424 protein-coding genes, 5 tRNA genes, 1 other RNA gene, 22 pseudogenes and 3 riboswitches (2 of these 455 running past the window's edge) are annotated in these 450,742 nt (G+C 66.7%); of the genes and pseudogenes, 270 read left to right on the top strand and 182 right to left on the bottom strand.

Annotated elements, in window-relative coordinates:
- Nucleotides 1–451: the 3' end of an amidase family protein gene (locus QF050_RS03000; RefSeq protein WP_308929091.1), read on the top strand. Its footprint begins 992 nt before the window's first position; the window shows 451 of its 1,443 coding nt (coding positions 993–1,443); the start codon falls outside the window, past its left edge; the stop codon is at nt 449–451.
- Here QF050_RS03000 and QF050_RS02995 read toward each other — a convergent pair.
- From QF050_RS02995 to QF050_RS02980, 4 genes are all read right to left on the bottom strand, one after another.
- Complete coding sequence (locus QF050_RS02995; RefSeq protein ID WP_308929090.1) at nt 432–1,385, bottom strand: AsnC family transcriptional regulator; 954 nt, start codon at nt 1,383–1,385, stop codon at nt 432–434. The genes QF050_RS03000 and QF050_RS02995 overlap by 20 nt on opposite strands.
- Nucleotides 1,386–1,464: 79 nt before the next feature.
- Nucleotides 1,465–1,836 carry a hypothetical protein gene (locus QF050_RS02990; RefSeq protein WP_308929089.1) on the bottom strand — a complete coding sequence of 124 codons (372 nt, stop codon included), beginning with the start codon at nt 1,834–1,836 and terminating at the stop codon, nt 1,465–1,467.
- An 83-nt stretch (nt 1,837–1,919) separates the two neighbouring features.
- Nucleotides 1,920–2,729 (bottom strand): hypothetical protein, encoded by an 810-nt coding sequence (locus QF050_RS02985; RefSeq protein WP_308929088.1) that lies wholly within the window; start codon nt 2,727–2,729, stop codon nt 1,920–1,922.
- A 147-nt stretch (nt 2,730–2,876) separates the two neighbouring features.
- Nucleotides 2,877–3,524 carry a cyclodeaminase/cyclohydrolase family protein gene (locus tag QF050_RS02980; RefSeq protein ID WP_308929087.1) on the bottom strand — a complete coding sequence of 216 codons (648 nt, stop codon included), beginning with the start codon at nt 3,522–3,524 and terminating at the stop codon, nt 2,877–2,879.
- Nucleotides 3,525–3,663: 139 nt separating this feature from the next.
- On the opposite strand from QF050_RS02980, the gene QF050_RS02975 reads away from it, so the two are divergent.
- The 18 genes from QF050_RS02975 (at nt 3,664) to QF050_RS02890 (ending at nt 21,993) form a co-directional block, all read left to right on the top strand.
- Nucleotides 3,664–4,461 carry an alpha/beta hydrolase gene (locus QF050_RS02975; protein WP_308929086.1) on the top strand — a complete coding sequence of 266 codons (798 nt, stop codon included), beginning with the start codon at nt 3,664–3,666 and terminating at the stop codon, nt 4,459–4,461.
- 42 nt (nt 4,462–4,503) lie between these two features.
- The gene (locus QF050_RS02970; RefSeq protein WP_308929085.1) at nt 4,504–5,442 is read left to right on the top strand and encodes a carbohydrate kinase; all 939 of its coding nucleotides are present in this window, start codon (nt 4,504–4,506) and stop codon (nt 5,440–5,442) included.
- A 512-nt stretch (nt 5,443–5,954) separates the two neighbouring features.
- The gene (locus QF050_RS02965; protein WP_308929084.1) at nt 5,955–7,268 is read left to right on the top strand and encodes a DUF6379 domain-containing protein; all 1,314 of its coding nucleotides are present in this window, start codon (nt 5,955–5,957) and stop codon (nt 7,266–7,268) included.
- 10 nt (nt 7,269–7,278) lie between these two features.
- Complete coding sequence (locus QF050_RS02960) at nt 7,279–8,751, top strand: DUF6379 domain-containing protein (RefSeq protein ID WP_308929083.1); 1,473 nt, start codon at nt 7,279–7,281, stop codon at nt 8,749–8,751.
- Nucleotides 8,752–8,917: 166 nt separating this feature from the next.
- A complete protein-coding gene (locus QF050_RS02955) occupies nt 8,918–9,145 on the top strand; it encodes a DUF2188 domain-containing protein (protein WP_308929082.1) in 228 nt (75 codons plus the stop codon).
- 206 nt (nt 9,146–9,351) lie between these two features.
- Nucleotides 9,352–10,566, top strand: a complete 1,215-nt coding sequence (locus QF050_RS02950; RefSeq protein ID WP_308929081.1) for a GAF domain-containing sensor histidine kinase — start codon at nt 9,352–9,354, stop codon at nt 10,564–10,566.
- Nucleotides 10,567–10,842: 276 nt separating this feature from the next.
- Nucleotides 10,843–12,141 (top strand): extracellular solute-binding protein, encoded by a 1,299-nt coding sequence (locus QF050_RS02945; RefSeq protein WP_308929080.1) that lies wholly within the window; start codon nt 10,843–10,845, stop codon nt 12,139–12,141.
- Nucleotides 12,142–12,195: 54 nt separating this feature from the next.
- The gene (locus QF050_RS02940) at nt 12,196–13,155 is read left to right on the top strand and encodes an ABC transporter permease subunit (RefSeq protein WP_308929079.1); all 960 of its coding nucleotides are present in this window, start codon (nt 12,196–12,198) and stop codon (nt 13,153–13,155) included.
- Between the two features lie 3 nt (nt 13,156–13,158).
- On the top strand, nt 13,159–13,995 hold the full coding sequence (locus QF050_RS02935; RefSeq protein ID WP_308929078.1) for a carbohydrate ABC transporter permease: 837 nt from the start codon (nt 13,159–13,161) through the stop codon (nt 13,993–13,995).
- A 5-nt stretch (nt 13,996–14,000) separates the two neighbouring features.
- A complete protein-coding gene (locus QF050_RS02930; RefSeq protein WP_308929077.1) occupies nt 14,001–14,372 on the top strand; it encodes a nuclear transport factor 2 family protein in 372 nt (123 codons plus the stop codon).
- A gap of 33 nt (nt 14,373–14,405) precedes the next feature.
- Complete coding sequence (locus QF050_RS02925; protein WP_308929076.1) at nt 14,406–15,182, top strand: TIM barrel protein; 777 nt, start codon at nt 14,406–14,408, stop codon at nt 15,180–15,182.
- Nucleotides 15,179–16,738 carry a GMC oxidoreductase gene (locus tag QF050_RS02920; protein WP_308929075.1) on the top strand — a complete coding sequence of 520 codons (1,560 nt, stop codon included), beginning with the start codon at nt 15,179–15,181 and terminating at the stop codon, nt 16,736–16,738. Before QF050_RS02925 ends, QF050_RS02920 begins: the two co-directional genes overlap by 4 nt.
- Before the next feature lie 64 nt (nt 16,739–16,802).
- A complete protein-coding gene (locus QF050_RS02915; protein WP_308929074.1) occupies nt 16,803–17,198 on the top strand; it encodes a DUF6379 domain-containing protein in 396 nt (131 codons plus the stop codon).
- Nucleotides 17,195–18,298, top strand: a complete 1,104-nt coding sequence (locus QF050_RS02910; protein ID WP_308929073.1) for a sugar phosphate isomerase/epimerase — start codon at nt 17,195–17,197, stop codon at nt 18,296–18,298. The genes QF050_RS02915 and QF050_RS02910 overlap by 4 nt, the downstream gene beginning before the upstream one ends.
- A gap of 20 nt (nt 18,299–18,318) precedes the next feature.
- On the top strand, nt 18,319–19,383 hold the full coding sequence (locus tag QF050_RS02905) for a TIM barrel protein (protein WP_308929072.1): 1,065 nt from the start codon (nt 18,319–18,321) through the stop codon (nt 19,381–19,383).
- A 9-nt stretch (nt 19,384–19,392) separates the two neighbouring features.
- Entirely contained in the window at nt 19,393–19,791 is a 399-nt protein-coding gene (locus QF050_RS02900) for a DUF6379 domain-containing protein (RefSeq protein ID WP_308929071.1), read from the top strand.
- Nucleotides 19,788–20,975: a Gfo/Idh/MocA family oxidoreductase gene (locus QF050_RS02895; protein ID WP_308929070.1), complete on the top strand. Its 1,188-nt coding sequence runs from the start codon at nt 19,788–19,790 to the stop codon at nt 20,973–20,975. Before QF050_RS02900 ends, QF050_RS02895 begins: the two co-directional genes overlap by 4 nt.
- A 13-nt stretch (nt 20,976–20,988) precedes the next feature.
- Complete coding sequence (locus tag QF050_RS02890; RefSeq protein WP_308929069.1) at nt 20,989–21,993, top strand: sugar phosphate isomerase/epimerase family protein; 1,005 nt, start codon at nt 20,989–20,991, stop codon at nt 21,991–21,993.
- Nucleotides 21,994–22,055: 62 nt separating this feature from the next.
- Here QF050_RS02890 and QF050_RS02885 read toward each other — a convergent pair whose 3' ends face one another.
- Nucleotides 22,056–23,042 (bottom strand): restriction endonuclease subunit R, encoded by a 987-nt coding sequence (locus QF050_RS02885; protein WP_308929068.1) that lies wholly within the window; start codon nt 23,040–23,042, stop codon nt 22,056–22,058.
- Nucleotides 23,043–23,113: 71 nt separating this feature from the next.
- Between QF050_RS02885 and QF050_RS02880 the strand changes: the two genes are divergently transcribed.
- Nucleotides 23,114–23,527 (top strand): DUF6379 domain-containing protein, encoded by a 414-nt coding sequence (locus QF050_RS02880; protein WP_308929067.1) that lies wholly within the window; start codon nt 23,114–23,116, stop codon nt 23,525–23,527.
- On the opposite strand, the gene QF050_RS02875 is transcribed toward QF050_RS02880, so the two are convergent.
- A complete protein-coding gene (locus QF050_RS02875; protein ID WP_308929066.1) occupies nt 23,435–24,823 on the bottom strand; it encodes an ROK family protein in 1,389 nt (462 codons plus the stop codon). The two genes, QF050_RS02880 and QF050_RS02875, sit on opposite strands and share 93 nt — an antisense overlap.
- A gap of 104 nt (nt 24,824–24,927) precedes the next feature.
- Between QF050_RS02875 and QF050_RS02870 the strand changes: the two genes are divergently transcribed.
- The 6 genes from QF050_RS02870 to QF050_RS02845 all read left to right on the top strand — a co-directional run bounded on the left by QF050_RS02870 (nt 24,928) and on the right by QF050_RS02845 (nt 31,892).
- Nucleotides 24,928–25,890: a Gfo/Idh/MocA family oxidoreductase gene (locus tag QF050_RS02870; RefSeq protein ID WP_308929065.1), complete on the top strand. Its 963-nt coding sequence runs from the start codon at nt 24,928–24,930 to the stop codon at nt 25,888–25,890.
- A gap of 105 nt (nt 25,891–25,995) precedes the next feature.
- Nucleotides 25,996–26,781, top strand: coding sequence for a hypothetical protein (locus tag QF050_RS02865; protein WP_308929064.1), 786 nt, complete (start codon nt 25,996–25,998; stop codon nt 26,779–26,781).
- Between the two features lie 158 nt (nt 26,782–26,939).
- Entirely contained in the window at nt 26,940–28,436 is a 1,497-nt protein-coding gene (locus tag QF050_RS02860) for an MFS transporter (protein WP_308929063.1), read from the top strand.
- A 16-nt stretch (nt 28,437–28,452) separates the two neighbouring features.
- Nucleotides 28,453–30,021: a GMC oxidoreductase gene (locus tag QF050_RS02855; RefSeq protein ID WP_308929062.1), complete on the top strand. Its 1,569-nt coding sequence runs from the start codon at nt 28,453–28,455 to the stop codon at nt 30,019–30,021.
- 53 nt (nt 30,022–30,074) lie between these two features.
- Nucleotides 30,075–31,037 (top strand): LysR family transcriptional regulator, encoded by a 963-nt coding sequence (locus QF050_RS02850; protein ID WP_308929061.1) that lies wholly within the window; start codon nt 30,075–30,077, stop codon nt 31,035–31,037.
- A 72-nt stretch (nt 31,038–31,109) separates the two neighbouring features.
- The gene (locus tag QF050_RS02845) at nt 31,110–31,892 is read left to right on the top strand and encodes an SDR family NAD(P)-dependent oxidoreductase (RefSeq protein ID WP_308929060.1); all 783 of its coding nucleotides are present in this window, start codon (nt 31,110–31,112) and stop codon (nt 31,890–31,892) included.
- 19 nt (nt 31,893–31,911) lie between these two features.
- Here QF050_RS02845 and QF050_RS02840 read toward each other — a convergent pair whose 3' ends face one another.
- The 9 genes and pseudogenes from QF050_RS02840 to QF050_RS02800 all read right to left on the bottom strand — a co-directional run bounded on the left by QF050_RS02840 (nt 31,912) and on the right by QF050_RS02800 (nt 40,796).
- The gene (locus tag QF050_RS02840) at nt 31,912–32,685 is read right to left on the bottom strand and encodes an SDR family oxidoreductase (protein WP_308929059.1); all 774 of its coding nucleotides are present in this window, start codon (nt 32,683–32,685) and stop codon (nt 31,912–31,914) included.
- Between the two features lies 1 nt (nt 32,686).
- Nucleotides 32,687–33,685: a fumarylacetoacetate hydrolase family protein gene (locus tag QF050_RS02835; RefSeq protein ID WP_308929058.1), complete on the bottom strand. Its 999-nt coding sequence runs from the start codon at nt 33,683–33,685 to the stop codon at nt 32,687–32,689.
- 11 nt (nt 33,686–33,696) lie between these two features.
- The gene (locus tag QF050_RS02830) at nt 33,697–34,770 is read right to left on the bottom strand and encodes an amidohydrolase family protein (protein WP_308929057.1); all 1,074 of its coding nucleotides are present in this window, start codon (nt 34,768–34,770) and stop codon (nt 33,697–33,699) included.
- A complete protein-coding gene (locus QF050_RS02825) occupies nt 34,767–35,891 on the bottom strand; it encodes an FAD-dependent monooxygenase (RefSeq protein ID WP_308929056.1) in 1,125 nt (374 codons plus the stop codon). The genes QF050_RS02830 and QF050_RS02825 overlap by 4 nt, the downstream gene beginning before the upstream one ends.
- A 67-nt stretch (nt 35,892–35,958) precedes the next feature.
- A pseudogene (locus QF050_RS02820) lies at nt 35,959–36,997 on the bottom strand (cyclase family protein).
- The gene (locus tag QF050_RS02815) at nt 36,994–37,953 is read right to left on the bottom strand and encodes a fumarylacetoacetate hydrolase family protein (protein WP_308929055.1); all 960 of its coding nucleotides are present in this window, start codon (nt 37,951–37,953) and stop codon (nt 36,994–36,996) included. Before QF050_RS02815 ends, QF050_RS02820 begins: the two are co-directional and overlap by 4 nt.
- 7 nt (nt 37,954–37,960) lie before the next feature.
- The gene (locus QF050_RS02810) at nt 37,961–38,980 is read right to left on the bottom strand and encodes a VOC family protein (RefSeq protein ID WP_308929054.1); all 1,020 of its coding nucleotides are present in this window, start codon (nt 38,978–38,980) and stop codon (nt 37,961–37,963) included.
- Between the two features lie 221 nt (nt 38,981–39,201).
- On the bottom strand, nt 39,202–40,380 hold the full coding sequence (locus tag QF050_RS02805; RefSeq protein ID WP_308929053.1) for an ABC transporter substrate-binding protein: 1,179 nt from the start codon (nt 40,378–40,380) through the stop codon (nt 39,202–39,204).
- A gap of 122 nt (nt 40,381–40,502) precedes the next feature.
- Nucleotides 40,503–40,796: a hypothetical protein gene (locus QF050_RS02800; RefSeq protein WP_308932227.1), complete on the bottom strand. Its 294-nt coding sequence runs from the start codon at nt 40,794–40,796 to the stop codon at nt 40,503–40,505.
- On the opposite strand from QF050_RS02800, the gene QF050_RS02795 reads away from it, so the two are divergent.
- Nucleotides 40,732–40,866, top strand: a complete 135-nt coding sequence (locus tag QF050_RS02795; RefSeq protein WP_308932084.1) for a lmo0937 family membrane protein — start codon at nt 40,732–40,734, stop codon at nt 40,864–40,866. The two genes, QF050_RS02800 and QF050_RS02795, sit on opposite strands and share 65 nt — an antisense overlap.
- 105 nt (nt 40,867–40,971) lie before the next feature.
- Here QF050_RS02795 and QF050_RS02790 read toward each other — a convergent pair whose 3' ends face one another.
- The 4 genes from QF050_RS02790 to QF050_RS02775 all read right to left on the bottom strand — a co-directional run bounded on the left by QF050_RS02790 (nt 40,972) and on the right by QF050_RS02775 (nt 42,952).
- Nucleotides 40,972–41,154 carry a DUF4177 domain-containing protein gene (locus tag QF050_RS02790; protein WP_308929052.1) on the bottom strand — a complete coding sequence of 61 codons (183 nt, stop codon included), beginning with the start codon at nt 41,152–41,154 and terminating at the stop codon, nt 40,972–40,974.
- 90 nt (nt 41,155–41,244) lie between these two features.
- Nucleotides 41,245–41,823, bottom strand: coding sequence for a hypothetical protein (locus QF050_RS02785; RefSeq protein ID WP_308929051.1), 579 nt, complete (start codon nt 41,821–41,823; stop codon nt 41,245–41,247).
- On the bottom strand, nt 41,820–42,371 hold the full coding sequence (locus QF050_RS02780; protein WP_308929050.1) for an RNA polymerase sigma factor: 552 nt from the start codon (nt 42,369–42,371) through the stop codon (nt 41,820–41,822). Before QF050_RS02780 ends, QF050_RS02785 begins: the two co-directional genes overlap by 4 nt.
- Before the next feature lie 32 nt (nt 42,372–42,403).
- The gene (locus QF050_RS02775) at nt 42,404–42,952 is read right to left on the bottom strand and encodes a protein tyrosine phosphatase (RefSeq protein ID WP_308929049.1); all 549 of its coding nucleotides are present in this window, start codon (nt 42,950–42,952) and stop codon (nt 42,404–42,406) included.
- Between the two features lie 417 nt (nt 42,953–43,369).
- Between QF050_RS02775 and QF050_RS02770 the strand changes: the two genes are divergently transcribed.
- The 3 genes from QF050_RS02770 to QF050_RS02760 all read left to right on the top strand — a co-directional run bounded on the left by QF050_RS02770 (nt 43,370) and on the right by QF050_RS02760 (nt 45,399).
- Nucleotides 43,370–44,188, top strand: a complete 819-nt coding sequence (locus QF050_RS02770) for an HAD family hydrolase (RefSeq protein WP_308929048.1) — start codon at nt 43,370–43,372, stop codon at nt 44,186–44,188.
- 106 nt (nt 44,189–44,294) lie between these two features.
- Nucleotides 44,295–44,558: a hypothetical protein gene (locus QF050_RS02765; protein WP_308929047.1), complete on the top strand. Its 264-nt coding sequence runs from the start codon at nt 44,295–44,297 to the stop codon at nt 44,556–44,558.
- A 28-nt stretch (nt 44,559–44,586) separates the two neighbouring features.
- The gene (locus QF050_RS02760; RefSeq protein WP_308929046.1) at nt 44,587–45,399 is read left to right on the top strand and encodes a glycerophosphodiester phosphodiesterase; all 813 of its coding nucleotides are present in this window, start codon (nt 44,587–44,589) and stop codon (nt 45,397–45,399) included.
- 12 nt (nt 45,400–45,411) lie between these two features.
- Here the strand turns inward: QF050_RS02760 and QF050_RS02755 are convergent, their stop codons facing one another.
- From QF050_RS02755 to QF050_RS02745, 3 genes and pseudogenes are all read right to left on the bottom strand, one after another.
- Entirely contained in the window at nt 45,412–46,443 is a 1,032-nt protein-coding gene (locus tag QF050_RS02755) for an EAL domain-containing protein (RefSeq protein ID WP_308929045.1), read from the bottom strand.
- Nucleotides 46,444–46,615: 172 nt separating this feature from the next.
- Nucleotides 46,616–48,167, bottom strand: a pseudogene (locus tag QF050_RS02750) (putative bifunctional diguanylate cyclase/phosphodiesterase).
- Nucleotides 48,168–48,186: 19 nt separating this feature from the next.
- Complete coding sequence (locus QF050_RS02745; RefSeq protein ID WP_308929044.1) at nt 48,187–49,821, bottom strand: ATP-binding protein; 1,635 nt, start codon at nt 49,819–49,821, stop codon at nt 48,187–48,189.
- Nucleotides 49,822–50,029: 208 nt separating this feature from the next.
- On the opposite strand from QF050_RS02745, the gene QF050_RS02740 reads away from it, so the two are divergent.
- The 4 genes from QF050_RS02740 (at nt 50,030) to QF050_RS02725 (ending at nt 53,512) form a co-directional block, all read left to right on the top strand.
- Nucleotides 50,030–50,806 carry a class I SAM-dependent methyltransferase gene (locus tag QF050_RS02740; RefSeq protein ID WP_308932083.1) on the top strand — a complete coding sequence of 259 codons (777 nt, stop codon included), beginning with the start codon at nt 50,030–50,032 and terminating at the stop codon, nt 50,804–50,806.
- Between the two features lie 152 nt (nt 50,807–50,958).
- Nucleotides 50,959–51,423, top strand: a complete 465-nt coding sequence (locus QF050_RS02735; RefSeq protein WP_308929043.1) for a hypothetical protein — start codon at nt 50,959–50,961, stop codon at nt 51,421–51,423.
- Nucleotides 51,424–51,491: 68 nt separating this feature from the next.
- Nucleotides 51,492–52,301 (top strand): SDR family oxidoreductase, encoded by an 810-nt coding sequence (locus QF050_RS02730; protein WP_308929042.1) that lies wholly within the window; start codon nt 51,492–51,494, stop codon nt 52,299–52,301.
- Nucleotides 52,302–52,387: 86 nt separating this feature from the next.
- Nucleotides 52,388–53,512 carry a glycerate kinase gene (locus QF050_RS02725; RefSeq protein WP_308929041.1) on the top strand — a complete coding sequence of 375 codons (1,125 nt, stop codon included), beginning with the start codon at nt 52,388–52,390 and terminating at the stop codon, nt 53,510–53,512.
- A gap of 13 nt (nt 53,513–53,525) precedes the next feature.
- Here QF050_RS02725 and QF050_RS02720 read toward each other — a convergent pair whose 3' ends face one another.
- Together QF050_RS02720 and QF050_RS02715 are read right to left on the bottom strand one after the other, a co-directional pair.
- A complete protein-coding gene (locus QF050_RS02720; RefSeq protein WP_308929040.1) occupies nt 53,526–54,188 on the bottom strand; it encodes a DUF6766 family protein in 663 nt (220 codons plus the stop codon).
- 3 nt (nt 54,189–54,191) lie between these two features.
- Entirely contained in the window at nt 54,192–54,713 is a 522-nt protein-coding gene (locus tag QF050_RS02715) for a DUF6328 family protein (protein ID WP_308929039.1), read from the bottom strand.
- Nucleotides 54,714–54,854: 141 nt separating this feature from the next.
- On the opposite strand from QF050_RS02715, the gene QF050_RS02710 reads away from it, so the two are divergent.
- Nucleotides 54,855–55,211 (top strand): hypothetical protein, encoded by a 357-nt coding sequence (locus QF050_RS02710; RefSeq protein ID WP_308929038.1) that lies wholly within the window; start codon nt 54,855–54,857, stop codon nt 55,209–55,211.
- A gap of 217 nt (nt 55,212–55,428) precedes the next feature.
- Complete coding sequence (locus QF050_RS02705) at nt 55,429–56,298, top strand: glycosyltransferase family A protein (protein ID WP_308929037.1); 870 nt, start codon at nt 55,429–55,431, stop codon at nt 56,296–56,298.
- 87 nt (nt 56,299–56,385) lie between these two features.
- Here the strand turns inward: QF050_RS02705 and QF050_RS02700 are convergent, their stop codons facing one another.
- The 9 genes from QF050_RS02700 to QF050_RS02660 form a co-directional block, all read right to left on the bottom strand.
- Entirely contained in the window at nt 56,386–57,387 is a 1,002-nt protein-coding gene (locus QF050_RS02700; RefSeq protein WP_308929036.1) for a sugar phosphate isomerase/epimerase, read from the bottom strand.
- A gap of 26 nt (nt 57,388–57,413) precedes the next feature.
- Nucleotides 57,414–58,592: a Gfo/Idh/MocA family oxidoreductase gene (locus QF050_RS02695; protein WP_308929035.1), complete on the bottom strand. Its 1,179-nt coding sequence runs from the start codon at nt 58,590–58,592 to the stop codon at nt 57,414–57,416.
- A gap of 20 nt (nt 58,593–58,612) precedes the next feature.
- Nucleotides 58,613–59,740 (bottom strand): Gfo/Idh/MocA family oxidoreductase, encoded by a 1,128-nt coding sequence (locus tag QF050_RS02690; RefSeq protein WP_308929034.1) that lies wholly within the window; start codon nt 59,738–59,740, stop codon nt 58,613–58,615.
- Nucleotides 59,737–60,489 (bottom strand): sugar phosphate isomerase/epimerase, encoded by a 753-nt coding sequence (locus QF050_RS02685; protein ID WP_308929033.1) that lies wholly within the window; start codon nt 60,487–60,489, stop codon nt 59,737–59,739. The genes QF050_RS02690 and QF050_RS02685 overlap by 4 nt, the downstream gene beginning before the upstream one ends.
- A 46-nt stretch (nt 60,490–60,535) precedes the next feature.
- Nucleotides 60,536–61,429 carry a carbohydrate ABC transporter permease gene (locus tag QF050_RS02680; protein ID WP_308929032.1) on the bottom strand — a complete coding sequence of 298 codons (894 nt, stop codon included), beginning with the start codon at nt 61,427–61,429 and terminating at the stop codon, nt 60,536–60,538.
- Nucleotides 61,429–62,391: a sugar ABC transporter permease gene (locus QF050_RS02675; RefSeq protein ID WP_308929031.1), complete on the bottom strand. Its 963-nt coding sequence runs from the start codon at nt 62,389–62,391 to the stop codon at nt 61,429–61,431. The genes QF050_RS02680 and QF050_RS02675 overlap by 1 nt, the downstream gene beginning before the upstream one ends.
- Before the next feature lie 9 nt (nt 62,392–62,400).
- Nucleotides 62,401–63,723 carry an extracellular solute-binding protein gene (locus QF050_RS02670; RefSeq protein WP_308929030.1) on the bottom strand — a complete coding sequence of 441 codons (1,323 nt, stop codon included), beginning with the start codon at nt 63,721–63,723 and terminating at the stop codon, nt 62,401–62,403.
- A gap of 114 nt (nt 63,724–63,837) precedes the next feature.
- Complete coding sequence (locus tag QF050_RS02665; RefSeq protein ID WP_308929029.1) at nt 63,838–64,194, bottom strand: hypothetical protein; 357 nt, start codon at nt 64,192–64,194, stop codon at nt 63,838–63,840.
- 432 nt (nt 64,195–64,626) lie between these two features.
- A complete protein-coding gene (locus QF050_RS02660; RefSeq protein ID WP_308929028.1) occupies nt 64,627–65,718 on the bottom strand; it encodes a Gfo/Idh/MocA family oxidoreductase in 1,092 nt (363 codons plus the stop codon).
- A gap of 192 nt (nt 65,719–65,910) precedes the next feature.
- Between QF050_RS02660 and QF050_RS02655 the strand changes: the two genes are divergently transcribed.
- Nucleotides 65,911–67,131: an ROK family transcriptional regulator gene (locus QF050_RS02655; RefSeq protein ID WP_308929027.1), complete on the top strand. Its 1,221-nt coding sequence runs from the start codon at nt 65,911–65,913 to the stop codon at nt 67,129–67,131.
- Between the two features lie 40 nt (nt 67,132–67,171).
- Here the strand turns inward: QF050_RS02655 and treS are convergent, their stop codons facing one another.
- The gene (treS, locus tag QF050_RS02650; RefSeq protein WP_308929026.1) at nt 67,172–69,448 is read right to left on the bottom strand and encodes a maltose alpha-D-glucosyltransferase; all 2,277 of its coding nucleotides are present in this window, start codon (nt 69,446–69,448) and stop codon (nt 67,172–67,174) included.
- Nucleotides 69,449–69,796: 348 nt separating this feature from the next.
- On the opposite strand from treS, the gene QF050_RS02645 reads away from it, so the two are divergent.
- Nucleotides 69,797–70,684: a GAF domain-containing protein gene (locus QF050_RS02645; RefSeq protein WP_308929025.1), complete on the top strand. Its 888-nt coding sequence runs from the start codon at nt 69,797–69,799 to the stop codon at nt 70,682–70,684.
- Entirely contained in the window at nt 70,681–71,601 is a 921-nt protein-coding gene (locus QF050_RS02640) for an SGNH/GDSL hydrolase family protein (RefSeq protein ID WP_308929024.1), read from the top strand. Before QF050_RS02645 ends, QF050_RS02640 begins: the two co-directional genes overlap by 4 nt.
- 13 nt (nt 71,602–71,614) lie before the next feature.
- Here the strand turns inward: QF050_RS02640 and QF050_RS02635 are convergent, their stop codons facing one another.
- A complete protein-coding gene (locus QF050_RS02635; RefSeq protein WP_308929023.1) occupies nt 71,615–72,967 on the bottom strand; it encodes a solute carrier family 23 protein in 1,353 nt (450 codons plus the stop codon).
- 199 nt (nt 72,968–73,166) lie between these two features.
- Here QF050_RS02635 and QF050_RS02630 point away from each other — a divergent pair, with 199 nt between their 5' ends.
- Nucleotides 73,167–73,772: a malonic semialdehyde reductase gene (locus QF050_RS02630; RefSeq protein ID WP_308929022.1), complete on the top strand. Its 606-nt coding sequence runs from the start codon at nt 73,167–73,169 to the stop codon at nt 73,770–73,772.
- A 22-nt stretch (nt 73,773–73,794) separates the two neighbouring features.
- Here QF050_RS02630 and pgm read toward each other — a convergent pair whose 3' ends face one another.
- On the bottom strand, nt 73,795–75,456 hold the full coding sequence (pgm, locus tag QF050_RS02625; protein WP_308929021.1) for a phosphoglucomutase (alpha-D-glucose-1,6-bisphosphate-dependent): 1,662 nt from the start codon (nt 75,454–75,456) through the stop codon (nt 73,795–73,797).
- Between the two features lie 238 nt (nt 75,457–75,694).
- Here pgm and QF050_RS02620 point away from each other — a divergent pair, with 238 nt between their 5' ends.
- Entirely contained in the window at nt 75,695–76,615 is a 921-nt protein-coding gene (locus QF050_RS02620) for a nuclease-related domain-containing protein (RefSeq protein ID WP_308929020.1), read from the top strand.
- Here the strand turns inward: QF050_RS02620 and QF050_RS02615 are convergent.
- Nucleotides 76,575–77,498, bottom strand: coding sequence for a LysR family transcriptional regulator ArgP (locus QF050_RS02615; RefSeq protein WP_308929019.1), 924 nt, complete (start codon nt 77,496–77,498; stop codon nt 76,575–76,577). The two genes, QF050_RS02620 and QF050_RS02615, sit on opposite strands and share 41 nt — an antisense overlap.
- 71 nt (nt 77,499–77,569) lie before the next feature.
- Between QF050_RS02615 and QF050_RS02610 the strand changes: the two genes are divergently transcribed.
- On the top strand, nt 77,570–78,166 hold the full coding sequence (locus tag QF050_RS02610; RefSeq protein WP_308929018.1) for a LysE/ArgO family amino acid transporter: 597 nt from the start codon (nt 77,570–77,572) through the stop codon (nt 78,164–78,166).
- A gap of 297 nt (nt 78,167–78,463) precedes the next feature.
- A complete protein-coding gene (locus tag QF050_RS02605; protein ID WP_374121491.1) occupies nt 78,464–78,694 on the top strand; it encodes a DUF4190 domain-containing protein in 231 nt (76 codons plus the stop codon).
- A gap of 161 nt (nt 78,695–78,855) precedes the next feature.
- Here the strand turns inward: QF050_RS02605 and QF050_RS02600 are convergent, their stop codons facing one another.
- Nucleotides 78,856–79,554 (bottom strand): FadR/GntR family transcriptional regulator, encoded by a 699-nt coding sequence (locus QF050_RS02600; RefSeq protein WP_308929017.1) that lies wholly within the window; start codon nt 79,552–79,554, stop codon nt 78,856–78,858.
- A gap of 131 nt (nt 79,555–79,685) precedes the next feature.
- Between QF050_RS02600 and QF050_RS02595 the strand changes: the two genes are divergently transcribed.
- The 4 genes from QF050_RS02595 to QF050_RS02580 all read left to right on the top strand — a co-directional run bounded on the left by QF050_RS02595 (nt 79,686) and on the right by QF050_RS02580 (nt 83,858).
- Nucleotides 79,686–80,327 (top strand): SLC13 family permease, encoded by a 642-nt coding sequence (locus QF050_RS02595; protein WP_308929016.1) that lies wholly within the window; start codon nt 79,686–79,688, stop codon nt 80,325–80,327.
- Nucleotides 80,287–81,054 (top strand): SLC13 family permease, encoded by a 768-nt coding sequence (locus QF050_RS02590; RefSeq protein WP_308932081.1) that lies wholly within the window; start codon nt 80,287–80,289, stop codon nt 81,052–81,054. The genes QF050_RS02595 and QF050_RS02590 overlap by 41 nt, the downstream gene beginning before the upstream one ends.
- A gap of 61 nt (nt 81,055–81,115) precedes the next feature.
- A complete protein-coding gene (locus QF050_RS02585; RefSeq protein ID WP_308929015.1) occupies nt 81,116–82,330 on the top strand; it encodes a CoA transferase in 1,215 nt (404 codons plus the stop codon).
- 1 nt (nt 82,331) lies between these two features.
- The gene (locus QF050_RS02580; RefSeq protein ID WP_308929014.1) at nt 82,332–83,858 is read left to right on the top strand and encodes a carboxyl transferase domain-containing protein; all 1,527 of its coding nucleotides are present in this window, start codon (nt 82,332–82,334) and stop codon (nt 83,856–83,858) included.
- Between the two features lie 69 nt (nt 83,859–83,927).
- Here the strand turns inward: QF050_RS02580 and QF050_RS02575 are convergent, their stop codons facing one another.
- The 3 genes from QF050_RS02575 to QF050_RS02565 all read right to left on the bottom strand — a co-directional run bounded on the left by QF050_RS02575 (nt 83,928) and on the right by QF050_RS02565 (nt 86,742).
- Nucleotides 83,928–84,437, bottom strand: a complete 510-nt coding sequence (locus tag QF050_RS02575; protein ID WP_308929013.1) for a lipopolysaccharide assembly protein LapA domain-containing protein — start codon at nt 84,435–84,437, stop codon at nt 83,928–83,930.
- A gap of 533 nt (nt 84,438–84,970) precedes the next feature.
- Nucleotides 84,971–85,198 carry a hypothetical protein gene (locus QF050_RS02570; RefSeq protein ID WP_308929012.1) on the bottom strand — a complete coding sequence of 76 codons (228 nt, stop codon included), beginning with the start codon at nt 85,196–85,198 and terminating at the stop codon, nt 84,971–84,973.
- Nucleotides 85,199–85,335: 137 nt separating this feature from the next.
- Nucleotides 85,336–86,742 carry an amidase gene (locus tag QF050_RS02565; protein WP_308932080.1) on the bottom strand — a complete coding sequence of 469 codons (1,407 nt, stop codon included), beginning with the start codon at nt 86,740–86,742 and terminating at the stop codon, nt 85,336–85,338.
- A gap of 227 nt (nt 86,743–86,969) precedes the next feature.
- Between QF050_RS02565 and QF050_RS02560 the strand changes: the two genes are divergently transcribed.
- The 3 genes from QF050_RS02560 (at nt 86,970) to QF050_RS02550 (ending at nt 88,577) form a co-directional block, all read left to right on the top strand.
- Nucleotides 86,970–87,296 carry a rhodanese-like domain-containing protein gene (locus QF050_RS02560; RefSeq protein WP_308932079.1) on the top strand — a complete coding sequence of 109 codons (327 nt, stop codon included), beginning with the start codon at nt 86,970–86,972 and terminating at the stop codon, nt 87,294–87,296.
- Nucleotides 87,296–88,276 carry a prephenate dehydratase gene (pheA, locus tag QF050_RS02555; RefSeq protein ID WP_308929011.1) on the top strand — a complete coding sequence of 327 codons (981 nt, stop codon included), beginning with the start codon at nt 87,296–87,298 and terminating at the stop codon, nt 88,274–88,276. The genes QF050_RS02560 and pheA overlap by 1 nt, the downstream gene beginning before the upstream one ends.
- A 94-nt stretch (nt 88,277–88,370) precedes the next feature.
- Nucleotides 88,371–88,577 (top strand): hypothetical protein, encoded by a 207-nt coding sequence (locus tag QF050_RS02550; RefSeq protein WP_308929010.1) that lies wholly within the window; start codon nt 88,371–88,373, stop codon nt 88,575–88,577.
- A 69-nt stretch (nt 88,578–88,646) separates the two neighbouring features.
- Here the strand turns inward: QF050_RS02550 and QF050_RS02545 are convergent, their stop codons facing one another.
- Nucleotides 88,647–89,735 carry a diacylglycerol kinase family protein gene (locus QF050_RS02545; protein WP_308929009.1) on the bottom strand — a complete coding sequence of 363 codons (1,089 nt, stop codon included), beginning with the start codon at nt 89,733–89,735 and terminating at the stop codon, nt 88,647–88,649.
- A gap of 88 nt (nt 89,736–89,823) precedes the next feature.
- Between QF050_RS02545 and serS the strand changes: the two genes are divergently transcribed.
- Nucleotides 89,824–91,104: a serine--tRNA ligase gene (serS, locus tag QF050_RS02540; protein ID WP_308929008.1), complete on the top strand. Its 1,281-nt coding sequence runs from the start codon at nt 89,824–89,826 to the stop codon at nt 91,102–91,104.
- Between the two features lie 47 nt (nt 91,105–91,151).
- Here serS and QF050_RS02535 read toward each other — a convergent pair whose 3' ends face one another.
- Nucleotides 91,152–92,174 carry a hypothetical protein gene (locus tag QF050_RS02535; protein WP_308929007.1) on the bottom strand — a complete coding sequence of 341 codons (1,023 nt, stop codon included), beginning with the start codon at nt 92,172–92,174 and terminating at the stop codon, nt 91,152–91,154.
- 241 nt (nt 92,175–92,415) lie between these two features.
- Here QF050_RS02535 and QF050_RS02530 point away from each other — a divergent pair, with 241 nt between their 5' ends.
- Complete coding sequence (locus QF050_RS02530) at nt 92,416–93,300, top strand: HAD family hydrolase (RefSeq protein ID WP_308929006.1); 885 nt, start codon at nt 92,416–92,418, stop codon at nt 93,298–93,300.
- Between the two features lie 59 nt (nt 93,301–93,359).
- Nucleotides 93,360–93,944 carry a histidine phosphatase family protein gene (locus tag QF050_RS02525; protein ID WP_308929005.1) on the top strand — a complete coding sequence of 195 codons (585 nt, stop codon included), beginning with the start codon at nt 93,360–93,362 and terminating at the stop codon, nt 93,942–93,944.
- 97 nt (nt 93,945–94,041) lie between these two features.
- Here QF050_RS02525 and QF050_RS02520 read toward each other — a convergent pair whose 3' ends face one another.
- Nucleotides 94,042–94,641 (bottom strand): hypothetical protein, encoded by a 600-nt coding sequence (locus QF050_RS02520; protein ID WP_308929004.1) that lies wholly within the window; start codon nt 94,639–94,641, stop codon nt 94,042–94,044.
- Nucleotides 94,642–94,808: 167 nt separating this feature from the next.
- On the opposite strand from QF050_RS02520, the gene QF050_RS02515 reads away from it, so the two are divergent.
- On the top strand, nt 94,809–97,295 hold the full coding sequence (locus QF050_RS02515; protein ID WP_308929003.1) for a phosphoketolase family protein: 2,487 nt from the start codon (nt 94,809–94,811) through the stop codon (nt 97,293–97,295).
- Between the two features lie 3 nt (nt 97,296–97,298).
- On the opposite strand, the gene QF050_RS02510 is transcribed toward QF050_RS02515, so the two are convergent.
- From QF050_RS02510 to QF050_RS02500, 3 genes and pseudogenes are all read right to left on the bottom strand, one after another.
- Nucleotides 97,299–98,066, bottom strand: a complete 768-nt coding sequence (locus QF050_RS02510) for a DUF429 domain-containing protein (protein ID WP_308929002.1) — start codon at nt 98,064–98,066, stop codon at nt 97,299–97,301.
- Between the two features lie 6 nt (nt 98,067–98,072).
- A pseudogene (locus tag QF050_RS02505) lies at nt 98,073–99,441 on the bottom strand (carboxylesterase family protein).
- A gap of 118 nt (nt 99,442–99,559) precedes the next feature.
- Nucleotides 99,560–100,048 (bottom strand): inorganic diphosphatase, encoded by a 489-nt coding sequence (locus QF050_RS02500; protein WP_308929001.1) that lies wholly within the window; start codon nt 100,046–100,048, stop codon nt 99,560–99,562.
- A gap of 154 nt (nt 100,049–100,202) precedes the next feature.
- On the opposite strand from QF050_RS02500, the gene dacB reads away from it, so the two are divergent.
- The 15 genes from dacB (at nt 100,203) to QF050_RS02425 (ending at nt 115,240) form a co-directional block, all read left to right on the top strand.
- Nucleotides 100,203–101,723 (top strand): D-alanyl-D-alanine carboxypeptidase/D-alanyl-D-alanine-endopeptidase, encoded by a 1,521-nt coding sequence (gene dacB, locus QF050_RS02495; protein ID WP_308929000.1) that lies wholly within the window; start codon nt 100,203–100,205, stop codon nt 101,721–101,723.
- Between the two features lie 266 nt (nt 101,724–101,989).
- The gene (locus QF050_RS02490) at nt 101,990–103,120 is read left to right on the top strand and encodes a zinc-dependent metalloprotease (protein ID WP_308928999.1); all 1,131 of its coding nucleotides are present in this window, start codon (nt 101,990–101,992) and stop codon (nt 103,118–103,120) included.
- A 114-nt stretch (nt 103,121–103,234) separates the two neighbouring features.
- On the top strand, nt 103,235–104,308 hold the full coding sequence (tilS, locus tag QF050_RS02485; RefSeq protein ID WP_308932078.1) for a tRNA lysidine(34) synthetase TilS: 1,074 nt from the start codon (nt 103,235–103,237) through the stop codon (nt 104,306–104,308).
- A 30-nt stretch (nt 104,309–104,338) separates the two neighbouring features.
- Entirely contained in the window at nt 104,339–104,890 is a 552-nt protein-coding gene (hpt, locus tag QF050_RS02480; protein ID WP_308928998.1) for a hypoxanthine phosphoribosyltransferase, read from the top strand.
- A gap of 41 nt (nt 104,891–104,931) precedes the next feature.
- Nucleotides 104,932–105,990 (top strand): LacI family DNA-binding transcriptional regulator, encoded by a 1,059-nt coding sequence (locus QF050_RS02475; protein ID WP_308928997.1) that lies wholly within the window; start codon nt 104,932–104,934, stop codon nt 105,988–105,990.
- A gap of 172 nt (nt 105,991–106,162) precedes the next feature.
- Nucleotides 106,163–108,226, top strand: a complete 2,064-nt coding sequence (ftsH, locus tag QF050_RS02470; RefSeq protein WP_308928996.1) for an ATP-dependent zinc metalloprotease FtsH — start codon at nt 106,163–106,165, stop codon at nt 108,224–108,226.
- A 9-nt stretch (nt 108,227–108,235) separates the two neighbouring features.
- Entirely contained in the window at nt 108,236–108,880 is a 645-nt protein-coding gene (gene folE, locus QF050_RS02465) for a GTP cyclohydrolase I FolE (protein ID WP_308928995.1), read from the top strand.
- Between the two features lie 6 nt (nt 108,881–108,886).
- Entirely contained in the window at nt 108,887–109,825 is a 939-nt protein-coding gene (gene folP, locus QF050_RS02460; protein WP_308928994.1) for a dihydropteroate synthase, read from the top strand.
- Nucleotides 109,826–109,838: 13 nt separating this feature from the next.
- Nucleotides 109,839–110,231, top strand: a complete 393-nt coding sequence (gene folB / locus QF050_RS02455) for a dihydroneopterin aldolase (protein WP_308928993.1) — start codon at nt 109,839–109,841, stop codon at nt 110,229–110,231.
- Nucleotides 110,228–110,773, top strand: coding sequence for a 2-amino-4-hydroxy-6-hydroxymethyldihydropteridine diphosphokinase (folK, locus tag QF050_RS02450; protein ID WP_308928992.1), 546 nt, complete (start codon nt 110,228–110,230; stop codon nt 110,771–110,773). Before folB ends, folK begins: the two co-directional genes overlap by 4 nt.
- Complete coding sequence (locus tag QF050_RS02445) at nt 110,770–111,315, top strand: DUF3180 domain-containing protein (protein ID WP_308928991.1); 546 nt, start codon at nt 110,770–110,772, stop codon at nt 111,313–111,315. Before folK ends, QF050_RS02445 begins: the two co-directional genes overlap by 4 nt.
- Nucleotides 111,296–111,808, top strand: a complete 513-nt coding sequence (locus QF050_RS02440) for a PH domain-containing protein (RefSeq protein ID WP_308928990.1) — start codon at nt 111,296–111,298, stop codon at nt 111,806–111,808. The genes QF050_RS02445 and QF050_RS02440 overlap by 20 nt, the downstream gene beginning before the upstream one ends.
- The gene (locus QF050_RS02435) at nt 111,805–113,424 is read left to right on the top strand and encodes a PH domain-containing protein (RefSeq protein WP_374121490.1); all 1,620 of its coding nucleotides are present in this window, start codon (nt 111,805–111,807) and stop codon (nt 113,422–113,424) included. Before QF050_RS02440 ends, QF050_RS02435 begins: the two co-directional genes overlap by 4 nt.
- Complete coding sequence (locus QF050_RS02430) at nt 113,417–114,310, top strand: DUF2520 domain-containing protein (protein WP_308928989.1); 894 nt, start codon at nt 113,417–113,419, stop codon at nt 114,308–114,310. Before QF050_RS02435 ends, QF050_RS02430 begins: the two co-directional genes overlap by 8 nt.
- On the top strand, nt 114,311–115,240 hold the full coding sequence (locus QF050_RS02425; RefSeq protein ID WP_308928988.1) for a pantoate--beta-alanine ligase: 930 nt from the start codon (nt 114,311–114,313) through the stop codon (nt 115,238–115,240).
- 66 nt (nt 115,241–115,306) lie between these two features.
- On the opposite strand, the gene QF050_RS02420 is transcribed toward QF050_RS02425, so the two are convergent.
- Nucleotides 115,307–115,573: a hypothetical protein gene (locus tag QF050_RS02420; RefSeq protein WP_308928987.1), complete on the bottom strand. Its 267-nt coding sequence runs from the start codon at nt 115,571–115,573 to the stop codon at nt 115,307–115,309.
- A 460-nt stretch (nt 115,574–116,033) separates the two neighbouring features.
- Between QF050_RS02420 and QF050_RS02415 the strand changes: the two genes are divergently transcribed.
- Both QF050_RS02415 and QF050_RS02410 read left to right on the top strand, forming a co-directional pair.
- On the top strand, nt 116,034–116,600 hold the full coding sequence (locus tag QF050_RS02415; RefSeq protein WP_308928986.1) for a type 1 glutamine amidotransferase domain-containing protein: 567 nt from the start codon (nt 116,034–116,036) through the stop codon (nt 116,598–116,600).
- A gap of 127 nt (nt 116,601–116,727) precedes the next feature.
- Nucleotides 116,728–118,227 carry a DHA2 family efflux MFS transporter permease subunit gene (locus QF050_RS02410; RefSeq protein ID WP_308928985.1) on the top strand — a complete coding sequence of 500 codons (1,500 nt, stop codon included), beginning with the start codon at nt 116,728–116,730 and terminating at the stop codon, nt 118,225–118,227.
- Nucleotides 118,228–118,255: 28 nt separating this feature from the next.
- Here the strand turns inward: QF050_RS02410 and QF050_RS02405 are convergent, their stop codons facing one another.
- Nucleotides 118,256–119,092, bottom strand: a complete 837-nt coding sequence (locus tag QF050_RS02405) for an alpha/beta hydrolase (protein WP_308928984.1) — start codon at nt 119,090–119,092, stop codon at nt 118,256–118,258.
- 136 nt (nt 119,093–119,228) lie between these two features.
- On the opposite strand from QF050_RS02405, the gene QF050_RS02400 reads away from it, so the two are divergent.
- Nucleotides 119,229–119,366, top strand: a complete 138-nt coding sequence (locus QF050_RS02400; protein WP_308928983.1) for a hypothetical protein — start codon at nt 119,229–119,231, stop codon at nt 119,364–119,366.
- A gap of 122 nt (nt 119,367–119,488) precedes the next feature.
- Here QF050_RS02400 and QF050_RS02395 read toward each other — a convergent pair whose 3' ends face one another.
- Nucleotides 119,489–120,403, bottom strand: a complete 915-nt coding sequence (locus QF050_RS02395; RefSeq protein WP_308928982.1) for an alpha/beta hydrolase — start codon at nt 120,401–120,403, stop codon at nt 119,489–119,491.
- A 68-nt stretch (nt 120,404–120,471) separates the two neighbouring features.
- Between QF050_RS02395 and lysS the strand changes: the two are divergent.
- From lysS to QF050_RS02345, 10 genes and pseudogenes are all read left to right on the top strand, one after another.
- Nucleotides 120,472–122,011: pseudogene (gene lysS / locus QF050_RS02390) on the top strand (lysine--tRNA ligase).
- A 2-nt stretch (nt 122,012–122,013) separates the two neighbouring features.
- Nucleotides 122,014–122,199, top strand: a complete 186-nt coding sequence (locus QF050_RS02385; protein ID WP_308928981.1) for a hypothetical protein — start codon at nt 122,014–122,016, stop codon at nt 122,197–122,199.
- Between the two features lie 142 nt (nt 122,200–122,341).
- Nucleotides 122,342–122,674, top strand: coding sequence for an Lsr2 family protein (locus QF050_RS02380; RefSeq protein ID WP_308928980.1), 333 nt, complete (start codon nt 122,342–122,344; stop codon nt 122,672–122,674).
- 342 nt (nt 122,675–123,016) lie between these two features.
- Nucleotides 123,017–125,509, top strand: a complete 2,493-nt coding sequence (locus tag QF050_RS02375; protein WP_308928979.1) for an ATP-dependent Clp protease ATP-binding subunit — start codon at nt 123,017–123,019, stop codon at nt 125,507–125,509.
- Nucleotides 125,510–125,596: 87 nt separating this feature from the next.
- Complete coding sequence (locus QF050_RS02370) at nt 125,597–127,723, top strand: prolyl oligopeptidase family serine peptidase (RefSeq protein WP_308928978.1); 2,127 nt, start codon at nt 125,597–125,599, stop codon at nt 127,721–127,723.
- 114 nt (nt 127,724–127,837) lie between these two features.
- Nucleotides 127,838–128,347 (top strand): amino-acid N-acetyltransferase, encoded by a 510-nt coding sequence (locus tag QF050_RS02365; RefSeq protein ID WP_308928977.1) that lies wholly within the window; start codon nt 127,838–127,840, stop codon nt 128,345–128,347.
- A gap of 243 nt (nt 128,348–128,590) precedes the next feature.
- Nucleotides 128,591–129,592 carry a dihydroxyacetone kinase subunit DhaK gene (gene dhaK, locus QF050_RS02360; RefSeq protein ID WP_308928976.1) on the top strand — a complete coding sequence of 334 codons (1,002 nt, stop codon included), beginning with the start codon at nt 128,591–128,593 and terminating at the stop codon, nt 129,590–129,592.
- 3 nt (nt 129,593–129,595) lie between these two features.
- On the top strand, nt 129,596–130,228 hold the full coding sequence (gene dhaL / locus QF050_RS02355) for a dihydroxyacetone kinase subunit DhaL (protein WP_308928975.1): 633 nt from the start codon (nt 129,596–129,598) through the stop codon (nt 130,226–130,228).
- Nucleotides 130,225–130,917: a dihydroxyacetone kinase phosphoryl donor subunit DhaM gene (gene dhaM, locus QF050_RS02350; protein ID WP_308928974.1), complete on the top strand. Its 693-nt coding sequence runs from the start codon at nt 130,225–130,227 to the stop codon at nt 130,915–130,917. The genes dhaL and dhaM overlap by 4 nt, the downstream gene beginning before the upstream one ends.
- A gap of 69 nt (nt 130,918–130,986) precedes the next feature.
- Nucleotides 130,987–131,160: a hypothetical protein gene (locus tag QF050_RS02345; RefSeq protein ID WP_308928973.1), complete on the top strand. Its 174-nt coding sequence runs from the start codon at nt 130,987–130,989 to the stop codon at nt 131,158–131,160.
- 11 nt (nt 131,161–131,171) lie between these two features.
- On the opposite strand, the gene QF050_RS02340 is transcribed toward QF050_RS02345, so the two are convergent.
- The 3 genes from QF050_RS02340 to QF050_RS02330 all read right to left on the bottom strand — a co-directional run bounded on the left by QF050_RS02340 (nt 131,172) and on the right by QF050_RS02330 (nt 133,172).
- Entirely contained in the window at nt 131,172–131,654 is a 483-nt protein-coding gene (locus QF050_RS02340) for a hypothetical protein (RefSeq protein WP_308928972.1), read from the bottom strand.
- A gap of 80 nt (nt 131,655–131,734) precedes the next feature.
- Nucleotides 131,735–132,166: a DUF3592 domain-containing protein gene (locus tag QF050_RS02335; protein ID WP_308928971.1), complete on the bottom strand. Its 432-nt coding sequence runs from the start codon at nt 132,164–132,166 to the stop codon at nt 131,735–131,737.
- Between the two features lie 61 nt (nt 132,167–132,227).
- Nucleotides 132,228–133,172 (bottom strand): A/G-specific adenine glycosylase, encoded by a 945-nt coding sequence (locus QF050_RS02330; RefSeq protein WP_308928970.1) that lies wholly within the window; start codon nt 133,170–133,172, stop codon nt 132,228–132,230.
- Nucleotides 133,173–133,320: 148 nt separating this feature from the next.
- On the opposite strand from QF050_RS02330, the gene QF050_RS02325 reads away from it, so the two are divergent.
- Nucleotides 133,321–134,004 (top strand): hypothetical protein, encoded by a 684-nt coding sequence (locus QF050_RS02325; RefSeq protein WP_308928969.1) that lies wholly within the window; start codon nt 133,321–133,323, stop codon nt 134,002–134,004.
- Nucleotides 134,005–134,123: 119 nt separating this feature from the next.
- Here QF050_RS02325 and disA read toward each other — a convergent pair whose 3' ends face one another.
- The 3 genes from disA to QF050_RS02310 form a co-directional block, all read right to left on the bottom strand.
- Complete coding sequence (gene disA / locus QF050_RS02320; protein WP_308928968.1) at nt 134,124–135,200, bottom strand: DNA integrity scanning diadenylate cyclase DisA; 1,077 nt, start codon at nt 135,198–135,200, stop codon at nt 134,124–134,126.
- Between the two features lie 244 nt (nt 135,201–135,444).
- Complete coding sequence (locus QF050_RS02315; RefSeq protein WP_308928967.1) at nt 135,445–135,948, bottom strand: 2'-5' RNA ligase family protein; 504 nt, start codon at nt 135,946–135,948, stop codon at nt 135,445–135,447.
- 40 nt (nt 135,949–135,988) lie between these two features.
- Entirely contained in the window at nt 135,989–136,231 is a 243-nt protein-coding gene (locus QF050_RS02310; protein WP_308928966.1) for a hypothetical protein, read from the bottom strand.
- 195 nt (nt 136,232–136,426) lie between these two features.
- Between QF050_RS02310 and QF050_RS02305 the strand changes: the two genes are divergently transcribed.
- Together QF050_RS02305 and QF050_RS02300 are read left to right on the top strand one after the other, a co-directional pair.
- Nucleotides 136,427–138,040 carry a peptide chain release factor 3 gene (locus QF050_RS02305; protein ID WP_285246791.1) on the top strand — a complete coding sequence of 538 codons (1,614 nt, stop codon included), beginning with the start codon at nt 136,427–136,429 and terminating at the stop codon, nt 138,038–138,040.
- Between the two features lie 5 nt (nt 138,041–138,045).
- A complete protein-coding gene (locus tag QF050_RS02300; protein WP_308928965.1) occupies nt 138,046–139,275 on the top strand; it encodes a beta-ketoacyl-[acyl-carrier-protein] synthase family protein in 1,230 nt (409 codons plus the stop codon).
- A gap of 1 nt (nt 139,276) precedes the next feature.
- Here QF050_RS02300 and QF050_RS02295 read toward each other — a convergent pair whose 3' ends face one another.
- The 4 genes from QF050_RS02295 to QF050_RS02280 all read right to left on the bottom strand — a co-directional run bounded on the left by QF050_RS02295 (nt 139,277) and on the right by QF050_RS02280 (nt 143,467).
- A complete protein-coding gene (locus tag QF050_RS02295; protein ID WP_308928964.1) occupies nt 139,277–140,881 on the bottom strand; it encodes an aldehyde dehydrogenase (NADP(+)) in 1,605 nt (534 codons plus the stop codon).
- Nucleotides 140,882–140,918: 37 nt separating this feature from the next.
- Nucleotides 140,919–141,833: a 5-dehydro-4-deoxyglucarate dehydratase gene (kdgD, locus tag QF050_RS02290; protein WP_308928963.1), complete on the bottom strand. Its 915-nt coding sequence runs from the start codon at nt 141,831–141,833 to the stop codon at nt 140,919–140,921.
- Nucleotides 141,834–141,995: 162 nt separating this feature from the next.
- The gene (locus QF050_RS02285; RefSeq protein WP_308928962.1) at nt 141,996–142,880 is read right to left on the bottom strand and encodes a LysR family transcriptional regulator; all 885 of its coding nucleotides are present in this window, start codon (nt 142,878–142,880) and stop codon (nt 141,996–141,998) included.
- Between the two features lie 98 nt (nt 142,881–142,978).
- Nucleotides 142,979–143,467 (bottom strand): NUDIX domain-containing protein, encoded by a 489-nt coding sequence (locus tag QF050_RS02280; RefSeq protein WP_308928961.1) that lies wholly within the window; start codon nt 143,465–143,467, stop codon nt 142,979–142,981.
- 115 nt (nt 143,468–143,582) lie between these two features.
- On the opposite strand from QF050_RS02280, the gene QF050_RS02275 reads away from it, so the two are divergent.
- Entirely contained in the window at nt 143,583–143,822 is a 240-nt protein-coding gene (locus tag QF050_RS02275; RefSeq protein ID WP_308928960.1) for a hypothetical protein, read from the top strand.
- A gap of 77 nt (nt 143,823–143,899) precedes the next feature.
- Here QF050_RS02275 and QF050_RS02270 read toward each other — a convergent pair whose 3' ends face one another.
- From QF050_RS02270 to QF050_RS02260, 3 genes are all read right to left on the bottom strand, one after another.
- On the bottom strand, nt 143,900–145,516 hold the full coding sequence (locus tag QF050_RS02270) for a HAMP domain-containing sensor histidine kinase (protein ID WP_308928959.1): 1,617 nt from the start codon (nt 145,514–145,516) through the stop codon (nt 143,900–143,902).
- Nucleotides 145,517–145,700: 184 nt separating this feature from the next.
- On the bottom strand, nt 145,701–147,074 hold the full coding sequence (gene radA, locus QF050_RS02265) for a DNA repair protein RadA (RefSeq protein ID WP_308928958.1): 1,374 nt from the start codon (nt 147,072–147,074) through the stop codon (nt 145,701–145,703).
- A gap of 69 nt (nt 147,075–147,143) precedes the next feature.
- Entirely contained in the window at nt 147,144–148,271 is a 1,128-nt protein-coding gene (locus QF050_RS02260) for an FUSC family protein (RefSeq protein WP_308928957.1), read from the bottom strand.
- A gap of 250 nt (nt 148,272–148,521) precedes the next feature.
- Here QF050_RS02260 and pstS point away from each other — a divergent pair, with 250 nt between their 5' ends.
- The 5 genes from pstS to QF050_RS02235 all read left to right on the top strand — a co-directional run bounded on the left by pstS (nt 148,522) and on the right by QF050_RS02235 (nt 153,156).
- Entirely contained in the window at nt 148,522–149,643 is a 1,122-nt protein-coding gene (pstS, locus tag QF050_RS02255) for a phosphate ABC transporter substrate-binding protein PstS (protein WP_308928956.1), read from the top strand.
- Between the two features lie 104 nt (nt 149,644–149,747).
- The gene (pstC, locus tag QF050_RS02250; protein WP_308928955.1) at nt 149,748–150,680 is read left to right on the top strand and encodes a phosphate ABC transporter permease subunit PstC; all 933 of its coding nucleotides are present in this window, start codon (nt 149,748–149,750) and stop codon (nt 150,678–150,680) included.
- Nucleotides 150,681–151,793 (top strand): phosphate ABC transporter permease PstA, encoded by a 1,113-nt coding sequence (gene pstA, locus QF050_RS02245; RefSeq protein ID WP_308928954.1) that lies wholly within the window; start codon nt 150,681–150,683, stop codon nt 151,791–151,793.
- Between the two features lie 86 nt (nt 151,794–151,879).
- The gene (pstB, locus tag QF050_RS02240; RefSeq protein ID WP_018763202.1) at nt 151,880–152,659 is read left to right on the top strand and encodes a phosphate ABC transporter ATP-binding protein PstB; all 780 of its coding nucleotides are present in this window, start codon (nt 151,880–151,882) and stop codon (nt 152,657–152,659) included.
- A 98-nt stretch (nt 152,660–152,757) separates the two neighbouring features.
- On the top strand, nt 152,758–153,156 hold the full coding sequence (locus tag QF050_RS02235) for a hypothetical protein (protein WP_308928953.1): 399 nt from the start codon (nt 152,758–152,760) through the stop codon (nt 153,154–153,156).
- A 34-nt stretch (nt 153,157–153,190) separates the two neighbouring features.
- Here the strand turns inward: QF050_RS02235 and QF050_RS02230 are convergent, their stop codons facing one another.
- The 3 genes from QF050_RS02230 to QF050_RS02220 form a co-directional block, all read right to left on the bottom strand.
- Nucleotides 153,191–154,201: an anion permease gene (locus tag QF050_RS02230; RefSeq protein ID WP_308928952.1), complete on the bottom strand. Its 1,011-nt coding sequence runs from the start codon at nt 154,199–154,201 to the stop codon at nt 153,191–153,193.
- A 1-nt stretch (nt 154,202) separates the two neighbouring features.
- Nucleotides 154,203–154,820 carry a nuclease PIN gene (locus QF050_RS02225; protein WP_308932076.1) on the bottom strand — a complete coding sequence of 206 codons (618 nt, stop codon included), beginning with the start codon at nt 154,818–154,820 and terminating at the stop codon, nt 154,203–154,205.
- A 303-nt stretch (nt 154,821–155,123) separates the two neighbouring features.
- Nucleotides 155,124–155,783: a hypothetical protein gene (locus QF050_RS02220; protein WP_018763206.1), complete on the bottom strand. Its 660-nt coding sequence runs from the start codon at nt 155,781–155,783 to the stop codon at nt 155,124–155,126.
- Between the two features lie 210 nt (nt 155,784–155,993).
- On the opposite strand from QF050_RS02220, the gene QF050_RS02215 reads away from it, so the two are divergent.
- Nucleotides 155,994–156,066: transfer RNA gene (locus QF050_RS02215), tRNA-Lys, on the top strand.
- A gap of 107 nt (nt 156,067–156,173) precedes the next feature.
- Here the strand turns inward: QF050_RS02215 and QF050_RS02210 are convergent.
- Entirely contained in the window at nt 156,174–156,677 is a 504-nt protein-coding gene (locus tag QF050_RS02210) for a GNAT family N-acetyltransferase (protein WP_308928951.1), read from the bottom strand.
- Between the two features lie 70 nt (nt 156,678–156,747).
- On the opposite strand from QF050_RS02210, the gene QF050_RS02205 reads away from it, so the two are divergent.
- Entirely contained in the window at nt 156,748–157,761 is a 1,014-nt protein-coding gene (locus QF050_RS02205; protein ID WP_308928950.1) for a LacI family DNA-binding transcriptional regulator, read from the top strand.
- 65 nt (nt 157,762–157,826) lie between these two features.
- Here QF050_RS02205 and QF050_RS02200 read toward each other — a convergent pair whose 3' ends face one another.
- Complete coding sequence (locus QF050_RS02200; RefSeq protein WP_308928949.1) at nt 157,827–158,774, bottom strand: ANTAR domain-containing protein; 948 nt, start codon at nt 158,772–158,774, stop codon at nt 157,827–157,829.
- A 309-nt stretch (nt 158,775–159,083) separates the two neighbouring features.
- On the opposite strand from QF050_RS02200, the gene QF050_RS02195 reads away from it, so the two are divergent.
- The 11 genes and pseudogenes from QF050_RS02195 to QF050_RS02145 all read left to right on the top strand — a co-directional run bounded on the left by QF050_RS02195 (nt 159,084) and on the right by QF050_RS02145 (nt 168,681).
- Nucleotides 159,084–160,610, top strand: coding sequence for an alpha-N-arabinofuranosidase (locus QF050_RS02195; protein WP_308928948.1), 1,527 nt, complete (start codon nt 159,084–159,086; stop codon nt 160,608–160,610).
- A gap of 59 nt (nt 160,611–160,669) precedes the next feature.
- A complete protein-coding gene (locus QF050_RS02190) occupies nt 160,670–161,257 on the top strand; it encodes an HhH-GPD-type base excision DNA repair protein (RefSeq protein ID WP_308928947.1) in 588 nt (195 codons plus the stop codon).
- Entirely contained in the window at nt 161,257–162,261 is a 1,005-nt protein-coding gene (locus tag QF050_RS02185) for a LacI family DNA-binding transcriptional regulator (RefSeq protein WP_307089580.1), read from the top strand. Before QF050_RS02190 ends, QF050_RS02185 begins: the two co-directional genes overlap by 1 nt.
- 87 nt (nt 162,262–162,348) lie before the next feature.
- Entirely contained in the window at nt 162,349–162,651 is a 303-nt protein-coding gene (locus tag QF050_RS02180; RefSeq protein WP_307089582.1) for an urease subunit gamma, read from the top strand.
- A gap of 11 nt (nt 162,652–162,662) precedes the next feature.
- The gene (locus QF050_RS02175) at nt 162,663–163,001 is read left to right on the top strand and encodes an urease subunit beta (RefSeq protein ID WP_307089584.1); all 339 of its coding nucleotides are present in this window, start codon (nt 162,663–162,665) and stop codon (nt 162,999–163,001) included.
- Nucleotides 162,998–164,741: pseudogene (gene ureC / locus QF050_RS02170) on the top strand (urease subunit alpha). The gene QF050_RS02175 and the pseudogene ureC overlap by 4 nt, the downstream one beginning before the upstream one ends.
- Nucleotides 164,742–164,758: 17 nt before the next feature.
- Nucleotides 164,759–165,238 (top strand): urease accessory protein UreE, encoded by a 480-nt coding sequence (gene ureE, locus QF050_RS02165; protein WP_307089587.1) that lies wholly within the window; start codon nt 164,759–164,761, stop codon nt 165,236–165,238.
- 150 nt (nt 165,239–165,388) lie between these two features.
- Nucleotides 165,389–166,054, top strand: a complete 666-nt coding sequence (locus QF050_RS02160) for an urease accessory protein UreF (RefSeq protein WP_307089588.1) — start codon at nt 165,389–165,391, stop codon at nt 166,052–166,054.
- Nucleotides 166,055–166,079: 25 nt separating this feature from the next.
- The gene (ureG, locus tag QF050_RS02155; protein WP_307089589.1) at nt 166,080–166,697 is read left to right on the top strand and encodes an urease accessory protein UreG; all 618 of its coding nucleotides are present in this window, start codon (nt 166,080–166,082) and stop codon (nt 166,695–166,697) included.
- Nucleotides 166,698–166,819: 122 nt separating this feature from the next.
- Entirely contained in the window at nt 166,820–167,650 is an 831-nt protein-coding gene (locus QF050_RS02150) for an urease accessory protein UreD (protein WP_308928946.1), read from the top strand.
- Nucleotides 167,650–168,681, top strand: coding sequence for a nickel transporter (locus QF050_RS02145; RefSeq protein ID WP_308928945.1), 1,032 nt, complete (start codon nt 167,650–167,652; stop codon nt 168,679–168,681). Before QF050_RS02150 ends, QF050_RS02145 begins: the two co-directional genes overlap by 1 nt.
- Before the next feature lies 1 nt (nt 168,682).
- Here QF050_RS02145 and QF050_RS02140 read toward each other — a convergent pair whose 3' ends face one another.
- The 5 genes and pseudogenes from QF050_RS02140 to QF050_RS02120 all read right to left on the bottom strand — a co-directional run bounded on the left by QF050_RS02140 (nt 168,683) and on the right by QF050_RS02120 (nt 173,320).
- Nucleotides 168,683–169,132: a transferase gene (locus QF050_RS02140; RefSeq protein ID WP_308928944.1), complete on the bottom strand. Its 450-nt coding sequence runs from the start codon at nt 169,130–169,132 to the stop codon at nt 168,683–168,685.
- Nucleotides 169,133–169,245: 113 nt separating this feature from the next.
- Nucleotides 169,246–169,905, bottom strand: coding sequence for a GntR family transcriptional regulator (locus QF050_RS02135; RefSeq protein WP_308932075.1), 660 nt, complete (start codon nt 169,903–169,905; stop codon nt 169,246–169,248).
- A 118-nt stretch (nt 169,906–170,023) separates the two neighbouring features.
- Nucleotides 170,024–171,035, bottom strand: a pseudogene (locus QF050_RS02130) (transketolase family protein).
- Complete coding sequence (locus tag QF050_RS02125) at nt 171,032–171,943, bottom strand: transketolase (RefSeq protein WP_308928943.1); 912 nt, start codon at nt 171,941–171,943, stop codon at nt 171,032–171,034. Before QF050_RS02125 ends, QF050_RS02130 begins: the two are co-directional and overlap by 4 nt.
- Nucleotides 171,944–171,982: 39 nt before the next feature.
- Nucleotides 171,983–173,320, bottom strand: a complete 1,338-nt coding sequence (locus QF050_RS02120; protein ID WP_308928942.1) for an MFS transporter — start codon at nt 173,318–173,320, stop codon at nt 171,983–171,985.
- Between the two features lie 186 nt (nt 173,321–173,506).
- Between QF050_RS02120 and QF050_RS02115 the strand changes: the two genes are divergently transcribed.
- The 5 genes from QF050_RS02115 to QF050_RS02095 all read left to right on the top strand — a co-directional run bounded on the left by QF050_RS02115 (nt 173,507) and on the right by QF050_RS02095 (nt 178,050).
- Nucleotides 173,507–174,331 carry a sugar phosphate isomerase/epimerase gene (locus QF050_RS02115; protein WP_308928941.1) on the top strand — a complete coding sequence of 275 codons (825 nt, stop codon included), beginning with the start codon at nt 173,507–173,509 and terminating at the stop codon, nt 174,329–174,331.
- Nucleotides 174,332–174,474: 143 nt separating this feature from the next.
- Nucleotides 174,475–175,248, top strand: coding sequence for an SDR family NAD(P)-dependent oxidoreductase (locus tag QF050_RS02110; protein WP_308928940.1), 774 nt, complete (start codon nt 174,475–174,477; stop codon nt 175,246–175,248).
- A gap of 32 nt (nt 175,249–175,280) precedes the next feature.
- On the top strand, nt 175,281–177,053 hold the full coding sequence (locus QF050_RS02105) for a dihydroxyacetone kinase family protein (protein WP_308928939.1): 1,773 nt from the start codon (nt 175,281–175,283) through the stop codon (nt 177,051–177,053).
- Nucleotides 177,050–177,541, top strand: a complete 492-nt coding sequence (locus QF050_RS02100) for an RpiB/LacA/LacB family sugar-phosphate isomerase (protein ID WP_308928938.1) — start codon at nt 177,050–177,052, stop codon at nt 177,539–177,541. Before QF050_RS02105 ends, QF050_RS02100 begins: the two co-directional genes overlap by 4 nt.
- Before the next feature lie 68 nt (nt 177,542–177,609).
- Nucleotides 177,610–178,050 (top strand): SRPBCC family protein, encoded by a 441-nt coding sequence (locus QF050_RS02095; RefSeq protein WP_308928937.1) that lies wholly within the window; start codon nt 177,610–177,612, stop codon nt 178,048–178,050.
- On the opposite strand, the gene QF050_RS02090 is transcribed toward QF050_RS02095, so the two are convergent.
- Nucleotides 178,028–179,584, bottom strand: a complete 1,557-nt coding sequence (locus tag QF050_RS02090) for a carboxylesterase family protein (RefSeq protein WP_308928936.1) — start codon at nt 179,582–179,584, stop codon at nt 178,028–178,030. The two genes, QF050_RS02095 and QF050_RS02090, sit on opposite strands and share 23 nt — an antisense overlap.
- Nucleotides 179,585–179,638: 54 nt before the next feature.
- Nucleotides 179,639–179,935: a hypothetical protein gene (locus tag QF050_RS02085; protein WP_308928935.1), complete on the bottom strand. Its 297-nt coding sequence runs from the start codon at nt 179,933–179,935 to the stop codon at nt 179,639–179,641.
- 104 nt (nt 179,936–180,039) lie between these two features.
- On the opposite strand from QF050_RS02085, the gene QF050_RS02080 reads away from it, so the two are divergent.
- The 4 genes from QF050_RS02080 (at nt 180,040) to QF050_RS02065 (ending at nt 184,011) form a co-directional block, all read left to right on the top strand.
- Nucleotides 180,040–180,762 (top strand): AAA family ATPase, encoded by a 723-nt coding sequence (locus QF050_RS02080; RefSeq protein WP_308928934.1) that lies wholly within the window; start codon nt 180,040–180,042, stop codon nt 180,760–180,762.
- A 93-nt stretch (nt 180,763–180,855) separates the two neighbouring features.
- Nucleotides 180,856–181,140, top strand: coding sequence for a hypothetical protein (locus QF050_RS02075; protein ID WP_308928933.1), 285 nt, complete (start codon nt 180,856–180,858; stop codon nt 181,138–181,140).
- Between the two features lie 34 nt (nt 181,141–181,174).
- Nucleotides 181,175–181,612: a universal stress protein gene (locus QF050_RS02070; protein WP_308928932.1), complete on the top strand. Its 438-nt coding sequence runs from the start codon at nt 181,175–181,177 to the stop codon at nt 181,610–181,612.
- Between the two features lie 230 nt (nt 181,613–181,842).
- Nucleotides 181,843–184,011 carry a glycogen debranching N-terminal domain-containing protein gene (locus QF050_RS02065; protein WP_308928931.1) on the top strand — a complete coding sequence of 723 codons (2,169 nt, stop codon included), beginning with the start codon at nt 181,843–181,845 and terminating at the stop codon, nt 184,009–184,011.
- A 6-nt stretch (nt 184,012–184,017) separates the two neighbouring features.
- On the opposite strand, the gene QF050_RS02060 is transcribed toward QF050_RS02065, so the two are convergent.
- Together QF050_RS02060 and QF050_RS02055 are read right to left on the bottom strand one after the other, a co-directional pair.
- Nucleotides 184,018–184,974: an isoprenylcysteine carboxylmethyltransferase family protein gene (locus tag QF050_RS02060; RefSeq protein WP_308928930.1), complete on the bottom strand. Its 957-nt coding sequence runs from the start codon at nt 184,972–184,974 to the stop codon at nt 184,018–184,020.
- 117 nt (nt 184,975–185,091) lie between these two features.
- Nucleotides 185,092–186,351 carry a family 1 glycosylhydrolase gene (locus QF050_RS02055; RefSeq protein WP_308928929.1) on the bottom strand — a complete coding sequence of 420 codons (1,260 nt, stop codon included), beginning with the start codon at nt 186,349–186,351 and terminating at the stop codon, nt 185,092–185,094.
- 218 nt (nt 186,352–186,569) lie between these two features.
- Here QF050_RS02055 and QF050_RS02050 point away from each other — a divergent pair, with 218 nt between their 5' ends.
- The 7 genes from QF050_RS02050 (at nt 186,570) to QF050_RS02020 (ending at nt 197,571) form a co-directional block, all read left to right on the top strand.
- Nucleotides 186,570–188,126, top strand: coding sequence for an ABC transporter substrate-binding protein (locus QF050_RS02050; RefSeq protein ID WP_308928928.1), 1,557 nt, complete (start codon nt 186,570–186,572; stop codon nt 188,124–188,126).
- Nucleotides 188,127–188,191: 65 nt separating this feature from the next.
- The gene (locus QF050_RS02045) at nt 188,192–189,145 is read left to right on the top strand and encodes an ABC transporter permease (protein WP_308928927.1); all 954 of its coding nucleotides are present in this window, start codon (nt 188,192–188,194) and stop codon (nt 189,143–189,145) included.
- Entirely contained in the window at nt 189,142–191,280 is a 2,139-nt protein-coding gene (locus tag QF050_RS02040; RefSeq protein ID WP_308928926.1) for a dipeptide/oligopeptide/nickel ABC transporter permease/ATP-binding protein, read from the top strand. Before QF050_RS02045 ends, QF050_RS02040 begins: the two co-directional genes overlap by 4 nt.
- Nucleotides 191,277–192,281 carry an ABC transporter ATP-binding protein gene (locus tag QF050_RS02035; RefSeq protein WP_308928925.1) on the top strand — a complete coding sequence of 335 codons (1,005 nt, stop codon included), beginning with the start codon at nt 191,277–191,279 and terminating at the stop codon, nt 192,279–192,281. The genes QF050_RS02040 and QF050_RS02035 overlap by 4 nt, the downstream gene beginning before the upstream one ends.
- A 39-nt stretch (nt 192,282–192,320) precedes the next feature.
- Nucleotides 192,321–194,600 (top strand): family 78 glycoside hydrolase catalytic domain, encoded by a 2,280-nt coding sequence (locus QF050_RS02030; RefSeq protein WP_308928924.1) that lies wholly within the window; start codon nt 192,321–192,323, stop codon nt 194,598–194,600.
- A 71-nt stretch (nt 194,601–194,671) separates the two neighbouring features.
- Nucleotides 194,672–195,136 carry a phage tail protein gene (locus QF050_RS02025; protein WP_308928923.1) on the top strand — a complete coding sequence of 155 codons (465 nt, stop codon included), beginning with the start codon at nt 194,672–194,674 and terminating at the stop codon, nt 195,134–195,136.
- A 44-nt stretch (nt 195,137–195,180) separates the two neighbouring features.
- Entirely contained in the window at nt 195,181–197,571 is a 2,391-nt protein-coding gene (locus QF050_RS02020; protein ID WP_308928922.1) for a glycoside hydrolase family 95 protein, read from the top strand.
- Nucleotides 197,572–197,607: 36 nt separating this feature from the next.
- On the opposite strand, the gene QF050_RS02015 is transcribed toward QF050_RS02020, so the two are convergent.
- The gene (locus QF050_RS02015) at nt 197,608–198,438 is read right to left on the bottom strand and encodes an IclR family transcriptional regulator (RefSeq protein WP_308928921.1); all 831 of its coding nucleotides are present in this window, start codon (nt 198,436–198,438) and stop codon (nt 197,608–197,610) included.
- A gap of 151 nt (nt 198,439–198,589) precedes the next feature.
- Between QF050_RS02015 and QF050_RS02010 the strand changes: the two are divergent.
- The 5 genes and pseudogenes from QF050_RS02010 to QF050_RS01990 all read left to right on the top strand — a co-directional run.
- Nucleotides 198,590–199,108: pseudogene (locus QF050_RS02010) on the top strand (alpha-L-rhamnosidase N-terminal domain-containing protein); the annotation flags it as partial.
- Between the two features lie 71 nt (nt 199,109–199,179).
- Nucleotides 199,180–201,336 carry a family 78 glycoside hydrolase catalytic domain gene (locus tag QF050_RS02005; RefSeq protein ID WP_308932074.1) on the top strand — a complete coding sequence of 719 codons (2,157 nt, stop codon included), beginning with the start codon at nt 199,180–199,182 and terminating at the stop codon, nt 201,334–201,336.
- Nucleotides 201,333–202,325, top strand: a complete 993-nt coding sequence (locus tag QF050_RS02000) for an alpha/beta hydrolase (protein ID WP_308928920.1) — start codon at nt 201,333–201,335, stop codon at nt 202,323–202,325. Before QF050_RS02005 ends, QF050_RS02000 begins: the two co-directional genes overlap by 4 nt.
- The gene (locus tag QF050_RS01995; RefSeq protein ID WP_308928919.1) at nt 202,322–203,296 is read left to right on the top strand and encodes an alpha/beta hydrolase; all 975 of its coding nucleotides are present in this window, start codon (nt 202,322–202,324) and stop codon (nt 203,294–203,296) included. Before QF050_RS02000 ends, QF050_RS01995 begins: the two co-directional genes overlap by 4 nt.
- 31 nt (nt 203,297–203,327) lie before the next feature.
- Nucleotides 203,328–204,149 (top strand): class I SAM-dependent methyltransferase, encoded by an 822-nt coding sequence (locus tag QF050_RS01990; protein WP_308928918.1) that lies wholly within the window; start codon nt 203,328–203,330, stop codon nt 204,147–204,149.
- 358 nt (nt 204,150–204,507) lie between these two features.
- Here QF050_RS01990 and QF050_RS01985 read toward each other — a convergent pair whose 3' ends face one another.
- Together QF050_RS01985 and QF050_RS01980 are read right to left on the bottom strand one after the other, a co-directional pair.
- On the bottom strand, nt 204,508–205,455 hold the full coding sequence (locus tag QF050_RS01985; protein WP_308928917.1) for a YncE family protein: 948 nt from the start codon (nt 205,453–205,455) through the stop codon (nt 204,508–204,510).
- A 301-nt stretch (nt 205,456–205,756) separates the two neighbouring features.
- On the bottom strand, nt 205,757–206,281 hold the full coding sequence (locus tag QF050_RS01980) for a hypothetical protein (RefSeq protein WP_308928916.1): 525 nt from the start codon (nt 206,279–206,281) through the stop codon (nt 205,757–205,759).
- A 283-nt stretch (nt 206,282–206,564) separates the two neighbouring features.
- On the opposite strand from QF050_RS01980, the gene QF050_RS01975 reads away from it, so the two are divergent.
- A complete protein-coding gene (locus tag QF050_RS01975; protein WP_308928915.1) occupies nt 206,565–206,834 on the top strand; it encodes a hypothetical protein in 270 nt (89 codons plus the stop codon).
- A 796-nt stretch (nt 206,835–207,630) separates the two neighbouring features.
- Here the strand turns inward: QF050_RS01975 and QF050_RS01970 are convergent.
- Nucleotides 207,631–208,044 (bottom strand): hypothetical protein, encoded by a 414-nt coding sequence (locus tag QF050_RS01970; RefSeq protein ID WP_308928914.1) that lies wholly within the window; start codon nt 208,042–208,044, stop codon nt 207,631–207,633.
- Nucleotides 208,045–208,339: 295 nt separating this feature from the next.
- Here QF050_RS01970 and QF050_RS01965 point away from each other — a divergent pair.
- Nucleotides 208,340–208,510 (top strand): annotated as a pseudogene (locus tag QF050_RS01965) (ATP-binding protein); the annotation flags it as partial.
- Between the two features lie 1,139 nt (nt 208,511–209,649).
- Nucleotides 209,650–210,108 (top strand): hypothetical protein, encoded by a 459-nt coding sequence (locus tag QF050_RS01960; RefSeq protein WP_308928913.1) that lies wholly within the window; start codon nt 209,650–209,652, stop codon nt 210,106–210,108.
- A gap of 385 nt (nt 210,109–210,493) precedes the next feature.
- Here QF050_RS01960 and QF050_RS01955 read toward each other — a convergent pair whose 3' ends face one another.
- Both QF050_RS01955 and QF050_RS01950 read right to left on the bottom strand, forming a co-directional pair.
- Nucleotides 210,494–210,961, bottom strand: coding sequence for a MarR family winged helix-turn-helix transcriptional regulator (locus QF050_RS01955; RefSeq protein WP_308932073.1), 468 nt, complete (start codon nt 210,959–210,961; stop codon nt 210,494–210,496).
- A 130-nt stretch (nt 210,962–211,091) separates the two neighbouring features.
- Nucleotides 211,092–211,904: a DeoR/GlpR family DNA-binding transcription regulator gene (locus QF050_RS01950; RefSeq protein WP_308928912.1), complete on the bottom strand. Its 813-nt coding sequence runs from the start codon at nt 211,902–211,904 to the stop codon at nt 211,092–211,094.
- An 89-nt stretch (nt 211,905–211,993) separates the two neighbouring features.
- Between QF050_RS01950 and QF050_RS01945 the strand changes: the two genes are divergently transcribed.
- From QF050_RS01945 to QF050_RS01895, 10 genes and pseudogenes are all read left to right on the top strand, one after another.
- The gene (locus tag QF050_RS01945) at nt 211,994–212,641 is read left to right on the top strand and encodes a hypothetical protein (protein WP_308928911.1); all 648 of its coding nucleotides are present in this window, start codon (nt 211,994–211,996) and stop codon (nt 212,639–212,641) included.
- 62 nt (nt 212,642–212,703) lie between these two features.
- Entirely contained in the window at nt 212,704–213,999 is a 1,296-nt protein-coding gene (locus QF050_RS01940) for an MFS transporter (RefSeq protein ID WP_308928910.1), read from the top strand.
- A 50-nt stretch (nt 214,000–214,049) separates the two neighbouring features.
- Nucleotides 214,050–214,637: an AAA family ATPase gene (locus QF050_RS01935; protein ID WP_308928909.1), complete on the top strand. Its 588-nt coding sequence runs from the start codon at nt 214,050–214,052 to the stop codon at nt 214,635–214,637.
- A 170-nt stretch (nt 214,638–214,807) separates the two neighbouring features.
- On the top strand, nt 214,808–215,806 hold the full coding sequence (locus tag QF050_RS01930) for a bile acid:sodium symporter family protein (RefSeq protein ID WP_308928908.1): 999 nt from the start codon (nt 214,808–214,810) through the stop codon (nt 215,804–215,806).
- Nucleotides 215,807–215,901: 95 nt separating this feature from the next.
- Nucleotides 215,902–218,367, top strand: a complete 2,466-nt coding sequence (locus QF050_RS01925) for a nitrate reductase (protein ID WP_308928907.1) — start codon at nt 215,902–215,904, stop codon at nt 218,365–218,367.
- Nucleotides 218,364–218,846 carry a hypothetical protein gene (locus tag QF050_RS01920; RefSeq protein WP_308928906.1) on the top strand — a complete coding sequence of 161 codons (483 nt, stop codon included), beginning with the start codon at nt 218,364–218,366 and terminating at the stop codon, nt 218,844–218,846. Before QF050_RS01925 ends, QF050_RS01920 begins: the two co-directional genes overlap by 4 nt.
- Before the next feature lie 188 nt (nt 218,847–219,034).
- Nucleotides 219,035–219,980, top strand: a pseudogene (locus QF050_RS20295) (alpha/beta hydrolase fold domain-containing protein).
- 56 nt (nt 219,981–220,036) lie between these two features.
- Entirely contained in the window at nt 220,037–220,918 is an 882-nt protein-coding gene (locus QF050_RS01905) for a fumarylacetoacetate hydrolase family protein (protein ID WP_308928904.1), read from the top strand.
- Nucleotides 220,918–222,654 (top strand): FAD-dependent monooxygenase, encoded by a 1,737-nt coding sequence (locus tag QF050_RS01900; protein ID WP_308928903.1) that lies wholly within the window; start codon nt 220,918–220,920, stop codon nt 222,652–222,654. The genes QF050_RS01905 and QF050_RS01900 overlap by 1 nt, the downstream gene beginning before the upstream one ends.
- The gene (locus QF050_RS01895) at nt 222,632–223,876 is read left to right on the top strand and encodes a DUF3500 domain-containing protein (protein ID WP_308928902.1); all 1,245 of its coding nucleotides are present in this window, start codon (nt 222,632–222,634) and stop codon (nt 223,874–223,876) included. Before QF050_RS01900 ends, QF050_RS01895 begins: the two co-directional genes overlap by 23 nt.
- A 56-nt stretch (nt 223,877–223,932) precedes the next feature.
- Here the strand turns inward: QF050_RS01895 and QF050_RS01890 are convergent, their stop codons facing one another.
- From QF050_RS01890 to QF050_RS01860, 7 genes are all read right to left on the bottom strand, one after another.
- Nucleotides 223,933–224,148, bottom strand: coding sequence for an AsnC family protein (locus QF050_RS01890; RefSeq protein ID WP_308932072.1), 216 nt, complete (start codon nt 224,146–224,148; stop codon nt 223,933–223,935).
- Nucleotides 224,149–224,218: 70 nt separating this feature from the next.
- Nucleotides 224,219–225,289: a quercetin 2,3-dioxygenase gene (locus QF050_RS01885; protein WP_308928901.1), complete on the bottom strand. Its 1,071-nt coding sequence runs from the start codon at nt 225,287–225,289 to the stop codon at nt 224,219–224,221.
- A 126-nt stretch (nt 225,290–225,415) separates the two neighbouring features.
- On the bottom strand, nt 225,416–225,715 hold the full coding sequence (locus tag QF050_RS01880; RefSeq protein WP_308928900.1) for a DUF4193 domain-containing protein: 300 nt from the start codon (nt 225,713–225,715) through the stop codon (nt 225,416–225,418).
- A 122-nt stretch (nt 225,716–225,837) separates the two neighbouring features.
- Entirely contained in the window at nt 225,838–226,698 is an 861-nt protein-coding gene (locus QF050_RS01875) for an SDR family NAD(P)-dependent oxidoreductase (protein WP_308928899.1), read from the bottom strand.
- Nucleotides 226,699–226,799: 101 nt separating this feature from the next.
- Entirely contained in the window at nt 226,800–226,955 is a 156-nt protein-coding gene (locus tag QF050_RS01870) for a hypothetical protein (protein ID WP_308928898.1), read from the bottom strand.
- 100 nt (nt 226,956–227,055) lie between these two features.
- Complete coding sequence (locus QF050_RS01865; RefSeq protein WP_308928897.1) at nt 227,056–228,435, bottom strand: MFS transporter; 1,380 nt, start codon at nt 228,433–228,435, stop codon at nt 227,056–227,058.
- Nucleotides 228,436–228,736: 301 nt separating this feature from the next.
- Nucleotides 228,737–229,207, bottom strand: a complete 471-nt coding sequence (locus tag QF050_RS01860; protein ID WP_308928896.1) for a hypothetical protein — start codon at nt 229,205–229,207, stop codon at nt 228,737–228,739.
- Nucleotides 229,208–229,631: 424 nt separating this feature from the next.
- On the opposite strand from QF050_RS01860, the gene QF050_RS01855 reads away from it, so the two are divergent.
- Both QF050_RS01855 and QF050_RS01850 read left to right on the top strand, forming a co-directional pair.
- A complete protein-coding gene (locus tag QF050_RS01855) occupies nt 229,632–230,840 on the top strand; it encodes an aspartate transaminase (RefSeq protein ID WP_308928895.1) in 1,209 nt (402 codons plus the stop codon).
- A gap of 44 nt (nt 230,841–230,884) precedes the next feature.
- Nucleotides 230,885–231,580 carry a 4-carboxy-4-hydroxy-2-oxoadipate aldolase/oxaloacetate decarboxylase gene (locus QF050_RS01850; protein WP_308928894.1) on the top strand — a complete coding sequence of 232 codons (696 nt, stop codon included), beginning with the start codon at nt 230,885–230,887 and terminating at the stop codon, nt 231,578–231,580.
- 158 nt (nt 231,581–231,738) lie between these two features.
- Here the strand turns inward: QF050_RS01850 and QF050_RS01845 are convergent, their stop codons facing one another.
- A complete protein-coding gene (locus tag QF050_RS01845) occupies nt 231,739–231,981 on the bottom strand; it encodes a hypothetical protein (protein ID WP_308928893.1) in 243 nt (80 codons plus the stop codon).
- Nucleotides 231,982–232,104: 123 nt separating this feature from the next.
- Nucleotides 232,105–233,067, bottom strand: a complete 963-nt coding sequence (nac, locus tag QF050_RS01840) for a nitrogen assimilation transcriptional regulator NAC (RefSeq protein ID WP_308928892.1) — start codon at nt 233,065–233,067, stop codon at nt 232,105–232,107.
- A gap of 389 nt (nt 233,068–233,456) precedes the next feature.
- Between nac and QF050_RS01835 the strand changes: the two genes are divergently transcribed.
- The 11 genes and pseudogenes from QF050_RS01835 to QF050_RS01785 all read left to right on the top strand — a co-directional run bounded on the left by QF050_RS01835 (nt 233,457) and on the right by QF050_RS01785 (nt 242,016).
- Complete coding sequence (locus tag QF050_RS01835) at nt 233,457–234,242, top strand: 5-oxoprolinase subunit PxpA (RefSeq protein WP_308928891.1); 786 nt, start codon at nt 233,457–233,459, stop codon at nt 234,240–234,242.
- Between the two features lie 2 nt (nt 234,243–234,244).
- Nucleotides 234,245–234,976 carry a carboxyltransferase domain-containing protein gene (locus QF050_RS01830; RefSeq protein ID WP_308928890.1) on the top strand — a complete coding sequence of 244 codons (732 nt, stop codon included), beginning with the start codon at nt 234,245–234,247 and terminating at the stop codon, nt 234,974–234,976.
- Nucleotides 234,973–235,656, top strand: a pseudogene (locus tag QF050_RS01825) (biotin-dependent carboxyltransferase family protein); the annotation flags it as partial. The gene QF050_RS01830 and the pseudogene QF050_RS01825, both read left to right, overlap by 4 nt.
- 19 nt (nt 235,657–235,675) lie before the next feature.
- Nucleotides 235,676–235,987 carry a hypothetical protein gene (locus QF050_RS01820; protein WP_308932071.1) on the top strand — a complete coding sequence of 104 codons (312 nt, stop codon included), beginning with the start codon at nt 235,676–235,678 and terminating at the stop codon, nt 235,985–235,987.
- A gap of 144 nt (nt 235,988–236,131) precedes the next feature.
- The gene (locus QF050_RS01815; RefSeq protein ID WP_308928889.1) at nt 236,132–236,887 is read left to right on the top strand and encodes an SDR family oxidoreductase; all 756 of its coding nucleotides are present in this window, start codon (nt 236,132–236,134) and stop codon (nt 236,885–236,887) included.
- Between the two features lie 47 nt (nt 236,888–236,934).
- Nucleotides 236,935–237,876 (top strand): 2-hydroxyacid dehydrogenase, encoded by a 942-nt coding sequence (locus QF050_RS01810; RefSeq protein ID WP_308928888.1) that lies wholly within the window; start codon nt 236,935–236,937, stop codon nt 237,874–237,876.
- Nucleotides 237,873–238,643, top strand: coding sequence for an SDR family oxidoreductase (locus QF050_RS01805; protein WP_308928887.1), 771 nt, complete (start codon nt 237,873–237,875; stop codon nt 238,641–238,643). Before QF050_RS01810 ends, QF050_RS01805 begins: the two co-directional genes overlap by 4 nt.
- Nucleotides 238,643–239,719, top strand: a complete 1,077-nt coding sequence (locus QF050_RS01800) for an L-idonate 5-dehydrogenase (RefSeq protein ID WP_308928886.1) — start codon at nt 238,643–238,645, stop codon at nt 239,717–239,719. The genes QF050_RS01805 and QF050_RS01800 overlap by 1 nt, the downstream gene beginning before the upstream one ends.
- Complete coding sequence (locus tag QF050_RS01795) at nt 239,716–240,270, top strand: gluconokinase (RefSeq protein ID WP_308928885.1); 555 nt, start codon at nt 239,716–239,718, stop codon at nt 240,268–240,270. The genes QF050_RS01800 and QF050_RS01795 overlap by 4 nt, the downstream gene beginning before the upstream one ends.
- A gap of 100 nt (nt 240,271–240,370) precedes the next feature.
- Nucleotides 240,371–240,967 (top strand): helix-turn-helix domain-containing protein, encoded by a 597-nt coding sequence (locus tag QF050_RS01790; protein ID WP_308928884.1) that lies wholly within the window; start codon nt 240,371–240,373, stop codon nt 240,965–240,967.
- Nucleotides 240,964–242,016, top strand: a complete 1,053-nt coding sequence (locus QF050_RS01785) for a DMT family transporter (RefSeq protein WP_308928883.1) — start codon at nt 240,964–240,966, stop codon at nt 242,014–242,016. The genes QF050_RS01790 and QF050_RS01785 overlap by 4 nt, the downstream gene beginning before the upstream one ends.
- On the opposite strand, the gene QF050_RS01780 is transcribed toward QF050_RS01785, so the two are convergent.
- The 3 genes from QF050_RS01780 to QF050_RS01770 form a co-directional block, all read right to left on the bottom strand.
- On the bottom strand, nt 241,912–242,217 hold the full coding sequence (locus QF050_RS01780; protein WP_308932070.1) for a DUF3040 domain-containing protein: 306 nt from the start codon (nt 242,215–242,217) through the stop codon (nt 241,912–241,914). The two genes, QF050_RS01785 and QF050_RS01780, sit on opposite strands and share 105 nt — an antisense overlap.
- Nucleotides 242,218–242,314: 97 nt before the next feature.
- On the bottom strand, nt 242,315–242,839 hold the full coding sequence (locus QF050_RS01775) for a DUF488 domain-containing protein (RefSeq protein ID WP_308928882.1): 525 nt from the start codon (nt 242,837–242,839) through the stop codon (nt 242,315–242,317).
- Between the two features lie 116 nt (nt 242,840–242,955).
- On the bottom strand, nt 242,956–244,002 hold the full coding sequence (locus tag QF050_RS01770; protein ID WP_308928881.1) for an aldo/keto reductase: 1,047 nt from the start codon (nt 244,000–244,002) through the stop codon (nt 242,956–242,958).
- Between the two features lie 283 nt (nt 244,003–244,285).
- On the opposite strand from QF050_RS01770, the gene malQ reads away from it, so the two are divergent.
- Together malQ and QF050_RS01760 are read left to right on the top strand one after the other, a co-directional pair.
- Nucleotides 244,286–246,496 carry a 4-alpha-glucanotransferase gene (gene malQ, locus QF050_RS01765; RefSeq protein WP_308928880.1) on the top strand — a complete coding sequence of 737 codons (2,211 nt, stop codon included), beginning with the start codon at nt 244,286–244,288 and terminating at the stop codon, nt 246,494–246,496.
- A gap of 74 nt (nt 246,497–246,570) precedes the next feature.
- Complete coding sequence (locus QF050_RS01760; RefSeq protein ID WP_308928879.1) at nt 246,571–247,410, top strand: putative protein N(5)-glutamine methyltransferase; 840 nt, start codon at nt 246,571–246,573, stop codon at nt 247,408–247,410.
- Nucleotides 247,411–247,664: 254 nt separating this feature from the next.
- Here QF050_RS01760 and QF050_RS01755 read toward each other — a convergent pair whose 3' ends face one another.
- The 11 genes and pseudogenes from QF050_RS01755 to QF050_RS01705 all read right to left on the bottom strand — a co-directional run bounded on the left by QF050_RS01755 (nt 247,665) and on the right by QF050_RS01705 (nt 258,283).
- A complete protein-coding gene (locus QF050_RS01755; RefSeq protein ID WP_308928878.1) occupies nt 247,665–247,970 on the bottom strand; it encodes a YtxH domain-containing protein in 306 nt (101 codons plus the stop codon).
- A gap of 126 nt (nt 247,971–248,096) precedes the next feature.
- Nucleotides 248,097–248,363: a GlsB/YeaQ/YmgE family stress response membrane protein gene (locus tag QF050_RS01750; protein WP_308928877.1), complete on the bottom strand. Its 267-nt coding sequence runs from the start codon at nt 248,361–248,363 to the stop codon at nt 248,097–248,099.
- A 132-nt stretch (nt 248,364–248,495) separates the two neighbouring features.
- Nucleotides 248,496–249,329, bottom strand: a complete 834-nt coding sequence (locus tag QF050_RS01745) for an aldo/keto reductase (protein WP_308928876.1) — start codon at nt 249,327–249,329, stop codon at nt 248,496–248,498.
- A gap of 80 nt (nt 249,330–249,409) precedes the next feature.
- Nucleotides 249,410–250,327 carry an alpha/beta hydrolase gene (locus tag QF050_RS01740; protein ID WP_308928875.1) on the bottom strand — a complete coding sequence of 306 codons (918 nt, stop codon included), beginning with the start codon at nt 250,325–250,327 and terminating at the stop codon, nt 249,410–249,412.
- Between the two features lie 60 nt (nt 250,328–250,387).
- Nucleotides 250,388–251,944 (bottom strand): long-chain fatty acid--CoA ligase, encoded by a 1,557-nt coding sequence (locus QF050_RS01735; protein WP_308928874.1) that lies wholly within the window; start codon nt 251,942–251,944, stop codon nt 250,388–250,390.
- Between the two features lie 40 nt (nt 251,945–251,984).
- Nucleotides 251,985–253,181 carry an acetyl-CoA C-acetyltransferase gene (locus QF050_RS01730; RefSeq protein ID WP_308928873.1) on the bottom strand — a complete coding sequence of 399 codons (1,197 nt, stop codon included), beginning with the start codon at nt 253,179–253,181 and terminating at the stop codon, nt 251,985–251,987.
- Between the two features lie 46 nt (nt 253,182–253,227).
- Nucleotides 253,228–254,484, bottom strand: coding sequence for an acyl-CoA dehydrogenase family protein (locus QF050_RS01725; protein WP_308928872.1), 1,257 nt, complete (start codon nt 254,482–254,484; stop codon nt 253,228–253,230).
- Between the two features lie 128 nt (nt 254,485–254,612).
- Nucleotides 254,613–255,335 (bottom strand): helix-turn-helix domain-containing protein, encoded by a 723-nt coding sequence (locus tag QF050_RS01720; protein ID WP_308928871.1) that lies wholly within the window; start codon nt 255,333–255,335, stop codon nt 254,613–254,615.
- A gap of 82 nt (nt 255,336–255,417) precedes the next feature.
- Nucleotides 255,418–256,440, bottom strand: a complete 1,023-nt coding sequence (locus QF050_RS01715) for an NAD-dependent epimerase/dehydratase family protein (RefSeq protein ID WP_308928870.1) — start codon at nt 256,438–256,440, stop codon at nt 255,418–255,420.
- Nucleotides 256,434–257,405, bottom strand: a complete 972-nt coding sequence (locus QF050_RS01710; protein WP_308928869.1) for an aldo/keto reductase — start codon at nt 257,403–257,405, stop codon at nt 256,434–256,436. Before QF050_RS01710 ends, QF050_RS01715 begins: the two co-directional genes overlap by 7 nt.
- A 55-nt stretch (nt 257,406–257,460) precedes the next feature.
- Nucleotides 257,461–258,283: pseudogene (locus QF050_RS01705) on the bottom strand (aldo/keto reductase).
- 201 nt (nt 258,284–258,484) lie between these two features.
- On the opposite strand from QF050_RS01705, the gene QF050_RS01700 reads away from it, so the two are divergent.
- Complete coding sequence (locus QF050_RS01700; protein ID WP_308928868.1) at nt 258,485–259,402, top strand: helix-turn-helix transcriptional regulator; 918 nt, start codon at nt 258,485–258,487, stop codon at nt 259,400–259,402.
- A 151-nt stretch (nt 259,403–259,553) separates the two neighbouring features.
- Nucleotides 259,554–259,760 carry a hypothetical protein gene (locus tag QF050_RS01695; protein WP_308928867.1) on the top strand — a complete coding sequence of 69 codons (207 nt, stop codon included), beginning with the start codon at nt 259,554–259,556 and terminating at the stop codon, nt 259,758–259,760.
- Between the two features lie 73 nt (nt 259,761–259,833).
- On the opposite strand, the gene QF050_RS01690 is transcribed toward QF050_RS01695, so the two are convergent.
- Together QF050_RS01690 and QF050_RS01685 are read right to left on the bottom strand one after the other, a co-directional pair.
- Nucleotides 259,834–260,046, bottom strand: coding sequence for a dodecin (locus tag QF050_RS01690; protein WP_308928866.1), 213 nt, complete (start codon nt 260,044–260,046; stop codon nt 259,834–259,836).
- 116 nt (nt 260,047–260,162) lie between these two features.
- Nucleotides 260,163–260,867, bottom strand: coding sequence for a FadR/GntR family transcriptional regulator (locus tag QF050_RS01685; RefSeq protein ID WP_308928865.1), 705 nt, complete (start codon nt 260,865–260,867; stop codon nt 260,163–260,165).
- A gap of 172 nt (nt 260,868–261,039) precedes the next feature.
- Between QF050_RS01685 and QF050_RS01680 the strand changes: the two genes are divergently transcribed.
- From QF050_RS01680 to QF050_RS01650, 7 genes and pseudogenes are all read left to right on the top strand, one after another.
- Nucleotides 261,040–262,524, top strand: a complete 1,485-nt coding sequence (locus QF050_RS01680; RefSeq protein WP_308928864.1) for a four-carbon acid sugar kinase family protein — start codon at nt 261,040–261,042, stop codon at nt 262,522–262,524.
- A 93-nt stretch (nt 262,525–262,617) separates the two neighbouring features.
- Nucleotides 262,618–263,517: an NAD(P)-dependent oxidoreductase gene (locus tag QF050_RS01675; RefSeq protein ID WP_308928863.1), complete on the top strand. Its 900-nt coding sequence runs from the start codon at nt 262,618–262,620 to the stop codon at nt 263,515–263,517.
- A 171-nt stretch (nt 263,518–263,688) separates the two neighbouring features.
- Nucleotides 263,689–265,155 (top strand): GntP family transporter, encoded by a 1,467-nt coding sequence (locus QF050_RS01670; protein ID WP_308928862.1) that lies wholly within the window; start codon nt 263,689–263,691, stop codon nt 265,153–265,155.
- Entirely contained in the window at nt 265,155–266,006 is an 852-nt protein-coding gene (locus QF050_RS01665; RefSeq protein ID WP_308928861.1) for a class II fructose-bisphosphate aldolase, read from the top strand. Before QF050_RS01670 ends, QF050_RS01665 begins: the two co-directional genes overlap by 1 nt.
- Nucleotides 266,007–266,041: 35 nt before the next feature.
- The gene (locus tag QF050_RS01660; RefSeq protein ID WP_308928860.1) at nt 266,042–266,443 is read left to right on the top strand and encodes a DUF1304 domain-containing protein; all 402 of its coding nucleotides are present in this window, start codon (nt 266,042–266,044) and stop codon (nt 266,441–266,443) included.
- A gap of 90 nt (nt 266,444–266,533) precedes the next feature.
- Nucleotides 266,534–267,956 (top strand): annotated as a pseudogene (locus tag QF050_RS01655) (acyltransferase).
- Nucleotides 267,957–267,971: 15 nt separating this feature from the next.
- Complete coding sequence (locus QF050_RS01650; RefSeq protein ID WP_018763726.1) at nt 267,972–268,301, top strand: GNAT family N-acetyltransferase; 330 nt, start codon at nt 267,972–267,974, stop codon at nt 268,299–268,301.
- A gap of 36 nt (nt 268,302–268,337) precedes the next feature.
- Here the strand turns inward: QF050_RS01650 and QF050_RS01645 are convergent, their stop codons facing one another.
- Nucleotides 268,338–268,661: a hypothetical protein gene (locus QF050_RS01645; protein ID WP_308928859.1), complete on the bottom strand. Its 324-nt coding sequence runs from the start codon at nt 268,659–268,661 to the stop codon at nt 268,338–268,340.
- A gap of 464 nt (nt 268,662–269,125) precedes the next feature.
- Here QF050_RS01645 and QF050_RS01640 point away from each other — a divergent pair, with 464 nt between their 5' ends.
- From QF050_RS01640 to QF050_RS01620, 5 genes are read left to right on the top strand one after another with little or no spacing between them, the layout of a single operon-like run.
- On the top strand, nt 269,126–270,751 hold the full coding sequence (locus QF050_RS01640) for an aspartate aminotransferase family protein (RefSeq protein WP_308928858.1): 1,626 nt from the start codon (nt 269,126–269,128) through the stop codon (nt 270,749–270,751).
- Nucleotides 270,748–272,088 (top strand): lysine N(6)-hydroxylase/L-ornithine N(5)-oxygenase family protein, encoded by a 1,341-nt coding sequence (locus QF050_RS01635; RefSeq protein ID WP_308928857.1) that lies wholly within the window; start codon nt 270,748–270,750, stop codon nt 272,086–272,088. The genes QF050_RS01640 and QF050_RS01635 overlap by 4 nt, the downstream gene beginning before the upstream one ends.
- Nucleotides 272,085–272,672 carry a GNAT family N-acetyltransferase gene (locus QF050_RS01630; RefSeq protein WP_308928856.1) on the top strand — a complete coding sequence of 196 codons (588 nt, stop codon included), beginning with the start codon at nt 272,085–272,087 and terminating at the stop codon, nt 272,670–272,672. The genes QF050_RS01635 and QF050_RS01630 overlap by 4 nt, the downstream gene beginning before the upstream one ends.
- Nucleotides 272,669–274,546: an IucA/IucC family siderophore biosynthesis protein gene (locus tag QF050_RS01625; RefSeq protein ID WP_308928855.1), complete on the top strand. Its 1,878-nt coding sequence runs from the start codon at nt 272,669–272,671 to the stop codon at nt 274,544–274,546. The genes QF050_RS01630 and QF050_RS01625 overlap by 4 nt, the downstream gene beginning before the upstream one ends.
- Before the next feature lie 26 nt (nt 274,547–274,572).
- Nucleotides 274,573–275,352 carry an SDR family oxidoreductase gene (locus QF050_RS01620; protein WP_308928854.1) on the top strand — a complete coding sequence of 260 codons (780 nt, stop codon included), beginning with the start codon at nt 274,573–274,575 and terminating at the stop codon, nt 275,350–275,352.
- Here the strand turns inward: QF050_RS01620 and QF050_RS01615 are convergent.
- Together QF050_RS01615 and QF050_RS01610 are read right to left on the bottom strand one after the other, a co-directional pair.
- Nucleotides 275,302–276,441 carry an FUSC family protein gene (locus QF050_RS01615; protein WP_308928853.1) on the bottom strand — a complete coding sequence of 380 codons (1,140 nt, stop codon included), beginning with the start codon at nt 276,439–276,441 and terminating at the stop codon, nt 275,302–275,304. The genes QF050_RS01620 and QF050_RS01615 overlap by 51 nt on opposite strands.
- Nucleotides 276,442–276,652: 211 nt before the next feature.
- Nucleotides 276,653–278,242 (bottom strand): MFS transporter, encoded by a 1,590-nt coding sequence (locus tag QF050_RS01610; RefSeq protein WP_308928852.1) that lies wholly within the window; start codon nt 278,240–278,242, stop codon nt 276,653–276,655.
- Nucleotides 278,243–278,676: 434 nt separating this feature from the next.
- Between QF050_RS01610 and QF050_RS01605 the strand changes: the two genes are divergently transcribed.
- Entirely contained in the window at nt 278,677–278,934 is a 258-nt protein-coding gene (locus QF050_RS01605) for a hypothetical protein (protein WP_308928851.1), read from the top strand.
- Between the two features lie 117 nt (nt 278,935–279,051).
- Here QF050_RS01605 and QF050_RS01600 read toward each other — a convergent pair whose 3' ends face one another.
- On the bottom strand, nt 279,052–281,544 hold the full coding sequence (locus tag QF050_RS01600) for an ATP-dependent DNA ligase (RefSeq protein WP_308928850.1): 2,493 nt from the start codon (nt 281,542–281,544) through the stop codon (nt 279,052–279,054).
- A gap of 40 nt (nt 281,545–281,584) precedes the next feature.
- Between QF050_RS01600 and QF050_RS01595 the strand changes: the two genes are divergently transcribed.
- From QF050_RS01595 to QF050_RS01585, 3 genes and pseudogenes are all read left to right on the top strand, one after another.
- Nucleotides 281,585–282,727 carry a Ku protein gene (locus QF050_RS01595; protein WP_308928849.1) on the top strand — a complete coding sequence of 381 codons (1,143 nt, stop codon included), beginning with the start codon at nt 281,585–281,587 and terminating at the stop codon, nt 282,725–282,727.
- Between the two features lie 149 nt (nt 282,728–282,876).
- Nucleotides 282,877–283,713, top strand: a pseudogene (locus tag QF050_RS01590) (class I SAM-dependent methyltransferase); the annotation flags it as partial.
- Nucleotides 283,714–283,719: 6 nt separating this feature from the next.
- A complete protein-coding gene (locus tag QF050_RS01585; RefSeq protein WP_308932069.1) occupies nt 283,720–284,151 on the top strand; it encodes an SRPBCC domain-containing protein in 432 nt (143 codons plus the stop codon).
- 115 nt (nt 284,152–284,266) lie between these two features.
- On the opposite strand, the gene QF050_RS01580 is transcribed toward QF050_RS01585, so the two are convergent.
- The 5 genes from QF050_RS01580 to QF050_RS01560 all read right to left on the bottom strand — a co-directional run bounded on the left by QF050_RS01580 (nt 284,267) and on the right by QF050_RS01560 (nt 289,028).
- A complete protein-coding gene (locus tag QF050_RS01580; RefSeq protein WP_308928848.1) occupies nt 284,267–284,545 on the bottom strand; it encodes an HPr family phosphocarrier protein in 279 nt (92 codons plus the stop codon).
- Between the two features lie 67 nt (nt 284,546–284,612).
- Entirely contained in the window at nt 284,613–286,712 is a 2,100-nt protein-coding gene (locus QF050_RS01575; protein ID WP_308928847.1) for a fructose-specific PTS transporter subunit EIIC, read from the bottom strand.
- 2 nt (nt 286,713–286,714) lie between these two features.
- Complete coding sequence (locus tag QF050_RS01570; RefSeq protein WP_308928846.1) at nt 286,715–287,737, bottom strand: 1-phosphofructokinase family hexose kinase; 1,023 nt, start codon at nt 287,735–287,737, stop codon at nt 286,715–286,717.
- Nucleotides 287,734–288,540: a DeoR/GlpR family DNA-binding transcription regulator gene (locus QF050_RS01565; protein WP_308928845.1), complete on the bottom strand. Its 807-nt coding sequence runs from the start codon at nt 288,538–288,540 to the stop codon at nt 287,734–287,736. Before QF050_RS01565 ends, QF050_RS01570 begins: the two co-directional genes overlap by 4 nt.
- Nucleotides 288,541–288,770: 230 nt before the next feature.
- Entirely contained in the window at nt 288,771–289,028 is a 258-nt protein-coding gene (locus QF050_RS01560; RefSeq protein WP_308928844.1) for a DUF6458 family protein, read from the bottom strand.
- A 172-nt stretch (nt 289,029–289,200) separates the two neighbouring features.
- On the opposite strand from QF050_RS01560, the gene QF050_RS01555 reads away from it, so the two are divergent.
- The 3 genes and pseudogenes from QF050_RS01555 to QF050_RS01545 form a co-directional block, all read left to right on the top strand.
- Nucleotides 289,201–289,818 (top strand): dienelactone hydrolase family protein, encoded by a 618-nt coding sequence (locus QF050_RS01555; protein WP_308928843.1) that lies wholly within the window; start codon nt 289,201–289,203, stop codon nt 289,816–289,818.
- Between the two features lie 197 nt (nt 289,819–290,015).
- Nucleotides 290,016–290,753, top strand: a complete 738-nt coding sequence (locus QF050_RS01550; RefSeq protein WP_308928842.1) for an HAD-IA family hydrolase — start codon at nt 290,016–290,018, stop codon at nt 290,751–290,753.
- 137 nt (nt 290,754–290,890) lie between these two features.
- Nucleotides 290,891–293,215 (top strand): annotated as a pseudogene (locus QF050_RS01545) (glycoside hydrolase family 65 protein); the annotation flags it as partial.
- Between the two features lie 84 nt (nt 293,216–293,299).
- On the opposite strand, the gene QF050_RS01540 reads toward QF050_RS01545, so the two are convergent.
- The 7 genes from QF050_RS01540 to gcvP form a co-directional block, all read right to left on the bottom strand.
- Nucleotides 293,300–294,610 (bottom strand): MFS transporter, encoded by a 1,311-nt coding sequence (locus QF050_RS01540; protein ID WP_308928841.1) that lies wholly within the window; start codon nt 294,608–294,610, stop codon nt 293,300–293,302.
- 70 nt (nt 294,611–294,680) lie between these two features.
- Nucleotides 294,681–295,694, bottom strand: coding sequence for a lipoyl synthase (gene lipA / locus QF050_RS01535; protein WP_308928840.1), 1,014 nt, complete (start codon nt 295,692–295,694; stop codon nt 294,681–294,683).
- Between the two features lie 55 nt (nt 295,695–295,749).
- On the bottom strand, nt 295,750–297,189 hold the full coding sequence (locus QF050_RS01530) for an L-serine ammonia-lyase (protein WP_308928839.1): 1,440 nt from the start codon (nt 297,187–297,189) through the stop codon (nt 295,750–295,752).
- 406 nt (nt 297,190–297,595) lie between these two features.
- Nucleotides 297,596–298,921, bottom strand: coding sequence for a serine hydroxymethyltransferase (gene glyA, locus QF050_RS01525; protein WP_308928838.1), 1,326 nt, complete (start codon nt 298,919–298,921; stop codon nt 297,596–297,598).
- A complete protein-coding gene (gene gcvH / locus QF050_RS01520) occupies nt 298,918–299,301 on the bottom strand; it encodes a glycine cleavage system protein GcvH (RefSeq protein ID WP_308928837.1) in 384 nt (127 codons plus the stop codon). The genes glyA and gcvH overlap by 4 nt, the downstream gene beginning before the upstream one ends.
- 236 nt (nt 299,302–299,537) lie before the next feature.
- Complete coding sequence (gene gcvT, locus QF050_RS01515) at nt 299,538–300,674, bottom strand: glycine cleavage system aminomethyltransferase GcvT (protein ID WP_308928836.1); 1,137 nt, start codon at nt 300,672–300,674, stop codon at nt 299,538–299,540.
- A gap of 1 nt (nt 300,675) precedes the next feature.
- Nucleotides 300,676–303,558 (bottom strand): aminomethyl-transferring glycine dehydrogenase, encoded by a 2,883-nt coding sequence (gcvP, locus tag QF050_RS01510; RefSeq protein ID WP_308928835.1) that lies wholly within the window; start codon nt 303,556–303,558, stop codon nt 300,676–300,678.
- Between the two features lie 160 nt (nt 303,559–303,718).
- A riboswitch (glycine riboswitch) is annotated at nt 303,719–303,819 on the bottom strand.
- 291 nt (nt 303,820–304,110) lie between these two features.
- Nucleotides 304,111–304,208, top strand: a riboswitch (glycine riboswitch).
- A gap of 148 nt (nt 304,209–304,356) precedes the next feature.
- On the opposite strand from gcvP, the gene cycA reads away from it, so the two are divergent.
- From cycA to QF050_RS01495, 3 genes are all read left to right on the top strand, one after another.
- On the top strand, nt 304,357–305,898 hold the full coding sequence (cycA, locus tag QF050_RS01505) for a D-serine/D-alanine/glycine transporter (RefSeq protein ID WP_308928834.1): 1,542 nt from the start codon (nt 304,357–304,359) through the stop codon (nt 305,896–305,898).
- Between the two features lie 175 nt (nt 305,899–306,073).
- On the top strand, nt 306,074–306,877 hold the full coding sequence (locus QF050_RS01500; protein WP_308932068.1) for a hypothetical protein: 804 nt from the start codon (nt 306,074–306,076) through the stop codon (nt 306,875–306,877).
- A complete protein-coding gene (locus QF050_RS01495; protein WP_308928833.1) occupies nt 306,861–307,610 on the top strand; it encodes a 5-oxoprolinase subunit PxpA in 750 nt (249 codons plus the stop codon). Before QF050_RS01500 ends, QF050_RS01495 begins: the two co-directional genes overlap by 17 nt.
- A 27-nt stretch (nt 307,611–307,637) precedes the next feature.
- Here the strand turns inward: QF050_RS01495 and QF050_RS01490 are convergent, their stop codons facing one another.
- Nucleotides 307,638–309,263 (bottom strand): DUF222 domain-containing protein, encoded by a 1,626-nt coding sequence (locus tag QF050_RS01490; protein WP_308928832.1) that lies wholly within the window; start codon nt 309,261–309,263, stop codon nt 307,638–307,640.
- A 111-nt stretch (nt 309,264–309,374) separates the two neighbouring features.
- The gene (locus QF050_RS01485) at nt 309,375–310,736 is read right to left on the bottom strand and encodes a DUF445 domain-containing protein (protein ID WP_308928831.1); all 1,362 of its coding nucleotides are present in this window, start codon (nt 310,734–310,736) and stop codon (nt 309,375–309,377) included.
- 49 nt (nt 310,737–310,785) lie between these two features.
- Here QF050_RS01485 and QF050_RS01480 point away from each other — a divergent pair, with 49 nt between their 5' ends.
- From QF050_RS01480 to QF050_RS01450, 7 genes are all read left to right on the top strand, one after another.
- The gene (locus QF050_RS01480) at nt 310,786–311,685 is read left to right on the top strand and encodes a glycerophosphodiester phosphodiesterase family protein (protein ID WP_308928830.1); all 900 of its coding nucleotides are present in this window, start codon (nt 310,786–310,788) and stop codon (nt 311,683–311,685) included.
- A 7-nt stretch (nt 311,686–311,692) separates the two neighbouring features.
- Nucleotides 311,693–313,024, top strand: coding sequence for a CoA transferase (locus QF050_RS01475; RefSeq protein WP_308928829.1), 1,332 nt, complete (start codon nt 311,693–311,695; stop codon nt 313,022–313,024).
- Nucleotides 313,025–313,113: 89 nt separating this feature from the next.
- On the top strand, nt 313,114–313,623 hold the full coding sequence (locus tag QF050_RS01470; protein WP_308928828.1) for a hypothetical protein: 510 nt from the start codon (nt 313,114–313,116) through the stop codon (nt 313,621–313,623).
- Nucleotides 313,620–314,408, top strand: coding sequence for an AzlC family ABC transporter permease (locus tag QF050_RS01465; protein ID WP_308928827.1), 789 nt, complete (start codon nt 313,620–313,622; stop codon nt 314,406–314,408). Before QF050_RS01470 ends, QF050_RS01465 begins: the two co-directional genes overlap by 4 nt.
- A complete protein-coding gene (locus QF050_RS01460) occupies nt 314,405–314,716 on the top strand; it encodes an AzlD domain-containing protein (RefSeq protein WP_308928826.1) in 312 nt (103 codons plus the stop codon). Before QF050_RS01465 ends, QF050_RS01460 begins: the two co-directional genes overlap by 4 nt.
- Before the next feature lie 106 nt (nt 314,717–314,822).
- Nucleotides 314,823–315,080, top strand: a complete 258-nt coding sequence (locus tag QF050_RS01455; RefSeq protein ID WP_308928825.1) for a hypothetical protein — start codon at nt 314,823–314,825, stop codon at nt 315,078–315,080.
- 84 nt (nt 315,081–315,164) lie between these two features.
- Nucleotides 315,165–315,563, top strand: a complete 399-nt coding sequence (locus QF050_RS01450; RefSeq protein WP_308928824.1) for a hypothetical protein — start codon at nt 315,165–315,167, stop codon at nt 315,561–315,563.
- Between the two features lie 80 nt (nt 315,564–315,643).
- On the opposite strand, the gene QF050_RS01445 is transcribed toward QF050_RS01450, so the two are convergent.
- Complete coding sequence (locus tag QF050_RS01445) at nt 315,644–315,868, bottom strand: hypothetical protein (RefSeq protein ID WP_308928823.1); 225 nt, start codon at nt 315,866–315,868, stop codon at nt 315,644–315,646.
- Between the two features lie 201 nt (nt 315,869–316,069).
- Complete coding sequence (locus QF050_RS01440) at nt 316,070–316,687, bottom strand: TetR/AcrR family transcriptional regulator (RefSeq protein WP_308928822.1); 618 nt, start codon at nt 316,685–316,687, stop codon at nt 316,070–316,072.
- 122 nt (nt 316,688–316,809) lie between these two features.
- On the opposite strand from QF050_RS01440, the gene QF050_RS01435 reads away from it, so the two are divergent.
- Genes QF050_RS01435 through QF050_RS01415 form a run of 5 tightly spaced genes read left to right on the top strand, consistent with a single transcriptional unit; the run spans nt 316,810 to nt 321,197 of the window.
- Nucleotides 316,810–317,133: a thiamine-binding protein gene (locus QF050_RS01435; protein WP_308928821.1), complete on the top strand. Its 324-nt coding sequence runs from the start codon at nt 316,810–316,812 to the stop codon at nt 317,131–317,133.
- A gap of 59 nt (nt 317,134–317,192) precedes the next feature.
- Nucleotides 317,193–317,885 carry an O-methyltransferase gene (locus QF050_RS01430; protein WP_308928820.1) on the top strand — a complete coding sequence of 231 codons (693 nt, stop codon included), beginning with the start codon at nt 317,193–317,195 and terminating at the stop codon, nt 317,883–317,885.
- Between the two features lie 41 nt (nt 317,886–317,926).
- Nucleotides 317,927–319,027, top strand: a complete 1,101-nt coding sequence (locus tag QF050_RS01425) for an acyl-CoA dehydrogenase family protein (RefSeq protein WP_374121489.1) — start codon at nt 317,927–317,929, stop codon at nt 319,025–319,027.
- Nucleotides 319,021–320,403, top strand: coding sequence for a bifunctional PIG-L family deacetylase/class I SAM-dependent methyltransferase (locus QF050_RS01420; RefSeq protein ID WP_308928818.1), 1,383 nt, complete (start codon nt 319,021–319,023; stop codon nt 320,401–320,403). The genes QF050_RS01425 and QF050_RS01420 overlap by 7 nt, the downstream gene beginning before the upstream one ends.
- Nucleotides 320,400–321,197: a glycosyltransferase gene (locus QF050_RS01415; protein ID WP_308928817.1), complete on the top strand. Its 798-nt coding sequence runs from the start codon at nt 320,400–320,402 to the stop codon at nt 321,195–321,197. The genes QF050_RS01420 and QF050_RS01415 overlap by 4 nt, the downstream gene beginning before the upstream one ends.
- Nucleotides 321,198–321,216: 19 nt before the next feature.
- Here QF050_RS01415 and QF050_RS01410 read toward each other — a convergent pair whose 3' ends face one another.
- The 5 genes from QF050_RS01410 to QF050_RS01390 all read right to left on the bottom strand — a co-directional run bounded on the left by QF050_RS01410 (nt 321,217) and on the right by QF050_RS01390 (nt 325,176).
- A complete protein-coding gene (locus tag QF050_RS01410) occupies nt 321,217–321,474 on the bottom strand; it encodes a hypothetical protein (protein ID WP_308928816.1) in 258 nt (85 codons plus the stop codon).
- A gap of 318 nt (nt 321,475–321,792) precedes the next feature.
- Nucleotides 321,793–322,971: a YhjD/YihY/BrkB family envelope integrity protein gene (locus QF050_RS01405; RefSeq protein WP_308928815.1), complete on the bottom strand. Its 1,179-nt coding sequence runs from the start codon at nt 322,969–322,971 to the stop codon at nt 321,793–321,795.
- Between the two features lie 107 nt (nt 322,972–323,078).
- Nucleotides 323,079–323,708 (bottom strand): DUF3618 domain-containing protein, encoded by a 630-nt coding sequence (locus QF050_RS01400; protein WP_308928814.1) that lies wholly within the window; start codon nt 323,706–323,708, stop codon nt 323,079–323,081.
- Nucleotides 323,705–324,136, bottom strand: a complete 432-nt coding sequence (locus QF050_RS01395) for a phage holin family protein (RefSeq protein ID WP_308928813.1) — start codon at nt 324,134–324,136, stop codon at nt 323,705–323,707. The genes QF050_RS01400 and QF050_RS01395 overlap by 4 nt, the downstream gene beginning before the upstream one ends.
- A complete protein-coding gene (locus QF050_RS01390) occupies nt 324,136–325,176 on the bottom strand; it encodes a hypothetical protein (RefSeq protein ID WP_308928812.1) in 1,041 nt (346 codons plus the stop codon). Before QF050_RS01390 ends, QF050_RS01395 begins: the two co-directional genes overlap by 1 nt.
- 191 nt (nt 325,177–325,367) lie before the next feature.
- Between QF050_RS01390 and QF050_RS01385 the strand changes: the two genes are divergently transcribed.
- Nucleotides 325,368–326,024 carry a hypothetical protein gene (locus QF050_RS01385; protein ID WP_308928811.1) on the top strand — a complete coding sequence of 219 codons (657 nt, stop codon included), beginning with the start codon at nt 325,368–325,370 and terminating at the stop codon, nt 326,022–326,024.
- Nucleotides 326,025–326,094: 70 nt separating this feature from the next.
- On the opposite strand, the gene QF050_RS01380 is transcribed toward QF050_RS01385, so the two are convergent.
- Nucleotides 326,095–327,138: an NAD-dependent epimerase/dehydratase family protein gene (locus QF050_RS01380; protein ID WP_308928810.1), complete on the bottom strand. Its 1,044-nt coding sequence runs from the start codon at nt 327,136–327,138 to the stop codon at nt 326,095–326,097.
- 146 nt (nt 327,139–327,284) lie between these two features.
- Here QF050_RS01380 and QF050_RS01375 point away from each other — a divergent pair, with 146 nt between their 5' ends.
- The 11 genes and pseudogenes from QF050_RS01375 to QF050_RS01325 all read left to right on the top strand — a co-directional run bounded on the left by QF050_RS01375 (nt 327,285) and on the right by QF050_RS01325 (nt 339,263).
- Nucleotides 327,285–328,238, top strand: a complete 954-nt coding sequence (locus QF050_RS01375) for a sigma-70 family RNA polymerase sigma factor (protein ID WP_308928809.1) — start codon at nt 327,285–327,287, stop codon at nt 328,236–328,238.
- A gap of 201 nt (nt 328,239–328,439) precedes the next feature.
- Nucleotides 328,440–328,976 carry an HAD family hydrolase gene (locus tag QF050_RS01370; RefSeq protein ID WP_308928808.1) on the top strand — a complete coding sequence of 179 codons (537 nt, stop codon included), beginning with the start codon at nt 328,440–328,442 and terminating at the stop codon, nt 328,974–328,976.
- Nucleotides 328,976–330,061, top strand: a complete 1,086-nt coding sequence (locus QF050_RS01365) for a glycosyltransferase family 9 protein (protein ID WP_308928807.1) — start codon at nt 328,976–328,978, stop codon at nt 330,059–330,061. Before QF050_RS01370 ends, QF050_RS01365 begins: the two co-directional genes overlap by 1 nt.
- Nucleotides 330,058–331,092 (top strand): glycosyltransferase, encoded by a 1,035-nt coding sequence (locus QF050_RS01360; RefSeq protein ID WP_308928806.1) that lies wholly within the window; start codon nt 330,058–330,060, stop codon nt 331,090–331,092. The genes QF050_RS01365 and QF050_RS01360 overlap by 4 nt, the downstream gene beginning before the upstream one ends.
- Nucleotides 331,089–332,354, top strand: coding sequence for a glycosyltransferase (locus QF050_RS01355; RefSeq protein WP_308928805.1), 1,266 nt, complete (start codon nt 331,089–331,091; stop codon nt 332,352–332,354). Before QF050_RS01360 ends, QF050_RS01355 begins: the two co-directional genes overlap by 4 nt.
- A complete protein-coding gene (locus QF050_RS01350; RefSeq protein ID WP_308928804.1) occupies nt 332,351–333,058 on the top strand; it encodes an SIS domain-containing protein in 708 nt (235 codons plus the stop codon). Before QF050_RS01355 ends, QF050_RS01350 begins: the two co-directional genes overlap by 4 nt.
- Complete coding sequence (locus QF050_RS01345; protein WP_308928803.1) at nt 333,055–334,464, top strand: PfkB family carbohydrate kinase; 1,410 nt, start codon at nt 333,055–333,057, stop codon at nt 334,462–334,464. Before QF050_RS01350 ends, QF050_RS01345 begins: the two co-directional genes overlap by 4 nt.
- Before the next feature lie 52 nt (nt 334,465–334,516).
- Nucleotides 334,517–335,231: pseudogene (locus tag QF050_RS01340) on the top strand (SDR family oxidoreductase).
- Between the two features lie 77 nt (nt 335,232–335,308).
- Entirely contained in the window at nt 335,309–336,736 is a 1,428-nt protein-coding gene (locus QF050_RS01335; RefSeq protein WP_308928802.1) for an aldehyde dehydrogenase family protein, read from the top strand.
- Nucleotides 336,733–338,265 carry a D-glycero-beta-D-manno-heptose 1-phosphate adenylyltransferase gene (gene rfaE2 / locus QF050_RS01330; RefSeq protein WP_308928801.1) on the top strand — a complete coding sequence of 511 codons (1,533 nt, stop codon included), beginning with the start codon at nt 336,733–336,735 and terminating at the stop codon, nt 338,263–338,265. Before QF050_RS01335 ends, rfaE2 begins: the two co-directional genes overlap by 4 nt.
- A 32-nt stretch (nt 338,266–338,297) precedes the next feature.
- On the top strand, nt 338,298–339,263 hold the full coding sequence (locus QF050_RS01325) for a fused MFS/spermidine synthase (RefSeq protein WP_308928800.1): 966 nt from the start codon (nt 338,298–338,300) through the stop codon (nt 339,261–339,263).
- Between the two features lie 9 nt (nt 339,264–339,272).
- On the opposite strand, the gene QF050_RS01320 is transcribed toward QF050_RS01325, so the two are convergent.
- Nucleotides 339,273–340,166, bottom strand: a complete 894-nt coding sequence (locus QF050_RS01320) for a LysR family transcriptional regulator (RefSeq protein ID WP_308928799.1) — start codon at nt 340,164–340,166, stop codon at nt 339,273–339,275.
- 128 nt (nt 340,167–340,294) lie between these two features.
- Between QF050_RS01320 and QF050_RS01315 the strand changes: the two genes are divergently transcribed.
- Together QF050_RS01315 and QF050_RS01310 are read left to right on the top strand one after the other, a co-directional pair.
- Nucleotides 340,295–341,674: an MFS transporter gene (locus tag QF050_RS01315; protein WP_308928798.1), complete on the top strand. Its 1,380-nt coding sequence runs from the start codon at nt 340,295–340,297 to the stop codon at nt 341,672–341,674.
- A gap of 64 nt (nt 341,675–341,738) precedes the next feature.
- Nucleotides 341,739–342,488, top strand: coding sequence for a 3-hydroxybutyrate dehydrogenase (locus QF050_RS01310; RefSeq protein WP_308928797.1), 750 nt, complete (start codon nt 341,739–341,741; stop codon nt 342,486–342,488).
- A gap of 7 nt (nt 342,489–342,495) precedes the next feature.
- Here the strand turns inward: QF050_RS01310 and QF050_RS01305 are convergent, their stop codons facing one another.
- A complete protein-coding gene (locus QF050_RS01305; protein ID WP_308928796.1) occupies nt 342,496–342,759 on the bottom strand; it encodes a hypothetical protein in 264 nt (87 codons plus the stop codon).
- Between the two features lie 212 nt (nt 342,760–342,971).
- Complete coding sequence (locus QF050_RS01300; RefSeq protein ID WP_308928795.1) at nt 342,972–343,349, bottom strand: helix-turn-helix domain-containing protein; 378 nt, start codon at nt 343,347–343,349, stop codon at nt 342,972–342,974.
- 122 nt (nt 343,350–343,471) lie between these two features.
- Between QF050_RS01300 and QF050_RS01295 the strand changes: the two genes are divergently transcribed.
- Entirely contained in the window at nt 343,472–344,335 is an 864-nt protein-coding gene (locus QF050_RS01295; RefSeq protein ID WP_308928794.1) for an SDR family oxidoreductase, read from the top strand.
- A 66-nt stretch (nt 344,336–344,401) separates the two neighbouring features.
- Here QF050_RS01295 and QF050_RS01290 read toward each other — a convergent pair whose 3' ends face one another.
- Nucleotides 344,402–345,889, bottom strand: a complete 1,488-nt coding sequence (locus tag QF050_RS01290; RefSeq protein ID WP_308928793.1) for an amino acid permease — start codon at nt 345,887–345,889, stop codon at nt 344,402–344,404.
- 340 nt (nt 345,890–346,229) lie between these two features.
- On the opposite strand from QF050_RS01290, the gene QF050_RS01285 reads away from it, so the two are divergent.
- The 5 genes from QF050_RS01285 to QF050_RS01265 all read left to right on the top strand — a co-directional run bounded on the left by QF050_RS01285 (nt 346,230) and on the right by QF050_RS01265 (nt 352,932).
- Nucleotides 346,230–347,987 carry a DUF222 domain-containing protein gene (locus QF050_RS01285; protein ID WP_308928792.1) on the top strand — a complete coding sequence of 586 codons (1,758 nt, stop codon included), beginning with the start codon at nt 346,230–346,232 and terminating at the stop codon, nt 347,985–347,987.
- A gap of 125 nt (nt 347,988–348,112) precedes the next feature.
- A complete protein-coding gene (locus tag QF050_RS01280) occupies nt 348,113–348,940 on the top strand; it encodes an IclR family transcriptional regulator (protein ID WP_308928791.1) in 828 nt (275 codons plus the stop codon).
- 207 nt (nt 348,941–349,147) lie between these two features.
- On the top strand, nt 349,148–350,845 hold the full coding sequence (locus QF050_RS01275) for a urocanate hydratase (RefSeq protein ID WP_308928790.1): 1,698 nt from the start codon (nt 349,148–349,150) through the stop codon (nt 350,843–350,845).
- A 74-nt stretch (nt 350,846–350,919) separates the two neighbouring features.
- Nucleotides 350,920–352,524, top strand: coding sequence for a histidine ammonia-lyase (gene hutH / locus QF050_RS01270; protein WP_308928789.1), 1,605 nt, complete (start codon nt 350,920–350,922; stop codon nt 352,522–352,524).
- 162 nt (nt 352,525–352,686) lie between these two features.
- Nucleotides 352,687–352,932, top strand: coding sequence for a hypothetical protein (locus QF050_RS01265; protein WP_018763066.1), 246 nt, complete (start codon nt 352,687–352,689; stop codon nt 352,930–352,932).
- Nucleotides 352,933–353,068: 136 nt separating this feature from the next.
- Here QF050_RS01265 and QF050_RS01260 read toward each other — a convergent pair whose 3' ends face one another.
- Complete coding sequence (locus QF050_RS01260; RefSeq protein ID WP_308928788.1) at nt 353,069–353,329, bottom strand: hypothetical protein; 261 nt, start codon at nt 353,327–353,329, stop codon at nt 353,069–353,071.
- 210 nt (nt 353,330–353,539) lie between these two features.
- Between QF050_RS01260 and QF050_RS01255 the strand changes: the two genes are divergently transcribed.
- On the top strand, nt 353,540–354,421 hold the full coding sequence (locus QF050_RS01255; RefSeq protein WP_308928787.1) for a fumarylacetoacetate hydrolase family protein: 882 nt from the start codon (nt 353,540–353,542) through the stop codon (nt 354,419–354,421).
- Nucleotides 354,422–354,435: 14 nt separating this feature from the next.
- Here the strand turns inward: QF050_RS01255 and QF050_RS01250 are convergent, their stop codons facing one another.
- From QF050_RS01250 to QF050_RS01235, 4 genes are all read right to left on the bottom strand, one after another.
- On the bottom strand, nt 354,436–354,828 hold the full coding sequence (locus tag QF050_RS01250; RefSeq protein ID WP_308928786.1) for a universal stress protein: 393 nt from the start codon (nt 354,826–354,828) through the stop codon (nt 354,436–354,438).
- A 74-nt stretch (nt 354,829–354,902) separates the two neighbouring features.
- Nucleotides 354,903–356,441 (bottom strand): tripartite tricarboxylate transporter permease, encoded by a 1,539-nt coding sequence (locus QF050_RS01245; protein ID WP_308928785.1) that lies wholly within the window; start codon nt 356,439–356,441, stop codon nt 354,903–354,905.
- Nucleotides 356,441–356,944 (bottom strand): tripartite tricarboxylate transporter TctB family protein, encoded by a 504-nt coding sequence (locus tag QF050_RS01240; protein WP_308928784.1) that lies wholly within the window; start codon nt 356,942–356,944, stop codon nt 356,441–356,443. Before QF050_RS01240 ends, QF050_RS01245 begins: the two co-directional genes overlap by 1 nt.
- Nucleotides 356,941–357,951 carry a tripartite tricarboxylate transporter substrate-binding protein gene (locus tag QF050_RS01235; RefSeq protein WP_308928783.1) on the bottom strand — a complete coding sequence of 337 codons (1,011 nt, stop codon included), beginning with the start codon at nt 357,949–357,951 and terminating at the stop codon, nt 356,941–356,943. The genes QF050_RS01240 and QF050_RS01235 overlap by 4 nt, the downstream gene beginning before the upstream one ends.
- Before the next feature lie 224 nt (nt 357,952–358,175).
- Here QF050_RS01235 and QF050_RS01230 point away from each other — a divergent pair, with 224 nt between their 5' ends.
- Together QF050_RS01230 and QF050_RS01225 are read left to right on the top strand one after the other, a co-directional pair.
- On the top strand, nt 358,176–359,756 hold the full coding sequence (locus tag QF050_RS01230; protein WP_308932067.1) for an ATP-binding protein: 1,581 nt from the start codon (nt 358,176–358,178) through the stop codon (nt 359,754–359,756).
- A complete protein-coding gene (locus QF050_RS01225) occupies nt 359,753–360,418 on the top strand; it encodes a response regulator (RefSeq protein WP_308928782.1) in 666 nt (221 codons plus the stop codon). Before QF050_RS01230 ends, QF050_RS01225 begins: the two co-directional genes overlap by 4 nt.
- 22 nt (nt 360,419–360,440) lie before the next feature.
- Here QF050_RS01225 and hutG read toward each other — a convergent pair whose 3' ends face one another.
- The gene (gene hutG / locus QF050_RS01220) at nt 360,441–361,430 is read right to left on the bottom strand and encodes a formimidoylglutamase (protein ID WP_308928781.1); all 990 of its coding nucleotides are present in this window, start codon (nt 361,428–361,430) and stop codon (nt 360,441–360,443) included.
- Nucleotides 361,431–361,603: 173 nt separating this feature from the next.
- Between hutG and QF050_RS01215 the strand changes: the two genes are divergently transcribed.
- Entirely contained in the window at nt 361,604–362,908 is a 1,305-nt protein-coding gene (locus QF050_RS01215; RefSeq protein WP_308928780.1) for a cation:proton antiporter, read from the top strand.
- Between the two features lie 77 nt (nt 362,909–362,985).
- Here the strand turns inward: QF050_RS01215 and QF050_RS01210 are convergent, their stop codons facing one another.
- Complete coding sequence (locus QF050_RS01210) at nt 362,986–364,425, bottom strand: NCS2 family permease (RefSeq protein ID WP_308928779.1); 1,440 nt, start codon at nt 364,423–364,425, stop codon at nt 362,986–362,988.
- Nucleotides 364,426–364,535: 110 nt separating this feature from the next.
- Here QF050_RS01210 and QF050_RS01205 point away from each other — a divergent pair, with 110 nt between their 5' ends.
- The gene (locus QF050_RS01205; protein ID WP_308928778.1) at nt 364,536–365,216 is read left to right on the top strand and encodes a copper resistance protein CopC; all 681 of its coding nucleotides are present in this window, start codon (nt 364,536–364,538) and stop codon (nt 365,214–365,216) included.
- A 52-nt stretch (nt 365,217–365,268) separates the two neighbouring features.
- Here the strand turns inward: QF050_RS01205 and QF050_RS01200 are convergent, their stop codons facing one another.
- Nucleotides 365,269–365,907 carry an NAD(P)-binding protein gene (locus QF050_RS01200; protein WP_308932066.1) on the bottom strand — a complete coding sequence of 213 codons (639 nt, stop codon included), beginning with the start codon at nt 365,905–365,907 and terminating at the stop codon, nt 365,269–365,271.
- A gap of 427 nt (nt 365,908–366,334) precedes the next feature.
- Between QF050_RS01200 and QF050_RS01195 the strand changes: the two genes are divergently transcribed.
- From QF050_RS01195 to QF050_RS01175, 5 genes and pseudogenes are all read left to right on the top strand, one after another.
- Nucleotides 366,335–367,375: a universal stress protein gene (locus QF050_RS01195; RefSeq protein ID WP_308928777.1), complete on the top strand. Its 1,041-nt coding sequence runs from the start codon at nt 366,335–366,337 to the stop codon at nt 367,373–367,375.
- Nucleotides 367,376–367,408: 33 nt separating this feature from the next.
- A pseudogene (locus QF050_RS01190) lies at nt 367,409–370,268 on the top strand (PEP/pyruvate-binding domain-containing protein).
- A gap of 87 nt (nt 370,269–370,355) precedes the next feature.
- Nucleotides 370,356–371,471: a hypothetical protein gene (locus tag QF050_RS01185; RefSeq protein WP_308932065.1), complete on the top strand. Its 1,116-nt coding sequence runs from the start codon at nt 370,356–370,358 to the stop codon at nt 371,469–371,471.
- On the top strand, nt 371,468–372,595 hold the full coding sequence (locus QF050_RS01180) for an ATP-binding cassette domain-containing protein (protein ID WP_374121488.1): 1,128 nt from the start codon (nt 371,468–371,470) through the stop codon (nt 372,593–372,595). Before QF050_RS01185 ends, QF050_RS01180 begins: the two co-directional genes overlap by 4 nt.
- A gap of 1 nt (nt 372,596) precedes the next feature.
- Nucleotides 372,597–373,496 carry an ABC transporter permease gene (locus tag QF050_RS01175; RefSeq protein WP_308928775.1) on the top strand — a complete coding sequence of 300 codons (900 nt, stop codon included), beginning with the start codon at nt 372,597–372,599 and terminating at the stop codon, nt 373,494–373,496.
- A gap of 21 nt (nt 373,497–373,517) precedes the next feature.
- On the opposite strand, the gene QF050_RS01170 is transcribed toward QF050_RS01175, so the two are convergent.
- The 4 genes from QF050_RS01170 to QF050_RS01155 form a co-directional block, all read right to left on the bottom strand.
- Nucleotides 373,518–374,987, bottom strand: a complete 1,470-nt coding sequence (locus QF050_RS01170; RefSeq protein WP_308928774.1) for a C40 family peptidase — start codon at nt 374,985–374,987, stop codon at nt 373,518–373,520.
- A 208-nt stretch (nt 374,988–375,195) separates the two neighbouring features.
- Entirely contained in the window at nt 375,196–375,654 is a 459-nt protein-coding gene (locus QF050_RS01165; RefSeq protein ID WP_308928773.1) for a metallopeptidase family protein, read from the bottom strand.
- Between the two features lie 9 nt (nt 375,655–375,663).
- Nucleotides 375,664–376,644 carry a DMT family transporter gene (locus tag QF050_RS01160; protein ID WP_374121487.1) on the bottom strand — a complete coding sequence of 327 codons (981 nt, stop codon included), beginning with the start codon at nt 376,642–376,644 and terminating at the stop codon, nt 375,664–375,666.
- Between the two features lie 90 nt (nt 376,645–376,734).
- On the bottom strand, nt 376,735–377,751 hold the full coding sequence (locus QF050_RS01155; RefSeq protein WP_308928772.1) for a PHP domain-containing protein: 1,017 nt from the start codon (nt 377,749–377,751) through the stop codon (nt 376,735–376,737).
- Nucleotides 377,752–377,914: 163 nt separating this feature from the next.
- On the opposite strand from QF050_RS01155, the gene QF050_RS01150 reads away from it, so the two are divergent.
- From QF050_RS01150 to QF050_RS01110, 9 genes and pseudogenes are all read left to right on the top strand, one after another.
- Nucleotides 377,915–377,987, top strand: a tRNA-Glu gene (locus QF050_RS01150).
- A 90-nt stretch (nt 377,988–378,077) separates the two neighbouring features.
- Nucleotides 378,078–378,151, top strand: a tRNA-Asp gene (locus QF050_RS01145).
- A gap of 48 nt (nt 378,152–378,199) precedes the next feature.
- Nucleotides 378,200–378,275 (top strand) — tRNA-Phe (locus QF050_RS01140).
- Between the two features lie 737 nt (nt 378,276–379,012).
- Nucleotides 379,013–380,606: pseudogene (locus QF050_RS01135) on the top strand (glycoside hydrolase family 68 protein).
- A gap of 180 nt (nt 380,607–380,786) precedes the next feature.
- Complete coding sequence (locus tag QF050_RS01130) at nt 380,787–381,242, top strand: Asp23/Gls24 family envelope stress response protein (protein WP_308928771.1); 456 nt, start codon at nt 380,787–380,789, stop codon at nt 381,240–381,242.
- Complete coding sequence (locus QF050_RS01125) at nt 381,239–381,430, top strand: hypothetical protein (protein WP_308928770.1); 192 nt, start codon at nt 381,239–381,241, stop codon at nt 381,428–381,430. Before QF050_RS01130 ends, QF050_RS01125 begins: the two co-directional genes overlap by 4 nt.
- Nucleotides 381,427–381,807, top strand: a complete 381-nt coding sequence (locus QF050_RS01120) for a hypothetical protein (RefSeq protein ID WP_308928769.1) — start codon at nt 381,427–381,429, stop codon at nt 381,805–381,807. Before QF050_RS01125 ends, QF050_RS01120 begins: the two co-directional genes overlap by 4 nt.
- Complete coding sequence (locus QF050_RS01115) at nt 381,804–382,442, top strand: hypothetical protein (protein WP_308928768.1); 639 nt, start codon at nt 381,804–381,806, stop codon at nt 382,440–382,442. The genes QF050_RS01120 and QF050_RS01115 overlap by 4 nt, the downstream gene beginning before the upstream one ends.
- Entirely contained in the window at nt 382,439–383,050 is a 612-nt protein-coding gene (locus tag QF050_RS01110) for a hypothetical protein (protein WP_308928767.1), read from the top strand. The genes QF050_RS01115 and QF050_RS01110 overlap by 4 nt, the downstream gene beginning before the upstream one ends.
- Nucleotides 383,051–383,071: 21 nt before the next feature.
- Here QF050_RS01110 and QF050_RS01105 read toward each other — a convergent pair.
- Nucleotides 383,072–384,878 (bottom strand): annotated as a pseudogene (locus QF050_RS01105) (glycoside hydrolase family 13 protein).
- A gap of 140 nt (nt 384,879–385,018) precedes the next feature.
- Between QF050_RS01105 and QF050_RS01100 the strand changes: the two are divergent.
- The 5 genes from QF050_RS01100 to QF050_RS01080 all read left to right on the top strand — a co-directional run bounded on the left by QF050_RS01100 (nt 385,019) and on the right by QF050_RS01080 (nt 389,676).
- On the top strand, nt 385,019–386,308 hold the full coding sequence (locus tag QF050_RS01100) for an ABC transporter substrate-binding protein (protein ID WP_308928766.1): 1,290 nt from the start codon (nt 385,019–385,021) through the stop codon (nt 386,306–386,308).
- Between the two features lie 7 nt (nt 386,309–386,315).
- Nucleotides 386,316–387,353, top strand: coding sequence for a sugar ABC transporter permease (locus tag QF050_RS01095; RefSeq protein ID WP_308928765.1), 1,038 nt, complete (start codon nt 386,316–386,318; stop codon nt 387,351–387,353).
- Nucleotides 387,350–388,249 carry a carbohydrate ABC transporter permease gene (locus QF050_RS01090; RefSeq protein WP_308928764.1) on the top strand — a complete coding sequence of 300 codons (900 nt, stop codon included), beginning with the start codon at nt 387,350–387,352 and terminating at the stop codon, nt 388,247–388,249. The genes QF050_RS01095 and QF050_RS01090 overlap by 4 nt, the downstream gene beginning before the upstream one ends.
- Complete coding sequence (locus QF050_RS01085) at nt 388,246–388,497, top strand: hypothetical protein (protein WP_308928763.1); 252 nt, start codon at nt 388,246–388,248, stop codon at nt 388,495–388,497. The genes QF050_RS01090 and QF050_RS01085 overlap by 4 nt, the downstream gene beginning before the upstream one ends.
- A gap of 126 nt (nt 388,498–388,623) precedes the next feature.
- On the top strand, nt 388,624–389,676 hold the full coding sequence (locus QF050_RS01080; RefSeq protein WP_308928762.1) for a LacI family DNA-binding transcriptional regulator: 1,053 nt from the start codon (nt 388,624–388,626) through the stop codon (nt 389,674–389,676).
- 7 nt (nt 389,677–389,683) lie between these two features.
- Here the strand turns inward: QF050_RS01080 and QF050_RS01075 are convergent, their stop codons facing one another.
- Nucleotides 389,684–390,574, bottom strand: a complete 891-nt coding sequence (locus QF050_RS01075) for a hypothetical protein (protein WP_308928761.1) — start codon at nt 390,572–390,574, stop codon at nt 389,684–389,686.
- Between the two features lie 34 nt (nt 390,575–390,608).
- A complete protein-coding gene (locus tag QF050_RS01070) occupies nt 390,609–391,415 on the bottom strand; it encodes an exodeoxyribonuclease III (protein ID WP_308928760.1) in 807 nt (268 codons plus the stop codon).
- Nucleotides 391,416–391,577: 162 nt separating this feature from the next.
- On the opposite strand from QF050_RS01070, the gene QF050_RS01065 reads away from it, so the two are divergent.
- The 4 genes from QF050_RS01065 (at nt 391,578) to QF050_RS01050 (ending at nt 395,256) form a co-directional block, all read left to right on the top strand.
- Entirely contained in the window at nt 391,578–392,696 is a 1,119-nt protein-coding gene (locus QF050_RS01065; RefSeq protein ID WP_308932063.1) for an enoyl-CoA hydratase/isomerase family protein, read from the top strand.
- Nucleotides 392,689–393,708, top strand: coding sequence for a 3-hydroxyisobutyrate dehydrogenase (gene mmsB, locus QF050_RS01060; RefSeq protein WP_308928759.1), 1,020 nt, complete (start codon nt 392,689–392,691; stop codon nt 393,706–393,708). Before QF050_RS01065 ends, mmsB begins: the two co-directional genes overlap by 8 nt.
- Complete coding sequence (locus QF050_RS01055) at nt 393,705–394,481, top strand: enoyl-CoA hydratase (protein WP_308928758.1); 777 nt, start codon at nt 393,705–393,707, stop codon at nt 394,479–394,481. Before mmsB ends, QF050_RS01055 begins: the two co-directional genes overlap by 4 nt.
- A 112-nt stretch (nt 394,482–394,593) precedes the next feature.
- The gene (locus QF050_RS01050; RefSeq protein ID WP_308928757.1) at nt 394,594–395,256 is read left to right on the top strand and encodes a DedA family protein; all 663 of its coding nucleotides are present in this window, start codon (nt 394,594–394,596) and stop codon (nt 395,254–395,256) included.
- Nucleotides 395,257–395,265: 9 nt separating this feature from the next.
- On the opposite strand, the gene QF050_RS01045 is transcribed toward QF050_RS01050, so the two are convergent.
- The 4 genes and pseudogenes from QF050_RS01045 to QF050_RS01030 all read right to left on the bottom strand — a co-directional run.
- Nucleotides 395,266–396,051, bottom strand: a complete 786-nt coding sequence (locus tag QF050_RS01045) for a TipAS antibiotic-recognition domain-containing protein (RefSeq protein WP_308928756.1) — start codon at nt 396,049–396,051, stop codon at nt 395,266–395,268.
- A 52-nt stretch (nt 396,052–396,103) separates the two neighbouring features.
- Entirely contained in the window at nt 396,104–396,439 is a 336-nt protein-coding gene (locus QF050_RS01040) for a hypothetical protein (RefSeq protein ID WP_308928755.1), read from the bottom strand.
- 142 nt (nt 396,440–396,581) lie between these two features.
- Nucleotides 396,582–396,785, bottom strand: coding sequence for a cold-shock protein (locus tag QF050_RS01035; RefSeq protein WP_013599688.1), 204 nt, complete (start codon nt 396,783–396,785; stop codon nt 396,582–396,584).
- 131 nt (nt 396,786–396,916) lie between these two features.
- Nucleotides 396,917–397,204 (bottom strand): annotated as a pseudogene (locus QF050_RS01030) (response regulator transcription factor); the annotation flags it as partial.
- A 1-nt stretch (nt 397,205) separates the two neighbouring features.
- On the opposite strand from QF050_RS01030, the pseudogene QF050_RS01025 reads away from it, so the two are divergent.
- Nucleotides 397,206–397,415: pseudogene (locus QF050_RS01025) on the top strand (heme-binding protein); the annotation flags it as partial.
- 135 nt (nt 397,416–397,550) lie between these two features.
- Here QF050_RS01025 and QF050_RS01020 read toward each other — a convergent pair.
- The 4 genes from QF050_RS01020 to QF050_RS01005 are packed head-to-tail and all read right to left on the bottom strand — an operon-like array spanning nt 397,551 to nt 401,653.
- On the bottom strand, nt 397,551–398,744 hold the full coding sequence (locus QF050_RS01020) for an acetyl-CoA acetyltransferase (RefSeq protein ID WP_308928754.1): 1,194 nt from the start codon (nt 398,742–398,744) through the stop codon (nt 397,551–397,553).
- Complete coding sequence (locus QF050_RS01015) at nt 398,741–399,430, bottom strand: CoA transferase subunit B (RefSeq protein ID WP_308928753.1); 690 nt, start codon at nt 399,428–399,430, stop codon at nt 398,741–398,743. Before QF050_RS01015 ends, QF050_RS01020 begins: the two co-directional genes overlap by 4 nt.
- A 38-nt stretch (nt 399,431–399,468) precedes the next feature.
- Nucleotides 399,469–400,908 carry a TIGR00366 family protein gene (locus QF050_RS01010; protein ID WP_308928752.1) on the bottom strand — a complete coding sequence of 480 codons (1,440 nt, stop codon included), beginning with the start codon at nt 400,906–400,908 and terminating at the stop codon, nt 399,469–399,471.
- 13 nt (nt 400,909–400,921) lie between these two features.
- Complete coding sequence (locus QF050_RS01005) at nt 400,922–401,653, bottom strand: CoA transferase subunit A (protein WP_308928751.1); 732 nt, start codon at nt 401,651–401,653, stop codon at nt 400,922–400,924.
- A 165-nt stretch (nt 401,654–401,818) separates the two neighbouring features.
- Between QF050_RS01005 and QF050_RS01000 the strand changes: the two genes are divergently transcribed.
- Nucleotides 401,819–402,616, top strand: a complete 798-nt coding sequence (locus tag QF050_RS01000; protein ID WP_308928750.1) for an IclR family transcriptional regulator — start codon at nt 401,819–401,821, stop codon at nt 402,614–402,616.
- A 106-nt stretch (nt 402,617–402,722) separates the two neighbouring features.
- Here QF050_RS01000 and nadE read toward each other — a convergent pair whose 3' ends face one another.
- Nucleotides 402,723–403,580 carry an ammonia-dependent NAD(+) synthetase gene (gene nadE, locus QF050_RS00995; RefSeq protein ID WP_308928749.1) on the bottom strand — a complete coding sequence of 286 codons (858 nt, stop codon included), beginning with the start codon at nt 403,578–403,580 and terminating at the stop codon, nt 402,723–402,725.
- A gap of 75 nt (nt 403,581–403,655) precedes the next feature.
- Between nadE and QF050_RS00990 the strand changes: the two genes are divergently transcribed.
- The 5 genes from QF050_RS00990 to QF050_RS00970 all read left to right on the top strand — a co-directional run bounded on the left by QF050_RS00990 (nt 403,656) and on the right by QF050_RS00970 (nt 408,249).
- Nucleotides 403,656–404,945 carry an FAD-dependent oxidoreductase gene (locus tag QF050_RS00990; protein ID WP_308928748.1) on the top strand — a complete coding sequence of 430 codons (1,290 nt, stop codon included), beginning with the start codon at nt 403,656–403,658 and terminating at the stop codon, nt 404,943–404,945.
- Nucleotides 404,946–404,955: 10 nt separating this feature from the next.
- The gene (pyrE, locus tag QF050_RS00985) at nt 404,956–405,540 is read left to right on the top strand and encodes an orotate phosphoribosyltransferase (protein ID WP_308928747.1); all 585 of its coding nucleotides are present in this window, start codon (nt 404,956–404,958) and stop codon (nt 405,538–405,540) included.
- A gap of 119 nt (nt 405,541–405,659) precedes the next feature.
- Nucleotides 405,660–406,433: a GAF and ANTAR domain-containing protein gene (locus QF050_RS00980; RefSeq protein WP_308928746.1), complete on the top strand. Its 774-nt coding sequence runs from the start codon at nt 405,660–405,662 to the stop codon at nt 406,431–406,433.
- A gap of 84 nt (nt 406,434–406,517) precedes the next feature.
- Nucleotides 406,518–407,138, top strand: a complete 621-nt coding sequence (locus QF050_RS00975; RefSeq protein ID WP_308928745.1) for a hypothetical protein — start codon at nt 406,518–406,520, stop codon at nt 407,136–407,138.
- 70 nt (nt 407,139–407,208) lie between these two features.
- Nucleotides 407,209–408,249: an alpha/beta hydrolase gene (locus QF050_RS00970; RefSeq protein WP_308928744.1), complete on the top strand. Its 1,041-nt coding sequence runs from the start codon at nt 407,209–407,211 to the stop codon at nt 408,247–408,249.
- Here QF050_RS00970 and QF050_RS00965 read toward each other — a convergent pair.
- The gene (locus QF050_RS00965; protein ID WP_374121486.1) at nt 408,246–409,088 is read right to left on the bottom strand and encodes an HAD-IIA family hydrolase; all 843 of its coding nucleotides are present in this window, start codon (nt 409,086–409,088) and stop codon (nt 408,246–408,248) included. The genes QF050_RS00970 and QF050_RS00965 overlap by 4 nt on opposite strands.
- A 40-nt stretch (nt 409,089–409,128) precedes the next feature.
- Here QF050_RS00965 and QF050_RS00960 point away from each other — a divergent pair, with 40 nt between their 5' ends.
- The 3 genes from QF050_RS00960 to QF050_RS00950 all read left to right on the top strand — a co-directional run bounded on the left by QF050_RS00960 (nt 409,129) and on the right by QF050_RS00950 (nt 411,368).
- A complete protein-coding gene (locus QF050_RS00960; RefSeq protein WP_308928742.1) occupies nt 409,129–409,803 on the top strand; it encodes a TrmH family RNA methyltransferase in 675 nt (224 codons plus the stop codon).
- 122 nt (nt 409,804–409,925) lie between these two features.
- Entirely contained in the window at nt 409,926–410,945 is a 1,020-nt protein-coding gene (fbaA, locus tag QF050_RS00955) for a class II fructose-bisphosphate aldolase (RefSeq protein ID WP_308928741.1), read from the top strand.
- Nucleotides 410,946–411,368, top strand: coding sequence for a DUF3151 domain-containing protein (locus QF050_RS00950; protein ID WP_308928740.1), 423 nt, complete (start codon nt 410,946–410,948; stop codon nt 411,366–411,368).
- A gap of 88 nt (nt 411,369–411,456) precedes the next feature.
- Here the strand turns inward: QF050_RS00950 and QF050_RS00945 are convergent, their stop codons facing one another.
- Nucleotides 411,457–412,089 carry a uracil-DNA glycosylase gene (locus tag QF050_RS00945; RefSeq protein ID WP_308928739.1) on the bottom strand — a complete coding sequence of 211 codons (633 nt, stop codon included), beginning with the start codon at nt 412,087–412,089 and terminating at the stop codon, nt 411,457–411,459.
- A gap of 211 nt (nt 412,090–412,300) precedes the next feature.
- Nucleotides 412,301–413,509, bottom strand: coding sequence for a cobalamin-independent methionine synthase II family protein (locus tag QF050_RS00940; protein ID WP_308928738.1), 1,209 nt, complete (start codon nt 413,507–413,509; stop codon nt 412,301–412,303).
- 12 nt (nt 413,510–413,521) lie between these two features.
- Nucleotides 413,522–413,626, bottom strand: a riboswitch (SAM riboswitch).
- Nucleotides 413,627–413,896: 270 nt separating this feature from the next.
- On the opposite strand from QF050_RS00940, the gene QF050_RS00935 reads away from it, so the two are divergent.
- The 5 genes from QF050_RS00935 to QF050_RS00915 all read left to right on the top strand — a co-directional run bounded on the left by QF050_RS00935 (nt 413,897) and on the right by QF050_RS00915 (nt 418,026).
- Nucleotides 413,897–415,186, top strand: a complete 1,290-nt coding sequence (locus QF050_RS00935) for an adenylosuccinate synthase (protein ID WP_308928737.1) — start codon at nt 413,897–413,899, stop codon at nt 415,184–415,186.
- Between the two features lie 259 nt (nt 415,187–415,445).
- Nucleotides 415,446–415,844 carry a DUF1508 domain-containing protein gene (locus tag QF050_RS00930; RefSeq protein WP_308928736.1) on the top strand — a complete coding sequence of 133 codons (399 nt, stop codon included), beginning with the start codon at nt 415,446–415,448 and terminating at the stop codon, nt 415,842–415,844.
- 230 nt (nt 415,845–416,074) lie between these two features.
- Entirely contained in the window at nt 416,075–416,626 is a 552-nt protein-coding gene (locus QF050_RS00925; protein WP_308928735.1) for a sigma-70 family RNA polymerase sigma factor, read from the top strand.
- The gene (locus QF050_RS00920; protein ID WP_308928734.1) at nt 416,623–417,540 is read left to right on the top strand and encodes a hypothetical protein; all 918 of its coding nucleotides are present in this window, start codon (nt 416,623–416,625) and stop codon (nt 417,538–417,540) included. Before QF050_RS00925 ends, QF050_RS00920 begins: the two co-directional genes overlap by 4 nt.
- 60 nt (nt 417,541–417,600) lie before the next feature.
- Complete coding sequence (locus tag QF050_RS00915; RefSeq protein WP_308928733.1) at nt 417,601–418,026, top strand: CoA-binding protein; 426 nt, start codon at nt 417,601–417,603, stop codon at nt 418,024–418,026.
- Here QF050_RS00915 and QF050_RS00910 read toward each other — a convergent pair.
- Nucleotides 418,023–419,051 carry a 2-oxoglutarate and iron-dependent oxygenase domain-containing protein gene (locus QF050_RS00910; protein WP_308928732.1) on the bottom strand — a complete coding sequence of 343 codons (1,029 nt, stop codon included), beginning with the start codon at nt 419,049–419,051 and terminating at the stop codon, nt 418,023–418,025. The two genes, QF050_RS00915 and QF050_RS00910, sit on opposite strands and share 4 nt — an antisense overlap.
- Nucleotides 419,052–419,096: 45 nt before the next feature.
- Between QF050_RS00910 and QF050_RS00905 the strand changes: the two genes are divergently transcribed.
- The 5 genes from QF050_RS00905 (at nt 419,097) to QF050_RS00885 (ending at nt 421,861) form a co-directional block, all read left to right on the top strand.
- The gene (locus QF050_RS00905) at nt 419,097–419,510 is read left to right on the top strand and encodes an MmcQ/YjbR family DNA-binding protein (RefSeq protein WP_308928731.1); all 414 of its coding nucleotides are present in this window, start codon (nt 419,097–419,099) and stop codon (nt 419,508–419,510) included.
- Entirely contained in the window at nt 419,503–420,057 is a 555-nt protein-coding gene (locus QF050_RS00900) for a DUF1990 domain-containing protein (protein ID WP_308928730.1), read from the top strand. Before QF050_RS00905 ends, QF050_RS00900 begins: the two co-directional genes overlap by 8 nt.
- Nucleotides 420,054–420,371, top strand: coding sequence for a putative quinol monooxygenase (locus QF050_RS00895; protein ID WP_308928729.1), 318 nt, complete (start codon nt 420,054–420,056; stop codon nt 420,369–420,371). Before QF050_RS00900 ends, QF050_RS00895 begins: the two co-directional genes overlap by 4 nt.
- A gap of 76 nt (nt 420,372–420,447) precedes the next feature.
- Nucleotides 420,448–420,741: a DUF503 domain-containing protein gene (locus QF050_RS00890; RefSeq protein WP_308928728.1), complete on the top strand. Its 294-nt coding sequence runs from the start codon at nt 420,448–420,450 to the stop codon at nt 420,739–420,741.
- Nucleotides 420,742–421,192: 451 nt separating this feature from the next.
- Nucleotides 421,193–421,861 (top strand): hypothetical protein, encoded by a 669-nt coding sequence (locus QF050_RS00885; protein WP_308928727.1) that lies wholly within the window; start codon nt 421,193–421,195, stop codon nt 421,859–421,861.
- A 125-nt stretch (nt 421,862–421,986) separates the two neighbouring features.
- Here QF050_RS00885 and purL read toward each other — a convergent pair whose 3' ends face one another.
- The 3 genes from purL to purS are packed head-to-tail and all read right to left on the bottom strand — an operon-like array spanning nt 421,987 to nt 425,319.
- Nucleotides 421,987–424,296 (bottom strand): phosphoribosylformylglycinamidine synthase subunit PurL, encoded by a 2,310-nt coding sequence (purL, locus tag QF050_RS00880; RefSeq protein ID WP_308928726.1) that lies wholly within the window; start codon nt 424,294–424,296, stop codon nt 421,987–421,989.
- On the bottom strand, nt 424,293–425,066 hold the full coding sequence (purQ, locus tag QF050_RS00875; RefSeq protein WP_308928725.1) for a phosphoribosylformylglycinamidine synthase subunit PurQ: 774 nt from the start codon (nt 425,064–425,066) through the stop codon (nt 424,293–424,295). Before purQ ends, purL begins: the two co-directional genes overlap by 4 nt.
- A 1-nt stretch (nt 425,067) precedes the next feature.
- On the bottom strand, nt 425,068–425,319 hold the full coding sequence (gene purS, locus QF050_RS00870; protein ID WP_015935902.1) for a phosphoribosylformylglycinamidine synthase subunit PurS: 252 nt from the start codon (nt 425,317–425,319) through the stop codon (nt 425,068–425,070).
- A 269-nt stretch (nt 425,320–425,588) separates the two neighbouring features.
- Here purS and QF050_RS00865 point away from each other — a divergent pair.
- Both QF050_RS00865 and QF050_RS00860 read left to right on the top strand, forming a co-directional pair.
- A pseudogene (locus QF050_RS00865) lies at nt 425,589–425,775 on the top strand (hypothetical protein).
- Between the two features lie 249 nt (nt 425,776–426,024).
- Nucleotides 426,025–429,156, top strand: a complete 3,132-nt coding sequence (locus tag QF050_RS00860; RefSeq protein WP_308928724.1) for a S8 family serine peptidase — start codon at nt 426,025–426,027, stop codon at nt 429,154–429,156.
- Between the two features lie 73 nt (nt 429,157–429,229).
- Here the strand turns inward: QF050_RS00860 and QF050_RS00855 are convergent, their stop codons facing one another.
- The 4 genes from QF050_RS00855 to QF050_RS00840 all read right to left on the bottom strand — a co-directional run bounded on the left by QF050_RS00855 (nt 429,230) and on the right by QF050_RS00840 (nt 431,552).
- Nucleotides 429,230–429,562: a serine protease inhibitor gene (locus tag QF050_RS00855; protein WP_308928723.1), complete on the bottom strand. Its 333-nt coding sequence runs from the start codon at nt 429,560–429,562 to the stop codon at nt 429,230–429,232.
- A complete protein-coding gene (locus QF050_RS00850) occupies nt 429,559–430,500 on the bottom strand; it encodes a 3-methyladenine DNA glycosylase (RefSeq protein ID WP_374121485.1) in 942 nt (313 codons plus the stop codon). Before QF050_RS00850 ends, QF050_RS00855 begins: the two co-directional genes overlap by 4 nt.
- Nucleotides 430,469–430,999 (bottom strand): SSI family serine proteinase inhibitor, encoded by a 531-nt coding sequence (locus QF050_RS00845; protein ID WP_308928721.1) that lies wholly within the window; start codon nt 430,997–430,999, stop codon nt 430,469–430,471. Before QF050_RS00845 ends, QF050_RS00850 begins: the two co-directional genes overlap by 32 nt.
- A gap of 88 nt (nt 431,000–431,087) precedes the next feature.
- Nucleotides 431,088–431,552, bottom strand: a complete 465-nt coding sequence (locus QF050_RS00840) for a MarR family transcriptional regulator (protein ID WP_308928720.1) — start codon at nt 431,550–431,552, stop codon at nt 431,088–431,090.
- 78 nt (nt 431,553–431,630) lie between these two features.
- Between QF050_RS00840 and QF050_RS00835 the strand changes: the two genes are divergently transcribed.
- The gene (locus QF050_RS00835) at nt 431,631–431,873 is read left to right on the top strand and encodes a hypothetical protein (RefSeq protein WP_308928719.1); all 243 of its coding nucleotides are present in this window, start codon (nt 431,631–431,633) and stop codon (nt 431,871–431,873) included.
- Nucleotides 431,874–431,991: 118 nt separating this feature from the next.
- Nucleotides 431,992–432,207 (top strand): hypothetical protein, encoded by a 216-nt coding sequence (locus QF050_RS00830; RefSeq protein WP_308928718.1) that lies wholly within the window; start codon nt 431,992–431,994, stop codon nt 432,205–432,207.
- Between the two features lie 59 nt (nt 432,208–432,266).
- Here QF050_RS00830 and QF050_RS00825 read toward each other — a convergent pair whose 3' ends face one another.
- The 4 genes from QF050_RS00825 to ffs form a co-directional block, all read right to left on the bottom strand.
- On the bottom strand, nt 432,267–433,625 hold the full coding sequence (locus QF050_RS00825; protein WP_308928717.1) for an aspartate kinase: 1,359 nt from the start codon (nt 433,623–433,625) through the stop codon (nt 432,267–432,269).
- 191 nt (nt 433,626–433,816) lie between these two features.
- A complete protein-coding gene (gene recR / locus QF050_RS00820) occupies nt 433,817–434,416 on the bottom strand; it encodes a recombination mediator RecR (RefSeq protein ID WP_308928716.1) in 600 nt (199 codons plus the stop codon).
- Between the two features lie 76 nt (nt 434,417–434,492).
- Nucleotides 434,493–437,837 (bottom strand): DNA polymerase III subunit gamma and tau, encoded by a 3,345-nt coding sequence (locus QF050_RS00815; RefSeq protein WP_374121484.1) that lies wholly within the window; start codon nt 437,835–437,837, stop codon nt 434,493–434,495.
- 21 nt (nt 437,838–437,858) lie between these two features.
- An RNA gene (gene ffs, locus QF050_RS00810) (signal recognition particle sRNA small type) lies at nt 437,859–437,955 on the bottom strand.
- Between the two features lie 385 nt (nt 437,956–438,340).
- Here ffs and QF050_RS00805 point away from each other — a divergent pair.
- Nucleotides 438,341–438,425 (top strand) — tRNA-Ser (locus QF050_RS00805).
- 89 nt (nt 438,426–438,514) lie between these two features.
- Here the strand turns inward: QF050_RS00805 and QF050_RS00800 are convergent.
- Nucleotides 438,515–439,451, bottom strand: a pseudogene (locus QF050_RS00800) (oxygenase MpaB family protein).
- Between the two features lie 244 nt (nt 439,452–439,695).
- Here QF050_RS00800 and QF050_RS00795 point away from each other — a divergent pair.
- From QF050_RS00795 to QF050_RS00780, 4 genes are all read left to right on the top strand, one after another.
- Nucleotides 439,696–440,286, top strand: a complete 591-nt coding sequence (locus QF050_RS00795; RefSeq protein WP_308928714.1) for a hypothetical protein — start codon at nt 439,696–439,698, stop codon at nt 440,284–440,286.
- Nucleotides 440,237–441,133 carry a peptidoglycan DD-metalloendopeptidase family protein gene (locus QF050_RS00790; protein WP_308928713.1) on the top strand — a complete coding sequence of 299 codons (897 nt, stop codon included), beginning with the start codon at nt 440,237–440,239 and terminating at the stop codon, nt 441,131–441,133. Before QF050_RS00795 ends, QF050_RS00790 begins: the two co-directional genes overlap by 50 nt.
- Before the next feature lie 57 nt (nt 441,134–441,190).
- Nucleotides 441,191–441,703, top strand: a complete 513-nt coding sequence (locus QF050_RS00785) for a glutathione peroxidase (RefSeq protein ID WP_308928712.1) — start codon at nt 441,191–441,193, stop codon at nt 441,701–441,703.
- Between the two features lie 161 nt (nt 441,704–441,864).
- Nucleotides 441,865–442,794, top strand: a complete 930-nt coding sequence (locus QF050_RS00780; RefSeq protein WP_308928711.1) for a phosphodiesterase — start codon at nt 441,865–441,867, stop codon at nt 442,792–442,794.
- 55 nt (nt 442,795–442,849) lie between these two features.
- Here the strand turns inward: QF050_RS00780 and QF050_RS00775 are convergent, their stop codons facing one another.
- Entirely contained in the window at nt 442,850–444,487 is a 1,638-nt protein-coding gene (locus tag QF050_RS00775; RefSeq protein WP_308928710.1) for a stealth family protein, read from the bottom strand.
- Between the two features lie 49 nt (nt 444,488–444,536).
- Complete coding sequence (locus tag QF050_RS00770; RefSeq protein WP_308928709.1) at nt 444,537–445,466, bottom strand: hypothetical protein; 930 nt, start codon at nt 445,464–445,466, stop codon at nt 444,537–444,539.
- A gap of 137 nt (nt 445,467–445,603) precedes the next feature.
- Here QF050_RS00770 and QF050_RS00765 point away from each other — a divergent pair, with 137 nt between their 5' ends.
- Both QF050_RS00765 and QF050_RS00760 read left to right on the top strand, forming a co-directional pair.
- Nucleotides 445,604–445,903: a type II toxin-antitoxin system VapB family antitoxin gene (locus QF050_RS00765; RefSeq protein WP_026264985.1), complete on the top strand. Its 300-nt coding sequence runs from the start codon at nt 445,604–445,606 to the stop codon at nt 445,901–445,903.
- Nucleotides 445,896–446,570 (top strand): LytR C-terminal domain-containing protein, encoded by a 675-nt coding sequence (locus QF050_RS00760; RefSeq protein ID WP_308928708.1) that lies wholly within the window; start codon nt 445,896–445,898, stop codon nt 446,568–446,570. The genes QF050_RS00765 and QF050_RS00760 overlap by 8 nt, the downstream gene beginning before the upstream one ends.
- On the opposite strand, the gene QF050_RS00755 is transcribed toward QF050_RS00760, so the two are convergent.
- Nucleotides 446,542–447,228 carry a TetR/AcrR family transcriptional regulator gene (locus tag QF050_RS00755; protein WP_308928707.1) on the bottom strand — a complete coding sequence of 229 codons (687 nt, stop codon included), beginning with the start codon at nt 447,226–447,228 and terminating at the stop codon, nt 446,542–446,544. The two genes, QF050_RS00760 and QF050_RS00755, sit on opposite strands and share 29 nt — an antisense overlap.
- 35 nt (nt 447,229–447,263) lie before the next feature.
- Nucleotides 447,264–447,962, bottom strand: a complete 699-nt coding sequence (locus tag QF050_RS00750) for a DsbA family oxidoreductase (protein WP_308928706.1) — start codon at nt 447,960–447,962, stop codon at nt 447,264–447,266.
- Nucleotides 447,963–448,173: 211 nt separating this feature from the next.
- Between QF050_RS00750 and QF050_RS00745 the strand changes: the two genes are divergently transcribed.
- Together QF050_RS00745 and QF050_RS00740 are read left to right on the top strand one after the other, a co-directional pair.
- Nucleotides 448,174–449,235 (top strand): glycosyltransferase family 4 protein, encoded by a 1,062-nt coding sequence (locus QF050_RS00745; protein WP_308928705.1) that lies wholly within the window; start codon nt 448,174–448,176, stop codon nt 449,233–449,235.
- 59 nt (nt 449,236–449,294) lie between these two features.
- On the top strand, nt 449,295–450,742 hold the 5' portion of the coding sequence (locus tag QF050_RS00740; RefSeq protein WP_308928704.1) for a glycogen debranching N-terminal domain-containing protein. The gene runs 721 nt beyond the window's last position; only the first 1,448 of its 2,169 coding nucleotides appear in the window; its start codon is at nt 449,295–449,297; its stop codon lies off the right edge, out of view.

Genomic DNA, 450,742 nt, shown 5'->3' with positions numbered 1-450,742 from the left:
CCACCTGATCAAACCCGAGGTGCGCTGGAACGTGGCGAAGGGACAGGCGCTGACGGCACAGGACCTGATTGACACCACTGCCGCCCGGACCCGTCTGGAACTGGGCGTGCAGGACTTCTTCGGCCGATTCGATCTCTTCGCCAGCCCCTGCACGCAGGTGCTGCCGTTCGATGCGTCGCTTCGGTACCCGGCAGAGGTGGCGGGGGTGGCAAGCGAAACCTATCTGGACTGGATGCGTTCGGCGTGCCTGCTGTCCGCCACTGGGCTGCCGGTGCTGAGTGTTCCCGCCGGCTTCAGTTCGTCCGGGCTCCCCATCGGCCTTCAGCTGGCAGGCAACCACTACACCGACGTGCAGCTGCTCCGCTGGGGCCGGGCCTTCGAGGAGCGCACCCGGTATGCCGACGTCGCGCCCGTCCTTGCCGGCGAGGGGCTCAGCGCGGCGTCCGCATGAAGCGGCCGCCGCGTTTGCGCGCGTCCAGCAGCATGGAGACGTCCACCGTGGAAGCGTATTGTGCCCAGTCTGATGCGGTGATGAAGCGGTAGAGCGCCGGCATATCGCTTACGGTGACGTCGGCGATGATCTGGTAGTCACCAGCTATGGCCGCCGCGTACCGGATCATCGGAAGATCGGCGAGGCTCTTGCCCAGCTGTTCCACGTGCTGCGGCGACGCGCGGATCCAGAGCAGCGCCTCCACGTCCAAACCGAAGGCGCCGGGCTCGACGACGGCCCGGAGCTGGATCTGGTTGTTGGCCAGAAGCCACTCGCTGCGGCGCCTGGCGGTGGCCTCGGAAACCCCCACCCTGCGCCCCAATGCCTCGTAGCTCATCCGGCCGTCAGCGCAGAGTGCCTCCACCAGTTCCGAGTCCTGGCGGCTCAGATCGTGCCGTACTTCAAGGATTCCGGAGTCCGGTGTCAGGCTGGAACGCAGGGCTTCGACACTGCCCGGGCTGAGGACCTCGGGCCGCCAGCCGCGGATCGTCCGGAAATAGCGGAGGACGGGGTAGCTGGTGGAGTCCCTCAGTCCAATAGTGGACGGAAGTTCGTCGGACAGGACGTCGGCCATGCGTCCTGTTTCCATGAGGATCTCCGCCACACAGTCACCCGATCCGGTGGTGGCGTAGACGAACGTGGTGTCGCTGCGCTGCGCAAGGGCCTGGGTTGCGGCGCGCACGGTCCCCGGGGTGCAGCGCATTTCGATCAGCACTGCTGCCGGCTGTGGCCTGATGCCCACCACGGCAACGGCGCCTGATTCCAGCAACTGGGATCCGCGCCGTGCCACGGTGCGCTCAGCCTCACCGAGTACGGCGGCCATCTTGCGCCAGGGGCACCGGGGGTCCAGCTGAAGGGCGGCCACAATCTGCCGCTCCAATGCGTCAAACACCATCTGAACTCCGTCCCGTCCGTTCAATTTCATCACGGGTTGTGGGGCGGTTTGTGAATGCTGCTGAAGCTGGCAGAGGGGATCAGCTGCGCTTCCTGCCAAGGATCAGCGCCAGCAGTCCTCCGAAGGCCAGGAGCAGCACGCCCACCACCAGCAGGCCGCTGTTGGCATCCGTGTTGACGGCGTTGGGCTGGGCCGCAGGGAGTTCCATGCCCGGACGGGCAACCACCGGAATGGTCGCGGCGCCGGGGTTGACAACCGGCTGGGCGACTATCGGGGGAGTGGTCCCGGGCTCGGGGTTGATGTTGACCGGGGCTGCCACGTGGGTACCGGGCAGCGGTCCGTCAGTCCCGAAGTCGGTGTCCGCGACGTCCGCGGCGACGCTTCCCGAGGCGAATAGGCCGGCTGTGATCACGGCGCCGAGCAGGCAGCCTCGGATATTGCGGTGCATCATGAAGTTCTCCTGGAAGTTGAAACGGGCCTGTCACTCAGCCCTGAAATGGCTCGTTTCCGCGCTGGCATGCGGAAGGGCCTCAACTAGTCAGGAGATGATCCGGGGTCGAAGGACCCCGGTGCGGGGGCCGTGGGCAAGCCGTCCTGGACTGCAGCCGCGCCGGTCGCAGGCATTTGGAGGGTATGGGAAGTGAGCCATGCGGGCATGGTGGGGCCATTGCCGCCGGATGGGCTGCTTCCGCCCGTGGCAGCGTCCGGCATTGCGGGCAGTACATCCGAAGGCGAGTGGGGCGGTGCGTCGACCGGGTCTTCAGAGCCTGCCGCGGGCAACAGTGAGGTTACAGCTGTGGGCTTCATGTTCGGGTCGCGGGCCGCGCGCTCGCGGTGGAATGTGTCGAAGCTGGTCAAACGGCTGGAACCGGGCACAGCGCCCGCGGTCTCCGCTGCCGTTTCGGCCGTTTGAGCCCCCCTCTCGTCGCCCACTGGCGGCACTTCGGTAAGCAGGAGTGGACTGCCCTCGGGTGCAACTGGTGTGACCACGGGCAAGGGAACAGCGCTGATGACGGGGTCAAGTGGCTCGAGGACCGCGCCGGGCAGGGGAACAAGGGTCCCCACCGCCCCGTCGACGACGCCGTCCGCGGTGCCCACTGCGGGATCCACCACTGCCGCCACCGTGCCTTCCGGCGCAAGCTCCTTAACCACCGGAGCGGTCACCACATGATCAACCAGGCCGGTGACGTCCTCCACGGTGGCGGGGGCTGAGATCAACGTAGACGGGTCAGCACCGAGCAGGGAGCCGCTGGAAGCGGAAGAGTCGGCGGATGCACCCGTGGCTGACAGGGCAATCCATGATGCGGCTGTCACCAGGGCGAGCAGAAGGGGGCGGAGAAACACCCAAGGATTAGGTCCTGGCTTCACGTTGTACCCCTCCCCCCGAGATCCCTTTCAAAAGCAACGCTGCCCACCGTAACCGCAGGTCAAACGACAAGTCCAATGAATAGAGGACCTAAGTAGTACGGAACTTTGACTTCTCTCAAGCGTTCATGCGGCGTCGGTGGGGGCGGCGCGGTGGTCAATGGCAGCTGTCAGTTCGTCGATGCGGTCCATGGCGCCGTTGAGTTTCTCGACGGCGGCCCACAGCTCCGGATGCTGTTCCCGGACCTGGTCCAGGGTGGTACCGGCGGACCGCAGGGACCCGAGGTCGAAGCTAACGTTGGTACGCGCCCCCGCAACAGCGGCCCGCAGGGCACCAAACGCGACGACGACATCCGCCACCAGCGCCCGGTTGCCGTTGGTTGCCAGCCAGGCGAGGTCGTCGATGGCTGCAATGGCCCGCTCGCCCAGCACGGCGGAGGATGCGGCGGCATCCACGGAGGCGCGGCGGATCGCTTCGTCCCGCTCCGGTCCCGGCTCCAGCCTGAAGGCGGCGCCAAACGCCTTGGAGGCGGATGCATCGTCATCTGCCCGGCGCAGGGCTTCCTGACGCAGTGCGCGTGCCCGCGTCCGTATCCCTGCCGGCTCCCCGCCGTCGTCACCGCTGTAGCCGGCCACCATGGACATCAGCGACGCGGCGACGGCGAGCATCAGTCCTGTCCCCGCCCCGCCGCCGGGTGAGCCCGTGGATTCTGCCAGCGCGCGCGTCCACTCTTCCACCGTTGACCCCTGGGTGGTCACAACAGGTTCATCCATGCCAGGAACCGTGCCCAGAAACGCGTCCGGCTAAACGCTTGAGAGCGGCGGCACGGCGCGCATCCAGCCCACTTTTCGGGGGCGTAGCCCTGGAAACGTGCGGTACTCCCGGCGATTGGGACAGCTAAAGTGGGCCAGTGTGACGCAACGCTACCGCTATGAGTACGGCCAGGACCCCAGCCAGTGGGGAGAGCTTTTCCTCCCCGACCTTCCGGCCGGCGGGGCCCACCAGGGCGTGGTGGTCGTGATCCACGGCGGGTACTGGCGCTCCACCTACGGGGCCGAGCTGGGGGAGCCGCTGGCGAAGGACCTGGCGGAACACGGCGTGGCGGCCTGGAACCTCGAGTACCGGCGTGCCGGTAACGGCGGAGGCTGGCCGGGCACCTTTGAGGACATCCTGGCCGGCATCGACAAGCTGGCCGACCTGGCGGAGCCGCACGCGCTGGACCTGGGCAAAGTGGTGGCGCTGGGACATTCCGCCGGCGGGCACCTGGCTGTCTGGGCCGCGGGAAGAGCCAAAATGGATGGATTGGCTCCGGAGGAAGGCGGCCGGGTCAAAAACAATAACGACGGTGTCCGTCTCACCGGGGTTGTGAGCCAGTCGGGCGTCCTCAACCTGGGCGAGGCCGAGCGGCTCAACCTCAGCAACGGTGCGGTAGCCAACCTGCTGGGCGGACCGTCGTCGGAATATCCCCAACGGCACCGCAGTGCGGACCCCATGGCCGCGCTGCCGCTGGACGTTCCGGTCTATGCGGTCCATGCGCAGGCGGATGACGATGTGCCGCTGGCCATGTCCACGCTGTACGTGGATGCGAGCAGGGCCGGGGCCGTGCCTGCCCGGCTGGTGATGGTGCCCGGTGACCACTTTGACCTCATCAACCCCGAGTCCCCGGCGTATGCGACGTGCCGCGAGCTGGCGGCGCAGTTGCTGCGCTGACACGAACTGCTGACCCGGCCCGCTTTCTGGCAGAGTATGACCATGCTCACAGTTATCGGCGAAGGCCTTGTCGACGTTGTCCAGCGTGCCTCGGGAATCGAGGCACACGTGGGCGGCAGCCCGCTCAACGTCGCGGTCGGTCTGGCACGCCTGGACCACCCGGTCCAGTTCATCGGCCGTTATGGCCGGGACGCTTACGGTGACTCGGTGGCTGCGCACCTGCGCTCCAGTTCAGTGATGCTGCCGCTGCCCCCGGATGAGTTGCCCACCAGCGTGGCCACCGCGCTGATTGACGACGACGGCGCCGCGACCTACACGTTCGACCTCGCCTGGGAGCTGCCCGGCCTCGCGGACCGGCTCGGCTTCATGCTGCAGGGCACCACGCTGCTGCACACCGGCTCCATCGCCACCATGCTGGCGCCGGGTGCCGCCGAGGTGCTGGCCGCCGTCGAGCATGCCCACCCCTCCGCCACCATCAGCTTCGACCCGAACTGCCGCCCCAGCATCATCACCGATGTTGACTACGGCCGCCGGCAGGCGGAGAAGTTCGTGGCACTCTCGGACGTCGTGAAGGCTTCCGACGAGGACCTGGCCTGGCTCTACCCGGGCCAGGATGCGCTGGACTCGGCGCGCAAGTGGCTGGCGCTTGGCGGTGAGGAGGGCCCCGCCCTGGTGGTGGTGACGCGCGGCGCGGACGGCCCCTGGGGCGTCTGCCGGGCGGGCGAAGCGTCTGTGCCCGCGCCCAAGGTGGAGGTGGCGGACACCGTCGGGGCCGGGGACTCGTTCATGGCGGCATTGTTGTCCGGCTTGGTTGACCGCGGCCTGGATGGCGCCCAAAACCGCCAGGACCTGAGGGACCTTCCGGCGGAAGGACTCGGCGAGCTGCTGGCCCACGCCGCGCGGGCGGCGGCCGTCACGGTGTCCCGGCCCGGTGCCAACCCGCCAACCCGCGCCGAGCTGCACGGACCGGATGGCGACTGACCCGGACGCTACCCCTCGTGGTTGTAGTACGGCCACTGCAGGAACCGACGCTCACCGCGCCGGTCCGGTCCTTCCAGCGTGACTTTCGCCGTCGCGGTCCACTCAACGCCGCGGGGGGACATCCGGATGAACTCGATTCGCCGGAAGGTGTCAATGTCGCGGCCGATCGTGATGGGCTGCTAATTGTTGATCCACGCCAGTGGCTGCTCCGTATTGATGCCGGTAAGGCCGGTAAAGCCGTCCGCCGGGATGTCCACCGGATAATGCGCGCCATGGGCCATGCCGGCGCATTCCGTATGACTCGACGTCCTCGGATACCTTGAGCAGCACCTGGGCTCCGTCATACGGGACGTGCTGGTATGCAGCAACGCCTCTCCCCATGGCCGGCCGGAGTCCAGTCGGTGCCCCACTTCTGTTCGATACGTGGAGTTAGGGAGGAAGTCTACATACTTTAGTAGAAATTAGACATAATGCTGTTATGATCGGTGGGCACCTAGAGAGAGTGAGCAACGATGCTTCTCGAAAGAGACCTCATCCAGTCCGCAGGCTTCCGCAACGTCACCGAAGGCGGTCGCGTCACAGGGTTCCAGTTCCGGGTCCGGATGCCCTCCTACCGGGGCATGGCCGCGTCCCTCATCGACGGCGTCGCTGTGCGCGTGGGCAGCCTGGTGGACGTGGAGCCCCACGTACCGCTGTGGAGTTTCGGGGGCCGCACCTTCACCCTGCAGCAGTTGTGGGAAAGCGACGGCGTCCGGTGGCCTTTGGAGGAGGCGGCGGTCATCACCGTCCCGCTCGACGGCGGCCTGCCGCAGGGAGTGCACGAACTTACTATTGAGCTGCGCCTCAGGATGTCCTACATCCCGGTGGAGCATCAGCCCACAGTCCACCGGGTCAGCCGCAAGGTCACGCTGGCGCCCGAAGGTGGTGAGGGCACGTTCCAATACGGCGTCTCCCTTTATAGCTCCATGGGCGACTACGGGACCGTCCTGGACCTGGAAACCGCCCTGGCCCACGTGGCCGACATTGGCGCCACCGGTGTTGAGATCCTTGGCGAGGGGCACGTCCCCGGCTACCCGGAACCGTCCCCGGCCTGGACTGATCACTGGTTCAACCTGCTCGAGAAATACTCGCTGGAGCCCACCAACTACGGGTCGTGGATCGATACCCGGCTGCACCCGGGGCGGTCCATGACCGCCGCCGAAGGGGCGGAGGCGCTGCAGAGGGACCTGAAACTCGCCAGCCGGCTGGGCTTCAGCTTCGTCCGGCCCAAGATTGGCGTCGTCTCCAGCGACCTTGTGCCGGATCCCATCTGGACCGAATCCGTGGAGCGGTCACTGGACCTGGCGCATGAGCTGGGAGTGGTCATCTGCCCCGAGATCCACTCCCCGACACCCATCAAACACCCCGTGGTGGACGACTACATTGGCTTGATCGAGCGCACCGGCACCAAGAATTTCGGCCTGCTCATCGATACCGGGATCTTCCAGGACCGCCCCATCCCGCTGCGCGAAGGGGAGAGCCGGGAAACCCGGCCAGCGTTCCTGGACGGCATCGGCGTCGACCCCGGAGACCTGAAGGACATAGCACCGTACGTGGTGTTCATCCAGGCAAAATTCCACGACATCAACGAGCAGTTGGAAGACCAGCAAATTCCGTGGCATCCGGTGCTCCAAGCCCTCAAGGACGCCGGCTACACCGGCTTCCTGTCCAGCGAGTACGAGGGCGACCGGACTCCGTGGCGGGCCATCGAACAGGTGCGGCGCCAGCACGCGCCTGATTCGGCGCATCACGTCCAACCTCGCCTGACCCATCCCAGCTCACAGTAAAGAGACCCGCATGCCTAACGGACTCCTTGACGAATCCAGCCTCCGTGCCCATCCGGAGGGCCTTGCCGTTGCCCTGACCATCCCGTGGTACCGGAGCCTGTGGCTCTCCTCGGTCACCAGCCTTAAACTCACCATCGACGGCGAGGAAATCTCCGGCGGGGATCTGTCCCTGGAGCTGGGGCGCACCCGTTACGCGCTCCCGGACCTGCCCGCCCAAAGCGAAACCCTCTGGTACCTCCAGGAGCACCCCCTCCTCATTGCCAGAAGGGACAATCCCGTTGCCCTTGGCAGCCGGCACACGGTCCACCTCACCGGTGAGCTGCGCCTGCCTTACATGCAAATTGCCCCGGGCCGCGATGGTGGCCCCGGCATGTACGTCCCCAATTTTGTGAACCAAACCCTGGACTTGACCGTCACGGACCGGCCGGCACCCGCACCGGCCTTGGCGACGGCGGACGCGCCCCCTCCGCCCACGACTGGCCGGGATCCCTTCTCGCTGGGCCTGACGCTGTACTCGGCAAGCGCCGAGTTCAGGGCCGGCTGGTACGACTTCGACGGCCTGCTCAACCGCGTTGCAGAACTGGGAATCGGCCCCGGCATCGAGATCGTCGCATCCCAGGTCCTGCCCTCCTATCCGTGCGTCACGGATGATTTCGCCCGATCCTGGCAGGCTGCCTTCGACAAACACGGCTTCGCCGCCAGTTCCTTTGGGGCCAATCTGGACATGGGCCGGCGGCGCGACCGTGATATGACCCCGGACGAGGAGTACGAGTTCACGGAAACTCTCTTCCACGGCGCCAAAAAACTTGGCTTCCCGCTGGTCCGGATCCAAAGCGCCAAGCCGGATCTGCTGCGCCGGCTCCTGCCCTTGGCTGAAAAGTTGGAACTCCAGCTCGCTTACGAGATCCATGCACCACTGGGGCCGAACTCGCCGGAAATCATGAAGGTCCGCGACGTGTATGCGGAGTTCAATTCGCCGCTGCTGGGATTCGTCGCCGATTTTTCCTCGACCATGCACAGCATGTCGCCCACGCTCCTTCGGGCTGTCCGCCGTGCGGGCCTTGACGACGAAGCACTGGAGAAGCTGCAGGCCATTTGGGCCACCGATGCCCCGATGCGGGCCCGCCAGGAGGAGTTCATCGGCTACCTCAAGGGCCGTGCCTTCGATCCTGCCCGGCTTGGCTCCTTCGCCCACCTCGCCTTCAACATGCACGGCCATGTCAGCCCGCGGGAATGGGCGGACATCATGCCCCAGATCCTGCACGTCCACGCCAAGTTCTACGACATCGACGACGACGGCAACGAGCCTGCGATCGACTATCCGGAGCTGGTTCGCGTCTTCGTCGAGGGCGGCTACCGCGGCTACTGGTCAAGTGAATGGGAAGGTCACGCCTTCGCTGAACTGGGCGAGGTGGATCCCTTGCTGCTGGTGCGCAGGCAGCATGACCTGATTCGGAAGAGCATGCGCTCCGTGCTGGCTTGAAAACTAAGCATGCTTTCTATTAGTTTGGTGTCAGCTTCTCCGCCCGTCCCCCATCAGGCGGAGTGGTTGCCAGGAAGGCCCCGCTTTACATCTTGTGCTGCGGGGCTTTCCGCTATCCGCGCTTGCGCAGCAGGTGTCTTGGAACCGAACGGCAGAGGAGTGTGCAATGGCTCAGGGTGATATCGAGACGTACTACGAAGACGGCCACTGGAAGAACAAGCGCGAAGGCGCTGATCGTGCTTTCGGGGCCGGCTATGGCACAAAGGAAGAGGCGGTGGCCGCCGGCCGGGACGCCGCGAAAGCGGACAAGGTGGAACACGTCATCAAGAACCAGGATGGCCGGATCGGTGAGAAGTTCAGCTACGGCAACGATCCCCGGAACGTCCCGGGCTGATTGACAGACCACGCCTCAGGCGCCGCGCTGCGTGGGGGCAGGGAAGGTCGGCTCATGGATTTGAGCCGGGCCCTCCTGTGTTCTCCCCGCGCGGCGGCGCCTCTATGGGATGCTGGATCGGTGGACGATCCCGGCATGGAAGGCTTGGCCACCGCGTGTGCGGATGGCCGGTGTTTCCCGTGCCCTGATGACAAGGTGCACAGGCCATGACCGTGAATGAGATGGTTCGTGACGCAGTCCTCGCCGGAACCGGACTGCCAATTCCTGGTCCGGAGGGACATGTGGAGGTCCCGGCTGCGTCGGAACGGTTGCAGAACCTTGTCGAACTGGCCCGCACGGTCTGTGGCCAGCCGGTAACCGCCATCAACATCATTACCGAAGACCTCCAGTACCAGGCAGCCACGGCCGGGATGGAGCCGTATCTGTGCACCAGGGAAGACTCCATGTGCGCGGTGGGGTTCCTCAGCGGGGAACCCACCGTCCTCGAGGATGCTTCCCTCGATCCCAGGTACCGCGATAATCCCTACGTTGATGGCCGTCGGAGCAGCGCCAGGTTCTACGCCTCGATCCCGTTGGCAACGAACGACGGATTTGTCCTGGGGACCTTATGTGCCGGCGGCCGGGAAGCGGGACGCCTCAGCGGCGAACAACTCCGCGGCCTTGAGACGCTCGCTGCCCAAATCGTAGACGTCCTGCAGCTGGAACACCGTGCGCGCCGCCTGGCTGATGCGCTGGCCGAAGCTGAGCGCAGCAACACCCTCCTGGCGGAGTTTGCCGGCCGGATCAGCCACGACCTCCGCAACCCGCTGACCTCGATCCTCGGATTTGTGGAACTGGGCGAGATGGACGTCGAAGCAGGTGATGACACCCGGCTGCCGGAGTATCTGGGCATTGTCGGCAGGACCGGGCGGCGGATGTTGTCGATGGTCGAGGACGTCCTGGCGTTCGCCACCATCGGCGGAGACCTGCGGCCGGCCAGGGTTTCCCTCGCAGGCCTGGTTCAGGAAGTCATAGCGGACCTTGCCGCCGCCATGGAGGAGACCGGAGCGTCCGTGGACTGGGGGGAGCTGACATTTACCGCGGACCCGGTCCAGACCCGGGTACTGCTGCAGAACGTGATCCACAATGCCCTCACTTACCGCCGGCCAGGCGTCCCGCCGGTCATCCACATCACCGGTCACCGCGGCGAAGACGGCGCGGTCCTGCGCGTGGTCGACAATGGCAAGGGCATCGCCGCTGCCGACCGCGAACGCGTCCTCGATCCGCTGGTGCGCCTTGACCGCCAGGGGGACCCGCCCGGATCCGGCCTAGGCCTGGCGACTTGCGCCCGGATAGCCGCCGCGGCCGGCGGGCGACTTGAACTCGGGGCCGCCCCCGGCTCCGGGACCATTGTCACCATTCACCTGGGACCTGACAGCTAACCGGCCGCCACGACGCCGGCTGCCTCCGTGAAGAGGCCCCGCCTCCATTCATGCTCGGCGCCCCGGTTAGGGACGGGGTGCCACCGCTGGACATTGTGGGGTCCCCAAAATGGGACCGGAGCCGGGCCGGTCATGCGATCCTTCTGTGAACCTTCGTGAAACTTATGTCTGTCATCTGCAATACTTATGTGCTTTTTCTGCACATCTCCCGCATACTTGTGAGTGACCGGGGTCACGACCCCGGATTCCTCGACAACGAAGTCTGAAAGGCTGGACATGACACAGCACCGTCGCTCCGCGGGTTTGAAGGTAGTTGGCGCCCTCGCCGTCCCCACCATTGCGGCCCTCGCCCTCTCTGGCTGCTCCACCTCCGCCGGCAGCACCTCTTCTTCGGGTGGAACCCAGGAATTCTCCCTCTCCTTCGCCACCTCCAACAACATCGAGAGCCCCTTCCAGACGCTGGCAGAGGACTACATGAAGTCCCACTCGAACGTGAAGATCACGTTCAACCCCCAGCCAAATGACTCCTATGACCAGACCCTGCGGACCCAGCTCCAGGCCGGCAACGCCTCGGACGTCGTGGTCACCACGCCCGGTTCCGGCCAGGGGCGCAGCATCCTGCCCCTCGCGCAGGCAGGCTTCCTGGAGCCGCTGGACGATGCCGCCAAGAAACTGGTTCCCGCCGGCAGCGACGCACTGTTCGGCGCGGACAGCAAGGTCTACGGCCAGGCCATGGAAATCACCGTGGTGGGCCTGGTGGCCAACGAGACGGCAGCGAAGGCAGCCGGCATCACTGACTTCCCCGCAGACTTCGCCTCCTTGGAGAAGCAGTGCAAAAACCTTCAGTCTTCCGGTAAGTCATTCTTCGCCCTGGCCGGCGCGGCTGCCCCCAACACCGGGCTGATGGCGATGTCCCTGGCCGCCGGTCGGGTGTACGCCGATGATCCTGAATGGAACGCCCAGAGGACCTCAAACCAGGTAACGTTCGCGGGCTCGGACGGATGGAAGTCATCCCTCGAAGCGGTCAAGAAGCTCAATGACGCCGGCTGCTTCCAGCAGGGTGCGGCCGGCGCAGGATTTGACGCAATCACCCAGGGCCTTGCCAGCGGAACCTCCGTTGCCGGCTTCATTCCCGCCCCCAGCTGGAAGCAGCTGAAGACCGCGGCAGCCGGTTCGGAATTCGATGTCCGTGCCCTCCCGGCCGAGCAGGCCTCGGACAAGGCCTACACGTTTGCCAGCGCAAACTACGCCTTCTCCATCAACGCCGCCTCCAAGAACAAGGACGCGGCCAAGGCCTTCCTCGACTGGGCGGCGGAGCCGGAACAGACCAAGGCCTTTGCCGAGATTGATGGCGCCCTTCCCGTCAGCGGACTGGACAGCTACGACTTCAACGGCAGCGCCTACAAGAACGTGGGCGACCTGATCAAGGGCGGAAAGTATGGCCCGCTGCCCAACAGCCAGTGGCCCAACTCGTCGGTCTACGACGCCCTGGCCACCGGCGTCCAAGGGTTGATCACCGGGCAGAAGACCACTGACCAGGTTCTGCAGGCCATGGATGCCGCCTGGGGACAGTAAGTCTTCCACTCCACTACCGTTCCAACGACTCAACGGGACAAGCAAGGAATTATCATGACTGCGACGATGCAACCCAAGAGCGAAGCAGCAGAAGCACCCCGGCGAGGCAAGCGCGCGCCGGGGGCGGGCCGTCCCGCCCGTCCCCGGTCCCGCTCCCTGGAGTTTGGACACTGGTGGTGGGCGCTCCCCGGGATCGCCCTCGTCATCGCCATCCACTACGTGGCAACCGGTATCGGCGGGTTCTTCGCCTTCACCAACTGGACGGGAATCGGTTCCTTCAAGATCACCGGTTTGTACAACTTCGAGGCAATTTTCAAGGACCCCACGAAGGTCGGCGCCCTCTCCAACACGCTGTTCCTGGCCTTCGGGTCGGTATTGCTGGGCAACGTCGCCGGGTTGATCATCGCACTGGGACTGAACCGGGTCCTGAAGACGCGCTACATCCTCCGCACGCTCTTCTTCATGCCGGTGGTCCTTAGCCCGCTTGCCACCGCCTACATCTGGAAGTACATCTTCGACTTCAACGGCCCCATCAACGTCCTGCTGAAGGCAGCCGGCCTCGGAGAACTGGCAAAGCCCTGGCTCGCCGACCCCCAGTGGGCCATCTGGACGGTCCTTGTTGTCCTCGTGTGGTCCTCCACCGGGTTCGCCATGGTGATCTTCATGGCCGGACTCGCCGGTGTTGCGGTGGAGGTCGAAGAAGCCGCGGCGATCGACGGCGCCAACCTGTGGCAGCGCTTCCGGAACGTCACGCTGCCGGCGATCCGTCCCGCCGTCGCGATCGCCACCACGCTGGGAATTGTCCAGGGCCTCCGGGTCTTCGACCCCATCATGGCACTCACCGGCGGCGGCCCGGCAGGGGCCACGGAAACGCTTGCCACGCAGGTGTACAAGCAGGCGTTCGCGCTGGGCAACTTTGGCGGGGGAGCTGCCCTGGCCCTGGTCCTCGCCTTCATCATCCTGATCTTCGCCGTGATCCAGCAGCGGCTGACGCGATCGAATCCTGAGGACTAACCCATGTTCCGCTACACGAAATTCACCCTGATCCGCGAAATCGGGCTCTGGGCCCTGGCCCTGGTCTTCCTCGCCCCGTTCTACTTCCTGGTGACCACGGCCCTGAAGCCGGACAGCGAAATGTACACAACCTCTGCCCTGGCCCTTCCCGCGAATCCGGACTTTGGCAACTTCGTGAAAGTCCTTACGGCCACGGGCAATTCCAACGTTATGGCCGGCCTGGTCAACAGCGTCATCATCACCGCCGGGAGCATCATCGGGTTGATCGCGCTGGGGTCCATCACCGGCTACGTTATTTCCCGCAGCACCCGCAGGTGGAGCAAGGCGGCGTACTACCTCTTCCTGGTGGCCATCATCCTTCCGGGCCAGCTCGGCGCCGTGCCGCTGTACATGGGCGCCCGTGGGCTGGGGCTCACCGGATCGGCCTGGGGCCTGATCGTCCTGTACACCGGGATGCTGCTGCCGCTCTCAATCTTCCTGTACTCGAACTTCTTCCGTGGCCTCGGTACGGACTACGAGGAAGCCGCCACGATCGACGGCGCCAGCAAGACGCAGGTCTTCTCCAAAGTGGTGTTTCCCATGATGGCTCCGGCCACCGGAACGGTCACCATCTTCGCCGGGCTGATCGTGTGGAACGACTTCTTCACTTCGCTGATCTTCCTGGGCGGATCCGCCAACCAGACACTCCCGGTGGCCATGTACTACTTCATCGGCTCGCTGGTCTCGAAGTGGAATTCCATCTTCGCGATCGTAATCGTATCCATGATTCCCATCCTGGCGTTGTTCCTGTTTGCGCAGAAGCGCTTTATCCAGGGCTTCTCCGGCGGACTCAAAGGCTGACCCGCATGGCCGGCAACCGCGAGGCGTTTGAACGCTTCGTGGAGATCTTCTACACCCAAAAACGGGTGCGGGAAGCCTTCGGGTTCCTTGTCGCCGACGAGTACCGGCAGCACAATCCCAGCATCCCGGATGGTCCGGAGGCCGCCATCCGGATGCTCACGCCGAAGTTCGACGATGCCCCGGACTCCCGCTTCGAGGTCCAGCGGATCCTCGTTGACGGGGACCTGGCAATGGTGCACGTCCGCGCTTCAGGCCCCGGACGTCCTGATGCCGCCGTCGCAGACATCTACCGCTTCGAAGCCGGGCGCATCGTGGAGCACTGGGACGTGCTGCAGCCCGTCCCCGACCATCCGGTCCACGACCACCCCATGTTTTAGGCAACTACTTCCCAACGATTTCAGGAGACAGCCATGTTCCAACTTGCACCCAATATCGACCTTTTGTTCTCTGAGGCAGGCGACAGCGCAGCAGACCGAGTCCGCGCGGCCGCCGCGGCAGGCTTTGATGCGGTGGAAATGTGGGGCCCCACCGGCAAGGACATCCCCGCCCTCAAAGAGGCGCTGCAGGAAACCGGCGTCCAGCTCACCGCCCAGCTCGCTGAACCCCGGATGCAGTTCATGATCCCGCCCAAGGACCACGCCCCCTTCTATGCGGGCCTGGATGCCGGGGTGGAGGTTGCGCGGCAGCTGGGCTGCCCCCGGATGGTAGTGGGCAGCGGGACCGGCTTCGGCGGCCGGAAACGGCAGGACCAGCTCGACGAACTGATCGAAATCTTCGCCAAGGCAACGGCCCACATCGACGGATCCGGCATCACCCTGGTCCTGGAACCGGTCAACACCCGGGTGGACCACCCCGGAGCGTTGCTGGACAGGACCTCCGAAGCCGTTTACATCGCCAGGGGAGTGGACTCGCCCAACTTCGGCGTCCTCTACGACCTCTACCACTCAACGGTGGAAGGCGAGGACGTGGTGGCGGAACTGGCCAACGCCGGCGGCCTGATCAATTACGTCCAGATTGCCGACGCGCCGGGCCGCGGCGAGCCGGGCTCCGGTTCCATCGACTGGTCCGCCAGGCTTTCCGACCTGCAGGACAGCGGCTACACCGGTCCCGTCGGGCTTGAGTACTACCCCACCATCGAGTCCGCCAAGTCTGTCCGGCGCATCCAGGAACTGGCGGCTGGGCGGTGAGCAGCAACCGCTACCCGGCCGCCGTCGATGTAGCGATCGTCGGCAGCGGCCCCACCGCGTCCGCGTATGCCCGCATCCTCAGCGAGAGGGCTCCCGGAGCCAGCATCGCCATGTTTGAGGTGGGTCCCACGGTGAGCAATCCGCCGGGCGCCCACGTCAAGAACATCGAGGATGAGAACCTCCGTGCAGCCGCCCAGCGGGCATCGGAAGGCCCCGGGGCCGGGGCCGAGACGGTCAACTCACCCGGCGCCGTCAAGAGCGGCGAACGCCGGGCCCGGCCCGGAACGTACCTGCTGCAGGACGGCTACGCGTTCCCCGGTGAGGACGGGATGCCCGTAGCGGCAATGTCCAGCAACGTGGGCGGCATGGCCGCCCACTGGACCGCCGCCTGCCCCCGCCCCGGCGGAAAGGAGCGCATCGGTTTCCTGCCGGACCTGGAGCAACTGCTGGAGGAAGCCGGCCGCCTCCTCGGCGTCACCACTTCCGCCTTCGAGTCGGCACCGTTCTCCCGCCTCGTCCACGACCGTCTCGCCGCCGCCGTTGACGACGGCCGAAACCCGGCCTTCCACGTCCAGCCCATGCCGCTCGCTGTTCACCGGCGTGGCGACGGCCGCCTCGTGTGGTCCGGATCCGACGTCGTCATGGGCGATGCCACCCGGGAAAACCCACGGTTCGACCTGTTCGACGAGTCCTTGGTCCGGCGTGTCCTGGTCGAGGGCGGGCGCGCCGCCGGTGTGGAGGTGGAAGACCGCCGCGGTGGAGGCACGCACCGGGTGGCCGCGCGCTATGTGGTGGTGGGCGGTGACGCCCTGCGCACCCCCCAGTTGCTGTGGGCGTCCGGAATCAGGCCCGATGCACTGGGCCGGTACCTCAATGACCAGTCGCAGGTGGTATTTGCCACCCGTCTTCGCGGCGTCAGCGTCGAGGAGGGGCAGGCGCGTGCAGACGGAGCCCTCAGTGAGCAAAGTGGCGTGACCTGGGTGCCCTATACGGATGACATGCCCTTCCACGGCCAGATCATGCAGTTGGATGCTTCGCCCATTCCCTTGGCTGAGGACGACCCCGTCGTTCCCGGATCGATCGTGGGGCTGGGGCTGTTCTGCGCCAAGGACCTCCAGCGCGAGGACAGGGTGGCGTTCGACGATGGCACGCTGGACAGCTGCGGGATGCCTGCCCTGCGCATCCACTACAGCCTGACCGAAAAGGACCGGGAGGTGCTGGAGCGGGCCCAGCAGGAGATCGTGCGGCTCGGCAAGGCCGTGGGGGAGCCGCTTGATGAGCGGCCCTTCGTCCTCCCGCCGGGTGCCTCGCTGCACTACCAGGGCACCACACGGATGGGGCAGTACGACGACGGCGGGAGCGTGTGTTCCCCGGACAGCGAGGTCTGGCAGGTCCCCGGCCTCTTCGTGGCCGGCAATGGCGTAATTCCCACCGCTACGGCGTGCAATCCTACCCTGACATCGGTGGCGCTCGCGGTCCGCGGGGCAGGAAAGATCGCTGCGGAACTCGCCGATACTTTACTTATGTCTGATTCAGACAATAGAATGACTAAATAATGAATAAGCGGAAGCTGCCGCTTTTCCGATGCAGGCAAGGCATGCCGCAGACAAGGAGGTCTCGATGATCGCCGACCGCATAATCGAGCAAGGAACACTCACCAGTCATGACGGCCGCGCCGCCGTCGAGGTCCGTATTCCCTGGTACCGGGCCCTTCCCGGGTCCTGCATTGCCGGGGCAGCACTCACCATTGACGGGGTTGCGGCGCCGGAGGAATCACTGCGCTGGACCATGAACAACCGCACGTTCAGCTTTGAGGAGCTCGTGGACCAGACCGACGAGTGGTGGTTCCCGCTGGACTCCGCAGTTCTTTCCGGTGACCTGCCGGTGGATGCTTCCCGCGCCGGGCACGAGGTGCGGGTGGACGTGAAGCTCTACATCCCCTACATCATCACCGACCACGGCGTGCTGCACATCGAAGAGCACGACACCAAGACCATGAAGGTGGCACAGCGATGACCAGCCCCGGCACGCCCATCCAGGGCGTCACCCTTTACAGCTTCACCCGTGCCTTCCATGGCCGGGAGTACGACCTTGACGGCCTGATCCGCAAAGTCGCGGCCGAAGGCTTTGGCCCCGGGCTCGAAATCATCGGCTTCTCCAGCCTGCGCGGCTTCCCCGACCGCGTCGACGACAACTTCGTGGGGCAGTTCCGGGACCTTGTGGCGGAGGTGGACCTGGTGCCCACCTCGCTCGCCGTCAACGTTGACACCGGAATCCGCCGTGACCGGCTCATGAACCACGATGAACTGGTCGAATACATGCGCAAGCAGATCGAAGTGGCAGCCCGGCTCGGCTTCCCGATTGCCCGGGTGCAAATCTCGCTGACGCCTGATGCCATGGAGAGCCTCCTTCCCGTTGCAGAAAAGTACGGCGTCACGCTGGCGCTGGAGGTCCACGCAGACCAGCACGGCGCGCACGAACGCGTCCTTGCGCTGCGCGACCGCTACGAGAAGCTCGATTCACCACTCCTGGGGTTCACTGCCGACTGGGGCGCCACCGTCACCGGCTTCGCGCCTTCGCTGTTGGAGGCATACCGCCGCCGCGGAGCGTCCGAGGACCTGCTCCAGCAGGTGGTGGACTTGTGGAACGGTTTCTACGCGGAAGGACCGCCCAACACCCAGAAAGTCCACGGGGAACGGTTCGGCGCCTTCATCGGCCTTGCCGCCCGCAACGGCCGGCCGGACCTGGGCATCGACTTCGCCATCAACGGAACCGGCCTCTTCGGCCCCGCGCCGCTGGACACCTGGCTGGAAATCATGCCGTGGGTCCGGCACGTCCACGGAAAGTTCTTCGGCATCGACGAGAACGGCGAAGAGCCGTCCGTGCCGGTGCGCGGCCTGGTCCGCCAACTGGTGGAGAACGGCTACTCCGGCGCGATCTCCAGCGAATACGAAGGCTGGCACTGGAACAACTGGCAGGACCCGTTCGACATCATCCGCGGCGAGCAGGCCGTCCAGCGGTCAGCCGCAGCCAACGCCGGCTCGGCCATGATCACCGACCCCGCGGAAGCACGCCGCATCCTCAACAGCCACCTCGCCCAGCCCGTCCGCGGCTGACACCGAAGGGACCATTAACCATGACTGAAGGCATCGCCGGCTCCGGCATCGAGCTTGGCATCACCCTCTACTCACTCACCTCTGAATTCGCCGCCGGGCTCTACACGCCCGAAACGCTGATCAAGGCCGCGGCCGACGAAGGCCTCGGCCCCGGCGTCGAATTCAATATCGCCCAAATGTTGCGCACCTATCCCGACGTGGACGACGACTTCGTGAAACTGTGGCGCGACAGCATGGACCGCTACGGCCTCACGCCCAGCGCCGTCGGCACCAACCTGGACATGGGCCGCCGCAAGGAACGGGACATGACGCCGGACGAGGAGTTCGACTTCTTCGCCAGGCAACTCAAGACCGCCAACACGCTGGGCTTCAACAAGATCGTCATCCGGTCAGCCGGCAAGGAACTGCTGCGGCGCCTTCTTCCCCTGGCCGAAAAGTACGACCAGAAGCTGGGCTACGAGATCCACGCCCCCCAGGGTCCCAACGATCCGAAGATCCTTCAGATCCGGGAGATGTACGCCGAGCTGGACAGCGAGCGGCTGGGCTTCACCGCGGACTTCAGCTCCACCATGCACAGCCTTTCGCCCACTCTGTTCCGCACGCTGACCCAAATGGGCTTGCCCCAAGAGCACTTTGCCGTCATGCAGGACATCTGGCGCAAGCCCCTGCCCATGCAGGAACGCAACCAGGAGTTTGAGGACTACCTGCGGGAAAACAACTTCGATCCGGCGCAGCTTGGTCCGTTCACCCGGCTGGCGTTCAACATGCACGGCCTGGTTCCGCCGGAGGAATGGCTGGACATCATGCCGCAGATGTTCCACGTCCATGCAAAGTTCTACGACATTGACGAGAAGGGCAACGAGCCCGCCATGGACATTCCGCGGATTGTGCGCCAGTTCGTCAAGGGCGGCTACCAGGGCTTCCTGTCCAGCGAATGGGAGGGCCATGCCTTCGCCGACCTCGGCGAATCCGATCCCATCGAGCTGGTGAAGAAGCAGCACGCCCTGATGCGCAGTGCCATCGAAGACGCCGTCGCACCAAACGCCTCTGACTCCCACCCGACCCTGGTCGAGACCGCTAAGTAAGGAAAGCCCATGGCAACTCACAATTCGCTGTTCCAGGACACCGACGTCCGCAGGCACCCGGAAGGCATCTCCGTAGCGGTGCAACTGCCGTGGTACCGCAGCCTCTGGCTGTCCGCCGTGGACGACGTCGCGGCAACCGTCAACGGTGTGGAAATCTCCAAGGAATCCCTCCGCTTCGAGCTGCAGGGCAAGTCATACTCCATCGCGGAGCTCCCGGAGCAGTGGGAAACCTTGTGGTTTGTGGCTGACAAGCCGGACATCATCATCCCGCTGGACCGCGTTCCCGACGCCGGCGAGGAAATCGACGTCGAGGTCATCCTGACCCTCCGCCTGCTCTACATGCAGATCGCTCCGATGCGGTACGTGGGAAACCGGGTGGCAGTGGACCGAAAGGTCGTGCTGGCATGACCACCCTGCGCGTGGCCATGATCGGTTACGGCTTCATGGGCGCCGCGCATTCCCAAGGCTGGCGCACGGCTCCGCGGGTGTTCGATCTTCCCGCCGAGCCGGAAATGGCGGTCATTGTTGGCCGGAATGCCCAAGCGGTAGGTAAGGCTGCGCGGAAGTGGGGTTGGGCTGAGGCGGCCACTGACTGGCGCGACGTGATCGCGCGGGAAGACATCGACGTCGTCGACATTGTCACCCCGGGCGACTCCCACGCCGAGATCGCCATTGCCGCACTGGAGGCCGGGAAGCACGTCCTGTGCGAGAAGCCGCTGGCCAACAGCGTGGCCGAAGCCGAAGCCATGGCCGCAGCCGCGGAAAGGGCGGCCGCCCGCGGCCTCCGCGCGATGGTGGGTTTCACCTACCGCCGCGTCCCCGCCGCCACGTTCCTGCGGAAACTCATTGCCGAAGGCGCCGTGGGCACCGTCCGCCAGGTGCGGGCGTCCTACCGGCAGGACTGGCTGGTTGACCCGGACATGCCGCTCGCGTGGCGCCTGCAAAAGGAACACGCCGGATCCGGGGCGCTGGGTGACATCGGTGCCCACGCAATCGACCTGGCCCAGTTCGTCACCGGACTGAACCTTGACACGGTCTCCGGCGTGATCGAGACGATCGTGAAGGAACGGCCATTGCTGGAATCGGGCGCGGGGCTGTCCGGAACTGCCGGAGCGGGATACGGCAAGGTGACCGTGGACGACATCGCCATTTTCACCGGCCGCTTCGAATCCGGCGCGCTGGCCTCCTTCGAGGCATCCCGCTTCGCGACCGGCCGTAAGAACGCGCTGCAGATTGAGGTTTCCGGGGACAAGGGAGCGCTCGCCTTCGACCTGGAAGACCTCAACAGCGTCCAGTTCTACGACCGGACCTCTTCCCCGGACCGCCAGGGTTTCCGGAAGATCCTGGTCACCGAGCCGGAGCACCCCTACCTGTCAGGATGGTGGCCTGCGGGTCACATGCTTGGCTACGAGCACGGATTCTCCCACCAGGTGAAGGACCTTGTGGAGGGCATCGTCAACGGCACCGACCCGCATCCGACCTTTGTCGACGGCCTGCAGGTGCAGCAGGTGCTGGAGGCGGTTGAACGCAGTTCTGACAACGGTTCCGCCTGGACACGGGTCGCCGCCGGCGTCCCTGCCCCGGCAGTGTAAGGAGGAGGCATCCGTGGCACGACCGATCACATTGTTTACCGGCCAGTGGGCCGACCTGCCCTTCGAGGAAGTTGCCCGCCTCGCCGGCGAGTGGGGCTACGACGGCCTGGAGATCGCCTGCTGGGGCGACCACCTGGACCCTTGGCGCTGGGACGACGACGCCTATGTCCAAGGCAAGCTGGACATCCTTGAACGCAACGGCCTGGAGGTGTGGACCATCTCCAACCACCTCAAGGGCCAGGCGGTTTGCGATGATCCCATCGACGAACGGCACCGGGGCATCCTGCCGGACGTGGTCTGGGGCGACGGCGACGCGGAGGGCGTCCGCCGGCGCGCCGCCGAGGAATTGAAGAACACCGCACGGCTGGCCGCGAGGCTGGGCGTGAAAACGGTGACGGGCTTTACGGGATCGTCCATTTGGAAGTATGTGGCCATGTTCCCGCCGGCCACGGAGAAGATGGTCGACGCCGGCTACCAGGATTTTGCCGACCGGTGGAACCCGATCCTCGACGTCTTTGACGCGGTGGGCGTCCGTTTTGCCCATGAGGTGCACCCGTCCGAAATCGCCTACGACTACTGGACAACCCAGCGCACCCTGGAAGCGATCGGACACCGCGAAGCCTTTGGGCTGAACTGGGACCCCAGCCACATGGTCTGGCAGGACATTGATCCGGTGGGATTCCTGTGGGACTTCAAGGACCGCATCTACCATGTGCACTGCAAGGACACGAAGAAGCGGCTGGCCAACGGACGCAACGGCCGGCTTTCGTCCCACCTGCCGTGGGCCGACCCGCGCCGGGGCTGGGATTTCATCTCCACCGGCCACGGCGACGTGCCCTGGGAGGACGCGTTCCGGATGCTCAATTCCATCGGCTACCGCGGACCGCTGTCAGTGGAGTGGGAGGATGCAGGCATGAACCGGCTGGACGGCGCCCCCGAAGCACTCGAGTTTGTCCGCCGGCTTTCCGGTTACGAACCCTCCGCGGCGGCCTTCGACGCCGCCTTCAGCACCAAGTAGCAACATCATCAGAGCGGCCGGCCCGGAAGATCCCGGCCGGCCGTTGTGTTTGTTGACCCGACTCAACTGCCGGAGGACAGCGCCGCCTCCGCCAGCGCCAAGTGCCGCCGCGTCATTTCCGTGGGGTCGTCCTGCAGCCACTCGTGGCCGCCCCACTCGCTGGTCAGCGTGCCGGTGAAGCCGCTCCGGCTGAGCAGGCCGGCGAGGTCCCGCAGCGGCTGCGAAACCCTCCCGTCGTCGTCCAGGTCCCAGAACTTCAGATGGAAGGCGCCCACCAGGGGCATGATGCCCTGCAGGTCTGCTGCCTCGCTGCGGCCGAAGCGGATCAACAGGTTCATGAAGAGGGTGTGGATCCGCGGCGGAACCTGCCCTGACCGGAGCAGGGCCGTGACCGCGTCGAGGGTGGCGGGATCCCGCCAGTCATGTTCCAAGCGCGCCAGAAGTTCCGCGGGGATCCCGCTTTGGCGAAGCTTTTCAAGGTAGGTGGCGGGAAGGGCCGGCATGAGCATGCTGATGTCCACGAGCACCCGCACGTGGTCATCCGCCAGCGCGGCGATTGCGTCCAGGGCAGGCTCGACGCCGGGGTTCCCGGGAGCCTGCCGGCCTTGGATTTCCTCGAACAACACCAGGTCCAGTTCATGCAGCATCGGCTGCAGCAGGGTGAGCAGGTCGGGCCCCGCTTGTCCGATCGGCAGCCGGACTCCGTGGGCTCCAACCCGGTGCGCTGCACGCAGTTGCGGTGCCAGGAACTCCAGCCGCTCCAGCAGGGAACGCCGGGTGGTGGGGGAGGTGAACTCGTCCAGGCTCGCCCCCACAATGCTGATGTGGCCCCCTCGCGACGCCAGGGATTGGCGGAGGCCGTCCACTTCCTCGTCCTGCGGATCGGGAAAGGACCGCCACACAAGCCCCGGTTCAAGTTCCACGGTTTTCACCAGGTCCGCAATACCGGAAACGATGTCCGGGGCAGTTCGCCCGGCGGCCACGATGTCGGGAGCCCAGTTGAACGAACTGGCGCAGAGAGTCCAGTCGGCGGAAATTTCGGCAGCCATGAAGCACCTTTCCTTTTGTGCCTTTAACTGACAAACTTATGTCAGTTTTAGGATAAAGGAAGGCTGTTGAATTGGAAACCGCTTTGCGCGACGACGCACTGACCGCCATTCCTGGCGGCTTCGAGCTCCGGCTTGGCTTACCATGGATCCGTTCGATGCCGCTCTCCAGTATTGCCGGCCTGGCCGTGGAGGTGGACGGCGTTCCGGTTGCTGCGGGCGGTGTGGCCGTGGTGCTGGGCACCAGGCGCGTGCCGGCGGACGCCTTGCCGGCCGAGCCCGGGTGGTGGTTCATCCAGGACAGGCTTGTCCTGGCCGTCCCGGGGGAACTCTCCGCCGGCACGCACGCCGTCGGTGTGGACTTCACCCTGATGGTGCCTTACCTGCGGGCTCCCTCAGGTTCGCCGCTGATACTCCCGTTCCGCGTTGAGGCCCGGCTGGACGCGGGCCCGGCGGCGGTGCCGGGGATCTCCCGCGACGTGGCGTGAGCGCGGCTGCCGGGCTGCCTCGGTAAGGAGGCTCAGGCCGGCACTGCCGTTCGCTCGGGAGACGGCCTGCCTTCGGCGAACCAGCGCGGGAAAGTGACATCGAACAACTGCTCGCGTGCAAGCTCTGCTCCGCCGCGGAGCGGTTCGCGCTCGTCGTTCACGGACAAGGTGATGGTGAGGTCGCGGGGTGGCAAGGGGCAACGACAGTTCGTACACGCGTTGCCGCACCTCGGCCAGGAACACCTCGCCCGCAGAGGCAATGGCGCCTCCGATGACAATGACTCCCGGGTTGAACATGTTGACCAGGGCCGAGATGGTCTCGCCGGCCACGTGGGCGGACTTCTGAACGAGCGTGATAGCCAGTGAATCACCGGCCTGTGCTGCGAGGGTGATGTCTTCCAGGGTCAGCGCCCGCTCCTTTGCCCGTCCGGCAAGGGAGGTGGTTACGCCTTCCTTGATTGCCTGCTCTGCGTCCCGCACCAGGGCCCATCCGCCGGCCACGGCTTCGAGGCAGCCGACTTTGCCGCAGCGGCACTGCTCGTTGGAGTCGGATACCCTAACGTGGCCGATATCCCCGGCCGCGCCGTTGGCGCCACGGTGGATCCGGCCCTTGGACAGCAGGCCGGAGCCGACTCCCGAGCCGATCTTGCAGTAGATCAGGTCTGTGAGGGAGTCGCGACGGCGGGCGCGCTCACCAAGAGCCAAAAGATTTGAATCGTTATCCACCCATACGGGCGCGTTGAAGCGTTCCTCGAAGGGCGTCCGGACGTCGAAGCCGTTCCATCCGGGCATGATCGGCGGTGCCACGGGCTGTCCCGTGGCGAAGTCCACCGGGCCTGGCAGGCCGACCACCACACCCCACACCGGCACGTCGGGATGTTTCTTGAGCACGTCATCAATAAGGGTCATGACCGCATCGATGGTCTTCTCCGGCCCTTGGGAAATCTCCCAATTGCGGTGCGCATGGTCAATGATGTCGCCGTCGAGCGCCGCGATGCCCACCCTGATGTGCGCTGCGCCGAGGGCGCAGATGACGATCCGCCCCTGTTCCGAGCGGAAACGGAGAGTCCGCGGCGCGCGGCCTCCGGACGAGGCGCCGAAGTCGCCGTCGCCGAGGAATCCGATTTCAATGGCCTGGTCCACGCGCTGGCTCACGACGCCCCTGCCCAGCCCGGTGACCTTGCCGATTTCGGGCCGGGTGGTTGCCTCGCCTGTCCGCACCAGGTTGACGATTCGCAGCAGGCTGGTTACTTCGTCCGTTTGTGCTCCGAAACGGAGGGTGGAGTCTGTCGTCATGGCTCCAATTCTCACACACAGCACACCACTAAGGCGCGGATTCCGGGCAACTATAGCTAATAATTTGCCTACTTATGAATAATAGAGACATAAGAGTGGAGGTAATGATGCCTTGGAAGGTAGGGATTCTCGGGGCCGGACCCGGTGTTGCGGCCCTGCACCTGCCGGTGTTGCGGGGGCTTCCGGACCTGTTTGCCGTGGTGCACATCGCCGACGCCGGAAGTGGCCGCGCTGAAGATCTTTCGGAAAGGTTCGGTGCCCGCTGGTCCGGTGGGGAAGCTGAGTTGCTGGCGGACCCGGAAGTGCAGGTGGTGGCTGTCTGCAGTCCGGCGGCGGAGCACGCCCGCCAAATCCTGGCGGCCGTGGCTGCCGGCAAGCGGGCCATCTTCTGCGAGAAGCCCCTGGCCACCAGCAAGCACGACGCTGTCAGGGTCATAGATGCCTGCCGCGCTGCCGGCGCCATCCTCCTGGTGGGGACCAACCATTTGTTTGATGCCGCTTGGGACCGTGCCAGGCACCACCTTGTTGCGCTCGAAGGCAGGGTGCGGGCCGTATCGGTCACCTTGGCGCTCCCACCCAACGACAGGTACCACCAGCTCGTGGCGGAAGGCGGGCCGTTCCAGGCCGCACGCCACGGCCGCCCGGACCTGGGTAGCCCGGCGGTGGCGGCGGGAGTCCTGCGGCAACTGTTGACCGGGCTGGCAATCCATGACCTTCCCGCTGTCAGGGATATCGCACCAGGTATCGACGACGTCGTCTATGCGCAGGTTGCACCGCCCCTCGGCTATTTGGTGGGGTACCGGGCCGGAAGCGTCCTGGTCCAACTCGCGCTCACCATGCTGCCCGAAGGACCTGACGCCCTCTGGCGCATGGCCATTGCCACCTCCCGCGACCCGGATCGAGGTCAACTTTCCGCCGGCCTTCGTCCATGCGGGAAGCGCCGGCATCCGCGTGCGTGGCGTGGGCGGGCAGTGGACGGAATACGGGAGGGATCCCGGGGACGGCTATGTGGCGGAGTGGCGCGTCCTGGCATCGCTCCTCGAGGGGGCCGCGCCGGTGGAATATGACGAACTGCTCGCCGACGCGCTCTATGCACTTGAACTTGCCGATGCTGCCGCCGCCAAGGTCCTGGCGGGGGCCCCGCAGTGACGCCGCACCGGGGCTGTGCCGGCGTGACTACCCGGTTGCCCGCCTACGTGGCAGCTGCGGCCGCGCTTTCTCGCAGCGCCGGGCTCGCGAACGGCATTCGCGGTGCCGTGGCGGTCATCCCCGGCTCCGGCAACTGGTGGGCCGGGCTGCTTGCCGCCCGGGAGGAGGGGGCGGTTGCGGTGGTGATCGCAGACCCCGCGGTCCTGCCTGAGGAAGTCCTCGATGCCGGCTCCTGGGCCGGAGGCATTCCGGTTGTGGTCGAACGGCCCGGGCTCCGCGCCGACATGGTCGCGGACGCTGTGCGGGCACGGCGCGGAACGCAGGCGCGGATGGTCACCGTGGAGTGCGCCGCCCCCGCTACACGGCTGGGTGCCGTGATCCGTGACGGCGTGGGCTGGGCGCGCTCCCTTGCAGGCGGCCCGCTGACCCTCCAAAAGGGTACCGCGGTCGCGGAAGGCGCCATGGCCCTGATGGATTCACCACTGACCGGTGGAGGCCACCTTCCTTCCACCCTGGTGGGCACCGTCCTCGGCGGACCCGCCGCAGGCGGCCTGCTCCAGGTGTTGGCCCTGGGCGAGGTCAGGACGGAGGTCGCCATTGACCATGATGCCGGCCGGGTGAAGCTGGAGACCTCGACGCCGGAAGGGTCGCTCAGGGCGCCGGAGCGCTACGAGACCTCGGCGAGGCTGGCATTGCGCCGGGCCATTGAAGCCATGTCAAGCGGCGGACAAGTGGCCGATCTGCGGGAGCTGCTGGAAGACCAGCGGATAGCGCACAAACTCATGCAGGCGGCGCAGGTCGCCGGATGAGTACGTCGATTACGTGCAATCTTTGGTTGTTTTTAAACCTAAGTGGTTGTAGGGTGGGGAGTGGCGCCGGGGTCCCAGCCGGACCCGTTCCCCGTCGTGATGGTGCGCCGGGGGCACATCACGTCGCGTCGACGGTCCGATCGTTCGGGCAGACCCCTATGCAACTATCACCTGTAAAACTCCGCCTCCTCACCACCTCCCTGCTCACCGTCTCATTCCTCGGGGCATTGGATCACACAGTGGTCTCCACGTCCCTTGCCACCATTTCCGGAGAGCTGGGTGCGCTGCAGCTGATGAGCTGGGTAGTGGTGGGCTACACCCTGGCCAGCACGGTGCTGCTGCCCGTGCTCGGCAAACTCGGCGATGTCCTCGGCGCCCGTAGGATCTTCCTGGTTTCCCTGGTGATGTTCCTGGCGGCTTCCTTGGCCTGTGGTTTTGCCACGGACATCGCGTGGCTCATTGCCGCCCGCGTCCTGCAGGGCATGAGCTCGGCGGGCCTGCAGCTCATGTCGCAGACCATCATCGCCCGCGTCACCACGCAGCGTGAACGGCCGCGCTACATGGCAATCATCGGGGCGGCTTTTCCCATCGCCATCGTGGTAGGCCCGGCAGTGGGCGGTGCCATCACCGATTACTGGGGCTGGCAGTGGGTCTTCTGGATCAACCTCCCGGTGGGTGCCGCCGCGTTCGCCCTGGCACTGGTGGCCGTTCCCCACCTGGCACCGGGCGCAGCGCCCCGGCACTTGGACATTGCCGGCTCCGCTGTCTTCACCACCGCACTGGTGGCGCTCGTCCTCGCCGCCTCCTGGGCCGCGGAAAGGAACGGCGGTCCTGCCGCCGGAAGCGCGCTCGCCGTCAGCATCGTGGGCTTCATCGCCTTCTTCCTGATCGAGCGGCGGGCGCCCGAGCCCATCATTCCGCTCCACTTCTTCGCCAACCGCACCATTGCTGCAGGGACGGCGCTCTCGGCGATCATCGGCGTCGGCTTCTTCTCCATCACCGCGTACCTGCCCACGTACTACCAGATGGCCTACCGGACCACCGCCACGGTGTCCGGCCTGGTTCCCATCGCCACCGTCTTCGGCATGCTGATCAGCAACCTGCTCACGGGCTGGCTGGCCAGCCGGACGGGTCGTTACCGGATCTTCCCCGTGGCGGGAACGGTGCTGGGAGCAGCAGGCCTGCTGGTGATGGCACTGCTGCCGGCAGGGCTCCCGCTGTGGGCGCCCATGATCGTGATGGGTGGTGTGGGCATGGGCACCGGGGCGTTCATGAGCCTCATCGTGGCCGTGGTCCAGGGCGCCGTCCCCGCAGGCCAGACGGGCACCATTACCGCCACCATCAACCTGGTGCGACAGGTGGGATCAACCGTGGCGACGGCGGTCATCGGCGGGGTCATCGGCTCCGGTGTTGCGGCCCTCCTGCCGGCAGGGCTGGACGCGTCCACGCTCACCCCCCAGCTGGTTCACGGAGCTTCGCCGGCGGTCCAGGCCGGCGTCGCCCGGATCTACGGCTCCGTGTTCACGCCCATCTTCATCGCCCTTGCCGGCGCGTACGCCCTGGGAATCGTGGCGGCGCTGCTGCTCCCGCACGGCCGCCTGTCCGACGAACCCGCCCCCGCCGCCCCCACACCTTCCGAAACCCTCTCGGCCTGATCTCGAAGGAGACATCATGTCCAACCCCACCATTGCCGTCGTCGGCAGCGGACCCATCGGTTCCACTTACGCCCGCCTGTTGCTGGAGCAGATCCCCAACGCGCGGGTGGTGATGTTCGAAGCCGGACCGCAGCTGACCACCGTCCCCGGCGAGAGCGTCCGGAACATCCCGGACCCGGATGAGAAGTCGCGCGCCCGGGAAATGTCGCAGGGACCGCAGTCCGGCGGGTTCCGTGAATCGCTTGGCATTCCCGCAGCAACAGTCACCGAGGGCATGTTCACCGCGCGCCAGGGAACGCACCTGCTGGACTTCGGCGGAGCTGGTTCAGCGCACGCCCCCTCATTTCCGGCGGCGGCTGCCGCCACCAACGTGGGCGGGCAGGGTGCGCACTGGACCTGCGCGACGCCGTCGCCCGCGTTCAGCGAAAAGATCCCCTTCATAGCGGACGACGAGTGGGACGGGCTGATTGAAGAGGCCAAAGGCCTCCTGCACGTCCACAGTGCAGCCTTCGCAGACTCGAAAGTGGGCGAAGCCATCCGCTCCCTCCTGGACGAGGAGTTCGGCGCTGAACTCCCCGACGGCTACGGTGTGGGCACGCTTCCTGTCGCCGGGGACCCGCAACCCGACGGGTCCGTGCGCTGGGCTGGTGCCGACGTCGTCCTTGGCCCGTTGATCGACCAGGACAGCACGCTGTCACAGCGGTTCGAACTCCGCGACCTCACCCTGGTCCGCCGCGTGGAGCTCGACGGAACCCGGGCCACCGGTGTCACCGTGCAGGATCTCCGCACCGGAACGGAATCCTTTGTGCCGGCGGACGTGGTGGTGGTAGCGGCGGATGCTTTCCGGTCACCCCAGCTCCTGTGGGCCTCGGGCGTCCGGCCGGCGGCGCTTGGCCACTACCTGACCGAACACCCGGTGGTGATTTCCACGGTGGCGCTCGACGCCGACAAGATGAGCCGTTTCGCCGCAAAGGAGGACCTGGACGCAGAACTGGCCCGGCGCGCCCAAAACCCGGCGGACCCCGTGGCGGCCGTGAACCGCATCCCGTTCTCCGAGCCCGAGCACCCCTTCTCGGTCCAGGTGATGTACACCGAAACCACGCCGTTCCCCATGGAGCCGGGCACCCCGTACTCGGAGAACCGCTGGGGCTACGTCAACATGGGCTACGGCCTGCGCAAGCACCCGCGCTACGAGGACGCCGTCACCTTTGACGACAACGAGCCCGACTACCGCGGCTTCCCGAACATGAGCATCGACTATGCGCTCACGGAGCGGGAGGAAGCGGAGATTGCCCAAGCCACCGAACGGTTGCGCCGTGCCGGCAAGGCCCTGGGCGTCTTTGTGGCCGAACCGAGGCTGATGCCCAACGGCTCCAGCCTGCACTACCAGGGCACCATGCGCATGGGAGCGGCCGACGACGGCAGCTCAGTGGCAGATCCATGGTCCAGGGTGTGGGGCTACGAGAACCTGGTGGTGGGCGGGAACGCGCTCATTCCGACAGCCACGGCCATGAACCCCACGCTGATGAGCGTGGCCATCGCCGTCCGCGGCGCGCGCCAGGTCGCCAAAGAACTGGGATCCTGAAGCGCTTGCGGCCCGGAGCCGGTTCCAGGCCCTCGCACGGCTAACCTGTGGGTATGAAGAACCTGGACCTGAACCTACTGCCCCACCTGCAGGTCCTGCTGGAACTGAGGAACATCACCCGGGCCGCGGAGCGCCTCCAGCTAAGCCAACCGGCCACCAGCGCCGCAATGGCCAGGCTCCGGCGCCACTTCGACGACGAACTCCTGGTCCGCAATGGCCGCACCTACGATCTGACGCCCTTCGCGCAATCCCTGGTTCCGCTGGTTGATGAAGCAATGCTCCACATCCAGCGGGCCACGCGCATCCGCTCCGGCTTCGATCCTGCGGCAAGCGAGCGGGAATTCGTGATTGCAGCCTCCGACTACGCGGCGGCGCTGATCGTGGGTCCGCTGCGGGGCATCCTGCGGGAGGAAGCCCCTGGGGTGTCCGTGGATTTCGTTCCCACGTCAAATTCCGGGATCCAGGGCCAGATGGCTGACTACTCCAAGATCGACCTGCTCGTCGGGCCAACCGGTTACCAGATGCAGGGGGCCAGCCGGCAGCTGTTCAGGGACAGCTTCATGGCCGTTGCCGACGCCGGTAATCCCTTGCTCCAGCAGCACCGCCTTACCCTGGCCGACCTGGCCACGGTGCCCCACGCCGTCGGCTATTTCGGTGAGGGCATCAGCACTCCCGCGGACAAACTGTTCGAGTCGCGCGGCATCCAGCGCCGGGTGGCCGCGGTGGTGGCCGGGTTCCTGTCGCTGCCCCTGCTGGTGGAAGGAACGGACCTTGTGGCGCTGGTGCCGGGGATGCTGGCAGCGCGGGCCCAGCGAGGCGCCAACATTGCGGTGCTGGGGTTCGCCGACGATGCCGAAGCCTCCCTGGTGGAGGCCATGTACTGGCACCCCTCGCAGGCGGAGGACCCTGCCGGAGTCTGGCTGCGTTCGGTGGTGCAGCGTTCCTGCGCCCGGCTGCATGAACTCTTTCCCGCCGCCGCACATCCCCTGACCATCCACGCGGCGGATACCACGTAGACCCAGGACACCGTTCCCGTTCCGGTCCATTCCTGCGAAAGTCGGGGAAACACGCTTTCGGAAGGAACCCCTGTGCCCGTTTCCAGCCAGCGCCTGGCCGGCAAGACCGCCGTCATCACCGGAACGGCCAGCGGCCAGGGCAGGGCGGCAGCGCTCGCCTTCGCTGCGGAAGGGGCCTTCGTGGTGGGCTGCGATATGGACGACGACGGCGCGGCAGCCACAGTCGCGGCGGTGACGGCGGCCGGGGGCCGGATGGGCAGCAGCCGGGTGGATCTGACAGATGAGGCCGCCGTGGCGGCCTGGGCGGGCGACGTTGCGGAAGCCCACGGGCAGGTCCACATCCTGTACGCGAACGCCGCAGTCACGCGGTTCGCCCCCGTGGAGCAGCTCTCCTATGCGGACTGGAAGTGGAACGTGGAGCACGAGATGGACGTGGTGTTCCTGCCGGTGAAGTACTTCTGGCCGCAGCTGATTGCGGCGCAAAACGCGGCCATCGTCCTGGTGGGTTCCACCGCGGGCGTGACAGGCTCGATGACCAACGGGCGGCTGGCGCACACCGCCACCAAGGGCGCCGTGGTGGCCATGACCAAACAGCTGGCGGCCGAAGGAGCGCCGCACGGGCTGCGCGTCAATGCGGTCAGCCCCGGCATGATCCGCACCGCCGCCACCGAGGGCAACCTCCTCGCTCCCGACCATCCGATGCGGACCATCGCCGGCAGCATTCCCCTGGGCAGGATTGGCGGGCCGGAGGAGGTGGCCGCTTGCGCGCTGTTCCTCGCTTCCGATGAAGCGTCCTACGTGACGGGGGCCAACCTGATGGTCGACGGCGGCTGGTCGGCGGTCCTGCCCGGCTGACTTAGGTGCGGCCGGGGGTTCAGCGCAGGGCGTCGGATACGGACTTGGCCCCGCCGTGGCCTGCCTGGCCGCCGTCCACCGGGATTTCCGCGCCGGTGACGAACGAGGACAGCGGGCTGAGGAGGAAGAGCACGACGCCGGCCACCTCCTCGACGGTGCCGGTGCGGCCCAACGGCGTCTCGGCCAGGGTGGCCTCCCGGAATTCCGGTTTGGCACCCGCTGTCATGGGCGTTTCGATGAAGCCAGGATGGACGGTGTTCACCCTGATGCCGCGCGGGCCAAGCTCCATGGCCGCCACCTGTGAAAGGCCGCGGAGTGCCCACTTGCTGGCGGTGTACGCCACGGGGTAGTGCGCCGTCAGCCCTGCAACGGACCCAACATTCACGATCGAGGACCCGCTGCGCATGAGGGGAGCGAGGGCCTGGATCCCCAGCAGGGAGCCGGCGACATTCACCTCGTAGACCCGCTGCAGGTCCGCCACCGAAGCTTCGAGCAGCCGGCTGCGCTGGGTGATGCCGGCATTGTTGACCAGCCCGTCCACGCGCCAGCCCTGGGACCTGATCCACGCGGCCAGGTCAGCCCACCCCGAGGCGTCGCCCACATCCAGCCGGCGGTAGAACAGGCCGCCGCCGGGGGCCGCGGAAACCCCAAGCCCGGCCGGTGGCCTGGCGGGCAGGTCCGTGGCGATCACGCGCGCCCCGGCCTTTACGAGCATCCGGGCTTCGGCCGCACCCTGGCCCTGAGCCGCGCCGGTAACCACCACCGTGCGGCCGTCGAGCCGCAGGGAGGCCACCCTAAATCCCCGAAGCTGCGGCGGAGGCAACCCGGTTGCGGGGCCGCGTCCGGGCGGGAACGCGGGTGGTGGCCTCACGCCTGGCGCCCACCGTGTTCTCGATGGTGCCGACGCCTTCCACGGTCATCCGGACCACGTCGCCGGTTTTCAGCGGCGGGGGAGTCTGGGACCCGTTGCGGCCCCAGAGTTCGGCAAGGCAGCCGCTGCCGCACGTGCCGGAGCCCAGTATGTCGCCGGAACGCACCACGGAGTCCTGCGAGGCGTATGCCACCAGCTCAGCGAACGGCCAGCCCATGTTGGAGAGCAGGTCCTGGCCGATGGTTTCGCCGTTGACCTGGACGGACATGGAGATAGGCAGGAAGCCTTCGGCGTCGTGCCGGTCCTCGAATTCGTCGGCGGTGACAATCCAGGGCCCCAGCGTGTTGGCGAAGTCCTTGCCCTTGCACGGACCCAGGCTGACCTTCATCTCCCGGCGCTGCAAATCCCGGGCGGACCAGTCGTTGAGCACCGTGTATCCGAAAATGTGCCGGTGGGCCTCTTCCGCGGTCAGGTTGCGGCCGTCGCTCCCGGGGACGCGTCCGACGACGGCTGCCACCTCCGTTTCAAAGTCCAGGTCCGTGCAGCCCGCGGGAATCCCGATCACCTCGCCTGTACCGGTCACCGTGTGCGGGTTAGTGAAGTAAAACGTAGGTGCCTCGTACCATTCGGGCACCACGCCGGCCACGCCGTCGATGCTCTTCCGCACACCTTCCACGTGCTCCTCGAACGCCACGAAGTCCCGGATGGTGGCCGGTTCCAGCGGGGCGAGCAGCTGCACATCCGCCAGCGGAACAGCAGCAGCGGAACCAACCACCTCACGAGCGAGTGCCAGCGTCTCCTCGAGTCCGGCGTCCAGGAGAGTCTGGACGCCCTGGCCTGCCGGCAGCGCATAGCAGTGTTCACCGTCCACGAAGCCGGACCGCGTCCCGCCGTCGTGATCCCAACGGGCAATCTTGACCATGTAGGTGTTCCTTAAGCGTTGGGGCGGGTGGCCAGGGCGGCTGCCGCGGTGATGCCCAGGGCCCGTGCGTTGCCGCCCAAAACCCGGGCCTCGTCATCGGCCGGGAGTGCGGCAGCCTCCACCTCGTCCACCGGAAGGTCGGACCCCATGTCGAACGGGTAGTCCGAGCCGAGCAGCACCTGCTCGGGCCCGGCGGCGGCAACAAGAGCCCGCAGTTCAGCCGGGCTGTGGACCAGCGAGTCGAAGTACAGCTTCCGCAGGTAGGACGACGGCGGCCGGGCGCAGCCATGTGCCTCCGGCCGGACCTTCCAGGCGTGGTCGGAGCGGCCCAGGGTGGTGGGCAGGTAACCGCCGCCGTGGGCGGCCAGGACCTTCAGCGCAGGGTGGCGGTCCAGGACGCCACTGAAGATGAGGTGGGACAGTGCAACCGCATTTTCGGCCGGCTGGGACACGGTGTTGGCCAGGTAGAAGCGGTCCAGCCGCTCATCCAGCGAGCAGCCGAACGGGTGCAGGAACACCAAAGCGCCCAGCTCTTCGGCACGGGCCCAGAACGGTTCCAGCCGGGGGTCCGAAAGTTCAATGGTGCTGCGTTCCGGGTCCTCGGGAGTGGCCGCGAAGGATCCGATTTCGACCCCCAGCAGCCCGCATTCAAGTACGGCCTGTTCCAGGGCGTCCACCATCAGGCCCGGGTGCTGGAGCGGGACCAGGCCCAGCCCGTTGAGCCGGTTTGGCGCGCGGTCCACGAACTCCCGCACCGCCTGGTTGGCGGCCTTGGCCAGTTCCAAACCCAGCTCCTCACCGGCGAAGTAATAGAAGTGCGACGGCGACGGCGAGACCAGCTGCACATCCACACCCTGGGCATCCATGCCCGCGAGCCGGCGGTCCAGGTCCGTCAGCTGCGGCCAGCGCTCCTTGATCATCCGGCCCGACGCGGCCATGGATTCGGGCCCGTTGCGGCGCACTTCCAGGGCCTGCTGGGCGCCGAAGCCCACCGGGGCGGCGTCGGCCACCAGCTGCTGCAGGGCCGGCAGCAGGATGTGTGCGTGGACGTCCACCGTGGGGTTGGTGCCGGGACGGGTGCTCATGCCGGCTCCTTCAGCATGACGGACAGCCCGTGCATCAGGCCGGGTACGTCGGCGTCGCGGACGCCGTCGAGCATCCACTGGCCCAGCTGGACGGAGGCGTTGACCACAGCCTTGGCCCGGTCCAGGCGTCGGTCCGTGAATTCCTTCCACAGGGTTTCGGTGAGGTCGTCCACGTTGATCAGCAGTTCCGCCAGGACCACGGCGTCCTCCAAGGCCATGGCGGCGCCCTGGGCCACCGTGGGCGGGCAGCTGTGGGCGGCGTCGCCGATGATTACGGTGCGGCCGCGGTTCCACGGCCCGTCCACCAGGTGCGTGGTGAACCACGTGTAGTTGATGCGGGCGCTGTGGTCCAGGTTTGCCCGGATCTCGTTCCACGGGCCGCCGTAGGCTGCGGCGAGTTCGGCCATGATGCGGGGGCCGTCTTCCTGCTTGCGTTCCTGCGCCTTTTCCACGAGGTAGGCGTAGATGGTGTCCGGGCCGGTGGGGCAGTAGCCCGCGATGAAGCAGGGTCCGCCGTAGGTGAGGTCGGTGCGGTCCACGTCCTGGGGGCGTTCCACGAAGGCGCGCCAGATGCCCATGCCGGTGGACCGGGGTTCGACGTCGATGCCGATGGCTTTGCGGACGGCGGAATGCAGGCCGTCGGCGCCGATCAGGAGGTCATAGGTGGCGGAGCCGCCGTCGGCGGTGCTCACGGTGACGGACCCGCCGTCGTCCGTTATTCCGGTGACGGTCCTGCCGTAGCTGATCCGCGCACCGGCCTGCTCGGCGCGTTCGCGGAGAATGGCGGTGAGGTCCGGGCGGTACATGCCCATGGTGGCGGGAAGGTCGTCGCCGCCGGTACGGATATCCTCGAGGACCGCGATGACGGTGCCGGCGGGATCTGGGGCCCGCAGGCCGAGAGTGCTGAACCCGAAGCCCTTCGCCTCCACCTCGTCCCAGACGCCGAGCTGGCGGAGAACCCGCAAGGCGTTGCCCTGCAGGGTGATCCCGGACCCGAGGGTCTGCGGGGCGTCCGCCTTTTCGAGGATTTCCACCTTGATTCCGGCATCGGCCAGGAGGATGGCGGCGGCCAGGCCCGCGGCTCCCGCCCCAACGATTCCGACGTTCTGTACTGCTGCCATCGCTGACTCCTTTGTATTGACGGCGATACTGCTGGTGGTTGTTGTACTGAAAGCTACCGGAGGGTGATTACCTGACGGCGATCGGGTTGACCGGTGAGCCAACGGCGCCGGTGATCGGGAGCGGGGCTGCGGTGAGCAGGAAGTCGTACCTGCCGTCCGCCGCGCACGCCTCGGCCAGTCCGTCCGGGTCCCACATCTCGCCCAGGAACAGGCCAAGGTTGGGGATCGCGATCTGATGCAGGGGCTGGAATGCGCCGTCGAACTCGTTGGGTCGGACCTCGAAGCCCCAGGTGTCGGTGGCGATCCCGGCGATTTCTGAGTGGTGCAGCCAGGGCGCGGTAGTGAAGGACAGTCCAGGGGCGGGGCCGCCTGCGTATTCGCCCCAGCCGTCGCGCCGGACCCGGGTGTACTGCCCGGTGCGGATCACCACGATGTTGCCCCGCCGCACGTCAGAGCTGGGCCCTTGGAGTTCAATGGTCCGCTGAAGGTGTTCGGGGGTGATCGCGAACCCGTCCGGCAGCTCGCCGTCGTCCCTTCCCAGCTCGGGACCCAGCGCCCGGCCGACATCGAGCAGGACACCGCGGGTGACGATCTTCGCCGCCGCGGTTTCGATGCCGGTGACGAGATCGCCTTCAGAAGTGACCACGTCCCCGGCGGCCCGGCCGTTCCAGGCCTTGCCTTGGTCGAAGATGTGGCCCAGTCCGTCCCACTGCGTGGAGCACTGAAGGGGCATGGCGATCACGTCGTCAGCGCCGCCAAAGCCGTGCGGGAAGCCTTGGTTGCCGCGTTCGGCGTCGACGCCCGTGTCCGTCATAGTGTGGACGCGGGTTGGTGCGGCGCCGCCAGCCTTTTTGCGGGCCGTTGGTGTCGAAGGGCTGGGAGAGCGAGAACGCCTCACCGGTCTTGACCAGCGCCGCGGCTTCGATCCGCTTGGCGGCGTCGATGAAGTTCAGGGTGCCCAGGACGTCGTCATGGCCCCAGCGGCCCCAGTTGGTGTGTTCCCGGGCCATGGCGCGGATGCTGCCGAGCGGGTCTTCACGCCGGATAACCGGAGAATCAGTGGATTCCCCGGTTCCGGTGGCTGTTGCAGTTTCCTGGGTGGTCACTGGACACCTTCACTTGTGGTTTCGTCCTTGCAGTGGATGAGCTGGGTGCCCAGCCCGGTGATGGTGCCTTCCATGACGTCCCCGTCCTGGAGCAGCCGGCCCCAGTGCTGGCCGTTGCCGGCGGGGCTGCCGGTGAGCACCAGGTCGCCGGGGCGCAGCGGCATGATCTGGGAGGCTTCGCTGACAAGCTTGGCCACGCCGAAGATCATGTCCGCCGTGGACTCGTCCTGCATGGCCTTGCCGTTGAGTTTCAGGGTCACTTGGACGTCCTGCGGGTCGCCGAAGTACTTGGCGGGAACCAGCAGGGGCCCTGTGGGCAGGAAGCCGGGGGCGTTCTTGGCGCGGTACCAGTCGGAACCGATGGCCGGCATGTCCTTGCGGAACACGTACTCGCGGGTGGTGATGTCGTTGACCATGGTGTACCCGAAGACATGGTCCAGCGCTTCCTCGGGTGTGACCCGGAATGCTGTCTTCCCGATCACCGCCGCCAGTTCCAGCTCCCAGTCATGGGACTTGGAGTAGGACGGCAAGGTGAGATCGTCCGTGGCGGACGCCACCGCCGTCGGAAGCCCGATGAAGAAGTACGGCGTGCCCTGGCCTGCGCGCTTGTCCATCATCGCGGCCGTCTTGCTGCGCACTTCCTCCGCGTCCTCGCCCGGCTCGCGGTGCGCCACGGCGAGGTCGATGACGTGCTTGCGGTAGTTGGCTCCGGTCTGCAGGACCTGGGCCGGTTCCACCGGGGCGAGGATTTCGACGGCAGCGCGTGGCAGGCCGGCGTCTTCGCCCGCGGAGGCGGCAAGGGCGTCAAGCTGGTCCTCGGTGGTGTCCCAGTGCTCGATCAGGGAGTTGATGTCCCCGTCCAGGGGCAGGACCCTGTCGTCCACCAGCAGGCCCGCGCGGGGTTTGCTGTCGCCAGGTTCCTGGAACCGGATCAGTGCATATGTTGTTTCCGGCATGGTGCGCTTAGCCCCGGCCCTGCTTGGCGTACGGGTTCAGGAGCGCTTCCTTCATCTCCGGCGACGCGCCTTCCTCGGTGGCGGTGAAGCCTTCTGCCGGCGGGAACGACTCGGTCATGGAGTGCGGCATGGCGCCGTTCTTGTAGAAGTTGTTGGAGCCCTCTGACGGCCTCCAGGTGTTGGCTTCCCAGTCCGGGACGTAGTTACGGTAGCCGCCTGAGTTCAGCTCGACGCGCAGGCCGGACGGTTCGCGGAAGTAGAGGAAGTTTTGCTCGCCTACGCCGTGGATGGAGGGGCCGTACTCCATGGGGGTGCCGTTTTCCATCATCACGTCCGCGGTGCGGAGCAGGTCTTCGGTGGTGTCCACCCAGAAGGCGATGTGGTTGACGCGGCCGGGGCGGCTGGAGGTGTCCAGGACTACGCCGAGGTCGTGGGACTTCTCGTTGGTGGTGAGGACGGAGAAAACGGTGATGGGTGCTTCGTCCAAGTCCACGAAGGCCATGACGCGGAAGCCCAGGGCATCGTTGTACCACTTGGCGAAGCCACGCACGTCGGAGGACGCGACCGTGACGTGGTCCAGGAAGCGAGGTGCGGCGGCGTGGCTGCTGCGGCGCTCGGGCCGGTCCGGGTAGGTGGATTCGAAGCCGGGCTCTGCCACGAACTTGTCCACGTCGTAGAACAGGCGCATGTGGTGGCCGTACGGGCCGGTGAATTCGTAGGCCTTGCCGTATCCGTGGCCGCCGGCAGTCCAGGCGCCCTGCACGCCGGTCGCTTCGACGCGCTGGGCTGCGGCTTCCAGGGATGCCTGGGAGTTGGTGCGCCAGGACATCCGGCCCAGGGATGCCTCCGGGCCTTCGGTGACTACCAGGCTGTAGCGGTAGTAGTCACCCCAGCAGCGGAGGTAGACGTTGCCGTCCACGCGGTCGATGATGCGCATGCCGAACTTTTCCTCGTAGAACCGTGCCGAGGCTTCGACGTCCGGGCTGGTGATCTCGAGGTGGGCAAGATGGGAGAGGGGAGTTTCCACGTTGAAGTCCTTCTTGGTTAGTGGCTGCGGTTTGGTGCAGGTCCTGTAACCACTGTGAGGCACTTCATATATTCGGGGAAGACGAGGTTTTCGATATCAGATATCTGCAAAGCCGATACTCAACTCACGATCTGGTCGAGGCGCCTGGCTTAAAACGGTTGCTCCGCAGCTGTCGTTCCGGGGGCACAAAATGACACCTGCGGAGCAATCGATGGTGCGGGTTACTCCTTGCCAAGCCCCGCCGCCGAGGTCTTCCCGCCGGACACGCTGTTGAGCGCCCGCAGGTCGAAGATGCCGTTGATGTCGGCCTGCTTGGTGGTGCCGGCAGTCACGCCGTCGGCAAGGAGCTTCTGGTAGGTCCCTGCCAGCGGGTCCACGGTGAACACGATGTTCTTCAGGGACCGGTCAATGACGTCCGCTTTCAGCTCGGCGCCCGCTGCTTCTTTCAGGGCGGCATTGATCACCGCAGCCTTGTCACCGGCAGAGGCATTGTTCAGCCATTCAACCGACCTCACGTGGCCCTTGAGCAGGGCCTTGACGGTGTCCGGGTGGTCGGCCGCGTATTTCTGGTTGACGATCAGGATGGTGGTGGGGAACTCGCCCGGCTTGCCGGAGAGCGAGCCGTCCCACAGATCCTTTTCATCCACCAGCACCTTCGCGCCGGCGTCCAGCACCAGGCGGGAGGCCCAGGGCTCAGGCAGCCACGCACCGTCAAGCTTTCCGTCCTGGAACAGCTTGAGCGTCTGGGCGTTCTCGGTGGGGTTGATGGCGACGTCGCCGCTGCCGTCCACGTTGGTTTTGTAGCCCTGGGATGAGAGCCAGGCGCGGAGGGCGACGTCCTGGGTGCCGCCCAACTGGGGCGACGCGAGGGTCTTGCCCTTGAGGTCTGCGGCGGAGTTGATCCCGGGCTTGACCACAAGCTGCGCCCCGCCTGCGGCAGCTCCGGCGATGATGCTGACCGACTGGCCCTGGCTCTTGACGAACGAGTTGATGGCCGGGTTGGGGCCGATGTACGTGGCATCGATGGCGCCTGCGTTCAGGCCTTCGATGGCGGCCGGACCGGCATTGAAGACCTGGGTGCTGAGCTTGGTGCTGCCCAGTTCGTCGGCGATAAAGCCTTTGCTGACGCCCACCAGGGCCGGGGCGTGCGTAACGTTTCCGAAGTAGCCCAGCTTCAGCTCGGCTGCCGGATTGCCGGACGGGGCCCTCTCCAGGGTTGCGGCCGGGGTGCCACTGTTGAGAGCGGAGGCGACGGCGGCGCCACCGCCAACGAGGGCCAGGAGTGCGGCGGCGATACCGATCTTGAGGCCCAGGGAACGCTTGGGCCTGGCTGACTGGCCAGCCACGATGCGCGTGGAGTTCTGCGGGTTTTGCGGACTCTTGTCCTGCGGGTTGGTCATGGGGATTCCTTTGCTGGGGCGGATGCTGAGACGAGGTTACGGAGCTCCCAGCGGGGCCACAATCGTTCGTGTCGCAGTGGTTCACCCGGCGACGCGAACGCGCAATGCGGCGTCGCGGAGCGTCAAAAATCGTCGCGCGGGGTCTTCATCCACCGGAGCAAAGTACCCACAGCCGCCATGGATTTCATCGGCGGTGCCAGCCCTGATTTGCAGGCTGCACTGATGGGTATGTATCCAGCATGGGGATTTTGGAAGGAGAGGTTGATACGTAATTCCTGCTTGCCATGGGGCGCCGGGTGCAGAATCAGCAGCTCATCGAAAACAATCAAGGAGACAATCATGTTGCTTTGGATCGCTATTATCATCGCAGTTCTCTGGCTTCTCGGACTGCTCGCCAATATCGGCGGCGGGCTCATTCACATCCTTTTGGTTGTTGCCGTGGTAGTCCTTATCTTCCACTTTGTGCGGGGCAGGTCTCGCGTCTAGCAACCCGGTGGTTCCCGCCGCCGGCCGGCAATCCGGCGGCGGGGACGGACCCCAAGCATCAGGCGGCCTTCAGCACCGGGAATGGCCGGCGCTCCTTCTGCCCCTTCAGCGGCGGGCGCGTCTGAGCAGTGCGTCGGAGGTGCTGCTGAGGTCCGAGAAGAATGTTCCGGGGCGGACAGATATGACCTCCCAGCCTTCTTTGGCCAGTTTCTTCAGCTCCCTGATCTGTTTCCGGGGGCGGCTGTCCACCGGGACAGTCTTGTATTCATATTCGGGCTGGCTTTCCATGGCGGAACTCCCTCTCTACCCCACGTCGGAGTGGATGTACGTGTGGTTCATCAGCCGTGGCCAGCGGCGACGACTGTCAGGGTGTTTGGTTTAGTCTCGGCCGGATGGCGCGGACGGAGCTGCCGGGCGATTCGGGTTGTTCGGGTGCGGGGGAGATCCCTGTTCTTTTCCGGCCCCCGTGGCCGGCGGGTTGGCCGGTGGTCCGCCGGGGGCCGCCGGGTTTCCCGGTGTGCCCTGTGCAGGTGCCGGCAGGTGGGGGACGTGGGCGGGGGTCGGCGGGGAGCCGGGGCTGCGGGCCGGTTCCGGTGCGGGCAGTACGGACTGGCCGTGTGTGACCACTTCGACCACGCTGGTGATGGCCTGCTGTGCTTTTTCGCGGAAGCGGGGGTCGGTTGCGGCCACGGCTGCTGTGCCAATGCCCATTGATGCCGCTATGGCCAGTGCCGTGAGGGCGGTGCGGCGGTGCTTGCGTCGCTGGTAAGCCTTCAGGCTGAGCGGCCCGGCGGTCATCAACGCGGCGAGCTCCGGGGAGGGAAGCACGGCCGGCCCGTGACGGAAGCAGCGCAGTTCAAGCAGTGCCGCTTTGAGGTCTTCTGCTTCTTCGCTGCCCGTTTCCAGGAGCAGTTGATTGATGATCTGCTCGTCGTGAAGGGCATGCCTGGCGGTCATCTCGGGGCCTCTTCCTTTACCTTGAGCTGCTTTCGGAGGCTGCCCAGCGCCCTGTGCTGGAGTTGCGTGACGGCCCCTGGCGATTTGTGCATGATGACCGCGGCTTCGGTCACCGACAGTTCGGCAATGATCCGCAGCCGGAGAACTTCACGGTGATCCTCGCTCAGACCCTCAAGCATCGCCATGGCGTGGGCTTCTGCGGTGGAGTCCAGGACCATGTCCTCGGCCGATGCGCTCAAACGGGTGTCTCTGCCGGGGTCGTATTGCACGGGAGCGGCTGTTCTGCCGCGATGCCGGTGGTGATCAACGAGGCGGGCGTGAGCAATGGAGAAAATCAGCACCCGCAGGCCTTTCACTCCGCCATGGACTGACTTCAATTTCGGGAACAACGCCAGGAACACGTCATGGGTCACGCCCTCCGGGTCCTCCACGCCGCCGGCCCGGAGATAGCCGGCCACGGCCGGGGAGAAGGCCCGGTAGACGGTGGTGAACAACGACGCGAAATCGTCATGACCCGATGCCAGCAGCTCATCAGTGAGCAGATCCATCCCGGCCCCCGAACATCCCGCCGAGCCCTGGTTTAGGATTTCCCTGCCGTGGCGGGCTTGTGGGACAAGCCCTTCCCGGCCTGGGCCGGTGGCGTTCCGTTGCCCGGTTTCGCCGACGTTCCTGGGTCGCCCGGATCGTCCTGCCGGTGCTCGCCTGATTGGCCGGGCGCTGGAACGGATGCACAGTACGCGGCGATGCCGGTACTGCCGTTCGCTGCGGCTGACAGCGACTGGTAGGCGGTTGAGGCCGGATCCAAGCCGCCGCTGCTGAACGCGGTGCAAAGTCCGAAAGCCGCCGGGCCGGTCGCGTCCGGGCCGGCTGATGGCCTCTCGGCCGGGGGTGCCGGCGGATCGGCGGGATTTGATGTTTTCCCGTGCGTGGCTGTCTCGGGCTTCTGCTCTTCCGCCGCGGGACCGGCGGCCGGCGCCGGGGCGCCGATCAGCTCATGGCTGCTTTGCTGCAGCGACGCGGGAAGGGTCCCGGTGTATGCTGCCGCAGCCGTACCTCCGACGGCGATGGTTCCTCCGGCCAGGATTCCGGCCGCGATTTTGCTGGTCGCCAATGCGGTAAAGAACGACATGAAGTCCTCCAAAGTGAAAACCGTGAAAATGCTCCTGGACGTCGGGTCCATACCTACGTAATCGCCCCCGGAACGGGAATATGACGCTCCGAACGAAAAACTTTGGCTAATGGCCGCAAGATTCGATCAAGGTCGGGAAGGTAGTATCAACGTCCAAAGCTGTGGCCGCCACTCTTAGCGCTCTTGCGTTCATCGGAGCTCAAGTCCCTTTCTGATTTGGCCCTGTCGCGGGGCACGGAGCGCCGCGCCCTGTGACCGGAGCCTACGAAAGACCCGCAGCAAATGAACGAGTACCGGATACCTGACTCGGCGGGACCGGACCATGACCTTCCGTACCCGGTACTCGCTTCCGAACCGGACAAGCGGCGAACGAGACCAGCGTCGTGTTCGCGCGAACCGCCCACGTAGACTTGCAGGATGCGGTTGGTTGCAAGCGATATTGACGGAACAATCCTTGGGCACGACGGAAAGATCAGCCCCCGCACCATCCGCGCCTTCCACGCCTGCCGGGATGCCGGCGTCGAACTGGTCTTCGTCACCGGACGCCCGCCGCGCTGGCTGCACCCGCTTGAGGAGCAGCTTGGCCACACCGGACGGGTGATCTGTTCCAACGGCGCTGTCGTCTGGGATCTCGAAGCGGACCGCCTGGTGTCCGCCCGTGCCCTGGCCATCGGTACCGTCCTGGAAATCCGCCGCATCATCAAGGAACTCCGTCCCGCGGCGCTGTTCGCGGCGGAAACACTCACCGGGTTCCACCTCGAACCCGGCTTCATCGAAAACGAATCCAGCGAACTCCTCGCCGACTTCACTCCTGCGCCGCTCCACGAAACGCTCACCGGGGACGACGCCGTGGTCAAATTCCTCGCCATTGTCCGGGAAGGCACGCCGGACGACTTCCTCGCGGAGGTGGCGCCCGCCGTCGGACACCTGGCCGCCGCCACCCACTCCTCGCCCGGCGTCGCCATGCTGGAACTGTCCCTCCCAGGCGTCAACAAGGCCGTCACCCTGGCCGAGTACGCTGCCGCACTGGGCATCGACGCCGCCGACGTAGTGGCCTTCGGCGACATGCCCAACGACATCGAAATGCTCCGCTGGGCAGGCCACGGCTACGCGATGGCCAGCGGCCACCCCGAGGCGATCAAGGCGGCGGGCCAGCAGGCCCCGCATTTCGACGACGACGGCGTGGCCCAGGTCCTGGAAGCCAGGCTCGCTGCCCGGGGGGTACAGTTTTCCTGAGTTCCGCCCCGTACTTCCAGCTGGCGCTCACCTGGCGTTTACCTTTCCCCGGTAGCGTCAACGGTGGAGGGCAGGTCCCTCCCCGGCCGGCTCACAGGGGGTTCCGATGGCACGAAGCGTCAAACAGCGCGCAGCAGACGCGCCGCTGCGGAAGGCAACGCCTGATCCGCACTGGATGCAGTTGCGCCAGGGCGACAGGGTCCGCGTCCTGCTTTCTCCCGGCTTTCAGGCAAGCGGGGTAGTGGACACCATTACCGCGGACCACACTGCGGTGTGGGTCCACCTTGACGGCGGCCGCGGACGCATCCTGCTGCACTGCGGTGACGGCGTGGACATCCTTCCCTGCGGCGAAACCGGCTGCCAGGACTAACGCTGCGGGCCTCGGGTACGCTCGCAGTGTGACCCTGCCCTTTTTCGAGCACCCTGGCGACGCCGGGCGGCAGCTTCCCATCGCCATGGCCCACCGGGGCTTCTCAATGGACGGACTGGAAAACTCCATGGCGGCGTTCCGCGCCGGCGTCGAACTGGGCTTCCGGTACCTCGAAACGGACGTGCACACCACGGCAGACGGCGTGCTGCTGCTGTTCCACGATGAAACCCTGGACCGGGTGACCGACGGCAGGGGCCGGGTCCAGGACCTTTCGGCGGCGGAGGTGGCAAAGGCCCGGATCAACGGCCGTGAACCCATCCCAACGTTCGACGAATTGGTCACCCGGCTTCCTGAGGCCAGGCTGAACCTCGATATCAAGGACTGGAGTTCGGTCCACAGCACCGCCGCCGCGATCGAACGGCACCAGGTGCACCACCGGGTGCTGGTCGCCAGTTTCTCAGACCGGCGACGACGGGCTGTGCTGAAGCTGCTCAGCCGGCCCGTGGCCTCTTCGGCCGGCGTGGCCTCGAATGCCCTCTTCACGCTCCTGGGACCGGTCGTTCCGCGGCGGGTGTTCCGCCGGATCATGCGCCGGGCACTTCGCGACGTCCAGGCATTGCAGGTTCCCGTGCGCTATGGACGGGTCCCGGTTGTAACTGCGGGCTTCATCCGGCGCGCCCACGACCTTGGCCTGGTGGTGCATGTCTGGACCATCAACGAGGCCACTGAGATGCGCCGCCTCCTCCAGTTGGGGGTGGACGGCATCGTCACGGACCGGGCGGACCTGCTGCGCGATGTGCTGATTGCGCGCGGCCAGTGGCCGCAGGCGCAGGGCAGCTAGGCTGCGCGCGGGCTACTCGCCGGGACTGGCCAGGTGGCGCTCCAGGCCGTCCACGTCCAGGCGTGTGTTCCAGTTGGCCCAGTCCTCGGGCCGCACGGAGGGCCGGCCCAGCAGGTAACCCTGTCCGGCGCTGATGCCCAGTTCCGTGAGGACCTTGAGTTCGCCCACAGTCTCAATGCCCTCGGCCACCAGGGTGATGCCGATCTGGTCCGTGAAGTCCACCAGGCAGGCAGCCAGGGCGCGCTGGACGCCGTCCTTGTCGACGTCGCCGATCACGTTGCGGCCCACCTTGAGGAAGTCGGGCCGAAGGTGGATCATGCGGCTCAGTGCGCCGGCTCCGGTGTGGGTGTCGTCCACGGCGATCCGGAGGCCCTTCTCCCGCAGCGGATTGATTGCCGAAATGAACTGGAGGTACTCCTCTTCCGGAATGTCTTCCGTCAGTTCGAGCACCACCCGGTCCATGGGGAGCTCGATGTGTTCGAACAGCTCCGGCAGCCGGGGGTCCATGCAGGACGTCGGGGAGATGTTGAGCGACACGTAGAGGGAACCTGGCAGGTTACTGGCAGCCGCTGCGGCCGAGCCAAGGGCGGAGAACTCAAGGTTTGCGCCCAGGCCCACTGCCTCCGCCTCGGCGAACCACAGTTCAGCGGTGGCGCCGTCGTCGCTGACGAAACGCGAGAGCGCCTCGGCGCCCACCACGGTTTTGCCTTCCAGCCCATAAATGGGCTGGAACGCGGTCATCAGCATGTGGTTTTCCAGCAGGGCGCTGATCCGGGACGCGCTGCGGATGGCGTCCAGCTGCTCGGCCAGCTTCGGCGGCAGTGCGGGCGGCGCCAGGCGCCTCTCCCTGACCGATTCAATCGTTTCCGCTGTATTGGCGTCGCTGCTCCGGGCCTCCAGGAGATATTCCAGCAGGGCCCGTTCGGGCACGCCGGGATTCTCATCGAGGCTGTCGCTCAGCCGCTGCCGCACGGCGGCCCCCGCGGGATCCGCATCCGCCAGTACTGCGGCGATAATTCCCCATGCCTGTACACGAACCGACATTAGCTACGCCCCCAGTTGACGAAGTAATGACCCCTTGGCCCATTAATGTTCAATTTCAAAAACGCCTTTAGAGTCCGGTGCTGCTGTGAGACCTGAATTCCGCGGCGACGAAAAACCGGACACCGCACGCTGATCGTATAACGGCGGCCACGAAAGCGCAGTACTTTGCGCACTACTGATTAGCGCTTTCCGCCCGCTCTTTCAATAAAGCAGGGATCTGGTCGGGCGGGACCGGCCGGCCGAAGTAGTAGCCCTGGGCGCTTCGGCAGCCCAGGCCGCGCAGGATTTCCGCCTGCTCCGCGGTTTCCACGCCCTCCCAAACAGCTTCCAGCCCGCAGGCCCGCACCAGTTGCAGGACCGCTGCCACCAGGGCGGGCTGGCTGGGATCGGTCTCCAGGCCGGTGATCAGCGACCGGTCAACCTTGACCCGGTCCACCGGCAGCCGGCGGAGGTAGCTGATGGACGAGTAGCCGGTGCCAAAGTCGTCAATTTCAATGCCCACACCCAGGCCGCGCAGGCCGCCCAGCGAGTACCGGTCCAGCTCGTTGCCCTTAACGATGGCCACTTCCGTCAGTTCCAGGACCACTTGCTCGGGCCGGACGCCGGTTTCCTTCAGAACGTTGCGGACGTCCTCGATGAACTGCAGGCTTTGGAGGTCGGTGGCGGAGATGTTGATCCGCACGGAGAAGACGCTGTCCACCAGCGAGGCGTCGATCCATTTCCGCAGCTGCCATACGGCGGTCCGGAGCACCCAGAGGCCCAGCTCGGAGATCAGTCCCGCCTCCTCCGCCAGCGGGATGAACTCGTCCGGCATGATGAAGCCGCGGGTGGGATGGTTCCAGCGGACCAGCGCCTCCATGCCCTCGACCCGTCCGGTGTCCAGCTCCACCACCGGCTGGTAGTAGAGGGTCAGCGCGTCTTCCTTAATGGCTGCCCTGAGGTCATCCACCAGCTGGCTGCGGAGCCGCCGCATCAGCAGCAGCGCGGGTTCGAAGCGGTGCAGCTTGTTCTGGCCCTCAGCCTTGGAAGCGTACATGGCCACGTCCGCCTCCATCAGCATGTCCTCGGGGCTTTGGTCTTCGCTGCCGACGCTGAGCCCGATGCTTGCACCGCACCGCACGCTGTGGCCGGGGACTTCGATGGGTTCGCTGAGCGCTGCCAGGATGCGGTGCGCCACGATGGCGGCCTGGTCCGGCGACGCCAAGGGCATCACTATCGCGAATTCGTCGCCGCCCAAGCGGGCAACGACGTCGGAAACGCGCACCGCGCCATCGGAGCCGTTCGCCCACGGTTACCAGGACCTGGTCGCCGGCGGTGTGCCCAAGGCTGTCATTGATGGATTTGAACGCGTCCAGGTCCATCAGCAAGATGGCCGGGCTCTCCTCGGCTGGTTCCGGACCTCTTCCGCCGGCGGCCTGCAGTGCGGTCCGGAGGGCTTCAATGAGTGCGGACCGGTTGGCCAGGCCCGTCAGGGGGTCCTGCATGGCCATCTTCTGCATTTCCAGGTGGGCCTCGTGCAGGAGCTGGGTCCGGACCTGTACCCGCTGTTCGAGTTCCTGGTAGATGATCTGCAGGTCCTCGGCCAGCAGGTTGGTGCCCATGATGATGGCATCGAGTTCGTCCCGGGCGGGGGAGACCTCAATGCGGGAGTTGAGGTCGCCGGAAGCGAGCCGGACAATGCCTTCGAGCAGCTGGGAAAGCCGGGGGTCGTCGTCGGCAAACATCGCCAGTCCTCCTTCCCGCTTAGTTGACCTGGGCGTGGTCAGTGCCAACGGGGAGGCTGACAGTCACGGTGGTGCCGGCGCCCAGGGTGGAGGCCACATCGATTCTGCCGCCGTGGCGGTCCACAATGTCCTTGGAGATGGCCAGGCCCAGGCCCGTTCCCGGGATGGCCCCGTTCATGGCGTTGGAAGCCCGGTAGAAGCGGGTGAACACATGGTTGATCTCGTCGCTGGAAATGCCGATTCCGGTATCGGCGATCCGGACTGTGGCCCACTTTGATCCGTCGGCACCGGCGTGGGACTCGCTGCCCACCTCGATCCGTCCGCCGCTGGGGGTGAACTTGATGGCGTTGGACACCAGGTTGGTGAAGACCTGCTGCAGCTGCACCTCGTCGGCGAGGATCTCGGGATCCTCCGGAACAGGGTCGACGTCGATGGTGACGTTCTGCAGGGTGGCCAGCGGACGCAGGGCCGCGGCCACCAGGTCAAGGGTCTGCCCCAGGCGCACCGGTGCCAGGTGCATCATGGTGTCATCCAGGCCGCCGCGCGAGACGCTGAGCATATCCTCGATGAGCGTGCGCAGCCGTTCTGTGTTGCGGACCACGATGTCCAGCATTTGGTGGACTTCCTTGGACACCGGGTGCTCGGTGCTTTCCTGGATCATGTCCAGGTACGCCATGATCGAGGTCAGCGGCGTCCTCAGCTCGTGGTTTACCGTGGCCAGGAAGTCTGTTTTTGCCTTGTCGAGTTCGCGCAGTTGCTTGACCACCTGCTGCTGGCTGTTGATCAGGTGGCTTTGGATGAGCCCGTACGCGGCGTTGCCCGCCACGTGCTGGATCAGCCCCAGTTCGGCGCTGGACCAGGTCCTGGGCCGCTCCATCATGGCGATCCAGATGATGCCCAGGGACGAATTCCCTTCACCAATGGGGACCGCCAAGGTGGAGGCGGCCCCGGCGACGGCAGGCGCGTGGGCATGCGCATCAGCCTCGCTTCCGTCGGCAGACATAGTTTCCGTGCCCGCCCAGAGCGCATCCGCCGTGGCGCGGGCTTCATCCTCGCCGGGCAGTTCATCGGGGTGCAGCTCCACCAGGCCGCGCCGGCGCCAGGTGGCCGTGATCACCGGGACCCGGTGGTCCTCGAAGGTGGCCAGGACAACGTAGTCGGCCTTGAAGGTCCGGCCGAATCCGGCTACAACGTGGTTGGCAATCTCCTGTGGATTGTTGGTGGCACGTACTGCCGCGGAGACTTCACGGAGCTGCTCGCGGAGGGCCTCGGCCTCCTGCCGTGAGGCGCGGCGGCGGGATACCTGCTCGATAAGGACCGACGCGCGGTGGACCAGTTCCTGTGGTGCGGGCGGCTTGGTAATGCAATCGTGGACGCCGGAAGGATCCGCTGCCGCGATATCCGCGGGGTCGTCCAGGTCCACCATCGCCAGGACCGGGGCCGTCGTCCGGACCGCTGACAGGGGCGCGTCCGCGATGATGACGGAGGGTTCGAATTCGTCCAGCAGCCGGGCGAGCCCATCGGCGTCGGCGGCTTCAAGGACGGTGTAGCCGGCCCTCCGCAGGGCGTGCGCGTTGAGGGCCAGCCGTCCGGCGTCGGAATCGGCGACGATGGCGGTGCGGGGCGGGCGCGCGTCACTCGGCACAGCCGTCACAGTGCCCCCTTCCTCCCAGTTGAGTACATTGTAGGGGGATGCGCGGCGTCAGTGGCCACTACAGCCTTCCCGCACCCCAACGGCCCGCCGCATGGACGGGGCGCGCCGTAATGTAGCGGAAGGTGCGCCACCTGCGGGGGCGGGAACATATATTTGAGCCGTGTCATCCCGAACTAACCCAACGTCGTCCGCCTGGCGGAAGTACCTGATGATCCCCAAGCTCGTCAGGTTGTCGCGGAGCGCTCCGAAGGACCGGCACAAGGCGTGGGACCAGTATTGGGCCGGCATCACCGCCACGGGCTCGGGCGGTGAGGTCCTGTGGGATTCGGGCAGTGACCACGAATTCCTCGGCTACAAGGACAACCTGCTGCGGTACCTGGACCCGGCCCGCCCCGTGGTGGACGCCGGTTGTGGCCACGGCAGCTTTACCCGGGCGCTCGCCGGGGTCTTCCCGCGGGTTGTTGGCGTGGATGTCTCGCCGCACGCGGTGGACATGGCGCGGCGGCAGTCCGAAGGAAGCGCCAACCCCATTTTTGAAGCACGCGATATGACTGCATCAGGTGCCGGCGCTGCCCTCGCCGAGTCCATCCACGCGGGCGTTGATGGTGCCAATGTCTTCATCCGCGGAGTCCTGCACGTCCTGGATCGCACCCATCAAAAGGCGCTCGTGGAAAACCTGCGGACCCTGGCCGGCAGCGGCGGCACCGTCTTCATGGCGGAAACCAATTTCCATGGGAATCCGGTGGAGTACGTGACCCACCTGGGCGCCACCGCCCGCGGCATTCCGGCGCCGCTGGAACTGGCCATCCGCGGGCTGCCGATGCCCGGGCACTTCGGCCCCGAAGAACGCGAACGGGCCTTCCCGACGTCGGACTGGGAACTCCTGGAGGACGGTCACGTTGCCATCGAAACCAACCCCGCGTCGGGCGTCCCCGGACAGGACCGGGTGCCCGGATACTACGCTGTGGTCCGTCCGCGGCGGTAGCAAATCCCTGCTTTTTCCGCATGTTGCCGCAGGCTTGCCCGCATCCCCGCAAGCCATCCACACGGTACCCGCTCGGGTCCTTGACAGGGAGCGGATACGGAGGCTCCATGGTAAGTAGACTTATCAATTGGGCCTCAGGAAAGGAAGCAGCTGTGGCAGGGGACAAAGGCAACAGCACCCGTAAATTCATTCCGTCCGGGGCGCTCCGCCGGCTGTTGCTGCCCCCCACCTATGGGCGGCACGTCACCCCGGCCACCGAATTCACCATCCTGTCCGTGGAGGTGTGGGCATCCGGGCTCGTGGTCAACATCCACCTCCCCTCGGACAGTGTCCCCGAGCCCCGGCTCACGCTCCAGGACCACTTCGGAACCGAGTACACCTTGCAGGATTCGGCCACCATCGGTACCCGCAACCTGCAGGTGTTTACCCCGTCGGTGCCCCCTGGCACCAGAAGCCTGACCGTCAGGTCCGCGGACGACGACGGCCGGCCCGTAGTGACGTTCGCGGTGCCGTTGATGGCAGTACCGGATGCCCTGCCCGGCCTTGAGGAAGGAGCGCATGGGCGCTCGGTCGCCGCCGACGGGCCCTACGAGCCCGAACTCCGCCGGCCTGCTTGATCGCCGTCCCGCCTTAACGGCGCTCCGCCTGACCTGCCGCTCCGCCTGACCCCGAAGAAAGGCCCGCCATGCCGGACACCAGCAATTTCACGCCCACCGCTGCAATCGTTACTGCCTCCGACTCCGGGATTGGCAAGGCCACCGCGGTGGCGCTCGCCCGCGCCGGGATGGATGTTGGCGTCACCTGGCATACGGACAAGGCGGGTGCGGAGGGTACTGCCGAGGAAATCCGAAGCCTCGGGCAAAAGGCTGTGGTCCGGCACCTGGACACCACGGAACTCGGGGCCGCCGCCGGCGTCATAGACGACCTCGCCGGGGAGCTGGGCGGCCTGGACGTCTTCGTGAACAATGCCGGCGCCGGGGCAAATACCAAGTTCCTTGACATGGGGATTGACGACTGGATGCGGATCCTGGACACCAACCTCAATGGCGCCTTCGTCTGCCTGCAGGCAGCGGCCCGGCGAATGGTCAAGGCCGGCAGCGGCGGCCGCCTGATTGCCGTGTCCAGCGTCCATGAGTTCCAGCCCCGCGTTGGCTCCTCCGCCTACGACGCGTCCAAGCACGGCCTGGGCGGCTTGATGAAGACGTTGGCTTTGGAGCTGGGCCAGTACGGCATCACGGCCAATACGGTGGCCCCCGGCGAGATCGCCACGCCCATGACGGGGCAGGAGGATCGGGATCCGACGACGATCAGGCGGCCCGGCGTGCCGCTCGGCAGGCCCGGGCATGCGCGGGAGATCGCCGACGTCATTGCGTTCCTCGCCTCGCCTGCCTCCAGCTACGTGACCGGCGCGGCCTGGGTGGTGGACGGCGGAATGCTGCAGATGGGCCCGCAGGCCGGTTCCCACCTCACCGGCAACGACTGGCGGGACGGGTAGGCGCCAGAGCCCTGCCTCCGCGCCGGCGCGTCCGTATTACGGGAGCGGCAAGCGCTTTCCTCGGTCTAGCTGGCAAGATGGAGCGCATGCGCATTCTTATTGCTCCGGACAAGTTCAAGGGGTCCCTCACGGCGGCAGAAGCGGCCGCCGCCATCGCCGAAGGGGCACTGCGCGTGTATCCGGACGCCGTGGCCACCCAATTCCCCATCGCCGACGGCGGGGAGGGGACCTTGGAAGCCGCCGTGGCGGCCGGGTATGAAGAGCGGCTTAATGCCGTGGTGGGACCGATCCTGGCCCCCGTTGGCGCCGCCTGGGCCATCCACAAAGCTGCTGGCGGCAAGGTCACGGCAGTGATCGAGACGGCACAGGCGTCCGGACTGGCCGACATGGAACCGACCCCGGCAAACGCTGCGCGGGCCCACAGCTACGGCTGCGGCCAGCTCATCGCCGCCGCCCTGGACGCAGGCGCAACCGAGATCGTGCTGGGCCTGGGCGGTTCTGCAATGACCGACGGCGGGAGCGGCGCCCTCCGCGCCCTGGGATTGAAGCCCCTTGATGCTGCCGGCAATGTGGTGCCCCTCGGCGGCGGCTCCCTGGCCGACGTCGTCTCGCTGGACACGTCCGGGCTGGACCCGAGACTCGCCGCCACCACCTTCCGGATCGCCGTGGACGTCCGCAACCCGCTCTATGGCCCGTCCGGTGCCGCCCACGTCTTCGGCCCCCAGAAAGGTGCGGACCAGGACGCCGCGGAACTGCTCGACGCCGGCCTGCGCAACTGGGCGTCAATCCTTCGGGAAGTGACGGGCCGGGACGTCAACGTCCCCGGCGCCGGCGCCGCCGGTGGCTTCCCGGCGTCGTTCCTTGCCTTCACCAACGCCACGCTGGAAGGCGGCTTCGCGCTGGTGGCCGGCCTGACCGGCCTGGCCGGCCAGCTGGACAGCGCGGACCTGGTGATCACCGGTGAAGGGTCCATGGACTCGCAGTCGCTGACCGGCAAAGCGCCCATTGCGCTCGCGGATGCAGCCCGGGAGCGGGGGATTCCGGTGATCGTGGTGGCCGGCCGGATCCTGGTGACCCTCGAAGACCTCGCCGGCCACGGCGTGGTTGCCGCGGCGCAGTTGCTCGATGTCGCCTCGGGCCCGGACGACGCCGTCGCCAACGCCGGCAAGTACCTCACCTGGGCAACAAGCCAGGTACTCGAGGGCGCCTGACCGGACCAGGGCGTCAGGCCCCTGTCTCGTAATGCGGTTCTGCGACGGGCTTCGACTCCGGGGACCCCTTCTCGCGGAGATAGACCGACGCGCCCACCAGGACTCCGACAGCCAGGAACTCGCTTTGCCAGTTCTGGAAGGACTCAAACCAGAAGCGGCTGGTACCCAGATACTGCAGGAAGGTGATGGCGGGCTGGCCGTGGCTTTGCTGGTCCTGGTTGTAATCGGCCACGCCGCCGGCGGCATGCAGTGTGAACGAGGCAAGGAAGAGTCCGAACAACAGGATCGACAGGGAGTGTTCGTACAGCTTGAGGACGGCTCCGCCGCGCCGCACCGGCCATGGTGACGCTTTGCTGATCGTGGCGTGCTCCGGGTCTTCGTCCTGGGGCGACTTCCTCCCCATCGGCTTCGACTCAGAGGAGCCCTTCTGGAACAGGAACACGGTCAGGACCACATACATGGCCATTTGCAGGAACTCCGATTCCCAGTTCTCGAAGGTGGCCTCCACGAAGGCTCCGGTGCCCAGGAACTGCAGGACTGAGGCGGCCGGCTGGCCATGGGCCTGCTGGTCCTCGCTGTAGGACGCGGCCCCGGAGAGGACCATTCCCACGAAGAACACCAGGAAGCAACCCAGGTTGGCCAGCAGCAGTCCGTGTTCTTTAGCCCACTTGCGCATTTGCTACTCCTTGCCGGGGAGGGGCGCGGAGGCCTTCCCCGAGGCCTGTTTGTTGAGTCGGAGCGGAACGAACACCAGCAGCACCACCATGACTCCCAGCAAGGCTCCGCCTGCGGTAACTCCGGCCGAACGGCCGGCTGCTACGTCGAAGACGAGGGCGGCGGTTCCGGCGCTGAGCAGGGCGATGCCGCCAAGGGCGATTTTGGTGATGGTGTCCGCGCTGGACACCAGTGTTTCCTTCAGCCGCTTCCGGAAGAGCCTGCGGTGCACGCTGACCGGGAGGAGGATGAAGGCGGTGGTCAGGGCGGCGACCACGACATTGGCCAAGTAGAGGCCCACCTCCCAGCCGTCCAACTTTTCAAAGCGCTGCTGGAACGGCAGCGTCAGCAGGAAGCCGGCCAGGATCTGCACCCCGGTCTGGAGCACGCGAAGCTCCTGCAGGAGTTCCGCCCAGTTGCGGTCAAGCTGTTCCTCGCGGGTCTCATTGCGTCCCGTCCGGCCCGTGTAGTCCTCTACGTCGGACACCGGCCCTCCTTCCTCGCGGGCCAAGGCCCAGGTCTTCTTTCTACTCCTCCCATACCCAGAAACAAGGCTGCCCGTTGCACTTGCACCCATATTTGATAAGTTTGCTGATAATTACCCGCAGTTGGCACAACAGGAGGAAGCATGACGCAGGAAAACCAGCAGGCTGAACCCGAGACGGCCCCGGGCGGCTACGGCACCCCCACTGCCGAGCAGGAGGCGGCCGGCACGCAGGGCCAGGAGTCCGGTGGCGGCACGTCGTCCGCGGGTGCAGACACCAACGAGCCGCAGCAGGGGTCGGGCAAGGAACCCGTCCCCCACGACATGGATCTCCCGTCCAGCGCCGCCGAGATCGATGAGTCGAATGACGATTCCCAGGGGTCGGCGCCGGTTTCATCGGAATCCGGCCAGGAAGCCACCGGCCTCCCGGACGGCAGCGGAAACGACCTCCCGCAGGAGAAATCGCCCAATGACGACGACGAGAGCTTCGACGCCGGATAAGGCGCCGTGAGCCGCTGGCCCCCGATTCCGCTGCCCTCCCGGCGGCGGAAGCGGGGGCCTTTATCGTTCCCCCGGGCGCGCCCCGTGCACCTGCGCCGCGGGTGAATACATCGCAACCGACTGGGTACGGAACACGCGCAACCCAATGTGCCGGCGTGAGCAGCACCCTCGATGTGGCCCGCCGGTGCCAGCCATTCTCACGCCAGGAAGGTGGACCATGGGCCGGAGATCTTCGGAACAGTGGGCACGCCCCCAGCCAAGCCCGGACAAGATGGCGGTGGACGTCCTCGTGCCCACCTGCAACCGGCCGGCCGAGCTGGCCGTCTCCCTCGCCGGACTTGCCGCCCAGTCCGAACAGGCCTTCGCTGTCGTCATCAGCGACCAATCGGCCGGCCAGCCTGCCTGGGAACACCCGGCTGCCGCGGCGATGGTGCGGGTGCTGGAGGCGCAGGGCCGGCCCGTCAGGCTGCTCCGGCACCTGCCGCGGCGCGGGCTGGCGGAACACCGCCAGTTCCTGCTGGACCAGTCCACCGCGGAGCGGTGCCTCTTCCTGGACGACGACGTCTGGCTGGAGCCGGGTGCCCTGGAGCTGCTGAGCCAAGCCCTTGACGAGCTGCGGTGCGGTTTTGTGGGGATGGCGCCGCAGGGACTGTCCTTCCTCGCTGACCGCAGGCCCGAACAGGCATCCACCTTCGAGGTCTGGGATGGCCCGGTAACCCCCGAGCGGATCCGTCCGGGTGACCCGGGCTTCGAGCGGTGGCCCCTGCACAGTGCTGCCAACGTCACCCATCTCAGCGCCGAACTGCAGCTCCAGCCCGGCCAGTGGGTGCCGTACCATGTGGCCTGGCTGGGCGGCTGCGTACTGTACCGCCGGGAGGCCTTGGACGACGCCGGCGGGTTCCGTTTCTGGAGCAGTCTCCCTGCCGAGCATGCCGGCGAGGATGTCGTGGCGCAGTGGCAGGTCATGGAACGCTACGGCGGGGCGGGCATCCTGCCTTCCGGAGCGGTCCACTTGGAATCGCCTACCACTGTAACGGACCGGCGTGTGGAGGCGTATGACGTTGTTCTGAGGGAGGACTCCGTCTGAACACGCAGGAGCGTTGCCCGGCCTGTAGCGTGCGGTTCATTGTGGCCATGAACCGTCGCCGGGCCTTCTGCCTTCCTGCATGCGGCGTCAGTCGTTGCTGCTGAAGGCGGCGTCGAAGCTGGTTTGGGAGGCGGGGAAGTCGTATTTTTTGAGGTTGGCGAGGGCTTCGGGGGCGCCGTGGAGGCGGTCCATGCCGGCGTCTTCCCATTCGATGCTGATGGGGCCGTTGTAGCCGATCGCCGCGAGGGCGCGGAAGGAGGCTTCCCAGGGGACGTCGCCGCGTCCGGCGGAGACGAAGTCCCAGCCGCGGCGGGGGTCGCCCCAGGGCAGGTGGGAGCCCAGGACGGTGTTGCGTCCGGTCTGGCGGATCTTGGTGTCTTTGCAGTCCACGTGGTAGATCCGGTCTTTGAAGTCCCAGATGAAGGAGACGGGGTCGATGCCCTGCCACATCATGTGGGACGGGTCCCAGTTCAGGCCGAACGCTTCGCGGTGGCCGATCGCTTCGAGGGTGCGGACGGTGGTCCAGTAGTCGTAGGCGATCTCTGAGGGGTGGACTTCGTGGGCGAAGCGGACGCCTTGTTCGTCGAAGACGTCCAGGATGGGGTTCCAGCGGTCCGCGAAGTCCTGGTAGCCGGCGTCGATGACTTGTTCGGGGACGGGTGGGAACATGGCGACGTATTGCCAGATGGCGGAGCCGGTGAAGCCGACGACGGTGTCCACGCCGAGGGCTTTGGCGAGGCGGGCGGTGTGTTGCATTTCCTCGGCGGCGCGGGTGCGGACGCCTTCGGGGTCGCCGTCGCCCCAGACCTTGGATCCGACGATGGCCTGGTGGCGGAAGTCGATGGGGTCATCGCAGACGGCCTGGCCCTTGAGGTGGTTGGAGATGGCCCAGACCTTGAGGTTGTACTTCTCCAGGATTTCGAGTTTGGAGTCGACGTAGCCGGGTTCGTCCCAGCGCCAGGCGTCCAGGTGGTCCCCGGAGACGGCGATTTCCAGGCCGTCATATCCCCAGCCGGAGGCCAGGCGCGCGACTTCTTCGAAGGGCAGGTCGGCCCACTGGCCGGTGAACAGGGTAAACGGGCGGGGCATGCAGGGCTCCTTGGAAGATAAGGGCGCTAGTGGCGCACGACGGTGAGGGTGCTTTTGTTGGCTGCGGATTCCTCCACGGCGTCCAGGACGTACTGGACGTTCAGTCCTTCTTCGAACGACGGCGACGGCGCGGACCCGCTATCGACGGCCAGAAGGAAGTCCCGGACCTGGTGGGTGAAGGTGTGTTCCCAGCCGATGATGTGGCCTTGCGGCCACCACGCTTCGAGGTAGGGGTGTTCGGGTTCGTTGACCAGGATGCGGCGGAACCCCTGTTCACGGACCGGTGCGGTGGCGTCCAGGAAGCCGAGTTCGTTGAGGTTTTCCAGGTCGAACAGGAGGCTTCCCTTCTCGCCGTACACCTCGATCTGGAGGGAATTCTTCCGTCCAGTGGCCACCCGGGACACCTCCACTGAGGCTACCGCCCCGGAGGTGAGGGACAGCGTGGCCCAGGCGGCGTCGTCGACCGTTACTTCCTCGGTGCCGCCGGTGCCGGGGCGGCGGTCCACGAAGGTGTGCAGCCGGCCGCTGACCTCGCTGACTTGGTCGCCCAGGAGGAAGAGAATCTGGTCGATGGCGTGGGAGGCGATGTCGCCGAGGGCGCCGGAGCCTGCGGTTTCCTTGCGGAGGCGCCAGGTCATGGGGGCCTGGGCGTCGGCGAGCCAGTCCTGGAGGTAGGCTGCGCGGACGTGCCGGACGGTGCCAAGGCGGCCCTCGGCGATCAGTTCCCTGGCCAGGGCCAGGGCCGGGACGCGCCGGTAATTGAAGCCGATCATCGACTGCACCCCCCGGGCGCGGGCCTTGGCGGCCGCTGCGGTCATGAGTTCGGCCTCGGCCAACGTGTTGGCCAGCGGCTTCTCCACCAGCACGTGCTTGCCTGCCTCCAGCGCTGCGATGGCGATCTCGGCATGCATCCAGCCCGGCGCGCAGATGTCCACGATGTCGATGTCATCCCGGGTGATCACGGTGCGCCAGTCCGTAGCCGACTCGGCCCAACCGTACCTGGCGGCTGCCTCTGCCACGGCGCCGGCGTCCCGGCCCACGAGGACCTTTTGCTCGAAGGCCGGGACGTCGAAGAAGCTGGCCACGTTCCGCCAGGCGTTGGAGTGGGCCTTGCCCATGAAGGCGTAGCCGATGGCGGCCACGCCCAAGGGGCGGGAGGCCTGACGGGAAGGCGTGGAAACGGAAGGGTGTGCGGGTGTGCTCATGATGCGTTCCTGCTTGCCTGTCAGAGTGTGGCGGTTTCCGGGGCCCAGTCCTCCGGGATGGGGGAGGAAGCCGGGGCTGAGCTTTCGACGTCGATGAACGTGCCGCCGTCGATGGACTCACTGATGGAAACCATGGTGTCCAGCACGTGGTAGGCCAGGTCGCCGGTGGCGCGGTGCGGGAGGCCGGCGCGGATGGACCGTGCCATGTCCAGTACGCCCATGCCCCGGCCGTTGGCGGGCCCGGTGGCCGGGACGGTGGTCCAGTCCTCGTCGCCGGCGCGCCAGAGCTTGATCTCGCCGGTGAAGTAGTTGGGGTCCGGCAGCGACAGGGTTGCCTCGGTGCCCGTGATTTCCACGAAACCCATCCGGGTCCGGGGGGATTCGAAGGAGAAGACGCTGTGCGAGGAGGCCCCGGACTCGAACTGCGCCATCGCCGAGACGTGGGTGGGCACCTCGACGGTGAACTCCTCGCCGGCCTTGGGCCCGGAACCGATCACCCGGACGTCCTTGGCCTTGGAGCCGACGGCGGCCACCTTGCGGATGGAACCGAACGCCTGGACCAGGGCGGTGAGGTAGTACGGGCCCATGTCGAACAGAGGACCGGCACCGTGCTGGAAGAGGAACGCCGGGTTGGGGTGCCAGGACTCCGGGCCGGGGGTCTGGAACATGGTCATCGCCGTCAGCGGGGTGCCGATGTCCCCGCGCTGGATCAGCCGCAGCGCGGTCTGGATCCCGGCGCCGAGGAAGGTATCCGGCGCGCAGCCCAGCCGGATGCCAGCCGTGTCCGCGGTCTTGAGCAGGCCCAGCCCGGACTCACGGTCCAGCGAGAACGGCTTCTCGGTCCAGACATGTTTGCCGGCGTTGACGGCGGCGGTGGCCACCTCCACGTGCGCTGCCGGGATGGTGAGGTTGACGATGATTTCGACGTCGGGGTGGTTCAGGGCCTTCTCCACCCCGCCCCACTCGGGGACCCCGTATTCCTTGGCGCGCGCCTCGGCGGCTTCCTCGAAGAGATCGGCGATGACGTGGACCTTGAGGTCCGGGAACGCGGTGAGGTTGTCCAGGTACTGCTTGCTGATCACGCCGGCGCCGATGACGCCGACGCCCACCGGGCCCTTGCGGGAAGACGTGGCTGCGGGGGTGCTCACGCGTTGGCTCCTTCGGCTGCGGTGTTGCTGTTCAGGAAAGCCAGGCTTTCTGCGATGCCTTCGAAGATATCACCGGCGTAGTCGTCGAACTCCACCACGCCCACCTCCAGGGACCTGGCGGCCGCGATCACGTCCATGACTGGCACTTTGCCCTGGCCTGCGGGCTGCTGGGCCTTGTTGTCCCTGGTCAGGGGACCGTCCTTGATATGGATGAACTTCACCCGGTCACCCAGCTTGGCCAGGATGTCCACCGGGTCTTGCCCGCCCACGGCTACCCAGTACGTGTCCACTTCCAGGACCAGTTCCGGGTCCAGCAGGGATTCGAAGTACTCCAGCGCGGTGCGGCCGTCAATGATGGACTCCAGCTCCCAGGCGTGGTTGTGGTAGCCCACCCGGATGCCGTACCCGGCGCCCTTCCGGGCGGCAGCGTTGAGCTTGGCTGCCGTCGCCTGGATGTCCTCGGCCCTCTGCCAGTGCTCGGCGGGCAGGAACGGGTCAATGACCGTGCTGATGCCCAGTTCCTTGGCGGCGGTGAAGATCTCGTCCTGGTCCTGGCTCATCAGCGGGGCGTGGCCGGAAGGGGCGGTGAGGTCGTTCTTTTTCAGGGCGGCGCCCAGTTCCTTGGCCGTGGCCACGAAGTTGTATGGCTCCACTTGCGTGAAGCCGATATCGGCGACCCTCTTGATGGTGCCGGGAAGGTCCTCGGAGATGGCGTTGCGGAGCGTGTAGAGCTGAAGTGAGTAGGACATGGGTTTCCTTAGCGGTGGTGTGGAACGGTTGGAAGAGTGCGGGGGGTCAGCGGCCCGCGAGGGAGCCGCCTATACCGCCGACGCTGAAGTATTTGTTCAAGGCGGCGAACACGATGACGGGCGGGAGCATCATGACCACGGCCAGGGCCATGACTGAGGTCCAGTCTGTCGCGTTTTGCTGGAAGAAGGACTGCACGCCCATGGGGAGGGTGAAGATTTCGTTCGAGCGGAGGAAGACGATGGCGACGAGATAGTCGTTCCAGGCCAGGAGGAAGGCGAAGATCGCGGTGGAGAGGACGCCGGGGAGGGAGTTCCGGAGGACCACCTTGGTGAAGGACCCGAAGACGGAGCAGCCGTCGATCCAGGATGCTTCCTCCAGGCTGATGGGGATGGAGTCGAAGTACGCGGCCATCATCCAGGTGGCCACCGTCATGGTGGAGCCGACGTAAATGATGGTCAGGCCCAGGAGGTTGTCTACCAGGCCCATGCCGGCGAACAGGATGAACAGCGGCACCACGGAGGTGATGATGGGCAGCGACTGCATCACGAACAGGAGCAGGGAATAGCCGGAGACGGCCTTGGACCGGCCGCGGGAGAGGACATAGCCGGCGGGGGCGGCCACGGCCACCGAAACCACCACGGTGGAGAGCGTGGTGACCAGGCTGTTTTTCAGCCACGTGGCGGCGAGGGTCTTGGAGAAGACGTTGCTGAGGTTCTCGAAGGTCAGGCCGGTGGCGGTGCTGTTGGGGCCCGGGGTGAAGGCGAGCACGATGGTGACCATGATGGGGACCAGCACGACCGCCGTGATGATGAGGATGGCGATGAACCGCCACCAGCGGCCCCGCTGGCCGGCTTCGGAGAGTACCCGGCGGGCGTTGCCAGCCTGGCCGACTCCCAGCGCCGGGCCGGATTGGGGATGGGCGTGGACTGCTGCGCTCATTATTCGACACTCGACTTTCGGATCTGGCGGTACAGGATGACCGAGATGACCACCAGGGTCATGGTCATGAGGAAGGCGATGGCCACGCCGGGGCCGGTGGCGAAGTCCTGGAACACGGTCCGGTAGGCCAGGACCACCAGGGAGGTGGTGGCGTTGACCGGGCCGCCGCCGGTGAGCAGGTAGATGGTGGGGAAGTCGTTGACGCAGAAGATGGTCATCAGGATCCAGCTGATGTAGGTGGAACGGGCAATCAGCGGCAGGGTGATCTGGGTGAACTGCTGCCAGGGGCTGGCGCCGTCCATGCTCGCAGCCTCGTACACGGTGGTGTCCACCGAGGCCAGGGCGGCCGAGATCATCATCATCATGAACGGGAAGCTGACCCAGACTTTGAAGACCATCACGGTGATGGAGGCCAGGGTGGGGTCTGCCAGGAACAGCGGGGTGCCCAGGCCAAGGTTCCGGAACAGGGCGGGAATCAGGCTGTCCGGGGTGGCCACCAGCCAGTTCCAGGCGGTGGAGGACACCACGATCGGCACCACCCAGGGCAGGAGCAGCAGGACCTTGAACGTGTTCCCGGCGGGGATCTTGGTGCGGAGGAGCAGGGCAAGTCCCAGGCCCACGAGCCAGGATCCGAACACGCCGACGATGGTGAACCACAGGGTGAACTGCGCGGCTTTCCAGAACGCCGGGGAGGTCAGGACGGTGGAGAAGTTCTGGACGCCGACGAAGTTGCCGGTCTGGAGCAGGTCTCCGTCGTGCGTGGCCTGGACCGCGGCGTAGATCAGGGGGTAGCCGTGGATCAGGACCAGGAGGACCACGGACGGGAGCAGGAGCCAGAAGAAGGTCCTGGTGGCCTGGGCGGAGAGCTTGCTCTTGCGTTTGCCCCCGGCGGTCCCGGTCCCGCCGGGGGCAACCCCGCGGCGGGCCCGGGCCAGGCCGGATTGTGCAGTGGTGGAGGACATGGCGTGCGCTTACTTCTTAAGGACGGATTCGAGGCCGGACTGGAAGGTCTGCAGGGCGGTCTTGGCATCGGCCTTTCCGGTGATGATGGTCTGGCTGAACTGGTTGAGGGCCTGGCCGCCGTCGAGGGCGGCCAGGTTGGCGTTCAGCTTGCTGCCCTGGGAGGCGAAGGTCTTGGCGATGGGCTGCCAGTCCTTGACGATCTTGACGTTGTTGGGATCGTCCGCGAACTCGGGCATCTCCGTGATGGATTTGAAGACCGGCAGGGCGGACATGAGCTTCTTCTGCCACAGTTGCTTGAGCTGGCCCAGGTAGTACACCAGGAACTCCTCGGAGGCGTCCTGGGACGGGGTGTTGGTGTACATCATGATGTTGTTCGGGAACACGATGGTGGCTTTGTCTCCGTGCGGGCCCTTGATCGGGTCAGCCACCAGGAGGTCGCCGGAGGTGTCGCCCACGCGCTGCGGAACGTTCACCTGGAACAGGCCGTAGCCTGCCTTGCCGTCCTTCCACTGGGCCGACATGTTGTCGGTGGTGTAGCTGACCGCGGCGGGGTCCACGATGCCGTTGGACACGAGCTCCAGCACGAACTCCATGGCCTCGACGTTGCGGTCGTTCATCAGGTCCAGCTCGCCGTCCTTGTTGAACACGCCGCCGCCGTTGTTGACCATCATCATGATCATGGAGTGGTTGGCGTAGTTGTTGCCGGCACCTGCGCCGGTGGTGAAGCCGAAGGCGCCGACCTTCTTCAGGGCCTTGCCGGCTTCAAGAAGGGACGGCCAGTCCGTGGGCAGGGCGACGTTTGCCTTTTCGAAGAGGGACTTGCGGTACCAGAAGACGCGCATGTCCAGCTGCCAGGGAACTGCCACATAGCCCTTGTCCGACTTGAACGGGTCCAGCACGCCGGGCAGGAAGTCGTCGAATTGGCCGTTTGCCTTCAGCTTGTCGATCACCTTGTCCGCGTAGGCGATCTGGCCCTGCTGCTCGAACTGGAACGCCTGGAAGCCGCCGCCCGTGGAAACCGCGGGACCGGTCTTCGAGGCGATCGCCGAGGAGAAGGTCTGGTAGAAGTTGTTCCACTGGATGATCTGGTAGCTGGCTTTGCTGCCGTTGGCGCCGGAGAAGCCCTCCGCGATGCTCTTGGCGGCGTCGTTATAGGCCGGCGTTGCCCAGGGCATGTCCCAGAACTTGACGGTCCCGCCGGCCCCGCCGCCACCCTGGGATGCCGAGCCGCCGCCACAGGCTGCAAGCAGCGGTACGGAGGCTGCAGCGGCCGTCAGGCCCAGGAAGCCGCGTCGGGAGAAGGAGCGGCGTGCTTCGGAAGATGCATTCATGATGTGTCCTTTCGGGACCGTCGGGCGCGGTGCGCCGTTGGTACGGTCCTGCTCATCGTTGAGAGTGGAGGTGGGACTGGACTGCCGTGTTCGGTTGCGTATCGGAGGGGCTGGTTACGTGGCGGTGAGCGTTGCGTAGAGGTCGGTCAGCCGGGCGAACCCGGCCAGATCGTCCGGCCTGGTGCCGGCGCTGAGGTGCTCCTTCAGGCGCCGCCACGCAAACCGGTGGGCGGATTCGTACAGGGTGGGAAGCAGGAGGTCGCCGTGCGGCCCGGTGACCCGGACCTCGGCCGGCCAGGCGGCGTCCGGATCGGGAACCTGGACGGCAACCCCGCCGTCGGCGGTGTAGAGGCGGATGTCGACGCCGGACGGCCGGGCGGCGGTGAGCACGCCCTGGGCGGTGAAAGGCGCACCGTTGGCGAGCCTGCCGCTGACCGTCGAGCCGGCCGGTGACGGCCAGCAATGCGGCAAGGTGCTCGCCCAGGAGTTGCTGCGGATCGGTGCCGGGCGCCGCCGTCGCCACACTGTCCAGCAGTGACGCGGTGCCCAGCCCGCTGCGCACCGCGCCGCGGGCGTCGGGGCCGGAACCTTCGGCGACCAGGGCGGGGTTTGCGGCCCAGCGGAGATCAAGGACGACGACGGCCCCCGTGGCGTCCGCCACAGCCGCCAATTCCGAGGTGTCCTCGGGCACGGGGTTGGCCACCACGATGCCGCGCGCACCCGACTGCACGGCGCCGGCGGCTTCGGCGGTCCAGCCGCTGCTGCCCGCAACCACCAGCACATCGGCAAGGCCGGCGTGGCCGGCAGGGGTGGGGCCGAACGTTGCGGGCAGCGATGCCACGGTCCGGGTGACCGCGCCGGCCTCCTCGGCGGCTGGGGTTGCCTGCACGGTGAAGTGGTTACTCATGCGGAAACTCCTGCCACTGCGTTTGCATGGTCCGAGGCGCCGCTTTCCACGGTCGCTTCGGCGATTGCCAGGGCGAACGTGAGGTCATCGATCAGGGTTTGGGCGGAGGGGGCACGCCGGTTTCCCCTGGCGAGGCCGGCAAGTTCGCGCCACTCGCCCTCGTAGCCGTTGTGGCCGTAGGGGCCGAAGCTGGTGGTTTCGCTGCCATCACGGCGGGAGAAGGTGGCGACCGCGGAACCGGCCTGGACGTAGGAGGGCGTGAAGTCGATGTGGAGCGCGGAATCCCCGGCGATGGCCTCGAAGGTCCACTCGGGCTTCCAGGTGCCGTTCATGACGGCCCGCAGTTCAATGACGCGCGACGGGGTCCGGAGCGAGACAGCGTACCCGAACGGGCGGACGTGCCGCGCTTGCAGGACCTCCACGAGCTCGAAGTCCGGCGTGAACCGGCGCACCAGTGGAAGGTCGTGGATGGCCAGGCCCATGATCCCGCCCTGCAGGGCGGCCTTGATGACCTCGATGTCCGAGTAGTCCGGCCGGCCCGCGGCCGGGCGGGTGACGATTTCCGTGGCGAAGTCTTCGAAGCGGGCGTTGGGCGGCAGGACGATGGAGGAGCGGATGGTGTGGACCGTTTCGGGGAGATCGCCCCAGTTCTGTTCCGCGGCGAGCCAGCCGGGATCGAAGGTGTGCATGGCGCCCACGACGATCGGGACACCGGTTTCGGTGCTGACCGCGGAGATGCGGGCGGCTTCCTCCGCGTTCATCGCGAACGGCTTTTCGCAGAGGACGGCCTTCTTGCCGGCCCTGCATGCGGCGATGACCTGGTCCGCGTGGAACTGGTGGGGGCTGCAGATCGCAACGATGTCAACGTCCGGATCGGCCAGCAGCTCATCCATGCTGGTGCTGGATGCTGCTCCGACGCGCGCCGCCACCGAAGACGCCACTGCTGCGTCCACATCCATGATGTGCCGTACCTCAAGGACATCGCGAAGCCGGGCCAGGGCGGGAAGGTGGATGGCCTGGGTGACCGGTCCTGCGCCCAGGATTCCGACGCCCAGGGGCCCGTCTGCCGGCGCGGTGTGATGGGACAAGTTCAATTACCTCTTCGTAAGCGGACTCTGGAGTGGTGGCATCACCGTGGTGGATACCAGCCATCGGATTCACGAATGTGCCCTGCATCACAACCTAGGACTACTTTTGACGCACGTCAAGCAAAAGTTGCTCGTTACTCGTTATTCTTCTGGTGTGGTGACAGTACTAAGTAAGAGTGTTATGACTTAGGCATGACTTCTTCACCCGCCGGGAAACAGCTCGGAAAGGAATCCGACGCTGGCAGCCTCTCGCGCGCGGGCGACCTGTTCCAGCTGCTGCGCGACGGCAGGGCCCGTACCCGTGCCGAGCTCGCCTTGAGCACAGGGCTCGCCCGTTCCACCGTTGCCTCCCGTATCGACGCGCTCATGCTCTCCGGCCTGGTGGGGCCCGCCGGTGAGGCGCTCTCCAGTGGCGGAAGGCCGCCGTCGCGCTTTGCCTTTAATCCCTCCGCCCGCCTGGTTCTGGCTGTCGACGTCGGTGCCACGCACGTGATCGTCGCGGTCACCGACCTTGGCGGGACAATCCTCGCCGAGCACCGGCTGGCCCAGCAGGTGGCCGACGGGCCGGAAGCTGTGCTGGACCAGGTGGTGGCGCAGGGCAAGGAACTGCTGGCGTCAGCGGGACGCAGCGTCGGCGAACTCGCCGGGATCGGCATCGGACTCCCGGGCCCGGTGGAGCATGACACCGGAAAGCCGGTGAAGCCGCCTATCATGCCGGGCTGGGACGGGTTCGACGTGGTCAGCTACGTCCAGCGGTCCCTGCCCGTCCATGTGCTCGTCGACAACGACGTGAACATCATGGCGCTGGGGGAGCAGTCCGCCCACTGGCCCGAGCACAACAATTTCTTCTTCGTGAAGGTGGCCACCGGCATCGGCTCCGGCATTATCAGCAACGGCGAGCTGCAGCGCGGCGCGAACGGCACGGCCGGCGACCTCGGGCACATCCAGGTGGCCCGCGGTGCGGAGGTCCTGTGTGCCTGTGGAAACTACGGGTGCCTTGAGGCACTCGCGTCCGGGCCCGCCGTCGCACGCTCCCTCCGGGACCAGGGCGTGGACGTGGCCAGGGGCGCGGACGTGATCCGGCTCGCCGCCGACGGCAACCTGCAGGCCATCCAGGCGCTGCGTCAGGCCGGCCGGGACATCGGCGAGGTGCTGGCCACCGCGGTGAACCTGCTCAATCCATCCGTCATAGTGGTCGGCGGCAGCTTCGGCGAAACGGGTGAGCACCTGGTGGCAGGCATCCGTGAGGTGGTGTACCGGCGCTCCCCGCCGCTGGCCACCTCACACCTGCGCATCAATGTCTCCCGGGCGGGCGACCAGGCGGCTGTCCTCGGGGCGAGCCAGCTGGTCACCCAGTACGTTCTCTCGCCGGCCATCATTGAAGCCACGCTTGCGGGCGCGATCGCCGGGTAGCGCCTGAAAATCATCCTCCGGCGCTACCCGGCGTGCCTGGCTACGCCTCCGCTTCCGGCTCCGGTGCCTCGGTGAGGAGCAGCGCCGTCCCCTGGTAGGCCGGCAGGTCGAGGAAGAAGCTGTGCAGGTCATCCACCTGCCCCACGGTTTCGCCGCTGAAGAGGTCCCGGACGTTGGCGCCGGAGGGCAACTCGTTGGACTGGATGCTGCCGGCGATGTCCTGCCCGGAGAAGTTGAGCGCCGTGACCTGCAGGGCGCCGTCCTGGAGCCGGTTGACCAGCACCAGCGCCCCGCGGTTTGAGACGTCGGGGACATCGAGCAACGTGCCGGTGGCGATTCCGTTGTCCTCGCGGACGGCAAGGATCCGCTGCAGCCGCCGCGCGAACGAGTTCGAATCCTGCAACTGCTCCGGCAGCGTGCCGTACAGGCTGCGGGCCCGCGGCATTCCCGACGAGGACGTGGTGGCGTCCGGGCTGGTACCCATGAGGTCGTGCGCGCCGCGGTTGATCCAGCGGGTGTCGCCCTGGGAAGTTAGTTCCCGGACGCTGCTGCGGTCGAGGGCCAGGATGCCCGTGAGGTCCCAGCCGGAGAGGGCAAAGACGCCCGGTTGCAGCGCGTTGTACATGGCCAGGAGGATGTGGACGTCCCGGATCTGCGCCTCCTGCTCCGGGGTGACGCTGGCTGGGTCCTGGATGCCCAGGGCTGCCATGATGAAGCTGACCGTGGTGCAGGCGATGCCGTTGGTGGTGAAGACGGCGTTGTAGGGCCCGTTCTCGCCGGTCAGCCGGTCCCGCAGGGTCTGCTGGACCTGTTCGGCGAGTTGCGCGCCGGTGAGTTCCTCACCGTTGAGTTCGAACATCTCGTCCCGATGCCCGGCGGCGAAGTGCAGGAGCTCGTAGGTCAGTTCATCATGGTTCTGCAGGGCATGGACCAGCGAGGCCTGGTCCACCCCGATCTCCATGGACAGGCGCAGCGTCAGCCGCAGGAATTCGGTGTCCGCCGTGACCAGGGCGTAGTGGTACGCGGGCCGGGTGATGAAGTCGTAGGAGAGGTCCGGGCCCGATTCGGAGGTTGCCTTTATGTCGTCGATGGTGAGGTTCAGTTCCTGGAAGGAGAACCCGCCCACCTTGCGGATCATGGAGCCGATGAGCTGGTTGGCGGCCTCCGACAGCGGGTGCCCCTCGGACCAGCCGGGCTGTTCCTCGGCGCTCTTCTCCACGCCCAGGAAGCCGTTGGCGTCAAGGCGCAGCGCCCCGGTGCCCAGGTCCACCAGCGAGTGCAGGGCGTCGCCCACCACCAGCCGCATGCCCGCGAAGGTGGGGTCCAGCCAGTTGATGGAGGGCTGCCCGGCCTTGAAGTAGTGCAGGTAGACCCAGCGGCGGGTCTTGCCGGTGGTGTCCACGATGGGCCGGGTGGCGCTCCAGTTGGTTTCCTTCACCCCGGGTTCGTAGAAGATGACGCGCTGCAGCCTGCCGATGATGTAGCCGGCCTTCTGCAGGGCCTGCTCCGAATCGGGGCTGAGGTTGACCGAGTCGGCGCCTTCGGGGACATCGGGCAGCAGGTTCCAGTCCTCCTCCGGGATGTCCACCATGTGGTAGATCCCGGGGTAGTCGCGGAAGTTCATCTCGGCCAGCCGGAAGTCGGCGCCCTTGCCGGTGTGGCCGGGGACGATGTCGTCAATGACGGTGCCGCCGTGCTCCGCGGCGACCTCGCACATGCTGCGGAATTCCTCTTCGGTGCCGAACACCGGATCGATCGCCATGCTGATCCGGTCGAAGTGCCCGTCCACGCTGGGGGTGTGCGACCAGCCGCTGATGCCGCCCGCCAGTTTCACGGGCCCGGTGTGGATGCCGCGGATGCCGATTTCGCGGAAGGCTTCCCACATGGCCGTGTCACCCAGGGCGGACAGGAATGACCGGCCCGTTTCGGTGATGAAGGACAGCGGGTAGGCGGTGAACCAGACGGGGGCGCGTTCGACGGCGGCCCGGGGGTTCGGATGCGCGTACGAGTTCTGCCACATGCTGGCCTGGCCGGACAATTGCCGGGCCAGTGTGTTCGCGTCACCGAGCATGGCCTGGTTGCGCAACCACTCCACATACGCGGCGTTTCGTCCATCGAATTCGAAGGAGGGCCTGTTGCCGACGAACTGGCGCCGCCGCGCTACGGGCCGCAGCGCCTTTGGCCGGGCGGCGAAGAACTGTTCGTCGAAAGTGACCTCCAGGTCCGCTGCCGGCTCAGCGGCGGCTGCCTCCCCTTCCCCCACTCCGGCGGTGTTATCCGCATCCGAAACGCGCTCGCTGGTCCCCGGCTCCCGCATAAGCTCCTCTTTCCACTGCTCGTCTCCGTGCTGGCATGGATGCTCCAAAGCCCCTTGCCCGTGGAAAGGTACCCAGGCGGACAGGGAGTATTCGGTGTCCCTCTCCCGATGCTACTGGGCGGCGCAACCGGTGGGCGGGACAAACGTGCCCGCTAGTGGATGCCTTGTCCGATCTGCGGGCCGATCTTTGCTGCGGTGCCGCTGTAGCCCGCACAGGGGGACCCTATCAGCGAACCAGTTCTGCTTCTTCGGTTTATTTCGGCTGCCACTCCCGCCATGGCCCGGTTCGGACGTATTCTTGGAACCAGGTTTTGTAGTAAGCCGAAGCGCTTCGAACAGGGCTGGAACATGGCGGCTGAACCTTCGGGGCAGGTTGGCTGGGGGCTGCTTCCAGTTACCCCGGAGCCAGTATTCGACAGCAAAGATGTCGAAGTCTTCCTCCGGGAAGTCACCCATGACTTCATGAGCGATATCAAGGGTGAACACCGCGGCATTGGCTGGGCCGCCACGCTCTTCCGGCTGGGTCAGGCACGCACCCTCGCGGCCAGCACGGAGCAGGCGCGGGAGGCGGACCGGGAACAGTGTTCGTTCGCTGATGGGCCCCTCATGGAGGCCATGCGTACCGAGGCATTCGTGCTGGTCTCCGATCTCAACCGTGACCGGCGGTGGCCTGGTTACGCGAGTGCGGCGTCGGGCCACGGGGTGCAGTCGATGCTTTCCGTGCCCATCCTGTCCGAAGGCGGGACAAGCGCCGCCATCACTTTCTACGCAGGCGTGCCGCACGCGTTTACCAGCGACGACCTGGTCAGGATCCAGGACTATGCGCGCCACATGGCCCGGGCCCTGCGCCTCGTGTTCCGCGTGGCCGAGAGGGCGGAAGCGACGGCGGGCCTCGCCGTCGTCCAAAGCTCCCTGGTCCTGGTGGACCTGGCGGTGCGCAGCCTCGCCAGCGAATATGGCCTCAGCAGGGAGGCCGCGCTGATTTTCCTGCAAACGCAGGCAATGCACCATGAGCTTGACCTCCGGGACGCGGCCCTCAACGTCGTGGCCCCGGGGGCCGGCCGGGACCGGAACGGCGCACCGCCGTCCGCGTTGCGGCAGGAAGCGTACGACGGCGTCGCGGAGCTTCCGCGTCCGTCGGCGGCGGGGCGTGGCTTTCCAACCGGAAAGCCACCCCGCAGGGACGCTGCGGTGAAGGCGGAAACCCCGCCTCCCGCAGAAGGGAGGACGGCATGACCATCCAGAAGCAGGAGCCGCGTTTCGTCGCGGACGGACCGGACAGCCACCCCTGGCACCGGTTCGTTGCGCTGGGAGACTCCTACACCGAAGGAATCGGGGACCCGGAACCGCTGAGCCTGGGCGGTCTTCGGGGCTGGGCGGACCGTGTAGCCGAGGAGCTGGCGTCAGGCCGGCCCGACTTCGCGTACGCCAACCTGGCCATCCGTGGAATGCTGCTGCGGCAAATCCTCGAGGGACAACTGGCGGCGGCGCTGTCCCTGAAGCCGGACCTTGTAGCCATTGCCGCCGGTGGAAACGACATCATCTTCAGGCACGGCGATCCCGACAAGCTGGCCGGTAAGCTCGACCAGGCCATTGGCACGCTCGCAGCCACCGGCGCCACCGTGCTCCTGTTTGCGGGCCCCGACTGGGGCAACACGCCGGTCTTCGGCAAGATCCGCGGCCGCGTGGCCATCTACAACGAGCACCTGCACACCATCGGGGCCCGGCACCACGCCATCATGGTCGACCTGTGGTGCCTGCCGGAGCTTCAGCACGCATCCATGTGGGACCCGGACCGGCTGCATTTGTCCCCGCTGGGCCATCATGCCGTGGCGGTGGCAACCCTGGACGCGCTGGGCGTGGAGCATGCACTCACGCCGCTGCAGCCCCGGCCCCTCCCGGCCCATGGGTGGACACAGGCCAGGGCCGAGGACCTGGTGTGGGCACGGCAGTATTTCATGCCATGGGTGCTCAGGCAGTTGCGTCCGCACCAGGCCGACGCGCTGGCGGCGAAGCGGCCGCAGCCCGGCCCGGTCTTCGGCCAAGGCCGTCCCGATCGCTTCGTGCCGGGACACCCGGCCAACGGGACCATGCTGGGTCCCGACGTTGCGCCGGAAGGTCCGGGCGGGAGGGAGACGGACCGGGTGGCCTGACGCCCCGTGTGGTTCAGCGTTTCCTGGGTGACCGCTTGGAGGCTGCGTTCATCGCGGCCTTGACTGCCGGGGGCAGTCCCGCGTGCTCGGTTTCAGGTTCGGCCGCTGTTCCGCGTACCTTGGCGATGGCCCGCATGCCGTGGTAGATCACCAGCGCGGCTGCCGAGCCCAGGGCGATGCCGGTGAATTTGAGGTCGCCGATTGTCCAGGTGTAATCCGCGATCCCGATGATCAGGGCCACGGCCGCGGTGGTCAGGTTGACCGGGTTGGCGAAGTTCACTTTGTTCTGCACCCAGATCTTCACGCCCAGGACGCCGATCATGCCATACAGCATGGTGGCGGCACCGCCCAGCACCCCTGCCGGCACGGTGGCGATCAGCTCGCCGAACTTGGGTGAGAAGCTGAGCAGGATGGCGAACATGCCGGCCACCCAGTAGGCCGCCGTCGAATACACCTTGGTTGCCGCCATGACGCCGATGTTTTCGGCGTAGGTGGTGGTGCCCGAGCCCCCGCCAAGGCCGGCGAGGACCGTGGCCGCGCCGTCGGCCATCAGCGCCCGGCCGGAGACGCCGTCGAGGTTCTGCCCCGTCATGGCCGCAACCGACTTCACGTGGCCGATGTTCTCGGCCACCAGCACCAGGACCACCGGGACGAACAGCCCCAGCACGCCGATGTGGAACTCGGGGGTCTGGAAATGCGGCAGGCCCACCCAGGCCGCGGCGTCCATCTTGTCGTAGGCCACCTCGCCCCGGAGCATGGCCACCAGGTAACCCACCACCACGCCCACCAGGATGCTGAGCCGGCCCAGGATTCCACGGAACAACACGCTGACCAGGATGATCGTGGCCAGCGTAACGACGGCGGTGATGGGCGCGGCGTCAAAGTTCTGCTTGGCCGCGGGGGCAAGGTTCAGGCCGATCAGCGCCACTATGGCGCCGGTGACGATTGGCGGCATCAGCCGGTTGATCCACCCGGCGCCGAACTTCTGCACCACGGCACCCACCAGGGCGAGGGTGGCACCGGCGAGCACCACGCCGCCCAGCGCCCCCGGGATGCCGAACTGCGCCTGCGAGGCCGTGATGGGTGCGATGAACGCAAAGCTGGAGCCAAGGTAGCTGGGCACCCTGCCCTTGGTGATGACCAGGAAAAGCAGCGTTCCGATGCCGGAGAAGAACAGTGTGGTGGCCGGCGGCATCCCGGTGATGATGGGGACCAGGAAGGTGGCGCCGAACATTGCCACCACGTGCTGCATGCCCACGCCGATGGTCAGGGGCCAGGCCAACCGCTCATCCGGGGCCACCACCTGGCCGGGCTTGATGGTCTTGCCGGTGCCGTGCAGCTTCCATTTGATTCCGAGCATGCTCATGGGAAGGAATGCCTTTCAGGGGTGCCGCGAGGGGGCGAAGAATAACTCGGTCCAGAATACCGCCAAGTATTTCCCGCCGGACCGCTGTGGCCAACGTCACCCGGCGTCACGGGAAGAGGACTGAAGCACTTGAAGTTGCAACTATGGAAAGCAACAGGAGCCACCCCCGCACGCGGGCGGCGCAGCGAAAGGTAAGCCAATGACCATTGCCCATGAAGAAGCGGTTATCGATTCGGCGGCCGTGGACGCCATCTTCGCCCAGGCCCGGACCGCCAACACCTTCACCGGCGAGGTGACCGAGGAGCAGGCCCAGGCCATCTACGAGCTGACCAAGTTCGGGCCCACCGCTTTCAACTCCCAGCCGCTGCGCGTCACCTATGTCCGCTCGGACGAGGCCCGCGCCACCCTGGTGGATGCGCTGTCCCGCGGCAACCAGGCCAAGACCGCGTCGGCTCCGCTGGTGGCCATCCTCAGCTACGACACCGACTGGGCGGGCAAGTGGGACACCTTCCTGCCCGGCTACAACGCCCCCAAGGCCATGTACGACGCGGACCCCGAGCTCGCCGCCGCCACGGGTAACAACAACGCCCACCTGCAGGCCGGCTACTTCATCCTGGCCGTCCGCTCACTCGGCTTCGCCGCCGGCCCGATGACCGGCGCCGACTTCAAAGCGATCGATGCCGCCTTCTTCCCGGCCGGCGACCAGAAGAGCTTCCTGGTGGTCAACATCGGCCAGCCCGGCACGGAAGCCTGGGGCGAGGCAAAGCCCAAGTACTCCTACGACGAAGCCGTCCGCACCGTCTGACGCCCCATCACAAGGCGTCCGGTCAGGCGATGACGCTGTCCACCAGCGCCTTGGCCTCGGCCTGGACCTGCTTGAGGTGTTCGGCGCCCTTGAAGGACTCGGCGTAGATCTTGTACACATCCTCGGTGCCGGACGGGCGGGCGGCGAACCAGGCGTTCTCCGTGACTACTTTCAGGCCGCCGATGGCAGCGCCGTTGCCGGGCGCCTCGGTGAGCTTGGCGGTGATCGCCTCGCCTGCCAGTTCGGTGGCCGTGACGTCGGCGGCGGAGAGCTTGCCGAGCTTCGACTTCTGCTCACGCGTGGCGGCGGCGTCAATGCGGGCGTAGACGGGGGCGCCGAACTGGTCAGTCAGCCCCTTGTACAGCTGTGAAGGGGACTTGCCGGTCACTGCGGTGATCTCGGAAGCCAGCAGTGCCAGCAGGATGCCGTCCTTGTCGGTGGTCCACACGCTGCCGTCCAGCTTGTTGAAGGATGCGCCGGCGGATTCCTCGCCACCGAACGCGCCCTCGCCGGAGAGCAGGCCGGGGACGAACCACTTGAAGCCCACGGGAACCTCCACCAGCTTGCGGCCCAGGCTTTCGGCCACCCGGTCGATGATCGAGGAGGACACCAGCGTCTTGCCCACCACGGATTCGGGGTTCCAGCCGCTGCGGTTGCGGTAGAGGTAGTCGATGGCGACGGCGAGGTAGTGGTTCGGGTTCATCAGGCCGCCATCGGGGGTCACGATCCCGTGGCGGTCGGCGTCGGCGTCATTGCCGGTGGCAACATCGAACGGTACCGAGCCGTCAGCGCCCACGGACATCCGGTTGATCAAGGACGCCATGGCCGACGGCGAGGAGCAGTCCATCCGGATCTTCTCGTCCCAGTCCAGGGTCATGAACGCCCACTGCGGATCCACGGTGGGGTTCACCACGGTGAGGTTCAGGTGGTGGCGTTCGGCGATCTCGCCCCAGTAGTCCACCGACGCGCCGCCCATGGGGTCGGCGCCGATCCGGACCCCGGCGTCACGGACGGCGTCCAGGTTCAGGACGGACGGAAGGTCGTCCACATAGCTGCTCAGGAAATCGAACTTGCCCGTGGTGTCCGCGGCCTGCGCGTCCGCCAGCGGGATCCGCTTCACACCGCGCAGGCCGTTCTCCAGGAGTTCGTTGGCGCGATTGGCGATCCAGCCGGTGGCGTCCGAGTCTGCGGGTCCACCGTGCGGGGGGTTGTACTTGAAGCCGCCATCGGCCGGCGGGTTGTGGCTGGGGGTGACAACGATCCCGTCAGCCTGCGGGGCTCCCGGCGCAGCCTTCCGGTTGTAGGTGAGGATGGCGTGGCTCAGGGCCGGGGTGGGGGTGTAGCCGTGCCGGGCGTCAACCAGGACCTGGACGCCGTTGGCTGCGAGCACCTCCAGGGCGGAGTTCTGTGCCGGTTCGCTCAAGGCATGGGTGTCCTTGGCCAGGAACAGCGGGCCGGTGACGCCCTGCGCCGCCCGGTATTCCACGATCGCCTGGGTGATGGCCACGATGTGCGGCTCGTTGAAGGATGCCTTGAGGCTGGAACCCCGGTGCCCGGACGTGCCGAACACCACGCGCTGGCCCGGATCACCCAGGTCCGGCGCGATGTCGTAATACGCGTCAAGGAGCGCAGTGATGTCAACAAGGTCCTGGGGTTGGGCAACTGTACCCGCGCGGCTAGCCATGGGACCAGCATGCCAGAACCTGGCGGGAGTCAAAACGGCGCGCCCAAGATCCGGACGCTGTGACACGCAATGACGTCATCAACCAAGTAGCCCACCTGAGTACAGGGCCCCGAAAGTACCTATATACCGGCCCTTCAGCGCCCTGCTATTTTCAAAAAAATCCAGACGCACAAAACAGAGCAACGGACGACGGCGGTACCCGCCGATCGTCCCGTCCGGCAAGGAAGCGGGGACTCCAATGGGGGCAGGAGACGGGGCAGCCGAGCAGTCCAGGCTCGCTGCCGAGCGCGTTGCCAGGCTGAAGCGCCAGCTGGATGAAGCCGAATGTTCCACGAAGGCTTGGGACGCCGGAGCCCTGGGGGAACGGGTGGTGGCGGACAAGCTCAGCGAACTGGTCCCGCGTGGCTGGTACGTGCTGCATGACGTCCACTGGCCTGGCCGGCCCAAGGCAAATCTTGACCATGTCCTGGTGGGCCCCGGCGGGGTGGTGGTGGTTGATTCGAAAAACTGGACCGGAGAGGTGCGTGTGGTCTCCGGCGTCCTCTGGCAGGGCCGCTACGCGCGGACCCAGGCTGTGGAGGGAGCGCTGGCCCAGTGCGCCGCCGTCGCTTCGGTCCTGGCCCCGCAGCACCGCCGCCTGGTGCGTCCGCTCATCTGCATGGCGGCGCAGCCGGACCTCTTCGGGGTGACCGCCGCGGATGTTGCCGTGGCGGGTTCCCACCGGGTGGTGCGGGCCATTGAGGCGCTTCCGCCGGTGCTGGACCCGCAGGCAGTGGTGGGTTTGTACGAACAACTGGGCCAGCAGCTCACCCATGAACAAGAGCCCGGCATCACGGCCCTGCGCAACGTCCGCCCCGGCACTGTGGTGCGCCCTGCGGGGGCGCTGCCGCCTGGCGGCCCCGCGGCGTCGGGTGCGGTGGAGGGGCGCCCCCCCGTTGACGGCAAGGGCCGCAGCGGGAGCATGTCCCGGCATCCGGCCGGCCGCGCAGTGCACGCCGGCGGATCCCAGGCAGGAGCGCCGGCAGGCGTCCCGGCAGGAACGGGCCGGCGGGGCCGGAACGCCAAAGCGCACCACGGCGGTACCAGCGGGGGCAAGCTCGCGCTGCTGGCGGCCTTCGTCATTTTTGCCGTTTATATCCTGCCCTACTTGGCCCGCTGACACGCGGCCCACCGCCGGGGCGCAGCCGGTCTTTGGCTGCGGTCCGGACCGCACGGGTGATCCGGTTGAGCCCGTCCGAATCGAGTGTCCAGGCCTGCCAGTAGAGAGCCACATCCTGGTAGTCGCCGTCCAGCCGGACCAGGGTGCCGTCCGAAAGCCCATCCGCGAGCTGGAGCTCGGGGATCATGCCCCAGCCCAGGCCGGCCTTGACCGCCGCGAAGAACCCCTCCGACGACGGCACGGTGTGCGTGGGGGGAGGCTGCCTGATGCCCTTGACCGCCAGCAGCTGCTCCTGGAGGTTGTCCTTTGCGTTGAACTTCAGGACGGGCATGGCTGCCCAGTCTACGCCGCCGGCCGCTGCAAACCGGCGCCGCAGTCCGGCGCTGGCCACCGGGATGTAGCGCATGGAGCCCAGCATTTCTGCCCGGCATCCGCTGACGGGCACAGGATCAGAGGTCACGGCGCCCATCACCTCTCCTTCGCGGAGCAGCTGGCTGCTGTAGCCCTGGTCTTCAACACGCAGATCCAGGACGGCGTCCTCCCAGCCGGCGGCCTGGTGGAGGATGGGCACGAACCAGGTGGCCAGCGAATCGGCGTTGATGGCCACCGGAAGGTGGGCGCGGGCGGGGGACCCCGCGCCGAGCGCTGATGACGTCTCCGCTTCGAGCACCTGCACCTGCCGGGCCATGCGCAGCAGCAGCGCACCGGCGTCCGTGGTGGTGCACGGCAGCCGGCGGCGGACCAGGACCTGGCCCACGGAACCCTCCAGTGCCTTGATCCGTTGGCTGACGGCCGACGGCGTGATCCGAAGGAGATCGGCCGCCGCCTCAAACGTCCCTTCGTCTATTACCGCAATGAGGGCCTTGAGATGCTCCAGGTTCATGAAGAGATTCTAATGTGTGCTTAGAATCATTTGTTTGCCTACATATCCGGCAGGACCCTACATTCTTAAGAATGTGGACCTCGTGGATAACCGGAATGCTGACCGGGCTGGCACTCATAGTGGCGATCGGCGCCCAAAACGCCTTCGTGCTGCGCCAGGGGATCCGCCGCGAACACATCGGCGTGGTGGTGGCGGTATGCATGGCCGGGGATGCCCTGCTGATTGTGGGCGGTACCTCCGGAATCGGGGCAGTGGTGACCCGTTTCCCCGAGGCGCTGGAAGTCTTGCGCTGGGCCGGAGCCGCCTATCTGTTGTGGTTCGCGGTGCGGTCCTTCATGGCGGCCGCAAACCCGTCCGCGCTGGCGGAGCAGGCGCCCCGGTCCAAGCATTCGGTGCTCGCCACCGCTGCCGCCCTGACCTTCCTGAACCCGCATGTCTACCTGGACACCGTGGTGCTGCTGGGGAGCCTTGCCAACCAGCAGGGCCCTGACCTGCGCTGGACCTTTGCTGCAGGCGCCGTGGCCGGAAGCGTCCTCTGGTTCTCGGTGTTGGGGTACGGGGCGCGGGCGCTGGCGGGCGTGCTGCACAGCCCGCGCACCTGGCGCTGGATCGATGCGGGCATCGGTGTTTTGATGATGGTCCTGGCCGTCCGCCTGGTCCTGCACTGAAGTAGGCTGGAGCCAGATTCGCAGGGGAGAAACCATGACTGACCAGCGCCGTCCCAGGGGCCTGACTACCAGCGTCCCGACCACCAGGGCAACGATGCGCCGTGGCCCGCCTACCAGCCGCCGGCCCAGTACGGCCAGACGCAGTATGGACAAGGCCAATACGGAAAGGCGCAGTACGGCCAGAACCAATACGGCCAGTCGCAGTACAGCCAGCCCCAGTACGGCCAAGGGCAGTACTGGGGCCAGCCGGCCTATTACGGCAGGCCGGCCGAGCCAAAGACCCTGAGCATAGCCAGCATGGTCTGCGGCATCGCGTCGGTGATCATGGGCTGGCTGATCCTTCCCCAGCTGGCAGCCATCATTACCGGCCACCTCGCCCTCAGGCGCGAACCGTCCGGCAAGGGGATGTCCATCTCCGGCCTGGTGCTGGGCTACCTGTGCCTGCTGGGGTACGGCGCCATCTGGCTGCTGCTCATCATCGGCCTCACCGTCGCCAGCACCACCGGTGCGAATTCGGGGACTTTCTAGCTCTCCGCCGGGTGCTGCCCCGATGCCTGCCGGCACGTTCCGGCAGCTGGGCCCGCGCCGTCGTCGTAAGAGTCCCCTCCTGATGGACTATTCCCCCGCGCATTACAGGGGGACTGATCCGTGCGGCGGGGAGTTCTGGCTGAGAACCCGGCCGGCTGCCGCTAGCGGAGCAGTTCCACGTCGGAGACGAGCTCGATATGCGCCAGCATGGCCTCCGCCGCTGCCGCCGGGTCCTGCGCGCGGATGGCATCGGCGATCCCGCGGTGCGAGGCCAAGGACTGTTCCGGACGGCCGGGCTGGCCCAGGGATTCCACCCGGGTTTCCAGGATCATCTCGGCGATGAAGGCCATTAGCTGCGCCAGGACCGATGAGTGCGCCGCCGCGGTGATGGCCTGGTGGAAGAGCTCATCGCCGTGGGTGCCGCGGTCGCCGTCGTTGATCTCCCGGGCCATGACGTCCAAGGCCTTCTCAATGGCGGCAAGGTCGTCCGCCGTCCGGCGTTCTGCGGCTAGTGCGGCAAGCTTCCCTTCCAGCGTGCTGCGGGCTTCCACGATTTCCGGCAGCCGGCTTTGGTGCTCGCGCAGGCCCTTGATGACGGATGCCACGCTGGGGCGCCGTGCCAGGACCGCGCCGGTGCCGTGCTGCACGTCGATGACGCCCAGTACTTCAAGGGCCACCAGGGCCTGGGCGAGTGTGGCCCGGGAGACTCCCAGGCGCTCGGCAAGGTCGCGCTCGGCCGGCAACAGGTCCCCTGGGCGGAGCTGGGCCGATTCGATGTAGGCAAGGATCTGCTCCACCAGCTGCTCATAGAGCCGGGGACGCGAGACCCGTTCCAGGCCTGCCCGTGCCGTCTTTTCCACAGTTCCTCCCGAGGTTCTCGGACCAGAATACCCCCTTCATCTATTGACAGATAGACTCACTGTCTAAGAGGCTAGTCCAGTGAGCCAGTAACTCACGTCACATTCTTTCTTTCCCCAACGGAGGACCAACGATGTCCGCTCCTGTCCTATCGATCATCATCCTGGCGGCGATGTTCCTGCTCGCCACCGTCCTGCCCCTCAACATGGGTGCCCTCGCCTTCGTAGGCGCCTTCCTTCTTGGCTCCGTCGTGCTGGGCATGTCCACGAACGACATCCTTGCCAACTTCCCCGGCGGCCTCTTCCTGACAATCGTCGGCGTCACCTACCTGTTCGCCATAGCGCAAAACAACGGCACCATCGACCTGCTGGTCCGCGGCGCCGTCAAGCTGGTGGGCAACCGCGTGGCCCTCATCCCGTGGGTCATGTTCGCCATCACCGCCGTCATCACGGCCGTGGGCGCGCTGTCTCCCGCCGCCGTCGCCATCATTGCCCCCATCGCCCTGAGCTTCGCCGGGAAATACAAGATCAGCCCGCTGCTGATGGGCATGATGGTGATCCATGGGGCGCAGGCGGGCGGCTTCTCGCCCATTGCCGTCTACGGCGTCACCGTCAACGGCATCCTGGCCAAGACGGACCTTGCCTTCAGCCCCACCGCGCTGTTTCCTGTCGAGCTTCATCTTCAACCTGGTCATCGCGCTGGTGCTCTTCGTGGTCCTGGGTGGCAGGAACCTCATGTCCTCCAAGGTGGGGCAGTTCGTGGAGCAGGCAGCTGAAGCACGGATGGCCGTCAGCGTCGGTGCCAAAGCCGGGACTGACGTCCCCTTCAAGGGCTTCGGCTCCGGAATGTACGGTCCCCGGGACCCCGCAGGCGACGGCACTGCAGCCACCAAGGAGCGCAAAGAGCGGATTCCGCAGCTGGTCACCATTGCAGGCCTGATCGTGCTGGCCGTCGTGGCCCTTGGCTTCAAGATGGACGTCGGCTTCGTGTCCATCACCATCGCCATCGTGCTGGCCCTGGTTTCCCCCGCAGCCCAGAAGGGCGCCATCAACAAGATCAGCTGGTCCACCGTGCTGCTGATCTGCGGCATGCTGACGTTCGTCGGGGTGCTGGAGGAAGCCGGCACCATCAAGTTCGTTTCCAGCGGCGTTGCCGGCATGGGAATGCCCCTGCTGGCAGCCCTCATCATCTGCTTCATCGGCGCCATCGTGTCCGCCTTCGCCTCCTCCACCGCCATCCTGGCCGCGCTCATCCCGCTGGCCGTGCCCTTCCTCTCCACCGGTGAGATTGGCGCCGTCGGCGTCATCTGCGCACTCGCGGTCTCCGCCACGATCGTGGACGTCTCCCCGTTCTCCACCAACGGCGCCCTGGTCCTGGCCAATGCCCCCGAGGGCGTGGACAAGGACCGGTTCTACAAGAAGATCCTCGGCTACAGCGGCATCGTGATCGTGGGCGGACCCATCCTGGCCTGGCTGGCTCTGGTGGTCCCCGGCTGGCTCTAGCCGGCGCAGCCACGCCGCCGGCACTGCACGCCGCCCGTACCTGAGAAAGGAAACCAAGCACATGAGCACAGCCGAAAATTCCCGAGGCCCACTGGCCGGGCACACCGTCGTCGACCTGAGCCGCGCACTGGCGGGGCCGCACGCCGGCATGATGCTGGCCGACCTTGGCGCCCGCGTGATCAAGGTGGAGAACCCGGGCACCGGGGATGACACCCGTGGCTGGGGGCCGCCGTTCGTGGGCCCGGAAGATGACCTGCAGTCCACGTACTTCATGTCCTGCAACCGCAACAAGGAATCCATCTGCCTGGACCTGAAGAGCCCGGACGGGCAGGGGGTGCTGCGCGGGCTGCTGGAACGAGCCGATGTGGTGATCGAGAACTTCCGTCCCGGCGTGATGGACCGGCTGGGCTTCTCCACGGCCGCCATCCATGAGCTCAACCCGCGCCTGGTGATCCTGTCCATCACGGGCTTCGGCCATGACGGGCCCGAATCCCGGCGCAGCGGCTACGACCAAATCCTGCAGGGCGAGGCCGGACTCATGTCCCTCACCGGCTCAGGGCCGGACGACCCCCAGCGCGTCGGCGTCCCCATCGCCGACCTGCTCTCCGGCATGAACGGGGCGTTCGGCGTGCTGGCTGCGCTGGTGGAACGGAACCGCACCGGCCGCGGCCAGGTGGTGCGCACCTCCCTGCTGGCGTCACTGATCGGCGTCCACGCCTTCCAGGGCACCCGGACCACAGTCGCCGGCGAGGTTCCGCAGGCCCAGGGCAACCACCACCCGTCCATCGCCCCCTACGGGCTGTTCACCTGCCAGGACGGGAGCGTGCAGATCAGCGTCGGCAGCGAGAAGCTCTGGGCTTCCTTCGCCGCTGCGTTCGGCCTGGACCCGGCGGCGCCAGGGTTTGGCAGCAACGCTGAAAGGGTGCGGAACCGCGGCGCGGTGATTGCCGCCGTCGAACGCGCGTTCGCCGGTTATGGCGCGGCGGAACTGCTGGAGAAGCTGAACGACGCCGGGATCCCGGCAGGGAAGGTGCGCTCGCTGGACGAGGTGTACGCGTGGGAACAGGTGGCTTCCCAGGGGCTCGTGGTGGATGTGGAGCATCCGCTGCTCGGAACGGTCAGCCTGCCCGGGCCGCCGCTGCGGTTCTTCGCGCAGGGTGACACCGGCGAAACCACCCTCACCGACCACGACGCACCCCCGCTGCTGGACGCGGACGGGCCGGCAATCCGGGAGTGGCTCGGGGTGCCGGTTCCGGCGGCGGCCGGGGTGAACTAGCGTGCCAACCACCGAAAAAGTGCGGCATCTGCGCGCCGCCGAACTGATCGACGCCGTGGTGGACCAGGATTCGTTTGTCTCCTGGGATACGCCGCCGCACCAGCCGGCCCTGTCCGAAGAATACGCCCGTGACCTGGCCAAAGCCCGCGAACGCAGCGGCGCCGACGAATCAGTGCTCACCGGCACCGGGCTCATCCGCGGCCGCCGCGTGGCGCTGATCGTCAGCGAGTTTTCCTTCCTGGCCGGCTCCATCGGCCATGCTGCGGCGCAGCGGATCGTTGCCGCCATCGAACGGGCCACTGTGGAAGGCCTGCCGCTGCTGGCGGGCCCCGCCTCCGGGGGAACCCGGATGCAGGAAGGGACGCCGGCCTTCCTGTCCATGGTGAAAATCACCGGAGCCGTCCGGGCGCACCGTCAGGCCGGCCTGCCCTACCTGGTCTACCTCCGGCACCCCACCACCGGCGGCGTGATGGCGTCCTGGGGATCCCTGGGCCATATCAATGTTGCGGAACCGGGCGCCCTCCTGGGATTCCTGGGCCCCCGGGTGTTCGAGGCCCTGTACGGGGAATCCTTCCCGGACAACGTGCAGGTGGCGGAGAACCTCTTCAACAAGGGCCTGATCGACGGCGTCGTCAAGCCCGGGGATCTCGCCGAACTGGTGTCCAGGGCGCTGGATATCCTGGCTCCACGCCGGGAAGCTGCCTCTGAGACGGTCACCCGGCCCGCCGCGCCAGCCACCCTTGCTGTCCGGCCGGCCCCTGTTGATGCCTGGACGTCGATCGAAATTTCGCGGCGCCCGCGGCGCCCTGACCTCCGCCAGCTCCTGAAGTTCGGCGCCAGCGACGCCCTGCCTCTGAACGGCACGGGGCAGGGGGAAAAGGACCCCGGGCTGCTGCTGGCGCTGGCAAGGTTCGGCAGCCGTTCCTGCATTGTGCTGGGGCACGCCCGCCCGGCGCGCAAGGACGCCGCCGGAATGGGGCCGGGCTCATTGCGGGAAGCGCGCCGCGGCATGAAGCTGGCCGAAGAACTGCGGCTGCCCCTGCTCACGGTCATCGACACCGCGGGCGCCGCGCTGTCGCAGGAGGCGGAGGAGGGCGGCCTCGCCGGCGAGATCGCACGCTCCCTGTACGAATTGATCGGCCTGGAATCGCCGTCGGTCTCCGTGCTGCTTGGCCAGGGCGCCGGGGGAGGGGCGCTGGCGCTGCTGCCCGCGGACAGGACCATCGCCGCGCAGCACAGCTGGCTGTCACCGCTTCCGCCCGAGGGGGCCAGTGCCATTGTGCACCGCACCACGGCCTTTGCGCCCGGAATGGCGCAGGCACAGGGCGTGAACGTGGCCGCGCTGTATGCGAACGGACTGGTGGACCACATCGTTGACGAGCGCGACGACGCTTCCCTGGAACCGCGCGAATTCTGTGCCCGGATGGCCCGTGCCATTGAGTACGAACTCGCGGCGGTTGCCGACATTCCCGTGGCAGGGCTGGTGGGGGCACGGTTCCGGAAGTACCGGAACCTCGGCGGCAGCTGACGCACCGCGTGGTTCAGGAGTCGCCGGTGTCTCCGCTCCGGCGACTCCGGCGACTCCCGGCCGCTTCGCCTAGCGCCGCTGCCGGACCTTGGCCCGGTGGGCGTTGGCTCGCAGTTGCAGAATGCGTGCCCCGCCTGCCACGGCCACCAGCACCCCGCCGGTGACGGCGGCGATGAACAGGGCCATGCCCAGCGGGACGGAACCCTCAAAACCCAGGAACTTCACCATGGCTTGTTCCTGGTTCTGCAGGATGAAGATGATCAGCAGGATCAGCAGGATCAGGGAGGCGACGACGCCGGCCCAGATGACGCCGGCGCGGGTGACTTTGCGTTCGGGAGTGCCGCCGGCCGTTGTCGGGGTTCCGGTGGCAGGTGCTCCCCGCGTTGCCGGGGTTCCCGTCGTCGCAGCGGTTCCCGAGGCATCCGGTGCGTAGGATGGCGCGGCGGACGGCGCGGCGGATGGGGCGGCGCCATAGGTTGCCGCCCGGTTTCCGGCGGGCAGGTCCGCGTTCGACGTCGTTGTGCTGACGTCCGGATCCGGCTGGCTGTTCGGTCCTGGCGTGTACTGTCCTTCGCTCATGCCCGTTCCTTTCGCAGAATGCTAAGCATGCTTATGGTGCAACCATAGACGCCCGCGTTGCCGCAGCACAACGAGCACAACGCGCGTGGTGCGGCGGCCAGCGGGCTGTAGCGCCGGCAAGGCCGCACAGGGACGGAATCCTGCGGGAGAGGCCATGGGAGCCCATGTGGCGGAGGGGCCCCGTTCGGAACCCCTCCATCGGCTCTTGTCCGGCTCATTGCCGGCCGGACATCAGACCCTCTCCTTGCTCCGTTCGCCGGCGGGCGCTCCCGGCGCAGGTGTCCTGCGCCAGTTCGGGAAAGCCCAGAAGGTGAATTCCGGTGCCTTGGCCGGTTTCTCCGGAGTTTCGTGAGTCTCAGGCCGCTCTTCAGGCTGGCGCTTTGTTTCTTTCCTGGCGCCCCACCCGAAGTCCTTGCTGGATGAATAGCACATCACAGACCTCCTCATGGTGACTGCCCTTTAATCGTCCTCCACATCGGCGGTGGAGTCGATAGCCCGCGCTTGTCAGCGGCAATGGGCAGGCGTCACAACAATCAGGGGCCGCCGGCCACAACGTCCTGCGCCTCCTGCGGGCGGTGGAACTCACAGGGGCCGCCGTGGCGCAGCGGAAGGAGGCAGGTCCGCCCTGTGGGCAGGTGCACCAGCGCGCAACGGCCGGTCATCGCCAGATCCTCCCTGACGTTGGAGTTGCTCAGATCCGGCCGCCCGTCGTTTGCGGTTTCGGTGCGGCCGGCGCCGGTGACGTCCTGTTCAGCATTCATGGTGGTGCAACTCCTCATCGGGCGGAAAGCGTATGGAGGGTGCGAAAGGGTGGTTTTTCCAGTCTGCGCCGCAGGGGTTACCGGCGGGTTAAGCGGGCGTTAGGTTCAGGTCAACAACAGCACACCGCCACGGTGCCCTAGAAGCCCAGTTGATGCGCCACCTGCAGGAGGAGGGCCTCCGAGCCCATGGGACCGACCAGCTGGATGCCCATCGGAAGTCCGCTTCCGGTGGCTCCGCCGGTCCAGTGAACAGGAATCGTGATTGCCGGCAGCCCGCACACATTCACCATCGAGGACCACGGCGCATATTCGCACTGCTTCCGGTAGTCGCCGTCGGCATCTCCTGGCCACTGCGCGGCCGGCCAGCGCTCGCCGCCGTGGCCCGTCCCGGTGAACCAGCCCACCGGCCGGGGCGTCTGCGCCAGGGCGGGCATCAACATCACGTCCCACTGTCCGTACTGCGCAACGGTGTCGTGCTGGAACTGCCGCAGGAACGCCAGGGCCTCGGCAAGCTTCGCAGGGCTGCGCTGCTGGGCACGCCGCCGGAAAGTCCGGGTCAACGGCGCCAGCTGTGCTTCGCGCGAGGGGCTGATCCGTGCCGCACCAATTCCCGCCGTCCAGGCCGTCGTGAAGGCGGCGGGGTAGCGGTTGTCGTAACGCACGGCTGCTTCGGCCAGGTTATGGCCGGCATGCTCCAAGAGCCTTTCGCCGGCACGGAGGGCGTCGAGTGCTTCCTGTTCGACGCTGAACGGGAACGTGCCGGACCACGGGCTCTCCAGCGTGACGCCGATCCGCAGCCGCGGCGGCTCCTGGCCAATGCCTTCGAGATACCGGTGGCCCGGGGCCAAGGCGTCCATCATGAGTGCGGCGTCCTTGGCGTTCCGGGCAAGGGGGCCGGGAACCACCAGCCGGGCGGGGTCGCCGCCGCTTTCCCCGGCAGCCGGCAGCCCGCGGCCTGGTTTGAGTCCCACCAGGCCGCAGGCGGCCGCCGGAATCCGGACCGAGCCGCCGCCGTCGGTCCCAGGGGCGAAGGGCAGGAGCCCCGCGGCGACGGCGGCCGCGCTGCCGCCGGAGGAACCGCCCGAACTCCTGCTGGGTGCGTGCGGATTGCGCGACGGCGGCGCGATGCGGTTTTCGCTGTAGGCCGTCAGTCCGAACTCGGGCACTTGGGTCTTGCCCAGCGAAATTACGCCGGCCTCCTTCAGGAGCGCCACCAGGGGAGCGTCCGCGGGGGCGGGTTTATGCTCGACGGCGGCACTTCCGTGTGTGGTGACCACGCCGGCCACGTCGGTGAGGTCCTTGAAGCCCAGCGGCATGCCGTGCAGCGGCGGCAGGTCTTCGGCGTCGGCTTGGGAGTGCAGGCCATCAGCCGCCCGGGCCCGGTCCATGGCCTGGTCCGCGGTGACGGTGATGAAGGCTCCCAGCAGCGGGTTCTGCTGCCCGATGCGCGCCAGGAAATGCGCGGTGGCGTCAGCAGCGGACACCGTCCCGTCGCGCAGGAGGTTCCGCAGGTCCAGTGCCGTCAGCTCGTGGAGTTCAGCCAAGGACCCGGACTTCCGGTCGTGCGGCCGTGTCTCGGCCGGCATTCCCGCCGGCATTCCCGCCGAGGTCCCGGCCAGGGCACGACGGTGGCGACGCAGGAAGCGCGGACTGCTGACAGGGCATGGAAACCTCCTCGGGAGCCACCAGCCTAACCTGCAGGTTTCGCGCATCGTTCTGTGCGGAAGGACTAGGCTTAAACGTGACTCTGATCCACCACGACAGGACTCCGATGAGCGATTTCGATTCCGTGCCCGTCCATGACATCCCCGCTGACGCCGTAATCCTGGACGTCCGGGAGGACTACGAATGGGTCGCCGGGCATGCCGACGGCGCCCTCCACATTCCCATGGACCAAATCCCGGCCCGGCTGGGCGAACTCGATCCGGACGAGGACGTTTACGTCATTTGCCGGACCGGCGGCCGGTCATTCCGCGTGGCCCAGTGGCTCACGGGCCAGGGTTACACCGCCATCAACGTCGCCGGCGGGATGGACCAGTGGCTGGAATCGGGCAAACCCCTGGTCTCGGACAACGGACTGAAGCCGCTGGTGCTTTAGTGCCTGGCAGTTCACCCACCTACGCCTTCCTGGGGCCCGAAGGCACGTTCACCGAGGCTGCCCTGTTGCAGGTCCCGGGCGCGCTGCAGGCAGTCCGGGTGCCGGCGTCGAACGTCAATGCTGCCCTGGACCAAGTGCGCGGCGGATCCGCCGACGCCGCCATGGTTCCCATCGAAAACTCGGTGGAAGGCGGCGTCACCGCCACGCTCGATGCGATCGCCACGGGCCAGGAACTGCGCATCATCCGCGAGGTCCTGGTCCCCATCAGTTTCGTCCTGGTCGCCCGGCCCGGCATGCGCATGGAAGACCTGCGGCGGGTGTCCACCCACGGCCACGCATGGGCCCAGTGCCGTCTGTGGATGGATAAGAACATGCCAGGCGCGGAATACGTTCCGGGTTCATCAACCGCTGCCGCGGCGATGGGACTGCTGGAGGAGGACTGCCATTACGACGCCGCCATTTGTGCGCCGCTCGTAGCGCGCGAACATCCTGGCCTGGCGGTCATGGCGGAGGACATCGGTGACAACCAGGGCGCCGTCACGCGCTTCATCCTCGTCAGTCGGCCGGGCGTCCTGCCGGCACGCACCGGCGCGGACAAAACCACCCTCGTCGTCCCACTGCCGGAGGACCGTCCCGGCGCGCTGATGGAGATCCTGGACCAGTTCGCCAGCCGCGGCGTCAACCTCAGCCGGATCGAATCCCGTCCCACCGGGCAGTACCTGGGACATTACTTCTTCAGCATCGACGCTGATGGCCACGCCGGGGAGGCACGCGTTGCGGATGCCCTGGCCGGGCTGCACCGTATCAGCCCCGGGACCCGCTTCCTGGGCTCGTATGCCAGGGCGGACAAGCAAACCACCGCGGTGCCGGCGCATACCTCCGATGCCGCGTTCACGGCTGCCCGCGAGTGGGTCGGATCCATACTTGGTACGGCATCCACCGCAGGTGAAAGCGGTTCCGGGTCTTCGCCCACAGCGTAGGTAAATGCCTCCCGGAGTACTTCCGCGGGGTGTGGACAATGCGTATGCTTGCTTGATCCACACGGGGTATGGCCCCTGACGAAGGGAGCGGGTCATGACCAGCACCACTGACAACGACGGCCAGGGGATGATCGTCAACCCCAAGCCTGCCGCAGACAACCAGGACTGGGACGGCGATGATGCTGACCGTGCGGACCGCCTGCGTTTCGAAGAGGAACAGGCAATGATCCGTGAACAGTCCGAAGCCCGTGCCGCTGCCAAAGCAGCCGCTGAGGCAGAGAAGAAGGACGCCGGCGCCTGACCCGCGGCGGTTCAGCGGCCAACTTACGCCTGGTGGTGCTTTCCCTTGGCCCCAGATGCTCCGCCCCGGTTAGAAGCGGGGTTTCGCCTGCCCGGCGCCGCTCTGTGCCTGGCCCTTGACCCTCACCAGGAGTGACCTCGGTTCAACCTGGACGGTGAGCTGCGTTGCTTCCCCCGACGTGTCGCCATCGAGTTGGGTGGGCATCGGCTCAGGGCATTTGATGACCACTTTAACCGACCGGTAGACGGTCATGATCGGCAGTTTTCCGCTGTGCTTGAACATGATCTTCATGTACATCAGCAGCCAGCCCAGGGCGCTGCGGGGACTCATCACCACAACGTCGAGCATGCCGTCATCGATCATGGCCTGCGGAATGAAATCGATGCCGCCGGGCACCAGGCCGCAGTTGGCAAAAAGTACGCTGCGGATCTTCCGGACCTGCTCCGGGTTTGCGTCCAGCGAAATCGACACCTTCTTCCGACGGCCCGGCAGGTGGCGTACGCCCGCCTCGGTGTAGGCGAGCCAGCCCACCGCCTTCTTCAGCCCGGCATTGGTGTCCGCCAGGACCTCGGCGTCCATGCCAATCCCGGCAATGACCAGGAAGACGTGCTCGGAGTAGTGGCCGGTGCGGGAATTTTCAATCGCCATCCGGGCGGTATCAATGTAGCGCTGCCGGCCGAACAGTGCGGTCTGTACATTCCCGTGGAGGTCGTTCACGTCCAGGTCCACATTCCGGGCCAGCAGGTTGCCGGTTCCCAGCGGGATCAGGCCCATGGCAACGTCGGTGTGCGCCAGCGCCTCGGCCACCACACGGACCGTGCCGTCCCCGCCGCCCACCAGGACGACGTCGGGCTTGCCGGCGAGGACCGCCTGCATCTGGGAGAAGCCGGGGTCATCCGCGGTCGTCTCGAAAAAGGCCGGTTCCTCCCATCCCGCCGACAGGCAGGCACGCTGGATGGTTGCCTTGGCTTCCTCTGCCCGTGCCTTGATCGGATTCAGGACAACGGCCACCCGCTGCTGCGCCAGGCCGGAGTCGTAGGCTTCGCCCGCCACCGCGCTGCGCACGTGCAGGGCCTTGAGGCGCCGGACCCCCCACCAGCTGGAGGTGGCGAAGGCAAGGGCCACCGCAATCAGCAGGTAGAGAATCCAGTCGCTCATGGTGGTTCCACAGTAGCCCGGCGCGCGGCGGCCCGGCGCACGGGGCCGGCCGCCCGCCGTCGTGCGCGGTATTGGATACCCTTGTCTGGTGATCGACGTAAAAGACCTCAGCGAAAACCCGGACAAGTTCCGTGCCAGCCAGCGCGCCCGCGGCGCGGACGAATCAGTGGTGGACGCGATCATTTCCGCGGATGCCGCCCGACGCGCAGCCCTGATCCGCTTCGAAAACCTGCGCGCCGAGCAGAACGCCTTCGGCAAGAAGGTGGCGCAGGCCAAGGGTGAGGAGAAGCAGGCGCTGCTCGCCGAGGTTAAGGAACTTGCCAACTCCGTCAAAGCAGCCTCCGCTGAGGCCGACGCCGCGCAGACCAAGCAGGAAGAGCTGCTGCGCACCGTCCCCAACCTGGTGGAGGACGGCGTTCCCGAGGGCGGCGAGGACGACTACGTGGTGGTCAAGACCGTTGGTACCCCGCGCGAGTTCCCCGACTTTGAGCCCAAAGACCACCTGGAGATCGGCGAGCTGATCGGCGCGATCGACATGGAACGCGGCGCCAAGGTCTCCGGCGCCCGCTTCTACTTCCTCCGCGGCGTGGGCGCCCGGCTGGAAATGGCACTCCTCCAGATGGCCATGGACCAGGCTATCCAGGCCGGTTTCATCCCGATGATCACCCCCACGCTGGTACGCCCCGAAACCATGCAGGGCACCGGCTTCGACGTGAAGCACGACGCCGAGATCTACCGCCTGGCCGAAGACGACCTTTACCTGGTGGGCACCTCCGAGGTGGCCCTGGCCGGCTACCACGCCGACGAGATCCTGGACCTTTCCGCAGGGCCCATCCGCTACGCCGGCCAAAGCTCGTGCTACCGCCGCGAAGCCGGCTCGCACGGCAAGGACACCCGCGGCATCATCCGCGTGCACCAGTTCAACAAGGTGGAGATGTTCATCTACACCACTGTCGAAGAGGCCGCCGCCGAACACCAGCGCCTGCTTGCCTGGGAAGAAGAGATGCTGGCCAAGTGCGAGCTGCCCTACCGCGTCATCGACACCGCGGCGGGCGACCTGGGAAACTCCGCCGCCCGCAAGTACGACTGCGAAGCGTGGGTCCCCACCCAGGGCGCCTACCGTGAGCTGACCTCCACCTCCAACTGCACCACGTTCCAGGCGCGCCGCCTCAACATCCGTGAGCGCGCGGTCAACGCCGAAGGCGTGGCCAAGGGCACCCGCGCGGTGGCCACCCTGAACGGCACGCTGGCCACCACCCGCTGGATCGTGGCGCTGCTGGAGCACCACCAGAACGCGGACGGTTCGGTCAACGTGCCCAAGGCGCTGCAGAAGTACCTGGGCGGCCTCGAGGTGCTGCCGGTCCTGTAGGTTCTCCTCGCCGCCGCAACTCCCCGCCCGGTGGACAACTCCTCCCGTCATGCACGGGGGTCCTGTCCACGGGGCGGGGTTTTCTGCGGCCGGATGCCCGCGGCGATGAGCCTCTGCCGCAAGGCGTCGGGATTGGACAAGGTCTTCCAGTCCCACCTGACCACCTTGTAGCCCAGGGCCCGCAACCGGTCTTCGCGCTTCTTTTCGGCCAGGATGGCTTCCTGGATGCTCACTCCGGCCAGCAGGGCTTCGTCGAGATACTTTGCGTCGCCGTCGAACTCTCCGATCACCTGGGCTTCCGGCCAGAAGAAATCGGTCCGCGCGATGAAGCCTTCCCGGTCATGGAACACATGCTGAAGGACCGGAGCGGGCAGCCCCAGGACGTGGATAAATGCCCGGCTGCGGGATTCCCCTACGGACTCTGACGCCTCATCGGCCAGAGCCAGCACTTCCTGGATCCGGCGTCGTTTGGCAGCCGAGGCAAGGCCGTCTGCCCTCTCGATCAGCTGTTGGCGCGTCAGCCCTGCACCGGGATTCCGTCCCGGGCCAAGTACAGCATCCGCCACGGCCACTGCATCGGGAAGTTCGAGCCGGACCAGGCAGTCCATCACCGTCTGCGGCAGGGTGGTGACAGCGAACCCCTGGCGCTGCACGGTTTCGGCCGGCCAGAAATGGCGGCTGAGTCCGTAGCCGCGGAGGTGCTCGATTCCCGTCTTCCCGGTCTTGGCATCGCATGCTGCGGCGGTGGTCGGCGATGCTTTTCCAGCCTTGTGCGGGGAGCGCGTGATGACGTGGATGTGGCTTGGAACCCCGGGACAGGGAAGGTTCCAAATCCACAATGCGGTCAGATAGCAGAAGGTCACGGACGGATCGACGGCTGCCACTGCCGCCACGGTGGTCCTGTACCGCTGCCACGGCTTGAGGGAAAGCCATGCTGCCTTGCCGAAATAGACGCCGGCCCGGACCCTGACCAGCGTGCCGTTCCTGTAGCCCCGGCTGAGCGGGCGGCTGCTGCCGGTCAGGGCCCGGCGACGGCTGGCCAGAACCAGAACAGCTTCATCGGATTTCATGACTCCATGCTGGGCGGAACGCACGCCCACTGGGTGGGCCAAGTCTGCCCATGTGGAAAACAGTCCGTAATTCCCCGCACTGCGGTCAAGTCCCCGGGTAACGCGGCGGGGAGTAGTCCGCGGCAAGGGGAGTGGCGCCGCAGCCCCCTCCCAGGCGCGGAAACCCGCAGTTAATCAACAGTTCAGTAAAGCTGTGTCCTGCGTCCTAGCGTCTGTCGGTTAGGTCTGTTTCACTGTTTCAATGACAACGCTGACTGAAACCTCAGTCGCCGGCAACGATGACCGGCGAGAGAACAACCGAAACAACACCAACAATTACGGCTTCGCGGGGATCGACCAAAAGCTGATGGTCGCCCTGGACGTGGACGGCACACTGGTGGACCACGACGGCCACATGACGCCGGGCGTGCGGGATGCTGCGCAGGCGGTGGTTGCTGCCGGGCACGAGGTGATGATCGCCACCGGCCGTTCCTTGAACGCCACCCTCCCCGTCATCGAAAAGATCGGAATTGAGCGCGGCTACGCCGTCTGCTGCAATGGCGGCGTTACCCTCCGGCTCCACCCGGAGCTGGCCAACGGCTACGAGGTCATCCACAAGGCCACCTTCGACCCCGGACCGGCCCTGCGTGCGCTCCGCGAACGGCTTCCGTCCGCCAAGTATGCGCTGGAGGACGCCGACGGCAACTTCCTCTCCACGGAGCGGTTCCAGGACGCCAGTTTCGGCGTCGAGGCCGTAGGCGTCGACTTCCACACCATGCTGGAGGCCACCGCAGTGCGCGTGGTGGTGTTCAGCACAGAAAACACGCCCGAGGAATTCAACGAAGCCATCGAACATGTGGGGCTGGCCGGGGTGACCTACTCGGTGGGCTGGACCGCGTGGCTGGATATCGCAGCGGCAGGGGTGACCAAGGCCAGCGCCCTGGAGAACCTTCGGCTCCGGCTCGGCATTGAGCAGCACCGCACTGTTGCCGTTGGCGATGGCCGGAACGATATTGAGATGCTCAGCTGGGCCGGCCGCGGAGTCGCCATGGGGCAAGCCCCGGAGGAAGTGATTGCTGCAGCCGATGAGGTCACCTACTCGGTGTTCGACGACGGCGCGGCGCACGTACTGCGCAGCCTCCTCTAAGCTGCCACCGCCGCCGCCCGGATTCCGGGCAGCGCCTGAGGCCAAGGCAGAATAGAGTCATGACCCTTACGACGTTCGCCCTCGTCCGCCATGGCCAGACCGACTGGAATGCCGAGCGCCGGCTGCAGGGTGCCACGGACATCCCCTTGAACGACGTCGGACGCGTCCAGGCGCGTGATGCCGTCGCCGTCCTGGCCCCTTACGAATGGGACGCCATCGTCTCCTCGCCGCTGAGCCGGGCCGCCGAGACCGCCGACCTGATCGCCGATGGGCTGGGGCTCACGGTGTCCAGGCGCATCCCCGAACTGACCGAGCGCAGCTTCGGACCGGCTGAAGGAATGCAGGCCGGCCCGGAATTGGAGGCGCTGCGGGTGCCCGGCGGGTTCAAAGGGGCGGAGAGCGAAGCCGAGGCCGCCGGCCGCGGGCTTGCCGCACTTGAGGCCCTGGCGGAGGAGTTCCGCGGCCAGCGGGTGCTGGTGGTGGCGCACGGCACCCTGCTGCGGGTCAGCCTCAGCCGCGCGATCGGCCAGACCCTGGCCAGTGTGGACAACGCCGCCCTGAACCTGGCGCACCACCACGCTGTGGACGGCTGGAAGCTGGAGTATTTCAACGGTGAACCCGTGATGGCAGCCGCCGGCGCCTGACCCGGCGCAGCTCAAACCGGCCTGACCCAACGCAGCTCAAACCGGCCTGACCCGGCGCAGCTCCAGCCCTCGCTAACCCAGGGCAGCGAGTCCCTTGCTACCTCGCTTCGAGGATGAGTGCCAGCAGCCTCGCCGCGGCCGGCCGGGCTGAATGTTCCTCGTTCCACTGCGCCCGGGAAACTGCCTTGCTGACCGCTTGGGTGGTGATGCCCAGTTCCTGCGCCACCGCCTTTTGCTGGCCGCGGACGCCAGGGGTCAGCAGGTCCAGCACCCGCCACTCGGCGCCGGACCGGTCCCGGACAATGTGCCCGAGCAGCCGCAGCACGGCCTCCGCATCATGGGCGACATCGGCCAGCGGCCCCTCCACCGCAACCGGAACCCGCTCCTTGCTGTTGCGGAGCCGGTCCACGGCCCTGCGCGCGTACACCAGGCCGTGGCCGGTGGCGTCCTTGATCTGGTTGGGCAGCGGCTCGTCCACCGTTCCGGCGCCGATCCCCACGTACCAGGATCCGCTGCGCAACGCGATCAGCGCGGCTTCCACGGCCTGGTGCGGGCAGTCCACCACGCCCTGCACCTCATCCTCGACGGACCGGTCAAAATCCAGGCGCGCAGGGATGTGTCGCAGCGCCTTGAGCAGCTGCGGCACCTGGTCGCCGTCGCGCCGGCTGTCAGTCTGGTTGATTGTCAGCGTGAACATTCTGGGTACACACTACCCGGAAGTAGATATGACGAAACCGCCGAGGTTACCGGTGGCCAGGCCCTTTCAACGGGAAGGCACGACGACGGGTCTTGCCCGCTTGCCCCTTCATCTGTTGCCATGGGGGAACGGCCGCCCGCAGCGGCTCCCCCGACGTGAGGATGGTTATGGCCGGCAGTGCTGGACAGAATGAACGGCGGCAGGACGACAAGCGGCAGGACGGAATCAGGCAGGACGGTACGAGGCAGGATACAACGCGGCCGGAAACATCGCGGCAGGGCGCAGCGTCGGAGGAAGAGCTGGCCTTGGTGGACCGCTGGTGGCGCGCAGCCAACTATCTCTCGGTGGGCCAGATCTACCTGCGCTCCAACCCGTTGCTGCGGGAGCCGCTGCAGGCAGAGGACACCAAGGCCCGGCTGCTGGGGCACTGGGGCACCACCCCAGGGCTCAACTTCGTGTACGCCCACCTGAATCGCGTGATCCGGCGCGACTCCCTGGAGATGCTCTTTGTTGCCGGGCCAGGCCATGGCGGACCCGCCGTCGTCGCCAACGCCTGGCTGGAGGGGACGTACTCGGAAATCTATGGGCACGTGGGCAACGACGAGGCCGGCCTGGCCGAGTTGTTCCGGCAGTTCTCCTACCCCGGCGGCATCCCCAGCCACGCCGCCCCGGAAACCCCAGGCTCCATCAGCGAAGGCGGGGAACTTGGCTACGCGCTGGCCCACGCGTACGGGTCGGTGTTCGACAACCCGCAGCTGGTGACCGCCGTCGTGATCGGCGACGGCGAGGCCGAGACCGGGCCGCTGGCCGCCAGCTGGCACTCCCACAACTTCCTGGACCCTGCAGCGGACGGTGCCGTGCTGCCCATCCTGCACCTGAACGGCTACAAGATCGCCAACCCCACCATCCTGGCCCGGATGCCGCAGGACCAGCTGGAGCAGCTGCTGCGCGGATACGGCCACGAGCCGTACTTCGTGACGGTGACGGACCCGGACAACATTGAACAGGCACACCAGGATTTCGCCGCGGTCCTGGACCGGTGCCTGGCGGATATCAACGCCATCCAGGACGCCCACCGGCAAGACCCAGGCGGCAGGGAAGCAGGGGAGGGCGGCCACCGCTGGCCCATGATCGTCCTGCGCTCGCCGAAGGGCTGGACCGGTCCGCGCATGGTGGACGGGCTGCAGGTGGAAGGTACCTGGCGGGCCCACCAGGTACCCCTGTCCGAGGTCCGCACCAACGGCGAGCACCTGAAGCAGCTGGAAGAGTGGTTGCAGTCCTACCGGCCGGAGGAATTGTTCGACGGCGACGGCCGGCTCCGGCCCGACATTACGGAGGGCGCCCCTACCGGCGAATTCCGGATGAGTGCCACGCCGCATGCCAACGGCGGACTGCTCAGGCGGGCGCTGAAGCTGCCCGCCTACCGGGACCACGCAGTGGAGGTACCCCACCCCGGCACCGAACGGGTGAGCCCCATGGTCACGCTGGGCTCCTGGATGCGGGACGTCATCGCGCAGAACATGGACAACTTCCGGCTGTTCGGGCCGGACGAGACAGCCTCCAACCGGTTGCAGAACGTCTACGAGGTCACCGACAAGGTGTGGCAGTACAGGATTGACGACGTCGACGAGCACCTTGCGCGCTCCGGCCGGGTCCTGGAGGTGCTGAGCGAGCATCTGTGCCAAGGGTGGCTGGAAGGCTATCTCCTCACCGGCCGGCACGGGGTCTTCAACTGCTACGAGGCCTTCGTCCACATTGTCGATTCCATGTTCAACCAGCACGCCAAATGGCTGAAAGTGTCGCGCGGACTGCCCTGGCGCCAGCCGGTTGCGTCCCTGAACTACCTGCTGTCCTCGCACGTCTGGCAGCAGGACCACAATGGCTTCTCGCACCAGGACCCGGGCTTCATCGACCACGCGGTGAACAAGAAGGCAGAGGTCATCCGGGTGTACCTGCCGCCGGACACCAACACCCTGCTGTCCGTCATGGAGCACTGCCTGGCCTCCACGGACTACGTCAACATCGTGGTCAGCGGCAAGCAGCCCTCGCCAACTTGGCTCGGGCCGGCCGACGCCGCGAACCATTGCCGGCGCGGCCTGGGAATCTGGACATTCGCGGGGTCCGAAGTTTCAGGCGAGGAGCCCGACGTCGTCCTGGCCTGCGCCGGTGACGTCCCCACGGTGGAGACGGTGGCCGCCGCCGAACTGCTCCGGGACGGCGCGCCCCGGCTCAAAGTACGGGTGGTCAACGTTGTGGACCTGATGCGGCTGCAGGATGACAGCGAGCACCCGCACGGCCTCCCGGCCCACGACTTCGACGGGATCTTCACCCCGGACAAGCCCATCATTTTCGCGTACCACGGCTATCCGGCGCTGATCCACCGGCTTGCGTACCGGCGCACCAACCAGCAGGGCCTGCACGTCCACGGTTACAAGGAAGAGGGAACCACAACCACGCCGTTCGACATGGCCATGATGAACGGGATCGACCGCTTCACCCTCGCCATCGACGCGATCGACCGCGTGCCCGGCATGGCCGGAAAGCACGCACTGCTGCGCCAGGACCTGCAGGACCGCCGCAACCGGGCGCGTGAGCATACCCGCACGCATGGCGAGGACCCGGAGGAGATCCGGAACTGGAAGCTCGGCGGCTGAGTCCTAGCCGGGAAGTTCGTCCAGGCGGCAGTCCGGCAGGTGGATCCAGCCTTCGCTGCGCGCGGCCTCCGCGTGGGCACTGTCCGGCAGGAGCGTACGACGCCGGGCTGCGGCGCGGGCGGTCAGTGACGCGATGACGGCGTCGAACAGGTCGTCCGAGGCCGCCAGGCTGTCGCGGTGCCCGGCCAGGTCCAGCCATGGCGCCTGTTCTTCGAGAGCCGCCAGCAGGAGGGCAAGGCGTTCGGCTTCCGGGATGCCGCGACCCTTGTAGCCGCGCCCGTTCAGGCCCCAGATCTTCAGAGACGCAGCCGGATACACCTCGGCCAGGCGGCCGGAGCCATCCCTCGGTTGCGGGCCGTGGAGCTGTGCGATCTTCGCCTGGATGACCGCACATCGCATGGCAGGGTGTGCCAGCCGGTCCGCGGAGACGCTGAGCGGGATCAAGCCTGTCTGTGCCGTGCAGAACCGGTCCGTGTCCCGGTAGGCGAGCAGCCTGCGGCCGGCGATTCCGTCGTGATCCAGCACCGGTGCCGGAACGTTGTTCAGGTGGCCGGTGAGGAACGGCACCAGGGCGTCGGGCCAGCCCACGGGGCAGTCGACGCCGGTCATGTCGCAGCTGCCGAACAGCTCCACGATGTGCTGGTCGTCCACGTCCAGGGCAAGGTGCGTGAGCCGGGCGGCGGCGCTGCCCGTGGTATCCGCGCCCCAATCGATGACAGCGACGGCGGTCTTTTTGGTGGCCGCCGCCAGGTCCACGCCGAGGGTCTTCATGCCGGCTTAGACGCGCCTGTAGTGCAGCGCCCGGTCAACGGCTCCCGCATCGCCCAAGTCATCGCCCCGCGCAAAGCCGGCCCACAATGCCCGCACCGCCCGGCCGGTCATGTCCACGTCCTCCCAGCGGGCACCGGCAATGAGGCCCACGCCGTCCCAGGTTTTCCGGTTGCCGAGCAGCAGGGGCAGGTCGATGGTGTGGGCGGCGCCGAAGATATTGCCGGGGGCGTGCCAGTCCATGACGTACCGGTGGGCCCGGCCGCCCGCCTTCGCGTGCCGGCGGGCAAAGCGGCGGGTGGCCCGGCCGTAGACAGTTTCGGTGACCACCCAGTCGATGGCGCGGACGGCGGCAGCGCCCACCAGCGGAACCGTGGCCAAACGCATGAGACGCGGGCTGCGGGGGAGGAACAGCCGGGCTTCCTCCGAGGTATGCCCGATCAGAACGTCGATCGCCGGCGCGGACCGATCCCAGGCAGCCTCGATGGCATCTTCCTCCGGGAGCGGCTCGTGGCCGTACTGCGTTCCAAACGGCATGGCCGCCAGCATCCCGAACTTCCGCGCCACCTGGGCTACATGGGCCTCGCGTTCCACAACCTCCATGGCCGGGGTTTCCCCGGTCACCGTATCGGCGGCGATTCCCATGGCGTGGTTCATTTTGGCTCGCCCCCGGGCAATGCCCAGCGGTGCGCTCTGGATAATGGCGCGCTGGAAGAGAGCTGGGGCCTCCGGCGTCGCCATGAGGTGGGCGATCGCGTCGCCGCCGGCGGACTGGCCGAAGGCTGTGACCCGGCCCGGGTCCCCGCCGAAGGCCGCGATGTTCCGCTGCACCCAGCGGAAGGCCTCAAGCTGGTCCAGGAGCCCCAGGTTTCCGGGCCTCCCGGCCGGTGTCGCCAGGAACCCGAACAGTCCCAGGCGGTAGGTCACGGACACCACCACCACGCGGTTTTCGGCCACCAGCCTGGCCGGATCGAAGATGGCCAGGTCGCCGGACCCGGTGGTGTAGGAACCCCCGTGGATCCACACCATGACGGGCAGCTGTTCTTCCGGCTGGAGGTCGCCGGGCATGGTGATCGAGAGGTTCTGGCAGTCCTCGCTGCCGGGAAGCTCCCCGTATGTGGTGCCCAGGACGTCGTCGAGGAATGGGACCGGGGCCTTGCGGGCAGGCCGGTGCCAAGGCCGTGGCGGAGAATCCGGAGGTCCAGTCCGGGACGGCAGCCGGCGGCTGGAAGCGGCGCGCCTTGGCGTAGGGGATGCCGGTGGCGCGGACGACGTCGCCGTCCCGCCAGCCGGTGACGGGACCGCAGGGCGGACTGAACGACAATGTGGGGTTAAGCGTCGGCTCGGTAGGCACAGGTCCACGATTCCACAGATTCATGGTGGCCGGAGAACAGAAATCCCCGCCTGCCGGACAATTCCCCCTCGCATGCGGAGGGGACTTGTCCAGAAGACGGGGATTAGTGGCGAGAGCCGCGCCAACGCGGCCCCAGGGGGAACTAGTGTGCAGTGGGCACGTAGCGCTTGATGGAAGCTTCCAGTTCGGCTTCGGCGGCGGCGCGGTCGCCCCAGCCCTCGGCCTTGACCCACTTGCCGGGCTCCAGGTCCTTGTAGCGGGTGAAGAAGTGCTCGATTTCCTTGATCAGGAACTCGTTGACGTCGCTGACTTCCTGGATGTGGTCAAAGCGGGCATCCACCGGAACGCAGAGGATCTTGGCGTCTCCGCCGCCGTCGTCGGTCATGTTGAAGACGCCGATGGGGCGGGATTCGACGATGACGCCCGGGTGCAGGTCGAAGTCCTGCAGGAGCACCAGTGCGTCCAGCGGGTCGCCGTCCTCGCCGAGGGTGTTCTCGAAGTACCCGTAGTGCGTGGGGTACTGCATGGAGGTGAACAGGACGCGGTCCAGGCGGACGCGGCCGGTCTCGTGGTCAACTTCGTATTTGACGCGTGATCCCCTGGGGATCTCGATGGTCACGTCGTGCTTCATGGAATGCTCCTCGGCAATTACAGGGGGTGCGCGGCACACTTGACGGCCCACAAAAGCGAGTGTCGGTACCGCCGACTATTATTGAGGATATAGCGAGAGGCCCTGGAATCAGGAACTTGTGGGGAAATTTCAGGACTTGAGGACCAGTACCAGCATGAGCAACACAACCGGCACGGATTCGCGGCGTGCCCGCCGCTCCCGGGGCTCCGGAGGCCTGGTCCAGGGCTTGCGAACCTCCATCCCGCCGGTGCTGGTGACCTTGCTCCTGTTCGTTCTCGCCGTTCCGGCGGTCCTGGTGGTGGCACCCGGATTCGTGGGCCCGGGCTCGCCCGCCCCGGCCCCGTCGGCGCCCGCCTGGCAGCAGCTCCCGGCCACCATTTCGGCCCCGCAGGTCCTTGCCCCGCTCCAGCAGTCCGCGCCGGTGCCCCTACCCTCGGCGGTGACGGCCCAGGTGGATCCGTTGTTGAAGACCGACGGCGGCGGTACGTTCACCGGCGTGGTGCAGGACGCGTCCACGGGCCAGGTCCTTTTTGACCGCGGCGGCGCGGAAGGCCGGGTGCCGGCGTCGAACCTCAAATTGCTGACGTCGGTTGCCGCGCTGCGGACCCTGGGACCGGACCACCGTTTCGCCACGAAGGTGCTGCGCGGTCCCGCCCCCGGGCAGGTTGTGCTGGTGGGCGGTGGCGACGTACTGCTCGGTGCAGGGGAGTCGCAGCCGGAACAAACCCTTGGCCACGCCGGCATGGCCACCCTTGCCGCCCTGGCCGTGGACGCCCTGCGGGCAGCGGCCGCCACCGGGGAGATCAAAGTGCTGCTGGACGATTCACTATTCACCGGCCCCGCGCTGAACCCGGCCTGGCTGGCCGGCGACGTTGAAGCAGGCGAAATCGCGCCGCTCTACCCGCTGGCCCTCAACTCTGCGCGCTTCGATCCCGCCGTCGCCACGGGTCCCCGGCCCCAGGATGCCGCCATGGCCGCGGCCGAGGAATTCGCGGCCCGGCTCCGTGCGGCAGGTGCCGGAGCAGGCCTGACAGTCGCCGCCGGCGTCGACCGTTCACCCGGGGCGGCCACGGCGGCAGGCGCAGCCGGCCAGATGGCGCAGCCCGCGGTGCTGGCACAGGTTGAATCAGCCACCGTGGCCGAGCAGGTGGACCTCATGCTGCAGGTATCGGACAACTACCTGGCGGAAACCATGGGCCGGATGACGGCGGTGGCCACCGGCCGGCCCGGCAGCAATGACGGAGCCACGGCCGCAGTCGGTGCCGAGGCAGGGGCTGCCGGCGTAGCCTCGGACACCATCAAACTGGCGGATGTGTGCGGGCTGGCCCTGGGCAACCAGGTTTCTGCCCGCCAGTTCGCGGACGTGGTCCGGGCCATCACCACTGGCGCAGATTCCAGGCTCCGCGGCGCGCTGGACGGCTTTCCGGTGGGTGGCCTGTCCGGAACCCTGGATACCCGGTACGGGGATGCCGCCACGGCAGGTGGCGCGGGGCTGGTGCGCGCCAAGACCGGGACGTTGAACACCGTCCTGGCGCTGAGCGGCTATGTAGTGGACGCCGACGGCCGGCTCCTGGTGTTCTCGTTCATCGGCAACGGACTCACGCAGGGGGCTGTCGGGAACAAGCAGGCGCTGGACCGGGCTGCCACCGCGCTGGCAGGGTGCGGCTGCCGCTGACCTACTGCGGCTGCACGCCCAGCAACGCGGCTGTGACGACGGCGGCAAGCACCGCTGCCCAGCCCTTGCGCGGGCCTGTGGTCAGGGGAGGGATGGGGCGGTAGGGGATCATGATGGCCTCCTTCTCAAGGGTTATCAGCCTGTACCTCCACGATGGCGCAGCGGACTGGGCCGGCGCTTTCGGCACCCTGTGCGGTGGCTGTGGAAGTTCGCCGGTCAGCGAACTTTAAGGACGTGCCCCGGGCTGCTGTGTTCTGATGGGAACCATGGAGTCCACTGCGCGCGAGTCCGCACCGACGTTGTCCCCAACGGCCCAGTCCCTGATCAATTGGGACCTCGCTGCTTCCACCGCGGCGCGGCTGGCTCCGGCCGGCCCAGTGCTGGATGAAAAGGCCATTGCCGAGGCGGTGGACAGCCTGCGCCGGCTCGCGGACGAGTCTGTCCCGCACGTCCACGAAATCACCGGCTTGGAAGCCGCGCGGGACTTGAGGGACTCCTCAGTCTTGGTGGTTGACCGGGCGTCCTGGGCCAAGGCCAACACCCAGAGCTTTGCGGTGATGCTCAAGCCCGCCATGCAGAAGATGCTGGACACCCGCCGCGGGACCCTGAGCCCATCCGCGGCCAGCGTCAGCGGCGCCATCACCGGCAGCCAACTCGGTGCCGTGCTGGCCTTCCTCTCCAGCAAGGTGCTGGGCCAGTACGACCCATTCGCGGCGCTGGCCGAGAACTCCACCGCCCCTGCAGCCGGCAGGCTCCTGCTCGTGGCGCCGAACATCGTCTCGGTGGAGCGCGAACTCAACGTCGCGCCGGAGGACTTCCGGCTCTGGGTGTGCCTGCACGAGCAGACCCACCGTGTCCAGTTCGCCGCGGCGCCCTGGCTGCGCCACCACATGCTGGAGCAGATCGACGAACTCAGCGGCCACCTGCTGGGCAACGTCGATTCCCTGATGGAGCGCGCCACCGCAGCCGCTCGGTCCCTCAAGGACCGCTCCGCCACCGGAAACACGCCCGGCCGCGGCGCCATCCTGGACCTGCTGCAGGACCCCGAGGAGAAGGCCGCCATCTCGCACCTCACCGCGGTGATGAGCCTCCTCGAAGGGCACGCCAACGTGGTGATGGATGCCGTTGACGCCAGCATCGTCCCTTCGGTGAAGACCATCCGGCAGCGGTTCAACGACCGCGGCAAGGACCGCGGCGTCATCGAGAAGTTCATCCGCAGCCTGCTGGGCCTGGACGCAAAAATGCGGCAGTACTCCGACGGCGCCCGCTTTGTCCGCGCCGTGGTGGACGTGGCCGGCATGGAGGGCTTCAACAAGGTGTGGGAGTCTGCGGACAACCTGCCCACGGAGCCTGAGATCCACGACGCCAAGCTGTGGATTGACCGGATGGGCCTCTGATTGCCGGACGCCCAGCCGCCCCGCCCCTCCACGCCTGAAGCTCCCGCCACCCCGCGACGCAGCGGACGACGCCGGCCCGGAAGGCTCGCGCCCGTCGTCGGCACTGCACGCAAAATGCTCCAAAAAGCCCTCGCCGAGGCTGGATACCCGCGCCGCGTCACCGTCGCGTGCAGCGGCGGGCCCGACTCCCTGGCGCTCGCCGCGGTGGCCGCCTACTTCGCCCGCCGCGGAAACGTTGACGGCCACCCGCTGGCCGTGGGCGCCGTAGTGGTGGACCACCAGTTGCAGGCCGGCTCGGCCCAGGTTGCCGCCCGCACCGCGGAGGCACTGCGGGAGCTGGGCCTCGACCCCGTGGAAATCCGCTCTGTCACGGTCTCGGCCGCCGGCATGGGGCCCGAGGCCGCGGCCCGGGAGGCCCGGCACGCCGCGCTGGAGGCAGCAGCGGACCAGCAGGGCGCCGGCGCCATCCTTTTGGGCCACACCCTCGACGACCAGGCCGAGCAGGTGTTGCTGGGCCTGGCCCGCGGCTCCGGAACCCGTTCCCTCGCCGGGATGCGGCCCGCCCGGGCAGGAAACGGAAAAAGCGTCCTGCTGCGCCCGTTCCTGGGGCTGCGCCGGGCGGACACGGAGGAGATCTGCGCCGTGGAGGAACTGGACCCCTGGCACGATCCCACCAACAGCGACCCCGCGTTCGCCCGTTCGCGTACCCGGGTGGAGGTGCTCCCGCACCTTGAGGAGAAACTGGGCCCCGGCGTCGCCGAATCCCTGGCCCGGACAGCCGCGATCCTGCAGCTTGACGCGGACTACCTCGAGGATGTGGCGGAAAGCACCTACGCGTCCCTCGTGGAGCGGGACGGCAGTGGCCTGGCCCTGCCGGAGGAGGCGCTGCGCGCCCTGGCCCCTGCCATCAGGTTCCGCGTGATCGCCAAGGCGGCGGCCGACGCCGGCGCCCAGCAGCCAAGCTACCAGCGCCTTTTGGCGGCGGAAGCGCTGCTGCGGCGGCAGGGTTCCGCCGGCCCGGTGGAGCTTCCCGGCGGCGTGAGCGTGTACCGGCTATCACTGGCGCAACTGGAACGGCCGGCCGAGGCCGGCGGCCCGGGGAGCCCGGGAGGCGCCGGTTCCGTTCCCCGTGAACGGGTGCGCTGTGGGAAGCTAGTATTCCGGCCTCAAAAACCGCCCGAAAATTAGTCGCACCCCGCATCTAAACAGGAGCCATTGGTGGATTCAAACGACGTCCAGGCAGACCTCAAGCACGTTCTCTACACCAAGGAACAGATCCAGCAGCGGATCACCGAACTCGCCGCGCAGATCGACAAGGACTACGAAGGGCGCGAAATCCTCATTGTCGGTGTCCTCAAGGGCGCCGTGATGGTCATGGCGGACCTGGCCCGGGCCCTGCACAGCCACGTTTCGATGGACTGGATGGCAGTGTCCTCCTACGGCTCCGGGACCCAGTCCTCCGGCGTGGTGCGGATCCTGAAGGACCTGGACACCGACCTGATGGGCAAGGACGTCCTGATCGTCGAAGACATCATCGATTCCGGCCTCACGCTGTCCTGGCTGAAGACCAACCTCGAATCCCGCGGCACCGCCTCGGTGGAGATCTGCACCGCGTTCCGCAAGCCCACCGCCGCCAAGGTGCAGATCGACGTCAAGTACGTCGGCTACGACATCCCCAACGAATTCGTGGTGGGCTACGGCCTGGACTACGCCGAAAAGTACCGCAACCTGGACTTCGTGGGAACCCTCGCCCCGCACGTCTACGAATAAGCTGCCCGCGACCGCAGCCCCTGCTGCCCAAGGCAACCACCGTGAGTAGCAGGAACATCGGCATCAGGGACGTGGCCCGGGCGGCCGGGGTGTCCGCAACCACCGTTTCCCATGTCCTCAATGACGCGCCGTATGCCCGCGTCAGCCCGGAGACACGCGAAAAAGTGAAGACGACGGCGGTCCGGCTGGGGTACGGGCCCAACCGGCTGGCCCGGGCCCTCCGCAGCCGCAAGTCCGGCGTGCTGGGCCTGGTCAGCGAGGATGTTGCCACCACACCGCACGCCGGCCGCATCATCCTCGGCGCCGATGAAGCGGCCCGCGCCCGCGGCTACACCCTGATGATCATCAATACCGCGGGCTCGGCGGACCACGGCTCCCGCGAAGCGGACGTTGAGTCCCTGCTAGAGCGGCAGGTGGACGGCATCCTCTACGCCACCATGTACCACCGGTACCTGCAGGCGCCCGCCAACCTCGGCAAGGTCCCTTCCGTCCTGGTGGATGCCGTCACGGCCGACGACAGCTTCCCGGCCGTGGTCCCGGACGAGTACGGCGGCGCGGCCGCCGCGGTGGAAGCACTGCTTGCCGCAGGCCACACCCGGATCGGGTTCATCAACAACACCGAGGACGTTCCCTCCACCGTCCGGCGGCTCCAGGGTTTCCGGGACACGCTGACCCGTGCGGGCCTGGACGGTGCCTCCGCCCCTGTCCAGCCGGCGTCGTCCGATGCTGCCGGCGGATACGCTGCCGCCCGCAGGATGCTGGGAGGCGGCCACCCGCCGTCGGGCCTCTTCTGCTACAACGACCGCATGGCCATGGGCGCCTACCGCGCGGCCGCCGAGCTGGGCCTCTCCATCCCGGGCGACCTGTCGGTCGTCGGCTTCGATGACCAGGAACTGATTGCCGCCAGCCTCCACCCCGGCCTGACCACCGTGGCCCTGCCGCACTACGGGATGGGGGCCTGGGCGGCCGACCGGTTGATCGACGCGATCGAAGCCGGTCCGGGCGGCGCCGACGACCCCGACGGAACCACTGACCCGGTGCTCCTCGGCTGCCCGCTGGTCACCCGCGGGTCCATTGCAGCGCCGCGGGAACAGTCCTGACCGGGGCATTCCCGGATTTCCGGGCCCGCTACGCCCAAAGGGAACTTTTGCTTTTCGCTATGCGTGATGTACTCCGGACGGTGTATAGCTAGAAGCTGACGCAGCACCATCACGCGCGCAGACTACTCGCCGTGAAGCACTACCGGAAGGGACGGGGCCAGGCCCCGAACAGATGAAAGCTAAGAACTTCTTCAAAGGCCCGGGCATCTGGATCGTCGTTGTGGTCGGTCTGCTCCTCGTGGCCTTTGCAACGCTCGCCCCCGGCGGTGCGGCCCGGATAGATACGGACAAGGGCCTGGAACTGCTCTCCAGCAACAAGGTGGAGCAGGCCAAGATCTTCGACGGCGAGAACCGCGTTGACCTCACGCTGAAGGACAACCTCCAGGTGGACGGGCAGGACAAAGGCAAGAGCGTGCAGTTCTTCTTCGTGGACGCCCGTGCACAGGATGTGGTGAAGGCTGTCACCGACGCCAAGCCGGCCCAGGGCTTCACCGACCAGCCGATCGAAAGCAACTGGTTCTCCGGCCTGCTCTCGCTCCTGATCCCCGTCATCCTGCTGGGCGCCTTGTTCTGGTTCCTGATGACCCGCATGCAGGGCGGCGGTTCGAAGATCATGCAGTTCGGCAAGTCCAAGGCCAAGATGGTCAGCAAGGACATGCCGCAGGTGACCTTCGCCGACGTCGCAGGCGCGGATGAGGCCGTGGAGGAACTGCAGGAGATCAAGGAATTCCTGCAGGAGCCAGCCAAGTTCCAGGCCGTCGGTGCCAAGATCCCCAAGGGTGTGCTGCTCTACGGTCCCCCCGGCACCGGTAAGACCCTGCTGGCCCGCGCGGTCGCCGGTGAGGCCGGTGTGCCCTTCTTCTCCATCTCGGGCTCCGACTTCGTTGAGATGTTCGTCGGCGTCGGCGCCTCCCGCGTCCGCGACCTCTTCGAACAGGCCAAGGCCAACTCGCCGGCCATCATCTTCGTGGACGAGATCGACGCCGTCGGCCGGCACCGCGGCGCCGGAATCGGCGGCGGCAACGACGAACGCGAGCAGACCCTCAACCAGTTGCTGGTGGAGATGGACGGCTTCGACGTCAAGACCAACGTCATCCTGATCGCCGCCACCAACCGGCCCGACGTCCTGGACCCGGCCCTTCTGCGGCCGGGACGCTTCGACCGCCAGATTGGTGTGGACGCGCCCGACATGATCGGCCGCGACCAGATCCTGCAAGTCCACGCCAAAGGCAAGCCCATGGCGCCCGGCGTCGACCTCAAGGCCGTGGCCAAGAAAACCCCCGGCTACACGGGTGCCGATCTCGCCAACGTCCTCAACGAAGCCGCGCTCCTGACGGCGCGCTCCAATGCAAACCTCATTGACGACCGCGCCCTGGACGAGGCCATTGACCGAGTGATGGCCGGCCCGCAGAAGCGCAGCCGTGTCATGAAGGAACACGAGCGCAAGATCACCGCCTACCACGAGGGCGGGCACGCACTGGTGGCAGCAGCCTTGCGGAACTCCGCACCGGTCACCAAGATCACCATCCTGCCCCGCGGCCGGGCCCTGGGTTACACCATGGTGGTGCCGGACAACGACAAGTACTCCGTGACCCGCAACGAACTCCTGGACCAGATGGCGTACGCCATGGGCGGCCGTGTCGCCGAGGAGATCGTGTTCCACGATCCGTCCACCGGCGCCTCCAACGACATCGAAAAGGCCACCGGCACCGCACGCAAGATGGTTACCGAGTACGGCATGAGCGAACGCGTCGGCGCGGTCCGGCTGGGCCAGGGCGGCGGCGAGCCGTTCCTGGGACGCGACGCCGGGCACGAGCGCAACTACTCGGACCAGATCGCCTACGTTGTGGACGAGGAAGTGCGCCGGCTGATTGAGCAGGCCCACGATGAGGCGTACGAAATCCTCACCGAAAACCGGGACATCCTGGACTTCCTGGCCCTCGAGCTGCTGGAACGGGAAACCCTGAACCAGGCCGAGATCGCCGACATCTTCCGTGACGTCCGCAAGCGTGATTTCCGTGAGGTGTGGCTGTCCAAGGAGACCCGCGCCGTGCAGCTCAACGGGCCGGTGGAAAGCCGCCGGGAGAAGGCCGAGCGCGAGGCCCAGGAGGAAGCCAAGAAGGCCCGGATGGATGAGCCGCTGGATGCCCAGCCACCACATTCGCAGGGCGTTCCGGAGGATGCACCGTTTCACGGAGGCGCCCCCGAATCGGGGCCCGGGACCCTTCACGGCTAAGCTTTCCCTGTGACTTCCTTCGACGACGACGACGTTTCCGCCTCCGCCGAACACCTGGCGGAGGACGGTCACCGGTCCTCAAAGCATGAAAAAGTGGACCGGCCACGGATCGAGGCCGCCGTCCGTGAGATCCTCCTCGCCATCGGCGAGGACCCGGACCGCGGCGGCCTGGTGGATACCCCCAAAAGGGTTGCGAAGGCGTACGCCGAGGTGTTCGCCGGACTGCATCACAACCCTGCGGACGTCCTGTCCACCACTTTTGACCTGGACCACGAGGAGCTGGTCCTGGTCAAGGACATCCCGTTCTACTCCACGTGCGAGCACCACCTGGTGCCGTTCCACGGAGTGGCCCACGTTGGCTACATCCCATCGCATGACGGCAAGGTCACCGGGTTGAGCAAGCTGGCCCGGCTGGTGGACATCTACGCCCGCCGCCCGCAGGTGCAGGAGCGGCTGACCACGGAGATCGTTGAAGCGATGGTCCGCTACCTCAAGCCCCGCGGGGCGATCGTCGTTGTTGAATGCGAGCACATGTGCATGTCGATGCGCGGCATCCGCAAGCCCGGAGCGAAGACCGTCACCAGTGCGGTCCGCGGGCAGCTGCATGACCCGGCCACCCGTGCCGAGGCCATGAGCCTCATCCTCGGAAGGTAACAAACCATGGATTCACTCGCTGCAGCCCCCGGAACGGGGCCGGCAACCTCCCCGCTGCCCATTTTGCGCAAGCCCCGTCCGGCGGCGCGCTTCGAGGACCTCCCCACCGACCGCACGCTGGTCATGGGGATCCTGAACGTCACCCCGGACTCGTTCAGCGACGGCGGGAAGCACCCCACTGCGGACACCGCCATCGCGGCTGGCCTGCGGATGTTGTACGCGGGGGCGGACATCATTGACGTCGGCGGCGAGTCCACACGGCCAGGCGCCGAGGACGTTACGCCGGAGGAAGAGCAGCGGCGGGTCCTGCCGGTCATCGAAGCACTTGTGAAGGCCGGTGCGCTGGTCAGCATCGACACCACCCACGCTTCCACCGCGGCCGCCGCGCTGAAGGCCGGAGCCGCCATCATCAATGACGTCTCCGGGTTGAGTATCGAACCGGAAATGGCCGAGCTCGTCGCAGCGTCCAAGGTGCCCTACGTCCTCACGCACCGCCGCGGGGACGCCCGGACCATGAATTCCCTCGCTGAGTACACAGACGTGGCCGGCGAAGTTGTGGCGGAGCTGGCAGGGGTGCGCGACAAGCTCTACGCCGCGGGCGTCAGCCCCGAACAGATCATCGTTGACCCGGGCCTGGGATTCGCCAAGAACGATTCCCACAACTGGGAGCTGCTGCGGAACCTGGACCAGCTGGACAGCCTGGGGCACCGCGTGCTGGTGGCGGCCTCCCGCAAGAGGTTCCTTGGCACGCTGCTCACCGTCGCCGGCAAGTCCGCTGCTCCGGAGGAACGGGATGGTGCCACGGCGGCAATCACCGCCATCAGCGCCTCCCGCGGTGCCTGGGCTGTCCGCGTGCACGACGTCGGGTCAAGCCTCGACGCCGTCAAGGTGGCCGCCCGCATGGCTGCGGTACCCACGCCACAAACCGTACCCAAAACACACTAGGGCCGGGGGACCCATGGACAGGATTACGCTGACGGGTGTGACCGCCGTCGGCCATCACGGCGTGTTTGATTTTGAACGCCGCGAGGGCCAGCCTTTTGTGGTGGACGCGGTGCTTTACCTGGACTTCACCGCAGCGGCGGACTCCGATGATGTCCGTGACACCGCGCACTACGGCGAGGTGGCGCAGCGTATTACAGAATGGATCTCCGGGGAACCACTGAACCTCATCGAGGCCCTGGCCGTTCGGATTGCCGGCAGCCTTCTCTCCGAGTTCAAGCTCCAGGCCGTGGACATCACCGTGCACAAGCCCCAGGCTCCCATCGAGGTGCCCTTCGGCGACGTCGCCGTGACCGTCCACCGGACCCGCATCCCCGCCGGCAGCGGCCTGTCCGGGGAGCAGACATGAACGGCACCTACAGCAAAGCCGTGCTGGCCCTTGGCAGCAACCTTGGCGAGCGGAACGAAACCCTGACCGAAGCCGTAGCCGACCTGGTTGACCCGCCGGAAGTCCGGCTCCTGGCCGTGTCCCCGATCGTCCAAACGAAGGCCGTGGGCGGCCCGGCCGGCCAGCCGGACTTCCTGAACATGGTCATCACCGTGGAAACCAGCCTGAGCCCGCAGGACCTGCTGGAGCACTGCCAGGCGGTGGAGAACAAGCACCACCGCGTCCGCGAGGTCCGCTGGGGGCCGCGGACGCTCGACGTCGACATCATCACCTACGGCGACCTGCGCAGCGGCGATCCCGCACTGACCCTCCCGCATCCCCGTGCTGCCACGCGCGCCTTCGTCCTGTATCCCTGGTCGCTCATCGAACCTGCCGCCACCCTGGACGGGGAGCGGATCAGCGCGCTGGCGGCCCGCGCCGAGGACTTTGGCGATCTCGCCCCGTTCGACGGTTTCGGGGACTTCGACGGGATGCCGACGGCGGGAGCAGTGGAGCCGCGATGAAGCCCATCAACCCGCTGCGCCTGATGCTGATCGGCGTCGTCCTTGCCATCGCGGGCTGGGCGGCGACGGTGGTGACCAGCCGCTACGGCATTGCCACGCCTGTCCTTCCGGCCACCGCGCTGGCCACCATGGGCGTCATCGTCATCATCACGTTGATCCTGGGCATCCGGGTTTGGCGGTGGCGCAACAGCCAGAAGCCCGGCAGCAAGGCAAAGAAGACCCAACTGGATCCGCTGCTGGCTGCGCGGACGCTGATCCTTGCCCAGGCGTGTGCCTACGCCGGAACGGTTCTGCTGGGCTGGCACGTGGGCATCTTCCTGGACCAGTTGAGGATATGGAGCATGCGAAGCGACCAGGGCATCACCTGGCTGGCGCTGGCCATGGCCGGCGGCGGCCTGGTGATGATCGTGGTGGGACTGCTGGTGGAGCGGTTCTGCCGGATTCCCCCGGAGGACGGCGACACCAACAGTGCCGACGGCAAGGGCCGCCCTGCCCGCGGGGAGGCCGCCGGGGAAGGCGAATATGCGTACCGAGGCGATTGACCCGCCCGGTATTGCCTGGCAGCGGGTGTCACCACGGTATGTCACGGTACGGCTGGCGGAATGGGCCCTGGGCAACCTGGTTGCGGTGCTGGTCCTGTCCGCTCCGCTGGTGTTTGTCCTCCTCGGCTGGTGGTCCTGGCCGCCGCTGTGGCTGGCCGTGACCGTCCCGGCCGCCATGCTGGTGCTGGCCTTGTGGCGGCTGGTGCTCATTCCGCGGCAGGTCCGGGCTATCGGCTACGCCGAACGGGATGAGGACCTGCTGGTCAGGGGCGGCATCTTCTTCCAGCGCACCATGGCCGTGCCGTATGGCCGCATGCAGTATGTGGATATCGCCGTCGGGCCGGTGGAGCGCGCCCTGGGCCTGTGCACGCTGAAACTCCACACCGCCTCGCCCGGCACCAACGCCCGCCTTCCCGGCCTGCTTGCGGCTGAGGGCGCCCGGCTGAGGGAAGAACTGACTGCCCGCGGCGAAGCCAGGCTGGCCGGGCTGTGACCGCTGACGGCCAGCTGCCTGCCAGGCCGTCTGCTGCGGCAGGCCGGGACACTGCTGCAGCGTCCGACGACGGATGGCTGCGTGTGCACCCCGCCTCGCCGTTCGTCAGGGGCTGGTTTGCCCTTGCCGCCATTGCGTTCTTCTTTGGCCGGGACATCTTTGAACGGGCCCTGCAGGGCCAGCCCGTTTTCGAGGAAGGCCTGGCGCGGCGCGCCCCGTGGCTCCTGGGCGGTGGCGCAGCAGTGCTGGCCATGGCGGTGCTGGGATTCGTGCTGACCTGGTACTTCACCAAATACCAGGTGTCCGGCGGCTACGTCCGGGTCACCAGCGGCCTGCTGTTCCGCCAGCACCGGCAGGCACGGCTGGACCGGGTGCAGGCCATCGACATCGTGCAGCCGCTGCTGGCCCGCATCTTCGGCCTGGCCGAACTCAAGTTCGAGGTGGCCGATGCGGGCGAGTCCGCGGTGCGGCTCGCCTACCTCAAGATCGACGACGCGCGCCAACTTCGTGCCACCATCCTGTCCCGGGCGTCGGGTGCCGCAGCCGTCGCCACGTCCGGAGCCGGCGTCGTTGCCGGGGCCGAACAGCCGTCCCGGCCCGCACCCGAGGCGCCGGAATTCCCGGTACTTTCCGTCCCGCCGTCGCGCCTTCTTGGATCGCTGCTGCTCAGTGAGCAGAGCTTCTTTGTTGTGGTGGGCGGCGCCGCCTCCGTGGTGTTGTCCGCGGTGACGGACAACCGGGCCTTCTACTTCTACCTGGTGCCGGCGGCCCTGGGCCTGGCGGCGGGCTACTGGAATTACTTCAACCGGGGCTACAACTTCAGGGCTGCGGTCTCGCCGGACGGTATCCGGCTGCGGTACGGCCTGCTGGACACCCAGACGCAGACCCTTCCGCCCGGCCGGATCCAGGCCGTGAAGGTTGCCCAGTCGCCGCTGTGGCGCCCGTTCGGCTGGTACCGGATGCAGGTGAATGTGGCCGGCTACGGGCAGTCCGGCAACGCCGTCGAGGGCAATACCAGGACCATCCTCCTGCCCGTGGGCACGATGCCCGACGTCCTGGCCATGCTCTCCCTGGTGCTGCCGGACCCGGGAACCGACCAGCCCGCGGCGGTTTTTGCAGCCGGCCTGACGGGGCGGGATTCCGACGGCGGGTTCGTCACCACGCCGCGGCGGGCGTGGCTGCTGGCTCCCTTCGCCTGGCGCCGCAATGGCTTTGCCGCCACGGACACGGCCCTGTTGATCCGCTCCGGTCGCTGGTGGCGGGAGCTCGCGGTGGTTCCCCACCAGCGAACGCAGTCGATGGCCTTGCAGCAGGGGCCCGTGGCACGGCGGTTCCGGGTGGCAGACCTGGTGCTGCACACCACCGCCGGACCCGTCGCCCCGCGGCTGACCCAGGCGGGGCTGGATGAGGCACGGCAACTCTTCAACGACCAGTCCGCGCGTGCCCGGCTGGCGCGGAAGCGGCAAGCCACGGAGCAGTGGCTGCGGCAGGTTGCCCCGGCCGTTGACCAGCTGCACCCGTTTGGAACCGAACTGGTGGTTGACCCTGGAGCCACCACCACGGGGCCTGTGAAAGCGAGCACCCCCTACCAACAGGAAGGCCAGCAGCATGGCTAAACCCGGACGCCTCGGCGTCGGAATTATTGGCGCCGGCAAGGTGGGAGCCGTGCTCGGCGCGGCTTTGCGCGCTGCCGAGCACGCCGTCGTCGGGGTCTCGGCGGTCTCAGACGCAAGCCGTGAACGTGCCGGGTCCCTCCTGCCGGGCGTTCCCATCCTGGAGGTGCAGGACATCGTGGAGCGCGCCGAACTGGTGCTGCTGGCCGTGCCCGACGACGCCCTGCCGGGCCTCGTGGAGGGGCTGGCGAAGCTCGGCGCCTGGCAGCCCGGCCAGCTGGTGGCCCACACCTCCGGCCGCTTCGGCGTGGGCGTGCTGCATCCGGTGCGCGCCGCCGGTGCCGTGCCGCTGGCCCTGCACCCGGCCATGACGTTCACTGGCATGAGCCTGGACCTCACCCGGTTGCTGGACTGCACCTTCGGCGTAACGGCCGATGCCGCCATGCTGCCCATCGCCCAGGCCCTGGTGGTGGAGATGGGCGCGGAACCGGTGGCCATCGCGGAAGCGGACAGGACCCTCTACCACGCTGCCCTGGCCCATGGTTCCAACCACATGGCCACCCTCGTGGCGCAGGCGTCACAGCTGCTGCGCGAGGTAGGGGTGGAGCTGCCGGAGCGCATGCTGGGCCCGTTGCTGCGGGCAACGCTGGAAAACGCGCTGGCCTCCGGGGAATCCGCACTGACCGGCCCGGTGGCCCGCGGGGATGTGGGGACGGTCCGGGCCCACGCGGAGGCGTTGCGGGAGTTCGACGGCGGCGGGCACGGTGACGTGCTGGAGGCCTACCTTGCCATGGCCCGGGCCACAGCCCTGCGGGCGGAGGGCCGCGGACTGCTCAAACCCGACCAGCTGAAGGGGCTGCGCGAGGCCCTCGATCCGAAGGAAGACTGAATGTCCATTCAACTCGTCACCACCGTCGCCGGCCTGCACGCCGAGAACGCCCGGCTCCTCAGCGCCAAGCGAGGCGCTTCACAGGGGCTGGTACCCACCATGGGCGCACTCCACGAGGGCCATGCCGCGCTGGCGCGTACCGCCGTCGAAGACAATGACGTGGTGGTGGCGAGCATCTTCGTCAACCCCCTGCAGTTCGGCGACGCCGTGGACCTGGACCGCTATCCAAGGACGCTTGACGCGGACCTTGCCCTGCTGGAGGAACAGGGCGTGGACCTGGCCTTCGCGCCCTCCGTTGAGGAGGTCTATCCCGGCGGGGAGCCGCTGGTGCGGATCACCTCCGGCCGCCTCGGCGACAAATGGGAGGGCGCATCACGGCCCGGCCATTTCGACGGGGCGTTGACCGTGGTGGCGAAGCTGCTGCACTATGGCATGCCGGCGACAGGGCTTCCGGCCGGGTCCGCGGGCGCAGCTTCCCCCGGCGGTGGCCTGCCGGCGTACCGGGCCTACTTTGGGCAGAAGGACGCCCAGCAGCTGGCCCTGGTGCGGCGGATGGCGGCGGACCTGAACTTCCCGGTGGAGATCGTCGGCGTGCCCACGGTGAGGTCGGCGGACGGGCTGGCGTTGTCCAGCCGTAACCGGTTCCTGTCCGATGACCAGCGGGACGCCGCGCTGGTCCTGTCCCGGGCACTGCGGCTGCTGGAAGAGCGTGCGAATGCCCACGAGCCCCTGGACCTTGAATCGGCGCTGGCCCTGGTGGAGTCCCAGCCGCTGGTGGAACTGGACTACTTCGAAGTGGTGGATCCGGGCACGCTCGAGCCGTTGGCGGAGAACTGCAGGGAGACTCCCTTCCGTGGCGACGCCCTGGCCCTCATCGCGGCCAAGGTGGGCCCGGTCCGGCTGATCGACAACATGCCGCTCAGTTCCTGAAGCGCTGGGTTCCAGGCTCCCCGGGTTGCCGCGCAGGCCTGGAGCGCCGGCGACATTTGGTACGGACTACAAGCCGGACTTGTCCGGGCTGGTCATGAGCTGCTCGAGGAGCGCGCGCTCCGGGCGCCCGGGATTCCTGGCCACACACCCACGGAGCCGGTCCCGCACCCACTCTTCCCTCGGATCCTTGCTGCAGAGCACCTCATCGATGATCTCCTGCGCTTGCCATCGGAGCGATTCGATGGCGAACTGCCGGACATCCTCAGGAGTGTCGCCGGACATCCAGGGGTCCGGGTCCGACGGAACGCCTTGGAACATTCGCTCTACTGTCATCGGGGCCTCCTTGCACCAATCCGAAGTGGCCCGTGGGGTGGCCGCTGCGGCTTCGAGAGCACTGCGCGTAGGTGAAACCTTACTGCCGTAAAGCGGGTTCTGTCTGTACTTGATTGCTGCCTAAGCCCGCAGCACCAGAGTCCGAAGGTCCCGATTGGGCGGTTTGGTCTTTTTCGACACCCACATCTACCTGCGACACCCACATCTATCCACGAAACCCATGGTCGCCTTCGAGGCAGCCGTTCCTTTCCGCCCGCTATATGTCGGGCGCGGCCAGGAACCTCTGCGTCGAAAATGGAGAAGCGCATCGCAGGCTCACCAAATCGCGCGCATAAACCAATATAGTCAGCTTGCTTATTACTTTCACCTTTCCTAGGCTGGAAATCGTCAGGAAATCAACTCTGGAAGCGGACCTCCGTACGCCGTAAGGCTGCTGGTCCGCCTCAGGCGAGGAGGAACAATGTCCGAGCACAGCATCGCAGGCAAGAAGGTCGCATTCCTGCTGACTGACGGCGTGGAGCAGGTGGAGCTGACCAGTCCCTGGCAGGCCGTGAAGGACGCCGGCGGCGAGCCTACCCTGGTGGCCCCCAAGAGCGGCAAGCTGCAGGGCTACAACGGCACGGATAAGGGAGACACCTTCGACGTCGACCTCACGGTGGCGGAAGCAAACGCCTCCGACTATGACGCACTGGTCCTTCCCGGCGGCGTCGTCAACGCGGATCATCTGCGCGTGGACAAGGACGCGCAGAGCTTCACGCGCAGCTTCTTTGAACAGCACAAGCCGGTGGCGTCCATCTGCCACGGGCCATGGCTGCTGATTGATGCAGGAGTCATCAAGGGCCGCAACGTCACGTCCTACTTCACCCTTGAGACGGACCTGAAGAATGCCGGCGCCAACTGGACGGACCAGGAAGTGGTGGTGGACCAGGGCCTGGTGACAAGCCGGAACCCGGATGACCTCCCGGCCTTCAACAACAAGCTGGTGGAAGAGATCTCCGAAGGGGAGCACGCGGGCCAGACGGCCTAAGACCCCAACTGTTCCCTCAGGATTTGGGAGAATTACCCGTGCCGGGGAATTACTCCAACGGGTAGAGTGTTGGCATCTGCAGCGGCGCCGACCGCGCATCACTCCAAGAACCCCTGGGGGAACACCCATGTCTACCGAAATCTCTCCCAACGCCGGCGGCCAGCCCGTTCCGGTCGAAGGAACCCTCGCGGAACCCCGGGCAGACACCCTGCCCGCTGCGCCGGAGAAGATGTCCCGGGAGTCGGTGACCATCATCAGCACCCTGCTGGTGGCGACGTTCGTGGTGATCCTCAACGAGACCATCATGAATGTCGCCCTGCAGCGGCTCATGGTGGACCTCCGCGTGGACGCGCCCACCGTCCAGTGGCTGTCCACCGGCTTCATGCTCACCATGGCCGTGGTCATCCCCACCACGGGCTTCATCCTGCAAAGCCTGTCCACCCGGGCCGTATTCATGCTGGCCATGGGCCTGTTTACCGGCGGTACCGCGCTGGCGGCGGTGGCTCCCGGGTTTGAAGTCCTGCTGCTGGCACGCATCGTCCAGGCCGGCGGCACCGCCATCATGCTCCCGCTGCTGATGACCACCATCCTCACCTTGGTCCCGCTGGCCAAGCGCGGCGCCGTCATGGGCAATGTCAGCATCGCCATTTCGGTTGCCCCCGCCATGGGCCCCACCGTTTCCGGGCTGATCCTTGAGCACTTCACCTGGCGCTTCATGTTCGTGTTCGTGCTGCCGGTGGCCCTCGCGGCCCTGGCCATCGGCGCGAAGTTCCTCACCAACGTGGGCGAGACGGAAAAGACCAAACTGGACTTCTTCTCCGTGCTCCTCACCGTCCCGGCTTTCGGCGGCCTGGTCTACGGGCTCAGCCAGATCGGCGGCGGCCATGGCGGCCAGGCCGGTCCCGGCGCCGCAGCCATCGGAGCCCTGGTCATCGGCGTGGCTGCCCTGACGGTTTTCGTCCTCCGCCAGCTCCGCCTGCAGAAGGCTGCCGCGCCGCTGCTGGACCTGCGCGCCTTCAACTTCCGGATGTTCACCGTCTCGGTCCTGCTGATGGTGGTGGCCATGATGGCCTTGTTCGGCGGGGTCATCCTGCTGCCGCTCTACCTGCAGGAAGTCCGCGGCCTTGGCTCGCTGGAAACCGGACTGGCGCTGCTCCCCGGCGGCCTGGCGATGGGCCTGCTTGGCCCGGTGATCGGACGTGCGTTCGACAAGGTGGGCCCGTTGCCGCTCACCGTGACCGGGTCCATCCTGATGGTGGTGACGCTCTGGCAGTTTTCAATGCTCGACGCCGGCACTGCGGTTTGGTGGATCATCACCCTGCACGTCGGGCTGAGCTTCGGCCTGGCCCTGCTGTTCACTCCGGCCTTCACCACCGGGCTGAACCCGCTGCCTCCGCACCTCTACTCGCACGGCTCGGCGATCATGAGCACTACCCAGCAGGTGGCCGGCGCTGCCGGCACAGCGCTGCTGGTGTCCATCTTCGCGGTGGTGAGTGCGACGTCGGGACTCGTCGCCGGGATGAGCGCCGCCTTCCTGACGGCAACAGTCATAGCCCTTGCCGCCGTCGTGCTGTCCGCGATGATGCGCAAGACCGCAGGCGCCGCGGCAGGGCACGGCGGGCACTGAGACCGGCTCCCAACCACCGCCGCCGGGATCAGCCGGCGAAGAAGTCGCTCAGTTCCTTGATCAGCTTGTCCGGGGCCTTGATGGCGCCGTCGTGGCCGAAGCCGGGCAGGATGGTGTAGCTGGAGCCGGAGAGGACGTCGTGGATCTGGCCGCAGGCGATGCCGAAGTAGGCCGGGCTCTTTTCGCCCACCACGATCAGCGTCTCCAGGGGGAGCGCCTGGAACGGTTCGGCCGGCATGTCCGCGGCGATGATGGCCTTGATTTCGCGGACACCGGTGCGCATCAGCTCGCGTTGCTGCTTGCCTTCGGTGGTGCCTGCGGTCAGCTTGTTGGCCAGCGTGAGCATGGACAGCGGCATCCTTGATGAGAACGTGCCGCCGGCCTCGAGGCCCCGCTGGATCACTGCGAGGGCGCGGTCGTCGTCTCCGGCGGCGACGGCGCGTTCGTATTCCACAATCCAGCTGGCCGTAACGCTGCCGTTCACTGAGACCGCGGGGTCGTAGACGGCCAGCCGTTCCACCGGCAGGGTCCGTGCCGCGTGGAGGGCAACGGCGCCGCCGAAGCTGTGGCCAAAGACGTCCGTGCTGGAGGTGTGCTTCATGACTGTATCGAGGTCGCGGATGTCCACATCCAGCGTGTAATCCTCGGGCTGGGGCGACGAGGATCCGCGGCCGCGCCGGTTAAAGGTGTGCACCGGCCGGCCCAGGGCGGCGCTCAGTTTTTGTGCAAACTTGGTGTAATCGGCCGCCGTCACCATGGAGGGCGGTACGACCACCACGCCCGAACCTGCCGAAGCGAGTTCCGCACCGGTGGAGAAGAGCTCCACAGTGCCGCCGTCGGGGGTCCTGATGTTCTCACGCGTCATGTTCCGAGCCTAGCCGAGCAAGCCGGGTGCGGGCATCACGGACGGGCGGGCAGGCATCATCCGGGCGGCGGGGACAGTCCCGACGCGCCGGTACGTTGCCGATACCGCGCGGCTCGAGGAGCTGAAAGCCACTGCCATGGCCCAGCTCCAGGGCTTCGATGCCCTCCTGGTCCCCGCAGCACCGTTCCACCCCACCCTGGCCGAGGTGGCCCGCTGGAGGAACTCGGCGCCTGCTGGGACGGGACGGGTCCACCGCCGTCGGGTTCGCCTGTGACGCCGTGGCCGCCGCAGGCGGCAAGGATATTACCGCCTGGGGCGACTGGCTGGCTGACCTGAGCGTGGAACCGAAACCGCGGACCGTGTGGCGGGACCTGGGAGTTGCCGCCCTTGCAGGCTTCAGCCGCGGGGAACGGGCATAGCTTCGGTGGAATCCGGGCCGGGCGGGCCGTCCGGATTCCCTCCCGTGAAGTACGTGGAGATATCCGTCACGAGTTCCTTGACCGCTGCCGGGATGGAGCCGTGGAAGCATTTAGGGGAGAGCTGGTAGGTGCTGCCGGGAACGGCTGCGTGCAGCCGCTCAGCCGTCACCTTGTAATAGGTGGGGCTCTTCCCGCCGGCCATGAAATGGGTGCCGGCCGGCAGCACGCTGAAGTCGCGGGCGTGGTCCTTTTCGTCGAAGGCTGCGCGCAGCTCGCCCACTCCGCTGGGCATCACCTGGCGGAACAAAGTGTTCACCTTGGTCCGCGACAGCACGGCCATCAGCCCTGCCAGCACGGGATCGGGGATCCGGGCCATGACGGAGCCGGGGCTGGTGGCCTTCTTCATGTACGCCAAGGCGCGGCCCACCTTGCCGTTGTTGACCGCGTCCTCGAATCCGTCCAGCCAGTCGGTGTCGATGCTGTCGTCGATGTTTACCGCGGCGTCGTACACCGCCAGTTTGTCCGGCACGCAGCCGGTGCCGGTGAACTCCTGCACGGCATTGAGCGCGACCGCACCGCCCAGGCTGTGGCCCAGGATGTTCCGTGCGCCGGTCGCATCCATCACGGTCCGGAGGTCGGAGATCTCGGTGGCCATGGAGTAGTCCGGGGGCTGCTCGGAGGAATTGCCCCGGCCCCGGCGGTCGTACACGTCCACCGCCCAGCCTTCGCCCAGGCCCTTCGCCAGTTCGATCGAGAAGGGGCGGTAAATCGAGGCGGTGAGGAACGCGCCGCCGATCAGCACCACGCGCCTTTCTCCCGGCGCATCCTCGGTGCCGTAGCTGTAGAGAGCCAGCCTGCCGCCGTCGTGCGTTGGAAGTACCCGTTCTTTCACCCGCCCATCCTAGGCGGCAAGCCTGCGGGCCGGCTGAAAGTCCGGGCGGCCAAGTCCCGGTAAACTTGATGATTGTGACTTCCCAAAACACCCCCGCGCCCAAGAACGCCCCGGAGCCCCTCGACGCCAGCGAGCAGGTGCGGATCCGCATGGAAAAGCGCGCCAAGCTTCTTGAGCGCGGCGCGGAGGCGTACCCCGTGGGAGTGGAACGCACGCATTCCCTCGCCGAGATCCGGGAAAAGTACGCCCACCTCGAGGCGGACGACACCACCGGCGACACCGTGGGCGTCACCGGCCGGGTGGTTTTCGTCCGCAACACCGGCAAGCTCTGCTTCGCCACCCTGCAGGAAGGCGGTACGGACGGCAAGGGCACGCGCCTGCAGGCCATGCTGAGCCTGGCCAACGTGGGCGAGGAAGCCCTCGCGGAATGGAAAGCCCTGGTGGACCTTGGCGACCATGTGTTCATCAAGGGTGAAGTCATCTCCTCGCGCCGCGGCGAGCTGTCCGTCATGGCCGAATCCTGGTCCATGGCATCCAAGGCACTCCGCCCGCTGCCCGTCCTGCACGCGGACCTGAACGAGGAAACCCGGGTCCGCCAGCGCTACGTGGACCTGATGGTCCGCGACGAAGCCCGCGAAATGGTCTACACCCGCGCCGCCATCACCCGCTCCATCCGCGAAACGCTGTTCCGCCACCGCTACGTGGAAGTGGAAACCCCCATCCTCAACCTGGTCCACGGCGGCGCCCTCGCGCGTCCGTTCGAGACCCACATGAACGCCTTCGACCAGAAGATGACCCTGCGGATCGCCACCGAGCTGTACCTCAAACGTGCAGTGGTGGGCGGCATCGACCGCGTCTACGACATGGGCCGGGTGTTCCGCAACGAGGGCGTGGACTCCACCCACAGCCCCGAATTCACCACCCTTGAATGCTACGAGGCCTGGGCCGACCAGTTCGTCATGGCGGAGCGGATCAAGGAGATCATCCTCGACGCCGCGGACGCCGTGGGGGCCGGACGCGTATTGCAAACAGAGGCGGGGGAGATCAACCTCGACGGCGAATGGGCGTGGCTGGCCGTCTACCCGGGGCTTTCCGACGCCGTCGGGCAGGAGATCACGCCGGACACGTCCGCGGAGGTGCTCCGCGAGCTCGCAGCAAAGCACGAGGTCAAGGTGGACCCCAAATGGGATGCCGAGAAGCTGGTGGTTGAGCTCTTCGGCGAGATCGTGGAGCCCACATTGCTGAACCCCACCTTCGTTTACGACTACCCGCCCTCGGCCCAGCCGCTGGCCCGCCCGCACCGTGAGGACGGCCCGGCTGATCGAGGCCTGGGACCTGATCATCGGCGGGATGGAACGCGGTACCGCCTTCTCCGAACTGATCGACCCCGTCATCCAGCGCGAGCGGCTCACCGAGCAGTCCCTGCACGCGGCCGCCGGCGACGTCGAGGCCATGCAGCTGGACGAGGACTTCCTGCGCGCCCTCGAGTACGGTGCTCCGCCCATGGGCGGCATTGGCCTTGGCATTGACCGCCTGGTGATGCTGTTCACCGGAGCCGGTATCCGCGAAACAATCCTGTTCCCGCTGCTGAAGCCAGAAGGGCACTGACCATGGAATACGTAGCAGTCATCCTTCCCTCCCTCGTGGTGGGCCTGATTTTCTGGTTTGCCATGAAGGCGATCTTCAACGCGGACAAGGCCGAGCGCCAGGCCGAGGCCCGCGCACAGGCTGAGGCCGATTCCCTCCCGGCACAACCGGTACTGCCCGCGGAGCACCCGCGGCCGGATTCAAATTAGATTAAATCCCCGCCGTCTTTCTGCCTTTATCCACCGGGAACCAAAAGCCGCTTTGACGCGTTGCCAACATAAGAGTCATACTTTTTAGGGAAACATCCTGCTTTTCTGAAAATCGAACTTTCCAGCAAGAGGAAGACTTTTAATGGCACAGAAAGTAAACATCATCCTCGTTGATGATCTGGATGGGGGATCCGCAGACGAGAATGTGAAGTTTGGCCTCGACGGGGTCAACTACGAGATTGACCTGTCGGCAGCCAATGCCTCCGAGCTCCGGTCTTCGCTGGAGCGGTTCATTGGCGTCGCACGCAAGGCTTCCGGAGCGGCCCGGGCCCAACGGGCCAAGGCACCCGCCGGCGGTCGCGGCCACGATTCGGCGCAAATCCGGCAATGGGCGCGGGACAACGGCTACACCGTTAACAGCCGCGGCCGAATTCAAGCCGAAATCCAGGAAGCCTACCAAAAGGCAAATTCCTAGGGCGGCTTTAGCTCCACAGAAACCCCGCTTACCGCCGTCAGGCGGAGCGGGGTTTTCCATTTTTGGAAAAATCGGCTGCATGGGCCGCCGCCCGCTTTGCCCAATTGGCTATTCAGGCGGCTTCGTTCGGGTCCGCTGCGGGGAACATTTGGACCGTCCCGGGCATTGAAACCGCCGGCCGCCCGGGCTTCCGGCTTCGCATATCGCCCGGGAGCGGGGTGCCCCGCCCGGCCACAGCGCTTATTCCCGCAAGCGCCCCGGTTTCCCCTGTGGCGAACACGCTCCACAACTCAGGACCGGGCACGTAGCATCAAAGTACGTCGTAGCTAGGAGTGTGGCGAAATGTTTGAGCGATTTACGGACCGTGCCCGTCGCGTAGTTGTGCTTGCCCAAGAAGAGGCACGCATGCTGAACCACAATTACATCGGTACCGAACACATCCTCTTGGGTCTGATCCATGAGGGTGAGGGTGTTGCCGCCAAAGCTCTTGAGTCCTTGAGCATTTCGCTCGACGGCGTTCGCGAGCAGGTGCAGGAGATCATCGGGCAGGGCCAGCAGGCTCCCTCCGGCCACATCCCCTTCACCCCCCGTGCCAAGAAGGTGCTGGAGCTCTCGCTGCGCGAAGCCCTCCAGCTGGGCCACAACTACATCGGCACGGAGCACATCCTGCTCGGTCTCATCCGCGAGGGTGAGGGCGTTGCCGCCCAGGTGCTGGTCAAGCTCGGTGCAGACCTCAACCGGGTCCGCCAGCAGGTCATCCAGCTCCTCTCCGGCTACCAGGGCAAGGAAACCACCGGCGCAGGCGTCGGCGGCGGACAGCCCGAAGGCGCACCCGCCGGTTCCGTGGTCCTGGACCAGTTCGGCCGCAACCTGACCCAGGCTGCGCGCGAGAACAAGCTGGACCCGGTGATCGGCCGCGAGCAGGAAATGGAACGCGTCATGCAGGTCCTTTCCCGCCGCACCAAGAACAATCCTGTCCTCATCGGTGAGCCCGGCGTCGGCAAGACGGCCGTCGTCGAGGGCCTGGCCCAGGCGATCGTGCGCGGCGATGTTCCGGAAACCATCCGCGACAAGCAGCTCTACACCCTGGACCTTGGCTCCCTGGTGGCAGGTTCGCGCTACCGCGGCGACTTCGAAGAGCGCCTTAAGAAGGTCCTCAAGGAGATCCGCACCCGCGGCGACATCATCCTGTTCATCGACGAGATCCACACCCTGGTCGGAGCCGGTGCCGCCGAAGGCGCCATCGATGCAGCCTCGATCCTGAAGCCCATGCTTGCCCGCGGGGAGCTGCAGACCATCGGTGCCACCACGCTGGACGAATACCGCAAGCACATCGAGAAGGACGCCGCGCTGGAGCGCCGCTTCCAGCCGATCCAGGTCAAGGAACCCTCCGTGGCACACGCCATTGAGATCCTCAAGGGCCTGCGCGACCGGTACGAGGCACACCACCGCGTCACCATCACTGACGGCGCCCTGGCCTCCGCTGCCAGCCTGTCCGAGCGCTACATCTCGGACCGCTTCTTGCCGGACAAGGCGATCGACCTGATCGACGAAGCCGGCGCCCGGCTGCGCATCCGCCGCATGACCGCTCCGCCGGAGCTCAAGGCCATGGACGAGCGCATCGCCAAGCTGAAGATGGAGAAGGAATCCGCCATCGACGCGCAGGACTTCGAAGGCGCCGCTTCGCTCCGCGACAAGGAGCAGAAGATGATTTCCGAGCGCGCGGAGAAGGAGCGGCATTGGAAGTCCGGCGGCATGGACGACATCTCCGAGGTGGATGAGGATCTCATCGCCGAGGTGCTGGCCAACTCCACGGGCATCCCCGTCTTCAAGTTGACCGAGGAAGAGTCCTCGCGTCTGCTCAAGATGGAAGATGAGCTGCACAGGCGGGTCGTCGGCCAGGACGAGGCCATCAAGGCGCTCTCCCAGGCCATCCGCCGCACCCGTGCAGGGCTCAAGGACCCCAAGCGCCCTGGTGGCTCGTTCATCTTCGCCGGCCCCACCGGCGTCGGAAAGACCGAGCTCGCCAAGGCACTCGCCGAGTTCCTGTTCGGTGAAGAGGATGCCCTCATCACGCTGGACATGTCCGAGTACTCCGAGAAGCACACCGTTTCCCGGCTCTTCGGTGCCCCTCCGGGCTACGTGGGCTACGAGGAAGGCGGCCAGCTGACCGAGAAGGTCCGCCGCCGTCCGTTCTCCGTGGTGCTGTTCGACGAGGTTGAAAAGGCCCACGCGGACCTCTTCAACTCGCTGCTGCAGATCCTGGAAGACGGCCGCCTGACCGACTCCCAGGGCCGCGTGGTGGACTTCAAGAACACCGTGATCATCATGACCACCAACCTGGGTACCCGGGACATCTCCAAGAGCGTCGCCACCGGCTTCCAGTCCGGCACCGACACGCAGACCGGCTACAACCGCATGCGTGCACGGGTCACGGAGGAACTCAAGCAGCACTTCCGCCCCGAGTTCCTGAACCGTGTTGACGACGTCGTGGTGTTCCCGCAGCTGACCCAGGACGAGATCATCGAGATCGTGGACCTGTTCGTCACCCGCCTCGAGAAGCGCCTCAAGGACAAGGACATGGGCATCGAGCTCACCAAGGCCGCCAAGGTGCTCCTGGCAACCCGCGGCTACGATCCCGCCATGGGTGCCCGGCCGCTGCGCCGCACCATCCAGCGCGAGATCGAGGACCAGCTCTCCGAGAAGATCCTGTTCGGCGAGATCCACCCCGGCGACATTGTCGTCGTGGATGTCGAGGGCGAGGGCGACGACGCGAAGTTCACCTTCGCCGGCAACGCCAAGCCGCGCATCCCGGAGATCGCCCCGAGCGTCTAGCCTCCACAGCCAAAGCCCCGCCACTCCGCAAGGAGCGGCGGGGCTTTCGCATTGTGATCGGCGGCACAAACCGTGTTGAATCGGGGCATGGCTAACTTGGAACCGGTGATCCCGGATGAGCAACCACTGACCCCCTTCCACGACCTCGACCACTACCTCTCCATCCCACGGGTAAGCGGCCTGGCGTTGAGCCCGGACGGCTCGCGGCTGGTCACCACCGTCAGCACCCTGAACGGCAAGGGCACCGAATTTTCCACGGCATTGTGGGAGCTGGACCCGGCCGGTCAGAAGTACGCCCGCCGCATCACCCGCAGCGCCAAGGGCGAGGCCGGCGCCGCGTTCGCGGCCAGCGGTGACGTCTACTTCACGTCCGCTCGCCCGGACCCGGACAGCCTGGATGAGGAGCCGGTCAACGCGCTGTGGATGCTTCCGGCCGACGGCGGTGAGGCCAGGGTGGTCCTCAGCCGGCCGGGCGGCATCAGCCGCACCATGACGGCCAGGGACGCCGACGCGGCGTTCGTGACGGCAGAGGTCCTGGCCGGATCCGCCGATGAGGACGACGACGCCGAACGCCGCAAGTCCCGCAAGGACAAGAAGGTTTCGGCCATCCTGCACAGCGAATATCCGGTCCGCTACTGGGACGCGGACCTGGGGCCGGGCCAGCCGCGAATCTTCGCGGTGGAACCGGGGGAGGACAAGGCGCCGGGCAAGCCCGCCACGGTCGATGCCACGGCACCCCTGGTCCTGCGCAACCTCACGCCCGATGCCGGTCCACGGCTGCGCGAAGCGGAAACTGTGGTCAGCCCCGACGGGAAGACCATCTACAGCAGCTGCACCAAGCCCCTCGCCAAGGCTGACAGCCGTTTCATGCTCGTGGCGGTGGACGTGGCATCGGGCAGCCTCAAGGTGCTGCTGGACCACGAAGGCATGAGCTACTTTCCAGGGCCGGTCAGCCCCGACGGCAGGACGCTCGTTGTGGTCAGCGAGTCCGACTCCACTCCGCGCCAGGCGCCCGAGATCAAACTGCACCTGCTTGATGTGTCCGGTGAGGCCGTCGTCGAAGACGCCGCCGGCCTGCAGCCCCTCGCCCATGACTGGGACCGCTGGGCCAAGCCCGCGGCCTGGCTTCCGGACGGCTCCGCCATCCTTGTCACGGCGGACGACGACGGCGCGTCGCCGGTTTTCCGGGTCAGTGTTCCGTCTGCTGCCGCCCAGGTGGGCGTCGCCCGGGTGACGCAGGACGCTGCGGCTTACACCGACGTCGTCATTTCGCCGGAGGGGCGCCATGCGTACGCCCTCCGCAGCTCCTACGCATTCCCTGCCGAGGCCGTGCGCATCGACCTGGCAACCGGGGAAACCACCCGCCTGCCCGCACCGGCCGAACGCCCGTCCTGCCCCGGGCGGCTGGAGCGCATTGCCGCCACCGCCGCCGACGGTTCCCGTGTCCCCGCCTACCTCGCGCTGCCCGAGGGTGCCTCTGCGGAGTCCCCGGCGCCGCTGCTGCTGTGGATCCACGGCGGCCCGCTGGGCTCCTGGAACGCGTGGACCTGGCGTTGGAACCCCTGGCTCCTGACGGCCAAGGGGTACGCCGTCCTGCTGCCGGACCCGGCACTGTCCACCGGTTACGGGCAGTCACACATCCAGCGCGGCTGGGGTTCCTGGGGCAAGGCGCCGTTCACCGACCTCATGGCCATCACGGACGCCGCCGTGGAACGACCGGACATCGACGGGACCCGGACCGCCGCGATGGGAGGCTCCTTTGGCGGCTACATGGCCAACTGGGTGGCGGGCAACACGGACCGGTTCAAGGCGGTGGTCACCCACGCCAGCCTGTGGGCCCTGGACCAGTTTGGTCCCACCACGGATGCCTCCCAGTACTGGCTGAAGGAAATGACCGAGGAGATGGCGCTGGAGAACTCCCCGCATCTGCACGTCGAAAACATCAGCACCCCCATGCTGGTGATCCACGGCGACAAGGACTACCGGGTACCCATCGGCGAGGGCCTCCGCCTCTGGTACGAACTCCTGTCCAAGTCCCGGCTGGCCGCGGACGACGACGGGCAGACACCGCACCGGTTCCTCTATTTCCCGGATGAAAACCACTGGATCCTCCAACCGCAGCACGCCAAGGTCTGGTACCAGGTGGTGGAGTGGTTCCTGGCACGGAACGTCCTGGACCAGGAGCTGCCCCTGCCGGCGGAACTGGGCCTCTAAGCTCCTCGATACTCAGGCTCGGAGGCTGCGACATTTGCCGCTTGCTGCTCGTTCCTCGCTTTGACGCAAGCTACGCAAATGTCCCAGCCTCCTTCGCCCTCGTAGGATGGCTGTGTGACTGACTCCTTCCACATCCGTCCTGCACGCACCAGCGACGTCCCGGCCATCAAGAAGCTTGTGGCGCCCCTGGCCGAGGAACGCATCCTGATGGCGAAGGAGACGGTGGCCTACTACGAGAGCCTCCAGGAGTTCCGGATCGCAGAGTCCAGTGACGGCGAAATGATCGGCTGCGGGGCGCTGCACGTTATGTGGGAGGACCTCGCCGAAATCCGTACCCTCGCGGCCTCCGGACAGTGGCGGGGCAAAGGGGTGGGGCACGTCCTGGTGGAGGACCTGTTGGAGGAAGCCCGGGCCCTCGGCGTGGCCCGGGTTTTCTGCCTCACGTTCGAGGTGGACTTCTTCAAACGCCACGGCTTCGAAGTGATGGCCGACCAGTCAGCCGTGGACCCCGAGGTGTATTCGGAGCTCCTGCGCTCCCACGACGAAGGCGTTGCTGAGTTCCTGGACCTGGCACGCGTCAAGCCGAACACCCTGGGCAACACCCGGATGATCCGCATTCTCTGAACGGGCAGTTCAGGGAGGGCAGTGATGATGCCCATCCTTGCATTATTCGAATTGATGGATAAACTGTTGGAGGCCGGGATATGGGGGGCCTCAGGAAAGGGACAGTCATTGGGGGCTGTCCCTTTGCTGCGTCCGGGGCAGGTGTCCGGGGAAAGGCCGGTACGGACGAACCTACCGCCGGCGGTGACCCCGGTAGTAGGGTCGAAAAACACATCCTCCAGGAGCGCAGCCAGGAGCACCGCCGTGAAGAAACTCATCAACGATCCCAGATCCGTCGTCGAGGAAGCCGTCCAGGGGTTTGGCCTGGCGTATGCCGGGCTCGTCACGGTCAGCGAAGACCCCACCTACATCACTCGCAAGGATGCGCCGGTGGCCGGCAAGGTGGGGCTGGTTTCCGGCGGAGGCAGCGGCCACGAACCGCTGCACGCCGGCTACGTGGGGAAAGGAATGCTCGACGCCGCCGTGCCGGGGGCGGTGTTCACCTCACCGACGCCAGACCAGATCCTTCCGGCCACCCTGGCAGTCAACTCAGGTTCCGGCGTGGTGCACATCGTCAAGAACTACACCGGCGACGTCCTGAACTTCGAGACGGCGGCCGAGCTCGCCGAGGCCGAAGGCGTCAGCGTCCGCACCGTCCTGGTCAACGACGACGTCGCAGTGGAGGATTCGCTCTACACGGCCGGCCGGCGTGGAGTGGGCGGCACGGTCCTGGTGGAAAAGATCGCCGGTGCCGCAGCGGAACGCGGGGATGACCTCGACGCCGTGGCCGCCATTGGTGAAAAGGTCAACGCCAACGTCAGGTCCATGGGCGTTGCGCTGTCCGCCTGCACGGTTCCCCATGCGGGCACCCCGAGCTTCGACCTTGCCGAGGATGAGATCGAAATCGGCATCGGTATCCACGGCGAGCCCGGCAGGCACAAGATCCCCATGGAAAACGCCGACAGCATCACCAACCGCTTGCTGGAACCCGTCCTTGCCGACCTGGAAATCAGCTCCGGGGACAAGGTGCTGCTCTTCGTCAACGGCATGGGCGGCACCCCGCTGAGCGAGCTCTACATCGTGTACCGGCGGGCCGTGCAGGTGCTTGGCGAGGTGCGCGCCACGGTGGAGCGCTCACTGGTGGGCAACTACATCACCGCCCTCGAGATGCAGGGCTGCTCCATCTCGGTGCTCCGGCTCGATGACGAGCTGACGGAACTGTGGGATGCCCCCGTCCACACCGCCGCCCTGCGCTGGGGCGTGTAAGCCATGGTGCTGGACGCGAACTGGGCCGTGAAGTGGCTGACCCTCTGCGCGCAGGCCATGGCCGAGCACCGGGTTGAATTGATCGAACTGGACAGGGCCATCGGGGACTCGGACCACGGTGAGAACATGGACCGCGGCTTCCAGGCTGTCCTGGCCAAGCTGGGCGAATCCATCCCGGAGACGCCCGGTGCGGCTTTGAAGATGACGGCCATGACCCTGATGTCCAAGGTGGGCGGTGCCGCCGGCCCCCTCTACGGCACCGCGTTCCTTCGTGCCGCCACCGCCGTGGGCGATGCCGCTGAGATTGGTCCGTCCGCGTGGGCCGATGCGCTGGCAGCCGCCCGGGACGGGATCGTGGCGCGCGGGAAGGCGGAGCCCGGGGACAAGACCATGGTGGATGCATGGACACCCGCGGTTGACGCTGCCCGAGCCGCCGCGGACGGCGGCAGCGAGGACCTCCTCAGCGTCCTCGTGGCGGCGGCGGAGGCTGCGGAGGCGGGCGCTGTTGCCACCGATCCGCTCATCGCCCGGAAGGGACGCGCCAGCTACCTGGGGGAACGCAGCGCCGGGCACCGGGACCCCGGTGCCGTGTCCAGCGCGCTGATCCTGCGCGCGGCAGTCGGGGCGGCTGCGTGACCGTAAGCATCGTGGTGGTGTCCCACAGCGCAAAGATTGCCGACGGCGCCGTGGAACTTGCCGCCCAGATGGCACCTGACGTCGTGCTCCTGCCTGCCGGGGGCACTGACGACGGCAGGATCGGTACCAGCCTGGAAAGAGTCCTTGCCGCCCTGGAGCAGGCCGGCGGGGACGGGGCCGTGGTCCTCACGGACCTGGGCTCAGCCGTGATGACCGCCGAATCGGCTCTCGAGTTCCTGGGAAATCCCGAAGACGTCCTGCTCGCGGATGCACCCCTGGTGGAAGGCCTCGTTGCCGCAGCGGTGGCCGCGCAGGGCGGGGCGGACGTGCAGGCGGTCAAACGTGCCGCTGAGGCCGCGCGGGGTCCGGCCCGCCAACCGGAGCCAGGTTTCGCGGAGGCCGCGGGAGAGCGGCCGGGCGCCGGCACGCCACCGGACTGCACCGGCGACTTCGAACTGGTAAACCAGGCTGGCATGCACGCCCGGCCTGCCGCGAAAATGGCAGGCGGCCTGTCCTCCCTTGACGCGGAAGTGACCATCAACGGGGTGGACGGCGCCTCCATGACGGGCCTGATGACCCTTGGCGCCGGCAAGGGTTCGGTCCTGCATGTGGAAGCCTGGGGCGCGGATGCCGAACGGGCAGTGAATTATGTGGGCGGCCTTGTCCAGTCCGGCTTCGGTGAACCGTGACGCTCCAATCCGGTGCTCCGCGGTGTGTTCCGGAGGCCTGCGCGCTTTCCTGGGAATAAGCTCGATGCCATGGAACGGCCGCCTGCAGAGAACTCCCCGGATATCGAAGTCCTGGATGGCCAGATATCCGTAGAGGAGCTGCTCGCGGAACTCGGGTTCGAATGGAGCGCTGAACCGGTGGACAGCGGCGGGGAGCCCGGAACGCCGGCAGGGGAAGCCTGCAGCCAGCCCGCGCTGTTCTAGCCCATGGAATATCAGGTCCGCGGATGAAGCCCTGAGCTGTCCAGCGTGACCGACGCGGACACGACCTTCCCGCATTGCTCCCCGAAGGGATAGGCCGCCTGCGGGTGGAAATCGAGGGTCCGCACAGGCAACGCAGATCGGTCCGTGGCCATACCGGAAGCGGTTAGGGCCATGGGTGATTCCGTCAGGGTTTCCAGCATGAGTATCCCCACTTTGGTGCCGTCGGGCGAGGCCGTGGCGGAGCAGACTTCAGCGGCGCAGCCTTGGTCAATGGAGGCGCTGCCGGGACGCAGTTCAAGGTCCGCCTCCTTGCAGGCGCCGTCCTGGCAAGCGCGGAGGTGCAGCCTGCTGATCTGCGGAGCGTAGTCCGCGCTGACCGTGACGGAAACAGCGGTGGCCTGCGCAATCGCCGGGCAGGCGCTCGCCGTGGGCCCGCACGCTGAGAGGGACACCGCTGCGGTGATCAAAGCCAAGAGAAGCCCGGGCTTGCCCATGCCTTCAGGCTACGTCCGGAGGTGGCGTCACAGGGCCGCCCCTGACGGATTGGCGGCAACATCGTTACGCGCCCACGTCCCTAGCCGAGCGGGAAAATGCCGATGAACCAGAACAGGACGATCGCAAAGACGGCGAAGAACGGAATCAGGCACCCGAGTGCGACGCGGGACGATGAGGAGACCTGGAGCGACTGGTTGGGGTTCGCCGGGTTGTACGCCACCTCCAGCAACGATCCGGCCACAGGCTGCTCCGCAAGGGAGACTTCGGACTTGCCCATGAACAGGGTGCCCTGCGGGTCCGTGAACTGGTAGGTGGGGTAGTACCGGAGGTTCCGGTTGGACCCGCCCACACCGCTGGTCCAGCCGGTGGTACTGCCGGTCACGGTGGCCTGGGTCTTGGGCCAGGCTGCCATCAGTTGTTCCTGCTGCCTGGTTTCGCGCGCGGAGCGCACCAGCGCGACGACGGCGGCGGCAACGAACAATGCCCACACGATGTACAGAATGATCTTCATGGCTTCCCCCCGGTTCCGGTCACCAAGAAGTATGCCATTCCCGTCCCGCGTGCCGGCCGGGTCAGGCTGGCAGGCTGTAACCGCCGTCGTGCATCTCTGCCAGACCGTCCGCCAGCAACCCGGCCAGTGCCCGTTCCAGCTGTTCGGGCGCGGAGTTGAGCCGGTGAAGGGCGGCAAGCGGCACGCCGACGCCTTCCGGGGCGTAGCCGAGATCGGCGGGTTCGCGCTGGAACATGTCAGGCGGCACGGGCGCGTCAGCCAGCCGCAGGACGGCCATGACGGCGCCGCGGACCTGCCGGTCGGTCCCGTGCCAGGCTTGGCCCTTGGGTACGTACGACGGCGGCGGCTCACCCGCCGCGAGCCAGGCACAGGAGTCCTTCACCGGGCAGGCGGCGCACTTGGGTGCCCGGGCCGTGCACACCAGCGCCCCCAGCTCCATGACCGCAGCGTTCCAGCGCACGGAGGTGTCGGCGTCGTCCGGCAACAGTGCCGCGGCCAGGCGCATCTCCGCCGCGGTCAGTGCGGGGGCAGGAAGGGCGACGCCGGAGACCAGCCGGGCGTGCACCCTGCGGATGTTGGTATCCACCACGGTTTCCCGGCGGCCGTACGCGAAGGCGGCCACGGCCGCCGCCGTATAGCTGCCCACCCCGGGAAGGGCCAACAGGTCCGCGTACGTGTCCGGGACCTTCCCGCCATGGTCCTGCACGATTGCCGTGGCCGCGGCGTGCAGCCGGAGTGCCCGCCGGGGGTAGCCCAGCCTGCCCCAGGACCGCACGGCTTCTCCCGCCGGTTCGCCGGCCAGGCCGGCGGGGGTGGGCCAGCGCTTGAGCCACTCGTGCCAAATGGGAAGGACCCGTACTACGGGGGTCTGCTGCAGCATGATCTCGCTGACCAGTACGCCCCAGGGGGAGCAGTCAGGCTCCCGCCAGGGAAGGTCGCGGGCGATTCCGCCGAACCAGTCGTTGATCCGGTGGTGGAGCAGCCGCAGTCCATCCGGGCCGGGCATAGCGGTGGTGGTGGAGGTGGTTTGAGTGTCGATCCCAACACTGTAGTTGATGGGTTCGGGCGCGCTGAAAACCGGTTGTGACCAGAGCGATGGCGGTGCGGCGGCGTGGTGGCGGTGCAGAACCGGAGGCGTTCCCTAGCCTAGGAGGATGGGCAGGCAAGGCAATTCTTCAGCACGCGGCACGGCATCCGGTTCCAGCAGCGTCCGGAAGCCGAGCCCCGCCGTTTACCGTCGCCGGCGGCTGGTTGCCGGCGGTGCCTTGCTCCTGGTGATCGCCCTGGTGGTGGGCGGCTTCGCCCTGGCCGCGGCCTTCAAAGGCGGCTCCCAGCAGGCCTCGTCCACCCAGCCTTCCTCCGCTGACCCGGCTGCCTCCCCGGCACCGTCCGCCACCCCTTCCGCGACGCCCTCCACACCGCCGTCGCCCACTGCTGCCGCAACACCCACCTGCAACCAGAACCTGGTGACGGTGACGGCCTCCACGGACAAGGCCGCCTATGGTCCGGGTGAAAACCCGATGCTCACGCTGAAGGTCACCAACGGCGGCACAGTGCCGTGCGAGATCAACATGGGAACCTCGCAAATGGAGTTCCTGGTGACCAGCGGCTCGGACCGGATCTTCTCCTCCAAGGACTGCCAAGCCTCAAGCGAGGACCTGGACAAAGTCCTTGCCCCCGGCGCCAGCGAAACTGCCAACTTCCCCTGGGGCCGGAACCGCAGCGCCGATGGCTGCAAGGCCGTCGCGGCAGCACCCGGCGGGGGCGGGGCGTATTACATCTTCACCGCCAAGCTGGGCTCACGGGCCAGCCCGAAGGCCGTCTTCCAGCTGAACTGACCCCACCTTCCATCGATTGCTGAGCAACTGCCGTTTTCGGGGCTGAAAACGGCAGGTACGGAGCAATCGATGGGGGAAAGCCGCGGGGATTGCCCGGTGCGCGGGAGCCGGGGTGATGTTTAGAGGAAGCGGTCCAGGAGGCTCGCTTCGGCCATCCGGCTCAGGCCTTCGCGGACGGTGCGGGCGCGCTGGTCGCCGATGCCGTCCACGGTCATCAGGTCATCAATAGTGGCGGCCATCAGGAACTGCAGCCCACCGAAATGGTCCACCAGGCGGTCAGCCACGGCCTTGGGAACGGCCTTCAGGCCGGACAGCAGCCGGTAACCGCGCGGCTGCACTACGGCATCGAGGTTGGCCTCGCCTCCGGCGAATCCCACGATCGCCGAAATCTTGCCAAGGTCGATCAATTCCGTTGGCCCCAGGTTCACCAGTTCGCTGACAGCCCTCTCGATGTCTTCCGCCGACGCGTTGGGGCTGGCGTAGTCGCGGATGATCACGTCGCTGCCGGGGCCGCGGCCCACCGTGAGCTCGTCGAGCTGGAGGGATAGAAGCCGGCCGTCTTCGCCGAGTTCCAGGACATACTGGGAGATTTCCTCGGAGATGCGGCGAACCATTTCCTGCCGCTGCAAGGTCACGGCCACATCCCGGACCGTCACCATGGCCTCAATCTCCAGGGCCGAGAGCGAACTGGTGACCTGGTCCAGCCGGGCGCGGTAGCGCTCAAGCGTGGCAAGGGCCTGGTTGGCGCGGGCCAGCACGTTTTCGGATCCCTCCAGGACGTGCCGCAGGCCGTTGACGTAGAGGGCGATGATCTGCATGGACTGGCTCACGGAGATCACGGGGACACCGGTCTGCTTGGCCACCCGCTCAGCGGTGCGGTGACGGGTTCCGGATTCCTGCGTTTCGATGCTCGAATCCGGGACCAGCTGGACGGCGGCCCGCAGAATGTTGCCGGCGTCCTTGTCGCAGATGATGGCGCCGTCCATCTTGGCCAGCTCGCGCAGGCGGGTGGGCGAGAACTCGATCCCGATATCGAAGCCGCCGGAACAGATGGAATCGATGGTGCGGTCAGAGCCCAGGACGATCAGCGCGCCGGTACGCCCGCGGAGGATGCGTTCCAGGCCGTCGCGGAGGGGCGTTCCGGGGGCCACCCTGCCCAGAGTGGCCCGCAGGGATTCTTCGGGGCTCCGCGCCATAGGTATTTCCCTTCAAAGGTGCGGACCGCCGCCCGCAGGAATGCCGGCATCCGCAGTTGGCCGGCAGGATCAAAAAGTACTCTGATTCCCGCAAGCTCAATGATAGGGGTAAGAAGCGCTACTTCCGCACGGGCAAGCCCCAAAGTGCCCCGTTAGGGGGAGTCGCGAAGGGCCAGGAAAATGCCTTCCGAGGCCGGGCCCGGGAGGGCACTTTGCCACCCATGGCCCGGGGCCCAGGCGCTGCTCAGGAGGATCCGCGTCCCAGGGGCGTCACGGTCCTGGTACTCCCATCCCAGAGCCTGGCGCCGGTGCACCGGCCGTCCACACGCAGGTCCAGCAGGTCCATCGCTGTTCCGAGTTGCGGCCCGGCGATGCGGCGGGCAATGGTGACGTGCGGCGTCCAGGCTCCCGGACGCGTCAGCGGAAGCGCCCCGGACACGTCCCGGTGCAGGGCGCGGTGCAGGTCCAGGAGGGCAGGATCAAGCAGGACCGAGCGGGCCAGGACGTACTTCCCCGCACCCGCAGGAAAAATGATTGCGCCGGAAAACGTCACGTCCAGTGGCAACTGCTCCCAGGGTCCATCCGGTCCTGCCTCCAGTTCAGTGCCTGCAGCCAGCGTGATGTGCGGGCTGTTGCTGGAGGAGGAGTGGGCCGCCAGGCTCGGGAGGCCGGCGGCCGCAAGCCGCGCCCAGTCCGCCCTGACCAGGGAATCGGTGGGGCCATCGAAGACCAACTCGATGCTGCGCATGAACACATCATGCCGTTCCCGCAGCACGGCGGTGGGAACTTCAGCGTTTACGCTCCCTGAGCATCCGCTCCAGGTCACTGCTCACTTTAAAGAGGGAAGCTGCCCGGAGCGCCCTGTGTTCGGCCGCGGACTGGACCCCGCGCTTCCGCGCCGCCCCGGGCTGCCGGGCGGAATCCGGGTCGGTACGCCCTGCGGCGGCCAGGCCTGCCACGAGGTTGTTGCCGAGGTTGGTGGCCAGCGGATCGAAGAAGAGGTTGCCGGAGAAGGTGGGACCGTGGATCATCCGCCCAAGCTAGCCGCTGCGCATTTCACGGCCTTGAACTTCCGGTTTCGCACTCGTTAAGCGGGACGGGTCCCGTTTGCTGCCCTGCGATAAACTTGTACTTTGGCCGCTTGCCAATGACATTCCCCGCCCTTGAGTCGCAGCGCACCACCCGACAGGCCCCTGGGCAGCCACAACCGCAGCGAAAGTAGCACCGTGTCCCAAGATGTCCTGACCCCCGCCCGGATCTCCGAGATTCACAAGGAAGCGGGCCGCCGCAGGACCTTCGCCGTCATTTCCCACCCGGACGCCGGCAAGTCCACGCTCACCGAAGCGCTGGCGCTGCACGCAAAGGTCATCGGCACGGCCGGCGCCTCCAGCGGCAAGGCCAACCGCAGGGAAACGGTCTCTGACTGGATGCAGATGGAAAAGGACCGCGGCATCTCCATCAGCTCGGCGGCGCTGCAGTTCTCCTACCGCGATACCGTCATCAACCTTCTGGACACCCCCGGCCACGCTGACTTCTCCGAGGACACCTACCGCGTGCTCGCCGCCGTCGACTGCGCCGTGATGCTGGTGGACGCCGCCAAGGGCCTGGAAACCCAGACCATGAAGCTCTTCGAGGTCTGCAAGCAGCGCAACCTGCCCATCATCACCGTCATCAACAAGTGGGACCGGCCGGGCCTGGACGCCCTGGCCCTGATGGATGAAATCACCGAACGCACCGGCCTCCAGCCCATGCCGCTGACCTGGGCCGTCGGCATCTCGGGCGATTTCCGCGGCGTCTGGGACCTGCGCAACGACCGCTTCGCCAGGTTCCAGCGCAACAACGCCGGCGCACAGATCGCCATCACTGAGTACTTCACTCCCGAGGAAGCCGCGGAAAACCAGGGCAGCAACTGGTCCGACGCCGTCGATGAGGCCGGACTGGTCATCGAGTCCAACCTCGAGTTCGACGTTGACGCCTTCCACGCGGGTAAGGCCACCCCCATCCTGTTCAGTTCGGCCGCACTCAACTTCGGCGTCAAGGAACTGCTGGATGCCCTGGTGGACTTCGCCCCGCCCGCAGCGCCCCGGCCGGACATCGACGGCAACCCCCGCGCGGTGGAAGCACCGTTCTCCGGCTTCGTGTTCAAGGTCCAGGCCGGTATGAACAAGGCGCACCGGGACCACGTGGCCTTCATCCGCGTCTGCTCCGGCGTCTTCGAGCGCGGCATGGTGGTCACCCAGACCCGCACCGGAAAATCCTTCGCCACCAAGTACGCGCAGCAGGTCTTCGGCCGCGAACGCGAGGTTATCGACGAGGCCTACCCGGGGGATGTGGTTGGCCTGGTCAACGCTTCCTCGCTGCGGGTGGGCGACAGCCTGTTCCTCGAGGAAGCGGTGGAATACCCGGCCATCCCGCTGTTCGCCCCGGAACACTTCCAGGTGGCGCGGTCCAAGGACCCCAGCAAGTTCAAGCAGTTCCGCCGCGGCATCGAACAGCTCGAGCACGAGGGCGTCATCCAGCTGCTCCGCTCCGACCTCCGCGGCGACCAGGCGCCGGTGCTGGCCGCCGTCGGACCCATGCAGTTCGAGGTGGTGGAGGACCGCATGGCGCACGACTTCAGCGCCCCCATGCGCCTGGAGCGCCTGCCCTACTCCCTGGCCCGGATTTCGACGGCGGACGCCATGCCCGCCCTTGCCAACGTGCCGGGCGCGGAGGTGCTCCTGCGGTCCGACGGCGAATACCTCGCCTTGTTCAACGACGTCTGGGCGCTGCGGCGGATCGAGAAGAACCACCCGGACCTGACGCTCGTGCCCATCGGCACCCACAACCCGGCGAAGTAGCCGTGATGACCGCAAGCCAACCACGCGTCCTGGTCACCGGCGCCGGCACCATCAACCCGCTCGGTTCCACCGTCAAGGAAACCTGGGAGGCCCTGCTGGACGGGCGCTCCGGCATTGCGGCGCTTACCCAGGACTGGGCGGAGCAGTTGCCGGTCAAAATCGCCGGGCAGGTCACGGCAGACCTTTCGGAGCACCTGAGCACCCGTGAAATGAAGCGGATGGACCGCTGCGGCCAGCTGGCCCTGGTCGCGGCGCGGGAAGCCTGGACCCAGGCCGGTGCCCCGGACGTGGATCCCGAGCGGTTCGCCGTGGTGATTGGCTCCGCCTACGGCGGCCTTGGCTCCACCCTTGAGCAGGACCGCACGCTGGCCCGTTCAGGCCCGCGCAAGGTGTCCCCGCACACCCTCACCCGGTTGATGGTCAATGGCCCCGCAGCCTGGGTGTCCATCGACCTTGGTGCCCGCGGTGGCGCCCGGACGCCCGTCAGCGCCTGCGCCTCAGGGGCTGAGGCGATTGTCCAGGCAGCCGAAATGATCCGCTCCGGCGCGGCCGACGTCGTGATTGCGGGCGGGGTGGACGCCTCAGTGAACGACCTCGTGATCAGCGGCTTTTCGCAGATCCGTGCCCTGTCCACCCGCTCCGGTGATCCGCAGCTTGCCTCCCGCCCGTTCGACGGCGGCCGGGACGGCTTTGTGCTGGCAGAAGGCGCCGCGGTGGTGGTGCTGGAGAGCGAGGCCCACGCACGTGCCCGCGGCGCCGCCGTGCTGGGGGCCGTTGCCGGTGGCGCGGTGACCTCCGACGCCAACGACATCGTGGCCGCCGATCCCGCCATGCAGCGCCGGGTCATGCAGAAGGCGCTGGACTCCGCCGCGATGCGGCCGGAGGACATCGGGTTCGTCCATGCGCACGCCACCTCCACTCCCGTGGGTGACCGGCTGGAAGGCCAGGCCATCAACGCCGTTTTCGGCGCCAACGTGCCCGTTACCTCCACCAAGGGGCACACCGGCCACCTGCTGGGCGGCGCCGGTGCGCTTGCCGCCGTCGTGGTCCTCGAAGCCCTGCGGACCGGCCAGGTGCCGGGAACGCTGAATGTGGAGGCTCAGGACCCGGAAGTGGACCTTAACGTGGTCACCGAAGGCACCCACCGGCTTCCGCCGGGCTTTGCCCCGGCAGGGCTGGTGAATGCCTTCGGTTTTGGCGGCCACAGCGTGGCCCTGGTGCTTACCGGCGCGTAGGTTAAGCGCCCAACGCTGCCGCCTCTGCGGCGGCGGCCATGGCGCCGTCGATCCGCCGGTTCAGGTGCCAGGGGTTGGCGTCCTGAAGTGCTTCGGGGAGCAGTTCCCGGGGCAGGTTCTGGTAAGCCACCGGGCGGAGGAAGCGGTTGATGGCCAGGGTTCCCACGGAGGTGGTGCGGCTGTCGGAGGTGGCGGGGAAGGGGCCGCCGTGGACCATGGCGTGGCCTACTTCCACCCCGGTAGGCCAGCCGTTGACGATGATGCGTCCTACCTTCTGTTCGAGGACGGGGATCAGGCGTGCCGCAGTCGGGTAGTCCTCTTCGGTGAGCTGGAGCGATGCGGTGAGCTGGCCTTCGATTCCGGCGGCGGCCGTGAGGAGGTCCTCAATGCTGTTGTAGCGGATCACCAGGGACGCGGCGCCGAAGATTTCCTGGTGCAGGACGTGGTTGGTGGTGAACTGATCCACGCCGGTGCCGAAGATGGCGGGCGCCGGGGCGTTTTCGGTGGGGCCGGGAGTGCCTTGGCCGATGAGTGCGACGCCGGCTCCGGAGCCGAGTGCCTCGGTTCCGGTGTTCCATGACCTGGCGATGCCTTCGGTGAGCATGGTCTGGCCGGTGCTGGCGGCGATGGCGCGTCCGACGGCGGCTGCGAGTTTGTCTCCCGGCTCGCCTGCGGGGGCGAACAGCAGGCCCGGGGAGGTGCAGAGCTGGCCTGAGCTGCCCGTGACGGAGGCGACGTACTGCTGGGCCAGTGCCTCGACGTCGCCTGTGAGGGCGCCCTCGAAGACGAAGACGGGGTTCAGGGACGACATTTCCGCATAGACCGGGATGGGTTCCGGGCGGGCGGCGGCGGTGCGCATCAGGGCGATGCCGGCGGTCTGGGAGCCGGTGAAGCCGACAGCCTTGATGGCGGGGTCGGCGACGAGGGCCTGGCCGATGCTGGAGCCGGGGCCGTAGATCAGGGAGAAGACGCCGGGGTGCAGGCCTGCGTCCTTGACGGCCTTGGTGACGGCGTGGCCTACGAGTTCGCTGGTGCCGGGGTGGGCGTTGTGGGCCTTGAAGACCACCGGGCAGCCCGCGCCAAGGGCCGAAGCGGTGTCTCCGCCCGCGGTCGAAAAGGCCAGCGGGAAGTTGCTGGCGCCGAACACTGCCACCGGGCCGAGCGGGATCTGGCGCTGGCGGATGTCGTCGCGGGGGAGTGGCGTGCGGTCGGGGAGGGCGGGGTCGATCCGGACGCCGCGGAAATCGCCCTGGCGGACCACGCCGGCGAAGAGGCGCAGCTGGCCGGTGGTGCGGGCACGCTCACCCTGGAGTCGGGCCGCCGGCAGGCCGGTTTCCTGCCCGGCGCGGGTGATGAGTTCATCACCAATGGCCTCGATGTTGTCCGCGATGGCTTCAAGGAACGCGGCGTGGGTTTCCGGGTCCAGGGCGCTGAAGGACGGGAACGCTTCCTTGGCTGCGGACGTGGCGGCCTTGAGCTGTTCTTCGGTGAGCAGGGAATAGGCCGGTTCCAGGGCCTGGTTGGTGGCGGGGTTGAAGCCCGTGGTGGTCTTGCCTTCGCCGGCAACCGTCCGGCCGGCGATGAGTGAATGTCCGGTGAGGGTCATGGGGTCCTCCTGTGGTGGGAGTGGTGCTGTCTGACGGTCAGGAAATGGTGGCGATCAGGGCCGTGAGGTCCGCGAGGTCCTGCGGGGCCAGGTTCTGCAGCGGCGTGCGTACCGGCCCTGCCGAACGGCCGATGGCGTCCAGGCCGCCCTTCACGATGGACACCGAATAGCCTTTCACACGGTCCCGGATGTCCAGGTACGGGATCACGAACCCGTTGAGCTTCTTGTTGACTGCGGCGCGGTCGTTGTTGCGGACGTCCTGGTAGAAATCCAGCGCGAACTGCGGGACGAAGTTGTACATGGCGCTGGAGTAGGTGCTCATGCCCAGCTGCAGCAGGGGCAGGGCGAAGGTTTCGGCGGTGGGCAGGCCGCCCAGGTAGAAGAGCCGGTCGCCGAGCTTGGCGTAGACGCGGGCGTCGTGTTCCAGGTCTCCCACGCCGTCCTTGAATCCGATCAGGTTCTGGTGCCGCTCGGCCAGGGTTGCCACGGTGGTGTCCTTGTAGATGGCGTTGGCACGGTTGTAGATGATGACGCCGAGCGACGTTGCGCGGCAAACGGCGCTGACGTGCTCCGCCAGCCCGGCCTGATCCGCTTCGGTCAGGTAGGGCGGCAGCAGCAGGATGCCTTCGGCGCCGGCGGCTTCGGCCGCCTTGGCGTTTTCGATGGCCTGGGCGGTGGACCCGCCGGCCGATGCAAGCACGGGGACCCGTGCTCCTACTTCGTCGACGGCGGTGCGCACCACTCGTTCCGATTCGGCAGGGGTGAGGGAGAAGCCTTCGCCGGTGCCGCCGGCAGCGAACAGGCCGGCTACCGGGAAGCTTGCCTGCCACGCCAGGTGTTTGCGGTAGTTCTCTTCATCAAACTGCAGGTTCGCGTCGAAGGAGGTCACGGGAAAGGACAGCAGCCCTTCTTTGAGCGTGTCCGCCAGTTCCTGGGGTGCGTACTTAGCCACGGGTTCCTCCGGTGTGTGTGCCGCGGGCGGCAGGCTGGGTGGTTTCCTTCCAGCCTAGAAACCCCCTCCGATGCCTGTCCAAGTGCTTTTTTGGATGCTTTGATACCTTGACGGCATAGCAGCCGGATGCTTTCGGCGCCGGAGGCCTGCCTGGGGGTGGCCTTACCCTCTGGCGAATTCCAGGTCCCGCAGGAGACGGGAAAGTGCGGGGTTGGTGATCCGCCGGTTCCACAGGGCATGCAGTTCCACTTGCTCGCGGCTCCCGCCCTCCAGCGGAAGGAACCCCACACCGTGGATGCCCAGCATGGTGGCCGAATGCGGGACGAATGCCAGCCCGCGCTTCGCCGCCACCAGGGACACCATGGTCAGGATCTGGCTGACCGTGTGCACCACGTTGGCGTGCCGGACGGGGAACATGCGAACGACGAGATCGTAGAAGTACCAGGCCTGGGTGGGGGAGTGCATGATCAGCGGCTCGTCGCTGAGGTCGTCCGCGGTGACCGGCCGGTCCAGCAGCGAGAGCGGGTGACCCTCGGGTACTGCAAGCACCATGGATTCCCGGTAGAGCAGGCGGGAGTCAAAGGTGGCCTGGTCGAAGGGGGGCCGGGCGAGGCCCAGATCCAGCTCGCCTGTCAGGAGGCCGGTCAGTTGCTCGCCGGTGACCAGTTCCTGCAGTTCGATATCGACGTCGGGGATGATGCGTGACAGCTCGTCCAGCACCGGGCCCAGGATGCTGAACCCGCTGGCCGCCGTGAAGCCGATCCGCAGGACCCCCGACCGTCCGGAGGCGATCCGGCGGGCAGTTGCCGGTGCGCGTTCGGCCAGTGCCATGAGCCGGCGCGCCTCGTCCAGAAACGTCCGGCCGGCGGATGTTAGCTCCACCTTCCGGTTGTCCCGCTCCAGCAGCTCGGCCCCGACGATCTTCTCCAGTTTCTGGATCTGCCGGCTCAGGGGAGGCTGCGTCATGTTCAGGCGCTCGGCCGCCCTGCCGAAGTGCAGTTCCTCCGCTACGGCGATGAAACCGGCCAACTGGTCGAAGGTAAACATGATGCCTTCCGGGTATCAAGAGATGAAGACTTTGGCTTAGTCAGGCATCATAACGTCCGCGGGCGCCAAAGACGGCAGCGGAGCTCCTCCTTATGTCCTTAGGCCAGCGAAAGGTCCTTGAGCAGCGCATCCAGGATGGGCAGCTGGCCTTTCACGAGCTTGAGCCGGGCCTCATGCTCCGTGACCCACCGGGCGTCGTCGATCTCGGGGTAGTGCTGGATCTTTCCCGATCCCTTGGGCCATTCAAGGGGGAATGTGTTGCTGCGGATGGCTTCCGGTGCAAACCCGGCCTGGGCCGCGAAAACGGCAATGACTTTTCCCGATGACTGCCGGAATTCGCCCAACAGGCGGTATTCGGCCTCAGGGGCGGGAACGCCCATTTCCTCGGCGAACTCGCGCAGCGCCGCGGCCTGGGCATTCTCGCCGTCGGAATACTCGCCTTTGGGTATGGACCAGGCATGGGCGTCCTTGCGGCTCCAGAACGGGCCGCCCATGTGGGCGATCCACACCTGCAGCCCATCGGTGGCGCCGGGCGCCTGGCCCGGAGGCCGCTGGTACAGCAGGATCCCTGCACTTCGAACCGGCATTGGTTCCCTTCCCGGCTGCTGTTGCTGACGCGTAATTGCCGTCCGCCGTTAACGTTGTATTCACGGCCCTGCTTTAGGTTATTCCTTCAGGCACTCTGCTCGAAGGGACCCGGTCATGGCCAATATTGCTGAGGTTTTGGGACGGCTCACGCCGGAGGAAGTTGCTGAACTCCGCAGCCTTGGTCCGCAGGGCCACCTGCCGCGGCACCTGGTGGAAGCACTGGACCGTGCCGCCGGAGGAACAGGATCGGGCCGCGGCTACTACGTTGCCAACGGCAACGTCAGCTCAACCGGCGGCCCGCTTATGGTGCTGCGCAGTGACGTTTCCAGCTGGTTGACCGGCGCCGATTCCTGACCGCGACCTCCGGCCGGGGTTACCGGCGGACCGGCCGGAGCTTCGGGAGGGTCCCGGCGGAAACCCGCCCGGGCTGCTCATGATTCCGGCAGGATGAAGGTGGCGCTGGTGCCTGCGCCGGGTTTACTGGCCAGGCTGATCGAGCCACCGTGGCCCTCCACAATGGTTTTGCTGACCGGCAATCCCAGGCCCGCCCCCGGGATGGCTGTGGACCGCGAGCGCGCGGAGCGGAAGAACTTGGTAAACGCCTGTTCCTGCTCCTCCTCGCTCATGCCCACGCCGGTGTCCGTGATGGAACAGACAAGCCCGGCCTCGGTCCTGGTGGCAGTAGCGGTGATGAGTCCACCGTCCGGGGAGTATTTGACGGCGTTGGACAGCAGGTTGTGAAGAACCTGGCTGATCCTGGCCGGGTCTGCACGGACAGGCAGGGGCTGTTCGATCTCGATCTTCACCTGCAGGCCGTTCCCGGCCGCGCGGGGGAGGGCGGCATCCACCGCGCGGGTCACCAACTGGGCAAGGTCCGTCTCCTCCAGGGACAGTTCCACGCGCTCCGAGGCCACGGCAATGAGGTCGTTGACCAGGCTCATCAAATGGTCGGCGTTGCGCCGGACCACCAGCAGCTCCGCCCGGATGTCGTCGTGGTCAGGCTCTTCCAGGACCAGTTCCAGGTAACCGAGTATTGATGTCAGGGGAGTTCGCAGCTCGTGCGAAACGGTGGCTACGAAGTCGTCCTTTGCTGCCAGGGCGCCGATCAGGTCGGTCACATCCGCGAAGGTGATGACGCCGCCGGCCTCCTGGCCGCCTGCGGCAGGAAAGCCATGGGAACTTACAGAGTAGGCGCGCTGGCCGTCCGCGGGTCCGGCCCAATAGAGCTCGTCCATGAACGCCTCCCCGGCTGCCGCGCGCTCAGCCGGAAGTGACCCGGCAGGGACGGGGGTGGTGCGGTCTGCCGCCAGCAGCTGGCTCTTTTCGCCGCCTGGTTCAACAAGGCCTGCAAGGGCGGGATCGGACTGAAGGGTCCTGTTCGTCAGCACCGTGTTGCCTTTGCGGTCTACCACCCAGACGCCCACGCCCACCGCTCCGAGTACTGCATCAAGCAGGTTCTGGCGCCGGACGCTTTCGTCCAGCGTCCGGCCAAGGTGATGCTCGCTGTCCACCAGCTGTATGCGGTGGCGGCGGATGGTGGTGGCCACTACGTGCGCGGTTACGGCCATGACGGACATGACCAAGGGGAGGATGAGGACGCGGATCATCGAGCCCGCTGCCGGCGGTGACCCCAGCGCTGCAGCCGGGACCACGGTGCTGAGGATGGTCCCGGCGATGGCGAGAGCGGGCATGAACGGCCGGACTTGGGCCGAGAGCCAGATGACCGGAAACACCAGCATAAGGCTGAGGACGTTGAAGGCAGGTCCACCTGCCTCCCGGGTAAGCCCGATGGCAAGGCAGTCAAGGAGGGGGATCACGGCGAATGCCGGGCCCGGCAGTCGCCCCCACGGTACCGCGACGCACGCTGCGGCTATTGCCAGGTGGAACAGCAGCGCAGCCAGGAACCGGCTGTCGGTCAGGGTCCACGGGCTGAACATTGCGGCTGCAACCACCACCAGTGCCATGGTCAGGGTGACCGGCAGTTGGCTGGCCATCACGCGCTTGCGGGCGCTGAGGCCGCCGAAGAGCCCATCCAGGCGATCTGACACAACGGGTTCCGGCAGTGTTTTGCGCGCCCGGACGCGCACCTCTGTCTTGCCTTGCTGTTCCCGGATTACCACGCTGCCCCCAGCACAGAAATGTCATGCCCCCGTCTGCAAGAAGGTCCTGCAGCCACAGTACCCGCGTGGATGCGGGTTCTCACGGCAGGTGCCGGGTTTATTGGCATGGGGCCTATCCGATCAAGAGGCTGAGGGCCTCCGTCAGGTGTTCCACTTCCCGCACCGAGAAACCGGCGGGCACCGGGCCCGGCCCCGTGTGACTTGCGGGAACCACTGCATGCGTGAATCCCAGCCGGTGGGCCTCCTGGATGCGCTGGTTGATCCCAGGTACCGGACGGACTTCACCGGCGAGCCCCACCTCACCGAAGGCAACCAGCCGGATGGGCAGCGGTTTGCGGGCCTTCGCCGACGCCACTGCCAGGGCCACCGCAAGGTCCGTAGCGGGTTCACTGAGCTTGACGCCGCCAACGGTGGCAACGTAGGAATCGTCCTTGTGCAGCATGGTTCCGGCGCGCTGCTGCAGTACGGCAAGCAACATTGACACCCGTGAACTGTCCAGGCCGCTGGTGGCCCGGCGGGGCTGCGAGTTGGGACTTTCGGCCAGCAACGATTGAACCTCGGCGAGCAGGGGGCGGCGCCCCTCCATGGTGACGGTGATGCAGGTTCCCGAAACCGGCTCCTTGGTGCGGCTGACGAACAGCCCGCTGGGATCAGCCAGGCCCTCAATCCCGTTTTCATTGAGGTCGAAGCAGCCCACATCATCGGTGGGCCCGTACCGGTTCTTCACTGCGCGCAGCAGCCGCAGCCGGGAGTGCCGCTCGCCCTCGAACTGGCACACCACGTCCACCAGGTGTTCCAGCAAGCGCGGGCCCGCGATTGAACCGTCCTTGGTGACGTGCCCCACCAGCAGGGTGGTCATGTTCCGCCGTTTGGCCGCGGCAATGATGGAGGCCGCCACCTCGCGCACCTGGGAAACACCGCCGGCGCTGCCGTCCACGTCGGCGCTGCTGAGGGTCTGCACGGAGTCCACGATCAGCAGCCGCGGCTCAATGTTTTCCACCTGGCCCAGTGCCTGGCCCAGGTCCGTCTCGGCGGACAGGTACAGGGATTCGGCGACGGCGTCGATCCGTTCCGCGCGCAGCTTTACCTGCGCGGCCGACTCTTCCCCGGTGACATAGAGGACGTCCTGGGCGGTACGCGCGAACTTGGCGGCCACATCCAGCAGCAGGGTGGATTTGCCCACGCCGGGCTCGCCCGCCAGCAGGATGACCGCGCCGGGAACCAGTCCGCCGCCGAGGACGCGGTCCAGCTCGTCCACTCCGGTGGGCAGGAACGCCGCCGTGGTGGCGTCCACATCCGCGATCCGGCGCGCCGGCTCCACCACCGTTGTGGCGGCGGTGGTCCGTGCCACCGCTGTGCCCGTTTCCTCAACCGTGCCCCACGCCTGGCACTCGCCGCAGCGGCCCACCCATTTGGCGGTGGTCCAGCCGCATTCGGCGCATTTGTAGGCGGGTGCCTTTGATGCCCGGGAAGTCTTTGTTGCCATGGGTTCAACCCTAGTGGCGGCCACCGACATCAGGTTCCCCCGGGTTTCGGCGGGCTCGGCCCACCCGTACTACAGCGCAGGCAGAACGTCCCGGGCCTCGGCCGCGTCCATGCCCGTCGCCTCCAGCAGGTCCACCATCAGGGGCCGGAACAGCATGACCACCGTTTCGCCCTCCAACCGCTGGACTTCCAACAGCTTCGGGTGCAGCCGCAGCGCAATTTCGCTGAGGTCGCGCCTGGCCGTTCGCAGGTGGGCGCGCCGGACGCCGTCGTGCGTTTCCGCCAGTCCCAGCGAGAGCTCATCAATGGCGGCAGCGGTCTCCTGGAGCACCCCGGCGATGCTGTCCGTGGCCTCGTCCGAGAGCGCCGCGTGGTTGATGGCGCTGGTCAGCCGCCGCGCGAAGACGCGGCTGTTCCGCAGCGCCAGGTCGATGTAGTCCAGCGACTGCTTGAGCCGGTCCAGTTCGTCCCGGTGCCGCCGGTAGGCAGGCGCCAGCGTGGCCACCTCCCCGGACGCCCGCAGGGACTGGCGCATCGCATCCACCAGGGGCTGGCAGTTCCTGCCGCGGATCAAGGCATGCCAGGCCTGGGTGGAGTCGCTGTTGACCAGGGCACCCGCGCATTCGCGCAGGACCTCGGCCAACTCATGCAGCAGTTTCTGGACGTCCCGGCGCGGCTCCCGGCGGGGGTCTTTCGGCACCAGGATGGTCACCAGCAGCGCACACAGGCCGCCCACTACGGCGTCGATGCTTCGGGTGAAGGGTCCGCCGGAGGGCGCCGGCAGCAGAACCACCAGCAGCGACTGCAGGGCCAATTGGGTGGTGAAGATATTTCCGCTGTCCAGGAACCGGGCCAACAGGATGGAGAAGAGCAGCACGACGGCGGCAACCCAGATTTCGCCGCCCAGCCAGTGCAGGAGCAGGTCGCCCACCGCGATGCCGATGGTGCAGCCAAGTCCCACTTCCATCACCCTGCGCAGCCGCGGCTCACGCGAGAAACCGAGGGCGATCAGTGATGACGTGGCAGCGAACAGTGGGCCGGAATGGCCCAGGACATACTCCGCGAAAGCGTAGGCACCCACCGCGCAGACCGTCATCTGGATGGCGGGGACAAAGGAGTTGCGGCTGCGGATCAACCCGGTCCGGACGCGGGTGCGCAGGAACCGCCGGCTTGCTGAGAGTCCTGCTGGGATGGCCATGCGTTCAAGTCTATTCAGGTCCCGTCCCCTGCCGGGTGGGGTCCACTACGGCTGGACGTGTGATCTGCGCAATGGCGACCCGGCATTTGTCAGCCAATATCCCGCCGTCGTTAATCATCCGTTCACTTTGGACAGCCCATCCCGTTACCTGCGGCCCATAGCTTTCTTGAAGGTACACAACGTACGCATCGCGCAGCAGGGTTCTCCGTCCCTGTCCCGCACCTGAATAACCCTGGAAGGGGTACATCTAGTGAAGGCACTTCGCTTCGGCCGCCACGCGGCTATCGCTGTTATCGCTGCGGGCGCACTCGCGCTGTCCGCCTGCGGTTCAGACAACGCCACGGGCACCGCGCCTGCAGGCAACCAGGCTTCCTCCGGCACCAAGGTCACCGGCACGCTGACCGGCATCGGCTCCTCCGCGCAGGGTGCGGCCATGGATGCATGGAAGACGAACTTCGCCTCCGCCAACTCCGGCGCCAGCGTGCAGTATTCCCCGGACGGCTCCGGTGCCGGCCGCAAGGCAATCCTCGACGGCTCGGCACAGTTCGCCGGCTCGGACGCCTACCTGACGGACGCCGAGTACGCTTCCTCCAAGGACAAGTGCGGCCCCGACGGCGCCATCAACGTCCCGGTCTACATCTCCCCGATCGCCGTGGCCTTCAACGTTCCCGGTGTCACGGACCTGAAGCTGGACGCCACCACCGTTGCCAAGATCTTCCGCGGCCAGATCGCCAAGTGGAACGACCCCGCGATCGCTGCCCTGAACGCCGGCGTGTCGTTGCCGGACCTCAAGGTCACCCCGGTGAACCGCTCCGATGACTCCGGCACCACCCAGAACTTCACGGACTACCTGTCCGCCGCCGCCTCCGACGTCTGGACCGACAAGGCCGCCGGTGTCTGGCCCGCCAGCCTCCAGGGCGAGAACGCCAAGGGAACCTCCGGTGTGGTCAAGACCGTGACGGACACCCCCGGTGCCGTGACCTACGCTGACGACTCCGCCGTGAGCGGCAAGATGGGCGTTGCCCAGATCAAGGTGGGCGATTCCTTCACCAAGATCTCCGCCGATGCCGCCGCCAAGGCAGTGGACGCCGGCAAGCCCGTTGACGGCCGCGCCGCCAACGACCTCTCCATCAAGCTGGACCGCAAGACCACCATCGCCGGTGCCTACCCGATCGTCCTGGTGTCCTTCCACGTCCTGTGCACCACGTACGACAAGCAGGAGACCGTTGACCTGGTCAAGGCTTTCGAGCACTACGTAGTTTCCGCTGAGGGCCAGAAGGCCGCTGCGGACTCGGCCAAGTCCGCTCCGCTGTCCTCCGACCTCGCAGCCAAGGCCGCCAAGGCCGTCGACTCGATCAAGGTCAAGTCCTAACTATCGCCGCAAAAACCGGGTTCCCCGCCTGCCGGAAGGCAGTGCGGGGAACTTGGCTTTGCACCTTGCTTCCTTAATCCAGCAACGAATCGAAGGGCCGTCGAATGACCGCCACCTCCCTGACCAGTACACAGGGCGCCGGCCGCACCGGGGACAAAGTCTTCTCCGGAGCCGCGCTGGCCGCCGGCTGCCTGATCCTCGCCGTCCTCTTCGGCGTCGCACTCTTCCTGGTGGTCCAGGCAATTCCCGCGCTGACCGCACCGGCTGACAAGATCCAGGGCGGACAAGGCTTCTTCGCCTACATCTGGCCCATCGTCATCGGGACCCTCATCGCCGCCGTCATCGCGCTGGTGATCGCCACCCCGGTGGCCATTGGAGTGGCGCTCTTCATCTCGCATTTCGCGCCGCGCCGCCTCGCCTCCGGGCTCGGCTACGTCGTGGACCTGCTCGCCGCCATCCCCTCCGTGGTCTACGGCGCCTGGGGCGCGGCGTTCCTGGCCAAGCAAATCTCCCCCGCGTACGGGTGGCTTGCGGAGAACATGGGCTGGCTCCCCATCTTCGAGGGCCCCGCCTCCACCACCGGGAAGACCATCCTCACCGCGGGCATCGTCCTGGCGGTCATGGTCCTGCCGATCATCACCTCGCTGTCCCGCGAGATCTTCCTGCAGACCCCCAAGCTGCATGAGGAGGCGGCGCTGGCGCTCGGTGCCACCCGCTGGGAAATGATCAAGATGGCCGTGCTGCCCTTCGCCCGCCCGGGCATCATCAGCGCGGTAATGCTGGGGTTGGGCCGCGCGCTGGGCGAAACCATGGCCGTTGCCCTGGTCCTGTCCTCCGGCGCCCTGACCGCCAGCCTGATCCAGTCCGGCAACCAGACCATCGCCGCCGAGATCGCACTGAACTTCCCGGAAGCCAGCGGCATCAAGGTCAGTACCCTGATCGCCGCCGGCCTGGTCCTGTTCGTCATCACCCTGGCCGTGAACATGATCGCCCGCTGGGTCATCACCCGGCACAAAGAATTCTCGGGAGCCAACTAAATGACCTCCACGCTTACCCCGGTCCGCAGCAAGCGGTCCGCGCTCACCAAGGGCCAGCTGCCCAAGTATGCCCCGTACGCCGTCCTTGCCGCGGCGTTGATCGTCGGCGCCGCCATCCTTGCCCTGATTGGCTTCAATGCGTTCGGCTGGGGGATAGTTTCGGCCCTGCTGTTCGCCATCGGCCTGGTGTCCTGGAGCGCAGTGGTGGAAGGCTCCCGGAGGGCCAAGGACAAGCTGGCCACCTGCCTGGTGGTCGGCTCGTTCCTGGTGGCCCTGCTGCCGCTCGTTTCGGTGATCTGGACGGTGCTGGTGAACGGCATCCCGGTGCTTACGGATCCCGGGTTCCTCACCACCTCCATGAACGGCGTGACGGGCGCGTTCGACAACAAGGCAGTGGAGGGCGGCGGCCCGGTAATGGGCGGCATCTACCATGCCATCCTGGGCACCGTGCAGATCACCCTGCTGGCCACCGTGATCTCCGTTCCCGTGGGTCTGCTCACGGCCATCTACCTGGTGGAGTATGGCCACGACGGGCGCCTGGCCAAGGCCATCACGTTCTTCGTGGACGTCATGACCGGCATCCCCTCCATCGTGGCCGGCCTCTTCGCCGCGGCATTCTTTTTCGTGGTCGTGGGCCCGGGCACCAAGACCGGTGCGGTGGCCGCCGTCGCCCTTTCGGTGCTGATGATCCCCGTGGTGGTCCGCTCCAGCGAGGAAATGCTCAAGATCGTCCCCAACGAGCTGCGCGAGGCCGCCTACGCCCTGGGCGTGCGCAAGTGGCGGACCATCCTCAAGGTGGTCATTCCGACGGCGATCTCCGGCATCGCGTCCGGCGTCACCTTGGCGATCGCGCGCGTCATCGGTGAGACGGCGCCCATCCTGGTCACCGCGGGCTTTGCCACGAGCATCAACTCCAACGTGTTCGGCGGCTGGATGGCCTCGTTGCCCACGTTCATCTACACCCAGATCCTGAACCCCACGTCGCCGTCCAACCCGGACCCCTCCTCGCAGCGGGCCTGGGGAGCGGCTCTGGTGCTGATCATCCTGGTCATGGTCCTGAACCTGGCGGCACGCCTGATCGCCAGGATCTTCGCCCCCAAGACCGGCCGGTAACCGGGCCGAGGCCCACCGGCCCGGTCTTCCGCCCCACCGCGGCGGATCCTAGACTTCAACCCATACCCAGTTAGTGAAGGAACACCATGTCTAAGCGGATCGACGTCAAGGATCTGAACGTGTACTACGGCGATTTCCTCGCCGTGGAGGACGTCAGCATCAACATCGAGGCCAAGTCCGTCACCGCGTTCATCGGACCGTCCGGGTGTGGCAAGTCCACGTTCCTGCGGACCCTGAACCGCATGCACGAGGTCATCCCCGGCGCCCGGGTGGAAGGCGAGGTGCTGCTGGATGGCGACAACCTCTACGGCCCCGGCGTGGATCCGGTGACGGTCCGCTCGCAGATCGGCATGGTTTTCCAGCGCCCCAACCCGTTCCCCACCATGTCCATCCGGGACAACGTGCTTGCCGGCGTCAAGCTGAACAACAAGAAAATCTCCAAGGGCGAGGCCGACGTCCTGGTGGAGCGCTCGCTCAAGGGCGCCAACCTGTGGAACGAGGTCAAGGACCGGCTGGAGAAGCCCGGTTCCGGCCTCTCCGGCGGCCAGCAGCAACGGCTCTGCATCGCCCGGGCCATCGCCGTGGAGCCGCAGGTGATCCTGATGGACGAGCCCTGCTCCGCGCTGGACCCGATTTCCACCCTGGCCATTGAGGACCTCATCAATGAGCTCAAGGACCAGTACACCGTGGTGATCGTGACCCACAACATGCAGCAGGCTGCCCGGGTCTCGGACAAGACGGCGTTCTTCAACATTGCGGGCACGGGCAAGCCGGGCAAGCTGATCGAGTACGGTGACACGCACACGATCTTCAGCAACCCGGTGCAGAAGGCCACTGAGGACTACGTCTCCGGACGCTTCGGATAAAAGGCTGGTTCGGGCCTTGTTGGCGGAGCCCGGCAGTATTTAGTACGCTAAACTAGATACTTTTGAAACTAGTAGTAAGCGAGCTTAGGAGCTTTGCCATGACGCAGACGGCCAGCAACCCAGGCCCCCAGCTTACGGTTTCCGTACCCGCCGCGGGCGCACTGGCGCAGTCCGCCGCGCACGTGCAGGACTTCGACGCCGCGGCCGGGCTTGCCGCCACCCTTGGCGGTGGGCCCTTGGTTCCGCTGCTTGACCCGGAAGCCGCATTGGCCGCCGGGGACACGGACGATGTGCTGGCAGGGGTGTGGCGGACCAGTTCCTACCTTGAGAGCAAGCAGTGGGAGCTGGACAGCGCCCTGGAGGCATTGCGCCGGGCCGTCCAGAAAGCGGCCTCTGCGGGAGTCGCCCAGGATGAACTCTGCACGGCGGCGAACCTGTCGGCCGAAGAGCTGGCCGCGATCCTGCTGGCGCCCGACGCCTTGCCCGCTGCCCTCTAGGACGACCACGCCTTTCGGGTCCCGCAGTCCGCGGCTACCCCGCCAGCGGTGACAGCGCCAGTGCCAGCACGAAGGCCAGGGCGCAGGTGGCCACCGGCGTCAGGACCCAAAGCCAGATGATCCTGATGACCAGCCTCCGGTTCGTCACGGAGAAATGCTGGTTCTCGCCCGCGCCCAGGGCGCCGGCCGTGACCGTGTGGGTGGTGGAGAGTGGCCAATGCAGCCCGATGGCACCCACAAACAGCATCAGCGCGCTGAAGGTCTGGGCCACCGAGCCGCGCAGGGGATCGATCCGGGTGATCTTGTAGCCGATGGTGTACGAGATCCGCCATCCTCCGAACAGGGTCCCGGCGGTCATCATCACCGCGGAAAGCAGCGCGACCCAGACGGGAATCCCGCCGTCGGCATACCCTGCCGCCAGCAGGGCCAGCAACAGCACTGCACTGACCCGCTGCCCGTCCTGCAGGCCGTGACCAAAAGCCACCGCACCGGCGGCGATGGCCTGCCCCCTGCGGAACCGCTGGTTCACCACGTTGGGTTGGGTGTACCGCGCTCCCCAGGTTGCCGGATACACCAGCAGGAAAGATCCGCTGTAGGCCACCAGCGGGGAAAGCACCAGCGGCAGCACCACCTGGAACAGCAGCGACTGGTCCACACCGGCCACACCAGGGCCTCCCACCGCCAGGCTGGCCAGGCCGGCCCCGGCAAGTCCACCCACCAGGGCGTGGGTGGAGGAGGCGGGGATGCCGCGGCGCCACATCAGCAGGCCCCAGGCGCAGGCGCTGGCCAGGCCGGCTGCCAGGATGGCGAGGCCGCCCGGCCCGGCTGGAAGGTTGATCCAGGTCCGGCTGGCGGCGACCGCGAGCATCGCGCTCAGCAGCGCGCCCACGAAGTTGAAGAACGCGGCGAGGAGAATGGCCACGCTGGGCGTGAGGGCGCGGTTCCGCACGGCAAGGGCCACCGAGGTGGATGCGTCACGGAAGCCGTTCAGGAAGGCAAACACTGCTGCCAGCAGGACCACCGCAGCGAAGATGGCTGGCGCCACGTCAGGATTCCTTGACGATGATGCTGCCTACCTGGGTGGCCACCCGCCGCATGTCCTTGGTGACCTCCACCAGCTGGTTGGCGATGTCCCGGTTGCGGGAGTACTGCGCCCACTTCATGTCGGCGATCATGTCGGCAACCCACACCCGGTGGGTGCGTTCAGCCCGCTTGGCAAGGCGCAGGATCTCGATCCAGTAATCCTCGAGGTCATCCAGAGCATTGAGCCGGCGCATGGCATCCACGGTCAGCTCGGCTTGCCGGCTGATGATCTCCAGCTGGTCGGCCGCCCGCTTGGGCAGGCGGTCCAGCTTGTACAGGGCCACCAGCTCCGCCGCCGCGTCCATCTTTTCCATGGCCTCGTTGAGGTAGCGGGACAGGGCGTACATGTCCTCGCGGGGCAGCGGGTTCACAAAGCTGGTGCGCATATGGGTCAGCAGCGCGAAATGAAGTTCGGCGGACTTGGCCTCGAGGTTGTGCATGTCCTCCACGAGCTTGCCGTGCTCGTCCGCGGGTACGCCGAGGATTTCGGCCAGGGTTGCACTGGCCAGCACGATCTGTTGTGCCATCTGCGAGAGGAGGTTCAGCCCTTCGGGCTCCTGGGGAAAAAGGCGCAGCTTCACGTGGTTACCGGTCTCCGGGGACTGTTCAAGGCGGGCGTTGCTGCGGTGTGACTTGACTCCGGCGCGCAACTGTCGCCTACTCTACCGGCCCGAAACAGTGTGCCTTGAATTGGCCGCCGCGAAGAGGACAGAAAAATGGTGCCGAACCGGATACGCCTCTCGGCGGTAGGCCGCTCTAGGCGGCTAATTGTTGAAGCCCGGGGGTTTCGCGGCTCGGCACCGGTTTCAGTCTTCTACTTCGCCCCGCCCAAGTCAATCTTGACAGCCGGCCCTTGGCGGGTCGGGAAAACGGCTGGATGGCGGTCAATCGAGTTCGCCCAGGCGCCACGCGTTGGCGGCGTGTTCCAGGTCCTCGGCAGTCTTGACCAACTGATGCGAATTGCGGGTCAGTTTGCTGGCGTGGGCCTCGTTGGCGTGCTCTGCGCCGTCGGCGAGAGTGGCCTGGCCGAGTGCCACCACCCGGCAAAATGCCGCGGAACGCTCCAGGGCGACGTCGAAATCGCCGTCGAACGCGCCGGAGAGGATGGCGTCTGCCATGGTGCGCATTTCATCCGCGCCCGGCGGCTCGGCGGCGCCAGCCACCACGTTGGACACCTGTGCGGTGTCCCTGCCGGCGCGGAAGTAGACGGAGATCCGTTCGGGGTCACGGACCGTGGCGGCGCGGAGCGCGTAGAGCCGCCAGAGCGCACCGGGCAGGGAACGGGCGGGACTCTCAGCCCACATCTCGGCGATGGCGTCCAGGCCCTGTTCGTCGGCGAGCTTCACCAGGCGTTCAGTGATCACGGGATCATCGCTGTCCCGGCCATGGCGGACCAGCGCCTGAGCGGCCAGGTGGGCGGCTTCCGAGACGCGGGCGGGATCGGCGCCGCCGGCGAACGGCTCGAAATCCATCGGGGCGAACGGCTTTGGCTTGTGGTGCCGGTTGCTGCCGCCGTACGGGCTGGTTCCTGCTTGCTCGCTCATGCCCCCACGCTACTCCTGTGCCACGGTGTAAATCGAGCATGCGCGGGGCTGGGCAGGGGTACCCGGACAGGGCCTCGGGCGGGCGGGGAAAGCGGTCGGCGACGGCGGCCGGGCCGTGTGCGAAGACGCCGGCACCATGGGTTAGAGTATTAACGTCCAGAAATGGATTGGGCCGGATGGAATGACACAGCGTGTCTGACTGACCGGCAGGGGCCTTTAGCTCAGTTGGTAGAGCATCGGACTTTTAATCCGTGGGTCGAGGGTTCGAGCCCCTCAGGGCCCACCCATGTGTCACCCGGCACCCCTGGCTGGCCGGATCGTACTGGAAGGCGCGTACCTCCTGTGCGCAGCGGCAGGCGGCCGCGATCCTGCACCATGCGAAAGCTGCCCTCAGCGCGTGGCGGGCCCGCGCTCCATACAGAGAAGCCGCGGACGGTCGTCCCATGCCGGAACAACGCGGAATCCCCGTTTTCCGTACAGCCGTATCGCGTCGCCCCGCCAGTCCCACACGGTCAGGCGCACAGGCAGGTCCTGCTTCCTGAGCGCGGCATCGATCAAAGCGGACCCCACCCGGTGTCCCCTGGCGCCGGGGTCAACCCATACCCGCTTGATTTCCCGTTCCGAGGCAGTTTCCTGCAGCACCGCGACCCCCACGGGCGAATTGCCGAGTTCCGCCACCAGCACTTCCGCGCCCGCATAGGCGCGGGCCGGATTTTCGATTTCCGGGTGATAACGGCCGGGAACATGGCCGTCGGCAAATGCGTGGCCCAAATGGACGGCCTTTTCGCGTTCAGTCTGGAGCAAATATGCCGTCACCAGGCGCCGGACCGCTTCGGCGTCCGGGCCCTCGAGATCGGCTGGGCGGACTGTCAGTGCACTGCGTTCGGTATCCACGGCACCATTCTGCCAACCACGCCCGGTCCTGAGCCCGTGCCGCCAACACGGCAGCAGGCACAATAGGCACATGGCAAAAACCAGCAAGGGCCGGATGCCGCGCCTGGAAGACGTGGCCGAGCTGGCCGGCGTCTCCCACCAGACAGTTTCCCGGGTGGTCAACAACCACCCCAACGTCAGCAAGGCGACCCGTGAAAAAGTGGAGGCCGCCATTGCCGAACTGGGGTACCGGCGCAATACCGCGGCGCGGAGCCTGGTCACCCGGCGCTCGCAGACCATCGGAGTGCTGGCAAGCGAGCTCTCACAGTACGGCCCCGCCAACACGCTGCTGGGGGTGGAGCAGGCCGCCCGCGAAGCCGGGTACTTCGTAAGCATCGCGGCCTTGCGCGAGGTGGGCCCGGATTCCATTGCCAATGCGGTCAGCCACTTCATGGACCAGGCAGTGGACGGGATCGCCGTGCTGGTGCCGCATTCGGACACCCTCGCCGTGCTGGAGCAAATGAATCTTCCCGTTCCCGTAGTGGCGGTTGGATCCGCAGGAAGCGACTCCGTCAGCGGCGCCATGGTGGACCAGCGCGCCGGGGCGAGGCTCGCCGTCGAACACCTCATCAAGGAAGGCCACAGGCGGATTGGCCACGTGGCCGGGCCGTCCGGCTGGACGGACGCCACCCAGCGTTCCGACGGGTGGCGGGCCACGCTGCGGGAGGCGGGACTGGACGAGTCCCTGCTGGTGGAAGGGGACTGGAGCGCAGGAAGCGGCTATGCAATCGGCCGCCGGCTGGCGTCCGAACTGACAGCCACGGCTATCTTCGTGGGCAACGACCAGATGGCCCTGGGCCTGCTGCGCGCCTTCACCGAAGCAGGAGTCAAAGTGCCCGACGACGTCTCCGTGGTGGGCTTCGACGACCAGCCGGAAGCGGGCTACTTCACCCCGCCGCTGACAACCATCCGGCAGGACTTCGAAGAATTGGGGCGGCGCTGCATGGACATCATGCTTAAGGAGATCGAGTCCGGCGCCGCCGTAAGCTCCACCGTGGTCCCGCCCGAGCTGGTCCTGCGCGCCAGCACCGCGGCGCCGGCGTAGCGACTGCACCCGTCCGGGGCCGTCAAAACTTAGGCGCAACTGAAGGCAAAGCCCGCCGGGATCGGCTAGCGGCCGAAGTGCGGCGGCGGGGCGCCTTCAGGAAGCCGTTCCAGGATGTCTTCGGCCACCTTGCGGACCTTGATGTTCCGGTGGCTCGACGCCTTTGCGAGGATGGCGAACGCCTCCTCGTAGGAGCACCTGTTCTGGCCCATGATCACGCCGCAGGCAATATTGATGGACGTCCTGCTGTCCAGGGCCGAGTGGAGATCGGCCGCGAGGGAGCGGGCGGCGTGCAGGTTGATGGCCATTTGGAGGCTCCGCGCCGCCAGGGCAGCGAAGCCGCGGGCTTCGGCGATGACCTGGAGCGGGAACGCCTTCGCGTCCAGCGCGAAGAAGGCGAGGGCCGCGGTCGCCCGGCCCAGGGCGCCTTCCCCCTGAAGTGTTTCCGTGGCCGGAAGTCCGGCGTCCAGCTGGAGCCGCACTGCCAGGGCACTGCCGAATCCGGCGGACTGCAGCTGGCCGGAGTACTCGCGCCAGCGGAAGTCACCGTTCCGTTGAAGCACCGCCACCGGATGGCCGCCTGCCAGGACATCGGTCACCGGCCCCTCCGAGGCCTCGCGTTCCCAGCCGAGCAGGTTGAGCACCTCTTCGGTGGTGCCGGATATCGCCGGACTCCGCTTTGGGTGGTGCAGCACCAGGCCGCAGCCGACCTCAATGCCCGCGGTCCTGGCAACGTGCCCGGCGGACGCAGCCGCCAGCAGGTCCAGGGAGTCGGCGAGGGTTTGGGCGCCGTTGACCACGTCCAGTAAGAGAGCTGGATTGCGGCGGCGTTCGAGTCCCGGTTTGGCAGGCGCGGCGATGGCAGTGTTGCCCCTGCGGGAGTCCGATGACGTTGGAGGGCCGGCGACGGCTGGGGGAGAGCCCTTGGTCTCAAAGGGCTCCTCGTCGCCGGCCCCGCTTATTACCCGGGCCCTGTGGGCCGGGAAGCCTGTGCCTGCGTGTGGTGCATTCATTGCCTGTGCCACACCCCCCTAGTGAGCCAAGTACCGAGAGCCGGAACCGGTATTGCCTCTGGGAAAAACCTAGTGGCCAGGAAGCCCCGGGTGAATGCGTAGTTGATACCTGTTTTTGGGATGGGGCAGTACTTGGAATCCCGCCCTGGGACGCCCGGCGGGGCATTGCCGCAGGTGGGATCCGGCCCCGCCGCGACCTCCCGGGGACCACGACAAAGCACGCCGGAAATCCATGTCCCTTGACGCGCCGGACAGAACCGCAAACAATACTTCTATAACGTTGTAAAAATCTGAGACAAGGATGTTTTCGTGACCCCAGCAGAATCCACCCCGGCGACGATCACCATCGATCCCGCCTTCATAGTGGGCCCCGTCCGGCGGCGCACCTTCGGCGCCTTCGTGGAACACCTCGGGCGTTGCGTGTACACCGGGATCTTTGAGCCGGAACACCCCGACGCCGACGAGGACGGCTTCCGCAAGGACGTGCTTGAGCTGACCCGTGAACTGGGGGTCTCCACGGTGCGGTATCCCGGCGGCAACTTCGTCTCCGGATACCGCTGGGAGGACGGAATAGGGCCGGTGGACCAGCGGCCCGTCCGGCTGGACCTGGCCTGGCACTCCACCGACCCCAACTCCGTGGGCGTGGACGAGTTCGCCAAATGGTCCGCCAAGGCCGGCGTGGAACCCATGATGGCCGTGAACCTGGGCACCCGCGGCGTCCAGGAAGCCGTTGACCTGCTGGAGTACTGCAACATCGACGGCGGCACCGCACTCTCCGAGCAGCGCCGGGCCAACGGTGCCGCCAACGGCTACGGCATCAGGATGTGGTGCCTGGGCAACGAAATGGACGGACCCTGGCAGATCGGGCACAAGAACGCCCAGGAGTACGGCAGGCTGGCCGCGGACACCGCCCGCGGAATGCGCATGATCGACCCCGGCCTGGAGCTCGTGGCCTGCGGCAGCTCAGGACCCACCATGCCCACCTTCGGCGAGTGGGAGCGGGTGGTCCTCACCGAAACCTACGACGTGGTGGACCTGGTCTCCGCGCACCAGTACTTCGAAGACTCCGGCGACCTCCAGGAACACCTCGCCGCCGGGCACAAGATGGAAGCATTCATCCGCGACATAGTCAGCCACATCGACCATGTGAAGTCCGTCAGGAAGTCCTCCAAGCAGGTGAACATCTCCTTCGACGAGTGGAACGTCTGGCACATGAGCCGTGGCGAATCCAAGGTGCCCAGCGGCAACGACTGGCCGGTGGCCCCGGTCCTGCTGGAAGACACCTACACGGTGGCGGACGCCGTGGTGGTGGGGGACCTCCTGGTCACGCTGCTCCGCAACACCGACCGGGTCCATTCCGCGAGCCTGGCGCAACTGGTGAACGTCATCGCCCCCATCATGACCGAACCCGGCGGCCGGTCCTGGAAGCAGACCACCTTCCACCCGTTCGCCCTGACCTCCCGGCATGCGTCCGGCACCGTCCTGCAGCTCGCCGTCGAATCCCCCCTGGTCAGCGGCGGCACGACCGCCGGCTTCGCCGCGCTGTCCGCCGTCGCCACCTATGACGCGGCGAAGGGCGAGGCGGTGGTGTTCGCCGTCAACCGCTCCGCCACCGGAGCACTCACCCTGGATGCCGCCGTCGGCGGCCTGGGCAATGTCAGGGTGATCGAGGCGCTGACGTACTCCAACAAGGACCCCTACTGGCAGGCCACGGCCGACGATTCCAGCTCCGTCCTGCCGGCGGAGAACGTCACGGCCAAGACCGACGGCGGCCGGCTCACCGCCGAGCTTCCGGCCGTGTCCTGGTCCATGATCCGGCTCGCCGTGGAGGCCTGACCGGGCCCCGCACCAGGGCGGAGGCGCCCTTATGACGACGACGGCCCGCAGGTGGGAGGATGGACGGCATGGAACTGCACATCACGGGGGATCCCGCCGCGGACAAGTTGTTGAGTGAGGACGCCTTCGCCCTCCTGACCGGCATGCTGCTGGACCAGCAGGTGACGATGGAATCGGCCTTCGCCGGGCCCGAAAAGATCCGGAGCCGGATCGGATCCATGAAGCCCGAGGCCATTGCCGCGCACGATCCCGCCGCCTTTGTGGAGATGTTCAAGGAGCGCCCCGCCGTCCACCGCTTCCCCGGTTCCATGGCTGCCAGGGTGCAGGCGCTCGCCGAGGCTGTCCGGAACGAATGGGACGGCGACGCCGCAGCCATCTGGACCGAAGGCTCACCCGACGGCGCAGAGGTGCTGAAACGGCTCACGGCGCTGCCCGGCTTTGGGGAGCAGAAGGCAAAGATCTTCCTGGCCCTGCTGGGCAAGCAGCGTGGCCTTGAAGCGCCCGGGTGGCGGGAAGCGGCCGGGAATTACGGGGAAGAAGGCTCCTACCTGTCCGTGGCGGACATCGTGGACCCGGAATCCCTGGCCAAGGTGCGGGCCAGCAAGCAGGCGGCCAAGGCGGCGGCGAAGGCAGGAAAAGAACGTTAATGGCAGTCACCATGAACGACGTCGCCCGCGCGGCCGGCGTTTCGCTCAAAACGGTCTCGAATGTCCTGAACGACTACGAGTTCATCCGCCCGGCCACCAAGCAGCGCGTGCAGGACGCCATTGCCGAGCTGGGCTATGAGGCCAACCTCACCGCCCGCAGCCTGCGCTCAGGCAAGACGTCCATGCTGGGCCTGGTCTTCTCCGACCTCTCGGCACCCTATTACGCTGAACTGGCGTCACGGCTGATGAAGGCCGCATCACGACACGGCTACCGGGTGCTGGTGGAACAGTCCGGCGCTGACGCTTCCGTTGAACTCAGCGCCCTGCACGGGACGTTCCGGCAGCTCACCGACGGGCTGCTCTTTACGCCGCTGGTGGTGGACGCGGACGCCATCGCCGCCCGCGCCGGCACGAAACCCCTGGTGATGCTCGGCGAGCACATCATTGATCCCCGCTTCGACCTGGTCACCATGAAGAACGAGGAAGCCGCGGCTGCGCTGACCACGCACCTGCTGCAGGCCGGCCGCCGTCGTATTGCCGTCATTGGCGCCAACGCCGGGGAGTCCACCGGGACCGCGGGCCTGCGGATGAACGGGTACCGGAAGGCGCTGGAACAGGCGGGCGTCCCGTTCGACGCCGGACTGGTGGCCCCTGCTCAATGGCGCCGCGATACGGGTGCCGCCGCCGTTGCAGGCCTGATGGCATCGGGCGTCCAATTCGACGCCGTCTTCGGCCTGAACGACGTCCTGGCACTCGGCGCGATGCATGAACTGTTGATCCGGGGAGTCAACGTGCCGGGGGACGTGGCGGTGGCAGGCTTTGACGACATTGACGAGGCACGATTCGCGTCCCCGTCCCTGACCACTATCTCCCCGGGCATGGACGAGATCGCGGAGCGTTCGATCAGCCTGCTGCTGGACCGGATCGGCGGCCGCGAAACATCCGGGCAGGGCGTGCACGTGGAATCGGGGTTCGAGCTGAAGATCCGGGAGTCCGCGCCCTAGGTTCGGTCCGGATGATGGACCTGAAACGTGGCGGAAACGTGACCGGCTTAGGCTGGCAGCACACCCCAGGCCGTCGAAGGGAACCCCATGCATCTGATGCCGCGTGAGCAGGAAAAGCTCCTGATCGTGGTGGCCGCCGACCTCGCCCGCCGCCGCCAGGAGCGGGGACTAAAGCTGAACTACCCCGAAGCCGTCGCCATCATCAGCTACGAACTTATCGAGGGTGCCCGGGACGGCAGGACCGTCGCCGACCTCATGAGCTACGGCACCACGCTGCTGGGCCGTGACGACGTCATGGAAGGCGTGCCGGAGATGATCCATGACGTGCAGATCGAGGCCACCTTCCCTGACGGCACCAAGCTGGTCACCGTCCACAACCCGATCCGCTAAGGAGCGCCGCAATGATCCCAGGCGAGTACATCCTCCGGCCCGAACCCGTGACGGCGAACCCCGGCAGGGCGGCCATCGAGGTGGCGGTGACCAACACCGGCGACCGGCCCGTCCAGGTGGGCTCCCACTTCCACTTCGCCGAGGCCAACGCGGCATTGTCCTTTGACCGGGAGGCGGCCTACGGCCGGCGCCTGGACATTCCGGCAGGAACGGCCGCCCGGTTTGAGCCCGGCGACTCCCGCAGCGTGCGGCTGATCGAACTGGCCGGCTCGCGCGAGGTGTACGGGCTCAGCAACGCGGTCAACGGCAGGCTCGCCGGCCAGGGCAAGCCAGAGGACGGTGCCAAGTGAGCTTCGAGATTCCACGCCGGCAATACGCGGACCTGTACGGCCCCACCGCCGGGGACAAAATCCGCCTGGCCGACACCGACCTGTTTCTCGAGATCGAAAAAGACTTCACGGCCTACGGCGAGGAGGTGGTGTTCGGTGGCGGCAAGGTGATCCGCGACGGCATGGGCCAAAACGGCCAGGCCACCCGCGACCAGGACATCCCTGACACCGTCATCACCAACGCCGTCATCCTTGACTACACCGGCATCTACAAGGCCGACATCGCGCTCAAGGACGGCCACATCTTCCGCATCGGCAAGGCCGGCAACCCGCAGATCACGGACGGCGTGGACATCGTGATCGGCGCCAGCACCGAGATCATCGCCGGCGAGCGAAAGATCCTCACCGCCGGCGGCATCGACACCCACATCCACTTCATCTCCCCGGACCAGGTGCCCACCGCCCTGGCCAGCGGAGTGACCACCATGATCGGCGGCGGCACCGGCCCGGCCGAAGGCACCAAAGCCACCACGGTGACCCCCGGAAAATGGCACATCCAGCGGATGCTGCAGGCAGCTGAAGGACTGCCCGTGAACATCGGCCTCTTCGGCAAAGGCCACGCGTCCGCCGTCGAACCCCTCGCCGAGCAGATCCGTGCCGGCGCCATCGGCCTGAAGGTTCACGAGGACTGGGGTTCCACCACTTCCTCGATCGATACCTCCCTCACCGTCGCTGACGAATACGACGTCCAGGTGGCCATCCACACCGACACCCTGAACGAGTGCGGCTTCGTGGAGGACACCATCCGCGCCATCAACGGCCGGGTGATCCACACCTTCCACACCGAAGGCGCCGGCGGCGGACACGCACCGGACATCATCAAGATCGCGGGCATGCCCAACGTCCTGCCCGCCTCCACCAACCCCACGCTGCCCTACACCCGCAACACCATCGAAGAGCACCTGGACATGCTGATGGTCTGCCACCACCTCAACCCGGACATCCCCGAGGACGTGGCCTTCGCCGATTCCCGCATCCGCGCCGAGACCATCGCCGCCGAGGACGTCCTGCAGGACCTGGGCATCTTCTCCATCACCTCCTCCGACTCCCAGGCCATGGGCCGGGTGGGCGAGGTGATCACCCGCACGTGGCAGGTGGCGGACAAGATGAAGAAGCAGCGCGGCGTCCTGGAAGAGGCCGACGGCGGAACCGGCCCGGGCGCCCACGGCTCGCCAGGCAGCGACAACTTCCGGCTGAAGCGGTACGTGGCCAAGTACACGATCAACCCGGCCATCGCGCAGGGCATCGCGGACTCGGTGGGCTCCGTGGAGGTGGGCAAGTTCGCCGACCTGGTCCTCTGGGACCCGGCCTTCTTTGGCGTCAAACCGGAACTGGTGCTTAAGGGCGGGCAGATCGCCTACGCATTGATGGGGGACTCCAACGGGTCCATTCCCACGCCGCAGCCGCGCACCATGCGGCCCATGTTCGCCACGTTCGGCAAGGCAATGCAGCAGTCCTCCATCACCTTCCTGTCCCAGGCCGCCATCGACGCCGGCGTGCCCGAAGAACTGGGGCTGGAGAAGGTCATCCGGCCCGTCTCCGGCATCCGCACCCTCACCAAAGCCGACCTCAAATACAATGACGCAACCCCGGACATCCAGGTGGACCCGGAAACCTACCAAGTGACGGTCGACGGCGAGGACGTCACCTGCGAGCCGTCCGACGTCCTGCGCCATGGCGCAGCGCTACTTCCTGTTCTAGAGCACCGGAGAAACCACGTGATCATCGACAAAGTCCTCGGCAACCTGCACGAGCTGCCGGACCCCGAAGCGTACGCCGGCCTGCACCAGGAAAAAGTGGTCCTGCCCAGCGCCCAGCTGGTCAAACGCATCCAGCGCGCCACCACCGACCACGGCAAGGAAATCGGCATCCGCCTCCCCTCCGGCTCCGGTGACCTCCGCGACGGCGACATCCTCCACGTGGAGGAATCCAACATGATCGTGGTGTCAGTCCTGCCCACCGACGTCCTGGTCATCGCACCCCGCACCATCTCCGAAATGGGCGTCACCGCACACTCCCTGGGCAACCGGCACCTCCAGGCACAGTTCTTCGACGCGTCCTCCGAATACGGGGCCGAGGTCATGGTGTGCGCCTACGACCACACCGTCGAGGACTACCTCCGCCACAACTCCGTGCCCTACACCCGCCAGGAACGCGTGCTCCCTGTGCCTTTCCGCCATGCTGAACACTCGCACTGACTCCGCGCCTTCGGCTCCTTCGGTGGGTGCCGGCGCGGGGGCTTCGGCGGGTGATAGGGGCCGTGCCCGCTTCGCGGTGCCCACCACGCCGCGGCCCCTATCACCCGCCTCCGCCCAGTTGGGCGCGTACGTCGCCTTGGGGTCGCGGTTATGAGTTATCAGCTTGCTCTTCAGCAGCTCACTGATTCTGCGCTTCCTACTGGGGCCTTCGCGCACTCGCTTGGGTTTGAGACCTATGTCGACGCCGGTGTTGTCGCTGATGAGGCTGGTTTTGGGGCTTGGTTGTCCGCGTTCATCTCGCAGTCGCTGACTTATTCCGATGGGCTTGCCATTCGGTTCCTTTATGAGGGGGCTGATGTTGGTGAGCTGGATGGTCTTCTTTCTGCTTCTCTTTTGCCGCGGCAGGTTCGTGAGGCGAGCTGCAAGATGGGGCTTCGGTTGCTGGAAATCGGCGCTGAGGTGTTTCCGTCGGCCGAGCTCGCACTGTATCGGGACCTGGTGACCACGGGCCGGGCCGCCGGGCACCAGCCGCTCGCGTTCGCCGTCGTCGCCCGCTCACTGGGCGTTCCGCCCCAGGAGGCGCTCGCCGCCTACCTCTTCGCCACCGTCACCTCCCTGACACAGAACGCCGTGCGGGCCATTCCGCTGGGCCAGAACGCCGGGCAGCGGGTGCTGCGGAAAGCGCACGACGACGTCGCTGCCGCCATCGACACCATCGCGCACCTCACGCCGGACGACTTCGGCGCCGTCAGCCCCGGGCTGGAAATTTCACAAATGCGGCACGAACGCCAGCGTGCCCGGATGTTCATGAGCTAGCTGTGCTTTCGATTCAGGAGGAAAAATGAGCGAACCCATCAAAATCGGCATCGGCGGACCCGTGGGAGCCGGCAAAACCCAGCTCGTGGAGCGACTCACACGGCACATGAGTGCCGAGATCTCCATGGCCGCCATCACCAACGACATCTACACCATCGAGGACGCCAAGATCCTAGCCGCCAACGGCATCCTCCCCGTGGACCGGATCATCGGCGTCGAAACCGGCGGCTGCCCGCACACCGCCATCCGCGAAGACACCTCCATGAACACCGCCGCCATCGAGGAACTCAAAACCCGCCACCCCGACCTGCAGGTGATCTTCGTCGAATCCGGCGGCGACAACCTCTCCGCCACCTTCAGCCCCGAACTCGTGGACTTCTCCATCTACATCATCGACGTGGCCCAGGGCGAAAAAATCCCCCGCAAAGCAGGCCAGGGCATGATCAAGTCCGACCTCTTCATCATCAACAAAACCGACCTCGCACCCCACGTCGGCGCAGATTTGTCAGTCATGGAGCGGGATTCCAAGGAGTTCAGGGGCAACAAGCCGTTCTGTTTCACCAACCTGAAAACGGACGAGGGCCTCGACAAGGTCATCGACTGGATCCGCCACGACGTCCTGATGCTCGACCTGGCTTCATGAGTACGACGGCGGGAGCGCCACCGGCGGCTTCACCGTATGTAAGGGGCCGTGCCCGCTTCGCGGTGCCCACCACGACGCGGCCCCTTACATCCGGCTCCGCCGCCTCAGCGGATACGTCACCTATGGGGCGGCTTGAGCTGGGCGTCAGTTCCCGAGGTGGCCGTTCGTTTGCGTCGCATCAGTTCCATGAGGGGGCTCTTCGGGTACTCCGTCCCCACTATCTCGATGACTCCGGGCAGGTTTGCTACGTCGTCGTGAACCCTGGCGGGGCTTATCTTGGGGCCGATCTCTTTCTTGTTGATGTTGAGGTCCATGACGGTGCTTCTCTGCTTTTGACCACCCAATCGGCTACCAAGGTTTACCGGACTCCCGGGTCCTTTGCCGAGCAGCGGATGGGGGTGCGGCTGGGGGAGGGGGCGCGGCTTGAACTCATGCCGGACCAGCTCATCGCCTACCGGGAGGCCAGCTACCGGCAACGGACCTCCGTGACGCTGCGGCCGTCGTCGTCCCTGGTCATGGCTGAGGTGGTCACTCCTGGCTGGTCGCCGGACGGTTCCGCTTTCGGGTATGAGGAAGTGCGGCTGCGCAACGAAATCCGCGTCGAAACGGACGGCGGTAGCCACCTGCTGGCGCTGGACAACCTGCTGATCCGGCCGCCGCTGCACGACGTCACCGGACTCGGTTTCATGGAAGGCTACAGCCACGTCGGGTCGCTGGTGGTGGTGGATGCGCGCGTGGACCAGGTGCTCGCCGACGAGCTGCACGGGCTCACCGCCGGCCGCGAAGCGTTGACCGGCATCTCGCTCACCCGCCCTGTTGCGGGGACTGCCGGCCTGGTGCTGCGGAGCCTTTCCAACAGCACGGACGAACTGAACCGGCTGCTCCGATCCTGCACCGACCTGCTGCGCGGACGCTGGAGCGGCCAAGGGCCGCTGGACCTGAGGAAGCACTGATGACCAGCATCGCCGCGCTCTACCGGGGCCGTGACTCGCTGCCGCTGCGGACCCGGGTGCTGTTCACTTTCGGTGCGGTGGCCGCCCTGCATGCCGCCGCCGTCGTCCTCCTGCTCGCCGGAACCATCAACGGCCGTGGACAGCCGCTGACCTGGGGCCTGGTCCTCACCGCCTACCTGGCTGGCGTGAAGCACAGTTACGACTGGGACCACCTCGCCGCCATCGACAACTCCACCCGCAAGTTCGCGGCGCAGCGGCAGGACCCTGTGAGCGTGGGATTCGCGTTCAGCCTGGGGCACAGCTCGGTGGTGACCCTCGCAGGGGTACTGGTTATTGCCGGAGCGTCCTTGGCGGGCGGACTGATGCAGGACGGTTCAACAGGCAATCTTGTCCTGGGCCTGATCGGCAGCGGCGTGTCCGGCCTGTTCCTGCTGGCCATGGGACTGTTCAACGGCTCCGCCTTCGCACGTTCTGCCGGCGGCTACCTGCGCGCCCGCAACGGTGCCGCCGTCGACCTCCGGGACTTGGAGCCGCGGGGCCTGGTGGCCCGTCTGCTCGCCCGGCCGCTGTCCAGGGTGCGGCGGCCGCGGAACATCTACGTGATCGGGTTCCTGTTCGGCTTGGGCTTTGACACCGCCACCACTATCGGGCTGCTGATGATGACGACGGCGGCCTCCCTGGCCGGGGTGCCGCCGTTCGCGTTGCTCGCGCTGCCACTTGCCTTCGCTGCCGCGATGACCCTGTGCGACTCGGTGAACGGCATGGCCATGATGCGGATGTACCGCTCCGCGTTGGACCACCCCCGGCGGAGGCTTGGTTTCAACGCACTGGTTACGGGCATCTCAGCGGTTTCCGCCCTGTTCATTGCCGTGATCACGCTGGGCGGTTTCCTGCATGCCGCGTTCTCCCTTGACGACCCAGTGACGGGGTGGCTCGGATCGATCGACCTGGGCGATGCCGGCCTGGTGCTGGTGGCGTTGTTGCTGGCGGCGTGGGCCGGGGCGGCGCTGAAACAGCGGAAAGCAGGTTGACTCAGGCAGCCATCCCGCCCCTGGTTTTCCGGTGCGGCCGGTGTCTTGCCGCTGCCAGGCGTGAGTGTTCCCCGGCGAGGACTTCGCTGCCGTCGGGCACCGTGCTGTCCGTCACCAGGTGTGCGCCGTGCTCCACCAGGACGCTGGAGCCGATCCTGGAATGGCTGCCAATATGCACCCGGTTGCCGATGACCGTGCCGCGGCCGATGCGCACACCGTCGCCGATCACGGTCCGGTCCCCGATCCGTGCGTCACGGTCAATCCAGCTGCCATGCCCGATCCTGCAGCCTGAACCCACCTGCGCACCGTGTTCCACGTAAGTCATGGGGCCGATCCGGGCGCTCTCGGCCACTTTCGCTCCTGGAGCGATGAGCCCGCCGCCGTTGTCGTGGCGGGCATACCGGGTGACCTTCCCGGCGTCGTCCTCAACTGACACAAACTTTGCGGTCATACCGTCCCTCGTTAACGCTGCGGCACTCTACCGCACAGTAGGTTAACGGCCGGGAGGGTTTTGGGATTCCCAAACAGGCACAGGCTGGGTGGTTTTGGTGCCGCCGCGGGGAGTCACGCCACGAGGTTGGCGGCGGCGGTGTCCATGTGTTCCAGGATGGTTTTCCGTGCCAGCGCGGCATCGCCGGTATCGATGGCGGCGACGATGTCCTTGTGCCGGTCCACGCTCATGTTGCTGACACCCTTTTCCAGGCCGGCGAACATGATGGACATCCGGATGGAGCCCTCCAGCGATTCCCAGGAGTGGAGGAGCGTTTCGTTTCCGGTGAGGCGGCAGAGGGTGCGGTGGAATTCGAGGTCGGATTCGATCCGTTCCTCGAGGGTGCCGCCGGCGGCGGCCGCCATGGCGTCGATGGCCTTGTGCAGGGACCCGGTGACCTGCTGCCGGTCCGGCAGTTCGCATAAAGTCCGGGCGGCCAACGACTCCAGGGCGGCGCGGACGGAGTAGATGTCGCGGATTTCCTTCTCGTCCAGGTGCCGGACCGAGAGCCGGCCGCGGGGTCCGGCGGACAGCAGGCCTTCCTGCTCCAGCTGGCGGAGGGCCTCCCGCAGGGTGCCGCGGCTGATCTGCAGCATCTCGGACAGTTCGGTTTCCACCAGGTGCCGGCCGGGTTCCAGTTCACCACTGGTGATGGCGGTCCGCAGTGCGGAGAGCGCCTGCTCGCGCAGGCTCTTCTTTTCCAGTCCCAGCAGCGGGGCGGTCAGTCCGGCCATGGCTTCTGTCCTCAATGTCATAAGTCGACTGTTTACAGTCGGTAGTGGTTCCGATAGTACGGCAGAAAGCACGGCTCCGGCGGGACCGGTGCCGTGCTTTCACCATCTCCTTGTATCCCTAGCCGAGTTCGGCGAGGACCTTGGCCACGATGCGGTCAACGGCCAGGCCGTAGCGGTCATGCAGTGTGGGCAGCGCGCCGGCGTCAAGGAACTGGTCGGGAAGTGCCACAGGCACCACGCGCTTACCCAGGCCCGCGGTGACGACGGCGGAGGCGACGGTTTCGAACAGGCCGCCCACCACGGAGTGGTTTTCCAGGGTGACGGCGAGGCGGTCCGTGTTGATCTCCGCAAGGACGGTTTCGGCGTCGAACGGCTTGATGGTGGGGGTGTGCACGACGGCGACGTCCACGTTGTGTGCCGCCAGGGCCTTGGCTGCCTGGAGGGCGCGCATGGTCATCAGCCCTGAGGAGATGAACACGACGTCGTTGCCGCCGCGGAGGACCTTGGCTTTGCCGAGTTCGAAGGTGTAGCCGTACTCGTCCAGGACGGTGGGCACGTTGCCGCGCAGCAGGCGCAGGTAGGTGGGGCCTTCGGACGCGGCCAGCTGTGGCACGGCCTGTTCGATGTCCACCGAATCGCAGGGGTCAACAATGGTCAGGTTGGGCATGCCGCGGAAGATCGCCATGTCCTCGGTGGCTTGGTGGCTGGGGCCATAGCCGGTGGTCAGGCCGGGGAGGCCGCCCACGATGTTGACGTTCAGGTTCGGTTCGGCAGCGTCCAGGCACAGGAAGTCGTAGGCCCGGCGGGGCGGCGAACACCGAGTAGGTGGACGCGAACGGCACCAGGCCGGACTCGGCCAGGCCTGCGGCGGCGCCGAAGAGCAGTTGCTCGGCCATGCCCATCTGGAAGAACCGCTCCGGGAAGGCCTTGGCGAAGATATGCATGTCCGTGTACTTGCCCAGGTCAGCGGTAAGGCCAACGATCTTGTCGTTTTCCTGCGCGGCCTTGACCAGGGCGTGCCCGAACGGTGCGGAGGAGGTCTTCTGCCCGGGGTCGGCGAAGGAGGCGATCATCGCCGAGGTCTTCAGCTTCGGCTTGGCGGGCGTGGCCGTCGTCGTGGTGGTGCTCATGCTGAAGCCTTTCCTTCGTAGCCGGCGGTGAGCTGCTCGCGGCAGGTCTGCCATTCGTGTTCTTCGATGCGCATAAAGTGCGCTTTTTCGCGGTCCTCCAGCAGCGGGACGCCGCGGCCCACCTTCGTGTCGCACAGGATCACGGAGGGGCGTCCGACGGCGGCGGCCTGGGCGGCTGCGTTGTCGAACGCTGCCAGCAGCGCGGCGACGTCGTTTCCGTCCACGCGCTGGGTGTACCACCCGAACGATTCCCACTTTTCGGTGACGGGCTCGGTGCGGAGCACGGTGTCCGTTTTGCCGTCGGCCTGCAGGGCGTTGATGTCCACCATGGCGGTGAGGTTGCCCAGCTGGTGGTGGTGTGCGCCCATGGCAGCCTCCCAGGTCGAGCCTTCGTCCAGTTCGCCGTCGGAGAGGAAGTTGAACACCCGGGCGCCGGATCCCTGGTAGCGCAGGCCCAGGGCCATGCCCACGGCGATGGTCAGGCCGTGGCCCAGGGAGCCGCCCGAGATTTCCATACCGGGGGTGTAGGTGGACATGCCGGACATCGGCAGCCGCGAATCATCGGAGCCGTAGGTTTCCAGCTCCTCGACCGGGACGATCCCTGCCTCTGCCAGGGCCGCGTAGTGGCCGATGGCGTAGTGCCCGGTGGAGAGGAGGAACCGGTCGCGGGCTTCCCAGTGCGGGTCCTCGGCGCGGAATGTCAGCTGGTCACCGTAGACGGTGGCGAGCATGTCCGCCGCGCCGAGGGCCTGGCCCACGTAGCCCTGGCCCTGGACCTCGCCCATGTTCAGGGCGTGGTGCCGGATGCGGTACGCGGCGGCGCTGATCTTGTCCACCCGTTCCGGGGTCACCGCAGTCTGCAGCGTCTGTCCCTGCGGGGCGGCGTCCTGGACGGTATCTGTAGGCATTGCTTGCTCCGTGATTCTCTGGTGCGTCGTGGTGGTCATTCAGGCGTTGACGGTGTTGGGGGTGCTTTTGGTGGCTTCGTCAGCCAGCTGGCGCTCCCGCTTGCCCCAGGTTTCCCGGGTGGCGATAGCGGCCCAGAGTCCGATCAGGGCGTAGGCGCCGAAGAGCAGTGCCGGTCCCATCCAGCCGAAGCTGACGAACAGCAGGGTGGTGATGAACGGCGTGAAGCCGGAGACCATGGCGGAGATCTGGTAGGCCAGGCTGGCGCCGGAGGCACGGGTCTTGGCTTGGAAGAGCTCGGGGAACCATGCTCCCTGGGCGCCGGCCAGTGAGTTCTGGCAGACCGCGTAGGAGATCACGATGGTGAGGATGATGGCGATGAACAGGCCGGTGTTGACCAGAAGGAACATCGGGATCGCGAACAGCGCGGCGAAGGCCGTGGACCAGACGTACAGGGGGCGGCGGCCGATGCGGTCTGTCAGCGCAGCCCAGGCCTGGGTGGCGAAGATGCCGATGGCCGAGGCGATGCAGAGGGCGACCAGGGTCTGGGTCTTGTCCGCCAGGTGCTGGCTGTTGAGGTAGGAAATCATGTAGGTGATGGAGACGGCGTAGCCGGCGGTCTCGGCGATGCGCAGGCCGATGCCCTTGACGATGTTGCGCCAGTCCGTCTTGATGACCTCGACGATGGGCGCCTTGACGATGGTGCCGCTGTTCTTGACCTCGTCGAACACGGGGGATTCGGGAACCTTGGACCGGATGATCAGGCCCACGATCACCAGCAGGATGCTGGAGAGGAACGGGATGCGCCAGGCAAGTTCCCCACCGAGGCCGGCGCTCGCGAGGAAGGTCAGGTTGGCCAGCAGCAGGCCTACGGGGAAGCCGGCCTGGACGATGCCGGTGAACTTGCCCTTGCTCTTCCACGGCGCGTGCTCGTAGCTCATCAGGATGGCACCGCCCCACTCCGCGCCGAAGGCCAGGCCCTGGACGATGCGGACAAAGACCAGCAGTGCCGGGGCCAGCAGGCCGACAGCGGCGTAGGTGGGAAGCAGGCCGATGGCGAACGTTGCCAGGCCCATCAGGATCAGCGAGGCGACCAGGACGGGCTTGCGGCCCACCTTGTCACCGAGGTGGCCGCCGATGATGCCGCCCAGCGGGCGGGCGGCGAAGCCGACGCCGAGGGTGGCGAAGGACGCGAGGGTTCCCGTGACGGGATCGCTCCCGGGGAAGAAAGCCGTGCCGAAGTACAGTGCGGCAGCGGTGCCGAAGCCGATGAAGTCATAGGTCTCAATCACGGCTCCCACGCCGGATCCGATGGCAACTCGCCGGGCGTCCTTGGTGCCGTGGACCGGACCGCGCATGGTCAGAGCATCTTTGCTCATGGTGGTTCCCTTTCGAAAAGCGGCTGAAGGAAGTCCGCCGCTGTCGACTGTTAACAAATGATATGTCCCAGTGTGACCCGCATCATCTTTACTGTCAACAGTCAACTTTGAGGGTTGACTGTTGACAGTTAACTTCGATACTGTGGTGACCGTCACTACCGCCCGGCACGAACCAAAGGATCAACGATGTTCCACTCCAGACTTGGGTGCTCGTCTATCAGCTTCCGGCACCAGGACCTGGGCAGTGCCCTGCGCACCATGAAGGGACTGGGTTTCGAGGAGATCGATCTGGGCGCCCTGCCCGGTGTGTGCGATCACGTACCCTACGATCTGGACGCGGCGGCCGTGGCCTCGGTATCCGCCGAGGTCAACGCCTCCGGTCTCCGGGCGCGTTCGGTGAACGGCGACGTGGGGGACCTCAACAGGGTGCTGGACGCCGACGGCCAGGGTGCGCGGCAACGCCACCTCGACGCCCTGCTCACCCTGACCGCCAATATCGGCGCGAAAGCGCTTGTCCTCCCGTGCGGCGCCCTGGACCACGACCCTGTCAGGAGCGTGGACGAGGACCTGGACCTCATCGCCGGCCAGCTCATCGATGCGGCCGAACGCGCTGCCGGGTTCGGCGTCGAGCTCTGGACTGAATCGCTGCACTTCCTGCGATTCTGCTGGAACCTGGAACGCGCCGGACTGCTGGCGGACCGGCTGGCCGGATCCGGCGTCGGAATCGTCATGGACTTCAGCCACATCGTGGCGTCCGGCGAGGACATCCAGGCCTACCTGGACCGGCACGCCCGACGCATCAGCCACGTCCACCTGCGCGATGCCGTACCAGGGAACATCAACCTCAGCATCGGCAATGGGAACGCCGACTTCGCCGGCGGCCTGAAACGGCTCGCCGCCGACGGCTACACCGGCCACTTCTCGCTCGAACTGGAAACCCGGGACATCACCAACGACGAACGCCCTGCGGCCGCCGCCAAGGCAGCCAGCTTCATCACCGACCTCATCTGAGCCCCACCTGCGTAGATGCCGTTGGGGACCCCATAACGACAACTACGTTAGCCCCTGCCGGCGAGGGCCCCGACCTGAGCTTGCGAAGGTTGGGAGCCGGTAGGGAGCAATCGATCCACACAAACAAACCAAGGAGCACCACCATGACCACCATCCAGCGCACCGCCGTCCTCACCGGAGCCACCTCGGACCGGGGCATCGGCATCACCACCGCCCGCCGCTACGCCCGTGAAGGCTGGGGCATCGTCATCCTGGACCTCGACGGCGAGAAGTCCGCCAAGGTCGCAGCCGAAATCGGCAACGAATTCAATGTCCCCGCCTTCGGCCACGAAATCGACGTCGCCAACGAAGCCTCCGTGACCGCTGCGCAGGCCGCCGTCGCCGCCGAGGTGGCCGCCGGCAACCTCCCGCCCGTTGGCGCCCTGGCGAACATTGCCGGCATCACCTCGCCCATCCCGTTCCTGGAAACCACCCTCGAGCTGTGGCACAAGGTCATGGACGTCAATGCCACCGGCACCTACCTGGTGACCAAAGCCTTCCTCCCGGACATGATCGACAACGGCTGGGGCCGGATCGTGAACATGTCCTCCGTGTCCGCCCAGCGCGGCGGCGGCGTCTTCGGCAAGGTGCCCTACTCGGCTGCCAAGGCCGCCATCCTCGGCTTTACCAAGGCCCTCGCCCGTGAACTCGGCACCACCGGCGTCACCGTCAACGCCATCACCCCCGGCGCCGTGGACACCAACATCCGCGTGGGCAGCACCGAGGAACAGGAAGCCGCCATCAACGCAGGCATCCCGCTGGGCCGCAACGCCACCACGGAAGAAGTGGCCTCCGTCATCAGCTTCCTGTCCTCAGAGGACTCCGCCTACCTCACCGGTACCACCATCGACATCAACGGCGGCAGCCACATCCACTAGCAGCCGTCCCGGCGCCAGCCAGAAAGCCCACCATGACAAAGATCTTCAACGACCCCTCGGACTTCGCCGAGGAAGCCCTCGCCGGGTTCTGCGACGTCCACTCGGACCTGGTCCGGCAGGTTCCCGGCGGCGCTGTCCGCCGCTTCCGGCCGGCAACGCCCAAGGTGGCCGTCCTGGCCGGCGGCGGCTCAGGTCACTACCCGGCGTTCGCCGGACTGATCGGCACCGGCTTCGCCGACGGCGCCGTGGTGGGCAACATCTTCACTTCCCCCTCCGCCCAGCAGGCCTACTCGGTGGCCAAGGCCGCCGAGTCCGGAGCCGGCGTCGTCTTCACGTACGGCAACTACGCGGGCGACGTGATGAACTTCGGCATGGCCAGTGAACGTCTGGCTGCCGAGGGCATCGCCGTCGAGAACGTCCTGGTCACTGACGACATCGCCAGCGCCCCGCCGTCGGAATCTGCCAAACGCCGCGGCATCGCCGGCGACTTCACGGTCTTCAAGGTGATGGGCGCCGCAGCCGAGAACGGCGCGGACCTGGCCGAGGTGGTCCGCCTGGGCCGCAAGGCCAACCACCTGACCCGGACCATCGGCAGCGCGTTCGCCGGGTGCACCTTTCCGGGCGCCGAATCACCGCTGTTCACCCTTCCCGAAGGGCAGATGGGCCTGGGCCTTGGCATCCACGGCGAGCCCGGCCTGCACGACACCGACTTGCCCTCCGCCAAGGAGCTGGGGCACGAACTGGTGTCCCGGGTGCTCGCGGAAACGCCGGCCAACGCCGGCAGCAGGATCGCCGTCATCCTCAACGGCCTCGGCTCCACCAAGCATGAGGAGCTGTTCGTCCTCTGGGGGACCGTGGCGCCGCTTCTGCGCGCGGCCGGCTACACACTGGTGATGCCCGAGGTCGGCGAGCTGGTCACCAGCCTGGACATGGCCGGCGTGTCGCTCACCGTCACGTGGCTGGATGAGGAACTTGAGCCGCTGTGGGCTGCCCCTGCGGAGACGCCCGCCTACCGCCGTGGCAACGCGGCGCGGGAGGCCGGGGCCCGGGGCGTTGAGGAAACGTCCGACGGCGGCGCGGCCGCTGCGGCGTTCGTCGCCACGGACGCCTCCCGCGAGTACGCCCGCGCCTGCGTTGCGGCCATCGCCGCCGCCCGTTCGTCGCTGCACGACGCCGAGGAGCGGCTGGGGCGCATGGATGCCATCGCCGGGGACGGCGACCATGGCCGTGGGATGGTCCGCGGCGTGGATGCGGCCGCCGCGGCCGCGTCTGCTGCACTGGGCCACGGTGCGGGGGCCGGCGATGTGCTGGCGGCAGCCGGAGATGCCTGGGCGGACAAGGCGGGTGGAACCTCCGGCGTCCTGTGGGGAGCTGGATTGCGGGCATTTGGCGAGACGCTGGGTAATTCCTCGGCGCCCGCACCCAGTGCCCTGGCCGCAGGCGTCACCGCATTCGCTGACCGGATCATCCAGCTGGGTAAAGCGGAAACAGGGGACAAGACCATGGTGGACGCCCTGTTGCCCTTTGTTGCCGGGTTCAGCCGCGCGGTGGCTTATGGCGTGGAACCGGGCCGGGCATGGCAGGACGCGGCACGTGAGGCGGCGGCCGCGGCGGAAGCCACCGCGGACCTCCTTCCCCTCAAGGGCCGGGCCCGCCCTCTTGCGGAAAAGAGCCTGGGCACGGCGGATCCCGGCGCGACCTCTCTGGCCATGGTCTTCGCCGTCATGGGACCGCACTTCACCGGCGGAGCCGGATCCGGGGGAACCCTCGAAACCACCACTGCAGCGGCGGCCGCTGAGTCATGACAACGGAAGGAAACGCCATGGGGCTGCGGCTCATCGTCGGCGCGGATGAAGCGGGCGTCGACTACAAGGACAAGGTGCTGGCGGATCTGCGGCAGGATCCGCGGGTCAGCGAGGTCATCGACATCGGCGTCAACCGGAACGACGCGCCGGACGACTTCACCAGGCCCTACCCTTACGTGGGCATCACTGCCGGCGAGATGATCCGGGACGGCACCGCGGACCGGGCCATCCTGTTCTGCGGTACCGGAATCGGCGTGGCGATCGCCGCGAACAAGGTGGAAGGCATCCGCGCCACCGCCGCGCACGACTCCTTCTCCGTGGAGCGTTCCATCCTGTCGAACGACTGCCAGGTACTCACCATGGGCCAGCGCGTGGTGGGGATCGAACTCGCCAGGCGGCTCGCAAAGGAATGGATCGGCTACACATTCGATCCGTCGTCGGCCTCGGCTGACAAGGTGAAGGTCCTCACCGACTTCGAGTCCTGCTAGCAGGACTGGGCGGGGCTGCACCGCAGAATGGCTGCCGCCCGGCGCCGGGCTACTCCTACACTGGGGTGATGATCACAGTCACCGGAAGTGTGGAAACCAACCTGTCCGCGGAAAAGGCCTTCGCCTTCCTGAGCGAGTTCGAGAACACCAGCAAATGGGACCCCAACACCCCTGTCGTGGACAAGATCACGCCTGGACCGGTGGCCGTGGGGCACAAGTACCACGCCGAATCCGAGTTCCGCGGCAAACGCCAGGCCCTGACCTACGAGGTCATCGAACTGTCGGAAAACCACATCAAGCTCCGGGGCGAGAACAAGGCCGTCACCTCGTTTGATTCCATCGACGTCAGCCCCAGCGGGACCGGCTCGGTGGTCAAGTACACGGCCGAGTTCAGCATCCACGGACCGGCCAAGATCATCCAGCCGCTGCTGAAACCCGCTTTCAATTCACTGCGGGACCCCGCCTTGAACGGGATCCGGGACACGCTTAACTCGCTGGCAGCGGGCTGACGGCCTCAAAAAACGCGCGGATCCGGCCGCGGGGGTCGGCTTCAAACCGGGAGTCGTCGTCGAGCACCATGGTGGTGCGCTCCTGCCCGTAATCGGGCCACGCGACGCCCGCCGTGGCCGGTGTACCCGTGCGCGTAAAGGCCGCCCACGCCCCGCTCATCGCATCGCTGAGCTGCTGTGGTGCGTTGCCCCGGGTAAGGAATGCCGCCTCCGGTGTGTCCAGGTGCCGGAAGACGAACGGGATGTCCAGCGCGTGGCAGGCGCCGAGCTTGCCGCCCATGGCCGGGCTGCGCCACGCGAACAGGTAGGCGAAGTTCTTCCCCGCGGCTCCGGCGTGCGCAGCCGCGCGCCGGGCCGCCAGGAGCCGGTTGCTGGGCTGCCGGTACACGGAATCGGTAATGGCCGCCTCCAGGAGTTCCTTGCCCGCCGGTTCCCTGCCCAACAGCCGGCCGAGTGCCTCCGCGTAGCCGGCGGCGTGGCGGGCAGGAACCCCGGCGCCGGCCAGGACATCGGCGGCACGCTCCGGGTAGTCCGGGTCGGCGGGAGAGGGTGGGCGCATCTCCACCGCAAAAGAGCCTTCGTTGAGGTTGGTTCCGACCAGGAGGTCAACGCCGCTGTTCACCCCGTTCCGGATGCTGTCCAGCGGCGGCTCCGGCAGTGACGGGGTCCCCACCGAGGGCTGGAAAGGCAGCGGGACCGCCCATGACTCCGCGGCGACGCGCTTCTCAAGGTCTTTTTGTGCGGCCAGCAGCTGTCCCACCGGGAGCGTAAGGAGTTCCGCGGCGGACGAGGGGGCCAGTCCGCACAGCTCCAGGAACGCGGAGCTGATCTTCGAGGATTCCTCCGGTTGGCGGTACCGCTCGGCCGTTCCGCTTTGCATAATCGCCCGGCGGAAGAGCCCTTCCGACGCCGGCATGCCCAGCAGGGTGCCGATCGCCGCGGCACCTGCCGACTCGCCAAAGATGGTCACGTTCTCCGGGTCGCCGCCGAAGGCGCCGATGTTGCGGCGGACCCAGCGAAGGGCCTCCAGTTGGTCCAGCAGGGCCAGGTTGGACGAATCCCGATACCGGTCACCCAGCAGGTCTGCCAGGTGCAGGAAGCCCAGCGCGCCCAGCCGGTAATTGATGGACACCACCACCGCGCCCGCTGCGGCGGCGAGCCTGGCGCCGTCGTACATGGCGTCGCTGTTGGCGCCCAGCAGGTAGGCGCCGCCGTGGATCCATACCATCACCGGTTTTGCCGGTGCGTCCGTCTCCGGCGTCCAGACGTTCAGGTTGAGGCAGGCGTCTTCGCTCCAGGTCCGGGGCACGGAGCCCGGAGGCGCCGGGGACTCAGGGTTCTGCGGTGCCGCGGGCCCGGCGGCGGTGCAGTCCAGGACCCCACCCCACGGCGCTACGGGCACGGGCGGGCGGAATCGGTTGGCGCCCGACGGCGGCCCGGCGTACGGGATGCCAAGGAACCGGTGGACGGTGGTCCCGTCAGTTCCAAGGGAGCTGCCGCGGACGGAGCCGCAGGGGGTGGAGAGGATGGTCATGGTTGACAGATTACGTCGTGGCCCCGGCCCGGGGCGGCCTCCAGCCCCCGCTGCTTAGCCCTGCAGGCCTCCCGACTGGGAGTCCTTCCGGGTGTGGAGGAGGAGCAGGGCGGAACTGCTCAGTGGTGCCCGGAGCGGCAGGCCCTCGGCAGTGCAGAGCTCATTGACGGCCAACGCCAGGGCGTCCCGCTCTTTCGCCGACAGCGTGGCCTCGCCGGCGCAGTAGTCACGGATGAGCTGCTCGGAGGCGTCCCCGCCAAGCCCTACGAACTCAAGCCACAGCTGCCCGATATCCAGCCCGTTTTCTTTGATGACAGCCCCGGTCAGGGCTTGCTGGTCCACGGCATCCATCGTCCCGTCCTAACCTTTAGTGCACTTCTTCCCTTGGACTTCGGAGCGGAAGCCGGGGTGGATGGGTGAAGCGGAGAAAAACCTCTTCCTGCGAGAATGGGACCATGCCCCTGCGCACCTACCCGATCCGGCGGCTGGCAGAGGACCCGTCGAATGTCCTGGACCGCGCACGCTGGCCGGCCGCCCTGCCGCCGGTGGCCCACATCCTCGACCAGGGGCTCGACCTGGGCCCGGCCACCATCCTGCTGGGCGAGAACGGCTCGGGAAAATCCACGCTGGTGGAAGGCATCGCGCTCGCCTACGGGCTCTCCCCGGAGGGCGGGTCAACGGGGGCCCGGCACAGCACCCGGCGTACCGAATCCGTCCTCGGCGACCATTTGCAGCTGGTCCGGAACGCCGGCGCCACCCGGCGGGGCTACTTTCTCCGGGCCGAGACCATGCACGGGCTTTATACATACCTCGAAGAGAACCCCAGCACGTCTAGTCCGGACATCCCGTTCCATGACATGTCCCACGGCGAGTCCTTCCTGCAGTTGGCCGCCGACCGTTTCCGCGGAGCCGGACTCTGGGTTCTGGACGAACCGGAGTCCGCCCTGTCCTTCTCGGGTTGCCTGAGTCTTCTGTCCGTCCTGAAGGACTTGTTGGCCGGCGGCCAGTCCCAGGTGATCATGTCCACCCATTCGCCGTTGCTCGCCGCCTTGCCCGGCGCCACCATCCTGGAAGCGGGACCCTGGGGGTTGCGGGCCAGGTCCTGGGCGGACCTGGAGCTCGTGACGAATTGGCAAAAGTTCATGGACTCGCCCGAACGCTACCTCCGCCACCTCTAGCTGCCGGAGGACCTTCGCCCCTAGGCAGCAAATGCCTGGAAGCGGTCAACTTGAGTGTCCGGAGCAGGCAGCAAATAAACAGGAGGCAGGACCATGGGCGCGTGCGATGTCTGCGGCAGCAGCGAGGGCCGCATGTTCACCGTCAGTATGGGAAACCAGACCGGCACGTTCGACAGCTTTGAGTGTGCAATCCATATGATGGCTCCCGCCTGTGAGCACTGCGGCTGCCGGATCCTGGGCCATCCGGTGGAGAGTGAAGCAGGCGTCTACTGCTGCCTGCACTGTGCCAAGGAGGCGGGAAATCCGCATCAGGCCGCCAAAGCCGAGCACTCGACGGTTGCCGTTCAGGCCCAAGGCGCCACAACCGGCCAGGGCTGACCAAACTGGAATTCTGGAACGGAAACGGGGAACCATGGCCGGTAACGGAAAGTACAAGATCGTGGTGGGGGTGGACGGATCGGAGCAGTCCCGGGCCGCCATGGACTGGGCCGTGCAGGAGTCCAGGCTGCGGAAGGGTGAGGTCCAGGCCGTGACCGCCTGGAGCTTCCCTTACGTCAGTGATGCCCTCGGCACTGCCTGGGATTACGAGATCTTCGAGAAAGACGCCCAGGCGATCCTGGAGGCTGAACTGGAGCGCGTCAAGGACCAGGACGTGGCCCTCACCGGCCGCATAGTGGAGGGCAACCCGGCATCGGCGCTCATTGAGGCTTCCAAGGACGCCGACCTCATAGCGGTGGGCTCGCGCGGGCATGGCGGATTCACCGGAATGATGCTCGGCTCCGTTTCGCACCAGACCATCCACCACGCGCACTGCCCGGTGCTGGTCATCCGCGAACCGGGCGTCGACTAGGACGCCCGGCGGCTTGCGGGGATTCTGGCGCAGGTTCCGGCCGACGACTTGGGCGGACTGGGACCGAGCCGCCGGGTTGTTCCACCAGGCGTCGAAGGAACTGCGCCCGGAGCCTTTCGTCCAGGGGGCCTTAGGCGTAGCGTCTATCCAGCAGGTAGGCGGCACTCCGCCCGAGGCGGGATCCGGGTGTCGGGTTGCCGCCTCGGTCTTGGGCCGTTGAAGGAGCGGGCATGGCTGGATGGAATGCTGATACTGCTGCCGGACCTGTTGGTGCCGGAACCGTCACCCTGGTGGAGGGATCGTGCTTCTGTATTTCCCTGGCCAATGGAGACATCCATCCCGAACATCCCCACGGCGCTTTCCACGAGGACACGCGGATCCTTTCGCGCTGGAACCTGACGGTGAATGACCAGCCCCTTGAGCCGCTGACGGCGGAGACTAAGGAGCCCTACCGTGCACTGTTCATCGGCCGTGTTCCGCGCTCGGACGGGTACGCCGACAGCCCTCTCATCGTGGAGCGGCTGCGGGAAGTGACGGCCGGAATCTTCGAGGAGATCACCCTCAGGAATTACTCCGCTGACGCCGTCGAGTGCGACATTTCCATCAGCGTTGAAGCGGATTTCGCGGATCTCTTCGAAGTAAAAGAGGCGCGGGTCCAGCGCCACTGGGTGGAATCCCGGCATCCTTTGGATGATTCCCTGACCATCAGGGCTGTGTGGCACGACGTCCTGAAGGCCGTCAGCGTGACCGGGAGGGGCGCCATCGCCACACCGCATGCCCTCAAGTACCAGGTGGTTGTTGCGCCACGCGGCGAATGGAGCACGCTGGTGAGCGTGGTGCCTGTTTCCGACGGCGGTACTGCACCGCTGGCCCCGCCCTTCGAGCAGGCTGCGCACGGCATGTCCCCGAATGACCGCCGACGGCAGGAATGGGTTGCGAAGATTCCCAAACTCCATATGGGAAACCGTTCCATCGAACGGACTCTCCGCCGCAGCTATGACGATCTCGGGGCGCTCCGCATCGAAGATCCCGCACATCCGGATAGGATCGTGGTCGCCGCCGGTGCACCATGGTTCATGACGCTGTTTGGGCGTGATTCGCTCTGGGCTTCGGAAATGGCCCTTCCCGTGGACCCCAGCCTCGCCCTTGGAACGTTGCAGACGTTGGCTGACCGCCAGGGCAAGGTGGTGGATCCGATGAGCGAGGAGGAACCCGGGAAGATCCTGCACGAGGTCAGGCTGGGTGTCTCCAGCGGACTGGCTCTGGGCGGCAAGTCGGTGTACTACGGCAGCGTTGACGCTACGCCCCAGTTCGTCATGACGCTTGGATCGGTCAGCCGCTGGGGCTTTGCCAAGGACACCATCGCCGCTCTCCTGCCGTACGCGGACCGGGCGCTGGACTGGGTTCGCGAATATGGCGACAAAGACGGCGACGGATTCGTCGAGTACTCCCGGCTCAATGACCAGGGCCTGATCAACCAAGGCTGGAAGGACTCGTGGGACGGCATCAATTTCGTCGACGGCGCGCTGGCCGAGCCTCCCATCGCGCTGTGCGAAGTGCAGGCTTTGGTCTATTCGGCGTTGCTGTCACGAGCGTGGATGGCATACGACGCCGGGGACGCACCCCTGGCCGCGCAGCTTACTGATGAGGCGGCGCGGCTCAAGAAAAAGTTCAACGACGAGTTCTGGCTGCCTGACCGTGGCTACTACGCTGTGGCGCTGGACGGCAAGAAGCGTCCGGTGGACGCCTGCGCCTCTAACATGGGGCAATGCCTCTGGCACGGCATTGTCGATGACGATAAAGCACCGCTCGTTGCCGAGCGGCTCATGTCGCCGGAGATGTTCAGCGGCTGGGGTGTCCGCACGCTGGCCACCGACATGGGGGCCTATAACCCCGCCAGCTACCACAATGGGTCCGTGTGGCCGCACGACAACGCCATCATCGCTGCGGGCCTGTTGCGATACGGCTTCGTGGAAGAGGCGCAGCGGATTGCCACCGCCCTCCTGGAAGCAGCCGATTACTGCAACGGCCGGCTCCCGGAGCTATTTTGCGGCTTCAGCCGTGAACAGGTCAGCGAGCCTGTCCCGTATCCGACGGCGTGCTCGCCGCAGGCGTGGGCGGCGGCCACACCGATTATGTTGATCACCAGCCTCATGAGGTATGACGCCCATGTGTCGCGCGGAGGCTTCTGGATGGACCCGGTACTGCCTGAAGCCTACGGAGACCTCCACATCACCAACGCGCCCATTGCCGGGGGCCGGATGAGCATCGACATCACTGGTTCCGAGCCGTCGGTGCAGGGTCTGCCGGAGGGCATAAGGTTCCATCGCGAACACCGGCCATGGCTGACAGAACTGTTGGCGCAAGCCGGCCTGGGAAGTGAGCCTGGGCGGCCGTGACCAGCCTTACCGCGAACCTGCCGCCGACTGGGTTCGGCGGGTTCCGGGGACCCTGGGGATCCAGCAGCGGACCGCCCGGCTGTACTGCCGGAACTCGTCGCCGAACCGCTCCGTGAGGTCCGCTTCCTCAAGGGGCCGCACGGCGTAGTTCCACGCCAGTGAGCCGAGGACTGCGTATCCCACGACCAACCACGATTGCAGGATCAGGCCCACCGCGGCTCCCTGGATAATGCCCGCCACAGCCATCGGGTTGCGGATCCAGAGGTAGGGGCCGGCTATAACCAACCGGTTGGCCATCGCAGACGGCAACGGTGTTCCGCCCCCGAGGGTGGACATCACGGCGGCAGACCAGATTCCCAACGCGCTGGCAAGGATGAGGATTACGACGCCGGCAGGGGCAGCAAATGCGGGAAAGGCCACTGCCAGCCTCCAGCGCTGTTCGAGAACGGCCAGGCAGGCCGGTACCACCCCCAGGAAGAAACCCCAGAACACCATAATCTGCCCGAGCGTGGCAGCCACATGGAATCCCGCGTGCGTGCGTTTCCGGGCCGGACGGAAGGCAAACGGGCCCCGGACAATCCACGCAGTGGGGATGCGGCCGAGCAGGACGAGGCAGAGTGCGGCGAGCGAACCTGCCGTGGCCGCGCCCATGGCCAGCACGCCGATGCCCGCCTGGGTTGTCACCGTGGCATAGACGGCCATGGCGACGGCGACAAAGGTGGTCCACAAGGCGCCGGCAATGGCCGCAGACCGCACCCCGCAGGCTGCGGCCGCGGAGGCAAGAACAAACAGCGGGACATCGAACACGGCAACAAGGACCGGGTCCAGGCCGCCAAGTGTTGCCCGGCGCACCGCAGGAGACAGGAAGACCGCTACCCACCACAAACACCCGGCGACAGCCTGAACGGCAAAATACGCCCTGCCCCACTGGCTCGACCGCGGCACAGATCCCCCCGAATCCATTGACGCCGCGAAAGTCTGCGGCGCGTCCCAGCCTAGCGAATAGGGCCGCAGTTCCGGCTGCGGCGGAGATCGAAATGGCCCGGACTTCCCTGGGAAGTCCGGACAATTTCTTTCGCCTTAGACGGGCTGCGGCGCAGCAGCCTTGGCGTGGTCCCTGGCCAGGTTGCCGAGCCAGTGCGCGCTTTCCTTCGGTGTGCGTTCCTGGGTGGAGCGGTCGACGGCGATCAGGCCGAACTTGGGCCCATAGCCGAAGACCCACTCGAAGTTGTCGAACGCGGTCCAGGCGATGTACCCGCGGACGTCGATGCCGTCCTCGATGCAGGCGGCAACGCTGTCGACGGCCGCCTTCAGGTACGCCACGCGCTGGGTGTCGTCTTCGGTGGCCAGGCCGTTCTCGGTGACTATCACCGGGATGCCGGCGATCCTGTGGGCCTCGCGGATGGTGGCTTCCAATGCCTGGGGGTAGATTTCCTCGCCCATCTGGTTGGTGGGCACACCCTCCGGTGCCGGAGCGTGGCCGTCCGGCCCGTACACGGTGCGGCCGTAGGTCTGGATGCCCACGAAATCGTCACCGCGGGACGCCTCCAGGAAACGTTCGTTCACGTCCCGCCGGACTTGCTCCGCAAGCTCTTGGCCGCCGGGAATAGCCTGGATATCGGAGTTTGCCAGCGTCCAGCCCACCTGAAGATCGGGGCGACGGGCCTTGATGGCAGCAATGGCGGCCCGGTGCGCGGCCAGCTTGACGGTGAAACCGGCTTCAGTGGAACAGAACTGGAACGGCGCGATGGTGGTGGCATCCACACCCAAACGCTCAGCGGCGGCCGCCCAGATGGGCACCGAACCGCGGTTCTCCGGTGCTTCCCCGCCGATGCCGAATGATTCCAGCAGCCAGGGGAGGTTGGGTTCGTTCAGCGTGCAGGCGACGCCGATCAGGTCGCCAAGGTGCGCCATTGCCCGGTCGCAATACCGAGCAAAGAGTTCGGGCGTCCGGTCGCCCTCCCAGCCGCCGACCCGAAGGAGCCAGAGCGGTGACGTGAAATGGTGGAACGTGACCACCGGGGTGAGGCCATGCTCGTGGCAGGCCTCCAGCACCCGCCTGTAGTGGTCCAGTGCAGCCACCGAGAAGTGGCCCTCCTCCGGCTCGATCCGGGCCCATTCCAGGGAAAACCGGTAGCTGGTGAAGCCGAGGCCGGCAATCAGTGCGATGTCCTCGCGGTAGCGGTGGTAATGGTCCACGGCATCCCCGGACGGCTCCGCGAAAATCGTCCCGGGCAGGTGCTCCAGGAACCAGGTATCGCTGTTGACGTCGTTGCCTTCCACTTGGTGGCCTGCGGTGGCCACGCCCCAAAGGAAGTCGCTGGGGAACGGGTTGGTCATGGGGTTCCTTTCGTGATGGACGCGCGCAGGCGTCCCAGGCTTCGCTGCCCTGCATCCATCCTGTCGCCCGGCGTGACCGCCACCACAATACTTTTTCAATCAATGACATTGTCATGTTTGGTGCCTGTGGCCCCGGCTGATTCTTGAAGGGAGCCGGCGAGCAGCCAGCCCCCACAACCGTTCCTCCGCCATCACATCAGAATGCAAAGGCGCACTACATGAAACTTCCGAACTCCACCGCCCGTGCGAGCTCCGCCGTTCTGGCCGGTGCCCTGCTGATGGGTTCCCTGGCCGCCTGCGGCGGCGGGTCCAGCCAAGCTGCGGCGAAGGCTGACACCAGCAGCCTGACCCTGGCCATCGACAGCGACTCGGCCTCCTTCGGTTTCGACCCGCTGCGTGTCTCCGCAGCCCAGCGCCAGTTCTTCGAAGGCCTCTACGACAGCCTGATGACCCTTCAGCCGGACGGTTCCACGGGCCCGGGCCTGGCCAAGGACTTCAGCTACAACGCGGACAAGACGGTCCTGACGCTGACCCTCAAGGACGACGTGACGTTCACCGACGGCTCCAAGCTTGACGCCGCACTGGTCAAGGCCAACCTGGACCGCCGGTCCGATCCCGCACTGAGCGCCTACTCCGCCGTCGCCAAGGGCGGAGCCCAGGAGATCACCTCCGTGGACGTGGTCAGCCCCACCCAGGTGGCCCTGACCTTCGCCAAGCCGCAGCCTGGATTCGAGAAGAACCTGGCTTCCACCACCGGCATGATCGTGGGCAAGAACGGTGTCACGGACACGTCCAGCCTCGCGGCAACCCCTGACGGTTCCGGGCCCTACACCCTTGACTCCTCCACCGTGAAGGGGAACAAATACGTCCTGGTGAAGAACGACAAGAGCGCTGACGCTGCCAAGTACGCCTACAAGAAAGTGGTCTTCAGTGTGGTCCTGGACCCCCAGGCCCGCGCCAACGCCCTGGTCTCCGGCCAGGCCGACGTGGCCATGTTGACCTCGAACACCGTTGACTTCGCGAAGTCCAAAGGCGTCGGCGTTTCCCAGATCGGCGGCACCGTCAACACCATGATCTCCTTCGACAAGATCGGCAAGACAGCCCCGGCGTTCGCAAAGGAGAAGGTCCGCCAGGCCATCCAGTACGCCATCAACCGCCAGGCCCTGGTGGACGCACTGCACAAGGGTGACATCCCGGCCTGGAACGCCCTCCCCAAGGATTCGGCCGGCTTCACCAAGGACCTCGAAACCAAGTTCGCGTACAACCCGGACAAGGCCAAGAGCCTGTTGGCCGAGGCCGGTTACGCGAACGGCTTTGAGTTCACTATCATCGCCGGTGCACAGACCCAGACGGACCTGCAGGCAGTCCAGAAGGACCTGGCCGCCGTCGGCATCACCATGAACGTGAAGATGGCAGCTTCTACGGATGAAGCCTTCGCCGCCGTAGCTACCACGCCCCTTGGCTATGCGCCCCTTAACTGGGACAACCCCGTCGGCGTGATGTATGGCGTCGTCCTGAACGGCTTCACCAACGTCCAGAAGGCCACCGATGACCAGCTCAGCGCTGCCACCGGCGAGCTGGCCGCAGCCAAGGACGATGCCGCCGTGAAGGCAGCCGCCACCAAGCTGAACACCCGGCTGGTGGAATCCGGCTGGATGATCCCGCTGTACGAGGCCCTGACCAACCAGGGCTACAACACCAAGAAGGTGGCCCAGGTGAAGTTCGCCGGCACCAACGCCTACCCGCTCCTCTCGTCCTACACGCCGGCCAGCTAATACCCGCACCCTCCCGGGCGGCCCTTGCCCACCAGGACAAGGGCCGCCCGGGAGGGCCCTGACCGATGGAGGTCACCATGGCACTATTCATCACTAAGCGCCTGTTGATGGCGCTGGCCACCGTGCTGGTGGTTGCGGTGCTGGCATTCCTGCTGGTGCACGCAATGCCGGGCAGCCCCGGGGCCGTGTCCCTCGGGGCCGGCGCCTCCCAGGAAGCCATCGACGAGGTCAACCAGAGGCTGGGCTGGAACGATCCGCTGTTCACGCAGTTCTTCACCTGGCTCGGGTCCGCGGTCCAGGGCGACCTGGGCATCTCGCTCATCGATGGCCGCTCAGTCAGCTCCGACCTCGCCAGCCGCCTGCCCGTCACCGCCTCGCTTGCTGCCGGAGCCACCATCCTCAGCGCGGTCCTCGGGATCGCATTGGGCGTCACCGCAGCGGTCCGCGGCGGCCTGCTGGACCAGCTGATCGGCGGCTTCGTGGGCCTCCTCGTCGCGCTGCCTGCCTTTTGGGTGGGCGTCCTCTTCGTCTACCTGTTCGCCGTCCAGTCCTCCATCTTTCCCGCCACCGGCTACGTCCCGTTCGAGGTCTCGCCGCAGGACTGGGCCCTTTCCCTGGCCCTGCCTGTGATAACCCTGGCCGTCGGCGGCGCGGCATTCATCGCCCGCCAGACCAGGGCGTCCATGCTGGAGGCCCTGCAGCAGGAACATATCCGCACGCTGCGCGCCACGGCCACCCCCACCTGGAAGATCCTTTACGTCCACGCCCTGCGCTACGCCAGCCTGCCCATCGTGGCCGGCATCGCGCTGCAGTTCATTGGCCTGTTCGGCGGTTCCGTCATTGCGGAGCAGCTGTTCGCGATGCCCGGACTGGGCCAGGCCGTCCAGACCTCCGTCAGTACCCATGACGCCCCCGCCGTCCAGGGCGTGGTGGTGATCGCCACCGTGGTGGTGGTTGCCGTCAACCTGGTGCTGGAGCTGGCCACCAAGTTCCTCGACCCGAAGTTGCGTGCCTCATGATCCCCACAGTTGCCCCGGCCCCCGCGGACGCGGACCAGGCAGGACGTACCACGCCGGCAGGAACGCCCGCGCGCAATGCCGGCAAAGCGGCCATCTCCAGGTTTTCCCGGCACCGGCTGTTCACTTCGCCGGGTGCCGTGGCCGGGCTTATCTGGCTCGCGGCCATTGTCATCGCGTCCCTGACCGCCCCGCTGTGGCTGCCCTTCAAGACCGAGGACCAGGATTTCACCGCTGTCCTCTCCGGCCCCACCGCCGCCCACTGGCTGGGGACGGACGAACTGGGCCGCGACATCCTCAGCCGCATTTTCGCCGCCGCAGCCGGCACCCTGGGGACCTCGATGCTCACGGTGGTTGTCGGCGTCGGCCTTGGCACCATCCTGGCCATGGCGGCCGCCGGTGCCGGTGAACGGACCGAAGGCGTCATCAGCCGGGTCACCGAAATTATGATGTCCCTGCCGGGAACGGTGATCATCCTGGCCGTCATTGGCGCCGTGGGAACCAACATCCCCGTGGTCATGGCCATCCTGGGCATCCTGATGTCCGCCGGCGTCTACCGGGTGATCCTGGGCCAGGCCAAGTCCCTGCAGTCGCAGCTGTATGTGGATGCGGCCAAGGTGGATGGCGTCAGCCCGCTGGGTGTCAGCTTCCGGCACGTCCTGCCCGGGCTGGCCAACACCATTGTGGTCCAGGCCGCACTGATCTTCGCCGTGGGCATGCTCATCCAGGCTGGTTTGGCGTTCATCGGGTTTGGTCCGCCCATCCCGCAGCCCAGCTGGGGCGGCATGATCCAGGGCGCTTCGCAGCACGTCTACGATGCCCCTTGGATGATGGTTCCCACCGGCGCCGTGTTGGCGCTGACCGTCCTGTCCGCCAACGCCATCGGCAACGCCCTGGGCAAGGCACCCAACGCTGCCGCCCCGCACCTGCCGTCCGCCGCTGCCCGGCGGCAGCGGTCCAGAGCCGTCGCCGCCATCGCCGCCATCGCCGCCGCAGCTCCCGTTCCTGCCGTGGAGGACGTCGCGTCGCCCGGTACCGCCGCACAGGGGACGCTCAGCGTCCGCAACCTGTCCGTCGGCGTCGATAGCGCTGGTACAGGCAACGGCGTCCGCCTGGTCACCGATGTCTCCTTCGAGGTCCAGCCCGGTACCGTCCTGGGCCTGGTGGGGGAGTCCGGCTGCGGCAAGACCATGACCGCCCTGTCCCTGCTCGGGCTGCTTCCCTCCGGCGTCTCCGTCACCGGCGGCCAGATCCTCTGGAACGGCAAGAACCTGGCCGCCGTGGCGGACAAAGACATGGAAGCCGTCCGCGGCAGGGAAATCGCCCTGATCAGCCAGGAACCCATGCGCGCCCTGGACCCCATGTTCACCGTGGGATACCAGTTGACCGCCACTATCCGGCGGCTCCGCGGCATGGGCAGGGCCGAGGCCCGCAACGAGGCGCAAAGCCTGCTGGAGAAAGTGGGCATCGTTGATGCCCCGCGCATCCTGAAGACCTATCCGCACCAGATCAGTGGCGGCATGGCGCAACGCGTCGCCATCGCACTGGCGCTCTCCGGACAGCCGAAACTGCTGGTCGCGGACGAACCGACCACAGCCCTGGACGTCACCGTCCAGGCCGAGATCCTGTCCCTGCTTCGGACCCTGGTGAAGGACACCGGCATGTCCGTAGTGATGGTCACCCACGACCTCGGCGTGGTGGCGGACATCTGCGACCAGGTCGCTGTCATGTACGCCGGCCAGGTGGTGGAGAACGGCAAAACGAACGCCGTCCTGGACAACCCCCGCCACCCGTACACCCTGGCCCTCCTGGCCGCGGACCCGCACGCCAACCACGCGGACGACATGCCCGAACGGCTTGCCACCATCAGCGGGCAGGTCCCGCAGCCCAAGGACTGGCCCACCGGCTGCCGGTTCGCCGCCCGCTGCCAGTTCGCCGGCTCTGCCTGCCTGGAACCCGTCCCGCTGCTGCGCTCCGGCACCGGTGAAGGGCTGGTGCGGTGCGTCAAGGCGGACCAGCTCGCCGTCGAAGGCATGGACTGGCTGGCCACAGACGTACCCGCCTCCCGCACCCTGGAGGTCACCCCCAAGCAGAACCCGGGCACTCTGAGCAGCATCGTCGAAAAGGATTTGGCATGAGCACCGCAGTGACCGAACGCCGCGATTCCACACCGTCCTCCGCCGCTCCCATGCTGGAGGTCAAGGACCTGGTGGTCCGCTACGGCCGGGGCCGGAAGGCCGCCGCGGCTCCCGCCGCCGTCGACCATGTCAGCTTCAGCATCGCCCCCGGGGAGACCGTGGGCCTGGTGGGGGAGTCCGGCTCCGGAAAGTCCACCATCGGCAAGGCAATCCTTGGCCTCCAGAAGGTCTCCGGCGGCACCATCAGCTACCAGGGCAAGGACATCACTTCCGCCGGCGCAGCCCAGCGCCGGGCCCTGGGCGGCGAACTGCGCGCCGTCTTCCAGGACCCCAACTCCTCGCTGAACCCGCGCAACACCATCGGCACCTCCCTGGCGGAACCGCTGCGCCTCCGGGGGATTTCAGCGGCAGAGGCCCGGGCCAAGGCCGAGGACATGCTGGAACGCGTCGGGCTGCCGCGGGACGCCGTGGACCGGTACCCCAGCCAGTTCTCCGGCGGCCAGCGCCAGCGCATTTCCGTGGCCCGTGCCCTCATCTGCGATCCTCAGCTGGTGGTCTGCGACGAAGCCGTCAGCGCCCTTGACCTCTCCACCCAGGCCCAGGTGCTCAACCTGCTGGCCGACCTCCGCGACGAACGGGGCCTGAGCTACCTGTTCATCGCCCACGACATCGCCGTGGTGCAGTTCCTGGCCCAGCGCGTGGTGGTCCTGTACCGCGGCCAGGTGATGGAAAGCGGACCTGCCGCCGCCGTCACCGAAAACCCCAGGCACCCCTTCACCCAGGCCCTCGTGGCCGCCTCCCCGGTACCCCGGCCCGCGGAACAGGCGGCGCGTCGGGAAGCCCGCGAGTCGCTGGGTGTCCGCACCGGCGCCGCCGCGGTGCCTGCACCCGGCGGCTGTCCTTTCCGGCTGCGCTGCCCGCTGGCCACGGACCTGTGCGCCACCGAACGGCCGGCGCTGCGCCGGGTGGGGACAGCCGACGTCGCCTGCCACTACGCCTGAACCTCATTGCCTCAACTTCCAGAACGGAACCCTCCTTCCATGACATCCACCACCTGGCACGCCGCCATGATCACCCCTGACCAGGACTTCGACGGCGCCCCGCTGCTCCGCAAGGAGTTCACGCTTGAGGAGGGCCACGGCGGCGTGGTGAGGGCGACGCTGCGGGCCACCGCCTTCGGCGTCTATGAGGCGTTCATCAACGGTGTGCCCGTGGGGCCGGACGTGCTGAGCCCGGGCTGGAGCTCCTACGAGTGGCGGCTCCGGTACCGCAGCTACGACGTCACGCCGCTGGTGACGTCAACCAGCGTGCTGGGGGTGGAACTGGGCAACGGCTGGTACCGTGGACGGCTGGCCTGGCACGGCATGTCCAACCTGTACGGCAGCGAGCTGGGGTTCTTCGGGCAGCTGGACATCGAGTTCGCCGACGGCCATGTCCAGACCATCGCCTCCGACACCACCTGGCAGGCCGGCCCCTCCGCCACCACTTTCAACGACCTCTACGACGGGCAGACCATCGACGCCCGCCGCCGTCAAAAGGGCTGGGCGGACCCCGGCTTTAGGCCCGACCCGGACTGGACCGGCGTGCGGGAGCTGGCGTTCGACGCCGACCGGCTGGCTGAGCCGGTGGGGCCGCCCGTGGTGCGGGCCGGCGTCGTCCGTCCTGTGGAAATCTTCACCTCACCCTCCGGCAAGACGCTGGTGGACTTCGGCCAGAACCTGGTGGGCTGGCTCCGCTTCACCGTGCGGGGCGAGGCCGGGCAGGCCATCACCATTCGGCATGCCGAGGTGCTGGAGGACGGCGAACTCGGTGTCCGGCCGCTGCGTTCCGCCAAGGCCACGGACATGTTCATCCTTTCCGGAGGCGAGGACTCCTTCGAGCCCACCAAGACCTTCCACGGCTTCCGCTACGCCGAAATTACCGGCTGGCCGGGAACCTTGGCGAAAGGGGACCTTGAAGCCGTGGTGGTCCATTCCGATCTGGAACGCACCGGCACCTTCGAATGCTCCAACCACCTCGTGAACCAACTGCACCGCAACATCGTCTGGGGCCTCCGCGGGAACTTCCTGGACCTGCCCACCGACTGCCCGCAGCGCGACGAGCGGCTGGGCTGGACCGGCGACATCGCCGTGTTCGCCCCCACCGCCGCCTACCTGTACGACGTCAAGGGCTTCCTGCAGGACTGGCTGCTGGACCTCGCCGCTGAACAGGAGGCGCAGGACGGGCTGGTCCCCATCACGGTGCCGGACATCCTCAAATACTGCCCGCAGCCACCCGAATTCCCGGCTCCTGAATCCTCGGCGCTGTGGAGCGAGGCGTCCGTGTGGGTGCCTTGGGCGCTGTGGGAGGCCTACGGGGACCTCAGCGTGCTGGAGAACCAGTACGCGTCTATGGCCTCGCACACCCGCCGGGTGGAGGGCCTGCTCTCATCCGCCGGCCTGTGGGACTCCGGCTTCCAGTTCGGCGACTGGCTGGACCCCGACGCCGCGCCGGACCAGCCATGGGCAGCCAAGGCAGACACCGGCGTGGTGGCCACCGCCTGCATGTACCGCACCGCGCGCCTCACCGCGCAGGCCGCCGGGCTCCTGGGAAAGCACGACGACGAAGCCTACTTCGACGCGCTCGCCGCCCGGGTGCGTGCCGCCTTCGCCGAGAACTACGTCGCAGCCGACGGCACCATCCGCAGCGACTGCACCACGGTCTACGCCCTGGCCATAGCGTTCGACATCCTGGCCGCCCCGGAGCTGCGGGAGTTCGCCGGCAACCGCCTGGCGGAACTGGTCCGGAACAACGCCTTCCGGGTGTCCACCGGCTTCGCGGGCACCCCGTTCATCAACCACGCGCTGACGGATACCGGCCATGTGGACGAGGCCTACCGGCTGCTGCTGGAGGAGGGCTGCCCGTCCTGGCTGTACCCGGTCACCATGGGTGCCACCACCGTCTGGGAACGCTGGGACTCCATGCTCCCGGACGGCACCATCAATCCGGGGCAGATGACCAGCTTCAACCACTACGCCCTGGGCGCGGTGGCGGACTGGATGCACAAGGCCATCGGCGGGATCCGTCCCCTTGAGCCCGGCTACGCCCGCGTGCTCATCGCGCCGCAACCGGGGGAAGGGATCAGTTGGGCCAAGACCTCGCTGAAGACCTCGCACGGGATGGTCCGGGTGGAATGGACGCTCGACGGCGGCGGGTTCCGGCTGGAGGCGACGGTCCCTGACGGGGTGGCGGCCGACGTCGTGCTTCCGGACGGTGCGCGGCACGCCATGGGCGGCGGCGCGGGCTCCTTCCGCGCCGAACTGGGCGCTTTGGTGAAGTAGGGCGCGTTTTTCACTTGGCCCGGGCCGGAATCTGCAACGATGTACGCAGAACAGACTTCCCAGGAGGACTCATGCCGTACACCGTGGATTTCAAGAACGTGTCCACCGTTGGTTTGGAATCGTCGCCGGTTGCTGACGCGCTGGCCGGGCTGCGCGCCAACGAGGCACGCTATTACAAGAACAAATACGACCACGACTTCACCGTGGTCCCCGCGGACGAGGCACCGGAGACGGTTGACTACGTCCACAACATCCTGGCCACGGAGCGGAATCTGGTGATCTCCTCCAAGCCGCTCGAGGTGTCCTCTTTCGAGGTGGACGGGCTGCGGATGGCGTACGTGTTCTATGAGTCCGGGCTGTCCATTAATGTCATGTACGGCATTTCGGAGGGTGGCAAGCGGGCGGTTGGCTTCAAGCTTTCCGACGGTATGGAGGTCCCGGAGGAACTGGCCGCAAGCTTCAAGTTTGCCCGCCAGAAGTCCAAGCTCGCCGGCACTATCCGCGGCTCCTACTTTGTGATCAAGGGCCAGTACTGAGCGCGGGATCCGGGGTACCTTCCGGGTCCGTACGTCCGGTCCAGGTGCCCGCCCCTGACCCCGGCCAGGTGCTCTGGTACCGCGCCCCGGCGGACCGGTTCGTCGAGTCGCTGCCGGTGGGCAACGGACTAGCAGGGGCGACGGTGCGCGGCCTGGTGGGTGGCGAGCGCATCCAGCTCAACGAGGGCTCGGCGTGGTCCGGGCCAACAGGCCGGTCCGCGCCCCCGCTGGATCCATCCGCCGGACCCGCCACACTCCAGGCTGTCCGCGCGGCGGTGGAAGACGGGGACGTTCGGCGGCCCGAAGAACTGCTGCTGGCATTCCAGGGCACGCACTCGCAGGCTTACCTGCCGTTCGCGGCCCTGTCAGTGAAGGTCGCCGGCGCCGCGGCAGCCGTTGACGGCGGCCCCGCCCGGTGGCTGGATCTCCGGACCGGCACCGCGGGTCACCGCTATGTCATCGATGGCTCCGAGGTCCGGCACCGGACCTTCGCATCCCACCCCGACTCCGTCATCGTCCACGAGATCACGGCCGACGTCCCCATCAACGTCCGGATCGGGATCCACCCCGATGGCGTCCGGTTCCTTGGCCAGGACACCGCGGCGCATCCGTGGGGGACCGAACTCCGGCTTCGGGTGCTGCTGCCCAGTGACGTAGCGCCCTCCTTTGAGCGGACTGCTGAGCACGTCCATTACGACGACGGCTCCCGCGCCGGAGCAGCCCACGCCGGCATCGCGACCGACGGCCACACGGACGTCACCGGGGGATTCCTGGCGGTCACGGGCGCACGTTCCGTGCGGCTGGCCATTGCCACGGGAACGGTCCTCGATCGTTCGCAGGCCTTCCGGCACGCGAACACTGCGGGTTCCCCTGAAGGCCTGGCCGTACTCCTCACCGGCCGGGTGGCGCGGGTCCTCCAGGACTCCGCGGACGCCGTTTTCGAGCGCCACGTTGCCGACCATGCGGAGCTTTACCGCAGGGTCACGCTGGAACTCGGCCCTAAAACTGGACTGGGTCCGGGGCCGGACTCTGGTCAGTGGAAGCCAACGGATGAGCGCGTGCGTGCCTTCGAAGAGGACAAGACCGACACCGCCCTGGTCTCCCTCCTGTTCCACTACGGCCGGTACCTGTTGATCGCCTCGTCCCGCGCCGGAGGGTTCCCGGCCAACCTCCAGGGCATCTGGAACGAGGAGCTGCCGCCGCCGTGGAGCAGCAACTACACCGTGAACATCAACACGGAAATGAACTACTGGCCGGCGCTGCCCGCCAACCTTGCCGAGTGCCACGAACCGCTGCTGCAGCTGGTGGATACCCTTGCGCGTACCGGCCGGCATGCCGCCGCCCTGTACGGGGCGCGGGGTTGGGCGGCCCACCACAATACGGATCCTTGGGGGTACTCCTTTGCCGCCGGCGCGGGCGAAGGCGACTCCATGTGGGCCAGCTGGGCCATGGGAGGCATTTGGCTCGTGCAGTCCGCGTGGCAGCACTACGCGTATACGGGGGACGCCGGCCGGCTGCGGGCCTCCTGGCCGGCCATCGAAGGCGCGTGCCTCTTCGCAGTGGACTGGATCGTTGGTGACGCCGCCAGCGGAACGCACACATCGCCGTCGACCTCTCCGGAGAACCAGTTCGTCGCCCAGGACGGGGCGCCTGCCTCGGTGAGCCGGTCCTCCACCATGGACGTTTCCCTGCTCCGCGGACTCCTCGATTCGGCGCGGCACGCTGCCGCAGCCTTGACCGAGCAGCCGCCCTGGCTACAGGAGCTCGCGGACAAGGTGCGCTCCCTTCCCCAACCGGCTATCGGTGGCCGGGGAGAAATCCGGGAATGGTCGTTCCCGGCCATCGAGCATGCGCCGGATCACCGGCACACGTCCCACTTGGCGGCCCTCTATCCGCTGCAGCAGTGGAGCGCCGGTGACACTCCGGCGCTCGCCGCCGCCGCTGCCAGGACCCTGGAACTGCGGGGTCCCGAGTCCACGGGCTGGGCCATGGCCTGGCGCGTTGCCCTCTGGGCGCGCCTTGGCAACGCCGCCAAGGCCGAAGAGAGCCTCAACCTGGCACTCCGTGCGGCCGGGGACGGCTTCGATGAACGCGGCGGGGTGTACCCGAACCTGTTCACCGCCCACCCGCCGTTCCAGATCGATGCGAACTTCGGTGCCACTGCCGGCGTCGCCGAGATGCTGCTCCAGTCCGACGCGACCACCATCCGGCTTCTGCCCGCGCTCCCGGACTCTTGGAGCGAGGGGTCCGTCCGGGGATTGCGTGCCGTGGGTGGAATTGAGGTGGACATCCGCTGGTCCGGCGGCGTCCTTCGCAGCGCCGTCTTGCGGTCCGATGCGGCCGTAAACCGGGACATCGTGTGGAACGGGCGGCAGGTCAGCGCGGCCTTCGGCGGGGGGACGGATCTTGAGCTCGGCTGCCCCAACTTCGGGTGACAATATTTCCCGCTGCCCCGGAACGCCTCAGCTCCCCTACCCCTGCGAGTGCGTCCTGACGTCCGCGCTCGCCGTCGCCTGGAAGCCCAGGTTCCGGGACACGGCCCTGGCGGCGGCGCGGACCGCCGGGGCCAGGACGTTTGGCGGCGTGGATCCGTCCGGAACCACGATGGACAGGGAAGCCACCACGGCACCCTGTGCGTCGTATATGGGCGACGCCACGGACACTGTCCGGGACGGCAGGCTGCGGCGGATCATGGCGATGCCGGTCCGCCGCACATCGGACAAGGTCCGGCGCAACTGGCCCTCCGGCATCTCGGACACGCCCGGCTCGATCTCCGGCGGCCGCTTCAGGATGGTTTCCTGGAACTGCTGGTCCGCTCCCGCCAGCAGCACCAGGCCGATGGCCGTGGACCGCAGCGGTGCCCGGCCGCCCACCCGGTAGGCGACCTCGGTGGCGTCCTTCGCGGATAACCGCTCGATCAGCACCGCCTGCTCGTTGTCCCGCACCGCCAGCAGGACGTGGTGCCGCGTGACCTCGAACAGGTCCTCCAGGTAGGGGAGCGCGATCTCCCGCACGCCGTGACCGCGCGGCGACAGCGAGGCCACTTCCCACAGCCTGACTCCCACCACGTAGCGGCCGTCGTCCAGCCGTTCCAAGGCACCCCACGCCACCAGCCGGGCGATCAGCCGCAGGGCCGTGGGCGTAGGCATGTCCGCGTACCGCGCCAACTCGGACAGGGTGAGCGCCCGGCGCCGGTCCGAGAAAACGGCGAGCAGGCTCAGCGCCCGGTCGATGACCGGTTCGCCCTGTTTTGGCCGCTTGCCGCGGGCGGGCGGGGTATCCGTTTCCGGGGTGGAAGTCATGGCAGTGGTTCCTAGCGCCGTCGATAGTTGCGGTGGCTCGCAGTGAGCTGAACCACAATACTATTCCGACCATTGAAAGCGCCCTGTGGGGGACGGGGGGTGGCGCACGAAGCTGGAACTCCCAGCAATCGCACTCCAGGAGTCCCGCCGCATGACCGCCCCCACCCGGCTTCGGGCCGAGCACCTGTCCGAGGCGATGGGCCTGACCATCCGCGAACCGCGGCTCAGCTGGACACCGCCCGCCGGAACCGTCCGCCAGATCGCGTACCGGATCACGGCCGGCAACGGGTGGGATACCGGGAAGGTGGAGTCGGCAGCGAGCGGCGCCATCCCGTACAGCGGCCCCGGCCTGGATTCCCGGAGCCGCTTCGAATGGCGGGTCCGCACCTGGAACATCGGCCACACCGGCACCGAAACAGCCAGCAGCTGGTCCGAGCCGATGCCTGTGGAGCTCGGCCTCCTGCACGCCTCCGACTGGACGGCGGGGTGGATCGGGCCCGGGGAGGAGGAGGTCCCAGTCCCCGGAGAGCGGCCCGGCTGCGCCCTCACCAAGGACTTCAGGCTGGACGCCGCCCCGGAGAAGGCCCGCGTCTACGCCACCGCCCACGGCATCTACGAGCTCTTCATCAACGGCCGCCGCGTCGGCGACCAGCAGCTCACCCCGGGCTCCACCAGCTACAACACCACCCTCCAGGTCCAGGCCTATGACGTCACCGGTCTCCTCCGCGAAGAGCCAACACCATCCGGGCCATCCTCACCGATGGCTGGTACCGCGGCAGCTTCGGCTACACGCGCGACGCCGGCATGTACGGTGCGCACACAGCCTTCCTGGCGCAGCTGGAGGCGGAGTCCGTGGCAGGCAGGCAGGTCATCGGCACCGACAGCTCGTGGCTGGTGTCCTCAACGGAGATCATCAGTGCCGACCTCATGGCGGGCCAGCGCGTTGATTTTCGAACGGCCGACGGCGTGAGCGCACCTTCTGGGGGCACGGCACCCGTCTCCCCACACGCACCCGGGCCGCGGGCCGCCGTCGTCAGCCGCGGAAGTTTCGACGCACTGGCCGGGCCCCTCGCCCCACCCACCCGGGCGACCATGGAACTCGCCCCGGTGACCATCACCCGCCTTCCGACCGGCCATCAGGTGGTGGACTTCGGCCAGAACATCCACGGCTGGGTCCGCCTCACCCGGCTGGCGGCGCCGGGAGAAACGCTCACGCTGGAATACGGCGAGGCCCTGGACAGAGACGGCGAGGTCACCCGGGACCACCTGCGCCCGCACAATTTCCGTTCACCGGGGTCCTTCCTCGATGCCGGCCAGGTGGACACGGTCATCTCCTCCGGCGCGCCCGGCGAGGTCTTCGAACCACGCCACACCACCCACGGCTTCCAGTACGTGTCCGTCCAGGGCCTCACCCAGGACCTGCGCCCCGGGGACATCACGGCCTGCCTGGTCCGGACGGACCTGGAACGCATCGGCACTTTCCGCTGCAGCGACGAGCGCCTGAACAAGCTCCACGACATCGTGGAATGGAGCTTCCTGGGCAACTCCTGCGAGGTCCCCACCGACTGCCCGCAGCGGGAAAAGGCCGGCTGGACCGGAGACTGGCAGCTGTTCGTCCCCACCGCCGCGTACCTGTACGACGTCACCGGGTTCTCCCGCAAATGGCTGCGGGACGTCCGTGCCGACCAATGGGAGAACGGCGTCATCGCCAACATCTCACCCTCGCCAGGCCCCGCCGTCACCTCGGCCGAATTCACGGGCTTCACCAACGGATCCGCCGGCTGGGGCGACGCGGTGGTCATGGTGCCCTGGGAGGTGTACCTGGCCACCGGGGACGTCTCGATCCTGGCCGAGAACCAGGATGCGATGAACCGCTGGCTCGGCTTCGTGCGGACCTCCGCCGAGAACCGGCGGCACCCCGCCCGGGCCGCCGCAAGCATTGGCCCTGCACCGCACGAACAGTACCTGTGGGACACCGGCTTCCACTTCGGCGAATGGATGGAACCGGACGGACCCGAACCGGACCTGTTCGCGGCCCGCAACGCCGACCACGGCATCGTGGCCACCGCCTACTACCGGCACACCACAAACCTGATGGCACGCATCGCCACGGTGCTGGGGCAGCACGAAGACGCTGCAGAGCTGGCGGAACTTTCATCCCGGATCCGGGACGCCTGGGAAACGGAATACCTCGGCCCCGACGGCCGCGTTACCGACCCCAGCCAGGCCAACTGCGTCCGCGCCCTGGCTTTCGATCTGGTCAGCCCGGAACACCGCGCCGGGGTCACGGCCCAGCTGGTGGAACTGATCCGGAACGCGGGGAACCACCTGGGCACGGGCTTCCTGGCCACGCCCTACCTGCTCCCGGTCCTGGCCGAGAACGGTGAGGTGGACCTGGCCTACCAACTGCTGATGCAGGATTCCGAACCGTCCTGGCTGGCCATGGTGGACCGCGGCGCCACCACCGTGTGGGAACTGTGGAACGGCATCGATGCTGCCGGCGGCGCGCACCAGTCCCTCAACCACTACAGCAAGGGTGCCGTGGTGACCTTCCTGCACCGGTATACGGCCGGGCTGCGCCAGGCGCCGGGAAGCGCCGGCTGGGAACGGACCATCATCGAGCCCCGGCCCGGCGCCGGACTGACCTCCGCATCCACCTCCCACCAGGGGCCACGCGGCCTCATCCAGGTGGATTGGACCATCGCGGAGGGGACGGCGGTTGAAGGAATACAGGACGACGCCGTGCTGACGCTCACTGCTACCATCCCCGCCGGGACCACCGCACAGGTGCTGCTGCCCGGCGAACCCGCCGCCGTCGTCGGGCCCGGAACCCACACTTTCGTTGCCGCCACCGGTGGAGACGCTGCCAAACCAGAGCTGATGAGGAGCACACTATGAAAGTGGATGACGCTACCGAGGTACTCGACCCGTCCCGGCCGGACGTTTCCCGGCCCGGGGGCAGGGACGTTCCGCCGTTCCCGATCTTTGACACGCCCGGAACACCGGAGCCGGTCTCGGACGTGTCGGCCGTGCACCGGGAAGTCACGTATGCCCGGGCCATCGGCTTCCGGCCCCTGAAAATGGACATCTGGCTGCCGCGCCAGGCGTCCGGCCCCACACCGCTGGTGCTCTGGGTGCACGGTGGCGCCTTCCAGCTGGGCGACCGCCGGGAACTGCCGCCCACGTTCGCGCCCAACTCGGTGTTCCGGCTGCTCAACGAGGCCGGCATCGCCTGTGCCACCGCGGACTACCGGCACTCCCTCGAGGCGCCCTTTCCCGCCCAGCTCCACGACCTCAAGGCCGCCGTCCGCTACCTGCGCGAATATGCGGATGAGCTCAACATCGACCCGGACCGCTTCGGTGCCTGGGGCGAATCCGCCGGCGGCCACCTGGTGGCGCTCCTCGGGCTCACCGGGAACCGCGACGACCTCGAAGGCGGACTCGGTGCGCAGGGGCACCCCAGCAGCGTGAGCGCCGTAGTCGACTTTTACGGTGTTTCCTCGCTGGTGGACATCCCTCCCATGGCCACGCCCGAGGGGCTCTTTCCCGCAGCCCTGACGGCGGCAGTGCCCCCGGGAATGTCCCTGCAGCCTGAATACATGCTGGTAGGCGGTTCGGACGACCCGGAGCTGCTGGCTGCGGCCAGCCCGGTCAGCTACGTGGACGCCGGCGCCGCCCCGTTCCTCCTGGTCCACGGTGACTCCGACGGACTGGTGCCGCATTCGCAGACCGACCTGCTGGCCGCCGCGCTCGCCGGTGCCGGAGTGGACCACGAGGTGGTGACCGTCAAGGGCGCCGACCACTGCTTCTTCGGCGCCGAAGACCGGATGGACGGCATCCTCGCCGCCGGTGTGGACTACTTCTCCCGGAAACTGGGTACGCCATGACGCCACGAACAGAACCAGCAGCAGTGTCCCCGGAGGCTTCCCCGGCCGGCGCCCCGGAAGGAGCCGCCGACGGTTTCGCCGAATACCTTGCCAGCCCCGAAGGCCCGCAATTCCTGAACCCGGACGCCGTCCGGACGCCGGGGCCCGATGTCCCCGTCCGCACCGTCACTGCGGATGGGCGGCACGGGCCGGTGGCCATCCGGATCTACGGCGAAGCCGCCGGCACCGGCAGCCCGGCCCTGGTGTGGCTGCACGGCGGCGGCTTCGTCAGCGGCAGCATGGACATTCCCGAGTCTGATTTCTTGGCCCGGGTGCTCGCGGACCGGGGGACGCCGGTGCTATCCGTTGACTACCGGCTGGCCCGGGACGGGGTCTCCTACCCCATTCCGCATGACGACGCCCTGACCGGATGGTTCTGGGCACGGAAGAACGCCGCATCCCTGGGGCTGGATCCGGACCTGCTTTGTTTGGGCGGGGCCGGTGCCGGCGGCAACCTGGCCGTGGGGGCTGCGCTCTACCTGATCGACGCCGGCAAGCCGCTGCCCGCCAAACTCCTGCTGGCCTACCCCTTCCTGCACGCCGAACTCCCGCCGCCGGCCGGCGGACTGGACGAGGCGGTCATGGCCGGGCTGCCGCGGCATTTGCGGTTCACCCTGGAGGACTGCATCCGCACGGCGGAGAACTACGTGGGCGGACCTGTCAGCATGGCGCCGTCCTATGCGATGCCCGGTTACGCCGACCCTGCCGGACTTCCGCCCACCGCGCTCCTGGCATGCGAGTACGACGACGCCCGCGGCTCCACGGAGCTGTTTGCCTCCTCTTTGGAGCGGGCCGGGGTGCCGGTGTCCTATTTCCTTGCCCGGGGCGCGGTGCACGGCCACCTTAACCACACGGCGGGACTTCCCTCAGGGCAGGCGGCACTGGACTTCCTGGCCCGGGAAGTTGCGGGGGCGCACACAGCTCCCCGTTGACCCCGCGGCTACCCGGTGTGAGGATGGCGCCATGAACCAAATCTCCGCCTTTTACACCGGGCCTGGGAGACTTTTGGCGGCGATCAGTTCTGCCTTGGACGCGGCCGGCGTGGACCGCAAAACGCTGCGGGCGGCCGATCTCGCTGCTGTTGACGAGTTCCATATCCGTGGCCGCAGGGCCACCGTGGAAATCATCGAGGCACTCGCCCTCACTGCGGACTCCCATGTGCTTGACCTCGGCAGCGGACTGGGAGGCCCCGCACGGACGCTGGCCGAGATGAGCGGGTGCACCGTTACAGGAATCGACCTCACGCCTGAATTCTGCGAGGTAGCGACGGCTCTCTCAGAGTGGACAGGCTTGTCCGGCCGCACCATGTTCCACATCGGCGACGCGACAGCCACCGGCCTTCCGGACGAATCTGTGGATGCCGCAGTGACCGTCCACGTTGCGATGAACATTCCCGACAAGCCTGCGCTGTATGCCGAAGCGTTCCGGGTCCTTCGACCCGGCGGCAGGTTCGTCGTGTACGACGTCCTGCAGGGTGAAGGAGGCGAAATACACTACCCGGTGCCGTGGGCCAATGACTCCTCGACAAGCTTTCCTGCGACCCTGGAAGACATGCGCGCATTCCTCCCGTCGGCAGGTTTCGACGTCGTCTCGGAAGTCGACTCCTCGGATGAGAGCCTCGCCTGGTTCCAGGGGATGCTCGCCAAAATCCAGCGGGAGGGGCCACCACCAGTAACCTTCTCGACCTTCCTTGGTGACAGTTTCGCCCAAATGACTGCCAACCAGGTGGCTAACCTCGCCGAGCGACGCATCCGGACCGTCATGTTTGTGTGCTCCAGGCCCTGAATGTCAAAAGCCGTTGCCTTGCCAGGGCATCAAATCGCGTAGCGTCCATCTGCCTTCAGGCTGTGCTGCCCGCCGATGCGCGGGTTCGGCCTTTTAGTCTGCGGTGTCTCATAGCCCTAGGGATGCCAATTCCAGTGGTGCCTGCAACACCGGATTTGAGGCACTGAAGTTTCGAGACACATCACGTCGGCCTATGTGATGCTCTTCCTGTCCGCAAGGGGATCCCCTGTCGAACACGGAAGGGCCGTTGGCCGCACCACCGAAACATGAACGCTCAGTTCGGCGTGTGATCCGAAAGGGCTGCGAATCTTTCAGGATCCTCTGCTTGGGGCTCTAATGTTGCTGCGTCGTCGGCTGTTTAGGAATGTCTGCGTCTTCTGCTGGCCAGGATCAGCGCGGCGGCCCCGATCAGGATGGCCGCGCCCACGGTTCCGACGATGACCGGAAGGTAGGACATGTTGGTCCCCGTGTGGTCCGAGCTGGCCTGAGCCGTGGGATCTGTTGTTTTTGTCTGAGCCTGTACTGCTTGGGCCTTGACGGCCGCTAGCGCCGGAATACTCAGGTCCTGGGCCGGGAAGACCGACACCGATTTATCCGCGGTGTTGGTCACCAGAACGGACCCGTTGGGAGCCAGGGCGAGATGTCCGGGGTTCCGGAGCGTCGGCTGGCCACGACGGGCACTTGTTTCACCGGGTGCGATGACGGAGAGGCTGCTGGCTTCGAAAAGAACATAGACAGTGCTGTCCGGGCCGACGGTGATTTCCTTTGGTCCCCCTGGGACCGGCACGCGGTAGGCGACGGCTGAGGCCCCGGCCTTTATCACCGCGACGTCGTCTGAGGTGATGTTGGTGACGTAGGCGGTGCCGTCGGGGCCTATCGCGATCCCGTGCGGAGCGCCGGCGCTGTCAGGTGTCTTCCGGACATCAATGGTGCGTGAAACCGTGCCGGCGCCCGGGGCGATGACCGAGACGGTCCCGCTGTCCTGGTTGGTCACGTAGGCGGTGCCGTCCTGGGCTACGGCTACTTCCTTGGGAGTGCGGCCGACGGCGACCTCCCGGGACGGGGCGTCGGCTCCCGGGGGGATGACCGAGACTGTGCCTAGGAACGGGTTGGGAACAAAGACAGTCCCGTCAGCCCCTGCGGCTATGAGGTGGGCGTCGGCGCTGAGGGTAATCGTGCGTGCCACCGCAGAGGAGCCCTTCGGTATCACCACGAGCTTTTCCTGCTGATCATCGAGGGCCGACCCCTCGACAAACAGGGTGCCGTCCGCAGACAGTGCCATTCCCTTCGGGTTGACACCTGTCATGAGGGTCTTGGTTGGCTTGCTCGCCCCCGCGGGAAGAACGCTTACGCCCCCGCTATCGCCTATATAAGCAGTGCCCTCGCCGTCGATGACGACGCCGAGGGGCCCCTGGCCAACATCAACGACATCCCCCGATGCCATCGACGGGGCAGCGGCAATCAACAAGATGCTGCCAGCGACAGCCACAGCTATGCCCGCGGTGAAGCGCATGCACCTACCCCCAAACGTTGCATGAAGAAGACCTTCGATGAGCATACTGCTGGCAATCTATCCCCGAAGGCCGCAGATCGCCTTGTCCGTTGGCTCATTCGGCAGTTGCGGGATAAGCAGCGACCTTTTTCATCCGCATCACAGTGACGCATCGGGAGATGATCAGCGCGTTCAGGCCGAGAGCGCTGTATTCGACTCCACCGGGCGACTTTGTGGTCATGTAGAAGCCGATGAGGATGAATGCCGCTGCCGTTAGGGCGATCGCGGCGATCAGGGGTGCCTTGGCTGTCGAGAGCCGGGTAACGATGTTCCAGATCCCTGCTCCGACGTAGGCGAGGGCAAGGACGCAGAAGACCGCGATGAGTGCGATGGCGTGAGTCATGGCATCAGCCGGGATGTAGCCGCCGGACGTCGCGGCCGTATTCATCGCACGGATGACCACGGAGATGTCGGTATAGGCGTAAAAGCCCGACGCTAGACCCAGGAACACCGAACTGCATCCCAGGACGAGCCGCCACCGCCGCGACTTCTCAGCGTCCAACGGCGAGAGGACCCCTGCGTCCGGGTCGGGCTCCGAAAGCCGCGGCTGCTGGTGGAGGTACTCCTGGTCATAGCTCATACGGGCGGGCGCTCCTTCTACCATGCAGGAGCGCTCCTTGACGGCCCCCAAACAAGCAGAGCCTATACTGCACCGCGCCAACTCGGGACATCAGAAGAAGTTAACGAAGGTGTCCCCGTGGAGGATCCTTCAGCGGACACTTGGATGGGTTAACACTTAGGGCACCTTTGACGCTCCTACGGACGAATCTATGCGGCTCCGGGGACGTCCCTTGCCTCCCATGGCGTACGCTCCCTTTTTATGCGGAACGCAACGGGCGACGGCACTAGTGACTGGGTCCAAAATGAGTACTGACTTCGAGGCCAAGGGGCCAAATGTGGTCGCATCTAAAGACGGCGAACTCCATATCGCTCGTGTGGGTCTATCTGTCAGCTTTCGGGGACACAAATATGAAATTGACTCAGAAATGCTTGCTCCTCCCATGACCATAGCCATTTACTTCCGGAGCAGCTCGGCGGCGAAGGCGGCCGCCAAGGCCCATGAACTAGGGCAGCTACGGGAATTTGTCCGGGATGCGCTGACCTTCAGAGGGTTCGATGTCGAGATTGACTAGCCTTCGTCTTCTCCAGGCATCTGTCTAAGATTTCGCCCCTGCGTCCGGTGGGACGGGGGGCGAGCTCGACTGGGATTCACCAGAACGTACGGTGGAGGATCCCTCACCGGACTCGTTCGTTCGCTAGGAATCTTTCAGAATGGAAGCCCTGTACCAGGCAGCCAAACGCTGCGGTCCTTGGACATTAGAGTGGTTCGTCGACTGCGTTTTCGCGGCGGCGGATCTCCTTGTTGACCAGCACCGCTTGCAGGAGAAAGCCAACACCAAAAATGACCAACAAAGTCGTTCGTAACGGATGGATCCATATCACTGCTAGGACGAGCCACGCGATCCCGAGTACAACGCCACTGGTCCTCATTGCTCGCAGATAAGACAGGGGCCGCTTTGGGAAGCGCATTGCGGTTCGAAAGTAACGCTGTAGAGCCTTAAGCATCGCAATCTCCTCCCTGCGCTGGGTCCTCACATCCTACTTGTTTGGCGTAAAGCAGCGGCACTCAGCCGACGACTTTTCTCGGGCTTCAACGAAGGCGAGGTTTCGGCAGGTCATGTCCTCGTCGCCTTCAATTTATTGAAGGCCCTAGCTTCCTCATACTTTTCGCCCCAGGGGATTCCGGTGTGCGTCATTGGGGGGGGGTGGCGCAGCGAACGTCCAAGCGTCCGGATGAGGATCCCTGAGCGGGCGCTATGCACTCGAATAACTAATCCCTTTGGTTGACGTTTATCACTCGGAGTCCTATTCGCCGACTGGTTGATGGAGATGGTCAGTGCTCCTTCGACTCGGGCCTGGAGTTCCAGGCTAGAAGTACCTCGCAAAGATGGTGAACACGTAGGCCACGAGGAAGAAATATCCCAGAGCAAAAGCAGTCTGATACGGCCATCGGGTACGTCGGAGGTTGTCTTTTTCGACTGAATGCTGGCCAGAGGTTCCAGGCCGGAACGTCTGAACTGGAGGCAATTGCACTTGGAAGATGATCACTGCAAGGAGCTGTAGGTCTGCTGCGGTATAGGCGAGCAGGGGTAGCCCGACGAAGACTGTGACGGGGGGAAGCAGAAGCTCCACTCCGATGGCGGCGACGTTTCCTGCCAGCTGGAACCGTTCGAAGAACTGATCCGGGCGGGATCCCTCTTTGATGGGATATCGATAGCGTCCTGCCGTGCCAATTGCCAGTGAAACAAGACCCAGTGCCAGGAGTATGAGAAACCGTTCCATTAATGGCGCCCACGGCTGGCGGCGGCAGCAAATTTATACCAATTAGCACTCACGAGATTGACCCTAGTGGGTCGGAGATCAACGGGACTACGACTTGGAAGTGAGTCCTCTTCCGAATGCCTTACTCAGGGTGTCGGAGAAACGGAGCCGTTCAACCTGCACAGCCGGCCACAGCGACGTCCGCGTCTGCGGCATGTCTGTGGATGACCTGATAGCTACAGCCGAGTGCATTTGCGACCACGGTTGGTGGCGCTTTATCGACAAGGCTTCACAGGGCAAGGCTCCTTGCACTGCCGCCATCGCCATCGCCTCCAACGAATCCTTCTCCGGCTGGACCAAAACCTTCAGCGACCCGCGTCTATGCGCCGCAATCGTGGACCGTCTCACCTTCAACGGCACCATCATCGAAACAGGCACTGACTCCTACCGCCTCGCCCACACCATCGCCCAACATAACGCCAGCTAATCGCTGGACCCGTGCCGGTTGCCGTAGCGTCGGGTGCGCATGATCCAGTCCACGGGGTAGCCGAGTTCCTCGAGAGTGAGTAACAGCGGTTCTGGGCTGAACGTGAGGACTTGCATCTCAAAGTGGTCTCCACGGATGTGAACGCGATTAGAAAACCATCCAGGCGTAGTGAAGACCTCCGCAACCTGCTCACGCTCAAAGCGCCATGGACCCACTAACATGCCCAACCCAAACCGCGCCCGAAACTCGAGGCGCTCCCGCGTGGCCGTAAATTCGATCAACGGTACCGTGGCCCGAATCGTTCGATATTCCATCCCGACATTGACGCGATAAGGGCCAACGCCCTTTCCGTCTCCCGCGACCTTATCCATAAGGATCACCGTATAGGCCTCTCTTCTGACTTTGAAGGGGCGTCTAAAACGACGGACCAAAATGCCGAGGGCAGCACCCGAACTGACGGGTTAGATGAGACAGAGGACCAAATCCGGCACGCTGACCGATTAGATGAGAACACTGACAACTATGGTGAGACCGGACAGTGGGGCCAGGAGTAACCGTCCTAGCGGGGCCAAAAAAGGTTGACATAGTCAGCTTTAGTAGGGCACCGATAGCAGCGTCCGGTGAAGGATCCCCATCCGGCACCCAACTTCACTTGGTGCAGACACGTCACGCCCCGGGCTCTCTCGCGTTAACCCGATGGAGCCGCAGAGGAGTCTAAGCACGCGACGGACTCGGGGTTTACACGTCGGGAACCCGTGTGCAGGCTAAAGCCGCCTTCCTCGACGGTGCTGTCGCCAACAACGGGTTCCTGATCGTGACCGCAACTAACTGACAAATCGGGGCGGACTCACCTGATACCTGTAGAACTTCAGGTCATCGTGACCTTGATACCGGTGAAATTTTGAGTCAGTCGCTATGACTACCCCAATGTAGAAGTTTTCACTGACATCTTCCTCCGTCGTCCGGTACGAGAAGTTCACGGAATCTCCTCGAGCGACTTCACTCCGGTCCCTGGAGACATACTGAGACTGCTTTGTCTTTTGGAGATACCAAATGACGGGCCTTCCGTCAGCGCTAATAGCTGACGCTTCAAACGTCAGTAGGTCGCCCACATCGACCCGTGTCGTCGGGATTGCGTAGTGCGCATTCTCACCCCGCGTCCCGAAACAATCCGTGACTTTCTCGATACTTGGGTAGTAATTCGACGATTCGTCAACCAATGCTCTGTACCTCGAAACTTGATTCCTAATCTGACCGGCAATGCCGGAAACGAGATCCCGTTCAAACTCCATGAGTTCCCTGCTGTGCGCAATGGAGTTGCGCACGTCCTCCACGACTTTGAAATAGACCAAAGTGCGCTGGCGGTCATCAAAGACCAGCTTAAACGCTTCCCAATTTTGTTTGATCATGGTCGTCAGGTGATGCGTCTCAACGTATTCGAGCAGGTCGCCGGAAGTCGCTGCACCGTCACGTCGCTTTCGCTCCTCCTGGCGCTTCTCCTCAAGACGACCTACGTCGGGAGCGCCGCGGGCGGCAACCCAATCTCCGCCGATCACGTGCCTGATGGCGAGACGCAGGGCAACCTCGATCGCTCGTAGCGAGTCCGACGGATCCATGGTCGGATGCTATCCCGAATCAAGTGGCTTCCCTTGTTGCGCCGTTCCATAAGACGGTCGTCGAGCGCGCAGCCAGGCATGGATTCGTCCGTTGGCGCCGTTGCTAGCCTCTATACGCACGTTTACCCCGCACGATGAAATGTACGGTGAAGGTGCCTTAACCGCTACACGCCGAACCGTCTCGTAACCCTTGTGATAAGTGACGTCTCAGTGGTCCACGGACAAATTGTCGGAGCTGCCCGTACTCGTGCAGCCAAATAGTTCTCGTAACTATGTCGCATAACCTCGCGTTCGACTCGCTGCACGCTTCGTTATGTATAGGACACCGGAGAGCAGCCTGTGACGGTGTCGCTCGGCCGGCGGCCGCCTACTCCGCAGCGCCCCACAGCGCCTTGCGCAAAAGCCGCTTCAGTTCCTGCGACTCCTCCCCGGACAGTGCGGCCAGCTGGTTCAGCTCCGCCTGGTCCAGCGCCGCGCGGGCCTTGGTGTGCATCCTGCGACCCCCGGCCGTTGAGACGATGATCTTGGCCCGCCGGTCCTGCCTGCCCTGGGCCCTCTCCACCAGGCCCCGGCGCTCCAGGTCGTCCACCAGCGTGACCACCTGGCTGGGGTCCAGGCTCAGGAAGTCCGCCAGTTCCCGCTGCGTGGGCTCCAGTCCGCTGCACGCCAGCGTCAGGACCGAGAAGGAGCGCTCCCGCAGGCCAAAGTCAGCCAGGGCCTTGTTGTTCAGCACCGAGCCGGCGGCGTGCAGTTTGGCCAGCAGCAAGCCCGCATCAGTGCCGATCCTGGCGGCCGCGAGGCGCGGGGTCTGAACGTCTGTGCCCAAGGTGGCCATCACAACTCCGGTACTGGTAAAAAACAATCGTTGACTTTATCAATGATTCGTAATTTCATTGATTCCACCAAGGGTCTCACACCGCAGAGGGGCACCCGAGCGGCTTCGGCCCGGTGCCCGGCTTGGGCGGTCAGGCCTGTGCGGGCTTTCCGAGCGAGGCTGTCCGGACAGTAACTCCGAGGTCGCGGATGTTTTCCTGCATCTCCCGGGGCAATTGGTCGTCCGTCACAATGCCGTCCAGTTTCTCAAGCGGGGCCACATTGAAGCGGGAAACGGTGCCGAACTTGGTGCTGTCGGCCAAGAGGAAGCATGACGATGAGGCTTCGAGGGCGGCCAGCTTTACCTCCACCTTGTCCATGGACGGGGTGGTGATGCCCCTGGCCATGTTCCACGTACCCGTGCTGAGGAAGCACAGATCGATGTTGACGGCCTTGACTGCGTCGGCTGCGATCCGTCCACAGCTGGAGGCGCTGGAGGGATCCACGGCGCCGCCCGTATGGATGGTTTCGATGTGGGGATAGGCAAAGAGGCTGGTGACCACATAGAAGTCGTTGGTTACAACAGTGACATTCTGGCGCCCGGCGAGGTACGGAACCACCGACTGGCACGTGGTACCGGCATCGAGGAACACCACCATGCCGTCTTCCACCATCCCGGCGGCGAGTTCAGCGATGACCTGTTTGCGGGGGAGTTCCAGCTGCGCGCGGAATTCACGCTCGCGGGGCGGTTCCTGGCTGGTCCACTCGGCCAGCCGCACGCCTCCTTGCACCGACACCACCTGGCCTTGGTCCTCCAGGGCCGTGATGTCCCGACGGACCGTCATATGGGAGACGTTCATGTATTCCGTGAGGCCGCGGATACTCAAGATTCCCTCCCTTCGCAGCAAGCGCAGGATCTCCTGGTGGCGCTGCTCCGGGATCAGGGGACGAGCTGTTGGACTCACGTGGTTCTCCTTTGGCCGTGGCAGCTTCATCTTAACAAGTTTTAACAGAGTGTTCCCATTTGTGAATCTTTGGGCTAATCTCTTAATCGATGTTAAACAAATTTGAGACCCTTGAGACCATCGTCCGCACCGGAGCGCTCCTCATCGCGCGGCTCGACACAGCCGACGAGGCCTACCGTGTCGCCGAGGCTGCCATCGATGGCGGCATCCGTGCCGTGGAAGTGCCGCTCACTGTGCCGGGTGCACTCGGTGTTATCGAACGCCTGGCTGACAAGTACGGCGACCAGGGAATCGTGGTGGGTGCCGGAACGGTGCTCGACGCCGAGGCCGCCTACGCTTCGGTGTCGGCCGGGGCACGGCTGTTGGTCAGTCCCCAACTGAATCCCGCCATGATTGCCACGGCCAACCGCTACCAGGCGGTGACCGCCAGCGGGGCCTTCACGCCCACCGAAGTACTCAACACGCTTGAGGCGGGGGCGGACATTGTGAAGCTGTTCCCGGCCGAACTCGGTGGCCCGTCCTACGTCAAGACCATTCTGGCGCCCCTGCCCCAGGCGCCAATCATGCCGTCCGGCGGGGTCAGCCCCGCCAACGTTGGCGACTGGTTTGCCGCCGGAGTCACCGCCGTCGGCGTTGGCAGCTTCGTCACCAAGGCAGCCCAGCAGGACGGCGACTACGGCAAAGTCGCGGCGGCCGCCCGCACCTTCCTCGCAGCAATCGAAAAAGCCCGCCGCTAAGGGCGGCCCCCCGATACCGGCAGCCCGTTGCCGACAGAACAGAACACAAAGGAGTGAGCTGCATGAGCCAAGCTTCAGCAGAAATCCACGCGTCCACGGAAAAGCCCGGGCGAAACGTGCGGATCAGGTGGTACCTGATTGCGCTGCTCGTCATCGGCGGCATCGTCAACTACCTGGACCGGAATAACCTAAGCATCGCCAACACCACCATTGCCAAGGAGTTCGGCCTCAACGCCCTCCAGATGGGGCTGCTGCTGTCCGCCTTCTCGTGGCCCTACGCCATTGCCAACCTGCCGGCCGGCTACCTGGTGGACAAGTTTGGTCCGAAGAAAATGTTCGCTTGGGCAGCAGGGCTGTGGTCCATCGTCTCCATGCTTTCCTCCATGGCGAACTCCTTTGGATTCCTTTATGCGGCCCGCGTCGCCCTGGGCGTCGCAGAGTCGCCGTTCTTCACCTCCGGGCTCAAGGTGGCTGACAAGTGGTTCAACAAAAACGAGCGTGCACTGCCCGTCTCGATCGTTAACACCGGTTCACAGATTGCCAACGCCATCGCGCCGCCGCTGCTGACCTTCCTCATGCTCACCATGAGCTGGCGGGGCATGTTCCTGGTCATCGGCGCCCTCGGCGTCATCGTTGCCCTGGTCTGGCTGCGGATCTACCGCGATCCCACCATGAAGGAACAATTCATCATCAAGGGCGAGGAGTTCGAGGAGCAGGTGAAGCCCAAGGAGAAGCCGGCCGGCTGGGGTGAACTGCTCAAGAAGAAGAACACCTGGTTCATGGTCCTGGGCGCCTTCGGCATCTTCTACACGGTCTGGGTGTACCTCACGTGGCTGCCCAGCTACCTGCAGACCGCCCGTGGTTTCAGCCTCAGCCAAATTGGCTGGCTGGCCGGACTGCCGTTCCTGTGCGGCATCGCAGGCGTGCTTGCCGGCGGCATCTTCTCCGGCAAAGCGATTGCCCGCGGCGTCCCCGTGATCCGTGCCCGCAAGATCCCGATCGTTGGCGGAGCGCTCCTGGCCGCAGCCGCAGTATTGCCCGTGGCCTACGTCGAGAACACGGCCCTGGCCATCGTCCTGCTGTCCGTTGGCTACTTCGCGGCCCAGGTTCCCATCGGCGTACTCTGGACTCTTGCCTCGGATATCGCCGAGCCCAACCAGGTGGCATCCCTGGGCGCCATCCAGAACTTCGGCGGCTTCCTCGGAGCCGCGGTGGCGCCCATCGTTACAGGCCTTATCCTTGATGCCACCGGCGGCAACTACACCCTGGTGTTCCTGATTGGCGGTGTGCTGCTGATTGTGGGCGCCGCGTCATACGGCTTCTTCGTCAAGGACCGCCGCAAGCCGGCCGCGGCGTAACGCCCACGTTCCGGGCCTCCACCAAGCCACAGTCCAAGGAAGAACAAGCAGTGACCAGTACCATCCCCAAAGTGTTCTTTGTGATCGGGCCCGCTGGCTCCGGGAAATCCAGTGTCAGCCGCCATCTCGCGGAGCGGTTCGGCGCCGCGCACATCGACAAGGACACCGCCACCATCCGGTTCACCGAGCTGTTGCTGAAGCTCAATGGCTCGGACCCGAACGAGCGGGACAACAACGAGTTCTACCAAAACGTCATCATGCCGCTGGAGTATGCGTCCATCCTGGACCTGACCCGTGACAACCTGCGGGCGGGCAACTCGGTAGTGCTGGATGCTCCCTTCGGCCGGTTCTTTCCGGACGATGACTACCTGGCCAAGGTCCGGGCCGGGCACCAGTGGCCCGACGCCGAACTCATCGTGGTCCACGTGCGGCTGGCAGGGGAGGCCTTGCGCCGGCGCCTCATCGCCCGCGGGTACCCTCGCGATGAGTGGAAGCTGGCCAACTGGGAAACGTTCTGGGCGGGCGCACAGGGTGATTCCTGCCGGTGGAGGGACGCGCGCCACCTGGACTTTGACAACAGCGGCGCTGCCGTTGATGTCAGTGACTTCGCCGCCGCGGTGACTGCCGGGGCGGCGTAGGGCACGGCTTAAGGACAACGGAAGGACAGGGGTCGACGGCGGGAAGGGCCGCCGTCGACCCCTGTCCTTTTTGCTCCCTGGGGGCAGGGCCGACGGCACCCGGGCTCTTCCTGTTACCCGTTCCGGTCATCAATTGGCGGAATCCTATAGGACAGTGCCACGATGATTGGATGCTTGAGGCAACTAAACCCCACAATTCCCCGGACGGGACACCCGTCAACCCGGCACTGGAAGCGGAAAGCAGGATCGCCCGCATTGCGGTGACGGTGTTCCCCATCCTGGTGGTCGTCGCAGGCATCGCCGGCTTCCTGCTCCCCGGAGTCTTCAAGCCCATGGGACAGAGTGTGCCTTACCTGCTGGGCATCATCATGTTCTGCATGGGCCTGACCCTGACCCCGCCGGATTTCGCGGCGGTGGCCAAACGTCCATGGGCGGTGGCGCTGGGTATCGTTGCGCACTACGTCATCATGCCCGGCGCCGGTTGGCTCATCGCCGGCGCCCTCAACCTCAGCCCCGAACTGGCCGTCGGCGTCATCCTGGTGGGCTGCGCACCCTCCGGGACCGCCTCGAACGTGATGGCGTTCCTGGCCAAGGGCGATGTGGCCCTCTCTGTGGCGGTAGCATCCGTTTCCACCCTGATCGCACCGATCGTCACCCCGCTGCTGGTGCTGTTCCTGGCCGGTTCGTACCTCCAGATCGACGCCGCCGGCATGGTGTTGGACATCGTCAAGACCGTGCTGCTGCCGGTGGTGGCGGGTCTCCTGGCCCGGCTGTTCCTCAAGAAGGCCGTGGCGAAGGTGCTGCCCGCACTGCCGTGGGCCTCCGCCGTCGTGATCTCCTTGATTGTGGCCATTGTGGTGGCCGGCAGCGCCAGCAAGATCATCGATGCGGGGGCCATCGTGTTCCTCGCCGTGGTGCTGCACAACGGCTTCGGCCTGGGCCTGGGCTACCTGGCCGGCAGACTGGGCCGCCTGGATGACAAGGCGCGCCGTGCCTTGGCCTTCGAAGTGGGGATGCAGAACTCCGGCCTCGCATCGACGCTGGCCATCGCTCACTTCACCCCGCTGGCCGCGCTTCCATCCGCCGTGTTCTCCCTGTGGCACAACATCTCCGGCGCCATCGTCGCCGCCTGGCTCGCCCGGCGCCCGCTGACGGACAAGCAGCCCTAAGGGGCCCGTTTCCCGCCATCCATTCCGGGTACGGAAGCGGTAGGGGGCAGCGCCGCCCGCGCGGCCCCTGCCAATTCCGAACGGGAGAGGGAGAGATGGCTCGAGTCGACCGAATAGCTGAACCTTGGGGAACGCGGACACCATACGGCAGCGGCGGCGACTGGCCGGTCCGCGTGGACACCCACCTGGCCGAGGGGGTCGTCCCGGAGGGCGTGGACAGGTGGGTCCAGACGGCGTCGCTCCTGCACTCAAACGGCGACGCCATGGACATCGCCGTCAAGGACAACAGGATCGTCGGCGTGCGCGGGCGTGCCGTGGACCGCGTCAACCACGGAAGGCTGGGTCCGAAAGACCTGTACGGCTGGCAGGCGAATGCCTCACCGGACCGGCTCACCAGACCCCTGATCCGCGAGGGCGGCAAGCTGGTGGAAACGGACTGGGACACGGCCATGCAGCGTGTGGTGGACCGATCAAAGGCGCTGCTGGCCGAACAGGGCCCCAGCGCAATCGGCTTCTACACCACCGGCCAGCTCTTCGCCGAGGAGTATTACACTTTCGGCACCCTCGCCCACGGCGGCATCGGCACCAACCACGTGGACGGCAACACCCGGCTGTGCACGGCGACGGCGGGGGAGGCGCTGAAGGAATCGTTCGGCTGCGACGGCCAGCCCGGCTCCTACACTGATGTGGACCACGCCGATGTCATCGCCCTGTACGGACACAACGTGGCAGAGACCCAGACCGTTTTATGGACCAGGATGCTGGACCGGCTCGCCGGCCCCAACCCGCCCAAAATCATTTGCGTGGACCCGCGCCTCACACCGGTGGCAAGGGTGGCGACAGTGCACCTGGCCCCGCGGCCCGGCACCAACGTGGCCCTGATGAACGGCATCCTGCACGAAATCATCAGCAACGGTTGGGTGGACCAGGAATACATCCAGGCGCACACGGTGGGGTTCTCTGAGCTGGAAAAGGAGGTCAAGAACTATCCGCCCGCCCTGGTGGCGGAGATCTGTGGTGTCCCGGCGGAGAAGATCCGGGAGGCCGCCGGCATCATCGGCCACGCCGAGCGGCTGCTGTCCACGGTGCTCCAGGGTTTCTACCAGTCCAACCAGGCCACCGCCGCCGCCGTGCAGGTCAACAACGTCAACATCATCCGCGGCATGCTGGGCAAGCCCGGCTGCGGCATCCTGCAGATGAACGGACAGCCCACGGCGGAGAACACGCGCGAATGCGGGGCCGACGGCGACCTTGCCGCCTTCCGCAACTGGTCCAACGACGCGCACATCCAGGACCTGGCAAGGGTCTGGAACGTCGACCCCATGTCGATTCCGCATTACTCGCCTCCCACCCATGTCATGCAGATGATGCGGTATGTGGAGGACGGCTCCATCCGGATGCTGTGGGTCAGCGGCACCAATCCTGCCGTTTCGCTGCCGGAGCTGGCGCGCATCCGCAGCATCCTCCAGCAGGACCGGCTGTTCCTGGTGGTCCAGGACATCTTCCTGTCCGAGACTGCCCAGCTGGCCGACGTCGTCCTCCCCGCCGCAACTTGGGGCGAAAAGACGGGAACCTTCACCAACGCGGACCGCACGGTGCACCTCTCGGAAAAAGCCGTGGAGCCGCCCGGTGAGGCCAAACCGGATCTGGAGATCTTCATCGACTACGCCCACCGGATGGGCCTGCAGGACAAGGACGGGCAGCCGCTGATCAAATGGCACGACCCCGAGTCCGCCTTCGAAGCCTGGAAGGAATGCACCCGCGGCCGGCCCTGCGACTACACCGGCATCACCTACAGCAAGCTGCGCGGCGGCTCCGGGATCCAGTGGCCGTGCAACGACGAGAACCCGGATGGCACCGAGCGGATCTACGCCGACGGCAAGTTCTGGGCGCACCCCGAGTACTGCGAGACCTATGGGCGTGACCTTCTCACCGGCGCGCCCGTTGAGCCCACGGAGTACAAGGCGCTGAACCCGGAGGGCAAGGCCATCATCAAGGCAGCCGAGTACATGCCGCCGCATGAGCTGCCCAGCCGGGAGTTCCCGCTGCAGCTCATCACCGGCCGCACGCTCTACCAGTTCCACACCCGCACCAAGACAGGCCGGGCCCCGGAGCTGCAGGCGGCCGCACCTGACGTGTGGGTTGAGTTGTCAGCGGACGACGCCGGCGCTTATGGAATTGCCGAGGGCGACCTGGCGGAAGTGGAGACACCCCGCGGTTCCGTCCGGGCACAGGTGCGGATCGGGGGGATCCGCAGCGGGGTCCTGTTCCTGCCCTTCCACTACGGCTACTGGGACACTGACGGCGGGCACCAGCCGGACGGTGCCGGCCGGGCTGCAAACGAACTGACCATCACCGATTGGGATGCGGCCTCCAAGCAACCGATCTTCAAGACGGCAGCTGCCCGCATCACCCGGATCTCCGCCGGCGACGGACCGTCCCCGGCACCCACCACCACGGCATCGGCACCGGTGGGAGACTTTCCCGAGGCGGCCAGGACCAAGGGAATTGCCACCGCGTTGGCAGATGAATCCACCGGCACTCCAGGAGGGGCGCGATGAAATTCGGACTTGTCCTCGAAGAGATGCACCGCTCCGAAAACGACCTGGCTCATCACCTGCTGGTCGTTTCGGAGCGTCACAAAGTGGACCACGAGATCTACCACCTGGCACGGGACCTGGCGCGGTGGTCCCAGCAGCATGTGCGGGACATCGCGGCGATCGCCGGGAACTACGGCCAGGACCTGGACCCGGAGCCGCGCGGCGAAGCGGGGCTGATGGAGACCATTCGGGAGAAGGGCAGCGAGATGGTGGGCCGGCGCCCCGAAACCGGGATGCTGCTGCTGCGTGACCTGCGCGAGCTGTACCTGAAGGCCTGTGGTGTCTCGGCCGACTGGGAGCTGCTGGCCCAGGCCGCGCAGGGCATGAAGGACAAGGACCTGCTGGCCTTGGCTGAGCGCTGCCATCCACAGACGATCCGCCAGATGAAGTGGGCCAACGGCAAGCTGAAGGAGTCCGCCACGCAGATCCTGGTCAGCTGATCTTCCGCGCTGCATCATCCGCACACCCGTACGACCCCGCACTGCCCTGATCCAGTTTCATTCAGTGAAACCGGCGGCGCGCGCAGTGCCGCCGATGCCCCAGAGTTGAGTCCATGAACGCGGACCCCAGAATTGGCCCGCACCCAGCTCCACAGGACAGAAACGGCGCGGCACATATGGAGTCAACGATGACGGCACTGCGGATCCTCCGGGGGGTCGAGTTCGCCCGGCCACAGAACGAGGGCCCGCTGCTGCTTGACCTCTACCTTCCAGAGACGGCGGACGCGGGGCCCGTGGTTACCGGGGATGCAGGGAAAGGCGGCCGCCGGTCCGGCCTTCCCGCCGTGGTCCATTTCCACGGCGGCGGGTGGCGGACGGGGGAACGCTCCTCCCTCGGGCCGGGCGTGGACGGGTTGGGCCTCAGTCCCATCGAAGAGCTGGCCGGGGCCGGCTTTGTGGTGGCCTCGGCCGATTACCGCCTGACGGACACAGCCACCTTCCCGGCGCAGCTGCTGGACGCCAAAGCGGCCGTCCGCTGGCTCCGGGCCCACGCGGCTGACTGCGGGGTGGACCCGGACCGGATCTACGCCTGGGGTGACTCTGCCGGCGGCCATCTGGCCAGCCTCGTCGGGCTTGCCGCCCGGGTAGCGGAACCGAAAGATACGGACGCCGCGGAGCCCACGCCGCCGGACGCCAACCCGGCATCCGGCGGCGATGACCGCGTGGCCGGCGTCGTTGCCTGGTACCCGCCCACAGACCTGGTGCGCATGGGCGGACAGGCCAGGCCGGACGCCGTGGCCCGCGCAGACGATCCCGGCTCCCGCGAAGCACTCCTGCTCGGCGCCCAGCCGGCCGGCGCCCCGCGACAAGGCCAAGGCTGCCAGCCCCCTCACCTACGTTCACCCGGACGCTCCGCCCTTCCTGCTGATCCACGGAACGGCCGACCGCTTCGTCCCCGTGGCCCAGTCCACCGGCTTCGCCGCCGCGCTGGAAGCCGCGGGCAACGCCGTCGAACTCCTCCTGCTGGAGGACGCCGACCACATGTGGCAGCTCCCGGATGGCGGCAGCACGGCCGCAGAACAGGCAACCGCCGCCACCATCGACTTCTTCCGCCGACACGCGGACCAGCACTGAATTCCAACATCATGCCCGGAGCGAACGCGCCCGGGAACCGGACCTGAAAGGCCCCCATGCAGTTCATCGGCATCACCCACCACGGCGAACCCTGGGCAGCAGCCCTCGCCGGTACCCGCATCTTCCCGCTCATACCCGTCACCGGATTCTGGGCCGACGCCGAGGGCTGGCAGGACAAGGCCGCGGGCCTGGTTGCCGGCGCGGCGGAAAATGGCACGTCCGACGCCGGCGCCTGGCTGGAGCGCGGCAGCGTCACCGAGGTGCCGCTGGTCCCTGCGTCCGCCCGGGTTATCTGCGTCGGGCTGAACTACAAGGCGCACGTTGCCGAAGGCAGCTTCAAGGACCAGGAACTGCCGCCGTACCCCACCCTTTTTGCCCGGTGGACGGCGTCCTTGTCCGTGGGCAATGTTCCAGTCCCGGTCCCGGCGGGGGAAGACGGGCTGGACTGGGAGGGCGAGGTGGCCGCGTACATCGGCCGCCGCGTCGAATCCGCGGACGAAACCGCGGCGGCGGACGCAGTCTTCGGCTACTCCACGTTCAACGACATCACCGCACGCAGAGCCCAGAAGCTCACCTCACAGTGGACCCTTGGCAAGAACGGCGACTTCAGCGGCCCGCTGGGGCCCCTGGTCAGCCGCGACGAAGTGGGCGACCTCCGCGATGGCCTGCAGGTCCGCACCCGCGTCAACGGCATCGAAGCCCAGAACGGCAACACCCGGGACATGATCTTCTCCGTCCCCGCCATCATTGCCCTCATCAGCCAGACGTTCACGCTGCACCCCGGCGACGTCATCGCCACCGGAACCCCCGAAGGCGTGGGGTACGCCCGCACCCCGCAGTGGCTCCTGCAGCCCGGCGACACCGTGGAAGTGGAGATCGAGAAGCTCGGCACCCTGACCACGCCGGTTGGGGACCGATCCCTTCGGAGCCGTGCCTGATGAATGCCTTCAAGCGCGCTGCGGACATTCCGGCGGAGGCCCAGGTCCTTATCGCCGGCGGCGGACCCAGCGGGTTGTTCCTGGCATTGGACCTGGCCTCGCGGGGAATCGCCAGCACCGTCATCGAACCCCGCACCGCCGTGGACCACACCCGGCCGCGGGCCAAGACCACCAACGCCCGCACCATGACCCACCTGAGCCGGCTGGGGCTCGCGGACCTGCTCAGGGACGAGGCGCCGCTGCCGCTGGAGTACGGGCAGGACGTCATCTTCTGCACCGGGCTCACGGGCCCCTCCGCCCACGAGCTGCGCCGGTTCCGCAACGCCTTCCAGCTGGTCGCCGGCCGGTACGGCCCGCAGCCGGAGTGTGGCCAGCAGGTGCCGCAACCGGTCCTCGAAGACGTCCTGCGCTCCGCCGCAGCGGACAACCCCCTGGTTACGTTCGTGACCGGGTGGGCCGTCACTGACGTCAGGCCTGCCGGCGGCGACGCTGCCACCGGGCCGCACGCCGTCGTCGTCACGGATTCCTCCGGTGCCCGCCGCACCATCACCGCGCGGTTCCTCATCGGCGCCGACGGCGGGTCCTCCACCGTGCGCCGCAGCCTGGAGCTGCGGCTGGAGGGTGGCTCCGCGGCGCTGTCCAACGTCAGCATCCTGTTCCGCTCGCAGTCCCTGGCATCCGCCATCGCACTGGATCCTGCCGTCCAGTACTGGGTGGTGGGATCGGAAACCTCCGGCATGGTGGGGCCCATGGACCTGGCCGGCACCTGGTGGGCGATCATCCAGGGCGTGGATCCGGCCGTCAACGTCACCACGGAAGACGCCGCCGCGATGGTCCGCTCACTCGTGGGCTCGGAGGTGGACATTGATGTGGTGGCCACCGATCCGTGGACCGCCCGGATGCTGCTGGCCCCGGAGTACAGCCGCGGCACCATCTTCCTGGTGGGCGACGCCGCACACCTGAACCCGCCGTGGGGCGGCCACGGCTTCAACACCTGCATCGGCGACGCCGCCAACCTTGCCTGGAAGCTCGCCGCCACCATCAACGGATGGGCCGGGCCGGAACTGCTGCCCAGCTACGGGGAAGAACGCCGGCCGGTGGCAGCCCGCACCATCCGCGACGCCGCGGAAAACGGCAAGGCACTGGCCTACCACTTCGCGGATCCGCACCTGGCGGCCGCCGGACCCCGGGGCGACGCCGCGCGGCAGGCTGCCAACGCGGCGCTGGCCGTGAAGCGGAGCGAGTTCGACTCCCTGGGCCTGGTGCTGGGGTACTCGTACGCGGAGTCGTCGCTGGTGGTGCCGGACGGCCTGCCCGTACCGGCGGAGGATCCCATCCACTACGTTCCCTCCGCCACCCCGGGCGCCCTGCTGCCGCATGCCTGGCTGGCGGACGGCACCTCCCTGTACAGCCATTTGGGAACCGGGTTCACCCTGCTGGCCGACGCCGCCGCGCTGGGAGGGGTGCCGGCGGCGGAGGTTTTCCGGCCGGTGCTGGCGGCCGCCGCCCGGACCGGCGTCCCGGTGACCGTCGCCGTCGTCGGACCATCCGACGACGGCACGCAGCTTTCCGCCGTATGGGGCGCCGGCATCCTGCTGGTCCGCCCGGACCAGCACGTGGCGTGGCGGGGGAATTCCGCCGCGGCCGCGGGCGCAGCCTTGTCCGCGGCGGCCGGTTGGTCGCCCACTTCACTTGAGACCACCAGGAGCATCCGTGCAGACGCCGTCCTTCCGTGACTACCTGTTCGCCCCAGACCACCCGCGCGTGGCAGGGATCCGCGGCCTTGATGCCCGCGAGTACGCGGCAGCGGCGAAGAGCGATTCGTTCGCCGGGCCCATGATCGAGGGGTGGCAGCAGCTTTACCCGCAGCCCTTCACCGGGATTACCAGCGACGGCGACCGGCGGGAAGGCTTGTACCCGCTTGGCCCGGCACGGCCCGGCGAAGAGGCGCCCACCGCGGAGATGGTGGCTGCGGCCCGCAAGCTCCTGGATGCTGCCACTGCGGACCAGGCCCGGAAGCTGGGCTACGCCGTGGACGCCCCCGAATGGCAGAGCTGGGCCAACCCGGAGTTCATGCAGCACGACACGGGTCTCCGGCTCGATGAACTGGAGCCCGCGGTGCGCGACGCCGTGCTGGGCGTGGTGGAGGCCAGCCTGAGCGCCGAAGGGTTTGAGCTGGTGCGCAACCTGATGCGCATCAACGGTTTCCTGGGTGAGCTGGTGGAACTGCCGCTGCTGATGAACGAGTTCAGCTATAACTTCGCCCTCTATGGCCGGCCCTCGGAAACCGAACCGTGGGGGTGGCAGCTCTTTGGCCACCACGCGGCGCTGAACTGCCTGGTGGCGGGGACACAGCTGGTGATCTCACCGGTATTCATGGGCGCCGAGCCGGACGTGATCGACGCCGGCCCGCACCGGGGCGTCAAGGTGTTCAAGGAGCGCATCGCCCTGGCCCGGGAACTGATGGGCACCCTGCCCGCGGAGCTGCGGTCCGGCGCTGTTGTGTACGGGGCAATGGTGGACCCCGCCATGCCGGAAGGCCGGCTCCACCCGGGGGATGAACGGCACCTGGGCGGCTGCTTCCAGGACAACCGGGTGATCCCCTACGAGGGCATCCAGGTGGCCAGCATGCCCGCCGAAGCCCTGGAACTGCTCGACGCCGTGGTGGACGACTTCATCGCCTACCTTCCCGACGGCCCGCGCGCAGCGCGCCGGCGCGAAATCCGCGAGCACTACGGCGAGACGTACTTCAGCTGGATCGGCGGCTGGGAGGGGGAGGAAGCGTTCTACTTCCGGCTGCAGAGCCCCGTGGTGGTGCTGGAACTGGACCACCACACCGGCGTGTTCCTCAGCAACGACCAGCCGGCCCCGTTCCACATGCACACCGTCGTCCGTACCCCCAACGGAAACGACTATGGCCGCGAACTGGTGAAGCAACACCAATCGATTGCTCCATAGGTGTCGTTTTGCATGCCGTAAACGACACCTACGGAGCAATGGATTGAGTATTGAGCTTACTGTTTCCCGTATTTGCGGTGCACTGCCTGCTTGCTGACGCCCAGGCACAGGGCAATCGCTTCCCAGGACAAACCGGCCTGCCGGGCCCGCCGGACCAGGGACGCCTCGGTGCGTCCCACTTCCTTCTGCAGCTCGGCCACTGCGTACAGGGCCTCCGCAGGCCCTTTTCCATCCATTGATGCCACCAGCGTCTTCATCCGCTCCACCTCCATGCCGTCAACTTTAGTTGACACACAAACGGCCCGTCAACATATGTTGACGGGCCGTTTTGTCCCGGTGTGATTACAGGATGTCCAGCGCAACGCGGCGCTGCGGCGGAGGTCCCACGACGGTCAGGTCCATCTCGGCCTGGGCGCGGCCGAAGCCTTCCATGTCCATGTACGGTTCGCCGCCCTCGGTGTACATGTAGTCCTCGGTGGGCTTGTTGAAGTACTCAAAGAACCCGTTGAAGACCGATGGCGTCAGGAAGCCCACCATCTGGGTGTTGTGGGCATCGAGCGCGAACGAGTGGACGGTCCCGGCGGGGGCGTGCAGGAAGTCGCCCTTGGTCAGGAGCACCTCGCGGCCGTTGGCGTAAAGCCACATCCGGCCTTCGGTGCAGAGGAAGTTCTCCGTGTGCTGCGAGTGGAAATGCAGCGGAATGTAGGGGGATTTGGCGCCCTTGGTGTGCACGGCGAAGTAGTTGGAGCCGGTATTGGCGGGCCGGGACAGGTAGGTGAACATCGTCTGGTAGCCGGCCAGCCGCTCACCCTCGCCGGCACTGAGGAAGTAGGGGCTCTGTGTGGGCGGCAGGCCGGCGTCGTGCTTGAACGACGGCGCCACGCGCTCAACGTCGGGGAAGGTGATCCCGAACTCGGCGCCCACCTCGGCCTGCTGCTGCAGGCTGGCCTTGTGCCCCGGCCGGACCGGCGGGACGTGCGAATCGATGGGAGTGCCAACCCGCTCGTAGTACGCCTCGCCGCCGCCGGGGGTCATCCAGTTCAGGAACCGGGTGTAGTGGCTGGCCATCCTGTAGGCGTGCGGGGTGTTGGGCGGGATGACCACCGAGTCGCCCGGGGTGAGGATCCTGCTCTCGCCAGGCAGCCAGACGTGCAGGATCCCGTCGAACACGTACAGCGTCTTGTGCTCGATGCTGTGGCTGACGAAGGGGGACTCGGCCCCCATGCCGCCGGAAATATAGGCTGCGCTGAAGATCCCTCCCGTATCGGCGGCGCGGGCGATGACCGTCACCAGCTGGCCGTTGATTTCGTAGCGCGCGCCTTCACCGGACGCCATGTAATACGGGACTGCCTCACCGGGCAGCGCGTTGGCCACCGGGAGTTGCTTGTTCATTTCCTCAACGCTGAGGGACATGGTTTCCTTCTTTCCAGTCGGCCGGCCAATGCCGGAGCGTGACCTACATCATGGCTGTCTCCCGCTCCGTCCACGAGCCTGGATTCCAATGGTTGAAATCCAAACCTGTCCGGCCGTCCTGCCCTGCTACCCCTCACATTCCTTGCAGTACTTCTTGCCGTCCTTCTCCCGGGCCAGCTGGCTGCGGTGGTGGACCAGGAAGCATGACATGCAGGTGAATTCATCCGCCTGCACCGGTACCACCTGGATGAGGAGTTCCTCGTTGGAAAGATCGGCGCCGGGCAGCTCGAAGCTGTCCGCGAGGTCCGTCTCGTCCATGTCGGGACCGGCCTCCCGGCGGCCGGACTTATCGGACTTCAGCTCCTCCAAAGCGACGTTCGGCTCTTCCTCGGGAGTAACCCGCGGAGCGTCGTAGTCAACTGACATGTGGTGTTTTCTCCTGTCGAGCTGCAGTTGTCCAGATTGTTCTGAACAGATCGACAACGCAGGGGCGCGTCAACAAATTCCCTGCCCGGTACTCCGGCCGTCCGTTGCCGTGCAAGAGGTGCTCACGCGAAATCCGTGCCGGCCAGGCGGGTGCAGGCCTCCCACAGGCGCTGCCGGGCCTCCGGGTCCGAGCCCATGCCCGGGGTGGGAAGTTGCTTCCGCTTCGCCCACAACTTGCCGGTCACGGCTGCAGCCTCGGGCGAGGTCGCCAGCCACAATGGCGTGTCCGCAGCCCGTTCCGCCGTCTTGCCCAGTGTGTTGGTGATCCAGCGGAACGGACCGCCCACGTCCTGCAGCAGCCCCGTGCTCCGCACCAGCCCCGGGTGCACGGCGTTGGCCACCACGCCCGTGCCGCGCAGCCGTTCGGCAAACTCCTGTGTCAGGAGGACCCGGGCCAGCATGGTTGGTGGTGTGGAACGGAGGAAACTGTATTTACCCGTGGCGGTCTGCAGGTCATCGAACGGGAGCTGGACATTGCCGTATTTGGAGGCGATATTGACGATGCGAGACGGCATGGCGGCCGTGGCGCCCTTTTTGAGGGCGTCCAGCAGGAGCCCGGTCACCAGGAAATAGGACATCACGTTCGTGGCGAAGGTGAGCTCCAGCCCTTCGGCGGTTTCATGGCGCTCCTTGCGGAATACACCGGCGGTGTTCACCAGCACGTCCACCCGGTCATGACGGGTACCCAGTTCCGCCATTGCCGAACGGATGGAGGATTGCAGCGACAGGTCACAGGCCAGGGGCTCCAGCTGCGCGGCCGGGACGCGGGTCCGGATATCCGCCATGGCGGCCTGCGCGCGGGCCTGGCTGCGGGCCACCACCACGACGGCGGCCCCTTCGCGGGCCAGCCCGGCAGCAACCGCCCGTCCAATGCCGCCGGCGGCACCGGTTACCACCGCAATGCGTCCGCTCAACCTTGCCATGGCCATCGTCTCCAGGTAGTCAGTTGTTCCGGCACTATCCCAGCACTTATCGGGGCAGCCTGCCAGGGTCTTCCGGACCGGAACCAGGGGCGCGGGAGCGCTTACAGGGCTGCGATGCCCCTGGTCAGCTTCCGGATTTCGTCGTGTTTCAGGCCGGTGGCCGCGGCCGTTGAAGCCTGGCTGGCGTGCAGCAGCCAGCCGAAGCGGCCCTGTCGACAGGAAGACCTCTTAGTTGTTGGCTGTGTTGGTGCCGTCACTAAGAGGTCTTCACTTGTTCACAACGGAATCAACGTCGTGGGACGTCCGGCGAGTCCGTGATCATCTCAAGGGAGATATCCTGTCACCCTGCTTTTCGGGCTAACCAGCGAGGCCGCGGGCAGCTGTGCCCGGGGACACGGTCGCGGCCGTGAGGACGGACGTTTCCCGTTCGCTCTGCTGCACCTCGTCGAGTTCCTTGAGCGTGTAATTTTTGGTTTCCTTGGCGGTGAGGGCTGAGATTCCTGCCAGGACCATGAACCCGAGCGCGACCATGGAGGGCCCGACCCAATCTTTCAGGTCGGGGCCAGCGAGTGCTGTCGAGAGAACGGGGCCGATGACGCCCGAGATGGCGAAGCCGATCTGGGTGCCAAGGGCGAGTCCGGAGACGCGCAGGCGGCCGGGGAACATCTCTGCGAAGAACGAGGGCCAGGACGCGTTCACCATGGAGTAGAAGAGGGAGTAGTTGATGATGCCAAACAGGAAGATCAGCGACCAGTTCCCGGTCGTGATTGACCACAGGTAGGGCACCATTGTGATGCCTGCGCCGCCTGTTGCGATGAGGAACATCGTTTTGCGGCCGATCTTGTCCACCAAGAATCCTGCCAGGGGCGTGATTCCGAGGGCGATCACTGCCGAGACGGTGGTCGTCAGGAGCATGGTCGGCTTATCCAGCTTGTATCCGGCGGTACCGAATGCCACCGAGAAAGTTTGCATCATGTAGCTCGTGCCCGCGATGAGCGCACAGAATACGATCCGCAGCACCGCGCGCCAGTGGAAGCGCAGAAGGTGCCTGAGGGGGGCGACGTTCACCTTGGCGGCCTGGACCTTCACGAACTCGGGCGGCTCCTGGATGTGGCGGCGGATCAGGTAGGCAGCGACGACCACGACGGCGGAGGCCCAGAACGGAAGCCGCCAACCCCAGCTCAGCAACTGCTCCGAGGGCATGGCGGCGATCGGGATGAAGACCAGCAGGGTGAGCAGCGTGCCGGAGGAGGATCCCAACGTGGTGAAGCTGGCGAGGAACCCGCGTCGGCCCTCGGAAGCATGCTCCAGGCTCATGGTGATGGCACTGGGCTGCTCGCCGGAAAGGCACAGTCCTTGGATGACGCGGATCAGCACGAGCAGGATCGGAGCAAGAGGACCGATCTGGGCGTACGTGGGCAGGCAGCCGATCAGGAAGGTACAGCCGCCGATGCCAAACAGTGTGATCATCATGACGAACTTGCGGCCACGGCGGTCACCCAGCGGTCCCAGGATGAGGGAGCCGAGGGGGCGTACCGCGTAGCCGACCGCGAAGGTGACCATGGCGAGCAGCACGCTGATGCCCTGGGGCAAATCGGGCGAGAAGAAGAGGACGTTCAGAATCAACGCCGACGAGGTGCCGTACACGGCGAAGTCGTAGTACTCCAGCGTCGTGCCGATCCAGGCCGCGACTGCGGCCCTGACCGGGGTCTTCTTCGGAAGTAAGGTTTCAGTCATTTCGTCTCCGTTGGTGATGGGTGAACACCGGCTGCCGCTACACCTGGGCTCTGGGAAAGAGATCTCGAGTGGAATATCCGGTTGGTCCTGCTGTGAGCTCTCTCGCAAGTCGTGTTTACGGCTTTGCGGACCGGCCCCAGACATCAAGTTAACGTTTGCGGTGTGGGTCACACAAAGTCGGCTTTTATGTACCTACATAGCGATTCGTTATGGCATGGAGTCGAAGAACGGGAGGCCTTGGACAACAGGAAGCACTCCATGGGAGAGCGGAAGGCCGCCGGCAGGGGATCAGCCGGAACGATTATTGCGGCTGGGCCACACGCAAGCCGACGCCCCTGGTCATTTTGCGGATTTCGTCGGACTTAAGGCCGCTTGCGCCGGCAAGTTGGTAGTCGTCAAGGAGCCGGGATTTCCTGGCCAGGGCCAGTACCTGCGTTCGTTGTTCTTCCGCGTCACTCCGAGCGCCCTCGGCTGCCGCCAGCTCCGCGGCCAATCCCGCAATGAGGTGAAGATGGCCGCTTCGGGTTTGGCTGGACGGGTACAGCTCGCCGCGTGCCAGCGTGGCAGACAGGATACTGGCTGCAGGCTGTCCGGCGGCCTTCGCGACGGCGGCAACCTTCACGCCATCGCACATGGCCTGGGCAAGGCAATCACCCAGCTCGGCCGTGAGGGCACGTACCCTGCTGGACCGAAGTGCGAGGGTCGTCCTCAGCTGGGCCAGCATGGCCAGGGCTTGTTGGGCTCGGGCCGTGGCGGGGTCCGGCTTCGGCACGCCCCGGTACCGGTAGGCTGCTACGCCGGCCGCGCCCGTTCCGGTGCTGGCTGTACGCGGAGGTATCCGATCTTGAATTTCTCTGCCGGGCACCTCTGCTCCTTGTCTTTCGTTGGCGTTTCCATGCCCGCGCGGCTTCCCGCCGGCAGGCGTACCTCTCCTTCGGTTCGGCCGGTCGGCCTTGAAGGAACGTGCCGGGGGCCGGCGCTGTGCCGTCCGCAGGTCTCTCCACCCCGCAGGTTACGCCCCAGGCAAGCCGGTAGGGCAATACCGAAAGTGCGTGGAGCAATAGGCGAAAGTTCTAGGTGCTCCGTCATAAGGGCTGCTTATCTGTCCACGCACTTTAGGTCTTATCCAAGAGGGCGGCTCCTTCCCTAGGCTCGATTGAACCACCCTCATCCGTACCGGAAGCCTGGAAGAGAACATGCCTGAATTCGTGCCCGCATCACGCGTAACCCGTATCAAATCCTCACCCAGCGTTGCCGCGGCGGCCCGCGTGCGGGAGCTCAAGGCCGAGGGCCGCCGGATCCTGGACCTGACGGTCGGCGAGCCGGATTTCGACACGCCTCAGCACATCAAGGACGCTGCCGTCGCAGCCATCGACCGTGGTGAAACCAAGTACACATCGGTCACCGGGACGCCCGAACTGCAAAAGGCCATCCTGCAGACGCTGCACCGCAAAACCGGGCAGCAGTACACCGCCGGCGAAATCACCATCGGGGGAGGCGGCAAGCAGGTCATCTTCACCGCGTTCATGGCCACCCTCGATCCGGGCGACGAGGTTGTCATTCCCGCACCGTACTGGGTCTCCTACCCGGACATGGTGCTCGCCAACGAAGGCACCCCCGTCATCGTTTCCTGTGGTGAGGACACCGGTTTCAAACTAACCCCTGAGGCACTGGCAGGCGCACTGACGGAGCACACCAAGTGGGTCATCCTCAACACGCCCTCCAACCCCACGGGAGCGGTGTACTCCCGCGAAGAACTGGCAGGCCTGGCCGCCGTCCTCAAGGACCACCCTGCCGTCTATGTCCTCACCGATGAGATCTACGACGAGATCCACTTCGGCGAAGAGCCCATAACGAGTCTCGTGGCCGTTGCCCCTGAGCTTAAGGACCGTGTGCTGGTCACCAACGGGGTCTCCAAGGCCTACGCGATGACCGGATGGCGGCTGGGTTACGCCGGCGGACCGGGGCCCCTGGTGGCTGCCATCAACAAGCTGCAGTCCCAAATGTCCTCCTGCCCGTCCTCCATCAGCCAGGCGGCTGCTGCCGCGGCACTCACCGGAGACCAGGCCTTCGTCCGCGAAAGCGTGGACGTGTACCGCGAACGGCGCGATGCGGCAATCACCGGGCTGAACGCCGTCAAGGGCCTGCAATGCACGACGCCGGATGGCGCCTTTTACGCCTACGTCAACTGCGCCGGGGTCATCGGCAAGACGACGCCCGACGGTAGGCAGATCACCAGCGACGAGGACTTCACGCTGTACCTGCTGGAAGCAGCGTCTGTTGCCGTCATCCAGGGTTCGGCCTACGGACTCAGCCCCTACTTCCGAATCTCCTACGCCACCGGGCTACCGGTGATCGAGGAATCCATTGCCGCCATCGAAAAGGCCGTCACGGCGCTGGCCTGACCCAACCATCCCCTTGCCTACGCCTTCCAACAACAGGAGCACCAATGATCCACGTCAAAACGAAATTCGACCGGCCCTCGGAGGACGCCATCCAGCGCCTTTCCAAGTTCTCCTCCGCCACAGTGCATGAAGCACAGGGCCGCAAGGGCGCCCTGAGCTCGAAGATCAAGCCCATCGACCGAAGCATGACGTTCTGCGGACCCGCCGTCACCGTGGTCTGTGCACCACGGGACAACCTGATGCTCCAAGTGGCCATCCACTACGCCCAGAAGGGCGACGTCGTCCTGGTGTCCGCCGGTGAGTACGAAGAGGCCGGGACCTTCGGCGATGTCCTCGGCAACGCCATGAAGGCCAAAGGCCTGGCCGGCATGGTCACGGACTCCGGCGTCCGCGACACCAAGGACCTGATCGAACTCGGATTGCCGGTGTTTTCCGGCAGTGTCTGCATCAAGGGGACCGTCAAGGAAACCATTGGCCCGGTCAACCATCCCCTGGTGTTCGGTGATGAGATTGTCTACCCGGGCGATGTCCTGCTGGGTGATGCCGACGGTGTGGTGGTGGTCCGCAAGGATGAGATCGAGGACGTCATCCGCCTGTCGCAGGCACGCGTTGATGCTGAGGACGACCTCATTCGCCGCTACAAGGAAGGGGGGACCACCATCGAGTTGTGCAAACTGACGGATGTGCTGAAGGCCAAGGGCCTCCTGGTGGAGGACGCCGAACTGGAGCCAGCGCTGTAGCCCGCATCCTCCCCATCGACTGCTGGGTAACTGCCGTTTTGACCCCTCATAACGGCAGTTACTCAGCAATCGATGGGGTTAAACCACAGAGGCCCGGCGTTCCTTCTGGAACTCCGGGCCTTCTCTTGGCCGCCGGCGGTGCGGTGGTTCAAGCCACCTCAGTTCATCCCGGGAAGAAGGTACGCAGGCGGCCCCACCTGGGAGTCGTCCAGGTACCACATGGTGGATCCCCGCTTGCCCGGCGGCATCATGCTGCCCTCGAAGACAAACACCGGATCCGAGGCAGCGCCGTCTTCGGGCCGCCAGAAACCATTGGTGGGGCAATGCGAACCGGTGCTGGCCTTAAGCTGGATCCTTCGTTCCGAGGATTTCCGGTATTGCAGGCTGGTGATCTTTTTCATGCTGGGCTCCAAGGGAATCATTTGTGCCGGGTAAACGCCGTTGGCGAACCTTTATGGCTTTTATCCTAGGACGCAGCCAATTCCATGGATAAGACTAATGGAGCGTGACCTGATAAGGGCCGCTTATGATGCATCCGCTCCAGCGGAGGGTGTTCCGCTGGAAAGCGGCTGGTATTTGCTGCGGAGCATTTCCTGGAGCATTTCCTTCAGTACCAGCAGTACGGCGGAACCGGCCTCGGAGAGCGGTTCGTGGTCCGGAGTGCACAGCGCGATCTTGCACTGCAGTGCAGGTCCGGTGATCCGCAGGACCCGGAAGTCCTCCTCATGGAACAGCGCATCCGCAGCCGACTTGGGCAGGATGGTCGCACCCAGGTCGCTGCGCAGCAGCCTGGTCAGGGACGGCACCGATTCCACTTCCCCTACCAGGTGCAGCGTGAGGCCCTTGCTGTCGAAGCCCGCCTCCACCACCTGGCGCAAGGTGTGGATCCGTTCGGGCAGGAACAGGCCCAGGGTGGCCGCCGCTTCCAGGGCGATGGTGCCCGCCCCGGGGTCCACCGGAAGCTCCCTTGCGGCGTTGACCACCAGGTACAGGTCCTCGACGATGAGGGTGGTGAACTGCACACCACGAATGGGCCCCGGTTCATAGATGAGGGCCATGTCCAGCCTGCCGTTCTTGATGGCCTCGCTCAGCACGCCGCCGTAGATCTCGGTCAGGTGCAGCACGATGTCCGGGTAGCGCCGGCCCACCTCGCTGATGATCCTCGGCGTGAGGCTGGAAGCCATGCTGTACGGGGCAATAGCGATGGAGACGCGGCCCGAAGGCGCCGCTCCTGAAGCTGCCACATCGATCCTTGCCTGCTCCACTTGGCGCAGGATGGTCTGCGCGTGCCGGTACAGGGTATGGCCGGCCGCCGTGGGTTCCACGCCCTGCTTGCTCCGGATCAGGAGCCGCTGCTTCAGCTCCGTTTCCAGGGCCGACACCTGCTGGCTCAGCGCCGGCTGGGCCACGTGGAGGGCGGCGGCCGCCTTGGTGATGCTTCCTGAGTCGACGATCTTGACGAAGTACGCCAGCTTCCGGGTGTCCATAGCGCTCCTCTTTCAGCGGGGACGGCACAGCATGCGGGGTCATACGTTGGCGCTATGGCGGGACAGGCATTACGTCTTTGTGTGATCCGAGTCTCGGGCATAGGTTAATTGCAGATGACTTTCCAATGACCAGAACATTCTATCCCCGCCTAGCCATCGCCGGTTTTGATGGCGGCATATGTTTTGTGCATAAGCAGGGAAACAATTTGTTGGAAAGGCCGGTCTTGTCGTCACGAAACAATGGCCGCCTACATTTTTTGGGTCGCCAATAGCGCCTCTTAGGGTCATAACTGTTCCCTATAGCGTGATACCGCATTCGTCTTTGTGTGGCTCATATACCGATGCCACACTCATTTACACCCACAGTACCCGGCAGAGAAAGGCCCGTAATGCCCACAGTTGATCTCGTAGCGGATCTTGGTGAAGGTTTTGGAGCCTACTCGATCGGTGACGACAAAGCCCTGCTGGAGATCGTGTCCAGCGCCAACATCGCCTGCGGCTTCCACGCAGGGGACCCTGACATCATGGACGCCACGGTGGCTGAATGTGTCCGGACGGGAGTTGGCATCGGCGCCCATCCGAGCTTCCCGGATCTTCGCGGCTTCGGCCGCCGGGCCATGGACCTCACCGCTGACGAAGTCCGCACCGACGTCATCTATCAGCTGGGAGCCCTGTCGGCGTTTGCCGCCTACCACGGCGGTACCGTCTCCCACTTGGCTCCCCATGGCCGCCTGGGCAACCTGGTGGCCACCCGCGCGGACTACGCCGGAGCCGTATCGGATGCCGCCGCCCGGGTGGACCCGAAGCTAATCATCCTGGCGCAGGACGGTGAACTCGCCACTGCGGCGGCGGAGCGCGGCCTGCGGGTGGCTATCGTTGGCATCGCGGACCGCGCCTACCAGGATGACGGCACACTGGTGCCGCGCAGCCGGCCCGGCGCCGTGATCCACGACCCCTCCGTCATTGTCCAGCGCACTGTGCGGATGGTGACCGAAGGACTCATCGAAACAGTCTCCGGCAGCGACATCGCCATCAATGCCGACACGGTGCTGCTCCACGGCGACAACCCGGGCGCCGTCGAACTTGCCCGCCTGATTCGCAGCGAACTTATCGCCGCAGGCGTCACCATCGCCCCGTTGGCACAGGTGCTCGCCGCAAAGCAAAAGGTTTCCTGACCATGCCCGCCCCAACGACAACCGGCCAGACAACGCTGGACATCTACGAGTCAGGCGACGCCGCCCTGCGCGTGGTGGCACAGTCCGGTGACGCAGAATCCAACTGGGCCACGGTCCACTCCCTGGCCGGCTGGCTGACAACTGCCGGCGTCGACGGCATCCATGGCGCCGTTCCCACTTACGACTCCGTCCTGGTCGAATTCGACCCCTACCTCACCTCCGCCCGCCAGGTCAGGGCGTTCGTCCTCCTTGGGATGCGCCAGCTGGAATTTGTTGGCACCAACCTGCGCGAGCCGCGCCGCTTCGAGGTACCCGTCGTGTACGGCGGCAGCTACGGGCCGGACCTGGAAAGCGTGGCTGAGCACCAGGGCCTGGATGTCCAGGACGTGATCGCCCGGCACACGGCCAAGACCTACGTCATCCGCTGCCTCGGAGCGCCGGCAGGCTCGCCCATGATGGACGGACCAGACTTCCCGGTCCCCGTCCCCAGGCTTAAAGACCCGCGGCTGTCCGTACCCGCCGGTGCAGTATCCGTGGCCGGACGCCAAGCCGTGATCGCGCCCGCAGTGGCACCGGGTGGCTGGTGCGTCATCGGCCAGACCCCCCTGACGGTCCTGGACGCAGCACGCGAACCCCTGGTGCCCTACGTCCCCGGCGATGAACTGCGCTTCTACCGCATTCCCGCGGAGGACTTCGGAAACTACGAGGGGCAGTTCCTTGAGGCGCGGCCATGACCGGGTCACTTGTCGTCCTTCAGCCCGGACACTCCGTAGTCACCGACCTTGGCCGGACGAAGGGTCCTGCATTCGGACTTCCCGTCAACGGGGCCCTGGACCAGTTTTCGGCCAAGGCCGCGAACATCCTGGCCGGCAACGGGGACAACGATCCGCTGCTGGAACTCACCGCCCTGGACTTCAGGATGCGCGCCACCACGGACCTGCTGATCGCCGTGACCGGCGCGCCGCTGGACCTCTCGGTGGGCGGCCGCGACTGCCCCCAGTGGGAGCCCGTCTCCGTCCGGGCCGGCGAAACAGTGACGGTCCGCGGAATCCGCACAGGTCTCCGGGCCTACATCGCCGTCCGCGGATCCTTTACTGTCCCCACGCTGCTGGGCAGTTGCGCACCGGACACGGTGGTGGGCTTCGGACTGAAGCTCGCCGAAGGCTTCCGCCTGGAAACGCGGAAGACCACCGCGCCCATCACCCAGCCATACTTCGGCCTGCCGCTATTCCGGCTCGGGCTCACCAAACCCGCCTTCACAACCAACCCGGTCATCGACGTCACCGACGGGCCGGACGTGGCCGAATTCGGCGACACCGGAGACCTGCTTTTCACCACGCAGTACACCGTGAGCCCCCGAAGCAACCACATCGGACTCCGGCTCGGCGGCGCACTGCCCGAACGCCAGCTCACCTCCGAGGTCCTCTCCCGCGGTGTCCCGGTGGGGGCTATCGAGGTTCCGTCCCGGGGACGAACTGCTGGTCCTGCACCGGGGACGCGGCGTAACGGCGGGCTATCCGGTCCTGGGAGTCGTCACGAGCCGCTCCCTGGATGTCCTGGCACAGTCCAGGCCTGGACACACCGTCACCTTCAGAAAGACAACCGTGGCAGAAGCAACAGCCATGCACCGCACAGCCTGCCTGGAACTGGACAGACTCCGGAACACCATCAACACAGTCTTCGGACTCCTCGGGGTCGGCGCCGGCCAGCGCTGGTACGAACTCAGCCCAGCGTCAGGAGCCTGAACATCATGTATGCACGTCCCACCGCCCAGGACCGCACCCACAAACCGCTACGCGATCCTTAAAACCCCCCTGCCAACCGGGGGCCACTACGTCCAGCCCATTGCCGGACGCAAGAGCCCGTCCCTTCCCACTTTTGGAGTACCTGTGCCTTTTTCCGACTACAAGACCGCCCTCGTCACCGGAGCATCCACCGGCATGGGGGCCGCCATCGCCGAACGGCTCGCCAAGCGCGGACTGACCGTGCACGCGGTGGCCCGCAACGAGGAACGCCTCGCCGAACTGGCCGACCGCACGGGAGCAGTCCCGCATGTGGTGGACCTGACCGACACCGCCGCCCTGGCCGGCGTCGTCCGTGACCTGAAGGTGGATGTCCTGGTGAACTGTGCCGGCGTCTCCCGGCCGGGCAACATCCTGGATTCGTCTGAGCAGGACATTGACGAACTCATCGACGTGAACCTGCGCGGCCTGCTGCAGCTGACCCGGCTGGTGCTGCCCGGCATGGTGGAGCGGGACCTGGGCCACGTGGTCAATATCAGCTCGATCGCCGGGCTCTATAACTTCTACGGCCACACCGCTTACCACGCCACCAAGGCCGCCGTGCACCAGATCTCCCGGCAGCTGAGGAACGACACCGTGGGCAAGCGCATCCGTGTCACCGAAATCTGCCCGGGCAGGGTGGAAACAGAGATCTTCGGCCGCAACATGGGTGGAAGCCCAGAGGCCATGGAAGAAGCCTGGCAGACGTACTACGAGGGCTACGAATCGCTCACCACGGACGACATCGTCAATGCCCTTGACTACGCCATCGAGACCCCGCGGCACGTGAATGTTGGCATGCTGGAACTCATGCCCACGTTCCAGGTCCCGGGCGGCCTGACCTTCGACCGCCGCGAAGCATAACGATCCACCCGCAGCACCTTCCCACCATCAACCGATAGGCCCTACCGATGCAGTTAGTACAGACCGTCAGTTTCCCCGAACCCCAGCTACTCGCCGACCTTTCGCCGCTTCCCGAAGGACTCCGCGGCGTCGTGTGGGACATGCAGGGGGCACCGGACGAGACCCACGGAAGCATCGACGGCGTCATCCTGCCCTACATCAACGCCGGCGCCGTGCTGGGTAACCTGGGCAAGGTCCCGGACCTGAAGTTCGTGCAGACCCAGTCAACAGGGTACGACGGCGTCCGCGAGGCTGCGGGGCAGGGCGCCGCAGTGGCAAACGCGTCAGGCGTCCACGCAGCTGCCACCGCAGAGCTGGCCGTGGGCCTCATCCTTGCCAAGCTGCGGGGCATCGACCAGGCCGCCCGCGACCAGCAAGCTGAACGCTGGAACCCGCAGCGCCGCCAGTCACTGGCCGACCGGAAGATCCTGCTGCTGGGCATCGGCGGGATCGGCAAGGAACTGGCCCGCCGGCTGGAGCCGTTCGAAGTCACGGTGACCCGGGTAGGGAGCACGGCCAGGACCGATGCGGACGGCCAGGTCCACGGCCCCGACGAACTCGTTGCACTCGCCGCCGGCCACGACATCCTGGTCTCCGTCCTGCCGCTGAACGACAACACCCACCACCTGGTGGGCGAGGACGTCCTGGCCGCGCTGCCAGATGGCGCCCTGGTGGTCAACGTTGGCCGCGGCGCCGTGGTCAGCACCGAGGCCCTGACCCGGGAAGTGGTGTCCGGCCGCCTGCAGTGCGCCATCGACGTCGTCGATCCCGAACCGCTGCCCGCAGGGCACCCGTTGTGGTCGGCGGAGAACGCCCTCATCACACCGCATGTGGGCGGCAACGCCTCAGCATTCGAGCCACGGATCCTCAAGCTCCTGAAGCGCCAGCTCCAGGCCCTCGCCGCCGGCGAAACGCCGGCCAATCTCGTCCAGCAGGGGCCGTTCGCATGAGCGCACTTTTTGATCTGACCGGGCGGGTTGCCCTGGTGACGGGCTCCAGCAGGGGAATCGGTTCGGCTCTCGCACGGGCATTGGCCGACGCCGGAGCAACAGTAGTGCTCAACGGCATCAACGAGGAACGGCTTAAGGAAGCAGCCGCTGCGATGGCAGGAGATTTCCCGCCGGGCCGGGTCCACAGCATTGCCTTCGACGTCACCGACGACGGCGCCGCCGCCCGCAGCATCCGCTGGATCGAAGAGAACGTGGGCCCCCTGGAGATCCTGGTGAACAACGCCGGGATCCAGCACCGGGTGCCGATGCTGGATTTGGACGTGAAGGACTGGGACCGGGTGATTTCCACGGACCTGACCAGCGCGTTCCTGGTGGGCAGGGAAGCGGCGCGGCAAATGATTCCGCGGGGCCGGGGCAAGATCATCAACATCTGCTCGGTGCAGACGGACCTGGCCCGGCCCACGATCGCCCCGTACATCGCGGCGAAGGGCGGGCTGCGGAACCTGACGCGGGCGATGACGGCGGAGTGGGCCGGTTCGGGGTTGCAGATCAATGGGATCGCGCCGGGGTATATCCATACGGAGATGACGCAGAACCTGGTGGACGATGAGGGGTTCAATGTCTGGATCCTGGGCCGGACGCCCGCCCACCGCTGGGGCACCGTTGAGGACCTGGCCGGTCCCGTGGTGTGGCTGGCCTCGGACGGGTCGAACTTCGTGAACGGGCAGACCATCTTCATCGATGGTGGAATGACGGTGGTGGTCTGATGGCAACGCGCCTTGACCTTGAATTGCCGGCCACGGGTCCGGCGCTGGTGGCCCATGCCGCCGGTGACCTGCGGATCGATGAGGTCCCGCTGCCCCAGCCGGCAGCAGACGAAGCAGTGGTGGAGGTGGCGTTCGGCGGGATTTGTGGTTCGGACCTGCACTACTGGCTGCACGGTGCGGCCGGCGAGTCCATCCTGAAGGCGCCGCTGGTCCTGGGCCACGAAATTTCCGGGACGGTGGTGCGTCAGGCGGCCAACGGGGAAGGCCCAAAGGCCGGGACCGCCGTCGCGGTGCATCCGGCCACGCCGGGTCCCGGCGCCGCGCGCTATCCGGCGGACCGGCCCAACCTGTCCCCGGGGTGCACGTACCTGGGCAGCGCCGCCCGCTACCCGCACACCGATGGCGCGTTCAGCCGGTACGTGAACCTCCCGGTGCGGATGCTCCGGGCCCTGCCGGCGGGACTGGACCTGCGGACCGCAGCATTGATTGAACCGGCGTCCGTGGCCTGGCATGCCGTGTCCCGGGCCGGGGATGTGGCGGGCAAGACCACGCTGGTCATCGGCTCCGGCCCCATCGGCGCCCTCGCCGTCGCGGTCCTGAAACGGGCCGGTGCCGCGCGGATCACCGCCGTGGACCTCCATCCCAAGCCTCTTCAGATCGCCCGCGCGGTGGGGGCCGATGAGGTGATCAACGCCGCGGACACCGCAGCGATCGCCGCCGTGGAGGCCGACGTCGTGATCGAATCCTCCGGCAACCACCACGGCCTGGCCTCCGCCATCACCGGGGCGGTCCGCGGCGGGACCGTAGTCATGGTCGGGCTGCTGCCCACCGGCATGCAGCCGGTGCCCATCTCGCTGGCCATCACCCGCGAACTCGACCTCAAAGGCTCCTTCCGCTTCAACGACGAGATCGACCAGGTCATCACCGCCCTTGCGGACGGCACCCTGCACATCGAGCCCGTCATCACCCACGAATACCCGCTGGCCGATGCCCTGCACGCATTCGAGGTGGCCAAAGACTCCACCAGCTCGGGCAAAGTCCTCCTCAGCTTCGGCGATGCGGGGCAGATCCAATGAGCGGCCATCTGCCTCCGCTGGTGGTGATGGGAGTCTCCGGCTGCGGGAAGTCCACCGTTGGCGCCCTTTTGGGCCGGCGGCTCGGCATGCCCTTCCTCGACGGCGACGACTTCCACCCCGCAGCCAACAAGGAGAAGATGGGCGCCGGGATTCCGCTCACCGACAGCGACCGGAAACCATGGCTCGCCCGCCTGGGGCAGTTGCTTGCGGGAACGGACGACGACGGTACGACAGTTGCGCCGATCGTCGCCTGTTCTGCACTCAAGCGCCGTTACCGGGACCTGCTGCGCAGCGCAGCGCCGGATGTTGTGTTCATCCACCTCACCGGCACGGAGGCCACCATCGGCGCGAGGATGGATGCCCGCGCCCACGAGTTCATGCCGCGGACCCTGCTGGAATCCCAGTTCGCCGCGCTTGAGCCACTGGAAGAGGATGAGGCGCACGTCCTGGCCGACATCACCCAGCCGCCGGAACTCCTGGTGGAATGGCTGGCCACGCAGCTCAAGGCCCTGTCCGCCCGGGCCGAACTCAAGGCCACGTCCGGGGGCTGAAGCAGGAACCACGGCGGTCCGCACGGCTTGGACCAGAAAAGGGTTTCCGTAGGAGTGGCAGTAGGTAGACTGGTCTACCTACTGCCACGTAGGGGAGGCCATGCCTGCATCAAGCATCCCGGCGACAAGCCGCCGACCTGCCAGGGAACTGCTGCTCGACGCGGCCGCGCGCCTCTTCTATGCCCGCGGCGTGGCGGCCACCGGGATCGACATGATCACTGCCGAGGCCGGCGTGGCCAAGAAGAGCCTTTACAACAACTTCACGTCCAAGGCGGACCTGGTGGGCACCTACCTGCAAGCACGGCACGAGGAATGGCTGGGCCTTTACCGCAACCGGCTGGAAGGGGCCGTTACCCCGGCGGACCAGGCACTGGCGGTCTTTGACGCGTACCTGGACCACGCAAACGCCGCTTACCAGCACGGGTTCCGAGGGTGCGGGCTGCTCAATGCCGCGGCGGAACTTCCCGCCGGGGATCCCGGCCGGGCGGCTGTACGGCAGCACAAAGAGGAAGTGCAGGACCTCCTGGGCCGGCACGTCACGGTACTGTTGCCCGGGCGTGAAAGCCAGGTGCCCGCCGTTGCCGCCCACTTGGCGTTCCTGCTTGAGGGAGCCATGGCCAGGGCGGGCCTGGAGGGCGGCGACGCGCCGCTGCGGCAAGCCCGTGCCATCGCCGCGCAGCTGTTGGACGCCCTGTGAACACCATTCCACGCCACCCGAAAGCGCAGTTCTGGGGAACCTTGTCCGTGGTGGCGGCGTCCGTCCTCTGGGGGACCACCGGGACGGCCGCCACTTTCGCGCCGGGCGTGAGTCCCCTGGCCATCGGCGCGGTGGCCATGGGGGCGGGCGGGTTGCTGCAGGCTCTGTACGCCGCACGGCATATTGCCAACCAGCCAGGCGGCCTGCTGAGTCGGTGGCGCCTGGTGTTGCTGGGGGCCGCGGCGGTGGCTGTCTACCCACTGGCCTTCTACAGCTCAATGCACCTCTCCGGCGTGGCCGTGGGAACGGTAGTCTCCATCGGCTCGGCCCCCATCGCGGCGGCACTCATCGAGCGGGCAGCGGACAGGAATCCGCTGCGCCGGCGGTGGATTGCCGGCGCGCTGCTGGGGGTTGGCGGAGCAACACTGCTGTCCTTTGCAGGGCACGCCCCGGCCGGATCCGCGGCCGCCCCGGATTCCTGGACCACCATGGCGGGAGTCCTCCTGGGACTGCTGGCCGGCAGCACCTACGCCCTCTATTCATGGGCAGCTCACCGCCTGATCGGCGGTGGGGTCACACCCAGGGCCGCCATGGGCACAGTCTTTGGCCTGGGCGGGCTCCTTCTGATGCCGGTCCTCGCCGTCACGGGCGGCCCGCTGCTGGCGTCCTGGACCACCGTCAGTGTCGGGGCCTACATGGCGGTTGTGCCGATGTTCGCCGGCTACCTCCTGTTCGGCTGGGGCCTGGCCAGGGTGGGCGCGAGTACGGCCACCAGCATCTCGCTGCTCGAAACGGTGGTGGCTGCCGTGCTGGCGGTACTTGTGGTGGGGGAGAGGCTTCCGGCACTCAGCTGGCTTGGCGCTGCCGCGGTCCTGGCCAGCCTGTTCATCCTGGCGCCGCGGCCACGCGCGGTACCAGGCGCACCCGCCATCACCGGTCCACACTCAGCGGCGGTGCCGTCTGGCGGTGGGCTGCCGTCGCGTGCTCCGGTTCAGCCCGGTCGGGCCCAGCAACAGGCAGGCGCCCAACCCCAGCAGCAGGATTCCTAGCACCACCGCGCCGGGGGCCGGCAGTCCTGCCCCCGCCAGGATGAGCACCAAGCCGATCACCGCTACCGCCAACCCCGGGAGAAGAGCAGTGGGGAAACGGCGCGCGGGATAGCCGGACAGCAATTCCATGGCCAGATGGGGATCGTCCGCGATCAGCCCCAGTTCCAGCTCCTTGAGCAGGCGTCGCTCCTCATCGGACATTGGCATGGCAGCCCCTGTATTCCCTGGGAGGCGGTTCCGGTATCGACCGTAGGAGTCTTCTACCGCTTAGTCAATAGCCCGGCCACCCGAGCGGCGGTCACTCCGGGACGTCGTAGCGCAGCTCATTGCCCAGCACCCGCACGCCCTTGGTGGGAACGTGCGGTACCGCCTTGTCCGGCGGCATCAGGTGTTCAACCGGCAGGTTGGCCAGCAGGACGCAGTGGTCTGAGATCAGCCTGCGGTGGCAGCGCCACCACAGGGTTTCGCTGCACATGATCGCCGTCCGGGCTGCCTGGGAGCCGGTTACCAGTTCCGCAACGGCTGCGGCAAAGTCTTCGCTGCGCATGTAGGCGGCATAGGCGCGGAAGGACTCATTGCGCAGGGCCGTGTCCGGGGAATCGGGAGGCAGTTTCCGGAAGCCGCCCAGCCGCCGCTCCCAGCGGTAGCCGATGCCGGCAGCAGGCAGCCAGTCGGCCATGCGATCCTTGCCGAAATGCGGATACTTTCGGCTGCCCGGCCCAATCCGGACATCCACCAGCGATTCCGCCCCGGCGACGCGGAGCAGCCTGGTGAAATCGTCCTGGGACGCGGTGCCGTGACCTATGGTGAACAGGGCCTTCATCGAAGCCATCATAGGCACTGGACGGTGGAGCTCTACCGGCGGAAATCAGAAGGCATGACGACGGCACCGGCCGTCACGGGGGCGCGGCACCTGGGTGCGGCCCGGCCGGGAGCCCGCTACCGGCGTCGTAATTCCGCGAACTCGATGGACGGGACAATGGCGCCCGCGTCCCGCTCCACGAAGTTGGTGCCCGGCGGAACGAGCTCGTCGATGGCGTCCAGGACCGTCTCGCCCAGTTGGACGTCCGCGGCGCGAAGGTACGCCTGGAGGTGTTCCTCGCTGCGCGGACCGATAATCACGCTGCTGACCGCGGGGTGGGTCAGGGCAAAGCCGACGGCCAGGTCAACCAGGGATATCTCCAGCTTGTCCGCCAGCCGGGCCAAAGAATCCGCGGCGAGCAGCTTCCGCTCACTCGACGGCCCGGAAATGTCGTACCGGCCTGGAAGCGTGTGCACCCGGGCGGGCGGCTTGCCTGAGTCCAGGACGAAGCTGCCCGAGAGCCAGCCCCCAGCCAACGGGCCGTAAGCCAGGACGCCCAGGCCGTACTGCTGGGCGATGGGCAGCACGTCGCGTTCGTTGCCACGGACCAGCATCGAGTAGGGAACCTGGTTGCCCAGCGGCGGAATCAGGTGGTTGGTGGTGGCCAGCCACTGCGCCTCGACAAGCTGGGCCGGCGTAAACACCGAGGTGCCGTAGTAGAGGATCTTGCCCTGGCGGATCAGGTCGTTGAGGGTGGTGATGGTTTCCAGCACGTCGGTGTTGTAGTCGGGCCGGTGCGCCTGGTAGAGGTCGATGCGGTCCGTCTGCAGCCGGTGGAGGCTGCCTTCGACGGCCTGGGTGATCCAGCGGCGGGAGTTCCCCGAGTGTGCCGGATTGGGGCTCATCTGGCCGTGGAACTTGGTGGCCAGGAAGACGTCGTCCCGCCGGCCGCGCAGGGCCCGGCCCACCACCTGTTCGGACTCGCCCTGCGAATAGACGTCGGCCGTATCAATGGCCGTGATGCCGGCATCAAGCGCCGCATGGATGATGCGGATGGCCTCATCCGCGCCGGTGGGGGCGCCCGGCGGCCCGCCGGTCCCCTCGCCAAAGTTCATGGTGCCCAGGGTGAGTGGGCTGATGGGGGTGCCCGACCGTCCGAACATCCGCAGTTCGCTAAGGCCCATCTCCGGTCTCCTCCATATGGTTGCCGCGCCGTGGATCGTCATGACGCTACACAGATTCCGCAGGCCACCGCAGATTTCCGCCTTAGTCCTTCTCTTTTCTTCGCACGAAGTAACCGGAGGGCCCGGGATGACGTTTTGTGGCTTCGCCGACATCTGCGGTCCGGGTTTCGCCCCGGCTGCGCCCTGCAATAATCTGAACCAACGGTTGTGCACTGGGGTGTCAGCTCCCGGGGCAACAGGCAGCACTGTAAGTTCGGGACCATCACAGACGAGGCGGACACCCATGACGGCTTCAGACCAGCAGCACGCACCACGACCAGGCATGCCCGCAGACCCTCCCGCCGCCCAGGCGCCGGTGGATCCGCACCTGCTCCAGCAGTTGGCGGACGCGCACGGGGTTGGCACGTCCTTCCAGGGGTGGGACGGACTCCCGCACTCCGTTGCCGAATCGACGCTGATCAAGGTGCTCGCCGCCCTGGGTGTGCAGGCCGATACGAACCAGCACATCGAAGCTGCCCTGGCGGAGGCGGAACTGGCGCCATGGCGGCGGATGCTGCCGTCCGCCGTCGTCATTAAGCAGGGCGAGCCCGCCCAGGTCCCGGTCCATGTGCGGGACGGCGCCACGGCCCGGCTGACGGTCACGCTCGAAGGCGGCGCGGGCTCACTGGAGGCGGCCCAGGAGGACGTCTGGGTCCAGCCCCGGGAGGTCGACGGCGTACCGACCGGCCGTGCCACCTTTTCCCTGCCGCCGGACCTCCCCTTGGGCTGGCACACCCTGAACGCGGACTCCGAGGGTGCCACGGCCACCGCCACCCTGGTGGTGACGCCTGCGCGGCTGGACACGGCGGCACCGCTGGTGGAGCGCCGCGGTTGGGGCCTGGCCACGCAGCTGTATTCGGTGCGGTCCAAGCGGTCGTGGGGCATCGGCGATTTCGCGGACCTGGCGGACCTGGCAGCCATCAGCGGCGAGCGCGGGGCCGACTATGTGCTGGTCAATCCGCTGCATGCGGCTGAGCCGGTTCCTCCAGTCCAGCCCTCGCCGTACTCACCGTCCACGCGGCGGTTCTTCAACCCGCTGTACATCCGCATCGAAGCCGTTCCCGAGCTGGCTTACCTGCGGCCGCGGAAACGGGCGGCGCTGGAAAAGCTGCACGAGGAGGTCGCCGGGTTGAACAAGGACAGCGCCCGGCTGGACCGCGATGCTGTGTACGCGGCGAAGCTGCAGGCGCTTGAGATGCTGTACCACACGCGGCGCTCGCCGGCCCGGCAGGCAGCGTTCGACGAGTTCTGCCGCATCTCCGGGAGCGGCCTGGATGATTTCGCGCTGTGGTCCGCCATCAGGGAGGACCTCGCGCCGGACGATCCGCTGTGGACGGACCCGGCCTGCGCCATCGGAACACGTGAGGCGGAGGCGCTGCGGGAGAAGCTCGCGGACCGGATCGGGTTCCACCGCTGGCTGCAGTGGATCTGCGACGAACAGTTGGAGGAAGCCCAGCAGGCCGCGTTGCGCTCCGGCATGCGGCTGGGCGTGGTGCACGATCTCGCCGTGGGGGTGGACCACAGCAGTGCCGATGCGTGGACGCTCCGCGGCGTGCTGGCGCCGGCCACCAGTGTGGGCGCGCCGCCGGACATGTACAACCAGCAGGGCCAGGACTGGGGCCAGCCGCCCTGGCACCCCACCCGTCTCGCCGAAACCGGCTACGAGCCGTTCCGCAACATGCTCGCCACCGTGCTCAGGCACGCCGGTGGTATCCGTGTTGACCACATCCTGGGCCTGTTCCGGCTGTGGTGGATCCCGCAGGGCAATGCGCCGGGGGACGGCGCCTACGTCCGGTACGACCATGAGGCCCTGATCGGCATCCTCGCCCTGGAGGCGCAGCGCGCAGGTGCCGTGGTGATCGGGGAAGACCTGGGCACGTTCGAGCCATGGGTGTGCGACTACCTCGCTGCCCGCGGCATCCTTGGCACGTCCATTCTTTGGTTCGAGTACGACGGCGATTCGCCGCTTGCGCCGGAAAAGTACCGTACGCAGGCACTCGCCAGCGTCAACACCCACGACCTCCCGCCCACCGCCGGCTACCTTGCCGGGGACCACGTGGCGTTGCGGAGCCGTCTTGGCCTGCTGGAGCGCACCGAGGGGGAAGAGCGGGCCGAACACAACGCGTCGCTGGAAAAGATGTTCGCCCTGCTGCGTGAACGCGGGTACCTCTCCGAGGTGGCTGCCGGCGGGCAGTCGGCTGAGGAACACACCATTGAGGCGCTGCACCTCCTGCTGGCCCAGTCGCCGTCGGTGCTGCTCGGCGTGGCCCTGGTGGACGCGGTGGGGGAGCGGCGGGTCCAGAACCAGCCCGGAACCACCGAGGCGCTGTACCCCAACTGGCAGGTTCCTTTGGGCGGCCCCGACGGCAAACCCGTCTATCTCGACGACCTTCCCGCCAACAAGAGGTTCAATGCGCTGCTCGCGGCGGTGGAAGGGTCCCTCCACGGGACTTGAACGGTCGCCAAAGGGGCGCAGCTGCCGATCCAAAGAATATTGCTGGCTGTGCCGGTTCACTGAGAGGCGTTCATATGCCAGTTCCTGAATCAAGCGCTGTTGACAGCCACCCCACTCCGGCCTTCGACCACATCGTGACGCTCCTGCGCTCGGCTGGCTGCGTTTTCGCTGAGGAGGAGGCCCGGCTGCTGCTGTCGGAAGCCACCGGGCCTGCGGAACTCGCCCTTAATGTCCAGCGCCGCGCTGCGGGGATGCCGCTGGAATACGTCCTCGGCTGGGCGGAGTTCGCCGGCCGGCGCATTCGTGTTGAGACGGGCGTCTTCGTCCCGCGGCGCCGCACTGAACTGCTGGTCAGCCACGCTGTGGCGCTGCTGTCCACCAGCCCGTCTGCGGAACCTCCGGTTGTCGTCGACCTGTGCTGCGGGTCCGGCGCCGTGGGAGCGGCTATGGTTCGCGCGCTGCCCGGAGTGGACCTGCATGCCGCTGACATCGACGCCACAGCCGTGCAGTGCGCGCGGCGGAACATCGAACCACTCGGCGGCAGCGTTCATCGTGGCGATTTATTCGAGGCGCTCCCATCGGCGCTGCGCGGCCGGGTCAGGCTGCTGGCTGTCAACGCCCCGTACGTTCCCACCGAGGCCATCAGGACCATGCCGCCCGAAGCCCGGCTGTACGAGCCGGTGATCTCGTTGGACGGCGGCGCGGACGGACTGGACTTCCATCGACGTGTTGCCGCCGGATCCATCGAGTGGCTCGCCCCCGAGGGGCACCTGCTCATCGAAACCAGTGAACGGCAGGCGGCCGGAACTTCTGCCATCCTGGCCGCGGCCGGGTTCCGGACAGAGACCGTCCGTTCGGAGGACCTGGACGCGACGGTGGTTGTGGGCGCCCTGCCTGGGATCGACAAGGACTAAGCCAGGGAAACGCCAGCGTCACCCGCTTAAGACAATGCCGGCCGCCGCGTCCCCCAAGGATCGCGACGGCCAGCAAAGCGATTCAGTTGTAGCACAAGACTGGCCAAGTCCGCTTGTCACGCGGCTGAAGCACGTAACCAAGGGCACGGACCAGGAGTCAGGCCTTTCCTCCGGCCCCGTCCGAGGTACCAAGGTTAGTGGTCTCCGGGTGGGTGCTGTGTGCGGGGATGTGGTCCTCGCCCAGCCCGGCCGCGTCACCACGTGGGGATGTGCCGGCGGCGGAGGCGGAGGACTTGCTCCCCGCCGGACGTCCCGTCCCGGTGCATTGCAGAGCCGATCACGGTGCCTGCCCTGCGGGCGGCTTCGCCCAGTTGGTCGGCCACTTCGGGCGCCTTTTCCTTGACGGCCTCCGTTGCCACGGCCACCTTGTCCTGGACCGGCTTGCTGTCCCAAATACCGGCCGCACGGGCCTTCAGCTTGTCGTAAGCTGCACGGCCCGACCGCGAGCCGAGAACGTAGCCGATAGCGACGCCCACACCTAAAAGAAGCTTGTTTTTCACGATGAACTCCTGCTCTGCGAGAAGGTTGTCAGTTCCGGCCGGGCCAGCGCTTGCCCGTTACCGGAGAAAATGAAAGCCGGCTTGGGGAGGGTGTCCCCAAGCCGGCTTCCTGGCTTGCCCGTGCAGTTAGCCGCGGGCGCTGCGCCTGGTGACCATGCCGTAAATGGCAAGGACGATCAGCGAGCCGACGATCGCCAGCAGCCAGGTCTGGATGGAGAAGAACTCCTGCAGTCCACTGCCGAAGATCATTCCGCCCAGCCAGCCGCCGAGGAGCGCGCCAACAACGCCCAGGATCAGGGTGATGACCCAGCCGCCACCCTGCCTGCCCGGGAGGATCGCCTTAGCGATCGCACCAGCGATAAGTCCGAGAATCAGAAATGCAATAAATCCCATTTGTCGCTCTCTTCCTACGTAGAGGAGGCCTCCGGGTCCCGGAGGCACTTCATCCTTCTGGCTCAATAGTAATCATGCTTACTATCTTTTTGCCAACCCTGTTTCTGGAAAAAAGTGCACTTCAGGCTGATTTTAGTGCCCGGTTTTGTCGGAATCGTTGCCAGCACCGGGACCGTCGTCCAGGACTGAAAGTTCCGCTAGATCCTGCGGGTCCAGGGCGAAATCGAACACATCCAAATTCTCCTGCATCCGCTCCGGAGAAGAGGTCTTGGGAATCGTTACCAATCCGTTTTGTATGTGCCACCGCAGAACCAGTTGGCCCGGGGATTTGCCGTGTTTTTCAGCGAGTTGCGCCAGGATGGGGGCGCCCAGCAAACCCGCGCCCTGCCCGCCCAATGGACTGTAGGACTCCGTGACGATCCCGTGCGCGGCATGGAACTCGCGCTCCGCGGTCCGGGTAATCGCGGGGCTGAGCTGGACCTGGTTGACCGCCGGCACCACATCCGTCTCCGCCATCAGGCGCTCCAGGTGGGCCGGCTTGAAGTTGGACACCCCGATGGACCGGACCTTTCCCTCGGCCTGGAGCCGTTCAAACGTCTGCCAGGTGGAAACATATTGGTCCCTGCCAGGCAACGGCCAGTGGATAAGCAGCAGGTCCACATAATCCAGCCCCAGACGCTTCAGGGACCCCTCCAGCCCCGCAACGGCGCGGTCGTGGCCTTGGAATTCACCGTCCAGCTTGGTGGTGACGAAGAGCTCGTTGCGGTCCAGGCCAGTGGCCCGGATGCCGTTGCCCACACCACGTTCGTTGCCGTACTTTACCGCGGTATCAATGTGCCGGTACCCGGCTTCCACGGCCTGCACGACGGCGGCCGCCACCTGATCGTCGTCCAGCGGCCAAGTGCCCAAACCAAGCTGGGGGATGCTGTTGCCGTCGTTGAGGGGGATGAGCGGTGCAAGTTTCATTCCCCCAGTCTCCCTTGTGGCGGCCGTCCTGGCTCCCGGGAGGGCGGAGAATCTTTCGGCCTCCCTGAGGGGGCGGCAATTCAACGGGCCTTGAGGTCCTCCTGCGCCAACATTTCCTTGACGACGGCGGCAACCCTGGCCGCCCCGGCGCCTCCCATGACAATGGTGTAATGGTTGACGCCAGGAACCAGCTCTGCCCGCATCGATGGCTGGCCATGCAGGTGCGTTTCCACGATTTGCTGCGTGTAAAGCCCGGGGGATTCATCGCGAAGTCCTCGCGGCGCCCACAACAGCACGGTGGCGTGGCGCAGGTTCTCCAGCGCACGGCGGACTGATTCCCCTGCCAGGAGGTCCCTGGAGTCCTCGCTCATGGCTTCCACGACGGTCGATGGGTGAAGGTCTGGAGCTTCACCCATCAGGTCGTAGCGCGCATAGGCTTCCACGTCGGTGTTCCAGTCTGCTGCGAAGGCGGGATGATTCCGCCAGAAATCCAAGTAGGTTTCGTGGTCCGGGAACGTCATGGACAGCCGGGCGGCGGCCGGCCCGAGGATCGCCTGGATGGCCTGGTCCACGGTGACGCCCGGGGGCACGGGAAGGGGCAGTCCGCCGTCGACCAGGACGAGTGAACTGACCCGGTCGGGATGGAGGTGTGCAAACACCTCGGCCACGAACGCTCCCATGGAATGCCCCAACACCAGGACCTGCCTGGCCGACACCGCATCGAGGACGTCAGCCAGGTCCTGGGCGTGAGACGCCATGCCGTAGGGGCCGGGCAGGGTGTTGCTGTGTCCGCGTCCTCGCAAGTCGGGCGCAATGATGCGGACGCCGGGGAGCGCGTCGGCCAGGACCGCCCACTGCATGTGCGAGGACGTCACCCCGTGCACGGCAAGAACGGTGGGCGCCCCGGCATCAGGTGACCCCCAGACCGCGGTACGGAGGAGGCCGCCCCGGACCGGAACGTCAATGGTGGTGTACTCGTTACGGCTGGGCGCGGTCACGGGCCGGGTCCTTTCGGGAGAACGGAACGGTTGGGTTTGTCGTGGTGGCAGGATCCCGCGCTAAGAGGGGTCCTCGGCCAGTTTCCGCTTGAGGATCTTTCCACTCGGTCCAAGCGGGAGCTCGGACAGGATCCTTACCGCCCGCGGGTACTTGTAGGCCGCCAGCCGGGTACTGGCGAACTCAATCAGCTCGGATTCGCTGACCGTGGCCCCCGAGTCCAGTACGATCGCGGCGGCGATCTCCTGTCCATGGACGTCATCCGGAATGCCGTAGACGGCGGCGCTGACCACGGCCGGGTGCGTCAACAGGACCTCCTCCACTTCCCGGGGGTAGACGTTGTAGCCGTTGCGGATGATCATGTCCTTCTTGCGGTCCACGATGGTGAGGTAGCCGTCGTCGTCCTTGGTGCCAAGGTCCCCCGAGCGGAACCAGCCGTCCACCACGGCCTCAGCCGTGGCCTCGGGCCGGTTGAGGTAGCCCTTCATCAGCAGGTGTCCGCGGATCACGAGCTCGCCGAGTTCCCCGTTGGGCAGCAGCTCTATGCTTTCCACTACCTCCGGCCGGGCGATTTCGATATCAACTCCCCAGATGGGGACCCCGATGGTTCCAGGCCGCGGCGCGGTGCCCACGTGGTTGAAAGCGGCCACGGGTGAGGTCTCCGTGAGGCCGTAGCCCTCATGGATTTCCACGCCGAAGACGTCGCGGAACCTGTCCATTATGGCCAGCGGAAGCGACGCTCCACCGGAGATGCCGTACCGCAGGGAGGCCGGCCGGTCCGGCACAGTCTTGGCAGCTTCCAGGAGCGCCACGTACATGGTGGGGACGCCGAGGAAGATGTTCACGTCGTGCTTCGCCAGCAGCTTCAGGGCATCCGCGCCGGTAAAGCGTGGCATCAGGACGATCGTGGCGCCGGCACGGAGCCCGGTGTTGAGGACCACCGTCTGGCCGAAGGTATGGAAGAGCGGCAGTCCACCGAACAGGACATCGCCGGGCTTGAAGTCCATCACGCTGGTCAGCAGGACGCTGGTTTGTTCCACCAGGGCGAAGTGCGTGCCCAGTGCCCCCTTCGGCTTGCCCGTGGTGCCCGAGGTGTACAGAATCGTGGCCGTGTCCGAGGGGCGGCACGGTTCATAGGTCCGGATCGGCTCGGCGGCGGCGGCCTCCGTCTCCAGCCGGGGGAACCCGTCGTCGTCCGGGGCAAGTACCGTCAAGACGTCCACTCCGCTGGCGGCGGCGCCTGCCGCGCCCTCAGCCAGGAGCGGGGCGGCGCAGATCAGCAGCCCGGCCCCGCTGTCCTGCAGGACATATTCGATCTCGCGGGCCTTGAGCAGGGCGTGCACAGGGACCACGATGGCGCCCAGCGACAGGATGGCGTAGTACACCCGCGCGAAGTCCGGAACGTTGGGAATCAGGACGGCGACGGCGTCTCCCGGGCCGACGCCGCGCGCCCGCAACGCCCCGGCATAGGCGCGGGTCTGGTTCCACAGGTCCCGGTAGCTGACCTGGTCCTCACCGACGAGGAGGGCGATGCTGTCCGGAGTCCGGTGTGCCGATTCGGCCAGGATGGCTGCGACGGAGATGGTGGCGAAGCCGTCGGCGGAGTTGGTGTTGTTCATGGCCTGCTTCTTTGGTGGGAGGGTCACGCTGGTGGGAGGGTCAAGCTTTGAGGATGAGGGCGTCGCCTTGGCCGCCGCCCCCGCAGAGGGCTACGACGCCGGTGCCTCCGCCGCGCCGTTTCAGCGCCAGCGCCTGGTGCAGCACCAGGCGGGCGCCAGAGGCGCCGACGGGGTGGCCCAGGGCAATGGCGCCGCCTTCGGCATTCACGGTTCCGGTGTCGATGCCAAGATCGTTCGCGGACTGGATCAGGACCGACGCGAAGGCCTCGTTGATTTCCACCAGGTCAAGCTCCTGCATGCTGAGGCCTTCATTCTTGAGGGCGCGCTCGATGGCCCGGGCGGGCTGGGAGTGCAGCGATCCGTCCGGTCCGGCAGTCTGGCCGTGCGCGCCGATCTCGGCGATCCACTCAAGGCCTGCCGCGATGGCGGCGGCCTTGCTGGCAATCACCAGCGCCGCGGCACCGTCGGACAGCGGAGACGCCGAGCCGGCGGTAATGGTGGCTGCCGCATCCTTTGAGAACGCCGGGCGGAGCTGCGCCAGCGATTCAGCGGTGGTTTCCGGCCGGATGCCCTCGTCGTGCTCAAGGGTTACGGCGGGGCCTTTGCGCTGCGGTACCTGGATCGGTGCGATTTCCTCCGCGAGCACGCCGGCGGTTCGGGCCGCTTCGGCGCGCTGGTGGGAGCGGGCGGCCACAGCGTCCTGCTCGGCGCGGGTGATGCCGCGCTCGGCGTTTCCGGCGTCGGTTGCCTCGCCCATCAGCTTGCCGCTCACCGGGTCCTGGAGCCCGTCGTGGTTCAGGGAGTCGAGCATGGGGGCATCGCCGATCACGACGCCGGCGCGAAGCCCGGGGACCAGGTGCGGTGCGTTGGTCATCGATTCCTGGCCGGCAGCGACAATGAAGTCCGCTTCGCCGGTGCGGATCATCCGGGCGGCGTCAATGACTGCCGTCAGCCCGGACAGGCAGAGCTTGTTGATGGTGATGGTGGGAACGTCCCAGCCGATGCCGGCGGCCAGGCTGGCCTGCCGTGCAGGGCCCTGGCCGGCGCCGGCCTGGATCACCTGTCCCACAATGACGGCACCGATTCGCTCCGGGGCCACGCCGGTCCGTTCCAGCGCTGCCCGGATCGCGTGGGCGCCCAGCGCGCTCGAGGAGAAGGGCGTGAGGCCGCCGCGGAACCTGCCGAAGGGGGTCCGGGCGCCGCCGAGGATGACGGGGATGTTGGCGTTCTGGTTCAAGAACAGTCCTTTCGGGAGAGGAGCGGCCAAAGTCAGGCGGTAGGGCTCAGGCGAAGGCGGAGACGCCTGTGATGCCGCGGCCGATGATCAGCGCCTGCACGGTTTCGGTGCCTTCGTAGGTGTGGATTGCTTCGATATCGGCCAGGTGCCGGGCCACGCGGTTGGCCAGCAGGATGCCATTGCCGCCCAGGAGGTCACGGGCATTGGAGGCGATGCCGCGGGCCGTCCGGGTGCAGGTGTACTTGACCAGCGAGGCCTGTTCCGGGGTCAGGGTGCCGGCTTCGTCGAGCCGGGTCATCTGGACCACCATGAGCTGCATGGTGGCCAGTTCGCTGAGCATCCGCGCGAGGCGCTCCTGGATGATCTGGGAGGCGGCCAGCGGGCGGCCGAACTGCTTGCGCTGCCTGGCGTACTGGACGGCCGTCTCGTAGCAGGCAGTGGCATGCCCGACGGCGGACCAGGCCACACCGAGGCGGGTCGCCAGCAGGACGCGGGCGGTGTCCTTGAACGTGCGTGCGCCCGGCAGGACGTTCCCTTCGGGAACGAAGACGTTCTCCAGCCGGATGTGGGCCTGCCAGATGGCGCGAAGGGCCAGCTTGCCTTCGATCGTGGTGGCTGCGTAGCCGGGGGAGTCTTGCGGAACCAGGTAGCCGTGGACCTGGCCGTCGTCGCCGCGCGCCCAGACTACGCTGACTCCGCCGATGGAGCCGTTGCCGATCCACTTCTTTTCGCCGTTGAGCAGGAAGCCGCCGTCCGTGCGGGTGGCCGTGGTTTCCAGGGCCACGGAGTCGGATCCATGGGTGGGCTCGGTGAGGGCAAAGGCCGCGTATTCGGTCCCGCGGGCGATCGCCGGCAGCCATCGCTCCTTCTGTGCCTCGGATCCGCACTCCGCGACGGACCGCAGGGCAAGGCCGCCCTGGACCGCGATCATGGTGGCCACGGATCCGTCCCCGCGGCTGATTTCCATGTTCACCAGTCCGGCGGCCATGCTGCTCATCGGTTCGAAGCCGTCCACGGCGATGCCGTCGCGGAGCAGGTCCAGTTCGCCGAGGCGGTGGAGGAGGTGCAACGGGTACTCGCCGCGTTCCCAGTAGCCGTCGATGACGGGGAGGACTTCCTCCTGGACGAAGCGGCGGGCGCGGTCCCAGTACTTCCGGTCTTCGGCGTTGATGCCGGCGAGGACGGAGGCAGGATCGGTGCCGAGCGCCTCGGTGAGAAGGTACTCGGGTTCCACCGTTCCGGCCGGGAACTCCGGCGCACTTCCGGTGACGGTGGGCGCGGGGGCGGGCGACGTCGTCGTCATGTCTGCATCCTCTGGTTCAGCGGCGGCCGCGGGCCGCCCGGGTGATGTGGCTCACGCCGCATCGACTAAGAATGCACTGAAACGCAGTTCCACGTCAAGAAACTCCGTACCAGACGCCCTCCGGGGTTTCAGGGCAAGGCATCGCGGACCGCTTGGGCGATGGCGTCCTTGTCCGCCGGGCCGGCGAGCACGGTGACGACGACGGTCGCCGCCTTTTGATCCGGGGCATCGGCAGGCGCGGGAGGACCGAGGAGCGCCGGCCGGAAGGTTTCGGCCAGGGCTGCGAGTTCGCTGGCCAGTGCTGCTGCCCGTGCTGTGTCAGGCTGCCCGGTTTCGCCGGTGGCGGGTGCAGCGCGAAGCCATTGCCGGAGGAAGGCATTGTGTACGGCGACCACGGCTGCGGCGTAGGCAACGGCAGGGTACTCGCGCCGGCCGTCCTTGGGCAGGTTGTCATTGAGGTACCGCAGGAAGGCCCGCTCATACCGGTGTGAGGTGACCAGTTCCCGGTCCCGGAGGGCCGGCACGGCCTGCAAAAGTCCGTACCGGGCCAGGGACGTTGCGCGGTTCTGCAGGTGGTGGTCGAACACCAACAGTGCCGCGTCCGCCACGGCGGCCAGGGGCTCCAGCCGCGACTCGGCGAGCCGCTCGTTCACTTGGCGGAGGATTCGCTCGTGGTCAGCGAAGACCACATCCTCCTTGGATCCGAACCTCCGGAAGAACGTGCTGCGGCTCATTCCCGAGGCTTCAGCCAGCTCCTCGACAGACGTGGCATCGAAACCCTGTTTGGCCAGGAGGTCGATGGCGGCGGCAACTGGGCCGTCGGCAGGATGGCTGGGAGGAGGCGAGGTCATGCGCCGAAATCTAGCACAGCGGCAATGTGGCCGGCCTGCCGCGGGATGCTGCGGCAGGCCGGCCACGAGCGGCACCTTCGGATCAGGCGCCTTGCCGGGACGAGCCGATGAGCTTGTCCGAAAGCTGCATGTAGGCCTCGTTGACCTGCTGCAGCTCCGGATGGGCGTCATGCCACTGGACGATTTCCCGGGCGCCGTCCGCAAACGGGATGGTGGCCGAGTAGTCCGGGACCAGGGACTTGATCTTGGTGTTGTCGAAGACCACCGAGTGGGACCGGTCGCCCAGGAGGTTGGAACCCAGTTCCTGGTCGTGCGCGGCGATGGTCTGGGATGCCACGTGCACCAGTTCCGGTTCACGGACGCCGGCCGCCCGTGCGAAGAGCCGGTAGATCTGGTTCCACGGCAGGTACTCGTCGGAGGTGATGGTGTAGCTTTCGCCCACCGCCTGCGGCCTTCCGAGCAGGCCCACAAACGCCTTGGCGAAGTCCTTGCTGTGCGTGAGGGTCCACAGTGAAGTGCCGTCGCCGTGCACCATGACGGGAAGCCCGCTCCGCATCCGGTGGAGGTCCGTCCAGCCGCCCACCATGGCGATCTTGGTGCGGTCGTAGGTGTGCGACGGCCGGACCACGGTCAGCGGAAAGTCATCCTCCCGGTAGGCCCGGAACAACAGCTCCTCGCACGCGATCTTGTCCCGCGAGTACTGCCAGAAGGAGTTCTTCAACGGCGTGGACTCCAGGATGGGCAGCCTGGTGGGCGGCTTTTGGTAGGCGGAGGCGGAGCTGATGAAGACGTACTGCCCCACCCGGTCCCGGAACAACTCCATGCTCGTTTGCGCCTGGTCCGGGGTGTAGGCGATGAAGTCCGCCACGGCGTCGAACTCCCTGCCGCCCAGCACCTCGCGGACGGCGGCCGCATCACGGACGTCCGCGTGCAGCACTTCGGCACCCTCCGGAACCGGCCTGGTGGATTGGCCCCGGTTCAGGATGGTCAGCCGGTGGCCCAGCGCGACGGCGCGTTCTGCCGCCGCCGCGCTGATGACCCCGGTGCCACCGACGAAGAGGATGCTGCGCGGCGCCACGGTGTCGGCATTGCGGGAGGTCACCACGCGTAGTCTTCCGGTGCCGTGCGATGCCCGGGGAAGATGTCGTCCAGCCGCTTGAGCGCGTCTGCGTCGAGGGTGACGTCCAGGGCGCGGATGGCGGCATCCAGTTGTTCCTGCGTGCGCGGGCCCACGATCGGGGCGGTCACGGCGGGCTGGTGCAGCAGCCAGGCCAGTGCCACGTCGCCGGGTTCGTGCCCCAGTTCGTCGGCGAAGTCCTCGTACTGGCGGATCTGGTCCTCATGCTTCTTCAGGGTCTCGGCGGCGCGTCCTTCGGTGCGCCGCACGCCCTGGCGTTCCTTCTTCAGCACGCCGCCCAGCAGGCCACCCTGCAGCGGCGACCAGGGGATCAGGCCCAGGCCGTACTGCTGGGCCGCCGGGATGACTTCCAGTTCCACCTGGCGCATGAACAGGTTGTAGATGGACTGCTCGCTGACCAGTCCGTTGTAATTCCGCCGCCGCGCCGCTTCCTGGGCCTGGGCGATGTGCCAGCCGGCGAAGTTGCTGCTGCCCGAGTACAGGATCTTTCCTTGCTGCACTGCCACGTCGATGGCCTGCCAGATCTCGTCCCAGGGCGTGTCACGGTCGATGTGGTGGAACTGGTACACATCGATGTAGTCCGTCTGCAACCGCTTGAGGCTCGCATCCAACGCCCGGCGGATGTTCAGCGCCGACAGCTTGGATTCGTTGGGCCGGTCCGTCATGGTGCCGTACAGCTTGGTGGCCAGGACGGTGTGCTCGCGGCGCTCGCCGCCCTTGGCGAACCAGCGACCAATGATCTCCTCGGTCCAGCCGCGGTGGTCCGCCCCGCCGTATACGTTGGCGGTGTCGAAGAAGTTGATGCCGGACGCGTGGGCGGAGTCCATGATGCTGTGGGCGTCCGCTTCCTCCGTCTGCGGTCCGAAGTTCATGGTGCCAAGGCAGAGGCGGGAGACTTTGAGGCCGGAGCGGCCCAGATGGGTGTACTGCATGAAAAATCCTTTCGAGGGTCGGGCGCGTCCGTCCGGTGGGTGAGTTTGTCGAAACCTACATCTGGGTGAAGGCGGCGACGGCGGGATCGGAACCGATGCGGGCGCCGGACTCCAGTGCCGTGATGGCGTCAAGTTCGTCGCTGGAGAGCGTGAGGGAGGATGCCGCGAAGTTCTCCCGGATCCGGCCGGGGTTGGCCGACTTGGGGATGACGATGTTTCCGTTGGCCAGGTGCCAGGCCAGCACCACCTGGGCGGTGGTCGCATCGTGGGCCTGGGCAATCTCGGTAACGGCGTTCCCGTTGAGGTCCCCGCCCTGCCCCAGCGGGCTGTACGCCTCCACCGCGATGCCCAGGTCACGGCACTTTGCCGCCAGGTCCGCCTGCTGGTAGCTCGGGTGGAGTTCGATCTGGTTGACGGCCGGCACGGTCTGGGCGGATTCCAGCAGCGTGTCCAGGTGGTCGGAGAGGAAGTTGGAGACTCCGATGGCGCGGATCTCCTTGTTCTCGTACAGCCGCTCCATCTCCTTCCAGGCCTGGACGAACAGTCCCTGGGAAGGGACCGGCCAGTGGATGAGGTAGAGGTCGATGAAGTCCAGGCCCAGCGCCTTGCGGCTGTTCTGGAAGGCTTCCTGCGCCCGGCCCTGCTCACCGTTCCGGAGCTTGGTGGTGACGAAGATTTCCTCGCGGGGGATGCCGGTGGCGGCAAGTGCCGCGCCTACTCCGGCCTCATTGCGGTAGGCGGCCGCTGTATCGATGTGGCGGTATCCGGCCTCGAGGGCGTCCTCCACGGTCCGCTGGGTGTCCTCCCGGCGGAACCTGGAAAACGCCGAAGCCAAGTTGCGGGATGGTGACGCCGTTGTTGAGTGTCAGCTCTGACATGGGTGTGCTCCTATGGCGATGGTGATACGTGGATCGGTGCCGGCTGCTCGACGAGGAGAAAGCGGTTTCCGCTGGCTCACTCCTGAGCCTATGCACTTTTGCCCGTCAAGTCAGCAAGCAAAGCTGTTCCTGTTTTTCCTAGGATTCCCAGTCCTACCTTTTGTGTAGAGCAAGGCACCTGTCCCGGGCAGAATGGTCTGCATGGGTCAAAGCGCCGAGTTCGGAAAATTCCTCAAAGCCATGCGGTCCCGGCTGAGTCCGGAGGTTGCCGGAACGGGTCCCAGCACCGGTGCCCGCAGGGTTCCGGGCCTGCGCCGGGAGGAAGTGGCCCGGCTGGCCGGGGTCAGTACCGACTACTACGTCCGGCTCGAGCAGGGCCGCAACATCCACCCCTCACGCACTGTGCTGGACGCGGTGGCCCGGGCGCTGCGGCTGGACAGCAGCGAGCACGCACACATGCTGGACCTGCTTGAGAACTGTGCGGGCGGCCCCCGTGAGGCCGGGGGCTCCGCCGCGCAGGGGGTCCGGCCGTCGCTGCGGCAGCTCCTCGACGCGGTGGGGGAGGTACCCGCCATGGTGCTGGGCCGGCGCAGCGATGTCCTGGCCGGCAACCGGATGGCATTCCTGCTGTTCACCGATTTCCCTGCGCTGCCTCCCGCTGAGCGGAACCTCACCCGCTGGACCATCCTTGACCCTGCGGCACGGGAGCTCTTCAGGGACTGGAAAACGGTGGCTGCCGAGGCCGCCGGGTCCCTTCGGGTGGACGTGGGGCGGCACCCCAACGATCCGCAGGCCAACCACCTGGTGGGCGAGCTGGCCGTGAACAGCGAGCATTTCCGCCAGTGGTGGGCAGGGCACCGGGTGGCTACGAGGGCGGCAGGAACGGTCCGGCTGCACCACCCCGAGGTGGGCGACCTGGAACTGAACTTTGAGAACCTGGTGCTGCCGGAGGACCCCGACCAGACGCTCCGGGTGTACTCCGCACGGCCGGGCTCGCCGTCGTCGGACGCGCTGGCGCTGCTGGGCAGCCTGGGTGCACCCGCCAGCAGCGCCGGTGCGCGCGACACCGGCAGTGCGCGGGACGCAGCCGCGGTGGCCGAGGGCGGCCAAGCGGACTGAGCGGCGCGTCAAGGGCGCCGTTACTGTACATTCGTCCAGCGAATGGCGGCGATTCTGGCCAGCCGCCCATTGGTCCATGGCCGGCCGTTTCCTAGGGTGGGAGTACAAGCTTCCCTGCCCAGTTTCTTATCACCCCAGGATGGTCTCAACGATGAAACGCATCGCACTGCTGAAGGAGCGCCAGGCGTCCGCCGGCGCCACGTCCACAGCCACGGGTTCGCACTGCCCGGCCTCCGGCCTGTGGAGCCCGGAATCCGACTCCCGCACGGTCCTGTCCTTCTTCGAGGGCCAGGTTTTCCCCGCGTTCGACGGCGCCGCAACGGTCTGGCGGCGCCGCAGCCCGGGTACGGCGAACTAGGGCGCGCCCGGTCAAGCAGCAGGAGGTCGTGAAGCCAACGCTTCACGACCTCCTGGCGTTAAAGCTGTAATGTTCAGTGATCTTCCAGGCGGAAGCCGAGCTTGATGGTTACCTGCCAGTCCGCCACCTTGCCGTCTTCGAGGTGGCCCCGGACTTCCTTGACCTCGAACCAGTCGAGGTTCCGCAGGGTCTGCGATGCCTTGGCGATACCGTTCCGGACGGCGTCGTCCACGCCCTCGGTGGAGGTGCCGACAATTTCAGAAATGCTGTACGTGTGGTTGGACAACTTCGCTCCTCGTGATCATCGTTGCTCCCGGTTGCGGGCCGTCCCTGAAGCCTAGTAGTACTCCGAGAGCGTTGACCAGAGGGGATTGCCTCGCGCATCAATGCCGGCCTGCGGGCCTACTTGGCCGGCAGGACCAGGTTCCGCAGGTCGTCCAGCGTCTGCTGCATGTGCAGGTCCATGGCCGTGCGGGAGCGGACGGGGTCGCGGGACTCCAGGGCCTCGGCGATGTTCTGGTGGTGCCCGATAGCGTGTTCCTGGATTGCAGGAACTGCCGACGTCTCCGCCCGGCGCTTCTCCAGGACACGGTGCAGCGGCTCGAACAGGACAGAGACGAATACGTTCCCGGCGGCGCGCAGGATGAGGTCGTGGAAGCCGAGATCGGCCTCCACGAAAGCTGCGACGTCATTGATGCTGTTGGCGGCCTTCATAGCCGAGACGTACGCGAACAGGGAGGCGATGTCCTCCTCCGAGATTCGTCCGGCGGCAAGTTCGCAGGCTCCGGTTTCCAGCATCCGGCGGAGCTCGATGAGCTGGATGGAGGCAGCGGCGTCGTTCTTGCCCTCTGACGCTGCCCGGAGCACGGCCTCCAGTGATGTCCAGCGGCTCAGGGGGTTGACGAACGTCCCCCGGCCACGTTCGACGCTGAGGATCTGTTGGGCCTGGAGCGTCTTCATCGCTTCGCGGACCGTCATCCGGCTGACCTCGTGGCGGGCGCTGAGTTCCAGTTCGCCCGGAACGGTGGCGCCTGGCGGGAACTCGCCTTCGATGATGCGGTCCAGCAGCTCGTCGGCCACGATGCCCACCAGCGATTTCCTTGCCATGGTTCCCCCGCTTCCTGCTTCCGGCCCACGCCCGGCGAATATGTCAGACAAGTCTACTTGCGCGTCTTTATGCCGTGTGCCACACTAACATTCAAATGCAAGATGTCAGACATCTTACAGTTACCTTTACATCAGTATCCGGGTCCCGGATCGCTACACAACGGAGTGCACTGTGACGCTTGAAGCAGACCTTCTGGCCGCCTATCCGGCAGACATGGAGATCCCGGCAGGGCTTGTTGCCGGCTCGCTGGCCGCTTCCAACGCGGAGGTTCCCCGCGTCCTGGTAGTGCTCGACGACGACCCCACCGGCACCCAGTCCGTGGCAGACCTGCCCGTGCTCACCAGGTGGGACGTGGAAGACTTCACGTGGGCCTTTAGCCAGGGAAAGCCCGCGGTTTACGTCCTCACCAACACCCGCAGCCTCGACCCTGCCGAAGCCGCAGCCCGCAACGAGGAAGTGGTCCGCAACGCCCTCACCGCGGCAGGATCGCCGGAATCCCTGCGGTTGGGTTTCGTCAGCCGCAGCGACTCCACCCTCCGCGGCCACTTCCCGCTGGAGCCGGACGTCATCGCGGCCACCGTTGCCGAGGTCAGCGGAGAGAAGACCGACGGCGTGGTCCTGGTTCCCGCGTTCCCCGACGCCGGCCGGCTCACCATCGGCGGCGTCCACTACATGCGCGGCACCGGTGAGGCCAAGGGCACCGTGGTCCCCGTCTCCGAGACCGAGTTCGCCAAGGACGCCACGTTCGGTTTCAGCACGTCCGTCATGGCCGACTACGTCGCTGAGAAATCCCAGGGCAGGTTCCCCGCGGACTCAGTGATCGCCCTGGACCTGAACATCATCCGGGCCGGCGCCTCTGCCCAGGACCCGGCCATCTCTGCCAAAGCCATCGCGGATGCGATCGAGCCCGCCACCGACTCCACCCCGATCGTGGCGGACATCGTTACCGAAAACGACTTCCGTGCCCTGGCACTGGGCCTTGAAGAGGCTGAACGCCGCGGCAAGAAACTTCTCTACCGTGTTGGCCCCCCGTTCGTTCGCGGCCGTATCGGCCAGGAAGTCCGCGCTGCGCTCACGGCCGACGAGGCCTACGCAGGGAACACCCCATCGGAGGCGGGCGGCCTGATCGTTGTTGGCTCGCACGTCGGCCTCACCACCCGCCAGCTCAACGTCCTCACCGCCGAACACAGCTCGGCGCGCATCATCGAGATCGACGTCGAGAAGCTCCTCGGCGCCGAAACCGAAGCCGGCGCACACCTGGACCAGACCGTGGACGCCGTCATCGAGGCCCTGCGCGCCGGCGACGTCATCGTCCACACCAGCCGCCTGCTGATCAAGACGGACGACCCCGCCGAAAGCCTGCGGATCGCACGGACCGTCTCCGCCGCCGTCGTGGACGTGGTCAACCGCACCCTGAAGACCTTCCCGCCACGTTTCGTCATCGCCAAGGGCGGGATCACGTCCTCCGACGTCGCAGCCCACGGCCTGGAAATCCGGCACGGCATCGTCCGCGGCCCCATGCTCCCGGGCATCGTCAGCCTCTGGGAGCCGGTGGACGGCCCCGCCAAAGGCATCCCCTACATCGTGTTCGCCGGCAACGTGGGCGACGACGATTCCCTGGCCCAGGTCACCCGCAAACTCAGCAGCACCTTCTAATTTCGACAAGCTCAATCACCGGTGGTTGAGCTTGTCGAAACCCGGATTTCGACAAGCTCAATCACCGAATCGCCTTATTCAACGGAGAACACCATGACCAGCAACTACACCGTCACCGTCCTGGGCCTCGGCGCCATGGGCCTGCCCATGGCCACCCGCCTGGCCTCGCAGCTGACCGTCCACGGCTTCGACATCGCCGAGCCCCGCCTGGAGCTCGCCCGGGAAGCCGGCATCGCCACCTTCACCACGGCCCGCGAAGCCGCCAAGGGTGCCAACGCCGTCCTCCTGGCCGTCCGTAACGGCGAACAGCTCAATGACGTCCTCTTCGGCGAAAACGGCGTGGCCTCGGTCCTCGAGCCGGGCGCCGTCGTCATCCTCGGCAGCACCGTGGGCACCGACGCCATCCCCGCCACCGTGGCCAAGCTGGCCGAATACGGCGTGGACCTGGTGGACGCCCCGCTCTCCGGCGGCCCCAAGCGCGCCGGCGAAGGCGACCTGCTGATCGTCGTCGGCGCTTCCCCCGAAGCCCGCGCAAAGGCCGCACCGGCCCTGGACCTGCTCGCCTCCACCCTCACCGTGGTGGGCGACAACCCCGGCGACGGCCAGGCCGTGAAGACCGTCAACCAGCTCCTCTGCGGCGTCCACATCGCCGCCGCCGCCGAGGCCCTGGCCCTGGCCGACGCGCTGGGACTGGACCAGGCCAAGACCCTCGCCGCCCTCGAAGCCGGCGCCGCCGGTTCCTTCATGCTCTCCAACCGCGGCCCGCGCATCCTCGAGGCCTACAACGAGGAAGGCGCCGAGGTCCTGTCCCGCCTGGACATCTTCGTCAAGGACATGGGCATCGTGGGCAAAGCCACCCGCGCCGCCGGCCTGGCAGCCCCCGTTGCCGCCGCCGCCGAGCAGCTGTACCTGCTGGGCCAGGCCCAAGGCCTCGCCGCCGCTGATGACTCCGCCGTCATCAAGGTGGTCGCCCCCGCCAAGCGCACCAAGTAAGCCACCCCTCCCGCCCTTGCGGCACTAAAGGTACGACGACGGCGGTCCCCCCTCCGCCGTCGTCGTACCTCCCAGCGTTGCCGGCGCAGTCCCGCAACGTTTTATCCCCACCCCACCATTCCGTGATGCCGACCTGCCCCGGGGCCGGCCCGTCAAAGGAGACAACTCCCCGTGAACCACCTGATGAGTCCGCTGATACAGCGGGCGGCCGACGCTCCGGCCATTAAGCCCGCCGTTGAGCTGGGCACCCCGGTACTCCTCACCATCGCAGCGGTGGGCATCGCCATCCTGCTGGTGATGATCATCCGTTTCAAGATCCAGGCCTTCGTGGCCCTGCTCACGGTCAGCATCCTGGTTGCCGTGGCCGCCACCATCCCGCTGCAGGACATCTTCACAGTGGTCTCCAGCGGCGTGGGCAGCACCATGGGCAAGGTCGCCATCCTGATCGCGCTCGGCGCCGTGCTGGGCCGCATGATCGAGGTCTCCGGCGGCGTCCAGTCCCTCGCGGACCACTTCACCCGCAAGCTCGGCGCCCGCCGGGTGGCGGTGGCGCTGACCGCCGTCGGCTTCCTGGTGGCCATCCCGGTCTTCTTCGAAGTGGGCATCATCGTGCTGGTGCCCATCGTCTACGCCTTCGCCAAGATCGCCAAGGTCCACCCGGTGAAGTTCGGCCTGCCCATGGCCGGCATCATGCTCTCCATCCACGTCGCCGTCCCGCCGCACCCCGGAATCGTTGCCGGCGCCGGCGTGCTCGGCGCCGACATCGGACTGATCGCCCTGATCTCGCTGCTGATCTGCGTACCGCTGGGCTTCCTTTCCTACTGGGTGGCCTCCATCATGAACCGCAAGGACTACGAACTCCTGCCGGCCGTGAAGACCCAGGTGGAGGAGTTCGGCTCCGACTCGCTGGTCAAGGTGGGCCACGACGGCCCCGGTGCCGCCGCCATTGCACCGCCGCGGCCGGGCCTGATCATCTTCCTGATCGCCGCCCCGATCGTGCAGATCCTGCTCGGCACGGTTGGCACGCTCGTGATCCCCAAGAGCGATCCCCTGTACGGCCTGGCATCCTTCATCGGCAACCCGTTCCTGGCCCTCCTGGTGGCCGTGGCGCTGTCCTTCTTCCTGCTGGCCGTCCGCCGCGGCTGGTCCTTCCGGGAAACCGGCGAAATCTTCGAAGGCTCCCTCCCGCCCATCGCCTCCATCCTGATGGTGGTGGCCGCCGGCGGCGTGTTCGGCAACGTGCTGCAGGTCTCGGGCATCGGCGGGGCACTCTCCAAGACGCTGGACACGCTCGGCGTGCCGCTGCTGCTGCTCGGCTTCATCATTTCCCTGGCACTGCGTGCCGCCCAGGGTTCGGCCACAGTGGCCATCGTGACCACCACCGGCCTGCTGTCCGCAGCGGTCAGCGGTGGCGGCTACAGCCCTGCACAGATCGCCGTGATCGTGATCGCCATCGGCTTCGGCGCCCTGGGCCTGTCCCACGTAACAGACGCCGGCTTCTGGGTGGTGGTGCGCTACTACGGCCTGACCGTCTCCGACGGCCTGAAGACGTGGACCGTCCTGACCACCATCCTGGGCCTGGCCGGCTTCGCGCTGACCTTCGTAGCCTGGATCCTGGTGGGAGGCCTGGGCGTCTGATGCGTACCCGACTGGACCACCTGGTCACCTCCGCCCTGCAGCAGGGTTCCGCTGTGCCGGCCTTCACCTGCTACGACTTCACCACCGCGCTGGCCGTGGTGGCCGCCGCAGAGGAAGCAGGACGCGGCGCCATCCTGCTGGTGGCGCCCAAGACCGCCGCCACCGCGAACGGGCTCCGGCTCATCGCGGCGCTCCGCACCCTGGCGGATACCGCCGCGGTGCCGGTGGCAGTGCAGCTTGACCACGCCAGCGACCTGAAGGTGATGGCCGACGCCGTCGCGGCAGGGGCGGATTCCGTCCTCGCCGACGGTTCGTCCCTTCCCTGCGAGGACAACATTGCCCTGGTCCGGGCGGCCCGTGCCCTGCTGGGCGCCGACGTGGTGCTCGAAGCGGAACTTGGCGGCCTGGCCGGCGACGAGGACCGCGCCTTTTCCGCCGACCAGTTCGGCGCGGACGTTGCGGGCCTGACTGACTCCGCGCAGGTGGAGGACTTCGTGTCCCGCACCGGCGCGGAACTGCTCGCCGTGGCCGTGGGCAATGTCCACGGCAAGTACAAGGGCGAGCCGCGGCTGCGGTGGGATGTGCTCCAGGACATTGCGGCGCGCGTCCACATTCCGCTGGTGCTGCACGGTGCCTCCGGCATCCCCGCCGGGGAACTGGTCAAAGCCGCGGCGATGAACGTTGGCAAGGTCAACTTCAACACCGAACTGAGGACCGGCGTGCTGGCCACCCTCCAGGACCAGCTGCCCGACCACCGCGCGGACGGCGAAAACCTGCAGGGCCTGCTGGCCCGGTGGAACCACTCCGCCAAGGAATTCGCCACCGCAACGCTGGCCACGCTGGCGCGGTAGGACCGTCCCGTGAAGGGGGAGGCTAGGATCGAGCCATGATCCTGGCCTCCCTCTTTTTTGCCTTCCTTGCTGCGGCGCTGCACGTTTTCATCTTCACCATGGAATCCGTGACCTGGACACGGCCCGCCACCTGGAAACGCTTCAGCATCGGGTCCCAGGAGCATGCCGAGATCACCAGGCCGCTGGCGTACAACCAGGGGTTCTACAACCTGTTCCTGGCGGTCGGGGCCTTGATTGGAATCGGCCTGGTGGCGTTCGGGGCCGGGCCCGCGCAGGATGTGGCCGGCTGGACCCTGGTGTTTTCCAGCTGCGGCTCCATGCTCCTGGCGGCCGTGGTCCTGGCCCTCAGCGGCCGCAAGTACCTCCGCGCGGCCGCCACCCAGGGCGTAACGCCGCTGCTCGCCGTCGTCCTGGGCCTGGTGGCGGTCCTGCAATAGCAGCAGAAGGGACGTTTAGTCCTTAAACCAGGCGGGAGCCGGGAGCACAATGGTGCTGTGGACAACGCCAGGCTTCTGTAGGGTCCACCCGTGCGGAGCGCAAGCGAGCGGGGGACAGCAACCGGGGCGGACACGGCCAACCGTGATCCGGCCATCGACCTTGTCCGGTTGATCTGCCTGGTCCTGGTGGTGGTGGGCCATTCCATGATGGTCAGTCCGGTCCTGCACCCGGACGGGACCGTGACGACGGAGAACACCCTCGCCCTGCCAGGACTGGTTTGAACCCGTTATCTGGATCTTCATGGTCATGCCCCTGTTCTTCGTGACCGGCGGCATCACCGGCCTGCAGTCCTGGCGCAGGCTCAAAGCCCGCGGCGGGACCGCGGCCCAGTTCATCCGTGCGCGCCTCCTGCGCCTGGTTCTCCCGGCCACCGCTCTGCTGGCAACGATGGTGGCGGGTCTCTCCATGGCGGCCGCGCTGGGCGTGGACCGGCAGGTAGTCCAACTCCTGGCCACCGGGGCGGCCATGCCATTGTGGTTCCTGGCGGCCTACCTCGCGGCGCAACTCAACATCCCCGTCCTGGCGGCGCTCCATGCCCGCGCACCCTGGCTGGTCCTCGGCCTGCTCACCGCATTGGTGGTTGCCGTGGACTGTCTGCGGGGCGCCCTCCCGGACCTCGCCAACGCCAACCTGGTGTTCTTGTGGTGCGCAGTACAGCAACTGGGGTTCCTGGCCGCAGACGGCTACTTTTCCCGCCTCTCCCGCTCCGGGCTTCTGGGCCTCGCCGTGGCGGCAAACCTGCTGCTCGGACTCGTGACCGGGTTGGGCCTGTACCGGGGAAACATGCTGGTCAACCTCAACCCGCCCAACCTGACCCTCATGATCCTGGGCGTTTCCCAGCTGGCGGTGATGGAACTGGCGCGGCCGGTCCTTGCGCCGCTGGCCGGGGTCCGCTGGATTGGCCGGCTTCTGGCGCTGGCAGGTGCCAGGTCCCTGACGGTGTACCTGTGGCACCTGCCCCTGCTGGGCGCCATGTCCGGGTTGCTGCTCCTGGCGCCGATCCCCAAACCGGACTCCGGCACGGCCGAATGGTGGTGGTCGCGCCCCCTTGTGGTCCTGGCACTGATGATCCTGCTCCTGCCGGTGGCCGCAGCCTTTGGCCGGCTGGAGGAACGGACGACGGCGGCGCAAACCTTCCGCTGCCGGGCCGCCATGGCGGGGGCTGCCGTCGTGGTGGTCTTCATTCCCGTGGCAGACGCCGCCCTCAGCGGACTGTCACTGGGGCTGCTGGCAGCCGGCACGCTGTGCTTTTCCGCGGCGATCATCCTCCTGGGCGGGTTTCCGCTGCGGCGCCGGCGCCTGCCCGGGACCAAGCTCCGACGCGGGCAGGCTGCCCGGCTCGGGGCAGGGACACAGCGCGGGGCAGGGACGCGGAGTGGCAGCAGGCTCGCGGGCCGGACCGCGTCCCGCCGGAGGCGCGACGGAAGGGGCATTGCCAGCGGGGTGAAGTAGTGCCAGTGTCGAACCATGACCGAGAACACCATGTCCACAGAGGATAAGTTCACCCCCAACGTCACCTTGAGGCGCAACGACGCGGACCACCGGTATGAACTCCTGGTGGACGGCAGGCTCGCCGTCCAGGCCTTTTTCCACGACCTGCCAGGTCACATCGATTTCACCCACACCGAGACGGGCCAGGACTTCGAGGGGCAAGGGCTGGGCAAGGTGCTGGCCCATTTTGCCCTGGATGACGTGGTGGCCACCGGCAAACGCATCATTCCGCACTGCCCGTTCATGTCCAGCTACCTCCGCAAGCACGAGGGCTACGAGCAGTTCGTGGATTGGCCCGAGCGCTGACCCCGATCGGGGGCCGGCGCACACGGGAGCCGGGAGTCAGCTGGCCAAGGCCTTGTCGCTGACCGCCACGGCGGTCCCGGGGACGTCGATGGTGAAGCCGCAGGCGCAGCGGTAAGTGGTGATGGTTTCGGCCGCCTCCGGCCGCAGGGCGACCACGGAGGTTCCGTCAACGTACACGGGCTGCCGGACCGGCAGTTCCCCGTGATCGACAAGCTGCATCGGCGTACGGCAGTGCATGCGTGAATTGAGGGTCACCAGCAGTCCTGCGTCGACAGGTACCGTGGTGGCCAGAAACTGCTCAGCCGGCTCGCGGCGCTCCCCAAACGCCATTAGCTGGTCATCCATTGCGGTGGTCATCATGTTCTTCCTTGGGCTTCTTTCACGGAACCGCCAGCGGTGGCAGTCCCGCCGCGAACTGCTTGCGGAGGTTCATCTACCCCATAAGAAAAGCATGCTTACTAATTAGTGCACAAGTCAGGGCGGTCGGAACGTCCGGTCCGCAGGCTGGTGTGCAGGCCCGAACTCCAGGGCTTAACCGCCCTGCCGCTGCCACTGCCAGGCGTGCCTGTTGCCGATCCATGCTTCCCCCTTAGCGGCTGGCAGTCCCGCCGCCGGCGTGACCCCAAGCCTGGCGTCGAGGGGGGTATATGGGCACGGTCCGGGATGGTGTGTTCGCGGCTGGCGACGAAATACATCACAAAAGTTTGATTAAAAGGGTTACCTAAGTAAGGCTTGCCTTACAAGCGTGCAGCAAAAGAGCCTTCCGCTCCAGCCCTGCCCGGTCCGAGCACTGCCCCTCCGGCACTGACCAGCAAAGGAAACCCATGCCGTTGATGCCACACCCTGCCCCGCATCACGTGGAACCACCGCTTCCCGCGAATGACTCACCAGACCCTCTGGAACCGCCAGCCCTTCCCGCGGGCCAGGACTTCGCCTCCCGGCTGGAACTGGCGCTCGGGGCCAGCAACCACCTCTTCAATGCCAGGAACTCTTCCCGGTACGTGGCGCAGGTCCTGCAGGGTGTCAACGCGGTGGCCACCAAACTGGAGCGGACCACCCGGCCCTTCACCGGCGTCGAACCGTCAGAGCTGGAGGCCCGCGTGGGAGCGGTTGACCTGGATGCCCCGCTGCCGGACACCGCCGCCGCCCTGGAGGAGCTCGATGAGGTCTACCTGCGCGACGCCGTCTACTTCCATGACCCCAAATACGCCGCACACCTCAACTGCCCGGTGGTGATCCCCGCTCTGGTGGGCGAAGCCGTCCTTTCTGCCGTCAACTCCTCATTGGACACCTGGGACCAGAGCGCCGGGGCCACCATGATCGAGCGCCGCCTCATCGACTGGACCGCGCAGCGGCTGCACCTTGGTGCCACCGCGGACGGCATCTTCACCTCCGGCGGCAGCCAGTCCAACCTGCAGGCGCTGCTGATCGCCCGTAACCACGCCGTGGCAGGCCTCCGCCAGGACCCGGCCCGCCGCGGTCTCCGCCTGCCGGCGCTGCTGGATACACTCCGGATCTTCGCGTCCGAGGACAGCCACTTCAGCATCCAAAAATCGGCCGCGATGCTGGGCCTCGGATTCGACGCCGTCATCAGCGTCCCCTGCACGCCGGACCGCCGGCTGGACCCCGCCGCCCTGGCGGCCGCCATGGCGGAAGCGCGCGACGCCGGCCTGGTGCCGATGGCCGTGGTGGCAACCGCCGGGACCACCGACTTTGGCGCGGTGGACCCGCTCGCAGAGCTCGCTGCCCTGGCCCGCACGTCCGGCGCCTGGTTCCACGTCGATGCCGCCTACGGCGGCGGCCTGATGGTCTCCGGCCGGTACCGGCACCTCCTGGACGGAACCCGGCTCGCCGACTCGGTCACAGTGGACTTCCACAAGACCTTCTTCCAGCCCGTCAGTTCCAGCGCGCTGCTGGTCAGGGACCGGGCCATGCTGCGGCACGTCACCTACTACGCCGATTACCTGAACCCCGAAAGCGCCGCCCTCGCGGACATTCCCAACCAGGTGGACAAGAGCCTCCAGACCACCCGCCGCTTCGACGCCCTCAAACTGTGGCTGACGCTCCGCGTCATGGGGGCGGACGCCCTCGGCGCGCTGTTCGACGAAGCCATCGACCTCGCCGGGCGCGTGGGCCCGCTCCTGGACGCCGATGACGACTTCGAGCTCGCCGCACCGCCGCATCTCAGCACCCTCGTGTTCCGCTACCGCCCGCGGCTGGCCAGTGGGCAGCGGCTCAGTGAAGACGCCGCGGATGCGCTCAACCCGGCAGTGCGCGCGGCGGTCTTCGCTTCCGGCCAGGCAGTGGTTGCCGGCACCACAGTGGGCGGCCACCATTACCTGAAATTCACCCTCCTCAATGCCGAGGCCACGCTCGAGGACATCGCCGGAATCATCACGCTCCTGCGCCGCACCGGCGCGGAAATCCTGCGGGACGGAGCCGCCGCATGAGCACCCCCGCGGACGGTGCCATCCACGATTTCGCCGCCATCGGCGTCGGGCCCTTCAACCTTGGCCTGGCCGCCCTGGCTGAACCGGTGGAGGGCCTGGCCGGCGTCTTCCTGGAGCAGCGCGAAACCTTCGACTGGCACCCCGGGATGATGCTGGAACCGGCCCACCTGCAGGTTCCCTTCATGGCGGACCTGGTGACCATGGCGGACCCCACGTCGCCCTACTCGTTCCTGAACTTCCTCAAGCAGACCGGGCGGCTGTACCGCTTCTACATCCGCGAGGACTTCTACCCGCTGCGCGCCGAATACAACCAGTACTGCCAATGGGTGGCCGGGCAGTTGGCTTCCGTGCGTTTTGGCACAACCGTGCTGGAAGCGGCGTACGACGACGGCGTGTACCGGCTGGCCGCCTCCGGTCCAGGCGGGAGGGAGGTACTTTCGGCGCGGCGGCTGGTGCTGGGCACCGGCACCAGCCCGTACGTGCCCGAGGCCGGCCGGGGCATTATGGCCGATGCCGCCGCCGGCCGCGGGGGAGTGGCCTTCCACAACGCCGACTACCTGGCACGGAAGGCGGAGCTGCAGCAGCGGCGCAGCATCACCATTATCGGCAGTGGGCAGAGTGCGGCGGAGATCTACTACGAGCTCCTGCAGGAAGCGGACATCCACGGTTACCGGCTGGACTGGGTGACCCGCTCCGGCCGGTTCTTCCCGCTGGAGTACACCAAGCTGACCTTGGAAATGACCTCGCCCGAGTACGTTGACTACTTCCATGGCCTCCCGCAGGAACGCCGCGACCACCTCAACAAGGCTCAGAAGAACCTGTACAAGGGGATCAACTCAGACCTGATCGACGCAATCTACGACCTCCTCTACACCAGGAGCCTCTCCGGGATGGTGGCCACGCGGCTGCTGACCCATTCCACGCTCACCGCCGCCGGATGGGATGCGGCCGCCGGAACGCACACCCTGCACCTGCACCACGACGAGCAGGGCGCCGCTTACAGCCTGGACAGCGAAGCCGTGGTGTTCGCCACCGGCTACGGCTACCGGGAACCGGAGTTCCTCTCGGGCATCCGGGACCGCATTGCCCGGGACAGTGCGGGCCGCTTTGCGGTGGACCGCAACTACAGCACCGGGGTGGTGCCGGGGGAGATCTTCGTGCAGAACGCAGAGCTGCACACCCACGGGTTCGCCACTCCGGATCTCGGCATGGGTGCGTACCGCAACTCGTGCATCCTGCGGGAGATCACCGGCCGGGAGGTGTACCCCGTGGAACGGAGCATCGCCTTCCAGCAGTTCGGTGCGCCCGCCGGCATCACGGTGCAGGTACCGGCATGAGGTTCACGTTCCGCTGCGTCGAGCCCCGGGGCGACGCCGCGCTCCTGCACAGCTGGGTCACGCGCCCCTACGCCTCCTTCTGGGGAATGCTGGCCGCCGGCGTTGACGACGTCGCCGACGAGTACGCCGCCATCCAGGCGAGCGGACACCACCACGCCCTGCTGGGGCTCGACGCCGGCGTCCCGGCTTTCCTCGTTGAGGAATACCTGCCAGCGTCCTCGCCGCTGGCAACGGCATACCCGGTACGGCCCGGCGACGCGGGGATGCACCTGCTGGTCGCTCCGCCGTCGAACGCCCCGGAATCCGGCTTCACCACGGCCGTCATGGACGCAGTCCTGGCCCGGCTGTTCGCCAAGCCCGGGGTGGACCGGATCGTGGTGGAACCGGACGTCCGGAACACCAGGATTCACGCCCTCAACGAACGGCTTGGTTTTCGCCCGGCCGGTGTGGTGGCGCTCCCGGACAAGGACGCGCTGCTGAGCTTCTGCAGCCGGAACGACTACCTCGCCGCCCGGGCCGCGAACCCGTTCACCGCCCCTGCCCCGCCCGCCCACTATTCCGACAGCAATGGAGCACCACTATGACCACCGACCTGTACCCCGCCGCAGCCCCAGCGGCCCCGACCATCCCTGCCGGGGCAGTTGCCTCTCCGTCCGCAGTTTCCCACCTCAGTCCCCTCCGCTGGGAGGCGGCCAACCGGCACCTGCTCCGCAAGGCGCTCGCTGAGTTCTCGCACGAGCGGATCCTTGCGCCGGAGCGCATCCCGGCCGTGGAGCACGCCGGCAGCTACCGGGTAGTGAGCGACGACAGATCCCACGAATACCGTTTCGACGCGCGGATCCTTGACCTGGACCATTGGTCCATCGACGCCGGCTCCATCCGGCATTTCCATGAGGGCGCCGAGGCGCCGCTGGATGCCATGGAGTTCATCACGGCCTTCCACGAAACCCTTGGCATCAACATCTCCATGCTTCCGGTCTACCTGGAAGAAATCAGCAGCACGCTGGCCGGCCACGCCTACAAGCAAGCGGCCTGCCGGCCAACCGCCGCGGAACTGGCGGCAGGAGTGACCCGAGGCGCGGACGTTGCCGCCGACTTCCAGGCCATCGAACGCAGCATGTCCGAGGGCCACCCCGGCTTCGTGGCCAACAACGGCCGCCTCGGCTTCGGCATCAGCGACTACCACGCCTTCGCCCCCGAAACCGGTGCCCCTGTGCACTTGGAGTGGGTCGCCGTGCACCGCGGCTGCGCCGTCTTCACCTCGGCTGCCGGGCTGGACTACCGGACGCACCTCGGAGCCGAGCTCGGGCCTCTGCTGGGCACGTTCCACGCCGCGCTGAAGGAGCAGGGACTCGACCCGGAGCAGTACTTCCTCATGCCGGTGCACCCCTGGCAGTGGGAGAACAAGCTGGCAGTAACGTTCGCGGCGGAGATCGCCCGGCAGCGCATCGTCCATCTGGGCGCCGGAACCGATCCGTACCAGGCGCAGCAGTCGATCCGGACGTTCTTCAACACCGGCGCACCGGCGAAGAACTACGTCAAGACCGCCCTGTCCGTGCTGAACATGGGCTTCATGCGCGGGCTCTCCCCGCAGTATATGAAGGCGACGCCCGCCATCAACGACTGGCTGCGGGAACTGATCGGCTCAGACCAGGCGCTGCAGCAGCGCGGGTTCACCATGATCGGCGAGGTAGCCGCGATCGGATACCACAACCCGCAGTACGAGGCCGGCTCCGCGGAAGGCTCACCGTACCGGAAGATGCTGTCCGCCCTCTGGCGGGAAAGCCCTGTGCCGTTGCTGCGCGAAGGCCAACAGCTGGCCACCATGGCGTCTCTGCTGCACGTGGACGGGGCAGGCAAGCCGATGGCCGCCGCCCTGATCGAGCGCTCGGGGCTGGCCCCCGCCACGTGGCTCCGGCGGTACTTCGAGGCCTACCTCGTTCCACTGGTGCACTGCCTCTACCGCTATGAGCTGGCGTTCATGCCGCATGGCGAAAACGTCATCCTGGTTCTCGAAAACGGCGTGCCCGTCCGTGCCGTCATGAAGGACATTGCCGAGGAAATCGTCGTGATGGGGGACCGGGTTGAGGTGCCCGCGGACGCCGCGAGGATCAAGGCCGCGATCCCGGACGGGGAGAAGGTGCTGGCGATTTTCACCGACATCTTCGACTGCATTTTCCGCTTCCTCGCGGCGCTGCTGGACGAAGACGGCACCCTGCCCCGGGAGGACTTCTGGCGCACCGCGGCGGCAGCCATCCGGGACTACCAGGCGGAGCACCCCGGACTCGCCGCCCAGTTCGCCCGGCACGACCTCTTCGCCGCGGACTTTCCCCTGTCCTGCCTCAACCGGCTGCAGCTGCGCAACAACCAGCACATGCTCGATCTCTCCGATCCCTCCGGCGGGTTGCAGATGGCCGGGCGGCTGGCCAACCCGCTGGCCCGGTTCGCAGGCCGGTAACACCAGCGGCTGGTTAGGCTTGCAGCATGACGCCAACAACCGCACTTGTCACCGGGGCCAGCGCCGGGCTCGGATACGAATTCGCCAAGCAGCTCGCGGCCCAGGGGCACCAACTGGTCCTGGTGGCGCGCAACGCCTCGCGCCTGGAGGAAACGGCGGCGGACCTGCACCGGCGCTACGGGGCCACGGCTGAGGTGCTGCCCGCGGACCTGACGCGGGACGCCGACGTCGCCGCCGTCGTCGAACGCCTCCAGGACGCCGGGCGCCCGGTGGGGATCCTGGTGAACAACGCCGGAATCGGGCTGCTGCACAACTTCGAGGACAACCCGGTCGGGGTGGAGAAAGACCACCTGAAGCTGCACGTGGAAACGGCCATGGTGCTCACCCATGCGGCGCTGGGCGGGATGCTTGGGCGCGGGGAAGGCAGGATCATCAATGTGGCCAGCGTGGCCGCGTTCCTTCCCCGCGGCACCTACTCGGCGGCGAAAGCCTGGCTGGTCAGTTTCAGCCGGTGGGCCAACCTGGCGTACCGCAAGCGCGGGATCAAGGTCACTGCGGTTTGCCCGGGTTTCACGCACACGGAGTTCCACGACCGGATGGGCATGGACAAATCCGTGGCCCCGTCCTGGACGTGGCTGCGCGCGGAGCGGGTGGTGCGGGAGGGCCTGGCGGACAACGAGCGCGGCAAGGCGGTCTCCATACCTTCCAGGCGCTACAAGCTGGTGGCCGCCGTGGCCAAGCTGGCGCCGGCGCGGCTAATGGCGGGACCTGCGCGCAAACCAAAGCCGGTTCGCAACCCGGGGTAGCCGCGCCGGACCCACGAGGGAGGCCATCGTTCGCGACCCCGATCGCCGGACCGCCACCACCACCAGGATCCCCAGCAATGCGCCCACCAGCGTTTCCACTGCCCGCTCCAGGATCAAGACCCCCGGTTCTACAGGAGAGGCCAGCTGGGTCATGAGCAGGATCACCGGGGTGAACCAGACCATCGCCAAACCGTAGTGCCTGGTCATGAACAGTTCGGTGGCGAACTGGAACAGGATCACCAGGAGGGCCAGGACCTGGGCCTGGCGCACAGGCTCCTGGAAACCGGGGTACAGCCCGGCAAGCGTCCAGGGGGCCGGAAGGATTACGACGGCGGTCACCGCCAGCCCAAGGAACGTCCCCACGATGCGGTGGATGCCGCGCCGGACGCTGCTGGGAAGGTCCGCGCCGGCGAGCGGCACAGCTGCTGCGGCCATGGCCCAATGCGGGTGGCCGCTGCCGCTGAGGACGCCTATTGTTCCGGCGGCACCCACCGCCGTCACGTATCTTGCGGCGTGGACCACCAGTTTCCGCCGCCCGGCCGGTGAAGGGGGCACGGCCCTGGTGGCGCCAGGTTGCCAGGACTTGCGCCGGATCCAGCCGCTGAAGCCCACCGCGATGGAGAACAAAGCCGACCCGCCGGCGATGAGCATGGCAATGTGCCAGGGAACCGCAGCCGGAACGGAAGCGCAGGCTCCCAGGGCCAGGATGCCAAAGAAGGGCCCGTTGGGTTTCAACCGCACACGGTCTGCGTAGACGGACCCCACTCCCGCAAGGGTGGCTTCCACGGCCACCAGCCACCAGGAATGGAGGTGGTTGACGGACAGCGCGACCCCCACGGCCACTCCGCTGAGCAGCACCAAAGCGGCCTGGCTTTGGTGGCGGAGGCGCAGCTGGTGCGGCTCCGAGCGGCCGTACATTCCGGTGAGGGCCCCGAACACGGCATAGATGATGAGGTCCGTCCGGCCGATGGCCAGCAGGATCAGGGAGGGGACGGCTACGCTCAACGCTACCCGGAGCGCCGCTAGGTGGTCAGCGTTGGCCGGCTCGAGCCGGTGGAGTGCGCGTACCTGCTCCATGACGCGCTTCATGTCCCGAACCCATTCCGTATTATTGCCGTGCCGACGCCCTAAGGGGCCCTTGGGAACGTATCACCAGGCATTGGGCTGAGTCATTTCGCCGCAGCGGAGGCGGACACAAAAGGACATCCGGCGGCCACGCCAAGGCCCGCCCCGGTGCTTCCAGCAGGAAGTCCACGGAACGGGCCTGTGAGCGTGGGCTGCAAGGATGCCCAGGGGGAGCTTAGGCTCCGGCCGGAACCTCGCGGCGGATGTCGGCATCAGTCGCGTCCTGGGTCTCGAACGGCAGTTCGTCCAGGTTGATCAGGGGGTTCTCATCCTGGGTGGCCACCAATTCCTTAGCCTCAGCCTGGGTGTCAACGCTGGGCATGGAGCCCGGCAGCGGCATCTGGGCGGATTCCTTCAGGAAGTAGATCGCCACTGCCCCGATCGCCGAAGTGGCCATCAGGTAATAGGCCGGCATCATGTCGTTGCCGGTGGCGTTAATCAGGGCGGCAACGATGAACGGGGTGGTCCCGCCGAAGATGGCCACAGAGAAGTTGTATGCGATGCCCATGGCACCGTAGCGGCTGGCCGTCGGGAACTGGGCCGGGAGTGCCGACGCCAGGTTGGCCACGTAGAACGTCACCGGGAAGGCGATCAGGGCGAGGCCTGCCAACGTGGACCAGATCTCGCCGACACCGATCAGGAGGAATGCGGGGGCGGCCAGGACGACAGTGCTGAGGGCGCCGATCCACAGCACGGGGCGGCGGCCGATCCGGTCGGAGAGCTTGCCGGTCAGCGGGATGCACAGGCTCATGATGACCAGCACGGGGATGGTCAGCAGGGTGCCGTGCACCTCGTCGTAGCCCTTGGACTCGGTCAGGTAGGTCGGCATGTACGACGTCAGGGCGTAGCCGGCCGTGTTGGCCGCGGCTACCAGGATCATGGCGACGATGATGGAGCGCCAGTAGGCCTTCACGATGCCCACGGGGCCCTTGGACGCGGCCATGTCACCGGCGGCGGCATCCTTGGCGAGGTTCTCCTGGGCATCCAGGGTGGCCTGGAACTGGGGGGATTCCTCGATCTTGCTCCGGAAGTAAACGGCAATCAGGCCCAGCGGACCGGCCAGCAGGAACGGAATGCGCCAGCCCCACTGCTCCATGGTGTCCTGGCCGAGGGTCAGCTGCAGTACGGACACAAGGGCGGCGCCGGCGGCGAAGCCGAGGTAGCTGCCCATATCCAGGAAGCTGGCAAAGAATCCGCGCCGTTTGTCAGGGGCGTACTCGCTTACGAAGGTTGTGGCACCGGCGTACTCGCCGCCGGTGGAGAAGCCCTGGATTACCTTGAACAGGACCAGCAGGACCGCAGCCCAAATGCCGATCTGGGCGTAACCCGGCAGGAGTCCGACGGCGAAAGTGCTGGCCGCCATGATCATGAGCGTCGCGGCGAGGACCTTCTGGCGGCCGATCTTGTCGCCGAGCCAGCCGAACACAACTCCACCGAGGGGGCGGGCGATGAAAGTGGCGGCGAAGGTGCCGAGCAGGAACAGGGTCTGGACGGACTTGTCAGCCTCAGGCAGGAACACCGGACCCATGGTGGTGATCAGGTAGCCGAACACACCGACGTCGTACCATTCCATCGTATTACCCACGATGGTTCCGCCGAGTGCTTTCTTAAGCATCGGCTGGTCAACAACGTTAACGTCGGATTCCTTCAGCCGACGGCGCGGCAGGAGCCTGGGCTTCTTGGCTGCCGTGGCGGCAATCGGGTCTGTTCCGCTGGCGTTCCGGGCGCCTGCTGGGAAGTTGATACTGCTTCGGTCTGTGGGCATTTGGGCGACTCCTATGGAGGTCAATTGCTTGCGACTTGTAGCTGCCCCGCTCCGGGCAGGCCTTCAATTTTACGGGATCCCTGTGGCGTGGCGACAGTTTCATGGCGTAGGGTGCGCCCTTTTGGGGCCGTCCAGGGGCCGGATCCGAAGAATTTTGTCCCGCGTTTTCCCGCGCTACGACTGGGAAGCAGGCTGATCAACGGTGCACTTCCCAAAACTTTTCCATCCGAAACCGTTTCAGGTTCCATTTTTTGGTGATAATGCCCGCGGAAGTGAGCGCGGTCACCGCCTTTGGAGGGGTTCACAGGAGTCCTCGACGTGCCTATGGTAGAGCGATGAAAACACTTCTTTTCGGGTAATTGTCCGCGCACGCCCGGGCGCTCCAGCCGGCGTTTCGTTTCAAGGAAGAACGAAGGAAAGAAGGGAAGAAACAAATGGGTGAAAACTCCAACCAGTTCCACATCAGGCCAGAGGTGGCCGACCACCTTGCTGCTGCCATGGACGCACCGGTCACCCCGGGTCCCGCGACAACCGGGGCCATCCCCGTGGCACAGCAGAATGCATGGCCGGACGGCAGCGGCAAGCGACGGCACCCGAAGGACCGGGGTGCCGGCCACGGACGAATGGGCCACGAGGCAGCCGTAACGGCCGTCCACAGGACCGGCCGGCCGCAGATGCCGCACTCCTCGTAGCGGTCCGGCAACGGCCACTTACGAATCGACACGCAAATTACCTGGCGCCCCGAAAATTTCGTGGGCGCCAGGTAATTTCTGCGTCGCCGGCGGCCTTTGGCGTCGGAAACGGGGTCATCATTCCCGGACCACCTCCGCCGGGTCCTTGTCCACGCGCCAGCCCCGCCACCGCGGGTGCCGCAGCCGGCCCGGCCCGGTCCACTCGCTGTAGGTCACCTCGCCCACCAGGTCCGGGGCCACCCAGTGCGCGTCGGCTGCGTCCGGCCGGGGGACGTCATGGAACGGGGACGTCTTCCGGCCCAGCCGTTCCACGGTTTGCCGCAGTTCCGAGAGTTCGCGGGTACTGAAACCACTGCCAACCCGGCCCACGTACTGCAGTTTGTCTCCATCCGGTATCCCCACCAGCAGTGAGCCCACCGTCTCCTCCCGCCCGCCTTTCCCCGGCCGCCAGCCGCCCACCACCACTTCCTGGGTCTGCTCAAACTTGAGTTTGACCCAGGTCCGGGTCCGCTGCCCGGTCACGTAGCGGCTGTCGGTCCGTTTGGCCATCACCCCTTCGAGGCCCAGTTCCCTGGCGCTTTCGAGGAGGAGCCCCACGGGTTCGTCCAGCACCATTGACAGGTCCACCGGACAGTCTGACGGCCGGAAGAACTCCTCCAGCCGCCGGCGCCGCTGGCTGAGCGGCAGGCGCCGCAGGTCCTTCCCGTCTTCGAAGAGGAGGTCGAACAGCATCAGCCGCACGGGGATGGCGGTGCGGGCCTTGGCGACGTCGGCGGCCCGGGTGAGTTTCATCCGGCCCTGCAGGAGTCCAAAGTCGGGCCTGCCGCCGGGCCCGACGGCGATGATCTCGCCGTCGGCCACGAACGGCTGCTCCGGCCAGCAGGCGCGGTCCGTGAGCTCCGGGTAGGTCTTGGTGACGTCGTTGCCGTTGCGGCTCAGGATGCGGATCTTCTCCGTGTCAGCCACCAGGATGGCCCGGACCCCGTCCCACTTGAGTTCGTACTGCCATGTGCTGCCGCGCAGGTCTGCCTCGGTGCCCGCCGTCGCCATCATGGGCCGGTACTCGGCGGGGTCTGCGGACGTCTCCGTGGTGGGCTCCGCGGCCCGGGCGGCCCCCGCAGCCTGGGCCGTTTCGCCCGCGCCGGCTTCCGGGGAAGGCTCTGTTACTGCCTGGGCCGCGTGCCGTCGTCGTCCACCCGGGTGTTCCGGGTCCATCAGGTGGATGAGCCACTGTTTTTCCGCGTCCTTGCCCTGGCCGCGGCCGGTGTGGATGAGTGCGAGTTTCCTGGCGCCGCCCAGCCCGCCGCCGTCGGATCCGGTCAGGGTGACGATGACTTCCTTGCCGTTGATCCACTTGTGCAGTTCATAGGTGCCGGTGTCCCAGATGGTCATCTCGCCGGCCCCGTACTGCCCTTTGGGAATGGTCCCGTGGAAGGTGAGGTAGTCCATCGGATGGTCCTCGGTCTGGACCGCCAAATGGTTCTTGCCGCCGGATTCCGGGACACCCTTGGGCAACGCCCAGGACGCCATGACGCCCTCGTGCTCCAGGCGCAGGTCCCAGTGCAGCCGGCTGGCGTGGTGTTCCTGGATGACGAACGCGTTCCCGCCCGTCGGGATGCCCGCGAAAGGTTCCGGCGTCGCCTGGGGGTCCCGCATGGAGCGGTACGCGCCCAGTCGGGGGTCGCCGTCGTGCCCGTCCTCCTGTTGCTCCGCGCCGGCCGCAGCGTTGACGACGACGGCGAACGGGTCCTTGCCGTCCCGCACCCGCCGCAGCACCTCCTGGTAGTCCAGGTGCTTCAGCCGGGGAGACTCGATTTCCCGCCACGTCCGCGGTGCGGCCACCATGGGCGTGGGGCGGCCCCGCAACGAGTACGGGACCACAGTGGTTTTCGCCGCGTTGTTCTGGCTCCAGTCCACCAGCACCTTGCCCTTGCGGAGCGTCTTCTTCATGTCGCTGACCGCGAGGTCCGGGTGGTCCGCCTCGAGCGCCCGGGCCAGTTCCCGGGCGAAAGCTGAGATCTGGTCCGAGGTCTGGGAACCGTCAAGCGCGGCGTAGAGGTGGATGCCCTTGCTGCCACTGGTGACCGGCACGGGCTCCAGTCCCACGTCCTCCAGGATGGACCTGGCCAGCAGTGCCACCTCGCGGCATTCCGGCAGGCCCGCCCCCTCGCCCGGGTCCAGGTCCAGCACCAGCCGGTCCGGGTTCAGCTGGTTGCCGTGCGCATCCACCCGCCACTGCGGCACGTGGATTTCAAGGGAATTGATCTGGCCGAACCACGTCAGCGTGGCGGCGTCATTGACCAAGGGGTAGTGGATGGTCCGGTCCTTATGGGTGATCGCGGCCCGCGGCAGCCAACCAGGGGCGGAGTCCTCCAGGTCCTTCTGGAAGAACACCTCGCCGGGCTTGTCCGCCGTGCCCACCCCGTTGACCCATCTCTTGCGGGTGGCCGGACGGTTTGCCGCCGCCGGGATCAGGACGTGGGCCACCGCTGCGTAGTAGGCCAGCACGTCAGCCTTGGTGGTGCCGGTCTCCGGATAGATGATTTTGTCCAGGTTGGTGAGCGTCAATTCGCGCCCCGCCACCCGGACACGTTCCCTACTGCCGGCCACAGGTCTTCACCTCCGGCCCGCTCTGATGTTGACTGTAGGAATGAGAGCCATCTGGAAGGGTGCCATCGCGTTCGGGCTGGTCAACGTGCCTGTGAAGGTCTACAGCGCCACTGAGGATCATGACATCAGTCTGCACCAGGTCCACAACGCCGACGGCGGAAGGATCCGCTACCAGCGCCGGTGCGAGGTCTGCGGCGAGGTGGTGGACTACTCGGACATTGAGAAGGCGTTCGAGGAGGACGGCCGCACCGTGGTGCTGTCCAAGGAGGAGCTCAAGTCCATTCCGGCCGAGAACAGCCACGAGATCGAGGTGGTGCAATTCGTGCCGTCCGAACAGCTCGAACCCATGATGTTCGAGAAGAGCTACTACCTGGAGCCGGATTCCAAGTCGCCCAAGGCATATGTCCTGCTGCGCCGGGCCTTGGAGGACACGGACCGGGTGGCGATCGTCCAGTTCGCGCTGCGGGAGAAGACGCGGCTGGGGGCCCTGCGGATCAAGGACGACGTGCTGGTGCTGCAGTCGCTCCTCTGGCCTGATGAGGTGCGGGAAGCCAGCTTCCCGTCCCTTGACGCCGACATCAGGATCTCGGCCCAGGAACGCGACATGTCCGCGGCTTTGGTGGAGTCCATGGCTGCCGACTTCGAGCCCGCCTCCTTCACGGATGACTACCAGGTGCAGCTCCGCCAGCTCATCGAGGCCAAGCTCGAACAGGGCGAATCGCTAGACACGGAGGAGACCTTCGGCGTCGAAGCCGGCGAGGGGGGCAAGGGCGAAGTCATCGACCTCATGGAGGCCCTCAAGCGGAGCCTGGACCGGAAGCGCGGCGGGGCTGCCGCCGGCGGGGATTCCGACGGCGGCGCGGACACCGGGGAAGAAGAACCTGCCAAGCCCGCACGCAAGGCAGCCGGCACCAAGGCGGCCGCGTCCGGGAGCGCCAGCACCAGGACGGCCTCCTCCAGGACAACGGCCTCCAGGACGGCCGCCAAGACAGGTACGGACGATGCAAAGCCGGCCGCCACGAGGCAGGCCGGCAAGGCCCCCGCCACCAAGGCTGCCGCGAAGCCGGCGGCCAAGACTGCTGCCAAAGCCACAGGCACCAAATCCTCCACCACCAAATCCGCCGGCACAGCAGACAACAAGCCGCCCGCAAAGACCAGCACCAGGGCGCGCAAGCCTGCCTGACACTGTCCGGGCCGGAACAGCTGCTGTGCCTTTACAGAGGCCGCCATGGCGTCCACAATGAGTCGCATCGCAGCCTCCGCTGTGCCAACAGCGTGCTGTCACCTATTGGGAACGGACCCGTGGGAACGGACACGAAAAGGGGCGCGGACATGAACGATCAGGCCGCCGCGGAGGCGGACCGGCAACTCAAGGCCAAACACCGGGCCATGTGGGCATCAGGGGACTACCCGGCGCTCGCCGACGAAATGCTCCTGGAACTGGGCGCGGTGCTGGTGGAGGCGTGCGGCATCAACCCGCGGCAACGCGTCCTCGATGTTGCGGCAGGAACCGGCAACGCAGCCATCCCTGCGGCCATGATGGGTGCCAAAGTAGTGGCCGGCGACCTCACACCCGAACTCTTCGACGCAGGACGGCGGGAGGCAGCGAACCGGGGCGTCACCCTCGACTGGCAGGAAGCCGACGCCGAAGCCCTGCCCTTCGGCGATGAAGAGTTCGACACCGTCATGAGCTGCATCGGAGTGATGTTCGCTCCGCGCCACCAGGCAGCCGCCGACGAACTGCTCCGGGTCTGCAAACGGGGAGGCACCATCGGGCTGCTCTGCTGGACGCCGGAAGGATTCGTCGGGCAGTTGTTTGCCGCCCTGGGTCCGTTCGCGCCGCCGCCCCCGCCGGGTGCGCAGCCCGCCACGCTGTGGGGGAGCGAGCAACACGTCCGCGAACTGCTGGGGGACAGGGCCGGCAGTATCCGCACCAGGAAGCAGAACCTGGCCGTCCGGAGCTTCCACCAGCCGGCGGACTTCGTCAGGTACTTCAAATCGCACTACGGCCCCATGATCTCCGTGTACAAATCACTGGCCGATGACCGGGACAAGGTCAAAGCCCTGGACCAGGCCCTCACGGACCTGGCCGACTCCTACGGGGACGCGCACGGCGACGTCCCGTTCCAGATGGAATGGGAATATCTGATCTTCACGGCGAGAAAGGCCTTGAGCATGACCGGAAACCATGTGGCAACATCCGTTACCACCATCGACGCCACGCCCGAACAAGTGTGGGAGGTGATCACCGACCCCGCGGCGGTGAAGGAGTTCATGTTCGGAGCCACCCTGCAGACCGACTGGAACGTTGGCAGCCCCATCATCTGGCACGGCGAATGGGAAGGGAAGCCCTACCAGGACAAGGGTGAGATCCTCGCCGTTGAACCGGGGCGGAAACTGGTCCACACCCACTTCAGCCCGTTGTCCGGCCAGCCGGATGAACCCGGGAACTACCACACGCTCGAATGGACCCTGGAGGACCAGGGCGGCGCCACGAGGCTGACGCTGGCCCAGGACAACAACCCCAGCGAAGAAGCCGCAGCGCACTCCCGGGCGATGTGGGACAAGCTGGTTGCTGACGTGAAGGCCATCGCCGAACGGGGCTGACCGCCAGGCCTCCCGAAGGAGGCTTGACGCTGAAAGCCAAACGGCCGCCGTCGGGCGTTCCCCTGGGGAAGCCCGACGGCGGCCGCCGGCTGTGTGCTGCAAGGCAGCATGGCTGCTACTCGGCGTCGTGATCCGTTTCCAGGATCTGCACCAGGCGCTCCAGGGCGTCGTCCGCACCGGCGCCTTCGGCGCGGAGGACCACTACGTCGCCGTGCGAGGCGCCCAGGCTCATGAGGGACAGGATGCTGGCGGCATCCATCGCCTCGTCTGCCGGCTCCCCTTCACGGGCGATGGTGATCTCCAGTTCGAACTCGCCTGCCGCCTCAGCGAAGATGGCGGCGGGGCGTGCGTGCAGGCCCACTCGACTGGCGACGGTTGCGGTGCGTTCTGGCATTGTTGCTCCTTAGTCGTTCGGCGTGCTGACGGTTCAGCGCCGGGAGGATAGGTGGGTCGGGGCCGGCTTAGACGGTCACGGGAACCGGTTCAACCGTATCAACGGTCTTCTTGACTGCCCAGCGTTTGAGAGCGATCACCGACAGGGCCGTAACTACCGTACCCACCACGATCGAGACGACGAACATCACGAAGTTGTCGATGGCGAAGAAGACGAAGATGCCGCCGTGCGGTGCCTTGGATCCGACGCCTGCCGCCATCGAGATGGCTCCGGTCACCGCGCCGCCCAGCATGCTGGCGGGGATGACGCGCAGGGGATCGGCCGCGGCGAACGGGATGGCACCTTCGGAGATGAAGGACGCCCCCAGCAACCAGGCGGCCTTGCCGTTTTCCTGCTCCGCGAGGCTGAAGAGCTTCTTGTTCAGGACCGTTGACGCCAGCGCCATGGCCAGCGGGGGAACCATGCCGGAGGCCATGACCGCTGCCATGATCTGCCAGGGCGCCTGGTTGTCGATGGTAGCCGCACCCAGGCCGGCGACGGCGAAGGAGTAGGCAACCTTGTTGACCGGGCCGCCGAGGTCGAAGCACATCATCAGGCCCAGGATCACGCCGAGCGCGATGGCGCCGGCACCGGTCAGGCCGGACAACCAGGCGTTCAGGCCCTTGGTGATGGCCACGATCGGGCCGCCCAGGATCAGGAACATCAGGCCGGACGCCACCAGCGATGCCAGCAGCGGGATGATCACCACGGGCATCAGGCCACGCAGCCAGCGGGCTACCTGCAGGCGGCCCACCATGTGGGCGATGTAACCGGCGAGCAGGCCGCCGACGATACCGCCGAGGAAGCCGGCTCCCATGAAGCCGGCCACGGCTCCGGCGACGAAACCGGGGGCGATACCCGGCCGGTCAGCGATCGCGTAGGCGATGTAGCCGGCCAGCGCCGGGACCAGGAAGCCCAGCGAAAGGGCACCGATCTTGAACAGCACCGCGCCCAGGTAGGCGCCCAGCGGACCCCACGCGTTGTCAGGGAACTCGGTAGGCAGGTTGAAGAGGCTGTTCTGGACAACGATATTGTCCGCGTATTTGGTGATCAGGTAGCCGCCCATGAGGAAGCCAAGGGCGATCAGGAGGCCGCCACCTGCCACGAACGGAATCATGTAGCTGACACCGGTGAGCAGGGCCTTCTTCAGCTTCTGCCCGATGTGCTCGCCCCTCTCCTCGGCTTCGTGTTCGGCCTGTTCCTCGGCACCGAAGTGCGGGACGCGGCGGGCGTGCGGGTTGTCGGCTGCGGCGAGCGCTTCCTGGACCATCTTGTCCGGTTCGTCGATGCCGCGCTTCACGGGGGCGTTGATGACGGGTTTGCCGGCAAAACGCTCCTTCCCGCGCACGTCCACGTCGACCGCGAAGATCACGGCGTCCGCGGCGGCGATGACGGCGGGGTCCAATGCCTTGGCACCGGATGAGCCCTGGGTCTCCACCTGCAGGTCCACGCCCATTTCCCGGGCAGCCGCCACGAGGGAATCGGCTGCCATGTAAGTGTGGGCGATGCCGGTGGGGCAGGCCGTCACGGCTACGAGGCGCTTGGGGCCGCGTCCGCCTGAGCCTGCGGCACCGGTGGCGGGAGCGCCGGAAGCGGAGCCGGCGGCGCCCGCTGCGCCAACGCCGGCAGCCACCGGAACTGCATCCGCCACGGGAGCGGCAGCGTGCGCGGCAGGCTTGTCCGTCAAGGCACCTTCGACGAGTTCCACGATCTCTGCCTCGGAAGCGGCGTTGCGCAGCGCGGCCGTGAAGTCCTTCTTGATCAGGGAGCGGGCCAGTTTGGAGAGCAGCTTCAGGTGCTCCTGGTCAGCGCCGTCCGGGGCGGCGATGAAGAACACCAGGTCCGCCGGGCCGTCCTTGGCGCCGAAGTCCACCTTCGGGTCCAGGCGGGCCATGGCCAGGGTGGGAACCGTGACGGCGGCCGAGCGGCAGTGCGGGATGGCGATGCCGCCGGGGATGCCGGTGGCGGTTTCCTGCTCGCGGGCGAAGGCATCGGCGAAGAGGCCTTCGACTTCTGTGGCGCGTCCGGCGGCAGCTACCTTGCTTGCCAGATGCCGGATCACCGCTTCGGGCGCGTTACCCAGGTTCTGGTCGAGCTCGACCAGTTCCGTGGTGATGAGCTGAGTCACTGTCAATCCTTTCGAAGGGCCGTGATGATTACGGCATCCGGGGTGGTTTGGTGTACTGCCGGAACAGTGGAACCCGGCAGCGAGGCAGCGGCGGCACCGTGGGCCACCGCCTGACGAAGGCAGTCGGCCGGGGCGGATCCCCGGCCGTGGGCGAGCAGGTAGCCGGCCAGCGCGGAGTCGCCCGCGCCCACCGTGCTGACTGCGGCGACCGGCGGGTGCGTGGCCAGCCACGCGCCGTCGGCCGTTACAAGGACAGCTCCCTTGGAACCGAGAGTTGCCAGCACAGCACCCACGCCGGAGCGAACGACGGCGGCTGCGGCGGCTGCGGCAGCAGCCGGGTCCGCTTCCAGCTCGTCTCCGGTGGCCGGGGCAAAACCCGCGGCTGCGGCCAGCTCAGCCAGTTCTTCGGCGTTGGGTTTGAGGAGGTCCGGTTTCCCGGAACCTGGGGTTGTTGCGCCGCTGCCCGTGCCGTCGTCGGACGTTCCGGCGTCGGTCAGGGAAGCGGCCAGGGGCGCCCCGGAGGAGTCGACGGCGATCAGGGGCGCAGTGCCATTGCCTGCCTCCCTGATCCGACGGGCCACCATGGCGTAGAAGTTGTCCGGGAATCCAGGCGGCAGCGAGCCGGCCAGGACCACCCAGCTGGCGCCGCGCGAGCTTTCCAGCAGCAGCTTGATGAGCGCTTCCTGCTGGTCTGCCGCCAGGACGGGCCCGGGTTCGTTGATCTTGGTGGTCACGCCGCCGGGTTCGGTGAGCGCCACATTGGTCCGCAGCGGCTCGTCGATGGGCAGGGACACGAACGGCACCGCCTGCTCGCGCAGGCCGGCGAGGACGGGATCGCTGTCTGCTCCAGGGAGGACGGCCAGGGACTCGAGGCCGGATGCCACCAGGGCGCGGGAGACATTCACTCCCTTGCCGCCGGACTCCTGCCGGACGGAGACGGCACGCTGCACCTCACCGCGGGCCAGCGGGCCGGGCAGGGCAACGGTGCGGTCAAGGCTGGGGTTGGCCGTGAAGGTGACAATCATGCGACCACCACGTCTACGCCGGCGTCTTCCAGGGCGGCCGCGAGTTCCGGCCCGGGTTCACTGTCTGTGATCAAGGTGTCCAGATCTTTCAGGGAGGCGAACTGGACCAGGGTTTCCGTGTCCAGCTTGGAGGAATCGGCCAGCACCACAATGCGGCGTGCCGATTGGACGAAGGCTGCCTTGACGGCGGCTTCTTCAGGATCGGGAGTGCTGACGCCAAAAGTGGCGTGGATGCCGTTGGTGCCAATGAAGGCTATGTCGGGGCGGATGCGGGAGGCGGAGTCCACCGTTGCCTGGCCCACGGCCACCTGGGTGATTCCGCGGACCCGCCCGCCCAGGATTTGCAGGGCAACGCCGGGAACGTTGGAGAGCTTGCTGGCGATGGGGACAGCATGGGTGATGACCACCAGTTCGTGGTGCGGGCCGGTTCCGTCGAACGGTTCGACGGCGGTGCGCCGCGCCAGCATGTCCGCGAGCACCTCGGTGGTGGTGCCGCCGTCCATCAGGACGCTGGCCGGCGAGTTCCGTGGGATCAGCGCGAGTGCGGCTTCTGCGATGCGGATCTTCTGGTCCGGCCGCTGGATGGCGCGCTCGGTGACGCTTTCTTCGGTGGTGCTGAAGCGGTCGGCAGCCACGGCGCCGCCATGGACGCGGCGGACGGTGCCCGCGTTCTCCAAGGCGGCGAGGTCCCTGCGCACGGTTTCGGTAGTGATGCGGAAGCGCTCAGCCAGCAGGGTCACGCTGACCCGGCCGTTGCCGGCGACAAGCTCGGCAATCTTTTGCTGGCGCTCTTCGGCGAACACTTACCCTCCGTTGCGTAGGTTCCTGCGTGACTGGCATCACATTGATGTTGAGTTACTTGACTTTATCTTTGGTTATGTTGGTTTGTCAATGGAAACCCACACGAAACAAAATCCGGGTTCGAAGAGCTTCCTCAGAAACGGGAAGGCCGGGCTGGACGTGTGGTGGTCCAGCCCGGCCTTCCGGGTTCATGGCTGTTCTCCGGGCTCTGGGTCCCGCGTTCCGCTTTTGCTTAGATGCCGCCGTCTCGCGTTTCGTTGCGGGTGATGCGCTCGCCCGTGTTGGGATCGATGACCGAACGGGACTCGCTGACGCGGCGGCTCCGGCCGGGGGAGGCCAGGATCAGCGAGGCGATCAGGCCGATCACGCCCACGGCGATCAGGATGTAGCCCACCAGCTGCTGGTCCACGAAGGGGATCAGTCCCGGAGCCACGGCCCAGGCAAGGATGGCGCCGAGGGCGATGAGGAAGATTGACGAGCCGATTCTCATGACGTGCTCCTTATGGCCGCGTCCAGTGCGGCACTGGTATGGCGTTACGGGAAAGTGTTACGTATGGTGCCACTGCTAAGCATGCTGTCTGTCAGGCGACACGCTACCTCCCGGCGGTACCGGATTCAATCACCCTGCCGGGATGGCGTGCTTGCGTCGCTACGCTGGTCCGGTGGAAACAGTAGTGTGGTCCAAACCCGAAAAGCTGCGCGCCGGTACGCCCTTGCTGGTGATGATGCATGGCTACGGCACGGACGAGTCCCGGATGGTGCGCCTCTTCGAGCACCTGCCCCGGGAGTTCACCTTCGCCGCGCTGCGTGCTCCCATGCCCATTGGCGACCACTGGGGATGGTTCCTGCTGGACTATTTCCTGGCCAACGACTTCGCGGACGTCATCTCCGCCGCCACCTCCGTGCGGGCCTGGATCAGTTCGGTCAGGGACCAGCACAGCAGCGTCACCCTGGTGGGCTATTCCCAGGGGATGGCGATGGCGACCACGCTCCTGCGGCTGCACCCTGACGACTACAAAGCCGTCGTTGGACTGTCCGGGTTCGTGCTCAACAACGAACTCCTGTCCACCATGGACTCCTTCGAGACCAAGAAGCCCTTCTTCTGGGGGCGGGACAAGGCAGACCTGGTAATCAACGAAGACGCCACCGCCTACACCGCCGAATGGCTGGCGGAGAACACGTTGCTGACGGCCCGGACCTACCCGGGCATGGGTCACGCCATGTCCAAGGCCGAGATGGTTGACGTCAGTGCCTTCCTGCGTCACTACGTGCTGCGCTGAACCTTAGGCGGATGCTGCCGGCGCGCAGAAAAAACAGTTGCCAGTCAAATTTGCAAGCGCTTACACTCGTCTGTGGCCATGATCGGTCCTGCAGTGGGCGGACACGGAGATGCTGCTGTGCGCTTGAGCACAGGAGTCTCCTGTGGCCGCACCGGCGGGGCCGGCTGTCCGCAGACTGAAAGGACACCGCACCGCTGATGACACACCACACGTCGCCCGGGACCACCGACTGGACCGGCGCCGCCGCAATCCTGTTCGACCTCGACGGAGTACTGACGCCCACGGCCACCGTGCACGAGCGCGCCTGGCAGGAACTGTTCGACGGCTACCTGGCCTCCCATCCGGACGTTCCCGGGTACCGCGAAAGCGACTACTTCGACCACATCGACGGCAAGCCCCGTTTTGACGGGGTGCGGGACTTCCTTTCATCCCGCGGAATCACGCTGCCCGAAGGCCCGCTCGACGACGACCCCGCCCACGAAACGGTCCACGGCCTGGGCAACCGGAAGAACAAGCTCTTCAACGACATCGTCAGCGCCGGCGTCGAACCGTTCGAAGGCTCGGTGCGGTTCCTGGAAGCGGTGCTCGCGCAGGGACTCAAGGTCGCCGTCGTCTCATCCTCCCGGAACGCGCCCGCTGTCCTGCAGGCGGCCGGGCTCAGCCACCACTTCCCCGTGGTGGTGGACGGCGTGGTGGCCGCGGAGCAGGGCCTGCCCGGCAAACCGAGCCCGGCCACCTACAAATACGCCGCGAAACTGCTGGACCTCTCCAGTGCGGAGTGCGTGGTGGTGGAAGACGCCGTGTCCGGCGTGCAGGCCGGACGGGCCGGATCGTTCCACTCCGTCATTGGGGTGGACCGCGGTGCCGGCCGGCAGACGCTCCTGGATGCCGGCGCCACCCTGGTGGTCAACGACCTTCAGGAACTCATTCCCTAATCCGGTGTTGCCCGCCCCCCGCCTCCGGGCAACCGGTGCCGCCACCCCAACGTGGCACCAATCCGAGCAGCGCATTTCCCCCGAATACCTCGTGCCCGCCCCCGGCGGCACCCGGCAAGGCCAAAAGGATCCCCACCATGGCAGTCATCACCGCGGACCGCGAACGGTTCCCCGACACCCCCTGGCAACTCGTTGAAACCCGCCATGAGGCAGGTGACGCGGGAACCCTCGAGACACTGTTTGCGCTCGGAAACGGGCACCTGGGCATCCGCGGCGCCCACTGGGCGGCAGCAGACGCCGGGCTGCCGGGCAGCTTCATCAACGGCCTGCACGAAATCTGGGACATCAAGCACGCGGAAAACGCCTTCGGGTTCGCCCGGACCGGGCAGCGCATCCTCTACATTCCGGACGCCAACAACTTCGCGGTGGTGGTGGACGGCGAAACCCTCAGCCTCGCCGAGTCCGAGGTCCTGGAATACCGCCGAACCGTTGACTTCTCCACCGGAATGTATGAATGCCGCATCACCTGGCAGTGCCGGTCCGGGGCTGCCGTGACCACCACCGAACGGCGCGCCGTGGGCTTCGAGTCCCGCGGCTGCCTCGGCATCTCGCTCGAGGTGGCCACGGACCGGCAGGTCTCGCTGGACGTCACCTCACAGGTCATCAACCGCCAGGACCAGCCGGTGGAAGACCACTCCGTGCACGATCCGCGACGGTCCGGCCGCCACGCCGGACGCGTGCTGCTCCCGGTGCGCCTTGATGGCGGCGACGGTTCGCTGCGCCTGTCCTGGGAGGCCGCCGAATCCAAGCAACGCGTGGGCCTGGCCGTGGACCACTGGACCTCCGCGGGGCACCAGCCCTTCGAAACCCTGGTGGACCAGGACGACAGCAGCGTCCGCTATGTCCTGGCAGTGGACCCGGACGAGCCCTTCCGGCTGGAAAAGAGTGTCAGCTACGCCGCCGGCCGTCCCGTCCAGGACCCCGGCGTCGACGCAGCAGCTGTGGCCGAGGAAGCCCTCCGCCCGGTCAACGAGATCTTTGCCGAGAGCATGGCCCATTACCGCGGCTACTGGGCCACGTCAGACATAGTTGTGGGCGGCGGCAGCCCCGGGTTGCAGCAGGCCATCCGCTGGAACCTGTTCCAGCTGGCCCAGGCCACGGCACGCGCCGACGTTGCCGGCATCCCTGCCAAGGGCGTGACCGGCTCCGGCTACGAGGGGCACTACTTCTGGGACCAGGAGGTGTACCTGCTGCCCTACCTCACCTACACAAATCCCGACGGCGCGCGGCAGGTGCTGGAGTTCCGCCACGGCATGCTTCCAGAGGCAAAGATCCGGGCCAAGGAGCTGAGCGTGGATGGTGCGCTCTTCCCGTGGCGTACCATCAACGGGCTCGAGGCAAGTGCCTATTACGCTGCCGGAACGGCCCAGTTCCACATCGCGGCAGCGATTGCGTTCGCCACCAACCGGTACCTCTGGGCTACCGGCGATGCGGCGTTCCGGGACGGGATGGGCGCTGAACTCCTGATCGAGACCGCCCGGATGTGGATCTCCCTGGGCTTCTTCGGCAAGGACGGGCTCTTCCACATCCACGGTGTCACCGGCCCCGACGAGTACACGGCCGTGGTGAACGACAACCTCTATACCAACGTGATGGCCCGCTTCAACCTGCGTGCCGCTGCGGCGCTGGAACACCCCGAAATCACGCAGGAGGAGCGCCAGCTGTGGCAGGCCGCAGCCAGCCGGATGCAGCTGCCGTTCGACACCCGGATGCAGGTGCACTCCCAGGACAACGACTTCATGACTCTGGAAGCGTGGGACTGGACCACGCCGCGGTCAAAGTACCCCCTGCTGCTGCACTTCCACCCGCTGGTGATCTACCGCCACCAGGTCCTCAAGCAGGCGGACACGGTCCTGGCCATGTTCCTCCAGTGGCAGGACTTCACGGCCCAGGAGAAGCAGCGGGCCTTCGACTTCTACGATCCGATCACCACCGGCGATTCCACCCTCTCTGCCTGCGTGCAAGGGATCATGGCAGCCGAGGTGGGGTATTCGAAGGAAGCCCTGGACCACTTCACCAGTGCCGCGTTCATCGACCTGGACGACACGCACGGCAACACGATCGACGGCGTCCATATCGCGTCCACGGGCGGCGTGTGGAGCTCGCTGGTGTGCGGCTTCGCCGGTATGCGGGACCAGGGGCCGGTGCCGTTCTTCGATCCGCGCCTGCCCGCAGAATGGGACGCGTTGGCCTTCCACTTGAAGATCAAGGGGCGCCTGCTGCTGGTCCAGCTCGCGTCCGGTTCCATCGCCCTCACCGTCCAGGAGGGCGAGCCCCTGGAAGTTGACGTCCGGGGCCAACGCGTCCTCGTGGCGGCGCAGCCCGTGCAGGTTCGGCTGGAACCGGTGGCCGTTCCCGCGCCAACGGTCTTTCCCAGCGGCCTGCCGACCGCGAGCATCCCCCGTGGTGCGCGGCAACAGTTAGGCGGCCTGCCGGGCACGCAGGACGCGTCCGACGGCGGGAGGAGACGGCGGTGCCCCGCCGCCTTAGTCTCCTGCCGTCGTCGGCTGTTCCACCTGAGGCACGGCGTCGAGCGGATGTGCGAGTTCGTCGTGAGGCATTTTGGCGGCAGCCATGGCCACTGCCGCCATGAGGGGGCACACGCCGCCGGCCACCAGGAAGATCAGCCAGATGGGCAGCACTTCCGCCGCCGGTCCTGCCAGTGCCATGGATACCGGCATCAGGGCCAGCGACACAAAGAAGTCCAGGCTGGAAATCCTTCCCAGGAGGTGCGGCGGGACGCGCCGTTGCAGCAGAGTGCCCCAAATGACCATGCCGACGCTGCCGGTGGCGCCGAACACGAACAGGGCCGCGCCGATCGCCCAGAAGTTGTCCGTCACTCCGATAGCTGCCAGCGGAAGGCTGCCTGCGCCCCAGGACACCATCATCACCGTGAGGTACCGCCGCGGCAGCCGGAAGGACGCGGTGAGCAGCGAGCCGAGGGCAGCGCCGACGCCCATGATGGCGAGCAGGAACCCGAACGCGCTTGAATCGCCGTCAAGCTGGTCGCGGACCACGAAAGGCAGCAGCACCTCGATGGGTCCTATCAGGAACAGCACGGAGATGCAGGCCCACAGCAGGGTCCACAGGAGCCAGGGCGTGCGCACGGTGTAGCCCACGCCCTCGCGCAGATCCCGGAGGAAGGATTGACGACGACGTTCCGCGCCTTCCGCACTCTCCCCGCCTTCGCCGCCCGCACCCGGGCGTTCTTGGGTGCGCAGGAAGTTCAGGATGACGAAGGCCGCGAAGTGGCAGCCGGCAACTGCCGTCACTGCGTGCGACGGCGAGAGCGCTGCCACCAGGACACCGGCTGCCGCGGGGCCCGCCGCCTGTTGCAGGACCGGCCGCATGGACCCCTCCATGCCGTTGGCCGCCAGGAGGTCCTCCGGCGGAAGGATGCGAGGCAGGATGGCCGAGTACGCGGGGAAGAAGAAGGCGGCGCCGACCCCCAGCACGAACGCGCCCACCGCCAGGTGCCACAATTCCAGCCAGCCGGCCATCGCCAGCCCGCTGACGGCGGCGATTACGGCGAGGTTGGCGCCCTCCACGGCGATGATGAGGCGCCGTTGGGGAACACGGTCGGCCGCGATCCCGCCGGCCAGGACGAAGGCCACCAGGCCAACGCTGCCGGCGGCCGCCACCAGGGAGAGGTCCAGCGGGCCGCCGCCCAGGTGGATCACCTGGTAGACCGTGGCCACGGCCCACATGCCCGACCCGAAAATCGAGATGGCCAGGGCCGCGATCAGCACGCGGTATTCGCGATGGGCAAACGGCCGCAAGGCTTTGGGCGTGGGCATAGGCCCAGTTTAGGGGCGTCTCCGGCCGCCACAACCACTGCGGTTGAGCCGGCCCAAACCCCGTAGGGGATTACCCGGCGAGGAGGGTGCTGGCTTCCTGGCGGGTGGTGCCGGAGTCTTGGATGCCGTCGGCGATGTGGGCGAGTTCGGCGGGGATGTCGCGGCCTTTTTTGCGCATGGCGGTGGCCCAGAGGCGGCCGGCGCGGTAGGAGGAGCGGACCAGGGGGCCGGACATGACGCCGAGGAAGCCGATTTCCTGGGCTTCGTGCTGGAGGTCCACGAATTCCTGGGGTTTGACCCAGCGGTCCACGGGCAGGTGGCGTTCGGAGGGGCGGAGGTATTGGGTGATGGTGATCAGGTCGCAGCCTGCCTGGTGGAGGTCGCGGAGGGCTTCGGAAATTTCCTCGCGGGTTTCGCCCATGCCCAGGATGAGGTTGGATTTGGTGACCATGCCCAGGTTCCGGCCTTGGGTGATGACGTCCAGGGAGCGGTCGTAGCGGAACGCGGGGCGGATCCGTTTGAAGATCCGGGGGACGGTTTCGACGTTGTGGGCGAAGACTTCGGGTTTGGAGTCGCAGATCGCCTTGATGTGGTCGGGGTTGCCGGAGAAGTCCGGGATGAGCAGTTCGACGCCGGTGCCGGGGTTCAGTTCGTGGATTTTGCGGACGGTTTCGGCGTAGAGCCAGACGCCTTCGTCTGCGAGGTCGTCGCGGGCGACGCCGGTGACGGTGGCGTACCGGAGTTGCATGGATTGGACGGAGCGGGCCACTTTGGTGGGTTCGAACATGTCCACGGGGGAGGGTTTGCCGGTGTCGATCTGGCAGAAGTCGCAGCGGCGGGTGCATTCGGAGCCGCCGATCAGGAAGGTCGCTTCCTTGTCTTCCCAGCATTCGAAGATGTTCGGGCAGCCGGCTTCCTCGCAGACGGTGTGCAGGCCTTCTTTTTTGACCAGGTTCTTCAGCCCGACGAACTCCGGGCCCATCTGGACCTTGGCCTTGATCCATTCCGGCTTCCGCTCCACCGGAACGGCAGCATTGCGCTGCTCGATCCGCAGCATCTTCCGGCCCTCGGGTGCCAATGTCATTATCGTGTTCCTTTGTTCGTGGTCTTGCCGTTGGTTGAGCTTGCCGAATCCCGGGTCAGCATTCGACGACGTTGACGGCGAGGCCGCCCATGGCGGTTTCTTTGTATTTGGAGGACATGTCTTTGCCGGTTTCGCGCATGGTGATGATGACTTCGTCGAGGGAGACGCGGTGGGTGCCGTCGCCCCAGAGCGCCATCTTGGCGGCGTTGATCGCTTTCGCGGCGGCGATCGCGTTCCGTTCGATGCAGGGGACCTGGACCAGCCCGCCGATCGGGTCGCAGGTCAGGCCCAGGTTGTGTTCCATCGCGATTTCCGCGGCGTTTTCCACCTGCGCCGGGGTCCCGCCCATCACCTCGGCCAGGCCGGCCGCGGCCATCGAGGACGCGGACCCCACCTCGCCCTGGCAGCCGACCTCGGCCCCGGAGATCGAGGCCTGTTCCTTGTAGAGCACCCCGACCGCGCCCGCGGCCAGCAGGAACTTCACGACAACGTCGTCCCGGTCCGCGGCGGTGGCTTTGTCCATCCCGGGGGCGAAGTGCAGGGCGTAGAACAACACCGCCGGGATGATCCCGGCCGCCCCGTTCGTCGGGGCGGTGACCACCCGGCCGCCGGAGGCGTTCTCCTCGTTCACCGCCAACGCCACCAAATTAACCCACTCCTGCCAATACCGAGGGTCGTACGGGCCCGCGTCCCAGCCCGCGTCCTGGTCCGTGTCCCTGCCGTCGGCGGTTTCCTTCTTCAACCGCTCAAACCAGTCCGGGGCGCGGCGGCGGACCTTCAACCCGCCCGGCAACACCCCCTGGCGCGTCAGCGAGGTCGCCACACAGGCTTCCATCACGGACCAGATGTGCAGCAGCCCGGCCCGGATCTCCTCCTCCGTGCGGGAGGTTTTTTCGTTCACGAGCATCACGTCCGCGATGCCCAGCCCGGTCACCGCGCAATGTTCCAGGAGTTCCGCGGCGGTCCGGAACGGCAACGGGAGCTCCTTCTTGGATTCCTCCAGTTCCTGCTGCGCCGCGTCCTCCTCACCCTCCCGGACGATGAACCCGCCACCGACCGAGAAGAACGTCGCCGCATGCACCACCGCACCCGCGGCGTCCGTGACCGTGAACGTCATCCCGTTCGTGTGCCGCGGCAACACCGTCAACGGCCGCAACACCATATCCGCCACCCCATAGGGCAGCGGGACTGCGCCGGCGAGGTTCAGGACCCCGGTCTCCGCGATCGCGGCCAACCGCTCCTCCACCTCCCCGGGCAGGATCAACTCCGGATGAAACCCCTCCAACCCCAACAAGATCGCCGTCATCGTCCCATGCCCATGCCCCGTCGCCGCCAACGACCCATACAAATCCACCCGCAACCGAGCCACCCCAGCCAGCACACCCGAAGCCCTCAACTCCTCCGCAAACACGGCAGCAGCCCGCATCGGCCCCACAGTATGAGAACTAGAGGGGCCAATCCCGATCGAAAACAGGTCAAAAACTCCAACAGCCATAACGGGTATTCCTAACTAAAACTGTGGTTCGGTTGATGGTGGCCGGGCTTGGGTGGGCGGCTGCGGAATTCCTCCGCGTGCTGGCTCGTTCCTCGCCTCTGACGCACGCTTCCGGAATCCCCCACCCACCCCGGGTCCGTCACCACAGCCACAAGGCAAACAAGCAGACCACATACACGATCGGATAGGCCGGGAAGACAAAAACGCAGGTAGTCCGCATCCCGCCCCTGACCGACGGCAGACCCGAGCCGAGCCATACCCAAGGCGACGGACCGAAGCCCCTGTGGAACCGGTATCCGGAAGCGTGCGTCTAAGGGAGCGACACGTCCGCTCAGCGGGCGTCCTCGCGACCGAGCACGCGGAGGATGCCGGTCCCACCGGGCCAAGGTGGCCAGAGCCCAAGCACTTAGGCGAGATTCTTCATGCCCGGGTAGAGCGGATGCGCCGAAGCCAATGCTTCCACGCGGTGACGCAGGCCGGAAAGGTCCGCGTCGCCGTCGGCAGTCAATGCCTCGGCGATGATGTCTGCAACCTCGCGGAAGGCGTCCTCGCCGAACCCGCGGGTGGCCAGTGCCGGGGTGCCGATGCGCAGGCCAGAGGTGACCATCGGCGGGCGTGGGTCGAAGGGGACGGCGTTCCGGTTGACGGTGATGTCGATCGCGGCGAGCCGGTCTTCGGCCTGCTGCCCGTTGAGCTCGCAGTTGCGCAGGTCAACGAGGACCAGGTGCACGTCGGTGCCGCCGGAGACCACGCTGATTCCCTTGGCGGCGACGTCCGGCTGGACCAGGCGCTCGGCCAGGATGCGGGCGCCGGCAAGGACGCGTTCCTGCCGCTCGCGGAACTCGTCGGAGGCCGCGATCTTGAACGCCACGGCCTTGCCGGCGATGACGTGCTCCAGTGGGCCGCCCTGCTGGCCCGGGAACACAGCCGAGTTGATCTTCTTGGCGATGTCGGCGTCGTTGGTCAGGATGATGCCACCACGCGGACCGGCGAGGGTCTTGTGCGTGGTGGACGTGGTCACGTGCGCGTGCGGAACCGGCGACGGGTGCAGCCCCGCGGCCACCAGACCGGCGAAGTGCGCCATGTCCACCATCAGGTAGGCGCCCACGGAGTCGGCGATGCGGCGGAACTCGGCGAAGTCGAGCTGGCGGGCGTAGGCGGACCAGCCGGCGACGATCAGCTGCGGCTTGTGCTCCCGGGCCAGGCGCTCCCCCTCGGCCATGTCCACGGTGTGCGTGTCCTCACGGACGCCGTACGGCACTACGTTGTAGAGCTTGCCGGAGAAGTTGATCTTCATGCCGTGGGTCAGGTGGCCGCCGTGGGCGAGGTTCAGGCCCATGATGGTGTCACCCGGCTTGATCAGCGCGTGCATCACCGAGGCGTTGGCCTGGGCACCGGAGTGCGGCTGCACATTGGCGTATTCCGCGCCGAACAGGTCCTTGAGCCGGTCGATCGCGAGCTGTTCGATGACGTCGACGTGCTCGCAGCCACCGTAGTAGCGCTTGCCCGGGTAGCCCTCCGCGTATTTGTTGGTCAGCACCGAGCCCTGCGCCTGCATCACTGCGGCGGCGGTGTGGTTCTCAGAGGCGATCATCTCCAGGCCGTCGCGTTGGCGGCCCAGTTCGTCGTCGATCTTTGCCGCGATCTCCGGGTCCAGGGCGGCGAGGTCCGCGTTCAGGCTGGGCGACTCTACTTGCTCGAAGGCCTTCGTGCCGGTTGCGGCGGCGCTCACAGTTCGCCGCCGTTCGCTGCTGCGTATTCTTCGGCGGAAAGCAGCGGGCCTTCCTCGGTGACGGCCACCTTGAACAGCCAGCCGGCGCCATAGGGATCGCTGTTGATCAGGGCAGGGTCCGTCACCACGCCCTCATTGATTTCCACCACTTCACCGGTGACGGGTGCGTAGAGGTCCGAGACGGACTTGGTGGATTCCACCTCGCCGCAGGTCTCACCGGCGGTCACGGTGGAGCCGACCTCGGGCAGGTCCACGTACACGATGTCGCCCAGGGCATCGGCGGCGACGGCGGAAATCCCGATCCCCGCAGGACCGGCCCCGTCAACGGCAACCCATTCGTGCTCGGCGGAGTACTTCAGTTCAGAAACAACTTTGCTCATGATCTTTCCTTATCTTTCAAAACCTGTTGTGGTCGGGGGCGGAGGTGCCAGGACATCCTCCGCGTGCTCGGTCGCGTAGACGCCCGCTGCGCGGACGTGACGCTCCCTTAGACGCACGCTTCCGGATGCCCCACCACCTCCGAGGGCCAGGCTGGCCGCGGTTTCCGAAAGCGTGCGTCAAAGCGACGAAGGAGCAGCACGCGTGGAGACTGGGGCCTGCCCGTCCCGAAGTCTGGCTACTTTTGGCGCTTATAAAACGGGAGAGCTACTACTTCGAACCGCTCGGCCTTGCCGCGCAGGTCTACGTCGAGCTCGGTGCCGGGGGCGGCGAATTCGACGTCGACGTAGGCCATGGCGATGGGGTAGCCGAGGGTGGGGGAGGGCTGGCCGGAGGTCACTTCGCCCACAAGGGTGCCGTCCTTGAGGACGGGGTAGTGGGCACGTGCGGCGCGGCGGCCGGCGCCCTTGAGGCCCACCAGCTTCTGCCCGATGGTTGACCCGACTCCGGCGGCCTTGATCGCAGCCAAGGCTTCCTTGCCGACGAAATCGCTCTCCTTCGCCAGCGACACCACGGGACCCAGGCCGGCCGCGTACGCGTTGCCGTAGCGGGAGAGTTCGTTGCCGTAGAGCGGCATCCCGGCTTCGAGGCGGAGCGAGTCGCGGCAGGCGAGCCCGGCGGGGATGAGCCCCTGGCCGGCGCCGACTTCCAGCAGCGCCTCCCACAGGCCGGGCGCGTCCTCGTTGGGAACGTAGATTTCGAAGCCGTCCTCGCCCGTGTAGCCGGTGCGGGCCACGAGCAGGTCCTGCCCGTTAATTTCCACCTCGACGGCCGCATAGTACTTCAGCTCCGTGAGCAGTGCGTGCTGTTCGGCGGGGACCAGCTTCAGGAGGATCGCCTCGGAATTCGGTCCCTGCACGGCAATCAGCGAGGTCTCCGCAGAGGCGTCCTCCACGGTGACGTTGAAGTTGGCGGAGCGTTCCAGGAGTTCCTTCGCCACAACAGCTGCGTTGCCCGCATTGGGCACCACAAGGTACGTGTCCACGCGGTCTTCCGGAGACGGGCGGCGGTAGGTGATGAGGTCGTCGATGATGCCCCCGTCGGCATCGCAGATCAGCGAGTACTTCGCTTTGCCCACCGCTACTGCGGAGAGTTTCCCGGCCAGGGCGTAGTCCAGGAAGGCGGCGGCGTCGGGGCCGGTGACCCAGACTTCGCCCATGTGGGAGAGGTCAAACAGGCCGGCGGCCTTGCGGACGGCGTGGTGTTCGGCGAGCTCCGAGCTGTACTTGAGCGGCATCTGCCAGCCGCCGAAGTCCGTGAAGGAGGCCCCGGCTTTCTTGTGCTGCTCATAAAGGGCGGTGTAGTTCTCAGACATGTCAGTCTTCCAATCCGGTGGTTGAGCTTGTCGAAGCCTCGAAGTCTTCGAGGGGTGGGCAGGAGCAGACCAGGTTGCGGTCCCCTGCTGCGCCGTCGATGCGCCCCACCGGAGGGAAGTACTTGTCCTGCTTGAGTGAGGGCACCGGGAACGCGGCTTGCTCCCGTGGGTACGCGCGGTTCCAGTCAGAGGAGACGACGGCGGCCGCGGTGTGGGGTGCGTGCCGCAGGGGTGAGTCGGCCACGGTGAAGTCGCCGTTGGCTACCTGGTCGATTTCCTTGCGGATGGTGATCATGGCCTCGATGAAGCGGTCGATCTCGGCGAGGTCCTCGGACTCGGTGGGCTCCACCATCAGGGTGCCCGCGACGGGGAAGGACAGTGTGGGGGCGTGGAAACCGAAGTCGATCAGCCGCTTGGCAACGTCCTCGGCCGTGACCCCGGTCCTGGCCGTGAGTTCCCTCAGGTCCAGGATGCACTCGTGGGCCACCAGCCCGCCCTCACCCGTGTAAAGGACCGGGAAGTACTCGTCCAGGCGCGCGGCAACGTAGTTTGCGGCCAGCAGCGCAGACTTGGTGGCTTCGGTCAGGCCCTCGCCGCCCATCAGCTTCACGTACGCCCAGGAAATCGGCAGCACCCCGGCCGAACCAAAGCGGGACGCCGAAATGGCGACACCGTGTCCGGCCTCGTGCGCGGCCTTGTTGGCATCGCCCGGCATGAACGGTGCCAGGTGCGCCTTGGCGGCAACAGGGCCGACGCCGGGTCCGCCGCCGCCGTGCGGGATGCAGAAGGTCTTGTGCAGGTTCAGGTGCGACACGTCCCCGCCAAAGTTACCCGGCTGCGCAAGCCCCACCAGTGCGTTCAGGTTGGCGCCGTCCACGTACACCTGGCCGCCGGCCGCATGGACGGCGTCGCAGACTTCGCGGACATCCCCGTCGTAGACGCCGTGGGTGGACGGGTAGGTGATCATGATGGCCGAGAGGACGTCCTTGTGGGTCTCGATCTTGGCCGTCAGGTCATCGTGGTCGATCGTGCCGTCAGACGCGGTAGCCACGACGACGACCTTCATGCCGGCCAGCACGGCCGAGGCAGCGTTCGTGCCGTGCGCCGAGGCCGGGATCAGGCAGACGGTCCGCTGCTGCTCTCCACGGGAGTGGTGGTAGCCGCGGATGGCCAGGAGCCCGGCGAGTTCGCCCTGGGAACCGGCGTTGGGCTGGATGGACACCTGGTCATATCCGGTGATTTCGGCGAGATCGGCTTCAAGCCCGGCGATCAGTTCACGCCAGCCCGCGGTCTGGGAGTCCGGGGCGAACGGGTGGATGGACGCGAACTCCGGCCAGGAGATGGCTTCCATCTCGGCGGTGGCGTTCAGCTTCATGGTGCAGGAACCCAGCGGAATCATCGTGCGGTCCAGCGCCAGGTCCCGGTCCGAGAGCTTGCGGATGTAGCGCAGCAGCTGGGTTTCGGAACGGTGCGTGTTGAACACCGGATGCTGCAGGTACGCCGAGGTGCGCAGCACGGCTTCGGGCAGTTCGAAACCCTCTGCAGACACCACGGGACCGGCACCAAAGGCGACAGCAACCGCGGAGAGGACCTCCGGCGTCGTGGTTTCATCGACTGACACGCCAACTGTATCCGCGTCGATGAAGCGCAGGTTGATGCCGCGGGCTTCGGCGGCGGTGATCACCTTGGTGGCCTTGCCCGGGACGCGGACCGTCAGCGTGTCGAAGAAACAGTCGCTGACGAGTTCGCGGCCCATGGCCGTGAGGGCGGTGGCCAGGACCCTTGCGTTGTTGTGGACGGTTTCGGCGATCGCCTTAAGGCCGTCGGGGCCGTGGTAGACGGCGTAGAAGGAGGAGACGATGGCCAGCAGTGCCTGCGCGGTGCAGATGTTGGAGGTGGCCTTCTCGCGGCGGATGTGCTGCTCGCGGGTCTGCAGGGCCAGGCGGTAGGCCGGGACGCCGGCGTCATCCTTGGACACGCCGACGATGCGGCCAGGGAGCGTGCGTTCCATGCCGTCGCGGACGGCCATGTAGGCGGCGTGCGGTCCCCCAAAGAACAACGGCACGCCAAAACGCTGGGTGGAGCCGACGGCGATGTCCGCGCCCTGCTCGCCCGGCGGGGTGATGAGGGTGAGGGCCAGCAGGTCGGCTGCGACCGTGACCAGGGCGCCGCGGTCCTTGGCGTCGGCGATGACGCCGGACTGGTCCCAGACCCGGCCGGACGCGCCGGGCTGCTGCAGCACGATGCCGTTGATGTCGCCTTCGGGCAGGCCGCCCGTGAGGTCGGCGATTTCCACCTCGAAGCCGAGGGCTTCGGCCCGCCCCAGGACGATGGCGATGGTCTGCGGGAGGAGGTCGGCGTCCAATACGGTCTTGCCGTCTTTGGCGGTCTTGTTTTTGTTGGCCCGGCGCATCAGCAGCACGGCCTCGGCCACGGCGGTGGCCTCATCCAGCAGCGAGGCGTTGGCCACGGGGAGGGCCGTAAGGTCCTGCACCATGGTCTGGAAGTTCAGCAGTGCCTCGAGCCGGCCCTGCGAGATTTCCGGCTGGTACGGGGTGTAGGCGGTGTACCAAGCCGGCGATTCCAGGATGTTGCGGCGGATCACCGGCGGGGTCACGGTGTCGTAGTAGCCTTGGCCGATCATCTGGATGGCGGTCTTGTTCCGGCCGGCGATCCGGCGCAGCTCGGCAAGGACCTCCACCTCGCTGAGGGCGTCGGTCAGCCGGAGCGCAGTTTCCTGGCGGATGGACGCGGGGACGGCGATGTCAACGAGGCCATCCACGCTGTCGTAGCCCACGGCTTTGAGCATGGTGTCGACGTCGGACTGGCGGCGTGCGCCGATATGGCGGTCAACAAACGATGTTGGATGCGATTGAATCGTCATGAGGAACTCCAGTTCTGGCCGGCCAAAGATGGCACGGCATGGGATGGGTTCCTCCCCGCTCTGTATTGGACCTGAGAGATTCCGCGTTGCCTGCTCTTGGCAGGGGACCGCTTGCACCGTCGGTGAACCAGGCACAAGCCTGGTTGCTTTCCAGAGTCGCCTCGCCATGACGGTACGGGGGCCTGAGAGATTCCTGGGGAGGATTTGCTCCTACGGCGCCTGCCCGGTGTTTCGCCGGGAGGACTCTCCCGTCACAGCTCGAAAGGCTTATTCAAATGTGGGTGATTCGGCTCACAAGGTATCGGGATTAGCTGCCGGTGGCAAATCGGGCGACTGCCGCAGGGAGCGGGACCCGGAACCTGGCACCCTTCCGCCCAGCTTGTGGCGGGACAAGTTTGACTTTCGATCGTGACGGACACCACACTGAACCCCGGGATCGGCACCGCCCGGTGGCCGGCTCAACGTATCCGGAGCGGCCCACCAGCCGGCGCCCATCCCATCGCATGACCCGCCGCGGCCCCCAGGGCTGCGGCGTCCAATTGAACATGCCTTCGACCTGCGGCGGGAGAGCCCTGCCGGTACATCCAACAGGCGCCGTAGGAGCAAATCCTCCCCAGGAAACTCTCAGGCCCACGTACCGCCGCGGACAGGCAACTCTGGAAAGCAGCCAGGCATGTCCCTGGCTCACCGACGGTGCAAGCGGCCCTGGGCTGCGGAAACTCTCAGGTTCACTACAGAGCGGGGAGGAACCAAATCTTTTGCGGCCCCCAAAAGGCCGCTTTATCGATGGAGTTCCTCATGGCGATTCATCCCCAAACGTCCAACGGCGAACCGGCCCGCAACCAAGGCGCCACTGCGGCAGCCCGCAGCGAGCCTCCCCACCTGGAGCGGCAGCTCACCAACCGGCACATCCAGCTCATCGCGATCGGCGGAGCGATCGGCACCGGCCTCTTCATGGGCTCCGGCAAGACCATCTCCGCGGCCGGCCCATCCGTGATCTTCGTGTACATGATCATCGGCTTCATGCTCTTCTTCGTCATGCGGGCCATGGGCGAACTGCTGCTGAGCAACCTGAACTACAAGTCCTTCAGTGACTTCGCGGCTGACCTCCTCGGACCGTGGGCAGGCTTCTTTACCGGCTGGACGTACTGGTTCTGCTGGGTGATCACCGGAATCGCGGACGTCATCGCCATCGCCGGCTACTCAAAGGAACTCTGGCCGGCGCTGCCGCTCTGGATCCCGGGCCTGGCCACCGTTGCCATCCTGCTCCTGCTGAACCTCGCCACCGTCAAGGCTTTCGGTGAGACCGAGTTCTGGTTCGCCCTCATCAAGATCGTCGCCATCGCTGCCCTGATTATCGTGGGTCTCTTCATGATCTTCACCGGTTTCCAAAGCGGCGCGGGCACTGCAAGCTTCACCAACCTGTGGAGCCACGGCGGGTTCTTCCCCAACGAGTTCATGGGCTTCGTGGCCGGATTCCAGATCGCGGTGTTCGCCTTCGTGGGCATCGAACTGGTGGGCACCACCGCCGCCGAGGCCAAGAATCCCGAACGCACGCTGCCCAGGGCCATCAACGCCATCCCCGTCCGCGTGCTGCTCTTCTACGTCGGCGCGCTGGTCATCCTGATGGCCGTCACTCCGTGGACCCAGTTCGCCGCAGGCCACAGCCCCTTCATCGGCATGTTCTCCCTGGCCGGCCTTGGTGCCGCAGCCACGGTGGTCAACCTGGTGGTCCTCACCTCGGCCATGTCTTCCGCGAACTCCGGCATCTACTCCACCTCCCGCATGGTCTTCGGACTGGCCCAGGAAGGCGACGCCCCCGGCATGTTCGGCCGCCTCTCCACGAGGAAGGTGCCCAGCAACGCGCTGTTCCTGTCCTGCGTCCTGCTGCTGTCCGGCGTCGTACTGATGTATGCCGGCCAGGACGTTGGCAAGGCCTTTGAAATGGTGACCACCGTGTCAGCCGTCTGCTTCGTCTTCGTCTGGTCGATCATCCTCGCCAGCTACATCTCCTTCCGGCGCCGCCGGCCGCACCTGCATGCGGCGTCGAAGTTCAAGATGCCCGGTGGCATCCCCGCCGTATGGGTGGTGTACGCGTTCTTCGCTTTCGTCCTGTGGGCCCTGACCACCCAGCCCGACACGCTGGTTGCACTGCTGGTAACGCCCATCTGGTTCGTCGTCCTTGGCGTGGCGTGGGCCGTCCTTCGGCGCCGGCCCGCCCATCTTGCCCGCTTCGAGGTCTTCCGGGCAGAGGTGCGCGCGGACAACGCTGCGGCCGGGCGCAGTGGTGGCCAGGACGCTGGTGCGGCAGAGCACGAGGTCCAGCAGGCCAGGAAATAACGGCCGACGGCGGGTTGCAGCGGCGGCGGTGAGGTCCAGGTACTGCATCCTGCCGCCGCAGCCGACCGGCCGGGGAGCCGCAGACCCGAAAGTTCAGCATGCTTAGTGTTCATCCACATAGGATGGAAAAGCACGGCAGCCCAACCGCTGCAGGTCGATTTGAATGAAGGTGACCATGGCCCGGCGCAGCAATCCCGCAGTACGCATCGCACAGGAAACCGCCCACAGCGCAATGTTCGACGCCGACGGCAAGCCCAAGCCCGGTATCCACAACATGCTGCTGAAGGCAGTGCAGATCCAACGGCCCCTGGTGGTCGGCTATATCCGCAGGCTCCAGAAGAAGCATCCCCGGGCCACCGCCGCCCAGTTGGCGCACATCGCAGAACGTGACTACCTTCGGGCCGTCGCCGGCGGGGGCGCCCTGGTGGGTGCCACCGCCGTCGTCCCTGGTGTTGGAACTGTCGCCTCGCTGGGACTGTCCGCGGCCGCCACCGTCGGTTTCCTCGAGGCCACAGCTCTTTACGCAACGTCGCTGGCGGAGCTCCACGGCATCCGCCTCACCAATCCGGAAAAAGCCGGCACCATGGTCATGGCCATCATGCTCGGTGAGGAGGGTACCGCCCTGCTGGGCACGCTCACCGGCCAGGCAGCCGGCAACAGCGCCGGTAATGCCTGGGGGAGCGTCCTCTCCAAATCGATGGTGGTGCCGGGCTTCGGGAGCGTCCGGAAGCGGATCCAGGCGGCCTTCCTGAAGAACCTCCTGAAGCGCCAGGGCACTGCGTTGTTCGGCCGGGCCCTGCCATTCGGGATAGGGGCTGTTGTGGGCGGAGCCGGTAACCTCATGATGGGCCGCGCTGTGGCCAAGAACGCGCGCGAGGCGTTTGGGCCGATGCCGGACACCATTCCCGGCGAGCTGACCGCCGCTGCCGCGCCGGACAACCTGACGCTGGAAGGCAACACACTTGGATCTCAACGCTGACGTAGGTCAATCATTCGGCTCCTGGACCGCGGGTGGCGATCCGGCGATGTTCCAGTTGGCCACCAGCGCCAACGTGGCCTGCGGCCTCCACGCCGGTGACCCCATCACCATGCTTGACAGCTGCAGGGCGGCCTACGACCTGGACGTCACCGTTGGGGCGCACCTTGGCTACCGCGATTTGGCCGGCTATGGCCGGCGCTCGCTGGACATGAGCTTTGACGAGCTCTTCGGTGACGTGCTGTACCAGCTGGGCGCGCTCGACGGCGTGGCCCACGCCGTGGGGGCCTCGGTGGACTATGTAAAGCCGCACGGAGCCCTGTATGAGGCATTGATCCACGACGCCGAGCAGGCCTCCGCGGTGGTCGCGGCAGTCAACGCCTACGATCCCGGCCTTCCCATCCTGGGCTTCGCGGGCTCGGAGCTGTTGAAGCAGGCCAAGGAAGCCGGTCACCCGGTGTTCACGGAGGCCTTCGCTGACCGCGCCTACCTCGCCGACGGCAGCCTGGTGCCACTCTCGGAGGAGAACGCGGTCCTGCACGACGTCGACTCGGTGGTCGAACGCGCCGTCCGCCTGGCAACCCAAGGCGATGTGGTGGCCGTGGACGGAACCGTAGTTTCGATCCGCCCGGATTCGCTGCGGATAAGCGGCGGGAGCCCCGCCGCGGTGGAGATGGCGGCCCGGATCAGGGCAGGACTTGAGGCTGCAGGCGTAGGACTGGAGTCCTTCGCGTAGGGACCTGTCGCGGGACGGCAGGCCGAGTCAACCCGACAGTACGAACGGTTTGGTGAAGAACTCCGCCCACACCGGGTCCTCGGGTGAGAGGTCGTGGAGGTCTATGAGTTTGTCGTCGTCCGGTTCCCACTGCGGGAGGTCTTCCGGGCTGGGATCTACACCTTGGGTTACAGCGGGCATCGGGAAAAGTCCCGCCGGCCAGTGGGTTGGTTCGGGGTCTGGGTGTTCGGGGTTGTAGTGGCGGCCTGTCGGTGAGGTCCAGCCCGGAGAGCGGTTATCCGTCGCGGGGTCGGGGATCCATGGCCGGGCGTGTTTGAGCCGGTGATGTTTGGGGCAGAGTTGGCCCAGGTTCCGGACACCCGTGGTGCCGCCGTTCTGCCAGGCGGTGAGGTGGTCTGTGTCGTTGTCCGGGGTGCGGTTGGTGCAGCCGGGGAAGGTGCATTTTCCGTCCCGCATCCGGATCCATTGTTTGATGGTTTCGGTGAGCCGGTAGCGGGTGCGGCCGATCTCCAAGGGGGCCCCGTCGCGGGGGTCGACCAGGACGCGGTAGAACGATTCCGCCCCGTCCGCGACGAGCTTGCGTGCCATGGATGCTGGGATGGGGCCGTGGCCGTCCAGTTCTGCGGGTTCGTCAGTGATGCCGAGCAGGGAGAACACCGGCACCATGACCAGCACATCCGCACGCGGCGTGGGGACTCGTCCAATATCACTATTGCTCCCCGCAGCGCTCCCGGCACCGGAAATGCTGCCTGCACCCGTTCCCGCAGCATCACCAGTCCTCCCGGCCGCCTCACCCGCAGCCGCCTCACCCGCAGGCGTTCCGGCGCCGAGGAGTAGTGATGCGGCGATGTCGGGGCGGAGTTGGGTGATGGTGCGGGGTTCGTTGGGGCCTTGGAGGCCGCGGGCGGTGGCGGTGGTGCGGTTCCAGATGGCGCAGGCGGTGTCGCCGGGAAGGCAGAGCGAGATCCAGGCCATGCCGTCGCGGTCAGGGGTGTATTCCATCCGCCGGTCCGCGACACCCTTGGCGTGGCGTTGCTCCAGGGTTTCGGGGTGGTGGCGTTCGCGCCAGGTGCGGACTTTGGCCCGGAACCGGGAGGGAACGAGTTCGCCGGGGGCGGCGCCGCGGGCCGGGTTGGGAGCGTCGGGGTCGAAGAAGTGCGCCGCCAGGGCGGTGGCACCGTCCGGGGTGAGGCCTTCGGTTTCGTCGGCAACAATTCTCGCGTGCTGCCAGGAGAGGTCTCCGGCGGACATGGCGTCCCGGACCGGCGGGAGGGCGCACACCCGCCGGGACTGTTCCACGAATGCCCCGGCGGCACTGGAGCTGATGGCCAGGGCCCCGGCGATTTCCTCGACCGCTGACATTTCCGCGTAGGTGCGTTCGTGCACCGGGGCGTCCGGGGCAAGCATCGCGTTCTGGATCGCAACGGCCTCGGCAACATCACCGGCTTTCACCGCGGCGAGCTGCGCCTCCAGCCGCTTCACCACCTCCAGCCGCGCCAGCCGGAGCTCGTACCGCCGCTGCAACACATCCACGTCAGCACCAACACCAACTCCGGCAGCCAGGAAAGAGTCCTCACAATCCAGCGCATCGAGGGCAGCAACGGAGGCATGAACACCCTCCAAAGCCACCCCGGCACCGCTGCTGATTTCCATACGAACATCATCTATCGAGGCACTGACATTCGAAGCGGAGGACTAACCTTCCTGAGTCACCCCCCTGGGCCGAGACCGCTCATCCCACAAGGGAATTACCCAAAGAGGGAATTACCCAAAGATCAGATGCGCCACCGTGAAGATCAATAACCCGGCCAGGGACCCCACCACGGTGCCGTTGATGCGGATGAACTGTAGATCCTTGCCTACCTGGAGCTCGATCTTCTGGGACGTTTCCTCGGCATCCCAGCGCGCCACGGTGTCCGTGATGACCCCCGCAATGTCCGATCGGTAGGTCCGGACCAGATACCCCGCAGCGTCGCCGATCCAGGCGTTGACCTTCCCGGCCAGTTCGGGGTCCTCGACCAGCCGCGACCCGAAATCGCGCACGGCTGCCTTGAACTTGATGGTGAGTTCGCTGTGGGGATCGTCCACGGCCCCCAGCAGCGCATTCTTGACGGTGCCCCACGTTCGGGACGCCAGTTCGCGCACCTCGGGATCACCCAGTACCTGTGCCTTGATGTCCTCGGCGCGGGCGATCATGGCCGGGTCGTGCTGAAGGTCCTGCGCGAGGTCGTTCAGGTACTTGTCGATCGACTGGCGCACCTGGTGGTTGGGGTCGGCCTGGACGGCCCGGACGAACTTCAGGATCTCGACGTACACCTTGTCGCCCACCAGGCCGTCAACGAACTGCGGCACCCACGTGGGGGAGCGGTCGGACACCAGGCGGCTGACCGTCTCGTGATTATCGTCCACCCAGTCTGCGGCGCGGTCCACCATCAGGTCCACCAGCGTGTGGTGGTGCCCGTCATGGAAGATCCGCTCGGCGAGCCTGCCCACCGGCGGCCCCCACGGCGGGGTGAGCAGATGCTTGCGCACCATGCCCTCGATGACGGCCTGGACGTCGTCGTCATTCAGGACCTTGAAGGCGCCGCGGATCACGGCGGCGCCCTCCTTGGCCACCCGCTCCGCCCCACCTGGCGTGGCCAGCCACTGGCCGGCACGGCCGGCGATGTTAACGCTGGCCAGCTTGTCCTGGACCACCTGTTCGGAGAGGAAATTCGTCTCCACGAACTCGCCCAGGGAGGCCCCGATCTGGTCTTTCCGGCGGGGAATGATGGCGGTGTGCGGAATCTTGATGCCCATGGGGTACTTGAACAAGGCGGTCACGGCGAACCAGTCGGCCAGCGCGCCCACCATGCCGCCCTCGGCGGCTGCACGTACGTACTGCAGCCACGGATAGTCCTTCTGCAGGGCAAACGCGAAGACAAAAATTACGCCCATGGCAATCAGCAGGCTCAGTGCCAGCAGCTTCATTTTCCGCAGCGCTGCCGCCTTTTCGGCGTCACCGGCACCAGGCTCCCGGGTGGCGACGGCGCCTGCCGCCTTGGTGCCCTGCGGCACCTGCCGCGTCGCCTCCGCTGGTGCATCCTGCGTGGCGTGCCCGGTAGTTGCCTCAGAGTTCACCTGCATGTGCCAAGCCTAGCCCCGAAGGCGGAAGCCGGTCCGCTACCGTGTGAGCATGACAACTGACGAGTCTGTGCCGCAGCGGCCGTTGGTCTATGCCCACCGGGGCTCAAGCGGCACTTATGCTGAACATACCCGCGCCGCCTACCTGCAGGCCCTGGCAGACGGGGCCGACGGGGTGGAGTGCGATGTCCACCTGACCCGGGACCAGCACGTGGTCCTGCTTCACGACGCCAACCTGGACCGGACCTCGGACGGGACGGGCCCGGTGGGGGACCGGACGCTGCATGAGCTGCGGCAGCTGGACTTCTCGTCCTGGAAAGGGGTGCGGATCCCCGAAACGTACGGCGCCCGCTCGGAACAATTCCTGACCCTTCCGGAGCTCCTGGACATCCTTCGTGGAGCGGGCCGCCCCGTGGGCCTGGCCATCGAGCTCAAGCATCCAAGCCCGTACCAGCTCAAGCTGGAGGACCGGGTACTCGAAGTGCTCCGCAGCGAAGGCTGGGAGCCTGAAAGCTCCACGCTGGACAACGTGGCCGTGACCTTCATGAGTTTCAGCCCCGATTCCGTCCGCCACCTCCTGGAGTCCGTCCCGCCCCGGTACATTTGCCAGCTCGTGGACGATCTCACGGTCCACGAGATACGCGGTGGCCTGGGCGTGGGCCCGATTACCGGCGGAGCGATCGCCAACCTGATGAAGGCCACCCAGCTGGAGAGCGAACAGATCCTGGACGACTGCCTGGTGGGCATGGCGGGCCCCGGCATCGACTACGTCCGCGAACGCCGGGACACCGTCCGCCGCTGGCTGGACTCCGGCCGGCGTTTCCGGGTCTGGACGGTGGACTCGCCGGAGGACGTTGATCTGTGCCAGGAACTCGGTATCCAGGAGATCACCAGCAACTACCCGGCCCGGGTCCTGGACCAGCTCCGCGTGGCGTCACCGCAGGCGAAGTAGGGCGGCCGTGGCGGAGGGCGGCGTCGGCGGATCCTTACCGCGCAGGTGGTGGGCCGGGCCGCTGGATGTTGAGGGCCTGGCCCTGCAATCGGTGGGAGCAGCGGCGCAGGCGCTGAACCGGTACACGGGTGACCCGGGCCGGTTCAGCACCACCGCGGTCCTGACGTCGGCAGCCTTCGATTCCTTCGGGCACTTGCGGATCGAGGGGCGCCGGCTGCAGGGCTTCGCGCCACTGTCCGGCTTCCGGCGCACCGCTGACGGCTGGATCCGGCTGCACGCCAACTACCCGCACCATGAGCAGCGGCTTCTGCAGGCGCTGGGAGCATCGTCCGCCGAAGCGGCGGAGCAGGAACTGCGCACCATGCCGGCCCTGCAGGCCGAAGCCGTCATCCAAGGCAACGGCGGGATCGCGGCAGCGGTCAGGACGCGCAGCGAATGGCTGGCGACGGACATGGGCCGCGCCGCCGGCAAGGGACCCTGGATCGCGGTGGAGTTCGCCGACGGACGGACGGCTGGGCTGGGCCTGGTGGAAATCGCGGCAACAACCGCACGTCCGGGGCGCACTGATGGACTGCCCCTGGAAGGCATCCGGGTCCTGGACCTGACCCGGGTGATCGCAGGGCCGGTCGCCACCCGCTTGCTGGCTGCGCTCGGAGCCGACGTCCTCCGGATCGATCCGCCCGCTTTCCCCGAAATCGCGGACCAGTTCGTGGACACGGCCTTCGGCAAGCGCAGCGCGGAAGCCGATCTCGGGCTGCCGGCGAACCAGCACGCCCTCCAGCAGCTCCTGGCCGGCGCGGACGTGGTGGTCACCGGCTACCGGCATGCCGCCCTGGACCGCTTTGGGCTTAATCCCCGGGAACTGCTGGCGGCGCACCCCGGCCTGGTGGTGGTTACCCTCAACAGTTGGGGCAGCACCGGGCCCTGGAGCGGCCTGCGCGGCTTCGACAGCATCGTCCAGGCCGCCTGCGGAATTGCCCACGCATACGGGAAGAACGACGACGACGGGTGGCGCCCGGGTGCCCTTCCGGTCCAGGCGCTGGACCACGCCACAGGGTACGGCGTGGCGGCGGCAGCGGTCCATCTCCTGGACCGGCGCAGGCAGGCGGGGACGGGTGGCGCTGCGCACCTGTCACTGGCCCGGACGGCGGAGGAGCTTCTGGCGTTGCCGGACACCACGGCAGGCCGCGGGGAACTGCCCGCGCCGGAGTTCCGCACCACGGACAGCCCGTATGGTCGGCTCCGATACGTTGGGCCGCCGCTGCTGTCTGGCGGCCGGCCACTGGACTATCCGGCTCCACCGCCGCCCTACGGATCCGCCGCACTTACCTGGGCGTAAGCGAAGGCACGGGCCGCCGCCCCTTTCCGCCGTCGCTGGAGCCAGGCCCGGGTTTCGAGCGCCCGCTGCTGCTGTGGTTGAGTGGTTCCATGGTTCTTCCCCGGTCCGGCCCCGCTGTCCAGGGCCTGCCCTTGCCCTGCATTCCACTGCGGGGCCTGTCCGCCGCTGCCATGGGTGCCCTCCTGCTGGCCAGCGCCGGCAAGCATTTCCGGGATCCCGGGTTCTTCCGTGACGTCGTTCCGGAATACCTCTGCCGCGTGGATCCCCAACCGGGCCTGCCCCGGGAGCCCCAGCACCCGCTGGCCGTCTTGTCCCGGGATGAGTGGATCGCGGTGAGCGGGCTGCTGGAGCTGGCTGCCGCCGTCGGCATCCTTCTCCCGCCCACCCGGAAGCTGGCGGCCACCGCGCTCACCGGGATGTTCACCGCGTTCCTGGCGGGGCACATCGATGCCCTGGTGCGGGCGTACGGTCCGGAGGGCTCGCCCCGCCGCCGGAAGATCCACTCGCTGCGGCTCCCGCTTCAAGCTCCACTGATCGCGTGGGCCTGGAGCCTGCGGAAGCCGGCCCCACAAGGCTGCCCACCGGGTTGCCGGCCGTGAAACTGCCGGCCTCTCCGGCGGTGAAGGTGGGAATCTCCATCAGCATCGCCACCGGCCTGTACGGAATCTCCTTCGGTGCGTTGTCCGTGACGTCCGGGCTCAACCTTTGGCAGACCATGGCCCTGAGCCTCCTCCTGTTCAGCGGCGGCTCGCAGTTCGCGTTCATCGGCGTTGTGGCCGGAGGAGGCTCGGGCATCGCCGCCATGAGCGCCGCCACCCTGCTGGGTATGCGAAACGGTATTTACGGAATGCAGTTGAACGCCCTGCTGCGGCCCAGCGGCTGGCGCAAATATGTGGGTGCGCAGCTGACCATCGATGAATCCACGGCCACCAGCACCGGGCAGTCGGATCCGGCCGAGCAGCGGCGAGGCTTCTGGACTGCCGGGATTGGCATCTATGCGTTGTGGAACATCTTCACGCTCATCGGTGCCCTGGCCGGGGCCGGACTGGGCGATCCCAAGCAGTGGGGACTCGATGGCGCTGCTGTCGCAGCCTTCCTCGCCCTGCTCTGGCCGCGGCTCAAAGGACGGGAGCCTGTAGCGATCGCCGTGGTGTGCGCCGTGGCCACCGTGATTGCCGTGCCCTTCGTGCCGCCCGGGGTCCCCATCCTGGTGGCCGCCGTCGTGGCGGCGCTGGCGGGATGGTTGAGCCACGGCCGCCGGGACGAAGGCCTGGAGCCGGACATCGAACCCTACGGACACCCCGCCGGCCGTCATGCCCGCGGGGACGCATCGAACGCAGGTACGCGGGGCGGGGACACCACGGATCCGGCGGCTGGCCCATGAGCCTGTGGATCTGGCTGCTGATCGCCTGCGCCCTTGCCTACGCATGGAAACTGGTGGGGTATTTCGTTCCCGCCAAACTCCTTGAGGACCCCCGTGCCTCGCGCATTGCCGGGACCATGACCATCGGACTGCTGGCCTCGCTGACCGTGGTCAACGCCGTGGCATCGGGCCAGGCGCTTGCCGCCGACGCGCGGCTGGGGGCGCTGGCGGCGGCCGCGGTTGCCCTGGCGTTCCGGGCACCGTTCCTGGTGGTGGTCATCGCCGGGGCCGGCGCGGCGGCACTGCTCAGGTTCCTGGGCTGGAACTGACCACAACCATAACGGAGTGGTATAGGTCACTTCCCGCGTGGTTTGACGGTTGTACTATGAAATCGGCTTATGCAGTTGGCCATGGCATTCGGGACGAACGGCAACCATGGAAAACAAGCTGCATTACGCAAGGGACCTGACGGGCGGCACCCGCAACAAAAATGCGCGACGCCGGGCTGGACTTCCTGCCAAACGTTTCTTCAAGCGCTTTGCCGGGCTCTCGGACGTGCCTGCGGAGGACCTGGAGATCCTGTCCCAAAGGCTCCAGGCCGCACTTGACTTGGACCCGTCGTCGTCCGTCCCGGCCCTTCACGCCCTGGTGCGCCGGGAGGTCCGCAAGCGGGCTGGGGGCGGCAGGACCTGACGCCCCGAGCATTCCTGGCGCCACGTATGGTGCACTGGAAGAGAGGCAGCGCTCATTGGCGCTTCCACGGAAGGAGGAATCGAGATGGACGAACAGTCACGGCCTGCCGGGCCGGAAGACGGCCAGGGCACCGAGGACACCGGAAAAACCGAGGGCACAGGAAAGTACAAGCCACAAGAGGATGCCGACGCCGGATCCCCGACGGAGCAGCCTTCGAGGCAACGATCCGCCTATTTGGATCCCCGCGGCTCGGAAGGAACCCGGGAACTCCGGGACACCGCGAGGCGGCGCCGGGATGCGGAAGAGAAGCTGCAGCAGCACCTGATGGAAGCCAAAGAGCACGTTCCCAACGAGTTCCATGAGCACCACGGAACGGGGCACCCGCACGCCGGCTCCGAACATGGCCGGCCCGAAGGCGAGTCCGAACATGGCCGGCCCGAACGCAAGGACAACCCGGGAGAAGAGGTCGGGGAGGAGTCCTGACCGCCCGGCCGGCACTGCACCGGGCAACCCACCAGGGCGGTGGGTTGCCCGTGGGAGTGCCGGGCCCGGGGGATTGTTGGCTAAGCCAGCCTTTGGGTGGCGCCGTCGGGTGGGGCGGCCCTGCGGCAGCTTTCCTCGACGGCCATCTCGTACCACGCCTCGGCGCCAAACTCTGGCTCGGGAGTATCAAGGTTCTGGTAGAGGGCGTCCAGCAGTTCCACGAGTTCCTCAGGCGCCAGCGCCGGCAGGACTTCCTCAGGCCCACGTGGGTCAGTGAGGTAGCGGAAAAGGTTTGAACTGTTCATCGCAGTGCTGCCATTGCGCGGCGGAAGGGCACGAAGTTGTTCATGGGTCGCCTCCAGCTGAAAATCGCGAGGCTGGCTGCTTAACCTCTCCCAGATTCTATTGCACCTGCCAAGCCCCCCACAATGGACCCGCCCCCACAATGGACCCGCCCGCACAATGGACCCGCGGTACTGAAACGCAGGTCTTGCATTGGGGCAGGCTCAGCCAGTAGGTGCCGGGACAGGCACGTGCGCGGGAAGTGGCCGCGCCGGCCGGTCGGCGCGGATAGCATCCTCTACCAGCGCCAAGGGCCGCCGCCACGCGTCGGACCCGGGCTCCATGGTGTCCACTACGCTGATCAGCATGGCAAGCAGCCGGAACATGTCGGTCATCGAAATGTCCGGGCGCAGGGTGCCCTGGCCTTGCCCGCGGAGCAGCAAAACACTGATGGACTCCGTGAGTGAGCCGGTGATTCCGGTGAGGAGTTCCCGCCGGCCCGCGACGGCGCACAGCAGATTGGCGTCGGCGCTCGCGGCCGCCATGAGCGCTTCGAGCACGCGCAGCAGCCCGGCCGTGGCGTCGATGTCGGCCAAGGCGCCGTCCATGACGGGGTCCACGGTGAGCCGGAGCTGCCGGTTGAGTGCAGCGAGGACCAGTTCTTCCTTGTCCGCGAAGTTCCGGAAGAGGGTTGCCGGGCCAACCCCGGCCGTGGTTGCGATGGTTTGGAGCGGCACTTCGGGGCCGAATTCCCGGAAGCACTGGCGCGCCGCCGTGATGATCTTGTCCACGTTCCGCGCTGCGTCCGCACGGAGGGGCTTTCGGGCGACTGCGAGGCTCATGGCCAAAAGGTTAGCAACGGAGGCTGCAGCCAGCATGGTTACTGCACGGTAGGCGCTTATGTGACGGACGCTCCCGGTGGTCCGGACTGCGGCGGCCAGGAGCCGCGTGGGACACTGGGGGCATGTTGCTTGCATTTTCTGTGGCTCCCTCAGGTGTTCCCAGCGGGGGCGCCCGCCCCGACGACGCATCCGTGCACGACGCCGTTGCGGCCGCCGTGAAGATCGTCCGGGAGTCGGGGCTGCCCAACCGGACGGACTCCATGTTCACCACCATCGAAGGTGAATGGGACGAGGTGTTCGACGTCGTCAAGCGCGCCACCGAGGCCGTGGGGCGCTACGGCAGCCGGGTGTCGCTGGTGATCAAGGCCGATATCAGGCCGGGCTACTCCGGTGAACTTACGGCCAAGGTCGACCGCCTGGAAGGCGCGCTGGCTCAGGAATCCTGAGCCGGCGGGAGGGGCGGAAGTATCTGGACCCCCGCGACCGCCCGTGCCAAACTGTGCCCATGTTCGAGCACAAGCCCCGGCCGGAGTGGATAGCCACTGAAGAGTTCCTGTCCCGCACCGTGGTGCATCCGGACCAGGCCCTCCAGCAGGCCATCCGGACGGCGGCGGAGGCCGGGATGCCCGCCATCGAGGTGGCACCCAACGCCGGGAAGCTGCTGAAGCTCCTGGTCCAGATGTCCGGGGCCCGCCGCATCCTGGAAATCGGGACGCTTGCCGGCTACAGCACCATCTGGCTGGGCCGGGGCCTTCCGCCCAGCGGCACGCTGGTCACGTGCGAATACCTGCCCCAGCACGCCGAGGTGGCCTGGGCGAACATTGATGCCGCCGGCCTGGGCGAAAAGGTGGAGATCCGCCTGGGTCCTGCACTGGATACCCTTGCCGCCCTCGAGGACGAGGACCGGGAACCGTTCGACTTCATCTTCATCGACGCCGACAAGCAGAACAACAGCCGCTACCTTGACTGGGCCGTCAGGTTGGGCAGGCCGGGAGCCACTGTGGTGCTGGACAACACCATCTGGGAGGGGGCGGTCCTGGACCCGGGTATGGACCCGGTCAACGCGCCCGGAATCATTGACGCGCTCAAGCTTCTGGGCGACCATCCCCGGCTCGACGCCACCGTCATCCAGACCGTGGGCTCCAAAGGCTGGGACGGATTCGCCCTGGCCCGTATCCTCCCGCAATATAGTAAGTAAGCTGTGTAGATGCGTCCGGTGGCCGGGCGCCCACAGCGTCGATGGAGGAACGTTTGCAAGCTGAAACCACTCCCGTACTCCTGGAATCCACTGCCGCCGGTTTCTCCCCCTGGTCGCCAATCCTCCGCGCAGTTCCGGAAGCGGCAGGGGACGTCACCGCCCTGCTGGCCCTGGCCGTGGAAGCGGGCGAAACCTGGCCGCGTCCCGGTGAAGGCCGGACGTCGCTGTTATGGGAGCTCCTGGCTTCCGTTGCTGCCATTGACGTGGCGGCAGCCCGGGTGTTTGAGCCGCACCTTGATGCCATCGCCATTCTTGCCCAGGCCGCCCGCACGGTTACCGCAGGCCAGCCGGCCCTGCCCGGACAGCCCCGTGGCGCAACATGGGGCGTCTTCGCCGCAGAGGGGCCCGGCGCCAGGCTGCAGGCCACGCCCGACGGCGCCATGGTGGTCCTGAACGGGGCCAAGCCGTGGTGTTCATTGGCCGCGAGCCTGGACAGTGCCATCATCACCGCCCACACGGACGACGGCGGCAGGGCGGCGTTCGCAGTGGACCTCCGCCACCCGGGCGTGGAGTGCGAAGAACCGGCCTGGGTGGCCCGCGGCCTCCGGGAAATCCCCAGCGGAACCGTGCACTTCCGCCAGGTTCCGGCCACGCCCTTGGGCGGAACCGGCTGGTACCACAGCCGCCCCGGCTTCGCCTGGGGAGGCATGGGCGTTGCCGCCTGCTGGCTGGGCGGTGCCGTGGGCGTGGCCCGCGATTTCCGCGCCGCCCTGCTCGCCGGTGCCGACGGCGGGAGGGAACCGGACCAAGTGGCACTCGCCGCCCTCGGTGAAGTGGACCGCACCCTCACTGCCGCCATGCAATACCTCGCCCGGGCCGCGGCACGCATCGACGACGGCAGCCTGGGCACCCCCGGCCAAAGCACCTGGAGCGAAGCCCAGCGCGTCCGCGGTACCGTCGCCGCCGCCGTCGAACGCGTCCTGCAACTGGTGCTCTCGAACCGGGGTCCCGCGCCGCTTGCCTTCGACGAACGCTATGCCAAACGGATAGCGGACCTGGAACTGTACGTCCGCCAGCACCACGGTGCACGGGACGACGCCCAGCTGGGCCGCCTCACGCTCAAGGGGGACTGCCCGTGGTGACCTTCTCGCACGCGGACCAAGGCACCGCCGAGGCAGCCTGGGCCGGGAGCGGACTGGCAGTTGCGCCGAAGCTCCCCCTCGGCCCCGCTGAACTCGCCGCGATGCGCTTCGTGGTCCTGGCCGCGCATCCGGACGACGAGACCCTCGGCGCGGGCGGACTCATGGCGCGGCTGGCCGCGCTGGGGGCGGAAGTGGACGTCCTGCTGTGCACGGCGGGGGAGGGCTCGCACCCGGATTCGCCCACCACGTCCCCCGATGAGCTGGCCCAGGCCCGCTTGGCGGAATTCGCGGCCGCTCTGGCCGCCCTGGGCCTGCGGGACCGCTGGCGCTTCCTCGGGTTGCCGGACCGCGGCCTCGGATCGCAAGCGGACGCGGTTGCCGTAGCCGTCAGGGACGCTGCGGCCCGGTTGCCCGGCCGGCCCGACCGGCTGGTCCTTGTTGCGCCCTACCGTTCCGACGGCCACGCAGACCATGATGCGCTCGGAGCCGTGGTGGCCGAAATTGCCCGGCAGGAGGGCCACGCACTGCTGGAGTACCCCATCTGGTACTGGCACTGGGCCACGCCCGAGGACCAGGAATGGCGGGCATGGGTCCGTTTCCCGCTGGACGGCCCGTCCAGCGAGGCCAAGGAGCGTGCCATGGCTGAACACGCCACCCAGGTCATGCCGCTTTCCCCCGCGCCGGGGGACGAGACCCTGCTGAGCCGGGAATTCCTGGGGCACTTCGCACGCGGCTACGAGGTGTTCGCCTGGACGCCGCGCAAGGACACGTCCGGCCCGGTGCACTCCAGCCAGGACGCGGAGGAGGTCTTCGACGCCGTCCATAACCGATCCGCTGACCCCTGGGACTACGCCTCGAGCTGGTACGAGCGGCGCAAGCGGGCACTTACACTCGCTGCCCTCCCCGGCGAGACCTACGAGCGCGGCCTGGAAGTGGGCTGTTCCATTGGCACCTTGACCGCAGACCTCGCCGGCCGCTGCCACAGCCTTGTGGCCGTTGACGCCAGCAGAGCCGCAGTGCGGCGGGCTGCGCAGCGCTTTGATGGCAGCGACGGGGTCCGTGTTGAGCACCGCGTTGTTCCCGGCTCATGGCCCGACGGAACGTTCGACCTCCTGGTGGTTTCGGAGGTCGGGTACTATCTCGCCCCCGCCGAGCTGGCGGACTTGTGGGACCGGGTGGAGGCGTCACTGGAACCCGGCGGGGTCCTGGTCCTGTGCCATTGGCGGCATCCGATCGACGGATGGCAGCTGGACGGCGACACCGTCCACGCGCTCGCCCGGCAACGGTTGCGCTGGCAGACCACGGGGATGTACCAGGAACGCGACTTCGTGCTGGAAATCCTGGTGCGCCCGGCCCGCAAAGCAGACGTGGCATGACGCTCATGTCTCCGGGGGCACAAGCCGCAAGCCACGCGGCGGGGCTGGGCGCGGCGGGGATTGACCAAGTAGCGGTGGTGGTCCCGGCGCACAACGAGGAGCAGTTCCTGGATCACGCGCTCACCGCAGTGGGGGCCGCCGCGGACCGGCTCGCCGTGGCCAGCCCCGGAACCGGGGTGGAGGTTGTTGTTGTCCTGGACGCCTGCACGGACCGGTCCCTGGAGGTGGCCGCCGGGTTCGCGGCCAGGGACCTCCGCTACAGTGTCCTGCCCGTCATGTTCCACAGTGTTGGAAAGAGCCGGCGGGCCGGGTGCCGGGCAGTGCTGGACACCCTTGGCGGGTCCGGTGCGGTGGAAGGAAGGGCGGCCGGTATTCCGGCACGCCGCGTGTGGTTGGCCAACACGGATGCCGATTCGCGGGTACCGGAAAACTGGCTGGTGCGGCAGCTGGAACTGGCGGCCGATGGAGCGGACCTTGTCCTTGGCTCCGTTGAGCCCGATGCCCACAGTATCCACCACGAACTGCTGGCCCGCTGGCATGCCCGGCATGCCCTGGCCGAGAACCACCCGCACGTCCATGGGGCCAACCTTGGGGTCCGCGCCTCAGCCTACCTTTCAGCAGGCGGCTTTCCGGGGATAGATCGCGATGAAGACCGGACGCTTGTGGAGCGCCTCCGCAGCGGTGGGGCAGCCATCGTTTCCACTGACACGACGCGCGTCCTTACCTCCGGCAGGACCAGCGGCCGGGCGCCCGGAGGGTTCGCCGCCTACCTTTTGGCGCTGGCACAACCCTGATTGCGGAGGCGCCCGTCGGTCACACCAGGTCCGGGGCGCTGGCCACGATGTAGTCCGCCGCCGCAGGTCCGGTCATGGACAGGTTGTTGTTGTCGGGATCGATGCCCGCGTGCTGGAGGGCCTCCCACAGGGCGGCCGGGGACTTTGGCTCAGCGTTGTGCAGCAGGCACCAGCTCGTGTAAAGGCCGAACAGCTCGTCGCGTCCGAGGCCCAGTCCGGGCTCACGGTCCGGGACAACTGCTTCGGCAAAGAACTGGTCAAAATGGGTAGCAGTCATGTTCGCTCATCTGGGTTCGACCTTGTTGCCGCCGTCTGCTTCAGCGGCCGTGCCGAGTCCAGAAGGGACCCGGCAAGGTACTCACGAAACTATTGCAGTGGACGCTGCTTGTCCAGTCACGCCAAGGAGAGGGTCACCTGAGGGGGCCGACGGCGACTGGGGGGACTGGCCTCGGTCTCAGAAGAGGCCATCTCACCGCCGGCCCCGCCTCGCCCCGGACTGGCACAGCCCGGGAAACCTCAACAGGACCTTCACTATGGATTTTCCTCCTTCTCGAACGTCCTGCCTAGTCCCGCCAGGCCGGGCCCCGTCCGCCTGCTACGCGTCGTCGCTTCGCTGGCCTCCGCCGTCGGATTCCTCATTTTCGGCTCGGTTCCGGACTTTCTCGCGAATCCTGTCGCGGTGCCGTTCGCCGGGTTGCTGCGCGTCCTCGTCTTCCTGGCCGTGCTTCTCCCGGAGTTCCCGGCCGTGTTTGACGTCTTTGTCGATCTGCTGCTGCAGCTTCTCGCTCTTTTTTGTGTCCCGCGGCGGCAACTGGATGGTTTCCTCTGCCTTGATGCCTGCCTGGAGCTCGCGGCCGCGCTCCACCTCCGCATCGAATTCGGCACCGAACAGAAGCGACATGTTCAGGATCCAAAGCCACAAGAGCATGATGATCACGCTGCCGAGGGCGCCATACGTCTTGTTGTAGTTGCCGAAGTTCCCCACGTAGAAGCCGAAGCCCAGCGAAGCGAGCAGGAAGACGACCAAGGCGATGGCGGAGCCCATGCTCATCCAGCGGAACTTGGGCTGCTTCACGTTGGGCGTGGCGTAGTAGAGGACAGCGATGATGGCGATGATCAGGATCAGCATCACTGGCCACTTGGCGATGTTCCACACCGCGAGGAAAGCTCCGCTGAGGCCGATCAGTCCGCCGACGGCCTCGGAAACCGGCCCGCTGAGGACAAGCATGCCGGCGAGCAGTGCCACGATGACCACGGCAAGGAGCGTGACGCCTAGCATGGTCCCACGGAGCTTCACGAACGCACGGCCCTCGTCCACCTCATAGATGCGGTTCATGGCCCGGCCAAAAGCCCCCACATATCCGGACGCGGACCAGAGAGCGGTGAGGAGGCCGATCACCAGCGTGAAGCCGGCGGCAGGGGCGCTGGTCAGTTCCGCGACCGGGCCGCTGATGGTATTGACGGTTTCTGCAGGGGCGAAGCCGCGCACGATCTCCAACAAGGCGTTGGTGGTCTTCTGCGGATCACCGAATAGGCCCAGAAGTGAGACGAGTGCCAGCAGGGCCGGGAAGAGGGAGAGAACGGCGTAATAGGTCAGGGCGGCGGCCAGGTCCGGGCACTGGTCTTTGCTGAACTCCCGGAGTGTCTTCCTGGTGATGTATTTCCAGGCCGGCTTCTCCAGGTCCCGGGGGCTTCCGGGTTTCCTTGCATCGTTCGGGTCGGGAGCCTGGGCCGCCTTCGCGGTGCTGGTCTCGGATGTGTTGTGAGTGGCCATGGGGGGGTCCTCTCGATCGGGGGCCAAGAGAACAGGCCGGCCCCGCGGATTGCGGTGCCGGCCTGTCGACATGGGTGTTGCCTTAGCGTGCGGCAGATCGCGACGCGTTATGCGTTCTGGACGTTGTCTTTGGCATCCGTGGCACGGTCCTTGACGTCGTCGGCGGCGTGCTGTCCCTCTGCTTTGACGTTTTGGGCGGCGTCAGTGGCAGTGGCCTTGACGTTCTCCATGGCTTCCTGGGCCGGTGCCTTGAGGTCCTGGGCCACATTCTTGGCGGCATCGGTGAGTTCCGTGGCCAACGGTTGGGCTGCCGTTTTGAGCTGGTCTGCGGCTTCCCGTTCCTTCTGGCTTGGCGGGATCAGGGAGGAGACCAGGAGGCCCGCCCCGAACGCGATGAGGCCGGCGGCCAACGGGTTGCCCGCGGTCTTGGCTTTCACTTGGTCCGGGGCTTGGGAAACGGCATGGCCGGCGTCGGAAAGCTTCGCCGAGACGGTGTCGGTAGCCTGGTGCAGGTTGTCCGAGGCGGCGCCTGAGGTGTTGTGGATGTTGCTGGTGGCGGTGTCAGATGCACCCATGATTTTCTCCTTCATCCCGGTCGCCGCGTCCTTGAGCTTGTCGGTTTGGCGGTGGACGATGTTGGACGGGGTGACTTTATCGGCCACGGCGTCCACGTTGGTTCCCAGGCGTGCCCGGGTGGCTTCGATGTCTGCGCGGATGACGTCAGGGTTTTCGCTCATCGGTTTACCTCACCTGGTTTGAGGGTTGGGGGTATTTCTGAGAGGGTTTCGCCGGTTTGCGGCAGGCCCTTGATTTGCTTGAGTTCCTTGCGGCCAATGGAGGCGAGGACCGCGGCGATGAGGGCCCAGACCACGGCGGTGATCAGTGCGGACCACCCCAGCGGCATGATGGCGCCGAGGGCGAACATCAGGGCCAGTGAGAGGAAGAGCAGGACGAAGTGTCCGCCCACCCCGGCGCCGGCCAGCATGCCGGATCCCTTCCCTGCTTTGGTGGCGGACTGTTTCAGCTCGGCCTTGGCCAGCTCCACCTCCTGGCGCATCAGGGTGGACAAGTCACGGGTCACATCGCCAAGCAACTCCCCGATGGAGGCGTTGTCCGCTTTGACGTGCGCCGCACTTGGCGGCGGCTCAGGAATCTGGCTGCTCATCACAGGCCGCCAGCCTGGCCGCCCCTGGAGCGGTCCCGGGTGAGGGGGTCATCTGCCATGGGATCGTCCTCAAAGGCACGGTCCCGCAGGGGGTCGTCCGATTCCTGGTTTCCGGACCAGGGCTCCTCCACCAGTTGCGGGCTGTCGAGGCCGCTGGCCGTGGAAGTGGGCTCGGGGTAGCTGCTGCCGGGGGCACCGCCGTCGTATCCGGCGGTGGTAGTAGCCGGCCCTGGCAACTGGACGGGCGGCGGAGGCACTGTTCCGCCGGCGACGGGTGGCTGGCTGTACCGGTCCGCGTATCCGGCTCCTGGGTATCCGTTTCCGGAGGGCTGGCCGGAGAGGCCGGCAGCACCGGAACCGGTTGAGCTGCTGGACTCCGGCGCGCCCGCTGTGAGGCCCCGGGTAAGGCGTCCGGCAAGGACACCCGCGCCGGCGGCCAGAAGCAAGAATGTGCCGGGCCGGTTGCGGGCGAACCGCTGTACCTCGTTCAGGAGGTCTCCCGGTTCCCGGTTTTCCAGCCAAGTGGCGATCGAGGACGTGCGCTCGGCTGCCTGCCGGACCAAGTCACTGGCCATGCCCTGCTGGTCCGGCGCGCTGGCCATGCTGTGCAGCTGGCCGGAGATGTTGCGGATGCCTTCTGCAGCCTTTTGCTGCTGCGTTGCGGCCTCGCTGGTCAGGCCGGACTTCGCCTGGTACAGCAGGTCCTGCGCATTGGACTTTGCCTCAGAGGCCACGTTGGCGGCCTCTTCCTTTGCCGTCTGGGCCACGTTTTGCGCGGAGTCGGCCGCAGTCCGGGCTACATCAGCCGCTTCATCCTTGGCGGCATCCGTGCGCGAAGACGCAGTGCCGGTGCCGGCTCCGGCAGAGCCCGGAACGACACTGGTTTGTTCGTAGTCGGAGGGTGCGTACCCGGTTCCAGCTTCACTGCCATACTGGCTGCCCGGGGACGGGAAGGTGGCGGGCTCGCGCTCGCCGGGGATTCCTGTATTTGCCGGAGGAACCGTGTTTGCGGGGTCCTCGGGCCATTGGCTCTCTGTCATCTTCGCTCTCCCTTTCCCAAGAAGGCTGGTTATTGATCACGAACCAGCGATACTGGCCGTAAAATAATAAGCATGGTTACTAATGAAAAGTAAGTACCCTTGCTAGTTGGGTTATAACCGTTCGAGGAAAGATGCCAGCCGGAATGGCTCCGGCCTCCCCGGTCACAACGAAGTGGAAAGTGGTGGGAAACGTGGACACAGCTCCATGGGTATGGGTAGTGATTGCCGTCGTCGTAGTGGCGGTGATTGTGCTGCTGTTCCTCTCCGGCGGAAGGCGCCGGAAGGCAATGCAGGAGAAGCGCGACCAGGAGCACCGCGAGAAAGCGGCAGAGATCCGCCATCAGGCTGAAAATATGGAACTCGACGCCCGCGAACGGGAAGCCAAAGCCATCCGGGCGCGTGCCGACGCCGAGCAGGCCCAGGTGGACGCGGCGCGGTTGCGGCAGGAAGCCGAGGAGCGCAGCCGGGAAGCCCAGTCCCTCCGGAGTGACGTTGCCGGCCATACCCGGAAGGCGGACGAACTTGATCCCGACGTCGGGCGCGATGGTACCCGCCGCGGCGTGCGCGAGGCGTATGAGGACCGGCAGGCGCAGGCCCAGGCCGGCAACCGCGACCTCCAGGGCGTCCGTGATGGCCGGGTGGCGGAGTCCGCAGTTCCTGCCCAGGATGCGGCCCGGGAGCCGGGGCGCAGGGAAGGCGACGCGGCCGACGTCGGGCACAATGCCGGCGCGCGCCGGGAAGCCAGCCGCGGCGAAGCTCCGATCGAAGACGACCGGGGCGATGCTGCAGGTGCAGCCGACACGGGGCGTGCTGTCCACGACGATAGGGAACCGCGCACAGGCATCTAGAGCTGCCCTCCAGGCCAAGGGCCCGGCTGTTCCGCAGCCGGGCCCTTGGCCGTCTTTGATGCACTCGGCGTTATGGCGTGCGCCGCGGTTTGAGGACGGGGGAAGGGTTGACGCCTTCCCCCGCTCCCAGCCCGGCGATGAGTTCCTTGACTGCTTCAATCGACGACACTTTCGGTTCCCATCCCAAAATGCGCCGCGCCCGGTCGGTGTCCATGATGGGTGCACCCGCGGCCATCGCCACCCATCCTGCATCTGTGGGTTGGAGGCGTGCCCGCCATGTCAGGTCCACCACTGCATGCAGGAGCCGCAGCGGGATGGGAAGAATTCTCTTGGCCCCCAGGATGCGCGCCAGTTCCTGCGGGCCCAGGGCCGGCTCGGCCGCGATATTGAACGCACCACTGGCACGCTGGTCCACCACCCTCCAGTAGGCATCTGCAACGTCATCCGCATGGACGGCCTGGAATACCAGCTCGTCCGGAACCGGCAGCAGTGGAATCCAAGGTTTTCCCGGCACAAACCGCGAAAGGATCCGGCCGAGGAAATAACGGCCGATTTCATTTCCGGCACCCCCTTGGAAAATCAGGGCCGGCCGCAGGCGTGCCACCGCAATCCCTGGTTGCCTTGCCGCGAATCCGTCCAGCAGCCTTTCCTGCTCCGCTTTGTGCCGGCTGTAGTGTGAGCCGGCAATTCCCTTCGCCGGCCACGACTCATCCCTGCGTTGGTCTTTGCCCGCCTGGCTGTAGCCGCCTACCGAGGATGCGCAGACAACCTGCTTGGCGCCCGCCCTCGCGGCTGCTTCGAGGACATTCCGGGTGCCCGTGACATTGGTGCGGTGCAGGAGGGCGAGGTCGTGGTTTGGCTGGATTTGCCATGCCAGGTGGACTACCGCATCCACCCCGGCGAACGCCTCCTCGAGCAGCGGCCTGTGCTGGTCCAGTCCCACGTCCAGCGTGTGCCACTGAACGCCCCGGTAGGGCTCCAACGAGGTGTCGGGCAGCCTGCGGCTGATTCCAACCAGCTCCAGGCTGCCGGGCTTCATGGCGAGCTGCGCATGCAGTCTTCGCAACAGTGCTGTTCCGGCGTTTCCGCTGGCCCCGGTAATGGCAATGCGCATAGGAGGACTCCCTTGGCAGTAGTCTGCGATGTCCGGTCATCGGAGAGCCTACAACGGAGAAGGATTGTTTTATAAGCAGCCTTATGATTTCCTACTTCTAAGTCTTGCCGCAGGCTTTCGGAACCAGAACCAGGGAAACCAGAATCATGCCCGAATCCTTTGCCGCGCTCGCCGTGGATGCCGCACATGAGAATTTTCCAGCACCGGAAACGGCGCAACAACAACAGTCTCCCGCCCCCTCGGGACGGTTGCGCGAGACGTTCGCCAATGACCTGGTCCTGAGATACCTGGACCTCGCCGAGGCCCTGGCCGGCCGCTTCGAGGCCCGCGGCCGGGAGCGGGCGGACCTCAACCAGGTGGCCTATCTTGGCCTGGTCAAAGCCGCGCGCGGATTCGACCAGGCAAAGGGCGAGAGTTTCCCGGCCTATGCGGCCCCCACCATCACCGGGGAGCTCAAGCGGTACCTTCGGGACCGGACGTGGGTGGTCCGTCCGCCACGGCATATCCAGGACCTCAGGACCCGGCTGTACCGGGCGGAGCCGGAGTTGACCCAGTCGCTGGGCAGGAACCCAAGCGTGGCCGAGTTGGCCGGGGAACTGGGAACGGACCCGGCCGAGGTGCAGGAAGCCATCTCGGCATCCAGCAGCATGCATCCGGACTCGCTCGACGCCGTGAACCCAAACTCGGACGCCCCGTCAATCGGCGACATCCTCGCCTGCCCCGACACGCCGCTGGAGCGCCTTGAAGAGCTTGCCTGCCTGCGTGAAGCAATGCAGGACCTGGACGACTCCGACCGTGAGCTTCTGTACCGCCGCTACTTCTGTGAGGAAACACAAGTCCAGTTGGGCAAGCGGCTGGGGATGTCCCAGATGCAGGTGTCGCGGCGCCTGGCGAAGGTCCTGGTGGAATTGCAGCGGCGGCTGGAGGCAAGCGCCGGTGCCGGCCGGCCGGAAGATGCCGGAACCTCGACGGCGGTGCGAGACCCACGGGCCGACCGTACGGCAGGTCAAGTCCAGTCGTTCCCGCGGACCCGGCACGCGCTCCATCCAGGTGCGTCCAGCACGGGTTCCGGCTGCCCCGCCGGCACAAGGTCAAGGTAGCGTCCGGAACTGTCCCCGAAAGACGCCGGGCGCCACTTACCCGGGCCTGCGGCGCGCTGCAAGGTAACGCCAGGCGGCCCCGGGAAGTGTTGCCGCGGTGGCGTTGTCCGCGCCTCGACGGTTTAGACGCACCCCAAAAAACACCCGCCACCATACTTGTGCGCGTGTTTAGCGCCGCCCATGGGAGGGAACTGATTGGTCATGGAAAGCTCTGAAACCTCCGGGCCCCGTGTTGTCCTGTTCGACCGGGACGGGACGCTGGTGGTCGATGTGCCCTACAACGGGGACCCCGGCAGGGTGCGGCCCGTCGCGGGCGCCAAGGCAGTGCTGGACGGCCTCCGTGCGGACGGCATTGCCACAGGCGTCATCACCAACCAGTCGGGCATCGCCCGCGGCCTCATCACCGCCGATGACGTTGCAAGGGTCAATGCCCGGGTGGAAGAACTGCTGGGCCCCTTCGATGTCTGGGAAGTGTGCCCCCACGCCGAGCAGGACGGCTGCATTTGCCGCAAGCCCGCGCCTGGGATGATCCACAGCGCCTGCCGAAAACTGGGCATCGACGAATCCGAGGCTGCCCTCATCGGTGACATCGGCGCCGACGTTGGTGCCGCCGAGGCGGCCGGAGCCACCGGCGTGCTGGTTCCCACGCCCGTGACACGGGCCGAGGAAGTGGCCGCGGCGCGGCTGGTCGCCTCCGACTTGGCGACCGCCGTCGGCATGCTGCAGGGGATGCACTGATGGGACACGTCCTGGTGGCCCGGCTCGACAGCATGGGCGATGTCCTGCTGGCCGGTCCCGCCGTCCGGGCGGTTGCCCGTGGCCGTGACCGGGACGGCGGCCCGAACCACGTGGTCATGCTGTGCGGGCGGCAAGGAGAGGCGGCAGCCGGAATGCTGCCCGGCGCAGCAGAGGTGTACACCTGGGACAGCGCGTGGATCATGAACCCGGCGCCGAAAATGACTGGCCCCCACGCCGACAGGCTCATCGAGTACGTCCGGAACTCCAGGATCACCGAAGCCGTCATCCTCACGTCCTTCCACCAGTCGCCCCTTCCGCTGGCACTGCTGCTCCGCCTGGCAGGCGTGGAACGGATCACCGGTGCATCCACCGATTACGCCGGCTCCCTGCTGGATGTCCGGCTCAAACCGGGCGAAGACTTTCCCGAAGACCAGCCCGAAGCCGAACGGGCGCTGGGGATTGCCGAGGCCGCGGGCTTTCGACTGCCGGACGGTGACGACGGAAAACTGCAACTCAACCACGTCCCCGACGTCACCGACCTGGTGGGCGACGGGCCCTACGTGGTGGTCCATCCCGGGGCGGCTGTCCCCGCGCGGGCATGGCCTCCGTTGCACCACGCGGCCGCCGTCGAACTCCTCGAGGGAGCCGGGTACCGGGTGGTGGTGACGGGTGGGCCCGGCGAGAAATCATTGACCGCCACCGTGGCCGGCCCCTCGGCGCTGGACCTGGGCGGACGCACCGACCTTCCCACCCTGGCCGGCGTGATGGCGGGCGCCGAGGCGGTGGTCACGGGCAATACCGGCCCCGGCCACCTCGCCGCCGCCGTGGGCACACCGGTGGCATGCCTCTTTTCCCCCGTTGTCCCGGCCGTCCGTTGGGCCCCCTACGGCGTTCCACTTGAGCTCCTCGGTGACCAGAACGCCCCCTGCCGGATGACCCGTGCCCGGGTCTGCCCGGTCCCGGGGCACCCGTGCCTCGACTCGGTGTCACCCGAGGAAGTAGTTGCCGCCGTTGAACGCCTCATGAGCGGAGTGAGCTCCTTCAGCACCCATGTCAGCACCCGTAGAAAGGCCCGCAACCGATGAGAATCCTGCTCTGGCACGTCCACGGTTCCTGGACTGACGCCTTTGTCCGCGGCCGCCACCAGTACCTGATTCCCGTCCTGCCCGAAGGCGGGGCCTGGGGGCTGGGCCGCGCCGGCAGGGACTGGCCGGAATCAGTGCGGGAGGTGGACCTGGCAACGCTCGACGCCGACGCCGTGGACGCCGTCGTCCTCCAACGGCCGGAAGAAATCGACGAAGTGGTCCGTACCCTTGGCCGGGTACCCGGCGTCGACCTTCCTGCCGTCTTCGTGGAGCACAACACGCCCAAAGGCAACTTCCCGTACGTCAGCCACCCGCTTGCGGATCAAAGCCGCATCCCGGTTGTCCACGTGACCCACTTCAACCGGCTGGCGTGGGACAACGGCTCCGCACCCACCACCGTGATCGAGCACGGCATCCCGGACCCGGGCCGGCTCTACACCGGTGAACTTCCCGAACTGGGAGTGGTGGTCAACGAGCCGGTCCGCCGGGGCCGCGTCACGGGTACGGACCTCTTGCCTGCCTTCGCCTCCGTGGCACCCTTGCAGGTGTTCGGCATGAAGACCGGCGGGCTGGCAGCCGCCACCGGAATCGACCCGTCCCGGTTGGCGGCCCGGGGCGATCTGAAGACCCGGGACCTGCACCGGGAACTGGCCCGTTGCCGGGTCTACATTCACCCGATGCGGTGGACTTCCCTGGGCTTGTCGCTCCTGGAAGCCATGCACCTGGGTATGCCGGTGGTGGTGCTTGCCGCCACCGAAGCGCCGCGGGCGGTGCCGCCGGAAGCCGGCGCCGTTTCCGCCGACGTCGACGAGCTTCTCAGCTCTGCGGCGCGGCTGGTCGCGAACCCGGATGAGGCCCGACGGCGGGGAGTTGCCGCCCGCGAGGCCGCGCGGGAACGTTACGGCCTGGGCAGGTTTCAGGACCGCTGGGATGAGCTCCTGGCGGACCTGCGCAGCCGGCCCCGGTACTCCGTCAACGAACGGCCGGACGAGCCGATCCTCGTTCCGGCCCGGGAGAGGAATACGCCATGAAGATCGCCATGATTTCCGAACATGCCAGCCCGCTGGCGGCACTGGGCGGGGTGGATGCCGGTGGCCAGAACGTCCACGTTGCCGCACTGTCCGAAGCCCTGGCCAAGCGGGGCCATCACGTCACGGTCTATACCCGAAGGGATTCAACGGAGCTTCCCGAACGGGTCCGGGTGGGGCGCCGTTTCGAGGTGGTCCATGTGGACGCCGGACCCGCCTGCCACGTCCCCAAGGACGAACTGCTGCCGTTCATGGGCCAGCTGGCCGATGGCGTGGCAAGGGACTGGGGCCAGCGGCCGCCGGATGTGGTGCACGGCCACTTTTGGATGTCAGGTCTCGCTGCCCTGGACGCGGCCAGGCGCCCCGACGCCGGCTGCCGGGTGCCGATGCTGCAGACGTTCCACGCGCTGGGCACCGTCAAGCGCCGGCACCAGGGTGCCGAGGACACCAGCCCGGAGGAACGCGCCTGGCTCGAGCCCGGGGTAGGCAGGTCGGCGGACCGCATCATTGCCACCTGTTCCGACGAGGTCTTCGAGCTCAAGGCCATGGGCATCGCCACGGGCAAGATCTCCATTGCCCCCTGCGGGGTGGACCTCGGATTCTTTTCACCCGGCGGCCCGGTGGCGGGCCGGAAGCGCCGCTACCGCATCCTGTCGGTGGGGCGGCTGGTGCCGCGCAAGGGCGTGGACCTGGTGATCCGTTCGCTGCCGTACTTGAACGCGGCGGGATTCGACGACGTCGAACTCCTGATCGTGGGCGGCGGCGCGGAAACGCAGGTTTTGCACGCCGACCCGGAAGTCCGCCGCCTGCTGAAGCTGGCGGCCGAACTGGGTGTGTCGGGGCAGGTGAACCTGCAGGGGCAGGTGCCCCGGGGCGAGATGCCCGCGATCTTCCGCAGCGCCGATGCCGTGGTCTGTGCGCCCTGGTACGAACCGTTCGGCATTGTGCCGCTCGAGGCCATGGCATGCGGCGTTCCCGTGGTGGCCGCCGCCGTGGGCGGCCTGCGGGACACCGTGGTGGACCACTCCACCGGGCTGCACGTTCCGCCCCGTGACCCGGAGGCCATTGCATCGGCCCTGTCACTGCTGCTGGAAAACCCCGCCCTCAGGACAAAACTCGGCCAGGCCGGGGAACGGCGGGCCCGCACCCGGTACTCCTGGGACCGGGTGGCAGCGGAAACCGAAAAGGCATACCAGCTGGCCATGGCCGGAGCCCTCGCCGGTGCACCGGCCGGGGCGGTACCGATGGAAGGAGCGGCCCTGTGACTGCCGAATGGTCCCTGCGCGAAGCCGACCTTCGCACCCTGACAACGCCCACCCTGCCCGCCGTGCTCCCTGGTGCCAGGTTCACCGATCCGGCCAGTGCCGACGTCGTCCGTGCCCACCTGGACAACGTGGTTCCGGCGCTGGAGTCGCTCCGCGGGCAGTCCGGGCGGCTTGCCGCCTGGGGCGTGGAGCTTGCGCAGCGCCTGCTCCGGGGCCACCGGCTCCTCGCCGCGGGCAACGGCGGTTCCGCCGCGGAGGCGCAGCACCTGACGGCCGAACTGGTGGGCCGGTTCGATGGTGAGCGGGTGCCGTTCTCGGCGATCTCCCTCCACGCCGAATCGTCCGCCGTGACCGCTATCGCCAATGACTACGGTTACGACGACGTTTTTGCCCGGCAGGTGCGCGCACATGGCCGTTCCGGCGACGTGCTGATGCTCTTGTCCACCAGCGGCAAGAGCCCCAACCTGCTGCGGGCCGCCGAAGCGGCCGGCCGGCTCAACATGGCCACCTGGGCTATGACCGGCCCCGGGCCCAACCCCTTGGCGCTCGCCTGCGACGAGGCCGTCATGATCGACGCCCCGAACGCCAACGCCCAGGAGGGGCACCTGATTGCCCTGCACGCGGTATGCCGCGCATTTGACCTGGAGGTGCACCGGCGCACACCGCACGCTGTTCCAGGCAAGCCAGGAGGAGGCAGGCCATGAGGATTGTGGTGGTGGGAGACGTGATGTTGGACGTGGACCTGGCCGGAGAAGCCACCCGGTTGAGCCCGGACGCGCCCGTGCCCGTGGTTGATGTTTCCAGCGTGCGGCACCGGGCCGGCGGCGCCGGTCTGGTGGCACGGATGCTGGCCCAGGACGGCTGGCCGGTCACCCTGGTGACAATGCTGGGAGATGACGACGCCGGACGCCAGGTCCGTGCGCAGCTCGCCGGAGTGCGCCTGGTGGCGGGGGACACGGGATACCCGTCGCCGGTCAAGACCAGGGTCCGGGCCGGCTCCCATCCTGTGGTCCGCTTCGACCAGGGCTGCGAAAAAACACCGGTCCCGGACGTCACGCCCGCCATGCTCCGGGCCGTGGAAAATGCCGGGGTGATCATTGTGGCCGATTACGGGAGGGGGCTGGCGGCCAATCCCGGGCTGCGGAAGCTGCTGGCCAGCCTCGCCGGGCACGTCCCCATCGTCTGGGATCCACACCCCGCAGGTCCGGACCCGGTCCCCGGCGTGGCGGTGGTGACGCCCAACATGGCCGAAGCCACCAAGGCGGCGCGGTCCGCGGGCGGGGCAATGGACGGCCCCGGCCCAGGGGACCCGGCCGCGGATGCTGCCGGAATCCTGCTGCAGCGCTGGGGCAGCCGTGCCGTCCTGGTGACCCAGGGCGAGGAGGGGGCTCTCTTGCTGCGGCAGGGCGACCATTCCCCCCGGAATGTTCCCGCGCCCAGGGTGGAAGCCGGAGATCCCTGCGGAGCCGGCGACCGCCTCGCCGCCAGCCTGGCCGTGCACCTCCTGGCCGGCCGCGACCTGCCGGATGCGGCCGCCTTGGCCGTCCACGATGCGGCGGACTTCCTGGCCGCGGGGGGAGTGGCGGCGCTGACCGATACCGCCCCGGGTGGCCGTGGCGGGGAAAGGACCGGACCGCTTGCCGGTGTCGACCGGCTCACCGAACCCTTGCTGCTGGTCCGCGCCATCCGGGAAACGGGTGGAACCGTGGTGGCCACCGGCGGCTGTTTCGATCTCCTGCATGCCGGCCACGTCCGGTCCCTCAAAGCCGCCAGGGAACTGGGGGAGTGCCTGATCGTCTGCCTCAACTCCGATGACTCGGTGCGGCGGCTCAAAGGCCCGGAACGTCCCATCATCAACCAGCACGACAGGGCGGAGCTGCTCCTGGCCATGGAATGCGTGGACGCGGTAATGGTCTTCGACGAGGACACCCCCGACGCCGCGCTGGACCGGCTCCGCCCCGACATCTGGGTCAAGGGCGGCGACTACAAGGGGGCCAGGCTGCCCGAGGCCGACCTCGTGGAAAGCTGGGGCGGCCGGTGCCTCACCGTCCCGTTCCATCCCGCCCGCTCCACCACCGGCCTCGCGGACGCGCTCGCCAAGGTGGGCTGACCGGGCTCCCTGCTCTCCTTATTGACTTGTTTTCCCTATTGAAAGGAACACCATGTCTGCAGAATCAACAGCAACTGCCGCTGCGCCCGGCCGCGTCCTGGTCACTGGCGGGGCATCCGGCCTGGGGGCCGCCGTCGTCGACGCCGTCCTGCGGGCCGGCGGCACCCCGGTGGTCCTGGACCGCGACATCAGCAGCGTCTCCGGGGTGAAAGCCTTCGAAGTGGATGTGGCGGACCGGGCCGCCGTGGAGCACGCCGTGCGGGAAGCCGCCGAGACCCTGGGCGGCCTGGACGCCGTGGTCACGGCTGCCGGAATTGACCGGTGCGGCAAGCTTGCCGACGTCGACGCAACCGAGTGGGAAAAGGTCATCGGCGTCAACCTGATGGGCACGGTTTCCGTGGTCCGCGCCGCGCTGCCCTACCTCAAGGAAACCCACGGCCGCGTGGTTACCGTGGCCTCCACCCTGGGCAAGCGCGCCGTGGCCGATGCCACCGCATACTGCGCGTCCAAGTTCGGCGTGGTGGGATTCAGCCACGCGCTGGCAGCCGAAACCGGCGGTGAAATCGGCGTCACCACCATGATCCCCGGCGGCATGAAGACCCGGTTCTTCGATGACCGTGCCGAACAGTACAAGCCGCAGGATGACTCCAGGCTCAACGACCCCGGGAACACGGCGCAGGCCATCCTGTTCGCGCTGAACCAGCCCCCCGGCTGCGAGGTCCGCGAAATGCTGATCTGCCATGAGGAAGCAAGGCTCCTGGCCCTAAGCCGGCACCGGAGACGGTAAGCCGCACGCGGGACCACCAGCACCGATCCATTCACACTGAAAGGCGGGAGGAACACCATGTCCACCACAGCCACCGAAACAACCCCGGGCAGCGAAACCACCGGGGGCGCCGGCATCACCATCCAGGATCCCCGTACCGGTGAGGTGCTCTGGACGGTGCCCGAAGCGGGGCCGGAGGAAGTAGACCATGCCATCACCGTGGCCCGCAGCGCGGCCCCCGGATGGGCAGCTGCTGCTCCAGCTGAGCGGGGCGCCGCGCTCCGCGCCGCCGCCAAGGCGCTCGAGGCCGCCGCCCAGGAACTCGCCGGGCTTAACGCCAGCGAAACCGGCCGCCCGGTGGACGAGGCCCTGGCCGGCATTTCCGCCGCCGTCTCCACTTTGGAGCAGTACGCGGAGCTGGCCCCCGTCCACCGCGGCCACAGCCTGCGGGGCAACCGGCTGGCCACCGATTACACCGTGGCCGAACCGCGCGGCGTTGCAGTCCTCCTCACGCCCTGGAACGACCCCGTGGCAGTCGCCTGCGGCCTGATCGGCGCCGCCCTGGTGACCGGAAACGCCGTCGTGCACAAACCCAGTGAACGCTGCCCGCGCCTGGGGGAAGCGCTGGGCGAAGTGCTCGCGCCGGCCTTCCCGCCCGGCGTCTTCCTCACCATCTCCGGTGGCGCCGGGGTGGGCGCGCTGCTCGCCCAGGCCGATGTGGACGTGATCGCCCATGTGGGCTCCAGCGCTTCCGGCGCCCGGATCGCCAGGGCCGGCGCACTGACCGGGGCGCACGTCATCCGGGAAAACGGCGGGAACGATCCACTGCTGGTGGACCGCGACGTCGACCCGGCCTGGGCGGCCGAACAGGCTGCGATCGGCGCCTTCAGCAACAGCGGCCAGATCTGCACGGCCGTGGAGCGTATCTACGTCCACAAGGACATCGCCGACCAGTTCTGCAGTGCCCTGGAAGCCGAGGCCGCGCTCCGGAACGGCAACGGCACCGTGGCGCCGCTCGTGGACCAGCGGATGCGTGAGGGCGTTCACGCACACGTGTTCGGCGCCCTGGCCCAGGGCGCCCGGGCCGTGGAGGGTGGAGACCTTCCGGACGGGCCGGGCTCCTTCTACCCCGCCACCGTCCTGCTCGACTGCACCGACGATATGCAGGTGATGACGGAGGAGACGTTCGGCCCGGTGGCCCCGGTGCAGGTAGTCGAATCGTTCGACGACGGCCTGCGCCTTGCGTGCAGCGGCAAGTACGGCCTCGCGGCCACAGTCCTGAGCGCCAACCTTGCGCACATCCAGCAGGCGGTCGCGGCACTGCCGGTGGGAACCGTGAAAGTCAACGAGGTATTCGGCGGTGCTCCCGGAGGTGCCGCCCAGCCGCGCGGCGGGAGCGGCCACGGATTTGGCTACGGCCCGGAACTGCTGGACGAGTTCACGCAGGTCAAAGTGGTGCACATCGCCGCGCCACCGTCAGCCGCTGCTGAACGGGACCGGCCATGAACGGATTCCGGGAACCGTCCGACCTCTCCACCCAGCGGGCGCTGTCCGAGTGGCTGCCCGGCAGGCTTGCTGCCGAACAGCCGCCCATCCTGGTCATCGGCGACGTAATCCTGGACGGCTGGTGGAACGGCAGCATCGAACGGCTCTGCCGGGAAGCCCCCGCGCCCGTGGTGGATATCCGGACCCGCGAATCGGTTCCGGGCGGAGCAGCGAATACGGCCATGAACCTGGCCGCCCTGGGCGCCAGGGTATCCGTGGCCGGAATTATCGGGGCCGACGACGCCGGAGAGCGCCTGCGCAGCCAACTTGCCGCGGCCGGCATCGACGTCCGGCACCTCCACGTCCATCCGGACATGGTCACCACCACCAAGATCAGGATCAGCAGCGGCGGCCAGGTGATGCTGCGCCTCGACGACTCGGCCCGGACTGTCCCGGACGACGCCATCGCCGCGCTCGCCGCCTCGGTGCGTGCCGCCGTCGAACGCCAGGATGCCGTGCTGGTGTGCGACTACGGCACCGGCGTGGTGGCGGGCCCGGTCCGCCCGGCGCTGGCAGATGCGCTGGGAAGGCGCGCGGGGCGCGCCGACCGCCCGCTGGTGGTGGTGGACGCCCACGATCCCCGCCCTTGGGCCGCTCTACAGCCTGACCTGGTGACGCCGAATGCACAGGAGGCGGCGCGCCTGCTGGACCGGAAGCTGCCGGAGGGCCAGGGCAGGGTGGACGCCGTGGCGGCGGAGTCGGCCGTGCTCCTGGAAAGGACCGGTTCCGGCGGGGTAGTAGTGACCCTGGACCGGGACGGCACCGTCCTGTTGACCGGCGACGGCGTCAGTCACCGGACCTGGGCCCGGCCGGCAGCCGAGAAGCAGGCATCCGGGGCGGGCGATACGTTCGTCGCAGCCCTGACGTTGGCCCGCGCGGCCGGGCTGCCGCTGACGGCCAGCCTGGACCTCGCCCAGTCCGCTGCCGACGTCGTGGTCCACCAGCCCGGAACGTCGGTGTGCAGCACCGCCCAGCTCAGCCGGTACCTCAAGGCGTTCGCGGATGCGGCGCTGGGTGAGGACGAGTTGGAGCGGCAGCTGGAGCTGCACCGGGCCCAGGGCCAGCGGATCGTGCTGACGAATGGCTGTTTCGACGTACTGCACAGCGGCCACACCCGCTACCTTAACCAGGCCAAGCAGCTGGGCGACATCCTGGTGGTGGCGCTCAACAGCGACGAATCCGTGCGCCGCCTCAAGGGCGCGGGCAGGCCCATCAACAGCGTGGCCGACCGGGCCGCCGTGGTGGCCGCGCTGAGCTGCGTGGACTACGTGACGGTGTTCGATACGCCAACAGCCGTCCCGCTGATCCGGCGCCTGCGGCCGGAAGTGTACGCCAAGGGAGGTGACTACACGCCCGGGATGCTGGCGGAAACTCCAGCGGTGGAGGAGTGCGGCGGCCGTGTTGCCATTCTCGACTACGTGGCCGAACGGTCCACCACCGCCGTGGTGAACCGGATCCGGGACGGTGAAGGGGCAGTGCCAAGCAACTAGGGTTGAACCATGACTGAAGGCGGGCGCCGGTAATGGCCAAACGTGCAAAGCCGGGAGGCCGCGGCCGGTCCGGAGCAGGCGTGGTGGAGGTGCCGAAGGGTGCGGCGCCGGACGGTCCCGTGGAAGGCGTGTATTACATTGACACCGGGGACTGCGAGCTGATCGCGGACCAGGACAACTCCACCGGGTGGCTGCTGAAGATTAACGGTGTCATGAGCTCGCACATCGACCTCGCCGACCCCCTGTTCCTGGACTTTGAGTACATGCGCTGGATGGCGGCGCTCATTGAGTCCCGCTGGCCGCCGTCCTCCACGGCCGCAGCTCCTGGCGGGACCGCGCACAAGCTCCGCGGCCTGCACCTGGGCGGAGGCGCGTGCTCCATGGCGCGCTATTTCTCCGCCGCCTACCCCGACGCCCGGCAGGTGGTGGTGGAACTGGACGGCAAGCTCGCCGAATACGTGCGCGGCTGGTTCGACCTTCCCAAGGCACCCCTGCTCCGTATTCGGGTGGGGGAGGCCCGGGCCGTGACCGAAACCCTCACGGAGCACACCCGGGACTTCATCATCCGCGATGTCTTCGCCGGGGCCTTCACCCCACGGCCGCTTACCACCGCCGAATTCACCGCCCACGCCAAGCGGGTCCTGGCTCCGGGCGGCCTGTACGTGGCCAACTCGGGGGACGCGCCCGACCTCAAGAACGCGCGGGAGGATGCCGCCACCATCGCCGCAGCCTTCAAACACACGGTGATCATTGCCGACCCCGCCATGCTGAAGGGCCGGCGCTACGGCAACATGGTCATGGCCGGCAGCGACGTGCCGTTCGGCGGCGATCCCCAGCTGCGGCGCCGGCTCCTGGGCGGTGCCGTCCCCGCCCATCTCTGGGATGACGCCCAGGTCCGGGCCTTCGCCGCCGGGGCACCGGTCCGCCACGACCCTCCCCACCCGCACCCTAACCTCGCAAGCTCGGCCAGGGAACCCGGCGGGCGTGGGCCCACGTAGTTATCGTCTTCAGCGGCCCAGGAGGGCGCCGCGGTGCTCGTCCATCCGCTCGCGAAGGGCCTGCACGACGGCGGCCACGGCCGGCCGGCGGAGCGAGTCCGGGCGCAGGACCATCCAGTAAGGCAGCAGCTCACCGATTTGATCGGGCAACAGCCGGACCAGGTCGTCATGGAGATCGCCCATGAAGCACGGCAGGAATCCGACGCCGGCGCCGGCCCGGGTGGCCTCCACATGGACGAACACGTTCGTGGAGGTCAGGCCCTCGCGCATGGCCGGAACCAGCCGCCGCGGCGCATCGAGATCGTCCACCTGGAGCATCGAATCCACGAAATAGACCAGGGGATGCTCATTAAGTTCCGCCACGGTGGCCGGGACGCCGTGTTCGGCGAGGTAAGCGCGGGAGGCGTACATTCCCAGCCGGTATTCGCCCAACCGGACGGCCTCCGCGCGGTGTACCTGCGGCTCGCCCACCACCACCTCGATGTCCAGCCCGGAGCGCTGCTGCAGTGCCCGGCGGGTCATGGTCACCACCTCCACGCTCAGGCCCGGATGGTCCCGGCGCAGCCGAGCCACAGCCGGGGCCGCAATGTAGGCACTAAAGCCGTCGGTAGCAGTCATGCGGACGACGCCGGTAATCGGGTCGGGTGCCTGGCCGGCCGGTCCCAGCGTGCCCAGCACCGCTTCGACCTGTTCCGCCGCGTGCACCGCCCGTTCGCCCAGTTCCGTGAGTTCCCAGCCGCCGGAGGCGCGGGACAGCACCCTGCCGCCGAGCGATTTCTCCAGTGCGGCGATCCTGCGCGAGACGGTGGTGTGGTTCAAACCGAGGGCTTGGGCCGCCGTCGTGAATTTTGCTGAGCGGGACACCGCCAGGAGGATCAGCAGGTCGTCGGGGTGCGCGTTCATATCTGCAATTGTGCACATGCCGGGTGCCTCTTTGGGCATTGAACTGCAAAAGTTTGTGCAGTAATACTCATCTGAGTCACTTGTGCTGGAGATCACAGCACGTGTCAATGTGGACACTGAGGAGAACCATGAGCGTTGAGCACAGCCAGGCAAACGAAGCCAGGTATGCACCCAAAGGATCGGGACTGAAGAAAATCGTTGCCGCCTCCATGGTGGGGACGGTGGTGGAGTGGTACGAGTTCTTCTTGTACGCCACCGCCGCCACCTTGGTCTTTGGCAAGTACTTCTTCCCGTCTACCGGCAATGACCTGGACGGAATCATCCAAGCCTTCCTGACCTACGCGGTGGGCTTCATTGCCCGGCCGCTGGGCGGCATCGTCTTCGGCCAGATCGGCGACAAGCTCGGCCGCAAGCCCACTCTGCAGCTGACGATCGTCATCATCGGCGTGTCCACCTTCCTGATGGGCTGCCTCCCCGGCTTCGCCGACATCGGATACCTGGCCCCCGCCCTGCTGGTGGCGCTCCGGTTCATCCAGGGCTTCGCACTCGGCGGTGAATGGGGCGGCGCCGTCCTCCTCGTGGCCGAACACAGCCCGAACAAGACCCGCGCCTTCTGGTCCAGCTGGCCCCAGGCCGCGGTCCCGGTGGGCAATCTGCTGGCCACCCTGGTGCTCTACATCATGTCCACCACCCTTAGCAGCGAGGCGTTCCTCGGCTGGGGCTGGCGCGTGGCCTTCTGGCTCTCCGCAGTGATCGTCTTTGTGGGCTACTACATCCGCACCAACGTCAGCGAGTCACCCATCTTCCTCGAAGCCAAAGAACTGGTGGAGAAGGAACAGGCCGTCAGCTATGGCGTGTTCGAAGTTGTCCGCAAGTACCCCAAGGGCATCTTCCAGGCCATGGGCCTGCGGTTCGCGGAAAACATCATGTACTACCTGGTTGTCAGCTTCGCGATCGTCTACCTCAAGAGCGTGCACAAGTACGACACCTCGTCGCTGCTGCTGGCACTGCTGATCGCGCACGTCATCCACTTCGCGATCATCCCGCAGTACGGCCGCCTGGCGGACCGGATCGGCCGCAAGCCCGTCTACCTGGCCGGCGCCATCCTCGGTGCCACCTGGCCGTTCTTCGCCTTCCCCATGTTCGATACCCGCAACGCCGTGGTCATTGTCCTCGCCGTCACTATCGGCCTGTGCCTGCACGGCCTGATGTACGCCGGACAGCCGGCCATCATGGCGGAAATGTTCCCCACCCGCATGCGGTACTCCGGCGCGTCCCTCGGCTCGCAGGTCACGTCCATCTTTGCCGGCTCACTGGCGCCGCTCCTGGCCACCCAGTGGCTGAAGGACACCGGCTCATGGCTGCCGACGGCCATCTACCTGGTCATCGCCTGCGCCATCACCACGGTGGCCGTGCTGAGCCTGAAGGAAACCAAGGGGATCGCCCTGGAGGACGTGGACAAGGAAGACGCCACCCGCGAAGGACTGCTTCCGGCCGGCCGCCGCTAAGCTGCTGGAGCCGTTGGAGCCGTTGGAGCCGTTGGACCGTTTGGGCGGATGAAGGAGAACTGCAATGGATAACACGTTGAATGGACGCAAGGCGCTGGTCACCGGCGGTGCCAGCGGAATCGGAGCCGCATGCGTGCGTGCCCTCGCGGCCCAAGGGGCGAAAGTGGTGGTGGCCGACGTCGACTCCGCCGCAGCTGCCAAGCTCGCCGACGAGGTGGGCGGCACCGCGTGGGCCGTAGACCTCCTGGACGTGGATGCCCTGGCCACCCTCAACCTCGATGTGGACATCCTGGTGAACAACGCTGGAATCCAGCGCATCAATCCCATTGAGGACTTCGATCCGGCGGACTTCCGCAGGATCATCACCCTGATGCTGGAGGCGCCGTTCCTGCTGGTCCGTGCCGCACTGCCGCACATGTACGCCAACAAGTTTGGCCGCATCATCAACGTGTCCTCGGTGCACGGTATCCGGGCCTCCCCGTTCAAGAGCGCATATGTATCTGCCAAGCACGGCCTGGAAGGGCTGAGCAAGGTGACGGCGCTGGAAGGCGGGGAGCACGGGGTTACCTCCAACTGCGTGAACCCGGGCTACGTGCGCACACCGCTGGTGGAGAAGCAGATTGCGGACCAGGCCCAGGTGCACGGGATCGACGAGTCTGAGGTCCTGGCCAAGGTGATGCTCACCGAATCGGCCATCAAGCGCCTGGTGGAGCCGGATGAAGTGGCGTCCCTGGTGGCGTGGCTGGCATCAGAGAGTGCCGGCATGGTTACGGGTGCCAGCTACACCATGGACGGTGGCTGGTCCGCGCGGTAGCTCCCCGCTAGTCCAGCGGTTTGACCACCCTGTGGTCATAGAAGTACACCCCGTAGGTGGTTTTCAGTCCCACCGACCGGCGGTCTTGCCATACGACGACCCCTTCGCGCCTGCCGTTGAAGGGGTCGTCGCCAATTACGGTGTCGCCCACCCGGTACGGGCACCGCGGGCTGACCGCCCCCATGGTCCGGTGCCATACTTTCGTGAGGGCATCGCCCAGGCTGACGGGCCGGCCCATGCCGGAAAGGTCCTGTACGTAGCCCTTGGCCATGTGACCCACTCCTTCAGGCGGCAACCGGCCGCCCGCTAACGGTGTTGGTCGGCGAAACGCTCCCAGCAGAGGATGGTCCTCCCGTTCGGGCCGCCACCGTACGCCCACGCTAGGCGCTATTCACATCAGCAACACCAGTAACAAGTACTTGTTTCGCGCGGCTGGGACTACTTACGGGCCGCCCGGCGCATCCTGCGGCGGCCCCGAATGCATCAGCGGCTTCCGTTGATGATGTCCTCGGCGTTCTCGAATGCCCACGCCACCAACGGCACCAGGAGCCCGCTCAACTCATAGCCCCGCTCGGTGAGGCTGTAGTCCACCCGGGGCGGAATGACCGGCTGGGCGTTCCTGCTGACAAGGCCGTCCCGCTCGAGCGTCTTCAAGGTCTGTGCCAGCATCTTCTCGCTGATGCCCTCGGCCCGCCGCCGCAAATCACTCCAGCGCTGCTCACCTTCGGACAGGGCGATCAGGATCAGGACGCCCCACTTGCTGGTGATGTGGTCCAGCAGGGACCTGCTGGGGCAGCCGGCCGGGAACACGCCGTCGGCAAAAGCGAGGGGCAGGGGAACGGCGTGCGGAACAGCTTCCATGCCTACAAGCTTACCTAAAGGTCAGTACCTTACTTCAAAGTGCGTACTCTCTTTGGGGAAGTATTCCAGTTGGGCCGTGGTTGTGCTCCTCGACAGATCAAAATTCCTCGAAAGGATCCATTGTGAGCATTGTTGTTACAGGCGCCACCGGCCAACTGGGCCAGCACGTCATCGAAGCCCTCCTGGAGCGCGGCGTGCCCGCCGGCGGGATTGTGGCAGCCGGCCGTTCCGTTGGGAAGCTGGCCGGCTACGCAGCGCGCGGTGTCAACGTCCAGGCCATGGACTACGCCGATGCCGCGTCCGTCGCCGCCGCACTCAAGGGGGCAACGCGGGTGCTGCTGATCTCCGGCAGCGAAGTGGGCCAGCGCGTCGAACAGCACCGTACCGTCATCGAGGCAGCCCGGGCTGAAGGCGTGGAACTGCTGGCATACACCAGCATCGCCAACGCGGACACCACCGGCATGCTGCTGGCCGGTGAGCACAAGGCCACCGAGGCCCTTCTGCGCGAGTCCGGGGTTCCCTTCGTGCTGCTCCGCAATGGCTGGTACCTGGAAAACTACACGGAGCAGTTGCCCGGAACGCTCGCCCAGGGTGCGGTCGCGGGCAGCGCCGGGGACGGCAAGGTCAGCGGTGCTGCGCGGGTGGACTACGCCCACGCCGCCGCAGCGGTCCTGGTGGCCGAGGGCCAGGCCGGCAAGATCTACGAGTTGGGCGGCGATGAAGCCTTCAGCATGGCCGACCTCGCCGCGGAGATCAGCGCCGCCACGGGCAGGGCCATCACCTACAACGACCTCCCCGCCAAGGACTACGCCGGCCTGCTCACCTCCGTTGGGGTGCCGGAGGCGTTCGCCGAAATCCTTGCGGACTCGGACCTCGGCATCGCCCGCGGTGATCTCCTGGTCAGCACCGGTGACCTCGGGAAGCTCATTGGGCGTCCGACGACGTCGCTCGCCCAAGCAGTACGGTCCGCGGCGGCTACGGCGTAAGGCAGCGGAAGAGGAAGGTGTCCGGTCCCTTGTGGGGCCGGGCACCTTGCTGTGAACGGGCTTCTATTAATTGTTGTGGGCGGCCCCGACCACCGGCAGCGGCGACGTTTCGTCCTCAAGGTGGGCCCGGCGTCGTCCGTCCCCCTTGACCCACAGCCGATACGCCAGGACAAGCAGCCCGAGCCAGGCTGCGCCCACGTAAAGGGCCACCCGGGTGTCCTCGAAGGCGCCCAGGATGGCGATCACCAGCGCCATGAAAGCGATGGTGAGGACTGAAGCGGCGGGCCACCACGGTGAGGGAAATTCCGACGCCGGCAGGCCGTTCCGCGCGATTTCCCGCTTCATTGCCACGTGGGACGCCAGGATCATCACCCAGACCCACACGGTGGCAAAGGTGGCAATCGAGGCGATGACCAGGAACACGTCCTCCGGAATGACCGCGTTGAGGACCACGCCCACCAGCAGGATCCCGGCCATCATGACCACCGTCATCCAAGGGACGCCGTGGCGCGAGACCTTGCCGAAAGCTGCCGGCGCCTGCCCTTGGTTGGACAGTCCAAAGAGGATGCGGCCGGCGCCGAAAATGTCGCTGTTGATGGCGGAGAGTGCGGCGGTGATCACCACGGCGTTGAGGATGTGGGGCGCAGCGGGAATGCCCAGGCCGCTGAAGATCTGGACGAACGGGCTGCCGTTGCTGCCCACCTGGTCCCACGGGAAAAGGCTCATGAGGACGCCCAGCGTCAGGACGTAGAAGAGCAGAACGCGGACCGGGACGGTGTTGACGGCCTTGGGGATGACCTTCTTGGGGTCTGCCGCTTCACCTGCCGTGATGCCCAGGGTCTCGACCCCGCCGAAGGCGAACATCACTACGGCGAAGGACGCCAGCAGGCCTTCGAAGCCGTTCGGGAACAGGCCGCCGTGGTCAACCAGGTTGCCCAGGCCCGGCGCCACGGTGGAGCCGCCGGCCTGGAATCCGAACATGATGATCGCGGCGCCGCCTGCAATCATGGCGATGATTGCCGCGACCTTGATCAGGGAGAACCAGAATTCGAGTTCGCCGAAGACCTTGACGCTGAGCAGGTTCAATGCCGCCAGGAAGCAGATGACGGCCAGGACCCAGATCCAGCGGTCCACCTGAGGGAACCAGAAGCCCATGTAGATACTGAAGGCGGTGACGTCGGCGATGGCAACGATGGCCATCTCGAAGACGTACGTCCATCCGGTCACGAAGCCGGCGAGGGGTCCGAGGTATCGTCCCGCGTACTGGCTGAAGGAACCGGACACCGGGTGCCGTACCGCCATCTCTCCGAGGGCGCGCATCACCATGAACACCGCGGCACCGCCGATGATGTAGGCCAGCAGGACGGCTGGGCCCGCCTTCTGGATTGCGGATGCGGAGCCGTAGAAGAGGCCGGTGCCGATGGCGGAGCCCAGGGCCATGAAGCGGATGTGCCGCACGTTCAGGCCGCGGTTGAGGACGCGTCCGGCGGTGTCCGCCGGCTTCTGCTGGTCCGCCGGACTGTCGATCCGGGTTGGGGTTGGAGCTGGTTGCATGCAATTACCTTCTCGTCATTGGGAGGGGAGCCGCTAACCAGCAGACCATTTTCGGAGGCACCGTGATGAGGCTCACGGCGGGTTGCTGTCTTCGGTTCCAGACTGTTGGGGCAGCGTTTGGGGTGTGGGGAGGAGTTTGGCGCTGTGCACATTCCTTTGCGCGCCGGGTATTTCTGGTGCGTCAGGGATTCTGGGCAGCGAGGTTGCGTACGACGCCGGCACGCAGCTTCGTGGGTCAGGGACCTTGGGCGGATGGGAGCGTTTATACGTGTCGGCTTGGCCGCCAACCCGCGACGACGCCTCGGCTTTGAATGTCAGACCCTGGTTGGATGATGTTTTTATGGGGATTGGTACGGATTTGGCGGTGGTGATGGAGGGTGTTCGTGCCTCTGTTGCGGCGCTGGATGTGCTGGTTCTGGAGGACGCTGCCTTGGAGGGGGCACCGCTGGAGGGTGCCGCGCTTAGCCCTGCCAACGCTGGGGCTAGTGCTGGTGCTGGGCCCGGTGCTGGTGCTGGTGTTGGTTTTGAAGCCGGTACTGGTGTTGATGTGTTGGCGCGGCGGTATGAGCTGTGCCTGAAACGCTTGGATGTTGTGGCCCGGTTGGAGGCGCAGCTCGCGGCGGTGAAGGCGCTGGACGTGGCGGAGTGCGTCGGGTTGCAGCTGGCCATGACCCCGCCCGAGGCCCCGGTGGATGAGCGCACGTTCGCGGAGATCTCCGCGGTGGAGGAGATCGCCGGGGTCCTGACCATCAGTTCCGGGGCGGCGGGGGCCTTGGTAGGGCAGGCACGGCGGGTCTGTTCCCTGCCGCCGCTGATGGACTCTCTGGCCGCAGGTGCAGTGTCTTGGCAGCACGCGAAGGTCATTGCCGATGAGACTGAGGGCCTCACCCCCGCAGGTGCTGCCGGGCTGGTGGCACATTTCTTCGACCCCGAAGCGCCCAACCCCGCCAGAGGCGCCGCACCCGGTGAACTCGTGCCCTCCCGGTTCCGGGCCAAGGTCCGCGCCTGGCGGGAACGCCACCACCCCGAAACCCTGGAGAAACGCCACGCCAAGGGGGTGGCGGACCGGCGGATGGACTACACCCCGGACCGGGACGGCATGGGCTGGATCTCGCTCCACCTTCCTGGCGATACCGCGTGCGCCATCTGGAACCGCAGCACCGCCACCGCCCGCGGTTTGCAGGGCCCTACGGAAGGGCGGACCCTCACCCAGCTCCGCGCCGACGTCGCCGCCTCCCTCCTCCTCGGCGCCGGAGCTGCTGCGGGTGAGGCTGTCGGAAATACGTGTGGCATTGGCAAGGTTCCCGTTCCTCGGGCGGATGTCCTGGTCATGGTGCCGGTGTTTTCGCTGCTTGGCCTCACCGATGAACCCGCCGTGCTGGACGGGTTTGGGCCGATCCCGGCGTCAATGGCACGCAGGCTGGTCGCGGACGGGGCGGAATCGTTCTACCGGGTCCTGGTCGACCCCCGCGACGGGGCACCCCTGGACATCGGCCGCACCCGCTACCGGCTGCCCGAGACCATCAAGAAATGGATCCGGATGCGCGACGGGAAATGCACCTTCCCCGGCTGCAACAACCGCACCGCTGACAACGACACCGACCACCTCACCGCCTGGGAACACGGCGGCACCACCGGCGCCGGCAACCTGGGCCAGCTCTGCCCCAAGCACCACCGGCTCAAACACGCCCGCCCCTGGATACCAACCCCCGCAACAACAAACCAGCCACCCGGCTGGACCTCACCCACCGGACGCACCTACAAACCCGAACAACCAGACCGTGAACCAACCCACTGGCCGGCCTTGAGTGAGGCGTTCTGGGGTGCGACGTCGGAGGTGGAGCCAGGACAACAGGACCTGTATGTGCCTGCATACTTTGCCCTGCCCAGCGGCCACGCCAGTCAGGAGGAGCCGCCGTTGGCAGATACGCCACAGGTCCTGGAGGGGGCGGATCAGTGGGACATGCCGGCCACGGACGTCCCCTGCGACCCGGGTCCCTCCGAAAATGAGCTGCCAGCCGACCCCTTCCCGGAATGGGAGCTGTTCCTGGATTTCGATGAGCTGGAGTCAGCTGCCCCACGACGCTGGCATAGTTGAAATCGGGCAGGCGTCTGGTATCACAGACAGAAAACCTTAGGGACAGCACCGCCGCAAGGTCACGGAGGGCGCAAGCTTAAGTACGGGATACCGGACAGAGCTACCCAGAAAGACCCTTCCAGCCAATGAGCACTGCATTGAGCACCGAAGCCCAGGCGCCCCGCGCGGCGGTCAAGGCATCCTCAAAAGTCCCTGCTGCGGAAAACACCCTCCGCATCCTCAAGCTGCTGGCCTCCCGGCGCGGGCCGATGGCGGCCTCCCAGATCGCCTCCAGCCTTGACCTGCCCCGGTCCAGCGTCTACCACCTGCTGGGCGTCATGGAGGCGAACGGCTTCGTCCTCCACCTGCATGAGGAGCAACGCTACGGGCTGGGCATCAGCGCCTTCGAACTCAGTTCCGCCTATTCGAGGCAGGAGCCGTTGTCCCGGCTTGGCCGGCCGCTGCTTGCGAGTCTCGTGGATGCTCTCGGTGAAAGTGCGCACCTGGCCGTTCTGCACGGCCGTGATGTCCTGTACATCGTGGAGGAAAGGGCGAAGAACCGTCCGTCCCTGGTGACCGACGTCGGCGTCCGGCTTCCCAGCCACCTCACCGCCAGCGGACGAGCCATCCTTGCTGCGCTGCCCAAGTCGCAGGTGCGTGCGCTCTACCCGAACGCCGCCGCCTTCACTGCCCGGCATGAGGTGGTGGGGGCCATCATGAAGTACTCCGCGCTGTCCTCGCACCTGGACCAGGTCCGCCAGCGGGGGTACGCCACCGAACATGGCGAGGTGACTCCAGGTTTTGGTTCCATCGCTGCTGCTGTGACCGACCATCTGGGGTGGCCCACCGCCGCCGTTGCCGTCACCTTCCTTGAGGACAAGCTGCCCGCGGAGGAGTGGCCGGTCTTGGCCGCCCGCGTCCAGAAGGTGGCCGACGAACTCTCCGTCCGCCTCCATGGCCGGCCCGGAAAATAGCCGCCCCAAACGCGCGCATTGCCCTGTCAGTTTTGGTCCCCTCCAGCCCGATGGAGGACCAGGGCTGACAGGGCAAGACCGGATAACGGCCGTGTCTGCGATACCGGACAGTACCCCGTAAAAACCCCTGTGAAGCCCGTCCGCCAAGGGCTTTAGTTGATACAGAACTTCTTTCCCAACACAGACACCAACGAGAAGGAGCCCATCATGGCACCCGCCGATTTCACCACCGGTGCCCGCCCGGTCAAAGCAGCCCGCGGCACCGAGCTCACCGCAAAGTCCTGGCAGACCGAAGCGCCGCTGCGCATGCTCATGAACAATCTGGACCCCGAGGTCGCAGAACGCCCGGATGACCTCGTTGTCTACGGCGGCACGGGCCGCGCCGTCCGCTCCTGGGCGGCCTTCGACGCCATCACCCGGACCCTGGAAACCATGGAAAAGGACGAGACCCTGCTGGTCCAGTCCGGCAAGCCGGTCGGCGTGTTCCGCACCAACGAATGGGCCCCGCGCGTCCTGCTGGCCAACTCCAACCTCGTCGGCGACTGGGCCACGTGGCCCGAATTCCGCCGCCTCGAGGCCGAGGGCCTGATGATGTACGGCCAGATGACCGCCGGATCCTGGATCTACATCGGCACCCAAGGCATCCTCCAGGGCACCTTCGAGACCTTCGCCGCCATCGCCCGGAAACTCACCGGGGACGAGAACGGCACGCTCGCCGGAACCCTGACCCTCACCGGCGGCTGCGGCGGCATGGGCGGCGCCCAACCGCTCGCCGTCACCCTGAACGACGGCGCCTGCCTGATTGTCGACGTCGACGAGTCCCGCCTGCGCCGCCGCGCGGGCAAGCGCTACCTGGACGAGGTGGAAACGGATCTCGACGCCGCCATCGCCAAGGTCCTGGCGGCCAAGGAAGAACGCCGCGGCTGGTCCGTGGGCTACGTGGGCAACGCCGCCGAGGTTTTCCCCGAGATCCTGCGCCGCCACAAAGCCGGCGAACTCACCGTCGACATCGTCACGGACCAGACCTCGGCCCACGATCCGCTGAGCTACCTGCCCGAGGGCATCTCCGTGGACGAGTGGCACCGCGAGGCCGCCGCAGATCCGGAAGGCTTCACCAAGAAGGCCCAGGCATCGATGGCCCGGCACGTCCAGGCGATGGTGGAATTCCAGGACGCCGGCGCCGAGGTGTTCGATTACGGCAACTCCATCCGCGACGAGGCCCGCAAGGGCGGCTACACCCGGGCCTTCGAGTTCCCCGGATTCGTCCCGGCCTACATCCGGCCCCTGTTCTGCGAGGGGCTCGGCCCGTTCCGCTGGGTTGCACTCTCCGGGGACCCGGAGGACATCCGCGTCACGGACGAAGCCATCAAGGAGCTCTTCCCGGAGAACAAGCACCTGCACCGCTGGATCGACGCAGCCCAGGAACGCGTCGAATTCGAAGGCCTGCCGGCGCGCATCTGCTGGCTGGGTTACGGCGAACGCGCCAAAGCCGGACTACTGTTCAACCAGCTCGTAAAGGACGGCAAGGTCAAGGCCCCCATCGTGATCGGCCGTGACCACCTGGACTCCGGCTCCGTCGCCTCCCCGTACCGCGAAACCGAAGCCATGGCTGACGGCTCTGACGCGATCGCGGACTGGCCGCTCCTGAACGCCCTGCTCAACACCGCCTCGGGCGCCACCTGGGTCTCCCTGCACCACGGCGGCGGCGTAGGCATCGGCCGCTCCATCCACGCCGGCCAGGTCTCTGTCGCCGACGGCACCGACCTCGCCGCCCAGAAGCTCGAACGCCTGCTCACCAATGACCCCGGCATGGGCGTCATCCGCCACGCCGACGCCGGCTACGAACGCGCCCTCGACGTCGCCAAGGAGCGCGGCGTCCGCATCCCGATGAACGAATCCCGCTGATTGAGCCTGTCGAAATCCAGGTTTCGACGAGCTCAACCACCGCCGCAGGCTCCACCACCCAAAGTAGGAACACCATGACCCTTGCAACCCACCACACCACCCACTCACCGCTGACCGTCACCCTTGGCTCCGTCGGCGTCACGGCCGAGGACGTGCTCGCCGTCGCCCGCCACGACGCCAAGGTGACCATCGCCCCGGATGCCCTGGAAACCGTTGCCAAGGTCCGCGCCCACATCGATGACCTCGCGTCCAGCGATGTGCCGGCCTACGGCATCTCCACCGGGTTCGGTGCCCTGGCCAACCGCCACATCCCCAACGAACTGCGTACCCAGCTGCAGAAGTCCCTGATCCGCAGCCACGCTGCAGGCATGGGGCCGGCCGTGGAACGCGAAGTGGTGCGGGGCATTATGTTCCTGCGCGCCAAGACCCTCGCCTCCGGCCGCACCGGAGTCCGTCCCGTGGTGCTGCAGACCATGGTGGACGTCCTGAACGCCGGCATCACTCCGGTGGTCCGCGAATTTGGCTCGCTCGGTTGTTCAGGAGACCTGGCCCCGCTCTCGCACTGCGCCCTGGTGCTGATGGGTGAAGGCGAGGCAGAAGGGCCCGACGGCGTCACGTACGGCGGGCGGGGCGAGCGGACTGTCGCCGAGCTGCTTGCGCAACACGGCATCGAGCCGGTCACCCTTGCCGAGAAGGAAGGACTTGCACTGGTCAACGGCACCGAGGGCATGCTGGGCATGCTCCTGATGGCCATCGCCGACCTCCGCCAGCTGCTGGCGACGGCGGACATCACCGCCGCGCTCAGCGTCGAGGCACTGCTGGGCACCGACCAGGTGTTCCTGCCCGAATTGCACGCCGCGCTGCGCCCGCACCCCGGCCAGGCAGCCAGCGCCGACAACATGCTGCGCGTGCTGTCGAATTCGCCGATTGTCGCTTCCCACAAGGTGGGGGACTCCCGGGTGCAGGATGCCTACTCGCTCCGCTGCGCCCCGCAGGTTGCCGGTGCCGTCCGTGACACCGTTGACCATGCGGAACTCGTGGCAACCCGCGAACTTGCCGCAGCAATCGACAACCCGGTGGTCCTTCCCGACGGCCGCGTCAGCTCCAATGGCAACTTCCACGGTGCGCCCGTGGCGTACGTCCTGGACTACCTGGCCATCGCCGTCGCGGACCTCAGCTCCATCGCTGAACGCCGGACGGACCGGATGCTTGATCCCGCCCGGTCGCACGGACTTCCCGCCTTCCTGGCGTCGGATCCGGGCGTCGACTCGGGGCTGATGATTGCGCAGTACACCCAGGCAGGCCTGGTCTCGGACAACAAGCGGCTGGCAGTGCCGGCTTCGGTGGATTCGATTCCAAGCTCCGCCATGCAGGAGGACCACGTCTCCATGGGCTGGCACGCGGCACGGAAGCTGCGCAAGGCGGTGGAGAATCTCCGGCGGGTCCTGGCCATCGAACTGGTGACCTCTGCGCGCGCGCTGGACATCCGCACCCAGCTTTCCGGTGGCGAGCTCACTCCGGGCCCGGCGGGCACCGCCGTCGCGGCTGCCCTCCGCGCCGTGGTGGATGGCCCGGGAACGGACCGTTTCCTGTCGCCCGAACTCGAAGCGGCGGACCGGCTGGTTGCCTCCGGAGAGGTGCGACGGGCGGCCGAATCCGCCGTCGGCTCCCTGGCCTAAAACCGAAGGATCTTCAGTGCCTGCTGCGCTTCCGTCCAAAGGGCGGAATATCCGGCGTCACTGCCCATGGTGGGGTGCGGAGTGTAGTAGAACTGAAGATGTAGTGAAAGTCACATCAACGACGCTGTGGCAGCAGAACGATACAAAGGGGTAGAAGTTCAAATGAAAGCACGTGGGGCAGTCCTGTCCAGGCGCAACGCCCATTCCGCCGCGGTATCCAACTGGAAGGCCCTCAAGGCCGGGGACCGCGTCGAAATCATCAAGCATGCGCATGTGGTGGCAGCCGGGGAGGTGGAAGAGGTGTCGCAGAGCGGCAACGTCCTCTGGCTGGTGCCGGCCGGACCGTCCGACCTGTCGGAGAAGCAGCTCTTCCTGAAGTCCGACGGCGTCCAAGTCCGTCTCGCCTGAGCCGCACCCGCAGCAACTAAGAATCCCCGCAGTGCTTCACGGCACTGCGGGGATTTTTAGTTGCTTCAGGCGTCCGTCCGGGACCTGCGGGCTCGCCCGGCCAACCAGGCGGCCGGGGTATCAGGCAGCAGGCGAATCAGGCCGCGAAGGATTCGTAGGTTTCGCCGAAGGGCACTGATTCGTCCAGGGCTACCGTGTAGCGTCCCGGGTGCAGCCTGGTTACCAGGATGCCGCAGGCGGCGTCCTTCGCTGCCACCTCAATCAGTTCGGCTACCGCGTCTTCCAGTCCTGCGTGGACCTCGCTGGCACTGGAGAACTCCAGGCTGATGGACCGGAGTTCCGGCCTTTCGGCGGTCTTGGCAGCGGCGGGGACGCGCTCCAAAGTGGTTGTAGTCATGTACCGAACTTTCTGTGTTTCGTGCCATGTGGCTCCGCTATTCTAGCGATGAGTATTCACATATGTCAGATGACTGCCCTCCTAAAGCCTCGGAGCGGCGGTCATAAAGCGTTCGTTCGCGGCGCCGGACGGAATCAACGACCATGGAAGCGGGTCCCGCCCGGACCTGACATCCAGCAGTTCCGTCACTACACCTTGAGGAGATTCGGTATGAAGATCATGCGCCTGGGCCACAGCGGCAGCGAACAGCCCGCCGTGCTGGTTCCCTCAGCGGACGGCGCCGGCCAGTACTTCAGCCTGCTGCCCCTGACCGACGATGTTGACGGCGGGTTCCTCGCAGCCGGCGGCCTGGACAAAGTCCGGAAAGCCTTGGAAGCAGGTGAGCTGCCGGTCCTCGAGGGCGCAGACGCGCTCCGGGTCGGGGCGCCCGTGGCAAGGCCCGGTTCCGTGGTGGGCGTCGGGATGAATTACGCCGCGCACGCCGCCGAGTCCGGGGCCGAACCGCCAACGATTCCCGTGGTCTTCCTCAAGCCAAGTAATACGGTCGCCGGCCCATTCGATCCCGCTCCGCTGCCTCCGCGTTCCGCCAAGTACGACTGGGAGGTGGAACTGGGCATCGTGATCGGCAGGGAGGCCGGCTACCTCGGGTCACTGGAAGAGGCAGCCGGGTGCATCGCCGGCTATGTCACTGCCAACGACCTCTCCGAACGTGAATACCAGCTGCCGGGTGCCGCGGGTCAGTGGACCAAGGGCAAGTCGCTGCCCGGGTCAACGCCCCTGGGCCCGTGGCTGGTTCCGGCGGAGGATATCGACGGCGGCAACCTCCCGCTGCGCAGCTGGGTCAATGGAGAACCGCGCCAGGATTCCTCGACGTCCCAACTGATCTTCGACGCGCCCACCCTCGTCCACCACTGCAGCCAGTACATGCGGCTGGAACCTGGCGACGTGATCCTCACCGGAACCCCGGAAGGCGTGGCGCTGAGCGGCCGGTTCCCCTACCTCCAGCCCGGCGACGTGGTGGAGGTGGAAGTGGAAGGCCTGGGCCGCCAGCGCCAGGAGCTGTTCCGGGCGCCGGCGGCCGCAACGGCCTAGCTGATGCTGCGCGGCTAGCCTGCCTTGACCGCCAGCACCGGACAGTCCGCTTCCAGCAGGATGCGCTGGGATGTGCTGCCCATGATCAGCTTGCCCACCGGGGTGCGGCGGCGCAGGCCGATCACGATCAGGTCAGCGTTGTGCTCCTCGGCAGCATCCAGCACTTCGGCGGCAGCGTCGTGGCCGCGGACGGGTCGTTTGATCAGGAATTGGATGCCCTGGCCGGCAAGCCGCTGCTCGATGTCCTGGATCTCGCCGTCCTGGGCGAAACGGTTGTCCACGGTCGCCTCGCCCTTGGAGGAGTTGATCAATACCAGGGTGCTGTTGCTCTTGCGGGCTTCGGTGATGGCCTGCGTCAGGGCAGCTTCGCCCTCCGGGGTCGGGACGTATCCCACAACGACTGTCATTGTTGTCTCCTTATGTCTTCTGTGACCCACGCGGACAGGTGTCCCTGCCCGGGCTTGCGAGGTTAGGGAGCTGTTCAGTCACTGTAGTCCGCCGCGCCCGAATTGGCCGGAACCAGGGGCTTGTGCGCCGGACGGTTCCGGCGGAACAGCTTGTAGGCAAACGGCCAGAGCAGGATGAGGCCAATGATGACATAGATCCCGACGGCGATCGGCTCACCCAGAAGCCCTGCCGGGTCGCCCGCGCTCAGCTGGAGCGTCTTGCGGAGCTGGCCTTCGATACGGGGTCCCAGGATCACGCCGAGGATCAGCGGCAGCACGGGGAGTCCGAAGCGCCGCATCATGAACCCGAGTGCGCCCAGGACCAGCAGGATCACCAGGTCGAACGCCTGCAGGTTCACCGAGTAGGCGCCCAGCGTGGCGAAGAACAGGATGCCGGCGTACAGGTACGGGCGGGGGAGTTGCAGCAGCTTGGCCCACATCGGTGCCAGGGGCAGGTTGATGATCAGCAGCAGGAAGTTGCCGATGAAGAGGCTGGCGATCAGCGCCCACACCAAAGGACCCTGGCTGGTGAAGAGCTGCGGGCCCGGCTGGATGCCATAGGACGTGAAGGCGGCGAGCATGACGGCGGCCGTGGCGTTGGTGGGCAGGCCCAGGGCCAGCATCGGGGTCAGGGTGCCGGCTGCGGCAGCGTTGTTGGCCGCTTCCGGGCCCGCGACGCCCTCGATGGCGCCGTGGCCGAATTCCTCCGGGTGCTTGCTGAGGCGCTTCTCCGTGACGTAGGAGAGGAACGTGGGGATCTCGGCGCCGCCGGCGGGCAGTGCGCCAAACGGGAAGCCGAAGGCTGTACCTCGCAGCCACGGCTTCCAGGAGCGCTTCCAGTCGGACTTGCCCATCCAGGGCTGGCCCACGGGGATCGCGTGCAGAGGAGTCCGGCGGAGGTGCGCGGCCACCCAGAGGGCCTCGCCCACGGCGAAGATGGCCACGGCCACCACCACGATGTCCAGGCCGTCCGCCAGCAGGGGCTGGCCGAACGTCAGGCGGCGCTGGCCGGTCACCGAATCCATCCCCACCAGGCCGATGGCCAGGCCGAGGCCCAAGGATGCGAATCCGCGCAGCCGGGACGAGCCCAGTACGGCGGTGACGGCTAACAGGGCGAGGACCATGATTGCGAAGTAACTTGGCGCGCCCAGGCTGACGGCGAACTTCACCACGATCGGTGCGCAGACGGCCAGCAGCGCCGTGCCGATGGTGCCGGCGACGAACGAGCCGATGGCCGCCGTCGCAAGCGCCTGCGCCGCCCGGCCCGCCTTGGCCATCTTGTTGCCTTCAATGGCGGTGACTACGGAGGACGATTCGCCGGGAGTGTTCAGCAGGATGGATGTGGTGGAGCCGCCGTACATGCCGCCGTAGTAGATGCCGGCGAACATAATGAACGCACTGGTGGGTTCCAAGGCGTAGGTGACGGGGAGCAGCAGGGCAACGGTCATGGCCGGGCCCAGGCCGGGGAGGACGCCGACGGCGGTGCCCAGGACCACGCCGATGACGGCGTACAGGAAGTTCATGGGGGTCAGGGCGGTGGCAAAGCCGTCCATCAGGGAGGACCAGACGTCCATTAGAGGATTCCTTCCAGGAGGCCGGCCGGCAGCGCGATGCCAAGGCCCAGGTAGAAGCCGTAGAAGGTCAGCAGGGACAACGCCACGGAGATCAGTCCGTCCCGGACGTAGCGGCGGCTGCCAAGGGCCAGGACGCTGCCCCAGAACAGGACGGTCCCGGAGATCACCCACCCGGCCCAGTCGATCAGCAGGATGTTCAGGATGAAGGTTCCTGCCAGCGGCAGGACGGTCTTCCAGTCCGCGGGATGGGTGAGGTCGACGTCTTCGCCACCCTCGGCCTCGCCCTTGCCGCCGCGCAGGACGTTGAGGGCCAGCAGCACGGCGCAGACCACCAGCATTCCGGCCACGATGAACGGAACGGTCTTGGGCCCCACCGGGTCGGATTTCGAATACGGGGTCGCCAGGCCGTTGGCGTCCAGGAAGACCAGGACGCCGGCCGCCCCGAGCAGGAGGGCAACGCCCAGCTCGGAGCGGCCTTTGAGGCCTGTGGTCAGGGACGTCACGCCAGCCCGAGCTTGGTGAGGACGTCGGCTACGCGCTTGTCCTGCTCGGTGAGGAAGGACTTGAACTGGTCACCGGTGATGAAGGCATCGGTCCAGCTGTGGGTCTTCAGCGCTTCCTTCCAGCCGTCGGTGCCGTGCATCTTTTCCAGGGCCGCAATCAGGGCAGCCTTGTCCTTGTCGCTGATTCCCGGAGGGGCCACCACGCCGCGCCAGTTGGTGAACACCAGGTCGATGTTGGATTCCTTGAGCGTGGGTGCGTCCACGCCGTCGAGGCGCTTCTCGCCGCTGGTGGCCAGGACGCGGACCTCGCCGGATTCGATCTGCTTCAGGTACTCCCCGGCGCCGGAGGCGGCGAAGCCGAGCTTGTTGCCGAGGATCGCGGGCAGGAGGTCGCCGCCGCCGTCGTAGGAGACGAAGTTGACCTTGGTGGCGTCGATGCCCACGGCACCTGCAAGCTGCATCGGCAGGAGGTGGTCCGGGCCGCCGGGGGAGGAGCCGCCGCCTACTGAGATGGAGCCGGGATCGGCCTTCCAGGCCTTCACCAGGTCATCGATGGTCTTGTAGGGCGAGTCCTTGCTGACCATGATGGCGCCGGGCTCTTCGATGAGGCGGGCCAGTGGGGTGGTGTCCGTCAGCTTGGACTCGGACTTGTTGGTGTAGCTGGCACCCACGACGCCCAGGCCCATGAGCATGGCGAGGTCGCCGTTGCCCTTTTCGTTGACGATCCGGGCCAGGCCCACGGTGCCGCCGGCGCCGGCCAGGTTGAAGACTTCGGTGTTGGTGGAAATCTTCTCGTCATCGAGGACCTTGGCGGCGGCGCGGGCGGTGGTGTCGTAGCCGCCGCCGGGGGTGTTGGGGACCATGATCTGCAGGCCGGTGATGGGACCGGCAGCGGCGCCGGAACTTTCCGAACCCGTGGAGCCCTTGCTGGTGGCACCGCAACCGGTGGCCATCAGGGCGATGCCGGCGGCAATGGCGGCAACTCGCAATGCGCGGATCTGGCGCATGTATTCCTCTTCTCATCAAAATCTGATCAGCATCGGCTGACTGGGTGGTTCCGATGCTAGGGGCGCAGGTGACGGCCATCACTCTTGTGTACGCAGAGAAAGTTGTGTTCATTGCGTTCACGCTTCAAACACCCCGCAACGTCCCCGCCGCGGGCTTTGGGATATAGTTCCCGGGTATCGCCCCCCGGAACACCAGGAAGACCATTGTGACTCGACGACGAGGAATGTCCCTTGCCGGGCAGTACCTTCTGCTGCAGTTGCTCATTGTCCTGGCGGTGCTGGTGGGCGTGGTGGCCATCTCCCTGGCCCAGTCCGCGGCGGCCTTCGAACGGACCGAGGGCAGACGTGCGCTGTCGGCCGCGGAAGCGCTGGGCGGCAATCCGGTGGTGCGGGAACTCCTTCCGGACACTGAACCGCGTGGCGGTGCCGTGTTGCCCGCGGTGGCCGAGTCGGTGCGCATCGTCTCGGGTTCCTCCAGGGTGGCGCTGGCAAAACTTGACCGCACCGTGGTGGCCTCCTCGGACCCCAGCCTGCTGGGCGAGCCGCTGGAGCTCGGCGAGAGCAGGGTGATGGAAGGCCGGGCCTGGACCGGAGTGGTGGGCGGGACGCCCGCCCCGCTCCTGTCCGCCCACGTTCCGGTCCTTGACGACGCCGGCCGCATGATCGGGATCGCTTCCATCAGCCGCAACTATCCCACCGTGCTTGAGCGGCTGGGCGATGCCGTCCCCAATCTCCTCACCTACCTTGGGGTCGCCAGCGTCCTGGGCCTCGCCGGCTCCCTCCTGCTGTCCCGCAGGGTCAAGCGGCAGACCCTCGGCATGGAACCCAGCGAAATCACCAGCCTGGTGGAAAATCGGGAGGCCATGCTGCACGGCCTCAAGGAGGGCGTGGTGGCGCTCGACCTGCATGAGCGGATCACGGTGGCCAACCACAGTGCGCGGTCGCTGCTGGGGCTCCCGCCGGATTGCGTGGGCAAACGCGTGTCCGGACTGGCTGTCGAACCGGCTCTCAAGGAAGTCCTCACGGGGGACCAGCCCGGACCGGACCGGCTGGTGCTCGTCGGGGACCGCCTGGTGGTGATGAACCGGGTTCCCATCCGGTCCCGCGGCAAGGTGATCGGCTCGGTGGCCACGCTCCGCGACCGGACAGAACTCTCAGAGCTTGAGCACGAACTGGGCGCCACCCGCACCGCCACGGACACCCTTCGGGCCCAGGCGCACGAGTTCGCCAACCAGCTTCATGTCATCTCCGGCCTGATCCAGATCGGCGAGTACGATTCCGTGGTCCAGTTCGTCAACGGCGCCACGGTGGACCGGACCCGGCTTAACGATGAGGTGACCGGCCGGATCGCCGATCCTGCGCTCGCCGCCCTGCTGATCGCCAAGTCCAGCCTGGCCGCCGAGCGTGGGGTGGCCCTGCAACTGGACCCGGACTCGGGGCTGGACAAGGTTGATGACGCGCTGTCCCGGGACCTCACCACGGTGGTGGGGAACCTCGTTGACAACGCGTTCGACGCCGTCACCGGGCTTCCGCAGGCGGCCGTCAGGGTGCTGGTGGAAGGCAGCGCCGGGGGAGACGTGGTGGTGACGGTGCGGGACAACGGAGCCGGCGTCCCGGGCGGTTCAGCCGACCACATCTTCCGCCAGGGCTTTACCACCAAGGAACCCGGACCGGCGGGCAGCCGCGGCTTCGGGCTGGCGATGTCCCGGGTTGTCTGCCGCCGCGGCGGCGGGAACCTGACGGTGGCCAACGACCACGGGGCGGTCTTTACGGCCGTGCTGAAACGAGGGAGTACCCAGGCATGATCAAGGTCCTGATCGTCGACGACGATTTCATGGTGGCAAAGGTGCACGCCGGCTTCATCCAGCGCACACCCGGCTTCACCGTGGTGGGAGCGGCCCACACCGGCGCGCAGGCAGTTGCCGAGACCCAACGGCTCAGGCCGGACCTGGTGCTGCTGGACATCCACCTGCCCGATGTGAACGGCCTGGACCTGATGCACCGGCTGCGCAGCGTGGCCCCCGAACTGGACGTCCTGGTGATCAGTGCCGCCCGCGAAGTTGAAACGGTGCGGAAGGCGCTCCGGGGCGGCATCGTCCACTACCTGATCAAGCCGTTTTCCCAATCGGACCTGCAGGAGCGGCTGGAGTACTACCGCAACGCCTACCAGGGCCTGGATGCTGCCAAGGAGGTTGCCGAACAATCGGACGTTAATCGGGTGTTCGGCCTGGACCGCGCCGAACGTCCGCTGCCCAAGGGCTGCAGCATCGAGACCCTGAAGCTGGTGGAGGCCGCTCTTAACGCTGCCGCCGCTGACGTGTCCGCCGCCGAGGTGGCGCAGGAGCTCGGAACCTCCCGCGTCAGCGCCCGTCGCTACCTGGAGTACCTGCACGACGAAGGCCTGCTGGATGTCCGGCTCAAGTACGGGGTGGGGCGGCCGGAACGGCGTTACGTTTTGAAGGCCTGACCCGGCTGACCGCCAGGGACTGTCAGCGCAGCAGCGTATCCACCAGCCGGGCGGCCGTGCGTGCGGTCCGGCCGTCGACGTCGAACGCCGGGTTCAGCTCCGCCACGTCAAGGTGCAGCAGCTTTCCGCTCCGCGCCACCTGCCGGCACACCGCCATGATGACCGGGAGCGGCACACCGTAGGCCGCGGGGGCGCTGACGCCGGGGGCCACCGCGGCGGGCAGCACGTCAAGGTCGATGGTCAGGTACAGGACGTCGGTTTCCGCCAGGAAGTCCGCCACGAAGGCCTGGACCCGTTCCGCCTCGCAGTCTTCGTCCAGCAGGTACCCGACGCCCAGTTTTCTGGCGGTATCGAACAGGGCCCGGGTGTTGTTCGGCTCCGAGATACCGACGACGGCGTAGCGGAAGTCGCGCCCGGCGTCCGCTTCCGCGCGTGCCATTTGCAGGAACGGCGTCCCGGAGCTTGGAACCGCTTCGTCGCGGAGGTCGAAGTGGGCATCAAGGTTCAGCACGCCCAGGCGCTGCCCGCTGCGGACCGCCGCCGACGCACTGACGCCAAGGTAGCTGGCGTAGGCGGTTTCGTGGCCCCCGCCCAGGACGACAGTCTGGTGGCCGGCATCGAGCAGGGAGGCTACCGACTGGCCCAACCGTTCCTGGCCGGCCTCCAACCGGTCCCCGGACACCACCACGTCCCCATGATCGGCAACGGTGCGGTCCAGATGGAACGCCAGCGGGCCCAGTGCTTGTCGCAGCGCCGCCGGTGCGGCTTCCGCCCCGATGCGGCCCTTGTTCCGGCGCACGCCCTCGTCGCTGGCGAAGCCCAGCAGGGCCACCGGCTTGCGGCCGGATGCCACTGGATGCCCGGCACTCCGGCCGCCCGGCGCGTCCACCGGCCCCGGCTGACTTTCCATGGTCACTGCCTGCCACCAGCGGCGGTGTTCCGGTCCGTCGCCGTCGTACCTCCCTGTCCAAGGTTGCGGCGGGACATCGACGGCTGGGGAATGGAAGGGCATGTTTCAAGCTCACCGCATGCCGGGCACAAAAACCAGCGCCGCCGTCGTCGTCCTGTCCGGGATCCAAGAACCAACCCCGGCGGGGGCAGGGGATAGGGTGAGAGCGGTCGGCCAGATCGAAGCGTGACGTGCCTGTGCCGGAACCACGCACATTCCCAGGCTGGAGGCCGCCCATGTTCGACGCCGCTAACATCATCTTTGCCGCCGCCGGCGCTGCCGTCTTCGTCGCCGCGGTCCTTCCGAAGCTGCTGCGCAACATGCCCCTGTCCATGCCCATGGTCTTCCTAGGTGCCGGCATGGGCGCTTTTGCGTTGATTCCATCGCTCCCGGATCCCAACCCGGTGGAGCACCGCGGCTTCGTGATGCACCTGGCGGAAATCTGCGTCATCATTTCGCTGATGGGCGCCGGGCTGGCCCTGGACCGGCCGGTGGGGCGCAAGCGCTGGTCCACCACTTGGCGGCTGCTGGGTATAGCCATGCCCCTGTGCATCGTTGGCCTGACGCTGCTGGGCATGTGGTTCCTGGGCCTCGGGCTCGGTGCGGCGCTGCTGGTGGCTGCCAGCCTGGCCCCGACGGACCCGGTCCTGGCCTCCGAGGTGCAGGTGGGCGAACCGGCGGACGAGGAGGACGGCGTCGAAAAGGAAGATGAGGTGCGCTTCGGCCTCACCTCGGAGGCCGGCCTCAACGACGGGTTGGCTTTCCCGTTCGTCTACCTTGCCATCGCCATCAGCGTGGCCGGGGCCTCGCCGTCGGCCTGGTTTCCCGAATGGTTCGGGGTGGACGTGCTGTGGCGGCTGGCCCTGGGACTGCTGGTGGGCTTCCTGACCGGAAAACTGCTGGCGATGCTTTTCTTCTCTGCCCGCCGGGACAGCCTGCGGCTTTCCAACCACTCGGAGGGCTTCGTGGCCCTGGCGGCCACGTTCCTGGCGTACGGGCTGACGCAGCTGGCGGAAGGCTACGGGTTCATCGCGGTGTTCGTGTGTGCCGTGACCATCCGAGCAGCTGAGCGGAGCCACGGCTACCACCGGGTGCTGCACTCCTACGTGGAGCAGCTCGAACGGCTCCTGACGGTGGTGATCCTGGTCCTGCTCGGGGGTGCCATCGCGCGCGGACTCCTCGCCGGAATCGGCCCGGCGGAGGTGCTGGTGGCCTTGGCGTTCCTGCTGGTGGTAAGGCCCCTGGCGGGCTGGCTGGGGCTGCTGGGCGGCAAGACCGGGCCGCGCGAACGCGTGGCGCTGTCATTCTTCGGCATCCGCGGCATCGGGTCGCTGTACTACCTGGCCTTCGCGCTGGGGGAGGGCCATTTCGCTGACCAGGCGCACTGGCTGTGGTCGTTTGTGGGGTTGGTGGTGGCGTTGTCCATCGTGATCCACGGGGCCACCACCTCGCCGCTGATGAACCGGCTGGACCGGCTTCGCGAGAAGCGGGCGCTGGCGGTTTCCGGGGACGAGGGACTCGCGCCAAACACGCCGGTATAGTCAGCCGGCATAGGCGCCGGTATAGACAGAGGGCCGGCACGGCAGACGCCGCACCAGCCCTCCGTACATTGCAGTGGCTACATGCCGAGGGCGGCCTCGATCGGGCCGATGGCGAAGAACAGCAGGAACGCCGCGGCCACAGCCCACATCAGCGGGTGGATGTCCTTGACCCTGCCCTGGACCGTGCGGATCAGGACATAGGCGATGAAGCCGGCGCCCAGGCCGTTGGCGATGGAGTAGGTGAACGGCATGAGGGTGAAGGTCAGGAACGCCGGAATGGCAATGCCCCAGTCCTGCCAGTCGATCTTGCCCACCTGGGACACCATCATGAAGCCCACCACCACCAGCGCCGGAGCCACGGCCTCGAACGGGACCAGGTTGATCAGCGGGGTGAAGAACATGGCCACCAGGAACAGCAGGCCGGTGACGATGGAGGCGACGCCGGTCCGGGCGCCTTCGCCAATGCCGGCGCCGGCTTCGACGTAGATCTGGTTGGAGGAGACGGACGCGCCGCCGCCGATGATCGCACCGAGGGCGTCCACCTGGAGCACGCGGTCGACGTCGGGAATGTTGCCGTTTTCGTCAACCGTGCCGGCTTCGTTGGCCAGGCCCACCATGGTGCCCATGGCGTCGAAGAAGATGCTGAGCAAGATAACGAAGGCCAGCAGGGTGGCGGCCACGAAGCCGAGATCGGAGAACGCCCCGAACGGGTTGGCCTTGCCGATCAGGGAAAGGTCCGGGGCGGACCAGCCGGTGAACGTGGGGGCCACCAGGGACCAGCCCTGCGGGTTGGAGGTCTTGCCGTCGAAGCTGGGGCCGATGTGGAGGGTCATTTCAAGGATGACGGACAGCACCGTGGAGGTGATGATGCCGATCAGGATGGCGCCCTTGATCTTGCGCACCACCAAGGCGATGGTCAGGACCAGGCCGAAGACGAACACGGCCGTTGGCCAGCCCAGCAGCTTGCCGTCGAAGCCCAGGCCCACAGGCACGGTGGTTCCTGCCACGTCCGGGATGCGCCGTACGAACCCGGCATTGACCAGGCCGATCAAGGCGATGAACAGGCCGATGCCCACCACGATCGCTGTCTTGAGCCCGTCGGGGACGGCCTTGAAGACGGCGGTGCGGAAACCGGTGAGGACCAGGATCAGCATGGTGATGCCGGAGAGGACCACCAGGCCCATCATGTCCGGCCAGGTGAGGCCCGGGTTCCTGGCAACTGTCACGGCCACGAAGGCGTTGACGCCCAGGCCGGTGGCCAGAGCGAAGGGATGCCGCCCCCACGCACCCATGAGGATGGTCAGGACTCCGGCTACGAGCGCAGTTACCGCGGCCACGGCGGTGAAACCGAGCGTTGCCCCGGTGGAGTCGGGGCCGGACAGGATCAGGGGGTTCAGCACCACGATGTAGCTCATGGCGAAGAAGGTGGCGAACCCGCCGCGGATCTCGCGGGAAAGGTTGGAGCCGCGCTCCGTGACCTTGAAATACCGGTCCAGGGCAGAGCCTTGCTTAAGCATTAGTCCTCCGGGGGAATGTGTGGGGATACCTGCATCCTAAGGGCGCTGCACGGTAGGGTCGGCCAAATTCGCCTAGTCTGTAAGGAAGCCAACACGAGGAGCAGCCCACCATGCGCCCAGTCCGCCGGCAGTTGCTGAGCGTGATGCTCGGTTTGTTCATCCTTGCAGCCGCCACCCTGGGCCTGGCAGCGCCGGCCTCCGCGCACGATGCTGCGGAATCCACCAGCCCGGCACAGGGAGCTTCGCTGGCGGCCCCGCCGGGTGAAGTTTCGGTGACCTTCAGCAATCCGCCGCTGGGCATTGGTTCCTCGTTCTCCGTCAAGGACGCGTCCGGCACGGAATGGGCTGACGGTTCCGTCCGGATCGTTGACAACGTGGCCACCCAAAAGCTGCGTTCCGGCGGCCCGGCAGGGGCGTACACGGTGGCGTGGCGCGTCGTCAGCTCCGATTCACACCCGATTGAGGGGACTTTCACGTTCACCGCGGCGTCGGGATCTGCCCCGTCCGGAACGGCGGCGTCGGGAAGTCCGACGACGGCCGGTGCTGTCCCGGCCATAGGCACCGCCAAGCCGGGAGTCACGGAGGAGCCCTCCGCGCCTGCCGCTGCGGGCGAGCCCTTCCAATGGAGCATTGTGCTGTTTGCGGCTGTGGCCGTTGGATTGCTCGTCACCCTGGGCGTCCTGGCCCGGCGCCGGCTTTCCGGCGACGGCGACATGCCGGACGACGGCGACGTACCTGAGGGCGGGGACGCGCCAGATGGCGGGGACCTGGCCGACGAAGCCCGGCAGTAGCGCACACCCGGAGTACCAGGCGGAACCAGGCCGGCGGGCACGCGGGCGGCCGTCAGCAGGTCAGCACCGCAAAGCTGCCCGTTGCCGGGAAGGCGCCGCCGGATCCGTGGACGTTGTCTATATTGACCTTGGCGGAGATCGCCTGGCCCACGGTCTTGGCCTGGCGCAGCACTTCCTTCGGTGATGGCGTGATCAGCTCGCCCACGCCTACCAGGTAGATGCCGATGGCGCGCATGGCCGCTGCCACGTTCTTGCCCACGGCAATGCCAAAGTCGCTGAGCATGCGCCGCAGTTGGCTGTGGGCGCACCGCGTCAGGACAATGTGGTCAGCCACCAGGATGCCTGTAGGCGTGTGGACCTGCCATTGCGGCGCGGCAGTTTCCCCCGGTCCTTCAACCATGGTCAGCTGCACTGCCCGGGTGGTGTTCCGTACGTCAACGCTGTGGCTTGCGGCGTAGTTGCGCAGGTGGCGCAGGATCTCGTTCCGTTCCCGGAGGGTGTCGCTGTCAGCGGCGTCGCAGCGCTGCAGCGACGACGTGTTCGCCGGCTGCGCCGCGCCCAGGATGTCCAGGCCGTCCACCACGATGGAGTCCACGCCATGGCGCCGCAGTTCAGCGGCCACGGCCAGCCCGGACAGGCCGGTGCCAATGATCACAGTGGTGGTCTGTTCGGTCCCCGCACTCCCAGGCATGCTTGACACTGCAGTTTCCCTCCTTCGAAGCTTCGGCAGGTTGCCGGCGACCTCGCCGGCTCGCGTCCCGGTACCCCCAAGTACGGTCGCAGCGCATGGCCGGGCCATCCCTGACAGGAAGTTGCAGCTGGTGTCCCGGACCAACAATGTCCTGAAGACTACAGAACAATTGCGGCCGTGAATAGCCCATTGGACAAAACATTCCTGCCGTAATGAAGGCGCTTTCCGCGACCGGCCCAAGAGCCTGTGGATAACCCTCGTTCCCGCCCCTGAACAGGCTTGCTAAGCCGCATGGGACGGAGAATAGTGGGAAACGGAGGCGGCCTTTTTCCCGCCGTTGCGGCAGCGGGACGGGGTGCACGGGACCCGGGCCGTTTTCTGGCAGAATAGCCGCAACATCAGGCAGTATCGCGAGGAGGCGGCCCCCATGGGCTCACAAGAGTTGCATCCGGACCCGGCCCCGGACGGTGGTGGTTCTCCGGCCGCTCCCGAAGGCATCGTGGTAGGCGTCGATGGCTCTGAGCACGGCCAGTGCGCCCTGGTGTGGGCCGCGCGGGAGGCCCAGCGCCGCCGTCGTCCCCTCCACATCGTGACCGCCTATGCGGTGCCGATCTTCGCCGCGTCCGGCCTGGACGGCGGCTACGCCACCGTGGATGACTCAGTCATCCGCGAGGGGGCCGAGGCCATCGCCAAACAGGCCCTCGAGAAGGTTTCCATGTACGACGTCGAGGTCAGCTCCTCGGTGGAGAACGGTGACGCCGCCGGAGTGCTGCTGGAGATCTCCGAAACCGCCGAGCTCCTGGTGGTGGGCACCCGCGGCCGTGGCGGCTTCGTGGGCCGGCTCCTGGGTTCGGTCAGCAGTGCCCTGCCTGCGCACGCGAAATGCCCCACGGTTACGGTGCCCCTGTTCTGTTCTGATCGCCTCGGCGAGACCACCGAGGACCGGCGCATCAAGGCAGAGCAGGCCAAGTCCGGGCACCGGCAGGTGGAGAACGTCGTGGTGGTGGGCGTCGACGGCTCGGAGCAGGCCCGGGTCGCTGTCCTTGAAGCGGCTGACCAGGCCGAACGCCTCGGCGCCGCGCTGCGCGTGGTCTGTGCCGTCCCTCAGTACAGCGGATCCTTGGCCTGGGTTCCCGCGCCGATGGACCGGAAGGCCCTGTTTGAGGACATCCGGGTCACTTTGGACGCCGGCATGGCCTGGCTCCGCAGCCATTATCCCCGCTTGCAGGCCGACTACGAGCTGAAGGACGGTTCGCCCGTCGATGTGCTCGTGGAGGAGAGCAGGCACGTGGAGCTGGTGGTGGTGGGCACCCGCGGCCGCGGCGGCTTCACCGGCATGCTCCTCGGCTCAACATCGGACGGCGTGCTCCATCACGCCAAGGGGCCGGTCATGGTGGTCCCGGACAGGGAAGACTCCCGCTTGGCCGACCGCGCACGGTTCGGGCCCATCCTGGGCGACGCCGCCTAGGCACAACAGATCCGCCGGCAAGGCAGCCACACCATGGAGCAGCACGGGGTACCGTCGCCGGGCACCCGCGGGGATGCCGGGCCGGTCCTGGGGCTGGCCGCGCTCGACGCCGGAATGCTGGCCCTCGTGGGCGGCAAGGCCGCGAACCTCGGCGAGTTGCTGTCCGCCGGGCTGCCCGTCCCGGAAGGTTTCTGCCTGACCACCGATGCATACTGGCAGGTGGTCGGTGCCCCCGATCCCGTCCTTCCCGCCCTCGCGGAGGTTTACGCAGCCCTGCAGGCAGCAGCACGGGCCACGGGCCACAGTCCAGCCTTCAAGGAGCCGGACCTCCTGGACGGGCTGGCCGGAACCGCGCGCGCCGCAATCCTGGCGGCGCCGCTCCCGGCAGCAGTATCCGAGGCTGTTAAGCAGGCCTACGCTGCCATGGGGCCGAGCGTACCGGTGGCGGTACGGTCCTCCGCCACCGCCGAAGACCTGCCGTTTGCGAGTTTCGCCGGCCAGCAGGACACCTACCTCAATGTCGTCGGAGCGGAAGCCGTCCTTGAGGCTGTCCGCAATTGTTGGGCCTCGCTCTGGACTGACCGCGCAACTGCCTACCGGGCAAGCCTTGGTATCGACCCGGCCGGAGTGGCCCTGGCCGTGGTGGTCCAGCGGATGGTGGACGCAGACACGGCAGGGGTCATGTTCACGGCAAACCCACTCACCGGGCGGCGCCGGCAGATCGTCATCGACGCCGCGCCGGGCCTCGGCGAAGCCGTCGTCTCCGGCGCCGTCAACCCGGACCACTTCGTGGTGGACGGCGTGACAGGCAAAGTGGTGGAACAGCGGCTTGGTGGGAAGGGGCGTTGAAATCAGGCCCCTTCCCGGCGGCGGCACGGCGACCCGGCAGTCGCCGGGCGGCACCGGAACTTCCTGCCTGACGGAACGGCAGCTGGCGGCCCTGGCGAGGCTCGGCCTGCAGGCCGAAGAGCATTTCGGCGCTCCGCAGGACACCGAGTGGGCCATCGACAACGCCGGCACCCTGTGGCTGACGCAATCCCGGCCCATCACCACCCTGTACCCGGTCCCGGAAAGCAACGGGGCGGCCGACGGCGTCCGGCAGCGCGGGCACGATGCCGGCGGTACCCGGGCGTACCTCTGCTTCAGCCTGGCACAGGGGCTTACCCGGCCACTCACCCCCATGGGGCTCGCCGCGTTGCGCCTTGTCGCCTCGTCTGTGGCCACGGCCGCACGGTTCCCGGTTCCCGAACCCCGGCGGGGGCCGTCCCCGTACGCCGAGGCCGGGCAGCGGATGTACATCGACTTCACCACCCCCCTCCGCAGTGCTGTGGGCCGCCGCATCGTTCCCCGGGTCTTTGACGTCATGGAAGCCCGGTCCGCGGCGGTCATGCGTCAATTGTTCGACGACCCTGCCTTTGCGGTGACCAGCAGGACGCCCTTCGGGCTCCTCCGCCACGCAGGCCCGGCAGCAGTGCGTGCCAAGGTTCCCCAAGCCATACTCCGGTCACTGCTCCGGCCCGAGGCAGCCCTCCGCAGGCTGGACCGTTTTACCCGGGACTTCGAAGCATCGATGGCCCCCGGCGACGGCGCCGGAACCCTGGCCCGGCTGGACCACATCGAGGCCCTCCTCGGTTCCCGCCTGTTTTCGATTGTTCCGGCCATACTTCCCGTTCCCCTGGTGGGTTTCGCCATGCTGGGCATCGCGGGAAAACTCCTTGGCGGTGACGCGTGGGATGAACTGCAACCTGTTATCCGGGGCCTGGCCAACAATGTCACCACGGAGATGGACCTTGAACTGTGGCGCCTCGCAACGGCCATCAAGGATGATGGCGAGTCGTGCGCCGCCCTGATGGCGTCGGATCCAGCCGCCCTGGCGGAAGATTTCAAGGCCGGCAGGCTGCCCGCACGCCTGGACGCCGGACTGGGAAGGTTCCTTGACCGGTACGGACACCGGGCAGTGGCTGAAATCGATGTCGGGCTGCCACGCTGGTCGGAAGAGCCCGCGCACATCCTGGGCATCCTGGCCAACTACCTCCGGCTGGAGAATCCTGCCCTCGCGCCGGACCTGCTGTTCAGCAAGGCAGCCGAGGACGCTGAAGCGCGGGTGGACCGGCTCGTTGCCCGCGCAGCCGGGCGCGGCAGAATCAGGGGAATGCTGGTGCGGGCCGCCCTGCGCAGGGCACGGCTCTTCGCCGGCCTGCGTGAACTGCCCAAGTACCAACTTGTGGTTGGCCTTGGAGAGGTCCGCCGGCAACTGCGTCGAGTAGGCGCCGAGCTGGCGGAGGCCGGGGCCCTCGAGTGCCCGGATGATGTCTTCTTCCTGGACTTCGCCGAGGCGCGTCAGGCACTTGCCGGTGAGACAGGGGATCGCGGAGCAACGCTCCCGGACTTCCGGGCGCTGGTGGCGGCCCGGCAGCCCGACTACCGCAGGGAGCTCGGCCGCCACCATATTCCCCGGGTACTCCTCTCCGACGGCACCGAGCCCGAAGCCGTGCGCACCGCCGTCGGGATTGCGGACGGAACGCTGGCAGGAAGTCCCGCGTCGGCAGGGATGGTGACGGCGGCGGCACGGGTGGTCCTGGACCCCGTCGGTGCCCATCTTGAGCCGGGCGAAATCCTGGTTGCTCCGTCCACGGACCCCGGGTGGACGCCGTTGTTCCTCACTGCGGGCGGGCTGGTGATGGAGATGGGCGGCGCCAACTCCCACGGTGCCGTCGTGGCCCGGGAATACGGCATTCCCGCGGTGGTCGGGGTGGCGGACGCCACCAGGCTGATAACCACCGGCCAGAGGGTAGCGGTCGACGGCGGTGCCGGAACCGTAGTGCCGGAACGCCAGGCCCCGGCCGCAGGTTTAGGGACCCATACCGGCACGGACCCGGCCGCGCGGGCGTAACCTTGATCTATGGGTTCCAACACGCTGGATTCCAGTGGAGAGTTGCAGCAGCGCAGCAGATTGAGCCGCCGGACATGGCTTCGGTGGATGCCTGCCGCCGCGGCCCCGGTGGTGATCGCGGTGGGCGCCCTCACCGGGTCCCTGCCGGCCAGCGCCGGAGACCCGCTTCCCGCGAAAACCCCTGCACAAGTCCTGGAACTGGTGGGCACCCATCAGGTCCACACCTTCTCAGGAACCCTGGAGCAGGTTGCCGAACTGGGCCTCCCGGAGCTTCCGGCCGCCGGGAAGACCTCCGCCCCTGCATCAGCCGGGAGCGCCGCTTCCGTGATTGAGCTCTTGTCCGGCCGGCACACGGCACGCATCTACGTCGACGGCAAGGACAACGCCCGCGTGCAGGTAGTGGACCAGTTGGCCGAGCGGGACGTGGTCCGGCACGGCAATGACGTCTGGTTCTACTCATCGAAGGACAACACCGCAGAGCACCTGACGCTGCCGGCAAAAACCCAGGATCCGTCGCCCTCGAAGGACGCGCAGGGCGCACCCGGCCTTCCCGCGCCGGGCGACCTGGCGCAGCAGTTCCTGTCTAAAGTCGATCCCACCACAGCCGTCACCGTGGGGCCGGATGTCGTCGTGGCCGGGCGCAGCGCCTACAACCTGGTAATTGAGCCCCGCACGGATGCCACGCTGGTGGGCAAAGTGGCCATCGCCGTGGACGGCCAAACCGGCATGCCACTGTCCGTCCAGGTGACCGCCCGCGGAGCGGACAAGCCCGCGTTCCGTTCCGGCTTCACCGCGCTCTCCCTGGACGCACCGGACCAGTCCCTGTTCAGCTTCACGCCACCGCCCGGCAGCACGGTAAAGGACGTGCCGGTTCCAGCCAAGACCCATGAACCAGCAGATGCTCCCCATCCCGGGCCGATGACCAGCCCGGACCAGTTGCTGCCGCAGCTCGAGGCCAAGGCACACGTCTCCGTGGCCGGCACCGGCTGGGAAACCGTGGTGGGCACGGCACCCGGCGCATCCGGCCCAGCCGCCCAATCACTGCTGAGCGATCCGCTGCTGTCCCAGGCCGCAGTCGCCGTGCCGGGCGGCCGGCTGCTCTCCACCGCCCTGCTGAACGTGCTGATCACCGACGACGGCCGGATCTTCGCAGGCATGGTGCCGCCGGAGAGGCTGCAGGCCGCAGCGGCAGCAGCTCGGTGAGTGCCGGCCGGGCGGGCGCTGGTCCGGTGACTGACGGGCTGGCGATCGAGACCCATGGCCTGAGCAAGCGGTTCGGCCACCAGACTGCCGTCGACGCTGTGGACCTTGCCGTCCCGCACGGTGCGGTGTTCGGTTTCCTGGGGCCCAACGGGTCCGGCAAAACCACCACCATCCGCATGCTGCTGGGGCTGGCTGCCGCGTCCGCCGGAACGGTGAACCTGCTCGGCCGGCAGATGCCCGATGAGTTCCACGACGTGTTGCCGCGGGTCGGCGCCCTGGTGGAAGGGCCGGCGTTCTACCCGTTCCTCTCCGGGGCCGCCAACCTCCACCGGCTCGATGCCGCCGGGCGGCACACCATTCCGGCCACCCGCAAGGCCAGGGTGGAACGTGCCTTGGAACGGGTGGGCCTGGAGCATGCGGCCGGGAAGCGCGTCCACGCGTACTCGTTGGGGATGAAGCAGCGGCTGGGCATAGCCAACGCCTTGCTCTCGCCCCGGGACCTGTTGGTGCTCGACGAGCCCACCAACGGGCTGGATCCGCAAGGAACCCGTGAGGTGCGCAATCTGGTCCGGTCCCTGGCCCACGAGGGCACCACTGTTTTCGTCTCCAGCCACCTGCTGGCCGAGGTGGACCAGATGTGCACGCACGCCGCCGTGATGAGCGCCGGCAAACTCGTGGCGCAAGGCCCCCTGTCCGAGCTCCGGCAGGCCGGCAGCACCCGGCTCCGGCTGGTCACCCCGGACGGCGATGCGGCACGGCAAGTCCTTGCCCGGCTGGGGCTGGCACCTGAACCTGGACCAGCGGGGTCCGGGAAAAGGGAACTTGGACAGGAGGGTCCCGGGCAAGCGGCACCCGTACCCGGCCCCGGACAACCTGGGACCGTGGGTGCGGAATCTGCACAAACGGGCCACCCATACCCTGAGCCCGGTAAGGCGTCGCCGGACGGCGAAACCATCGTGGCGGCCCTGGGCGTCCCGGCGCAGCAATCCGCGCCGCTTCCGGAAGAAGTGGTGGCGCACCTGGTCCAGGCCGGTGTGCGTGTCCGGGGCTTCGCCGTCGAGCGTGAAAGCCTCGAAGACCGCTTTGTGGCCCTTACCGGGGAAGGATTCGACGTTGCCCAGTAGCATGCCTGCTGATATCCCACAGGCGGGGACTGCCACGCCCGCAGCCCCGGAGCACACTTCCATGCAGTCCAGCGCCAGGATGTCCGGTTCAGGCATATCGCTGCTGGCCTCGGAACTCAAAGTCCTGTTCAGCCGGCGCCGGACGTGGGCGCTGCTGTTGGCCCTGGCCGCCATTCCGGTGCTCATCGCCGTCGCGGTCAAGGTCTCGTCCGCCGTCCCGCCCGGGCGCGGTCCTGCCTTCCTTGACCGGATCACGCAGAACGGCCTGTTTGTGGCTTTCACCGCCATGCTGGTGTCCGTCCCGCTGTTCATGCCGCTCACGGTGGGCGTGGTGGCCGGCGACACGATCGCCGGGGAAGCGAGCCTGGGAACCCTCCGCTACCTGCTGGTTGCCCCGGCAGGCAGGGTGCGGCTGCTCCTGGTCAAGTACGTGGGTGCACTGGCCTTCTGCATCGTGGCGCCGCTGACCATCGGCCTGACGGGGGCGGCCATTGGAGCGGCGCTCTTCCCGGTGGGGCCCGTGACGCTGCTCTCCGGCGGGGTGGTCCAGCCCGCTGAAGCTGCCGTGCGGATAGTGCTGATTGCCGCCTACATCGCCGTGTCCCTGGCCGGCCTCTCAGCGATCGGGCTTTTCCTGTCCACCATGACCGTGGTCCCTGTCGGCGCGATGGCAGCCACCGTGGTGGTCTCGGTTGTTTCCGAAGTCCTGGACCAGCTTCCGCAGCTGGAATGGCTGCACCCGTGGCTGTTCAGTCACTACTGGCTTGGCTTCGGCGACATGTTGCGCCAGCCGGTGCTGTGGGACTCGTTTGCCAGCAACGGACTGCTCCAGGCGGGCTACGTGGCTGTGTTCGGGGCGCTGGCGTACGGCCGTTTCGTCACCAAGGACATCCTGAGCTGACTGGGGGCCCCGCAATGCGGCTCAGTAGCGGGCAGCGTAGGGGTAGAGGTCCATCCCCACCATGGAGCTGATGCTGGACACGGTGATGCCTTCCTGCGGATTGAGCGCCTGCACCACTTGGCCGTTTCCGAGGTAGATGGCCACGTGGTAGAAGTTCGGAGCCGAACCCCACACCAGGAGATCGCCGCGGCGCGCCTGCGAGATCGGAACGTGGACAGGGGCGGCAGCGTACTGCTGGGACGCGGTCCGCGGGAGGTACTTCCCGGCGGCGGCGAAGGCATTCTGCACCAGCCCCGAGCAATCAAAGCCATACACCCCGGTACCACCCCACTGGTAGTAGTACGGCGCGCCGACCTTCCCCAAGGCAACGGAAATCGCTGTCTCGTAGGTGCCTGCGCCGGTTGACGGGGGCGTCGGGGCGGGGGCGGGCGCGGGGGCCGGTGCGGGGTCGGCCGGAACAGGGGCCGGGGCAGGAGCAGCGGGGGCGGGGGCCGCGGGAGCGGGTGCGGCCGGTACCGGAGCGGCGGGCGGCTGGGCGGCCACCGGAGCCGGGGCAGCCGGTGCCGGAGCGGCGGGAGCGGGCGCTGCGTCTTGGGCCGTCGTGTCCCGGGCCGGGGTGTTCTGCGCGGCGGCCTGGTCCTGCGCCGCCTTATCCTGTGCCGCTTTGTCCTGCGCTGCCTTGTCGGCAGCGGCAGACAATGCCGCAAGCCGGGCTTCTTCACGCTGCCGGTCCAGAGCATCCACCCGGGCCGATTCCAGCGCCACGGTGGTGTTGCGGAGCTGCGCCAGTTGGTCCACCAGGATGGTCCGCTGCGCCTTCGCGTCGGCCACGGCTTTGGCCTGCGCGGCGTTGGCCTCTTCGGCCTGGGACTTCCGCTGTTCGGCGGTTTTCGCAGCATCGTCAGCGGCCTTGGTGGCATCGTCTGCGGATGCCGTCAGGGAGCGGTACGCGGTGGCCGCGGCGTCGGCAGCTTCAAAAGCGCGGCTCCGGCTGGCGGACAGGGCTTCGAGCGTGGCGGCCTGCTGCAGGCTGTCCCCGCCGCCGGCCAGGGTTCCGAGCGTCGGGTTCAGGCCGCCGTTGCGGTAGAGGTCGCCGGCGAGTTGCCCCACCTGTTTCCGGGTTTTGTCCAGCTGTTCCTTCGCGGACGAGGCACGGGCGGAGGCTGCGGACGCGGCTTGGGTCCGTTGCTGCAGCTCCACCAGCGCCTCGCTGTAGGAGTTGTTTGCCTGCATCGCCACCGCGAAGGCTGCCTGCTGGGCCGTGGATGCGTCCGCGAGGATGCGCTCGATCGCGGTGACCTGGTCCGCCGTCGCAGTCTCGCTGGCTTTAGCCGCGGCAATGTCCTCCGGCGACGGGATGTCCGGCGACGCCGGAACGGACAGGGGCGCGGAAGGTGCCGGTACAGCAGCTGCGGGTGTTGCGACGGAGGCAAAAAGTACGACGGCGGCGCACAGCACGGCCGTTTTGCGGCCGGATCCGGATAAAACCATGTGCAGAGACCTCGCAACAATATGGCTGGGAGTGAGGTTCTGGATGCGGCACGACGGTACCCCTCAGCTGCTCGCCAGCAGTCCGAGGTTACGTGACTGGCTGCACATTGGCAACAGCAGTCACATCAATAACATAAACCACAAGAATGTCATTTACGGCGTTGGTGGAGGCAGCGTGTCGTGCGGTCAAGCGCGGGCCGGAGCTGGCTCAGCCCCAGCCCAGCTCGTGCAGCCGGGCATCGGAAATGCCGAAGTGGTGGGCGATCTCGTGCACAACGGTCACGGCCACTTCGTGGATCACGTCCTCCCGGGAGTCGCAGATCTCCAGGATGGGTTCGCGGAAGATGGTGATGCGGTCCGGCAGGGAGCCGGCGTCCCACCACGAGTCGCGTTCAGTCAGCGGTACCCCTTCGTAGAGTCCCAGCAGCACCGCCTCCGGATCTTCCCCGGGGCCAGGGACATAGTCGTCCTCGATGAAGACGGCCACGTTGTCCATGGCGCGGGCCAGGCGGTCAGGAATGCTGTCCAACGCGTCCTGGACGGCCGTCTCGAACTCGTCCGGAGACATGGCGAATCCGGAGCGCCCGTCCGTGGCGGGTTCATGCGGGGCGGCTCCGTCCGGACCGGAGGGGACGATCGGCAGGCCCGGCGGCAGGCTGGCTGGCATAGGTCGACTCTAGCCCCGAAGCGGCCGGTGCTGCCCGCGGGCTGCCCGGGTCCTTCGCCGGGTCAGGCCAACGCCCACCAGGCACACAAGGCCGCCCGCCAGCCCCCAGGCCGTCGGGATCTCGCCAAGCACGAGCCAGGAGATGAGGACCGTGGTTCCGGGAACCAGGTAGGTGGTGGCAGCCAGCTTTCCGGCGTCCACCAGGGACAATGCGTAGGCCCATGTGGTGAACGCGATTGCGGTGGGAAAGACGCCCAGGTACACCAGCCCCCAGGTGGCCTGCGGCGGGGCGGCCTGCACCTCGGCCGCGAGCTGCCCGGCAAAGGGCAGGCAGCACAGCGCCCCCACCACGATGCCGAACCAGGTGGCCTGCGCCGCGGGTAACTTCCGCACCACCGGCTTCTGGATGATGACGCTCACTGCGGCGAGTACCGCGGCAAGGAGGCACAGCGCCACACCGGCGAGGTCCGCCGTCGTACTCCCGCCCGGGGTGCGCGGCTGTCCCGAGCCGATGGCAATCATCGCGACGCCGGCGAAGGCCACCGTGCTGCCGATCAGCAGCCAGCGCGGAAAACCTTCCTTCAGGAAGATACCGGCCATGATCGCCACCAGGATGGGATTGACGTTGATCAGCAGGGCGCTGGTGCCTGCGTCCAGGATGTGCTCGGCGGCGTTCAGCGCCACGTTGTAGCCACCGAACCACATCACTCCGTAGGCGAGGATGGGCAGCCACTCCCGTCCCCGGGGCAGCAGGCGGCTCCTCAGGAGTTGCGGCAGGACCAGGAAGGCCAGGACGACGGCGGCGATCGCCAGCCTGCCCAGCGTCAGGGAGCCGGGGGAAAAATGGGGGCCGATCGCCCGGATTCCCACGAACGCCGAGGCCCACAGCAGCACTGTGACCGCCATGGCCGCCACGCCGAGGGCCTTCACCGGGGCGGCTGCGGCAGCTGGGGGAGTGAGGGGTTCGCGCGCGGGGCTGGTTGAGGGCATGAACCAAATGTAGCGGCGGCGCCGGAGCCCGGCTGGCGGGAATCGGACATGTCTGTGCCCGACAGTGCGCCTGCCGATGACCGTCGTTGACTACTTCGAACCTGCCCAGGCCAGCAGCTTGTTCACCGGCCAGGTGGTGATGATCCGCTCAGTCGGAACGTTGTTTCGGGCCGCCCGTTCGGCGCCGTACTGCAGGAAGTCCAGCTGCCCAGGTGCGTGTGCATCGCTGTCGATCGAGAACAGGCAGCCGGCCTCCAGTGCCAGCTGGATCAGGGCGTCGGGCGGGTCCTGCCGCTCAGGCCGGGAATTGATCTCCACGGCAACGTTGTGCTCTGCGCAGGCGGCAAACACTTCCTTGGCGTCGAATTCCGACGGCGGCCGGGTCCCGCGCGAGCCCTCCACCAGGCGGCCGGTGCAGTGGCCCAGGATGTTGGTTTGGGGATCGCGGATGCCGCCGAGCATCCGCGTGGTCATGGTCTTGCGGTCCGCGCGCAGCTTCGAATGGACGCTGGCCACCACGATGTCCAGGCGCTGCAGCAGTTCCGGTTCCTGGTCCAATTGGCCCGATTCCAGGATGTCCACCTCAATGCCGGTCAGGAGCCTGGTGGGTCCGCCGCTGCCATTAATGCCCGCCACCACGTCCAGTTGGTCCCGCAGGCGTTCGGGGGAGAGTCCGTTGGCGATGGTGAGGTTGGGGGAGTGGTCGGTCAGGGCCAGGTACTCCCGGCCCAGTACCTCCGCGGCGGCGACCATCAGCTCGATGGGGGAGCCGCCGTCGGACCATTCGCTGTGGCTGTGGAGGTCGCCCCGCAGCGCATCCTGGACCTCCGTGCCGCCGGCTGCCAGCGGCTGGGCGCCCTTCTCCCGGAGGTCCGCCAGGTACTCGGGGACCTGTCCGTCCACGGCTTCCCGGATCACCGTGTAGGTCCGGTCGCCGATCCCCTTCATGGACTTCAGCCGCCCCGACCGTGCACGGGATGCCACTTCGTCCGGGCCCAGGGTGGCGATGGCGGCGGCCGCCCTGCGGAAGGCCTGCACCTTGAAGGTGGCGGCGCGTCCGCGCTCCAGCCAGAAAGCAATCTCGTTGAGGGCTGCGACGGCATCCATCCGTCCATCTTGGCCCCTGCAATGGCGGAACGCGGTGTTTTTGGCCGATTTTGGATAATTCCTGCAGAGGCCCTATAGTTGTTGAGTCCAGTTCGGAGAAACGCAAAGGACAAAGACGGAAAGCCTCGCTTGACGCCTTTTATTTTGTTCCGAACGGGTTCTGGCCCCCATCGTCTAGCGGCCTAGGACACCGCCCTTTCACGGCGGCGGCACGGGTTCGAATCCCGTTGGGGGTACGCAAGGAACTGGTCAAGCAGGCTAAGAAAGTCTGGTAGGCTGGAAGCCTTGAAAAAAGCGGTAGAGATACCGCAAAGCAAGAAACGCAAGGCCCTGTAGCGCAGTTGGTTAGCGCGCCGCCCTGTCACGGCGGAGGTCGCGGGTTCAAGTCCCGTCAGGGTCGCTCTGATTGCTGGAATTAATTCCGGCTCTCATGGTGACTAGTCACCTAGGCTCTGTAGCTCAGTTGGTAGAGCGTTCGACTGAAAATCGAAAGGTCACCGGATCGACGCCGGTCGGAGCCACCACTGGGAAGCATCAGTTCTTCGGAACTGGTGCTTTTCTTCGTTTTAGGCGTGATATTGTGCGCCACCGCATTCGCCGGCGACGTCCAGATTCATCTGCGCCTCCGCGGTTCATCTACGCGACCCACATTCGTCTGCGCCTCCGCGGTTCATCTGCGCGGCCCATATGTGCGCGTCGTCACGGAGTATCAGACGCGAAGATGAATATGCGCGTCCTCACGCGAGCGCACCGCCTTGGAGCGCAGTCTCGCACCTCCACCCAGACTCTGGCATTGCCTGCCTTTTCCCCCTTGGACGGGTCCGGCATCCACGCGCCCAGCATGCCCTGGCGCGACTTTGGACGCCGCGTCGAGGCCGGCCAGCAAGCGTGGCGTGCGCAACATCTGCGCGCCCGGCAACAAAAAATTCCCTGGTGCCACGAAACATTTGACCTGCGCCAAACCGCTTGTGGCACGCGCGCGCATTGGCTTGCGTAAGCGCTTGCATCCTACTCGCCGGTAGGCGTTTGGAGGCCCCGAAACAGGGTTTGAAATGCTCGCGGGATGCCGCCTAGCGTGGATCGCGGCCAGGGAAAGCATGCTTTCCATCTGCCCGGGGCCCTACCCAGGCCCTGCTGATTCCCGACACACAAAGGCGTCTCCGACGGCACCTGAGGTGTTGCCGGGGCCGCGGATGTTGTCGGGGCAATGGGCACACGCCCGTCTTCCACGAACAGTTACAACTCCGCGAGAAGAGCAACAATGCACAAGCACCCCCAAAACCGGATGCTGCGGTGGCGCTCCGCCGCCGCAGCGTTGGCGGCTGCCGTCGCCGCCTCGGCCTTCCTGGCCGTCCCCTCGGCACAGGCCAACGAGCCGTCCGACCCGCCTGCCGTCCAGCAGATGCCGGCGCCCGCTCCGGGCTTCCCCCTCCCGACCGGACACACGCAGCAGGCGTTCGATCCGGCGTCGGACTTCACCTCCAAGTGGACCCGCGCCGATGCCAAGCAGATCATGGCCCAGAGCGATTCAACGGTCGCGCCGGGTGAAAATTCCATGAGTCCCGACGTCACCATGCCGGAGATCCCCCAGGACTTCCCCACCATGAACGACGACGTCTGGGTCTGGGACACCTGGTCCCTTACCGACGAGAATGCCAACCAGATCAGCTACAAGGGCTGGGACGTCATCTTCTCCCTGGTAGCAGACCGCCACGCCGGCTACGGCTTCGACCAGCGCCACTGGAACGCCCGGATCGGCTACTTCTTCCGCAAGACCAATGCGGACCCGGCCAAGGACAAGTGGAACTACGGTGGCCACCTGTTCCTGGACAACACCTCCATCGGTAATACCGAGTGGTCCGGTTCCACCCGCCTGATGCAGGGTGACCATGTCAACGTGTTCTACACGGCCACCACCTTCTACGACATCGCAGAGCGCAATGCCGGCGGCGGCGGGATTGCTCCCCGACGCTGCGATCGCGAAGGCCCTGGGCAACATCCACGCTGACAAGAACGGCGTCACGTTCGATGGATTCCAGCACACCAAGCTGCTGGAACCGGACGGAAAGATGTACCAGACCAAGGCGCAGAACCCCGGCTTCGCGTTCCGCGACCCCTACACCTTCGTTGACCCGGCCCACCCGGGCAAGACCTACATGGTCTTCGAAGGCAACACGGGCGGCACCCGCGGCGATTACAAGTGCAAGGACGAGGACCTCGGCTACAAGCCAGGCGATCCGCACGCCGAAAACGTCAACGACGTCCAGAGCAGCGGTGCTTACTACCAGACCGCAAACGTGGGCCTCGCCGTGGCTGACAACAAGGACCTCACCAAGTGGTCCTTTCTCCCGCCGATCCTTTCCGCGAACTGCGTGAACGACCAGACCGAGCGGCCGCAGATCTTCATCCAGAATGAGGGCGGGAAGAACAAGTACTACCTGTTCACCATCAGCCACCAGTTCACCTATGCAGCCGGCATGCGCGGTCCTGACGGCGTCTACGGCTTTGCGGGCGACGGCGTCCGTTCCGACTTCCAGCCGATGAACAACAGCGGCCTGGCGCTGGGGTCCCCGACGGACCTTAACCTCGCAGCCAACGCACCGGAGAGCCCGTCAGCGAAGCAGAACGGCCGGCAGTTCCAGGCCTATTCGCACTACGTGCAGCCCGGCGGCCTGGTGCAGTCGTTCATCGACAACGTCAACGGCGTCCGCGGCGGCTCGCTGTCGCCGACCGTGAAGATCAACTTCCGCAACGCCGTATCCCAGGTTGACCGCAGCTTTGGCCGGAACGGCCTTGGCCCGTTCGGCTACCTGCCCACCAACGTCAGGGTGGGCGGCGAGGGCCTGTACAAGTAGGCCGCTTTTGCACCACCGCCGGTAATCCGGCGTATACCGCCCAGGCGGGGATGTCCTTGGGGGCTTCCCCGCCTGGGTCTTTCCATTGGGCACCACCTTCGGCGCGGCGGGCCGCAGTGTTTCCGGCACATCTGTCGCAGGCTGGGGATAGGGTGGAATCAATAGAAGGGGGAGTGCCTGATGGAATACCAGAACCCACAACCCGTGGTGCCAAGCCGTCCTGCCGCCAGCCCGGTGACGAGTCCGGGGCCGGGACGCACAGTAATCTCCGAAACCGCCGTGGCCAAGGTGGCGGGAATCGCGGCGCGGGCCGTCCCCGGCGTCTACTCCCTTGGCTCGGGTCCGTCCCGTGCACTGGGTGCCATCCGGGACGCCGTCGGAAGTTCGGACCACGCAGCCGGAGTCCACGCGGAGGTGGGCGAGACGCAGGTAGCCGTGGACATCACCCTGGTAGCAAGCTACGGCACCCCCCTGCATTCGCTGGCCAATGACGTCCGCGCCGCCGTTTACCGCGCCGTCGAAGAGCTCGTCGGCCTGCAGGTCATCGAAGTAAACGTCGAGATCACGGACGTGTACGTGCCACCGCCGGTCAAACCGGCAGCGCCGGCGGCTGTGGACCGGGAGGCATTGCTGTGAACCTCACCATTGCGGGCATGGCCATGGGCGCCTTCGTGGCGTTCATGTCACTGCAATTCGGCTTGTGGGGATTCATCGTGTCCCTGCTCTTCATGGCCATCGGAGCGATCCTGGGCCGCGCCGCCGAGGGGAAGCTCGATCTACGCGGCGTGATCGATGCCATCATCGGCCGGCGTTCGTCCTCATGAGTTCACCAGCGCCCGTTGCGAGTGGGCAGGCGCTCAGCGGCCATAACCGGATCAGCACCCAGGCATTGACCAGCCTCGCCAAGGCAGCAGCTGCCCAGGCCCTGGGCGTGGACGCGCAGGACATACGGGCGGATTGGACGGACGACGACGGCCTGCTGGCTTTGTCCCTCGTCGCCCCCATCAGCATCCCTCCTTTGCAGTCCGTGGTGCTGGATCCGGCGCGGGTCCCGGCATCCGGCGGTTCCATCTGGGACCGCACGGTCATGGCCAAGGCCACCATTCTGGAGACCGTCTCGGAGCTCAGCGGCTCCAGGCTGAGCCGGGTGGATATCCGCATCAGCGGGGCAAAGATCAGCGCAGGAGGGCGGGTGCAGTGAGCAGCAGCGTGGAAAACCGCCGGGCAAGGGCTGGTTCCCGGGCGAGCAACGGGCCGGACATGCGCAGGATCACCTACCGCGAGACGCACTCGCCGCGCGCCGCGGTCTCGGTCGTGGCCGCCGCGCTGGTCCTGGCGCTGGCCGGTTATGGGGTCCTCGAATCCGGCGTCCATGCCGTCGGGCAGCCTGCCTGGCTGATTGAGCCGCAAGTGGCTGCCCAACGGATCGTGAATCTTCCTTCCGGCGTACCGCCGCTGCTGCTGGGTGCGATCGGTGGTGTGCTTGGCATGCTGGGAGTGATCTTCTTCCTCAACGGGATACTTCCAGGACGGCGGGCGCGCCACCTGCTGGCCGGCGGCCGCCGTGGTGGGTCCGCGGGTGCAGTGGTGGACGACGAAGTTGTGGCATCCTCGATCGCACGCCGCGCCCGGCTGGCCGCCAACGTCACACCGGAGCAGGTGATGGTGGTGGTGTCCCAACGCCAGGTTTTGGTGAATGTCCGGCCCACCTCCGGTGTTGCGGTGGACCAGGACAGGGTGCTTGCTGCAGTCAGCGAGGAACTGGACCAGATGCAGCTGGAACCGGCCCCCGTTGCCCGCGTCAACGTGGCCCCGTCCGGGGTGATCGGAGCATGAACAGCACCCCTGCCCTGCTTAACCGCGTCCTCCTCACCCTGCTGGGCGTTGTCCTGCTGACGGTGGGCCTGCTGCTGGTTTTACTGGCAGCTGTGCCCGCAGTCGGCCCGTGGTGGCACGCCTGGGCATCCGGGGCATGGGACGGCGTAAACCAGGCCTTCACTTCCACCCGGTTCCCCGGCGGGCAGGAAAGCTGGCTGTGGATTGTGGTGGCCCTGGCACTGCTGGTCCTGATGGGCCTCATGGTTGCCTGGATTGCGCAGCAGGGAAAGGGCAGGGCAAACGTCCTTGTAGCCGAGTACGACCCCGGTGACATTCCCGGCGATGTCCGGATCGGTGGCGGCGTAGCGGAGCAGGCCCTCAGGCAGGCCCTTGAGGGCCGCCCGGACCTCGCTGGTTTCTCGGTCACCACCTATGACGTGAAGGGCTCTCCCGCGCTGAAGGTCCGGCTTATGCCGCGCCAGGGTGTGGCACCACACCTGCTGGCCGCCGAGGTATCCGGGCTCCTGGACGCCTTGGAAGCTGTGGTGGGCAAGGAGATACCCGTCCTTATCCACATCGGTTCAGGAGCGCGGACGCGCTTCAGCCGGGCTGAGCGCGTCCGCTGAACTGCCTCCGGACTTGCGGGGTCACTCCTGCAGGAGGTAGACGGTGCAGTCCACGGGAACTTCCCGCATTGCTGCCCTGTCTTCGGCCGGGTCGGGACCGCTGGAGAGCGCTATGGTGTACCCGTTGGGCACGGGCGCCGAGGCGAAGCCCAGGTTGGACAGGACAATGACATCTCCGTTCCGGAAGGCCAGCAGCCCGCTGTCCGGCGCGTGCTCATCGGTCCACTCCACCGTCCCGTTGCCGAGGCGGTGCGCCGACCTGAACGCAATGGCAGCCCGGTAGAGCTCCAGGGTGGAGCCTTCCTCGCCGTCCTGCTGGTCCGCAGCCAGGGGTCCGAAGCTCTCCGGCTGCGGGAGCCATGGCGCGGACGCCTGGCCGGAGTGCCCGCCGGAAAACCCGAAACCCGGTTCGCTCCCGGCCCACGGCAGCGGGACGCGGCACCCGTCACGGCCGATCTCGGCTCCGCGGGTCCTGAAAAATGTCGGATCCTGCCTGGCGGACGCCGGCAAGGTGGTGTGCTCCGGAAGCCCCAGCTCCTCGCCTTGGTAAAGGTAGGCCGAGCCCGGCAATGCCAGCGCGACCAACGTGGCGGCGCGGGCCCGGGCAAGGCCCAGGGCAGCGTCCGGCTGTTCGTCTCCGGCCCCAATTCCTTTCGGAAAAGTGGTGGGATCCTTGAGGCCGAACCGGGTGGTGTGCCGGACTGTATCGTGGTTGCTTAGTACCCAGGTGGACGGAGCTCCCACGGATGCTGCCGCTGCCAGTGAAGCGTTGATGGCTTCGGCCATCCGCTCGGCATCCCAGCCGGCCAGCAGGAAATCGAAATTGAAGGCCTGTTGCATCTCATCCGGCCTGACGTACCTGGCCAGGCGTTCGGCAGGTTCAACCCACGCCTCCGCCACCATCATCCGGTCGCCGCCGTATTCCGCCAGGACCCGGTTCCAGTCACGGTAGATCGCGTGCACGCCATCCTGGTCAAAGAAGGGCGACGGCGGGTACATCGGTGAGACGGCCCGGTGCGGTTCCTCCGCGTCGTTGTGGGCGCGGGGCGCGTCGCCGGGCAGGTGGCTTTCCCGGCGCGGGCCGGACGTTCCTTCCACCATCGCTGCGGCGCCGTCCCAGTCAGGCAGGCCTGCCTCCTTGACCAGGCCGTGGGCAACGTCCACCCCGGAAGCCGTCTGCGCCGCGGTCCAGCCAAAAGCGCAGCACCGAACGCATCTCCTCCTGCACTTCCGGGTTTTCCCAGTTCAGGTCGGGCTGCTTGGTATCGAACAGGTGCAGGTACCACTGGCCCGGCGAGCCGTCCGCTCCGGTGAGGCGGCTCCATGCCGGTCCGCCGAAGATTGATTTCCAATTGTTGGGCGCCAGCCTGCCGTCCCCCGATCCCGGCACTTCGTCCTTGCCGTCCCGGAAGATGTACCTTTCACGTTCCGGGCTTCCCGGGGCTGCCGCCAATGCTTCCTGGAACCAGACATGCTCGTCGGAGGTGTGGTTTGGGACCAGGTCCACGATGACCTTCAAGCCGCGGCGGTGGGCTTCCTGCAACATCGCATCGAAGTCCGCCATGGTACCGAAGAGCGGATCCACCTGACGGTAGTCCGCGACGTCGTAACCACCGTCGGCCTGCGGCGACTTGTAAAACGGAGAGAGCCAGATGGCGTCCACGCCCAGCTCTTCCAGGTAGGGGAGCCGGTTCAGAACGCCCCGCAAATCGCCCATTCCGTCGCCATTGCCATCGGCGAAGGACCGGGGGTAAATCTGGTAGACAACGGCATCCGCCCACCATGCGGAGGGTACGGAACGCGGCGCCGGAACGGACGGGTTGGGCATTTGGTTCCCCTAAGATAACTTTTTGATGTAAACGCTTGCATTCGCGACAGCAACCTTACTAGTGTGATGGTCACCACATCAACCTCACCTAGCAAGCGCACTGTCGACTTACTTGTCACTCAGCGAGGAGCTTCAAGCTAATGAAAACCCCGAGATTCCTGCTTCCGGCCGCCACGGCCGGCATTCTGGCCCTGACGTTGTCCGCCTGCGGTGGCGGCGGCGGAGGGGGCACCACCGGCGGGGGAGGCAGCGACGCTGACGCCAACCTCGACGGCCGCGGCCCCATCACGTATGTCCAGGGCAAGGACAACAGCAACGTCGTCCGTCCGCTTATTGATAAGTGGAATGCCGCGCACCCGAATGAAAAGGTCACCTTCAAGGAACAGACCGACCAGGCCGACCAGCAGCATGATGACCTGGTCCAGCACTTCCAGGCCAAGCAGTCCGACTACGACGTTGTCGACGTGGACGTTGTCTGGACCGCCGAGTTCGCGGCCAAGGGCTGGCTGCAGCCGCTGAAGGACAAGATGGCGATTGACACCAGCGCCATGCTGAAGCCGACCGTGGACAGCGCCACGTACAAGGGCACCCTGTACGCTGCCCCGCAGACCTCTGACGGCGGCATCCTGTACTACCGGAAGGACCTGGTCCCCACGCCTCCCAAGACGTGGGACGAGATGATGAGCATGTGCTCCATCGCCCAGCAGAACAACATTGGTTGCTACGCCGGCCAGTTCAGCAAGTATGAAGGCCTGACCGTCAACGCGTCCGAGGCCATCAACTCCGCCGGCGGCTCAGTCCTGGACAAGGACGGCAAGCCCAGCGTGAACACTCCGGAAGCGAAGGCCGGCCTGGGTAACCTGGCCAAGGCCTACGCTGACGGGAACATCCCCAAGGAAGCCATCACCTACAAGGAAGAAGACAGCCGCCAGGCATTCCAGAGCGGCAAGCTCCTGTTCCTGCGCAACTGGCCCTACGCCTTCAACCTGATCACCACTGAAGGATCTTCGGCGGTGAAGGACAAGACCGGCCTTGCAGCACTTCCGGGCAAGAGCGGTCCGGGTGCGTCCTCGCTTGGCGGCCACAACCTCGCTACCAGCGTGTACTCCAAGAACAAGGCCACCGCACTGGACTTCATGAAGTTCATGACCTCAGCGGAGACCGAGAAGTTCTACGCCACCCAGGGTTCCCTGGCTCCGGTCCTCGGCTCGCTGTATGAAGACCAGGAACTGGTTGCCAAACTGCCCTACCTGCCGGTCCTGAAGACGTCCATCGAGAACGCCGTACCGCGTCCCGTAACGCCTTTCTACCCGGCCGTCACCAAGGCAATCCAAGATAATGCCTACTCCGCTATCAAGGGAGAAAAGACAGTGGACGCTGCACTTTCCGACATGCAGAACGCCATTCAATCCGCCGGTGCAGGATCGTAGTCCTGCCATGGCAACCGAACTAGGCCCGACGCCGGTTAAGTCACCGGCGTCGGGCGCTGCCCCTGCACATCACGCGCCCAAGGGCGTAGGGGAAGACAACAGGATCGCAAGCCAGGGACGCTGGGCGTCCTGGCTGCTCGCCCCGACCATTGTGGCCCTGGGCATCGTGATCGTGTACCCCATCGTCAGCGCGATCGTCATGTCCTTCCAGAAGGACGCCGGCCTGGACCCCGCCACCGGCCTGTTCACAGCCGGCGGCTCCGCCGGCATCCAAAACTATGTCAACTGGCTGGCGCAACAGTGTTCGGCGCCCGCCGGCGGAACAGTTGCCTGCCCGCCGGGAACCCTGGGCGGCCAGTTCTGGTCCGCCACCGCCACCACGTTCTTCTTCACCATCGTGACGGTGACGCTGGAAACGGTGCTGGGTTTCTGGATGGCCATGATCATGGCCCGTACCTTCCGCGGCCGGAGCCTTGTCCGCGCAGCGGTTCTGGTGCCGTGGGCCATCCCCACCGCCGTGACGGCGAAGCTCTGGTTCTTCATCTTCGCCTTCGAGGGCATCGCCAACAAGCTGTTCAACACCACCATCCTGTGGACGGGCAGCGAGTGGCCGGCCAAATGGGCCGTGATCATCGCCGACGTCTGGAAGACCACGCCGTTCATGGCACTGCTGATCCTCGCAGGCCTGCAGATGATTCCGGCCGAAGTCTATGAGGCGGCGAAGGTGGACGGTGCGTCCGCCTGGCAGCGGTTCCGCTTGATCACCCTGCCGCTGGTAAAGCCGGCGCTGATGGTGGCAATCCTGTTCCGTACGCTGGATGCACTGCGCATGTTCGACCTGCCGTACATCCTCACCGGCGGCGCCAACAACACCACCACCTTGTCCATCCTGGTAATCAACCAAATCAGGCAAGGCTTCAACTCGGCGGCCGCACTGTCCACCATCACCTTCATCATCATCTTCCTTGTGGCCTTCATCTTTGTCCGCTTCCTCGGGGCAAACGTGGTTGAACAGAGCGGCGCCACAGGAAAGGGGAAGAAATGACAACGGCAACAGCAGACGCCACAGCGCTGCGGGCACGCCAGGACAAGGGCCGCAAAACTGCCCAGAACCGGGAGAAGTGGGCCCAGGGCAGGACCTACATCAGTGCCGTCGTCGTCCTGATCTGGTGCCTGGCGCCGGCCTACTGGATGGTGGTCACCGCCTTCCGCGAGGTGGGGTTCACGTACGACACGTCGATCCTTCCCACCCACGTCACCATGGACAACTTCATCACCGCCTTTGATACGTCATTCGGCAACCGGTTCGGACAGGCGCTTATCAACAGCGTGTTCATCGGCGGCGTGGTGACGGCTGTCTCCCTGCTGATCGGCGTGTTCGCCGCCTACGCCCTGGCGCGGCTGAATTTCCGGTTCAAGTACCTGGTGCTCGGATTCATCCTCGGGGCTTCCATGTTCCCGGGCGTTGCCCTGATCACTCCGCTTTTCCAACTGTTCACCAACATCGGTTGGATGGGCACCTACCAGGCGCTGATCATTCCGAACATCTCCTTCGTGCTTCCGCTGACGGTCTACACCATGACCTCGTTCTTCCGGGAAATGCCGTGGGAGCTGGAGGAATCAGCCCGTGTTGACGGCTGCACCCAAGGGCAGGCCTTCCGTAAGGTCATCATGCCCCTGGCGGCGCCGGCGATCTTCACCACGGCGATCCTGGCGTTCATTTCATCCTGGAATGAGTTCCTGATTGCCAGCCAGCTGTCCAGCGACGCAACCCAGCCGGTCACGGTGGCAATCGCCAACTTCGCCGGTGCACAGCCGAACCAGATCCCATACACGGCCATCATGGCCGCCGGCACCATCGTCACCATCCCATTGGTGATCCTGGTGCTGGTCTTCCAGCGCAAGATTGTCGCCGGCCTTACGGCAGGTGCGGTCAAGTGACGGACCACGGTTCCCGCCCCCGCACACCGGCGGGGGCGGGCAACCGCAGCAGGTTGGTCAGGTCGGGCGAGGATTTCGACATCATCATCGGCTTCCTTGGGTTTTGGGCAGTGGTCCTCCTTGTGGTCACTGTGTGGATGGAAATCACTGCGCAGCCAGCCGTGGGCTGGGCGTTGGGCTTGCTGGCAACACTGCTAGCACTGTACGGAATGGTGCGGCTGCGGCGTAAACTCCCGGCCCGCAAGTAGCCCGGGCAAGGCAGTGGTCTCCGCCACAGTTATCACTGCCTGCCCGTGGAATGGAAAAATACGAGGCTTGGGGGGTAACGCAGGGCCGACCGGCCCTACGCCGCGAAGGAGTTATGAGGGGACACGGTGGCACGGACAACGGAAAGGTCCCAGCGGGGCGGCCATAACGGCGTCAGCATAGAGGACGTGGCGGCGGCCGCCGGAGTCTCAACTGCGACTGTCTCCCGCGCGGTGCGGGGTTTGCCCAGGGTCTCCCCGGCCACCCGGGAGAAAATCCTGGAAGTAGCCGGGAATTTGGGATACGTCGCGTCGTCTTCGGCCTCCGGCCTGGCTACCGGACGGACCAAGACCATCGGCGTCCTGGCGCCGTTCGTCAGCCGCTGGTTCTTCTCCAAGGCCATCGAGGGTGCTGACCGCCAGCTCCACGCCAGGCACTACAACCTTTCCCTTTTCAATCTTGGCGGCCACGGCAGCAACCGTGAGCGGCTCTTCAGCAAGACCATGGTCTACAAGCAGATCGATGCCCTGCTGGTCCTCTGCATGGCGCTCAGCCACGAAGAAATCGAACACCTGCAGAAGATCGACATTCCGTTGGTGGTTGTGGGCGGCCACGTCGAAGAGTGCCCCTACATCGGCATTGACGACTATGCGGCAGCCTCAACCGCGGTCCGGCACCTGATTGAACTGGGCCACCGGGACATCGCCTTGCTGCATGGCGACGACGAGACAGACCTGAACTTCGACGTCCCCCGGGTGCGCATCCTGGCGTTCAAGGATGTCATGGCCGCCGCGGGCCTGCCTACCCGGCCGGATTGGGACGAGTGGGGCGACTTCACGGTGCGCAGCGGGCAGGAAGCCTTCCGCCGGCTCTGGACAGGTCCCGGGCCGAAGCCCACGGCGATTTTCTGCGCCTCTGACGAAATGGCCATGGGGGTCATCTTCGAAGCCAGCCGCCTCGGAGTCAGCATTCCCGGTGACCTGTCAGTGGTAGGCATCGACAACCACGACTTCGCCGATGCCATGGGCCTCACCACCGTTGGGCAACGCCCGGACGAGCAGGCGGAACTGGCCACCAAGATGCTCCTGGACGAACTGGACGGTGAAATCGGGTCCGTCCGGTCCACCGTCGCGCCGCATGAACTGATTGTCCGGCGCACCACTGCGCCGCCCAAAGGCTGAAAGCGCGTCAGGAGGCGCGGGCAAGCTGCCGGATGGGAATCCAGCGCGAGGCCAGCCGGCGGTAGGCGGCTGCGGCGCCGGTCATGTCACCCTCAGCCAGGCACTCGATGCCCAGCCTGATGTCCATCGGTGATTCGTCCGGGTACACCTTGTCTGCCACGGCACCGTAGTCCAGCTCCACCATGGAGTTCACATGGAACAGCTCCAGCCATTCGGTCAGCTGTGCCAGGTCATCAAGCATGTCCAGGTCCGGGGCGGCAAGCGCCAGGTTCGCCACGGCGTAGCGGGCGCGCTCCAAAGCATCGGTGATGGGAGCCCAGACGCGGACCGTGAGGATACGGCCGGCGGCTTCCACCACGTCCTTGCGGTCGGACTCCATGAACAGCGAGAACCAGCTGAACGGGATGCCCCAGGTGGAGGCCCGCGTGTGTACCCGGATGGATCCGTCCCGTGCCTTCACCAAGTCGATCCGTCCCTGGTGCCGGTCCCGCTGTTCCTCGGGGATCAGCAGCTCGGCCAGCGGGCCGTGGATCCCCTCCATCAACGCGTTGGCGGCCAGCCCGGCGCGCAGGACCAGCTGGCTGGGGCAATACAGCAACACCGGCCCGGTGCGGGCGGCAGCGCCGTCGTCGTCCGTTCCGCCTTCCGGTGCCGGCGCGTTCGTAACGCGCACCAGGTCGGTGCGCCCGGTGGGGAACGGATCCCCGCCGGAACGGGTGATCCGTCCCAGCGAGGCCAACAGTTCAGCATTTTCGACGGCGGCCCGGGAGGCCGAGCGTGCACCGGCGGCCTGGAGGGCGGGGCGTTGTTCGACAGGAAAGGCGTCCAGCGGTTCGTAGACGCGCAGCGTGGAGGAAAATGGCAGGCCGGCCTGGCCCCGGTAGAGGTTTCCCGTCATGACGGTCTCCTTGGATGGGCGCAGGGGGCTGTCATCAGTCCGCCAATTCCACCAGCACGGGGGCGTGATCCGAGGCGCCCTTGCCCTTGCGTTCCTCGCGGTCGATCGAGGCGCCGGTGACGCGGGCTGCCAAAGCGGGCGAGGCCAGGACAAAGTCGATCCGCATGCCCTCCTTCTTGGGGAACCGGAGCTGGGTGTAATCCCAGTAGGTGTAGACGCCCGGGCCCGGGGTGTAGGGCCGGACCACGTCGGTGAAGCCGGCGGACTCGAACGCATGGAACGCCGCCCGCTCCGGCGGGCTGACGTGGGTGTAGCGGTTATTGACGAACAAATCGATGTCCCAGACGTCATCGTCGAACGGGGCAATGTTCCAGTCGCCCATCAACGCGACCTGCGCCTGCGGGTTGTCCGTCACGAGTCCCTGGGCGTGTGTTTTCAGGCTTTCCAGCCACTTGAGCTTGTAGGGCATGTGTTCGTCGTCCAAGGACCGCCCGTTGGGGACATACAGGCTCCAGACCCGGACTCCGCCGCAGGTGGCGGCCATGGCGCGGGCCTCCTGGACCGGGTCCTTGCCCGCCTTGCCGAACGATGGCTGGTCCAGGAACGTCCGTTCCACGTCCTCGAGCCCCACGCGGGAGGCGATCGCGACGCCGTTCCACTGGTTGACGCCGAAGTGGGCAACCTCGTAGCCCATGCGTTCAAAGAGTTCCCAGGGGAAGTTCTCGTCCTTGCACTTGGTCTCCTGGATGGCAAGGACGTCGCAGTCGCTGCGCTGGAGCCAGGCTTCAACACGGTCGGCGCGGGCACGGAGCGAATTCACATTCCAGGTAGCTATCTTCACGGTTCCTAACTTACCTTGGCAGCCCTGCGCCGGGTAAAGCCTCCCGGCTGCCCGGCCGGCACCACCCGTGCCGTTGGTCCCAGGCGTTAAGCGGCGGGTATATTCGCAACCAGAATGACCTGGATCACTCATCCGGCCACCATGCGAAGGAGCAGCCAGCCGATGACCGCAGCCAAGGGAATGGATGGTGCCGCCGGCAACGGGCACCCGGAAGTACTGTTTGAACGCCGCGGCCGGTTGGGCGTGGTCACGCTCAACAGGCCCAAGGCCGTGAACGCACTCACCGCCGGCATGGTGGATCTGCTGCTTCGGCAGCTCACTGCGTGGGCCGGGGAGGACGACGTTGCCACCGTCCTGGTGCAGGGCGCCGGGGAACGTGGACTCTGCGCCGGGGGCGACATCGTGGCCATTTACCGGGACATGCTGCGCGGCGGAAACCGGACGGCCGGCTTCTGGCAGGCCGAATACCGCCTGAACTCGCTGATCGCCCGGTACCGCAAGCCGTATGTTGCCATCATGGATGGCCTGGTCCTCGGCGGCGGCGTGGGGATCTCGGCGCACGGCAGCATCCGGGTAGTCACGGAGCGGACCAGGATGGGGATGCCGGAAACCACCATCGGTTTCGCCCCGGACGTCGGCGGGACCTTCCTGCTCTCGCGCGCACCAGGCGAAGCAGGAACGCACGCCGCCCTGACCGGCGCGCATCTCGGCGCGGGCGATGCGTTGTTCCTTGGCCTGGCGGACCGCTACGTCCCGTCCCCGTCGCTGCCGGACCTGGCGGCCGCCCTTGAGGACGACAGCGCGGAAGACGTCGTCGAACGTTGTGCGGAACCAGCACCGGCCTCGCGGCTCGCCGGGCAGCGGGAGTGGATCGACGCCTGCTACTCCTCGGATGACGCAGCGGACATCGTCAGCCGCCTCCGGGCCTGGGCCGGGCCCGGGCAGGAGGACGCAAGGGAGGCGGCCGATACGATCGAAGCGAAGTCACCAACCTCGGTCAAGGTCACCCTGGCGTCGCTGCGCCGGGCCGCCACCCTCACCCTGGACGAAGCGCTGGCCCAGGAGTACCGCGCCGGGATCCGCTTCCTTGCCGGTCCTGATTTCCGCGAAGGCATCCGTGCGCAAGTAGTGGACAAGGACCGGAAGCCGCAGTGGAAACCGGCAACATTGGCTGACGTACTTCCCGGGCAAGTGGACAGGTTCTTCGAGCCGCTGGACGGCGGGGAGCTGGAGCTGCACCCGCAGGCGCAACTGACACCGAAGGAGGCAGACCATGCCTGACAAGGGAACCGTGGCCTTCCTGGGCCTGGGGCATATGGGCGGTCCCATGGCCCTGAACCTGGTCCGGGCCGGCCATACGGTAGCTGGTTTCGACGTGGTGCCGGCGGCCGTCGAAGCGGCGCGGGAGCACGGTGTGCCGATCGCGGACAGCGCCGCTGGCGCCGTGGCCGGGGCCGACGTCGTACTGACCATGTTCCCCAGTGGTGGCCACGTCCTGGATGCCTACCGCGGCAACGCCGGACAACCGGGGCTGTTGGCGGCGGCGCCGCCGGGAACCATGTTCCTGGACTGCTCCACCATCAACGTCGATGAGGCCCGGGAAGCCGCGCGCCTGGCCGGTGAAGCCGGCCACCACTCCATCGACGCGCCTGTTTCGGGCGGCGTGGTGGGCGCCGAAGCGGGGACGTTGACGTTCATGGCCGGAGGTGAGGCCCGGGATTTCGAATCGGTTCGGCCGCTCCTGGAAGCCATGGGCAAACGCGTGGTCCACTGCGGTGGCCACGGCGCGGGCCAGGCTGCCAAGATCTGCAACAACCTCATCCTGGGTGTGTCCATGATCGCGGTCAGTGAGGCTTTTGTCCTCGGTGAAAAGCTGGGTCTGAGCCACCAGGCCCTGTTCGACGTCGCGTCCGCGGCCTCGGGACAGTGCTGGGCGCTGACCACCAACTGCCCGGTCCCGGGGCCGGTTCCCGCCAGCCCGGCCAACAGGGACTACCAGCCGGGCTTCGCGGCGGCGCTGATGGCCAAGGACCTCAACCTCGCGGTCAACGCCCTCAACAGCACCGGAGTGGCGGGACAGATGGGGGCGCTCGCGGCCCGCATCTACGATAAATTTGCCGCGGAGGGCGGCGCCGGCCGCGACTTTTCCGCCATCATCACGGACATCCGTGCTACCTCGGGCCCGGCAGCCGCGGACACTGCAACGGACACGGCAACGGGGAAGACAACAGGAACGGACACGCCGGGCCGGAGCCGGACCACAGCAGCACACGACGACGGGAGCCCCGAATGACGGAGTATGCCAACATCCTGGTGGAGCAACAGGGCAGGGTGGGGCTGGTGACCCTCAACCGGCCCTCGGCGCTGAACGCGCTCAACAAGGCCACTATGGAAGAACTGGTCGCCGCGGTTACCGCGATGGATTCCGATCCCGGCGTGGGCGCCGTGGTGATCACGGGCTCGGCCAAGGCGTTCGCTGCCGGAGCGGACATCAAGGAGATGGCGGACCAAGGCTACATGGACATGTACACCGCGGACTGGTTCCGTGGCTGGGAAGACTTCACCCGGCTTCGGATCCCCACCATCGCGGCTGTGTCCGGCTTTGCCCTCGGCGGCGGCTGCGAGCTCGCCATGATGTGCGACCTCATCATCGCGGGGGACAACGCGAAGTTCGGCCAGCCGGAAATCAACCTTGCCGTGCTCCCCGGGATGGGCGGTTCACAGCGGCTCACCCGCGCAATCGGCAAGGCGAAGGCCATGGACCTGATCCTCACGGGCAGGTTCATCGGCGCCGAGGAAGCGGACCGGTGCGGACTTGTCTCCCGGGTGGTCCCGGCGGAGGATGTGGTGTCCGAGGCCCTCAAAGCAGCCGGGCTGATCGCCGCCAAGTCGAAGCCGGCTGCCATGGCGGCAAAGGAAGCCGTGAATGCAGCGTTCGAAACCGGGCTGGCCCAAGGGGTCTTGTTCGAGCGGAGGCTTTTCCACTCGTTGTTCGCCACCGAGGACCAGAAGGAAGGGATGGCGGCGTTCACCGAAAAGCGTGAACCGCAGTTCAAGCACCGTTGACCCGGGGACGCGCTGTCCAGGACCTGGGGGCGCCTGACGAATTACGCGGCCCGTATTGTGGACAGGACGGGCAACACACGGCCATGCCGGGGCAACGAACGGGGACAGACGTATGTGGACAACCATGACCGGTGCAGCCAGCCCCACCGACGGACTCACGGGCATCGTGGGCTTCGCGGCGAAGGCTATCGACGCCCTGGGCGAGTGGGGCGTGGGTGCCTTCACGCTGGCGGAGACGGTGGTGCCGCCCATCCCCAGCGAGGTGATCCTTCCGCTGGCGGGCTACCTTGCCAAGCAAGGTTCCCTCAGCCTCCTCCTCGTCGTCGTCACCAGCACCCTGGGCGCGTACCTCGGTGCCCTGCTGCTCTATTGGCTCGGCGCGAAACTGGGCCTGGAACGTTCAATCCGGTGGCTGTCCAAACTGCCCCTGGTGGACCGGGAGGACTTTGAACAGGCCACAGCCTGGTTCCGCCGCCACGGCAGGTCGTCCATTTTCTTTGGCCGCCTGCTCCCCGGGATCCGCAGCCTGATCTCGCTGCCGGCCGGCGCCGCCGCAATGCCCGTCGGAACATTCAGCCTCTTCACCCTTGCCGGCAGCGGGCTGTGGAACGGCGCCCTCATTGGCCTCGGCTACCTGCTGGGCACCCAGTACCAGCTCATCGAGAAGTACTCACATTTCCTGAACTATGCCGTCTACGCGGCGCTCGCCGTTGCCGTTGCCCTGCTCATTATCCGGCGGGCCAAGAGGGCCAAACGCGTCGACGCCGACCGCTGACAGGTGCCCCTAGAGGTGCTTCCCGGCAAAGATGCGAAGGGCGCTCCGTACGAAGGCGGCCCCGTCCACGCCCCCGTAGTTGGCGGCGAAGCGCGGATCCGCGACGTACATGTCAGCCAGTCCGATGACATATCCCTTGATGTCCCCGCCGGCGTCTGCAGCGGGCGTTCCGGGAATGGACTGGAGCCAGGCCACGTGCCTGCGTGCCAGGTCCTGGGCCTCGGGACCATCCGCCGGGACTCCTGAAGCGCCGGCAGCGATCCAGTCCCTGCCCAGGTCTTCCACCCGTGACTTCCAGGCCCGTTTTTCTGCCGCGTCCATCCCGCGCCACCATGCGTCGGACGTGGCGTAGGCGTCCTTGCCCCAGCGTTCCTCGACCTCGTCCCGGTACTGGGTGTGGTCGAAGCCGTCAAACATGTTCTCGGCCATCAGTTGGCCTCCTGTCCTTACTGTTTCGATGGTTTGCCGCACGGATTGTGCCTGCCGGGCCAGCCGTTGCTGCTCCTTTCCCAGCCACTCGAGGTGGCGGGTGAGTGCGGCGACGGGATCGGCGTGGCGCTGGAAGACCTCGGCGATGGCCGGCAGGCCCAGGCCCAGTTCCCGCAGCAGAAGGATCCGCTGCAGCTGAAGGAGGGCGGCGCCGTCGTAATAGCGGTAGCCGTTGCCGCCCACCCGGCTGGGCTTCAAGAGCCCGATGTCGTCGTAGTGCCTGAGCGTGCGGCTGGTGGTGCCGGCCATCCTGGCCACATCCTGGATGGGCCAGTCCCTTACGCCGGTACCTCGGATTTCTTCCATGCCCTTGAGCCTAGGGGTTGACGCAGCGTCAAGGTCAAGGGCGGCTGTCCGCCTACTTGGCTGGACCGTTTCGTGGTCTCCGGTGCCGGGCCTGTGCCACCAGCCGCGTGAAGGCAAAGACAAAGATGGATTCGAACATCAGCATGAGGCCCACCAGCAGCCACTGCTGCCGGGCGATGAACACGATGCATCCGGTAAGGGCGAGGATTGTGCCCAGGGCCAGGGCGTAGACGGCAAAACCAACGGCGACGCGCGCGCTGCGTACACCGGTCCGGAATCCGAATCCGTGGGGTTCACCGCCGGGCTGCCCCGGCACACGGTCAGGGGCGGCGGGCCCGAGCGCGTCGAACTCCACCCACGGATCCTTGTCCTGGTCCTGTCCGGTCATGGGTCAATTATCCCAAACCCGCAGTGCTGCAGAAAAACAGTGCCGCAGATAAAAAGTGCCGCAAAAAAACAAGCGGCCCCTCCAGCTTTCGCTGGAGGGGCCGCCGGATGGGGTCCCGGCAGTTGTCGGAGCCGCCGAAGACTTAGAGCGGGCGGATGTTCTCTGCCTGCGGACCCTTGGGGCCCTGGGTCACATCGAATTCGACCTTCTGGTTTTCGTCCAGTGAGCGGTAGCCGCTGCTGGCGATTGCCGAGTAGTGGGCGAATACGTCAGCGGACCCGTCATCGGGGGCAATGAAGCCAAAACCCTTTTCGGCGTTGAACCATTTAACTGTGCCTGTTGCCATGGCTGCATTCCTTCATGTGACTCTGATTCTCTCCCCGGAATCGTCCCGGGGTGCGCGGGAGTTAGTCCCCCACAGTCCCCAACGTACGGGGCGCAGGCCTCGGGTGCAAGGGTAGCGGCCATAATGTGCAGTTAACGCATCCCCTCACGGCGGATGGCGGTAGCAGAAGCGGCCGTCCGGGTGTCGACTCCGAGCTTGGCATAGATGTGTGCCAGATGGGTGTTAACGGTCGCTTCGGAAATGAACAGCCGCCGGCCGAGCTCGCGGTTACTGAGGCCTTCAGTGAGCAGGCTCAGCAATTCGGCCTCCCGGGGAGTGAGGACGTCGTCAGGGTTGCGCAGCTGCTGGAACAACCTCGAGGCCACCGGCGGGCTCATCACGCTCCTGCCCTGCACCGCACCCCGGATGGCGGCGAAGATCACCAGCGAGCTGGCCAAGCGCGTCAACGGTAACGGCCGCTCTATCGCCGACTTGCCGGGCACCCTGTTCCTTGCGGGCGGTGTCCCGCTGAAGGTCAATGGCGTTTCCGTTGCCGGCATAGCTGTCGGCGGGGCGCCGGATGGCGCCTTGGATGAAGCGTGTGCAGCTGCCGGCGCCGGCGCCGACGCCATCGCGGGCGCGGCGAAGTAGGGCGGAAGCGGCGGCCGGCTGCCGTCCCACCGTCCCGGGGCACTTTGGCACGGACACGCCGTCCGATATTGCTCCGGGCGGGCGCTGGCGGGGTCAAAGTGCCCTACGACGGCGGCGGCCCCTCATCCCGCTGCGTCAGACGGCTTCGAGGATGCTGACGTAGTTGGCGATGCCGACCCCGCCCATGTTCTGCACGGCTGCCCTGCGCGGGGCCGCCAGCTGCATGGCGCCGGCGGTGCCGGTGAGCTGCATGGCGGCCAGGACGTGCTGCGAGACGCCTGTGGCGCCCACCGGGTGGCCTTTCGCCTTGAGCCCGCCGGAGACGTTGACCGGCAGCTTGCCGTCCTTGTAGACCCAGCCCTCCTCGATGGCGCGGGCACCTTCGCCGGGGGCGGTCAGGCCCATGGCCTCGTACATGAGCAGCTCGGCGATGGTGAAGCAGTCATGGACTTCGGCGAGGTCCAGGTCTTCGAGCCCGACGCCGGCCATCGCCAGGGCGCGCTGCCAGGACACGCGGGTGGCCTCGAAGGCCGTGGGGTCGCGGCGGTCGGTGGGGAAGAAGTCGTTGGCGTGCCCGAAGCCGGCAAGCCGCACCGGGGCGGTCGCGCCGCGGGTGGGGGAGACGGACAGCACGACGGCGGCCGCGCCGTCGGACACCGGCGAACAGTCGGTGCGGCGCAGCGGCTCGGCCACCATCGGGTTCTTGTCCGAGACGGTCCGGCAGAACTCCTCGCCGAGGTCCTTGCGGAGCTGTGCGTAGGGGTTGTCCACGCCGTTGCGGTGGTTCTTCGCCGCGATGCTGCCCAACACGTCGCCCAGGGTGCCGGCGGGGTCGTAACGCTTGGCGTAGTGCTTTGCCACCTCGGCGAAGAGCCCGGTGAAACCGGTGGTGGACTGTTTCCCGGCCATGTCATAGTCGGCCCCGAGCAGCGCGGCACCCACCACGTCTGCCCCGGCTTGGGTCATCTTTTCCGCACCGATCACCAGTACCGTCTTTGCGGTGCCGGCCAGCAACGATTTGGTGCCCTGCTGGAACGCCGCCGAACCGGAAGCGCAGGCATTCTCCACACGGGTGGCGGGTACGTTGGCCAGGTCCGGGGAAACCTGCAGGGCCAGCGACGACGGGAACGCCAGCGGCATCATTCCGGCGTTGAACTGGCCCACGTAGACCTCGTCGATCTGCGAGGGCTCGACGCCCGCGTTTGCGATGGCCTCGGAAGCCACCTGCACGATCAGGGACTCGAGGGTGTCGTCCGTGAGCTTCCCGAACCTGCTGTGCCCCCAGCCGGTCATCAGGACATCCTTGCCGAACTGGTCATTGAGGCTCATGCTGTAGCTCCTTCAAAGGTGGGTGTTGAGCCGAGGGAGGTGGCGACGTCGAATGCGGCTTCGGTCTTCCCGCGGATCTCCTCCACGGTGACTCCGGGCGCCAGCCGGGTCAGCGTGAGCTGCCGCCCGCCGTCGTCCGTTTTGTAAAGATCGAAGACGGCGAGATCGCTGATGATCCGGTCCACACAGCTGAGTCCGGTCAACGGGAGGGTGCATTCGCGCACGATCTTGGCGGTGCCGTCCTTGGCGTTGTGCTCCGTGAGGACCACCACCCGCGGGGTGCCGGCCACCAGGTCCATGGCGCCGCCCATGCCTTTGACCATCTTGCCGGGGATGGTCCAGTTGGCCAGGTCGCCGTTGCCGGAGACCTGCATGGCGCCCAGGATGGCTACTTTGACGTGGCCGCCGCGGATCATGCCGAACGAGGTGGCGGAGTCGAAGATGCTGCCGCCGGGCAGGACCGTGACGGTCTGCTTTCCGGCGTTGATCAGGTCCGCGTCCTCCTCGCCCTCATACGGGAACGGGCCCATGCCCAGCAGTCCGTTCTCGCTCTGGAGCACCACCCGCACGCCCTTGGGCAGGTTGTTGGCCACCAGCGTCGGAATGCCGATCCCCAGGTTCACGTAGTCGCCGTCGTTCAATTCTTCGGCCGCGATCGCAGCCATTTCATCCCTGGTCCATGCCATGGCGAAACTCCTTTTTCTCAGTACTCGGGTGTCCGGGGTCAGTTGGGTATTACCGGCGGCACGAATTCGAACGTCATTCCCAGCAGCCACGCCAACAGCAGCACCACCGGAAGATGGAACAGGAACTGCTGGAACGTGAAGCCCACCAGGTCGCGGGCCCGCAGGCCCAGCACTGCCAGCAGCGGCAGCATGAAGAACGGGTTGACCAGGTTGGGCAGTGCCTCGGCCATGTTGTAGATCTGCACGGTCCAGCCGAGGTTCATGTTCACGTCCGTCGCGGATTGCATGACATAGGGTGCCTCGACCAGCCACTTGCCTCCGCCGGAGGGGACGAACATGCCCAGGAGAGCCGTGTAGAGGGCGATGATGATGGCGAACGCCCCATTGCCGCCGATGCTGGTGAAGAACTGCGCCAGATGCTCGGACACGGAGAGGCCGCCGGCCCCCGTCGCCTTGGTGAGGATGGCCGCCATCGCGGCATACAGCGGGAACTGGACCAGGATTCCGGCTGTTGCGGGCACGGCCTTGGCCACAGACTGCAGGAACTTGCGCGGGGTTCCGTGCAGCACCAGCCCCAGCATCAGGAAGACCAGCAGGTATCCGTTCAGTGAACTGACCACGCTCAGGATGGGCAGGGTCAGGAGCTGGGACACCAGCCAGCCCAGGGTGAGCACACCCGCCAGGACCGGCAGGACGCGGCTGTATTCGAGCCACTCGCCCGGCCGGGACTTTTCGTCCGGCGGCTCGGGCTGGTCGTCAAGGTCGACGCCGAGATCGGCCGCAGTTTTGATGGCGTTCCCCGTCGGCGCGGAAAAGTGGGCGATGACGGTGGTCAGCAGCATCAGGATGACGAGCGTAAGCAGGGACTGCCAGGTGAATATGGTGGTGCCGAAATCCAGGACGCCGGTGATCTTCAGCAGCGCCGGCGGAATGGATGCCTTGGTTGCCTGGAGCTGGGCCGCGGAGGAGGACATGCCCAGCGCCCAGACTGCGCCCAGTCCCATGAACGCCGCCGCGCCGAGGGCCCGGTAATCGACGCGGAGGTCCCCGCGCCGGGCCACCGCACGGGCCAGGAGTCCGCCAAAGATCAGGCTCAGGCCCCAGTTGACGAATGACACCGACATGGACATGACGGCGACGAAGCTGACGGCGGACCGCGCGGAGCCGGGCACCTGGGCCAGGCGTTCAATCAGCCGGGCCACCGGTGGTGAGGTTGCCACGACGTAGCCGGTCAGGACAACCATTGACATCTGCAGGGTAAAAGCGGTGAGGTCCCAGAATCCGTTTCCGAAGGAATCGACCACGGCCTTGGGCGAAGCGCCCGCCGCCAATGCTGCGACGGCGACGAGCAGGACGCCTGCCAAGGCGAAAATGTAGGCGTCCGGGAACCATTTCTGCGTCCAGCCGGCCAGCTTCTCCGCCATCCGGGCCAGGCCCTTCTGGGGGACGTCCAGATCATTGGGATGGGTGGTAGTCATCTCAGGCCCCGGCTCAGACGGCCAGCGCTTCGGCATCGGCTGCCACGGTGCGCTGCCGTACGGTCCGCTGCTCGATGTCCTTCACCCTGGCCGTGGCCTGAACCAGCCGCTGGACAAAGACGCCGGGGGTGACGATGTGGTTCGGGTCCAGTTCGCCGGGGTTGACGATGACCTCGGCCTCGGCGATGGTGAGGACTCCCGCGGTGGCCACCACCGGGTTGAAGTTCCGGGCAGTGAAGCGGTACGTGAGGTTGCCGTCCGTGTCCGCGGTGTGGGCGTGGACCAGTGCGACGTCGGCCTTGATGGCTCGCTCCTGGACGTACGTTTCGCCGTCGAACACCTCGTGCGGCTTGCCCTCGGCCACCAGGGTGCCCACGCCGGTCTTGGTATAGAACGCGGGGATGCCGGCCCCGGCGGCGCGGAGGCGTTCCGCCAGTGTTCCCTGCGGAGTGAACTCAACCTCGAGTTTCCCGGCGAGGTACTGCTCCGCGAAGAGCTTGTTTTCGCCGAGGTAAGAGGCGATGACCTTGCGGACCTGGCCGGCCTCGATTAGGACGCCCAAGCCCTTGCCGTCCACGCCCATGTTGTTCGAGACGACGGTCAGGTCCCGCACGCCGGAGTCGCGCACGGCTTCAATCAGGTCAGCGGGAATGCCGCTGAGGCCGAAACCGCCGACGGCGAGGGTCATTCCGTCCTGCAGCGCGCCCTCCAGGGCTGCGGTGGCAGAAGGCTGGAGTTTGTTCATGACGTCTCCTCGTTGAGCACGGTAAGGCGTCCACTTTGTGGACGCTGGATCTGATTCTGGAGACTACGGGCGCCCTGAGGAGCCTGTCAAGGACGCAATATTCAATAACTACAGTGTGGACGGTAGGCTTTTATGTATCCATAGTGTGGACATTTAGGAGGGCTTGTGACCGCGATGCCAGTGCAGGGCGCCCAGGTGGTGACGCGGATTGCCGGACTGCTGCGGCTGGTGGGCCGGAGCGCGGAGGGCATGCCGCTGGCGGGGCTGGTCCGCGAATCGGGGCTCACCCGCCCCACGGTCCACCGGCTCCTTTCGTCCCTCGCCGCCGAAGGCTTGCTGGACCACGATCCTGCCACCGGCAACTGGGTACTTGGCCCGGAGGTCCTGCTCATGGGGTCGGTGGCCGCCGCACGGTTTCCCATGGAGGACATCGCCCGGCCCAGCCTTCGACGGCTTGCCGAGGCCACGGGGGAGAGCGCGTTCTTTTCGATCCGCCGCGGCGCCGAGACGGTCTGCCTGCTGCGCGAGGAGGGAAGCTTCCCCGTACGCTCCTTCGTCCTGCATGAGGGCGTGCGGTTCCCGCTGGGGGTTGCGTCAGCCGGGACTGCCATCCTGGCCTTCCTGCCGGAACAAGAGCAGGAGCAGTTGTTGGGCCGCTGGGCCGACCATGCGGGGGCATTTGCCGCGAACCATACAGCCGCCTTGGTCCGGGAAAACCTCGCCCGCACACGGCTGGCCGGCTACTCGGTGAACCCCGGGCTGGTCCTGGAAGGAAGCTGGGGGATGGGCGCTGCGGTGTTCGACCCTTCCGGGAAGCCGGCCTGGGCCTTGTCATTGACCGGCATCGAGCCGCGCTTCAAGCCGGAACGGCAAGACGAACTGGGTGGCCTCCTGATGGCGGAGGCGCACCGGATTACGCAGCAGCTGGGCGGGGGTGCGGAGGGCAGGCGGCGTACCCGCTAAGCCGGGCCGGGCTGGGCCGCGAACGACGACGGCGCGCCGCCCCTCGAAGGTGCGGCGCGCCGTCGTGCGCTGTACGGCCCGAAACTGAGCTGCCGGGCAGGCACTCCTAGAGTCCGGCGCGGGGCCCCTCCGGGCGGCCCTGGTCCTTCCACCAGGTGTCGAAGATGGTCACCGGAACGGTGCGCTTGTGGCGGGTGCGGAGGAACTTCTGTTCGATCGATTCGGCCACCGCTTCCGGAACGTCGCGTCCTTCGAGGTAGTCGTCGATCTGGTCGTAGCTGATGCCAAGTTCGTCTTCGTCAGTGCGGCCAGGCCGGTCATCGAGCAGGTCGGCTGTGGGCACCTTCTCCCAGATGCGGGCCGGCGCTCCGAGCTCGGCCAGCACGGCACGGTTCTGCCGCTTGTTGAGGCCGAACAGGGGCAGGATGTCCGCCCCGCCGTCGCCGTACTTGGTGAAGAAGCCCGTCACGGACTCGGCGCCGTGGTCGGTGCCGATGACCAGGTAGTTGAATTCCCCTGCCAAGGCGTACTGGGCGATCATGCGGGTACGGGCCTTGGTGTTGCCCTTGTGGAAGTCGGAGATCTCCGAGCCCACCGTCTTTTCGAACTCGTCCTCGAAACCGTCCACCGCTGCGGAGATGTTGAAGGTCCACTCGGTCTTGGCCTTGATGAAGTCCAGGGCCGCCTGCGCGTCCTCCTCATCGTGCTGCACGCCGTAGGGCAGGCGGACAGCCACGAAATTCGCTTCCACGCCCTCCGCCTGGAGTTCCTCCACCGCCAGTTGCGCAAGCCGTCCGGCCAGCGAGGAATCCAGGCCGCCGGAAATGCCCAGGACGAAGCCCTTGGTATGCGTTGCCTTGAGGTATTCCTTGAGGAAAGTGACGCGCTTGCGCACCTCCCCTGCGGGGTCGATCCGGGGCAGAACGCCCATTTCTTCAATGATCTTGGCCTGGAGTTCGCGCATGTGGTCCAGCCTAGCCAGCGCTGTCAACAACCCTCAACTGTTCCGGGAACGCTGCACCCGGCGTAGCGTAACTGCATGGAGCGGACGGGGTGTGCGGTGGTGGGCGGCGGCCCGGCGGGAATGATGCTCGGCCTATTGCTCGCCAGGGCCGGGGTTGACGTAGCAGTCCTGGAGAAACACGGTGACTTCCTGCGGGATTTCCGCGGTGACACAGTGCATGCTTCCACGATCCGGCTGATGGACGAGCTGGGATTGGGCCCCGGATTCCGCGCCCTGCCGCAGAGCCGGCTGCGGAATGTCGCGTTCCCGGTGCCGGGCGCCGGCCTGGTCACGCTGGCTGACTTCGACTCCTTGAAACCCCCGTACAACTACGTGGCCATGATGCCGCAGTGGGACTTCCTGGATTTCCTGGCGTCCGCCGCCAAGGCCGAACCGACATTCAGGCTGCTGATGGAATGCGAAGCCACGGGTTTGGTGTTCGGCGACGGCGGACGCGTCACCGGGGTGCGCTTCCGGGCCGCCGGCGACGCCGGGGCGGGCGGCGAGCAGGTTCTTCACGCCGACGTGGTGGTGGCAGCGGACGGCCGGCATTCGGCGCTGCGACGGGCAGCGGGGTTGTCCCCGAAGGAGTATCCGGTGCCGTTTGATGTGTGGTGGTTCAGGCTCCCGCGCCGCGGCTCCGAAGCGGGGGAGTTGGCCGGGGTGGTACCGGCGTTCGGTGACCGGGAAGCCATGATTGCCCTGAACCGCACCGACTACTACCAGATGGGATATCTCGCCCCCAAGGGTGCGGATGCCAGGATCCGGGCCGAGGGCGTGGAACGGTTCCGCCAACGTGTCGCCGCACTTCGCCCCGACCTCGCGGACCGCGTCGGCTCGATCAGCAGCGTTGAGGACCTGCACTGGCTGGATGTCAGGCTGAACCGCCTGCGCCGCTGGTACACCGACGGTTTTTTGTGCATCGGGGACGCCGCGCATGCCATGTCTCCGGCCGGCGGCGTCGGGATCAACCTGGCCATCCAGGACGCCGTGGCAGCAGCAGCGCGGCTGGCGCCGGACCTGCGCCGTGGAAACGTGCGCACCGAGAGCCTTGCGGCGGTCCAGCGCCGCCGCTGGATGCCCACGGTGGTGGTGCAGACGGTACAGCGGATCATGCACCGGGCGGTGTTCGTTCCGTTGTTTGCCGGTAAGTTTCCGGCCGGCGCTGCAGCCGGGAATGCGGCGGGAAATAGCTCAAGGCTCCGGCAGGTGCTGCTCTTTGTTGTGCGGCACAACCCGGTGGTGAGGCGGCTCCTGCCCCGGGTCATCGCTTTCGGTCCACGCCCGGAGCACGCGCCAGGCTTTGCCCGTCCGCTCACCCACTAAACTGGAGCCCATGACTTCGCCCACTCATACTGCGCCTGACGCTGCAGCTGCCCGCGCCCGACTGCTCGAACTGATCAAGGAGCTTGCCGTTGTCCGCGGCAAGGTGATCCTTTCCAGCGGGGCAGAGGCTGACTACTACATCGACCTTCGAAGGATCACGCTGCACCACGAAGCCTCCAAGCTGGTGGGCCAGGTGATGTTGGCTTTGGCGGACGACGCCGGGATCGACTTTGAGTGCGCGGGCGGGCTCACCATGGGTGCAGACCCTGTCGGTACCGCCGTGATGCACGCCGCCGTTGACGCAGGCCGGCCCGTTGACGCTTTCGTGGTCCGCAAAGCCCAGAAGTCCTATGGCATGGGCCGCCAGGTGGAGGGGCCTTCCGTTGAAGGACGCAAGGTGCTGGTCCTGGAGGATACGTCCACCACCGGAGGATCTGCGCTGACGGCAGTGGAAGGCGTGCGGAAGGCCGGGGGGAACGTGGTGGCCGTGGCCGTCATCGTTGACCGGGACACCGGGGCCAAAGAAAAGATCGAGGCCGAGACGGGCGTTCCCTACCTGTTCGCGTTTGGCAAGGACGAACTGGGCCTCGCCTAGCGCCGGGCGCAGGCCCGGGGCTTGGGCGGGTTACTCACAGAGGAGTGCCCTTTGGCCCTTGGACGGCCCGTTCGGGCTGGCCTATGATGTGCGTTAAACGACTAGATCCCCCGGAGACCATGCCCTTGCTCCCCCCAACCCAACCCCTGAGCGCTACCGACCAGGTCCAGAACCTGATCATGGACAGCGCCGATTTTGAGGACTTCCTCAACGAACTGGCGCGCTTTTCCGCCCACCAGATGGCAGGCGACGGCGACGACGCCCTGTGCGGCATCACGCTGCTCCGCGACCGCAAGGCAGCCACCATTGGCTGGAGCAGCGAGTCGGCCCGGGAAGTGGATGAAATCCAGTACTCCTTGTCCCAGGGGCCGTGCCTTACAGCGGCAAAGGAAGAACGTGAAGTCTACGTTCCGGACCTGTTCCAGGAGGACCGGTGGGGCCCGGACTACGCCACCGCGGTTGCGTCCCACGGCCTGCGCTCAGTGCTTTCGCTTCCTTTCAACCTGCAGGGAGAGGCCAAGGCTGCCCTGAACCTGTACTCCGACGTCCCGAATAAGTTCGATGGCCACGCAGCGGCCAGGGCGCGGGACTTCACCAGGGAGATCTCCCAGGCGCTGCGCCTCGCCGTCAGGTTCTCATTGCACGCGGACAGCGCCTCCAACCTCCGCGCCACCCTTGAATCGCGGACCATCATCGACATCGCCATCGGCATTGTCATGGCACAAAACCGCTGCAGCCAGGCGGCCGCCGTCGAAATCCTCACGGAGGCGTCAAGCAACAGCAACACCAAGCTGCGGGACATCGCCAAGTCCCTGGTGGAGTCCGTCGGTGGGACAGGCGCGCACACCCACTACCAGGAGCCGGGCAACGCCAGGCCGGGCCAGAGCGCCTGAGGGGCGGCTTGTGCGCGGCTCCCCCTGGAGGTTAAGCTAACGGAGGTTGAGCCGTCGGCCATAGAACCTCTTTTTGGAGTACCTATGGACCGCGCCCTAGACGCACTTGTTGACCTGGATGTCCCTGCTGACATCGTCCGGATTGAAGTCCGGGGAACCCTTCGCCACGACACCCGTGCGGAACTCGTCCATATCATTCGACGTGTCCGGCACATGGGCCTGCGCTGCCGCATCTGCGTCGATCTTTCGCGGGCTGCCCTCATTGAATCAGCGGCACTTTCCGGGTTGCGCAGTGACCTTAATGCCATGGATACCAACTCCCTGCCGGGCCTTCCTTCCGCCGGGGTTGCCCTCCAGCTCGTTTCCGCCAATTACGACCGGAACGCCGAAGACCCTTCCACCAGCCAACCGCTCCTCATGGATGAGGACGTCACAGGACTGTTCACCGGCGGCGATTTTGCCGAGGGGCTGCCGCAAGTGCCGGTGATCTTCTTCGAGCTCTTGTACGGCCGCCCGCTGGCCGAGTACTCGGACGAAGAACTGCTCAATGCCAGCGATTCGGTCTTCGCGTTGCTGGATAACCCGCAGGCGTTCGACGGCGCGGACCTGCTGGGCCGCTACAACGACATTGGCCTGGAGATCATCCGCCGGCAGCAAAAGCCCCAATCTCCGTTCCCGGCCACGGAGGGCCAGGCCGCAAGCTGACCGGTGCGTCACCGAGTGCTTATATGCCGCTCCTTGCGGCGTTTACAGCAGGTGTGCTTACGGTAGTGGTGTGCCGTATGAGGGGGAGACAGGTCCGCAGAACCGGCGCGGGGCCTCCCAAGCCCGGCTGCTGGCGGAAGCGGCTGCCCTCAAACGCTTTTCGCGCCGGACGTTCCTCGCCGGTGCCGGGGCCTCCGGTTTGCTTGCTGCGGACATGCTGCTGACCCGCGAAGTGCAGTCGCAGCGCCAAACCACAAAAATCCTGCCCGTTGCGGATGACTTCGCCGACGCCTACTACCCGGACGCCGGCTGGTTCCTGTTCCCCGGGTACAAAACCAGCTGGGAAGAGGCCCAGTGGATCCTCAACACCCTCCGCGGGTCGCTGAACAAGCGGGCCCGGCTCGCCGCCGTCGGCTATTCCAACCTGGGGCTGGACGTCACCGAGGTGGTCAGCGCGATCTCCGAGTACATCGCGGTGGAAAAAATCACCAAGCTGTTCTTCTACGGCCACAGCTTCGGCGGCATGCTGGCCACCCAGGTGGCCTCCCGGCTGCTCGCCCTGGAAGGTATCCAGGTGCAGTTCATCCTGCTGGACTCAAGCCCCTACAGTGCGCATGACGTCCTGGACCAGAGCTGGTTCGACGGCGTGGTGTTCCTGTATGAGCGGGGCTTCAGGTTCCCGTCCACCCTGCGCGGCGGGTACGAGCTCGGGGAGCGGATCATCCATAAGGACGAACGCAGCTGGCGCCAGATCCTGGACCAGACGCTCGAACAACTCTCGCCCATCGCCCCGTCCAGCGTGCTCATCCAAACCGAGTCGGCATACATCTACCACTTCGAGGGCAGCCAGTTCGCGGGGCAGCTCGGGACGGCCAAAATGGCCTACATCGGCAACCCGAAGGACCAGACCGTTGACTACGAGACGGCTTCGGAGACGTGGGCGGTGGCCTTCAAGGACAACATGGTCTCCAGCGGACTGCAGACCACAGGAGCCGCGCCGGCCCACGCCAGCCCCGGCTGGAATCCGCAGATCTACCGGCCCCTCCTGACGGAGCTGCTGGAGGAGTACTTCCCGTTGCCCCGGGGCGGCTCCCGGGTGAGTATCTTCTAAATCTGGTTCTTCAGGTCCGCCACCGAGTTCAGCACCTGGTTGGGCCGGAACGGGTAGGCGGCAATATCGTCCTTATGCGTGATGCCACTGAGTACCAAGACGGTGTGCAGGCCCGCCTCCATGCCGGCGATGATGTCCGTGTCCATCCGGTCACCGATCATTGCGGTGGTCTCGGAGTGGGCGTCGATCTGGTTCATGGCGGAACGGAACATCATGGGGTTCGGTTTGCCCACAATGTAGGGCTCGCGGCCGGTGGCCTTGGTGATCAGGGCGGCAATAGCGCCGGTAGCCGGCATCGGGCCGTCCTTGGACGGGCCGGTGGCATCCGGGTTGGTGGCGATGAACCGGGCCCCGGCCAGGATCAGGCGGATGGCGGTGGTAATAGCCTCGAAACTGTAGGTGCGCGTCTCGCCAAGCACCACGAAGTCCGGATTCTGGTCGGTGAGGATGAAGCCGGCCTCGTGCAGCGCCGTCGTCAGTCCTGCCTCACCGATCGTGTAGGCGCGGTTGCCGGTTTCCGAGCCGCCCACCTGGTCCTTCAGGAACTGGGCCGTGGCCAGCGCTGAGGTCCAGATGTTCTCCTCCGGGATCTCCAGGCCGGAGGAGCGCAGGCGGGCGGCGAGGTCGCGCGGTGTGAAGATCGAATTGTTGGTGAGCACCAGGAAACGCCTGGACGTATCCACCCAGCGCTGGATCAGCTCCGCAGCACCCGGGATAGGCTGGTTCTCGTGGACCAGGACGCCGTCCATGTCCGTCAGCCAGCATTCAATCTCCTGGCCGTTGCGGTAAACCGCGGGGTTTCCTGCTACCTGGTCTTCTTCTGCCACGTCTACCTCCACCGGTGATGAATGCTCCAGTGGTCCAGTCTAGTGTTGAAGGGTGAACCAGACGCCGGGCCATCCAGACCAACCCAACCACCACCCCGGGGAGGCTGAACCCGCCAAGGCGGAGGTCGGCGTCGGACCCTGGGAGGGGGAACTGCCCGAAGGCGACCATTGGGACCCCGACCTCCTGGCGGACGGCGACCGCCGCAACGTGCTGGACAAGTACCGCTACTGGAAGCACGAGGCGATCGTGGCGGAGCTGGACTCCCGGCGGCACAACTTCCATGTGGCCATCGAAAACTGGCAGCACGACCTCAACATCGGCACGGTGGTGCGCACCGCCAACGCTTTCCTCGCCAAAGAAGTCCACATCATCGGCCGACGACGGTGGAACCGCCGCGGTGCCATGGTCACCGACCGCTACCAGCACGTCCGCCACCACCCCACCGTGGAGGATTTCGTCCAGTGGGCCCAGGGGGAGGGCCTGGCGATCATCGGGATCGACATCTTCCCGGACTCCGTCCCCCTGGAAACCTACGAACTGCCCAAGGACTGCGTCCTGGTCTTCGGCCAGGAAGGGCCGGGCCTCACTCCGGAAGTCCACCAGGCCGCCGTCGCTACCCTGTCCATCGAGCAGTTTGGTTCCACCCGGTCCATCAATGCCGCCTCCGCCGCCGCCATCGCAATGCACGCCTGGGTCCGCCGGCACGTCTTCGGCCAGCACGTCTGAGTATTACCGACCCGTGACCCGAAACACCCGGCCAGCCCGGGAATGGCTAGGATGGTGCCAAGCCGTAAGCGGTCTACTTGAGGGTCATCCACCCACAGACGAAACTCAGCAGAGGAGCCAGCATGCCCATTGCAACCCCAGAGATCTACGCAGAGATGATCGACCGTGCCAAGGCGGGCGGATTCGCTTTCCCCGCCGTGAATGTCACGTCCTCCCAGACGCTCAACGCAGCGCTCCGCGGCTTCGCCGAGGCCGAATCGGACGGCATTGTGCAGGTTTCCACCGGCGGCGCAGCCTACTGGTCGGGTGCTTCCACCAAGGACATGGTTGCCGGCTCGCTGGGTTTCGCAGCCTTCGCCCGCGAAGTTGCCAAGAACTACAACGTCAACATCGCCCTGCACACGGACCACTGCCCCAAGGACAAGCTGGACGGCTTCGTCCTGCCGCTGCTCGAGGCTTCCGAAGCTGAGGTCAAGGCCGGCCGCAACCCGCTGTTCAACTCCCACATGTGGGACGGCTCCGCCGAAACCCTGCAGGAGAACCTGCGCATCGCCCGCGACCTGCTCCAGCGCACCGCGGCCGCCAAGATGATCCTCGAGGTGGAGATCGGCACCGTCGGCGGCGAGGAAGACGGCGTCGAAAACGCCATCAACGACAAGCTCTACACCACGGTGGAAGATGCCCTGGCCACCATCGACGCCCTCGGCTCCGGCGAGAACGGCCGCTACATCACTGCTCTGACCTTCGGCAACGTCCACGGCGTGTACAAGCCCGGCGGCGTCAAGCTGCGCCCGGAGATCCTCAAGGACATCCAGGCACAGGTGGGCGCGAAGATCGGCAAGGACAACCCGTTCGACCTCGTCTTCCACGGCGGCTCCGGATCCTCGGACCAGGAAATTGCCGACGCCGTCTCCTACGGCGTGATCAAGATGAACATCGACACCGACACCCAGTACGCCTACACGCGTCCGGTGGCGGACCACATGTTCAAGAACTACGACGGCGTCCTGAAGGTCGACGGCGAGGTCGGCAACAAGAAGACCTACGACCCCCGCGTCTGGGGCGCCTCCGCCGAAGCCGGCCTGGCGGCCCGCGTGGTGGAAGCCACCAAGCAGCTCGGTTCGGCCGGAAAGACGTTCTAAATGTCGGATGAGTTCCGCAGGAACCTGATGGGGCCGGAGCCCACACTCCTGCCTGCCGAAACCGAGGTGAACGGGCAGCTGGAGAACGGCCAGGAGGCCCTGGACCTGGTGGAGAAGCACCCCACGTCTTCGCTGCTGTGGGCGATCCTGGCTGAGGAGGCGTGGACCGAGGGCCGCACCATCGACTCCTACGCCTACGCCCGGGTGGGCTATCACCGCGGGCTGGACGCGCTGCGCCGCAACGGCTGGCGCGGCGTCGGTCCCATCCCGTGGGAGCACGAGCCAAACCGCGGGTTCCTGCGGGCGCTCTACTCCCTGGGCAGGGCCTCATCGGCTATCGGGGAAGCTGACGAGCCGGAACGGATCGAAAAGTTCCTGAACGACTCCGATCCCGCAGCCAAAGCAGCCATCGAGGGCACCTAAAGATTCCCAGGCTTTAAACGCCCGACGGCGGGTGGTCACCTTTCTTTGGAAAGGTGACAACCCGCCGTCGTCTGTTTGAAGCTGTTGGCTATGCCACGTTCGCGATGCCCGTGCGTGCCATGGCGTCCGCGTAGGCCGTCCGCATGTCCTCCAGGAACTCCTCCTGGCGCGCCGGGGAGCCTGCGAAGGCGCGTCCGCTCAGGGAACGGACCTTGTAGGTCTTCAGGCCGCGGCGCCACAGCAAGGGGACTTCGGTCTTCAGCAGCAGGTTTGCCAGGCGGTTGGCCTCGGTGCCGTGCGCCACGATCACCGAGGCGCGCGGGACGAGGGCCAGGAACTTCAGCAGCGGCTTCAAACCTGCCTGCACCTGGTCCGGGGTGAATTTGCCGTTGGCAACGCCTGGGACGTGCCACGGGTGCACGTTCCAGGGCATCACGAATTCCGGGCGCAGGCCCAGCTTCCACTGGATGCCGAGCATGCGGGTAGCGGCGTCCTGGTCACCGGCGGTGATGAAACCGGACGGGTCCATCTCGCCAATGTTGGAGTACAGGCTGATGATGCGGCATTCCTCAACATCGTGCATTGGGTCCACGTAGGGCACCACGGTTCCGGGCTTTGCTTCCTGCAGGGAATCACACAGCTCGTTGACAGCGGCAACGCTGTCTTCGTAGCGGCGGCTCATGAGCTGTTCGTGGAATGTTTCGGGGGCCAGTGCGGTCATGAAGGGCTGGTTCTCCTGCGGGGATTGATGTTGCGTCCACCGGTGAAAATGGGCGCACGCCGGCGCGGCTCATCAACGGTGGTTAGTTGGGGTGGGCCGATTCCGGGTCGGCCTCTGTAAGTTTACCAAGCCCGGGGAAACGAAACGCCGGTCCAGCGCACCTCATTCGTGGCGCATTGGACCGGCGGTCGTGTCCGGAACGGGAGGAAAGCTACCAGAGGCGCTTCGTGGCGCGGCGAGCACCCTCGCCAAGAGCCTCCAGTTTGGCGTACGCGATCTGCGGGTGCACCCTGCCGCCCAGGCCGCAGTCGGTCGATGCGATGACGCTTTCCCGGCCCACCAGCTCGGCAAAACGGACAATGCGGTCCGCCACCACGTCCGGGTGCTCCACCACATTGGTGGCGTGCGAGACGACGCCGGGGATGATCACTTTGCCCTCGGGAAGTGTGGTCTCTTCCCATACCCGCCATTCGTGTTCGTGCCGGACATTGGCGGCCTCGAAGGAGTACGCGCCGGCATTGACCTGAAGTACGGAGCCGATGATGTCAGCGAGCGGGATGTCCGTGGTGTGCGGGCCGTGCCAGGAGCCCCAGCAAACGTGCAAGCGGATCTGTTCCTGCGGGAGGTCCCGCAACGCCCAGTTGGTGGCCTCCACACGCAGCTGGATGAACTTCAGGTAGTCCTCCAGGGACGGCTCCGGGTTGATCTGGTCCCAGCTTTCGGCCAGGGACGGATCGTCGAGCTGGACCGTCAGGCCGGCGTCGATGATGGCCTTGTATTCCTCGCGCATGGCATCGGCGCAGGCGTAGACAAGTTCCTCATCGCTCTTGTAGTACTCGTTGGCTACGCGGGCGCAGGAACCGGGGGAGAGCGAGGCCACGAATCCCTCAGCGAGGCCGGCCGCGGCGAGCCCGGTCTTCAGGTTCTTGATGTCCGAGGCCACCAGGTCATGGCCGGTGTAGGTCAGGGGCCCGGCGATCTTGGGCTGGGACACGCTCTTCCGGTGCGCCAGGATCCCTGAGGAGGGGTCGTTGTATGCCTCATTGAACGCCTGCCGGTCGCGCCGGTCGGGGAATGACGTCAGGACAACGTTTCCGGGGGAGGAACGCCGGACATCGGCTTCTGCCCAGCGGTCCACGTTGGTTGGCTCCAGGCCGCCGAGCCGGGCAAAGGAGTAGTTCCACCAGGCCCCGTAATCAACGGAGTTGGACATCGTGTGCCCGTACTCGCCGTCGTTGGGGATGTCGACTCCCAGGTCCTTCTGGCGCTGGACCACGTCCACAACGGAGTTCTCCAGGAGCTCCAGGAACGCCGGAGTGATGCCGTCGGATTCTTTTGCGGTGTTGGCCGCGATGAGTTCAGGGGTGCGGGGCAAGGACCCGGCGTGGGTGGCGCGAATGTGGTCGGTGTTCAGGGGCATGCTGGAATCTTCCTTCCATCGGTCCTGGCAGTAGCACCTTCGGCCGGCAGCTTTCCTGCCGGGCCGTGGTTGCTGCGGCGTCATTGAGCCAGGTCTCTCAGCCGCTCCGGATGGTCCACTCCCACTTAAATCCAGGAGCGTGGTCAGGGGCAAATGCGGTTCAGAATGTGGCGGACCGCCATTGCGGGGCCGCGGCGGGCCCATCGAGTGGACAAAGTGCCTGATCCGCTAAACTTGGGTGGTAAGAGCCCCGGAACTCTTGCGTCGCTGCGCCGCCTTGCGGTCCGGCGAAGGCCGGTCTGTTCGGGGCATTCTCATGAACGGCGCTGCGCAGGTCCGCTCCCCGCGGCCGGACCCGGGCAGCCCGAACGAATGGGGGAGGATCCCATGCCAGCAATTGTGATCGTAGGAGCCCAGTGGGGCGACGAAGGAAAAGGCAAGGCCACCGACCTTCTGGGCGGCCGTGTTGATTACGTCGTCAAGCCCAACGGCGGCAACAACGCCGGGCACACCGTCGTCGTAGGCGGTGAAAAGTACGAACTCAAACTGCTGCCGGCAGGCATTCTCAGCCCCAACGCGGTCCCCATCATCGGCAATGGCTGCGTGGTGAACCTCGAAGCCCTTTTCCAGGAGATCGAGGGACTCCAGGCCCGCGGCGCCGATACCTCGCGGCTGCGCGTATCCGCCAACGCCCACCTGGTGGCCCCGTACCACCAGGTGCTGGACAAAGTGACCGAACGCTTCCTCGGCAGCCGCGCCATCGGAACCACCGGCCGCGGCATTGGCCCCGCCTACATGGACAAGGTGGCCCGGCTGGGCATCCGTGTCCAGGACGTCTTCGACGAGTCCATCCTTCGCCAGAAGGTGGAAGGCTCGCTGCGCCAGAAGAACGAACTCCTGGTCAAGGTCTACAACCGCCGCGGTGTTGTGGTGGACGAGATCGTTGAGTACTTCCTGTCCTTTGCCGACCGCCTCCGCCCGCTGGTCATCGACAGCACGCTGGTCCTGAACACCGCCCTGGATGAGGGCAAGGTAGTCCTGATGGAAGGCGGCCAGGCCACGTTCCTGGACGTCGACCACGGAACCTACCCGTTCGTGACCTCCTCGAACCCGACCGCGGGCGGCGCATCAGTGGGCTCCGGCATCGGTCCCACCCGGATCTCCCGCTCCATCGGCATCATCAAGGCCTACACCACCCGCGTGGGTGCGGGCCCGTTCCCCACCGAACTCTTCGACGAGATGGGCATGTACCTGCAGAAAACCGGCGGTGAGTTCGGCGTCAACACCGGGCGCCCGCGCCGCTGCGGCTGGTACGACGCCGTCCTGGCCCGCCATGCGTCCCGCGTGAACGGCTTCACGGACTACTTCGTGACCAAGCTGGACGTACTGACCGGCATCGAACAGATCCCTGTGTGCGTGGCCTACGACGTTGACGGCGTCCGCCACGACGAGATGCCCATGACGCAGACCGAATTCCACCACGCCAAGCCCATCTTCGAGTACTTCGACGGCTGGACCGAGGACATCACCGCTGCCCGCACCCTCGCGGACCTCCCGGAAAACGCCAGGAACTACGTGCTGGCGCTGGAGAAGCTGTCCGGAACCCGGTTCTCCGCTATTGGCGTTGGCCCGGACCGGGACCAGACCATCGTGGTGAACGACCTCATCAACGACTGACACGTTGGTCCGGAACACGGCAGACGACGGCGGCGGCCCACCTTTTGCAGGTGGGCCGCCGCTGGCGTTTGCCGGCGTGGGCAGTAATTTACACAGGCTTAACGCGACAGGGCTTGTAGGCCTGCAGGCGCCGCAGCCAGACTCGTTAACACCATTTGAACTGATCAGCGGACGGTTCCAACATGCTTTTTGGCGGTGCAGGGATGCACCCCGCAGAGAGCCGTCGCCGGTTGAAGACACCAGACCGGAAGGACATGCCGTGGCAGGAAACTTCGAAGTTTTTCTTGATCCGGAGATGCTCTACAGGTTCCGGCTGCTGGGGCCCGACGGGTCGGTCATGGCTGTCTCGCAAGGGTTCGAGGACAAAGCTGCGGTAGCTGCGGGTATCGCAGCAGTGCGTGAATGTGCCGGGACAGGCCTGGTGACCGATCTCAGCCCCACCGGGGGAGAGTCCCGTCCCGCCGCCAACGCTGTTCCAGACGAGCTCCCCGCCGTCGTCGTGCCCGCTTGCGATGACCAGCGGCTGCCTGGTGAGGCTGCACGCCTACGCACTGGCGAAGGCGCCGCGGAGGCAGGCCACGGCGCCGCGTTGGAGCAGGACGGCAGCCCGCTGAGGACCGGCCGAAAAAAATTCAAAAAAACTTTTGGGCGGGCGTAACCCTTCCGGGGTCCGCAGCGATTACCCCTATGAAGTGCCGGTCTGGAACCTGTCCCCCATCACGTTCCAGGCCGGCCCTTTTGATCTCTTGGCAAGGCCGCTGCGCGGGCGGCGTCCCGTGGCGGTCACCGGCCAGCGAGGTTACCGAAGGGTAAAGTAAGAGCAGCGTTCCGGATCCATGTGAGACGCTTCCTTTGCCGACGCCCTTTTTGATTGAAAGCACCACGTCAGTGACCGATGCACAGACAGATGCGGCCCCGGACCACGCCGTCCCCGGACCTGCTGCCCTCAGCCTCGTCTACAAAACGTACGCATCACAAGTCCTGGGCTACCTTGCGGCCCGTGGCGTCGAGGATCCGGAGGCGGCCATGCAGGAAGTGTTCCTTTCCGTCCTGCCCCGCCTGGACACCGTGCGTGGAGGAAAGGCCGGGCTGCGGACGTTCATCTTCAGCGTTGCCCACGCCCGCATGGTGGACGATCACCGGCGCCAAAGCCGTCACCCGGTAAAGCTGCCGTTCGAGCCCGAACTCGACCAGCGCGAAGAGACCTCGGCCGAAAAAGAAGCTCTGCAAAACATCTCGCCCGGTGAGGTCCGGGGACTCCTGTCCGGACTGCCCCAAGACCAGCGCGAAGTACTCTCGCTTCGTTTGGTGGGAGGCCTGACCGTGGAAGAGACGGCGGAGGCCATGAATAAGAGCGCCGGCTCCGTGAAGCAGCTCCAGCGCCGTGCGCTGCTCAAACTCCGGGACCTCGCCGCAGTGAAGGAGTACCTCGCGCCATGACGCCACCATCAGGGAACCTTGTCTCCCTTGTCGACGACATGCTCCAGGACGCCGGTTGCGGTGACGACCCGGACCTCCGCGACGCGCTGCTCTCACTTGGTGCGCTGGCATCGCTCCCCGCGCCCGCACCCGGCGCGGAACTCGCCGCTCTGCTGGCTCCAGCCGGCACGGCCGGAGACGGAGACGCCGTGGAACATCCTCCGGCCGTGGAACATCCTCCATCCCCGGAGCAGCCGGACGACGACCTCACGCGCCGCCGGCGGCGGCGCCACCGCCCCACCGCGCTGGGCCTGGTTCTGGTGGCCGGGATGGGATTGGGCGTTGGCGGTGTGGCCGCCAGCACCTCCGCACCCGGGAGCGGAACGATGCAGCAATTGCTGGCGGACTGGACTCCCCCGTGGAGTGCGCCGTCGGCCAGTGCATCGGCCGCTGGGGGCGGTGACACGTCGCCGTGGCTTGCCGCCGGCGGGGACATCCCGGATCCGGTTTCGTCAGTTGCACCCGCTGCGGCCACGCATGCCGGAAGCCGGTCGTCCCGGCTTCTGGAAGACCCCGCCGGAGTGACCGGCCACGGCGGCTTGCGAAGCTGCGGCGGACCCGCCAGGCACGACGCCGGCAGCGGCCAGGGAGCCTGTGTGCCGGGACCGGCAGGGGCGGCGTTGCCCGCTGCCGCGGGAGGCGGGACGGACGGGAAGGGCCGGAGCCAGAACGACGGCGGTGCCGCACCCGCGGCGGACACCGCACCAACGGGCACGCCCGCAGCAGGCAAGCCGGACGCGACCGCGGCGGATACCCCCGCACCGGGCCAGGGCGGACCAGGCGCAGCCGCGCCCAGGACGGGTGATGCGCCTGCCCCAGCGGTCGAGGCGCCGGGCCAGGGCAGCGGCCGGAAGCCGGAATCCCCGGCGAAATAGACCGGGAACCCGACATTGGCTGGGGCGGACGGACCCGAAAGCGCAGCGTAGGCTGATCGCATGGGCCACACCAACGATCCCGCAGTCATCGAACGCCTCATGCGTACCCAGGGGCGCTGGGCCATCGTGGGCCTGACCACCAATGAGTGGCGCGCCGCCTACGATACCTCGCTGTTCATCCGCGACAAGCTCGGCATGGAAATCATCCCCGTCAACCTGCCCGGCGAACCCGTGCACGGCGAAACCGGGTACCGCACCCTCGCCGACATACCTGCGGAAAAGCGGCCCATCGACGTCGTGGACTGCTTTGTGAACTCGCAGCGGGTGGGTGACGTGGTGGACCAGGCCATTGCCACGGGCGCCAAAGCCGTCTGGCTGCAGCTGGGGGTCATCGACGAAGCCGCGGCGGAACGCGCCAAGGCAGCAGGCCTGGACGTGGTGATGAACGCCTGCCCGGCGCAACTGGCCTGGAAGTACAACCTCTAGCGCTTCATCAGCTCCGGATAATGCCGTTCGGTGACATCCGGGTGCGCGCGCATGCGTCCTTTGAGCATGTTCAGGCCGAAGGACGCCAACAGGGGATTGGACGGATCATCAGTGATGCCTCGTGCCGCGGCCTTCAGTTCCGGTGCCAGGGGGACCGGCTGGATCACCGCGTCCAGCCGGGGCGACCAGAAGAACGGTACCGAGTAGCGGTCAACGCCCGGTGGCGGCGCCTGGACTCGGTGGATGGTGGCAGCCAGGTACCCCTCGGTGGCTACTTCCAGCATCTCGCCCAGGTTCACCACCAGCGCGCCCGGCAGCGGTTCCACCGGCAGCCAACGGCTGGTTCCCGGCGGCAGCACTTCAAGTCCCCCCACATTGTCCTGCAGCAACAGGGTTACGAAGCCGTAGTCCGCGTGCGAGCCCACGCCCTGGTCACCCGCGGCTTCCACCACGCCGCCCACATAGTGCACCAGCTTGCCCATCCACGCGGGGGCATCCCGGAAAGGTCCGTCGAAGTAGTCTTCGGGCAGCTGCAGCGAGACCGCAATGGCCCGCAGCAGTTCCATGCCCACACCGGACATCAGTGCGGCCCATTCCATGGCAGCCGGCCGGAGTTCGGGGAACGCCTCGCCGGGCCAGAGGTTGGGGCCCTGCAAAAGCCAGTACGGCTGGTCTGCCGGAAACTCCGTGACCGGCTCGCGGTCCGGCGAATAGTCGATCTGCTCCCGGGCGTCCGCACGCCCCTGCGTGATTTCCGTGCCCATCCGGGTGTAGCCGCGGAAGTGCGGTGACAAACGGTTGTCCAGCTTCATCCGTTCATCCAGGGGCAGGCTGAAGAAGCGCCGGATGATGTCCAGGAGCTGTTCGGCCTGCCCGGGCCGGCCGCCGTATCCAGTGATTTGGAAGAACCCGACAGTGTGTGTGGCGTGACGCAGCTGTTCGATGAATTCCGGGCTGAAAGAGCCGTCCGCCCGCCGTGCGGAACGCAGGTCCAGAACAGGTATGGCGCCCTGGTCGTGTGACATGCTCGCAGACTAGCACCGCGCAGGCCGGCTTTATAGGCTTCCTTCATGGACCCAACTGAGCTGAGGAATATCTGCCTTTCGTTTCCGGGAGCGTACGAGGATTTTCCTTTCGGACCGGAAACCTCAGTCTTCAAGGTCCGTGCCCACATTGCCGGGGGCACCCGGCACGAGGCCAAGCTGTTTGCCGTGTCCACCATGGATGAGCGCGACTTTTCGGTGAGCCTGAAGTGCGAACCGGCCCTGGCGGTGCAGCTGCGCGCAGTGCACCCGGAGATCACCGGCGCATGGCATATGAACAAGACGCACTGGAACGGTGTACGCCTGGACGGCAACTTGCCTGCGGGGATGATCCGGGACATGGTGGAGGACTCGTATGACCTGGTGGTGGCCGGCCTGAGCCGGAAGCAGCAGGAGCAACTGGGGTGGGCGCGCCTTGAAAGGGCCGGCAGTGATGACTGACAACGCACAGGGGGCAGGCGGCCTTAATTACCCCGGTATTGGAAGCACTGAAACAGGCGCGGCGCCGGCCGGGTATGACCGTGTCCTGGAGGAGGCGCTCCTTGGCTCCGGGCTTGAGGCCTACCGGCGCGTCGCGGATGGCATCCTGGGCTGGGAACTGCAGCGGCGGGCGGGCCTGCGGGTCCGTGCCAAGTCGCCGAGGGCGGTGCCCGGTGCGCGCGTGGTGAGCGGATTCGGCGTCGGGCCCTTCCGCCTGGATGCGCCCTGCCAGGTGGTGTGGGTCCACGAGCCCGCGGACCTGGATGGGCCGCAATCGGCCGGCTTTGGCTACGGTACGCTGCCCGGCCACCCCGCCCGTGGCGAGGAGTCCTTCGAAGTGGAGATCAACGGCCAGGGGGAGGTATGGCTTCGAATCCGTGCTTTCAGCAAGCCCGCCAACTGGTTCTACGCCGCCGGCGGACTGGTCACCCGCGCGGCGCAGCGGCACGTTACTTCCCGGTACATTGAAGGGGCACGCTCTCTCGCCGCGGAAGGAACATCCCAGTGATCTTTATCGTCGTCAAGTTCAAGGTTAAGCCTGAATGGTCGGAACGCTGGCCGGACCTCGTTGCGGACTTCACCCAAGCCACCCGGCAGGAACCGGGCAACCTGTGGTTCGACTGGTCCCGCAGCTTGGAGGACCCCAACGAGTACGTCCTGGTGGAAGCCTTCAAGGACGACACCGCCGGCGACCACGTCAACAGCGGCCACTTCAAGAAGGCCATGGCGGACATGCCGCAGGCCCTTGTGGAAACACCGAAAATCATCAGCCGCCAGCTCGACGGCGAAGGCTGGGACCTGATGGGCGAACTCACCATCTAACCCTCGTCGATTGCTCCGTAGCTGTCGTTCTGGTGCTCCTAAACGGCAGGTGCGGAGCAGTCGATAGCATGAACTCATGTGGATCGGCTGGATCGAGTTCGATATCCTCCTGGGCGACGTGCACAGCCTCAAGGAGAAACGCTCCGTGGTCCGGCCCCTCCTCGCTGAACTCAAGCGCCGCTTCGAGGTCTCCGTTGCCGAGGTGGGGGACCACAGCCAGTACCGGCGCACCCAGCTTGGTGCTGGCTTGGTGGCAGCAGACCGGCCGCACCTCATGGAGGTGCTCGCCGCCGTCGAACGTTTCGTGGCAGGCAGGCCCGAGATCGAACTGCTCAGCGTCCGCCAGCGCGAGCTGCACAGCGAGGACTAAACCCAGCGCCACCCTCGCCTCTCGACCCCGGCCAGGGAAACCCTGGTGGCGTGTGCCGCACCCCATCGATTGCTCCGCACTTGTCGTTTTCGTGCCCCAAAACGACATCTACACAGCAGTCGATGAGGGGTGTGGATAACTTCTGCGGTCTTTGCCCGATTCTGGTCTTATGGACCGATGAAGACCCCACGCCCCCTGCCGGAGGTGCTTCGCGGCCGTCCATTCACCCTCGTCGACGCCTCGATCGCCGGGGTATCCCCGCGCCGCTGGCGGCACGGTTCCATGGAGCGCTTTGGCCGGGGGCATACGGATGGAACGTGCGACGGCGGAACTCCCGTTGAGCACGCGGGTGCGGCCATTCATAGAGGTCAATAAGAGATGCGCAGCATCCCACCTCACTGCCGCAGAGCTGCTTTCGCTGCCTCTTCGGCTGCGAAAGGAGAATCCCGACATGCACCACATCATCCGTCCCGAAGGCGAAGCGCATCTGGACCGGCCGCACGTCATCGTGCACAGGATGAAGCTCTACGATGATGAAGTCACAGTGCATCAGGGCATAGCTGTCACGACACCGGAACGGACCTGGCTGGATCTCGCTGAAGTCCTGAGCCTGGACGCGCTTGTGGTGGCTGGCGACAGCTGCGTTCGGGTGCCTCGGCCCGAACTTGAGGGCCGGGACATGCCGCTGTGCACTATCGCTGACCTTCAAAGAATGATCGACCGGCACAAGGGGAAGCGCGGCCTGCGCAAGGCCAAGGAAGCCATCAAGCTGGTGCGGGTGGGCTCCGATTCGCCCCAGGAGTCCCTCTTGCGGCTCGCGATCACCCGTAGTGGGCTGCCCGAACCCGAGCTGAACGTCCCGATCATCACCGATGACGGTATCAGGCACCACGAGCCGGACCTGTCCTACCGCAAATACAAAATCGGCATCGAGTACGAGGGCGAACACCACGGCGACGACAGCCAAATCACCCGGGACATTGCGCGGTCGGAACGCTACGCCGCACTGGGGTGGACGGAAGTCAGGATTTCCAAGCGACACATGGTCAATGATGCCAAGCCCGCTGCGGCCAAGGTCCAGATTGCGCTGGTCCAGTCCGGTTGGCGCGGAGGTGACTAAAACGATTGCTCCGTACTTGTCGTTCTGAGGACTCAAAACGACAAGTACGGAGCAATCGATGGGAGGGCCCACGCCGCCAGGGTTACCTGGCCGAGCTTGCGAGGCGAGGGTGGCGGTGGGGAGGGTCAGCCGAAGTACTTCGGCAGCGTCCCCTCGTGGGCTTCGCGGAGGGCGTCCAGGGACAGGCCCTCCACGCCGTTGATCTCCAGCTTGCCGCTGGCCGCGTCCACCACGCCGACGCGGGTGTGCGCGAAGCCGCGGGCGGTGCACATGTCCGTGAAGCGGACTTCCTCAGAGCGCGGGACGCCCACCACGGCACGCCCCTGGGATTCGGAGAAGAGTGCCGTGAACAGGTCCACGCCGTCCCGGTCCATGACGTCCTGCAGCGCGATCCGGGCACCCACGCCGTAGCGCAGTGAGGACTCCACCAGCGCAGCTGCAAGGCCGCCTTCGGAGAGGTCGTGCGCGGAGTCGATCATGCCGTCGCGGGATGCGTTGATCAGGATCTCGCCCAGTGCGCGCTCGGCCTCGAGGTCAACCTTCGGCGGCTGGCCGCCCAGGTGGCCGCGCATGTTGGCCCACTCGGAACCGTCCAGCTCGGCGCCCGTGGTGCCCAGGAGGTAGATGGCCTGGCCGTCCTCACGCCAGCCCGACGGCGTGCGGCGGGCAACGTCGTCGAGTTTGCCCAGGACCGCCACCACGGGGGAGGGGTGGATGGGCGTGGTGCCCGTCTGGTTGTATAGCGAGACGTTGCCGCCGGTGACCGGGATGCCCAGCACCATGCAGGCGTCGGACAGGCCGCGGATGGCTTCGGCGAGCTGCCACATGACGTCCGGGTCCTCGGGGGAGCCGAAGTTCAGGCAGTCGCTGACGGCCATGGGGATGGCGCCGGCGGTGGCCACGTTGCGGTAGGCCTCTGCCAGTGCCAGCTGCGCGCCGTGGTACGGATCGAGGTAGGTGTAGCGGCCGTTGGCGTCGGTGGCCAGGGCAACGCCCAGGCCTGATTCCTCGTCCACGCGGACCACTCCGGCGTCATCGGGGAACGCCATGGAGGTGTTGCCGCCGACGTACCGGTCGTACTGGTTGGTGATCCAGGACTTGGAGCACATGTTCGGCGATGCCACGAGTTCGGTGACGGCCTTGGCCAGTTCAGCGGGGGCGGCCGGGCGCCCGGCGTCCTGCACCGAGCCGGTGAAGGTGTCGGCCTGGACGGCGTCCTGCCACTCGGGACGGGCGAACGGGCGGTCGTAGACCGGGCCGTCGTGGGCCACGGTGCGGGGATCGACGTCGACAATCACGTCGCCTTCCCAGGTGATGATGAGGCGGCCGGTGTCGGTCACCTCGCCCAGCCAGGAGTACTCCACAGCCCACTTGTCCATGACGGCTTCGAACGCTTCCACGTTCTCCGGCGTGACAACGGCCATCATGCGTTCCTGCGACTCGGACATCAGGATCTCGCCCGGGGTCAGCGTGGGGTCGCGCAGCAGGACCGAGGTCAGCTCAACCTGCATGCCGCCGTCGCCGTTGGAGGCCAGTTCCGACGTCGCACAGGAGATACCGGCGGCGCCGAGGTCCTGGATGCCTTCCACCAGGGAGCCCTTGAACAGCTCCAGGCAGCACTCGATGAGGACCTTCTCGGCGAACGGGTCGCCCACCTGCACCGCGGGACGCTTGGACGGCTTGGTGTCGTCGAAAGACTCTGAGGCCAGCACGGAGGCGCCGCCAATGCCGTCACCGCCGGTGCGGGCACCGAACAGGACCACCTTGTTGCCCTTGCCGGAGGCGTTGGCGAGGCGGATGTCCTCGTGGCGCATGACGCCCACGGCCAGCGCGTTGACCAGCGGGTTGCCCTGGTACACGGAGTCGAACACCATTTCGCCGCCGATGTTGGGCAGGCCCAGGGAGTTGCCGTAGCCGCCGATGCCGGCCACTGCACCGTGCATGACGCGGGCGGTGTCCGGGTGGTCGATCGCGCCGAAGCGCAGCGGATCCATCACGGCCACCGGGCGGGCGCCCATGGAGATGATGTCGCGGACAATGCCGCCGATGCCGGTCGCGGCGCCCTGGTAGGGCTCAACGAACGACGGCGAGTTGTGCGATTCGATCTTGAAGGTCACGGCCCAGCCGTCCCCGAGGTTGGTCACGCCGGCGTTTTCGCCGATGCCCACCAGCATGTCCTTCTTCATTTCCTCGGTGACCTTCTGGCCGAACTGGCGCAGGTGGTTCTTGGAGGACTTGTAGGAGCAGTGTTCGCTCCACATGACGGAGTACATGGCCAGTTCGGCACCGGTGGGGCGGCGGCCCAGGACCTTGACGATCTCGTCGAACTCGTTCCGCTTCAGGCCCAATTCGGCCCAGGGCAGCTCGGTGTCCGGAGTCTTGGCTGCGTTCTCGACGGTGTCGATGTTGAACTTCTTGGTGGTTTCGGTGGTCACTTGTCGCCTCCCACAATCTTGTTCAGTACGGAGGTGAAGAAGCCCAGGCCGTCGGTGTCGGAACCGCCGATGCCATCGAGCGATTCGGGGCCGAAGCCCGGCTCTACGGCGTGCTCGGGGTGCGGCATGAGGCCCACCACGTTGCCTGCTGCGTTGGAGATACCGGCGATGTCGCGGCGGGAGCCGTTCGGGTTGAAGCCCACGTAGCGGAAGACGACGCGTCCCTCAGCCTCAAGGGCGTCGAGGGTCTTCTCGTCAGCGATGTACTGGCCGTCCTGGTTCTTCAGCGGGATGGTGATCTCCTGGCCCGACTGGTAGTCCAGCGTCCACGCGGTGTTGGCGTTCTCGACACGCAGCACCTGGTCGCGGCAAAGGAACTTCAGGTGGTCATTCTTGATCATCGACCCGGGCAGCAGGTGCGACTCGGTGAGGATCTGGAAACCGTTGCAGATGCCCAGGACGGGCAGCTTGGCATCGGAGTTCGCGGCGTCGATGATTTTGGACATCAGCGGGGCAAAGCGCGCAATGGCACCGGCGCGCAGGTAGTCGCCGTAGGAGAAACCGCCGGGAATGACGACGGCGTCCACGTCGCCGAGTTCCGTGTCGCCATGCCAGAGTTCGACGGCGGTGGCGCCGGCCAGGCGGACGGCGCGGGCGGCGTCGCGGTCGTCAAGGGTTCCGGGGAAGGTCACGACGCCGATCCGGGCGCCGGCGAGGCGCGGCTCCGCGGCGACGGCGACTGCCTCGCCGATCAGGGGAAGTTCAGTCATCTCAGGCCTCGACGACCTCGACGTTGACGACGTCTTCGATCACGGGGTTGGACAGGAGGGTTTCGGCGGCATCGCGGGCCTGGGCCAGGATCTCCTCCGTCACCTCGCCGTCGACCGTCAGTTCGAAACGCTTGCCCTGGCGGACAGAGCTGAAGCTGGTGAAGCCCAGCCGGGGGAGAGCGCCAACGATTGCCTTCCCCTGCGGGTCCAGAATCTCGGGCTTGGGCATGACGTCAACAACGATCCGGGGCATCCGGCAACTCCTGTGCGTGAGCTTGGGTAAGGGCGCAGCGGAGTGGTGCCGTCTCACGCCGTACCGGGATGTGGGAGACAGTTGGTCACCTGCGTTGGTTCACCATGAGGTCGGGCGCTCCGCGAGCTTGCCCTATCATTCTACCGGCCCGGGCTCATCCGTCCGCATTCGGCAGATTCATGGAGCAGAACCCGGTCCGGGAGGTTCAGGACAGCGGCCAGGCGGGTGTGCTTCTGGAGTTGCCGGAGGGGGTTCACTAGGATTGGTTGATGGCGCAAAATTCCAGGTCCGTGCTCTTGCCGATGGTTGCTGCGGCCGTGTTTGCCGGCCTGGGCAGGATGGTGCTGCAGAAGGTGAAGGCAGACCGTTTGGCCCGTGAGACGCGGGCGGCCGGCCCCATTGGACGAAAAAACCAGGCAGTGGATCAGCGACGTGGTGCGGACCCCCCGCCACTAGCTGCCCGCGTACTTCCCCAGCAACGCCGGGGCGTCCTTCGGGGCGCCCTTTTTATGTGTCCGGATACTCCGGCGGGCACGGATATGACAAACGAAAATTTCCCGAATGTGCCCTATGTCATATCTCGCTCTCAGTCTGTACTCTGTGAACAGTCTGGTCTCAGCAAATTACAAGATCTGTAATTACCTCTGCAGTTCCAGTCGTTTGGGGCCCATCAAGGCTGGGCGGTACATCGTGAAAGGGTTGCGCGTGAAATCAACTGGAAAGAGCCCCTTGCGGGCTGGGGGACTCCGGAAAGCGGCCGCCCTGGCCGTCGGGTTGCCCCTTCTCATAAGTTCGCTGGCAGTTGGGCCGGCCACGGCAGCGCCGGTGGGCCAAAGTCCGGAGAAGGCCGCTGCCAACGCGAAAGACAGCCAGTTCAAGGACGGCCGGTACATCGTGGTTCTTGCCGGCCCGGCTGCCGCAGCCTACGAAGGGGGAGCCGCCGGGCTGGGCGCAACCAAGCCGCAGCAAGGCCGGAAACTTGATGCCGGCAGCCCGAACTACAAGGCCTACGACGCGCACCTGCGCCAGCAGCAGCGTGAGGTTGCGGCAGCCCAGGGGGTCGCTCCAGACAAGCAGTACACTGCCGCCCTCAACGGGTTCACTGCGGCGCTGACCGCGCACCAGGCGGCAGAATTGTCCAAGGACAAACGAGTCCTCGTGGTGGCACCCGACGTTGAGAACAAGCCCGACTACACCACCACCGACTTCCTCAAGCTCACCGGTCCGGACGGGACATGGTCCAAGGAGTTTGGTGGTGAAGCCAACGCCGGCAAGGGCGTAGTGGTGGGCGTCATTGACTCCGGCTACGCACCGGACAACCCCTTCCTCCGGGGCGAGCCGCTGCAGCCCCTGCAAGGTGCCCCGCAGGTGGGCGTCCCCTACCGCACCGGCGAGGGCAAGATTGCCATGCTCAAGGCGGACGGCACCACCTTTGAGGGCGAATGCCAAAAAGGCCAGGGAACCGGGGCTGCCTTTGACGGTTCGCTCTGCAACTCAAAAGTGATCGGCGCCCGCTACTTCGCCGACTCCTTCCTCCAGTACGTGGCCCCTGGCAACAGGGCCCCCGAGGAGCAGATTTCCCCGGTGGACGTGGGCAGCCACGGCACCCACACGGCAACAACGGCAGCCGGTAACGCCAACATCGAGCAGGTGATCGACGGCGCCGGCTTCGGAAAGAGCTCCGGCGTGGCTCCGGCGGCCAAGGTCTCGGTGTACAAGGTCTGCTGGGAGGACACCAGCCCGGACACCGGCGGCTGCTACTCGTCATCATCGGTTGAGGCCATTGACGCGGCCATCAAAGACGGCGTGGACGTCCTGAACTACTCAATTTCCGGCAACAACAACAGCACCACCGATCCCGTGGCGCTCGCCTTCCTGAACGCCGCCGCAGCCGGCGTCTTCGTGTCGGCCTCGGCCGGCAACTCCGGGCCGACGGCCTCCACTGTGAACCATGCCTCACCATGGTTGACCACCGTGGCCGCCTCCACCTTCCCGAGCGACCTGCTGGGAACGGTCAAGGTTTCCGATGGTTCGCTGTACCGCGGCGCTTCCATCATGAAATCGGAGGTCGCGGACAAGCCCGTCGTCGTGGCCGCTGCTGCCGCGGCCCCCGGGGCTGCAAACGCCAACCTGTGCGGACCGGGAACCCTGGACCCCGCCAAGGTGGCCGGGAAAGTGGTGGTCTGTGACCGTGGAGTGGTGGACCGGACCGCCAAGAGCCAGGAAGTACTGGACAAGGGCGGCGTTGGCATGATCCTGGTGAACCTCACCAGCAGCTCCGAGGACGCCGACAACCACGTCGTTCCCACCGTCCACGTCAACGCCCCCAAGAGCCTGGAACTGAAGTCCAAGCTGCAGGCGAACCCGGCACTGACGGTAAGCCTGGTCAAGGGTGACCTGACCGGACTTCCCCCGGCTCCGGCGCCCCAGATCGCGGGCTTCTCGTCCCGCGGGCCCACCCTCGCATCCGGCGGCGACCTGCTGAAGCCTGATATCTCGGCCCCGGGTGTGAACGTCCTCGCCGGCGTCTCCACGATCGGCAACCACGGCGACCAGTTCGGATTCATGTCCGGCACGTCCATGGCCGCGCCGCACATTGCTGGTTTCGGCGCCCTGGTGCTTGGCAAGCAGCCGAAGTGGTCGCCCGCCATGGTGAAGTCCGCCATGATGACCACCGCCTACCCGCTGGTCAATGCGGATGGTTCTCCCAACACGGATCCGTTCCAGGGCGGCGCCGGCCACATCGACTCCACCCGAGTCCTGGATCCCGGCCTCGTTTACGACTCCGGCATCCAGGACTGGCTCGGTTTCCTGAACGGCCAGGGGGTCGATACGGGTGCCCCGCAGGCCGGCTCCATCGCTGCCCGCGACCTCAACCTTCCCTCGGTCGCCTTGGGCAGCCTCGTGGGCGAAGTCCAGGTCAAGCGCAAGCTGACGGCCCTGGTGCCGGGCATGTACCGGCCCGAGGTGAACATGCCGGGCTTCAACGTCGTCGTCGAACCCAAGGCGCTAAACTTCGCCAAGGCCGGACAAACGCGTGAAGTCACCCTGACTATCCGGAACGTCAGCGCACCTGTCGGCAAGTTCAGCACCGGAAGCCTCACCTGGAAAGGGCCCCGGACCGTCACATCGCCGATTGCCATCCGCCCGGTCGACGCCCAGATCGCTCCGTCGTTCTCGTTCAGCTCGGCCACCGGCACGGGCAGCGGCTCCATGGAGCTGGTGTCGGGCTCGGACAGCCCCATCGCCGTTGGAGTGGAGGGCCTGGCGCCACTGAGCCAGACCGCCATCACCAAGACCCCGGGCGGGTACGCACCCACGAACGATGCCCACAATGCCTTGGTCCAGGTGCAGGTTCCCGCGGGCTCCACCTTCGCGCGGCTGGGCATCCAGGCGAAGTCGAACGACGTCGACTGGGACATGGTGGTGTACGCACCTAACGGGTCGGGCGGATTGACGGCCACCCAGGTGGCAACTGCCTCGGCGAGCGAGTTCCTGGATCTGGAAGCGCCGCGGGCCGGCACCTACTACGTGGTGGCCAACCTGTACGCAACCCCGGACAACGGGCCGGCCACTGCCTCGGTCCAGGCTGTGAGCTTTGCGGGCGACGCCGGCAACCTCACCGTCAACCCCAACCCGATCGTGGCACCCAACGGGACGGCCACCTCGGCCACCCTCAACTGGACCGGCCTTGCTGAAGGGTCTTACCTTTCGCGGCTGAGCCTGGGCAGCAACGGCATCAAGACCTGGGTAAACGTGCAGGTGGGTTCCGGCTCTGCCCCGGCTCCGGCCGGCGCTCCCCAGATGGGCATTGCGCAGGCTCTACCCGCAGCCTGAGCATCAACTAAGCATGGGGGGAGGGTCCCGGACGGTGCGTCCGGGACCCTTTTTCGCGCCCGGCCGCTGAAGACTAGGTGGCGTCACCGCCCAGCAGGGGAGCCATGGCCTTCCACCGGGCGATCTCGCAGCCGTCCGTCCGGGTGAAGACCGAATGGACCGCTCGTCCATGGAACGTGCCGGAAACGACGGCAACCTGAGGCCCCCCGTACTGCTGGGTGCATAATTTCGGGGGCCCAGGCTTGGGAAAGAAGACGTCTTCCCCAAATTCCTCCACGGCAGCCAGGGCTGCTTCCGGTGCCGGCAGGGTGGTCCCGGCCGCCGGATTACCGTCCTCCGCCACCAGCCGGAACACATACTCGGGAGCGTCGGGTTCTTCCCGAATGCTGATGGCCAGGTCGATCACTTCTGCGCTCCTTCCGCAAGGGCGCCAAGGACCCGGGCAAGCCTTTCCCGCAGCGTGGTTGCCTCCGCGGCAAAATTGCGCTGGTGCTCAACGTAGGAAGCCTTGCCCTGTGGAGTTTCGATGGCAATGGCCGGGTAGCCCCACTCGGCGAGGTCGTACGGGGAAGCCTGCATGTCCATGGCCCGGATGCGCCAGGAGAGTTCGAAGCAGTCCATGACCAGTTCGCTCGAAAGGGTCGGCAGCAGCTTGTACGCCCACTTGTAGAGATCCATGTTGGCGTGCAGGCAGCCCGGCTGTTCCATGTCGCGCTGCGATTCCCGGCTGGGTGAAAACTCGTTGAGCGGGACGGCATCCGGGGTGTAGAACCGGAACGCGTCAAAGTGGGTGCACCGGATCTTGTTGTCCTCCACCACCTTGTCCGTACCCGCTGATCCCAGCCGCAGCTGCAGGTATTCGTGGCGGAGGTCGAACTTGTCCTGGCGGTAAACCATGGCCCATTCGTGCAGGCCGAAGCAGCCGAATTGTGCTGGCCGTGCCGCAGTGCCGCGGAGGATCACCCCGGCGAACGCCACCGCCTCCTTGCGGTCGGCAAGGAAGGCGGCCCGGTCGAAGGTGACTGCCATGCTCCCCGCAGCCAGCCCCAGAGAGGCAAGCTCGCCGTCGTCGAGCGTCCGGTAGTGCTTCCACCCCTGCCGGGCGGCTGCCTGCCCGCCGGTGAGGACGGTCCCGGCCCCCGGGTGCCAGCGCTTCAACTGGCCCGGCTTCTGGGTGTAATAGGTGAATAGGAAATCCTCCACCGGGTGCTTCTGCCCAGCCGACCGGCGGGCAAGGTAAGGATCGGCGTAGCGGCTGACGCGCTGCAGGTGGGCTTCCTCCCGTGCCTGCGCGCTGTCCTCCGCCAGCAGGCTAAGAGGCTCCACCGGCGGCACCGAGCACATCCTTGGCGGCGTCCCACGCACTGATTTCACACCCGTTGGTCCGGGCGAAGGAGGATTCGACGGCGACGCCATCCACAACCCCCGTCACAGCCGCTTTCTGCGGGCCGCCATACTGCTGGGTGCAGGGCCGGGTGCTTTCCGGGGCGGCCGGAGCCGCGATGGCGGGGTTTGCCTTGAGGGCCGCGCAGGCAGCAGCAGGATCAGGGTGGCTGCTTTCCGCGGCGGGGTCCCCAGAGGTGCAGACCAAGGTGTAGTCGAGTTCGGGTGCGCCCTCGGACGGCACCACGGTAATGGCAAGCTCGGCGTTTCCCTGCCCCGGCCCGTTGCTGGGACGGGAAGTTGTGGGAGCTGGGGCGGCAGCGGAGGTTTCAGTGTCGGGTGAGGGGGTTGCAGGGGCGCTGCCGGACGCGGACGGCCCGCTGTTGGGTGAGCCGCTGCAGCCGGAGAGCAGCCCGGCGCTTATGGCCAGGACCGCTGTGAACAGCCGTAGGTTACGCATCAGGCCACCTCCCCTTCGTCAGGCAATTCTAGTCGCCCGTGCTGCGGGAAACCGCGGCGGGCAGGTGGGACAGTCTCGCAGCCGGCCTTCAGTGGGTCTTTTCCGACGTTGCAGCGATCAGTCCCATCATGGTGGAGTGCAGCTCGGTGACCTGTTCGCGGGTGAGGCCCAGCCGCTCCATCATGGTTCCCGGGACCTGCAGGGCCTGCTGCCGGAGCGCCTTGCCCTCGGCCGTCAGCGCCACCGCGAGCGCACGTTCGTTACCCTCCGCGCGGCCCCGCGTGATCAACCCCGCGGCCTCGAGCCTGCGCAGGAGCGGCGAGATGGTGGCCGGCTCCTGGGCCAATGCCTCACTGATGTTCCGTACCGTGCGCGGGCTGGTCTCCCAGAGGCAGAGCATCACCAGGTACTGCGGATGCGTGAGGTTGAGCTTCTCCAGTACCGGCTTGTAGGCGCCCACGACGCTGCGGGCGGCCACCGTCAGGGCAAAGCAGAGCTGATGTTCCAGGAGCAGGTCTTCTTCTTGCGCGGCGTCGACGGGTGTGGCAGTCATGGCATCCTTACATTGTTAGTGCACTAATGATTAGTGTACACTTGTTGGACATCAGCAGTGAATGGAAGGAACGCCTTCATGGGCAGGGACAGGTCCAAGGACAAGGGCAATGCCTCCCAGCGCTTCATGCGCGCCACGGGAAAACTCAGGGCTGTTTTCGGCCCGGCCAACCGCTCCGCGCTGGCGCATGACATGACCGAGGAAAACCGCCGGTTGCTCGCCCAGCGCCAAGCCGAAACACAGCAGTGGGAGACCATCACCAGGCCGGACGGCAGCACCTACGTGGTGCCCAGGAACCCTGAGGACCGCTCCCTGCGCTAAGCTTTCCACCCTGTGCGGCCGGCGCCTTTTTCCTGCCCCGGGCTTAGAATGAGGGCACTGCTTCCCGTTGGAGGCAACAGCGCTTTCGCCCGAGTTTCGGGGAAGGGGGTGGAAAATAGTGGCACATGTCCTCAGCGGCTTCATGGGCCTGACCGAGAGGCTCCGCTTCTTGTTCGGTCCCGCCACCCGACTGGATGCCGACACGCCCGTGGTGCACAAACACGACGAATTTGAGCAAGCCTCCGAAGAGGACCTTTCGCATTTCGTGGTGGAAACCGATTCAACAGGCCACCACTACGCTGTGCGGCGGGAAGACCTGGAACGCGAAACCTGATACGGAAAAAGCCGGGCTGCCGTTACGAAGGTAACGGCAGCCCGGCTTTTCTTGTACGCTCAGCGGCCGGTGCCGCCGTAAACCGTCGCTTCGCTTTCGCTGTCGAGGCCGAACGCCTGGTGGATCACGCGGACGGCCTCATCCAGCAGGTCGGCGTGGGTCACCACCGAGATGCGGATTTCAGAAGTGGAGATCATGTTGATGTTGATGCCGGCGTCGGACAAGGCCTTGAAGAACGTGGCCGAGACGCCGGGGTGTGAGCGCATGCCGGCGCCGATCAGGGACAGCTTGCCGATCTGCTCGTTGTATTCGATGGACTCGAAGCCGATTTGGTCCTGGGCGGCGTGAAGGGCGGCCAGGGCATCGGCACCCTCGACGATCGGCAGGGTGAAGGAGATGTCCGTCTTGCCCGTGCCGTGCGTGGAGACGTTCTGGACGATCATGTCGATGTTCGAATGGGCGTCGGCGATGACCTGGAAGATCGCAGCGGCCTTGCCGGGAATGTCGGGGACGCCGACCACGGTGACCTTCGCTTCGGAACGGTCATGCGCAACGCCGGAGATGATTGGCTGCTCCAAGGCAACTCCCTCTTGAGTGGTGATCTTGTCGTCGGCGCTGGGAATGACCCAGGTGCCTTCATGCTGGCTGAATGAGGAACGCACGTGCAGCGGGACCCCGAACCGGCGGGCATATTCCACACAGCGCAGGTGCAGGATCTTCGCGCCCGAGGCGGCGAGTTCCAGCATCTCCTCGCTGGAAATGGTGTCGATCTTCTGGGCCGACGGGACAACGCGGGGATCGGCGGTGTAGATGCCGTCAACGTCGGTGTAGATCTCGCACACATCCGCTTCGAGCGCCGCCGCAAGTGCCACAGCCGTAGTGTCCGAGCCGCCACGGCCCAAAGTGGTGATTTCGTTGGTGGCCCGGCTCATGCCCTGGAAGCCGGCAACAATGGCGATGTTGCCCTTGTCCAGCGCGGTGCGGATACGGTGCGGGTCGACGTCGATAATCCGGGCCTTGCCGTGGATGCCGTCGGTGATCATTCCGGCCTGGGATCCGGTGAAGGACTGTGCGGACGCGCCGAGCTTGTTGATGGCCATGGCCAGCAGCGCCATGGAGATGCGTTCGCCGGCGGACAGGAGCATGTCCATTTCGCGGGCGGGGGCGGAATCTGTCACCTGCGCGGCAAGGTCCAGGAGCTCGTCCGTCGTGTCGCCCATCGCCGAGACGACCACTACCACCTCGTTGCCGGCCTCCTGGGCATCGACCACGCGCTTGGCCACGCGTTTGATGCCTTCCGCGTCCGCCACGGAGGAGCCGCCGAATTTCTGCACGATGAGCTGTTTGGTCACCGCGCCGGCGGCGGGCGCCACCTGCGGCTGGGTTGCGTTGTGCAGTTCGGTAGTGGGCGTACTCATGCGCGTACCTTCATCGGATCAGTTGGAGTTTTGGAGGCCATGAAGCCTGGCGGCGCGACTTCCTCCGACAGTTTATCGCCGCGCCCGGAGGGGACGTTGAATTATGACCACATACCGGCCATGGCCGGTGCCGGTGGCAGCGGCGGGGCCCACCTTTGGTGGAGTACGACGGCGGGACGCCCCCGCGTGCCTCAGGCCAGGGCGTTTCGACGGCCTTCGAAGGCGCGGCCCAAGGTGACCTCGTCCGCGTACTCGAGGTCGCCGCCCACCGGAAGTCCGGATGCCAGGCGGGTGACGGTGATGCCGATTGTCTTGAGCATGCGGGCAAGGTAGGTTGCCGTGGCCTCGCCCTCAAGGTTCGGGTCCGTGGCGATGATGACTTCCTGGATGGAGCCATCATTGAGGCGGGTCAGCAGTTCCCGGATCCGCAGTTGCTCCGGTCCGATGCCGGCAATCGGATTAATCGCGCCGCCGAGGACGTGGTACCGGCCGCGGAAGGATCGGGTGCGTTCCACGGCCAGGACGTCCTTGGACTCCTCCACCACGCAGATCAGGGCAGGATCCCGGCGCGGGTCCCGGCAAATGTTGCAGAGCTCCTGCTCAGTGACGTTGCCGCAGACCGTACAGAACTTGACCCTCTCCTTGACCGTGGTGATGGCCTCGACCAGCCGCTTCATATCCTGGGGATCGGCTTCAAGGATGTGGAACGCCAGCCGTTGCGCCGACTTGGGTCCCACTCCTGGAAGGCGTCCAAGCTCGTCAATCAGCTCCTGGACAGCACCTTCGTACACAATTCCCTCTTTAGTTCGATGTGAATGGCGGCCAGGTCACCAGGTGCGGACCGCCCGTTCGTTGGGTGGCAGCCGGTCAGTACCGGGGCGTTATGGGACTTCCGTCCGTGGACCGTTCCTCGATCAGCTTTCCGCCCAGAATACGCTCCACTGCTGCGCGTCCGAAGACACCGGACTCCTCGATGGTCTCATCGTCGGCGCTCGGCACGTCCTGGACGTACGCGCTTGGTGCCGTTGCGGCCCTGGAGGGCGCCTTCGCGCGGCCGGCCTCAGCTTCCGGGCTGTTGGACAGCCGCTGGTAGAGGCTCTGCCGCGTTTCAGGCCTTCCGGCTGACGGTGCGGCCGCGGGAGCCTGTGGCCGGGACGGGGCAGCCGTAGCGGGCCCGGCTGATGCCATGGCGAGTTCGGGCTCCGGTGCGGGCTGGGCCGGTGCCGGCTGGTACGTTACCCGGACAGAGTCCTCACGGCTGCTGTGGGTAACCGTTCCCACACCCCAGTCCGCCTCGTCCGGTGTCCTTGTCGCAGAGGCCGGGATGGTAGGCGGCACTTGGACGGTCGCCGGTTCGTAACGCGGAGCCGGGGCCGGGGAAGCCGGCGATTCGTCCGCGGAAGCACCGACGGGCGGTGCACCAACGTTGCTCTTGTCTCCGACCACCCAGACGCCGGGGGCCTGCTCCACGGCCCGGGCCCAAGGATCGTGCGCGGCGCCGGCAGGTAGGGCCCCTCCGTGTCCGGCGGCGCCGGCAGGTGGGGCCTCTCCGTTTCCGGCGGCGCCGGCCGGGGCTGTGGCGGGCCCCTCGTTCCGCGCGGCTTCCGTGCGGATGCTGCTGGCGGGCAGGCCCCTGCCGGCAGAGGTGGCCGGCGGTGCGGCGGGGCTGCCCGCACGTGCCGAAGGTTCCCAGTCCACGGGGGGTTCTTCATCCAGCGGCGGAGCATCCTCGTCCCGCGGCGGGCCCCAATCGTCGTCGGAGTAGGAGTAGTCCCCGCCCGAGGAAGGGAAGGAGGACTGCGCAACTTCGGGCCCGGACGCCTTGCCCGGGGCTCCGTCGCCTTCGGATGCCGGCCGGATGGCCTCCCTGCGCTGCTTGTCATCGGCGGAGGGAGCGGCTGCGGCGTCTGCGGGCGAAGGTGCCGAAGCCGTTGCGGCCTGGGCCGGTACGGAGGCAGGTGTATGAGCCGTTACAGGTGCCGGCGCAAGTGCGGCCTCGGGAGGAGCGGATACAGGTGCCGGTGCCGGTGCAGCTCCAGGTGCAGCCTGTGCAGGTGCGGGCGTAGCGGCGGCAGCCTTGGCTGCCGTGCCCGCAGGTGATTCGGCGGGAGCGGGAGCAAGTCCCCAGGCAACGTCAGCTGAAGTGGCCGGAACCACCGGGCTGGCCGGCACTTTTGGGTTTGGCTCAGAGCTCGCCTGGCTGGCGCCGCCGGCAACCGCGTTGATCTGCAGGTCGATGCCAACCGTCTTGTGGATGGCCTGGCGCAGATTGTCGGAATGGTCCGCCCGGCCGAAGGCCCCGGCGAGTCCCGACGTGGTGAAGGAGAGGGTCAGGATACTGCCGTCGAAGGCACTGACCTGGGCGTTGGGCTCTACCAAGGCCCAGGTGCTGCGCTTGATCTTCGACAGGGTCTGCAGGACATCAGGCCAGGCCCTGCGAAGGACTTCAACGTCGCCCATCGCCGGAGGAGCTGCCGGGGCGGACCGTGCCGGTTCTTCTTGGGGCGTCGTCGGCGTTGCGTGGGGGGCCGCTGCCGCGGTGGGCGTCTGAGGCGCTTTACCGCGCCCGGGTTCCTCCACAGGCCAGTCGTTGGTGCTTACCCGTGGGGGAGTGAAGGACATGCGGGAATCCGGAGCGGGCGGGGCGCCCTGGCTGTTCCCGGATTCCGGTCCTGCGGAGGAGGACGGTCCTGGGGAAGGGGCCGCCACCGTGGGTGCGGCAGGCCCGGCATGAGCTGGAGTGGCCTGTTCGGGTTCCTGCGGGCGGGCGGCCGGCGCGGCCGCCGTAGCGCTCGTTGACTGGTCCGGCGTGTCCCGGCCAGGCCGGGGCTCGGGCGCTACCGCTTCCTGGGCAGGCCGCGGGCTGGGTGAGGCGGGACCGGAAGCCGCGCCGCTGGGCACCTGTGCAGGGACTGAAGGCGCAGGTGCGGGGACTGGAGCCGCCGGTGCTGACGGCGCCGGCGGTGCTGCCGCTGCCGGCGTGGCCGGGGCGGCAGCACCGACGTCGTTCCCGGCATAGTTGAGGCGCCGCTCCACCCTGTCGATCCGTGCTGCCATGCCGCGTTCGTTCTGCTCGGAGCTGGGCAGGAGGATCCGGGCGCACAGCAGCTCAAGATGCAGCCGCGGCGACGTGGCTCCCGTCATCTCGGTCAGGGCCGTGTTGGTGACGTCTGCTGCCCGCGAGAGCTCCGCGGCACCCAGGTTGTGCGCCTGGTTCTGCAGCCGGGCGATCTGGTCCGCCGGCATGCCGCGCAGGATGGCATGGGCGCTTTCCGGCATGGCCTGGACAATGATGAGGTCGCGGAAACGCTCCAGCAGGTCTTCCACGAACCGCCGCGGATCATGGCCTGTCTGGATCACGCGGTCCACGGCACGGAAGACCGTTGCGGCGTCAGAGGCGGCTACGGCCTCCACGACGTCGTCCAGCAGCGAGGCGTGGGTGTAGCCGAGCAGTGCGACGGCGAGTTCATAGTCCAGCCCGTTGGGCCCGGCCCCTGCCATGAGTTGATCCAGGACGGACAGGGAGTCACGGACAGATCCGCCGCCGGCGCGGATGACCAGTGACAGGACGCCGGGAGCCACAGGAACGTTCTCCTGGCGGCAAAGGAGCTCAAGGTACGCCATCAGTGGCTCGGGCGGCACCAGCCGGAACGGGTAGTGGTGCGTCCGGGAGCGGATGGTGCCGATGACCTTGTCCGGCTCCGTGGTGGCGAAGATGAACTTGATGTGTTCCGGCGGCTCCTCAACGATCTTCAGGAGGGCGTTGAACCCAGCGGAGGTGACCATGTGGGCTTCGTCGATGATGAAGATCTTGTACCGGTCCCGAACCGGGGCGTAGGTGGCGCGCTCCCGGAGGTCCCTGGCGTCGTCCACGCCGCCATGGCTCGCGGCATCGATCTCGATGACGTCGAGGGAACCCGAGCCGCCGCGGGCCAGTTCCACACAGCTGGGGCAGGTTCCGCACGGGTTGTCGGTGGGGCCCTCGGCGCAGTTGAGGCAGCGCGCCAGGATACGGGCGGAGGTGGTCTTGCCGCAGCCCCTGGGGCCGGAGAAAAGGTAGGCGTGGTTGACGCGGTTCTTACGCAAAGCCGTCATCAACGGTTCGGTGACATGCTCCTGCCCGATAACGTCAGCGAACGAGTCGGGACGGTATCTGCGGTACAGGGCGGTAGTAACTGTCACAGAGAAAACCCTACCAATCCGGGCTGACATCCTGCCGCCCTGTGGGGGAATAGTAAAGACCCCCCATGCACCCGCCAGAGCCCATTTACCCTTGCTACCTTCCGGTCCTGGGGGAGTTCAACAGGATGACGCCACATGAGGGGCCGTCAAACACTTTACCTGAACATACGGCGCGACTCGAATCGGCCATCCGCCACTGTGACAGCAGTGGCGCGGAGCGGAAAACGTCGGTCAGGTCATGGAATTCCATTGCTTATCCACCGGCCACCCACGATCATTTGTATATACACCGATTGGGGCAATCTCAAGATTGTGAGCTGCGTGGCCTGGCTGAACGAACCGGACCCGGCAGCTCAACGGTGCAGCAACACGGAATGGGCGCGTTGGGGGCGTCCATTGCCGGGTCAGGGACGGGGCCTGGCGGGCCCTGAGGGTCCTGCCGGGCACGTTCGAAAACAGCCCCTGCCCGGGCCAATTGGGCGATGCGGAAAAGTTCAGGTAATCTGGTACCTGCTTTTGATTCAGAAGCAGTTGGAGAATTCGCCTAGCGGCCTATGGCGCACGCCTGGAACGCGTGTTGGGTTAACGCCCTCGGGGGTTCAAATCCCCCATTCTCCGCCGGTTGGGAACCCGGTCCTGGCAGCTGCCAGGACCGGGTTCTTCCGTTTAATCCACGAGGCGTTCCCCATGGGATGGCGGGCGGCAGGTCAGGCCAAATCCGCGGCGGGTTCGCCCAGGCGCCCCAGCCGCTCCAGGGCAGCTGATTCGCTGGGACCCTTGCGCCTGCGAAGGCCGCCAAGGGCGAGATGGACGACGCCGAGCACCACCTTCGTTGCCAGCCTCACCGGCAAGGGGAAGGGACCCAGCCGTGGAACAGTAAGGCCCAGCATCCGGCGGTACCGGGGCTCCAAAACTGTAGACGGCACCGGCAAACAAGACGCGGTAGCCCGGCCTCAAAAGGGGATGGAGGGGAGCGTTGCGGATGAACTCCACCGTTTCCTTTACCCGGCTGTCTGCCCGCAGTTCGCCCTGCTCATACCAGGCGTCCAACTGGCTGCGCATCTGCGCCCCGCTGACCGGCGGATCCTGCACGCCCATGAGCCGGCCGGCCTGGGCCCACTCGCGGACATACGCATCCTCTCCGCCGGGGATGGGGCCGCCCCAGATTTTGTGGGCGGCCAGGAACCCGTCCGTAAAGGCGATGTGGATCCAGGCCGCCAGCCCTGGATCGTTGGCGCTGTACGCGCGTGCCGCGCCGTCGTTGTCCTGGTAGCTGCCTTGCACCGGCTCATGGAGGCGGCGGACGCGCCGTGATGCCTCTTCTGCGGCAGCCGTGGAACCGTAGGTCACCGTGAAAATCCAGCGGATGGTATTGGCCAGCCGGCGGAGGGGATCCTCGCGGAAATTGGAGTGCTCGTGTACGCCTGCCAAGGCCCCGGGATGGAGCGACTGCATCAGCAGCGTCCGGATTCCCCCCACGATGGGTGACATGGAGCCGTGCACCGCCCACACCGCCGAACCCGGCAAGTGGTAGCCGGCGTCGTCGCCCTCCGCGAGCCGCAGCGACCATTCCGGCGGTGCGTCGGCGTTCCCGGAGAACGTCTTCTTGATTTCATCCCGCCACGTACGAAGGGCATTGCGCATGAGCCATTCTTGCCCATTTCGGCGAGCGCGTCAGTCTTCGGAGCAGGGAGCAGGCGCCACCCCACCCCTGACGACCCACAAAAAACCCGCATTGTCCTGCTCCAGGGTTCCCCGGCGGACTGAGCTGTGGTCCCATGGGACGTACCGTCGAGACAACGTGCGGCACGCCCCGTCCTGGAGTGAATCAATGGGCAAGCATTGGGTGCCCGGTAACAGCAAACCGGTCCAGCGTACATTCCCCCACATGGCCCGTGCCCTGGCGGCTGCCGGTGTGCTCGCGGCTTCCGTCTATGCGGTCAATCTTTCCATCGATTCAGCGGGGCCGGTCCGGTTGGCCGGGGCGGTGGACCGGACCGGGACTCCCGGTGCCGCGGCGTCGGTCGGGGCGGTCGGGGCTGACAACACCCGGCCGGTGCAAGGCAACCCTGAGGCGCCGGCCTCGGACCAGGTTGGTGCCGGGTCCCTTCCGCCGGCGATCGCCTCCGATCCACATGCCACCCTGGCTTTCCCGCATGCGGCGATCGGCGGTTTCCAGGATCCATCGACCGGCCTGACAGTCGGACCGGCAGGTGTGGGCCGGCCACCGGCAGGCTACCTGATGGCACCGCTCCAGTTGCTCGTTCCGAGCTCGCCCTTCGGTTTCCGGGTGAGTCCACTCAGTGGGACGGCGGGGGACTTCCACCTTGGCCAGGACTATGCGGCCGCCTGCGGAACCCCTGTCTATGCGGCCGACGCCGGGGTGGTCCGGGCTGCAGGATGGCATCCCTGGGGGCGGTGGCAACCGGGTGGAGATCGATCACGGCGACGGCCTCATCACCACCTACAACCACCTTGAGTCCATTGGCGTCCACACCGGGGACCGGGTGCAGGTGGGCCAGGTCATCGCCCGCGTGGGAACCACCGGCTGGTCCACGGGCTGCCACCTGCACTTCGAGACCATCCAGAACGGCCGCTACACCAATCCGTTGAACTGGAACTTCCTGCAGCTCCGCGCCCTGGGCCAAGCGCTTCCCGCCGGCATGGTTTCCTACGGTCCCGGCCCGGGGTTGTCCGACGGCAGGATCAGCTGGACCATCCCGCTCCTGGTGGACCGCGGCACGTCCCCGGCCGCCGGCCTGGAAGCATCGCCCGTGCCGTCGCCGCTGCTGCCTGCCACGGAGCAATACGGCACCGTCCTGCCAACGTCCAATGGGCAGTTGACGACGTCGGCCCCGCCGGCGGCTGCAGCGCCTTCGCCCGGTGCGCCGTCGCCATCGTCCGACCCTGCACCCAGCGTCCCGACGGCGTCCCCGTCGCCGTCACCGACGGATCCAACTGCCACACCCACTGATCCGTCGCCGTCGCCGTTACCGGCTGATCCGACTCCCGCACCCACTGAGCCAGCTCCGGCGCCTGCTCCGACGACGGTTGAGCCGGCGCCTGCACCGACGACGGTTGAGCCGGCGCCTGCACCGACGACGGTCGAGCCGGCGCCTGCACCGACGACGGTTGAGCCGGCGCCTGCACCGACGACGGTCGAGCCGGCGCCTGCCCCCACGACGGTCGAGCCGGCACCCGTCCCGACGACGATTGACCCGGCGCCTGCACCGACGACGCTCGAGCCGGCGCCTGCCCCCACGACGCTCGAGCCGGCACCGGCTCCGACCACGCTCGAGCCCACACCCGCCCCGACGACGTCGTAGGCCAAGGAATTTTTGGTCCGGACCCGTACACCGTGCCGACGGCAACGAATTCCCCGTATGAGCTTCCTTCCGCAGACACGGCGCCCGGCACCCCTCTACCCGATCCCGCTGCACCTCAATGACGGCACCAGGACGAGTTTCGGCCAATTCAGGGGAAAAGTCGTGTTGGTGGTCAACGTCGCCTCCAACTGCGGCTTCACGCCCCAGTACGCCGGCCTGGAGGCCCTCTACGGAAAGTTCCGCGAGCGCGGGTTCGAGATCCTGGGTGTCCCGTGCAACCAGTTCGCCGGCCAGGAGCCCGGAACGGACAGCGAAATCGCGGAGTTCTGCGAGCGCAACTTCGGGGTTACGTTCCCACTGACTGCCAAGGCGGACGTCCGTGGCCGGAACCAGCACCTGCTGTATTCCGAGCTGACCAAGTTCCGGAACGGTTTGCTGCCCGGGATGGTGAAATGGAATTTCGAGAAGTTCCTGGTGGGCCGTGACGGCACTGTCATGGCCAGGTTCGGTCCCACCGTCGAGTCGGATTCGCCCAAGGTCATCGAAGCGATCGAGGAAGCGCTGGGCTGAAAGGCCGGGCCGGCCGAATTAAGTCTGCAGAAGCGCAGTTCTTTTTATTTTTTCCACATCAGCTCCGGCGATTCACCCCAAGTTTGCCAAATGTCTGATTGGATAAATATTACTGAAGGGTACAAGGGAAGAACGGCTTCCCACCGACCATAGAGGTAGCAATGGAGCACATCGAGGCCGAGCATCCCCGGCCACGCCACTTCCTACTCCACTTGAGCGATCCCCACCTGTTGGGAGGTCCAGAACCCCTCTACGGAACCGTCGACAGCGAAGCACGCCTCATCCAGCTCTTCGAGGAAGTCAAAGCGTCCGGCGCCAGGCCGGAGGCAGTGATTTTCACGGGCGACCTTGCGGACAAGGGCGATCCCGAAGCGTATGTGAAACTGCGGGCCATCGTGGACCCTGCGTGCGAGGAGCTCGGCGCCAAGGTGATCTGGGCCATGGGAAACCATGACGACCGCGCAAACTTCCGCCGGGGCCTGCTGGACCAGCCCGGCACCGATGAACCGGTGGACCACAGCTATTTCATCAACGGGTTGCGCGTCATCACCCTGGACACCACCGTCCCCGGGTTCCACCACGGCGAGCTGAGTGCCGGGCAGCTGGAGTGGCTGGCGCGGCAGCTGGAAACGCCTGCCCCGGACGGAACCATCCTGGCGCTTCACCACCCGCCGGTCCCGTCGGTACTCGATCTTTCGGTACTGGTGGAACTGCGCGACCAAGCCTCGCTGGCAGCGGTGGTCCGTAACTCTGACGTCCGCACCATCCTGGCCGGCCACCTGCATTACTCCACCACGGCCAGTTTCGCCGGCGTCCCGGTCTCGGTCGCTTCCGCCTCCTGCTACACCCAAGACCTCAACGTTCCGGTGGGAGGCACCCGCGGGCAGGACGGCGGCCAGGCCTTCAACCTGGTGCACGTGTACGAGCACACGATTGTGCACTCTGTGGTGCCGATGGGCCATGCGGCCACTGTGGGTGAGTACGTCTCGCCTGAGGAAACCGCCCGGCGCCTGGAAGCTGCCGGAGTCCGGATCCCGGAAACCGCCAAGCAGCGCCGCAGCACCAAGCAGGGAGTGAGCAGCCGGAACTAGTAGCTGCGGGTCCCGGGGAGAGTCAGTCGGTAAGTCCGGGCATTCGTGCCCGGACTTACTTTTCCCAGGGCGCCTTGATGGGGAAGTACTTTTCCAGGAAGCCGGTCACGGCTTCTGCGCGCTCGTCGGCACTGACTTCGGGGAAACTCCCGTCGTTCAGGCAGAAGAAGTCCATGTTCCGCTTGGCGAGGAGCTTCGGCAGGTAGTTCAGCCCCGCCCGCATGGTGGTGTCCACGTAGCGCACCTTCGCGGCTGTCTGCGTGACGGCGCGCCCCGTCAGCAGGGCGTAGTAGTGGTAGAACGAGTTGGTGACGGAAATGTTGTCGGCCGCGCGGAACCTGCTTGCCGCCGTCTTCCGGAACTCTTCCGGGAACTCCTCCTCCATCTGGGCTACGAGGCTGCGCCGCAGGGGAGCCGCGGTGTGCTCCAGGTGGCGGGTGGTGATCCGGCCGAACCGGTTCCAGAGGAGCTTGCGGTTGACCCGGGCGGCGTTTTCAAACCCGCTGCGCTCCGCGGCGTTCTCGCCGAGGCCGATCCTGGTTTCGGCCTCGATGAACTTGGTGATGCCGCCAGGGGTGAAGAACATGTCCGGGCCTACCGGCCGGCCAAAGAACATGTCGTCGTTGGAGTAGAGGAAGTGCTCGGACAACCCCTCGATGTGGTGCAGCTGGCATTCGACTGCCTGGGAATTGTGCGTGGGCAGCACGGAGGAATCGGCAAAGAACTCTTCGCTGCGGACGATCGTGACGGACGGGTGCTCTGCCAGCCAGGCGGGAGCGGGGGAGTCCGTGGCGATGAAGATGCGGCGGATCCACGGGGCGAACATGTATACGGAGCGCAGTGCGTACTTCAGTTCATTGATCTGCCGGAACCGGGCCTCGTGGTCGTCGCCTTCGCCAAGGACCACGCCCTGCTGTTGCGCGCGGCGGGCGGCAATGTATTCCGAAGAGCTTCCGTCCACCCAGGAAAAGACCAGGTCGATGTCGAAGCTGATGTCGCTGGCATGGTCGGCAAACATGTTCTCGATGGTGGGCCAGGTGTGGCCGTAGCGTTCCACGGTGCCGCGGACAGCGTCCTGCCGCAGCATGGTCCGGCGGGTCAGGGAGTTCTCGATGGGGAGGATCAGTTCCTCGCCTTCGAAGGACCACAGCTCGATCTGGACGCCGGCGGACGCGCCGAATTCGAAACCGCCCACCGGTTCCACCCGCGGGCGGTACAGGCGGAAGATCCGTGCCTGCCGGTTGGAGGACAGCTCACCGTCGGCCACCAGGACGGAGGTCTTCTTCTTGGCATCCACGGTCATGGAGTAGAAGGGCTCGTCCCGGCAGGCCTCCACCAGGGCCCCGCGGAGTTTCTTCCGGTTCTTCCAGTCCAGCGCCACCACGGGCCGGTCGTTGTTGCCGCGGACCAGGAGGTAGGCGAGGCCCGCGTTCGCCAGGACGTTGCGCAGGAACAGCAGGTCTTCCACCATGGCCTGGTAAGGGGTCCTGGTGTCGTTGATCAGGGCGTATCGGCCCTTGTGCCGGATGACGTCGGGGCGGTGCCTGAGCCGCTGCTCCGCCGCCGCCGACGTGATCTCAGCGTGAAATTGTTCCTCCACGGACGCTTGGCCGCCGTAGTAGACCTCGTCCTGGACCGGTGCTTCTGTAATGGTTGTCTCCGTGGTGGTCGAAGTAAGCTTTCTTACCTGCATGATAGTCCTGCCGTGGTAACAGCAGGTTTCGGACCGCCGCGGCAGGGGCTCAGGCGCCCAGTGCCTCCCGCCAGGCACGCAGGAAAGCGCCGCCGGCGTCGTCGTGGATCACCGTGGTTTCCAGCCCCAGGTCCGCTGCCGTAAGAACCGGGTAGGGCTTGCTGGGCACGCCATCCGCGGGCCGGACGTCAACGTGCTTGACCGGGTGGTCGTTGTGGTGCAGCCAGTCGGCCATCGCATAGTCGGTCCGGGAATCGCCCACCGTCCGCCAGGCCTGCGGAGTGATGCCTTCGGCGGCCAGCAGTTCCACCGCGCGGCTCGCGCCGAGGTCCTTGCCCAGCCGCACGGACTCGATGTCCGTGGAGATGATGGTGGGATCCACCCGGTAGTCCACTTCGTCGTCGGAATTGGGCGCATGGTGGTCCAGCCGCACGACGCCCAGGCCGTGCCGGCCCATGAGCTCCATGGCGTCAGCGTCGAACAGTTTCTGCTCGGCCAGGTAATCGGCGCTGGGCACGTCGATGTGCTGCTCCACCGAGACCATGGCCCGTTTGGTTTCGTCAAAGAACATGTGGGCGGCGTAATCCTCCGCCACCAGGCGCCGGACGTCATCGCCGTACGCTGCGGGCACGGCCAGCTCCCTGTCCACGTGGATGGGGCCGGGCCCGGTGGAGGTGTAACTGAACCATACGGCCCCCTTTTCGCAAACGGCGTGGATGACCGTTCCAGCCGGGATCCCGGCGGCGATCATCGGTTCCATGACCTGTTCGCGGATGAACGCGTCCGAGCGGCCGGTGTTGAAGACGACGGGAATTCCGGCCGCTGCGAGTGCCACCAGGTCAAGGATGATGTCCGGCTTCACGTCGCGCGTCACCGGGCTTGCCACCGGCCCGTCCACATCCAGCAGCAGCGCCAGCGGGGGCGTGGAAGGCAGGCGGGTTCCGGGTGTGGACATGGCAGGGGACTCGGATGCGGTCATGGTTCCATTCTGTCAGCAGGAACCGCCCCGTTGCCCGGGAACGGAGCGATGTGACGGATGGTCACTGTTTGGCTACAACCTGGCGCCGGACCGCCGGGATACTTTCGCTGGGGCGGCGCGGTGCCTACTGTTGCATGGTGATATTCAAAGCTGTGGGCGAGGGCCGCCCTTACCCCGACCATGGTTACAGCACCCCGAAACAGTGGGCGTCGCTGCCGCCGCGGCCGGTCCGGCTGGACGAACTGGTGACCACCAAACGCACGCTGGACCTCGAAGCGTTGCTGGCCGAAGACTCCACATTCTTCGGCGACTTGTTCCCGCACGTGGTGCAGTACCAGGGAACCCTTTACCTGGAGGACGGCCTGCACCGCGCGGTCCGGACGGCACTGCACCAGCGCACCGCGATCCACGCCCGGGTCCTGGTGCTCGATGGCTAGCCGCGGGCGGAAGGACCTCAGCGTCCTGCACGGCCACCGTGTGGTGTCCGGCGCCGAGCTGCGGGCTGCGATGGAAGCGGCCAAAGACGCCGACGAAACGGCCCGGGTCCGCCGCCGCGTTCTGCACGGTGTGGTGCTGGTCCTGTTAATGGGGATGATCGCCGCCGCCATCATCGTTGCCCTGGCCATCATTAACGGGCGGCTGAAGGTGCCGACGGCCGAGCCGAGCCAGAAGCCTGTGTCGTCGTGCCCTGCTGCGGTGTTCGATTACACGCCCAATGACAAGGTCAACCTCAACGTCTACAACTCCACCACCCGGGCCGGCCTGGCCCGCTCCGTGGCGGATGAGTTCCTGGCGCGGAAGTTCGCGGTGGGCAACGTATCGAACGTCAACGCCGGCTACCGGGGCGTTGCAGCGGTGGTCTCTGGTGCGGCCGGGCAGGCCGCCGCCTTCACGGTGCAGCGCAATGTGCCGGGGTCCGACTACTTCCAGGACAGCAGGACCGACGCCAGCGTGGACGTGATCCTGGCCCATGACTTCGCAGCGCTTGTCCCGGCTGAGCTGGTGGACCAGACCCCCGGCACACTAGGCTGCCCCAGGGAAAGCCGCCGCACGGCCGACACCAACAAGCTTCCCGTTACGCCGGCAGCCGTCCCGGCGCGCTGATCACGCCTTGGCCGGCTGCCGCCGGAAGGCCGGCCACGGGCAGTGGCTGCCCCCCGTCGTCGAACCTTGCCCCGGCCCCCAACTGGATGAACCGCACAGTCCTGGCCACGCGCGCTTCCAGCTCGGCAGGTTCATCGCTGCCCCTGGCGGCACTGGAGGACAGTGTGCCCAGGATCAACTGGGCCTGCTGCCCCACGTCAGCCACCGGCAGGTAGCCCTGCTCCATGCCATCACGAAGGATCCCCTGCAGCAGGGTGCTGAGCTCGCTGACATGGTCTGAGAGTTTTGCAAAGGACGACGGCGACAGCACCGCCCCCATGGCCGGTCCGGGCGGGAGGTGGCGGCGGCTGAGGTCAACCACCTGGGCGCGGACGTACAGGGCCAGCCGTTCCACCGGGTTCTCCAGGCGGCCCAGCGAGTCGCGCAGCTCCGTGAGGAACTTCTCCGTCTCCTCCAGCGCGTACGAAATCAATAGTTCTTCGATATCCGCGTAGTAGTTGTAGACGGCGGTACGGCCCACCCCTGCGTGCCGGGCCACGTCCGTCATGGTCAACCCGGGAAGGCCGTGGGTGAAGAGGAGCTCGCCGAAGGCTGTGAGGATACGGCGCTGGGTGTCAGCGCGTTGTTCGGCGTTGCTGGCCGCTGAAATCCTGGGCATGCAGACACTTTACCGCGATGTGTCAGTAAAAAGCCCTAGATTGCGCAGCCGTCCGGCCCGCAGGCCCCGGCCTCGGCGGAATTGACAAGCACCAACGGGTTCGCTTCCTGCCACGCCTGGTTGAGCGCACGGGTGAACGTCTCTGCGGGCTGGGCGCCGGACAGCCCGAATTTGCGGTCGATGACAAAGAACGGGACACCGCTGATACCCAGGGACTGGCCTTCCCGGAAATCGGACCGGACAGCGTCCGAGTACTTGTCAGTGGTGAACAGTTCGTCCACCTCGTTGTCCGGGAGGCCCAACTCCCGGCCCAGGCCGGCCAAGTACTCCCGGCTGCCGATGTCCTTGCCATGCTCAAAGTGGTCGCTGAGCAGGCGCTCCTTGGCCGCGTCCTGCTTGCCGTGGGCGGAAGCGAGGTGGATCAGCCGGTGTGCCGTGAAACTGTTGGCCACCACCACCTTGTCGAAGCGGTAGTCCAGGCCCTCGTCCTTGGCCTGCTGCGCCACATGCTCGAACATTTGCGAGACCTGCTGGGCCGGCATCCCCTTGCGGCTGCTCAGGTATTCCAACTCGGTGCCATCGAAGTGATCCGGCAGGCCGGGATCCAACTGGTAGCTCCGCCACACGACATCAACGGCATCCCGGTGCGGGAAGGACGCCAGGGCAGCCTCAAAGCGGCGCTTGCCAATGAAGCACCACGGGCAGGCGACGTCGGACCAGATCTCAATCTTCATGGTCTGCATAACCGGCCGGCAGGGGTTGCCATTCCGGCCGGCCGCTATGAGATATCCCACAAAGGGGTCTTGTGGGCGGAGCAATCGTGGGCAATAGTCAGAGTTGGTGAAGCAGACGCCACAAACTTAGAAGACCACGGGACCTGCATGTCCCGCGGTGGGATGTGCCTGGCGGCTGGGGAGCTCGGGCCTCGTTCCTTGGAGGCCAGATATGCGAATTGGACTTATTGCGGGGCCATGGATTCCCATTCCTCCGGTCACTTACGGAGGAATCGAAAGGGTTGTGGACACCTTGGCGCGGGGCTTTCTGGCCGCCGGCCACGAGGTACTGCTCGCCGCGCCAACCGAAAGTACCTGTCCTGCTCCGTTGGTACCGGGAATGCGGCCTGCGTCCCGGGACGATCTCGGCTTGACCATGTCCGAACTCAGCCATGTGATCCGCGCCTACAAGGGGCTGCAGGACGTGGACATCATTCACGACCATACGTTGGCGGGCCCGCTCTATGCCGGCCGTCCCGCCAACGTCCCGGTGGTCACCACCATCCATGGCCCCCTCCACAAGGAGGCCGAGGACCTGTACCGGGCCATGGCGCGGAATGTGGCCATCGTGGCGATCTCCCGTGACCAGGCGTCCCATGCTCCAGAAGTCCCCGTCACCCAGGTGATCCATCATGGAATGGACGTTTCCGCGGTCCCTGTTGGCAGCGGACGTGGCGGGTACCTGTGTTTCGTGGGGCGCGCGTGCCATGACAAGGGGCTGCTGGAGGCCATTACGATTGCCCGGCGTGCCGGTATGCACCTGAAGATCGCCGTCAAGATGAAGGAGCCGGACGAGATCCGCTATTTCCGGGAGGTCATCGAGCCGATGCTCGGACCCAACGAGGACTTCGTGGGGGAAGTCGACGATGCCGCCAAGTACCGTCTGATGGGTGAGGCTGCGGCCTTCCTGAACCCCATCCAATGGTCAGAACCCTTCGGCCTGGTGATGATCGAGGCCTTGGCCACCGGGACTCCCGTCATCGGGACGAGGATCGGCTCAGCCCCCGAGATCGTGGAGCACGGCCGCACGGGCTTCCTGGGGCAGCTGGAGGAACTGCCAGGCTTCCTTGAGGCTGCCCCCGGCCTAAGCAGGGAACGTTGCCGGGCATCAGTGGAGGAACGGTTCAGTGCCCAACGGATGGTGGCACAGCACCTCAGGCTCTTTGACGACCTGCTGGCCGGGAGATTGCCGGGAGGGGTTCCGGTTACCACGCCGGTGCACCAGAATCGTTAAGGGGGCGGGCGGCCTTTCGGCTCCCCGGCAGCAATCCGCGTGAGTAAGGGAGTCCTTGCATGACCGCCTGGAACGAAGACAATGAGGCCTCCGGCTCCGACGTGGGTGCCGTCACCGTCCTGGAGGGTTCTTCGTTTTGTATCTCGGCGGGAACCGGCGACATCAGTGCCGACGGCGGCACGAACGGCGCGTTCTACCAGGACACCCGGATTGTTTCGGGCTGGGTACTGCGCATCAACGGCTCGCGCCGCGAACCGCTTTCAGCCCAGAAGCCGCAGCCGTTCGAAGCAACATTCGTTGGCCGCGCAACCTGGCCGGGAGGCCGGTTCGACAGTCCACTGGTGGTCCGCCAGGTCCGCCACATCGGACCGGGCCTGCAGGACGACATCACCCTGGAGAACTTCGCAGCGGAACCCGTTCAGTGCACCATCGAACTGCTCATGGACGCGGATCAGGCCGACCTCTTCGAAGTGAAAGGCGGCCGGACAACAGGCCCCGATGACACCACCCGCACCGTGGTGGATGGAAAGCTCATCATAGAAGCGTCGCGCCATGGCCAGCAGCGGGGATCCGCCATCGGGGCCCGGGGTGCTGAGGTGGGCACCGACGGGCTCCGGTTCAACGTCACTGTTCCGGCCCGCGGCAAATGGAGCACCAGCGTCATCGTGGTGCCGCTGGTCAATGGGGAAGCACCGGAAAAGCCCTTCACCGAAGGGCAACTCCCGCACCACCGTGAGGGCGTGCGGCGCCAGCTGGCTTGGGAAGAGAACGTTCCGCGGATCAGCATCGAGGACACCAGCTTCCAGAACGTGCTCAACCGCAGCCAAAGTGACCTTGGTGCACTCCGGATCTTCGATGCCCACCATCCCGATCGCGCCGCGGTGGCGGCGGGGGCCCCATGGTTCATGGCGCTGTTCGGGCGGGACTCGCTGCTCACCTCCTACATGAGCATGATGGTCAACCCCAACCTCGCCCTGGGCACGCTCCAAACCCTGGCCGGGATCCAGGGCAAGAAAGTGGATGTGGATTCCGAAGAGGAACCCGGCCGCATCCCCCATGAGGTCCGGCTGGGCGTCACCGCAGGACTGTCGCTGGGGGGAACGGCCTACTACGGAACGGCCGATGCCACCCCGCTCTTCGTGGCGACCCTTGGCGAGCTGAGCCGGTGGGGGCTGTCCCGGGAAGCGATCCAGCCGCTGCTGGCGCACGCGGACCGGGCGCTGGAGTGGATCGAAAAATACGGCGACCGCGATGGAGACGGTTTCGTGGAATACCTCCGGCCCAACGACCATGGCCTGGTGAACCAGGGCTGGAAGGACTCCTGGGACGGGATCAACTTCGCCGACGGGACCATCGCCGAAGCTCCGATCGCTCTCTGCGAGGTCCAGGCATATGTCTACGCCGCGTACCTGGGCAGATCGTTGCTGGCCCACTGGAGCGGCGATTCTGTTCTGGAAAAGCACTGGGCAGACAAGGCGGCAGCTTTCAAGGAGGAGTTCAACAAGAA

This window comes from Arthrobacter sp. SLBN-112 (genome assembly GCF_030944625.1).
In the GTDB taxonomy this organism is placed as follows: domain Bacteria; phylum Actinomycetota; class Actinomycetes; order Actinomycetales; family Micrococcaceae; genus Arthrobacter.
This window is presented reverse-complemented; position numbering and strand designations above follow the sequence as displayed.

What these genes read in the sequence shown, in the direction of transcription:
- mmsB (WP_308928759.1), top strand. Translation starts at nt 392,689, where the DNA reads ATGCCTGACAAGGGAACCGTGGCCTTCCTGGGCCTGGGGCATATGGGC.
- QF050_RS02710 (WP_308929038.1), top strand. Translation starts at nt 54,855, where the DNA reads ATGACGCAGGAAAACCAGCAGGCTGAACCCGAGACGGCCCCGGGCGGC.
- QF050_RS01065 (WP_308932063.1), top strand. Translation starts at nt 391,578, where the DNA reads ATGACCGCAGCCAAGGGAATGGATGGTGCCGCCGGCAACGGGCACCCG.
- QF050_RS01760 (WP_308928879.1), top strand. Translation starts at nt 246,571, where the DNA reads ATGCCAGTTCCTGAATCAAGCGCTGTTGACAGCCACCCCACTCCGGCC.
- QF050_RS01130 (WP_308928771.1), top strand. Translation starts at nt 380,787, where the DNA reads ATGGAATACCAGAACCCACAACCCGTGGTGCCAAGCCGTCCTGCCGCC.
- QF050_RS02885 (WP_308929068.1), bottom strand. Translation starts at nt 23,042, where the DNA reads ATGGCTGCCGAAATTTCCGCCGACTGGACTCTCTGCGCCAGTTCGTTC.
- QF050_RS01805 (WP_308928887.1), top strand. Translation starts at nt 237,873, where the DNA reads ATGAGCGCACTTTTTGATCTGACCGGGCGGGTTGCCCTGGTGACGGGC.
- QF050_RS01725 (WP_308928872.1), bottom strand. Translation starts at nt 254,484, where the DNA reads ATGACGACGACGTCGCCCGCCCCCGCGCCCACCGTCACCGGAAGTGCG.
- QF050_RS02755 (WP_308929045.1), bottom strand. Translation starts at nt 46,443, where the DNA reads ATGTCGGTTCGTGTACAGGCATGGGGAATTATCGCCGCAGTACTGGCG.
- QF050_RS02590 (WP_308932081.1), top strand. Translation starts at nt 80,287, where the DNA reads ATGTCCTCCAAGGTGGGGCAGTTCGTGGAGCAGGCAGCTGAAGCACGG.
- QF050_RS02700 (WP_308929036.1), bottom strand. Translation starts at nt 57,387, where the DNA reads ATGCCCCGCCCGTTTACCCTGTTCACCGGCCAGTGGGCCGACCTGCCC.
- QF050_RS01625 (WP_308928855.1), top strand. Translation starts at nt 272,669, where the DNA reads ATGACCACCGACCTGTACCCCGCCGCAGCCCCAGCGGCCCCGACCATC.
- QF050_RS02370 (WP_308928978.1), top strand. Translation starts at nt 125,597, where the DNA reads ATGGCTAACTTGGAACCGGTGATCCCGGATGAGCAACCACTGACCCCC.
- QF050_RS02915 (WP_308929074.1), top strand. Translation starts at nt 16,803, where the DNA reads ATGATCGCCGACCGCATAATCGAGCAAGGAACACTCACCAGTCATGAC.
- rfaE2 (WP_308928801.1), top strand. Translation starts at nt 336,733, where the DNA reads ATGAACGGATTCCGGGAACCGTCCGACCTCTCCACCCAGCGGGCGCTG.
- QF050_RS01605 (WP_308928851.1), top strand. Translation starts at nt 278,677, where the DNA reads ATGGGTGAAAACTCCAACCAGTTCCACATCAGGCCAGAGGTGGCCGAC.
- QF050_RS02185 (WP_307089580.1), top strand. Translation starts at nt 161,257, where the DNA reads ATGGCAGTCACCATGAACGACGTCGCCCGCGCGGCCGGCGTTTCGCTC.
- QF050_RS00915 (WP_308928733.1), top strand. Translation starts at nt 417,601, where the DNA reads ATGGGCCACACCAACGATCCCGCAGTCATCGAACGCCTCATGCGTACC.
- QF050_RS02120 (WP_308928942.1), bottom strand. Translation starts at nt 173,320, where the DNA reads ATGAGCAAAGATGCTCTGACCATGCGCGGTCCGGTCCACGGCACCAAG.
- QF050_RS02585 (WP_308929015.1), top strand. Translation starts at nt 81,116, where the DNA reads ATGAGCACAGCCGAAAATTCCCGAGGCCCACTGGCCGGGCACACCGTC.
- QF050_RS00780 (WP_308928711.1), top strand. Translation starts at nt 441,865, where the DNA reads ATGGAGCACATCGAGGCCGAGCATCCCCGGCCACGCCACTTCCTACTC.
- QF050_RS02445 (WP_308928991.1), top strand. Translation starts at nt 110,770, where the DNA reads ATGAAGCCCATCAACCCGCTGCGCCTGATGCTGATCGGCGTCGTCCTT.
- QF050_RS01210 (WP_308928779.1), bottom strand. Translation starts at nt 364,425, where the DNA reads ATGCTTAAGCAAGGCTCTGCCCTGGACCGGTATTTCAAGGTCACGGAG.
- QF050_RS02520 (WP_308929004.1), bottom strand. Translation starts at nt 94,641, where the DNA reads ATGTTCACGCTGACAATCAACCAGACTGACAGCCGGCGCGACGGCGAC.
- QF050_RS01315 (WP_308928798.1), top strand. Translation starts at nt 340,295, where the DNA reads ATGAGCGTTGAGCACAGCCAGGCAAACGAAGCCAGGTATGCACCCAAA.
- QF050_RS01445 (WP_308928823.1), bottom strand. Translation starts at nt 315,868, where the DNA reads ATGAACAGTTCAAACCTTTTCCGCTACCTCACTGACCCACGTGGGCCT.
- QF050_RS01275 (WP_308928790.1), top strand. Translation starts at nt 349,148, where the DNA reads ATGGCACCCGCCGATTTCACCACCGGTGCCCGCCCGGTCAAAGCAGCC.
- QF050_RS01205 (WP_308928778.1), top strand. Translation starts at nt 364,536, where the DNA reads ATGCGCCCAGTCCGCCGGCAGTTGCTGAGCGTGATGCTCGGTTTGTTC.
- QF050_RS01310 (WP_308928797.1), top strand. Translation starts at nt 341,739, where the DNA reads ATGGATAACACGTTGAATGGACGCAAGGCGCTGGTCACCGGCGGTGCC.
- QF050_RS02440 (WP_308928990.1), top strand. Translation starts at nt 111,296, where the DNA reads ATGCGTACCGAGGCGATTGACCCGCCCGGTATTGCCTGGCAGCGGGTG.
- hutH (WP_308928789.1), top strand. Translation starts at nt 350,920, where the DNA reads ATGACCCTTGCAACCCACCACACCACCCACTCACCGCTGACCGTCACC.
- QF050_RS00825 (WP_308928717.1), bottom strand. Translation starts at nt 433,625, where the DNA reads ATGAGTACGCCCACTACCGAACTGCACAACGCAACCCAGCCGCAGGTG.
- QF050_RS01470 (WP_308928828.1), top strand. Translation starts at nt 313,114, where the DNA reads ATGGTTCTTCCCCGGTCCGGCCCCGCTGTCCAGGGCCTGCCCTTGCCC.
- QF050_RS01900 (WP_308928903.1), top strand. Translation starts at nt 220,918, where the DNA reads ATGAATGCCTTCAAGCGCGCTGCGGACATTCCGGCGGAGGCCCAGGTC.
- QF050_RS01430 (WP_308928820.1), top strand. Translation starts at nt 317,193, where the DNA reads ATGTTCGAGCACAAGCCCCGGCCGGAGTGGATAGCCACTGAAGAGTTC.
- QF050_RS02765 (WP_308929047.1), top strand. Translation starts at nt 44,295, where the DNA reads ATGGCACGAAGCGTCAAACAGCGCGCAGCAGACGCGCCGCTGCGGAAG.
- QF050_RS01255 (WP_308928787.1), top strand. Translation starts at nt 353,540, where the DNA reads ATGAAGATCATGCGCCTGGGCCACAGCGGCAGCGAACAGCCCGCCGTG.
- QF050_RS01345 (WP_308928803.1), top strand. Translation starts at nt 333,055, where the DNA reads ATGAGGATTGTGGTGGTGGGAGACGTGATGTTGGACGTGGACCTGGCC.
- QF050_RS01790 (WP_308928884.1), top strand. Translation starts at nt 240,371, where the DNA reads ATGCCTGCATCAAGCATCCCGGCGACAAGCCGCCGACCTGCCAGGGAA.
- QF050_RS02040 (WP_308928926.1), top strand. Translation starts at nt 189,142, where the DNA reads ATGATCCCCACAGTTGCCCCGGCCCCCGCGGACGCGGACCAGGCAGGA.
- QF050_RS01035 (WP_013599688.1), bottom strand. Translation starts at nt 396,785, where the DNA reads ATGGCAACAGGCACAGTTAAATGGTTCAACGCCGAAAAGGGTTTTGGC.
- QF050_RS02425 (WP_308928988.1), top strand. Translation starts at nt 114,311, where the DNA reads ATGTCCATTCAACTCGTCACCACCGTCGCCGGCCTGCACGCCGAGAAC.
- QF050_RS01370 (WP_308928808.1), top strand. Translation starts at nt 328,440, where the DNA reads ATGGAAAGCTCTGAAACCTCCGGGCCCCGTGTTGTCCTGTTCGACCGG.
- QF050_RS02850 (WP_308929061.1), top strand. Translation starts at nt 30,075, where the DNA reads ATGAAGAACCTGGACCTGAACCTACTGCCCCACCTGCAGGTCCTGCTG.
- QF050_RS01770 (WP_308928881.1), bottom strand. Translation starts at nt 244,002, where the DNA reads ATGGGCCTTAGCGAACTGCGGATGTTCGGACGGTCGGGCACCCCCATC.
- QF050_RS01415 (WP_308928817.1), top strand. Translation starts at nt 320,400, where the DNA reads ATGACGCTCATGTCTCCGGGGGCACAAGCCGCAAGCCACGCGGCGGGG.
- QF050_RS01955 (WP_308932073.1), bottom strand. Translation starts at nt 210,961, where the DNA reads ATGGCCACCTTGGGCACAGACGTTCAGACCCCGCGCCTCGCGGCCGCC.
- QF050_RS01095 (WP_308928765.1), top strand. Translation starts at nt 386,316, where the DNA reads ATGGCAACCGAACTAGGCCCGACGCCGGTTAAGTCACCGGCGTCGGGC.
- QF050_RS00990 (WP_308928748.1), top strand. Translation starts at nt 403,656, where the DNA reads ATGGAGCGGACGGGGTGTGCGGTGGTGGGCGGCGGCCCGGCGGGAATG.
- gcvH (WP_308928837.1), bottom strand. Translation starts at nt 299,301, where the DNA reads ATGAGCAAAGTTGTTTCTGAACTGAAGTACTCCGCCGAGCACGAATGG.
- pstC (WP_308928955.1), top strand. Translation starts at nt 149,748, where the DNA reads ATGACCGCCACCTCCCTGACCAGTACACAGGGCGCCGGCCGCACCGGG.
- QF050_RS01425 (WP_374121489.1), top strand. Translation starts at nt 317,927, where the DNA reads ATGGAGGAACGTTTGCAAGCTGAAACCACTCCCGTACTCCTGGAATCC.
- QF050_RS02965 (WP_308929084.1), top strand. Translation starts at nt 5,955, where the DNA reads ATGCTTCTCGAAAGAGACCTCATCCAGTCCGCAGGCTTCCGCAACGTC.
- QF050_RS01865 (WP_308928897.1), bottom strand. Translation starts at nt 228,435, where the DNA reads ATGACTGAAACCTTACTTCCGAAGAAGACCCCGGTCAGGGCCGCAGTC.
- QF050_RS01440 (WP_308928822.1), bottom strand. Translation starts at nt 316,687, where the DNA reads ATGAGCCTCGCAGTCGCCCGAAAGCCCCTCCGTGCGGACGCAGCGCGG.
- QF050_RS02990 (WP_308929089.1), bottom strand. Translation starts at nt 1,836, where the DNA reads ATGATGCACCGCAATATCCGAGGCTGCCTGCTCGGCGCCGTGATCACA.
- QF050_RS01665 (WP_308928861.1), top strand. Translation starts at nt 265,155, where the DNA reads ATGCGTACCCGACTGGACCACCTGGTCACCTCCGCCCTGCAGCAGGGT.
- QF050_RS02790 (WP_308929052.1), bottom strand. Translation starts at nt 41,154, where the DNA reads ATGGAAAGCCAGCCCGAATATGAATACAAGACTGTCCCGGTGGACAGC.
- QF050_RS00770 (WP_308928709.1), bottom strand. Translation starts at nt 445,466, where the DNA reads ATGACCGCATCCGAGTCCCCTGCCATGTCCACACCCGGAACCCGCCTG.
- QF050_RS00910 (WP_308928732.1), bottom strand. Translation starts at nt 419,051, where the DNA reads ATGTCACACGACCAGGGCGCCATACCTGTTCTGGACCTGCGTTCCGCA.
- QF050_RS02420 (WP_308928987.1), bottom strand. Translation starts at nt 115,573, where the DNA reads ATGACAGTAGAGCGAATGTTCCAAGGCGTTCCGTCGGACCCGGACCCC.
- QF050_RS02310 (WP_308928966.1), bottom strand. Translation starts at nt 136,231, where the DNA reads ATGATCCACGGTCCCACCTTCTCCGGCAACCTCTTCTTCGATCCGCTG.
- QF050_RS01700 (WP_308928868.1), top strand. Translation starts at nt 258,485, where the DNA reads ATGGGTCAAAGCGCCGAGTTCGGAAAATTCCTCAAAGCCATGCGGTCC.
- QF050_RS01990 (WP_308928918.1), top strand. Translation starts at nt 203,328, where the DNA reads ATGAACCAAATCTCCGCCTTTTACACCGGGCCTGGGAGACTTTTGGCG.
- QF050_RS01775 (WP_308928882.1), bottom strand. Translation starts at nt 242,839, where the DNA reads ATGAAGGCCCTGTTCACCATAGGTCACGGCACCGCGTCCCAGGACGAT.
- QF050_RS02955 (WP_308929082.1), top strand. Translation starts at nt 8,918, where the DNA reads ATGGCTCAGGGTGATATCGAGACGTACTACGAAGACGGCCACTGGAAG.
- QF050_RS02560 (WP_308932079.1), top strand. Translation starts at nt 86,970, where the DNA reads ATGAGCGATTTCGATTCCGTGCCCGTCCATGACATCCCCGCTGACGCC.
- QF050_RS02770 (WP_308929048.1), top strand. Translation starts at nt 43,370, where the DNA reads ATGCGGTTGGTTGCAAGCGATATTGACGGAACAATCCTTGGGCACGAC.
- QF050_RS01585 (WP_308932069.1), top strand. Translation starts at nt 283,720, where the DNA reads ATGACCGGAAACCATGTGGCAACATCCGTTACCACCATCGACGCCACG.
- QF050_RS02905 (WP_308929072.1), top strand. Translation starts at nt 18,319, where the DNA reads ATGACTGAAGGCATCGCCGGCTCCGGCATCGAGCTTGGCATCACCCTC.
- disA (WP_308928968.1), bottom strand. Translation starts at nt 135,200, where the DNA reads ATGGCGCGGAGCCCCGAAGAATCCCTGCGGGCCACTCTGGGCAGGGTG.
- QF050_RS02870 (WP_308929065.1), top strand. Translation starts at nt 24,928, where the DNA reads ATGATGCCTTGGAAGGTAGGGATTCTCGGGGCCGGACCCGGTGTTGCG.
- QF050_RS02070 (WP_308928932.1), top strand. Translation starts at nt 181,175, where the DNA reads ATGGCCGGTAACGGAAAGTACAAGATCGTGGTGGGGGTGGACGGATCG.
- QF050_RS02785 (WP_308929051.1), bottom strand. Translation starts at nt 41,823, where the DNA reads ATGACCGCCAGGCATGCCCTTCACGACGAGCAGATCATCAATCAACTG.
- gcvT (WP_308928836.1), bottom strand. Translation starts at nt 300,674, where the DNA reads ATGTCTGAGAACTACACCGCCCTTTATGAGCAGCACAAGAAAGCCGGG.
- QF050_RS01455 (WP_308928825.1), top strand. Translation starts at nt 314,823, where the DNA reads ATGGAAAACAAGCTGCATTACGCAAGGGACCTGACGGGCGGCACCCGC.
- QF050_RS00935 (WP_308928737.1), top strand. Translation starts at nt 413,897, where the DNA reads ATGCCAGCAATTGTGATCGTAGGAGCCCAGTGGGGCGACGAAGGAAAA.
- QF050_RS02900 (WP_308929071.1), top strand. Translation starts at nt 19,393, where the DNA reads ATGGCAACTCACAATTCGCTGTTCCAGGACACCGACGTCCGCAGGCAC.
- QF050_RS02345 (WP_308928973.1), top strand. Translation starts at nt 130,987, where the DNA reads ATGGAACGGCCGCCTGCAGAGAACTCCCCGGATATCGAAGTCCTGGAT.
- QF050_RS02550 (WP_308929010.1), top strand. Translation starts at nt 88,371, where the DNA reads ATGACCAGCACCACTGACAACGACGGCCAGGGGATGATCGTCAACCCC.
- QF050_RS02595 (WP_308929016.1), top strand. Translation starts at nt 79,686, where the DNA reads ATGTCCGCTCCTGTCCTATCGATCATCATCCTGGCGGCGATGTTCCTG.
- QF050_RS01980 (WP_308928916.1), bottom strand. Translation starts at nt 206,281, where the DNA reads ATGAGCTATGACCAGGAGTACCTCCACCAGCAGCCGCGGCTTTCGGAG.
- QF050_RS02500 (WP_308929001.1), bottom strand. Translation starts at nt 100,048, where the DNA reads ATGAAGCACGACGTGACCATCGAGATCCCCAGGGGATCACGCGTCAAA.
- QF050_RS00795 (WP_308928714.1), top strand. Translation starts at nt 439,696, where the DNA reads ATGGCCCGTGCCCTGGCGGCTGCCGGTGTGCTCGCGGCTTCCGTCTAT.
- QF050_RS01685 (WP_308928865.1), bottom strand. Translation starts at nt 260,867, where the DNA reads ATGGCAAGGAAATCGCTGGTGGGCATCGTGGCCGACGAGCTGCTGGAC.
- QF050_RS01250 (WP_308928786.1), bottom strand. Translation starts at nt 354,828, where the DNA reads ATGACAGTCGTTGTGGGATACGTCCCGACCCCGGAGGGCGAAGCTGCC.
- QF050_RS01530 (WP_308928839.1), bottom strand. Translation starts at nt 297,189, where the DNA reads ATGGCTGTTGGAGTTTTTGACCTGTTTTCGATCGGGATTGGCCCCTCT.
- QF050_RS01195 (WP_308928777.1), top strand. Translation starts at nt 366,335, where the DNA reads ATGGGCTCACAAGAGTTGCATCCGGACCCGGCCCCGGACGGTGGTGGT.
- QF050_RS01090 (WP_308928764.1), top strand. Translation starts at nt 387,350, where the DNA reads ATGACAACGGCAACAGCAGACGCCACAGCGCTGCGGGCACGCCAGGAC.
- QF050_RS02400 (WP_308928983.1), top strand. Translation starts at nt 119,229, where the DNA reads ATGGCCCAGCTCCAGGGCTTCGATGCCCTCCTGGTCCCCGCAGCACCG.
- QF050_RS01550 (WP_308928842.1), top strand. Translation starts at nt 290,016, where the DNA reads ATGACACACCACACGTCGCCCGGGACCACCGACTGGACCGGCGCCGCC.
- QF050_RS02145 (WP_308928945.1), top strand. Translation starts at nt 167,650, where the DNA reads ATGACCAGCATCGCCGCGCTCTACCGGGGCCGTGACTCGCTGCCGCTG.
- QF050_RS01235 (WP_308928783.1), bottom strand. Translation starts at nt 357,951, where the DNA reads ATGCGCCAGATCCGCGCATTGCGAGTTGCCGCCATTGCCGCCGGCATC.
- QF050_RS02680 (WP_308929032.1), bottom strand. Translation starts at nt 61,429, where the DNA reads ATGAGCGCAGCAGTCCACGCCCATCCCCAATCCGGCCCGGCGCTGGGA.
- QF050_RS01155 (WP_308928772.1), bottom strand. Translation starts at nt 377,751, where the DNA reads ATGGATGCCGTCGCAGCCCTCAACGAGATTGCTTTCTGGCTGGAGCGC.
- QF050_RS01245 (WP_308928785.1), bottom strand. Translation starts at nt 356,441, where the DNA reads ATGGACGTCTGGTCCTCCCTGATGGACGGCTTTGCCACCGCCCTGACC.
- QF050_RS01355 (WP_308928805.1), top strand. Translation starts at nt 331,089, where the DNA reads ATGAAGATCGCCATGATTTCCGAACATGCCAGCCCGCTGGCGGCACTG.
- QF050_RS01745 (WP_308928876.1), bottom strand. Translation starts at nt 249,329, where the DNA reads ATGAAACTTGCACCGCTCATCCCCCTCAACGACGGCAACAGCATCCCC.
- QF050_RS02025 (WP_308928923.1), top strand. Translation starts at nt 194,672, where the DNA reads ATGCCGTACACCGTGGATTTCAAGAACGTGTCCACCGTTGGTTTGGAA.
- lipA (WP_308928840.1), bottom strand. Translation starts at nt 295,694, where the DNA reads ATGACATTGGCACCCGAGGGCCGGAAGATGCTGCGGATCGAGCAGCGC.
- QF050_RS01160 (WP_374121487.1), bottom strand. Translation starts at nt 376,644, where the DNA reads ATGCCCTCAACCAGCCCCGCGCGCGAACCCCTCACTCCCCCAGCTGCC.
- QF050_RS02940 (WP_308929079.1), top strand. Translation starts at nt 12,196, where the DNA reads ATGACTGCGACGATGCAACCCAAGAGCGAAGCAGCAGAAGCACCCCGG.
- QF050_RS00980 (WP_308928746.1), top strand. Translation starts at nt 405,660, where the DNA reads ATGCCCTTGCTCCCCCCAACCCAACCCCTGAGCGCTACCGACCAGGTC.
- QF050_RS01120 (WP_308928769.1), top strand. Translation starts at nt 381,427, where the DNA reads ATGAGTTCACCAGCGCCCGTTGCGAGTGGGCAGGCGCTCAGCGGCCAT.
- tilS (WP_308932078.1), top strand. Translation starts at nt 103,235, where the DNA reads ATGCTCCAAAAAGCCCTCGCCGAGGCTGGATACCCGCGCCGCGTCACC.
- QF050_RS02635 (WP_308929023.1), bottom strand. Translation starts at nt 72,967, where the DNA reads ATGAGCATGCTCGGAATCAAATGGAAGCTGCACGGCACCGGCAAGACC.
- QF050_RS01230 (WP_308932067.1), top strand. Translation starts at nt 358,176, where the DNA reads ATGTCCCTTGCCGGGCAGTACCTTCTGCTGCAGTTGCTCATTGTCCTG.
- QF050_RS02415 (WP_308928986.1), top strand. Translation starts at nt 116,034, where the DNA reads ATGTCCGAGCACAGCATCGCAGGCAAGAAGGTCGCATTCCTGCTGACT.
- QF050_RS01560 (WP_308928844.1), bottom strand. Translation starts at nt 289,028, where the DNA reads ATGAGAATCGGCTCGTCAATCTTCCTCATCGCCCTCGGCGCCATCCTT.
- QF050_RS02605 (WP_374121491.1), top strand. Translation starts at nt 78,464, where the DNA reads ATGGTCTGCGGCATCGCGTCGGTGATCATGGGCTGGCTGATCCTTCCC.
- QF050_RS02050 (WP_308928928.1), top strand. Translation starts at nt 186,570, where the DNA reads ATGAAACTTCCGAACTCCACCGCCCGTGCGAGCTCCGCCGTTCTGGCC.
- QF050_RS02075 (WP_308928933.1), top strand. Translation starts at nt 180,856, where the DNA reads ATGGGCGCGTGCGATGTCTGCGGCAGCAGCGAGGGCCGCATGTTCACC.
- QF050_RS02060 (WP_308928930.1), bottom strand. Translation starts at nt 184,974, where the DNA reads ATGGATTCGGGGGGATCTGTGCCGCGGTCGAGCCAGTGGGGCAGGGCG.
- QF050_RS01045 (WP_308928756.1), bottom strand. Translation starts at nt 396,051, where the DNA reads ATGGAAGAAATCCGAGGTACCGGCGTAAGGGACTGGCCCATCCAGGAT.
- QF050_RS02670 (WP_308929030.1), bottom strand. Translation starts at nt 63,723, where the DNA reads ATGAATGCATCTTCCGAAGCACGCCGCTCCTTCTCCCGACGCGGCTTC.
- QF050_RS01005 (WP_308928751.1), bottom strand. Translation starts at nt 401,653, where the DNA reads ATGAACAAACTCCAGCCTTCTGCCACCGCAGCCCTGGAGGGCGCGCTG.
- QF050_RS02175 (WP_307089584.1), top strand. Translation starts at nt 162,663, where the DNA reads ATGATCCCAGGCGAGTACATCCTCCGGCCCGAACCCGTGACGGCGAAC.
- QF050_RS02530 (WP_308929006.1), top strand. Translation starts at nt 92,416, where the DNA reads ATGACAACGCTGACTGAAACCTCAGTCGCCGGCAACGATGACCGGCGA.
- QF050_RS02895 (WP_308929070.1), top strand. Translation starts at nt 19,788, where the DNA reads ATGACCACCCTGCGCGTGGCCATGATCGGTTACGGCTTCATGGGCGCC.
- QF050_RS01850 (WP_308928894.1), top strand. Translation starts at nt 230,885, where the DNA reads ATGATCCACGTCAAAACGAAATTCGACCGGCCCTCGGAGGACGCCATC.
- nac (WP_308928892.1), bottom strand. Translation starts at nt 233,067, where the DNA reads ATGGACACCCGGAAGCTGGCGTACTTCGTCAAGATCGTCGACTCAGGA.
- QF050_RS01215 (WP_308928780.1), top strand. Translation starts at nt 361,604, where the DNA reads ATGTTCGACGCCGCTAACATCATCTTTGCCGCCGCCGGCGCTGCCGTC.
- QF050_RS02945 (WP_308929080.1), top strand. Translation starts at nt 10,843, where the DNA reads ATGACACAGCACCGTCGCTCCGCGGGTTTGAAGGTAGTTGGCGCCCTC.
- folB (WP_308928993.1), top strand. Translation starts at nt 109,839, where the DNA reads ATGGACAGGATTACGCTGACGGGTGTGACCGCCGTCGGCCATCACGGC.
- QF050_RS01100 (WP_308928766.1), top strand. Translation starts at nt 385,019, where the DNA reads ATGAAAACCCCGAGATTCCTGCTTCCGGCCGCCACGGCCGGCATTCTG.
- QF050_RS01300 (WP_308928795.1), bottom strand. Translation starts at nt 343,349, where the DNA reads ATGGAAGCTGTTCCGCACGCCGTTCCCCTGCCCCTCGCTTTTGCCGAC.
- QF050_RS01165 (WP_308928773.1), bottom strand. Translation starts at nt 375,654, where the DNA reads ATGCCAGCCAGCCTGCCGCCGGGCCTGCCGATCGTCCCCTCCGGTCCG.
- QF050_RS00745 (WP_308928705.1), top strand. Translation starts at nt 448,174, where the DNA reads ATGCGAATTGGACTTATTGCGGGGCCATGGATTCCCATTCCTCCGGTC.
- QF050_RS01200 (WP_308932066.1), bottom strand. Translation starts at nt 365,907, where the DNA reads ATGCCTGGGAGTGCGGGGACCGAACAGACCACCACTGTGATCATTGGC.
- QF050_RS02110 (WP_308928940.1), top strand. Translation starts at nt 174,475, where the DNA reads ATGACCACCATCCAGCGCACCGCCGTCCTCACCGGAGCCACCTCGGAC.
- QF050_RS01945 (WP_308928911.1), top strand. Translation starts at nt 211,994, where the DNA reads ATGTTAAACAAATTTGAGACCCTTGAGACCATCGTCCGCACCGGAGCG.
- QF050_RS00885 (WP_308928727.1), top strand. Translation starts at nt 421,193, where the DNA reads ATGCACCACATCATCCGTCCCGAAGGCGAAGCGCATCTGGACCGGCCG.
- QF050_RS01405 (WP_308928815.1), bottom strand. Translation starts at nt 322,971, where the DNA reads ATGGCCACTCACAACACATCCGAGACCAGCACCGCGAAGGCGGCCCAG.
- QF050_RS01490 (WP_308928832.1), bottom strand. Translation starts at nt 309,263, where the DNA reads ATGGAAATCAGCAGCGGTGCCGGGGTGGCTTTGGAGGGTGTTCATGCC.
- QF050_RS00775 (WP_308928710.1), bottom strand. Translation starts at nt 444,487, where the DNA reads ATGCAGGTAAGAAAGCTTACTTCGACCACCACGGAGACAACCATTACA.
- QF050_RS00840 (WP_308928720.1), bottom strand. Translation starts at nt 431,552, where the DNA reads ATGACTGCCACACCCGTCGACGCCGCGCAAGAAGAAGACCTGCTCCTG.
- QF050_RS02645 (WP_308929025.1), top strand. Translation starts at nt 69,797, where the DNA reads ATGGCGGCTGAACCTTCGGGGCAGGTTGGCTGGGGGCTGCTTCCAGTT.
- QF050_RS02860 (WP_308929063.1), top strand. Translation starts at nt 26,940, where the DNA reads ATGCAACTATCACCTGTAAAACTCCGCCTCCTCACCACCTCCCTGCTC.
- QF050_RS02260 (WP_308928957.1), bottom strand. Translation starts at nt 148,271, where the DNA reads ATGGCCATCCCAGCAGGACTCTCAGCAAGCCGGCGGTTCCTGCGCACC.
- QF050_RS02545 (WP_308929009.1), bottom strand. Translation starts at nt 89,735, where the DNA reads ATGAGCGACTGGATTCTCTACCTGCTGATTGCGGTGGCCCTTGCCTTC.
- QF050_RS02510 (WP_308929002.1), bottom strand. Translation starts at nt 98,066, where the DNA reads ATGAAGACCCTCGGCGTGGACCTGGCGGCGGCCACCAAAAAGACCGCC.
- QF050_RS01630 (WP_308928856.1), top strand. Translation starts at nt 272,085, where the DNA reads ATGAGGTTCACGTTCCGCTGCGTCGAGCCCCGGGGCGACGCCGCGCTC.
- QF050_RS01845 (WP_308928893.1), bottom strand. Translation starts at nt 231,981, where the DNA reads ATGAAAAAGATCACCAGCCTGCAATACCGGAAATCCTCGGAACGAAGG.
- pstA (WP_308928954.1), top strand. Translation starts at nt 150,681, where the DNA reads ATGACCTCCACGCTTACCCCGGTCCGCAGCAAGCGGTCCGCGCTCACC.
- QF050_RS02380 (WP_308928980.1), top strand. Translation starts at nt 122,342, where the DNA reads ATGGCACAGAAAGTAAACATCATCCTCGTTGATGATCTGGATGGGGGA.
- QF050_RS01375 (WP_308928809.1), top strand. Translation starts at nt 327,285, where the DNA reads ATGCCCGAATCCTTTGCCGCGCTCGCCGTGGATGCCGCACATGAGAAT.
- hutG (WP_308928781.1), bottom strand. Translation starts at nt 361,430, where the DNA reads ATGCCCTTCCATTCCCCAGCCGTCGATGTCCCGCCGCAACCTTGGACA.
- QF050_RS01905 (WP_308928904.1), top strand. Translation starts at nt 220,037, where the DNA reads ATGCAGTTCATCGGCATCACCCACCACGGCGAACCCTGGGCAGCAGCC.
- QF050_RS01360 (WP_308928806.1), top strand. Translation starts at nt 330,058, where the DNA reads ATGAGAATCCTGCTCTGGCACGTCCACGGTTCCTGGACTGACGCCTTT.
- QF050_RS01460 (WP_308928826.1), top strand. Translation starts at nt 314,405, where the DNA reads ATGAGCCTGTGGATCTGGCTGCTGATCGCCTGCGCCCTTGCCTACGCA.
- QF050_RS01540 (WP_308928841.1), bottom strand. Translation starts at nt 294,610, where the DNA reads ATGCCCACGCCCAAAGCCTTGCGGCCGTTTGCCCATCGCGAATACCGC.
- QF050_RS02960 (WP_308929083.1), top strand. Translation starts at nt 7,279, where the DNA reads ATGCCTAACGGACTCCTTGACGAATCCAGCCTCCGTGCCCATCCGGAG.
- QF050_RS01050 (WP_308928757.1), top strand. Translation starts at nt 394,594, where the DNA reads ATGTGGACAACCATGACCGGTGCAGCCAGCCCCACCGACGGACTCACG.
- QF050_RS01610 (WP_308928852.1), bottom strand. Translation starts at nt 278,242, where the DNA reads ATGCCCACAGACCGAAGCAGTATCAACTTCCCAGCAGGCGCCCGGAAC.
- QF050_RS02325 (WP_308928969.1), top strand. Translation starts at nt 133,321, where the DNA reads ATGGGCAGGCAAGGCAATTCTTCAGCACGCGGCACGGCATCCGGTTCC.
- QF050_RS01435 (WP_308928821.1), top strand. Translation starts at nt 316,810, where the DNA reads ATGTTGCTTGCATTTTCTGTGGCTCCCTCAGGTGTTCCCAGCGGGGGC.
- QF050_RS00845 (WP_308928721.1), bottom strand. Translation starts at nt 430,999, where the DNA reads ATGCGTAACCTACGGCTGTTCACAGCGGTCCTGGCCATAAGCGCCGGG.
- QF050_RS02335 (WP_308928971.1), bottom strand. Translation starts at nt 132,166, where the DNA reads ATGAAGATCATTCTGTACATCGTGTGGGCATTGTTCGTTGCCGCCGCC.
- QF050_RS01225 (WP_308928782.1), top strand. Translation starts at nt 359,753, where the DNA reads ATGATCAAGGTCCTGATCGTCGACGACGATTTCATGGTGGCAAAGGTG.
- QF050_RS00750 (WP_308928706.1), bottom strand. Translation starts at nt 447,962, where the DNA reads ATGAAGATTGAGATCTGGTCCGACGTCGCCTGCCCGTGGTGCTTCATT.
- nadE (WP_308928749.1), bottom strand. Translation starts at nt 403,580, where the DNA reads ATGCGCGAACTCCAGGCCAAGATCATTGAAGAAATGGGCGTTCTGCCC.
- QF050_RS02085 (WP_308928935.1), bottom strand. Translation starts at nt 179,935, where the DNA reads ATGGATGCCGTGGACCAGCAAGCCCTGACCGGGGCTGTCATCAAAGAA.
- QF050_RS02015 (WP_308928921.1), bottom strand. Translation starts at nt 198,438, where the DNA reads ATGACTTCCACCCCGGAAACGGATACCCCGCCCGCCCGCGGCAAGCGG.
- QF050_RS01570 (WP_308928846.1), bottom strand. Translation starts at nt 287,737, where the DNA reads ATGATTGTCACCTTCACGGCCAACCCCAGCCTTGACCGCACCGTTGCC.
- QF050_RS01875 (WP_308928899.1), bottom strand. Translation starts at nt 226,698, where the DNA reads ATGGCAAGGTTGAGCGGACGCATTGCGGTGGTAACCGGTGCCGCCGGC.
- QF050_RS02180 (WP_307089582.1), top strand. Translation starts at nt 162,349, where the DNA reads ATGCATCTGATGCCGCGTGAGCAGGAAAAGCTCCTGATCGTGGTGGCC.
- QF050_RS02150 (WP_308928946.1), top strand. Translation starts at nt 166,820, where the DNA reads ATGGGGCGGCTTGAGCTGGGCGTCAGTTCCCGAGGTGGCCGTTCGTTT.
- folP (WP_308928994.1), top strand. Translation starts at nt 108,887, where the DNA reads ATGGATTCACTCGCTGCAGCCCCCGGAACGGGGCCGGCAACCTCCCCG.
- QF050_RS01260 (WP_308928788.1), bottom strand. Translation starts at nt 353,329, where the DNA reads ATGACTACAACCACTTTGGAGCGCGTCCCCGCCGCTGCCAAGACCGCC.
- QF050_RS02620 (WP_308929020.1), top strand. Translation starts at nt 75,695, where the DNA reads ATGGGGGCAGGAGACGGGGCAGCCGAGCAGTCCAGGCTCGCTGCCGAG.
- QF050_RS00850 (WP_374121485.1), bottom strand. Translation starts at nt 430,500, where the DNA reads ATGTGCTCGGTGCCGCCGGTGGAGCCTCTTAGCCTGCTGGCGGAGGAC.
- QF050_RS01580 (WP_308928848.1), bottom strand. Translation starts at nt 284,545, where the DNA reads ATGCCAGAACGCACCGCAACCGTCGCCAGTCGAGTGGGCCTGCACGCA.
- treS (WP_308929026.1), bottom strand. Translation starts at nt 69,448, where the DNA reads ATGCGGGAGCCGGGGACCAGCGAGCGCGTTTCGGATGCGGATAACACC.
- QF050_RS02910 (WP_308929073.1), top strand. Translation starts at nt 17,195, where the DNA reads ATGACCAGCCCCGGCACGCCCATCCAGGGCGTCACCCTTTACAGCTTC.
- QF050_RS02140 (WP_308928944.1), bottom strand. Translation starts at nt 169,132, where the DNA reads ATGACCGCAAAGTTTGTGTCAGTTGAGGACGACGCCGGGAAGGTCACC.
- QF050_RS01020 (WP_308928754.1), bottom strand. Translation starts at nt 398,744, where the DNA reads ATGAGCCTCAATGACCAGTTCGGCAAGGATGTCCTGATGACCGGCTGG.
- QF050_RS00945 (WP_308928739.1), bottom strand. Translation starts at nt 412,089, where the DNA reads ATGACCGCACTGGCCCCCGAAACATTCCACGAACAGCTCATGAGCCGC.
- QF050_RS02705 (WP_308929037.1), top strand. Translation starts at nt 55,429, where the DNA reads ATGGGCCGGAGATCTTCGGAACAGTGGGCACGCCCCCAGCCAAGCCCG.
- QF050_RS01975 (WP_308928915.1), top strand. Translation starts at nt 206,565, where the DNA reads ATGAGTACTGACTTCGAGGCCAAGGGGCCAAATGTGGTCGCATCTAAA.
- QF050_RS02930 (WP_308929077.1), top strand. Translation starts at nt 14,001, where the DNA reads ATGGCCGGCAACCGCGAGGCGTTTGAACGCTTCGTGGAGATCTTCTAC.
- QF050_RS02035 (WP_308928925.1), top strand. Translation starts at nt 191,277, where the DNA reads ATGAGCACCGCAGTGACCGAACGCCGCGATTCCACACCGTCCTCCGCC.
- QF050_RS01735 (WP_308928874.1), bottom strand. Translation starts at nt 251,944, where the DNA reads ATGAACAACACCAACTCCGCCGACGGCTTCGCCACCATCTCCGTCGCA.
- QF050_RS02190 (WP_308928947.1), top strand. Translation starts at nt 160,670, where the DNA reads ATGGACGGCATGGAACTGCACATCACGGGGGATCCCGCCGCGGACAAG.
- QF050_RS01380 (WP_308928810.1), bottom strand. Translation starts at nt 327,138, where the DNA reads ATGCGCATTGCCATTACCGGGGCCAGCGGAAACGCCGGAACAGCACTG.
- QF050_RS01890 (WP_308932072.1), bottom strand. Translation starts at nt 224,148, where the DNA reads ATGGAGGTGGAGCGGATGAAGACGCTGGTGGCATCAATGGATGGAAAA.
- QF050_RS00755 (WP_308928707.1), bottom strand. Translation starts at nt 447,228, where the DNA reads ATGCCCAGGATTTCAGCGGCCAGCAACGCCGAACAACGCGCTGACACC.
- QF050_RS01390 (WP_308928812.1), bottom strand. Translation starts at nt 325,176, where the DNA reads ATGACAGAGAGCCAATGGCCCGAGGACCCCGCAAACACGGTTCCTCCG.
- QF050_RS02875 (WP_308929066.1), bottom strand. Translation starts at nt 24,823, where the DNA reads ATGACGACAGACTCCACCCTCCGTTTCGGAGCACAAACGGACGAAGTA.
- QF050_RS01830 (WP_308928890.1), top strand. Translation starts at nt 234,245, where the DNA reads ATGCCCGCCCCAACGACAACCGGCCAGACAACGCTGGACATCTACGAG.
- QF050_RS00785 (WP_308928712.1), top strand. Translation starts at nt 441,191, where the DNA reads ATGAGCTTCCTTCCGCAGACACGGCGCCCGGCACCCCTCTACCCGATC.
- QF050_RS01795 (WP_308928885.1), top strand. Translation starts at nt 239,716, where the DNA reads ATGAGCGGCCATCTGCCTCCGCTGGTGGTGATGGGAGTCTCCGGCTGC.
- QF050_RS02615 (WP_308929019.1), bottom strand. Translation starts at nt 77,498, where the DNA reads ATGAACCTGGAGCATCTCAAGGCCCTCATTGCGGTAATAGACGAAGGG.
- QF050_RS01695 (WP_308928867.1), top strand. Translation starts at nt 259,554, where the DNA reads ATGAAACGCATCGCACTGCTGAAGGAGCGCCAGGCGTCCGCCGGCGCC.
- gcvP (WP_308928835.1), bottom strand. Translation starts at nt 303,558, where the DNA reads ATGACGATTCAATCGCATCCAACATCGTTTGTTGACCGCCATATCGGC.
- QF050_RS02000 (WP_308928920.1), top strand. Translation starts at nt 201,333, where the DNA reads ATGAAAGTGGATGACGCTACCGAGGTACTCGACCCGTCCCGGCCGGAC.
- QF050_RS02235 (WP_308928953.1), top strand. Translation starts at nt 152,758, where the DNA reads ATGACGCAGACGGCCAGCAACCCAGGCCCCCAGCTTACGGTTTCCGTA.
- QF050_RS02800 (WP_308932227.1), bottom strand. Translation starts at nt 40,796, where the DNA reads ATGAGCCCGCCGCCGATATTGGCGAGCAGTCCGAGAAGCCAGAGAACT.
- QF050_RS01920 (WP_308928906.1), top strand. Translation starts at nt 218,364, where the DNA reads ATGAAATTCGGACTTGTCCTCGAAGAGATGCACCGCTCCGAAAACGAC.
- QF050_RS01285 (WP_308928792.1), top strand. Translation starts at nt 346,230, where the DNA reads ATGGGGATTGGTACGGATTTGGCGGTGGTGATGGAGGGTGTTCGTGCC.
- QF050_RS02970 (WP_308929085.1), top strand. Translation starts at nt 4,504, where the DNA reads ATGCTCACAGTTATCGGCGAAGGCCTTGTCGACGTTGTCCAGCGTGCC.
- QF050_RS00920 (WP_308928734.1), top strand. Translation starts at nt 416,623, where the DNA reads ATGACGCCACCATCAGGGAACCTTGTCTCCCTTGTCGACGACATGCTC.
- QF050_RS01985 (WP_308928917.1), bottom strand. Translation starts at nt 205,455, where the DNA reads ATGACAGGTGTCAACCCGAAGGGAATGGCACTGTCTGCGGACGGCACC.
- QF050_RS02095 (WP_308928937.1), top strand. Translation starts at nt 177,610, where the DNA reads ATGATCACAGTCACCGGAAGTGTGGAAACCAACCTGTCCGCGGAAAAG.
- QF050_RS01365 (WP_308928807.1), top strand. Translation starts at nt 328,976, where the DNA reads ATGGGACACGTCCTGGTGGCCCGGCTCGACAGCATGGGCGATGTCCTG.
- QF050_RS01500 (WP_308932068.1), top strand. Translation starts at nt 306,074, where the DNA reads ATGGCCCGGCGCAGCAATCCCGCAGTACGCATCGCACAGGAAACCGCC.
- QF050_RS01040 (WP_308928755.1), bottom strand. Translation starts at nt 396,439, where the DNA reads ATGACCGGACAGGACCAGGACAAGGATCCGTGGGTGGAGTTCGACGCG.
- QF050_RS02105 (WP_308928939.1), top strand. Translation starts at nt 175,281, where the DNA reads ATGACAAAGATCTTCAACGACCCCTCGGACTTCGCCGAGGAAGCCCTC.
- QF050_RS01650 (WP_018763726.1), top strand. Translation starts at nt 267,972, where the DNA reads ATGACCGAGAACACCATGTCCACAGAGGATAAGTTCACCCCCAACGTC.
- QF050_RS00940 (WP_308928738.1), bottom strand. Translation starts at nt 413,509, where the DNA reads ATGCCCCTGAACACCGACCACATTCGCGCCACCCACGCCGGGTCCTTG.
- QF050_RS01635 (WP_308928857.1), top strand. Translation starts at nt 270,748, where the DNA reads ATGAGCACCCCCGCGGACGGTGCCATCCACGATTTCGCCGCCATCGGC.
- QF050_RS02285 (WP_308928962.1), bottom strand. Translation starts at nt 142,880, where the DNA reads ATGTTTACCTTCGACCAGTTGGCCGGTTTCATCGCCGTAGCGGAGGAA.
- QF050_RS01720 (WP_308928871.1), bottom strand. Translation starts at nt 255,335, where the DNA reads ATGACCTCGCCTCCTCCCAGCCATCCTGCCGACGGCCCAGTTGCCGCC.
- QF050_RS00900 (WP_308928730.1), top strand. Translation starts at nt 419,503, where the DNA reads ATGACTGACAACGCACAGGGGGCAGGCGGCCTTAATTACCCCGGTATT.
- QF050_RS01305 (WP_308928796.1), bottom strand. Translation starts at nt 342,759, where the DNA reads ATGGCCAAGGGCTACGTACAGGACCTTTCCGGCATGGGCCGGCCCGTC.
- QF050_RS01410 (WP_308928816.1), bottom strand. Translation starts at nt 321,474, where the DNA reads ATGACTGCTACCCATTTTGACCAGTTCTTTGCCGAAGCAGTTGTCCCG.
- QF050_RS01620 (WP_308928854.1), top strand. Translation starts at nt 274,573, where the DNA reads ATGACGCCAACAACCGCACTTGTCACCGGGGCCAGCGCCGGGCTCGGA.
- QF050_RS02205 (WP_308928950.1), top strand. Translation starts at nt 156,748, where the DNA reads ATGGCAAAAACCAGCAAGGGCCGGATGCCGCGCCTGGAAGACGTGGCC.
- QF050_RS00760 (WP_308928708.1), top strand. Translation starts at nt 445,896, where the DNA reads ATGGCTAGCCGCGGGCGGAAGGACCTCAGCGTCCTGCACGGCCACCGT.
- QF050_RS01280 (WP_308928791.1), top strand. Translation starts at nt 348,113, where the DNA reads ATGAGCACTGCATTGAGCACCGAAGCCCAGGCGCCCCGCGCGGCGGTC.
- QF050_RS02725 (WP_308929041.1), top strand. Translation starts at nt 52,388, where the DNA reads ATGCGCATTCTTATTGCTCCGGACAAGTTCAAGGGGTCCCTCACGGCG.
- QF050_RS02655 (WP_308929027.1), top strand. Translation starts at nt 65,911, where the DNA reads ATGACTTCTTCACCCGCCGGGAAACAGCTCGGAAAGGAATCCGACGCT.
- QF050_RS02115 (WP_308928941.1), top strand. Translation starts at nt 173,507, where the DNA reads ATGTTCCACTCCAGACTTGGGTGCTCGTCTATCAGCTTCCGGCACCAG.
- pstB (WP_018763202.1), top strand. Translation starts at nt 151,880, where the DNA reads ATGTCTAAGCGGATCGACGTCAAGGATCTGAACGTGTACTACGGCGAT.
- QF050_RS02610 (WP_308929018.1), top strand. Translation starts at nt 77,570, where the DNA reads ATGTGGACCTCGTGGATAACCGGAATGCTGACCGGGCTGGCACTCATA.
- QF050_RS01880 (WP_308928900.1), bottom strand. Translation starts at nt 225,715, where the DNA reads ATGTCAGTTGACTACGACGCTCCGCGGGTTACTCCCGAGGAAGAGCCG.
- QF050_RS00975 (WP_308928745.1), top strand. Translation starts at nt 406,518, where the DNA reads ATGGACCGCGCCCTAGACGCACTTGTTGACCTGGATGTCCCTGCTGAC.
- ureG (WP_307089589.1), top strand. Translation starts at nt 166,080, where the DNA reads ATGAGCGAACCCATCAAAATCGGCATCGGCGGACCCGTGGGAGCCGGC.
- QF050_RS02055 (WP_308928929.1), bottom strand. Translation starts at nt 186,351, where the DNA reads ATGACCAACCCGTTCCCCAGCGACTTCCTTTGGGGCGTGGCCACCGCA.
- QF050_RS00890 (WP_308928728.1), top strand. Translation starts at nt 420,448, where the DNA reads ATGTGGATCGGCTGGATCGAGTTCGATATCCTCCTGGGCGACGTGCAC.
- radA (WP_308928958.1), bottom strand. Translation starts at nt 147,074, where the DNA reads ATGGCAACAAAGACTTCCCGGGCATCAAAGGCACCCGCCTACAAATGC.
- QF050_RS01015 (WP_308928753.1), bottom strand. Translation starts at nt 399,430, where the DNA reads ATGGCATGGACCAGGGATGAAATGGCTGCGATCGCGGCCGAAGAATTG.
- QF050_RS01480 (WP_308928830.1), top strand. Translation starts at nt 310,786, where the DNA reads ATGACAACTGACGAGTCTGTGCCGCAGCGGCCGTTGGTCTATGCCCAC.
- dacB (WP_308929000.1), top strand. Translation starts at nt 100,203, where the DNA reads ATGAGCAACACAACCGGCACGGATTCGCGGCGTGCCCGCCGCTCCCGG.
- QF050_RS02805 (WP_308929053.1), bottom strand. Translation starts at nt 40,380, where the DNA reads ATGACCAACCCGCAGGACAAGAGTCCGCAAAACCCGCAGAACTCCACG.
- QF050_RS00950 (WP_308928740.1), top strand. Translation starts at nt 410,946, where the DNA reads ATGTCGGATGAGTTCCGCAGGAACCTGATGGGGCCGGAGCCCACACTC.
- QF050_RS02630 (WP_308929022.1), top strand. Translation starts at nt 73,167, where the DNA reads ATGACCATTGCCCATGAAGAAGCGGTTATCGATTCGGCGGCCGTGGAC.
- QF050_RS01400 (WP_308928814.1), bottom strand. Translation starts at nt 323,708, where the DNA reads ATGAGCGAAAACCCTGACGTCATCCGCGCAGACATCGAAGCCACCCGG.
- QF050_RS02640 (WP_308929024.1), top strand. Translation starts at nt 70,681, where the DNA reads ATGACCATCCAGAAGCAGGAGCCGCGTTTCGTCGCGGACGGACCGGAC.
- pyrE (WP_308928747.1), top strand. Translation starts at nt 404,956, where the DNA reads ATGACTTCGCCCACTCATACTGCGCCTGACGCTGCAGCTGCCCGCGCC.
- QF050_RS02410 (WP_308928985.1), top strand. Translation starts at nt 116,728, where the DNA reads ATGTCTACCGAAATCTCTCCCAACGCCGGCGGCCAGCCCGTTCCGGTC.
- QF050_RS02815 (WP_308929055.1), bottom strand. Translation starts at nt 37,953, where the DNA reads ATGCCGGAAACAACATATGCACTGATCCGGTTCCAGGAACCTGGCGAC.
- QF050_RS02675 (WP_308929031.1), bottom strand. Translation starts at nt 62,391, where the DNA reads ATGTCCTCCACCACTGCACAATCCGGCCTGGCCCGGGCCCGCCGCGGG.
- QF050_RS02200 (WP_308928949.1), bottom strand. Translation starts at nt 158,774, where the DNA reads ATGAATGCACCACACGCAGGCACAGGCTTCCCGGCCCACAGGGCCCGG.
- QF050_RS01810 (WP_308928888.1), top strand. Translation starts at nt 236,935, where the DNA reads ATGCAGTTAGTACAGACCGTCAGTTTCCCCGAACCCCAGCTACTCGCC.
- ftsH (WP_308928996.1), top strand. Translation starts at nt 106,163, where the DNA reads ATGAAAGCTAAGAACTTCTTCAAAGGCCCGGGCATCTGGATCGTCGTT.
- QF050_RS01055 (WP_308928758.1), top strand. Translation starts at nt 393,705, where the DNA reads ATGACGGAGTATGCCAACATCCTGGTGGAGCAACAGGGCAGGGTGGGG.
- QF050_RS02490 (WP_308928999.1), top strand. Translation starts at nt 101,990, where the DNA reads ATGGAGTCCACTGCGCGCGAGTCCGCACCGACGTTGTCCCCAACGGCC.
- purQ (WP_308928725.1), bottom strand. Translation starts at nt 425,066, where the DNA reads ATGACTGAACTTCCCCTGATCGGCGAGGCAGTCGCCGTCGCCGCGGAG.
- QF050_RS02375 (WP_308928979.1), top strand. Translation starts at nt 123,017, where the DNA reads ATGTTTGAGCGATTTACGGACCGTGCCCGTCGCGTAGTTGTGCTTGCC.
- QF050_RS01010 (WP_308928752.1), bottom strand. Translation starts at nt 400,908, where the DNA reads ATGACTACCACCCATCCCAATGATCTGGACGTCCCCCAGAAGGGCCTG.
- cycA (WP_308928834.1), top strand. Translation starts at nt 304,357, where the DNA reads ATGGCGATTCATCCCCAAACGTCCAACGGCGAACCGGCCCGCAACCAA.
- QF050_RS02535 (WP_308929007.1), bottom strand. Translation starts at nt 92,174, where the DNA reads ATGAAATCCGATGAAGCTGTTCTGGTTCTGGCCAGCCGTCGCCGGGCC.
- QF050_RS01615 (WP_308928853.1), bottom strand. Translation starts at nt 276,441, where the DNA reads ATGAAGCGCGTCATGGAGCAGGTACGCGCACTCCACCGGCTCGAGCCG.
- QF050_RS01675 (WP_308928863.1), top strand. Translation starts at nt 262,618, where the DNA reads ATGACCAGCAACTACACCGTCACCGTCCTGGGCCTCGGCGCCATGGGC.
- QF050_RS02925 (WP_308929076.1), top strand. Translation starts at nt 14,406, where the DNA reads ATGTTCCAACTTGCACCCAATATCGACCTTTTGTTCTCTGAGGCAGGC.
- QF050_RS01325 (WP_308928800.1), top strand. Translation starts at nt 338,298, where the DNA reads ATGGCCAAACGTGCAAAGCCGGGAGGCCGCGGCCGGTCCGGAGCAGGC.
- QF050_RS01855 (WP_308928895.1), top strand. Translation starts at nt 229,632, where the DNA reads ATGCCTGAATTCGTGCCCGCATCACGCGTAACCCGTATCAAATCCTCA.
- QF050_RS02220 (WP_018763206.1), bottom strand. Translation starts at nt 155,783, where the DNA reads ATGAGCGAGCAAGCAGGAACCAGCCCGTACGGCGGCAGCAACCGGCAC.
- QF050_RS02340 (WP_308928972.1), bottom strand. Translation starts at nt 131,654, where the DNA reads ATGGGCAAGCCCGGGCTTCTCTTGGCTTTGATCACCGCAGCGGTGTCC.
- QF050_RS01885 (WP_308928901.1), bottom strand. Translation starts at nt 225,289, where the DNA reads ATGTCCCTCAGCGTTGAGGAAATGAACAAGCAACTCCCGGTGGCCAAC.
- QF050_RS01660 (WP_308928860.1), top strand. Translation starts at nt 266,042, where the DNA reads ATGATCCTGGCCTCCCTCTTTTTTGCCTTCCTTGCTGCGGCGCTGCAC.
- QF050_RS02315 (WP_308928967.1), bottom strand. Translation starts at nt 135,948, where the DNA reads ATGCGCAGCATCGAGTTGGTCTTCGATGGCCCCACCGATTCCCTGGTC.
- QF050_RS00905 (WP_308928731.1), top strand. Translation starts at nt 419,097, where the DNA reads ATGGACCCAACTGAGCTGAGGAATATCTGCCTTTCGTTTCCGGGAGCG.
- QF050_RS02330 (WP_308928970.1), bottom strand. Translation starts at nt 133,172, where the DNA reads ATGCCCGGCCCGGATGGACTGCGGCTGCTCCACCACCGGATCAACGAC.
- QF050_RS02280 (WP_308928961.1), bottom strand. Translation starts at nt 143,467, where the DNA reads ATGCCGGTTCGAAGTGCAGGGATCCTGCTGTACCAGCGGCCTCCGGGC.
- QF050_RS02275 (WP_308928960.1), top strand. Translation starts at nt 143,583, where the DNA reads ATGGCCAATATTGCTGAGGTTTTGGGACGGCTCACGCCGGAGGAAGTT.
- QF050_RS02135 (WP_308932075.1), bottom strand. Translation starts at nt 169,905, where the DNA reads ATGGCCGGACTGACCGCCCCGCTGCTGGGACTGGAAAAGAAGAGCCTG.
- QF050_RS01930 (WP_308928908.1), top strand. Translation starts at nt 214,808, where the DNA reads ATGCTTGAGGCAACTAAACCCCACAATTCCCCGGACGGGACACCCGTC.
- QF050_RS01185 (WP_308932065.1), top strand. Translation starts at nt 370,356, where the DNA reads ATGCCTGCCGCCGCGGCCCCGGTGGTGATCGCGGTGGGCGCCCTCACC.
- QF050_RS02300 (WP_308928965.1), top strand. Translation starts at nt 138,046, where the DNA reads ATGACCGCAAGCCAACCACGCGTCCTGGTCACCGGCGCCGGCACCATC.
- QF050_RS00835 (WP_308928719.1), top strand. Translation starts at nt 431,631, where the DNA reads ATGGGCAGGGACAGGTCCAAGGACAAGGGCAATGCCTCCCAGCGCTTC.
- QF050_RS01970 (WP_308928914.1), bottom strand. Translation starts at nt 208,044, where the DNA reads ATGGAACGGTTTCTCATACTCCTGGCACTGGGTCTTGTTTCACTGGCA.
- QF050_RS02090 (WP_308928936.1), bottom strand. Translation starts at nt 179,584, where the DNA reads ATGACCATCCTCTCCACCCCCTGCGGCTCCGTCCGCGGCAGCTCCCTT.
- QF050_RS02695 (WP_308929035.1), bottom strand. Translation starts at nt 58,592, where the DNA reads ATGAGCACACCCGCACACCCTTCCGTTTCCACGCCTTCCCGTCAGGCC.
- QF050_RS01835 (WP_308928891.1), top strand. Translation starts at nt 233,457, where the DNA reads ATGCCCACAGTTGATCTCGTAGCGGATCTTGGTGAAGGTTTTGGAGCC.
- fbaA (WP_308928741.1), top strand. Translation starts at nt 409,926, where the DNA reads ATGCCCATTGCAACCCCAGAGATCTACGCAGAGATGATCGACCGTGCC.
- QF050_RS02030 (WP_308928924.1), top strand. Translation starts at nt 192,321, where the DNA reads ATGACATCCACCACCTGGCACGCCGCCATGATCACCCCTGACCAGGAC.
- QF050_RS01450 (WP_308928824.1), top strand. Translation starts at nt 315,165, where the DNA reads ATGGACGAACAGTCACGGCCTGCCGGGCCGGAAGACGGCCAGGGCACC.
- pgm (WP_308929021.1), bottom strand. Translation starts at nt 75,456, where the DNA reads ATGGCTAGCCGCGCGGGTACAGTTGCCCAACCCCAGGACCTTGTTGAC.
- QF050_RS01595 (WP_308928849.1), top strand. Translation starts at nt 281,585, where the DNA reads ATGAGAGCCATCTGGAAGGGTGCCATCGCGTTCGGGCTGGTCAACGTG.
- QF050_RS01320 (WP_308928799.1), bottom strand. Translation starts at nt 340,166, where the DNA reads ATGAACGCGCACCCCGACGACCTGCTGATCCTCCTGGCGGTGTCCCGC.
- QF050_RS01110 (WP_308928767.1), top strand. Translation starts at nt 382,439, where the DNA reads ATGAACAGCACCCCTGCCCTGCTTAACCGCGTCCTCCTCACCCTGCTG.
- QF050_RS02525 (WP_308929005.1), top strand. Translation starts at nt 93,360, where the DNA reads ATGACCCTTACGACGTTCGCCCTCGTCCGCCATGGCCAGACCGACTGG.
- QF050_RS01640 (WP_308928858.1), top strand. Translation starts at nt 269,126, where the DNA reads ATGCCGTTGATGCCACACCCTGCCCCGCATCACGTGGAACCACCGCTT.
- QF050_RS02730 (WP_308929042.1), top strand. Translation starts at nt 51,492, where the DNA reads ATGCCGGACACCAGCAATTTCACGCCCACCGCTGCAATCGTTACTGCC.
- QF050_RS02740 (WP_308932083.1), top strand. Translation starts at nt 50,030, where the DNA reads ATGATCCCCAAGCTCGTCAGGTTGTCGCGGAGCGCTCCGAAGGACCGG.
- QF050_RS01750 (WP_308928877.1), bottom strand. Translation starts at nt 248,363, where the DNA reads ATGGGATTTATTGCATTTCTGATTCTCGGACTTATCGCTGGTGCGATC.
- QF050_RS01800 (WP_308928886.1), top strand. Translation starts at nt 238,643, where the DNA reads ATGGCAACGCGCCTTGACCTTGAATTGCCGGCCACGGGTCCGGCGCTG.
- QF050_RS02515 (WP_308929003.1), top strand. Translation starts at nt 94,809, where the DNA reads ATGGCCGGCAGTGCTGGACAGAATGAACGGCGGCAGGACGACAAGCGG.
- dhaL (WP_308928975.1), top strand. Translation starts at nt 129,596, where the DNA reads ATGGTGCTGGACGCGAACTGGGCCGTGAAGTGGCTGACCCTCTGCGCG.
- QF050_RS01925 (WP_308928907.1), top strand. Translation starts at nt 215,902, where the DNA reads ATGGCTCGAGTCGACCGAATAGCTGAACCTTGGGGAACGCGGACACCA.
- QF050_RS02575 (WP_308929013.1), bottom strand. Translation starts at nt 84,437, where the DNA reads ATGAGCGAAGGACAGTACACGCCAGGACCGAACAGCCAGCCGGATCCG.
- QF050_RS02295 (WP_308928964.1), bottom strand. Translation starts at nt 140,881, where the DNA reads ATGACCCTCACCGGACATTCACTCATCGCCGGCCGGACGGTTGCCGGC.
- QF050_RS01645 (WP_308928859.1), bottom strand. Translation starts at nt 268,661, where the DNA reads ATGATGACCACCGCAATGGATGACCAGCTAATGGCGTTTGGGGAGCGC.
- QF050_RS02160 (WP_307089588.1), top strand. Translation starts at nt 165,389, where the DNA reads ATGAGTTATCAGCTTGCTCTTCAGCAGCTCACTGATTCTGCGCTTCCT.
- QF050_RS01995 (WP_308928919.1), top strand. Translation starts at nt 202,322, where the DNA reads ATGACGCCACGAACAGAACCAGCAGCAGTGTCCCCGGAGGCTTCCCCG.
- purS (WP_015935902.1), bottom strand. Translation starts at nt 425,319, where the DNA reads ATGCCCCGGATCGTTGTTGACGTCATGCCCAAGCCCGAGATTCTGGAC.
- QF050_RS02430 (WP_308928989.1), top strand. Translation starts at nt 113,417, where the DNA reads ATGGCTAAACCCGGACGCCTCGGCGTCGGAATTATTGGCGCCGGCAAG.
- QF050_RS02570 (WP_308929012.1), bottom strand. Translation starts at nt 85,198, where the DNA reads ATGAATGCTGAACAGGACGTCACCGGCGCCGGCCGCACCGAAACCGCA.
- QF050_RS02995 (WP_308929090.1), bottom strand. Translation starts at nt 1,385, where the DNA reads ATGGTGTTTGACGCATTGGAGCGGCAGATTGTGGCCGCCCTTCAGCTG.
- QF050_RS01175 (WP_308928775.1), top strand. Translation starts at nt 372,597, where the DNA reads ATGCCTGCTGATATCCCACAGGCGGGGACTGCCACGCCCGCAGCCCCG.
- QF050_RS01485 (WP_308928831.1), bottom strand. Translation starts at nt 310,736, where the DNA reads ATGCAGGTGAACTCTGAGGCAACTACCGGGCACGCCACGCAGGATGCA.
- QF050_RS02685 (WP_308929033.1), bottom strand. Translation starts at nt 60,489, where the DNA reads ATGTCCTACTCACTTCAGCTCTACACGCTCCGCAACGCCATCTCCGAG.
- QF050_RS01780 (WP_308932070.1), bottom strand. Translation starts at nt 242,217, where the DNA reads ATGTCCGATGAGGAGCGACGCCTGCTCAAGGAGCTGGAACTGGGGCTG.
- QF050_RS02950 (WP_308929081.1), top strand. Translation starts at nt 9,352, where the DNA reads ATGACCGTGAATGAGATGGTTCGTGACGCAGTCCTCGCCGGAACCGGA.
- QF050_RS02385 (WP_308928981.1), top strand. Translation starts at nt 122,014, where the DNA reads ATGGAATACGTAGCAGTCATCCTTCCCTCCCTCGTGGTGGGCCTGATT.
- QF050_RS00815 (WP_374121484.1), bottom strand. Translation starts at nt 437,837, where the DNA reads ATGTCAGCCCGGATTGGTAGGGTTTTCTCTGTGACAGTTACTACCGCC.
- malQ (WP_308928880.1), top strand. Translation starts at nt 244,286, where the DNA reads ATGACGGCTTCAGACCAGCAGCACGCACCACGACCAGGCATGCCCGCA.
- QF050_RS01265 (WP_018763066.1), top strand. Translation starts at nt 352,687, where the DNA reads ATGAAAGCACGTGGGGCAGTCCTGTCCAGGCGCAACGCCCATTCCGCC.
- QF050_RS01335 (WP_308928802.1), top strand. Translation starts at nt 335,309, where the DNA reads ATGTCCACCACAGCCACCGAAACAACCCCGGGCAGCGAAACCACCGGG.
- QF050_RS02835 (WP_308929058.1), bottom strand. Translation starts at nt 33,685, where the DNA reads ATGGTCAAGATTGCCCGTTGGGATCACGACGGCGGGACGCGGTCCGGC.
- QF050_RS01290 (WP_308928793.1), bottom strand. Translation starts at nt 345,889, where the DNA reads ATGCAACCAGCTCCAACCCCAACCCGGATCGACAGTCCGGCGGACCAG.
- QF050_RS02065 (WP_308928931.1), top strand. Translation starts at nt 181,843, where the DNA reads ATGGCTGGATGGAATGCTGATACTGCTGCCGGACCTGTTGGTGCCGGA.
- QF050_RS02045 (WP_308928927.1), top strand. Translation starts at nt 188,192, where the DNA reads ATGGAGGTCACCATGGCACTATTCATCACTAAGCGCCTGTTGATGGCG.
- QF050_RS02125 (WP_308928943.1), bottom strand. Translation starts at nt 171,943, where the DNA reads ATGCCTACAGATACCGTCCAGGACGCCGCCCCGCAGGGACAGACGCTG.
- QF050_RS01710 (WP_308928869.1), bottom strand. Translation starts at nt 257,405, where the DNA reads ATGCAGTACACCCATCTGGGCCGCTCCGGCCTCAAAGTCTCCCGCCTC.
- QF050_RS02980 (WP_308929087.1), bottom strand. Translation starts at nt 3,524, where the DNA reads ATGGATGAACCTGTTGTGACCACCCAGGGGTCAACGGTGGAAGAGTGG.
- QF050_RS02720 (WP_308929040.1), bottom strand. Translation starts at nt 54,188, where the DNA reads ATGCGCAAGTGGGCTAAAGAACACGGACTGCTGCTGGCCAACCTGGGT.
- QF050_RS02855 (WP_308929062.1), top strand. Translation starts at nt 28,453, where the DNA reads ATGTCCAACCCCACCATTGCCGTCGTCGGCAGCGGACCCATCGGTTCC.
- QF050_RS01395 (WP_308928813.1), bottom strand. Translation starts at nt 324,136, where the DNA reads ATGAGCAGCCAGATTCCTGAGCCGCCGCCAAGTGCGGCGCACGTCAAA.
- QF050_RS02830 (WP_308929057.1), bottom strand. Translation starts at nt 34,770, where the DNA reads ATGAGCACCCGTCCCGGCACCAACCCCACGGTGGACGTCCACGCACAC.
- QF050_RS01170 (WP_308928774.1), bottom strand. Translation starts at nt 374,987, where the DNA reads ATGGTTTTATCCGGATCCGGCCGCAAAACGGCCGTGCTGTGCGCCGCC.
- QF050_RS02780 (WP_308929050.1), bottom strand. Translation starts at nt 42,371, where the DNA reads ATGGATCTGCTCACTGATGAGCTGCTGGCATCGGGTCATGACGATTTC.
- QF050_RS02935 (WP_308929078.1), top strand. Translation starts at nt 13,159, where the DNA reads ATGTTCCGCTACACGAAATTCACCCTGATCCGCGAAATCGGGCTCTGG.
- QF050_RS02100 (WP_308928938.1), top strand. Translation starts at nt 177,050, where the DNA reads ATGACAACGGAAGGAAACGCCATGGGGCTGCGGCTCATCGTCGGCGCG.
- QF050_RS01075 (WP_308928761.1), bottom strand. Translation starts at nt 390,574, where the DNA reads ATGACGGGAAACCTCTACCGGGGCCAGGCCGGCCTGCCATTTTCCTCC.
- QF050_RS01940 (WP_308928910.1), top strand. Translation starts at nt 212,704, where the DNA reads ATGAGCCAAGCTTCAGCAGAAATCCACGCGTCCACGGAAAAGCCCGGG.
- QF050_RS02825 (WP_308929056.1), bottom strand. Translation starts at nt 35,891, where the DNA reads ATGGCAGCAGTACAGAACGTCGGAATCGTTGGGGCGGGAGCCGCGGGC.
- QF050_RS02405 (WP_308928984.1), bottom strand. Translation starts at nt 119,092, where the DNA reads ATGACGCGTGAGAACATCAGGACCCCCGACGGCGGCACTGTGGAGCTC.
- folK (WP_308928992.1), top strand. Translation starts at nt 110,228, where the DNA reads ATGAACGGCACCTACAGCAAAGCCGTGCTGGCCCTTGGCAGCAACCTT.
- QF050_RS02080 (WP_308928934.1), top strand. Translation starts at nt 180,040, where the DNA reads ATGCCCCTGCGCACCTACCCGATCCGGCGGCTGGCAGAGGACCCGTCG.
- QF050_RS02775 (WP_308929049.1), bottom strand. Translation starts at nt 42,952, where the DNA reads ATGTCGTTCTTTACCGCATTGGCGACCAGCAAAATCGCGGCCGGAATC.